Source organism: Streptomyces sp. NPDC003720, from assembly GCF_042875075.1.
Classification (GTDB): domain Bacteria; phylum Actinomycetota; class Actinomycetes; order Streptomycetales; family Streptomycetaceae; genus Streptomyces.
The window spans coordinates 779,338-1,117,694 of sequence record NZ_JBIANZ010000001.1; the positions used below are offsets into that span (position 1 = coordinate 779,338).

Annotated in this window: 309 protein-coding genes, 1 tRNA gene, 10 pseudogenes and 2 riboswitches (1 of these 322 running past the window's edge); of the genes and pseudogenes, 158 read left to right on the forward strand and 162 right to left on the reverse strand. The window is 71.6% G+C overall.

Going from position 1 to position 338,357, the window contains the following annotated elements; translation table 11 throughout:
- Positions 1-710 carry the 5' portion of a LysR family transcriptional regulator gene (locus ACFYU0_RS03835; protein WP_351669730.1) on the reverse strand. 262 nt of this gene lie to the left of the window's left edge, so 710 of the gene's 972 nt are visible here — the first part of the coding sequence; the start codon lies at positions 708-710; its stop codon lies beyond the left edge, outside the window.
- A gap of 185 nt (positions 711-895) precedes the next feature.
- Here ACFYU0_RS03835 and snpA point away from each other — a divergent pair, with 185 nt between their 5' ends.
- Positions 896-1,579 (forward strand): snapalysin, encoded by a 684-nt coding sequence (snpA, locus tag ACFYU0_RS03840; protein ID WP_351669727.1) that lies wholly within the window; start codon positions 896-898, stop codon positions 1,577-1,579.
- A 95-nt stretch (positions 1,580-1,674) separates the two neighbouring features.
- On the opposite strand, the pseudogene ACFYU0_RS03845 reads toward snpA, so the two are convergent.
- The 16 genes and pseudogenes from ACFYU0_RS03845 to ACFYU0_RS03920 all read right to left on the reverse strand — a co-directional run bounded on the left by ACFYU0_RS03845 (position 1,675) and on the right by ACFYU0_RS03920 (position 16,310).
- Positions 1,675-2,586, reverse strand: a pseudogene (locus ACFYU0_RS03845) (IS5 family transposase).
- 373 nt (positions 2,587-2,959) lie between these two features.
- Positions 2,960-3,778, reverse strand: a complete 819-nt coding sequence (locus ACFYU0_RS03850; protein ID WP_389297563.1) for an enoyl-CoA hydratase/isomerase family protein — start codon at positions 3,776-3,778, stop codon at positions 2,960-2,962.
- On the reverse strand, positions 3,775-5,064 hold the full coding sequence (locus ACFYU0_RS03855; protein ID WP_389297973.1) for a cytochrome P450: 1,290 nt from the start codon (positions 5,062-5,064) through the stop codon (positions 3,775-3,777). Before ACFYU0_RS03855 ends, ACFYU0_RS03850 begins: the two co-directional genes overlap by 4 nt.
- A 56-nt stretch (positions 5,065-5,120) precedes the next feature.
- Positions 5,121-6,479, reverse strand: a complete 1,359-nt coding sequence (locus ACFYU0_RS03860) for a cytochrome P450 (RefSeq protein ID WP_389297564.1) — start codon at positions 6,477-6,479, stop codon at positions 5,121-5,123.
- A 13-nt stretch (positions 6,480-6,492) separates the two neighbouring features.
- Positions 6,493-7,053 (reverse strand): ATP/GTP-binding protein, encoded by a 561-nt coding sequence (locus ACFYU0_RS03865; protein WP_351663046.1) that lies wholly within the window; start codon positions 7,051-7,053, stop codon positions 6,493-6,495.
- A gap of 3 nt (positions 7,054-7,056) precedes the next feature.
- On the reverse strand, positions 7,057-7,440 hold the full coding sequence (locus tag ACFYU0_RS03870) for a DUF742 domain-containing protein (RefSeq protein ID WP_351663049.1): 384 nt from the start codon (positions 7,438-7,440) through the stop codon (positions 7,057-7,059).
- On the reverse strand, positions 7,437-8,276 hold the full coding sequence (locus ACFYU0_RS03875) for a roadblock/LC7 domain-containing protein (RefSeq protein ID WP_389297565.1): 840 nt from the start codon (positions 8,274-8,276) through the stop codon (positions 7,437-7,439). The genes ACFYU0_RS03870 and ACFYU0_RS03875 overlap by 4 nt, the downstream gene beginning before the upstream one ends.
- Positions 8,273-9,454: an ATP-binding protein gene (locus ACFYU0_RS03880; protein ID WP_389297567.1), complete on the reverse strand. Its 1,182-nt coding sequence runs from the start codon at positions 9,452-9,454 to the stop codon at positions 8,273-8,275. The genes ACFYU0_RS03875 and ACFYU0_RS03880 overlap by 4 nt, the downstream gene beginning before the upstream one ends.
- A 390-nt stretch (positions 9,455-9,844) precedes the next feature.
- A complete protein-coding gene (locus tag ACFYU0_RS03885; RefSeq protein ID WP_389297569.1) occupies positions 9,845-10,693 on the reverse strand; it encodes a DMT family transporter in 849 nt (282 codons plus the stop codon).
- A gap of 142 nt (positions 10,694-10,835) precedes the next feature.
- The gene (locus ACFYU0_RS03890; RefSeq protein WP_351663057.1) at positions 10,836-11,174 is read right to left on the reverse strand and encodes a hypothetical protein; all 339 of its coding nucleotides are present in this window, start codon (positions 11,172-11,174) and stop codon (positions 10,836-10,838) included.
- A gap of 132 nt (positions 11,175-11,306) precedes the next feature.
- Positions 11,307-11,861 carry a hypothetical protein gene (locus tag ACFYU0_RS03895; protein WP_389297570.1) on the reverse strand — a complete coding sequence of 185 codons (555 nt, stop codon included), beginning with the start codon at positions 11,859-11,861 and terminating at the stop codon, positions 11,307-11,309.
- A 16-nt stretch (positions 11,862-11,877) separates the two neighbouring features.
- Positions 11,878-12,135, reverse strand: coding sequence for a hypothetical protein (locus tag ACFYU0_RS03900; RefSeq protein ID WP_389297572.1), 258 nt, complete (start codon positions 12,133-12,135; stop codon positions 11,878-11,880).
- A 134-nt stretch (positions 12,136-12,269) separates the two neighbouring features.
- The gene (locus ACFYU0_RS03905; RefSeq protein WP_351663065.1) at positions 12,270-13,085 is read right to left on the reverse strand and encodes an ABC transporter permease; all 816 of its coding nucleotides are present in this window, start codon (positions 13,083-13,085) and stop codon (positions 12,270-12,272) included.
- A gap of 12 nt (positions 13,086-13,097) precedes the next feature.
- The gene (locus ACFYU0_RS03910) at positions 13,098-13,991 is read right to left on the reverse strand and encodes an ABC transporter permease (RefSeq protein WP_351663068.1); all 894 of its coding nucleotides are present in this window, start codon (positions 13,989-13,991) and stop codon (positions 13,098-13,100) included.
- A gap of 3 nt (positions 13,992-13,994) precedes the next feature.
- Complete coding sequence (locus ACFYU0_RS03915) at positions 13,995-15,191, reverse strand: ABC transporter substrate-binding protein (RefSeq protein ID WP_389297574.1); 1,197 nt, start codon at positions 15,189-15,191, stop codon at positions 13,995-13,997.
- An 87-nt stretch (positions 15,192-15,278) separates the two neighbouring features.
- Positions 15,279-16,310, reverse strand: a complete 1,032-nt coding sequence (locus ACFYU0_RS03920) for an ABC transporter ATP-binding protein (RefSeq protein ID WP_351663074.1) — start codon at positions 16,308-16,310, stop codon at positions 15,279-15,281.
- A 110-nt stretch (positions 16,311-16,420) separates the two neighbouring features.
- Here ACFYU0_RS03920 and ACFYU0_RS03925 point away from each other — a divergent pair, with 110 nt between their 5' ends.
- The 3 genes from ACFYU0_RS03925 to ACFYU0_RS03935 all read left to right on the forward strand — a co-directional run bounded on the left by ACFYU0_RS03925 (position 16,421) and on the right by ACFYU0_RS03935 (position 18,849).
- On the forward strand, positions 16,421-17,161 hold the full coding sequence (locus ACFYU0_RS03925; protein WP_389297575.1) for a FadR/GntR family transcriptional regulator: 741 nt from the start codon (positions 16,421-16,423) through the stop codon (positions 17,159-17,161).
- Between the two features lie 37 nt (positions 17,162-17,198).
- Positions 17,199-17,981 carry a cache domain-containing protein gene (locus ACFYU0_RS03930; RefSeq protein ID WP_351663080.1) on the forward strand — a complete coding sequence of 261 codons (783 nt, stop codon included), beginning with the start codon at positions 17,199-17,201 and terminating at the stop codon, positions 17,979-17,981.
- A gap of 106 nt (positions 17,982-18,087) precedes the next feature.
- Positions 18,088-18,849, forward strand: coding sequence for a beta-glucanase (locus ACFYU0_RS03935; protein WP_389297577.1), 762 nt, complete (start codon positions 18,088-18,090; stop codon positions 18,847-18,849).
- 90 nt (positions 18,850-18,939) lie between these two features.
- Here the strand turns inward: ACFYU0_RS03935 and ACFYU0_RS03940 are convergent, their stop codons facing one another.
- Together ACFYU0_RS03940 and ACFYU0_RS03945 are read right to left on the reverse strand one after the other, a co-directional pair.
- Entirely contained in the window at positions 18,940-20,418 is a 1,479-nt protein-coding gene (locus tag ACFYU0_RS03940) for a glutamate-cysteine ligase family protein (protein ID WP_389297579.1), read from the reverse strand.
- Positions 20,419-20,557: 139 nt separating this feature from the next.
- Positions 20,558-22,621, reverse strand: coding sequence for a SpoIIE family protein phosphatase (locus tag ACFYU0_RS03945; protein WP_351663088.1), 2,064 nt, complete (start codon positions 22,619-22,621; stop codon positions 20,558-20,560).
- A 147-nt stretch (positions 22,622-22,768) separates the two neighbouring features.
- On the opposite strand from ACFYU0_RS03945, the gene ACFYU0_RS03950 reads away from it, so the two are divergent.
- Positions 22,769-25,216: a SpoIIE family protein phosphatase gene (locus ACFYU0_RS03950; protein WP_389297581.1), complete on the forward strand. Its 2,448-nt coding sequence runs from the start codon at positions 22,769-22,771 to the stop codon at positions 25,214-25,216.
- Positions 25,217-25,222: 6 nt separating this feature from the next.
- Here the strand turns inward: ACFYU0_RS03950 and ACFYU0_RS03955 are convergent, their stop codons facing one another.
- Positions 25,223-27,100, reverse strand: coding sequence for an acyl-CoA dehydrogenase (locus ACFYU0_RS03955; RefSeq protein ID WP_389297583.1), 1,878 nt, complete (start codon positions 27,098-27,100; stop codon positions 25,223-25,225).
- Between the two features lie 386 nt (positions 27,101-27,486).
- On the opposite strand from ACFYU0_RS03955, the gene ACFYU0_RS03960 reads away from it, so the two are divergent.
- The 5 genes from ACFYU0_RS03960 (at position 27,487) to ACFYU0_RS03980 (ending at position 32,630) form a co-directional block, all read left to right on the forward strand.
- On the forward strand, positions 27,487-28,170 hold the full coding sequence (locus ACFYU0_RS03960) for a ScbR family autoregulator-binding transcription factor (protein WP_389297584.1): 684 nt from the start codon (positions 27,487-27,489) through the stop codon (positions 28,168-28,170).
- A 124-nt stretch (positions 28,171-28,294) separates the two neighbouring features.
- Positions 28,295-29,533: a cytochrome P450 gene (locus ACFYU0_RS03965; RefSeq protein ID WP_389297586.1), complete on the forward strand. Its 1,239-nt coding sequence runs from the start codon at positions 28,295-28,297 to the stop codon at positions 29,531-29,533.
- Between the two features lie 268 nt (positions 29,534-29,801).
- Positions 29,802-30,458 carry a ScbR family autoregulator-binding transcription factor gene (locus tag ACFYU0_RS03970; protein WP_389297587.1) on the forward strand — a complete coding sequence of 219 codons (657 nt, stop codon included), beginning with the start codon at positions 29,802-29,804 and terminating at the stop codon, positions 30,456-30,458.
- Between the two features lie 260 nt (positions 30,459-30,718).
- Entirely contained in the window at positions 30,719-31,780 is a 1,062-nt protein-coding gene (locus tag ACFYU0_RS03975; protein ID WP_351663103.1) for a YihY/virulence factor BrkB family protein, read from the forward strand.
- Positions 31,781-31,835: 55 nt separating this feature from the next.
- Complete coding sequence (locus ACFYU0_RS03980; RefSeq protein ID WP_351663105.1) at positions 31,836-32,630, forward strand: SDR family oxidoreductase; 795 nt, start codon at positions 31,836-31,838, stop codon at positions 32,628-32,630.
- A gap of 11 nt (positions 32,631-32,641) precedes the next feature.
- Here the strand turns inward: ACFYU0_RS03980 and ACFYU0_RS03985 are convergent, their stop codons facing one another.
- Positions 32,642-33,868, reverse strand: a complete 1,227-nt coding sequence (locus ACFYU0_RS03985) for a cytochrome P450 (protein ID WP_351663108.1) — start codon at positions 33,866-33,868, stop codon at positions 32,642-32,644.
- A gap of 512 nt (positions 33,869-34,380) precedes the next feature.
- Here ACFYU0_RS03985 and ACFYU0_RS03990 point away from each other — a divergent pair.
- Positions 34,381-35,754, forward strand: a complete 1,374-nt coding sequence (locus ACFYU0_RS03990; protein WP_389297590.1) for a tannase/feruloyl esterase family alpha/beta hydrolase — start codon at positions 34,381-34,383, stop codon at positions 35,752-35,754.
- A 164-nt stretch (positions 35,755-35,918) separates the two neighbouring features.
- On the opposite strand, the gene ACFYU0_RS03995 is transcribed toward ACFYU0_RS03990, so the two are convergent.
- Together ACFYU0_RS03995 and ACFYU0_RS04000 are read right to left on the reverse strand one after the other, a co-directional pair.
- Positions 35,919-37,502: a glycerol-3-phosphate dehydrogenase/oxidase gene (locus tag ACFYU0_RS03995; protein WP_389297592.1), complete on the reverse strand. Its 1,584-nt coding sequence runs from the start codon at positions 37,500-37,502 to the stop codon at positions 35,919-35,921.
- Positions 37,499-38,098 carry a TetR/AcrR family transcriptional regulator gene (locus ACFYU0_RS04000; RefSeq protein ID WP_351663117.1) on the reverse strand — a complete coding sequence of 200 codons (600 nt, stop codon included), beginning with the start codon at positions 38,096-38,098 and terminating at the stop codon, positions 37,499-37,501. The genes ACFYU0_RS03995 and ACFYU0_RS04000 overlap by 4 nt, the downstream gene beginning before the upstream one ends.
- An 83-nt stretch (positions 38,099-38,181) precedes the next feature.
- Between ACFYU0_RS04000 and ACFYU0_RS04005 the strand changes: the two genes are divergently transcribed.
- Both ACFYU0_RS04005 and ACFYU0_RS04010 read left to right on the forward strand, forming a co-directional pair.
- Positions 38,182-39,774 carry an FAD-binding oxidoreductase gene (locus ACFYU0_RS04005; RefSeq protein WP_389297594.1) on the forward strand — a complete coding sequence of 531 codons (1,593 nt, stop codon included), beginning with the start codon at positions 38,182-38,184 and terminating at the stop codon, positions 39,772-39,774.
- Between the two features lie 60 nt (positions 39,775-39,834).
- Positions 39,835-40,737 (forward strand): YegS/Rv2252/BmrU family lipid kinase, encoded by a 903-nt coding sequence (locus ACFYU0_RS04010; protein WP_389297596.1) that lies wholly within the window; start codon positions 39,835-39,837, stop codon positions 40,735-40,737.
- Between the two features lie 42 nt (positions 40,738-40,779).
- Here the strand turns inward: ACFYU0_RS04010 and ACFYU0_RS04015 are convergent, their stop codons facing one another.
- On the reverse strand, positions 40,780-41,190 hold the full coding sequence (locus ACFYU0_RS04015) for an ATP-binding protein (RefSeq protein ID WP_351663126.1): 411 nt from the start codon (positions 41,188-41,190) through the stop codon (positions 40,780-40,782).
- A gap of 137 nt (positions 41,191-41,327) precedes the next feature.
- A complete protein-coding gene (locus ACFYU0_RS04020) occupies positions 41,328-41,552 on the reverse strand; it encodes a hypothetical protein (RefSeq protein ID WP_389297598.1) in 225 nt (74 codons plus the stop codon).
- A gap of 118 nt (positions 41,553-41,670) precedes the next feature.
- Between ACFYU0_RS04020 and ACFYU0_RS04025 the strand changes: the two genes are divergently transcribed.
- Genes ACFYU0_RS04025 through ACFYU0_RS04040 form a run of 4 tightly spaced genes read left to right on the forward strand, consistent with a single transcriptional unit; the run spans position 41,671 to position 45,178 of the window.
- Complete coding sequence (locus ACFYU0_RS04025) at positions 41,671-42,180, forward strand: SRPBCC family protein (protein WP_389297600.1); 510 nt, start codon at positions 41,671-41,673, stop codon at positions 42,178-42,180.
- Positions 42,173-43,792, forward strand: a complete 1,620-nt coding sequence (locus ACFYU0_RS04030; protein ID WP_389297602.1) for a phytoene desaturase family protein — start codon at positions 42,173-42,175, stop codon at positions 43,790-43,792. Before ACFYU0_RS04025 ends, ACFYU0_RS04030 begins: the two co-directional genes overlap by 8 nt.
- 31 nt (positions 43,793-43,823) lie before the next feature.
- Positions 43,824-44,276 carry a hypothetical protein gene (locus ACFYU0_RS04035; protein ID WP_351663135.1) on the forward strand — a complete coding sequence of 151 codons (453 nt, stop codon included), beginning with the start codon at positions 43,824-43,826 and terminating at the stop codon, positions 44,274-44,276.
- On the forward strand, positions 44,273-45,178 hold the full coding sequence (locus ACFYU0_RS04040; RefSeq protein WP_389297604.1) for an SDR family oxidoreductase: 906 nt from the start codon (positions 44,273-44,275) through the stop codon (positions 45,176-45,178). The genes ACFYU0_RS04035 and ACFYU0_RS04040 overlap by 4 nt, the downstream gene beginning before the upstream one ends.
- 108 nt (positions 45,179-45,286) lie before the next feature.
- On the opposite strand, the gene ACFYU0_RS04045 is transcribed toward ACFYU0_RS04040, so the two are convergent.
- Together ACFYU0_RS04045 and ACFYU0_RS04050 are read right to left on the reverse strand one after the other, a co-directional pair.
- Positions 45,287-46,570 carry a glycosyltransferase gene (locus ACFYU0_RS04045; RefSeq protein ID WP_351663140.1) on the reverse strand — a complete coding sequence of 428 codons (1,284 nt, stop codon included), beginning with the start codon at positions 46,568-46,570 and terminating at the stop codon, positions 45,287-45,289.
- A gap of 198 nt (positions 46,571-46,768) precedes the next feature.
- Positions 46,769-47,962, reverse strand: a complete 1,194-nt coding sequence (locus ACFYU0_RS04050; protein ID WP_351663143.1) for a cytochrome P450 — start codon at positions 47,960-47,962, stop codon at positions 46,769-46,771.
- Between the two features lie 234 nt (positions 47,963-48,196).
- Here ACFYU0_RS04050 and ACFYU0_RS04055 point away from each other — a divergent pair, with 234 nt between their 5' ends.
- The 9 genes from ACFYU0_RS04055 (at position 48,197) to ACFYU0_RS04095 (ending at position 56,169) form a co-directional block, all read left to right on the forward strand.
- Complete coding sequence (locus ACFYU0_RS04055; RefSeq protein WP_389297606.1) at positions 48,197-49,657, forward strand: MFS transporter; 1,461 nt, start codon at positions 48,197-48,199, stop codon at positions 49,655-49,657.
- A 640-nt stretch (positions 49,658-50,297) separates the two neighbouring features.
- Complete coding sequence (locus tag ACFYU0_RS04060; RefSeq protein WP_351663149.1) at positions 50,298-50,531, forward strand: DUF2945 domain-containing protein; 234 nt, start codon at positions 50,298-50,300, stop codon at positions 50,529-50,531.
- Between the two features lie 33 nt (positions 50,532-50,564).
- Positions 50,565-51,053, forward strand: a complete 489-nt coding sequence (locus tag ACFYU0_RS04065) for an MSMEG_6728 family protein (protein ID WP_389297608.1) — start codon at positions 50,565-50,567, stop codon at positions 51,051-51,053.
- Between the two features lie 64 nt (positions 51,054-51,117).
- Positions 51,118-51,936 carry an oxygenase MpaB family protein gene (locus ACFYU0_RS04070; protein WP_389297975.1) on the forward strand — a complete coding sequence of 273 codons (819 nt, stop codon included), beginning with the start codon at positions 51,118-51,120 and terminating at the stop codon, positions 51,934-51,936.
- Between the two features lie 107 nt (positions 51,937-52,043).
- Positions 52,044-53,741: a PP2C family protein-serine/threonine phosphatase gene (locus tag ACFYU0_RS04075; RefSeq protein ID WP_389297609.1), complete on the forward strand. Its 1,698-nt coding sequence runs from the start codon at positions 52,044-52,046 to the stop codon at positions 53,739-53,741.
- Positions 53,738-54,832 (forward strand): B12-binding domain-containing protein, encoded by a 1,095-nt coding sequence (locus tag ACFYU0_RS04080; protein ID WP_351663158.1) that lies wholly within the window; start codon positions 53,738-53,740, stop codon positions 54,830-54,832. Before ACFYU0_RS04075 ends, ACFYU0_RS04080 begins: the two co-directional genes overlap by 4 nt.
- Positions 54,829-55,221 (forward strand): STAS domain-containing protein, encoded by a 393-nt coding sequence (locus ACFYU0_RS04085; protein WP_351663161.1) that lies wholly within the window; start codon positions 54,829-54,831, stop codon positions 55,219-55,221. Before ACFYU0_RS04080 ends, ACFYU0_RS04085 begins: the two co-directional genes overlap by 4 nt.
- A 44-nt stretch (positions 55,222-55,265) precedes the next feature.
- Positions 55,266-55,625 carry an STAS domain-containing protein gene (locus ACFYU0_RS04090; RefSeq protein WP_389297612.1) on the forward strand — a complete coding sequence of 120 codons (360 nt, stop codon included), beginning with the start codon at positions 55,266-55,268 and terminating at the stop codon, positions 55,623-55,625.
- Positions 55,626-55,683: 58 nt separating this feature from the next.
- Positions 55,684-56,169: an ATP-binding protein gene (locus ACFYU0_RS04095; protein ID WP_351663167.1), complete on the forward strand. Its 486-nt coding sequence runs from the start codon at positions 55,684-55,686 to the stop codon at positions 56,167-56,169.
- Positions 56,170-56,196: 27 nt separating this feature from the next.
- Here ACFYU0_RS04095 and ACFYU0_RS04100 read toward each other — a convergent pair whose 3' ends face one another.
- The 3 genes from ACFYU0_RS04100 to ACFYU0_RS04110 all read right to left on the reverse strand — a co-directional run bounded on the left by ACFYU0_RS04100 (position 56,197) and on the right by ACFYU0_RS04110 (position 58,904).
- Complete coding sequence (locus ACFYU0_RS04100; protein ID WP_351663170.1) at positions 56,197-57,042, reverse strand: DUF1206 domain-containing protein; 846 nt, start codon at positions 57,040-57,042, stop codon at positions 56,197-56,199.
- Positions 57,043-57,129: 87 nt separating this feature from the next.
- Positions 57,130-58,350, reverse strand: coding sequence for a phospholipase D-like domain-containing protein (locus tag ACFYU0_RS04105; RefSeq protein ID WP_351663173.1), 1,221 nt, complete (start codon positions 58,348-58,350; stop codon positions 57,130-57,132).
- Between the two features lie 140 nt (positions 58,351-58,490).
- On the reverse strand, positions 58,491-58,904 hold the full coding sequence (locus ACFYU0_RS04110) for an SRPBCC family protein (RefSeq protein ID WP_351663176.1): 414 nt from the start codon (positions 58,902-58,904) through the stop codon (positions 58,491-58,493).
- Positions 58,905-59,162: 258 nt separating this feature from the next.
- Here ACFYU0_RS04110 and ACFYU0_RS04115 point away from each other — a divergent pair, with 258 nt between their 5' ends.
- A complete protein-coding gene (locus tag ACFYU0_RS04115) occupies positions 59,163-60,896 on the forward strand; it encodes an LCP family protein (protein WP_389297615.1) in 1,734 nt (577 codons plus the stop codon).
- A gap of 112 nt (positions 60,897-61,008) precedes the next feature.
- Positions 61,009-61,701, forward strand: a complete 693-nt coding sequence (locus tag ACFYU0_RS04120; protein WP_389297617.1) for a GAF and ANTAR domain-containing protein — start codon at positions 61,009-61,011, stop codon at positions 61,699-61,701.
- A 153-nt stretch (positions 61,702-61,854) separates the two neighbouring features.
- Here ACFYU0_RS04120 and ACFYU0_RS04125 read toward each other — a convergent pair.
- The 4 genes and pseudogenes from ACFYU0_RS04125 to ACFYU0_RS04140 all read right to left on the reverse strand — a co-directional run.
- A pseudogene (locus ACFYU0_RS04125) lies at positions 61,855-62,286 on the reverse strand (ATP-binding protein); the annotation flags it as partial.
- Positions 62,287-62,412: 126 nt separating this feature from the next.
- Entirely contained in the window at positions 62,413-63,306 is an 894-nt protein-coding gene (locus ACFYU0_RS04130) for a CAP domain-containing protein (RefSeq protein WP_389297619.1), read from the reverse strand.
- Positions 63,307-63,770: 464 nt separating this feature from the next.
- Positions 63,771-64,058 carry a DUF1905 domain-containing protein gene (locus ACFYU0_RS04135; protein ID WP_389297621.1) on the reverse strand — a complete coding sequence of 96 codons (288 nt, stop codon included), beginning with the start codon at positions 64,056-64,058 and terminating at the stop codon, positions 63,771-63,773.
- Positions 64,059-64,152: 94 nt separating this feature from the next.
- Positions 64,153-65,457: an MFS transporter gene (locus ACFYU0_RS04140; protein WP_389297623.1), complete on the reverse strand. Its 1,305-nt coding sequence runs from the start codon at positions 65,455-65,457 to the stop codon at positions 64,153-64,155.
- Positions 65,458-65,514: 57 nt separating this feature from the next.
- Here ACFYU0_RS04140 and ACFYU0_RS04145 point away from each other — a divergent pair, with 57 nt between their 5' ends.
- A complete protein-coding gene (locus ACFYU0_RS04145; protein ID WP_389297625.1) occupies positions 65,515-66,498 on the forward strand; it encodes an ArsR family transcriptional regulator in 984 nt (327 codons plus the stop codon).
- A gap of 28 nt (positions 66,499-66,526) precedes the next feature.
- Here ACFYU0_RS04145 and ACFYU0_RS04150 read toward each other — a convergent pair whose 3' ends face one another.
- A complete protein-coding gene (locus ACFYU0_RS04150; protein WP_199209266.1) occupies positions 66,527-66,682 on the reverse strand; it encodes a DUF6131 family protein in 156 nt (51 codons plus the stop codon).
- Positions 66,683-66,917: 235 nt separating this feature from the next.
- On the opposite strand from ACFYU0_RS04150, the gene ACFYU0_RS04155 reads away from it, so the two are divergent.
- The 3 genes from ACFYU0_RS04155 (at position 66,918) to ACFYU0_RS04165 (ending at position 71,192) form a co-directional block, all read left to right on the forward strand.
- On the forward strand, positions 66,918-68,801 hold the full coding sequence (locus ACFYU0_RS04155) for an arabinofuranosidase catalytic domain-containing protein (protein ID WP_389297627.1): 1,884 nt from the start codon (positions 66,918-66,920) through the stop codon (positions 68,799-68,801).
- A 343-nt stretch (positions 68,802-69,144) separates the two neighbouring features.
- Positions 69,145-70,275 (forward strand): S8 family peptidase, encoded by a 1,131-nt coding sequence (locus tag ACFYU0_RS04160; protein ID WP_389297977.1) that lies wholly within the window; start codon positions 69,145-69,147, stop codon positions 70,273-70,275.
- A 296-nt stretch (positions 70,276-70,571) separates the two neighbouring features.
- A complete protein-coding gene (locus ACFYU0_RS04165; RefSeq protein ID WP_389297628.1) occupies positions 70,572-71,192 on the forward strand; it encodes a lamin tail domain-containing protein in 621 nt (206 codons plus the stop codon).
- Positions 71,193-71,275: 83 nt separating this feature from the next.
- On the opposite strand, the gene ACFYU0_RS04170 is transcribed toward ACFYU0_RS04165, so the two are convergent.
- The gene (locus ACFYU0_RS04170; protein WP_351663206.1) at positions 71,276-72,430 is read right to left on the reverse strand and encodes a glutathione-independent formaldehyde dehydrogenase; all 1,155 of its coding nucleotides are present in this window, start codon (positions 72,428-72,430) and stop codon (positions 71,276-71,278) included.
- Positions 72,431-72,682: 252 nt separating this feature from the next.
- Here ACFYU0_RS04170 and ACFYU0_RS04175 point away from each other — a divergent pair, with 252 nt between their 5' ends.
- On the forward strand, positions 72,683-73,573 hold the full coding sequence (locus ACFYU0_RS04175; RefSeq protein ID WP_389297630.1) for a restriction endonuclease: 891 nt from the start codon (positions 72,683-72,685) through the stop codon (positions 73,571-73,573).
- A gap of 31 nt (positions 73,574-73,604) precedes the next feature.
- Here ACFYU0_RS04175 and ACFYU0_RS04180 read toward each other — a convergent pair whose 3' ends face one another.
- The gene (locus ACFYU0_RS04180; RefSeq protein ID WP_351663698.1) at positions 73,605-73,820 is read right to left on the reverse strand and encodes a hypothetical protein; all 216 of its coding nucleotides are present in this window, start codon (positions 73,818-73,820) and stop codon (positions 73,605-73,607) included.
- Positions 73,821-74,092: 272 nt separating this feature from the next.
- On the opposite strand from ACFYU0_RS04180, the gene ACFYU0_RS04185 reads away from it, so the two are divergent.
- Together ACFYU0_RS04185 and lpdA are read left to right on the forward strand one after the other, a co-directional pair.
- Positions 74,093-76,270, forward strand: a complete 2,178-nt coding sequence (locus tag ACFYU0_RS04185; protein WP_389297631.1) for an FUSC family protein — start codon at positions 74,093-74,095, stop codon at positions 76,268-76,270.
- A gap of 153 nt (positions 76,271-76,423) precedes the next feature.
- Positions 76,424-77,836: a dihydrolipoyl dehydrogenase gene (gene lpdA, locus ACFYU0_RS04190; RefSeq protein ID WP_351663214.1), complete on the forward strand. Its 1,413-nt coding sequence runs from the start codon at positions 76,424-76,426 to the stop codon at positions 77,834-77,836.
- A gap of 59 nt (positions 77,837-77,895) precedes the next feature.
- Here the strand turns inward: lpdA and ACFYU0_RS04195 are convergent, their stop codons facing one another.
- Positions 77,896-80,244: a GH92 family glycosyl hydrolase gene (locus ACFYU0_RS04195; protein ID WP_389297632.1), complete on the reverse strand. Its 2,349-nt coding sequence runs from the start codon at positions 80,242-80,244 to the stop codon at positions 77,896-77,898.
- 292 nt (positions 80,245-80,536) lie between these two features.
- Here ACFYU0_RS04195 and rox point away from each other — a divergent pair, with 292 nt between their 5' ends.
- On the forward strand, positions 80,537-81,961 hold the full coding sequence (rox, locus tag ACFYU0_RS04200) for a rifampin monooxygenase (protein WP_389297634.1): 1,425 nt from the start codon (positions 80,537-80,539) through the stop codon (positions 81,959-81,961).
- A gap of 69 nt (positions 81,962-82,030) precedes the next feature.
- On the opposite strand, the gene ACFYU0_RS04205 is transcribed toward rox, so the two are convergent.
- The gene (locus ACFYU0_RS04205) at positions 82,031-82,954 is read right to left on the reverse strand and encodes a YihY/virulence factor BrkB family protein (RefSeq protein ID WP_389297635.1); all 924 of its coding nucleotides are present in this window, start codon (positions 82,952-82,954) and stop codon (positions 82,031-82,033) included.
- 334 nt (positions 82,955-83,288) lie between these two features.
- Here ACFYU0_RS04205 and ctaD point away from each other — a divergent pair, with 334 nt between their 5' ends.
- Both ctaD and ACFYU0_RS04215 read left to right on the forward strand, forming a co-directional pair.
- On the forward strand, positions 83,289-85,019 hold the full coding sequence (ctaD, locus tag ACFYU0_RS04210; protein ID WP_389297637.1) for a cytochrome c oxidase subunit I: 1,731 nt from the start codon (positions 83,289-83,291) through the stop codon (positions 85,017-85,019).
- Positions 85,016-85,393 (forward strand): hypothetical protein, encoded by a 378-nt coding sequence (locus ACFYU0_RS04215; RefSeq protein ID WP_389297639.1) that lies wholly within the window; start codon positions 85,016-85,018, stop codon positions 85,391-85,393. Before ctaD ends, ACFYU0_RS04215 begins: the two co-directional genes overlap by 4 nt.
- A 37-nt stretch (positions 85,394-85,430) precedes the next feature.
- On the opposite strand, the gene ACFYU0_RS04220 is transcribed toward ACFYU0_RS04215, so the two are convergent.
- Positions 85,431-85,826 carry a GNAT family N-acetyltransferase gene (locus ACFYU0_RS04220; RefSeq protein ID WP_389297641.1) on the reverse strand — a complete coding sequence of 132 codons (396 nt, stop codon included), beginning with the start codon at positions 85,824-85,826 and terminating at the stop codon, positions 85,431-85,433.
- Between the two features lie 125 nt (positions 85,827-85,951).
- On the opposite strand from ACFYU0_RS04220, the gene ACFYU0_RS04225 reads away from it, so the two are divergent.
- Positions 85,952-86,791, forward strand: coding sequence for an MBL fold metallo-hydrolase (locus tag ACFYU0_RS04225; RefSeq protein ID WP_389297643.1), 840 nt, complete (start codon positions 85,952-85,954; stop codon positions 86,789-86,791).
- Positions 86,792-86,839: 48 nt separating this feature from the next.
- Here ACFYU0_RS04225 and ACFYU0_RS04230 read toward each other — a convergent pair whose 3' ends face one another.
- The 4 genes from ACFYU0_RS04230 to ACFYU0_RS04245 all read right to left on the reverse strand — a co-directional run bounded on the left by ACFYU0_RS04230 (position 86,840) and on the right by ACFYU0_RS04245 (position 91,278).
- Positions 86,840-88,294 carry an NAD(P)/FAD-dependent oxidoreductase gene (locus tag ACFYU0_RS04230; RefSeq protein WP_389297645.1) on the reverse strand — a complete coding sequence of 485 codons (1,455 nt, stop codon included), beginning with the start codon at positions 88,292-88,294 and terminating at the stop codon, positions 86,840-86,842.
- A gap of 32 nt (positions 88,295-88,326) precedes the next feature.
- Positions 88,327-89,481 (reverse strand): MAB_1171c family putative transporter, encoded by a 1,155-nt coding sequence (locus ACFYU0_RS04235; RefSeq protein ID WP_351663237.1) that lies wholly within the window; start codon positions 89,479-89,481, stop codon positions 88,327-88,329.
- A gap of 64 nt (positions 89,482-89,545) precedes the next feature.
- On the reverse strand, positions 89,546-90,721 hold the full coding sequence (locus ACFYU0_RS04240) for a hypothetical protein (protein WP_389297646.1): 1,176 nt from the start codon (positions 90,719-90,721) through the stop codon (positions 89,546-89,548).
- Positions 90,718-91,278, reverse strand: a complete 561-nt coding sequence (locus ACFYU0_RS04245) for a hypothetical protein (RefSeq protein ID WP_389297647.1) — start codon at positions 91,276-91,278, stop codon at positions 90,718-90,720. The genes ACFYU0_RS04240 and ACFYU0_RS04245 overlap by 4 nt, the downstream gene beginning before the upstream one ends.
- A gap of 679 nt (positions 91,279-91,957) precedes the next feature.
- On the opposite strand from ACFYU0_RS04245, the gene ACFYU0_RS04250 reads away from it, so the two are divergent.
- From ACFYU0_RS04250 to ACFYU0_RS04260, 3 genes are all read left to right on the forward strand, one after another.
- The gene (locus ACFYU0_RS04250; protein WP_389297979.1) at positions 91,958-93,244 is read left to right on the forward strand and encodes a phosphatase PAP2 family protein; all 1,287 of its coding nucleotides are present in this window, start codon (positions 91,958-91,960) and stop codon (positions 93,242-93,244) included.
- Positions 93,245-93,389: 145 nt separating this feature from the next.
- Positions 93,390-93,560 (forward strand): hydrophobic protein, encoded by a 171-nt coding sequence (locus ACFYU0_RS04255; protein WP_199209256.1) that lies wholly within the window; start codon positions 93,390-93,392, stop codon positions 93,558-93,560.
- A gap of 238 nt (positions 93,561-93,798) precedes the next feature.
- Complete coding sequence (locus ACFYU0_RS04260) at positions 93,799-95,886, forward strand: LamG-like jellyroll fold domain-containing protein (protein ID WP_389297648.1); 2,088 nt, start codon at positions 93,799-93,801, stop codon at positions 95,884-95,886.
- Between the two features lie 58 nt (positions 95,887-95,944).
- Here ACFYU0_RS04260 and ACFYU0_RS04265 read toward each other — a convergent pair whose 3' ends face one another.
- Positions 95,945-96,577, reverse strand: coding sequence for a glyoxalase (locus ACFYU0_RS04265; protein ID WP_351663252.1), 633 nt, complete (start codon positions 96,575-96,577; stop codon positions 95,945-95,947).
- Positions 96,578-96,760: 183 nt separating this feature from the next.
- On the opposite strand from ACFYU0_RS04265, the gene ACFYU0_RS04270 reads away from it, so the two are divergent.
- Complete coding sequence (locus ACFYU0_RS04270; RefSeq protein ID WP_351663255.1) at positions 96,761-98,008, forward strand: NAD(P)/FAD-dependent oxidoreductase; 1,248 nt, start codon at positions 96,761-96,763, stop codon at positions 98,006-98,008.
- A gap of 14 nt (positions 98,009-98,022) precedes the next feature.
- On the opposite strand, the gene ACFYU0_RS04275 is transcribed toward ACFYU0_RS04270, so the two are convergent.
- A complete protein-coding gene (locus ACFYU0_RS04275) occupies positions 98,023-99,519 on the reverse strand; it encodes a cryptochrome/photolyase family protein (protein ID WP_389297649.1) in 1,497 nt (498 codons plus the stop codon).
- A 238-nt stretch (positions 99,520-99,757) separates the two neighbouring features.
- Positions 99,758-99,973 carry a hypothetical protein gene (locus ACFYU0_RS04280; protein WP_351663261.1) on the reverse strand — a complete coding sequence of 72 codons (216 nt, stop codon included), beginning with the start codon at positions 99,971-99,973 and terminating at the stop codon, positions 99,758-99,760.
- Between the two features lie 315 nt (positions 99,974-100,288).
- Between ACFYU0_RS04280 and ACFYU0_RS04285 the strand changes: the two are divergent.
- A pseudogene (locus ACFYU0_RS04285) lies at positions 100,289-101,133 on the forward strand (RNA polymerase sigma factor SigF).
- 81 nt (positions 101,134-101,214) lie between these two features.
- Here the strand turns inward: ACFYU0_RS04285 and ACFYU0_RS04290 are convergent.
- From ACFYU0_RS04290 to ACFYU0_RS04300, 3 genes and pseudogenes are all read right to left on the reverse strand, one after another.
- Positions 101,215-101,311, reverse strand: a pseudogene (locus ACFYU0_RS04290).
- A gap of 141 nt (positions 101,312-101,452) precedes the next feature.
- Positions 101,453-101,866: a cytidine deaminase gene (locus tag ACFYU0_RS04295; protein ID WP_351663267.1), complete on the reverse strand. Its 414-nt coding sequence runs from the start codon at positions 101,864-101,866 to the stop codon at positions 101,453-101,455.
- A 110-nt stretch (positions 101,867-101,976) separates the two neighbouring features.
- Positions 101,977-102,708 carry a dienelactone hydrolase family protein gene (locus ACFYU0_RS04300; protein ID WP_389297651.1) on the reverse strand — a complete coding sequence of 244 codons (732 nt, stop codon included), beginning with the start codon at positions 102,706-102,708 and terminating at the stop codon, positions 101,977-101,979.
- Between the two features lie 278 nt (positions 102,709-102,986).
- Here ACFYU0_RS04300 and ACFYU0_RS04305 point away from each other — a divergent pair, with 278 nt between their 5' ends.
- A complete protein-coding gene (locus ACFYU0_RS04305; protein ID WP_389297653.1) occupies positions 102,987-103,394 on the forward strand; it encodes a YciI family protein in 408 nt (135 codons plus the stop codon).
- A gap of 8 nt (positions 103,395-103,402) precedes the next feature.
- Positions 103,403-104,581, forward strand: a complete 1,179-nt coding sequence (locus ACFYU0_RS04310; RefSeq protein ID WP_389297981.1) for an RNA polymerase sigma factor — start codon at positions 103,403-103,405, stop codon at positions 104,579-104,581.
- Here ACFYU0_RS04310 and ACFYU0_RS04315 read toward each other — a convergent pair.
- Positions 104,565-104,951 carry a VOC family protein gene (locus tag ACFYU0_RS04315; RefSeq protein WP_389297655.1) on the reverse strand — a complete coding sequence of 129 codons (387 nt, stop codon included), beginning with the start codon at positions 104,949-104,951 and terminating at the stop codon, positions 104,565-104,567. The genes ACFYU0_RS04310 and ACFYU0_RS04315 overlap by 17 nt on opposite strands.
- Positions 104,952-104,994: 43 nt before the next feature.
- Here ACFYU0_RS04315 and ACFYU0_RS04320 point away from each other — a divergent pair, with 43 nt between their 5' ends.
- Positions 104,995-105,972 carry a helix-turn-helix transcriptional regulator gene (locus tag ACFYU0_RS04320; protein ID WP_389297983.1) on the forward strand — a complete coding sequence of 326 codons (978 nt, stop codon included), beginning with the start codon at positions 104,995-104,997 and terminating at the stop codon, positions 105,970-105,972.
- Positions 105,973-106,029: 57 nt separating this feature from the next.
- On the opposite strand, the gene ACFYU0_RS04325 is transcribed toward ACFYU0_RS04320, so the two are convergent.
- The 3 genes from ACFYU0_RS04325 to ACFYU0_RS04335 are packed head-to-tail and all read right to left on the reverse strand — an operon-like array spanning position 106,030 to position 108,301.
- The gene (locus ACFYU0_RS04325) at positions 106,030-106,737 is read right to left on the reverse strand and encodes a B3/4 domain-containing protein (RefSeq protein ID WP_389297657.1); all 708 of its coding nucleotides are present in this window, start codon (positions 106,735-106,737) and stop codon (positions 106,030-106,032) included.
- A 46-nt stretch (positions 106,738-106,783) separates the two neighbouring features.
- The gene (locus tag ACFYU0_RS04330; RefSeq protein ID WP_389297659.1) at positions 106,784-107,431 is read right to left on the reverse strand and encodes an FMN-binding negative transcriptional regulator; all 648 of its coding nucleotides are present in this window, start codon (positions 107,429-107,431) and stop codon (positions 106,784-106,786) included.
- 33 nt (positions 107,432-107,464) lie between these two features.
- The gene (locus ACFYU0_RS04335) at positions 107,465-108,301 is read right to left on the reverse strand and encodes a DMT family transporter (protein WP_351663285.1); all 837 of its coding nucleotides are present in this window, start codon (positions 108,299-108,301) and stop codon (positions 107,465-107,467) included.
- Positions 108,302-108,417: 116 nt separating this feature from the next.
- Between ACFYU0_RS04335 and ACFYU0_RS04340 the strand changes: the two genes are divergently transcribed.
- On the forward strand, positions 108,418-109,002 hold the full coding sequence (locus tag ACFYU0_RS04340; RefSeq protein ID WP_389297662.1) for a helix-turn-helix domain-containing protein: 585 nt from the start codon (positions 108,418-108,420) through the stop codon (positions 109,000-109,002).
- A gap of 31 nt (positions 109,003-109,033) precedes the next feature.
- On the opposite strand, the gene ACFYU0_RS04345 is transcribed toward ACFYU0_RS04340, so the two are convergent.
- The 5 genes from ACFYU0_RS04345 to ACFYU0_RS04365 all read right to left on the reverse strand — a co-directional run bounded on the left by ACFYU0_RS04345 (position 109,034) and on the right by ACFYU0_RS04365 (position 115,584).
- Positions 109,034-110,245, reverse strand: coding sequence for a PP2C family protein-serine/threonine phosphatase (locus ACFYU0_RS04345; protein WP_389297664.1), 1,212 nt, complete (start codon positions 110,243-110,245; stop codon positions 109,034-109,036).
- A gap of 106 nt (positions 110,246-110,351) precedes the next feature.
- Positions 110,352-111,473 (reverse strand): aminotransferase class V-fold PLP-dependent enzyme, encoded by a 1,122-nt coding sequence (locus ACFYU0_RS04350; protein ID WP_389297666.1) that lies wholly within the window; start codon positions 111,471-111,473, stop codon positions 110,352-110,354.
- A 214-nt stretch (positions 111,474-111,687) separates the two neighbouring features.
- On the reverse strand, positions 111,688-113,421 hold the full coding sequence (locus ACFYU0_RS04355; protein ID WP_389297668.1) for a SpoIIE family protein phosphatase: 1,734 nt from the start codon (positions 113,419-113,421) through the stop codon (positions 111,688-111,690).
- A gap of 135 nt (positions 113,422-113,556) precedes the next feature.
- Positions 113,557-114,438 (reverse strand): hypothetical protein, encoded by an 882-nt coding sequence (locus tag ACFYU0_RS04360; RefSeq protein WP_389297670.1) that lies wholly within the window; start codon positions 114,436-114,438, stop codon positions 113,557-113,559.
- Between the two features lie 102 nt (positions 114,439-114,540).
- On the reverse strand, positions 114,541-115,584 hold the full coding sequence (locus ACFYU0_RS04365) for a GlxA family transcriptional regulator (RefSeq protein ID WP_389297671.1): 1,044 nt from the start codon (positions 115,582-115,584) through the stop codon (positions 114,541-114,543).
- Positions 115,585-115,714: 130 nt separating this feature from the next.
- On the opposite strand from ACFYU0_RS04365, the gene ACFYU0_RS04370 reads away from it, so the two are divergent.
- Positions 115,715-116,638 carry an NADP-dependent oxidoreductase gene (locus ACFYU0_RS04370; RefSeq protein ID WP_389297985.1) on the forward strand — a complete coding sequence of 308 codons (924 nt, stop codon included), beginning with the start codon at positions 115,715-115,717 and terminating at the stop codon, positions 116,636-116,638.
- A gap of 42 nt (positions 116,639-116,680) precedes the next feature.
- Here the strand turns inward: ACFYU0_RS04370 and ACFYU0_RS04375 are convergent.
- Positions 116,681-116,778, reverse strand: a tRNA-Cys gene (locus tag ACFYU0_RS04375).
- 452 nt (positions 116,779-117,230) lie between these two features.
- On the opposite strand from ACFYU0_RS04375, the gene ACFYU0_RS04380 reads away from it, so the two are divergent.
- Together ACFYU0_RS04380 and ACFYU0_RS04385 are read left to right on the forward strand one after the other, a co-directional pair.
- Positions 117,231-117,752: a transglycosylase SLT domain-containing protein gene (locus ACFYU0_RS04380; protein ID WP_351663306.1), complete on the forward strand. Its 522-nt coding sequence runs from the start codon at positions 117,231-117,233 to the stop codon at positions 117,750-117,752.
- A 156-nt stretch (positions 117,753-117,908) separates the two neighbouring features.
- Positions 117,909-118,292, forward strand: coding sequence for a VOC family protein (locus tag ACFYU0_RS04385; protein ID WP_351663309.1), 384 nt, complete (start codon positions 117,909-117,911; stop codon positions 118,290-118,292).
- Between the two features lie 51 nt (positions 118,293-118,343).
- On the opposite strand, the gene ACFYU0_RS04390 is transcribed toward ACFYU0_RS04385, so the two are convergent.
- The 4 genes from ACFYU0_RS04390 to ACFYU0_RS04405 all read right to left on the reverse strand — a co-directional run bounded on the left by ACFYU0_RS04390 (position 118,344) and on the right by ACFYU0_RS04405 (position 121,200).
- Entirely contained in the window at positions 118,344-119,171 is an 828-nt protein-coding gene (locus tag ACFYU0_RS04390; RefSeq protein ID WP_389297674.1) for a maleylpyruvate isomerase family mycothiol-dependent enzyme, read from the reverse strand.
- Between the two features lie 141 nt (positions 119,172-119,312).
- A complete protein-coding gene (locus ACFYU0_RS04395) occupies positions 119,313-120,353 on the reverse strand; it encodes a vWA domain-containing protein (protein ID WP_351663314.1) in 1,041 nt (346 codons plus the stop codon).
- 120 nt (positions 120,354-120,473) lie between these two features.
- Positions 120,474-120,881, reverse strand: a complete 408-nt coding sequence (locus ACFYU0_RS04400; RefSeq protein WP_389297675.1) for a thiol-disulfide oxidoreductase DCC family protein — start codon at positions 120,879-120,881, stop codon at positions 120,474-120,476.
- 73 nt (positions 120,882-120,954) lie between these two features.
- Positions 120,955-121,200, reverse strand: a complete 246-nt coding sequence (locus tag ACFYU0_RS04405) for a DUF5133 domain-containing protein (RefSeq protein ID WP_351663319.1) — start codon at positions 121,198-121,200, stop codon at positions 120,955-120,957.
- Between the two features lie 398 nt (positions 121,201-121,598).
- Here ACFYU0_RS04405 and ACFYU0_RS04410 point away from each other — a divergent pair, with 398 nt between their 5' ends.
- Positions 121,599-122,537, forward strand: a complete 939-nt coding sequence (locus ACFYU0_RS04410; protein ID WP_389297986.1) for an Ig-like domain-containing protein — start codon at positions 121,599-121,601, stop codon at positions 122,535-122,537.
- Positions 122,538-122,682: 145 nt separating this feature from the next.
- Here ACFYU0_RS04410 and ACFYU0_RS04415 read toward each other — a convergent pair whose 3' ends face one another.
- Positions 122,683-122,961 (reverse strand): GlsB/YeaQ/YmgE family stress response membrane protein, encoded by a 279-nt coding sequence (locus ACFYU0_RS04415; RefSeq protein WP_351663322.1) that lies wholly within the window; start codon positions 122,959-122,961, stop codon positions 122,683-122,685.
- Positions 122,962-123,290: 329 nt separating this feature from the next.
- Here ACFYU0_RS04415 and ACFYU0_RS04420 point away from each other — a divergent pair, with 329 nt between their 5' ends.
- Positions 123,291-123,596 carry an STAS domain-containing protein gene (locus tag ACFYU0_RS04420; protein ID WP_389297678.1) on the forward strand — a complete coding sequence of 102 codons (306 nt, stop codon included), beginning with the start codon at positions 123,291-123,293 and terminating at the stop codon, positions 123,594-123,596.
- 65 nt (positions 123,597-123,661) lie between these two features.
- Here the strand turns inward: ACFYU0_RS04420 and ACFYU0_RS04425 are convergent, their stop codons facing one another.
- Positions 123,662-124,156 (reverse strand): hypothetical protein, encoded by a 495-nt coding sequence (locus tag ACFYU0_RS04425; RefSeq protein WP_389297680.1) that lies wholly within the window; start codon positions 124,154-124,156, stop codon positions 123,662-123,664.
- 192 nt (positions 124,157-124,348) lie between these two features.
- Between ACFYU0_RS04425 and ACFYU0_RS04430 the strand changes: the two genes are divergently transcribed.
- Positions 124,349-125,272 (forward strand): Ku protein, encoded by a 924-nt coding sequence (locus tag ACFYU0_RS04430; protein ID WP_389297682.1) that lies wholly within the window; start codon positions 124,349-124,351, stop codon positions 125,270-125,272.
- A gap of 223 nt (positions 125,273-125,495) precedes the next feature.
- Complete coding sequence (locus ACFYU0_RS04435) at positions 125,496-126,092, forward strand: DUF488 family protein (protein ID WP_389297683.1); 597 nt, start codon at positions 125,496-125,498, stop codon at positions 126,090-126,092.
- Between the two features lie 101 nt (positions 126,093-126,193).
- On the opposite strand, the gene ACFYU0_RS04440 is transcribed toward ACFYU0_RS04435, so the two are convergent.
- Together ACFYU0_RS04440 and ACFYU0_RS04445 are read right to left on the reverse strand one after the other, a co-directional pair.
- Positions 126,194-126,721, reverse strand: coding sequence for an STM3941 family protein (locus ACFYU0_RS04440; protein ID WP_389297685.1), 528 nt, complete (start codon positions 126,719-126,721; stop codon positions 126,194-126,196).
- A 191-nt stretch (positions 126,722-126,912) separates the two neighbouring features.
- The gene (locus ACFYU0_RS04445; protein WP_389297687.1) at positions 126,913-127,449 is read right to left on the reverse strand and encodes a UBP-type zinc finger domain-containing protein; all 537 of its coding nucleotides are present in this window, start codon (positions 127,447-127,449) and stop codon (positions 126,913-126,915) included.
- Between ACFYU0_RS04445 and ACFYU0_RS04450 the strand changes: the two genes are divergently transcribed.
- Positions 127,448-128,455 carry a YihY/virulence factor BrkB family protein gene (locus ACFYU0_RS04450; protein ID WP_389297689.1) on the forward strand — a complete coding sequence of 336 codons (1,008 nt, stop codon included), beginning with the start codon at positions 127,448-127,450 and terminating at the stop codon, positions 128,453-128,455. The two genes, ACFYU0_RS04445 and ACFYU0_RS04450, sit on opposite strands and share 2 nt — an antisense overlap.
- Before the next feature lie 63 nt (positions 128,456-128,518).
- Here the strand turns inward: ACFYU0_RS04450 and ACFYU0_RS04455 are convergent, their stop codons facing one another.
- On the reverse strand, positions 128,519-131,707 hold the full coding sequence (locus tag ACFYU0_RS04455; protein ID WP_389297987.1) for a TIM-barrel domain-containing protein: 3,189 nt from the start codon (positions 131,705-131,707) through the stop codon (positions 128,519-128,521).
- A gap of 347 nt (positions 131,708-132,054) precedes the next feature.
- On the opposite strand from ACFYU0_RS04455, the gene ACFYU0_RS04460 reads away from it, so the two are divergent.
- The 4 genes from ACFYU0_RS04460 to ACFYU0_RS04475 all read left to right on the forward strand — a co-directional run bounded on the left by ACFYU0_RS04460 (position 132,055) and on the right by ACFYU0_RS04475 (position 137,345).
- Positions 132,055-132,345 carry a hypothetical protein gene (locus ACFYU0_RS04460; protein WP_389297690.1) on the forward strand — a complete coding sequence of 97 codons (291 nt, stop codon included), beginning with the start codon at positions 132,055-132,057 and terminating at the stop codon, positions 132,343-132,345.
- A 477-nt stretch (positions 132,346-132,822) separates the two neighbouring features.
- Positions 132,823-133,650, forward strand: coding sequence for an FAD binding domain-containing protein (locus ACFYU0_RS04465; protein WP_389297691.1), 828 nt, complete (start codon positions 132,823-132,825; stop codon positions 133,648-133,650).
- Entirely contained in the window at positions 133,647-136,364 is a 2,718-nt protein-coding gene (locus tag ACFYU0_RS04470) for a molybdopterin-dependent oxidoreductase (RefSeq protein WP_389297693.1), read from the forward strand. Before ACFYU0_RS04465 ends, ACFYU0_RS04470 begins: the two co-directional genes overlap by 4 nt.
- A gap of 6 nt (positions 136,365-136,370) precedes the next feature.
- On the forward strand, positions 136,371-137,345 hold the full coding sequence (locus tag ACFYU0_RS04475) for an antibiotic biosynthesis monooxygenase (RefSeq protein ID WP_389297695.1): 975 nt from the start codon (positions 136,371-136,373) through the stop codon (positions 137,343-137,345).
- Here ACFYU0_RS04475 and ACFYU0_RS04480 read toward each other — a convergent pair.
- Positions 137,317-138,243 carry a DUF3626 domain-containing protein gene (locus tag ACFYU0_RS04480; RefSeq protein WP_389297697.1) on the reverse strand — a complete coding sequence of 309 codons (927 nt, stop codon included), beginning with the start codon at positions 138,241-138,243 and terminating at the stop codon, positions 137,317-137,319. The genes ACFYU0_RS04475 and ACFYU0_RS04480 overlap by 29 nt on opposite strands.
- A gap of 186 nt (positions 138,244-138,429) precedes the next feature.
- On the opposite strand from ACFYU0_RS04480, the gene ACFYU0_RS04485 reads away from it, so the two are divergent.
- Positions 138,430-138,567: a hypothetical protein gene (locus ACFYU0_RS04485; RefSeq protein WP_389297699.1), complete on the forward strand. Its 138-nt coding sequence runs from the start codon at positions 138,430-138,432 to the stop codon at positions 138,565-138,567.
- A gap of 33 nt (positions 138,568-138,600) precedes the next feature.
- On the opposite strand, the gene ACFYU0_RS04490 is transcribed toward ACFYU0_RS04485, so the two are convergent.
- From ACFYU0_RS04490 to ACFYU0_RS04505, 4 genes are all read right to left on the reverse strand, one after another.
- Entirely contained in the window at positions 138,601-138,960 is a 360-nt protein-coding gene (locus tag ACFYU0_RS04490) for a metalloregulator ArsR/SmtB family transcription factor (RefSeq protein WP_351663360.1), read from the reverse strand.
- Positions 138,961-139,152: 192 nt separating this feature from the next.
- Entirely contained in the window at positions 139,153-139,527 is a 375-nt protein-coding gene (locus tag ACFYU0_RS04495) for a hypothetical protein (protein WP_351663363.1), read from the reverse strand.
- Between the two features lie 226 nt (positions 139,528-139,753).
- A complete protein-coding gene (locus tag ACFYU0_RS04500) occupies positions 139,754-140,245 on the reverse strand; it encodes a hemerythrin domain-containing protein (RefSeq protein WP_351663366.1) in 492 nt (163 codons plus the stop codon).
- 31 nt (positions 140,246-140,276) lie between these two features.
- The gene (locus ACFYU0_RS04505; RefSeq protein ID WP_389297701.1) at positions 140,277-140,915 is read right to left on the reverse strand and encodes a hypothetical protein; all 639 of its coding nucleotides are present in this window, start codon (positions 140,913-140,915) and stop codon (positions 140,277-140,279) included.
- A 130-nt stretch (positions 140,916-141,045) separates the two neighbouring features.
- On the opposite strand from ACFYU0_RS04505, the gene ACFYU0_RS04510 reads away from it, so the two are divergent.
- Positions 141,046-142,629, forward strand: coding sequence for an FMN-binding glutamate synthase family protein (locus ACFYU0_RS04510; RefSeq protein WP_389297702.1), 1,584 nt, complete (start codon positions 141,046-141,048; stop codon positions 142,627-142,629).
- 14 nt (positions 142,630-142,643) lie between these two features.
- Positions 142,644-144,407 carry a thiamine pyrophosphate-dependent enzyme gene (locus tag ACFYU0_RS04515; protein ID WP_351663375.1) on the forward strand — a complete coding sequence of 588 codons (1,764 nt, stop codon included), beginning with the start codon at positions 142,644-142,646 and terminating at the stop codon, positions 144,405-144,407.
- 70 nt (positions 144,408-144,477) lie between these two features.
- Here ACFYU0_RS04515 and ACFYU0_RS04520 read toward each other — a convergent pair whose 3' ends face one another.
- On the reverse strand, positions 144,478-144,891 hold the full coding sequence (locus tag ACFYU0_RS04520; protein WP_389297703.1) for a DUF3224 domain-containing protein: 414 nt from the start codon (positions 144,889-144,891) through the stop codon (positions 144,478-144,480).
- Positions 144,892-145,084: 193 nt separating this feature from the next.
- Here ACFYU0_RS04520 and ACFYU0_RS04525 point away from each other — a divergent pair, with 193 nt between their 5' ends.
- Both ACFYU0_RS04525 and ACFYU0_RS04530 read left to right on the forward strand, forming a co-directional pair.
- A complete protein-coding gene (locus ACFYU0_RS04525; protein WP_389297704.1) occupies positions 145,085-146,524 on the forward strand; it encodes a hypothetical protein in 1,440 nt (479 codons plus the stop codon).
- Positions 146,521-147,675 carry a hypothetical protein gene (locus ACFYU0_RS04530; protein ID WP_389297705.1) on the forward strand — a complete coding sequence of 385 codons (1,155 nt, stop codon included), beginning with the start codon at positions 146,521-146,523 and terminating at the stop codon, positions 147,673-147,675. Before ACFYU0_RS04525 ends, ACFYU0_RS04530 begins: the two co-directional genes overlap by 4 nt.
- 16 nt (positions 147,676-147,691) lie before the next feature.
- Here ACFYU0_RS04530 and ACFYU0_RS04535 read toward each other — a convergent pair whose 3' ends face one another.
- Positions 147,692-148,798, reverse strand: coding sequence for a DUF2235 domain-containing protein (locus tag ACFYU0_RS04535; protein ID WP_389297706.1), 1,107 nt, complete (start codon positions 148,796-148,798; stop codon positions 147,692-147,694).
- Positions 148,799-148,831: 33 nt separating this feature from the next.
- Positions 148,832-152,398 (reverse strand): hypothetical protein, encoded by a 3,567-nt coding sequence (locus ACFYU0_RS04540; protein ID WP_389297707.1) that lies wholly within the window; start codon positions 152,396-152,398, stop codon positions 148,832-148,834.
- Between the two features lie 561 nt (positions 152,399-152,959).
- Here ACFYU0_RS04540 and ACFYU0_RS04545 point away from each other — a divergent pair.
- The gene (locus tag ACFYU0_RS04545; RefSeq protein ID WP_351663393.1) at positions 152,960-153,538 is read left to right on the forward strand and encodes a glycoside hydrolase family 25 protein; all 579 of its coding nucleotides are present in this window, start codon (positions 152,960-152,962) and stop codon (positions 153,536-153,538) included.
- An 86-nt stretch (positions 153,539-153,624) separates the two neighbouring features.
- Here ACFYU0_RS04545 and ACFYU0_RS04550 read toward each other — a convergent pair whose 3' ends face one another.
- Positions 153,625-155,478 (reverse strand): peroxidase family protein, encoded by a 1,854-nt coding sequence (locus tag ACFYU0_RS04550; RefSeq protein WP_389297708.1) that lies wholly within the window; start codon positions 155,476-155,478, stop codon positions 153,625-153,627.
- Positions 155,479-156,033: 555 nt separating this feature from the next.
- Between ACFYU0_RS04550 and ACFYU0_RS04555 the strand changes: the two genes are divergently transcribed.
- Together ACFYU0_RS04555 and ACFYU0_RS04560 are read left to right on the forward strand one after the other, a co-directional pair.
- A complete protein-coding gene (locus ACFYU0_RS04555; protein ID WP_389297709.1) occupies positions 156,034-157,245 on the forward strand; it encodes a M4 family metallopeptidase in 1,212 nt (403 codons plus the stop codon).
- Complete coding sequence (locus ACFYU0_RS04560; RefSeq protein ID WP_389297710.1) at positions 157,242-157,544, forward strand: protealysin inhibitor emfourin; 303 nt, start codon at positions 157,242-157,244, stop codon at positions 157,542-157,544. The genes ACFYU0_RS04555 and ACFYU0_RS04560 overlap by 4 nt, the downstream gene beginning before the upstream one ends.
- 33 nt (positions 157,545-157,577) lie before the next feature.
- Here the strand turns inward: ACFYU0_RS04560 and ACFYU0_RS04565 are convergent, their stop codons facing one another.
- Positions 157,578-157,892: a hypothetical protein gene (locus ACFYU0_RS04565; RefSeq protein WP_389297711.1), complete on the reverse strand. Its 315-nt coding sequence runs from the start codon at positions 157,890-157,892 to the stop codon at positions 157,578-157,580.
- A gap of 136 nt (positions 157,893-158,028) precedes the next feature.
- Here ACFYU0_RS04565 and ACFYU0_RS04570 point away from each other — a divergent pair, with 136 nt between their 5' ends.
- Positions 158,029-159,207: an acyltransferase family protein gene (locus tag ACFYU0_RS04570; protein ID WP_389297712.1), complete on the forward strand. Its 1,179-nt coding sequence runs from the start codon at positions 158,029-158,031 to the stop codon at positions 159,205-159,207.
- 49 nt (positions 159,208-159,256) lie between these two features.
- Here ACFYU0_RS04570 and ACFYU0_RS04575 read toward each other — a convergent pair.
- The 12 genes and pseudogenes from ACFYU0_RS04575 to ACFYU0_RS04630 form a co-directional block, all read right to left on the reverse strand.
- Positions 159,257-159,352, reverse strand: a pseudogene (locus tag ACFYU0_RS04575).
- Positions 159,353-159,495: 143 nt separating this feature from the next.
- On the reverse strand, positions 159,496-162,420 hold the full coding sequence (locus ACFYU0_RS04580; protein ID WP_389297713.1) for a hypothetical protein: 2,925 nt from the start codon (positions 162,418-162,420) through the stop codon (positions 159,496-159,498).
- Between the two features lie 2 nt (positions 162,421-162,422).
- Positions 162,423-164,270 carry an HSP90 family protein gene (locus ACFYU0_RS04585; protein WP_389297714.1) on the reverse strand — a complete coding sequence of 616 codons (1,848 nt, stop codon included), beginning with the start codon at positions 164,268-164,270 and terminating at the stop codon, positions 162,423-162,425.
- Between the two features lie 49 nt (positions 164,271-164,319).
- Positions 164,320-165,306, reverse strand: coding sequence for a hypothetical protein (locus tag ACFYU0_RS04590; protein ID WP_389297989.1), 987 nt, complete (start codon positions 165,304-165,306; stop codon positions 164,320-164,322).
- Between the two features lie 169 nt (positions 165,307-165,475).
- Positions 165,476-166,033, reverse strand: a complete 558-nt coding sequence (locus ACFYU0_RS04595) for a TetR/AcrR family transcriptional regulator (protein ID WP_389297716.1) — start codon at positions 166,031-166,033, stop codon at positions 165,476-165,478.
- A gap of 10 nt (positions 166,034-166,043) precedes the next feature.
- Positions 166,044-166,625, reverse strand: coding sequence for a sugar O-acetyltransferase (locus tag ACFYU0_RS04600; protein WP_389297718.1), 582 nt, complete (start codon positions 166,623-166,625; stop codon positions 166,044-166,046).
- Positions 166,626-166,736: 111 nt separating this feature from the next.
- A complete protein-coding gene (locus ACFYU0_RS04605) occupies positions 166,737-167,174 on the reverse strand; it encodes a nuclear transport factor 2 family protein (RefSeq protein WP_389297720.1) in 438 nt (145 codons plus the stop codon).
- A gap of 210 nt (positions 167,175-167,384) precedes the next feature.
- Positions 167,385-167,924, reverse strand: coding sequence for a GNAT family N-acetyltransferase (locus ACFYU0_RS04610; RefSeq protein WP_389297722.1), 540 nt, complete (start codon positions 167,922-167,924; stop codon positions 167,385-167,387).
- Between the two features lie 62 nt (positions 167,925-167,986).
- Positions 167,987-168,316: a hypothetical protein gene (locus tag ACFYU0_RS04615; protein WP_389297724.1), complete on the reverse strand. Its 330-nt coding sequence runs from the start codon at positions 168,314-168,316 to the stop codon at positions 167,987-167,989.
- Positions 168,317-168,445: 129 nt separating this feature from the next.
- Positions 168,446-168,844, reverse strand: coding sequence for a DUF6234 family protein (locus tag ACFYU0_RS04620; RefSeq protein WP_389297726.1), 399 nt, complete (start codon positions 168,842-168,844; stop codon positions 168,446-168,448).
- 302 nt (positions 168,845-169,146) lie between these two features.
- Positions 169,147-169,839, reverse strand: coding sequence for a DUF4232 domain-containing protein (locus tag ACFYU0_RS04625; protein WP_389297728.1), 693 nt, complete (start codon positions 169,837-169,839; stop codon positions 169,147-169,149).
- A gap of 78 nt (positions 169,840-169,917) precedes the next feature.
- A complete protein-coding gene (locus tag ACFYU0_RS04630) occupies positions 169,918-170,820 on the reverse strand; it encodes a PIG-L deacetylase family protein (RefSeq protein WP_389297730.1) in 903 nt (300 codons plus the stop codon).
- Positions 170,821-171,105: 285 nt separating this feature from the next.
- Between ACFYU0_RS04630 and ACFYU0_RS04635 the strand changes: the two genes are divergently transcribed.
- Positions 171,106-173,412 carry a helix-turn-helix domain-containing protein gene (locus ACFYU0_RS04635; protein ID WP_389297732.1) on the forward strand — a complete coding sequence of 769 codons (2,307 nt, stop codon included), beginning with the start codon at positions 171,106-171,108 and terminating at the stop codon, positions 173,410-173,412.
- 81 nt (positions 173,413-173,493) lie between these two features.
- Here the strand turns inward: ACFYU0_RS04635 and ACFYU0_RS04640 are convergent, their stop codons facing one another.
- Entirely contained in the window at positions 173,494-174,153 is a 660-nt protein-coding gene (locus ACFYU0_RS04640; RefSeq protein WP_389297733.1) for a BlaI/MecI/CopY family transcriptional regulator, read from the reverse strand.
- 323 nt (positions 174,154-174,476) lie between these two features.
- Here ACFYU0_RS04640 and ACFYU0_RS04645 point away from each other — a divergent pair, with 323 nt between their 5' ends.
- The 4 genes from ACFYU0_RS04645 (at position 174,477) to ACFYU0_RS04660 (ending at position 177,373) form a co-directional block, all read left to right on the forward strand.
- Positions 174,477-175,346 (forward strand): class II glutamine amidotransferase, encoded by an 870-nt coding sequence (locus ACFYU0_RS04645; protein ID WP_351663451.1) that lies wholly within the window; start codon positions 174,477-174,479, stop codon positions 175,344-175,346.
- 116 nt (positions 175,347-175,462) lie between these two features.
- Positions 175,463-176,242 (forward strand): VOC family protein, encoded by a 780-nt coding sequence (locus ACFYU0_RS04650; RefSeq protein WP_389297735.1) that lies wholly within the window; start codon positions 175,463-175,465, stop codon positions 176,240-176,242.
- A gap of 118 nt (positions 176,243-176,360) precedes the next feature.
- Entirely contained in the window at positions 176,361-176,813 is a 453-nt protein-coding gene (locus tag ACFYU0_RS04655; protein WP_389297737.1) for an iron chaperone, read from the forward strand.
- A 62-nt stretch (positions 176,814-176,875) separates the two neighbouring features.
- Positions 176,876-177,373, forward strand: a complete 498-nt coding sequence (locus ACFYU0_RS04660) for a hypothetical protein (RefSeq protein ID WP_389297739.1) — start codon at positions 176,876-176,878, stop codon at positions 177,371-177,373.
- A 346-nt stretch (positions 177,374-177,719) separates the two neighbouring features.
- Here ACFYU0_RS04660 and ACFYU0_RS04665 read toward each other — a convergent pair whose 3' ends face one another.
- Positions 177,720-178,196 carry a MarR family winged helix-turn-helix transcriptional regulator gene (locus ACFYU0_RS04665; RefSeq protein WP_389297741.1) on the reverse strand — a complete coding sequence of 159 codons (477 nt, stop codon included), beginning with the start codon at positions 178,194-178,196 and terminating at the stop codon, positions 177,720-177,722.
- Between the two features lie 100 nt (positions 178,197-178,296).
- Between ACFYU0_RS04665 and ACFYU0_RS04670 the strand changes: the two genes are divergently transcribed.
- Both ACFYU0_RS04670 and ACFYU0_RS04675 read left to right on the forward strand, forming a co-directional pair.
- Positions 178,297-179,385 (forward strand): epoxide hydrolase family protein, encoded by a 1,089-nt coding sequence (locus ACFYU0_RS04670; protein WP_389297743.1) that lies wholly within the window; start codon positions 178,297-178,299, stop codon positions 179,383-179,385.
- Positions 179,386-179,532: 147 nt separating this feature from the next.
- Positions 179,533-180,273, forward strand: coding sequence for a class I SAM-dependent methyltransferase (locus ACFYU0_RS04675; RefSeq protein ID WP_389297745.1), 741 nt, complete (start codon positions 179,533-179,535; stop codon positions 180,271-180,273).
- Positions 180,274-180,367: 94 nt separating this feature from the next.
- Here ACFYU0_RS04675 and ACFYU0_RS04680 read toward each other — a convergent pair whose 3' ends face one another.
- From ACFYU0_RS04680 to ACFYU0_RS04695, 4 genes are all read right to left on the reverse strand, one after another.
- Positions 180,368-181,996 carry an alkaline phosphatase D family protein gene (locus ACFYU0_RS04680; RefSeq protein WP_389297746.1) on the reverse strand — a complete coding sequence of 543 codons (1,629 nt, stop codon included), beginning with the start codon at positions 181,994-181,996 and terminating at the stop codon, positions 180,368-180,370.
- Between the two features lie 775 nt (positions 181,997-182,771).
- Entirely contained in the window at positions 182,772-183,899 is a 1,128-nt protein-coding gene (locus tag ACFYU0_RS04685) for a cellulose binding domain-containing protein (protein ID WP_389297748.1), read from the reverse strand.
- Between the two features lie 287 nt (positions 183,900-184,186).
- Positions 184,187-185,209, reverse strand: coding sequence for a LacI family DNA-binding transcriptional regulator (locus tag ACFYU0_RS04690; RefSeq protein ID WP_389297750.1), 1,023 nt, complete (start codon positions 185,207-185,209; stop codon positions 184,187-184,189).
- 78 nt (positions 185,210-185,287) lie between these two features.
- Entirely contained in the window at positions 185,288-185,527 is a 240-nt protein-coding gene (locus ACFYU0_RS04695; RefSeq protein WP_351663480.1) for a hypothetical protein, read from the reverse strand.
- A 198-nt stretch (positions 185,528-185,725) separates the two neighbouring features.
- Here ACFYU0_RS04695 and ACFYU0_RS04700 point away from each other — a divergent pair, with 198 nt between their 5' ends.
- Positions 185,726-186,280, forward strand: a complete 555-nt coding sequence (locus tag ACFYU0_RS04700; RefSeq protein ID WP_389297751.1) for a peroxiredoxin — start codon at positions 185,726-185,728, stop codon at positions 186,278-186,280.
- 33 nt (positions 186,281-186,313) lie between these two features.
- Here ACFYU0_RS04700 and ACFYU0_RS04705 read toward each other — a convergent pair whose 3' ends face one another.
- A complete protein-coding gene (locus ACFYU0_RS04705) occupies positions 186,314-187,228 on the reverse strand; it encodes a GNAT family N-acetyltransferase (protein WP_389297753.1) in 915 nt (304 codons plus the stop codon).
- 216 nt (positions 187,229-187,444) lie between these two features.
- Here ACFYU0_RS04705 and ACFYU0_RS04710 point away from each other — a divergent pair, with 216 nt between their 5' ends.
- The 7 genes from ACFYU0_RS04710 (at position 187,445) to ACFYU0_RS04740 (ending at position 192,832) form a co-directional block, all read left to right on the forward strand.
- Positions 187,445-187,597: a hypothetical protein gene (locus ACFYU0_RS04710; protein WP_389297754.1), complete on the forward strand. Its 153-nt coding sequence runs from the start codon at positions 187,445-187,447 to the stop codon at positions 187,595-187,597.
- 34 nt (positions 187,598-187,631) lie between these two features.
- On the forward strand, positions 187,632-188,207 hold the full coding sequence (locus tag ACFYU0_RS04715; protein ID WP_389297755.1) for a GNAT family N-acetyltransferase: 576 nt from the start codon (positions 187,632-187,634) through the stop codon (positions 188,205-188,207).
- 316 nt (positions 188,208-188,523) lie between these two features.
- Positions 188,524-189,465 carry a hypothetical protein gene (locus ACFYU0_RS04720; protein ID WP_351663495.1) on the forward strand — a complete coding sequence of 314 codons (942 nt, stop codon included), beginning with the start codon at positions 188,524-188,526 and terminating at the stop codon, positions 189,463-189,465.
- 130 nt (positions 189,466-189,595) lie between these two features.
- A complete protein-coding gene (locus ACFYU0_RS04725) occupies positions 189,596-190,663 on the forward strand; it encodes an amidohydrolase family protein (protein WP_389297756.1) in 1,068 nt (355 codons plus the stop codon).
- A gap of 1 nt (position 190,664) precedes the next feature.
- The gene (locus ACFYU0_RS04730) at positions 190,665-191,420 is read left to right on the forward strand and encodes an iron-sulfur cluster assembly protein (RefSeq protein WP_389297757.1); all 756 of its coding nucleotides are present in this window, start codon (positions 190,665-190,667) and stop codon (positions 191,418-191,420) included.
- Positions 191,417-192,442 (forward strand): NAD(P)-dependent alcohol dehydrogenase, encoded by a 1,026-nt coding sequence (locus tag ACFYU0_RS04735; protein ID WP_351663504.1) that lies wholly within the window; start codon positions 191,417-191,419, stop codon positions 192,440-192,442. The genes ACFYU0_RS04730 and ACFYU0_RS04735 overlap by 4 nt, the downstream gene beginning before the upstream one ends.
- A gap of 57 nt (positions 192,443-192,499) precedes the next feature.
- Complete coding sequence (locus ACFYU0_RS04740) at positions 192,500-192,832, forward strand: putative quinol monooxygenase (protein WP_389297758.1); 333 nt, start codon at positions 192,500-192,502, stop codon at positions 192,830-192,832.
- An 81-nt stretch (positions 192,833-192,913) separates the two neighbouring features.
- Here ACFYU0_RS04740 and ACFYU0_RS04745 read toward each other — a convergent pair whose 3' ends face one another.
- On the reverse strand, positions 192,914-193,483 hold the full coding sequence (locus ACFYU0_RS04745) for a dienelactone hydrolase family protein (protein WP_389297990.1): 570 nt from the start codon (positions 193,481-193,483) through the stop codon (positions 192,914-192,916).
- A gap of 66 nt (positions 193,484-193,549) precedes the next feature.
- Between ACFYU0_RS04745 and ACFYU0_RS04750 the strand changes: the two genes are divergently transcribed.
- Complete coding sequence (locus tag ACFYU0_RS04750; RefSeq protein ID WP_351663510.1) at positions 193,550-194,113, forward strand: winged helix-turn-helix domain-containing protein; 564 nt, start codon at positions 193,550-193,552, stop codon at positions 194,111-194,113.
- Positions 194,114-194,138: 25 nt separating this feature from the next.
- Here ACFYU0_RS04750 and asnB read toward each other — a convergent pair whose 3' ends face one another.
- The 15 genes from asnB to ACFYU0_RS04825 all read right to left on the reverse strand — a co-directional run bounded on the left by asnB (position 194,139) and on the right by ACFYU0_RS04825 (position 213,372).
- Entirely contained in the window at positions 194,139-195,980 is a 1,842-nt protein-coding gene (gene asnB, locus ACFYU0_RS04755) for an asparagine synthase (glutamine-hydrolyzing) (protein ID WP_389297759.1), read from the reverse strand.
- A gap of 314 nt (positions 195,981-196,294) precedes the next feature.
- Complete coding sequence (locus tag ACFYU0_RS04760; RefSeq protein ID WP_389297761.1) at positions 196,295-196,426, reverse strand: hypothetical protein; 132 nt, start codon at positions 196,424-196,426, stop codon at positions 196,295-196,297.
- Between the two features lie 197 nt (positions 196,427-196,623).
- On the reverse strand, positions 196,624-197,262 hold the full coding sequence (locus tag ACFYU0_RS04765; RefSeq protein ID WP_351663516.1) for a TetR/AcrR family transcriptional regulator: 639 nt from the start codon (positions 197,260-197,262) through the stop codon (positions 196,624-196,626).
- A 149-nt stretch (positions 197,263-197,411) separates the two neighbouring features.
- Complete coding sequence (locus tag ACFYU0_RS04770; protein WP_389297762.1) at positions 197,412-198,308, reverse strand: alpha/beta fold hydrolase; 897 nt, start codon at positions 198,306-198,308, stop codon at positions 197,412-197,414.
- Positions 198,308-199,261, reverse strand: coding sequence for a VlmB-like protein (locus tag ACFYU0_RS04775; RefSeq protein WP_389297764.1), 954 nt, complete (start codon positions 199,259-199,261; stop codon positions 198,308-198,310). The genes ACFYU0_RS04770 and ACFYU0_RS04775 overlap by 1 nt, the downstream gene beginning before the upstream one ends.
- An 85-nt stretch (positions 199,262-199,346) precedes the next feature.
- Complete coding sequence (locus ACFYU0_RS04780) at positions 199,347-200,345, reverse strand: phosphatidylglycerol lysyltransferase domain-containing protein (protein ID WP_389297765.1); 999 nt, start codon at positions 200,343-200,345, stop codon at positions 199,347-199,349.
- The gene (locus ACFYU0_RS04785) at positions 200,342-200,848 is read right to left on the reverse strand and encodes a hypothetical protein (protein WP_351663524.1); all 507 of its coding nucleotides are present in this window, start codon (positions 200,846-200,848) and stop codon (positions 200,342-200,344) included. Before ACFYU0_RS04785 ends, ACFYU0_RS04780 begins: the two co-directional genes overlap by 4 nt.
- A complete protein-coding gene (locus tag ACFYU0_RS04790; RefSeq protein WP_389297766.1) occupies positions 200,848-201,351 on the reverse strand; it encodes a type II toxin-antitoxin system RatA family toxin in 504 nt (167 codons plus the stop codon). Before ACFYU0_RS04790 ends, ACFYU0_RS04785 begins: the two co-directional genes overlap by 1 nt.
- 1 nt (position 201,352) lies before the next feature.
- The gene (locus ACFYU0_RS04795; RefSeq protein ID WP_389297767.1) at positions 201,353-202,684 is read right to left on the reverse strand and encodes an aspartate aminotransferase family protein; all 1,332 of its coding nucleotides are present in this window, start codon (positions 202,682-202,684) and stop codon (positions 201,353-201,355) included.
- A gap of 4 nt (positions 202,685-202,688) precedes the next feature.
- Positions 202,689-203,816: an acyl-CoA dehydrogenase family protein gene (locus ACFYU0_RS04800; RefSeq protein ID WP_351663530.1), complete on the reverse strand. Its 1,128-nt coding sequence runs from the start codon at positions 203,814-203,816 to the stop codon at positions 202,689-202,691.
- 8 nt (positions 203,817-203,824) lie between these two features.
- Positions 203,825-205,459 carry an aldehyde dehydrogenase family protein gene (locus ACFYU0_RS04805; protein WP_389297768.1) on the reverse strand — a complete coding sequence of 545 codons (1,635 nt, stop codon included), beginning with the start codon at positions 205,457-205,459 and terminating at the stop codon, positions 203,825-203,827.
- 5 nt (positions 205,460-205,464) lie between these two features.
- Positions 205,465-208,209, reverse strand: a complete 2,745-nt coding sequence (locus ACFYU0_RS04810; RefSeq protein WP_389297769.1) for a beta-ketoacyl synthase N-terminal-like domain-containing protein — start codon at positions 208,207-208,209, stop codon at positions 205,465-205,467.
- Positions 208,202-211,327, reverse strand: a complete 3,126-nt coding sequence (locus ACFYU0_RS04815) for an amino acid adenylation domain-containing protein (protein WP_389297770.1) — start codon at positions 211,325-211,327, stop codon at positions 208,202-208,204. The genes ACFYU0_RS04810 and ACFYU0_RS04815 overlap by 8 nt, the downstream gene beginning before the upstream one ends.
- 45 nt (positions 211,328-211,372) lie before the next feature.
- Positions 211,373-212,155, reverse strand: a complete 783-nt coding sequence (locus ACFYU0_RS04820) for an SDR family NAD(P)-dependent oxidoreductase (protein WP_389297772.1) — start codon at positions 212,153-212,155, stop codon at positions 211,373-211,375.
- Positions 212,156-212,184: 29 nt separating this feature from the next.
- On the reverse strand, positions 212,185-213,372 hold the full coding sequence (locus tag ACFYU0_RS04825; RefSeq protein ID WP_351663535.1) for a pyridoxal phosphate-dependent aminotransferase family protein: 1,188 nt from the start codon (positions 213,370-213,372) through the stop codon (positions 212,185-212,187).
- A 628-nt stretch (positions 213,373-214,000) separates the two neighbouring features.
- On the opposite strand from ACFYU0_RS04825, the gene ACFYU0_RS04830 reads away from it, so the two are divergent.
- Complete coding sequence (locus tag ACFYU0_RS04830) at positions 214,001-214,480, forward strand: SRPBCC family protein (protein ID WP_351663536.1); 480 nt, start codon at positions 214,001-214,003, stop codon at positions 214,478-214,480.
- 92 nt (positions 214,481-214,572) lie between these two features.
- Entirely contained in the window at positions 214,573-215,694 is a 1,122-nt protein-coding gene (locus ACFYU0_RS04835) for a fatty acid desaturase family protein (RefSeq protein WP_389297774.1), read from the forward strand.
- On the opposite strand, the gene ACFYU0_RS04840 is transcribed toward ACFYU0_RS04835, so the two are convergent.
- Entirely contained in the window at positions 215,633-216,247 is a 615-nt protein-coding gene (locus ACFYU0_RS04840; RefSeq protein ID WP_389297776.1) for a TetR/AcrR family transcriptional regulator, read from the reverse strand. The two genes, ACFYU0_RS04835 and ACFYU0_RS04840, sit on opposite strands and share 62 nt — an antisense overlap.
- A gap of 169 nt (positions 216,248-216,416) precedes the next feature.
- Here ACFYU0_RS04840 and ACFYU0_RS04845 point away from each other — a divergent pair, with 169 nt between their 5' ends.
- From ACFYU0_RS04845 to ACFYU0_RS04865, 5 genes are all read left to right on the forward strand, one after another.
- Entirely contained in the window at positions 216,417-217,169 is a 753-nt protein-coding gene (locus ACFYU0_RS04845; RefSeq protein ID WP_389297778.1) for a thioesterase II family protein, read from the forward strand.
- Positions 217,170-217,264: 95 nt separating this feature from the next.
- Entirely contained in the window at positions 217,265-218,632 is a 1,368-nt protein-coding gene (locus tag ACFYU0_RS04850) for a YhgE/Pip domain-containing protein (RefSeq protein WP_389297779.1), read from the forward strand.
- 38 nt (positions 218,633-218,670) lie between these two features.
- Entirely contained in the window at positions 218,671-219,216 is a 546-nt protein-coding gene (locus ACFYU0_RS04855) for an NAD(P)H-dependent oxidoreductase (RefSeq protein WP_351663541.1), read from the forward strand.
- A complete protein-coding gene (locus ACFYU0_RS04860) occupies positions 219,213-220,007 on the forward strand; it encodes an alpha/beta fold hydrolase (protein ID WP_389297781.1) in 795 nt (264 codons plus the stop codon). The genes ACFYU0_RS04855 and ACFYU0_RS04860 overlap by 4 nt, the downstream gene beginning before the upstream one ends.
- Before the next feature lie 46 nt (positions 220,008-220,053).
- A complete protein-coding gene (locus ACFYU0_RS04865; protein WP_389297783.1) occupies positions 220,054-221,310 on the forward strand; it encodes a HEAT repeat domain-containing protein in 1,257 nt (418 codons plus the stop codon).
- 68 nt (positions 221,311-221,378) lie between these two features.
- On the opposite strand, the gene ACFYU0_RS04870 is transcribed toward ACFYU0_RS04865, so the two are convergent.
- The gene (locus ACFYU0_RS04870; protein WP_389297785.1) at positions 221,379-221,810 is read right to left on the reverse strand and encodes an ASCH domain-containing protein; all 432 of its coding nucleotides are present in this window, start codon (positions 221,808-221,810) and stop codon (positions 221,379-221,381) included.
- A gap of 83 nt (positions 221,811-221,893) precedes the next feature.
- The gene (locus tag ACFYU0_RS04875; protein ID WP_389297787.1) at positions 221,894-222,241 is read right to left on the reverse strand and encodes a VOC family protein; all 348 of its coding nucleotides are present in this window, start codon (positions 222,239-222,241) and stop codon (positions 221,894-221,896) included.
- A 210-nt stretch (positions 222,242-222,451) separates the two neighbouring features.
- Between ACFYU0_RS04875 and ACFYU0_RS04880 the strand changes: the two genes are divergently transcribed.
- Both ACFYU0_RS04880 and ppk2 read left to right on the forward strand, forming a co-directional pair.
- Entirely contained in the window at positions 222,452-223,231 is a 780-nt protein-coding gene (locus tag ACFYU0_RS04880) for an oxidoreductase (RefSeq protein WP_389297789.1), read from the forward strand.
- 194 nt (positions 223,232-223,425) lie between these two features.
- Entirely contained in the window at positions 223,426-224,403 is a 978-nt protein-coding gene (ppk2, locus tag ACFYU0_RS04885; protein ID WP_389297991.1) for a polyphosphate kinase 2, read from the forward strand.
- Between the two features lie 84 nt (positions 224,404-224,487).
- Here ppk2 and ACFYU0_RS04890 read toward each other — a convergent pair whose 3' ends face one another.
- Together ACFYU0_RS04890 and pnuC are read right to left on the reverse strand one after the other, a co-directional pair.
- Positions 224,488-225,606 carry an AAA family ATPase gene (locus tag ACFYU0_RS04890; protein ID WP_389297791.1) on the reverse strand — a complete coding sequence of 373 codons (1,119 nt, stop codon included), beginning with the start codon at positions 225,604-225,606 and terminating at the stop codon, positions 224,488-224,490.
- Positions 225,603-226,268 carry a nicotinamide riboside transporter PnuC gene (gene pnuC / locus ACFYU0_RS04895; RefSeq protein WP_389297792.1) on the reverse strand — a complete coding sequence of 222 codons (666 nt, stop codon included), beginning with the start codon at positions 226,266-226,268 and terminating at the stop codon, positions 225,603-225,605. Before pnuC ends, ACFYU0_RS04890 begins: the two co-directional genes overlap by 4 nt.
- 255 nt (positions 226,269-226,523) lie before the next feature.
- Here pnuC and ACFYU0_RS04900 point away from each other — a divergent pair, with 255 nt between their 5' ends.
- Positions 226,524-227,297, forward strand: coding sequence for an alpha/beta hydrolase (locus tag ACFYU0_RS04900; protein ID WP_389297794.1), 774 nt, complete (start codon positions 226,524-226,526; stop codon positions 227,295-227,297).
- 107 nt (positions 227,298-227,404) lie between these two features.
- Here ACFYU0_RS04900 and ACFYU0_RS04905 read toward each other — a convergent pair whose 3' ends face one another.
- A complete protein-coding gene (locus ACFYU0_RS04905) occupies positions 227,405-228,076 on the reverse strand; it encodes a pyridoxamine 5'-phosphate oxidase family protein (protein ID WP_389297796.1) in 672 nt (223 codons plus the stop codon).
- Positions 228,073-229,203, reverse strand: coding sequence for a globin domain-containing protein (locus ACFYU0_RS04910; RefSeq protein WP_351663561.1), 1,131 nt, complete (start codon positions 229,201-229,203; stop codon positions 228,073-228,075). Before ACFYU0_RS04910 ends, ACFYU0_RS04905 begins: the two co-directional genes overlap by 4 nt.
- Positions 229,204-230,397: 1,194 nt before the next feature.
- Between ACFYU0_RS04910 and ACFYU0_RS04915 the strand changes: the two genes are divergently transcribed.
- The 9 genes from ACFYU0_RS04915 (at position 230,398) to ACFYU0_RS04955 (ending at position 239,741) form a co-directional block, all read left to right on the forward strand.
- Positions 230,398-231,612, forward strand: coding sequence for an MFS transporter (locus ACFYU0_RS04915; RefSeq protein WP_389297798.1), 1,215 nt, complete (start codon positions 230,398-230,400; stop codon positions 231,610-231,612).
- A 768-nt stretch (positions 231,613-232,380) separates the two neighbouring features.
- On the forward strand, positions 232,381-232,998 hold the full coding sequence (locus ACFYU0_RS04920; RefSeq protein ID WP_389297800.1) for a DUF6058 family natural product biosynthesis protein: 618 nt from the start codon (positions 232,381-232,383) through the stop codon (positions 232,996-232,998).
- A gap of 257 nt (positions 232,999-233,255) precedes the next feature.
- On the forward strand, positions 233,256-234,272 hold the full coding sequence (locus tag ACFYU0_RS04925) for a GlxA family transcriptional regulator (protein ID WP_389297802.1): 1,017 nt from the start codon (positions 233,256-233,258) through the stop codon (positions 234,270-234,272).
- The gene (locus ACFYU0_RS04930; RefSeq protein ID WP_389297804.1) at positions 234,269-236,047 is read left to right on the forward strand and encodes a thiamine pyrophosphate-binding protein; all 1,779 of its coding nucleotides are present in this window, start codon (positions 234,269-234,271) and stop codon (positions 236,045-236,047) included. Before ACFYU0_RS04925 ends, ACFYU0_RS04930 begins: the two co-directional genes overlap by 4 nt.
- Positions 236,019-236,672, forward strand: coding sequence for an SRPBCC family protein (locus ACFYU0_RS04935; RefSeq protein WP_351663571.1), 654 nt, complete (start codon positions 236,019-236,021; stop codon positions 236,670-236,672). Before ACFYU0_RS04930 ends, ACFYU0_RS04935 begins: the two co-directional genes overlap by 29 nt.
- A complete protein-coding gene (locus tag ACFYU0_RS04940) occupies positions 236,669-237,688 on the forward strand; it encodes a ketoacyl-ACP synthase III family protein (RefSeq protein WP_389297806.1) in 1,020 nt (339 codons plus the stop codon). The genes ACFYU0_RS04935 and ACFYU0_RS04940 overlap by 4 nt, the downstream gene beginning before the upstream one ends.
- 3 nt (positions 237,689-237,691) lie before the next feature.
- Positions 237,692-238,711 (forward strand): histidinol-phosphate transaminase, encoded by a 1,020-nt coding sequence (locus ACFYU0_RS04945; protein ID WP_389297808.1) that lies wholly within the window; start codon positions 237,692-237,694, stop codon positions 238,709-238,711.
- A gap of 293 nt (positions 238,712-239,004) precedes the next feature.
- Positions 239,005-239,379, forward strand: coding sequence for a VOC family protein (locus tag ACFYU0_RS04950; RefSeq protein WP_389297810.1), 375 nt, complete (start codon positions 239,005-239,007; stop codon positions 239,377-239,379).
- A gap of 191 nt (positions 239,380-239,570) precedes the next feature.
- On the forward strand, positions 239,571-239,741 hold the full coding sequence (locus ACFYU0_RS04955) for a DUF5670 family protein (protein WP_011113206.1): 171 nt from the start codon (positions 239,571-239,573) through the stop codon (positions 239,739-239,741).
- Positions 239,742-239,978: 237 nt separating this feature from the next.
- Here ACFYU0_RS04955 and ACFYU0_RS04960 read toward each other — a convergent pair whose 3' ends face one another.
- From ACFYU0_RS04960 to ACFYU0_RS04975, 4 genes are all read right to left on the reverse strand, one after another.
- Positions 239,979-241,244: a PP2C family protein-serine/threonine phosphatase gene (locus ACFYU0_RS04960; protein WP_389297812.1), complete on the reverse strand. Its 1,266-nt coding sequence runs from the start codon at positions 241,242-241,244 to the stop codon at positions 239,979-239,981.
- Positions 241,245-241,922: 678 nt separating this feature from the next.
- Complete coding sequence (locus ACFYU0_RS04965) at positions 241,923-242,168, reverse strand: non-oxidative hydroxyarylic acid decarboxylases subunit D (RefSeq protein WP_389297813.1); 246 nt, start codon at positions 242,166-242,168, stop codon at positions 241,923-241,925.
- A 28-nt stretch (positions 242,169-242,196) separates the two neighbouring features.
- The gene (locus ACFYU0_RS04970; protein WP_389297815.1) at positions 242,197-243,624 is read right to left on the reverse strand and encodes a non-oxidative hydroxyarylic acid decarboxylases subunit C; all 1,428 of its coding nucleotides are present in this window, start codon (positions 243,622-243,624) and stop codon (positions 242,197-242,199) included.
- A gap of 37 nt (positions 243,625-243,661) precedes the next feature.
- Positions 243,662-244,255, reverse strand: a complete 594-nt coding sequence (locus ACFYU0_RS04975; protein ID WP_351663578.1) for a non-oxidative hydroxyarylic acid decarboxylases subunit B — start codon at positions 244,253-244,255, stop codon at positions 243,662-243,664.
- Positions 244,256-244,338: 83 nt separating this feature from the next.
- Here ACFYU0_RS04975 and ACFYU0_RS04980 point away from each other — a divergent pair, with 83 nt between their 5' ends.
- From ACFYU0_RS04980 to ACFYU0_RS04990, 3 genes are all read left to right on the forward strand, one after another.
- Positions 244,339-245,262: a helix-turn-helix domain-containing protein gene (locus ACFYU0_RS04980; protein ID WP_389297817.1), complete on the forward strand. Its 924-nt coding sequence runs from the start codon at positions 244,339-244,341 to the stop codon at positions 245,260-245,262.
- A 475-nt stretch (positions 245,263-245,737) separates the two neighbouring features.
- Positions 245,738-246,013, forward strand: a complete 276-nt coding sequence (locus ACFYU0_RS04985; RefSeq protein WP_389297818.1) for a hypothetical protein — start codon at positions 245,738-245,740, stop codon at positions 246,011-246,013.
- A 138-nt stretch (positions 246,014-246,151) separates the two neighbouring features.
- Positions 246,152-246,565 carry an SRPBCC family protein gene (locus tag ACFYU0_RS04990; protein WP_389297819.1) on the forward strand — a complete coding sequence of 138 codons (414 nt, stop codon included), beginning with the start codon at positions 246,152-246,154 and terminating at the stop codon, positions 246,563-246,565.
- Between the two features lie 161 nt (positions 246,566-246,726).
- Here ACFYU0_RS04990 and ACFYU0_RS04995 read toward each other — a convergent pair whose 3' ends face one another.
- Entirely contained in the window at positions 246,727-247,848 is a 1,122-nt protein-coding gene (locus ACFYU0_RS04995; RefSeq protein WP_351663581.1) for a PP2C family protein-serine/threonine phosphatase, read from the reverse strand.
- Positions 247,849-247,988: 140 nt separating this feature from the next.
- Complete coding sequence (locus ACFYU0_RS05000; RefSeq protein ID WP_389297822.1) at positions 247,989-248,876, reverse strand: LysR family transcriptional regulator; 888 nt, start codon at positions 248,874-248,876, stop codon at positions 247,989-247,991.
- 106 nt (positions 248,877-248,982) lie between these two features.
- Here ACFYU0_RS05000 and ACFYU0_RS05005 point away from each other — a divergent pair, with 106 nt between their 5' ends.
- On the forward strand, positions 248,983-249,981 hold the full coding sequence (locus ACFYU0_RS05005; protein WP_389297824.1) for an aldo/keto reductase: 999 nt from the start codon (positions 248,983-248,985) through the stop codon (positions 249,979-249,981).
- A gap of 175 nt (positions 249,982-250,156) precedes the next feature.
- Positions 250,157-250,906 carry a hypothetical protein gene (locus ACFYU0_RS05010; protein WP_389297826.1) on the forward strand — a complete coding sequence of 250 codons (750 nt, stop codon included), beginning with the start codon at positions 250,157-250,159 and terminating at the stop codon, positions 250,904-250,906.
- A 135-nt stretch (positions 250,907-251,041) separates the two neighbouring features.
- On the opposite strand, the gene ACFYU0_RS05015 is transcribed toward ACFYU0_RS05010, so the two are convergent.
- Positions 251,042-252,019, reverse strand: coding sequence for a GlxA family transcriptional regulator (locus ACFYU0_RS05015; protein WP_389297828.1), 978 nt, complete (start codon positions 252,017-252,019; stop codon positions 251,042-251,044).
- A gap of 135 nt (positions 252,020-252,154) precedes the next feature.
- On the opposite strand from ACFYU0_RS05015, the gene ACFYU0_RS05020 reads away from it, so the two are divergent.
- The 7 genes from ACFYU0_RS05020 (at position 252,155) to ACFYU0_RS05050 (ending at position 260,052) form a co-directional block, all read left to right on the forward strand.
- Positions 252,155-252,793: an HD domain-containing protein gene (locus ACFYU0_RS05020; RefSeq protein ID WP_351663586.1), complete on the forward strand. Its 639-nt coding sequence runs from the start codon at positions 252,155-252,157 to the stop codon at positions 252,791-252,793.
- A gap of 148 nt (positions 252,794-252,941) precedes the next feature.
- Complete coding sequence (locus ACFYU0_RS05025; protein ID WP_389297831.1) at positions 252,942-253,862, forward strand: NADP-dependent oxidoreductase; 921 nt, start codon at positions 252,942-252,944, stop codon at positions 253,860-253,862.
- Positions 253,863-254,371: 509 nt separating this feature from the next.
- Positions 254,372-255,010, forward strand: coding sequence for a hypothetical protein (locus ACFYU0_RS05030; RefSeq protein WP_389297832.1), 639 nt, complete (start codon positions 254,372-254,374; stop codon positions 255,008-255,010).
- A 168-nt stretch (positions 255,011-255,178) separates the two neighbouring features.
- Positions 255,179-256,162, forward strand: a complete 984-nt coding sequence (locus tag ACFYU0_RS05035; RefSeq protein WP_389297834.1) for a potassium channel family protein — start codon at positions 255,179-255,181, stop codon at positions 256,160-256,162.
- Between the two features lie 289 nt (positions 256,163-256,451).
- Positions 256,452-257,888 carry a carotenoid oxygenase family protein gene (locus ACFYU0_RS05040; RefSeq protein ID WP_389297836.1) on the forward strand — a complete coding sequence of 479 codons (1,437 nt, stop codon included), beginning with the start codon at positions 256,452-256,454 and terminating at the stop codon, positions 257,886-257,888.
- Between the two features lie 251 nt (positions 257,889-258,139).
- Complete coding sequence (locus ACFYU0_RS05045; protein ID WP_351663590.1) at positions 258,140-258,547, forward strand: STAS domain-containing protein; 408 nt, start codon at positions 258,140-258,142, stop codon at positions 258,545-258,547.
- Between the two features lie 293 nt (positions 258,548-258,840).
- Positions 258,841-260,052: a PP2C family protein-serine/threonine phosphatase gene (locus tag ACFYU0_RS05050; protein WP_389297838.1), complete on the forward strand. Its 1,212-nt coding sequence runs from the start codon at positions 258,841-258,843 to the stop codon at positions 260,050-260,052.
- A gap of 152 nt (positions 260,053-260,204) precedes the next feature.
- Here ACFYU0_RS05050 and ACFYU0_RS05055 read toward each other — a convergent pair whose 3' ends face one another.
- A complete protein-coding gene (locus tag ACFYU0_RS05055; protein ID WP_389297840.1) occupies positions 260,205-261,092 on the reverse strand; it encodes a neutral zinc metallopeptidase in 888 nt (295 codons plus the stop codon).
- 301 nt (positions 261,093-261,393) lie between these two features.
- Between ACFYU0_RS05055 and ACFYU0_RS05060 the strand changes: the two genes are divergently transcribed.
- Positions 261,394-262,044, forward strand: a complete 651-nt coding sequence (locus tag ACFYU0_RS05060; protein ID WP_389297842.1) for an FMN-dependent NADH-azoreductase — start codon at positions 261,394-261,396, stop codon at positions 262,042-262,044.
- A 76-nt stretch (positions 262,045-262,120) separates the two neighbouring features.
- Here the strand turns inward: ACFYU0_RS05060 and ACFYU0_RS05065 are convergent, their stop codons facing one another.
- On the reverse strand, positions 262,121-262,837 hold the full coding sequence (locus ACFYU0_RS05065) for an SDR family oxidoreductase (RefSeq protein WP_351663594.1): 717 nt from the start codon (positions 262,835-262,837) through the stop codon (positions 262,121-262,123).
- 43 nt (positions 262,838-262,880) lie between these two features.
- Between ACFYU0_RS05065 and ACFYU0_RS05070 the strand changes: the two genes are divergently transcribed.
- A complete protein-coding gene (locus ACFYU0_RS05070) occupies positions 262,881-263,447 on the forward strand; it encodes a MarR family winged helix-turn-helix transcriptional regulator (protein ID WP_389297844.1) in 567 nt (188 codons plus the stop codon).
- Positions 263,448-263,530: 83 nt separating this feature from the next.
- Here ACFYU0_RS05070 and ACFYU0_RS05075 read toward each other — a convergent pair whose 3' ends face one another.
- Complete coding sequence (locus tag ACFYU0_RS05075) at positions 263,531-263,677, reverse strand: hypothetical protein (protein WP_389297845.1); 147 nt, start codon at positions 263,675-263,677, stop codon at positions 263,531-263,533.
- Positions 263,678-263,888: 211 nt separating this feature from the next.
- Here ACFYU0_RS05075 and ACFYU0_RS05080 point away from each other — a divergent pair, with 211 nt between their 5' ends.
- On the forward strand, positions 263,889-264,770 hold the full coding sequence (locus ACFYU0_RS05080) for an alpha/beta fold hydrolase (protein ID WP_351663596.1): 882 nt from the start codon (positions 263,889-263,891) through the stop codon (positions 264,768-264,770).
- Between the two features lie 207 nt (positions 264,771-264,977).
- Here ACFYU0_RS05080 and ACFYU0_RS05085 read toward each other — a convergent pair whose 3' ends face one another.
- The gene (locus ACFYU0_RS05085; protein WP_351663597.1) at positions 264,978-265,304 is read right to left on the reverse strand and encodes a transcriptional regulator; all 327 of its coding nucleotides are present in this window, start codon (positions 265,302-265,304) and stop codon (positions 264,978-264,980) included.
- A gap of 835 nt (positions 265,305-266,139) precedes the next feature.
- On the opposite strand from ACFYU0_RS05085, the gene ACFYU0_RS05090 reads away from it, so the two are divergent.
- Positions 266,140-266,490, forward strand: a complete 351-nt coding sequence (locus ACFYU0_RS05090; protein WP_351663599.1) for a hypothetical protein — start codon at positions 266,140-266,142, stop codon at positions 266,488-266,490.
- A gap of 144 nt (positions 266,491-266,634) precedes the next feature.
- On the opposite strand, the gene ACFYU0_RS05095 is transcribed toward ACFYU0_RS05090, so the two are convergent.
- Positions 266,635-267,918, reverse strand: coding sequence for an MFS transporter (locus ACFYU0_RS05095; protein ID WP_389297848.1), 1,284 nt, complete (start codon positions 267,916-267,918; stop codon positions 266,635-266,637).
- Between the two features lie 76 nt (positions 267,919-267,994).
- Here ACFYU0_RS05095 and ACFYU0_RS05100 point away from each other — a divergent pair, with 76 nt between their 5' ends.
- Positions 267,995-268,561, forward strand: a complete 567-nt coding sequence (locus tag ACFYU0_RS05100) for a TetR-like C-terminal domain-containing protein (RefSeq protein WP_389297850.1) — start codon at positions 267,995-267,997, stop codon at positions 268,559-268,561.
- Positions 268,562-268,597: 36 nt separating this feature from the next.
- On the opposite strand, the gene ACFYU0_RS05105 is transcribed toward ACFYU0_RS05100, so the two are convergent.
- Complete coding sequence (locus ACFYU0_RS05105) at positions 268,598-268,804, reverse strand: hypothetical protein (protein WP_351663602.1); 207 nt, start codon at positions 268,802-268,804, stop codon at positions 268,598-268,600.
- Positions 268,805-269,148: 344 nt separating this feature from the next.
- Here ACFYU0_RS05105 and ACFYU0_RS05110 point away from each other — a divergent pair, with 344 nt between their 5' ends.
- Positions 269,149-270,261, forward strand: a complete 1,113-nt coding sequence (locus ACFYU0_RS05110) for a hypothetical protein (protein ID WP_351663603.1) — start codon at positions 269,149-269,151, stop codon at positions 270,259-270,261.
- A 363-nt stretch (positions 270,262-270,624) separates the two neighbouring features.
- Here ACFYU0_RS05110 and ACFYU0_RS05115 read toward each other — a convergent pair whose 3' ends face one another.
- Both ACFYU0_RS05115 and ACFYU0_RS05120 read right to left on the reverse strand, forming a co-directional pair.
- Positions 270,625-271,374, reverse strand: coding sequence for a glucose 1-dehydrogenase (locus ACFYU0_RS05115; protein ID WP_389297853.1), 750 nt, complete (start codon positions 271,372-271,374; stop codon positions 270,625-270,627).
- 142 nt (positions 271,375-271,516) lie between these two features.
- The gene (locus tag ACFYU0_RS05120; RefSeq protein WP_351663605.1) at positions 271,517-271,948 is read right to left on the reverse strand and encodes an Rrf2 family transcriptional regulator; all 432 of its coding nucleotides are present in this window, start codon (positions 271,946-271,948) and stop codon (positions 271,517-271,519) included.
- Between the two features lie 652 nt (positions 271,949-272,600).
- Between ACFYU0_RS05120 and ACFYU0_RS05125 the strand changes: the two genes are divergently transcribed.
- Entirely contained in the window at positions 272,601-273,431 is an 831-nt protein-coding gene (locus ACFYU0_RS05125) for an alpha/beta hydrolase (protein WP_351663606.1), read from the forward strand.
- A gap of 12 nt (positions 273,432-273,443) precedes the next feature.
- Here the strand turns inward: ACFYU0_RS05125 and ACFYU0_RS05130 are convergent, their stop codons facing one another.
- Entirely contained in the window at positions 273,444-273,623 is a 180-nt protein-coding gene (locus tag ACFYU0_RS05130; protein WP_389297856.1) for a hypothetical protein, read from the reverse strand.
- Between the two features lie 54 nt (positions 273,624-273,677).
- Here ACFYU0_RS05130 and ACFYU0_RS05135 point away from each other — a divergent pair, with 54 nt between their 5' ends.
- From ACFYU0_RS05135 to ACFYU0_RS05150, 4 genes are all read left to right on the forward strand, one after another.
- Positions 273,678-274,919, forward strand: coding sequence for a PP2C family protein-serine/threonine phosphatase (locus tag ACFYU0_RS05135; RefSeq protein ID WP_389297858.1), 1,242 nt, complete (start codon positions 273,678-273,680; stop codon positions 274,917-274,919).
- 337 nt (positions 274,920-275,256) lie between these two features.
- On the forward strand, positions 275,257-275,790 hold the full coding sequence (locus ACFYU0_RS05140) for a PadR family transcriptional regulator (protein ID WP_389297860.1): 534 nt from the start codon (positions 275,257-275,259) through the stop codon (positions 275,788-275,790).
- Positions 275,787-276,482, forward strand: coding sequence for an ABC transporter ATP-binding protein (locus ACFYU0_RS05145; RefSeq protein ID WP_351663610.1), 696 nt, complete (start codon positions 275,787-275,789; stop codon positions 276,480-276,482). The genes ACFYU0_RS05140 and ACFYU0_RS05145 overlap by 4 nt, the downstream gene beginning before the upstream one ends.
- Complete coding sequence (locus ACFYU0_RS05150) at positions 276,479-277,813, forward strand: ABC transporter permease (protein ID WP_389297861.1); 1,335 nt, start codon at positions 276,479-276,481, stop codon at positions 277,811-277,813. Before ACFYU0_RS05145 ends, ACFYU0_RS05150 begins: the two co-directional genes overlap by 4 nt.
- Before the next feature lie 166 nt (positions 277,814-277,979).
- Here the strand turns inward: ACFYU0_RS05150 and ACFYU0_RS05155 are convergent, their stop codons facing one another.
- The 4 genes and pseudogenes from ACFYU0_RS05155 to ACFYU0_RS05170 all read right to left on the reverse strand — a co-directional run bounded on the left by ACFYU0_RS05155 (position 277,980) and on the right by ACFYU0_RS05170 (position 282,102).
- A complete protein-coding gene (locus ACFYU0_RS05155; protein WP_389297863.1) occupies positions 277,980-278,594 on the reverse strand; it encodes a hypothetical protein in 615 nt (204 codons plus the stop codon).
- Positions 278,595-279,217: 623 nt separating this feature from the next.
- A complete protein-coding gene (locus ACFYU0_RS05160; protein WP_351663613.1) occupies positions 279,218-279,892 on the reverse strand; it encodes a LysE family translocator in 675 nt (224 codons plus the stop codon).
- Positions 279,893-279,953: 61 nt separating this feature from the next.
- Positions 279,954-280,223, reverse strand: a pseudogene (locus ACFYU0_RS05165) (aminotransferase class III-fold pyridoxal phosphate-dependent enzyme); the annotation flags it as partial.
- A 1,696-nt stretch (positions 280,224-281,919) separates the two neighbouring features.
- Positions 281,920-282,102 (reverse strand): hypothetical protein, encoded by a 183-nt coding sequence (locus tag ACFYU0_RS05170; protein ID WP_351663616.1) that lies wholly within the window; start codon positions 282,100-282,102, stop codon positions 281,920-281,922.
- Between the two features lie 735 nt (positions 282,103-282,837).
- Positions 282,838-282,905: riboswitch (guanidine-III (ykkC-III) riboswitch) on the forward strand.
- A 12-nt stretch (positions 282,906-282,917) separates the two neighbouring features.
- Here ACFYU0_RS05170 and ACFYU0_RS05175 point away from each other — a divergent pair.
- Complete coding sequence (locus ACFYU0_RS05175; protein WP_351663618.1) at positions 282,918-283,823, forward strand: MBL fold metallo-hydrolase; 906 nt, start codon at positions 282,918-282,920, stop codon at positions 283,821-283,823.
- Positions 283,824-283,904: 81 nt separating this feature from the next.
- Here the strand turns inward: ACFYU0_RS05175 and ACFYU0_RS05180 are convergent, their stop codons facing one another.
- The 3 genes and pseudogenes from ACFYU0_RS05180 to ACFYU0_RS05190 form a co-directional block, all read right to left on the reverse strand.
- Complete coding sequence (locus tag ACFYU0_RS05180) at positions 283,905-284,057, reverse strand: transcriptional regulator (protein ID WP_389297993.1); 153 nt, start codon at positions 284,055-284,057, stop codon at positions 283,905-283,907.
- Positions 284,058-284,276: 219 nt separating this feature from the next.
- A pseudogene (locus ACFYU0_RS05185) lies at positions 284,277-284,423 on the reverse strand (DUF1684 domain-containing protein); the annotation flags it as partial.
- A 100-nt stretch (positions 284,424-284,523) separates the two neighbouring features.
- Positions 284,524-284,853, reverse strand: a pseudogene (locus ACFYU0_RS05190) (LLM class flavin-dependent oxidoreductase); the annotation flags it as partial.
- Between the two features lie 468 nt (positions 284,854-285,321).
- Here ACFYU0_RS05190 and ACFYU0_RS05195 point away from each other — a divergent pair.
- From ACFYU0_RS05195 to ACFYU0_RS05240, 10 genes are all read left to right on the forward strand, one after another.
- On the forward strand, positions 285,322-286,185 hold the full coding sequence (locus ACFYU0_RS05195; protein WP_389297866.1) for a glutathione S-transferase C-terminal domain-containing protein: 864 nt from the start codon (positions 285,322-285,324) through the stop codon (positions 286,183-286,185).
- A gap of 65 nt (positions 286,186-286,250) precedes the next feature.
- Positions 286,251-286,359, forward strand: a riboswitch (SAM riboswitch).
- Between the two features lie 324 nt (positions 286,360-286,683).
- Positions 286,684-287,664 carry an amino acid ABC transporter permease gene (locus tag ACFYU0_RS05200; RefSeq protein WP_351663621.1) on the forward strand — a complete coding sequence of 327 codons (981 nt, stop codon included), beginning with the start codon at positions 286,684-286,686 and terminating at the stop codon, positions 287,662-287,664.
- Complete coding sequence (locus ACFYU0_RS05205) at positions 287,661-288,458, forward strand: amino acid ABC transporter ATP-binding protein (protein WP_389297868.1); 798 nt, start codon at positions 287,661-287,663, stop codon at positions 288,456-288,458. Before ACFYU0_RS05200 ends, ACFYU0_RS05205 begins: the two co-directional genes overlap by 4 nt.
- Positions 288,459-288,528: 70 nt before the next feature.
- The gene (locus ACFYU0_RS05210) at positions 288,529-289,557 is read left to right on the forward strand and encodes a transporter substrate-binding domain-containing protein (protein ID WP_389297870.1); all 1,029 of its coding nucleotides are present in this window, start codon (positions 288,529-288,531) and stop codon (positions 289,555-289,557) included.
- A 78-nt stretch (positions 289,558-289,635) separates the two neighbouring features.
- Positions 289,636-290,361 carry a GNAT family N-acetyltransferase gene (locus ACFYU0_RS05215; RefSeq protein ID WP_389297871.1) on the forward strand — a complete coding sequence of 242 codons (726 nt, stop codon included), beginning with the start codon at positions 289,636-289,638 and terminating at the stop codon, positions 290,359-290,361.
- A gap of 49 nt (positions 290,362-290,410) precedes the next feature.
- The gene (locus tag ACFYU0_RS05220) at positions 290,411-290,497 is read left to right on the forward strand and encodes a putative leader peptide (RefSeq protein WP_351663725.1); all 87 of its coding nucleotides are present in this window, start codon (positions 290,411-290,413) and stop codon (positions 290,495-290,497) included.
- A gap of 113 nt (positions 290,498-290,610) precedes the next feature.
- Positions 290,611-291,819, forward strand: coding sequence for an LLM class flavin-dependent oxidoreductase (locus ACFYU0_RS05225; protein WP_389297873.1), 1,209 nt, complete (start codon positions 290,611-290,613; stop codon positions 291,817-291,819).
- A 20-nt stretch (positions 291,820-291,839) separates the two neighbouring features.
- The gene (locus ACFYU0_RS05230) at positions 291,840-293,216 is read left to right on the forward strand and encodes an NtaA/DmoA family FMN-dependent monooxygenase (RefSeq protein WP_389297875.1); all 1,377 of its coding nucleotides are present in this window, start codon (positions 291,840-291,842) and stop codon (positions 293,214-293,216) included.
- Entirely contained in the window at positions 293,213-294,304 is a 1,092-nt protein-coding gene (locus ACFYU0_RS05235; protein ID WP_389297877.1) for an LLM class flavin-dependent oxidoreductase, read from the forward strand. Before ACFYU0_RS05230 ends, ACFYU0_RS05235 begins: the two co-directional genes overlap by 4 nt.
- Entirely contained in the window at positions 294,297-295,442 is a 1,146-nt protein-coding gene (locus ACFYU0_RS05240) for an LLM class flavin-dependent oxidoreductase (protein ID WP_351663630.1), read from the forward strand. The genes ACFYU0_RS05235 and ACFYU0_RS05240 overlap by 8 nt, the downstream gene beginning before the upstream one ends.
- A gap of 140 nt (positions 295,443-295,582) precedes the next feature.
- Here ACFYU0_RS05240 and ACFYU0_RS05245 read toward each other — a convergent pair whose 3' ends face one another.
- The 10 genes from ACFYU0_RS05245 to ACFYU0_RS05290 all read right to left on the reverse strand — a co-directional run bounded on the left by ACFYU0_RS05245 (position 295,583) and on the right by ACFYU0_RS05290 (position 309,519).
- Positions 295,583-298,315 carry a fumarate reductase/succinate dehydrogenase flavoprotein subunit gene (locus ACFYU0_RS05245; RefSeq protein WP_389297994.1) on the reverse strand — a complete coding sequence of 911 codons (2,733 nt, stop codon included), beginning with the start codon at positions 298,313-298,315 and terminating at the stop codon, positions 295,583-295,585.
- Positions 298,316-298,371: 56 nt separating this feature from the next.
- Complete coding sequence (locus tag ACFYU0_RS05250; RefSeq protein ID WP_389297879.1) at positions 298,372-299,166, reverse strand: ABC transporter ATP-binding protein; 795 nt, start codon at positions 299,164-299,166, stop codon at positions 298,372-298,374.
- Entirely contained in the window at positions 299,150-300,082 is a 933-nt protein-coding gene (locus ACFYU0_RS05255; protein ID WP_389297881.1) for an ABC transporter permease, read from the reverse strand. The genes ACFYU0_RS05250 and ACFYU0_RS05255 overlap by 17 nt, the downstream gene beginning before the upstream one ends.
- Positions 300,079-301,425, reverse strand: a complete 1,347-nt coding sequence (locus ACFYU0_RS05260) for an ABC transporter substrate-binding protein (RefSeq protein WP_389297883.1) — start codon at positions 301,423-301,425, stop codon at positions 300,079-300,081. The genes ACFYU0_RS05255 and ACFYU0_RS05260 overlap by 4 nt, the downstream gene beginning before the upstream one ends.
- A gap of 15 nt (positions 301,426-301,440) precedes the next feature.
- The gene (locus tag ACFYU0_RS05265; protein WP_030180763.1) at positions 301,441-301,668 is read right to left on the reverse strand and encodes a ferredoxin family protein; all 228 of its coding nucleotides are present in this window, start codon (positions 301,666-301,668) and stop codon (positions 301,441-301,443) included.
- Between the two features lie 39 nt (positions 301,669-301,707).
- The gene (locus tag ACFYU0_RS05270) at positions 301,708-302,496 is read right to left on the reverse strand and encodes a GntR family transcriptional regulator (RefSeq protein WP_389297885.1); all 789 of its coding nucleotides are present in this window, start codon (positions 302,494-302,496) and stop codon (positions 301,708-301,710) included.
- 210 nt (positions 302,497-302,706) lie between these two features.
- Positions 302,707-303,849 carry a homoserine O-acetyltransferase gene (locus tag ACFYU0_RS05275; protein WP_389297887.1) on the reverse strand — a complete coding sequence of 381 codons (1,143 nt, stop codon included), beginning with the start codon at positions 303,847-303,849 and terminating at the stop codon, positions 302,707-302,709.
- 5 nt (positions 303,850-303,854) lie between these two features.
- Positions 303,855-305,216, reverse strand: coding sequence for a bifunctional o-acetylhomoserine/o-acetylserine sulfhydrylase (locus ACFYU0_RS05280; protein ID WP_389297889.1), 1,362 nt, complete (start codon positions 305,214-305,216; stop codon positions 303,855-303,857).
- A gap of 359 nt (positions 305,217-305,575) precedes the next feature.
- The gene (locus ACFYU0_RS05285; RefSeq protein WP_389297891.1) at positions 305,576-306,427 is read right to left on the reverse strand and encodes an MBL fold metallo-hydrolase; all 852 of its coding nucleotides are present in this window, start codon (positions 306,425-306,427) and stop codon (positions 305,576-305,578) included.
- A gap of 200 nt (positions 306,428-306,627) precedes the next feature.
- The gene (locus ACFYU0_RS05290) at positions 306,628-309,519 is read right to left on the reverse strand and encodes a hypothetical protein (protein ID WP_389297893.1); all 2,892 of its coding nucleotides are present in this window, start codon (positions 309,517-309,519) and stop codon (positions 306,628-306,630) included.
- A gap of 314 nt (positions 309,520-309,833) precedes the next feature.
- Between ACFYU0_RS05290 and ACFYU0_RS05295 the strand changes: the two genes are divergently transcribed.
- Positions 309,834-310,253 carry a hypothetical protein gene (locus ACFYU0_RS05295; RefSeq protein WP_351663648.1) on the forward strand — a complete coding sequence of 140 codons (420 nt, stop codon included), beginning with the start codon at positions 309,834-309,836 and terminating at the stop codon, positions 310,251-310,253.
- Between the two features lie 294 nt (positions 310,254-310,547).
- On the opposite strand, the gene ACFYU0_RS05300 is transcribed toward ACFYU0_RS05295, so the two are convergent.
- The 4 genes from ACFYU0_RS05300 to ACFYU0_RS05315 form a co-directional block, all read right to left on the reverse strand.
- Entirely contained in the window at positions 310,548-311,327 is a 780-nt protein-coding gene (locus ACFYU0_RS05300; protein WP_389297895.1) for a hypothetical protein, read from the reverse strand.
- Positions 311,328-311,338: 11 nt separating this feature from the next.
- Entirely contained in the window at positions 311,339-312,769 is a 1,431-nt protein-coding gene (locus ACFYU0_RS05305) for a selenium-binding protein SBP56-related protein (protein WP_389297897.1), read from the reverse strand.
- Positions 312,770-313,062: 293 nt separating this feature from the next.
- Entirely contained in the window at positions 313,063-313,629 is a 567-nt protein-coding gene (locus ACFYU0_RS05310; protein ID WP_389297899.1) for a putative immunity protein, read from the reverse strand.
- Positions 313,630-313,996: 367 nt separating this feature from the next.
- A complete protein-coding gene (locus ACFYU0_RS05315; protein WP_389297901.1) occupies positions 313,997-314,956 on the reverse strand; it encodes a GlxA family transcriptional regulator in 960 nt (319 codons plus the stop codon).
- 119 nt (positions 314,957-315,075) lie between these two features.
- On the opposite strand from ACFYU0_RS05315, the gene ACFYU0_RS05320 reads away from it, so the two are divergent.
- The 6 genes and pseudogenes from ACFYU0_RS05320 (at position 315,076) to ACFYU0_RS05345 (ending at position 318,731) form a co-directional block, all read left to right on the forward strand.
- The gene (locus ACFYU0_RS05320) at positions 315,076-315,375 is read left to right on the forward strand and encodes a putative quinol monooxygenase (RefSeq protein ID WP_389297904.1); all 300 of its coding nucleotides are present in this window, start codon (positions 315,076-315,078) and stop codon (positions 315,373-315,375) included.
- A gap of 69 nt (positions 315,376-315,444) precedes the next feature.
- Complete coding sequence (locus tag ACFYU0_RS05325) at positions 315,445-315,993, forward strand: PaaI family thioesterase (protein ID WP_389297906.1); 549 nt, start codon at positions 315,445-315,447, stop codon at positions 315,991-315,993.
- Positions 315,994-316,027: 34 nt separating this feature from the next.
- Positions 316,028-316,204: pseudogene (locus tag ACFYU0_RS05330) on the forward strand (lamin tail domain-containing protein); the annotation flags it as partial.
- A gap of 240 nt (positions 316,205-316,444) precedes the next feature.
- A complete protein-coding gene (locus ACFYU0_RS05335) occupies positions 316,445-316,636 on the forward strand; it encodes a hypothetical protein (protein WP_389297908.1) in 192 nt (63 codons plus the stop codon).
- 71 nt (positions 316,637-316,707) lie between these two features.
- A complete protein-coding gene (locus tag ACFYU0_RS05340; RefSeq protein WP_389297910.1) occupies positions 316,708-317,049 on the forward strand; it encodes a hypothetical protein in 342 nt (113 codons plus the stop codon).
- Between the two features lie 461 nt (positions 317,050-317,510).
- Positions 317,511-318,731 (forward strand): MFS transporter, encoded by a 1,221-nt coding sequence (locus tag ACFYU0_RS05345; RefSeq protein WP_389297912.1) that lies wholly within the window; start codon positions 317,511-317,513, stop codon positions 318,729-318,731.
- Between the two features lie 261 nt (positions 318,732-318,992).
- Here ACFYU0_RS05345 and ACFYU0_RS05350 read toward each other — a convergent pair whose 3' ends face one another.
- Positions 318,993-320,426, reverse strand: coding sequence for a pre-peptidase C-terminal domain-containing protein (locus ACFYU0_RS05350; RefSeq protein WP_351663664.1), 1,434 nt, complete (start codon positions 320,424-320,426; stop codon positions 318,993-318,995).
- A gap of 810 nt (positions 320,427-321,236) precedes the next feature.
- On the opposite strand from ACFYU0_RS05350, the gene ACFYU0_RS05355 reads away from it, so the two are divergent.
- The 3 genes from ACFYU0_RS05355 to ACFYU0_RS05365 all read left to right on the forward strand — a co-directional run bounded on the left by ACFYU0_RS05355 (position 321,237) and on the right by ACFYU0_RS05365 (position 323,403).
- Complete coding sequence (locus ACFYU0_RS05355) at positions 321,237-321,794, forward strand: SMI1/KNR4 family protein (protein WP_389297914.1); 558 nt, start codon at positions 321,237-321,239, stop codon at positions 321,792-321,794.
- A gap of 331 nt (positions 321,795-322,125) precedes the next feature.
- Positions 322,126-322,671: a hypothetical protein gene (locus tag ACFYU0_RS05360; protein WP_351663666.1), complete on the forward strand. Its 546-nt coding sequence runs from the start codon at positions 322,126-322,128 to the stop codon at positions 322,669-322,671.
- A gap of 264 nt (positions 322,672-322,935) precedes the next feature.
- Positions 322,936-323,403, forward strand: a complete 468-nt coding sequence (locus tag ACFYU0_RS05365; protein WP_389297915.1) for a hypothetical protein — start codon at positions 322,936-322,938, stop codon at positions 323,401-323,403.
- A 152-nt stretch (positions 323,404-323,555) separates the two neighbouring features.
- Here ACFYU0_RS05365 and ACFYU0_RS05370 read toward each other — a convergent pair whose 3' ends face one another.
- Positions 323,556-323,687 (reverse strand): hypothetical protein, encoded by a 132-nt coding sequence (locus ACFYU0_RS05370; RefSeq protein ID WP_389297916.1) that lies wholly within the window; start codon positions 323,685-323,687, stop codon positions 323,556-323,558.
- An 827-nt stretch (positions 323,688-324,514) separates the two neighbouring features.
- On the opposite strand from ACFYU0_RS05370, the gene ACFYU0_RS05375 reads away from it, so the two are divergent.
- Positions 324,515-324,718 carry a cold-shock protein gene (locus ACFYU0_RS05375; protein ID WP_062048923.1) on the forward strand — a complete coding sequence of 68 codons (204 nt, stop codon included), beginning with the start codon at positions 324,515-324,517 and terminating at the stop codon, positions 324,716-324,718.
- A gap of 283 nt (positions 324,719-325,001) precedes the next feature.
- Here the strand turns inward: ACFYU0_RS05375 and ACFYU0_RS05380 are convergent, their stop codons facing one another.
- Positions 325,002-325,592 carry a TetR/AcrR family transcriptional regulator gene (locus ACFYU0_RS05380; RefSeq protein ID WP_389297918.1) on the reverse strand — a complete coding sequence of 197 codons (591 nt, stop codon included), beginning with the start codon at positions 325,590-325,592 and terminating at the stop codon, positions 325,002-325,004.
- Positions 325,593-325,722: 130 nt separating this feature from the next.
- Here ACFYU0_RS05380 and ACFYU0_RS05385 point away from each other — a divergent pair, with 130 nt between their 5' ends.
- The 6 genes from ACFYU0_RS05385 to ACFYU0_RS05410 all read left to right on the forward strand — a co-directional run bounded on the left by ACFYU0_RS05385 (position 325,723) and on the right by ACFYU0_RS05410 (position 333,528).
- Positions 325,723-326,568 carry an SDR family oxidoreductase gene (locus ACFYU0_RS05385; RefSeq protein WP_389297920.1) on the forward strand — a complete coding sequence of 282 codons (846 nt, stop codon included), beginning with the start codon at positions 325,723-325,725 and terminating at the stop codon, positions 326,566-326,568.
- 223 nt (positions 326,569-326,791) lie between these two features.
- The gene (locus ACFYU0_RS05390) at positions 326,792-327,775 is read left to right on the forward strand and encodes an aldo/keto reductase (protein WP_389297996.1); all 984 of its coding nucleotides are present in this window, start codon (positions 326,792-326,794) and stop codon (positions 327,773-327,775) included.
- Between the two features lie 312 nt (positions 327,776-328,087).
- Positions 328,088-329,314: a protein kinase gene (locus ACFYU0_RS05395; protein WP_389297922.1), complete on the forward strand. Its 1,227-nt coding sequence runs from the start codon at positions 328,088-328,090 to the stop codon at positions 329,312-329,314.
- Between the two features lie 675 nt (positions 329,315-329,989).
- Complete coding sequence (locus ACFYU0_RS05400; protein WP_389297924.1) at positions 329,990-331,165, forward strand: glutathione-independent formaldehyde dehydrogenase; 1,176 nt, start codon at positions 329,990-329,992, stop codon at positions 331,163-331,165.
- Between the two features lie 255 nt (positions 331,166-331,420).
- Positions 331,421-332,359 carry an SRPBCC family protein gene (locus ACFYU0_RS05405; protein ID WP_351663682.1) on the forward strand — a complete coding sequence of 313 codons (939 nt, stop codon included), beginning with the start codon at positions 331,421-331,423 and terminating at the stop codon, positions 332,357-332,359.
- A complete protein-coding gene (locus ACFYU0_RS05410) occupies positions 332,356-333,528 on the forward strand; it encodes a zinc-dependent alcohol dehydrogenase (RefSeq protein ID WP_351663684.1) in 1,173 nt (390 codons plus the stop codon). Before ACFYU0_RS05405 ends, ACFYU0_RS05410 begins: the two co-directional genes overlap by 4 nt.
- A 53-nt stretch (positions 333,529-333,581) precedes the next feature.
- Here ACFYU0_RS05410 and uvrA read toward each other — a convergent pair whose 3' ends face one another.
- Entirely contained in the window at positions 333,582-336,050 is a 2,469-nt protein-coding gene (gene uvrA, locus ACFYU0_RS05415; protein WP_389297927.1) for an excinuclease ABC subunit UvrA, read from the reverse strand.
- Positions 336,051-336,345: 295 nt separating this feature from the next.
- Between uvrA and ACFYU0_RS05420 the strand changes: the two genes are divergently transcribed.
- The 3 genes and pseudogenes from ACFYU0_RS05420 to ACFYU0_RS05430 all read left to right on the forward strand — a co-directional run.
- A complete protein-coding gene (locus ACFYU0_RS05420) occupies positions 336,346-336,597 on the forward strand; it encodes a hypothetical protein (protein ID WP_389297929.1) in 252 nt (83 codons plus the stop codon).
- Positions 336,598-336,607: 10 nt separating this feature from the next.
- Positions 336,608-337,792: an SPFH domain-containing protein gene (locus ACFYU0_RS05425; protein WP_351663690.1), complete on the forward strand. Its 1,185-nt coding sequence runs from the start codon at positions 336,608-336,610 to the stop codon at positions 337,790-337,792.
- Positions 337,793-338,085: 293 nt separating this feature from the next.
- A pseudogene (locus ACFYU0_RS05430) lies at positions 338,086-338,357 on the forward strand (DNA-directed RNA polymerase subunit alpha); the annotation flags it as partial.

A 338,357-nucleotide genomic window follows, 5' to 3' on the forward strand; every position in this document is an offset into this window, starting at 1 on the left:
GCGAGGAAGTAGGCCGTGAGGTAGTCGCCGTGCAGCAGGTCGGGCTCGATCCCGGCGGCGCGCAGCACCCGGCACACCCCGTCCCACTCGCCGTCGACCGTGGCGTCCACCATCCAGCGGTCCTGCGCCAGGTCCGCGAGACGCACCTCCCGCCCGCCCGCCGCGGGATGGTCCGCGGCCAGGGTGACGAACTGGGGCTCGCGCTCCACCAGGACCCGCAGGCACAGCCCGTCCGGAACGCGCAGCGGGCTCCCCTCGACCTCGTGCACGAACGCCAGGTCGAGCCTGCCCTCGGCGACCTGCCGCAGCAGGGCGCTCGCGGACACGTCCATCTGCAGGCTGGGCTCGACGGCCGGAACGCGGGCGCGCAGCCGGCTGAGCCAGCCCGGGAGCGCCCGGCTGGCCGTGGCGCCGATGCGCAGCCGGGGACCGCCGGCCGCGCGGGCGGCCGCGGCCCGGGTCTCGGTCACGAGCGCGGTGAGTTCGGCGACCAGCGGCCGGGCGCGGCTCACCACGATGTGCCCCAGCGGCGTGGGACGGCTGCCCGTGCGGTCCCGGGTGAAGAGCCGGCCGCCCAGCAGCCGCTCGATCCGGCGCAGCTGGGTGCTCAACGAGGGCTGGGCCATGCCCAGTTCCCGAGCCGCCTTGTGCAGGCTGCCGGCGTCGGCGATGGCGCACAGCACGCGTAAGTGCCTCACCTCGAGCTCCATGCGCGGAGCGTAAGGGCAGCGTCTGTTGGGGCGCCAGATGTTCAAACGCCAACGGAACAGCAGGAGTCGCCCTGATAGCCGTGCGCTATCCCCAGTTGCCATCATCCGCTCGGACACCGGGCTGTCCCAGACTCTTGGGCGACCGATCGTTCACCACCCCACACGAACGAGTAGGAGCCCCCCACATGACGTCCATCCGTACGTCCTCCACGTCCGCCAAGACCTCCAGGAGACTGCTGGCGGTCGGCCTGGGCGTGACCCTCGCGGCCCTGGGCGGCGCGATCCCGGCGAGCGCCCACACCACCGGCTCCCCGGCCGCCGTCCGGGCCGGCTACACCGGCTCGGCCGACGAGGCGGCGAACAACAAGGCGTTCTTCCAGGCCGTGCTCGACTCGGTCGCCAGGAAGCAGGCCGCGCACCCGAACCTGCAGTCGGTGACCGTGTACTACAACGCCTCCCAGGCGCCGACCTTCCGCTCCCAGATATCGAGCGCCGCCTCGATCTGGAACAGCTCCGTGAGCAACGTCAAGCTGGCGTCCACCACGGGCAGCGCCGACTTCTCGTACTACGAGGGCAACGACTCCCGCGGCTCGTACGCCTCCACCAACGGCCACGGCAGCGGCTACATCTTCCTCGACTACGCGCAGAACCGGCAGTACGACTCGATCCGCGTCGCCGCCCACGAGACCGGTCACGTGCTGGGGCTGCCGGACCACTACAGCGGCCCGTGCAGCGAGCTGATGTCGGGCGGCGGACCCGGCACGTCCTGCACCAACCGCTACCCCAACTCCACCGAGCGGGCGCGCGTCAACCAGCTGTGGGCCAACGGTCTCGCCAAGGCCCTCGACAAGCTGAACAAGGTGGGCTGACACCCCGGAGCTCTCCGCCCCCTGCCGAAAGCGGGCCGTGCCACCGGCGGCACGGCCCGCTTCGCCGTGTCGCCGCTTCCCGGGGCCGGTGAGTGCTAGAGCCTGTCTGACAAATGATCACCTGACGGGCTCGCGGAGCCAGAGGATCGGGGAAGCCAGGACAACTCCGGCACGGTAGCGGTCCGCTAGCTTGTCGAACCGGGTCGCGATCGCTCGGAACTGTTTGAGACGGGCGAAGCATCGTTCGACTACGTTGCGGTCGCGGTAGATGACCTTGTCGAAGGCGGGCGGCCGGCCGCCGAGGGTCCCGCGCCGTCGGCGGTTGGCCGCCTGGTCGCGGCGCTCGGGGATCGTGGCGCCGATGCCCCGGCGCCGCAGCAGGTGGCGGATCGCCCTGCTGGAGTACGCCTTGTCGCCCACCACACGCTCGGGTGTAGTGCGCGGACGACCCCTTGTGGCGCGTGGGACGCGGATCCCATCGAGGACCTGGCCGAACGCGGTGGCGTCGTTGACGTTGCCGGACGTGGGCACGATCGACAGGGGCAGGCCCCGGCCATCGACGGCGAGGTGGACTTTGGTGGTCAGTCCGCCTCGGGACCGGCCGAGGGCCTGGCGCGCCTGCGAGCGGCCCGGATCTTCCAGTTCGTTCCCGTCTGCGTCCCCTTTTTGCGGGCGCCGGCCGCGTGCTGGTGGGCCCGGTTGATGATGGAGTCGACCGAGACGGTCCATTTCACCCGGCCCACCGCGTCATCGCGCACCTGGACGTGCTCCAGCAGCTTCGCCCAGGTCCCGTCCGCCTCCCACCGGGCGAACCGCTCGTAGACGGTCTGCCACGGCCCGTACCGCTGGGGCAGATCACGCCATGGAGCCCCGGTCCGCAGCCGCCACAGAACACCGTTGACCACCTGCCGGTGATCGCGCCATGGACGGCCACGCCCGTCCACCTGCGGCAACAGCGGCTCTATCCGCTCCCACGCCGCGTCCGTCAACTCACCTCGACCTGCCACGAGATCAATGATCAGAGTGCCCGTGATTGGACTCTCACGCGGGCTCCGGCACGAACCGGCTCAGCCGATAGGTGGTTGGCTGCACCAGACGGCCACACAGTGTGTCGATCCGGATCATCGACTCGTCGATTCGGGCCTCCCGGAGGCGGCGCAGATGCGTACGCAACTCCGCCTGGTCTCGAGTTTCAAAGATCACCTCCCACCGCCCCACGTCTGGCGCAGTGCGAGCAGCAAGCCGCTGCCTCCCGGCCTCTAGCCGCCGCTTCCTCTTCCCCTGTCCTGGCACCGGCCCAGAATCGCTGGTCAGTGTTAGGACGGCAAGGCAATTGGACCGATCACCGTCCCCGCTCGGTGATCATTTGTCAGACAGGCTCTAGGCGGTCTCCTCCGCCCGCCGCGGGCGCGGCCGGTTGAGCTCGGCGGTCAGCAGGTGCGCGTCGAGCAGCGCCACGTCGGCGGTGCGGGCGGCCCGCGAGTGGCCCGCGAGCATGCGCTTGGTGAGGGTGACGGCCTCCGGGGAGCGCCGGACGAGCGGCCGCACCCACGCCTGGACGGCGGCGTCCAGTCCGTCCGGTGGTGTGACCTTGTGCAGCAGGCCGAGCCGGTGTGCGGTGGCCGCGTCGAACACGTCGCAGGTGAGCATGAGTTCACGGATGCGCGCGGCGCCGCCCTCCACGACGAGCCGGCCCATCGCGCCGCCCCAGGCCGGCGGGAGTCCGACGCCGATCTCGGGCATGCGGAACCGGCAGGTGTCGGCGCCCGCCCGCAGGTCGCAGAACGAGGCGAGCGCGAGACCGGCGCCGATGACCCGGCCGTGCAGCCGGGCGATGGTGACGGCGTGGGTGTTCTCCAGGGCCTCGCAGACCCGGTGGGCCTTGTCCGCGATCCGGCGCATCACGGCCCCGGTCGGGTCCTCCTCCAGGGCGGCCTGGTACTCGGTGCGGTCGGCGCCCAGACAGAAGTCGTCGCCGGCGGCCGACAGCACCAGCACCCGGACGTCGGGACGGTCGTGCAGGCCGTGCAGCAGGTCGGCGAGGTCGTCGAGGGCGGCGACGGTCAGCGTGCTGTCCCGCCCCGAGGGGTTGAGCCGGACCCGCAGCACCGGCCCGTCCTGCTCGGCGTCCAGCGCCTTGCCGTGGAACACGGCGGTGGGGGAGGGGGCTGCGGGGGAGGGGGAGATGATCTCGGTCATGAGAGGGCGACGTCCAGGTTCAGCAGCCGCCGGAAGGCCACACGCGGCGCCCACGACGGCCGGCGTACGAGGGTCAGGCCCGGGAAGCGCCTGACCAGTTGGTGGAGCAGGGTCTGGGCCTCGAGCCGGGCCAGCGGCGCGCCGAGGCAGTAGTGGATGCCGCCGCTGAAGGACAGGTGGCCCGGCTTGCGGTGCAGGTTGAACAGCTCGGGGTCGGCGTGCCGGGCCGGGTCGCGGTTGGCCGCGCCCACCATGAGGTGGACCATGTCGTCCTCGCGCACCTCGGTGCCGCCGAGCACGCAGTCCCGGGAGGCGACGCGGCTGATGACGTGGGTGGGAGGGTCGTAGCGCAGCGACTCCTCGACGGCCGCGGGGACGAGGTCGGGACTCACGGTGAGCCGGTCCCACTGACGTGGGTGCTCCAGCAGCAGCAGGACCGTCGTCGACAGCAGCGTGGACGTGGTCTCCAGCGCGGCCAGCAGGAAGAACAGGGCCAGATGGTAGACGGCCTCGTCGGCCTTGTCGCGGTCGCTCTCCACGCCGTCCCACACCGCGATCCAGCGGGACACGGGGTCGTCGCCGGGACGCGCCCGCCGGTCCTGGACCAGCGCCGTGAAGTACTCGCGCAGCTCGGCCGTGGCCGCGTCGGACAGGACCAACTGGCTGGCCGAGGGCAGCAGTTCCTGGGTGAAGACCTGGTCGTGGGTCAGCTCGCGCAGCCGGGGGAAGTCGGCGGCCGGCAGCCCCAGCCAGTGGCCGATGGTGGCCACCGGCAGCTCCTCGCTCACCAGGGCGTTGAAGTCCGCCTCGCCGTCGCGCAGCCGCTCGGCGAGGGTGTCGAGGAGCCCGCCGGTTATTCGCTCGACCGTGCCGCGCAGCTCCTCGAGGGTGGAGCGGTCGAACATGCCGGCCGACCGGCGCACCCATGTGTGGTCCGGGGGGTTGAGCGCGGGCAGCGTCCTGCTCATCGCCCGTGAGGAGGGCGCCGTCCAGCGTGTTCCGTCACCCTGCTGCTCCCGCCAGCGGCTGTCCGGTTCCAGCCACTCGCGGGAGCGCAGGACCTGGTCGCAGAGATCGAATCCGGTGACCAGATGACCGCCCCACGGGGCCGCGACCACTCCGCCCCCCGCCCGGAGCTCCACGTAGATCGGGAAGGGGTTCGCCTGGCCTTTCGCCGTGCGCAGCCGGGAGAAGAGAGAGACGGCGAAGCGTCTGTCTGCGGGCGGAGTTGTCGCGATCTCCACGACGGTCCCTTCTTGATCGTCGGCATCGGGCGCGCCATGCATACCCAACCGGTGGCTGATACATACAAGGTGACTATGCGCGGCGCGAGTTGCCTACGTCACTCTCCCCTGGTCCATGCGAGGAACCGGCTGAACAGACCGGGCCTCCCCTTGGGCGCCGCCGGCGCCACCGGTTGCGGCGACGGGCTCACGACCGGTCGTGCGGTGCCGGCGGCCGGCTGGGGTTGAGGCTTCTGCGCGGGCGACACGCTGCGGGGGGTGAACCGGACCGGCAGGTTCACCAGGGAACGGCTCCAGGGCGCCGGCACCCAGTTCAGGTCCTTGAAGGGGACCCGCACCTCGACGTCGGGCAGCCGGTTGAGCAGCGACTCCACGGCGGTGACCGCGATCACGAACGCCGGGTCCTTGGCCGGGCAGGCGTGCGGCCCCGCACCGAAGGCCAGATGGGCCTTGGCGCTGAGCTGTTCGCGGTGCTCGGCCAGCCGGGGGTCGGTGTTGGCCGCGGCGAAGGAGATGAGCACCGGGTCGTTGGCCCGGACCGTCCGGGCGCCCAACTCCACGTCGTGGGTGGGGTAGTGGGCGGCGTAGTTGGCGATCGGCGCATAGTTCCACAGCACCTGGGTGACGGCGTCCTCGACGGGCAGGCCGGCCTGCCAGTCCTCGCCGAGGATCAGCGCGCAGGCGCTGCCTATGGTCGCCGACAGCGGAGCGGTGCCGCCGGAGAGCAGGGTCACCAGCTGGTGCAGCACCTCCTCGTCGGTGAGCTGGGCGGAGTGCTCCATCAGACGGGTCGTCAGGTCGCCTCCGGGGCGGCGGCGCTTCAGCGCGATCAGCTCGCCGAGCGCCTCGCCGAGCACCTGGTCCGCGCCCGGCGTGCCGTCGAAGATGCCGCTGATGCCCGCGATGACACGGTCGCCGATCTCGGGCGGGCACCCGAACAGGTCGCTGAACACCAGCAGCGGCAGCGGCTGGGCGTACTCGGCCATCAGTTCGGCCTGCCCGAGCCGGTCGGAGCTGAACCGGCTGATCAGGTAGTCGGCCGACTGCTGGGTCTGCCGCACGAGCTGCATCTCGTTGACGCCGGCCAGACTGTCGGTGACCGCCTGGCGCAGCCGGGCGTGCGCCGCCCCGTCGCTGAAGAGCGCGTTGGGCCGGTACCCCATCATCGGCAGGGCCGGGCTGTCCGCGGGCACACGCCCCTCGTTCAGCGCCCGCCAGCGCCGCGAGTCGCGGACGAACGAGGCCGGGTTCTGCAGGATGTACAGGGCGGCGTCGTAGCTGGTGACCAGCTCGACCTCGACTCCCGGGGCGATGTCCACCGGTGCGCTCGGGCCGAGGCGGCGCAGCTGTTCGTAGTGGGCGTCCGGATCGGAGCCGAACTCGGGCCCGTAGAGCGGGACGTTGCCGTGCGCGGGGCAGCCGGGCGGGGGCCCCTGGATGCCGGGAGGCTGCTGCATGTGGGGGTGGCTCCTAGTCGAGAAGGGACAGAAGGTGGTGGACGAGGGTGATCAGAGCCTGTGCCGACGACTGCTGGTCGCGTACGTCGCAGGCGACGACGGGGGTCCGCTCGGACAGGTTCAGCGCCTCGCGGATCTCCGCGAGCGGGTAGTCGGTCGTGCCGTCGAAGTGGTTGACGCCGATGGCGTACGTGAGCCCGAACCGCTCGACCAGGTCGAGGACCGGGAAGGACTCCGACAGCCGCTCGGGGTCGACGAGGACCAGGGCGCCGAGCGCGCCCCGGGACAGCTCCTCCCACATCTCCTTGAAGCGCTCCTGACCGGGCGTGCCGAAGAGGTAGAGCACCACCTCGTCGCTGATGGTCAGGCGGCCGAAGTCCATGGCGACCGTCGTGGTGACCTTGTCCGGGGTTCCCGACAGGTCGTCAAATCCCACGCTGGCCTCGGTGATCTCCTCCTCGGTCCGCAAGGGCTCGATCTCGGAGATGCTCCCGATGCACGTGGTCTTCCCGACCCCGAAGTGCCCCACCACGAGGATCTTGACCGCGGTGAGAACACCTGAATCCAGGTACACGAATCACGCTCCGAATCGGGCTTTGAGGCCGTCGAGTACGGCGTTGAGCACTTCGCGGTCGACACGTTCGGCGGGTGGAACCGGCTTACGCGCGATGATGTGACCGCTCTCCTCCATCTGCGCCAGGAGAATCCGCACGATTCCCAGGGGCAGATGGGTGTGGGCGGCCACTTCGGCCACGGAGAGAAAGCCCTCCCGCACCAGTTCCAGAACCCGTTGGGCCTCCGGCGAAAGGGTGCGCACCGAAGCGGCGGCACCCTCCTGAGCGGACACCAGGGTGGTGCGCTCGTAGGTATTGTCCGGCGGCAGGGCCCGCCCGTTGGTGATCACGAAGAGCGGGACTAATGCCGAGGTCAGCTCGAGTTCCTCGTGCGGCTCGTCATTCACGGGCGGCTCGCCTCCCCGCGTGGCGCCAGATATCCGTTCAGCCGCGGCACCGCCTGATGCAGACGGGTGGTGAACTCCTCTATATCGGCGTCGTGTTCGGCGGCCGCGGCCAGGAAGGCGCCGTGTCCGGCGGAGATCAGGAAGATCCAGCCGTGCTGGAACTCGATGACCGTCTGCCGCCACTGCGCCGCCGGGTCGGGCCCGGCGAACTGCGAGGTGGCCCTGCTGTAGGCGTGGATGCCCGTCATCGCCGCCGAGATGGTGTCCGCCAGGTCCTGGCTCATCCCCGTGGTGGCGCCGCGTGGCAGGCCGTCGTGGCCCAGCAGGACGGCGTGGCGGGCGCCCCGCACCTCGCCGACCGCCGCGTCGAGGTCCGCGATCGGGATCCCCGTGCCGCCCACCGCCATCTCCCGGCCGCCGTCGGAGGGTCCGTCGGCGCCCTCCGCGTGCACGCGCGGCGGCGAGGTGAGGTTGTTGCCGAGTCTGGCGACGAGCCGGTGCATGCGGAACGAGATCTGCTGCATGTCGACGTCGGGCGCCGCGGCCGCGGCGAGATAGGCGCCCTGGCCGGCGCCGATCAGGAAGATCCAGCCGTGCGAGAACTCGATGATCGTCTGGTTCCACTGGCGGTCCGTCCCGGGACCGGCGAAGTGGGAGGTCGCCCGGCTGAGCGACTGCATGCCCGCCATGGCGGCGGAGATCGTCCGGACGTCCTTCTGTTCCATGCCGTCGGTCGCGCCGCGGGGCAGGCCGTCCGCGGACAGCAGGACCGCGTGGCGCGCCTTCGGCACGTTCTGCACGATGTCCTCGAGCATCCACGAAAGGTCTGTGGTCATGCGTCATCGGACCCTTCGGACGGCGCCGAGGCGAGATTGCGGCCCGAGAGCGTGCCGCGCTGGAAGGCTCCCAGGCTTCGGCCGACGGCCCGGCCGGCGTCCTCCGGCGCCGGGGCGGGCGACGCGGTGCCGTCCTGGTCGGGAACGCTGGCGATGGGCACCTGACGGGCGCCCCGCCGGGGCAGGCCGTGCGCGGTGCGGGCCGCCGGCTCGGGCCGGCCCACACTGCCTCGGATGCCGCTGACCTGGGGCTCCTCGGGCACCGCCGGCTCCTCCTCGGTCCACAGTTCCTCCGGCAGCAGGACGACCGCCCGCACACCGCCGTAGCGGGAGACGCCGGTGACGTCCACCCGGAATCCGTACTGCCGCGCGAGCAGGCCGATCACCGGGAAACCGAACTTCGGCTGGTTCCCCAGGTGCGAGAGCCGGGGGCTGAACTCACCGGAGAGCAGCGCGGTGGCCTTCTCCCGGTCCTCGTCGTTCATACCGACACCGGCGTCGTCGATGACGATGCACAGGTTCTTCTGCACCCGCTGGAAATTGACCTCGATCGGCGAACCCTGCTGGGAAAAGCTGGCAGCGTTGTCAAGGAGTTCGGCGACGGCGAGGGCGACCGGGGAAACGGCGGACGCCTTCAGGGCAAAACCGGTCTGCTGCATGATTTCGACGCGCCGGAAATTCCGAATCTGACCCTGCGCACTGCGCACTACGTCATAAACGCTTGCGGGCCTATTGCGACGGCCCAGCGGAGCACCGCACATCACCGCAATACCCTGCGCCTTGCGCGCCATCTGCGCATTGGCGTGGCTGACTTCCAGCAGATCACCCAGAACCGAATGGCCGCCGTATTTGCGCTGGATTTCCTCGAGCAGCGCGAGCTGTTCCGCTGCAAGACTCTGCAGAAAGCGCGCCGAGCCCTTGAGAACGGCCTTCGTGCTTTCCTCGGCCGCCTCTTCGGCTTCCGCGATGGTCTTGTCGTGCTCGGCGCGGTGCTGCTGCAACTCTGCGCTTAAAGCAGCCAGTTGACTGTCGGCCGCGCTCAGTTGCCGGGTCAGTTCGGCCTCGGCCTGGCGCTTCTTCGCAGCGATGGCCCTGTTGCGACGACTGAGCGCGAGTGCCGCGGCGACGGCGATGACGGTCACCGCGACCAGGCACCAAACGAGTGCGTCTCGAGACATGGATACCTTTCCTATGTGTAGCCCGCAACCATCGGTGGACGGACGTCGGGGGGAATCCGTGACACACCGCTTGGAACCACTCGGCCGACTTCGAGTCGAGAAGCCGGTCGGAGTGCAGCGCCCGAGCCGAGTGGGCCAAGGTCGCAGACGCGGGGATGCTATCACCGCCTTGGCGAAACGTTTGCACGTGGAGTGGCCGTATCGGGACGGTCCGGATCGTTGGCTGCGCCTGTTTTGCAGGCGTACCGGTTGCCGGGTGCTCTCCGGTAACCGGACGTTGTTCGCCGGGGCGCCTTTTGAATGCGCGGCGGTCGTCATTTTCCCGACATCCCGCCGGACTCATTGCCTTTTGTCGGACTTGGGGTCACGTACGCCCGTATACGACGCCGGTCACCGCTCCCTGATCCGCTGGACGGCCTGGCTCAGCACCACCACGCCGGCCACGATCAGCACGGCGCCGCACACCGAGGGCAGCAGCCACCAGCCCGTGCGGACGCGCTCGTCGAACAGGAAGATGCCCAGGGCCAGACTCACCACCGCGTCACCGATGGTCAGCGCGGGCTGCGACGCGGCCAGCGGACCGGCCTGCAGCGCGTTCTCCAGCAGCAGCACGGCCGCCGCGCCGGCCAGCGCGAAGCCGTACGTCTGCCAGGACCGCAGGAACGCCGCGAAGCCCTGGTCGGCGAAGGTTCCCGTCGCCGACTTCAGCAGGGCCGCGGTCAGGGCGTTGCCGGTGGCGGAGGCGGCCGCGAGCAGCGCGGCCCGACGGGTCGCGGGGCGCCCCCGGCCGGCCAGCAGGACCATCGCGGCCATGGCGCCGAGGCACAGGGACAGGGCGGGGATCCAGCGCTCCATCCCGGCCTGGTCGGTCGCCCCGTGCGGTGCGGCCGCGGCGAGCAGGACGGCCAGGCCCGCCACTACGCCGCCGACGCCCCACCAGCCCCAGCGGGGCAGCCGCCGGTGCATCAGGGGCCCGGCGATGAGCAGGGCGAACGGAAGCTCCAGGATGAACAGCGGCTGCACCAGCGCGAGCGGCCCGTTGACGAGGGCCAGGCTCTGGCACACCGCGGCGCCGATCACCCCGGCCATGCCCAGCACCCAGGCGGGCCTGCGCACGAGCTCGCCCAGCAGCCGCAGCCCGCCTCGCCGGCTCGCGGAGGCGGCCTTGCGCTGCAACGCGGTGCCCGCGGCGTTGCTCGCCGCTCCCGCGACGGCGAACACCGCGGCCAGTTCGATCACGACCGTCTCCCGCCTGCGGACACTGCCTTGCGGAGGAGCCTCGGGCACCCTCAGCCTACGGAAGCCCTCGCCGGGGCGCCGCCGCGCCACGGGCCGTTACGGCCGTACGGAGGCACGCGTCGGCGGGCGCGGCCGGATGTCGTCAGCCGAACAGCGGGAACCGGTGCGCCGCGGCGCCCAGCGCGTCGCGTCCGGCGTCGGTGAGCGCGGCCCGCCCGGTGCCCACGCGTACGCAGCGCGGGTCGCTCCACCCCGCCGGGGTGGGCCGGCCGAGCAGGCCGTCGAGGGTGGAGCGGACCGCGGCGGGCACCGCGCGCGACGGGCCGGGGGCGTGCGGGAGCCGTACGACCATGTCGAGCTGGTGGACGGTCGCCTCGACGGCGAGCGTGGTCATCGGGTCGCCCGCGGTCAGGACGTGCCCCTGGGTGGCCACGCGCGCGGCGGGGTCGACGCAGGCCGCCGCGCGCCAGGTCGCCGCCACCGTCTCCGTGTACAGACGGCCCAGCCGGTGCAGCCGGTGGAGAGCCGGGACTCCTCGTCGCCGAGTTCCGCCACCACCGCCGAGGCGGCCTCCTAGGCCGTACGCGGTGTCAGGGCCGGGTCGACGGTCCGGTCATCGGTCATGCGGCTCGGCGCCGGTGGCGCCGGGTCCGTGCCGGTCATCGGCCAGCGCCGCCCGCATCCGGCACAGCCTCCGGTGCTGGAGGTTGCCGTACGGGATGAACCAGCCGAGGAAGACCACGGTGAGCAGCGCGAAGCCCAGGGTCGGGCGCGCCCCGGCGGTCAGCGCCGTCAGCGCGGTCACCGAGCAGAACAGCACGACGAGCACGACCTGCGCCGCGACCCGGTGCCGGGTGCGGTGCAGGCGCTGCTCCACCAGGGCGCGCATGGCGTCGCGCTCCGCCGGATCGGTGGGCGCCTCGCCCTCGCGCAGCCTGCCGTCCAGTCCGACGAGCCGGTCCGTGGAACCGCCGGCCGCGCGCTTCTCCCTGCGGCGGGCCGCCACCACCACGGCGATGCCGCCCACTGAGCACAGCGCCGTCCGGGTCACAACGGAGGCGGCCGAACGCGACGGGTACAGCAGCAGGATCAGGGCGCTCGCGAGCAGGACGGACAGCAGCATCTGCACCCACAAGTGCCGGCGCAGGAAGTCGTTCAGGCGTTCCACGACCCCCTCCCGGCCCTCAGCGGCGTGCCCGGCGGCGGCCGGCCACCCGGACGGTGAGCGCCCCGGCGAGCAGGACCCAGGCCACCGCGCTGTACAACCAAGCCGTCGTCCCGCGCACCGCGCCGACCGCGCTCCACACCGCCCAGAGGGCGAGGACGGCGCACCCGGCCGTCCACGCGATGTCGGTGATGCGGGCGCGCAGCTGCGCGCGCTGCACGGTGCCCGGTTCGAGGTCACCCAGTCCCCGGTCCAGCGGTGTCCCGCGCGATGTCACGACCTGTCTCCTCCCGTTCGGGGTCCGAGGCCTGACGCGTACCCGGCCGGGGCCGGTGCATGTCGTCAAGTACCCTGCTCCATACGGAAGTTGGTGATCCGTTTAGGGGTCCCATCGCCCGTGGGCGCGACCCCTCACACCCGGCTCGACGTGGCCGTGTCCGCGGACAGCCGCTGGGCCGCGTAGATCGGCAGGACCGAGAGCAGGACGAGGACGGCGGCCACGACGTTCACCACGGGCGCCTGCTGCGGCCGGGTCATGTTGTTGAAGATCCAGATGGGCAGGGTCTCGACGCCGGGGCCGGCGGTGAAGGTCGTGACGACGATCTCGTCGAAGGACAGGGCGAATGCGAGCAGGCCGCCGGCCAGCAGGGCGGAGCGGACCAGCGGGAAGGTGACGTCCGCGAAGGCGCGGAAGGAGCTCGCGCCGAGGTCCATCGCCGCCTCCTCGTACGACGCGGCCGTGCGCCGCAGCCGGGCCACGACGTTGTTGAAGACCACGACGATGCAGAAGGTGGCGTGGCCGACGATCACGGTGAACAGGCCGAGGCCCACACCGAGCGGCTCCAGGACGGTGCCGAAGGCGGAGTTGAGGGCGATGCCCGTGACGATGCCGGGCAGCGCGATCGGCAGCACCACGACGAAGGACACCGTGCCGCGGCCGAAGAAGCGGTGCCGGGCCACCGCGAACGCGATCAGCGTGCCGAGGACCAGCGCGATGGCCGTGGCCCCGAGACCCGCCTTCACCGACACCCACACCGCCGCCCGCGCACCGGAGTTGTCCGCGGCCACGGACCACCAGTGCAGGGTGAGTCCCGGCGGTGGCCAGCTCGCACTGCGGTCCGGGCTGAGGGAGTTGACGAGGACGAGCAGCAGCGGGACGTAGATCACCGCGAAGCCGAGCGCGGCGCCCAGTCGCAGGGCGATCCGCGCGGTGCGGCCGAGATGCATGGCGCTCCTCCTCTACAGGTTGTTCAGGGCGCCCGTACGGCGGATCGCCAGCAGGTACAGGACGATCACCACCACGGGCACGGTGCCGAGCGCGGCGGCCATGGGCAGGTTGAGTTCGATGTTCGAGTACACGAGGTTGCCGATCAGCTGGGTCTTGCCGCCGACGATCTGCACGGTGATGTAGTCGCCGAGGCTGAGCGAGAAGGTGAAGACCGATCCGGCGGCGACCGAGGGCAGCACCATGGGCAGGACCACCGAGCGGAAGGTGCGGCCGGCCCGCGCGCCGAGGTCGGCCGAGGCGTCGAGCAGGTTGCCGGGGAGCTGCTCCAGGGCCGTGTGGACCGGCAGGATCATGTACGGCAGCCACAGGTAGGTCAGGGTGAGCACGGTGGCCGGCAGGCCGAAGCCCGGGCCGTCCAGCCCGAACGGCCGCAGCATCCAGTCGGCCAGGCCGCCCTCGGCGAGTATGAGCCGCCAGGCGTACACCTTGACCAGGTAACTCGCCCAGAGCGGCGTGAGGATGGCGACCACCAGCAGCGGGCGCCACCTCGGCCGGGCCACCCGCGCGGTGTAGAACGCGACCGGGAAGGCGATCAGCGCGCACAGCACGGTCACCGCCAGGGCCACGCCGACACTGCGCAGGACCACCTGCCGGAACACCGGTGTGGTGAACAGCGCGTGGAAGTTGTCCGTCGACCAGACCTTCACCACCTGGGAGGTGAAGGAGTTCGTCGTCCAGAAGGCCGAGACGAACAGGACCGTCAGCGAGCCGAGGTAGAGGACGGCGAGCCACAGCAGCGGGGCGGTGAGCAGCAGCGTCAGGCGCAGCCGGGGCCTGCGGTGGAGGGTCCCGGCGAGCCGCCGGACGGTGCCCCGTCCGGCGGCCGGCGTCACATCGGTCGTCACCGCTCAGCCCTTGATCTCGGTCCAGGCCTGCACCCACTTGGCGTACGGCACGCAGCGGACGTCGGTGCGGCCGTCGAGGCACTGCTCGATCGGCGTGTTCCAGAAGGCGATGTTCTTCCAGTAGCCCTCGTCGGAGGCGTGGTAGGTCGCGCAGAAGGTCTTGTCGCTCGTCTCGGAGCAGGCCTTGGCGTTGGCCGGGGCCTCCCCGAAGTACTCGGCGACCTGGGCGTTGACCTTGGGGGAGACGATCCAGTCGAGCCACTTGTAGGCGCAGTTGGGGTGCTTGGCCTTCGCGGACACCATCCAGGTGTCGGACCAGCCGGTCGAACCCTCCTTGGGGACGAAGGCCTTGACCTTGGCGCCCTCGTCGGCGGCGAGGCCGGCGATGACCTGCCAGGTGGTGCCGACCACGGAGTCCCCGCTCTTGAAGGCCGAGACCTCCTTGAGGTAGTCGCTCCAGTACTCGCCGATGTCGCCGTTCTGCTTCTTCAGCAGCGCCACGGCGGCGTCGAACTGCTTCTGGTCGAGCGCGTAGGGGTCCTTGATCTTCAACTCGGGCTTGGTGGCCTTGAGATACAGGGCCGCGTCGGCGATGTAGATCGGCGAGTCGTACGCGGTGACGTGCCCCTTGTGCCGCGCGGCGTCGTCGAAGACGGCCGACCACGAGGTGGGCGCCGGGCTCACCTTCTCGGTGTTGTACATCAGCAGGTTGGCGCCCCGGCCGTGCGGGATGCCGTACATCTTGCCCTTCACGGAGTTCCAGGAGCCGTTCTTCAGCCCGCTGAAGACGTCCTTGTAGTTGGGGACGAGCGCGGTGTTGACCGGGGCGGCGTCACCGGAGGCGATCAGGCGCAGGGAGGCGTCGCCGGAGGCGGACACCGCGTCGTACTCCCCGGTCTTCATCAGCTTGACCATCTCGTCGGAGCTGGCGGCGACCTTGGAGTGGACCTGGCAGCCGGTCTGCTTCTCGAAGTCGCCGACCCAGTCGACCTTGGGGTCGTTGGAGCCGTCCTCGACGTAGCCGGCCCAGGCGATCAGATTGACCTGGCCCTCGGTCCGGCCCAGTTTCGTGGGCGCCTTGAGGTCGGGCGGGTTGAGACCGGTGGCGGCGGAGCCGCCGGAGCCGGAGGAGTCGCAGGCGGCGGCCAGCAGCAGCGCGGCGGCGCCGGCCGCGGCCTTCAGGGTACGGGTGAGACGCACGACGTTCTCCAGGTGTGAGGGAGCCTTGCGTGGAGCGGGAGCGGGAGCGGGAGCGGGAGCGGGGGAGTGGGGACGGGGCGTGCGGGGTCAGGTGGGCAGCCGGACGGCGTGACCGCGGTGCCAGCGCAGCCTGACCCGGGTGCCGCGGTAGGCGGCGACGTCCTCGGACGAGGTCTCCAGGTTCTGCTGCAGGGCGGTGAGCCGGCCGCCGCCGTCGAGGTCGACGAGGAACCGGGTGGCGTCACCGAGGTAGACCACCTCGGCCACGGTGCCGGTCGCGGTGGCGTGCCCGGGCTCGTCCGCCTCGGCGGACTCCTTCAGCACCCGGATCTTCTCCGGACGGATGTTGTAGGTGCCGGGCGCGCCGGCGATCCGCCGGGCCGTCTCGCCCTCGAGCAGGTTCGAGGTGCCGACGAAGGAGGCGACGAAGGGGGTGGCGGGCCGCTCGTATATCTCCGCCGGAGTGCCGACCTGCGCGATGCGGCCCTGGTCGAAGACGGCGATGCGGTCGCTCATCGTCAGGGCCTCCTCCTGGTCGTGGGTGACGAAGACGAAGGTGATGCCCACCTCCCGCTGCAGCGCCTTGAGTTCGACCTGCATCTGCTCGCGCAGCTTCAGGTCGAGGGCGCCGAGCGGCTCGTCGAGCAGCAGGACCCGGGGACGGCCGACGAGGGCGCGGGCGAGCGCGACGCGCTGGCGCTGGCCGCCCGACAGCTGGGCGGGACGGCGCCGGCCGTAGCCCTCCAGACGGACCTCGGCCAGTGCCTTGCGGGCGCGGACCAGGCGCTCGGCCTTGGGCACCTTGCGGATCTTCAGGCCGTAGGCGACGTTCTGCTCGACCGTCATGTGCGGGAACAGGGCGTAGTCCTGGAAGACGGTGTGCACGTCCCGCTCGAAGGGGGCGAGGCCGGTGACGTCCTGCCCGGCGAGTTCGATGCCGCCCCCGGTGGGGGTCTCGAATCCGGCGATGAGCCGGAGCACCGTCGTCTTCCCGGAACCGGACGGGCCGAGCATGGAGAAGAACTCCCCGTCCCGGACCTCCAGGTCGACCCCGGCCACGGCGGTCGTCTCCCCGAACGACTTCCGCAGACCCTGCAGCCGGATCGCAATCCCCTCCATGCGGGAACCTTTCTGGCGCGCTCAACGTTGACCGCAAACATATGAAGTCATAGTTCTGAACTCAAGAGCCCCTTAAGGTAAAGCTTCAGTCAACGCATGAGGTGGTGGCCGTGAGGCAGCACGAGAGAGAGGGCGGCGCGCGCCTGGCCGTCTTCGCCCCGGTGGACAGCCGGGCGCGCGTGGACGCCGTCGTCCGCCGCATAGGCGACGCGATCGAGCTGGGCCTGCTCGCCGACGGTGAGCAACTGCCCGGCGAGAGCGACCTGGCCGGGCAGCTCGGCGTCTCCACCGTGACCCTGCGCGAGGCCCTCATGGCCCTGCGGCAGCAGGGCCTTGTCACCACCCGCCGGGGCCGCGGCGGCGGCAGCTTCGTCTCCCTGCCCGAGGTCCCCGCCGCCGACCGCCTGGAGGCCCGGCTGCGCGGCTGGAGCACCGACGAACTGCGCGACCTCGGCGACCACTGGGCCGCCCTGTCCGGCGCCGCCGCCCGCCTCGCCGCCCAGCGCACCGAACCGGGCGACCTGGACCCGCTGCGCCGCACCGCCGAGGAGCTGGCGCGGGCCGCGGACGCGGCCACGCGCAGCCGGCTGTACGGCCGTTTCCACGTCGAGCTCGCGGCCGCCGCCCAGTCCGCCCGGCTCACCCGCGAACAGGTGGCCCTGCAGAGCGAGGTGGGGGCGCTGCTGTGCCTGGTCCTCGGCAGCGACGAATATCGTGAAGAAGTGGCGGAGCGTCACCGCTCCGTAATCTCCGCCGTGCAGGATGGGGCCGACCACACGGCCGGCACGCTGGCCGAGCGGTGCGTCAGGGACGCCACGGCACGGCTCGTCGCCGTACGCCTCACCCTCTGAACGCGCCGCGTCCGGTTCCCGTCCGCTGGAGGACACCATGGGCTGGAGCCCCGCGCGAACCGCCTCTGCGGCCGCCACGCTGGACACGGACGTCGAGTCCTGGGTGGCCTCCCAGGTGGGCCGCGCGCTGGAGACGGTCTTCGAGGCCGTCGCCGCCACCCGCGCCGACACCGCGGCCCTGCTGGCCAGGGTGTCCGCACGCGGCGGACGTCCGACGAGCGCCGACCTCGCCGCCCTGCGCCCCGGACTGCACCACCGCCTGACCGGCCAGGCTCTGGTCTCCGGCGCCGGCTTCGTGGCCGCCCCCGGGCTGCTGGCCGACGTACCGGCGTGGCTGGAGTGGTGGCAGAAGGGCGCCGACGGAGACCTGCGGCCCCTGCTGCTCGACCTGGACCCCGGCCACACGGCCTACTCCGACTACACGCACTGGGACTGGTTCACCCTGCCCCGTGACACCGGCCGCCGAGCCGTGGCGGGCCCCTACGTCGACTACCTCTGCTCCGACGAGTACAGCCTCACCCTGTCCGCACCGGTCGAGACCGCGGGGCGCTTCGCCGGAGTCGCCGCCGCCGACGTGTACCTGCGGCACTTCGAGGCCGCCGTACTGCCCCTGCTGCGCCGGCTGCCCCGCCCCGCCCATCTGGTGAACGCCCGCGGCCGGGTCGCGGCCTCGGCGGACCCCGCGCACCTCGCGGGCTCGCTCACCAAGGGCCCCGGCTTCGGCGACCTGCTCGCCGGGTCCGCGCCCGCCGGGCACCCCGGCCTGCGGCTGGTGCCCTGCCACGGCGTCCCGCTGGTCCTCGTCCAGCGCGAGGACTGAGCACGCTCCGGCGCGTGCGCGGGCGCCCTTCACCCGGACGGGTCATTCCGGAGGCGTTCCGGCCGTCCCGGCGCATGGGCGGGCCCCAGCCGGTGAGACATCGGTCATGGAACAACCGACACCGAACGGCCCGGTTCCGGCTCCGCGCACCCTGTCCCGGTCCGACGTGGTGTTCACCGCGGACTTCGGCTCCGAACGGCAGTGGGTCGCGGGCCGCTCGTGGGCGTATCCCGACGGCGGCCCGGAGAACCCCGGCGACGACAAACTCGACCACCTGGTGTCCGACGCCGCCTACAGCCGCTCGGGCGTCTTCCGGGCCAGGCGGCGGCCGGACGGCCGGTGGAACACCGGACTGCTGACCACCGAGGGCAGCGAGGAGGCGTTCCTGCTGCGCGCGGGAGACGTCCTCACGGCCCGGGTGCGGCTGCCCCGGGAGACCGGCGCATGGCCCGCCATCTGGACCTGGCGCGACGGCGACCAGGAGATCGACGTCTTCGAGTACCACCCCGACAACCCGGATCTGCTGGAGCTGTCCAACCACGCGCGCGGCAGCGCCAGTTACTTCCGCGACGACGCCGTCCGCCCCGGCGCCTGGGTCGACCTGCGGACCGACTTCGACGCCCGGTCCGTCGTCTGGTGGGTGAACGGCGCCAGGGCCTTCGCGGACCGGCGCGGGGTGGGCGCCGGCTGGCACGCCCACCTCATCGTCAACCTGTCCGTGTCCGCCGGGCGTTACCACCCCGCGCCCGGCCGGTCGACGACGTCGATGTCGTTCGAGGTGAGGGACCTCGTCGTGCGGCGGCCGCGAACCGCCGCCGCGCAGGAGGGGGCGGAGGTGCGGAAGGACGGCGAGGAGCAGCCCGCCTGAGGGGCGTTCCGTCCGCCGGTCCGGCCGGCGCTGACGGGCTGCCCGGCCCGTGCCCGGCACCGCCGGCGGCCGCGTCCGCGCGGCGCCCGGTCAGTCCACCGGCCAGGTGTGGACCGGGGCGTTGAGGTGCATGTAGTCGATGTACAGCTCGGTCATCCGGCGCAGCGCCTCGTGGCGGCCGGCCTGGGTGCCGGACTCGATGCGGTGGAACATCTCCTTCTGCCACACCGCCCCGTTGCGCGCCGTGACGCAGCGCTGCTCGATGATGCCGAGCAGCGGCTCCCGCCAGGCCGAGTCCATGCCGGAGTGCTCCAGACCCCGGTGCGCCAGCGGCAGCAGCCGGCGCAGCACCAGTTCGGGCACCGGCACCTCGCCCATGCCGGGCCAGTACAGCAGGGCGTCGATCCCGTGCCGGGCCGCGGTGTGGAGGTTCTCCTCGGCCGCGGCGAAGGACATCCGCGACCACACCGGCCGGTCCTCCTCCACCAGAGCGCGCGTCAGCCCGTAGTAGAAGGCGCCGTTGGCCAGGGTGTCGGCGACGGTCGGCCCGGCGGGCAGCACCCGGTTCTCGATCCGCACGTGCGGCTTGTCGTGGGCGATCGCGTAGACGGGCCGGTTCCAGCGGTAGATGGTGCCGTTGTGGAGGGACAGTTCGGACAGCTCGGGGATGTCCCCGCGGTCCAGCGTCTCGCCGGGCCTCTGCTCGTCGCACAGCGGCAGCAGGGCCGGGAAGTAGCGCAGGTTCTCCTCGAACAGGTCGAAGACGCTGTTGATCCACCGCTCGCCGAACCACACCCGGGGCCGCACCCCCTGGATCTTGATCTCCTCGGGACGGGTGTCGGTCGCCTGCTCGAACAGCGGCACCCGGGTCTCGTGCCACAGCTCCTTGCCGAACAGGAACGGCGAGTTGGCCGCCAGCGCCACCTGCACCCCGGCGATGGCCTGCGCCGCGTTCCAGTACCCGGCGAAGTTCTCCGGGGACACCTGGAGATGGAACTGGGTGCTGGTGCACGCGGCCTCGGGGGTGATCGTGTCGGCGTACGTCCGCAGCCGGTCGACGCCGTCCACCTCGATCCGCAGGTCCTCGCCGCGCGCCGCGAAGACCTGGTCGTTCAGCAGCCGGTAGCGCGGGTTCTCCGACAGGGTCCCCTCGCCGATGTCGTCCTGCCGCAGCGTGGGCAGGATGCCGATCACGACCAGGCGCGCCCCCACCGACCTGGCCCGCTCGTCCGCGTGGTTCAGCGCGGCCCGGATCTCGGACTCCCAGGCGTCGGGCCCGCCTTCCGTCAGCGCGCGGGGCGGCACGTTGATCTCCAGGTTGAACCGGCCCAGCTCGGTGGACCACGCGGGGTCCGCGATCGCCTCCAGCACCGCGGTGTTGCGCATCGCGGGCTCGGCCGCGTCGTCGACCAGGTTCAGCTCGATCTCCAGCCCCACCTGGGGCCGCTCCGCCTCGAAGAGCTGCTCGCGCAGCATCTGCGCGAAGACGTCGAGACACTCCTGCATCTTGATCCGGTACCGGCGCCGGTCCTCACGGGTGAAGACGAGCGCCGGGACGTCCCGTCCCATCGGCCCTCCTGGATCGCGCTCCTCGAAAGACCTCCCGTCCCAGGGTGGCATTGTCGGGCGAACCGCACCATGCGGGGCGGCCCTTGCCCGGCGGCGGACGGTGCGGGCGGTGCGGGCGGTGCGGGGCGCCACCCGGGGGTCACAGCGCCCGGGCGACCAGCAGCGCCACGTCGTCGTGGTCCTCGGGATGCCGCAGTCCGTGCAGCAGCAGTTCGCAGGTCTCCTCCAGCGGCCGTCCCGGGTCGTCGAGGAAACCGAGGAGCACGTCGAGGCGGTCGTCGATGGGGTGCTGCCGCGTCTCCACGAGGCCGTCGGTGTACAGCACCAGCAGATCGCCGGGTCCCAGCTCCGTCGTGGACGTCTCGAACTCGACGCCCCCGACGCCGAGCGGCGCCCCGGCGGGCAGGTCGAGCAGCTCGGGAGCACGGCCGGGCCGGGCGAGGGCGGGCGGCATGTGTCCCGCGTTCGCGACGGTGCACCGCCGGGTGCGGGGGTCGAAGACGGCGTACAGGCAGGTGACGATGTAGTGCTCCAGGTCGCAGGTGATCCGGTCCAGGTGCTGGAGCACCGCGTCGGGGGCGAGGTCGAGGTCGGCGTAGGCGCAGGTCGCGGTGCGCAGCCGGCCCATGGTGGCGGCCGCGTCGATGCCGTTTCCCATGACGTCGCCCACGACCAGCGCGGTCTTGTCGTCGGCCAGCGGGATGACGTCGTACCAGTCGCCCCCCACCTCGCTGGTGGCCTGCGCGGGCTGGTACCGGGAGGCCAGCTCCAGGCCGGTGCTGTGCGCCGAGTGGTCGGGCAGCAGGCTGCGCTGCAGGGTGAGCGCGGTGTTGCGCACGCTCTGGAACCAGCGGGCGTTGTCGATGGCGATCGCGGCGCGGCCGGCCAGCTCGCCGGCCAGCACCACGTCGTCGTCGTCGAACGGCAGCGGGTTGCGGGTGCGTTTGAGGTCGAGCGCGCCGAGCACCTCGCCGTGCGCGATGAGCGGCACGGCGAGGTACGAGTGCACGCCCGCCCGGGCCAGATAGGCCACGGCCTCCTCATTGCGCGCGATGCGCGGCAGATCCCGCTCGCCGACGTGCCGGACCAGGACCGGACGGCCGGTGTGGACGCACAGGGTCACCAGCCGGTCACCGTCGTAGGAGGCGAGGTCGCCGGGCGGGTCGGCGGCCCGCAACGCCACCGTGGGGTGGGCCGCGCGGAGCGCGAGGGCGCGGAACAGCTCCGCGCCGTTGTCCGGCCGGCGGACGCGCCGGCAGGCCAGGGCCGAGTCGAGGACGTCGACGGCGACCACGTCGGCGAGCACCGGGGTGGTGATGTCGGCCAGCTCCCGCGCGGTCTGCTCCACCTCCAGCGAGGTGCCGACCCGGGTGGAGGACTCCGCGATGAGCGCCAGCCGCCGCCTGGCCCGGTCCGCCTCGGCGGCCGCGTGGTGCCGCTCGGTGACGTCGACGACCGAGGCGGCCGCGCCCAGCACCCGCCCGCCGGGGTCCTCCAGGCGGTAGAAGGACAGCGACCAGGCGTGCTCCTGCTCCGGGTCGGACGGCGGCAGGCCCACGTGGTACTGGTCGAGCAGCGGCAGGCCGGTGGCGAGCACCTGGCGCAGACAGGACTCGACGGTGCCCACGTCGAGGAAGGGCAGCATGTCCCGCAGCCGGCGCCCGATGTGGTCCTCGGCGGGAGCACCGTCGATCCGCTCCAGCGCCGGGTTGACCAGCAGGTAGCGCAGATCAGGGTCCAGCAGGGCCAGACCGATGGGGGACTGGTTGATCAGCCGCTCGCACAGGGCCAGGTCGGTCTCCACCCGCTGCAGCAGCGTGTGGTCGGCCGCGATGCCCAGGGCGTACACCTCTCCCACGTCGTCCAGCAGCCGCATGGTGCGGAACTCCGTCAGGCGGCTGCTGCCGTCCTTGTGCCGGATGGGGAAGGCGCCCGCCCATCCCCGGCCGGTCTGAAGGACCTCGGAGAACAGGCCCACCACGGCCTGCAGATGCTCGGGACGCACCAACAGCTGCGCCGCGTACTGGCCGAGCACGTCCTCGGCGGTGTAACCGAACAGCTCCTCGGCCTGAGGGGTCCAGAAGACGATGCGCCCGTTGGTGTCGAGCGCCACGGCGGCCACGCTGAGCACGTCCAGCAGGCCGGTCGGGCGGGGCCGCTCGCGGCTGTGCTCGTCGTCGGCGCGGAAGGAGTCCACTGCCATACCGGATCCACCTCCACCGGTCGTGCTCCGAGCGGCGCGGACCGGTATCTCCATGCTGCCCCCGGCGCCGGGCCCGCCCCAACCGCAGAGGGCCCGTGCACTTCGGGCCGGCCGGCAGCACCATGGGGATGACGGGAGATGGAACCGATGGAACCTGCCGGAAACGGCCGCGACGCGGCCATGTCCGCGGCGCCGGGCGACCTTCTCGACGCCTCCACCGACGCGGCGGCGGTGCTGTCGGCCGACGGCGTCGTGGCGGGCTGGACCCGCGGCGCCGAAGCGCTGCTCGGCCATCGCGCGCCGGACGTGGTCGGCCGCCCCGCCGCCCGCCTGCTCGCCGGCCCCGGGGACCCGGCGCGGGCCGCGGCCGTCGCGCGGCACTGCCGCACCGGAATGGGGTGGAACGGCCGCATCGCGCTGCGGCACCGGGACGGCCGCGACCTCGATCTCGACGTCCGGGTCTCGGCGCCCTTCCGGGTCCTCGGCGAGGAGTGCTTCCTGGTCTCGGCGCACGAGCAGCGGACCCGGTGGACCATGGGCCAGTCGGTCCTCGACGGCTTCCTGACCCGCTCACCGGTGGGGATGGCCGTGATGGATCTGGATCTGCGCTATGTGTGGCTGAACGACACGCTGGAACGATCCGGCGGTGTGCCCCGGGAGCAGCGGCTGGGGCGACGGCTGAGCGAGCTGCTGCCCGGTCTGCAGGCGGACGTCCTGGAGGGGCGGATGCGCAAGGTGCTCGCCACGGGCGAGCCGGTGACCGACTACGAGTACCTGGGATGGAGCTGGGCCGATCCCGGCCGCCGGCACGCCTACTCCACGTCCTTCTTCCCGCTGGTCGACGCCCACGGCGCCCGCAACGGCGTCTGCTACATGGTCCAGGACGTCACTGAGCGGTGGAACGCCCGCCAGCTGCTGTCGCTGGTGAGCGAGGCGGGCACCAGCATCGGCAGGACCCTGGACGTGCCGCGCACGGCGCAGGAACTGGCCGACTTCTCGGTCCCGCGGTTCGCGGACTTCGTCGTCGTCGACCTCCTGGAGCCGGCGCTCGGCGCGGAGGGCCAGGGCGCCCGGCCGGCCGGCGCCGGACCCGCGATGCGCCGCGCGGGCCTGCGGTCGGTGCGGGAGGGCTGCCCCGAGGCGATGGCCGGGGCCGGCGAGGAGGTGCGCTTCCAGCCGCCCCCCGGCGATGTGAACCCGCTGGTCAGCGGCGAGCCGATCCTCGTCCCCGTCCTCGACCCGGCCGACCCCCGCTGGCGGGCCGAACAGCCCGCCGTGGCGGACCGCCTGCGCGACTTCGGCCTGCACAGCCTCATCTACGTGCCGATGCGGGCCCGGAACACGGTCCTCGGGCTCGCCGGCTTCTTCCGCTCGGTCAACCCGGTGCCGTTCGGACCCGACGACGTGCTGCTGGCCGGGGAACTGGTGGCGCGGGCGGCGCTGTGCGTGGACAACGCCCGCCGCTATACCCGGGAGCACACCGCCGCGGTCACCCTGCAGCGCAGCCTGCTGCCGGACGCCCCGTCCGGCGGCACGGCACTGGACGTCGCCTCCTGCTACCGTCCGGCGGACGCGTCGGGCGGGGTCGGCGGCGCCTGGTTCGACGTGATCCCGCTGTCCGGCGCGCGGGTCGGCCTCGTCATCGGCGACGTGGTGGGGCACGGCCTCCCCGCGGCGGCGAGCATGGGCCGGCTGCGCACGGCCGTGCAGACCCTCGCCGCGATGGAGATGCCCCCGGACGAGCTGCTGGCCCACCTCGACGATCTGGTGCTGCGGCTGAGCGACGAGGAGGCCGGCCGCGACCAGGCCGGCCGCAGCACGACCACCTTCATCGGCGCGACCTGCCTCTACGCCGTCTACGACCCGGTCGGCGGCCGGTGCGCGGTGGCCCGGGCCGGACACCCGCCGCCCGTGGTCGTCGCGCCGGGAGCGCCCGCCCGTTTCCCGGACATCCCGGCCGGCCCACCGCTCGGACTGGGCGGCATGGCCTTCGAGGCCGCCGAGCTCGACCTGCCGGAGAACACTCTGCTCGGCCTCTACACCAACGGGCTCATCGAAGGCGCCGACCACGACATGGAGTCGGGCATGTCCCGGCTCGCACAGGTGCTGGCCGGGTCCGGGACCGGCCTCGACGCCCTGTGCACGTCCGCCGTGCGACGGCTGGTGTCCACGCCCCAGCCGGACGACGTCGCCCTGCTGCTGGCGCGCACCCACGCCCTCGGCGCGGACCGGGTCGCCTCGTGGGACGTGCCCGCCGACCCGGCCGCCGTGGGCCGCGCCCGCGCGGCGGCCACCCGCCGGGTGACCGAGTGGGGCCTGGGCGAACTGGCCATGACCACCGAACTCATCGTCAGCGAACTGGTCACCAACGCGGTCCGCTACGCCCGGCCCCCGATCCGGCTGCGGCTGGTGCGCGGCGCCCGGCTGAGCTGCGAGGTCAGCGACGCGAGTCCCACCGCTCCCCGGCCGCGGCACGCCCGCAGCACGGACGAGGGCGGGCGCGGGCTGCTCCTGGTGGCCAGGCTCGCCCAGCACTGGGGAGCCCGCCACACGGCCGACGGAAAGATCATCTGGGCCGAGCAGGAGATTCCGTGAGGGCGGTCAGTCCCCGGAACCGTCGCAGGCGTCGCCGGTGCAGTGGCCGGCGAGCGAGCGGGGTCCGCCCGCGGCCATCGGAATGCCGTCTAGGTACTCCCTGGGCAGGTCGAAGCCCTCGACCAGGTCGGTCATGCGCGGCGCGAGGTCGCGCAGGACGTCGTCGACGAACCGGGGCAGGGCCCGCACCTGGTCAGCGGAGAGGTGGCCGTCGGCCAGCAGGTCGCCGGTGAACTCGCCGAGCTGCTGTAGCAGGAACAACCGGCAGAGCCGCTCCAGCAGTTCGCCCGCCTCCGGCCGCCGCGCCCGGGCCGCGGCGGCCAGGAAGGCGTCGGCCGCCTGCAGCCGGGCGTGCACCGAGACCATCTCCAGGGCGGCGGAGGAGGCGCCGTTCCACCGCTCGACCGGATCACCGGAGGGTCCCTGACGCAGGGCCGCCCGCGCCCGGTCCTGCCAGACCGCCTCGGCCCGGGCCAGCAGCCCGCGCAGGTGCCGAGCGTCCGACAACCGCTCGACACTGCCCGGGGGGTCGGGGTCCTGCCGGGGCGGCTGGTGCTCGAAGAGCATCTCGGCGGCCGCCTTCACCCAGATCACCAGGTTGTCGCCCTCGGCGGTGATGGTGCCCTCGATGTACTGCGGGAACTCCGACAGGCCGTTGGCGGCGAACAGGGCCTGGGCGCCGCAGCGTTCCCGGCACTCGACCGTGATGTCCCGCGCCTGCCAGGTGATCCAGCTCTTCGCCACGGCGATCAGCCGCTCGGCGTCCGCCCGTTCCCCGGCGTCCACCGCGTTCCGCGCGCAGGCCCAGCGGGCGAGCGCCGCGCGGTGCAGGAAGGTCATGGCGTAGGCCGTGGCGATGCCCTTCAGCAGCCGCCCGTGATGCGAGCGATGGGCGTTGACCGGAATGCGCTCACCCGCCCGCGGCCCGCTGACCAGCCGGTGGTCGCCGTAGCGTACGGCTATCGCGAGCGCGGCCCGGGTCGCGCCGACGGCGGCGCCGCTCATGCACAGCTTGCCCATGGTGACCCGGCCGATGGAGTGCAGGAACCGCTTGCGCCGGTTCCCCAGCGCGCTGTGCAGCCGGCCCTCGGCGTCCAGCCGGCCGTGCCCGGACTCCAGCAGGGCCTCGCGCGGCAGCGCCACCCGGTCGAACGAGGTCAGGCAGTGGTCCACCGGGGCGCCGGTGCGCAGCGGCAGCCGGCGGACCCCGACCCCCGGCAGCAGCCCCCGCTCGTCGCTCAGCGGGGTCAGGAACAGGAAGACGCCCTCGTCCCGGCCCTCGACCAGGAGGCGGGCGGCGACCACGGCGCTCTTCGGGCCGCCGGTCATGCTGGTGTTGGGCATGAACTTCTGCGCGCCTGGGTGCGGGGTGTGGAGCACGAATCCGCCCGTCTCCGGGTCGAGTTCGGCGGTGGTCTCCAGCGCCGAGGCGTCGTTGCCGTGGTCCAGCTCGGTGCACAGGAACGTTCCGGTGCGCCGCAGGGCCGTGAAGTCGGACAGGTCCCGTCGCCCGGCGCCCCCGTGGTCGAGCAGGCTGCCGAGGAAGAGGTTGTAGTGGATGCTCGCCACCGTGCACAGGCCGCCGCCGCCGTCCACGATCGCCGCCCACTCGTGCAGCGCCGCCAGCAACCGGGGGTCGTCCGCGAGTCGTTCGGCGTCCCCGGCGGTGTCGTTCACCAGGCGCAGCCATTCGTAGGAGAGCTCGGCGCGCTCGGCGGCGCCGAGTCCGGGTCGGTGGCGGAAGGTGTCCTTGGCGATGAGGTCGCGCCACATGCCGTGGACGCGGTCCCGGTCGTCGCCGTCGAAGAGGAGCCGGGTCAGCTCGCCGTGGTCCTCGATCTCCGGCGGAGGAGGGAGGTGTACCTGGGACGTCAGAAGGGTCATGACCCTCTCCCGTGGTCGCGGATCCGGCAGGGTGGGTTGCGCAGAGTCAGAAGATACGGACCTCCCGGTTTGCTAATCAAGCCAAGTTTCTGCCAACGGTGGCCGAACAGAGGGGCCTTGCGGACTCCGGCGGAGGCGGTCGTGAGCGGAATCCCCAACTCCTCGCCGGTGGGACGTTCTTCCCGTGCGGGCAGGCGCGGCGGGGCATTGAGATACCGGGCGACAGGTTTTATCGTGGCGTCGGCGACGGCCCGGGGAGCCCGCGCACCCGGTGAAGGGGAGGCATCCATATGGTTGAAAGGGCATCTTCCGAGGTGGCACGATACGTACCTGTCGGTTTCTTTTCGTGGCCGACCGGTCCGTGAAGCCAGTGCGGAAGGTGTGCCGTGGCCCTGCAGGAACGAGCGATCAGGACGAGGCGCAACATCCTGGTGGCGGCCGCCGACGTGTTCGCCGACGTCGGCTACGAGGCCGCGACCATCTCGGAGATCCTCCAGCGGGCGAACGTCACCAAGGGCGCGCTCTACTTCCACTTCGCCTCCAAGGAACAGCTCGCCCAGGCGGTGCTCACCGACCAGTTGAAGTCGGTGCCGGAATCGCCGCCACGGGAACTGGTCCTGCAGGAGGGGCTGGACGCGGGTTTCCTGCTCGCCCATCTGCTCGGCTCCGGGGACCCCATGGTGCGCGGCAGCATCCGCCTCACCGTGGACCAGGGCTCACCGCACGACGGGCTGGACCGGCGGGTGCCGATGGCCGCCTGGGTCGACTACAACGCCATGCTCCTGGAACGGGCGAGGGCGAACGGGGAGCTGCTGCCCCAGGTCGACGTCCGGGCCGCGGCGAAGGCGTTCGTGGCCGCGTTCACCGGGGCCCAGGTGCTCTCCAAGATCATGAACGATCACTCGGACCTGATGGAGCGGGTGGTCGACCTCTACCGGCACCTGATGACCAGCATCGCCGTCCCCGCGGTCCTGGTGCGCCTGGACATGTCGCTCGACCGGGGCAGACGCGTCCACGAGGAGGCCATGGAGCTGCGCGCGGAGCCGCAGGAGGCCCCGGCCGCCGGCTGAGCGGAGGCCCTCCGCGGAGCACGGCCGCCGCCGGGCCGCTCCCGGAGCGGGGGAGCGGACATCGCTGCCATGGGCACGTCGCCACGCCCCAACGTGATGCAGGACCGACCCAGGGAGCACACCGATGGAACAGAACGCCTGCCCCTACGCCTTGGACCTCATGGGCCGGGACCACATGGGCGAGGCCGCGACCCTGCGCGCCCAGGGCCCCGCGGTACAGGTCGAGTTGCCCGGCGGGGTCCTCGCCTGGGCGGTCGTGGGACAGAGCCACGTGGAGCGGCTGCTGACCGACCCGCGCGTCTCGCGCAGCGCACGGCTGCACTGGCCGCCGTTCATGACGGGGGAGATCACCGAGGAGTGGCCGCTCTACCCGTGGGTGGCCAACGAGAACATGCTGTTCGCCTACGGGGAGCACCACACCCGGCTGCGCCGCCTGGTGGCCGGCGCCTTCACGGCGCGGCGCTCCGAGACGCTGCGGCCCCGCGTCCGGGAACTGTCGGCCGAACTGCTCGGCGAACTCGCCGTGCTGCCGCCCGGCGCCCCGGTCGACCTGCGGACCGCCTACGCGGAGGTGCTGCCGCTGCGGGTCGTCTGCGAACTGTTCGGCGTGCCGCGGGGCGCCGAGACGGACGCGCTGTCCGCCGCGCTGAGCACCGTGTTCAGCTCCACGGTTTCCGGTGCGGAGATGGAGGCCGCCCGGCTCGAGGCCTTCGGGAGGCTGGCCGCACTGGTCAAGGACAAGCGGGAACGGCCGGGCGACGATCTCACCAGCTCGCTGATCGCGGCCCGCGACCACGGCGACCGGCTCACCGAGGACGAACTGCTGGGCTCCCTCTTCATGTTCATCGCCGCCGGCCAGGACACCACCGCAACCCTCATCACCAACGCGGCCGGCGCCCTGCTCACCCACCCCGAACAGCTCGCGCACGTCCGCGAGGGCCGGGCCGGCTGGGCGGACGTGGTCGCCGAGACCATGCGCGTGCACACGCCCGGCGCCTACGCGCCGATGCGGTTCGCCGTCGAGGACATCGACCTGGACGGGGTACTGATCCGCAAGGGCGACTGCATCCTCGTCAACTTCGCGGCCGGCGGCCACGAGACCGAGCGGCACGGACCCGACGCGGACCGCTTCGACCTGCTGCGCGAGCGCGACCGCGACATCCTCGGCTTCGGCCACGGGCCGCACCGCTGCCTCGGCGCACCGCTCGGGGAGATCGAGGCGGCCTCCGCGCTCTCCCGGCTTTTCGAGATGTTCCCGGACGTGGAACTCGCCTGCTCACCGTCGGAGTTGGCGCCGCTGCCGACCTTCATGCTCAACGGCTACCGCTCGCTGCCCGTCCGCTTGCGCCCACAGGACTCCTGAGCGCGCGGGCGGCCGCCGGCCGGAAGTCCGCCGTCCCTCGCGGGCGGCGGACCCCGCCCGGGCCCCGCCGCCGACCCGACGCGCGGTTTCCGGCTGGGGCGCACGGCGAACTCCCCGCATGTGCAAGGGTATTTGAGAGCCCTTACGGGTTTTCGCACCCGGCGTGACGTCAGGCCTTGCCGAGCCCGTCCCGCATAAACATACTGAACATGCGGTTTACGGGGTCGAGGAGTGGCCTGCCTCCGCTCCGGCCCAGGAGGAGGGCGTCATGGTCAAGCAGGTACGCGCGGCTCGCACCCGGCAGGCCCTGATCCGCGCGGCGGCGGAGGCCTTCGCCCACGACGGCTACGCCCGCGCCTCCCTGCCCGCGATCAGCGGACGGGCCGGAGTCAGCGCCGGTGCGCTGCACTTCCACTTCCCCAGCAAGGACGCCCTCGCCCGCGAGATCGAGGGCGCCGCCGCCTACTCGGTGCGGGAGCTCGCCGAGTGCGCGGGGTCCACGGAGACTGGGGCGGCCGGGACGCTGGTCGGCGCGATCCGCCGGCTGGTGGTGGCCCTGGCCGCCGACCCGGTGGTGCGCGCCGGCTTCGTGCTGAGCGCCGACCCCGCGCGCCGCGACGGGACGGCGGCGCTGGACACCTGGCACGACTGGGTGCGCGACACGGCCCGGCGGGCCCACGAGGCGGGGGAGTTGCGGGACGGCGTCTCGCCCGAGGGCGTGGCCACCGTCGTGGTGGCGGCCACGGTCGGCTTCGAGCGGCTCGGCGGACCGCACCGCGACCCGGAGTCGGAGGACCGCATGGTGGAGTTCTGGACCTGCCTGCTGCCCCGGCTGACCGCCGCGCCGGTCCCCGGCCCCGCCCTGACGCCAACCGGTGAGCCGGTCGCCGGCCGGGGCGCCGAGAACAGCATGGCCGGTCTGTAGGCCTCCGTGCCCCGCCGGTCGGGTCGCGAGCCGCCCGCAGTACGCACCGAGCGGGACGAGGCACACCCGGACGCGGACGTCGCCGCCCGGGACCTGGTCGGCACGCCCGCCGGAGCGCTTCGTCCCCGCGCCGCACCGCGACGCGCGGCGCTGTGCCGCGCACCTGTGCGCCGACCCGAGCAAGCGGACCACCCTGGCCCGGCGCCGCCCGTGTCCCGCACCCGGCTGCGTATCCGCGCCACCGGGGGTACCCGGGGGACATGGCACGACTGCATCTTCCAGGGCACAAGGACCATCACGACGACGAGGCCAAGGCGTCCGAGCCGCCGTCACCGGAGGAGGCCGGGCCCGGCCCGGAGGTGGAACGGCGCGCGCCGGACGCGCCGACCAAGCTGCCGAAGGCCGCGTGGGGCCAGGTCCTCAAGGGCTCGCTGCGCGAGTTCAAGGACGACGAGCTGACCGACCGGGCCGCGGCGCTGACCTACTACGGCGTGCTGTCCCTCTTCCCGGCGCTGCTGGTGCTGATCTCCCTGCTGGGCATCACGGGCAAGTCCGCCACGGACAAGGTGCTGACCAACCTCAAGCACCTCGCCCCCGGCCCCGCCCGCGACATCCTCACGCGCGCGGTGGAGCAGCTGCAGGGCAGCGCGGGCACCGGCTCCGTGCTCGCCATCGTCGGCGTGGTGCTGGCCGTCTGGTCGGCCTCCGGCTACGTCGCCGCCTTCATCCGCACGGCCAACGCCGTCTACGACGTCCCCGAGGGCCGGCCGATCTGGAAGATCCTCCCGGTCCGCCTCGGCGTGACGGTGGTCCTGATGGTGCTCGCCGTGGTCAGCGCCCTCATCGTGGTGTTCACCGGCGGTATCGCCCGGCGCGCCGGGGAGGCTCTCGGCATGGGGGACGCCGCCCTGACGGCCTGGGCCATCGCCAAGTGGCCGGTGCTGGTCGTCCTGGTCACCGTGATGATCGCGATCCTGTTCTGGGCGACGCCGAACGCCAAGGTCAGGGGGTTCAGGTGGATCACCCCCGGCAGCTTCCTCGCCCTGCTCCTGTGGCTGATCGCCTCGGCCGGGTTCGCGCTGTACGTCGCCGGGTTCGCGTCGTACAACAAGACCTACGGGACCATGGCCGGCGTCATCGTCTTCCTGATCTGGCTGTGGATCAGCAATCTGGCGATCCTGCTGGGCCTGGAGTTCGACGCGGAGACCGCACGGCAGCGGGCGATCGCCGGCGGGAACCCGCCGGAGGCGGAGCCCTACGTCGAACCGCGCGACACACGCGCGTGGGACGAGGAGGACGTACGCCGGCTGGACGAGACGTGAACGATCCGGGCCCGAACCCGGTAGTGCGGCCCGCGCGCGGGGAACCCGTCGTCGCATGCACATCGATCTGACTGGACGCACCGCCCTCGTCACCGGTTCGACGCAGGGCATCGGCGCCGCCATCGCCGCCGGTCTCGCGCGGGCCGGCGCCCGGGTGGCGGTGAACGGACGCAGCGAGGAGAGCGTGTCGGCCGCGGTCGGCACGCTCGCCGGGGAGGTCCCAGGCGCCGAATGGGTGCCGGTGGCCGCGGACGTGGCGAGCGAGGAGGGCGCCGAACGGGTGGCCGCGCTGCTGCCGCGGGTGGACATCCTCGTCAACAACCTCGGCGTCTTCGGCTCCGCCGACCCGCTGGAGATCACCGACGCCGAGTGGCGGCGGTACTTCGAGGTCAACGTCCTGGCCGCCGTACGGCTGACCCGGACGTACCTGCCCGGCATGACCGAGCGCGGCTGGGGGCGCATCCAGTACGTGGCCAGCGACTCCGCCGTCGTCATCCCCGCCGAGATGATCCACTACGGGATGTCCAAGACCGCGCTGCTCGCGGTGAGCCGGGGATTCGCCAAGAAGGCGGCGGGCACCGGCGTGACGGTGAACTCCGTCATCGCCGGGCCCACCCACACCGGCGGTGTCGAGGACTTCGTGTACGAACTCGTGGACCGGTCCCTGCCCTGGGACGAGGCCCAGCGGGCCTTCATGCGCGAGCACCGCCCGCAGTCGCTGCTGCAACGCCTGATCGAACCGGAGGAGATCGCCAACATGGTCGTCTACCTCAGCTCCGAGCAGGCCTCGGCCACCACCGGGGGAGCGCTGCGCGTCGACGGCGGGTACGTCGACGCGATCCTGCCCTGACCGGACCCGCGCTACCAGGTCACCGGCAGCACGCGCGGCCCGCGGATCAGCCCCTCGCGCTGGAACTCCACGTCCTCGGCCGCCACGGCGAGCCGGATCCGCGGGAAGCGGCCGAGCACGGCCCTGATCATGACCTCGGCCTCCATCCGGGCCATCAGGGCCGCCAGGCAGAAGTGCGGGCCGTGCCCGAAGGCGAGATGCCCGGCGCCGTCCCGGGAGAAGTCGAGCGTGTCCGGGTCGGGGAAGACCGAGGGGTCGCGGTTGGCGGCCACATAGGCGTTGTAGACGACGTCGCCCTTGCGGATGAGCCGGCCGCCGACCTCGACGTCCTCGGTGGCGACCCGGGGGATCCCGACGCCGTTGCGGTGCGGCACGAACCGGTACAGCTCCTCCACCGCCTTCGGCACCAGCGCCGGATCGCGCCGCAGCCGGTCGCGATGGGCCGGATGGGTGAGCAGCGCGTACATCATGGAGCCGCTGTTGTTGCGGACCGCGTGACCGCCGCTGACGTACACGGCCATGGCGAGCGAGACCGCCTCGTCGTCGCTGATCTCGCCGGCCGCCGCGGCCTGGGCCAGCACACTGGCGAGGTCCTCCCGGGGTTCCTCGCGGCGGCGCGCGAGCAGATCGACCACCCGGCCCCGGGTCGCCTCGCGCGCCGCGCGGTTGCGGTCGCCGCCGTCCGGGTCCTTGGACAGCAGCGCCTCGTTGTTCCCGGCCCAGTCGCGCCAGTCGTCCTCGTCCGCGCCGAGGAAGAAGCACACGACGGCGATCGGGAACGGCGTGTGCAGGTGTTCCATCAGGTCCGCCGGCGGGCCGGCCTGCTCCATGCCGTCGAGCATCCGTTCCGCGGTCCGCTCCGCCAGCGGGCGCAGCCGGTCCATGCCTCTCGCGGTGAACGCCCGGGCCACGACCCGGCGCAGCCGGGTGTGCCGCGGCGGGTCGATGTACTGCAGTCCCGCCGTCTGCGACGCCACGGCCTGCGGCGCCATGCTGGTCACCGCGCGCCCGACGAGCTCCGCCCGGGAGAAGCGCGGGTCGGACGTCACTAGGCGGACGTCCTCGTAGCGGGTGACCAGCCAGGCGTCCCCGGACCCGTACGGCAGGGTGATCCGGGTGACCGGTTCGTCGCGGAGCACCTCGTCCAGGAACGGGTCGGGCTCCAGGGCGGGCAGGTCGTCGACGGGCCAGTGCCGCACCTGCGGGGCAGGCGCCGCGGGCTCGGTGTCGAAGCTCATGTCGCATCACTCCTGACTGTCCCCGAGTCCGAACTGCCGGTCCGCCGGCGGGCGGCCGCGCGTCAGCAGGTTCCGTGCTCCACGCCGGAGTATCCGGGGGAGGGGCCGTCGCGGGGCGGACGCGGCGCCCGCCGTACGACCACGCGGGCGGGCCGTGGCGTCCGGGAGTGCCCGCCCGGTCGCGGGACCGGCTCGTGTGCTCGCCCGGCGCCGTCCGCGCTGCCTCGCCCGGACGGCCGGGGCGGTCTGCCGCCGTCGGCCACGCTGCGTCCCTTCGCCGAACCTGTCTGTAGCGTGCCGCAGCCGCCGACGGCCCGCACGCCGGGAGCGCCGGGACCCCTGCGGCGGCGGGTGGCGCCAGGGCCCTCCGCCGGCATGTGCGCTCATGCCATCACCGACGCTTGCGAAGTGTGGCGACCGACCATGGCCGGGCTGGCGCGGGCGGCCAAACATGTGCACGACACGCTCCAGCTCCCTCCGTACCCGCACCACCGGACCCGGAAGGCCGCACCATGCACCCCAGCCGCCGAAGCACCCTCCTGTCCGCCGCCCTGCTCGCGGCGGCGTCCGTCACCCCCGCGGCCGCGGCCCGGGCCGACGACGGCTCGCCCGGCCGGGGCCGCGGCCGGCGCCCGCTCACGGTGCCGGGCGCCGAGTTCCAGCAGGTCTCCCGCCACGACGACCTGACGACCAGCGCCCTCGCCGGCACCGCCTACACCGACACCGCCGACTGGGCGGGACTCGCCGCCAAGGGCACCCGTAACCCCACCGGCGTGCCGGGTCTGCAGATCGACGGCTACTTCCCCGGCTCCTCGCGGCTGAACACGCTGCACGGCTGGAACCACGACGCCCAGTTCGTGATCCGGCTGCCCGAGGACTGGAACGGCAGGCTGGTGGTCACCGGCGCCCCCGGCGTCCGCAAGCAGTACGCGATGGACACCCTCGTCTCCGACTGGGTGCTGGCCCAGGGGTACGCGTTCGCCGCCACCGACAAGGGCAACAGCGGGCCCGACTTCTACACCGACGGCAAGCGGCCCGGCGACGCCGTCGTGGAGTGGAACCGGCGCACCACCCAGCTGACCCGCGCGGCCAAGGCGGTCGTAGCCCAGCACTACGGACACGCCCCGCGCCGCACCTACATGACCGGGATCTCCAACAGCGGCTACCTCACCCGGTGGCAGCTGGAGAACCACCCCGAGCTGTACGACGGCGGGGTGGACTGGGAGGGGCCGCTGTGGCGCCCGGAGGGCCCGAACCTCTTCACGTTCCTGCCCACCGCCGTCGCCCGCCAGCTCGGCCGGGCCGGCGACGAGGACATGTACGCGGCCGGGTTCGCCCGCGGCTCGGAGTTCCTGTGGCCGTACCACGAGAAGGCCTACTGGGGACTGACCCAGAAGACCTACCGCGCCGAGTTCGACCCCGGCTACGACCCCGACTGCCCCGGCGCCTCCGCCGGTTCGACGGTCGAGGAGATCTTCGCCCCCTGCCCGTCCGACGCCGCGTACGACTACGCGTCCCGGCCCCGCGCCGTCCATGACGCGGTCGCCCGGGTCGCGCTCACCGGCCGGATCGGCAAGCCCATGATCACCGTGCACGGCACCCTGGACGCGCTGATCCCCATCCGGGTCCAGTCCGACCTGTACGCCCGGATGATCGCCGAGCAGGGCCGCTCCCGGCTGCACCGCTACTACCGGATCGAGGGCGGCACCCACGTCGACAGCCTCTACGACACCTACCCGGACCGGCTCCGCCCGATCCTGCCCTGCTACCGGGCCGCCTTCACCGCCCTGACGGACTGGGTGGAACACCACGAGGAGCCCCCGGCGAGCGGCACGGTGCCCCGACCGTGCACCGGCGACCTGGTGAACACGGGGTCACTCACCTGACCGAACCGAGCCCGTCGCGAGGTGCCGGCGACGGTGCCGGGACTCCCGTCACGGATGCGCCGCCCGAGGGGCCCAGGCCGCTCCCGGGGGCGGTCCGCCGCCCGCCCGTCCCGGGCCCGTGTCGGCCTCGGCGGCACCCGGGGCCGTCCCGGCCGGTGCCGGGGTCAGCGGTGTGTCGCGGTCGCCCGTTGCAGGGCGTCCCGGGCGGGGGTGAGCGCCTCTGCGCGGTCCTCGGGGACCAGGCCGATCCTGGTGCGGCGGTCCAGGAGGTCCGACGGCTCCAGGGCGCCCTCGTGCAGGGCGGCCCAGACCAGCTCGGCCCGGGTGACGGGGTGGCCCGGCAGGACCGGTTCGGCCAGTGCCGGATCGCTGGTCGCCAGGGCCTGGACGGCCGGCGCCTCGATGCCGTGCCGGCGGACCAGCCGGCGCGGCGCCGGCAGGGCCCGCAGCAGTCCGGGCGGGGCGGCGCCGACCAGCGGGAGATCCATGGTGGGGGACGGCCTGGCGGGCAGCCCGCGGGCTTCCAGAGCGGCGTCCACCGCGTCCTGCGCCATCCGCCGGTAGGTGGTCAGCTTGCCGCCGACGACGGTGGTCACCCCGTCCGGGGAGGTCAGGACCGCGTGCCGGCGGGAGATGTCGGAGGTCCGGGCCGGTGCGTCACCCGTGCCCCCGGCCCCGCCCGTGTCCAGCAGCGGGCGCAGCCCGGCGAAGGCCCCGACGACCTCGTCCCGGCGCACCGGGACGTCCAGGACGGACCCGAGCACGTCCAGCAGGAAGCCGATATCGGTCTCGGGGACCTCCGGCACGTCCGGCAGGGGGCCGTCGACCGGCTCGTCGGTGAGGCCGACGTAGACCCGGCCGTCGCCCTGCGGCAGTACCAGCACGAAGCGGTTGGTCTCGCCGGGGATCGGTATGTGCAGCCCGGCCGGCAGCGTGCCGAGCCGCTCCGAGCGCAGGACCAGGTGAGTGCCGCGGGACGGGCGGATCCGGATGCCCTCGACCAGCTCGCCCGCCCACACACCGGTGGCGTTGACCACCGCGCGGGCGCGGATCTCGCCCTCCTCGCCGGTCACCTCGTCCCGCACGCGGGCGCCGGTCCCGGTCAGCTCCAGCACCCGCACCCGGGTCAGCACCCGGGCGCCCTGCGCGGCCGCGGTGCGGGCCAGGGCGGTCACCAGCCGGGCGTCGTCGGTCACCCGGCCGTCCCAGGACAGCAGCCCGCCGCGCAGCCCGTCGGCGCGCACGGCGGGCGCCAGATGCCGGGCCTCCGTCGCCGAGAGGCGGCGCGGCGCGGGCAGCACCTGCCGGGGCGTCCGCGCGGCCAGCCGCAGCATGTCACCGGCCCGGAACCCGGCCCACGCCAGCGAGGCCTGGGCCCGCGACACCAGCGGGGTCAGCGGCAGCACGAACGGCTGGGCGGACACGAGGTGCGGCGCGGTGCGCGTCATCAGCACCCCGCGCTCGACGGCGCTCTCGTGCGCGACGTCGAACTGCGCGGAGGCGAGATAGCGCAACCCGCCGTGGATCAGCTTCGAGCTCCAGCGCGAGGTGCCGAACGCCAGGTCGTGGGCGTCGACCGCGACGACGTCCAGCCCGCGGGCGGCCGCGTCAAGGGCCGCTCCGGCACCGGTGGCGCCGAGTCCGACGACCAGGACGTCGCAGACCCGGCCGTCCGCCGCCTCGGCGAGTTCGCGGGCGCGCCGGCCCGTGCTGAGGGAGGAGCCGGGTACGGCCTCGGGGTGGCTCATGGCGTCAGGGTCCTCTCCAGAAGGGCGCGCAGCTCACCGAGCAGGGCGGCGGAGTCGAGGTCGGGGTCGTCCTCGTCGGTCATCGTGCGCAGGGACAGGGCGAAGGACTGCACCACCAGCAGCAGGGCGCGCGCCTGCCGCTCGGTGTGGGCGGTGCGCACCGAGCCGTCGGCGTGGCCCTCGCGCAGCGCCTCGGCCAGCAGCGCCAGCAGCGCCTCCTGGCTGGTGCCGCGCCGGTCGAGGACGTAGGGGAGCAGCAGTTCGGGATCGACGTCGACGATCTTCCGGAAGAGCGGGTGGGCGCGGAACGCCTCCACCCCCGCCACCAGCCCGTCCACGATCCGGACGCGGGTGACGGTGTCCGGCGCGGGCTCCGGTATCGCGCGGGTGGCCACCCCGATCCACTCCCGGGTCATCAGATCGCCGACCAGGGTGCGCAGATCGGGCCAGCGCCGGTACAGCGTCATCCGTGAGACGCCGGCGCGGCGGGCCACGTCGGCCAGGGTCGTGCGGCGCACCCCGACGGCCAGCACGCAGTCGCGCACCGCGTCGAGCACGGGATCGCTGTCCGAACCGTTGTGACGAATAGGCGTCATGTGTCACAGTGTAACGCCCCGGGGGCCGGCCGGAGCCGCCGCCGCGCGAACCGAGCACACCGATCTGTGAGGACGACCCTTCGATGGACATGCTGTGGAACGGCTGGGGCGACCCGGCGAAGGCCGCACCGCTGCCCGGCACGGTGACCGAACTGCTGCGCGACCTGCTCGGCGTCACACCGCGCACCGCTCCGGCGCTCGCGCTCGAGGACATCCGGCTGCCCGCAACCACGGCCGCCCCGGCCGCGCTCAAGGCCCTCGCCCGGGCCGCCGGCGGCGAGGAGCACGTCCGCACGGACCCCGAGAGCCGTATCCGGCACACCCGTGGCAAGTCCACGCCCGACCTGCTCCGGCTGCGCGCCGGCGACGTCGCCGACGTACCGCAGGCCGTGGTCCTGCCCGCCTCCCACGACGAGGTCCTCGCCGTGCTGCGGGCCTGCGCCGAACACCGTCTGGCCGCCGTCCCGTTCGGCGGCGGCACCTCGGTCGTGGGCGGGCTCGCCCCCGAACGCAGCGCCTTCGTCGCCCTGGACCTGCGCCGCATGGACGGCCTGCTCGACCTCGACCCGGTCTCCCGCACCGCCGTGCTCCAGCCCGGCCTGCGCGCCCCCGAGGCCGAGGCACTGCTCGCCGAACAGGGATTCACCCTCGGCCACTTCCCGCAGTCCTACGAGTGGGCCACCATCGGGGGCTTCGCCGCCGCCCGCTCCAGCGGACAGGCCTCCGCCGGTTACGGCCGCTTCGACGACATGGTGCTCGGCCTGACCCTCGCCACCCCCGAGGGCACCATCGAGACCGGCCGCGCCCCGCGCTCCGCCGCCGGACCCGACCTGCGCCAGCTCGTCCTCGGCTCGGAGGGCGCCTTCGGCGTCATCACCTCCGTCCTCGTACGCATCCGCCCGCTGCCGCAGACCCGCGTCTACGAGGGCTGGCGGTTCGACTCCTTCGAGGAGGGCTCCGCGGCCCTGCGCCGGCTCGCCCAGGACGGACCGCGGCCCACCGTGCTGCGCCTGTCCGACGAGACCGAGACGCTCATCGGCCTCGCCCAGCCGGACGCCATCGGCTCCCGGCTCGAGCAGGGCGACGCCGGATGCATGGCCATCACCGGCTACGAGGGCACCGCCGAGGACACCGGCCGGCGCCGCGAGCGGGCGGCGGCCGTCCTGCGGGCCTGCGGCGGCACGCCGATCGGTGCCGAACCGGGCGAACGCTGGGCCCACGGCCGCTACTCCGCGCCCTACCTGCGCGACGCCCTGCTCGACGCGGGCGCCTTCGCCGAGACCCTGGAGACCGCCGCCTTCTGGTCCCGCATCCCCGACCTCTACACCGGCGTGCGCACGGCCCTCACCGACACCCTCACCCAGGCCGGCACCCCGCCGCTGGTGATGTGCCACATCTCCCACGTGTACGAGAACGGCGCCTCGCTGTACTTCACCGTCGTCAGCGCCCAGGGCAAGGACCCGGTCGCGCACTGGGCACCCGCCAAGCACGCCGCCAACGACGCCGTCCTGGCCGCCGGCGGCACCATCAGCCACCACCACGGGGTGGGCACCGACCACCGGGACTGGTACGTCAGGGAGACGGGCGCCCTCGGCGTCGACGCCCTGCGCGCCGTCAAGCACCGGCTGGACCCGGAGGGGATCCTCAACCCCGGTGTCCTGCTGCCCACCGACTGAACCGTGCCGCCCACCCCGCCGCCCCTTCCGCTCCCCCCGTCACCACCCGGAGGCACACCGATGCGACAGTTCACCGCCGTCGTCAACCCGACCGCGGGTGACTCGACAGGGGCGGCCGCACTGCTCCAGGTGGCCCGCCTGCTCCGCGAGGCCGGAGCCGGACTGGAGACGGAGTACAGCCACAGCCTCGCCCACGCCCAGGACGTCGCCCGGCAGGCCGGAGCACGCGGCCGGGTGGTCCTGGCGGTCGGCGGCGACGGCATGGCCGGCGGCATCGGCGGCGCGCTCAGCGGCACCGGCACCGTCCTCGGCCTCGTGCCCGCCGGGCGGGGCAACGACTTCGCGCGCGCCCTCGGCCTGCCCCGGGACCCCGCCGAACTCGCGGACATCCTGCTGCACGCCGAGCCCGCAGCCGTCGACACCATCGAGGTCGAATCGGCCGTCCACGAGCGCACCGTGGTCCTCGGCAGCGTCTACGCCGGCGTCGACGCGCTCGCCAACCGGCACGCCAACCGCACCCGGCTGCTGCGCGGCGCCGCCTCGTACTACGCCGGCGGCCTGCGGGCCGTCACCACCTGGCGGCCGGCCGACTACCGCGTCACCGTCGACGGCGAGGAACACCACCACCGCGGCTACACCGTCGTGGCCGCCAACTCGCCGTACTACGGCTTCGGCCGTCTCATCGCCCCCGGCGCGCGGGTCGACGACGGACTGCTCGACGTCGTGCTGATCCGCGAGGCGCCGCGCCTGCTGTTCTTCACCCTGATGAACGAACTGAAGACCGGTATCCACGTGCGGCGCCCCGAGGTACGCATCCTGCGCGGCCGCGAACTGCGCATCGAGGCCTCCCGGCCCGTTCCCTACGGGGCCGACGGCGAGGTGGAGGCCACCCTGCCGGTGACGCTCCGGGTGCGTCCCGCCGACCTGCCCGTGCTGTACCGGCCGGCCGCCGCCGGCGGCTGACGGGCCTCCCCGGCCGCCGGCGGCCGGGGAGCGGCCGCGGTGTCATCCGGTGTCCGGCGGCCGGAAACAGGCGTGCACGACCTTGCCGTCCGGGCAGGGGCGGGCCTGCCAGGTGTCGGCCAGCGCGTCGACGAGCAGCATGCCCCGCCCGCTCGGCCGCTCGGTGTCCGCCGGGCGGGGGACCGGCAGCTGCCGGGAACGGTCGTGGACGGACACGTGCAGACAGCTGCTGTCCCAGGTCAGCACCAGGTCGGCCGCGCTGTGCGCGTGCACGTGGGCGTTCGTGACCAGCTCTGAGATGGTCAGCAGCACGTCGTCCACGGTGTCCGGCGCCGACTCGGCCCAGCCCAGTGACCGAAGGTGCTCGCGCGCCCAGTCGCGAGCGGTCTTGACGCTCGAGTCCAGCGGCAGTGAGCGTGCCCAGCCCACCGCCCGCAATGATGATTCGCTCAATGTGCGCCCCTCCTGCTGTGGTCGTGCGACGCGGATACCCGCTCGGCGGGCATCGACGCGACCAGTACCCACAGGGGCACACCGGGCATCGGTCGGAATGCGCCGATACCCCTCTCGGGGACGCGCGGCCCCTGGGCTCAGGTCCGGGTCTCGGCCTCCCACCGGTCCGGCCCCATGCCGCGCCAGTCGATCAGCGGCGAGTCCGCCACTTCCTCCGGCTCGATCTCCAGACCCGCCCGGCGCAGGAACTCGACCAGGTCGCGCACGCTGTGCGCGAGGCCGAGAATCTCACCGTCGACCCTCACCCGGCGCCCGCCGGTCGGGGACGGCAGCTGCACCATCACTGGACGCTTGCCGGGCATGGCTCCAGCATCGGCCGATTACGCCGCCCCCGCACCCGGGACGCGGACACGTGTCGGCGGGGCAGGCCAGGGCACTCGGCCAGGACAGTACGACGGACATATGCACCAGGAGGCGCACGTGGCGGTTCGGCATCGTCTGATCAAGGCCAGCCCGGCGAGGGTGTGGGAGGTCCTCGCCGACGGCAACCGGTACGCGCAGTGGGTGGTGGGGACCGCCGCGTCCCAGCCCAAGGACGGCGACTGGCCGAAGGAGTCGGCGTCGATCAGCTACCAGATCCGGCTGGGCCCCTTCGAGGTCGGCAACGAGACGGTCGTACGCCGGTGCGTGGAGGGATCCGTCCTGGAACTCGAGGCCAACGCGGGCCCGCTCGGCACCGCCCGCATCAGCATCGAGCTGCGCAAATGGGGCGAGAACTGCCTGGTCATCGTCGACGAGCACCCGCTCCAGGGCGCCGGCGGGGCCCTGCACAACCTCGGCTTCGAGGCGTTGATCCAGCTCCGCCACCGGGCCATGCTCGCGCGTCTGGCGAAGACCTGCGAAGGCGAGGACACCGCCGAGGAGCGGGCACGGCACCCGCGGACCGGCGGGCGGTACGCGACGGGCGGGAGCGGAGCCGGCCATGCCTGATGCCGTGGTGATCGGGGCCGGCCCCAACGGCCTGGTGGCCGCCAACCTGCTGCTGGACGCCGGCTGGAGCGTCACCGTGCTGGAGGAGCAGCCGGAGCCGGGCGGCGCCGTACGGCACGACTGGGGCGTGGACCCCGAGTTCGTCAGCGACATGTTCAGCTCCTTCTACCCCCTGGCGGCCGCGTCGCCCGTGCTCTCCGCGCTGCGCCTGGAGGAGCACGGACTGCGCTGGAGCCACGCGCCGAGCGTGCTGGCCCATCCGCTCACCGACGGCAGGTGCGCCGTGCTGCACCGGCGGACCGAGGACACGGCGGCATCCCTCGAGTCCTTCGCGGCGGGCGACGGCGCCGCCTGGCACCGGCTGGTCGAGCTGTGGGGGAAGCTGAGCCCCGATGTCCTGGGCGCCCTGTTCACCCCCTTCCCGCCGGTCAAAGCCATGGCGAAGCTGGCCCTCGACCTGCGCGCCTCGGGCGGCCTGCGGGTGGCGCGCTCCCTGATCCTGCCCGTGCGCCGCATGGGCGAGGAGGAGTTCCGCGGCGAGGGCGGCCGGCTGCTGCTGGCCGGCAACGCGCTGCACGCCGACCTCGCCCCCGAGTCCGCGGGCAGCGGAGGCTTCGGCTGGCTGATGTCCATGCTGGGACAGACCTACGGCTTCCCCGTGCCGGTGGGCGGCTCCGGAGAGCTCACCGCCGCGCTCGTACGCCGGATCCGCAGCCGCGGGGGAGAGCTGCACTGCGGGCGGCGCGTCGAACGGGTCGTGGTGCGCGGCGGGCGGGCCGTGGGCGTCCGCACGGCCGACGGACAGGCGGTGGCCGCCCGGCGCGCCGTGCTCGCCGACGTCGCCGTGCCCGCCCTGTACGAGGAACTGGTCGGCCCCGAGCACCTGCCCGCCCAGGTGCTGGACGACCTGCGGCGCTTCCAGTGGGACTTCGCCACCTTCAAGGTCGACTGGGCGCTCGACGGCCCGGTGCCCTGGCAGGACGAGCGGGCCGCCGGCGCCGGGACCGTCCACCTGGCCGACGGCATGGACGAACTGACCCGCTTCGCCGCGCAGATCGCCATGCGCCAGGTTCCCGACCGCCCCTTCTCCCTGTTCGGCCAGATGACCACGGCCGACGCCACCCGGTCCCCCGAGGGCACCGAGGCGGCATGGGCCTACACGCACATCCCGCACGACATCCGCGGAGACGCCGGCGACGAGGGCATCACCGGGAAGTGGGGCCCCGACGACCAGGAGCGCATGGCGGACCGGGTCGAGCGCCAGGTCGAACGCTTCGCGCCCGGCTTCCGGTCCCGCATCCGCGCCCGGCGCGTCCTGGCGCCGCCCGCACTGGCGTCACTCGACGCCAACCTCTGCGGCGGCGCCATCAACGGCGGCACGACCGCCATGCATCAGCAGCTCGTCTTCCGTCCGCTGCCCGGCACCGGACGGCCGGAGACCCCCGTGCCGGGTCTCTACCTGGCCTCCGCCGGCGCCCACCCCGGCGGTGGTGTGCACGGTGCGTGCGGGGCGAACGCGGCCCGGGCCGTGCTCCGCGGCCACCGCGTCAGGGGCCTGGCCGGCGCCCAGCGGCTGCTCGCCCGGCGCGACCGGACCGGCCGCCGGCGCTGACGGCCGGAAACAGCGAACAGCAGGGAGCGGCATGAGCGAACAGCAGGACGGCCCCGACCGCCGGCACCGGCGCCCGGAGGGCGTCGACGACAAGACGGTCGAGGCCCTCGGATCCCTTTCGAAGGCCCTGGAGACGACGGAACGGGCCCGCGGCAGCCTCTACGACTTCCACCAGCTCACCGGTGGCGCCGACCTCGAACTGGACCGTGCGGTCGCCCTGCTGCGGGAGGCCGGGCACCCGGAGTGGGCCGACAAGGTCGAGACGGAGATCCTGGGCCGCAACGTCATCCCCGGACACTGGACCTTCCAGATCATCGAGGCCTACGACCGGACCTACTACCAGCCGTTCCGGGAGCTCGAACGCAGCGCGGTCGACGAACTCGCCCAGGGACGGGACCACTTGTACGAGGCGGAGATGAAGGAGGCCCGCCGTACCGCCGGGCACCCGAACCACACCGCCCGGCCGGGAACGGAGGAGACATGACGCCCGGCGGCAGCCCCCTGCGGGGCCGGGTCGTCGTGGTGACCGGCGCGGCACGCGGCCTGGGCGCCGCGCTCGCGCACGAGGTCGCCCGCCGCGGCGGGACGCCGGCGCTGCTGGGCCACGAGCCCGCCCTGCTGGCGGAGGTCGCCGCCCGGCTGCCGGGGCCCTCCCTGGTCCACGAGGTCGACATCACCGACGCCCCGGGGCTGCGGGCGGCCGCCGAGGAGGTGCGCCGCCGTATCGGGCGCCCGTCCGCCGTGATCGCGAACGCCGGTGTCGCCGAGGGCGGCCCCTTCGCGACCTCGGACCCCGCCGAGTGGCGCCGTGTCATCGAGGTGAACCTCGTCGGCAGCGCCCAGACGGCCCGGGCCTTCCTGCCGGACCTGGTGGACACGGCCGGCTACTACCTGCAGATCGCCTCCCTGGCCTCGATGGGCGCCGCGCCCATGATGAGCGCCTACTGCGCCTCCAAGGCCGGAGTGGAGGCCTTCACGCACTCGCTGCGGGCCGAGGTCGCCCACCGCGGGGTGGGCGTGGGCATCGCCTACCTCAACTGGATGGACACGGAGATGATCCGCGACGCCGACCGGCATGCCGTGCTGCGGGAACTGCGCGGTCACATGCCGCCGCCGGCCCGCCGCACGTACCGCGCCGACGACGTCGCCGCACGGGTCGTCCGCGGGCTGGAGCGCCGCCGGACGGCGATCTACGCACCGGCCTGGCTGCGGCTCGTCCAGCCCGTGCGCGCCGCCCTGCCGCCGGTGGTCCTGCGGCTGTCCCGCCGCGAACTGCCCCGGCTGGAGGAACGGGAACCGCTGCTGCACACCGGGCTGCTCGGCGCCGGCGGCGACGCCGATCGCGCCGCGGCCGGGGCCGGGGCGGGGGGACGAGAGGACGGGTGACGGCTTGGAGGAACCGGGAGCGGCCGGGACCGCGGCCGCGTCGGTGTCCGAAGGCGCGCGCGGATGCGGGCGAGTGCCGCGACCGGAGCCGCGGCACTCGCCGGCGCGTCAGCCCCGGTCGGCGAGCTTGCCGATCAGATCGACCGCCGTGCCCACGCCGTCCTCGGCACGGAGCCGTTCGCCGATGGCGGCGGCGCGCTCGCGCAGGTCGTCGCCGACCAGCCGGCCCAGCACGCCCACCAGGTGGTCGAGACCGAACTCCTGGAAGTTCGCGTACCCGCCGACGCCGAGGCGGGCCACGCGGTCGCCCCAGAACGGCTGGTCGCTGAAGACGGTGTAGATCCAGGTGGGCAGTCCGGCGGTCAGGCCGGCGGCCGTGGTGCCGGCGCCGCCGTGGTGCACCACGGCCCGGCAGCGCGGGAACAGCCAGTCGTGGTCGACGGCCCCCACCAGCCGCACGTTCTCCGGCAGGTCGTCCGTCAGCCCGGACAGGTCCGACCAGCCCACGCCGACCAGCAGCCGCAGTCCGGTGCGCCCGGCGGCCCGCACGATCAGGTCGACGAGCTTCGGCGGGTCCAGCACCGGCATGCTGCCGAAGCCGAGGAACACGGGGGCCGGGCCGGCGGCGAGCCAGTCGGCGAGCCCGCCGGGGACCACCGCCTCGCCCACCCGTTCGCGCACCGCGTGCGGAAGCCGCCAGAAGCCGGTGACCGTGTTCTGCGGCGCCCAGTCGTGCGGGCGCGGGACCACCTGCTCGCTGAAAGCCTGGAGCGTCGGCAGGCCCAGGTCCAGGGTCCAGGTCAGCGCCGCGCTCGGGGCCGGCGGCAGGCCGAGCGACGCGCGGAACTCGTTGATGTCGTCCTTCTTGCCCTGCCAGTACACGTCCTCGGCCACCTGGTGGGTCTGGAGGTGGTACTGCTCGGCCGGTACTCCCTCCGGCACCGCCTGCGGGGTCAGGGGCTGCGGGAACTCGTCGGTCAGCAGCCACGGCGTCAGGTGCCCGAGGACGACGGGTGTGCCGCGCGACTGGGAGACCGCGAGCGCGTAGTCCTCGGTGTTGACGCCCGTGACCAGGACGTCCGCGCCCTCGGCCGCCGCCAGCACCGAGGCGCCGATGGTGTGCCGGGCCTCCGACAGCATCTTCGCGATGCCCGCCAGGTACGCCTCCACGTTCCCGGCGGCCAGCCAGCGGCTGCCCTCCTCCGAGCGCAGCACCTCGCGGACTTCCAGATCCATCTCGACGAACTCGGCGTCCGTCCCGGCGACCAGGCGGCGGGCGTCGCGGGGCGCGGCGAACGTCACCTCGTGACCGGCGTCGATCAGCCCCTGGGCGAGGGCCACGTACGGTTCGAAGTCGCCGCGGCTGCCGGCGGTGGACACGCTGACCTTCATGCCGCCACCTCCGTCCGGCGGGACACGACCGTGGTGCGCTCGGGCCTCGGCTGTTCCATCTCGTACCTCGTTTCGTGGGTGCTGCGTTCGCACGGTTGGCGGTCTTGCGGGTGTGTGGCGGGTCCTGCGGGCCGACGGCGTGTGGGAGCGCTCCCAGTTGCCGCCGGCCCCGAACTCCTGCTCCTCGTCGGCCGGGGGCTACCAGACGACCGGGAGGCTCTTCAGGCCGTAGACGAGGGTGTCGGTGCTGACGGGGACCTCCTCGCTTGGCACGGCGAGCCGCAGTCCGGGCAGACGCCGGAAGACGGCGCTGATGGCCACCTCCAGTTCCATCCGGGCCAGCGGGCCGCCCGGGCAGAAGTGTGTGCCGTGCCCGAAGGCGAGGTGATGGCTGTTGTCCCGGTGGATGTCGAAGTCCGCCGCGGCGGCGAAGACGGTCTCGTCGTGGTTGGCGCCCGGGACGGAGATGATCACGGCGTCCCCGTCCGCGATGCGGGTGCCCCCGATGGTCAGCTCCCCGGCGGCGACGCGGACAACGTTATCCTGGGCGATCGACCAGTAGCGCAGCAGTTCGTCGACGACGTTCGGCAACAGGCCCGGATCGGCGCGCAGTTCGGCGAGCACGTCGGGCCGGTCCAGCAAGGTGAAGATGCCGAGGGCGATCTGGTTGGCCGTCGTCTCGTGCCCGGCGATGAGCATCAGCCGGACCAGCGCCACCAGGTCCTCGCCGGAGAGCCGGCCGGTGCGGACGTAGTCGACGGTCAGCCGGCTGAGCAGGTCGTCCCTCGGCTCGCCGGCCCGCACCTCGGCCAGTCGTGCGAGGTACTCGGTGGTGGCGATGAACGCCTCGATCGCCTTTTCCGGTTCCGCCTGGTTGAGTATGGCGCTCGTATTCGCCTTGAATTCGTTCATGTCCTCGTCCGGAACTCCGAACATCCGGGCGATCACGATGCACGGGAGCGGCAGGGAGAAAGCCGAGTGGAGGTCCACGGGGCCGGTACGCCCGGTCATCTCGTCCAGTAACTCGTCCGCCACCGACTCGATGAGGGGGCGGAGTATCCGGGTGCGGCGGGCGGTGAACTCCGGCGCCACCATCCGCCGGTAGACGTCGTGTTCGGGCGGATCCATGCGCCAGAAGGAAACCGCTCTCGCGGGCACCGGGAACAAGAGTCGATTCGGCCAGTTCGGGTGCTGGTCGTCGACGCTCAACCGGGGGTCGGCGAGGGCCTGGCGGACGTCGGCGTGCCGGGTGATCAGCCAGGCGTGCCGGCCGTCGGGGAGTCGGACCTCACGCGGCGGGCCGTCGCGGTACTCGGCCAGAGCGGGAGGCTGGGACATCGGACACGTGCGCGGGAGCGGCCACTCCATGGGGGTCGCCGGAGCGTGGATCATGATTCCCTTTCTCGTTGCACGGTCGGCTCGGATAGCGCTTTCCCTGAGGTTGTGAATGCGGATCCCGCCCAGCTTGAGCAGGGCCGCTGACGCGGCGCTGACATGGCTGAATTCTTTCCTTAAGTCGTATGGGAAGATGCTTTCGGTTCCCGGGTGCCTTGGTCGCGAGCAACCGGGCACGGGCGGACGCACGCCATTCGAAACGTAGTGGGAGAAATCCCCGAGGGGGCATTCATGGCTACTGAGGAGTTGTCCGGGACGGAGCTGAGAGAGGGGCCCGCCGCGTCCTTCGCGGAGTCGCCGCGCTGGAGTCCGCTCGTGCTGGTGGCGCTCGGCACCTTCATCACGGTGCTGGACTTCTTCATCGTGAACGTCGCCGTGCCCGACATCCAGAGCGAGCTGCACGCGAGTTCCGTCGCCGTGCAGTTCGTCCTCGCCGGATACGGCCTGCCGCTGGCCACCTTGATGATCACGTCCGGCCGGATGGGCGATCTCTACGGCAGGCGGCGGCTGTTCGTGCTCGGACTCGCGCTGTTCACCGCCGCGTCCGCCTGCGCCGGACTGGCGCAGAACCCCGAACAGCTCGTGGCCGCCCGGGTGTTCCAGGGGGTCGCCGCAGCCCTCGTCACCCCGCAGGTGCTCGCCCTGCTCGGCGCGATGTACGAAGGGCGGGCCAGGGCGGTCGCGTTCAACGTCTACGGCCTCGCGATCGGCATGGCCGCCGTGTTCGGGCAGCTCATCGGCGGCTCGCTGATCGCGCTCGACCCGGGCGGTCTCGGCTGGCGGGCGATCTTCCTGGTCAACGTGCCCATCGGGCTGGTGGCGGTGGTGCTGGTGCCCCGGCTGGTCCCCGAGTCGCGCGGCGGCGGAAGGGCCGGTCTGGACGTCGTCGGCATGCTCCTGGTCATGCTGGGCCTGGTCGCCGTAGTCCTGCCGCTGACCGAGGGCCGCGAACTGGGCTGGCCGCTGTGGTCGGTGCTCTGCCTGACCGCGGCGGTGCCGGTACTCGGGGCGTTCGCGCTGCAACAGCACCGGGGGACGGTCCGCGGCGGCTCACCCCTGGTGAACACGACGCTCTTCCACTCGCGGACGTTCTCCGTCGGCCTGGTGGCCATGATGTTCTACTTCGCCACCATGGGCGCCTGCTTCCTGGTGCTGTCCCTCTACCTCCAGCAGGGGCGCGGCATGTCGCCGCTCGGCTCGGGCCTGATGTACCTCCCGATGGGCGCCGGTTTCTTCGGCGCCACCGCCCTCGGTGGCAGGGCCGTGAGCCGGCTGGGCCGGTGGGCGCCGGCCGTCGGCGCCTTCCTGGTCGCCCTCGGCTACGGCGGACTCGCCGCCCTGGTGGGGGAGATCGGCGCGGGCGGCGAGGTCGCCCTGCTCGCCCCGCCGCTGCTGGTGGCCGGCGTCGGCATGGGCCTGACGATGGCTCCGCTGTCGGCCATGGTCCTCGCTCCCGTGGGCCCCGACCACGCGGCCGCCGCGTCCGGCATCCTCACCACGGCCCAGGAGATCGGCGCGACCGTGGGCACGGCCCTGACCGGCGGCATCTTCTTCCGCCTGGTCTCCGACCACTCCGGCCCGGCCACGGCCCCCCACGCGTTCAGCGTCTCCCTGACGGTCCTCGTGGCGTTCGACCTGCTGGTCGTGGCCCTGGTCGGCTTCATGGGCCGCGCGGGGGAGGAGACGGTGTGAACGGGGCCGAGCGGTCGGGGAGCCGACCGCGACGGCCCGCTGGTTGCCGGTCCGCGTCCGCTGGGGGTCGGCTTGTGGCCGCTGGTTGCCGGTCCGTGCCCGTTGGGGGTCGGCTTGTGGCCGCTGGTTGCCGGTCCGTGCCCGTTGGGGGTCGGCCTGTCCCGCTGGTTGCCGGTTCGCGGCCGCCCGGTGGCCCTCCTGCGCCCGCTGAATGCCGGTTCGCGCCCGCTGGCGGCCGGTCCGTGCCAGCCGGACGAGTCGTTCACCCCCTCCGGAGCGACGCCGTACGGCGAGGTGAGCACCTGCGTGGCCGCGGCTCGTCCGACCGGCGCGGGCCGGGCTGCCCCGGGGTGGTCCCGGAACCGCCCCCTGCCCGCGGAGGCGCGCTGCGGCCCGCCGAATCCGCAGGCGCGCGGCCCGGACCCGTGCACCGGGCCCGGTTCGCAGGTGCGCGGCCCGCCTCGTGCATCGGGCCCGGTTCGCAGGTGCGCTGCCCGGCCCGTACACCGGGCCGACCGACGGCGACGCCGGTCCGCGCCGTGCCCCGTGCCGTCGGACACGAGGACTGACGGCCATGACACGGGGGACCCGGCGCAACGACCGACGACCACGGCAGGGGGGCCCGAAAGGACCGATGACCATGGCCAGAAGCAAGCGCGAGGGTTCCGGCGACGATCTCTCCAAGGGCGACAAGGTGGCCTGGAAGAGCCACGGGAGCAGCACGGAGGGCGAGGTCGAGCGGAAGCTCACCAAGCGCACCGAGGCCGCCGGACGCACGGTGGACGCCTCGCCCGACGACCCGCAGTACGAGGTCCGCAGCGCGAAGTCGGGCAAGCGGGCGGTGCACAAGCCGTCCGCCCTGCGCAAGAAGTGACGCGGACCACCGCGGAAGGCGAGGACGGCCCCCATGCAGACATTCCTGCCCGACCCCGACTTCCACCGCTCCGCCCTGCTCCTGGACCGCCGGCGCCTCGGCAAACAGCGGGTCGAGGCGCTCCAGGTCCTGCGCGGCCTGACCGTCCCCGGATACGGATGGCGCCGGCACCCCGCCGTGCGCATGTGGACCGGGTACGAGGAGGCCCTGGTGCGCTACGGCCTGGAGATCTGCCGGGTCTGGCGGGACCGGGGCCACCAGGACAGCTGCGCCGCCTCGCTGGTCGCCGGCCTCGCCGCGGAGCGCCCCGGCGTCCCCGTGCGCGACCAGGCGGTTCTCGAGGCGGCCGGCGAGCTGCCGCCCTGGCTCGGCGACGAGGACTTCCACCGCAGCCACCGCTCCGCGCTCGTCCGCAAGGACCCCGAGACCTACGGGCACGCGTTCCCCGGCGTGCCCGACGACCTGCCGTATGTGTGGCCGCGATCGGACCGGGAACGAGACGGGGTGTCCGCCGGCGAGTGACGCGGGCGGTCGACGGGAGACGGGAGAAGCCGTGCTGCCGGACCTGCGCACCCGACTCGGGGCGATGCTCTTCCGCCGGGTCGCGGGCCCCGACGGACGGGAGACCCGCGCCCGCATCCATGACACCCCCGGTCCCCGCTGGTTCGGGCCCGACCGGCCCATCAGGACCGTCCACGGCGACGCCTCGATGTTCATCGGCGGGGTGAGCGCCCTGCTGCTGCAGTCCCTGCACCCCCTCGCGATGGCGGCCGTCGACGCCCACTCCGGCTACCGCGGCGACCCCTGGGGACGGCTGCAGCGCACCAGCGCCTTCCTGGCCGTCACCACCTACGGCACGGCGGCGGACGCACAGGCGGCCGTCGACCAGGTCCGCGGCATCCACGAGAACGTGCGCGGGCGCACCCGGCGGGGTGAGCCTTACCACGCCGCCGACCCCCACCTGCTCGGCTGGGTGCACACCGCAGAGACGGAATGCTTCCTGCGCGCCCACGAACGCTACGGCGCCCACCGCCTCGACGCGGCCGGGTACGACGGTTACGCGGCCGACACCGCGCTCGTCGCCGAGGCCCTCGGGGTGAGCGACCCGCCACGCGACCGCCGGGCCCTGTCCGACCGGCTCGAGCGCTACCGGCCCGAACTCCGGGCCACCCCCGAGGCGCGCGCCGTGGCCCGCTTCCTGCTCCTCGAACCGCCCGTGCCGCTCGCGGTGCGCCCCCTGTACGGCGCTCTGGCGGCGAACGCCGTGAACCTCCTGCCCGACTGGGCCCGCGAGCTGCTGCGCCTGCCCCGGGTCCCCCTGGTGGAGGACCTCACGGTGCGCCCGGCCGGTCATCTGCTCACCCGTACCATCCGCTGGGCCATGGCGCCGCCGCCGTCGTCCTGACGGTGCGCGAATGCCTGGGGGCGGCTTGCTTCCGGGCGGTGGATGCGGGACGGTTGCCAAAGGACAACATCCCCTGACGCAGGAAGGTGGTGGGGCGCGCGGCTCGCGTGCCCCCGCTTGTGTGCGCTTCCCCGAGTTCTTTTGCCGACCCGCGGGACGCCGGCGTCAACGTCGGCGCGACCTGGGGTGATGCCCCCTACCCGGTGCTCGTCATCGACCGGAACGGCGGTCTCGCCGGCCTGAACGCCGCCGCCCGCCGGCTCCTGCCGCACGGGAACGGCGACGGCGCGCCACAGCACCTGGTGCCGTCCTGGCTGTCCGCGGCCCACCAGCGCCTCACCGAAGGACCGGCGGGTGCCTTCACCGGCCCGCTGACCGGAGAGATCGACGAGCGCCGTTACGAGGCGCATGCCACCCCGTCGGAGGACGGGGGCGTCGTGTGGTGGCTCATCGACGACACCGACCGGCGGGTGGCCGAGAGCGCCCTGCACAGCTCGCAGGAGCGGGTGGCCGTCCTGTCGGCCGTGTCCAGCAGACTGCTGTCCACCCTCAACGTGCCGCGCTGCGCCGAGGCGACCGTGGGCATGGCCGCGGAGCACCTGGCCGAGGCCGCGGTGCTCGTGCTGCCCCCGCAGGGGCGCCGGCACATCCTGACCTACGCCCAGCGGGGGCGTCCCGTCCAGCGGGCCCTGCGGCGGATCGACCCGCGCGCCGTGCACGGTCTGGCGGAGGCCCTGCAGGGGTTCCCGCCGGTCCCGGCGAGGTGGATCGACCCCGACGGCCTTCCCGACTGGGTGGTCCCGGACGGCTTCGAAGGACCCGTCGGCTCGGTGATCGTCACCCCGCTGCCCGGGCACGGCGTCCCCGCCGGGGCCCTCATCCTGCTCCGCTCCGGAACCGAGCGGGTCTTCACCGAGGGCGAGGAGGTCTTCGCCCGGCTGTTCGCCGCCCGGGCCGGAGCCGCCCTGTCCGCCGCCCGCCTGTACACCGAGCAGACCGCCATAACGGCCACGCTCATGCGCGAGCTCCTGCCGCCCGCCCTGCACACGGTGGACGGGGTCGAGTACGCCGGGCAGTACCGCCCCGCCGGGGACGAAGAGCGCGTCGGCGGTGACTTCTACGACTTCCACCCCGGCGCCGAGGCTTCCCAGGAGACCCTGGTCGTGCTCGGCGACGTCGCGGGCAAGGGCCTGGACGCGGCCGTGCTCACCGGCAAGATCCGCAACACCCTGCACGCCCTGCTGCCCCTGGCCGGAAACCACGACGAGGTGCTGAAACTGCTGAACGGCGCCCTGCTGACCACCCAGCACACCCGGTTCGCCACCCTGGTGCTGGCGTCGGTGCGCCGCCGCGACGACCGGGTGCACGTACGGCTGACCAGCGCCGGACACCTGCCGCCGCTGATCGTGCGCCGCGACGGCACCGTGGAGGAGGCGCCCACCCGGGGCACCCTGGTCGGCGCGCTGCCGGAGATCAGCTCGGTCGGCGTGGAGGTGGTGCTCGGCCCGGGCGAGACCTGCCTGCTGTACACGGACGGCATCACCGAGGCGCGCGGCGGGCCGCTCGGCGACGAGATGTTCGGCGAGCGGCGGCTGCGCCGGACCCTGGCCGAGTGCGCCGGAATGCCGGCCGAGGCCGTGGTGGAGCGGGTGCAGATGATCGCCGCCCAGTGGATCGGCACGGGCCGCCACGACGACATGGCGACCGTCGCCGTCAGCGCCCCGGCGAAGGGCGTCCCCGCGGGGGCGCCGGCGGGCGCCGCGGACCACGGCGGCGCCGGCGAGCGCGGCGGGAGGCGCAGGTGAGCCTTCCGATACAGGTGGGCGGGACTGAGGACCGGCTCTGGCGGGCCGTCGTGGACGGCGACGAGTACAGCGCGGTCGGCATCGTGCACGGCGCTCTCGCCGAGGGCGTCGACGAGGAGACCCTGCTGCTGGACGTCATCGCCCGGGTCCAGGCCAAGGTCGGCACCGAGTGGGCCGCCAACCGCATCAGCGTCGCCCAGGAACACGCCGCCACCGCGATCAACGAGCGGGTGGTCGCCGCCCTGGCCCATCGCCAGGACGCCGGCCCGCACCCGCGCGAGTACCGCGGACGGGTGACGGTCAGTTGCGTGGACGGGGAGTGGCACGCCTTCCCCGCCCGGCTGGTCGCGGAGGTACTGCGCCTGCGCGGCTGGCAGGTCGACTATCTGGGAGCGCAGACCCCCACCTCCCATCTGGTCGCCCACCTGCACCACACCAACCCGCGTGCGGTGCTGCTGTCCGGGTCCATCCCCACCCACCTGCCCACCGCGCACGCGGCCATCACGGCCTGCCAGGCGGTCGGTGTCCCGGTACTGGCCGGCGGCCGCGCGTTCGGCCCGCGGGGCCGCTACGCGTACGCGCTCGGCGCGGACCGGTGGGCGGCCGACGCCCGCGGCGCGGCGGCGGCACTGGAGGCCGACCTGCCGCACCCGGACCCGGCCGCCGCCCGGCAGATCGTGGACGACCTGCCGCACCTGGCCGACCAGGAGTACACGATGGTCGTCCAGTCGCGCGGCACGCTCGTCAAACAGACGCTGCAGGACCTGGAGGACCGTTTCCCCGCACTGCGTGCGTACAGCGACGAGCAGCGGGAGCGGACCGCCGAGGACATCGCGCACATCGTGGGCTTCCTGGCCACGGCGCTCTACGTCGACGACGCCGAGGTGTTCACCGGCTTCCTGCTGTGGACCGCCGAGATCCTCGAGGCGCGGAGCGTTCCGGCGCTCTCCCTGGTCAGCGGCCTGGACGCGCTGTCCGACCGGCTGCGCGACTTCCCGCGTACCCTGAAGATGCTCCGCGAGGGCGTCACCGCCCTTCTCGAGCGCGCCCACTCGCCCGCTCACGCATCCGGACCCGACCTGCACGTATGACCCAGCACCCTGCCACCGAATTCGGCCTCGCCACGGACAGCGCGCCGTCCACCCTGACCGTGCGCGTGTCCGGGGAACTCGACTACGACACCTGCGACGATCTGGTGGACACCGTCGTCGACGGCCTCGCCGAGCAGCCGGCCCCCCGTCATGTGCGCCTGGACTTCGCCGCGCTCACCTGGATCGACTCCATGGGACTGTCCGCGCTGCTGATGATCCACCGGCACACCCGGGCGGCCGGCGCCGCGCTGCACCTGGACAACCGGCCCGACGTCCTGGAGCGCATGCTGCGTCACACCAACGTGCTCGGACCCCTCACGGCACCCGTCGCCGCGGGTGAACCGGGGCCGCCGGAAGCGGGCGGCCGCACCGGGGCGGTGGTCTCGTGACACCGGCCTCGCCTTCGCCCGACCGCGGATGGCAGGATGACGGCATGCGGTGGGGATCCGAGACAACGGTGCAGGTCGCGCGGCACGCGCACGTCCTGGAGATCAGGGTGCGCGGGGAGGTCGACTACGACGAGTGCGACCTGCTGCGCGCGGCCTGGGCCGAGGCCGACGAGTCCGATCTGCCCACCACCGTGGTGGACCTCTCCGGTGTCACCTTCGGCGACAGCCAGTTGCTCAGCGCCCTCCTCGACGCCCAGCGCCGCCACCGCGCGAGGGGCCGCGAGTTCGTGATCCTCGGCCCGCTCCAGGAGGGCCTGGTCCGGCTGCTGACCATCAGCGGCACCATCGGGCACTTCACGATCACCGACTCCCGCGACAGCGCGCTGCCCAGCGACACCTCCTGAGGCGCGGTGCACCACCTGAAATGACGGGAAGGATGCCTGGAACACCGAGGGGGACGGAATGTCCGTGACGCACGAGGGCGAGGGCGGCCCGGGGCCGCACAGGACGGCGGTCCCACCGGACGGCCCGGCCGGCAGCGCCGCCGGGCCGGCGGACGCGCTCCTCTTCAGCGCGACCTGGGCCGAGGGGGCCCTGCGCATCGCCGACGCGCGCGGCGCCGTCCGCACCCTCCTCGCCCGGGCCGGGCACTCTCCCGCGCAGCGTCCCAGCCAGGACGCGCAACTGGTGGTCAGCGAACTGATCACCAACGCGCTGCGCCACGCTCCCGGCCCCTGCGGCATGCTGCTGGAGATCTCACCCGGCCGGCGCGAACTGCGCGTCACCGTCTCGGACACCTCCCACCGCCCGCCCGTGGTCCGGCCCGTGGACGCCGAGCGCATGGGCGGCCGCGGTCTGCACCTCGTGCTGCGGATCTGCGGGCGCCTGCGCGTCACCCGGGACGACCGGGGCAAACGGGTCACGGCCACGATGCCGCTGCCCGGCTGAGCGGGCGACCGGCCGGGGGAGGCCGGTTCAGACCTCGCGCCAGCGGGCGTTGCACCAGGAGAAGACGCCGAACGCGGCCAGGCCGAGGGCGACGAGGGCGAGCAGCCACGGACCGGCCGGCATGTCGCGGAACGAGCGCAGCGTGTCGTCCATGCCCTTGGCCTTGCCGGGCTGGTGCTGCACCGCCGCGACCAGCGCGAAGACCCCGGCGACGGAGAACACCAGACCCCGGGCCGTGCCGCCGGCGACTCCGAAGAAGTCGGTGAAGCGCTTGGCCTTCCGGGACATCTCCGCGGTCCGCAGGTGCTTGCGGTACTTCTTCATCACGGCCCGGGCGGCGATCCACAGCCCGGCGACCACCACGGCCGCCCCGGCGAGACCGACGATCCACTGTCCGCCCGGCCACTTCAGCACGGTGGCGGTGACGTCGTCGGTGTTCCGGTCGGAGGAGCCGCTGCCGCTGCCCTTGTCGCCGGCGGCGTACGACAGGACCGAGAAGGAGAGGAAGGCGTAGAACACCGCCCGGGCCGCGGCCATGGCCCGCTTGGACGCCTTGTGCCCGTCCGCGCCGGCCCCGCCGAACACCGCCTCCGACAGCCGCCACAGCGCCATGCCGGCGAGGGCGACGCCGACGATCCACAGCATCGCCGAGCCGAACGGCTTGTTCGCGAGTTCACTCAGCGCGCCACCGCGGTCGGCCTGCTTGCCGCCGCCTTCGCCGCCGAACGCCATCTGCAGGGCTATCACGCCCACCAGCAGGTAGATCAGTCCTCGGGCGGCGAATCCCGAACGGGCCGCCGCGGCCATCGCCGTGCTGTCGGCCGCGCGGCGGGCGTTGCCCCGTCCGCGCAGGGCCCATGACTGTGCATTCATACTGCGCCGATGCCCCCGGACTCGGTTTCGACACCTGGCCGGCACGGCCGCCTGTCCCGCCGCGCCCGGCGGGACAGGACGCATCACCTACAGGAACCTGCGGATCGGCGCGACCGAGAGCTCGCGGGCCCGCTGGAGCACCGGCCGGCGCCGCCAGCGCGCGGCGTCGACCGGCTCGCTGCGCTTCACGTCCTCGTCGAAGTCACGGTCCAGACCGGCGGTGAACTCCTCGTCCAGCACGGCGAGCATGACCTCCTCGTCGTGCTCCATGGAGCGCCGGTTGAAGTTCGTGGAGCCGATCAGCGAGGCCACCGAGTCGACCGTGATGATCTTCGTGTGCAGCATGGTCGGCTGGTACTCGCGGATCACGACGCCCTCGTCCAGCAGCCGCTGGTAGTGGTGCTGCCCGGCCAGGCGGCAGGCCCGCTGGTCGGTGTGCGGACCGGGCAGCAGGATCTCCACCCGCACGCCGCGCCGGGCGGTCGCGGCCAGCAGGTCGACGAAGTAGTCGTCGGGCGCGAAGTACGCCGTGGAAAGACGGAAGCGCTCCTGCGCCGACGTCAGCACGACCCGCACGAGCGTCTGCATGTCCTGCCAGCCGAAGCTGGCCGAGCCCCGCACCACCTGCACGACGGCGTCGCCCGGCTGCTCGTGCTCGACGAACCGGTCGCGGTCGTCGTAGAGCGTGTCGTGGCACTCGGCCCAGTTCTGCGCGAACGCGGCGGCTATGCCGTCCACCGCCGGTCCGCGCACCTCCACATGGGTGTCCCGCCACTCGCCGGGCCCACGGGCGTCCCCGCACCACTCCTCCGCGATGCCGACACCGCCGGTGAAGGCGAGGCTCTCGTCGACGACGAGGGCCTTGCGGTGACAGCGGTGGTTCTGCTTCAGCGGGGACAGCCGCACCGGCTTGCGGAACCAGGCGACCTGGACCCCGGCCTCGTCCATGGCGTTCAGGAGCCTCGGCTCGATCTCCTTCGCCCCGAACCCGTCCAGCAGCAGGCGGACCCGCAGCCCCGCCCTGGCCCGCTCCGCCAGCGCGTCGGCGAACTCGTGGGCGATCTCGCCGCGCCAGTAGACGAAGGTCATCATGTCGATGGTGTGCCGCGCCGAGCGGATCGCCTCGAGCATGGCCGGGAAGATCGCGTCGCCGTTGCGCAGCCGCGTGAGCCGGTTGCCCTCCGTCGCGGCGATGCCGAGCAGACGCTCGAGCCGTCTTCGCAGCCGCTGCTTGCGGGCCTCCGCGTCCTCCGTCGCCGTGGCGCCCGTGTCCGGGTGCCCGTCCTCCTCCGCCGTCCGCTGCAACATGCCCTGCCTCCCCTGTCGTGGCCCCCCCCGCACCATGGCTTCGGGGCGGGCGCCGGATCCGCCGGGCGTACGTATACCCGCAGGACGTGTCACATGCCTCCGTACGGTGTCCGGTCACCGGACACCCGTCGGCGCCGGGCTCAGCCCGCCGCGTTGTCGACGCGCAGCCGCACCTGCTCCTCCAGGCGCCGCAGGCTGTCGTCGAGTGCTTCGCACACCTGCCGCTCGCCCGGGTCGTGGCCCTCGTCGAAGAAGGACAGGTGCACGGTCACCTCGCTCGCGCCGCTGCCGATCCCGGCGACCTGGAGCCAGCCCGCGTAGGAGCCCTGTCCGCGAGTGCCCCACTCGATGCGGAGCTGGTCGCTCTCGGAGCGCATGAGGGCCGCCGTGTCCTGGCCGGTGTCGTCCTCGTGGACCGTGACGGCGGGCGGATCCTCGACACGCACGTGCAGCTCGCGCGGCAGCCAGGCGTCGAGCTGGTGGGTGTTGGCCGCCTGGTCGAAGACATGCTCGGGCTGTGCGGGCATCGTGCGGGAACGCTCGTACTCGGACATCGGGACACCGCCCCTCCGGTCGGAACACCTACCCCGGACGCGTGCCCCTTTCGCGCCGACCGAAAAGCCCCGATTCGCCCCGGCGGCGGACCGTCGCGCCGGCCCGTCTTGCCGACCTCTCACCTGTGAATCACCCCAGGATCCGTGCTGTTCGCACCAGGGGTTTGTTAGATTTCGCAACCGAAGAAACCCAGGTGGAGCCGCCGTGCGCCCGACACGGTCCAGCCTGCCGGGCCCGACCGTTCAGGGGAGTGGAAGATGAGCGACCCGTGGGACGGCCCGGGCGGTCAGGCCACGCGTGACGGCACCGCCCGGGTGCCCGCACAGCGCACCGGCGACTCCGGCGCGCCGCCGGCCTCCGGCGGCCGGAGTGCCGCCCGGCGGGCGGCGCGGGAAGCCGCCCCTCCCCGCGGCGCACGGGCCCGGCGGGGCCGGCCCGTCCGGCGCGGCAGGCGCGCGCTGCGGATCGCCGGAATAGGCCTGTCGCTCGCGATACTGGTCACGGCCGGTGCCGGCTGGTGGTTCTACGAGCATCTGAACGGCAACATCCACAGCGTCTCGCTCGACGGCAAGGGCGGCAGCGAGAAGGCCGACGCCTTCGGCCGCACCCCGATCAACATCCTGGTGATGGGCTCGGACGGCCGCACCAGCAAGGCGGACTGCGAACTCGGCGGCGGCTGCTCGCACACCGGCGTCCAGGACGGCAGCAACGCGGACGTGCAGATGGTGGTGCACATATCCGCCGACCGCTCCAACGCCACCGTGATGAGCATCCCCCGCGACACCATGACCAAGGTCCCGGCCTGCAAGGACAGTGCCACCGGCCGGTCCACGGCCGGCTACTACGGCCAGATCAACAGCGCGCTGCAGTACGGCCCCGCCTGCCAGGTGGCCACCGTGCACCAGCTCACCGGCATCCCCATCGACCACTTCGTCAAGCTGGACTTCTCCGGCGTGGTCAAGATGTCCGACGCGGTCGGCGGAGTCTCCGTCTGCGTCACCGACGACGTCTACGACACCTACTCGCATCTGAAGCTGTCCGAGGGCAGCCACACCCTCAAGGGCGTCGCGGCCCTGGAGTTCGTCCGCTCCCGGCACGGCTTCGGCGACGGCAGCGACCTCGGGCGCACCATCTCCCAGCACATCTTCCTCAGCGCGATGATCCGCAAGTTCAAGAGCGCGGGCACGCTCACCGACCCGAGCGCGGTCTACGATCTCGCGGACGCCGCCACCAAGGCGCTGACCGTGGACGACGGCCTCGGCACCGTGAAGAAGCTGATCGGTCTCGCCACCGACGTGAACAAGGTCCCCACCAAGCGGATGACCTTCACCACGATGCAGACGGGCGCCGATCCCGGCGACAAGAACCGGGTCGTGGTGGGCTCCGGCGCCACGGCGCTCTTCTCCGCCATCGCCGACGACCGGTCACTGACCACCGGCTCGGGAAAGAAGTCCGGGGCCGCCTCGGCGACCGCCAAGGCCAAGGACAAGGACAAGGCGTCGGCCGTGCCCGCCTCCGACATCGCCGTCACCGTCGAGAACGGCACCGCGATCACCGGCCGCGCCTCCTCCGTCGCCGCCGCGCTCACCGGCAAGGGCTTCAGCACCGGCACGACCACGGCCAACGCCCCCAGCCCCGCGGCCACCACCACGCTCACCTACGGCACCGGCCAGAAGGCGGAGGCCCGGGCCGCCGCCGAGGCCCTGGGCCTGCCCGCCTCGCATCTGAAGCAGGGCTCCGGCACCGGTCTCACCCTCGTGGTCGGCGCCGACTGGCCGAGCGGCGCCACCTGGCCCGGCGCCTCGTCGTCGGCCTCGTCGGCGCCGGGCGACGCGAAGGCCGCCGTCTCCAACGCCCACGCCCAGACCGCCGACCAGGCGAAGACCTGCGCCAAGGTCAGCCCCTACAAGACGGTCAGCCTGGGCGGAGTCCCGATGACCCCGGCCCAGGCCTACGCCGCCGCGCGCGGCAAGCCGGATTCCGACGACTGAGCCGTCGCCCGGGAGCGCCGCGCCCGGGCCCGGGCCCGAGCCGGAGGCGCGGCGCCCGCGACGGCGGCGCTACTGTTGATCGAACCGGTGAGCGAGACGGAAGTGGTGGCGGATGGAGTGGCGGGAGTACGCGGAGGCGATGGCCCGGCTCGCCAGGGACCTGCTGGAGCAGGACTCGGTACAGGCGACGCTGGACGCGATCTGTGCGGCGGCCGTGGAACTCGTCGAGGGCTGTGAGTCCGCGGGCATCCTCGCGGTGCGCAAGGGCAAGGCGGTCACCCTGTCCGCCACCGACGACGTGGTCCGCGAGTGCGACCGGCTCCAGGGCGAGCTGGGGGAGGGGCCGTGCTTCGACCTGGCACGGCGCGGTGGCGGCGACCGTGTCTACCGCATCTCCGACATGACCGCGCCCCAGCCCGGCTGGGGGAGGTTCGCGTCGCAGGCCCGCGAAGTGGGCGTCTGCAGCATGACGGGGGTGCTGCTGTACACGGACCACGAGGACTTCGGGGCGCTGAACCTGTACAGCTCCCGTCCCGGGGCCTTCGGCAAGGAGATCGAGACGGCCGGCTGGCTGCTGGCCTCGCACGCCGCCGTCGCCCTGGCCAGCGCCCGCACCATCGACCAGCTCGAGCACGGGCTGCAGAGCCGGCACGCCATCGGGGAGGCCATGGGCATCCTGCGGGAGCGCCACAAGCTGAGCGAGGACGAGGCCTTCAACGTGCTGCGGCGCATCTCGCAGGAGCACAACGTCAAGCTGCGCGACATCGCCGAGCGGGTGCGCGACGACCGTCCCGGGCCGGTCTGACCGGCTGTGGGCCGGTGCCGTCCGTCCCGGCGGCGGTGGCGGCCCGTTGGGCGGATCCGTCCGGCTCCGCTCCCGCGGCGCCCTCCGCCGCGGATCCGGGTCCCGGCCCGCGGCCGCGGGGCCGCGGGAGCCGGGCAGCAGGAGCGACACGTCGACCTGCTTGCCCTCGTCGTGGGCCGTCACGGACAGCGTGTGGCTGATCGCCTTGACGATCTCGAGCCCGTGGCCGCCGATGCGCTCCCCGTCGGGGGAGAGGACCTCGGGCATCCGGCGGGAGGAGTCCCACACCGAGATCCGCAGGCGGTCACCGTCGGGAGACACCTCCAGACCGAGCCCACAGGGCCCCGACGTGTGCCGCACGACATTCGTGATCAGTTCACTGACCACCAATTGCGTGTCCTGCACCACGCGGTCGGGGACGGGGATGCGGTCGGTGGCACGGACACGGTCGAGAAAGCGCTCCGCCGCTGCGCGGGCCTGGGCGGCGCTGAGAGCACCGCTGTCCCAGGTGGTGTTCCACCGCAGCGAGGCGTCCCCGTTCCGTTCCGGCTCATCCGACGCCTTCTGCCTAAGCGGGATGGCCATGAAACTGCCTCGGTTGTCACTGGGTACGTGGCTGATCTGAATCAGTCGGCTACCCAGAAGCCGCTCCCATAGCCCCCTTCCGGCTCACCAGTGTCGGACGGACGGGTCACGGGGCCGGGCGGCCCGCTAGCGGGCGGCCCCGAAGTCCTGGGTCCAGTAGCTGCCGGGCTGCGCCAGGCCGACGCCGATCTCCTTGAACGCGCAGTTGAGGATGTTGGCCCGGTGACCGGGGCTGGACATCCAGCCGGCCATGACCTCCTCCGGCGTGGAGTAGCCGTACGCGACGTTCTCGCCGTAGGAGCTCCAGGAGTAGCCGGCGCCGGTGATCCGGTCGCCGGGCGAGGAGCCGTCGGAGCCGGTGTGCGACATGTTCTGGTGGGCGGCCATGTCCTGGCTGTGCTCCTGGGCGGCCTTGGTGAGGGTCGCGTTCAGGTTCAGGGGGGAGCAACCGACCTTGCCGCGCTCGGCGTTGACCAGCTCCACGACGCGGGCGACGACGCCCGAGGCGGTGGCGGTGGCGGAGGCGGTGGGCGCCGGGGTGCTCGGCGCGGTCGCGGTGGCCGCCGGCGCGGTGGGCCTGGGCGTGCTGCGGGGAGCCGTGGCGGCGGGCTTCGGGGTGCTCCGGGGCGTGGAGGCGGTGGGCCGGGGAGCGCTGGGGGACACCGTGACGGTGTGCTTGCGCAGGTGCCGGTGCCGGTGCTTGTGCTTCGGCTTCTGCGGGGTTGCGGCGGGAGCGCTCGGTGCGGTCGCGGCAGGGGTGGTCGCACTCGGTGCGCTCGTGCTCGGAGTCTGCGAGGGCAGCCAGCTGGGCGCGATCCCGCCGTCTCCGTGCCAGTACCGCTGTCCGTAGTCGGCGTACCGGCTCTGCGCGGCGGCGTTCCGGGCGTCGACGGGGCGGTCCGCTGCGCCGCCCGGCCACTCGCCGCAGGCCATGGCTATGGACGGCACTCCGACGGCGCTCACGGCGACCGCAGCGACGACCACCCGCCGGTAACGCTGCTTCTTGCGATGCTCTCCCATTGCGTGACCTCACTCGCTGGTCGTTGCGCGCCCCGGTGTGGCCGACGCGCCGCGGACTCCGCTCCCGACCTGCGGGAACGCCTTGCGGATCGTCATTCTTAGGAAGCCTTCACACGGCATGCAAAGAGGCCGTCGTACTACCGCGCCTAGTAGACGGGGTCGGCCCTTGCCAAGGGCGTCGGAGCGTGCAGGTACGGCCGGAGGGAGGTGCGCCCACCGCTGCCGCTCCGTCAGAAACCGTCCCGCGCCGAGCGCAGGGCCGACGCGGCCGTCCGGTCGGAACGCCGTCCGGTCTGCCCTGATCCACTTCCGCACCAAGACGGACAAATCTCATATGTCGCCGGAGCGGGGTCTACTAACCGACCCGCTCATGTCGCGGCGGTGCTGTGACGGATGTCACGGAACCATTGATTCCGTTTGCTGTTCCGGGTGTCCGGGGCCGCGACGGGGGCCGGGCCCGCGGGTCAGAGGCGCACGGTCATGGTCACGGTCACCTCGTCGCCCGCCGACAGGCCCTGCGGCGCACGCACCGCCTTCTTCAGCGGCAGCAGATAGCCGCCGTCCTTCGGGAAGAGCGACGTGGAGAAGTCGCTGCCGCCGATCCGGGCGTCGACCGGGATGACGCCCCAGCCGTAGGTGGCCGCCGAGGCGATCTCCCGGATCTCGGTGGACTCCTCCTCGGGCACGCCCACGAAGTAGAACGGGGACGGCCCACGCCACTCGATCACCCGGCCGTCGAAGACAAGTTCCATACGGGCTGCTCCAGTTGACACGACCAGGGGCGGATCGCGCTCAGCGTACCGGCCGGGGGAACAACCGGCCTGACGCCCCGCCGGGCGGGGGGCGTCAGGCCGGCTCGCCCCGCCAGGCGCCGTCCCGCCGGGCCCAGCGCACGGCCGGCGCCACGCAGAGCCCGGCGAGGGCGAACACCCCGCCCAGCACCGCCCATCCGAAGGCGCCGTGCGCGATCGCGGTGACCGTGACCAGGGCCGGTCCCGCCATCATCCCCGCCGATGCACCCGTGCCGAACACCCCCTGGTAGACGCCGTGCGCGCGGGCGTCGGCGAGTTCGTAGCCGAGGGTCCAGCCGCCGGCGGCCGACAGCACCTCGGCGAACACCTGCACCACCGCCCCGGCCGTCAGCGACAGCACCGCCCACACGGGGGAGAGGCCCGCGGACAGCGCGTACACCGCGCAGGCCGCCGCCAGCAGCAGGCCCGACCAGCCCATCGCCCGCACCGCCGTGGTCACATGGGAGGCGCGCCGGGCGACCCGCACCTGAAGCAGGGCCACCAGCACACAGTTGACGATCATCAGCAGAGCGGCCGTCCAGCGCGGAGCCGTGGTGCGCTGCACGATCCACAGCGGCAGCCCGACCTCGGCCAGCGTGTACTGCACCACCAGCACCGCGTTGAGCACCGTCACCGTCAGGAAGGGCAGGTCGCGCACCGCCCGCCAGCGGTCGACCGCCGCGGCGCCGGCCGCGGGGACCGCGCGCTCCCGCGCGTGCGGCGCCAGCGGCAGCCGAGGCAGCAGCAGCGCGGGGCCCGCGAAGGACAGCGCGTTGAGCACGATCACCGTCAGGTAGGCGCCCCGCGTGTCCACCTGCAGGGCGACCGCGCCCAGCGCGCCGCCCACGCCCATCCCGACGTTCGTCACCATCCGCAGGTACGCCCGCGCCTCCACCCGCGTCGCCGGCGCCAGCACCTCCGCGTACAGCGCGCCCTGCACCCCCCGGCTCGCCATCTGCAGTCCCGTGGCGCAGATCACCGCGACCAGGAACGCGGCGTAGGAGCCGACGAGGACGTACGAGGCCGTGGCGATCCCCGTGCCGCCCCACAGCAGCGAGCCGACCCGCCGCGCCCCCCACCGGTCCGCCGCCCGTCCGGCGGGCACCCCCGCGGCCACGCCCACCAGGCCCGCGACCGTCATCCCGAGCCCGACGGAGGTCGCCTCCAGGCCGACGATACGCGTGAAGTACAGGACGCCAAGGGGGAAGTACAGCCCGTTGCCGAGGGAGTTGACGGCCGTCAGCACGGTGGCGAGGCGCAGCACCGGATCGGCCGGCAGTAGCCCGCCCGCCCGGGTCGCCCGTTCCGGCCGCGAACCGCCCTCCTCGCAGGCCGACTTCGGAAGTGGTGTGGTGGTCATGGCCGACAGCCAACCCGGTCCGCGTCCCGCTCCGACAATGATTTAGCGTGACGCTCAATGATCGAGTTCCGCTTCGCCGTCGGCGATCTGGCCACCACCTCCTTCGCCTACTCCCCGCTGCAGGAGGCGGTGTTCTCGCTGCGCTGTCTGCACGACTCCGCGAGGTATCCGCACCACCGGCCGTGGCTGCGCCGTATCCGCCCGCGTCTGGAGCACCTCGACCACGAAGTGCTCACCGTCCTGGTCGCCCCCTGGCTGTGGGTGCCGGACTTCCTCACCCCGCGCCCGGCGCGGGCCCGGCCGGTCTTCGCGCAGGAGCTCGACGAGGTGCGCCGCACCCCGCCGGAGGTCGTCGCCGCGGACTTCCGGGCCACCTACCGCACCGCCGACACCCTTCCCCCGCTCGTCGCCCGGGGCCTGGCCGACCCCGCGGCCTTCCTCGTCCGGCTCACCGGCGCCCTCGACGCGTACTGGCGCACCTGCCTCGCCGACGCCTGGTGGCCGCGTACGCAGAGCATCATGGAGGCCGATCTCGCCCACCGCGCGCGGGTGCTGGCGGAACAGGGCGCGGCCGCGCTGTTCGCCGGGCTCGACCCGCGGCTGGTGTGGACCGGCGACCAGCTCCGCCTGCACCGCGAGGGCGACACCGCTCCCTGGCCGTCGGCCGACATCCGCATCGCGGGCCGCGGCATGGTGCTGGTGCCCACGCTCTTCGCGCGCGGCGCCCAGACGATGATCGACGCTTCCCGCCCGCCGCTCCTCGTGTATCCGGCCCGCGGCCGCGCCACTCTCTCCGAGACGCCGCCCCCGGTGACCGACCGCGCCCTGGTCCGGCTCCTCGGCCGGCCCCGGGCGCGGCTGCTGTCCCTTCTCGCCGAACCGGCCTCCACGACCGAACTCGCGCACCGCCTGGAGGTCACCCCCGGCGCCGTCAGCCAGCACCTCGCCGTCCTCTACGACGCCGGGCTGCTCAGCCGCGCTCGCAGCGGCCGCACCGTGCGCTACCGGCGCACGCCCTTGGGGGACGCACTGTGCAGGTAGCGCACGGCGGAGCCGCCGGGCGGTACTCCTACCAGTAGTGCTTGCGACCCGCGACCGCGTGCCCCATCGAGCCGAGGATCCACAGGACCGCGCCGATCACCACCAGGATGATGCCGATGGTCCACAGAATCGAGATCCCGGTGAGGAAGCCGATGATGAGCAGGATGACTCCGAGGGCGATCATGACGTGCCTCCTGTCGAAGTAACACCTCTCCTGTCCGTGTGCCCCGAAGTGAGGCGTCAAGCCACCCACGGAAGCAACATTTCAGGACAGATACAAAACTTTAAATAAGTCTGAAGCAACAAATCTTGACGTCATCCACCGCGCTTCATACGTTCCGCAACGGCCGCAGCGAAAGACGAACTCGGCCGCCACGCCGCCCTGTTGGCAGCACGTCCCGTCCTTCGAGGAGCAGACGATGCGCGGAGAGAGACTCGAACTCACGACCGGCGCCGGGCCCAGACCGCCGCGGCGCCCCTACGCACGCGTGCGATCCCTGTCGGCCGTCCTGGCGCTCGTGCTCGGCGCCCTGGCCGGCCTGAGCGGGCCGGCCGAGGCCGCCGGCTCACTGCCGTGCGACATCTACGGCGGCGCCGGCACCCCGTGCGTCGCCGCGCACAGCACGGTGCGCGCGCTCTACGGCGCCTACAACGGCCCCCTGTACCGGGTGACCCGGGCCTCGGACGGCGCCGCGACCGACATCGGAATGCTGTCGCCGGGCGGTTACGCCGACGCCGGCCGCCAGGACACCTTCTGCGGCGGGACCACCTGCCGCATCACCCGGATCTACGACCAGACCGCACGCCACAACGACCTCACCCCCGGGCCCGCCGGGACCGCCGGCATGGGCGCGGACCGCGGCGCGGACGCCGGTGAGATCGCCGTCACCGCGGGCGGCCACAAGGTCTACGGCGTGTGGATCTCGCCCGGCGTGGGCTACCGCTACACCGGCGTCGCCTCGGGCGTCGCGGTGAACGGGCAGCCCGAGGGCGCCTACATGGTGGCCAGCGGCACCCACGTCGGCTCGGCCTGCTGCTTCGACTACGGCAACGCCGAGAGCACACCGGCCGACACCGGCAACGGGCACATGGACGCGGTCAGCATCGCGACCACCTGCTACTTCGCCCCGTGCACCGGCTCGGGGCCCTGGGTCGAGGCGGACCTGGAGAACGGCATGTTCCAGGGCGACAACGGCTCCAACACCGCCAACCGCGGCAACAGCAGCGCGTACGTCACCGCGATGCTGAAGAACAACGGGCAGACGCGATACGCCCTGAAGGGCGGCGACTCCCAGTCCGGAGCGCTGACCACGTGGTGGGACGGCGCCCTGCCCACCCGGGGCGGCTACCGGCCGATGCACCAGGAGGGCGGCATCATCCTCGGCACGGGCGGCGACAACAGCAACTGGAACATGGGCACGTTCTTCGAGGGCGTGATGGTCGCCGGCTATCCGACCGACGCGGCCGAGAACGCCGTGCAGGCCGACATCGTTTCGGTCGGCTACTCCGGCCGGACGGACCTGCCCAACGGCCCCCAGGGCACGGTCACCGGCCCCGGCGGCAAGTGCGTCGACGTCGCGGCGGACGACACGGGCGTCAACGGCGCCGCCGTACAGCTCTGGGACTGCCAGACGTACGCCGAGGACCAGTTCTGGACCCACAATCCCGACGGCTCCCTCGGCACGCTCGGCCGGTGCCTGGACATCAGCGGCAACGCAACGGCGAACGGCACGAAGGTCCAGCTGTGGGACTGCGACGGCGCCGGCGGTCAGAGGTGGGTGCGGCAGACGGACGGTTCGCTGCTGAACCCGCAGTCGGGCCGCTGCCTCGACTCGCCCGGCGGCGCCACCGCGAACGGCACCCGACTGCAGATCTGGGACTGCAACGGCGCCCCGGCCCAGAAGTTCTCCGTCAACGGCGGCGCGCCCGTCGCCGGCCCCGGCGGCAGGTGCGTCGACGTCGCCGCCGACGACACCGGCGTCAACGGCACCGCCGTGCAGCTCTGGGACTGCCAGACCTGGGCGGTCGACCAGCACTGGTTCCATCAGGCCGACAACTCCCTGAAGACGTTGGGCCGTTGCCTGGACATCGAGGGCAACGCAACGGCGAACGGGGCGAAGGTCCAGCTGTGGGACTGCAACGGCGTGGGCGGCCAGAAGTGGGTGCAGCGGACGGACGGTTCGCTGCTGAACCCGCAGTCGGGCCGCTGCCTCGACTCGCCCGGCGGCGCGACCGCGAACGGCACCCGGTTGCAGATCTGGGACTGCAATGGATCGGCTGCGCAGAGGTTCCGGCTCGGCTGAGTGCACATCGTGTGCGCAAAAAGTCACAAGGGCTCCTCCGGTGTTGTTTTTTGCTTTCAATCACAGCCGGGAGCTGCGGCTATACCCCTGGGTTCCGTCGAGGGCGAGGGGATCCGGTGGAGGTGTGAGCGGGAGCGGCCTGCCGCCCGCACGCACGGGGTTGATCTGTGCGTGACAACTCGGCACGCTCCGAGACGCACCGGCTCTTCGTCGCCGGTGCGTTCCCCCACTCCACCCCCCACACACGACGAGGAGACCCCTCTTGACGACCCATCACCACCGCATGGGCAAGGCGAGGATCGCCACCGCGATCGCCTCCGTGACGGCCGTCGTCGGCACCGCCATGGCCGTGTCGCCCACCGCCCACGCCGAACGCCCCGCCGAGGGCACGGTCTACGGGACGCACGCCCGGGGAGCGGTCGCCGGCAGCTACATCGTCCTGCTGGACCACAAGGCGTCACAGGCGCGGAAGGCGGACCTGGCGCAGCAGTACGGCGGTGAACTCGGCCGCACCTACGGCTCGGCGGTCAACGGCTTCTCGGCCTCGAGCCTCACCGAGACCGAGGCCAGGCGGCTGGCCGCCGATCCCGCGGTCTCGACGGTGGTCCAGAACAAGAAGTTCCACATAGCGGCCGCGCAGGACAACCCGCCGTCCTGGGGGTTGGACCGGATCGACCAGGCCGACACGGCCGGCGACCACAAGTACACCTATCCCGACAAGGCCGGCGAGGGCGCGACCGCGTACGTCATCGACACCGGCGTGCGCATCAGCCACAAGGACTTCGCGGGCCGCGCCTCCTACGGCTTCGACGCCGTCGACAACGACGAGACCGCCGACGACGGCAACGGCCACGGCACCCACGTCGCCGGGACCATCGCCGGAACCGCTCACGGTGTCGCCAAGAAGGCCAAGATCGTCGCCGTCAGAGTCCTCGACGACAAGGGCTCCGGCACCACCGAGCAGGTCGTGGCCGGCATCGACTGGGTGACCAAGAACCACAAGGGTCCCTCCGTCGCCAACATGAGCCTCGGCGGCGGCGCGGACCCGGCCCTCGACGCGGCGGTCGCCAAGGCCATCGCCGCCGGCGTCACCTTCGCGGTCGCGGCCGGCAACGAGTCCACCGACGCCAAGAACAGCTCGCCCGCCCGGGTGCCCGAGGCCCTGACCGTCGCCTCCAGCACCGACGCCGACGCGCAGTCCGACTTCTCCAACTTCGGCTCCACCGTCGATCTGTACGCGCCGGGTTCGGGCATCACCTCGGACTGGAACGACAGCGACGAGGGGACCAAGACGATCTCCGGCACCTCCATGGCCACCCCCCATGTCACCGGTGCCGCCGCCGTCTACGTCGCCGCCCATCCGGACGCCACACCGGCCCAGGTCGCCACGGCCCTGACCGGCGGGGCGACCGCGGACAAGATCACCAACGCCGCCGGCGGAACGCCGAACAAGCTGCTGAAGGTGACCCAGTAACGACACCGTCCAGCGGCCCGGCGACCCCACTCGCCGGGCCGCCGGCTGTTACGCACTTTCGGGTGAGAGAGGCACGGCCGGGCCGGCCCTCACACGGCCGACGACGGCCGTACATGCCCCATTCACCGCATTAATGGACATTGCACCCGAGAGTCACGGAAATGTGCGTGAACCGTAACGGACCTCGTGTGTCCGTCGGCGGCGCGGTCCGCAGCCTGCACGGTGTGGCTGTGCGGCCGCCCGGCCGCCACCCGCACAACCCTGAGAAGGGGGACACCTTGTCCGCTTCTGTCTTCGTGACCGCACGTCGTGTCGCTGCCGCCACCGTCGCCGCGACGGCCGTCGTGGGCGCGGCGGCACTGCCGGCCTCGGCTGCCGATCACGGCCGCTACCAGCGCGCACAGGTCGTCATCAGCGCCGTGCAGCACGGCTCCCACGTCCGCGACGCCCGCGCCCTCAACCGGGAGTGGGTGGAGATCACCAACGAGGGCCGGCGCGACGTCAACCTGAACGGCTGGACGCTGTCCGACGCCGACGGTCACACGTACGTCTTCCGCTACTACCGGCTCGAGGGCCACGAGACGGTCCGCGTCCACACCGGCAACGGCCGGGACCGCGTCGGCGACGTCTACCAGGACCGCGGCCGCCAGGTGTGGGACAACAACGACACCGCGACCCTGCGCGACAGCCGCGGCCGCTACATCGACTCCGCGTCCTGGGGCAACGACCGCCACGGCCGCTGGGGCGGCGGCTACCGCGACCACCGCGGCGACGACCGCGGCCGCTGGGGCGACCGCCGTCACGACGACCGCGGCCGCTGGGGCGACCGCCGCGACGACGACCGCGGCCGCTGGGGCGACCGCCGCGACGACCACCGCGACCACCGGGGTGACCGCCGCCACGGCGACCACCGCTGATCCGGCACTCCGCATCCCATGACCCACGGCGCGTCACCCACCAGGGGTGACGCGCCGTCGGATTCTCCGTGCCGCAGTTCAGGTCACGCGGCGAGCGCGTGGCCCGGGTGCAGTACGACCTTCGTGTAGCCCTCGATCCGCTTGTCGAACTTCTCGTACGCGTCGGGCGCGTCCTCGAGCGGCAGCTCGTGCGAGACCACGAAGCTCGGCTTGGCCCGCCCTGCGATGATCATGTCGCGCAACTGGCGGTTGTACCGCTTGACGTTGCACTGGCCGGTGCCCATCTGCTGACCCTTCTCGAACATCCGGCCGATGGAGACCAGCAGCTGACCGTGCTTGGCGTGCTCGTCGGGTCCGCCCGGGTCGGACGGCACGTACAGGCCGGGCACGCCGAGCATGCCCGTGGGCCGTACCGTCTCGACGAGGGTGTTGAGGACGACGGCGGGCTCCTCGTGGCTCACGTCCTTGTGCGACGTGGCCTGGTAGCCGACGGCGTCCACGCCCTTGTCGGTCCCCTCGCCCGCGGTCTGCTCCTTGATCTGCTCGGCCGGGTCGCCCTTGGTGAAGTCGATGGGGATGGCCCCGATCTCCTCCGCCTTGGCGAGCCGCTCGGGCACCCGGTCCACCGAGAAGACCTTGGACGCGCCGCGCAGCAGCGCCGAGTAGGCGGCCATCAGGCCGACCGGGCCCGCGCCGAACACGGCCACGGACTCACCGGGCGACACCTGCGCCAGCTCGCAGCCGTGGTACCCGGTCGGGAAGATGTCGGCGAGCAGCACGAAGTCCGTCTCGAACTCCTCGCCCGGCGGCAGCTTCAGGCAGTTGAAGTCGGCGAACGGGACCCGCAGCCGCTCGGCCTGGCCGCCGGTGAACGGGCCCATCGCCACGTATCCGTACGCTCCGCCCGCGAACCCCGGATTCACCGTCAGGCAGAACCCGGTCTTCCCGGCGAGGCAGTTCTTGCAGAACCCGCAGGCCACGTTGAACGGCATCACGACCCGGTCGCCCTGGGACAGGGAGGCGACACCGCTGCCGACCTCCTCGATGACGCCGAGGTTCTCGTGGCCGAAGACGATACCGGCCGGCGCGGCCGTCCGGCCCTCGTACATGTGCAGGTCGGAGCCGCAGATCGCGGTGGACGTGACCCGTACGATCACGTCGTTCGGGTGCTGGATCTGCGGATCGTCGACGTCACCCACCGTCACGCTGAACGGCTTCTCATAGACGACGGCTTTCACCTTCGGTCACCTCCGCGTGGAACACCGGACGGCGGCGGCGACGGGCCCGCTCCGCGGGGCACCGGACAGGCCGGCCCGCGGCCGCGCCCCACGAAGTCCTCGCCGCGCTGCTGAACACTTCCAGCATTCGCCCGCCCGGCCCGTTCCGCAAAGGCACGCCGTCGCCGGCCGCCAACCACCGTTGAAGTCGGCGATCTTGGGCACGCGTAGCCGGGTGATCTTCGTCTTCGTCCTCTTGGAGGGAAGCCCAGCATGACCGTCCCCGCCCGGCCCTTCCGCCCCGTCGACCGTGACCGGCGGCGCTTCGACCTGCGCACGACCGCCCTGTTCTTCGTGCTGCTCGCGATCATCCTGTGCGTCCTGAGCTTCGTGGCCCGTACCGCGGTCGACATCGTCGAACGCCGTCCGTTCTGGGCCTGTTCACTGGCCATGGTGTGCTTCGCGGCGGCGCTGACGGGCAGGTCCCGGTGGCGGCGGCTGTCCGTCGCCAGATGTGCGCGCCGCGCCACCGAGACCCTGGAGGCGGCGGCCGAGCGGGCATCCGACACACTGCGTGCCCCCGCCCCCGCCCCGATGCCGGCCCCCGCCGAGCCGATGGCGGCGGAGGCGGCGGTGGCCGCGGCGCCGACCGCACCGGCCGGCGTACCGAGCGGGCCCGGCGTCCCCGCTCCGGAGGCCGCGTACCCCGGCGCCGAGCCGTTCGGGCCCGGCGGTGCGGAGGCGACCGTCCCCCTCGACGACGTGGTCGACCACGTCGAGCTCGACCCCGACGCCTTCGAACAGGCCATAGCCGACCTGTGTGCGCGCGACGACTGCCGGCAGGTGGAAGTGGTCGGCGGCGCCGGTGACTTGGGCGCGGACGTCACCGCGGTCACCCCCGACGGCCGGCGCGTGGTCATCCAGTGCAAGCGCTACTGCGACACCAACAAGGTCGGCTCGCAGGACATGCAGCGCTTCGGCGGCACCTGCTTCACCGTCCACGAGGCCGACATAGCGGTGGTCGTCACGACGAGCGACTTCACGGCGCCCGCCCTCGAGTACGCCCAGCAGTGCGGCATCCTGTGCGTCAACGGCGAGGAGCTGAGCGCCTGGACCGACGGCACCGGACCGCGCCCCTGGGATCTCGTGGGACCCGGCGTCTGAGGGCCGGAGGGGTGCCCACAGGAGTCCTCCGCTAGTCGGTTCCGGACTCCAGGACGCGGCGGGCCGCCTCGGCCTCCGCGGCCGGCGGGGACAGCTCGTCGAGGGTGTCGAGTTCGGTGTCCGCCTCCAGCTCCCGTTCCCACGCCGCCGCCAGCCGCTCCTGCTCCTCGCGAGGTCTGGCGGCCACGGCCTCCCGGTGCTCCGGGTCCAGGGCCGCCAGGAAACGTCCCACCGGGTCCGTCGGCATACCGTGCTCCTTGTTCGCCGGGAAGGGGCAGCTCGCGCTCCAGCATGGCCAACGGCTCCGGCGCGGGCCGCCCGACACGGCCCGCGACCACCCTGATGGCCCCGCCGCCGGCCGGCCTCCTCCGCCCGGCCGGCACGCCCCGCCTCACGGCGGGTATCCCGGCCGCCGCGCGTGCCGGGCGCCGGGCGGTGCGGGATTCTGTAAGCGTGTGTGCTGCCCCAGCAGGCCGGATCCCCGCGGCCTACGCCGCCTCGGGCCGCCGAGCGGTACGCGTGACGCTGGTCGCCGCGACCGGGTTCTTCCTCTTCCGCTACGGCCTGGGCCTCCCCGTCGCGGCGACGTACGCCCTGTTCTCCGCCGTGGCGCTGGGCGGACTGTCCAGGATCCCCGGCACCGGACGGCAGCGCGCCGCGACGGGACTGCGCGCGCTGCCGGTGTGCTGGCTGCTGGTGGTGGTCGGCACCTGTCTGTCGGTGCGGACCTGGAGCGCCGTCGCGGGCATGCTGATCGTGGGCTTCGCCCTGGCCTTCACGGCCGTGGGCGGGCCGCGCCCGGCCGGCGCGGCTCCCGGCCTGCAACTGCTCTACATCCTGCCGTCCTTCCCGCCGTACGACCCCGGCTCGCTCGGCGAACGCCTGATCGGCACGACGACGGGGCTGGTCCTGCTCATCGCCGCCGAGGCGCTGATCCTTCCCGAGCCCCCGCCGCCGTCGTACCGGGATCGGGCCGCCCAGGCCGCACGGACCGCGGCCCACTGCGCGACCCTCCTGGCCGTGCCCCCGTATGCCCTGACCGGCGCCGACAGCGAAGCCGCCCGGGAGGACGGCGCGGCGCTGCGGCCGCTGACCGTGCCGGAGGCGGAACGTCCCGCCGGACCGGGGCTGCGTGACCGCGCCCTCGCCCACACCGGTCTGGCCACCCGCACCCTGCTCAGCCGGCTGGCACGGCTGACCACCCCGCCCGGCGGCGGTCAGGGCCCCCGCGTGACCGCCGTCCTGCGCGCGGTGGCCGGACTGTCCACCGGGACCGCGAGCGGCCTCGGATCGGGTCCGGCGCCGCTGGCCGCGTACGCGGAACTGGCCGAGGCGCGCGCACACCTGGCGGCCGCCTCCGCCGGCCACGTGCCGGCCGGGGCCGCCGCCGACGGCACGGGCCCGCCGGTCCTGCCGCCCGCCGTGCTGCGCCGGCACGCCGCCGTACTGGAGATCGCCGACGCCGCGCTGGCCATGGCCACGGCGGCCGACCTCGCGGTACGGGGCCGGCGGGCGTCGCTGCCGGTGCAGCCGGGCCCCTTCTGGTACGCCACGAGCCGGGCCCCGACGCTGTGGTGGCACCGGGCGCGCGGCCACGCCGGGCGCCGGTCGGTGTTCTTCCAGAACGCGGTGCGCATCGCCCTGGCCCTGACCGCCGCCCGGCTCGTCGCGGGCGTGGACACGCTGCCCCACGGATTCTGGGCGATGCTGGCCACGCTCACCCTCACCCGGACCACCATGGACGAGACCTGGAGCACGATCCGCCGTGCGCTCGGCGGGACGCTGGCCGGGGCGCTGCTGACCGCCGGACTGCTGACGCTGGTGGGCACCCACGACGAGGTCTACGCGGCCGTGCTGCCGCTGTGGATGCTGTTCGCCTTCACCGTGGGCCCGGTCAAGGGCGTCGGCTGGGCACAGGGCCTGTTCACGGTGCTCGTCGCCCTGGTGTTCGCCCAGCTCGCGCCGTCGACCTGGCAGCTGGCCGAGGTCCGTCTGCTGGACGTGCTCGTCGGCAGCGTGATCGGCGCGGTGTTCGGCCTGCTCGCCTGGCCCCGCGGCGCCCACGACGAGCTGCGCCACGCGGCGGCGGAACTCCTGCGCCGGGCGGCCGAGATCGTGGTGGCCACCAGCGCCGACATGGCGGCCGGCGGCCCGGTGGCGGCCGCGCCGTTCGCGGTTTCCGGCCACCGCTCGCTGCACCAGGCGGTCATCCTCGCGGAGTCCGCGTACGCCCAGTTCCAGAGCGAGCCGACGCTCTTCGGCGGCCGGGGGAGGGGCGTGGCGCTGCCCACGGTGGACTGGCAGGCCGCACTGATCGCCGGGCATCACACCCTGTGGGGATCGGAACGGCTGCTGGAACCGCCGCCCGCCCCGCTGGGCCCGGCCGCCGCCGAGTCGGCCGCGGGGCTCGGGGACCGGGTGGCCGGGCGGATGCTGCTCGTCTCGGCGGCGCTCGACCCCGGGAGCGACACCCCGGCCGCACCGGTGCCCCGCCTCGACCCCGACCTCCCGGGATTCGCCGCGGAGCCGCCCGGCGCGCCCCGGCGGTACTACGCGACCGTCGCCTGGCTGAGCGCGCTGATGACCGACCTGGCCCGCGTCCCGCGCTCCGGCCCGGCACCCGGGCCCGCGACGACGACCGCCGCGCGGACCGGCGACCGGGCCCCCCGCGCCGCGGGTCCACGTCGGCTCAACTGACCGCTTCCGCCGCGCGATGCGGGCGGCCGGGCCGCCGGCGGCGGGCGCGTCGGCCAAGCGGTTGCGTGAGCCTGCCGGACCCGTGGATGATCCAATCGAGGCCGGGCACCCACATCCGGCCACCGGAACCGTCCCACAGGAAGGGAAACCCCCATGCCCGAGCTGGACGAACGCTTCGACGTCGTGGTCCTCGGAGCCGGACCCGGCGGCTATGTCGCCGCCGTCCGCGCCGCCCAGTTGGGCAAGCGCGTCGCCGTCGTCGAGGAGAAGTACTGGGGCGGTGTCTGCCTGAACGTGGGGTGCATCCCGAGCAAGGCGCTGCTGCGCAACGCCGAGCTGGCGCACATCTTCACCCGCGAGGCGAAGACCTTCGGCATCAAGGTCGACGGGAAGGTGTCCTTCGACTTCGGCGAGGCCTTCCGCCGCAGCCGCAAGGTCGCCGACGGCCGTGTCAAGGGCGTCCACTACCTGATGAAGAAGAACGGCATCACGGAGTTCGACGGCCGCGGCACCTTCCTCGACCCGCACACGCTCGAGGTGGCGGGGTACGACGGATCGACGCGCACCATCGGCTTCGACCACTGCGTCATCGCCACCGGCGCCACCCCCAAGCTGCTCCCCGGCACCCGCCGCACCTCCCGGGTGGTGACCTACGAGGAGCAGATCCTCGCCGAGGAACTGCCGCAGTCGATCGTGATCGCGGGCGCGGGCGCGATCGGCGTGGAGTTCGCGTACGTCCTGCACAACTACGGCGTCAAGGTCACCATCGTCGAGTTCCTGGACCGCGTGACCCCGCTCGAGGACGCCGAGGTGTCCGCCGAGCTCGCCCGCCAGTACCGCAGGCTCGGCATCGACGTGCTGACCTCCACCCGGGTCGACGCCATCGACGAGTCCGGCCCGCAGGTGCGGGTCACCGTCACCGCCAAGGACGGATCGCAGCAGGTCCTGGAGGCCGACAAGGTCATGCAGGCGATCGGCTTCGCCCCGAACATCGAGGGTTACGGCCTGGACAAGGTGGGCGTACGGGTCACCGAGCGCGGCGCGATCGACGTCGACGGCCGCTGCCGCACCTCCGTCCCGCACATCTTCGCCATCGGCGACGTCACCGCCAAGCTGATGCTCGCGCACGCCGCCGAGGCGATGGGCATCGTCGCCGCGGAGACCCTCGCCGACGCGGAGACCATGGAGCTCGACTACGCGATGATCCCGCGCGCGACCTACTGCCAGCCCCAGGTCGCCAGCTTCGGCTACACCGAGGCCCAGGCCCGCGAGCTAGGGCACGACGTCAAGGTCGCCAAGTTCCCCTTCACCGCGAACGGCAAGTCGCACGGCCTCGGCGACGCCACGGGCTTCGTGAAGCTGATCAGCGACGCCAAGTACGGCGAGCTGCTCGGCGGCCACCTGATCGGCCCGGACGTCACCGAGCTGCTGCCCGAGCTGACCCTGGCCCAGCAGTGGGATCTGACGGTCCATGAGGTGGCGCGCAACGTGCACGCGCACCCGACCCTGGGCGAGGCCGTCAAGGAGGCCGTGCACGGCCTGGCCGGCCACATGATCAACATGTGAGAGCGGGCCGTGGCCACGACTCTGCGATCGCGGCCACGGCCCGTCCCGTTCCACCAGGGTCAGTTGAGCGCGGGCGGCCCGTCCTGGGCACCCGTGCCCCACCCGGACGGCTCGGCGCCGACCGTGAACGCCAGCGACCGCATACCGCGCAGGTCGCTGGTCGTCACATAGGTGCGGCCGTACGGGGCGCCGTCGACGCGCGCCGCCTGGACGTAGCGGTTGCCGTCGGAGGTACCGGGCGCGGTCACGGTGAGCGCACCGCGCGGGTAGTAGCGGCGATCCAGCGTGAGGTCGACCCGCTCGAAGACCGGCGTGGACAGGCCCCAGGTGTCGTAGCCGGGCTGGACCGGGAAGACGCCGATCGACGACAGCACGTTCCAGGCGGACATGGTGCCGAGGTCGTCGTTGCCGGTCATGCCGGTCGGGGTGTCCGTGAAGAGGGTCAGCGCGGCGTGCACCACGTCGGTGGTCTTCCACGGCTGGCCGGTCGAGAGATAGGTGTACGGGGCGATGAGGTCGGGCTCGTTCTGCGGGTTGTACTTGTCCGCGTTGTAGTAGTCGTACGGGCCGTTCACCCATACCTCGCGGGCGGTCTTCGCGGGGTCCTTCACTAGCTTGTCGTAGGCGAAGAAGGAGTCCAGCCGCTCGTTGGCCGCCTGCTTGCCGCCGATCAGGCCGACCATGCCCGGCAGGTCCTGCGGCACCAGCCACTGGTACTGCCAGGACGTGCCCTCGTGGAACCCCTCGCTCTGCGCCGGGTCGGCCGGACCGGTGAAGGCGCCGGAGGCGTCGCGGGCCCGGAAGAAGCCGGTCGAGGGGTCGAAGATCCGGCGGTAGTTCTGGGCCCGGGCCGCGTAGCGCGCGGCGTCCGCGTCATGGCCGAGGTCGCGGGCCATCTCGGCGAGCATCGCGTCGGACAGGGCGTACTCCAGGGTCGCCGAGGCGCCGTGGTCGAAGTCCGAGTCGCCCGGCTTCGCGTGCGGCCGGCCCTTGACGTAGGGCGCGAACCCGTCCGCGACGTACTCCTTGTCGGCCTCGCGGCCCACCGCCGGCGAGTCGTCGGGCGGCACCCCGTCGGCGTTCTTCCTGAGGGCGCGGTAGGCCCGGTCCTCGTACCCCTTGAGCAGCCCCTGCTGGTAGGCGTTGGTGAGGAACGGGGTGACCGGGTCACCGGTCATGATGTTCGTCTCGACCGTGCCGTAGCCCCACTTGGGCAGCCAGCCGCTCTCCTCGTCGATCCGGATCACCGATATTGCCATGTCCCGCGCCTCGCGCGGCGCGAGCAGGGACAGCAGCTGGGTCTGGGTGCGGTAGGTGTCCCACAGGGACCAGTTCTGGTAGTACGTGAAGCCCCGGGCGCGGTGGACCTTCTGGTCCCACCCGGTGTACCGGCCGTCGGTGTCGCTGCCGATGTTGGGGGCGAGGAAGGACCGGTACAGCGACGAGTAGAACGTGCGCCGCAGGGTCTCGCTCCCGCCCCGCACCCGTACGTCGTCGAGCCGGTCCTCCCAGGCGCGCCGGGCCGCGGCCCGTACCTGCTGGAACGAACGCCCGCCCTCGGCGCGGAGGTTGAGCGCGGCGCCGTGCGCGTCCACGTACGACAGGGCGGTCGTCGCCTCGACCGTCCGGTCCTTGCTCGTGTCGAACCGGACGTACGCGCCGTCCCGGCCGCTCTTCGAGCCGTCGCTGACCGTGGAGCCGTCCCAGGTGCCGAACGCGGTGAACGGGCGGTCGAACCGGGTGACGGTGTACACCGTGTACGGCTTGGTGTCCTGGCAGAACCCGCTGCCGGTGATCGCGGTGCGCACCGTGTGGTCGTCGAGGACCTCGACCTTGGTGGAGAGCGTCCGGTGCAGCGACTGGCCGGCGTTGAGCAGCACGTTGGCCTTGTCGGTGGCCGGGAAGGTGTAGCGCTGCACACCGGTGCGCGCGGTCGCCGTCAGCTCGGCCTCGATGCCGGTCTTCAGACCGACCTTGTAGTAGCCGGGGCTCGCCTGCTCCGCGTCGTGGCTGAACTCCGCCTGGTACTTGGCGTAGTCGGTGGACGTCACGTCGCCGGTGGTGGGCAGGACGGGCAGGTCGCCGCCCAGTCCGCAGCCGACGCCGGAGAGATGGACGAGGGAGAAGCCCCGGATGTGGTTCTGGGCGTAGTCGTATCCGGTGTTGTGCCCGGTGTCCGGGGACAGTTGCACCATCCCGAAGGGCACGGCGGCGCCCGGATAGGTGTTGCCCTCGTTCTGGGTGCCGATGAACGGGTTGACCAGGTCGGTCAGCCGGCCGTCCGGTGCGGCGGCCGCCTGGGCCGTGGGCGCGGCGAGGGCGGCGCCGATCAGCGTGGCCGCCGCGACCACCGTGCCCGCGCCGCGTAGGCGTCGGCTCCAACTCGTGCGCGGATGAGTCCCACTCATGGGCGCGTACGCCTCCCGGGGCTAGACAACGTTGTCAAATCGCACAGCGCGCCCATTCTTTGTGCTGTACGTGTACGCGTCAAGGGTTTGGCGAAGGCCGGATTCCGGCCCCGAGTCCCGCGTCGCGCGAGGGACTTCGGTCCCGCGGCGGACGGCAAAACGAAAGGCAAGGAGGTCACAGCGCTCCTTGCCACTCTCAACGTATAGCGCACCGGGGGCCTTGCGGCAAGACCCCCGTCCTGCCGCAGAATTCCGGGCCGAAGGCAGAAGCCGCACGAATATGGGGGACTTGATGACCGACGTGATCATCGCGGGCGGCGGCCCGACCGGGCTGATGCTCGCCGCCGAACTACGGCTGCACGGGGTGCGGGTGGTCGTGCTGGAGAAGGATCCGGAGCCGGCCGCGTTCGTCCGCGCGCTCGGTCTGCACGTGCGCAGCATCGAGGTGCTGGACCAGCGCGGCCTGCTGGAGCGATTCCTCGAACACGGCCGGAAGTTCGCGACCGGCGGCTTCTTCGCAGGTCTGGGCGCCTCCTGGCCCGAGCGGCTGGACACCGCCCACTCCTACGTCCTCGGCATCCCGCAGACCGTCACCGAGCGCCTGCTGACCGCGCACGCCGTCGACGCGGGCGCCGAGATCCGGCGCGGCCGCGAACTGGTCGGACTGGCCCAGGACGACGAGGGCGTGACCGCCGAACTGGCCGACGGCACCCGGCTGCGCTCGCGCTACCTGGTCGGCTGCGACGGCGGCCGCAGCACGGTGCGCAGGCTGCTCGGCGTCGGCTTCCCCGGCGAACCGGCGAGGACGGAGACCCTGCTGGGCGAGATGGAGGTCGCGGTGCCTCCCGAGACGCTGGCCGCAGTGGTGGCCGAGGTCCGCAGAACACAGACACGCTTCGGTGCGATGCCCCTCGGGGACGGTGCGTACCGCGTCGTCGTACCCGCCGACGGGGTGGCCGAGGACCGCTCGGTCCCGCCGACCCTCGACGACTTCCGGCGGCAGTTGCGGGCGTTCGCCGGCACCGACTTCGGCGTGCACTCACCGCGCCGGCTCTCCCGCTTCGGCGACGCCACCCGGCTCGCCGAGCGCTACCGCACCGGCCGGGTGCTGCTGGCGGGCGACGCCGCGCACATCCATCCGCCGACCGGCGGACAGGGCCTCAACCTCGGCCTCCAGGACGCCTTCAACCTCGGCTGGAAGCTCGCCGCCGAGGTGAACGGCTGGGCGCCCGACGGGCTGCTGGACAGCTACCACGACGAGCGGCACCCGGTGGCCGCCGAAGTGCTGGACAACACCCGCGCGCAGATGGAGCTGATGTCCACCGAGCCGGGCGCCCGGGCGGTGCGCCGGCTGATGGGGGAGCTGATGGACATCGAGGAGGTGAACCGGCGCCTGATCGAGAAGATCACCGCTGTCGGGATCCGCTACGACTTCGGTGACGGACACCGGCTGCTCGGCCGGCGGCTGCGCGACGTGCGGCTGAAGCGGGGACGGCTGTACGAGCTGACGCACGCGGGGCGCGGGCTGCTGCTGGACCAGACCGGCCGGCTGTCGGCCGCCGGGTGGGCGGACCGGGTCGACCACGTCGTCGACGTCAGCGACGAACTGGACGCCCCCGCGGTGCTGCTGCGGCCCGACGGCCATGTGGCCTGGGCCGGCGAGGACCAGCGGGATCTGACCGCCCGGCTGTCCGAGTGGTTCGGCGCCGCCGCCTGACGCCGGGTCCGACGGGATCCCCCGCGGACCGTCCGGTCACCCGCCGGGCGTGCCGTACCGGTGCGGCGTTCAGGCGGGGGAGGCGTCGCCGTCCGGGAGCGGGCCGGCGGCCTGCGCCTTGTGGAGTTCGGCGGTGAACTGCGCGCCGGCGAGCAGCGCGAGGTTCGACAGCCAGAGCCAGATGAGGAAGACGACGATGCCGGCCAGGGACCCGTAGAGCCGGCTGTAGGTGCCCAGCAGGTCGGCGTACAGGGCGAAGCCGGCCGAGGCGGTCAGCCACAGCGCGGCGGCCAGGGCCCCGCCGGGCAGGCTGTGACGGCTCCGGCGGGCCGGCGCGGGCCCGGTGTGGAAGACCACCACGACCAGCACCGCCACCAGGCACAGCAGCAGCGGCCAGCGGGTGATGCCCCAGATGAGCTGCGTGGTGCCGTCCAGGCGCAGCAGGCGGCCGAGGAGTTCGGCGACGGGTCCGGACAGCATCAGCACCAGGGCGCTGACGACGAGGAGGGCCAGCAGCACCAGGGCGGTCGCCACGATGCGGTGCGCCTTGCGCCAGGGGGAGCGGCGGTCGGGGATGCGGTACATGCCGTGCAGGGCGCGGCGGAAGACGGCGAGGTAACTGCAGGCCGACCACAGCGCGCTGACGGCGCCGGCCGCCATCAGCGTCCAGGTCGTGGAGTGCCGCCTGAGCACACCGGCGAGCACGCCGTGGAGCTCGGCGCCCGACTGGCCGGGCGCGTAGTGCGTGACATGGGCGATGAACTCGGCGGCGGTGCTGGGGCTGACCAGGCCGAAGGCGAGCACGGTGACGAGCAGGGAGGGAAGGACCGCCAGGATGGAGTAGTAGGTCAGCGCGGCGGCGTAGTCGGTGAGGTCGTCGTTCCACATCGTCACCGGTGTCCGGCGCAGGGCCGGCCACCAGTCCCGGGCGGGCCGGCTCAGTTTGCCGCGGAGGCGGCCCGGGCGCCCGGCCGGGCGCAGGTCAGCGGACATGCGGCGTCCGGTGGAAACGGCGGCCGGGGCGCCGGACGACTGCGGTGCGCGAGGTCAACATCTCTTCCAGGGTCCGGGTGCGCTGACCTGTCCTGCTCGGTCACGGTCGCCGAAGGCTATCAGCAGGGCCCCGGTGACCTGGTCCGATGCCCAGGGCGCCGGGCGGCCGTCGCGTACCCGCGGCAACACGCGTACGGGGGACCTACTCCCTTAGAGGGCGAATGTCATTCCATTGGCCCCGTATTCGGCCGGTCAAGGCGAATTCCCACGTTTGTCACGGCGAGGATGGAGGCCGACTGGACCGCGAACCGCGACATCGGGAGACATCCAACCTGTGAGCATCGTCAACGAACCTCCCGGAGCGGCGGCAGCCGAGGACTCGTACGAGAACGAGCTCCCGGTCAGGCGCAAGCAGCCCGGCAACGTGGTGGTCAGATGGCTGACGACCACCGACCACAAGACGATCGGCACGCTGTACCTGGCGACGTCGTTCCTCTTCTTCCTGTTCGGCGGGGTGATGGCGCTGATCATCCGGGCCGAGCTGGCCCGGCCCGGCCTGCAGATCGTCTCCAACGAGCAGTACAACCAGCTCTTCACGATGCACGGCACCGTGATGCTGCTGATGTTCGCCACCCCGCTGTTCGCCGGCTTCACGAACTGGATCATGCCGCTGCAGATCGGCGCGCCCGACGTGGCGTTCCCGCGGCTGAACATGTTCGCCTACTGGCTGTACCTGTTCGGCTCGCTCATCGCGGTGGGCGGTTTCCTCACCCCGCAGGGCGCGGCCGACTTCGGCTGGTTCGCCTACAGCCCGCTGTCGGACGCCGTCCGCAGCCCGGGCCTGGGCGCCGACATGTGGATCCTGGGTCTGGCCTTCTCCGGCTTCGGCACCATCCTCGGCGCGGTCAACTTCATCACCACGATCATCTGCATGCGCGCCCCCGGCATGACCATGTTCCGCATGCCGATCTTCACCTGGAACGTGCTGCTGACCGCCGTGCTGGTCCTGTTCGCCTTCCCGGTCCTGGCGGCCGCGCTGTTCGCCCTGGCCGCCGACCGCATCTTCGGCGCCCATGTGTACGACGCGGCCAACGGCGGCCCCATCCTCTGGCAACACCTCTTCTGGTTCTTCGGCCATCCGGAGGTGTACATCATCGCCCTGCCGTTCTTCGGCATCGTCACCGAGATCCTGCCGGTGTTCTCCCGCAAGCCGGTCTTCGGTTACATGGGCCTGGTGGCCGCGACGATCGCGATCGCCGGCCTGTCCGTGACGGTGTGGGCGCACCACATGTTCGTCACCGGCGCGGTGCTCCTGCCGTTCTTCTCCTTCATGACGTTCCTGATCGCCGTGCCGACCGGGGTGAAGTTCTTCAACTGGATCGGCACCATGTGGAAGGGCTCGCTGTCCTTCGAGACGCCGATGCTGTGGGCGCTGGGCTTCCTCGTCACCTTCCTCTTCGGAGGGCTCACGGGCGTCATCCTGGCCTCACCGCCGATGGACTTCCACGTGTCCGACTCGTACTTCGTGGTGGCTCACTTCCACTACGTCGTCTTCGGCACGGTCGTCTTCGCCATGTTCGCGGGCTTCCACTTCTGGTGGCCGAAGTTCACCGGCAAGATGCTGGACGAGCGCCTCGGCAAGATCACCTTCTGGACGCTGTTCGTCGGCTTCCACGGCACGTTCCTGGTCCAGCACTGGCTGGGCGCCGAGGGCATGCCGCGCCGGTACGCCGACTACCTGGCGGCCGACGGTTTCACCGCCCTGAACACGGTCTCGTCCATCAGCTCGTTCCTGCTGGGCCTGTCGATGCTGCCGTTCCTCTACAACGTGTGGAAGACGGCCAGGTACGGCAGGCCGGTCGGCGTGGACGACCCGTGGGGCTACGGCCGCTCGCTGGAGTGGGCGACGTCCTGCCCGCCGCCGCGGCACAACTTCACCACCCTGCCGCGGGTCCGCAGCGAGTCCCCGGCGTTCGACCTGCACCACCCCGAGGTGGCCCAGCTCGAACACGAGGCCAACGTCGGCCGGCGTGACGCGGTCGAGCCAGAGGGCGGCCAGAGGTGACGACGCCGAACCGTCCTGACGCCCCACGGGGCGGCCAGGACGGCTCGCTCGCCAACGAGGTCGAGGGCTACCTGCTCCTGCACGCGGAACTCGAGCAGGCCCAGCGCGAGGCCGAGGCGCTCTGCGCCCGCCTGCCCTGGCTCACCACCGGCCAGGCCGAGGACCTCACCCGGCACTACACCGAGCAGCGCCTCGACCTGACCCGCAAGGCCCTCCAGGTCACGGCCGACCGCGCCAAGCGCCTGCGCGGCGAGTACGAGGCCCGCTACCGCGAACTGCGCCGAGCCCTGCTCCGGCGCCACGCCATGACCGCCTGCTTCATCGTCACCTGCACCGGCACGGCGAACACCCTGGCGTGGTACGCCACCCGCTGACCCGTCCTAACCGGGGCCGCCGGCCCCCCCCGCCCCGCTAAAGGGCGACCAGGCCCGCCGCCGTCTCCCTGAAGCCGCAGGCGCCGAAGTAGAACGAGCGCAGCGGCTCCTCGAAGTCGACGTGCAGCCAGGCGCACTTCGCGGCCCGGGCCTCCCGGGCCGCGACCGCCACGAGCTCGGTGCCGACGCCCCGGCCCCGGCAGCGCCGGGCCACCACGGTGTCGAGCAGGAAGGCGTGGGCCCCTCCGTCCCAGACCACGTTGACGAAACCGACCAGCTCGCCGTCCTCCCGTGCGCAGACCCAGCCGAGACTGTGCCGCTCGAGTCGTGCCCGCCAACGGGTGCGGGTCACCGGGTGACCGAATCCGTCGGAGTGCAGTGCGTCGAGGGAGTCGTCGTCCAGGTCGCCCCGCCAGTCGAACATGATCGCCATGCGCCGATCGTAGGGCCGTGCGCGTCGCCGAGGCGTGTGTCCACCGGGGAGCCGGTGGGAACCCGGGCCGGTGGAACGGGGTGCGGACGCGACAGGCGGGCTCGGCCCGTCGGGTGAGGACGGCCATGGGTGACACGGACGATGCGGTTGACCTGCACTTCATCGGCAACGCGACGGTGGTGCTGCGCTACCGGGGACTGACGCTGCTGACGGACCCGAACTTCCTGCACCGCGGCGAGCGGGCGCATCTCGGGTACGGGCTCGTCAGCCGCCGGCTCACGGAGCCGGCCCTCGACGTGGCGGACCTGCCCCGCCTGGACGGCGTCGTCCTCTCCCACCTGCACGGGGACCACTGGGACCGCCGGGCCAGGAACCACCTGGACCGGGCGGTGCCCATCGTCACCACGCCGCACGCCGCACGCCGGCTCCGCACCTTCCAGGGGTTCGGCGGGGCGGGCGGCCTGCGCACCTGGGAGAGCTGCGTCCTGGAGCGGGGCGGCGCACAGGTCCGCGTGACGTCCCTGCCCGGCCGCCACGCCCTGCGGCCCGTGCTGCGCGGTCTGCTGCCGCCCGTGATGGGCAGCATGCTGGAATTCGGCCCCGCCGGCGGCCCGGTGCGGATGCGGCTGTACATCTCGGGCGACACCCTGCTGTACGACGGCCTGGAGGAGATCGCCCGGCGTTTCCCCACCGCCGACCTGGCCGTGCTCCACCTGGGCGGCACCCGGCTCCCCGGCGGGTTCGTCGTCACCATGGACGGCGCCCAGGGGGCCGAGCTGGCCCGGCGCCTGGACTACCGGCACGTCCTGCCCGTGCACTACGACGACTACACGGTCTTCCGCTCCCCGCTGGACGACTTCCTGGCCGAGGTGCGCGGGCTCGGGCTGGACGAGCGGCTCGTGCACTGCCCCCGCGGCCGGCACGCGCGGCTGGAGCCCCACGGCGACCCGCACACCGTCCGATGAGACCTCCGGGACCGCGAGCCGCCGGCAGCCGGCACGTGGCGCGCCCGGCTACGGGGTGGGACTGGGCCGCGGTGCGGTCGGCCGGTGCGCGGCCCCTGTGAGCCGGTCGAGCACGCGCTGCTCCGAGGGCAGCAGCGGGGGTTCCAGCGTCCGGGGGAGGGCCGGCCCGGTGAGCGCCGCGAGCAGGGCCCTGGGCCGCAGCGCGCGGGTGGCGGGCGCGGTGAGGCTGGTGACGTCCCACAGTGCTGAGGCCGCCTCGTAGGTCCCGGTCGCGGCCCGGGTCAGCCGGTTCGTGTACCAGGCCGCGACCCGGTCGGCGGCCCGCGGCCGCGCGCCGACGACGCCCGGATAGAGGACGTCCACTCCGACGGCGGTCGACCAGGCCGTGTCGACGTGGCGGGCGGCCCCGCGCAGGACGCGCCGGGACAGACCGGCGCCGGTGAGGCCGTGCCGCTGGACTTCCCCGGCCAGGACCCGGGCGCCGAGCGCCGCCACCGACATGCCCTGTCCGTAGGCGGGGTTGAAGGTCGCCAGCGCGTCGCCGAGGACGACCAGGCGCTCGGGCCACTGCTCGGCCTTCTCGAAGTACCGGCGGCTGTTGTCGGTGCTGTGGCCCCGGCTGACCGCCACGTCGGTGAGGGGCTCGGCGCCGGAGATGAGGTGGCCGACGATGGGGTGCGGCAGCGTGAGGGCGTAACGGAGGAAGCCCTCGGGGTCGCGGGGCGGCTCACCGCCCCGGGTGCCGGCCGCGCTGACCATCCACCGGTCGCCCTCGACGGGCAGCACCATGGCGCTGCGGCCGGGCCGGCCGGCGTAGGGGTTGGCCTGCACCAGCGTCAGCGGAAACGATCCGGCGCCCGGCGGGGTCCGGTAGATCCGGGTGGCGTTGGTGAGACCGGAGTCGATCTTCTTCTCCTCGACGCCCGTGATGCCGATCCCGGCGAGCCACGCGAGGCTGCCCGAGCCGCGGCCGCTGGCGTCGACGACGATGTCCGCCTCCAGCTCACGGCCCAGCCCGTGGTCCGCCTCCGGGCCGAGACGGACGCCGCGGACCCGCCGGACGTCGCCGAGGAACCCCTCGACGGACGCCCGGTGGAAGGACACGTCGGGCCGGGTCTCGAGGAGGATCCGCCGCAGGACCCAGTCGGTCAGCGCCCGGGTGCAGGTGATCATGTGCGGGCCGTCGCGCTTCCACCGGTGGAACCAGCCGCCGTCCGGAGTGAGGGCCAGCATCCCGTTGCCGAGCGCGATCTCGTGGGCCCCGGCCTCCAGCAGGCGCTCGCGCACGCTCACGGGGAACAGCGCCTCCATCGCGGCGAGGCCGCCGGCCATGAGCAGATGGGCGTGCCGCCCCTGGGGGACGCCGCGCCGGTCCTCGGGGCCCTGGGGAAGTTCGTCCCGGTCGAGCACATGGACCCGCAGCGTGGGATCCGCCAGGGACAGCGCTGCTGCGGCCACCAGTCCGGCCGTGCCGGCTCCGATCACGACTGCTTTGTGCGGCAACGGGCTCTCCTCGTAATGGTCTTGGAACGGCGTCACTGGGTCCCTATTCGCTCCGGCGCCGCCTTGTGGAGGCGGTGCACGGTGCTCGCCAGCTCGACCAGGTCGATGGTGATGCGGAACTTCTCCGGTGGATCGGCGGGACCGGCGCCCTTGCCCGACGCACGCCGTAACCCGTCCATGATCATCGCCTGCTCCGACGCGGCCCGCGCCCTGTCCTGCCGCTCGCCGCGCCGGACTGCCGCCGCGTACGCGCTGTGTCCGACCCGCTGGTCGAAGTGCGCCGTGAGCTGCAGCAGGGCGTCCCGGATGTTCGCCTCCAGCAAGTAGAGCCGATTGCTGGGCAGTTGCCACCACAACTGCCACCAGGTCGGTTCCGCCCTCGGCGCCGTCGCCACGTCCTTCACGGCGGGCCACAGGGGCTTCAGCGCGCGGTAGGTGGCCAGGCTCTGCCGCTCCGCCGCGGCGGCGGACGCGAGCCGCGGCAGCACGAAGCCGGCGGAGTAGATCAGGGCGCCGAGCGCGGCGGCGGGGGGCGCCACGGTGGTCGACAGGACGTCCAGGTCGTACCCGAGCCAGCGCGCGGCGACCGCGGTGACCTTGGTGAGGGTGAACCCCAGGCTGTCGACGAGGAGGCCCACGAGGATCAGCCGGAGACCGACCCGGAGCAGTCCGGTGACCTCGTCGCGCGCCCACTTCAGGCACACCGCGCTCAGCACGATGGTGCTCGTCAGGTGCCCCACGAGGTAGAGGGCGATCATCTCCCTCATGTACGGGGTGTTGGCGTAGTAGGTGTCCAGGTCGGTGAGCCGTTCCGTGCGCGCGTCCGCGAGGGCGAACAGCACGACGATGGCGACGACCAGCGTCCCGTACACCGCGACGGTCATCCGGACCATGCGCCGTATCCGCTCCTGCGCCCCGCCCCTCCAGTGGATCAGCAGGATGATCAGGGAGCAGCTGAAGGCGGAGATCGAGCCGTAGGTGAGCGGGGCGCCGACATTGGGGATGCCGGTGGCGTGGTTGACCGCCGCGAGGGTCACCGGCGCCGACCAGACGAAGCAGACGGCGGCGAGGAACGTGGTGGCCCGGGTGGCGACGGTCAGGGGCGAGCGGGGAGTCGTGCGTGGTCGGCGAAGCAGCATGGCGGCCAGGGCCAGAAGGAAAGCCGCCGTGTACACGACGAGACTCATATCGTGGGGGACTCCGTTCAGGTCCTCTTGCTGTGTGGGGGGATGGGTGGGGTCGTCGGCATCGTCACACCCGGGGCCGGCCCGGTCCTGCGCCTCCGGCGACCTGGGCGGTCGCCCGCGTCAGCCGCGCGGACCGCTTCAGGGCGTCGGCGATCAGGACCAGGGCCTCTGAGTCGCGGGGGTGCGAGAGCCGGCTGGGCGCGCCGACGTGTTCGAGTACGGGCTGCGTACTGCGCTGCGCGGCCGCCGCTATGGTGGCCGCCCACGCCACGGAGACGGCCCGTTCCCGGTCGCCCGTCCTGGTCAGCTCGGCCTCGTGTACCTCGTCGAAGAGCCGGGTGTCGAAGAGCGTCTCGAGCGCGTGCAGGCCGTTGAGGATGGTGCTCCGGCGCCAGGTGCCCCACAGGAAGGGGGAGCGCGGCCGCTCCACCCGCAGGGCACGGTCGCGCAGCACCGGATCCAGCGCGGCGTCCAGGGAGGCCAGCCGGAAGAAGTCGCGCCAGGCCGACAGGTGGTAGCCGGTCATCGGCAGCAGCACCCCGGCCACCGTCAGCAGCGCCCCCAGACCGGCGCAGACGGCCGGCACCGACGTGGCGAGCACCGGCCAGTCCCGGCCCGACCAGCGGGCGGCGACGGCGATGAGCTTGGAGACGCTGTACCCGGCGGTGATGACCGTGCCGGTGCCGATCGTCAGCAGACTGGCCCGCAGCCAGGGCCGCTCGCGCACCTCCGCCTCGAAGCCCCAGCGCAGCGACCACAGGGCGCTGACCGTCACCGCGGTCAGGTGCGCGAGCAGGTACAGGACGACCATCTCCGCGATCCACGGCGTCGTCGCGTAGTACGTGTCGAAGTCGGTGCGCCGTTCCCGGGGTGTCGTCCCCAGCGCGAACAGGGCGGCGACACCGGCGAGAACGGCCGCGTAGCCCCACATCCAGCGCCGGGTCGTCCGCCGCACCGTCGGGCCGCCGCGCCAGCAGGCGATGAGGATCAGCAGCGAAGCGCTGTACGCGGTGATCGAGACGTAGGTGAGCGGGGCGGCCAGGTTGGGCACGCCGCTGACCCGGTTGATGACCCCGACCGAAGGGGGCGCCCCGAAGAGGAAGCACAGCGACGCGAACGCCAGCACGCCGTTGATGGCGCGCTGGGAGAGTTCGCCGCGATGCCGGATCAGATCCGGCAGCTTGGCCAGCAGCCCGACCCACAGCAGACCGCAGCTGATGTAATTAATCGCCCCGCTCATTTCCGGTTGCCCCGGTAGTTGAGGGCGTCGGCGATACGGCGGGCGGTCTCCCCGGTGATCACGTCCCGTTCCATCAGCGCCCGCATCTGCTGGCCGACCCGGATCCCGAACAGCTCGGCCTCCTTCTCCGGATCGTCGTCGAAACGGGAACGCGCGGCGGCCGGCTGGGCGCCGTGCTCGTGCCCCGGTTCCGCGGGGGCGTGGGCCCCGGCGGCCGGCCGCTCTGCGGCGAAGCCCTCCCGCTGCCGCATGTGCCACAACTCGTGTCCGAGTATCTGCGCCTGGTGCCAGATCTCGGCGCCCTGCTCGATGATGACGTCGTCCCGGTCCGTACGCTCCAGCCACATCCCGGTCGCCTTGAACTCGCGGGGGATGGGCACGCGGTGCACCTCCAGCCTGCGGTCGCCGCGCCACTGCCTGGCGGACTCGACCAGGGCGTCGAACAGGTCCTCGGCGTTCAGGATCGCCCCGTCACCGGAGCCGCCCTCCCCAGAGCCGGTGCCGGCCCTGAGCCGCTCCCGGATGGGGTCGATGAGCGTCGCGGCGAGCTGACGCATCTCCCTGTCGCGCCTGCGCAGTCTGTGCCACCGGCGAAGCCGGGCCGGAGAACTCATGGGCGGTCCACGGCGGTCGGCGACGACGCGGGGCCCCGGGCCGTGGCGGGGCCGCACGGGGCGGCGGCGGTCAGGGGTGCGACGTGTGCGTCGCGCGGCTCGCGACGCACACGGGCGAGCTGAGGGAGCTGTGGGGCTCCGGCCGGCCGGGCGCCGGCATCGTCTGCTGCCACCGAGTCCTCTCCCGGGCGCATGGCTTCGGATCAGGGAACGTGCCTGACGTGAGGGTATCGACTCCGCCCCTCCGCTGCTCGCCGGAGCCGGGATCCGTAGCGCCGTCCTCTGGTCCGACCGGCCGTCCCGGCAGGCGCAGTTGACGCTCCGTGGCATCGCGGCCCGAGATCAGCACACGGAGTGACCCGCGCGTCCGCGCCGGGGTCCGGCGCCGGTTCGGCCACTTATCGCTCAAATCCGCCCGCACCGCTCCGATAGCATGATCCGGCCCAAGGCGAGCGCCCTCGACGCCCGTTCCGCACCGGACGAACACGCCATTCGGTGCGAACAGTTACTCCATTAACTGAAAACCAACAAATCGGCCAAAAAGTTGATACCTATATCATCGCGGGTGTTTTCGCGAATAAACAGCAGAGTCAAGTCCGTACCGTGGCGTGAGCCGCGGACGATCCTGTGGGTCGCCGCGAGTGTGGTGACGCTCGGGTTCCTGGTCGCGCTGGAGATCGCCGCGCGCCACTACGGCATGGCGGGACCCCTCACCAATCAGGCGCGAGAGGTGATCTTCCCGCCCAAGTCGGGCTTCCTGTTGTACGCCAGCATGGCGCTGATGATGGTCGTGCTCACCTGGCGGCAACGGATCATCGCGCTGTGCACCGCGATCGGCATCGACGCCGTCGTCCTGCTGGCGCGCTGGGCGGCGGGCGCCGACCTCACCGAGGGGCACCCCTTCGGAAACGGCGCGCTGTGGGTGCTCCTCGGCTGCGCGGTCGTCGCCGTCACGCGCCGCACCGGCGCCGAACGCGCCCTGCTGCTCAAGGGCGTCGGACTGGGCCTGCTGCTCGTGGCCGGCCGCAAGACGGGCGACACCTGGCTGGTCATCACCTCCAAGACCCGCCCGACCGTGCTCGACCAGTACGTCGCCACCGCCGACCACGCGCTGGGCGACCCGTCCTGGCTGGTGGGCCGGCTCGTCCGGGCCACGGGACCGGTCGGCGCCCACGCGCTCGACTACGTCTACGCCCAGCTCGCGGTCGCCGCCGTCGTCGTCACGATGTACCAGCTCCGCAACGTGGCGGCCGAGCGCCGCTTCCCGCGCCACCACCTGGTCCGCACCTTCCTGGTGATCGGCCTCGTGGGCCCCGCCGTCTACATGGTCTTCCCGGTGGTCGGGCCGGTCTTCGCGTACGGCGCCGACGGCGGGCACTGGGCGGTGGCCGACCTGTGGCCGGACACCCCGACGCCGGTCACCGGCCCGCACCACATGGCGTTCGACGGGATCACCCCGCGCAACTGCATGCCCAGCCTGCACACCGCCTGGGCCACCGCCATCTTCCTCCACTCCCGCAAGGGTCCCCGCGTGCTGCGCTTCGCGGGCGCCTTCTGGCTGGTCGCCACCCTGACCGCGACCCTGGGATTCGGCTACCACTACGGCGCGGACCTCGTCGCGGGCGTCGTGTTCACGCTCACCATCGAGGCGGCCCTGCGCTCCCTCGAACGCGGCTGGGACCGGACGGGGACCCGGCTCGTCCTCCACGGCGCCGCGGTCTTCGCCGCGCTCCTGCTCTCCTACCGCTATCTGCCGGTCGAGATGGCCGAGTACCCCTGGGTGTCCGGACCGCTTCTCATCCTGGCGATGGCCTCGGTCATCCACGGCTACGTGCGCACCACCAGACTCTGGGACCCGGTTCCGGTACCGGTGCCGAAGCAGCCGGAACCGCAGCCCGAGCCGGCGTGAGCCCTCCGGGGGCGGCCCGGCCACGGAGCGCCCCCGGAATCGCCGCAACACGCGCACATGCCCTTCATCTCCATGAAAAAACCAGCCAATTCATGTGCTTGTCGCGGTGAACCAAGGGCATTCGCTGGCCAGGAGGTTGATACATATGGTTCCCCTGCTTCTGGTTCTTCTGCTGGCCCTGATTCTCTTCGGCGCGGGTTTCGCCCTGAAGGCGCTGTGGTGGATCGCGGTGATCGTTCTGGTCGTGTGGCTGCTGGGCTTCGTGGTCCGGCCCGCGGGCAGCGGCGGCCGAAAGGGACGCTGGTACCGCTGGTAGACGAGCGTTCCGACGCATAGAACACGCCACGCCTGAACCGTGGACGGGGCCCGGCCGCAACGGCCGGGCCCCACGTGTGTGTACGGCGCCCCGAAACTGGCGGGAAAACGGTTTCGGCGTTGTCGGTCGCCGTTGCTAGCCTGCGGCGGCCCGACAAAGATCATCGGACTCAAGGGGAGAGAGCCGAACCGTGCCCGTACACAGCAGACAGAGACGGCACCGCCTGAGACGGACCGTCGTGGGGGCGCTCGTCGCCGCTACGGCGGCGGCGGTGCCGGGAACGTCCTGGGCGGCGACCGACGTGCCGCCCGCACAACCCCTCGTGAAGGACCTGCACACCGACGGCAAGGCGTGCGCCGCCGGGGAGGACGCCCGCGCCTACGTCGCGGCTGCCCCGCAACTGAGCGCCGTGCTGTACGACCCCGACGGCGGCCAGGTCAGCGGTGAGTTCGAGGTCTGGTGGACGGACGCCGGCGGCGCCGAGCAGCGCCGGACCTACACGACGACGGCCAAGCTCTCGGGCAGCCCGTTCACGCTGCGACTGCCGTCCGACATCCCGCCGGACACCGTCGTGTCCTGGCACGTGCGGGCCAAGGACAGTCAGAGCACGTCCCCCTGGAGCTCGGCGGGCGACGAAGGCACGGCCTGCGAGTTCGTGTACGACGACGTGAACCCGGAGAAGGCGGCCATCACCTCGCCCGACTACCCGCGGGCCACGGACGTGTTCTGGGTGGACGGAGTCGGCGTGTACGGCCACTTCACCATGGACTCGCCCTCCGACGACGTCGTCGCGTACGTCTACGACTTCATCCGCGGCCCGCACGGAACCGTCCGTGCGGACCAGCCGGGCGGCGCGGTGACCCTTCCCTACCTCCCGCTCAGCTCCGGTCCCGAGACGCTGACGGTCCGTGCCGTCGACCGCGCCGGGCGCAGCAGCGGCCAGTCGACGTACGACTTCAACGTCAAGTCGGGCCGCGCCCCCGTGGCGCACTGGGAACTCGGCGACGCGGCCGGCTCCACGAGCGCCGCCGCCGAGTCCGGGACCGACGCGCGCGCGGGCTCCGGGGTCACGTTCGGCGGGGACGCGCCGGCCGGTACCGGCCTCACCGCGACGGCCCACCTCGACGGCGGCCACCAGGCGTTCCTCACCCCCGGCGCCCCGGCGACCGACACGACGAAGACCTTCGCGTTCGGCGCCTGGGTGAGGCCCGGGCGCACGGACCGGGACATGGCGGTCCTGGGCCAGGACACGGACGGCTCGGTGGGCGTGGCGCTCGCCCTGCGCAGCCGGGAGACAGGTCCCGTCTGGTCCTTTACCGTCGGGGGCCAGGAGGTCTCCGGCGGCGTACCGGAGACCGGCGAATGGGCCCACGTCCTGGGCCTGTACGACGCCGAGACCGGCCATGCGCAGCTCTACGTCAACGGCCGGGAGACCGGTACGCGGGTGAAGGCCGCGCCCGCTCCGGCCTCCGGCGCCTTCCGGATCGGCCAGGCCCACGGCGTTCGGCCCTGGAAGGGCGACATCGGCGACGTCCGCGCCTACGACCGGGTCGTGGTGCCCGACGAGGCCGGCCGACTCGGCTACCGCAAGCCGACGCCGCTCGGTCACTGGTCGCTGGAGACCGCGTCGGACGGCACCGCCAGCCCCGAGCAGAACGGCGGACAGCCGTTGACGCTCGGCGGGGGAGCGGTGATCCACCGCGGGCCCGACGGTTCCTGCCTGCCCGAGCTCGACCCGGACTGCCCCGTCGTCCCCTACGCCCTCCAGGGCGAAGGCGACCTCCAGCTGGACGGCCGGACGGCCTACGCGGCCACCCGGCAGCCGGTCGTGGACACCGCCGACAGCTTCACCGTCGCCGCCGTGGTCCGCCTGGCGGACTCCGAACCGGACCGTCCGATGACCGTGCTCTCGCAGGCGGGCGAGCACACCGACGCCTTCAAGGTGCGCTACCAGCCGTCCCTGCACGCCTGGCAGCTGGTGATGCCGGTCAAGGACGAGACGGGGGCGGCCGAGACCGTCGTCTCCCAGCTCGCGATGGCCGACGGCGGAGAGGGCCAGGGGCACCGCCTCGCGGTGGTGTACGACGACGCCGCCGACACCATCCGGCTCTACCTGGACGGCATGACGGGCGAGGCGGGGACCGCCGGCTTCGCGAACGGCTGGCACAGCGGCGGCCCGCTCCAGGTGGGGCGCGGGCTCACCGCCGACGGCTGGGGCGAGTACCTGCACGGTGACGTGGACGAGGTGCAGGCCTTCTCCGGGGCGCTGCGGGACGGCGACATCATCGGCCTGGGGATGGGCACCGACCCGTGCCTGTGCTCGTGAACGCGCGCACGGGCTGAGCCGGCCTCCGCCTCCGCCGCGGAGGCGGAGGGAGCCCGCGTCACGCCGTGGCGCCCAGCGGGGCCGCGGCCTCCCAGACGAACCCGTCGGGGTCGCTGAACGGGCCGGCGGCGCCGGAGAGCACGAGTCGGTGCGATCCGGTGCCGTCGGCAGGCAGCCCCGCGTCCTTGGCGAGCGCGCGCCGCTTGTACAGGGCCAGCTTGACGGCTCCCGGCCCGGCGGCGAACTCGACGTACGTGCCGCCGAAGCTCTTGCCCACGGTGAGACCCCGCTCGACGTAGAAGCGCTTGCTGGCCTTCACGTCCGCGACGCCCAGCAGGAGGACGAGCTCGTCGATGTCGCGGGTGGCCGGCCCGGTGTCCTTCTTCGCCGACGTGGCGATCTTCCAGACCGTGCCGTCCGGGGCCTGGACGACACCGCCGTAGCCCCACAGCGACTTCGCGGCGGGCTTGAGAGCGGTGGCGCCCTCGTCCAGGGCCGCCCCGATCAGGGCGTCCACGTTGCCGGGCTGGGACACCACGAGCGACAGCGTGAAGCCGCGGAAGCCGCTCGTCGGCTCCTCGCAGGCCCGCAGGCGTACCCGCGAGGAGTCGAGCCCGAAGGCGTGGGAGCAGAAGCGGGCGGCGGCCGCGGCGTCGGCCACCTCGAGGGTGACGGAGTCGATGGAGGTCATGTCCTCGACGGTAGGGAAAGCCCCGGTGCCGTGGCTTCTCGAAAACTGACCGATGTGCCCCACTCCCCGCCCCCGGCGCACCGCACCGCGGCGGAACGGGTGCCACGGCGGGCGACGCTGGGCGCGCCGCGAGGCCGGTCCCCGCTTTCGGGGTACAGGTGTCCGCGTCGAAGGAAGGGGACCATGATGACTCGGCACAGCGGGGAGCCGGACACCGTCGTCGTCGGTGCGGGGCTCGCCGGCCTGGCCTGCGCGCTGGACCTGTGCCGCGCCGGGCGGCGCGTCGCGCTCCTGGAGGCGTCCGACGGCGTGGGCGGCCGTATGCGCACGGACCGGCGGGACGGGTTCCTGCTGGACCGGGGCTTCCAGGTGTTCAACACCTCCTACCCTCAGGTGAAGCGACGCCTCGACCTGAGGAGCCTGCGGCTGCGGCCGTTCACTCCCGGCCTCGTCGCGCACACCTCGCGCGGCCCCGTCCGCCTCGCCGACCCGACCCGCCGGCCGAGGGACGCGGGGGCGCTGCTGCCCGGTCGGGTCCTGCCGGCGCGTGACCTGGCCGCCCTCGGGGCGCTCACCGCGCGGGACGTCCTGCTGCCGGCCGGCGTCCTCAAGCGGGGCGCGGACCGCTCCACCGCCGAGACCCTGTCCCGCGCCGGCGTGTCGGCGGAGACGGTGGCCGAGATCCTGCGGCCGTTCCTCTCCGGCGTGTTCCTGGAGGACGCACTGGAGACGTCCGGCCGCTTTTTCCACCTCGTCTGGCGCAGCATGGCCCGCGGGACGCTCTGCCTTCCCGCCGGCGGCATCGGCGCCGTACCCGCCCAGCTCGCCGCCGGCCTGCCCGAGGGCGTGCTGCGGCTGGAGACGCCGGTCGACGAGGTCACCGCCTCCGGGGTGCTGCTCGCGGACGGCCGCGAACTGCCCGCCACGACCGTCGTCGTGGCGACGGACGCCGTCACCGCCGCCCGTCTGCTGCCCGGCACGGCCGCGCCGGACAGCCGCACGGTCACCACGTACTACCACGCGGCCGCCCGCTCCCCCCTGGCCGAGCCGACCCTGGTGGTGGACAGCACCCGGGCGGTCCTCAACACCTGCGTCCTCACCGAGGCGGCGCCCACGTACGCGCCGCCCGGCACCGCGCTGATCTCCACCTCCGTGCTGGGACTCGACCGCCCGGAGCGGGGCGGAGCCGTGCTGCGGCGCCTCGCGGAGCTCTACGGCACCGACACCGGCGAGTGGCGGCAGGTGGCCGCGTACACCGTGACGGGAGCCCTGCCCGCGATGCGTCCGCCGTGGCCGCTGAGCCGCCCGACGCGCCTCGCGCCGGGCCGGTACGTCTGCGGGGACCACCGGGCCACCGGTTCCGTGCAGGGGGCGCTGGCCTCGGGCAGCCGGGCCGCCCGGGAGGTGCTGAGCGATCTCCCGGGCGCCTGACAGGGGCGCCGCGCTCAGGGGGGCGAGTCGCCCCGCGCGCGTTCCTGCCGGCGGACCTCGGCCAGGTCGGCGAGCCGCTCCGACTGCCGTACCGGCTGGGCGATCCGCGGATTGTGGCTGAGCCGTTCCCGGTGCCGGTCCAGGAAGGCCCAGTAGCCGGCGGTGTACGGACAGGCGTGCTCGCCGGTCCGCTCGCCCGGCCGGTAGCGGCACGGCCCGCACAGATCGCTCATGCGGTTCACGTACGAACCGCCCGAGGTGTACGGCTTGGTCGTCATCCGGCCGCCGTCGGCGTACTGGGACATGCCGACGACGTTGGGCACCATGACCCAGTCGTAGCCGTCCACGAAGCAGCGGTGGAACCAGTCCGTGAGCGCGGCGGGGTCCCAGCCCCGCTGCAGGGCGTGGCTGCCGAGGATCATCAGCCGCGGGATGTGGTGCGTCCACCCCGTGTCCCGAACCTGCGCCAGGACCGTGCTGAGGCAGCGGGCCCCGACCGCGTCCGCGTCCAGCTCGCTCCACCACCGCGGCAACGGCGCCGTGTGGCCGAGGACGTTGGAGTGCCGGTAGTCCTCGCCGAAGTACCAGTAGAGCTGCCACACGTACTCGCGCCAGCCGGCGATCTGCCGGACGAACCCCTCCACGCTGCCGAGCGGCGCCCGCCCGGCGCGCCACTCGGCCTCGGCCCGCCCGACACACTCGGCGGGGTCGAGCAGGCCCAGGTTGAGCGAGGACGACAGCAGGCTGTGGCTCATCACCGGGTCGGCGGCGAGCATGGCGTCCTCGTGGGGCCCGAAGGTGCCGAGCCGGTGGGAGAGGAAGCGCTTCAGGGCGGCTCGCGCCTCGGAGCGGGTCGCGGGGAACGAGCGGGGCCCGTCACGTCCGACGAAGGAGACGTCACCGTCCTTCTCCCAGCGGTCGAGGTCGTGGCGGACCTCCTCGTCGATCTCGTCCTCCCGGGGACGGTAGGGCGCCGGAACCGGAAGGGACGACGCGTCGCGGGGCGGCGGCCGCCGGTTGTCGTGGTCGTAGTTCCAGTGGCCGCCCGCCGGGGTGTCGCCGTCCATCAGCAGGCCGTGTCCGCGGCGCACCCACCGGTAGAAGTCCTCCTGCCGCAGCCGCTTTCCGCCGTGCCCGTCCGCCCACGCGGCGAAGTCGTCCACCGGGACCAGGAAGCCCCGTGCGGGGCCCACGGTGACCTGCGGGAGCGAACGCACCAGCCGGGCGGCGGCGTAGGACGTCGGATGGTGGACGGTGACCGGGCGGTCGCCCGCCGCGCGCCGCAGTCCCTCCCGGTAGGTGTCGGCCCGTACGTACGTCGCCCGGTCGCCGAGTTCGGCGGCCCGGTGGCGCATGGCGGAGAGGACCAGGTGCGCCTTGGCCCGGTGGAAGCGCCGGCGCCGGAACACCGACCGCGCCTCGATCATCAGCAGCGGGGTGTCCCGTCCGGGGCCGCCGTCGCCGGGGCTGAGGAAGTGCGGCCCGAGCTGGTCGCCGAAGAGCCAGTGCACGGCGCCCCCGTTCAGCCGCGGCCGGGCGGATGCGGTGCGTACCGGCCGTCGTCGTGCATGGGCGTCTCCCGTCGTGGGCGTCGGGCGGTGCCGGCCGGTAGCCGCCGGCCGCCTACCGGACACTTTCCGGGGCGTCCGGCCGGCGGATGCGCGGCAGGCGGCACGCCCCTCGAACGGGGTCACCAGTCGGCCCAAGGAGCACGCCCGACGTCATTCGGAGAGGGGACGGCGCGGGAGGTCATCCGGTGGCGGCGAGGGCGAGTGCGGTCACGATGAGGGCGTACGCGGCCACGGTGAAGGCGGTACGGGCCAGGCGCGCCCCGCTCAGCGACCGCCGCGGCACGGGCGGTGCGAAACTGCAACAGGGCTTCGGGGAGCGCCGGACGGGGGTCTCCAGCCAGTAGGAGCCCAGCAGGCGGGAGGTTCCGCTGGTGAAAAGGTGTTCGTCATACACATGCGGGGCAACGGCCGTGCGGTACGGCGGGTTTCGGCGGCGGACGCGGTCGGCACCAGACCGTGATCTCGCATAACCCGGCGGCATCTGCCGGGTCTGTCGGTCATGCGGTCCCCTCCCGCCGGCTCGGGGCAGCGTTCCACGGTCCGACGGCCTGTTCGCGAGCCGGAGGAGATCCATGACACATTGGCGCGAACGGCAGGCGTGGGCTCAGGATGAGGGGGTACGCGCTGCGTCATCGACCGCGCCGCCGGCCACTGGGAAGCAGTGGCGGGAAAGACAGCAGTGACGGTCCGGGATTTCGGGAGGGGAAGCATGACGTCCACGAGCACGGTGGCGACAGGTACGCGGACGGCGGAGCTGCCGGAGGTCGCCGACCCCTCCCGGGTGGCCCCCAAGGACGCCCGTGAGCTGTCCAAGCTGTTCTTCCATCAGCTGGCGGTGCTGGAGGAGGCCTGCACGAGTACCAGTACGCCCGCAACACGCTGATCGAGATGAACATGTCCCTGGTCCGCTTCGCGGCCGGCCGGTTCCGCAGCCGGGGCGCGGAGGAGATGGAGGACATCGTCCAGGTCGGCATGATCGGCCTGATCAAGGCGATCGACCGGTTCGAGCTCTCGCGGGAGGCGGAGTTCACCTCCTTCGCCATCCCCTACATCGTCGGCGAGATCAAGCGGTTCTTCCGCGACACCACCTGGGCCGTGCACGTGCCCCGGCGCCTGCAGGAGGCCCGGGTCCAGCTCGCCCGCGCGACGGAGGAGCTGCAGAGCCGCCTGGGCCGCATGCCGTCGGCCAGGGAACTGGCGGAGCTGATGAGCCTGTCCGAGGAAGAGGTCCGCGAGGCCCGGCTGGCCGCGAACGGCTACAACTCCTCCTCCCTCGACGCCACGATCAACGGCAGCGCGGACGGTGAGGCCGCGCTGGAGGACTTCATCGGCACCGAGGACGCCGCTCTCGGCCTGGTCGAGGACTTCCACGCCCTGGCGCCGCTGATCGCCGGGCTCGGCGAGCGGGACCGGCAGATCATCCACATGCGGTTCGTCGAGGAGCTGACCCAGGCCCAGATCGGCGAGCACCTGGGCGTCTCGCAGATGCACGTCTCGCGTCTGCTCTCCCGCACCCTCGCCCGCCTGCGCGAGGGCATGCTCACCAACCACTGACACCCCGCCGCGCGGATGGAGGCCCGTCACCTTCGTGACGGGCCTCCATCGTGTCCGGTTCCGCCGGACGACCGCGCACTGCGGAGAGGGCAGGATTCGAACCTGCGTGGACCTCCGAGGAGGCCCGACCGTGAGGCGAGCTCGCTGGTCCCCGATCAACCACTCCGGGCACCTCTCCCTTGACCGGCCGGGGTGTTCTCCCGTGCCGTTCACGAGTACGAGACTGCCGGAGAACGCTGACGCGCGTCTGACGCGTGCCTGACCGGACCTTCACCGACGGCGCGCGGTACGGGCCGTTCCCGCCCGGCGCCGCACCGGTTCACCCGGCGTCGAGCTGGTGGTCGGCCCAGACGTAGCTCTCCGGCAGCAGATCCCGGACGGCGACCGCCCGGAGGCCGTCACCGCTGCCGACGACGACCAGGAGCGCGGGGAAGTAGTCGAGCAGGACCTGACGGCAGCGGCCGCACGGAGGAACCACCCCCCGGTCCCGGTCGCCGACGGCCACCATGGTCTCCAGCTCGTACGCGCCCTGGGCGGCCGCCGCGCCGATGACGACCAGCTCGGCGCAGGGGCCGCCGGTGAAGTGGTAGGCGTTCACCGCGGTGACGATCCGGCCGTCGCGGGCACGGGCCGCGGCCGCCATGGTGTGGTTGTCGCCCCGGCACCGCGTGGCGGCGACATGGGCCGCCGCCTCGACGAGTTCGTGGTCCACGGGGTGGGCTTGCGTGGTCATCTGCTCCGCCTTCTTCGGGTGTCAGCCGACACTGACCCCTGAGCGGGAACCACGCAAGCCGATACCGCCGGTGTGCCCGGTCCACCGCGCACACCGTCGCCCCGTCGGCGTCAGTTCAGGTGCCGGCCGAAGAACCGCAGGGAGCCGTCCAGTTCGAACGCCGGGAGGTCCCCGTGCTTGCCGGGGTTGGCGTGCAGCGTCTTCTCCGCCGACGCCAGGGCGTCGTACAGCGCCAGACTCGCCGCCCGCGGCACGCGCTCGTCGTCCCACTGCAGCAGGAACTCCACCGGAACGGTGATCCGCGAGGCTGCCTCCGCCGACGCCGAGCCACCGCCCAGGCCCAGGACCGCCGCACGGACCCGGGGCTCGGCGGCGACGAAGGGGACCCCGAGCCCGCAGCCCAGCGACACACCCCAGTAGCCCACCGGCCCGCGGCCGACGTCGGGGAGGGCCTGGACCGCGTCCAGCGCCGCCCGCCATTCCGGCACGGTCCGACGGGCCACGAGCGCGTGGAACTCGGCGATCAGCGGGCCCGGGTCCTCACCGGCCTCGACACGCGCCTGGTTCCGGGTCGCGAGCCGGTCGTACTCCGGGTGCGTGGGCCGGTCACCATGGCCGGGCACGTCGACCGCCACCACGGCGTAACCGCCTTCGGTCACGAAGCGGTGCGCGAGGTCCATGGTGTCGGGGGCCTTCTTGTGCCGGCCGCCGCCGTGACCGACCAGGACGAGGGGACGAGTGCCCGTGGCTCCTTCGGGCGTCCACAGCACGCCCGGAATCTCGTCGAGGTGGAAGAGTCGTTCGGTGACGCCGGCGGAGGACGTCTCGGAAGTGAAGCGCATGGCGTTGGCCTTTCGGAATGCCTACGCGGGCACTCCCCGGACCGTGCGAGCGAGGGAGTCCCGACCTGTCGAAGCGTTGATCGGTCTCACCTCCTCGGTTCGCAGCGGCGCACGACGGCGTCGAACTTAGCACGGAGTGCGGAAAGGACGTGCGGAAAAGACCTGCGGAAAAGAAGGTGGGAAAAACTCTCGCCCGACGTGTCGAGAACCCGTGGCCGGCTCCGTCCCCGTGGTGAAGGCGGCCACAATGGGCCGCACCAGTACGGAGGAGTCCCACGATGGCGAAGTACCTGCTGCTCAAGCACTACCGAGGCGCTCCGGCAGCCGTCAACGACGTGCCGATGGACCAGTGGACGCCGCAGGAGATCTCCGCGCACATGCGGTACATGCGCGACTTCGCGGCCCGGCTCGAAGGGACCGGGGAGTTCGTCGACGGCCAGGCGCTCGCGCCCGAGGGGATGTGGGTCCGCTACGACGGCGAGGGCCGGCCGCCGGTCACCGACGGCCCGTTCGCCGAGACCAAGGACCTCATCGCCGGCTGGATGGTGATCGACGTCGACAGCCGCGACCGCGCCGTCGAGCTGGCCGGGGAACTGTCGGCCGCGCCCGGCGCGGGCGGGAAGCCGATCCACGAGTGGCTCGAGGTGCGTCCCTTCCTGGCCGCGCCGCCCACCATCACGGAGTGACCCGGCCGATGGACGAGGCGCTGCTGAGAAGCCTCATCCCGGGCGTCATCGCCGTCCTCGTCCGCCGCGGAGCCGACTTCGCGGCGGCCGAGGACGCCGTCCAGGACGCACTGGTCGAGGCGGTGCGGGCATGGCCGGCCGACCCGCCGAGGGACGCCAAGGGCTGGCTGGTCACCGTGGCCTGGCGCCGGTTCCTCGACGCGACGCGGGCGGACGCCGCCCGCCGGCGGCGGGAGGACCGGGTCGACGAGGAGCCGCCGCCCGGGCCGGCGCCGGAGGCGGACGACACGCTCCGGCTGTACTTCCTGTGCGCCCACCCCTCGCTGTCGCCGGCGTCGGCGGTCGCGCTCACGCTGCGCGCCGTCGGCGGACTGACCACCCGCCAGATCGCCGAGGCCTACCTGGTGCCCGAGGCGACCATGGCGCAGCGCATCAGCAGGGCCAAACGCACCCTCCGCGGCGCGGGGTTCGACCGGCCCGGCGACGTCACGACCGTGCTGCGCGTCCTCTACCTGGTCTTCAACGAGGGCTACTCGGGCGACGTCGACCTCGCCGCCGAGGCCATCCGCCTCACCCGGCAGCTCGCGGCCAGGATCGACCACCCCGAAGTGGCGGGGCTGCTCGCCCTCATGCTGCTCCACCACGCCCGGCGAGCGGCCCGTACCGCGCCCGACGGCAGCCTGGTCCCGCTCGCCGAGCAGGACCGCGGCCGGTGGGACACCGCGTCGATCGCCGAGGGCGTCGACGTCCTGCAGGCCGCCCTCGCCCGGGACCGCCTGGGCGAGTTCCAGGCCCAGGCCGCGATCGCGGCGCTGCACGCCGACGCGCCCACCGCCCGGGAGACCGACTGGGTGCAGATCGTCGAGTGGTACGACGAACTCGCGAGACTGACCGACAGCCCGGTCGTCCGGCTCAACCGCGCCGTCGCCGTGGGCGAGGCCGACGGACCGCGCGCCGGGCTCGCGGCGCTCGCGGCCCTGGACGACTCGCTGCCCCGGTACACCGCGGTGGCGGCCTACCTGCACGAGCGCGACGGCGACCTGGCGAGGGCGGCACGGCTGTACGCCGAGGCGGCCCGGAAGGCCCCCGACCTGGCCGAGCGCGACCACCTCACCCGCCAGGCCGCGCGGCTCAACACCGGCGGCGACGCGGGCGGGTCACCGGGGCGGGTCAGACCAGGGTCGTGATGCAGAACGGGTGACCGGCCGGGTCCAGCAGCACCCGCCAGCGTTCGGGCTGCGGCTGGAAGGCGGGCTTGGTCGCGCCCAGGTCGAGCAGTCGCTTCTCGGCGATGTCCAGGTCGTCCACGCCGAGTTCGATGTGGGCCTGCTTCTCCTGGGCGGGGTCCGGCCAGGTGGGCGGGCGGTAGTCGGCCAGACGGTTGAAGCCGAGCCCGGTCGCCCCCTCCCGGCCGAGCAGGACGAAGTCGTCGCTGGAGTAGAGGATCGACATGCCGAGCGACTCGCCGTAGAAGCGGGCCATCTCGGCGGGGTCGGCGCAGTCGAAGGTGACGGCGGCGTAGCGGAACGCGGGTGCGGAAGCGGTGTCCTGTGTCATGGGGGAACGCTAGGCCGTGACCCGGACAGTTCCGGTCCTGGTCATGGCACGCTGTGGGAAACTTCCCCGGGTGATCGGCTCCTCCGCCCGCCTGCTGCGGCTGCTGTCCCTGCTGTCCTCCCGGCCGTCCTGGACCTGCGCCGAACTGGCCGGGCGCATGGAGGTCACGGACCGCACGGTCCGCCGGGACGTCGCCCGGCTGCGCGAACTGGGCTACACCGTCGACTCCGAGGCCGGCCCCTGGGGCGGCTACCGCCTCCGAGCCGGTTCCCGGGTGCCGCCGCTGATCCTCGACGACGAGGAGGCGCTGGCCGTGGCGGCCGGTCTACGGGAGGCCGCGCAGAGCGACGCCATGGGCGGCGATCAGGCCGCGCTGTCCGCCCTGCTGAAGCTGCGCCAGGTGCTGCCCCGGCGGATCGCGGAGCGGCTCGGCGACCTGGACGACGCCTTCGTCAGCCTTCCTACGGCCGACGGGCCGCGGATCGCCACGGGCCTGCTGCTGGAGTTGGCGGTCGCCTGCCGGCGAGGTGAGCGGGCCCGGCTGTCGTACGTCGACGCGGAGGGGCGGGCGACGCTCCGCGACGTCGACCCGTACCGTCTGGTGTGCGCCGGGCGCCGCTGGTACTTCGTGGCCCGGGACGTGGCGCGCGGCGAGTGGCGGACGTTCCGGGCGGACCGGGTCGACCGGCTGCAGCCCACCGGACGTCCGGCGGACCTCACCGACCCGCCCGACCCGGCACGACTGGTCTCCCGCAACATCGCGAACGGTCCCTACCCGGTCACGGCGACCGTCCGGCTCCCGCTGCCGCTGGACGAGGCGCTGCGGCTCGTCCCCGCGACGGTCGGCACCCACCGCCCCGACGGCCCCGGGGCGACCCTGGTCGACATAGGCGGCCCCGACCCGGACGGCCTCGCCCGCCATCTCCTCGGCCTCGGCACACCGCTGCGGGTCCTCGCGCCGGAGTCCGTGCGGGAGGCGCTGCTGCACCGCACCCGCACGCTCCTGGAGGCTCAGCAGTGAAGGGCCCTCCTCGGCACCGAGGGGGAAGGAGGCTCCGCCTCTTGGCCGAACACGGCATCAGACCTCGACGACGGGCTGAGCGGGGCTGAAGTGGTGGACCGCGGTCCGGTCGGCGTGCGGGACGAGGAGGCCCTGCAGTTCGTCGGCCGCGACCTTCAGGAGGTGGCCGTCACGGGTGGCGTGCAGGGTCTCCAGGACGAAGGCGACCCGGCTGGAGTCCTCGGTGACCCGGGTCCGGTGGGCGTCGCGGTGGTTCCAGTGGCGGGTCAGGACGCCGGTGGCGTCGGCGTAGACGATCTCGCCGGGCCTGGGGTTCTCGACGGTGCCGGGTTCGCCGAGCGGGGTGAACTCCTCGTCGCCGTCCGCGTGCCGGATGTCGACCTCGCCGGTCACGTGGTCGAGGTCGAAGGCGCCGGCGGGCAGGCCGTGGCGGACGGAGACGACGTTGTAGGAGTCGACGGCCGGGTTGACGCGCGGCAGGCCGCCCTTCTTGGCGAGCCGCCGGCCGAGGGCGTCGACGCTGGGCCGGATGCGGCGCGGGTTGGTGCCGAAGGAGCGGTAGGCGGTGTGCCAGGCGTCGATGCGGGGGTCCTGCTCGTCGGCGGGCCGCCAGGCGCCGTCGGCGAGTTGCCGCTCCAGGTCCTCCAGGGCGGCGGAGGTGTCGGGCCAGGGCCCGCGGCCGTGCAGACCGGTGGCGGTGACCACGGCGATGAGGGTGTCGGGGAAGGCGTCGGCGACGGCGGGGCTGATGCGGAAGACGGTCATGGGCGGCGTCCTGTCTCGTGCGCGTGTGCGGAGGGTGTCTTGGGGGTCAGGGCCGCCAGGGGCCGATGCGGTCCAGGCGGCGCAACTGCTGCCGTGCGGTGGGCACGTCGAGGCCCTGTCCGCGCTCGGCCAGGTGACCGGCGACCGCCGTGCGGTGCTCCACGCTCTTGTGGTCGTCGTACTTGAACTTGGCCCGCACCTCGACGACTTCCAGCTCCAGACCGCGGATGCCGGGCAGCATCCGTCCGTAGGGCGGCCGGTCGGCGTCGATCGGCGCGTGGTCGCCGTCGGGCTGGAAGTGCGCCATCTGACGGCGCAGCAGCGCGGCCTTGGCCTCGGGGTCGTCGATGACGTGCGCGCGGCAGGAGAACTGCACGGCCGCGTAGTAGCTGGTGGGCACGCCGTCGGTGGGCGGGGCGCCGGGCCTGGCGCGCCAGGGTCCGGGGACGAAGGCGTAGTCGCCGAAGACGGTGAAGGTGACGTTCGGGTCGTGCTCGACGGCCTCCCACACCGGGTTGGCTCTGGCGAGGTGTATCAGCAGCCGGCCGTCGCCGGTGGTGAAGTGGGTGGGGACGACGGCCGGCGGGCGGCCGGGCAGCCCGTTGACGCTGAGCTGGCCGAAGTCGTGGCCGTCGGCGATCCAGGTCTGCCATTCGGCGTCGTCCAGGCAGGCGTCCCAGGGCTGGACGAACATGCGGTTCTCCTTGCGAGGGGGAGGGGCGGTGGTTCAGGTGAGGGCGAGGAGGCCGACGGCGACGGCGGCGGTGCCCAGCCCGACGAGCTGACCGCGGTGGATGCGTTCGGCGAGCACGCCGCGGGCGAGCAGGACCGTGCCGGCGGGGTACAGCGCGGTCGTCACGGCGACGACGGTGAGGTCCCCGCCGCGTACGGCGAGCAGGAACAGCAGGTTCGCGAGCGAGTCCAGCACGCCTGCGGCGGCGGACATCGCGTACGCGGGCTTCTCCGCGCCGAGTCTGCGGCGCAGCACCCCGGCCGCCCCCAGGATGACGGCCGAGGCCACCGCCCGGCCCGCGATCAGCGGGGCCACGCCGCTGTCCGCGGGCGCCTGGTGCAGGAAGACGAGCTGGAGCGCGATGGCGGCGCCCGCGCCGAACGCCGACAGCAGTGCCGTACGGGAGATACGCGCGGAGCGGGCGCCGGGTCCGGCGCTCACGAGGACGACCGCGACGAGCGCGAGCGGCAGCCCGATCAGCCCGGCGACCGTGAGGTGTTCGCCCTGGAGCAGCCCCACGGTGACCGGGAGCGCGGCGGACACCAGCGCGGTGACCGGCGACAGCACGTTCATCGGACCGATCGCCAGCGTCCTGTACAGCAGCGCGAAAGCGGCGGCCGAGGCGACTCCCGAGGCCGCTCCCCAGGCGAGGGCGCCGGTGCCGAACGAGGCGCCGAGGACCGGCCACAGCAGCAGCTCCACCGCCAGGGAGGCCGGGGCGGCGACCATGACGGTGCGCAGCACATGGGCCTTCCGGGCGCCGAGGCCGCCGAGGAAGTCGGCGCAGCCGTAGGCGAGGGAGCTGCCCAGGGCAAGCAGCAGAGCGATCACGGTACATCCCTTACTATCAATGGAACGACTGAACCGTACAACGAACCGACCGGGCGGTGTCAACCAAACGACCGGACGGTGCATTCCAGTGGACCACTGGCAAGGATGGTGAACGGATGGCGGAGACCGAGGCGGCCCTGCGGACGCTCGCGCAGAACGTCCGGGCGGCGCGCACCCGCGCGGGGCTCTCGCTGGACGAACTCGGCCGGCGCGCGCAGGTGAGCAAGGGCGCCCTGGTCGCGCTGGAGAAGGCGCAGGGCAACCCGAACTTCGCCACCCTCGTACGGCTGGCCGACACCCTGGGCGTCTCGGTGTCCGCCCTCATGGAGGGCCGTGCCGAGGGACGCGTACGCGTCGTGTCCGAGGACGCGCTCACTCCGCTGTGGACCGGTCCTCGGGGCAGCGAGGCCAGGCTGATGCTGACCACCGCGGGCCCCGCCCCGGTCGAGGTCTGGCGCTGGAACCTGGAGCCGGGCGAGGAGTACCCCAGCCACCCGCACCAGGCCGGGGTCGTGGAGACCGTCAGTGTCACCGCCGGACGGATGACACTGATCGTCGACGGCGCCGAGCATCCCGTGGAAGCCGGGCAGACCGCCACCTTCGACGGGGACACCGCCCACACCTACCGCGGCTCGGGCACCGGGACCTGCCGTCTGATCATGACCGTGCACATTCCTCCCGGCCCCGGCTCCCCCGCCTGACCGGGGCTGCCACGGCGCCCGGACCGGGCCGTCAGCGGACGTCGGCGTTGGAGCCGCCGCTGGTGGTGCGCAGTCCCGACCGGCTGCCGTGCCAGTCCAGCACCAGGGTGGTGGCGTCGTCCGGCAGCGTCCCGCCGCACGCGTCGATGACCGCCGTGGTCAGGGCCCTGACCACCTCGCGGGGGTGCTCCTCGGCGGTGTCCCCGATGAGGGCGGGCAGATCGACCGCGGCGGCCTTGCGGTCCTGCATGCCGTCGGTGAGCAGCACCAGGCGGTCACCGGGCTCGAGCTGGAACCGCTGCACCTCGTAGGCGACCGGGGCGGGCACCCCGAACGGCAGGTTGATCTTGAGGGGCAGCTGCTCGACCCGGCCGCCCCGCAGCCGCAGCGGCCAGGGGTGGCCGGCGTTCACCAGCTCGCAGGCGCCCGACTCCAGCTCGACGCGAAGCAACTGGCCGGTGGTCATGCCGCGGGTGTTGGCGGTGATCGCGTCGTGCGCGGCATAAGCCTGCTCGAGGAGGCCGCGGCCGCCGCGGCGGGCCCCGCGCAAGGCGTTGACGGTCAGGGTCGCCAGCAGCGCCGAAGCGGTGTCGTGCCCCATCGCGTCCGTGATCGACACATGGAGAACGTCCTGGTCCAGGGCGTAGTCGTAGGTGTCGCCGCCGACGTCGTCGGCCGGTGCGAGACCGCCCGCCAGGGTGAAGTAGGCCGCCTCGCAGCAGGCCGCCGAGGGCAGGAGCTGGTGCTGGATCTCCGCCGCCAGACTCATCGTGGTGGTGCGCCGCCCCGAGTGGTAGAGGTCGGTGAAGCGCCGGTCGGTCACCACGATGTACGCCAGCGCGTGCGCCGCCTGCGTCACCGCGTCGCGGACCGTCTCGTCCAGGCAGGGCACCACCATCTCCAGCACGCCGACGCAGTCGCCCCGGTTCGTCACCGGGGCCACCAATCGGTAGCCGCCCCCGCCGTCCTCCTCCTGGTGCAGGCACTGGGAGCGCAGCACCCGGTCGTAGACGCTGCCCGCCAGTCTCATCCTCTCCGGCTCGCCGCGGGACTCGGCCGCCGTACCGGCCCTGGGCAGCCGGACGGCTTCCCGGCCGAGCATGTCGACGAGCAGAAAGGACACCTGTGCCGCCGAGAACCGCTTCTCCAGGTTCCGGGCCACCACGTCCACCGACTCCACCGGGGCGGCGTCCTCCGCCGCACGCAGCACCTCGTCCAGGCCCAAGCCGTCATCGCCGAACATGCACACCTCCCCGTTCCTCCACTGCGGGTTCCCCGCAGCCCGGCCCGGATGCCCCGGGGGCACGGCCTCGCCGGCGCGTGCGCCCCGGCGGCCGGGCCGGCCGGTCTCACGAACGTCGGCCGGGCAGTGCGCGGAGCGCGGCGGCGAGCCGCTCCGACGCCTCGGGCGGGGTGGAGGCGTGCGGGGAGAGCCGGAGCGAGTCCTCCCGCACGGTCAGCGCGACGTCCTCGGCGTGCAGCGCCTTCGCGACGTGCGACGGATCGTGCTCCGGCATCGTGAAGGAGAGGATGCCCGCGCGCCGGGCGGGGTCGGCGGGGGACAGGACTCGGCCCCGGTGCCGCCGGATCACCTCGGTGAGTTCGTCGATCCGCTCGGCGACGGCCGCCTCGATCGCCCTGACCGTGTGCCGTTCGACGAGGTCCAGCGCGGCGGCGAACGCGGCCGCCGTCACGGGACTGAGATTCGTGATGGACCACCGCTGCGCGGACAGCGCGGGCGGGTGCTCCGCGCCGTCGAACACGCCGACGTCGCGCACACCCGTCCAGCCGGTCAGCACCGGCTCCAGCATCCCCAGGGCGCGGTCGGACAGGGTCGCGAAACCCGTGGCCCAGCCGGCCCGCAGCCACTTCTGGCCGCCCGCGACCACCACGTCGGCCGCCTCCCAGGCCATCTCGGCCACGCCGAACGCCTGGATGGCGTCCACGACGAGCAGCCGGCCGGGCCCGATCGCCTCGCGCAGCGCCGCCAGGTCGGCGCGGAAACCGGTGCGGAAGTCGACGGCGCTGACGGACACCGCGACCACGTCGTCGGTGAGCGCGCCGCGGACCAGCTCGGCGGTGACCCCTTCGCCGGGGCCCGGTTCCAGCCAGCGGGGTGTGGCCCGGCCCAGCCCGGCGGTGCGCCGCCACGGGTAGTGGTTCGCCGGGAAGTCGCCGCGCGGCACGAGGACCACGCCTTCCCGGACGCCCAGAGCGGCGTGGAACAGACCGGTGGACGCGTTGGGCAGCAGCACGGTGTGCTCGGCGTCGGTCCCCGCCAGACGGGCGGCGGCCTCGCGTGCCGTCTCCTCCGCGCGCATCAGGTCGTCCACGGTGGTGTGGCCCGCGTGCGCGGCCTCGGTCATGGCGCGCGCGGTGGCGGCCACGGCGTCGCGCGAGGGCGGACCGAAGCGTGCGAAGTCGAGGTACCCGGCAGGGGTGTCGAAGTGGGCGGCGTAGGAGGTGAGCACGGGAACCTTTCACGGCGGGACCGGCGGGACCGGCGGCAGCGGGGTGGCGGCGCGGGGAGCGCCCGGCGGGGCGGTACCTCGATCCGGCTGGTGACCCGGCGTCCTCCCCGGCCCGCGTGCGCGCCCCGCCCGCACGGTACGCGGCGGGCGCCGCGCCGGCGGTCCCGGGGTGCGCCTCGGCGGCGGCACGGCCGCGGACCCGTGCGACCCGCGGCTACGGGTTGCTGCCGCCGGGACCCGGCGGGGTGCGCAGGGCGAGGAGGGCGACGTCGTCGAGGCCCGGCGGGCGCACCCGCCGCAGGAGCTGATCGGTGAACGAGGTCAGCGAGCGGTGGGCCAGGGCCGCGGCGTGCTGGCGCAGCTCGCTCAGACCCTCGTCGAGGGTTCGGCCGGGCGCCTCGATGAGGCCGTCGGTGTAGAGCAGCAGGGTGCTGTCCGGGGGCAGCGTGATCGTGGCGTCGGGCCGCTTCGCCCCGGTTCCGGTGCCGAGCAGGATGCCGTGCCCGTCGGTCAGGAACTCGGTCAGGCCGTCGTGCGTGATGAGCAGCGGCGGAGGGTGTCCGGCGTTCGTCCAGGACAGCTCCCACCGGCCGTCCTCGGCGAGTGTCAGCCGGGCGAAGATCAGCGTGGCCATCGCGACGTCGGTGATGGGCATGATGGCCTCGTCGAGCCGGTCGACGATCCTGCTGGGCGGCTTCTGCTGGGACCAGGCGTAGGCGCGGAGCATGTTGCGCAGCTGGGCCATGCCGGCCGCGGCCTCCAGGTCGTGGCCCACGACGTCGCCGATCGCCAGCGCCGTGGCGCCGTCGGAGAGGGCGAAGGCGTCGTACCAGTCCCCGCCGACCTGCGAGGCGTCGGGGGCGGGCAGATAGCGCACCGTCATCTGCAGACCGGGCACGCGCGGCATCTGGGGCAGCAGATGGTTCTGCATCGTCTCGGCGATCGCGCGCTGCCGCTGGTAGAGGCGCGCGTTGTCCAGGGCGAGGCCGGCGCGGCGGCCGATGTCCTCCAGCAGGGTGAGGTCGGCGACGGTGAAGTCGTCCGGCTGCGCGGCGCGGCCCAGCGTCAGGGCGCCCAGGACGTCCCGGGTACTGCGGATGGGCGCGATGGCGGCGGAGCGGATGCCGGTGGCGTCGAACAGGTGGCGCTGTTCCACCGCGATGCCGGAGTCCGGGGCGACGTGGTACGTCTCCGGCCCGGCGAGGGTGGAGGCGACGCCCCGCAGCGCCCTGGACAGGGGCATGGGGGACGACTCCGGTACCGGCGGCATCGGTCCCTGCAGCTCGGTGTGATGGATCAGCGTGCCCCCGTCGGCCTGGACCACGGCGGTGCGCCACACCTCGTCGCGCTCGGTGATCAGGTCGATGACGGCCCAGTCCGCCAGTCGGGGCAGGACCAGGCCCAGCAGCCGGCGCAGCGCCTCGTCCACGTCGAGGGTCGAGGTCAGCTGGGTGGTGGTCTCGGCGAGGAGAGCCAGTCGCTCCAGGTCGGTGAGCGTTTCGGACGCCTGTTCGGGGTGGGTGTCGGCCAGGTGCGTGCTCTCGAGCGGGTGGAACACCACCAGGGTGCCGCTCGCGTCGTCCCCGATGTCGTACGGGGTGATCATCCAGGAGATGGCCAGCAGGCTGCCGTCGGCGTGGGCGAAGTAGTCGATGGGGCCGTGTGCCGGGTCTCCGGAGTGGAAGGCCTCCCGCATGCCGCACTGCGCGGCGGGCAGCCGCTGTCCCTGTGGGCCGCGGTGCAGCAGGTCATGGGCGTCCTGGCCGATCATCTCCTGGGCGCTCCGGCCGAGCAGGTGCAGGGCGCGGGGGTTGACGGCGACGATACGGCCCTGCTCGTCGACGGCGTACGCGCCGGCGCCTATGGCCTCCAGGGCGCGGGTCAGCCGGGAGGAAGTCGCCGTCCGGAACCGCTCATGGCGGGTTTCCGTGCTCTCCGGCCGCCCCATGTCTCTCGCCTCCAGCTCGTCGGGTCGTCGGCCTCGTGTCGCTCCTGGACGCGTGTGCGAGGCTTCTGCCTGTCTCTTGTACCCCGTGTGCCCCGCTGATGATGGGAAACCGGCCACGTATCCGGATCCCGACGCTCAGCGGCCGGTGGCCGCAGGGCGGCGGACCACCACCCGGAGCGGTCCGGTCAGGGGCGCTCGCAGCTGGAGGAGGCCGCCGACGGAGAAGCACAGGGCTCCGGTGAGCGTGCCCCAGTCGGCGATGTCGGCGTTGACGAGGCCGCCGGTGGCGGGGCGGGTGAAGGCGGCGAGGGCGGAGACCATGAACAGCACCGAGCCGAGCTGGTTCACGGCGACGATCCACCAGCCGAGGCTGCGGGTCCGGACGCACGGCAGGCCCCGGTGGCAGATCTCGGTGAAGCCCAGGTGCCCGGAGACCAGGAAGAGCACACAGCCGATCACGTCGGGCGTCCAGACCAGCCGGTTGATCTGCCGGACGCTGAGACCCCGCAGGAAGGAGTCGATCAGGTTGGCGGCGAACACGAGCGTGCCGGCGAAGAGGACGAACGCGCCCAGCCAGTCCACCCGCATCGGCTCGTAGCTCCACCAGCGCCAGCGGGGTGTCACCAGCCGGCCCTCGGCGTGCACCGGCGCGTTGACCACCTGGAGCAGGGACACATAGCCGCCGGTGTTGAAGAACAGACCACCGGCGAAGTAGACGGAGGCGCACTCGCGGGCGCCGGCGCCGGAGAGGGAGACGCCCGCGCCCGCCGCGAAGAGGGCTCCGCCGATGACGAAGGCGGTCGCCGCGACGGCGTTCAGCCTGCGCAGCCGGCCGACGGACACGGCGTCCGCCGAGGCCTGACGGCTCGGCGCGGCGCCGGGCGGCCGGACGGCGACGGTTCCGCGCCGCCGTGCGGTCCGGGACTCCCACACCACGCTCTCGCCGCCGGGACGGCGCCAGGTCCGCCTGGTGACGAACGGTCCCGCACCCTCGGCACGCTGCTCCGGCTGCCCCACGCGTCGAGGTTAGACGGCACGCTGCCCGGGGCCGCGCGCGAAACGCCGTCCCGCCGGGCCCGCCGGGTGCGGGCGCCCCGGCTGCCGCACGGTCCGTCCGCCTCACAGCGCCCCGGCGAGGTCGTTGGGGCTGAAGGCGCGACGGTACGCCGCGGGGGAGACCCCGAACGTCGTGCGCATGTGCGCGCGCAGGGAGTTCGCGGAACCGAAGCCGGCCCGGTGCGCGACCAGGTCGATGGGGAGGTCCGTGGTCTCCAGCAACTGCTTGGCCAGTTCGAGGCGTTGAGCGGTCAGCCACTGCACCGGGGTCATGCCGACCTCGTCGCGGAACCGCCGGGTGAAGGTGCGCAGGCTCATCCGGGCGTGCTCGGCGAGCTGCAGGAGGGACAGCGGCTCGCCGAGGCGCTCCAGCGCCCACGCGCGGGTGGCGGTGGTGCTGGCGACGGTGGCTTCGGGGACCGGGCGGTCGATGTACTGGGCCTGTCCGCCGTCCCGCCACGGCGGTACGACGCACATCCGGGCGGCCCGGTTGGCCAGGGCGGCGCCGTGGTCGCGGCGGATCAGGTGCAGGCACAGGTCCACGCCGGCGGCCACGCCCGCCGAGGTCAGCACGTCGCCGTCGTCGACGAACAGCACCTCCTCGTCCACCTTGACCTTCGGGTAGGCGCGGCGGAACTCCGGCGCCAGGTTCCAGTGGGTGGTGGCCGGCCGGCCGTCGAGCAGCCCGGCCGCGGCCAGTACGTAGGAGCCGGAGCAGATCGACACCAGCCGGGTGCCCGGCCGGATGCCGGCGATGGCCGCCGTCACCTCGGGGGGCAGCGGGCCGCCGCGGCCCAGCTCGGGCATGGCGTGCGTGGGCGGGACGATCACGGTGTCCGCGGCGGCCAGCGCCTCCGGCCCGGCCGCGGGCTGCACGGTGAATCCGGCGTCGCTGAGCACCGGCGCACCGTCGGCGGTGCAGACGGTGACGTCGTAGAGCGGGCGGCCCTCGGCGTCCGTCACGCTGCCGAACACACGGGAGGGAATGCCCAGTTCGAAGGGCGGGACGCCCGGCAGGGCCAGTACGGCGATCCGGTGCCGACGAGGCGACGTGGCCACCACCTGGTCGGGTGTCGCCGACGTCCCGCATGCGCGCGTTCCACTCATGGCCAGATCCTGTCACATAGTGGCCTGACGGCCAACACCATGGTGGTCCCGTCTCCCGGATCGTGGACCGTGTCGCGCCGGGGAGGTCCCGGTGACGTGCGGATTCGAGACGGAAGACGAGGCAGTGAGCATGCGTGCGGTGGTCGTGGAGCAGTGGGGCGGACCCGAGAACCTGGTCCAGCGCGAGGTCGAGCGCCCCGAGCCGGGACTGAACGAGGTGCTGGTGCGGGTGCACGCGGCCGGAGTGAACCCGGTGGACTGGAAGACCCGCGCCGGCGGGGCCCTCATCGGCTGGGGCGCCGTTCCCGCCGTGGGCTGGGACGTGTCCGGCACGGTCGAGGCCGTCGGACCGGGTGTGGGGATGTGGCGCCCCGGGGACGAGGTCTTCGGGATGCCGCTGTTCCCGCGCCAGGCGGGGGCCTACGCCGATTACGTGGTGGCGCCGGCCCGGCACTTCGCCGCCAAGCCGGCCGGCCTCACGCACGTGGAGGCGGCCGCCCTGCCGCTGGCCGCGCTGACGGCCTGGCAGGCCCTGGTGGACACGGCGAACGTGCGCCCGGGGGAGCGGGTGCTGGTGCACGCGGCGGGCGGCGGCGTCGGTCACTTCGCGGTGCAGATCGCCAAGGCCCGCGGCGCGTACGTCATCGGCACCGCCGGCGCCGGCAAGCACGGCCTGGTGCGCTCGCTGGGCGCGGACGAGGTGATCGACTACCGCGCGGTGCGGTTCGAGGGCGCGGTGAGCGACGTCGACGTGGTGCTCGACGGACTGGGCGGGGAGACCGCCGAGCGCTCGGTGAAGGTGCTCCGGGCGGGCGGCCGGCTGATCACCCTGCCCGGCCCCGACGACGTGCCCGCGACCCATGACGGGGTCCGCGCGGTCTGGATGCTGGTGGAACCCGATCCCCTGGGCCTGCGCGAGATCGCCGCTCTGGTTGAGCGGGGCGCCCTGAAGCCCGTGGTGGACACGGTCCTGCCGCTGGCGGACGCCGCGAAGGCGCACGAGATCGGCGAGCTGGGCCGGACCGCGGGGAAGATCGTCCTCACGGTGGTCTGATCCCGGCCCCGCATGCCGGGCCGGGGGGAGGGGCGTTCCCTGTGGCGGAGAGGGCAGGATTCGAACCTGCGTGGACCCCCGCGGGGGCCCGACCATGAGCGTGCTCGCGGTCCCCGATCAACCACTCCGGGCACCTCTCCTCGTTCCCGGCCCGGTGTCCCGGCCCGTTCACGAGAACAACATTGGCAGGACCCCCTGACGGGGCGCTGATCCGCCTCTGACGGCGTCGGCGCGGGCCCCGCAGGACGTGGTGCGGAGCGCCGATCGGGGCGAAAAGGGGTGACACGGCCCATAGGAGCCATGTCACGTCCTATGCGGGATCGTAGAAGCGGTCCATGGTGAGCGGGGCCTCCACGCGGCGAGAAGTCCGATATGCGCCAGAGCTACGCCGTTGGGTAGTAGGTCACACTCTTGCATGGTTTCGGCGGGCCGCTAAACATGTTGGTCGTTGCCCCGCGAGCCGTGGGGTCGACCGGGCGATCACCACCAGGCCTTCCCGCCGCCCCATGCGGCACAGGCCGTGGTTGTCGAAGCCCGCATCGTGACCGGCACCCGGCCGGCGCCTTTCAGACGTCCCAGGAGTCCCTTTCACATGACCGCGATCACCGCCACCCGCCGCTTTGCCCGCCTGCGCACTCTCGCTCTGACCGGCATAGCCACGACCGGCGCCGCGACCGTGGCCCTCACCCTCATGCCGGCCTCCGCCCAGGCCGCCGAGGCTTCGCAGACCGCCCACAGCGCCTCGGCTCCGTCCCGCGACAGCCACGCCGACTCCAAGGGGTCCACCGGCAGCGCCGGCAACCTCGACGGCTGGATCAAGCAGTCGCTCGCCATCATGAAGGACAAGGGCATCCCGGGCAGCTACGACGGCCTGCACCGCAACATCATGCGGGAGTCCAGCGGCAACCCCAACGCCCAGAACAACTGGGACGTCAACGCCCAGAACGGCATCCCGTCCAAGGGTCTGCTCCAGGTGATCGACCCCACCTTCAAGGCCTACCACGTCGACGGCACCTCCAACAGCATCACCGACCCGGTCGCGAACATCACCGCCGCCGCCAACTACGCCGCGCACCGCTACGGTTCCATCGACAACGTCAACTCCGCGTACTGAGCACCGCCCACGGGCCCAGCCGCCCGGCAACCGGTGTGAAGTCGTCGATCGCCCGGCGGCGCCGCCGAGTTGCCCGACCGGGCGCGACCCCTGCCGCGGACGGCGCCGGACCGAACACCGGCGCCGCGGCCAGGTGATCCACCTACACTGACGGGCATGGCATGCCGCATCAGTGAACTGGTCCTCGACGCCGCGGATCCCGAGCGGCTCGCCGCGTTCTGGAGCGAGGTCCTCGGCTACGTCGAACTCGGCCGGGAGGACGACGGAAGCATCGAGATCGGTCCACCGGGCGCAGGCTTCGGCGGCCCGCAGCCCACCCTCGTCATCAGCCCCAGCGACGACCCGCGAAGCGGGAAACTGCCGCTGCACATCGACGTGAGCGCCACCGACCGCGACCAGGACGCGGAGTTGGAGCGGTTGCTCGCCCTCGGCGCCCGGGCCGCCGACGTCGGTCAGACCGGCAGCGAGAGCTGGCACGTCCTGGCCGACCCGGAGGGCAACGAGTTCTGCCTCCTGCGCGCACGGATCCAGCCCGTCTGACCCCGTGGGTCCGCGGCCCGCGCGGGTCCGGACCCGGATGCGGCGGACCGCTCAGGGTGCGGTGAACAACGTGGGGAAGCGGGGGCCGAGCCAGGGCCGGCGGCCCCAGGCGAGGACCTGTCCCCGGGCGATGGCACGCCACGGATCGAGCCGGCCGAGCGCGATGAGCAGGAAGGCCACCGGGTCGAGCCGGATGGTGCAGTCCACATCCCGCAGGTCCGATCCGGGCGACACCCGCACGACGCCGTCGGCCAGCGACACACCGAACGTCTCACCGCCCCGCAGACGGATCCGGTAACGGGCGTCGAGCCCGGCCGTGGCCCCGGGATCGGCGACACGGGGCATGACCGAGAGCATGAACGGCATGCACAGGCCCACGCGTGCCGCATCGACCATGTGCGGGCGCTTCAACGCGCGAGCCAGGTCGTACCCATGGCCGAGCATGTGCGTGAGCAGGTACGAGGCGAGCACGGACCGGTTCATGAGGCCCAGCGGCGTGGCCGGCGCCTGACCGTCCGCCGTCGAGCGCGCCAGGGCGTCAAGGAACCTCTCGCACTGATCGGTGATCATCGTCGCGAGCGGCTCCGCCCGGCGCTCCGTGAAGACGGCCAGGGACTCCGCGTTGGCGGCGGCGAGACTCTGCGGCGTGCCGTCTCCGTAGGGCCTCTCCCGCCCGGCCGCCAGATCGGCCATCAGCTCGTTCGCCACCGCCAGGTGCGCGGCGACCTCACCGACGGTCCACTCCGATCCCGGCACGGCGAGCGCCGTGTCGCCGGCGCTCCGGACCAGCAGGGCTATCTCCTCGGCGGTGCCCCGGATCGCCTGCTCCAGCCCCTCGGGCAAGGTCCACGACCCGTCCTGCCGTTCCGTCCCGTGCACGCCGCTCGCTCCACTCCACATTCACCGCGCACACCAGACGTGCCGACGGAGCTGGTACCCAACCAGACCTGACGGCGCACGACAAGCCCCCGCCCGCCCCTGCCGCGCGCCGGTCCGATGGCAGTGCTCACCCGGAGGGGGTCAGAGCATCAGCAGCAGCCGGGTGTTCGGTACGAGCTTGCGGTTGACGCTGGTGCTCTGCACGAAGATCGTGTAGTCGTCGTTGTGGTCCGGCTTGACGCGCACCTCCACGTCCGGCAGGCCGAGCAGGGCCCGGGCCTCGGGCCCGGTGTAGACCCGGTCCGTCTTCTTCTCCAGCACCGCGATCTGCTTCTGCGCCTGGATCTTCTCCGACTTGCTCAACTGGTAGAAGGCGCCACCGGTGCGGTACTCGTGCCCGCACTCGACGACCCACTCGCGGATGCCCGCGTGCCGGGCCACCGGTATCAGCTGGTACTCCGACGGCTTCACGGGGGTGAGGCCGGCCGCCTTGATCGTCTTCTTGTTGACCGCCTGGGCGCCCGTGGAGAACACCGCCCGCGACCCCCGGATGCCCTGGGAGCGGCCCACCATGAAGTTCTCGGTGGCCTGCTGGATGACCTGCCCGGCCTCCTCCAGGCCCTGTGTGCTCGTGGCGTCCCAGATGGCGATGTTGTCCTTCGGGAAACCGCACTGCATGGCCTCGCGCTTGCCCATCTGGTCCGGCACGAGGACGGCCAGCGTCCAGTTGTCCTGCTGCGTCCGCATCATCTCGGCCACGGCCTCGACCAGTTCACGCGGTTCCCTGGAAGGGGCGTCCGGGCAACGGTGGCTCGCGTTCTCCTGCCCGTCCGTGAGAACGAACGTCAGGAAGCTGTGGTCGCCGTACAGTTGCGCCGTCCGGGCCAGTTCGCGCTGCGACTTCAGTGCGGCCGCCAGCAGGGCCGTCATCCCGCCGACCCGGTACAACTGCTTGAGCGACGGCATCCGGAGCACGTCCTTGTCGTAGATGACGCACTCCACCTTGTCCGCGAAGACGTACACCGTCACACGCGTCTCCTGGTCCAGCTCCCTCGACCGGCGGGCGAGGTAGGCGATCTGCTGGTCGGCGACGTCGACGACCTTGCGGCTCAGGTGGGACATGGAAGAACTGGCGTCCAGCACAAGGGCGACGTGGTTGATGTAGTTCTGGTTTCCGGACATGACGGCTCCCCCTCTTTCCGACTCGGTGCCCCTACCGTCTCACCCGCCACTGACAATCGGACCTGACGCCCATAGGGGACGAATCCGCCTTTCAGTGAGTGCGCGCGGAGGGCCGCCGTGTCATCGGGAGCGGCGTCGGAGGCGGGTCGCCGGCGGGCCGGCGGGGAGGGCGCAGGCCGGCGTGCCGCCGGGCAGTCGATGACGGTTGCGGGCGATGGCGCGATAGACGCCGTGGGCGATCCAGCGGGCCGGCGCCAGCTGCAGCGCCGCCCCCATGACGGGCCAGCCGCCGGGCGCGCTGGCCAGCATTTTGGCGACCGCCTGTGCGCCGCCGTACACCGTTCCGTCCGGGGTGACCCACAGGGCCTCGTACTCGGCCCGCTCCCGGGTCACGCCCAGCGCCTCCAGGTCGGCCCACTGGCCGGCCGTGACGTCGCAGCGCGGCCCGATCCATCTCTGCACGAGGGTCACCGAGGTCGTGCAGAAGCCGCAGTCGCCGTCGTAGACCAGCACAGGTCGCGTTCGCATGACTTCCATGATGCGCGCATCCGTGCCGTCCGACCCGGTGTCCGGTGCCGGCGGCGTCCGCGGGACGGGCGGCTCAGGCGGCCAGGGACTGGACCGCCCTCTTGTGCCGGCCGCGGTCCGCGCGCAACCGGTCGAGGAGCGCGTCGGCGGCGGCGAGGGCCTCCTCCACCGACCGGGTGCCGGTGAGGGCGCACAGTGTGGTGGAGGTTTCCTCCAGTTCCCGGCTCGAGTGGCCGGTGGGCTGCAGGTCGTGGCGGAAGCGCGCGTCGGCGAAGCGAGCCAGTACCGCACGCAGTTCCTTCTCCGCAGGCAACAGCACAGCGACAACCTCTTTCGACAGACGGGCCGTCACCCGGGGCCCGTGACACCGTGGGCGCACACCCGCAGGGGTGGCGGCGCCACTGGAAGGACATGGATCCGTCCTCCGGGTTCGTGTGCCCCCGAAGGATCACCGTATGCACTACTCCTGGCACAGCCTGTCGACGACACCCCCACCGGGCCGGCCGGGCGTAGTGGGCCCATGTGATGAGCTGCCCGATACTCCAGCGGTGTCGTGCCCCGAGTTTTGGCAGACGCTTTACGCGATACACGCAACTGAGGCCCGCGCCCGCACTGTCTGACAGGGCGTTGGGCCTTCCAGGGCCGAATGGAGAGAGAGTGGGGCACGTCGTGGGACGGGGCAAGGGCGGCATAGGGATCGCGGTCGTCACGGGCGCGATGCTGATGGGCGTGAGCGCCTGTGGCGGAATCGGCAGTGACAAGGCCGGCGGGGACGACGCGAAGGCTCCCGGCAAGCGGAGTGCGAGCGCCTCTCCGTCACCGGCGAAGCCCAAGGGGCCGCCGATGCTGCTGGAGACGATCACTCCGCAGACGGGGGCCACGGTCGGCGTGGCCATGCCCATCTCGGTGGTCTTCACCAACCCGGTGGCGCAGAAGGCGCGGGCCGCGGTGGAGAAGCACATGAAGGTGAGCGCCTCGCAGCCGGTGACCGGCGCCTGGCACTGGTTCGGCGACAGGCGCGCCGACTGGCGGCCCAAGACGTACTGGCCGTCCGGCACCAAGGTGAAGATCGACGCCGACATGCAGGGCGTCAGCAACGGCAACGGCCGCTACGGCGTGCACGGCTACACGCACACCTTCACGGTCGGCGACGATGTGCGCGCGGACGTGTCGGTGACCGGTCACACCATGAAGGTGACCAGGAACGGCAAGCCGGTGCGCACCCTGTCGATCAACGCGGGCAGCCCCCAGTACCCGACCTGGAACGGCACCATGGCCGTCATCGACAAGCAGGAGAAGGTCCACATGACCTCCTGCAGCGTCGGCATCAGCTGTGACAAGGGCAGTCCCAACTACTACGACCTGACGCTGCCGTGGGACGTCCACCTCACCCAGTCGGGCACGTACGTGCACTACTCGACCGGCGACCCCAACCCGGGCAGCGGCAGCGCGCGCGGCTCGCACGGCTGCGTCCACCTGTCGATGTCGGACGCCAAGTGGTTCTACGGCCAGGTCAAGCAGGGCGACCCGGTCACCATCACCGGTTCGAGCCGCGCCAAGGCCCCGGCCGACAACGGCTACGCCGACTTCAACCTGGCTTGGGACCAGTGGCTCGCGGCCAGCGGGTCCGGCGAGGGGACGACCGCGGCCCTGTGACACACCGCGGATGAGGGCCGGGGCCAGTAGCCGTCGGCGGCGGAACGCCCCGCCCTCACCGCCCCTTTGGGGCACGGCGCCGAAAAGCGAATCGGCTCCCTCCCGGGTGGGAGGGAGCCGATTCGCGGTGTCCGGCCGTGCGGTGTCACGCGTGACGGTGCGAGCGCCGGTTGCCGGTGACGAGGCGGTAGAGCACGAGCAGGATGAGGGATCCGACGATCGCCGCGATCCAGGTGGAGAGGTCGAAGAAGCCGTCGATCGAGTCGACTCCGAAGATGACCTTGCCGAGCCAGCCGCCGAGCAGACCGCCGACGATGCCGATGAGCATCGTGACGATGATGCCGCCCGGGTCCTTGCCCGGCATCAGCGCCTTGGCGATGGCGCCGGCGAGCAGGCCGATGATGATCCACGCGATGATGCCCATGTACGTCTCCGCTTCGTCTCATAAAGAACTTGTTAGCTCCTCGTGTGTTCCGTCTGCGCCCGAACAAACGTCCCTGATTCCGGATCCTGGGTGTGACGGGGCGACGGGGGGCCTCCCGGAGCGCGCGTGGATGTGACACCCTGCAGGGAGAGCCAGCCTGGTCTGGTGGGAGACCCCGCGCCGCCGTGTGGTGACCGAACACGAGTGGCCGAAGGACGGTGCGGGTGGTCTCGCTCGGCTGTGAGCGGCACATGCCGCGCGCTTGACGGCCAACTTCCGAGAGTGGGAGCCGACCGTGATGGGCTTTGATCCCGAACGGTGGTTTCACCATGCCGTCTTTCGCAGTGCACGTCAGCGATCAGCGCAACCGCATCATGATCAGCGTGGCGGGCGAACTGGACTTCGACACCTGCCCGCGGATCACCCAGGTCACCGACGATGTGAGCCTCGGTGACCGCACCCTCTGCCTCGACATGGCCGGGGTGTCCTTCATGGACGCCAGCGGCCTGACCCTGTTGCAGAGTCTGAACCGGAACACCGAGGCGCAGGGCGGAACGCTGGAACTGTCCGGCCTGCAGGAGCAGCCGCGCCGCATCCTGGAACTCATCGCCACCGACGCACCCGGGGTCACCTGACCGCCGGCCCCGGTTGTCACGGCCGAGCCCGTGAGGCCGGGGGCCGTGTCGCCCGGCCCCCGGCCTCAGTCCTCCGGCTCCTCGTCCTCGCCGGCCGTGTCCCCGATGGCGACCCGCAGATCGTGCATGCCCTGCATGGTGTCGATGAGGGCTTCCTCCGCCCCGCTCAGGGCCTGTCTGGTCGCCTCGACGTCGCCCCGGTCGGCGTGCAGCTGGGCGCTGAGGGTGTACAGGGCCGTCATCGCGGCCGCGAAGGACGCCTCCCGGCCCGGAGGCGTTTCGTCGGCCTCGGACTCCGAGACCTGGATGGCGGTGCGCTGCAGCCGGTTCGTCAGGATGTTGACCGCCAGGCCGGGATCGTGGCCCAGCTGCTCCGCCCAGCCGAGCATCGTGTCGAGGACGTCCTCGATCTCCTCCTCCTCGGACAGACGCGTAGCGGCGGTGATCTCCCACTCCGCCTTGGCCAGCAGATGGCCCAGCAACCGCAGGCGATCGGGTTCCTGCGGCTCCTCGCGCCGTGCCGCTGGATCCGCCGTCGGTTCGGCTCCCAGAGCACTCAACGCCGCATTGATCTGTTCGGCACTCACCGGACGCTCGCTCTTCATGCTCACGCTCTCAGCTTCACCCCTCGAAGGCGTCGTCGCCCGCCCACGCACCCGGTGGGAGCACTCCCGGCCGGCCCCCGGTGGGGTGCGGACCGCATACGGCGTCCCTACGCTGGTGGTGCTGGGGGCTACTGCGGAGGTGTGGGCATGCCCCGAACCATCTGGTCCGGTGCCATCTCGTTCGGTCTCGTCACCGTGCCGATCAACGTGGTCAGCGCGACGGAGGACCACTCGATCAGGTTCCACCAGTTCCACACCACGGACATGGGACGGGTCCGCTACCGCAAGATCTGCGAGCTGGAGGACCGGGAGGTCTCCCAGGACGAGATCGGCAAGGGCTACGAGCTGACGAAGACGCAGGTCATCCCCATCACCGAAGAGGATCTGCGCAATCTTCCGCTGCCGACGGCCAAGGCCATCGAGATCGACGCCTTCGTACCGCTCGCCTCCATCGACCCGATCCGGATCGGCGAGGGCTACTACCTCCAGCCGGCCGGGAAGGTCGCGGCCAAGCCGTACAAGCTGCTCGTCCAGGCGCTGGGCCGGTCGGCGAAGGTGGCGGTCGCGAAGTACGCGTGGTCCGGTCGTGAGCGGCTCGGCCTGCTCCGGGTGAAGGGCGACGTCCTGGTGCTCCATGCCATGCGCTGGCCCGACGAGATCCGTTCCCCGCAGGAGCTGCTGCCACCGCCGGTGGAGGTGTCGGACGAGGAGATCGAGGGCGCGCTCGCGCTGATGGAGACCATGAGCCGCGAGGACCTCGAGGGGGAGGAGTTCCAGGACCGCTACACCGAGGCCATGGCCCGGATCATCGAGGCGAAGCGGGAGGAGAAGCCGCTGCCCGAGTCGCCGGAGCCGGAAGCACCGGCCCAGGTGCTCGACCTGATGGCGGCGCTGAGCGAGTCGGTGGAGAAGGCGAAGGCCTCCCGCGGTGAGGAAGCCGGCCCCGCCGAGGTGCACCGGCTGCCCAAGCCCAAGAAGACACCGGCCGCCAAGAAGCAGCCGGCCAAGAAGACCCCGACGAAGAAGGCGGCCGCGAAGAAGACGTCCTCCCGGCGGCCGCGAAGCGCGTAGCCGACCGTTTCCGCCGGACGGCCGGGTGAGGCCACCCCTCGTCGAACACCTGCCCCACCGTCGACCCGCGTGCCCCTCCGGACGCCGCTTGCGACGCAGCCCGCCGCGGGGCGGGGGAGTCACAAGGCCGGCGCCGCCCGGCCGGGGTACTCGGGGGACCCGAGAGGCGCGGGCTCGGGCGACCACGTCCCGAGCGTGCCGGCGCGGGCGAACGGCGTGAGCGATGGGTGACGGAGACACGGACCCCGGTGCCGGGCCTTCGAGGCCCGGGCCGGTGCTGATCACGTTCGGTCACAGCACGGCGGACCGGACCACGCTCGCCGACCTCCTCCGGCACGCCGGGGCCGCCTCCGTGGTGGACGTCAGGACCGCTCCCGGCAGCCGCCGGAATCCCGACCTGGCACGGCAGCGGCTGGCGGAGTGGATGCCCGAGGCGGACATCGCCTACCGGTGGGAGCAGCGGCTGGGCGGATGGCGCGGGCCCGCCCCCGACTCGCCCGACACCGTCTGGCGCAACGAGTCGTTCCGCGGCTACGCCGCCCACACCCGCAGCCCCGAGTTCGTCACGGCGATGGACGCGCTCATGCGGCAGGCCGGCGAGACGCGGACCGCGGTGATGTGCAGCGAAGCCGTGTGGTGGCGCTGTCACCGGCGTCTGATCGCCGACTTCGCCGTGCTGGCCCGCGGCGCCCGCGTCCTCCATCTGATGCACGACGGCCGCCTCACCCCGCACACCCCCACGAAGGGCGTGCGCCTCCGGGACGACGGCCTCCTCGTCTACGACGACGGCGCGCCCGCGGCGGGAGCGACACTCTTCTGACCCGGATGGACGCAGCAGCCGGGGCCGCCTCGCCGGCGTCCTCGTCCGGATCCGGCGCCGAGCGAGGACACCGGATCAGCCGGTCTTTCCGGCGGGCGCGCTCACCGCTGAACCACGAGTCCGGGGCAGTGACGCCGCATCGCGTCGAGAACCTCCTCGGGCGGCACCGGCAGGGTGTTCGTGGCCATGTTGGCCGGACCGAAGCCCAGTCGTGCGTTCATGGACGCGGTTCTGCGGACGAGCCTGGGTGCTCGGGCCAGATAGGCGTCCGGAGCACGCAGCACCAGCTCGATGAACCGTTGCGTGGTGTGCCGTACCCGCTGCTCGCGTATCCGCACGGCGGCTATCTCGTCCCAGCCGAACCGGCCCAGCGTCACGTGTTCCAGTCCCGCGTCGTCCAGCACCAGCTCCGGACGGCCGCGGAGCAGGCGCCGGCCGATGAGCACCGAGCAGAATCCGAAGAAGACCACGGCCAGTGCCCCCGCCACCGTCATCCTCACGGTGCTGTGGGCGACCAGGAGGACAGTGCCCAGGGTGACGAAGAGCAGAGAGCCGGCCAGCATGGCCCACACGCGCCCCTTGGCGAGCGGGTAGACCGTCGGGGGCAGGGGGACGCCTTTTCTGATCACGGGCCGAGACGATAGGACCAGACCCTCGTCGGCGGAAGCCTTTTCGCGGCCCGCGAGACACGCTCCAGGCGCGCCGGACGGTCACGCCGCCGATCAGGCTCACCCTTACATCGGTCTTCCGCGGCTCTCCTGCGCTGTCCTTCGTCATGGCAAGTACCGTACGGACAGCAGCACTTGGACCCCCAGTGTCGTCAGGGGCGGCTCCCCGCGGGCTGCAGGTACACCTCGTCGACGTAGCACCAGGCCCATTCCTCGCCCGGTTCCATGGAGCGTACGAGCGGGTGCCCGGTCGATTCGTGGTGGGCGGTGGCGTGGGCGCCCGGCGAACTGTCGCTGCATCCCGTGTGCCCGCAGCTCAGACAGAACCGCAGGTGCCCTCCGCCCTGCCCCCGGGCCTCGCACTCCAGGCACACCCCGCTCCGGGGCACCGGCGACGAGCCGGCATCCGGCACATGCGCACAGGTGCGACCCTCCGGACGGCCACCGTCCGGTCGCACCACCCAGCCGGTCATGAGCTCCCCATTCGCCGCTGATCGCTGTCGCGTCCGTCGTACCTGCTTCGCACGCGGACGGGGAACCGGATGCGCCCAGGGTCCCGCCCGGGGCGCCCATCGCCGTCGAGCCGCGTCGAGCGCCTGAGCGGTGTGGGATCGCGTGGGCGGGGGCACAGGGATGCTGCGGCGTCTCGCCCGAGTACGGAGACCTGCCCGAGGTATGGGAGGGCACATGGACGTGCTGGCCCGGCTGGACCGATATCAGCGACGGCACCGGTGGGCGGGCATGCCGCTCGCGGTCGTGTACAAGTTCTTCGACGACCAGGCCACCTACCTCGCCGCGCTGCTGACCTACTACGGCTTCGTCTCCCTGTTCCCGCTGCTGCTGCTCCTGGTCGCCATCCTCAGCGGCGCCCTGCACGGCAACCCGCAGCTGCAGCACTCCGTGCTCCACTCCGCGCTCGGTGAGTTCCCCGTCATCGGCGACCAGCTCGGTCAGAACGTCCACTCGTTCCACGGCAGCGGAGCCGCGCTCGCGGTGGGCGTGATCGGCAGGGTCTACGGCGCCCTGGGGGTGGCCCAGGCGGTGCAGCACGCCCTGAACAAGATCTTCGCCGTGCCGAGGCACGCCCGCCCCGACCCCCTGCGCTCACGGGCCAGGGGCCTGGGCTTCCTGCTGCTGCTCGCGGTCGGCCTCGGCCTGACGACGGCCCTGTCGGCCGCGGAGTCCGCCGCCGGCATCTTCGGGACCAGCCTCGCGGTCGGTCTCCGGGTGGCCGTCGGCGCCGCGGGAGTCGCCGTCAACGCCGGGCTCCTGCTGCTGAGCTACCGGATCATGACCCGTCGCCGGCCCACGCTCCGCCTGATGTACGGCCCCGCGCTGGGAGCCGCGTGCGCCTGGCAGGTGCTGCAGTGGGGCGGCTCCTACTACGTCGGCCATGTGCTCCGGGGCGCCACGGCGACGTACGGGATGTTCGGCATCGTGCTCGGCCTGCTCGCCTGGGTCTACCTCGCCTCCGTGGTCTACCTCGCCACGGCCGAGGTCATCGCGGTGCGCTGCCTGCGGCTGTGGCCGCGCAGCCTGCTCACGCCGTTCACCGACCACGTCCACCTCGCCCGGGGTGACGTGCGCGCCTACCGCTCGTACGCGAACGCCGAGGCCTTCAAGGGCTTCGAGAAGGTCTCCGTCCGCTTCGGCGAGCCCCCGCCGCCCGCCGTGGGCGACAAGGGACCGCCTTGACGCGCGAGCGCCCACACGGCCCGGAAGGCGTGTGGGCGCCGCCGTGGCCCTCCGTCCCGCGCCCTACTGGTACGTGACGGTGACGGGGGTGCGCACGCTGTGCCGCGGAAGGGTGACGGTCAGCGTCCCGGTCTCACCGTCCCAGCGGTACGCGTCGGGGGAGAGCCTCGCCCCGTCGGCGGCCACCCTGGCCGGCGCCTCACCCCCCAGGAACCTCAGGGTCCACCGGCGCTTCCCGGTCTGGCCCGGATACGACCCCTTCACCGGACTGATCGACACGGTGTGACGCGATCCGGTCTCCCGGTACCGGATCCTCGTCGTGGCGCTCCTCGGCTCAGCGGCGCCGTCGTCCTCGTAGAGGCGGTACGCGCCCGACGCACCGGCGGAGACGGTCAGCGTGACATCGGTCAGGGCCTCGCGGTCGTCGTGCGCGACGTCGTGCGTGCGCGTGGGCAGGATGCCGCCGGCCCTGACGAACACCGGCATCGAGTCGAGACCGGTGGTGATGTCCTGGGTGGTTCCGCCGGCGTAGGACTTCCCGGTGAAGTAGTCGGTCCACCGGCCGGGCGGGAACCACACGGAGGTGGTGGCGGAGTCACCCGGCGTGGTCACCGGGGCGACCAGTACGTCGGAGCCGTAGAAGTACTCGCTGTCCGCGACGTCGTACGCCCGCGGCTCGTCCGGGTACTCGAGATAGGCGGGACGGACGATCGGCACGCCGGTGCGGTGCGCCTCCTCGGCGAGTGAGTAGGTGTAGGGCACGAGGTTCTCGCGCAGGTTGAGGAACTTGTCGGCCGACCGGCGGGCCGCCGTGCCGTACTGCCAGGGCAGCCGGTCGCTGTGATTGCTGTGCAGGCGGTCGATCGGCTGGAACGCGCCGAACTGGACCCAGCGTGCGTACAGGTCGTCGGGCAGCTTGTACGTGGTGCGGAGCCTGCCGCCGTCCGTGTACGTCTCCGAACCGGTCAGCCCCGTCGTGTCGTTGTGGCCGCCGATGTCGTGGGTGATGGCGGCCATCCCGGTCGCGGCGGACTCGCCCGGCGTGTAGCCGACCTCCTGCCTCAGCACACCCCACGTGGAGGACGTGTCGCCGGTGAAGTGGACGGTCGTGCGCTTGTCCGCCCACGGACCGGTCGGCAGGGCCTGCTGACCGCTGTACCCGCCGGCCTGCAGTGAGCCGTAGGCCCGGGAGAGGACGAAGCCCCGGCCGGGGACGGCGGCGGCGTACTGCTGGTTGATCCACGCGTCCGGGGTCACGCCGGGCAGCGAGGACTGCGAGGCGTCGCAGCACCAGTCCAGCCACCAGAAGTCGTTGCCCTGCCGGTCCATCGTGCGGTGCAGGTCCAGGTACGCCCTGAGCTGGTCGGGATCGCCGAAGTCGAAGGTGTAGCAGTTGTCCTGGACGCTCGCGCCCCCGGCGCAGCCTCCCTTCGACAGCCTGCCCTTGGCCGTGGCCTGCGCCTGGGCGAACTGGGGGTCGGAGGCGAGGATGCTGGGGTGCACGTTGAGCGTGTTGTGCAGCCCCTGCGACGCCGACCAGTCGAAGAAGCCCTGGGGATCGGGGAACTTGGCGGGGTCCATCTCCCAGCCGCTCCAGCTGTTCACGGCCTTGAAGTCCGTGTCGGTGACCAGGACGTCCAGCGGAACGCCCTCGGACCGGAACGCCGGCAGGATCCTGTCCTCGTAGTCGGCCGCGGTGCGGTCGATGTACTCGGAGTACCAGACGCCGTAGGCCCACCGCGGCAGCAGTGCGGGCGGCCCGGTCAGCGCGGCCAGATCGGCCAGGGCCTGTTTGTAGTCGTGGCCGAAGCCGAAGACGTAGCCGTCCTGGTAGGGGGTTCCGCCGTGGCCGGGCCGCTGCGTGACCTTCCGCGCGGCGGTGTCGTACAGGGCCGACGAGGTGTCGTCCAGGAGGTACCAGCCGTCCTCGTTCAGCAGTCCGGGCGTGGTCACGACGGGAGAACCGCCGTTCACTCCGTCCAGGCCGCGGCGGTAGCCGCCGAGGGCGACATGCGGCGGGGGCGCGGCCGCCTCCGGGCGAGCCACGGAGACGGTGTCCGCGTTGACGTGACAGCTCGCGGCGTCCGGGCAGTTCAGGCTGATGTCGTTCGCGCCCGCCTTGAGGGCCACGGGTGCCGAGGCCGTCTGCCAGTCGTCCCAGTCCTTCGTCGCCGGGAACGTCAGCGTGCTGGTCGCGCCGCCCGCGCCGACGGTGGCGGTGCGGTCCTCGTGCCGGCCGTCGCCGCCCGTGCCGTTGGCGTACCGCACGCGCAGGGTGTAGACGCCGTCGGCGGGCACGCCGACCACATGGGTCGACAGGCCCGCCCCCTGGTTGAGTTCGGCGACGAAACCCGTGCCCGCGTATCCCGCGTGGTCCGTGGCGCTGACGGCCGTGCCGCCGATCCGCGAGCTCTCCGCCTCACAGCTCACACCGAAGCGGCAGTCGGGGACGGCGGTGGCGGAGACCGGGGGATAGGGGTCTCCGGGCCGTACGAGTGCCACGCTGTCCAGGTTGACGTCACCTGAGTCCGAGGCGGTCCGGGTCAGGGCCAGGGTGTGGTGTCCCGCGCCCAGTTGGAGGTTCTCGGTGACCAGGCCCCACGTGTCCCAGTCGGCCGTGGTCGGCAGGGTCACCGTCTGCCGCTCGCCGCCGTCCACGCTCAGGGTGAGCGTACGGGGCTCGGTACGGCCGTCCCCGCCACGGGAGTTGGCGTACCGCAGGCCGAGCTGGTAGCCGCCGGCGGTGCTGACATCGATGTCAGCGGACACCGAACTGCCTGTGCCTTCGAAGCCCGCCGCGAATCCGGTTCCGGTGTGGCCGCGGTGGTCGGAGGCCACGGAGACGCCGCTGAGCTGCAGGGTCTCGGCCTCGCACAGGGCACCGACCGCGCAGGTCAGGCGGTGCCACGGAGTCGCGGTGACCGGCGTGCCGCCCGCCGTTCGCTCGATGGAGAGGTTCTCGGCGTCGAACGGTCCGGAGCCGACCCGGTAGCGCAAAGACATCGCGCTCGTCCTGACGGTGAGCCAGCCGTCGGACGTGGTGGCGGTGTACGGCGCCGGTGTGAACCCGGCGCGGCCGATCGCGTTGAACGTCGGCTCGTCCGTGAACCTCCCGTCTCCCGCGTACTCGGTGCGGATCAGGGTCGGCGAGAGGATCTGGAAGCGGGCGTCCCCCGACGTGACGCTCGGAATACGAGCGTGCCCGTCCGCCCCCTTGCCCGCCGCTGCCGCACCGGTGTGGGCCAGTGCCATCGCGGCGGTCGTGAGGAGGGCGACCGCGCCTCCCACCAGCCGGTGCGCCGGTCCCGGCCGGCGGCGCCGAGTCCATGGTGCTGGCATACGCAACTCCGTTCTGCTGTCGGCCGGGTGGCTCAAGTAGCGCGAGCGTGCGGCGTGTTGAGGAGGAGCCGCCTGCTCTTTCAACGATGGAAATCACGCACCCAGCATGAGAGCACGCCGCCTCACGGGGTGTCCATAAGGAGGCGAGAGGCAGCTCGGGAGGCTCCTGAACACACGAAGGAGACGCGGGCCGTGCCGAGGTGAGCGGAAGAGGCGATCCGAAGGCGCTGAACGGCGTCCCACGGGGTACACGGGCCGGCATGGCATCCAGTACTGATCTCGTGTCCCTGCGGGCCGTGCGGCAGCTGCGCCGGGTTCGCGCCTTCTACGCGGTGGGCGTCCTCCTGTGGACCGCGTCCACCGCCTGGACGAGCTGGCAGTCTCCCGGGAGCCGGCAGATGTGGGTATCCGTCCTCCTCCTCGCCGTCTTCGCCGGCCTCCTGACCGCGACCACCCTGTGGCTCCAACGCCTCCAGGCCGCGAGCGCCCCGGCCCCCGCCCACCACGCCGCCCCACGAACGACAACCGGAGCCCGCCACGCACACGCCTGACGCACCCCCGACGGCTCGGTCGGGCGTCAGCACACGGCGCCCGGGCGCTCCGTGGTGTCTCGCGCTCTGATGGCCTGGTTCAGCCGATCCAGCAACCCGGTCCTCCTTCCTCTTGCGGCACCAACCTAGGGAGGGTCAAGCCTGCCGCACCCGACGATCCGTGCCTGCTCCGGTCGGGTAGCAAAAGCCCTGCGGCACCCGTCGACGCCGTCGCGCAGGGAATGCGAGTGGGTGCACAGGGTTTCCGTGCCGGGGCCACCTCGAGCCCGCCACCGGGCCCATGGCCGTCTGCCGCGATAAAATGTGGCGAAAGCGCACGTATCCACTGTCCGCGTCGGCCGGCCCTCCGCGGCACAGCCGCGACGAGCTGCCCGGTCCGGCGGCTCACGGCTGCTCGGCCGGCGTGAGAGCAGGGCCGGCGGGCGGCACAAGGACAGTCCTCGTCCCATAGTCCCGTTCTCCTGTGGGTCGGCCCTCATGGATCTCAACACCATCACCGAAGTGGTCCGGCGACCGTCCGAGCGGCCGGGCCTGGACTGGCAGGAGGGCGACGCCTGGCTCGCGGGCGGAACCTGGCTCTATTCCGTGGAGCAGCCCGACCTGCGGCGGCTGATCGATCTGACGGCGATGCGCTGGGAACCGCTCGTCCGGACGGACGAGGGCCTGGAGATCGGCGCCACCTGCACGATCCGCGACCTCTACGCCTTCTCCTGGCCGGTGGGCTGGACCGCCGGAATCCTCCTCCGGAAGAGCTGCGAGGCGTTCCTTTCCTCGTTCAAGGTCTGGAACACGGCCACCGTCGGCGGCAACATCTGCATGTCCCTGCCGGCCGGACCGATGATCACGCTCACGGTCGCGCTGGAGGCGCGGTACGAACTCTGGGCGCTCGACGGCTCCGTGCGGTTCGTCGACGCCCTCGACTTCGTCACGGGCGACCACCGCAACGTCCTCGCCCCGGGGGAGATCCTCAGGCGCGTCACCATCCCGGAGCACGCGCTGCGCAAACGCACCGCGCACCGCCGCTTCACACTGACGCGCCTGGGCCGCTCGACGGTGTTCCTCGTCGGCACCCAACGGCTCGGCGCGAGCGACCTGTTGCTCACCATCACCGCCGGCACCACGAGGCCGCTCCGCATCGCCTTCGACTCCCTGCCCGACGCCGGAACCGTGCGGCAGCGCATCGACGCCGTGCCGGCCGGCCTCTGGTACGCCGACCCCAACGGGACACCTGACCACCGCCGGCACCTGACCCGGCACTTCGCCGAGGAGATCTGCCGCGAACTCACGGCTGGGGACCTCGCATGAACTACTCCGTGAACGGCAAGGAATTCGGACAGGAACCCGCCCCCGGCCAGTGCCTGCGCACCTTCCTGCGCGAACTCGGCCACTTCGGGGTCAAGAAGGGGTGCGACGCGGGCGACTGCGGCGCCTGCACGGTGTGGCTGGACGGCTCACCGGTGCACAGCTGCATCACCCCCGCGTTCCGCGCGGACGGCCACGAGGTGACCACGATCGAAGGCCTCGGCCGGCCGGGCGCCCCGCACCCCATGCAACGGCAGTTCGAGAACGCCCCGGGGTTCCAGTGCGGTTTCTGCACCGCCGGGATGATCATGACGTCGGCGACCTTCACCGAGGAGCAGAAGGCGGATCTGCCAAGGGCGTTGAAGGGCAACCTCTGCCGCTGCACCGGCTACCGGGCGATCGAGGACGCCGTGAAGGGCGTCGGCGCGGTGGAGACGGCGGCGCCCGGCAGGGCCGTCGGGACGAGCGTGGGCGCGCCCGCGGGCCACGACGTGGTGACGGGGCACGCCGAGTTCACCATGGACACCCGGATCGACGGCATGCTGCACCTCAAGGTGCTGCACTCACCTCACGCGCACGCCCGGATCCTGTCGGTCGACAAGAGCGCGGCCCTCGCGGTCCCCGGCGTGCACCGGGTCTACACCTGGCAGGACGCACCCCGCAGACGCTTCACCACGGCCATCCACACCGACCACCTGGTCGACCCGGACGACACCTACATCCTCGACGACACGGTCCGCTTCGCCGGGCAGCGCGTCGCCGCGGTCCTGGCCGACACGGTCGGGGCGGCCGAGGAGGGCTGCCGGCGTCTCGTGGTCGAGTACGAGCTCCTGCCGGCGGTGTTCGACCCCGAGGCGGCGATGGCCGACGGCGCACCCCAACTGCACGGCTCGGACGATCCGTTCGTCCGCGACCCCGTCCACAACATCCTGCTCGAACTCCACTCGCACATCGGCGACGTCGACGCCGGGTTCGAGGCGGCCGACGTGATCCACGAAGGCACGTACTTCTCACCACGCGTGCAGCACGCCCATCTGGAGACGCACGGATCGATCGCCTGGATGGAGGACGGCCGCCTGAACGTCCGGACCAGTTCGCAGTCGCCGTCGATCGCGAAGGTCAAACTGGAGTACCTGTTCGCGCTGCGCCCGGACCAGCTCAGGGTGTTCTGCAAGCGCGTCGGCGGCGGGTTCGGCGGCAAGCAGGAGGTGATCGCCGAAGACCTCGTCGCCCTCGCCACCCTGGACACCGGGCGGCCCACCTGCCTCGAGTACACCCGCGAGGAGGAGTTCACCACGGCCTCGCCGCGCCATCCGATGACCCTGACGGTCAGACTCGGCGCCAAGTCCGACGGAACGCTCACCGCCCTCCAGGTGCGCAACGTGTCGAACACGGGCGCCTACGGCAATCACGGCGGTGAGACGGCGTACGCGGGCGGAGCCGCCGTGATGATCTACCGCTGCCCCAACAAGAAGTACGACGCGTACTCCGTCTACACCAACACCGTGCCGAGCGGCGCGCTGCGCGGCTACGGGATGACCCAGCCGGCGTTCGCCGTGGAGTCGGCGATGGACGAACTCGCCCGCGCGCTGCACCTCGACCCGCTCGAACTGCGCCGGCGCAACATCGTGCGGCCGGGGGAGCCCCTGGTCGCCATGGACGACGGCCCCGACGACGTGGTCTTCACCGAGGACGGCCTCGCCAAGTGCGTCGACCTGGTGGGCGAGGCCCTGGCCCGGACGGCCGACCGGCCGCCTCCCGGCCCCGAGTGGTTCGTCGGCACCGGAGTGGCGAGTTCGCTGCACGAGACGGCGCCCCCGACGGAGCACCTCTCCGAGGCCTGGGTCACCCTGGGCGACGACCTCGTCTACGAACTGGCCGTCGGCACGGTCGAGTTCGGGGAGGGAACCTCCACGGCACACGTCCAGATCGCGGCCCACCAACTGGGCACGACGCCGTCGCGCATCCGGCTGGTGCAGTCCGACACCGACCGCACCGGCTTCGACACCGGCGCCTTCGCCAGCGCGGGCCTCTTCGTGGCGGGCAACGCGGTCCTGCGGGCGGCCGGTGCCGTACGCGACCGCATCCTGGAGTTCGCCGCCGCGCACACCGGCGTCCACGTCGTGATGTGCACGATGGACGACGACGGTGTCGTCTGCGGGGACCGGCGCACCTCGCTGGCCGAACTGGTCGCGCTGGCCCGGGCGCGCGGCATCCGTTTCACCGCGGCACGCAAGGCCTACGGCTCGCCCCGGAGCGTCACCTCCAACACGCAGGGGTTCCGGGTCGCGGTGCACCGCGTCACGGGTGAGATTCGCGTCCTGGACAGCGTGCACGCGGCGGACGCCGGAGTGATCATCAACCCGGCGCAGGTCCGGGGCCAGATCGAGGGCGGTGTCGCCCAGGGACTGGGCTTCGCGCTGACCGAGAACCACCACCTCGACGACAACGGCGTCATGGTCAACCCGAACCTCCGGAACTACCGCATCCCCACCTACGCCGACATCCCCCGCACCGAGGTCCTCCTGGTGGGCACGGCCGACTCGGTCGGGCCCATGCGGGCGAAGGGCATGGCGGAGTGCTGCATCAACCCGGTGGCCCCGGCGCTCGCGAACGCGGTGCACGACGCCACGGGCGTCCGCTACCGCGCGCTGCCGCTGACTCCGGAACGCGTCTACGGCCGGCTCCCCGCGGAGCAGTCGGTGTCGGCAGGCTGAGCCGCCATGAACACCGGAAGAAACGTAGCCGCCGCGGCGACGGCGATCATCGGCCAGAAGATCCTGCCCGGAGCGGAACAGGAGTACGAGTCCTGGCAGGAGAACCTCAACGCGGCCGCCGCCTACTATCCCGGCTTCCTCGGCGCCGAGATCTCCCCGCCGACTCCGCTGCAACCCGACTGGGTCGTCGTGTACCGGTTCGACTCGGTGGCCCATCTGCAGGCGTGGATCAACAGCGCGACCCGGCAGACGTATCTCGACGTCGGCGCGAAGTACTTCGACGGCCCGGCGACCCAGCAGGTGGTCAGCAGCGGCACCCAGTCACTGGATCCGCTGGTGACCGTGGTCGTCACCCACCGCGTCCACCCGAACCAGGTCGACGACTTCCTCGAGTGGCAGCACCACATGGTCGAGGAGGAGAGCAAGTTCGAGGGGTTCTGCGGCACCGAGCTGTTCCGCCCCATAGAAGGTCTCCAGGAGGAATGGACCACGCTGTACCGCTACGACAACGCCGAACACCTCGACGCCTGGCTGACGTCACCCCAGCGGCAGGAGGTGCTGGCCGAGGGGGAGAAGTTCAAGGACTTCAGACTGCACACGATCGACAACTCGTTCGGCAGCTGGTTCGCCTTCCAGGGAAACGGCAAGGAGTCGCCGCCGCCGCCCTCCGAGACGAGGACCTCCCTCGCCGTCTGGGTCGGCCTGTACCCGACCGTCGTGCTCCTGACGCTCGCGCTGTTCCCGCTGCACATGCCGCTCTGGATCGGCCTGCTCGTGGGCAACCTGCTGTCGAGCTTCGCCATGAGCTTCCTGACCATGCCCTACTACGTGAACCCGCTGCTCGGCCGCTGGCTGCGGCCCCCGCCGGAGGAGCCGGCGACCAGAGGCAACCTGCGCGGCCTCGGCATCGTCGCGGTCGCGATGGCCTTCTGGGCTGCCGTCTTCTACCTCGTCACGGTCCGCTTCTGGACCCTTCCCTGACCGGCGCCGCCCCGACGGCCGACGCCCGGAGCAGCCCCGGGGCGCCGCCGGTGTCCGCGCCGGCCGGAGGGCCGAAGCGTGCCAAGCAGTGCCAGACCTTCTTCAGGTCCTGCGGGTCGTACCGGCCTGTCCGGGCCGCGTCTCCGATGACCTTGGGGTCGAGTCGGCCGTCGACCGCGATCTCGGCGCCCAGATCGACGTACCGCTGCCCGCGATAGCCCGGGTGGCGCCGCAGATGCCCCACGCCGAGCCGGAAGCCGGGATGCCACTCGACCGGGCAGGGCAGCCCCCGGGCCGCGTCCTCCACGGTCGTGCCGCGATAACTGACATCCAGAACCAGAGCCTCGACGTCACGGTCGAGTGCGACCGGCCCGTGAACCTGCGCCTCGACATGGCCGTCGAGGACATCGAGCCCATCGGCCTCGGCCAGTTCGACCAGAGAACAGCGATCCGCGACGCCGAAGGCCGAGGGCTCGGCCGAGCTGTCCGGATAGCAGAAGGTGGCTCGGGTGAGGACGTCGGCCGTGAGCCGGAAGTACGAGGAGCCGAAGCGCGGTGCCCCACCGGCGGGATCGCGCCGGAAGTTCAGTGCGCCGTACACAGGGCGTTCGTGCGGAGCGGCCTGGTCGTAGGCGCCCGCGAAGATACGGCTCTCCCAGCGCCACCGGTCCCCGCCGGGGTGCGCGGTCAGGCCGCCGTTGCTGGTGCGTGTGACGAACTGCGACCGGTAGACGCCGTCCGCCGCCATGCTCAGCAGGATCGGCCGGCCACCCGCGACGCGGTCGGGGTGGAAGTTCATCGTCAGCCGCAGCCGAGGGTCCAACGGGCCTCCCGTGGACAGGGAGGCGACGTGGCGCAGTGCCCGCTCCCGCGGCGAGCAAGGCGTGTCAGCCGGCATCCGTGAAGTGTGCACGAGCGCCGTCCGCCGGGACATCTCCATTTCCCTGAGCGGCACTGCTTCTGGACGGATGAAGCAGGCGAGAACGGGCGGTCAGATGATCTGATGCACTCGCGCAGGCATTCACCTGGCTCATCGTCCGGCCCGTACCCGACCAGTACGAGCCCTCACAGAAAGTCTTCCACGATGGCAGAACAGTCGAAGATCCGGCGCAAGCACGCCGTCGTGATCGGGGGAGGCAGCGCGGGCATGCCGGCCGCGGCGGCTGTCAGGGACCGCGTCGACTCCGTCGAGATAGTCGAGGCCCACGAACTGCCCCACTGAGAGGCCGGGGGCGCCGCCGGCCCGACGCCCGCGTCACGCGGCGCCCGCCGCCCGTGGTGGTGAGGTGTCCGTCTGCTGCAGTTCCGCGAGGAGCTGGTTCCGCCCGGCCAGCAGCTCGGTGAGGATGCGGCGGGCGGCGCGCAGGAGTTCGGCCACGTCGCCACCGGCCAGCGCGTACGTGACGGTCGAGCCCTCCCGTGTGGACACGACGATGCCCGCGCGGCGCAGGATGGCCAGCTGCTGGGACAGGCTGGAGGGCTCGATCTCGATGTCGGCGAGCAGGTCCCGCACGGGGACCGGGCCGTGCTGCAGCAGTTCCAGGACCCTGATGCGCGTGGGATGCCCGAGCATGCGGAAGAACTCTGCCTTGGCTTGGTAGAGCGGTACCTGCATAGCGTTCTTCCTGCCTGTTTAGGGGCCTCTCATGGCGCGGCGACGCCCCGGGGACGCGGCCGCGCCATGAGTCCTGCCTCTTCATCTTCTCGTCACGGGCGGCCGACGTTCACGAATTGTCGTCCTCTCCATGTGATGGCTTGAAGAAGTCTTCAATTCATGGGCGTGCGTCAGCCCCGCCTCCAAGAAGCCCTACACCTCGAGTTGCCCTTCGATCCGTTTGAGCTGGTGGCGTGCCATGGCCAGGTTCGAGCGGGCCCTGTCGATCACGAGGTAGAGGAACAGGCCGTTCCCGTCCCGGCCGGTCACCAGCCGGATCAGGTGGTACTGCCCGTCCAGCGTGATCAGGATGTCCTCGATCTGACTCTGGAGTCCGAGGAGCTCCATGGTGCGCACCTTGGCGCGGATCACGTCGGTGTTCCCGGCCGCGGCGACCGTCAGGTCCAGGTCCTTGCCCCCGCCCAGGGTGCCCAGGGCCATGCCGCTCGTGTAGTCGACGACAGCGGCCCCCATCGCCCCCTCGATCCCGGTCACCATCTCCTTGAGTGCCACTTCCACAGTCGCCATCGGCGCCCTCCCCTTGGTTGTCGGCTGCGGCCGGCACCGTTTCCGGGCCCGCCCGTGAACGCACCGTATGCGTATCGAACGGGCGGGGGAGAAGCCTGCTCAAGACCGTCCAAAGATGATCGAAAAGCCTTCCGATCTGATGATCCGGTGATCGGTCTTGCTAGGTGTGCCGCACGCCGTCAGGACGGCGTGCGACGTCATACCCGGAATCACTCAGTGGCGTTCGTCAGTTCTTGACGAGACGACGCACGTTGTCGACCGAGCCGCAACCGGCCTTCAGCTGACGCTCGCGCTCCTCACGGAAAGCCACTCCGAGTTCCTCCCGCCGCTCCATCGCGACGTTCTCGCGGGCGCCGTTGAGGATGGTGCGCTCCTCCTCGTCGGCGTGGTGAGTGACGGCCTCCACCAGCGCCTCCAGCTTGGAGTCCCACTCCTCGGAGCCGACCTCCTCCACCTCCAGGAGCTCCAGGAGGGCCTCGTTGCCCTCGTCGTGCTCGTGCTCCCCGTGCTCGACCTCCTCGTCGTCGATGTCCTTGTACCTCTTCAGGGCCGGATAGACCTTGGCCTCCTCGGCCAGCGCGTGGGCGACCAGAAGGTCCGCGAACTCACGCAGCGCGGCGCCCCGGTCGGCCTCGACGCTGCGCATGAGGCGGAACAGGTCCTCCATGCGCCGGTGGTCCTGGAGGATGAGATCGACGACGTCCTGAGTCTCGGCCATGGCAGGCATCACTTTCGTACGAACGGCTGGGTCACTCCCGTTTACCCACACCATGAGGCATGATTCGGCCGTCTCGTCGGCGCTCGCCACGCCGCAGCGCACGCCGCTGCTTGCCCGGCAACGCGCCGGCCAGCTCACCCACCGGCGCCACGTCGTGGCCTTCGCCGTCCCGGCCGCCCCGGCACCACCACACCGGCGGCCCGTCCGCGTCGGCCTCCTCAGGGTCCTCGTCGTCAGCGGTCCCCACTGGACCCGGATGCAGTCCGATCCCGTGCTCCCAGCAGGTCGGCCAGACCTTCCACAGCAACTCCATGAGGGTCGACTGCGCCGCATCCGCGACCACGGCCAGGACCGTCGCCGCGTCGTCCGGCTCCGGCGGGTCGCCCTCCTCCAGGTCGCACGCGTTCACCGCGTTGCCGTGCCAGCGGCCGTCGGCCATCGCCACGTACACCTGACCCCTGTCGATCCCGCCCGGGGACGCATCCTGCCAAGGCGGCTCGGCCATCAGCACCAGCGCCTCCTGGCCGGGCAGGGTCGCCAGCACGTCGCGGTTGACCACGGCGAGCGCGGCCTCCAGCTTGGGCCACCGACCGGGCTCGGCCGGCCTCGGCTCCGGAGGACCCTGCCGGCCGTGACCAGGATCGTTGCGCGCGTACGAGAAGTAGTTCACCGGTACATCGTCCCAACCGCCCCGGACATCCGGCATCCCCGGTCACCCGCGTCATGGCCGCACTCCGCCCTTGGACCGTTCTTGACGCAGCCGCAGGACTGGAGGGCGATCACCCGGCAATGAGCAAGTGGTGATACGCATTGCAATCGTCGTGCTGACCGTCGTCACGGGCGTGCTCGCGTCCCTGGCAGCGGTCCGGATCTCGCCCTGGTGGTCGGTCGCCGCCGTGCCCCTGGTCCTGCTGGGCCTGCTGGCCGTGTGGGACGTGGTGCAGCGCCGGCACTCGGTGCTGCGCAACTACCCGGTCCTCGGCCACGCCCGCTTCCTCATGGAGCGCATACGTCCGGAGCTGCAGCAGTACTTCATCGAGCGGAACTACGACGGGCGCCCGTTCGACCGGGACGTCCGCAGCATCGTCTACGAGCGGGCCAAGGGCACCGACGCGGAGGAGCCCTACGGCACCGAACGCGACGTCTACCAGCCCGGCTACGAGTTCCTGGTCCCGTCGATGGCGCCGTGCCCGGTGCCGGAGTCGGCGCCGCGCGTACGGCTCGGCGGTCCGGACTGCGCGCGGCCGTACGACATGGCACTGCTGAACGTGTCGGCGATGAGCTTCGGCTCGCTGTCGGCCAACGCGGTCCTCGCCCTCAACGGCGGTGCCGCCGCCGGGGGGTTCGCCCACGACACCGGCGAGGGCGGGCTGTCGGAGTACCACCTGCGTCCAGGCGGTGACCTCGTGTGGGAGATCGGCACCGGCTACTTCGGCTGCCGGACCGACGACGGCGACTTCGACGCGGCCGAGTTCGCCGACAAGGCGGCGCACGACCACGTCAAGTGCGTCTCCCTGAAACTGTCGCAGGGCGCCAAGCCCGGCATCGGCGGTGTGCTGCCCGGAGCCAAGGTGAACGCCGAGATAGCCCGGGTCCGGGACGTGCCCGAGGGACGCACGGTCATCTCCCCGCCCTACCACCGGGTGTTCTCCACTCCGCGCGAACTCGTCCGCTTCGTGGCCCGTATGCGCGAGCTGTCCGGTGGCAAGCCCGCCGGGTTCAAACTCTGCGTGGGCTCGCGCCGGCAGTTCCTGGCCGTGTGCAAAGCCATGCTGGAGGAGGGCACCACGCCCGACTTCATCGTGGTGGACGGCGCCGAAGGCGGGACCGGAGCCGCGCCGCTGGAGTTCGCCGACCACGTGGGCACCCCGCTCACCGAGGGCCTGCTCACCGTGCACAACGCACTCGTCGGGGCGGGCCTGCGCGACCGGATCAGGATCGGCGCGAGCGGCAAGATCGCCACGGGCACCGACCTCGTCAAGCGCATGGTGCAGGGCGCCGACTACGGCAACGCGGCGCGGGCGATGATGTTCGCGGTCGGCTGCATCCAGGCGCAGCGGTGCCACACCAACACCTGCCCCACCGGCGTCACGACCCAGGACCCCCGCCGGGCCCGCGCCCTCGACGTCCGGGACAAGGCGCCGCGCGTCCAGCGCTTCCAGGAGGCGACCGTGGCCAGCGCACTGCAGATCATGGCGTCCATGGGCGTCACCGACCCCGCGGAGCTGCGCCCCCACATGCTCCGCCGGCGCGTCGACCCCATCACCGAACGCTCCTACGAGGAGCTGTACGAGTGGCTCGAGCCCGGGCGGTTGCTCGCCGAGCCGCCGGCTTCCTGGGCGGCCGACTGGAAGGCCGCCGACCCCGACCGTTTCACCGTGTGACCTGGAGGACTCACGTGCCCCGTACCGTTGCCCAAGTGATCGTGGACGCGCTGAGCGAACTCGGCGTGCGCCAGGTCTTCGGCGTCGTGGGAGACGCGCTCAACCCGCTGACCGACGCCATCCGCACCACCGACGGCCTGGAGTGGGTGGGCTGCCGGCATGAAGAGGCGGCCGCCTTCGCCGCGAGCGCCCAGTCCCAGCTCACCCAGACCCTCGGCGTGTGCATGGGAACCGTAGGACCCGGTTCCGTCCACCTCCTCAACGGGCTGTACGACGCCGCCAAGAGCCACGCCCCGGTCCTGGCCATCGCCGGCCAGGTGCCGCTCGCCGAGCTCGGCAGCGACTATTTCCAGGAGGTCGACAACGACGCCCTCTTCAGCGACGTCGCCGTCTTCCGCGCGACCGTCACCTCGCCCGACCAGCTGCCGCAGATGCTGGAGACCGCGGTGCGCCACGCACTGGGCCGCAAGGGCGTCGCCGTCCTCACCGTGCCGGGCGACCTCGGCGAGCGCGAACTGACCGCCGACCGGCCGGCCCGGTTCTCCCTGAACCCCCCGGTCAGCCGGCCGGACGAGTCCGCAGTCATCCGCGCGGCGGAGCTCCTCGACCGCTCCGAGCGCGTCACCCTGCTCGTCGGCGAGGGAGCCCGGGCCGCCCGCCAGGACGTGCTCACCCTCGCCGACCGCCTGGCCGCACCCATGGTGCTCACCCTGAAGGCCAAAGCCGGCTTCGAGGGCGACGGCAATCCCTTCCAGGTCGGCCAGACGGGCCTGATCGGCAATCCCGCCGCGGCGGACGCCCTCCAGGAGGCGGACACGCTTTTGCTGCTCGGCACGGACTTCCCCTACCGGGACTGGTATCCCGAGGGCCGCAAGGTGATCCAGGTGGACACCGAGGCGACCCACATCGGACGGCGCGTGCCGGTCGAGATCGGGCTGGTGGGGGACACCGGCGCCACCGTACGCGACCTCCTCGAGCACCTCGCCGCCGCGCCCGCCGGGTCCGACGGCGCACGCGACCGCTCGCACCTGGAGAAGTCGCGGAAACGCTTCGAGCAGTGGCGCACCGGTCAGGCCCGGCTCGCCGACCCCGCGCACGACAAGGGTGTCGTGGGCCGCATCCGCTCCGCGCTGGACAACAGGGCGCACGACATCCGCCCGGAGGCCCTGGCCGCGGCCGTCGACCGTGCGGCGGCGGACGACGCCGTCTTCACCTCCGACACGGGCATGGCCACGGTGTGGCTCTCGCGCTTCGTCGAGATGCGCGGCGAGCGACGCCTCATCGGCTCCTACAACCTGGGCTCGATGGCCAACGCCATGCCCCAGGCCCTGGGCGCCCAGTGCCTCGACCGCGAGCGGCAGGTCGTCGCCTTCTGCGGCGACGGCGGACTGAGCATGCTCCTCGGCGACCTCATGACCCTGAAGACGTACCGGCTCCCCGTCAAGCTCGTCGTCTTCGACAACCGCCGGCTGGGAATGGTGAAACTCGAACAGGAGCAGGCCGGCCTGCCCGAGTTCGGCACGGTGCTCGACAACCCCGACTTCGCCGCGGTGGCCGAGGCCATGGGCATCACCGGCATCCGCGTGGAGGACCCCGCCGATGTGGAGGGTGCCGTGCGGCGCGCCTTCAGCAGTCCCGGCCCGGTGCTGCTGGACGTCCTCACCAACCCCGACGAGATCGCCGTCCCGGCCAAGCCGACCGTCGAGCAGGGCTGGGGGTTCGCGCTGGCCAAGGTCAAGGAGGTCGTGCGCAGCAGCGGAGAGCCGGGCGGGAACTGACCGGAACCTCGGACGCCGGCCGGGCAGGGGCCGTACCCGTCGACGGGCGGCTACGGCCCCTGCCCGGCCGTCAGCGCGCGTCCAGCTCGAAGTCGAACCAGATCCGGTGCGTTCCGTCGGCGTCGACGGCCATGCCTCCGGCACCGGAGATCCCGGCCAGCTCTCCCGTGCCGCTGGAGGGCACGACGGAGAAGAACTCGGCGGTGCGGTCGCTGCCGGACGTCGACGCCGAGTGCACGAAGTTGAAGGCGCCGGCCCGGCCGCACAGCAAGCCTTCGAACGACTCCATGGCCACATAGGTGCCCACACCGGTCGTCTGGTCGAAGGCGGCGGTGAACAAGGTCGCCGAGCGGCCGGCGACCTCGCCCTCGAAACGCTTCTCCATCGTCGCGACGCCCACCGGCAGCCCGGTGGACACCGCCGGGTCCGGTTTCAGCTCGGTGGGTACGAACGCTTCCACGGTGAACGTGCCTGCAGCTCTCATGGCACGACCGTACCGGCGGGGTCCGACACCACCCCTCCCAAAGTCAGTAGAGGGCTTGTGGCCTGCTCTGTTACGGTCCTCTGGCCGGCCGCGGGACTCCGGTGCGACTTCCGGAACCTGCCTATGAAGCAATGATTCGCAGCTCGCGCCCCCATTCCCCGGCCGGCGTCCGCACTCTCGGGGGAAGGCTCGGATGGAGTCGTACGGGGACCTGGTCGCGGCCGACGACGTGCTGCTGTTCGTGAACGCGGCGATCACCTCAACGGGCCAGCGCGAATTCCACAGCGCGGCGGGCGAGCAGCGGCTGTCCCTGGACTTCCTGCACGCGTACATGCTGGGCAACTACCGCGACCTGTACGCCGGGGTCCTGGCGCTCGACATCAACGACCACAACGCGGCCCTCATCATCCGGCGGTTGCTGGAGACCGCCGGCGAAGCCACCGCCGGCCAGCGCCGCAACGAGGGCCGTCTGATCGCGGCCCGTCTGGCGACGCTGCCGCCGCAGCGCGTGTACGCCTTGTTCGACGCCCTGAGCAGGGCGAGGGTCAACAACCGCCGCAGCCGCGCGATCATGCGTGACTGGCTGTCCGGGCGCAAGGACCTGGCGTTCGACGCCGTGAAGTACCGCGGCGGCCTCAAGCGAGCCCTTCGGCACGCGCACGTGACCCCCGCCAACGAGGAACTGGGGACCTTCGTGTTCGCGCCCCTGACCCGACCGCACTACGCGACACCCGTGCTGGAGATGTGGCGTCGCGCGCACTTCGAGCAGGCCGCCCTGTACGAACTGCCCTACACGGTCGCCGAGGGCTTCGCCGCCAAGCACGGCATTCCCCAGGACGTGTTCCTGGCGCGCATCGCGCCACGGATGACCCGTCTGGAGACCCTGCGGCTGCAGGAGTCCGCGCACAAGCGCGGGATCACACCGGTGCAAGCGGACCTGGCGGGGATGCCGCTGACCCGACTGGCGACCTACGTGCTGTCCCTGCCGGTCGAGGACCGCCGGCGCCGGCGTGCCGAGTTGACCCGGGCCCTGGAGGCGGCCGCCCACCGGGTGGCCGGTGTCCACCGGGGGAGCTGGGGCAGGGTCAGCGCGGTCCTGGACGACAGCTACTCCGCCTTCGGATCGGCGCACAAGCGCCGCCGCCCGCTCGCCGTGGCCCTGGCCTGCCACTATCTGCTCGCGGCCCTCGCGAGCGACTACACCGGTCTGTGGACGTCCGGCCGGACCGACGCGCTGCTGGCCTTCCCGCACGGGCCGACGCCCGTCGGCCGACGGATCCTCGACGCCCTGGACACCGCCCCGTCCCGGCTGGTGATCGTCTCCGACGGCTGGGACAACGCGCCTCCCGGACTGGCCGCCGAGGTGCTGCGCGTCTGGCGGACCCGGCTCGACCCCGAGCGCCGCACCAGCATCGTGCACCTCAACCCCGTCTACGACGCCGACGACTTCGACGTGCGCCGGCTGTCCGCGACGGTGCCCACCGCCGGTATCCGCGACGCCGAGGACCTTCCCGCCCTGGTGGAGCTCGCCCAGTTCGCGGAGGGCCGGACTGGACTGACCGAGCTGATCGGCTACATGGACACGCGTGCGGCCCGGATGACGGGCGGGCACCACGAGGAGCGAGTGCGATGACCCGGCTCGACCTGACCGGCCTGGCCGCCCGTCCCTCCCAGGTCTGGAACGCCGTCCGGCTGGTGCCGCTCGTGCGCGACGAACCGATCGGCGACCTCCGGCTGCGCCCGCAGCTCTACGGTGACGGTGCCGGACTGGTCGAGGTCGACCGGCGCCACGCGTACATCTCCTACATCCCGCACGGCTTCGTCGCCACGTGGACCGGCGACGGCACACCGGCGGCCGCCTACGGCACACAGCTCTCCGCCGACGCCGGCTCGGCTCCCGCCGCCACCATGGGTCTGCGCCTCCACCGCAGAATGGCCCGCCGCCAGGCCAAGGACCGGCTGCGGTTCCTCCCCATGCACCTGGCACTGGAGGGCTACCTGGCACTCCACTTCGGCGGGCCCAGCCTCGCCTGGGAGGAGTGGTCGCAGCGGGCGATCCGGCAAGGACTGTCGCCGCGCGTCGAGGAGGCCTACGCGGGCGTCGAAGTGCGCGGACTCGCCGACGCGTTGCGCGTCTTCGAGATCCACCCCGGCCAGTGCGGCGTCATGGTCTACGTCGCCGACGCGCTCGCCGCCGCGTTCGCCGTCCCGCATCCCGACGACTACCGCGCCCTCCACGCGACCCTCCTGCAGGACCTGTACGGCGAACTGATCCACCACTACGCCACGTTCATGCCACCGGTGCCGGACTTCCGGGCCCGCATACCCGACACCCGGATCCGCTCCCTGGACGACCTGCGCACGGCGGTCGCCGCACAGGAGGACGACTGGCAGCGTTTCCACGACGGGAACATGGCGGCAGGCCTGCTGGAACAGCCGTACACCTGGCAGTCGGTCCACCGACTGGGACGCTTCACGCTTGCCCGCTTCCTGCCGTCGTTCCGTCCCAAGCAGGAGAACCACATCGGTGAGGCCATCACCGACGACCGCGGAAGGATCGTCTACCTCAAGACGTTCCGGCTGTCGGAGAGCCAGGTTCGCCGCGGTCACCTGCTCAGCAGACTCGCCGCCCACCACTGGCACCTCGCGAGCACCGCGGTCGACCTCGGCATCGACGAGGCTCAGCTGGGCCTGCGACTGGAGTCCGCCGGCTTCGGGCACCTGCTGCGGCAGGACGTCCTGGACCGCTACCGCAAGCAGCACGGACGAACCCGGGCCGGATGACCGGCCGGACCGCCTCTCACGGCTCCAGGCGGACCCGCTCCCGGTCGGCGAGGTACTTCTCCAGTGCGGGCGGCCGGTAGCCGGCGTCCTTGTCGAAGCGCTCCATGGCCGGCAGCGCCAGGTACTCGTTCCCGTCGGGCCGGCCCTCCGCGTCCTCGGCGCCTGCAATGGCCCGGTGCAGCGGCTGCGCCAGCCGGAACAGGCCGTTGCGCGAGCAGTGCACCTCACCCAGCACATCCGGCCGCACCCGGAACTCGACGGCGTCCTCGGGCCGCATCACGCTCGGCCCGGCGGCGCTGAGCGTCTGCGGATCGAACACGAGCCCGTACCTGTGGGCCTGCTCGACCATCCAGAGCAGGGTGATGTCGGACAGCCCCGTCTCCGGGTAACCGCCGCCGACGTCGCAGTGCACCCCGGCGAACCACACCTGCTTCAGTTCCTGGCCCTGCCGCTCGGCGCCGGGCCGCTGGTGCCAGAGCGTGGGCCGGAACGAGGCGCGCTCCTCGTCGATGGCCAGCGCGTGGAACGCCGCCCTGACCCAACTGCTCAGCTCGGTGTCGTGGAACGCCCACTGCCTGTTGCAGCGTTCCACGACCGCGCCGAGGCCCTTGGACGCGGGAACCGGGATACCGAGGGAGCCGACCGTGTCCCACACCCCGATGAAGCGGATCTTCGTCTCCTGCGCGTACGAGCGGCGGAACAGGGTGGCGGCGGCGCCGCTCGGCTTCTCGAGCCGGTCGCGGTAGAGGTGCCAGGCCTCCTGGACCCGGTCGGCGTGCGCCCGGCGCACGATGCCGGAGTTGCGCACGAGACCTGCCAGACTCCGTACGGTGAACGCACCGCGGCTGAACCCGAACAGGAACAGCTCGTCACGGGGCTCGTACATCTCGACGAGGAAGCGGTAGGCGTCGAGCACGTTGCGGGACAGCCCCACCCCGAAAGCACCACCGCTGAGGTGGTCCCGGCGGCTGGTCCCGACGCCGCTGTGGTAGTACAGCCGCTGGTCCTTGCCCGCGGCGGCCCCGGTGCACACGGACAGGGCGACCTTGGCGACATTGGTTCTGCTGGACTGGTCGGCGAAGTTCCAGGTTCCGTCGCAGCAGATGACGAGACGCTTGACCATGACGGTCCCTCCTGACGAAGGGTGAGCACCCGCTCAGCCCACGCCCAGACCCCGGGAGGTCAGCGGCCTGGGCCGGTGCAGGTGGTCGGGCAGCAGGTCCAGGTGGTGCCTGGCCTGCTCGGCCGCGGGACTCTGGGGGCACTGCTCGAGGATCTGCTGCCAGATGTCCCGCGCGCGGTCGAGATGCTTCTTCCCGTGCCCCAGCGGAGAGGTCGACCGGGCCTCCAGCGCGAGCGCGAGATGGGCCCACTCCTGCGCGTCGCCGGCGGAGTGCTCCACGGCGACCCTGAGGAGACGGACGGCCTGGCGGACCCGGCCCTCACGGTAGGCGACCCACCCGCGGGCGTCTTCGCACACCGCCCGACTGGCCGGGTCCAAGGAGGTCGGCGCGGTCCGCAGGGCGTTCCGGGCCATGCGGTGCGCCTTCCTGAGCTTGATGCCCTGCTCGGCGTAGAACATCGCCAGCTGTGCCTTCAGGCTGACCAGCGCGGCCTCCAGCACCTGCTCCTCGTCGGTGCCACGGGTCTGCCTGAGCCGGTCCCGGCAGGCCCGCTGAGCCGTGATCAGTTCCCGCTCCACCTCCAGCGGCTGCTCACCGCGTGCCAACATGCGGGCGATGCGTTCATGGTGATGGACGCAGTGCGTGCGGTCGGATGTGTCGCCGATGGAGCGCAGCGCGGCGATGGCCTCTCTGGAACGGCCGAGGAGAGCCAGTACTGTGGCCAGCTCCTCGTAGATCTCCGCCTCGAGATCCGTGCTCAGCGAGGCCTCGCGAGTGGCCTTGACCAGCCCTTCCAGGGCGAGGTGCAGAAGCCGTTCGCGGTCGCCGACCGGCGATGCCTCGGCGTGCATGCGGTAGGTGCGCCCCAGTTCCAGACGGCCACGGTCCCGTTCCTCCCCGGCCGGCAGCAGCTCGATCAACCGGAGGAGCGTCTGCCGCGCCAGGTCGTACTGGGCCCGCTGCTCACGGTACAGAACCGCGAGCGTGAACCGCGGATAGGCGTAGAGGGGATCCAGTTTCAGGGCGTCGCGGCAGTCCTGTACTGCGTCGTTGATCCGTCCCTGACTGGCGTACACCGCGGCCCGGCCCGCTGTGGCGCGCGCTCGCGGGGAGAGGTCCGGCGCTTCGGCGGTCAGCTCCGTGAACCGCTCCCGGCCCTCGTGCCCTGTGTGGTACTGCGGCCGGACGGTTTTGGGCGACTTGTTGATCGCCTCGTCGTAGTTCGTGATGGCGGCTTCGTAGTTCCTGGCCGCCGCCCTCTCCTTGGCCGTGGCCCTGCCGCCGTGCTCTCGGGCGGACAGGGAGTCCGCGAGGGCGGCGTGCGCGTCGGCGAGTTCCACATACCACAACGGCGGCACCTCCACTCCCGGCGGCGGCCTGTCCGTGACGGCCCGCGTGAGGTGCCGGACGGCCAGCCGGAACTGCGCTCGCTGGTCACCGGAAGGGTCCATCATCAGCGCCAGGGACGTGTGCAGCAGGCCGATCTCTCGTGACACGTAGGCGACCTCGGGTTCCGTCCGGCCGTGCTGGGCGCAGAGCCTGCCGATGTCGCCGAGCGCCGCACGCAGACGATGCGCGTTTCCGCTCTGCTGTGCACGGCGGGCGGTGTCCCACGCCTGCGCCCAGAGCCGGGTGAAGTGCTTCCGGGGACCGGCGGCGCCGTCGGCCGACCACTGGGTGTCGACCATGTGGCGTACCTCGTCACTGCCCGGGTCCAGGGCCAGTGCCTTGCCGGCGAGCGAGCGGGCATGACGGTCGTCCGGTGCGAGCAACGCGAGCAGGAGCCAGGCCATGGCGTCGTCCGGACGCCGGTGCGCCGCCAGCACGAAGAGGTCCGCTGCCAGCGCGTAGTCGTCGCCCCTCCTGCTGGTCATCGCCGTGAACACACCCAGGTCCCGGGGCGTGATGTGATGGTTCTGCGGGTCCCGCTGCAGGGCCTCCATGAACGCGTGCCACGCGCCGTCCCCGAGGTCGTACCGCAACAGCATGCTGCCGCGCAGGGCGTGCAGTTCGGGCATCCCGGGAGCCCACCCGATCGCGGTGCCGATGCGGTTCTTCGCGTTCCTGACACAGCGCTGTCGGTGTTCTCCCTCCGCTGCGTCCGCGAGCTGGGCCCAGCACTTGGCCTGCTGGCCGATGACCTGGGCGATCCGCTCCGTCAACGGCCGCACCGCGTTCGCGTTCCCGTCCCGGACGAGCCGTCGGGCGCGCTCGTCGACGAGGTCCTGTTCCGCGCGACGGAAGTTGGCGAGCGCCTCCCACGTCCTGCCGTCGGACTCGTGCTTTCCCAGGGTTCGCCGCTGCCCGCCCTGCTTCCGTAGCGCGTATCCGAGCCAGTACCTGGCGAGCGTGCTCTCCATGGAGTGGGCGCCGGAGGGCTGCTCGAGCGCACTGCGGGCGGACTGGACCGCCTGTTGCAAGAGGTCGGCCCGCTTGTCGTCCGCCAGTTGGGGCGATCGGGCCTTGTCGAGGAAGGCACGTGCCAACTGGACACGGGACGGCGCCAGTGCCGGGTCGAGATCGACCGCTTTCTGCCACATGCGGATCGGTCCGTCTCCCATCGCCTCCGACACCGTGAGACGGATCTCGGTCCGCACGCGCCGCTGCTCCCGGTAGACCAGACCGAGGTTGTGGTACGCCGCGGCGTACTCGGGGCTGTGGGCGAGGGCCGCTCGGAAGTGGTCCTCCGCCTCGTCGAGGTCCTGGAGCGCGCCCTCCCGCTGGAAGCGCTGATAGCTTTCGAGTCCGTCCACCAGCCGCTGGAAACTCTCGACGTCCGCGGCCGACTCCGAGGCTCCGGGGCGGTCGAGCTCTATGCGGTGCGCCAGCTCCCTGGCGAGGCGCCCGTCGGGCGAGCGGGTGTCGCCGTCGACCCGTATCTGTGCCGACCAGGTACGACCGCCGCGCAGCCCGGCCTGGCTCGCGACGACCCGCAGCACACCGTCGGCCTCCATCAGGGACCCCTGAAGCGTCGTGCCGAAGATCCGCTCCACACATGCGAGCACCGTGCCGACCTGGAGCTTCAGGGGCCCGAGGGTGATGGTCCCGACCTCGGTCGGTTTGATGTCCCCGGGCAGGCCCGTGGCCGCCACCCCGGTCTTGAACGGCACCCGTGCGGACGACCGCCGCACCATGTCACCCCGACGGCCGGCCGGATTGAGCACGTCCGCGGGCGTCCGGAACGGCTCCTGCCGCACCAGGTCGACAATGCGGCGTATCTCGTCGTCGAGCAGCTCGGCGAAGCCGGCGGCGACGGCGGCCGCCTGCCGGTCGCCGGCTCCGTCGACGAGGTTCTTGAAGGGCAGGATCCTGACCGGCCGGGAACGTCCCAGGTGAGCGGCCGCCAGCAGCACACCGAGACAGACGATGGCCCAGTCGACGGGAGACAGGTTGCGGAGGTGGTTCGCCCCCGTCGCCCTCAGGACGACCAGCACCACGAACGCGACCGTCAGCAGGAGCAGGATCTTGTTCGTGCTGCCCAGCGCCCGATACCAGAGCAGGAGGATCCGCCGAGCCTGACGGGCGGGTGTGAACGGCTCGGAGACGGCGATGCGGGACGTCTCCTTGACGAGATGTCCGAGACGCTTGAGGGAGGGCATGCCCCTGCACCCCTCTCGTGGCGCCTGATCCCCGGCGGCACCCTTCCGGTTCCCGCGCGCGTCCGGTTCCTCAGGGGCGCCACATTCTTCAGATCGAGCAGATGGGCCGGACGGCGCCCGGCCCCGCGATGACCGGGCCACTTCGTCTCGCCGGGGACGGGGTCTGTGGGATCGCTGGTCGGAGTGGCGGTGACTGTTTGCGTACCTTCCTGCTGCAAGCGTCTCTCTTGCACCGGCGGCTGTCCAGTCCCGAATATGTTGACTCGTCAAATGCTTCGGGGTGTGCCGCCGGGCTCGGCGCGATGACTCCATCGCTCGTTCGACGTCTGCGAGTTGCATGTCTTCGCCGCTGGTCAGATCGTGGAAGGAGACCGTGGAGGACCGCACCGTGCCGGACCGGCGCGCGGACGCCTGGTATCCGAAGCGGCAGCACCACGAGCACTACGGCGTCCAGGGACGCCGAAGTCGTCGACGGGTCCCCCCTCGGACGAGGCGTGACGTTCTCCGCGTGGCCGCCCCACGGCGCTCCCTCCGGATCAACGCATCGGGAGGATCACCGTGATGATCAAGGGCTACGACGTATCCGCCTTCCAGAGCGCGAACTTCCCCACCGCCGGCACCAGTTTCGCGTTCATCAAGGGCACCGAGGGACGTTCTTACGTGAACCCCAAGCAGAAGGAGCAGTCCGCCCACGCCCGCGCCGCGGGCCTGGTCGTCGGCTTCTACCACTTCCTGCACCCGGGGCACATCAAGGAGCAGGCGGCTCACTTCGTACAGGGCTCCGCGAGCATCGAGTACGACCTGCTCGTCGTCGACTGGGAGACCAACCCGGACGGCACCGCCGCGACCTGCGCGGAGAAGGACTCCTTCATCGCCGAGGTCAAGCGGCTGCGCGGCTCCGCCCACAAGGTCGGGTTGTACTGCAACCGGGACTTCTGGCGGCACCGGGACACCACCGGCAACGCCGGCGACTTCCTCTGGATCGCCGAGTACGGCGTCGCCGCGGGCAAACCCGGCATCCAGAGCAAGTGGGTGTTCCACCAGTTCACCGACAAGCCACTGGACACCAACGTCTGCGCCTTCGGCTCCAAGGCCGAACTGGTCGCCTTCGCGGGCGGTGTCAACGGCGTGAAGAACTGAAGTCCGACACCGGCGGGCGGAGCCTGAGGCTCCGCCCGCCGATCCGCGTACCCTCACCCGTCCCGGAGCTTGGCCCCACCTTCGTCTCAGGCGTCCTGCGGCCCGGCTTCGTGCCAGGGCGTGAAGGCGTTGGTCAGCCCCGACAGGGCCGTACGCAGCTCGGGGTGGTGGCGCAGCAGGACGGTGACCATGCTGTTGTCGTCGATCCAGGCCAATCCGGCCTTCGAGTAGACCTCGGGGGTGTAGTACGTGGTGAAGAAGCGGTCGCTGTTCAGCCGGCGCGAGGCCATCAGGATGAAGATGCGGAACGCCGTGTCGCTGAAGGCGAATCCGGCCGGTAGCTTCTCCGCGTACAGCCCGACCATCAGGTCGACCTTCTCGATGTCGCCGCCGTAGAGCCGCTCGATCTGCTCGGCGGACGCCGGGTCGTGCGCCAGATCCGTGAAGTTCTCGGCGGGCTTGAGCCGCAGCAGCCGCCGGAAATCGTTGTAGCGGGGCACCCCCAGTTCCCGGGAGCGCAGGATGTCGGTCGCGGCGAGATCCTGCAGATGACCGTCGGGCCGCACGAACTCCTGAAGGAAGCGGGGGAAGTTGTGCAGCGTCACCAGCCCGGGATGGAGCGTGCCGAAGCTGTACAGCAGGTCGGCCATCTCCGTGTCCCGCAGGAAGTTCACCGCCCCCGGGCCCGAGATGTCGCGCAGGGTGCACCGGCGCAGGGTCGTGTCGTCGGTGGCGGAACGCAGGTGCCAGTCGTCGCGGATCAGCGGATGCATCCGGTAGACCGCCACGAACTCCTCGGTGAGGGCGTAGGGGACGCCGTAGTGGTCGGTCTCGCCGCCGGGGATGCCGCTGATCACCTCGCTGCCGCCGATCCGGCCGAACATGTTGTGGACGCGCTCGCCCGCGACGCCCCACCAGTTGGCCCGCAGTGCCTTCACGGTGGTGGGGTGGCTGATCACGGCCGGCGTCCACTCCACGGTGTGGATCTTGGCGAGGAGCGCGGCGTTGACGAGCCGCGCCCGCTGGAACAGCTCCTCGTCGCTCCACGAGGGGTAGGCGCCGTGCAGGTGGTCGCAGATCGCGTTGTGCTCCCTGGTGAAGAGGTCCTGCATCATCGCCAGGCCCAGCCAGAAGCCGGGAACGCGCGTCGGGTCCTGGGACGGGTCCGCGGGGACGGGGGCCTGCTCGTCGTCCCAGAGGTGCAGCCTGCCGAGTCGCCCGGTGCGCAACTGGTGCTGCTCGACCTCGTTCCTGCCGTAGATCTGGGAGGCGTCCCACCAGTGGGAGGAGACGTTGACGCGGGTGTCGGGCGTCCCGAGAGGCGCCTGCGGGTCACGAGTCGGGTCGTCCGGGGTCCGGAGGATCTTCATGGGGTTTTCCGGCCACGGGTCGTCATCGAGCAGGGGAACCTCCCAGGGCCGGTCGGCGGGGCTCGTCCCGTGACTGAACCAGTCACGGATCATGAACTGGAGCCAGGCGGAGACCAGGGAGTTCACGGACTCGGCCGCGATGAGTTCGTGGCGGGTGAGCAGGGTGCGGCTGACCTCGCGCGGACTCGGCGCGGCCAGTACGTCCCCGGGTGCGGTCGGGGCGATGTTCCCCAGGGGGATGTTCCGGCCGAAGCGGGTGCCCGCCATGCCCATGCGCGGGTCGCCGAGGTCGTTGTGGCTGCCGTCGGCGGTCCGGTTGACCCGGTGCCACGCGGACGGCGGCGCGGGCTTGGGCCCGTTCACCGAGGGCAGCCCGCCGGTGTCGTACAGGTTCTTCTGCCGAAGCCTGATGCGCAGTCCGAAGAGCGTCAGCAGACCTGCGGCGACGGGGAGTTGGTCCCAGCCGACACGGCGGTCGACGTACTGGGCCGCGCCGGTGACGACGCGCCAGGGGAGTGACGTGCGGTATCCGGCCGGGGAGCGCCGAGCGGCGCGTCGGTGCGTGCTCATCGCGATACTCCTTGGGTGTGGCTCCTCGATGATCAGGCGAACGGGCGCGGCGATCGAACAGCCCGAAGCCGGCGGCGGCGGATGTGCTGGTTCTCGCGCCGAACGGGACTGTCGGCCGAACCTCACGGAAAAGGGGAGAAGGACACCCGGAACGCACTCCTACTGCCAGGCTATGAGGACGACTGCGCGGCTGCACCTCGGGGACGCGATATCCATTGGCGTTTCACCTTCAACCAAATTGGCTACTTTTCACGGTCGGGCAGCCGGCTCTCCGGCCCTCGGTTTGCATTTGCCACTCACTGTGGACGGCAGGAGACTGGACATATCAGCGTGACAGCGCCGCTGGAAACGGGAATGGGCGCCACCGACGCCTCCCCTTCTGCTGCCCGCCAACGGGCATCCGCGTTCTGCCTGCGACCGGCTGTGTCGCATACCGGAGAAACCGTCATCCCGCGGCGACGGCCGAACCACGACGAGCGGTGATCCGAGAACGGCCGAGTACGCGGCGGAGCGCCGAACGATCAGCCGTCGGCCCTCTCACTCAGGAGGTGTCCCATGAGCAGGGCTCGCCCGATCAACTGCATCATCCCTCCGTACATTCTCGACAAGCTCCTGGACAGCGAAGACAGCGAGGTGCGCCGGGCCGCCTTGGACACCCTGCTGGTCACGGCTCGTCTGCGGGGTGAGCGAGCCGTCCGGGCGTCCTTCGCCGGCGCGGCCGCTCCGGGTGACGGTCGGCGCACCGTCTTCGACTGCGAACAGGCGGAAACGCTGTCCAGCGCGGTCCTGGCCCGGCCGGAGGACGGCCCGGAGGTCGCGGACCCGTCCGTCAACCGGGCATTCGACGCACTCGGCCTTACGCGCGACTTCTACAAGGAGGTGTTCCAGCGCAATTCGGTCGACGACAGGGGGATGCGCCTGGACGGATACGTGCACTTCGGTTTCCAGGTCAACAATGCGTTCTGGGACGGACGCCAAATGCTTTTCGGTGACGGGGACGGGAAGGAGTTCAGCAATCTCACCGGATCGCTCGAAGTCATCGCCCACGAGTTGACGCACGGAGTCACGGACAACACGTCGGAGTTCGAGTACCACAACCAGTCCGGGGCCCTGAACGAATCGATGTCGGACGTCTTCGGGTCGCTGGTCAAGCAGTGGTCGCTGAAGCAGACGGCCGAGGAGGCGGACTGGCTGATCGGGGCCGACGTGTGGACTCCGGGAATCGGGGGCGACGCCCTGCGGTCGATGAAGGACCCGGGGCACGCCTTCGACAACCCGCAGTTCGGGAAGGACCCCCAGCCCGACCGGATGAGCAAGTTCATCCACCTGCCCGACGCCAAGCGAGGCGACTTCGGCGGAGTGCACTACAACTCCGGCATCCCGAACAAGGCGTTCTTCCTCACCGCCCAGCACATCGGCGGATTCGCCTGGGAGGCCGCCGGCACCATCTGGTACGAATCGCTGAAGGCGTCCAGCGCCCAGGACCAGTTCCAGGACTTCGCGGGCACCACCTTCCAGAAGGCCGGCGAACTGTTCGGCGCTGGAAGCGCCGAGCAGTCGGCCGTGCTGTCCGCGTGGCAGGAGGTCGAGGTCCCGGTGAAGGGCGTCCCGACCGGAGTCGCCCGGGTACGGCGCTTCGCGGCCAACGGCGACGGTGCCACGGGCCGAGGTGACGGCCAGGCCGCCCTCGCCAGGCAGATCGGGGCCCTGAACGACAAGATCTCGGAGCTGGCCAAGGACTTGGCCGCCCTCAAGGGCGCCAAGTGAAGCTGACACTGGAGACCTTCGGCGGGCTGGCGGCCGTGACCGACCTCCGCCGCCCGCCCAAGGTCCTGGATACGGAGGCCCTCCCCGAGACCGCCACGGCCGAACTGACCCGACTGCTCGAAGAAGCCGCCTCGACACCCCAGGAGAAACCGCCCGAGCACGCCAGGGACGCGATGAGCTACACCCTCACGGTGCGGACCGGCGACCACGTAAGGGTCCTCGAACAGTCGGACGCCGCCATGACCCCTGCGTTCGCCGAGCTGCTCACCTGGCTCAAGAGACGGTTCGCGCAGCAGTGACGCGCGATGGGCCGGGGCGTCGGGCGGCGTGAGTCACCCCTCTACGGTCAGTCCCGCCACGAAGTCCCCGAGATCGGCGGCGCGGGGCGGTGCCTGGCCGTGCAGGAAGCGCTGGTAGTGGGCGGCGACGAGACGGCGCAGGTCTGCCTCGGCCGGTGCATCACCGCTGAGTTCGAGGGCGACCCGATGCGGCTCACCCGTCATGCGCAGCGGTCTGGCCAGGGCGTCGAACCCACAGGCGTACTCGTCGGGCATCTCCCACCATGCCTCGGCGGACGCGCGGTCCTGGAGGACGTACATGTGGTGGTCGTCGTCGAAGAGGATCACGGGACCGATCGGCGTAGTCACTCGTGGAGTATGACGCAGCCCGCGGCGTACAGATGCCGTTCACCGTCCGGGGCGCGTGATGTAACCCGGTGCTTCACACGGGTCGCGAAAGTGGCGGTTCCCGTAGCCACAGCCCTGTCAGGAGTACGCGCCCGCGATGGACAGTCCGCCGCCGAGACCCGTCGAGACCCGCGGTTCCACCGACCGCGCCGCTGCCACCGGGGTGAGCCCGGCCCGCAATCCCTGGTGGGACAACACACGCTTCGTGTCCGCCTCGTTGATCGTGGTGCTGCACACGATGGGCAGCATCATGGACCGCTACGGCCCGCTGCACGCGTTCCACGTCGCGGCCTGGGCGTTCCGGGTTCCCGCCTTCGTGGTGCTCGCCGGGGTGTTCAGCAGCGCCGGGCCGCTCGGGCCGCGCCATCTGCGGACCCTGTTGCGCAGCATCGTGCTTCCCGCGCTCCTGTTCAGCCTGCTCTTCTCGGTGGAGTCGTACGCCCTCGGCTCGCCCTTCACCCTGCACGTCACCCAGCTTCCGTGGACCCTGTGGTTCCTGATGTCGCTCTTCTTCTGGCGGCTGCTGCTGCCGCTGGTGGCACAACTGCGCCATCCGCTGGTGGTGACTACGGCCGTGGCACTCGCGGTCGGCTACGTCGAGGAGTTCGGCCTGCAGTTCTCGGCCAGCCGGACGCTGGTGTACATGCCGCTGTTCTACTTCGGCTGGCGGCTCGGGCAGGGCATGTTCGGCGGGTGGTTCGAGAGCCGGTGGAGCCTGCCGGTGGCGGCGGCCGGGATATGCGCCGCGGGACTCGCGGCCTGGCAGTGGCACCGGGACATCGAGGGCACCTGGCTGTCCATGCGCCACGCCTACAGGGCGGACACCGCGCTGGGCATGGAGGGCGCCTGGCTGGTGCGGCTGGCGGTACTGGCCTCGGCCGCGACGCTGGTGCTCTGCCTGCTGCGCCTGATGCCGAAGCGGCGGCTGCCGCTCATCTCGGCGCTCGGCGCGGGCGGCTTCACCGTCTACCTGCTGCATCCGCTCGTCATCCTGCCGCTGCGGGAGAAGGGCCTCATCGAGCGGGCCGACACCGCACCGGAGCTGGCCGCCCTGCTGCTGGGCGGCGTCCTGCTCACGGCGCTTCTCGCGTCGTCACCCGTGCGCCGCCTGGCCCAGCCGCTGACCAGGCCCCCGGTGGGCTGGCTGCTGGCCCCTGCTCCGGCTCTCGCGGCCGCCCTGGTGCCGGCGGGCGTCCCGGAGCCGACGCACGTGCTTCCGGCGCCCGGAAAGGCGCCGGAAGAGGATCTCCGCGTTGCTCCACAAGGCACTCCGTAGGGCACTGCGTGAGCGCTGTGAACCTACGGGTCGCGCGGAAGGCGTTCGGCGGAGAGGGCAGGATTCGAACCTGCGTGGACCCGTGAAGGGCCCGACCGTGAGGCGAGCTCGCTGGTCCCCGATCAACCACTCCGGGCACCTCTCCCTTGTTCCCGGCCCCGGTTCGCCCGCCGCCGTTCACAACGACGACATTGCCAGGCGCCCCTGACACGTCGCTGACGTGCAGGGGCTCGGGGACCGCGGTGCGCCGGGCACCAGGGCGCCGCAGCCCCGGTGCCCGGGCGGATCTCACTCCTCGTCGCGCAGCCGCCGCGCCAAGGAGGCCAGCGGCTCGGTCTCCCCGGTGTGGCCCAGGGCGCTGAGACGGGACACCGCCGCGTCGAGACGGCTGAGGGCGGGGGCCGGGCGTTCCAGATAGATGCCCTCCACGGCGCCCGCGAGACGGGTGCACTCGGCCCACTCGCCCGCGCGGTCCTGTTCCGGTCCCGGCTCGCCGAGCAGATCGAGGGCCCGCGTCAGGGCGGCCAGCGCGTCCTCGTACTCCCCGGCGTAGGCGTTGACCCGGCCGTGCTCGTAGGCCAGGGCCGAGTCCAGGGAACGGCCGTGGGCCTCGTACCCGGCGGCGCGGGCCTCGTCGGCGATCCGGCCGGCGTCGGCAAGGTAGGCGAGGGCGTCGGCCAGGCCGTCGGAGCCCTGCCGCTGGGCCTGGACGCGGGCGAGTTCACGCAGGCAGTTGCTGAGCTGCTCGTACCGCGGGGCCCGGGCGTGGGCGGCGATCGCCTGGTCCGCGGCCTCCCGGGCCCTGCCGAACTCGCCGGACTCCGCGAGGAGTACGGCCGTCTCCGCGGCGATCATGGCGTGGCTTCCGGGGTCGTCGTCCCAGCCGGAAGACTCGGCCGCGAGCTCGGCGAACTCCGCCGTGGCGGCCTTGAGGTCGTCGCCCGCGTGCAGCGCCCGGGCACGGGTCAGGCGCAGTTGCGCGACGAGCCGGTCGTCCAGTTCGCCGCTGGTGACGTCCGGCTCCGCCAGCAAGGAGTCCAGCAGGGCGATGCAGTCCTCGACCCGGCCCAGATCGAGGCTGAGCTGCGCCGCGTTGCTGTAGGCGCAGAATGCGTCGGTCCGGCTGCCGCGGCGAAGGTCCCGCTCCGCGGAGCGCGTCAGATGCCGCAGCGCCTCCTCGGGACGCCCGAGGTGCATGCTCGCCTCGGCGAGGTCGCCGTGGAGCCGGGCGGTGTCCACCGCCTCGGCCGGCCAGTCGGCGGCCAGCCGCAGGGCCTCGGCCAGGTCCGCGTACGCGGCCTGCGCGTCCCGGAGGCCGAGCTGCATCCGGCCGCGCAGGCCGAGCGTGCGGGGCAGGTGCCAGGCGGGGCCGTCCTTCCTCAGCCGGTCGAGCAGCGCGTCGATCTCGGCGACCGCGGTGGGCAGGTCGCCGGACAGGGCGTACGTGCTGGCCTTCAGCAGCAGGGCGCCGGAGACCTGCGTAGGGATGTCGTGCCGGGTGGCGAAGCCGTACAGCAGGTCCACCTCGGCGAGGACCGGCGCCACGTCCTCCTCGCTCCTCGACGTCTGCAGGCGCAGGCCGAGCGCGGACGCCCGCAGCCGCAGCAGCCGCGACTCCTGGACCGGGGTGAGGCCGCCGGTTCCCTCGTGCAGGCGGACCACCGAGGCGTGCGCGTCGGTCAGCACGGCCGCCTGCGCTTCGGTTCCGTCGGCGCCCTGAGCGGCGCTCTCGGCGGCGGCGAGCAGGGCGCAGGCGCGGGCGAGCGCCGCGTGACCGGGCAGCCCGGCGTCCTCGTACAGGGCGGCGGCCTCCTCGTGGAGGGACGCGGCGGCGGTGTGGTCGTCCTTGACGCCTGCCCGGCCCGCCTCCTCGGCCAGCAGGTCCGCGCGCAGCCGTACGAGCGGGCCGACGGCCGGGTCGTCGGGGTGCACGTAGTCGCGGGCCGCGGTGAGCGTGCGCAGGCGCGCCCAGCAGGCCTGCGCGTCGGGGTGCCCCTGGTCGTCAAGCGCCCTCGCCCGCAGGATGAGTTCCGCCGGCGCGTCGGGCACGGCGGCGGCCGTACGGGCGGCGGGCGCCGCGGCCGGGACGGCGTCGTCGAGGCCGCGGCTGCGCAGGGTCAGCTCCAGGCTCTCCGTGAGCGGGGTCCGGTCCAGGCGGGCCCTGCGGCGGTCGGTCTGGGCCGTGGTCCCGTTGCGGGCGTCGAAACGGGTGGCGAGGTCGTCGGCGCGGCCGCGCACCTCGGCGCGCAGACCGGACACCGTCCAGGAGCGGCCCGCGTATCCGGCGGCGGGCAGCTCGCCGTGGCCGAGGAGCTCGACACGCTGGAGGAGGACCTCCACGCCGGTGAGGAAGTCGAGCAGGTCGAACGGCGAGTCGACCTCGTCGAACAGGTTCCGGTTCTCGGCGAGCAGCTCCAGGCCGCGTGCCTCGTTGCCGGTCAGGGCGCAGAACTCAAGGTGCCTGCCGACCTCCCCGGACATCGAGGGGTTGCGGCGGCAGCCGCGGTAGCCGGCCAGGTGCAGTTCGCGGGCCCGCTCGGTGAGACCGGTGCGCAGCAGGGGCAGCAGGGCGTACGAGATGGAGCGGCTCGGCTCCTCCTGGCAGGACTCCTTGCCCGCCAGGACGGGGTCCCATATGCGCAGCGCCCGCTCGTCGTCGCCCGCCGCGAGGTGGTACCGGGCCCGCTCGCAGATCTCGCAGGCCTCGCAGTCGCTGAGCCGGGTACGGGTACGGCCGGCCCACAGCTCGTAGGCGAGGGGGGTGCCCTCACCGAGGTGGGCGGCCAACTGGTACGCCTGCCCGTAGTAGGGCTGGAGGCCGAGGCCGGCCTTCTCGTACCGGTCCCGCATCTCCGTCAGCCACTGGCGCAGGCTGGCCAGCGGCACCTCGGGCAGTGCGAGCAGCGCGTTGGCCACCCACTTGAACCGCCAGAACAGCATGTGGCGCAGGCGCTCGTCGAAGACGTCGGGCTGCTCGTCGAAGAGGGTGAGCAGACGGGCGAAGACGACGGGCGACTTCCGGGGCTCGGAGCCGTAGGTGTACGCCTCCTGCAGTTCGAGGAGCGCGTGCACGAGGGGGACGGGCTCGGCGAACTGCTCGGCGGCCTCGACCAGTTCCTCGGCCGTGACGGTGCGGGTGCGGCCGTAGGGACGCCGGTCGTTCTCCTGGAGCGCCTGGTACAGCTCGTCGGTGGTCTGGGGTGCGGTCGGCATCGTCAGCTGTCCTTGCGGAGGGCGTGGGCGAGGAGGTCGAGGAAGGAGCGGTTGATGAGGCTCGACTCGGCGGGCCTGAGCGGGCGCCGGGACAGCATCGCCGCCTGCCCGTAGAGCGCCTCTGCGCTGGTGCGGGCCAGTTCGGGCTCGTCGATGGTGACGGCGGTGCGGACCAGCGGGTTGAGCTGGTTGAGGATCAGCTGGGCCCGCGGCGCCTCCTGGCGCAGGGCGCCGAGGATGTCGCCCCACACCCCGCCCTGCTGCTCACGCGCGAGCTGGGAGCGGGTGCGTTCGTGCCGGGCCTCGCGGCTGTCCACGAGGAGGGCGGGGGCGGAGGCCGGGTGGAAGGTGCGCAGCGCGACGTCGCAGTCGAAGACGGCGAGGGCGTCGCGGGCCAGCGAGAGGTAGGCCGCGGCGGCCAGTTCCGTCTCCCGGTCCACGGGGTCGAGGTGCGCGGTCAGGGTCGCGGGGTCGAGGTCGGCGACGCTGGTCTCGGGCCTGATCTCGGGCAGCCGGTGCACGAGTTCGCGGTCGTAGGTGTATCCGCCGTTGACGACGCCCAGCCCGGCGGCCGACGCGATCGCCGCGACCTGGCGGAACTCCTCGACACTGGACGTCACGAGCACGGTGCGGTGGGTGCGCGCGAACTCGTCGAGGGTGGCGTGTCCGTCGGTGGTCTCGAACGGCAGCCAGGGCAGCAGCATCCGCAGGATCTCGTCGTCGTGCACCGCGAGCGACTTCACGGCCAAGTGGTGGACCTGGAGGAAGCGGCCGAGCAGGTCCGGGTCGCTGGCGGCGGTCCGCGCGATCCAGGCGCGCAGCCGCTCGGCGAGGGCGTCGCGTACGGCGGCGAGGGTGTCGTCTTCGTACAGGGACTCGCGGGACGCCGTCGGGCGCAGGCTCTCGGCGTCGACGACGCAGCGGACGAAGAACGCCCACTCGGGCAGGATCTCCTCCGCCTGCTCGGACAGCAGCATGCCCTTGACGTGCACGCGGTGGCCGTGGCGGCGTCCCGCGGGCACCGCTTCGGAGAGCACGCACGCGATGCCCTTCAGACCCACGGCCGGCAGATCCAGCTCGATGGTGTCCAGCGGCGTGAATCCGAAGACCTCCTCGCCGTACGCGGCCATGGCGCGGGAGCGGGCTCCGGGTGTGGCGTACGTACGGGCCCAGGGCGCGGGCTCCGGGTTGACGGGTGCGCCGGTCCCGCCGGCGCCGTCGTCGAAGGTCACCGGATGGCGCAGCAGGGACCCGAAGTGCCGGGCCAGGGCGTGCACCTGGGCCGGCCGGGTCCATTCGGCCGCGTCGGCGCGCGGGGTCAGGGTGACGGTGGTGCCGGGCCGGGGGCAGGCGGACGCGGGCAGGGTGCGGACGCTGTAGCTGCCGTCGCCGCGGCCACGCCACTCGACGGCGGGAGCGTCGGGCGTGCGGGCGGAGCGGCTCAGGACGTGGATCTCGTCCGCGACCAGGAAGCAGGAGAGCAGGCCGATCCCGAACTGGCCGATGAAGTCACCGCGCTGGTCGGCTATCTGGTCGGCGCGCTTGCTGCTGCGGCCGATGGTGGCGAGGAAGGCGTGCACGTCGGCCTCGGTGAGACCGACGCCGTCGTCCTCGACGCGCACCACCGAGCCGTCGGCGTACAGGCGGATGCCGAAGGAGCCGGCGGGCGCGTCCGGTTCGAGGGTGTGCCGGGCGGTGAGGGCGTCCACCGCGTTCTGCATGAGTTCACGCAGGTAGACACGGGGGCTGGAGTAGAGGTGGTGGGACAGGAGATCGACGAGACCACGCAGGTCCACCTGGAAGGTGCGGTCGGCACCGGGCGGGTTCGCGGCGGAGTGGGACAGAGTCATCGGGCAGTCCGTGGAAGGTGATGGGGGAGCGGCGGAAGGGTCGGCGGGCTCAGGCACGGCCCCGGAAACGGGCGTACGACTTCTCCGGCTGTGCCATGTAGAGCCAGGGCCACGAAGTGAACGCCCCGTCCAGCTCGCGGAAGACGCGCGGGGCCACGACGCTCTCGGAGGCCAGCCCCAGGGCCATGGCGAAGGTGTTGAAGTCCTGCTGCCAACCCGGGCGCCGCTCGTAGGCGGGGTGCAGGATGCTGTGCTCGGCGGCGGCCCTCAACTCGGCCTGGATCGCGGGCGTGACGAGGCAGTCGGCCTGCTCCGACTCCACCCAGTCCTCGATGTGGGCCATGGCGATCACACATCCGAGCCGATGTCCTTCGGGCGCACGGGTGAACGCGTCACGCGCGAACGCCAGGGCCTGGCCGGGCTCCCCGTTCCACCGGGGCTGCAGGTGCGACAACCACTCGAGGTGCGTCTCGGGATCCAGCGGTTCGCGGCGCAGGGCCGCGTCGAGCCGGGCCTCGTTGACGGCGTCGCCCAGCGACATGCCGCGGCCCGAGGTGAGGAGGCGGCGCCACGGAGTGACCCACTCCGGCCGCAGTTCGGCGGCTTCGAGCAACTGCTCCTCGGCGACCTGGAGCCGCTCGTGGAAAACCCGCCACTGCTCCTGAGTGACGTCCACGGCTCGCGCGGCGGTGCGCGCCTCCCAGCCCCACACGACGTGGCGCGCCCCGGATATCAGCAGAGCGGTCGCCCGCTGCTCCTTGTCCTCCTCGACGGCCCGGCCGATCCACTCCTGCACACCGTCCAGGTCCGCCAGCTCGCCCAGCACCTGGTCGTCGCGGCCGAGGTCGAACGGAGCCAGCGCCTCCTTGACCGACGCCCAGTCACCCGCTTCGGCCGCCTCCAGCAGCGCGAGCACCCGAGCGTCTCCGAGCGCGCGCAGCGGGTGGATCCCGTTCTTCCGCTTGCGCGGGACGGGCAGGGCGTGCGGATCCGCCCCCGGCCTCTCCGCGTCCCTGCCGAACAGCCTGCCGAACATGCCGCGCCCTCCCCTGGTCCGCGTGATCATCGGGTGCAGCATAAGCGGCCCCACCGACACCGCTTCCACAGGGTTTTCTCACCGAGACGGCGGGCCCGAGCGCGAAGCCGCCGGGGTGTCACGCGCGCGGGCCCGTGCGGCACCGGTCGGGTTCGTGCCGCACGGGCGGTCAGCGGGAACGCTCGCCCGGTGTGGTGATGCGGGTGATCGCTTCGAGGGTCAGGGCACGGTCGTGGGGCCGCGGCGAGAGCGCCCGGTGCAGGGTCAGCCCCTCGATGAGCGCGTCGAGCTGGCGGGCGGTGCCGGCGTCGAAGTGCTTCTCCAGGTGGACACGGCTGCGGCGCATCCACTCGTGCGTGAGCTCCTGGTAGGCGGGGTGGCGGGCGGCGAGCGTGTACAGCTCCTGTGTGAGGACCAGGTCGCGCCGGTCGCCTTCGGACAGCGCGTGGACGAGATCGGCCACCGCCTGCCGGGCCGCGCCGGGGTCGGCGGGAGCCGAGAGGTGGTCGTCGAACACGGCGACGATGTGGTCGGTGAACCGGCCGAAGGCCTCGCGCAGGACCTCGTCCATGCCGCCGAAGTGATAGGTCATCGACCCCAGAGGTACGCCGGCGCGAGCCGCGACCTTCCGGTGGGAGACACGTGCGATCCCCTCCTCGGCGATCAGGTCGAGGGTGGCGTCGAGGATGCGGGCGCGGCGCTCGGGGTCGGTGTGTCCGGTGGCCATGACGTCGGGCTCACAGACTCCGCACCACGCGGGCGGGGTTGCCGACGGCGACGACGTTCGCGGGCACGTCCTTGGTGACGACGGCGCCGGCGCCGACGACGGAGTTGTCGCCGATGGTGACTCCGGGCAGGACGATGGCGCCGCCGCCGATCCACACGTTGTCGCCGATGACGATGGGACGGGCGGCCTCGAGCTTGTCGCGCCGCGGCTGCGGCTCCAGCGGGTGGGTCGGCGTCAGCAACTGGACGTTGGGGCCGATCTGGCAGTCCTCGCCGATGGTGATGGCCGCTACGTCCAGCGCCGTGAGGTTGTAGTTGACGAAGGTGCGCGCGCCCACGGAGATGTTGCTGCCGTAGTCGACGTACAGGGGCGGACGCAGATGGGCCTGCTCACCGAGGAACCCGAGCAGTTCGCTCAGCAGCGGCTGCGCGGCGTCGGCGTCCTCGGCGTAGGCGGCCTGGTAGCGGCTGGCCAGCTGAACGGCCCGCTGCTGACGGCGGCTGATCTCGGGATCGTCCGCGATGTAGAGATCGCCCGCCTGCATGCGCTCCAGGTTCGTGCGGGGGTCCTGGGCGAAGTAGTCCGTCTCCATGCGCGCCACCCTACCGCCGAGAGCGTACGAACGTACACTCGTAGCGTCCGCGGGGTCAGCCCCCGCCCCGCGCCAGGGGAGCTGCGCGGCGCCGGGCTCAGCCTTACTCGCTCAACTCGCATCGAAGGCCTGGGCGACGGCAAGGCTGTCCTCGTAGACGTGATGCCGGCTGACGAGGCCGTCCTCGACGGTGAGGTGCAGCGCGAACCGAGCACGGTAGGCGCGTCCGGTGGAGCGGGCGGTCTGGCGGATCTCGCCGATCACGACCGCGTCGGTGCCGTCGACGAGGATGCGCTCGATCTCGGTCGACGCCTGACCGGGCGCATGGTGCTCGGCGAGCTCACGGAAGTGTGCGGAGGCATCGGCGCGGGTGGCCCGGTGACGAATCCACGGGGTCGAGGGCCGGCCGTGCTCGGCCTCCGGCCAGTCCAGCTTCCAGTCGACCTGCTCGGCGTACATCGCGGCGATGCTTTCGGGCTCACCCCCGCCGATCCTGCGCAGCAGCTCGTCCACGACAGCGCGAGTGGTGGCAAGTGGGGCGGTGGACATGACTCATCACTCCGATCCGGCATCCGTGTCCGCCTGACGCGGCGACGTGCACATCCTCGTCCGCGCCGGCAGTTCGGCGCCATTACCTCCCGGGTAACGGCGCGAAGCACCAAGGCCCGCGTTCGGCGCAGATCCTCGTTCGCGGGATTCGAGACCATCAGTAAGTCCGGCCGACAACCGGCCGTCGGCGGCGCGGTGACCGCCGCGAACTCAGTCCGACGGCGTGCCCGGGGACCGCATGCCGAGCCACTGCTCGGCGTCCCAGGCCTCGAACCGCTCCACCTCGTCGAACCCCAGCTTCGCCGCGAGACGCATCGAGGCGACGTTCGCGCTCTGGGTGGTGAGCACCACCGGCTCACCGGGAAGCACGCCGGCGAGCCAGCCGAGCGCCGCCTCGCAGGCCTCGGCGGCGTACCCGAACCCCCACGCCCGCGGCAGGAACATGTAGCCCAGGTCGAGCTTCCCGGCGGCGGCCGGGCGACGGTGGCCCGTCGCCCTCCTGAGCAGGATATGGCCGATCATCGACCCGTCGAGATCGACGACGAGACTCCCGGCCCACTGCTCGGGCGCCGTGGGCAACTCGCGCTCGAGCTCATCACGCGGCCGTGGGCCACCGAGGTAGGCGTTCACCTCCGGCGAGGCGAGCAGTTCGACGAACGTCGCCCGGTCCCGGGGCTCGGACCGACGGAGCACCAGCCTCTCGGTCCTGATCGGCTCGGGCGGCCAGGCCACGGATCCAAGATCTTCCATTCCGCCCACGCTAACAGGCGGTCAACCAGCCTGGGTACGGAGGCGATTGGGTCAGTGGGGCATCAGTCCTGCGTACCGCGGCGAGCCTCCATGGGCGGCCGGTCCAGCACCTCGATGTACATGATCCTGCCCTTCACGACGTCCAGGACCAGCATGCCTTCCTCGGGGTGGAGCGGCACGCATCGATGGCCCTCGCCGTACGGCTCCCCCTTCGGGCGGACCGTCGTGTGGATGCTCTGGCAGAAGTCGTCGCCGCAGTCGCACATGGCGACCAGCGGGAGGTCCCACGCGCAGAGAGCCAACTCGCGTTCCCCTTCGTCCTCCAGGAGCGCGATCAGCTCGGCGACGAGGTCGGGGAAGACGTCGCGGACGAGGGGGTGGGCCTGCTCCATCCCGGCAGACTAGCGCCTTCCATGTCCTCGTACCGGCCGGCCTCCTGCGGCGCCGAGGCGCGGTCGGGCCGGCGGGCGTGCGCGAGTGAGGTCACGAGGCGACGGCACGGCTCATTCACCGCTGCTGCCTCAGCAGTTCGCGCTGTAGCGGACGCATCCGGGTGCCGGGGCGTGGCTGTGGTCCCACTCGTGCTGTGCGGCTGCCAGGGATCCCCCCGCCAGGAGGGCCACCAGCAGGTGCGCGGTCACCGTCCAGCGGGCGCGGAAGAGCGCGGCGAGGACGGCGGCGACGAGCAGCGCGACCAGCATGACCCGCAACCGCCCCAGGTGCGCGAGGCCGGCCGCGTCGATCTGTGACTGCTGTCCTTGCGCCGCCCACACGTCAAGGCCGTAGCCGTAGATCCAGTCCACCACGAGCCACCCGGTCTCCAGCAGCGACAGGGGAATCGCCAGCGCGAGGTCCACGCTCAGGCGTGTCCGCCGCGACCAGGGGCGCCGGCGCTTCGGCACGAGAAGGATGTCCGTCATGCGTGCAGGGTGCCGCGGCCGCCGTCCGACGCGCATGAGTACCCGTACTCAAGCCGCCGCCCGGCCACGCGGCCGGCCTCCTCGTTTCTGTGTAGGCGGACGCAACGGCGCTGCCGACCCGCTGAGTCGGTACGACTCGACGGCGGAGGACGCGAGTCGTTCAGGCCGGGGTGCCGGGCCGAAGCGCGGCACCCCGAAACGTGAAGTCCGCGGAGCCGATTCCCGGCCGGGCTGTGCGGCACCGCCCGGAGGCGGGACAGTCGCGAGCCCCGGCAGGGTCGGCTTCCGCCCCGCGACGTGTCTCAGAAGTCGTCCGCGCCGTCGCGGAGTTCGGGGGTCCAGTAGCCGGTGAGGGCCTTCGCCGGGTCGACGGCCACCCCGCTGCCGGGGGCGGTGACGGCGATGACCGTGGAGTCGCCCTCCAGCATGAGCGAGAACGCCGACACGGGTTCGTTGTCCTCGTCGACCCCGCCGTCCGACAACTTGACCAGGGCGTAGGCAGGGGCTCCCGCCGTCAGCACGACCGGCGCGTCCGGCTTGCTCTTCGCGACGACCGGGACGTCCTGCTTGTGGCTCTCGAGGAACTGGAGGTGCGGCGCACCCGCGAGCCGGCAGGAGCGGCCGGAGGTGTTCTTCGCCGTGAGGACGAGGTGGGTGTAGGGAGCACCCCCCTCGGTGGCCGCCGTGACGGTGACGTCCCGCGCGGTGCAGACCCGGGTGGCGGCGCTCGGCTGCTCACCGGTCGAGCCCCCGGAGCCGCCGCTGCCGGTACGGCCCGTCGAGCCCTTCGACGCGGCCGCGCGCGCCGGGTCGGTCGAGCCCGCCGTTCCGGCCGCGCCGGTCCGACCGCCGTCCGCAGCCTTCCCGGCCGCCGAAGCCGTCGACGCCGGGGCGGACTTGCCGGACGTGTCGTCGCTCTGGCATGCGGTGAGGGACAGGGCGAGGGCCGTACCCGCGAGGGCGAGCAGAGCGGTGTGGTGACGCTTGATGTTCATGGAGTCTTCCCCGTGAGCGGTGCGGGGCCGCGGCTCGGTGCCGGCGGCCGAGGTGGTCCTGGTGATGCGGTGCGGTTCTCAGTCGCCCTTGCCCGGCCGGTAGTCGGACGGGAGGGTGTGGATGAATTCGCGGGGGTCGGCGTGCGCGGCCTCCAGCAGTTCGGGAACGCTGTGATAGCCGAGGGCGTACAGGTTCCGGCTCGGATCCCACGTGTTGTAGGCGTACATCGCGTTGCGCTTGACCTTCATGTGGGAGCCCGGGATGTTCAGCACGTACGCCGCGCCGTCCGCGCGCCGATCCCGGGGCCGCCCGTAGGCGTAGACGTGGTTGAAGCGCACGTCGGAGATCGTGCCGTCGTTCATCAGGCGGTAGGCCACGTCACTGCACGCCTTGTGCGTCTCGGTGCGCTCCAGCCAGCCGGCCGTGAACTTGTGCGAGGCGCCCGGGTACTGCGCGGCGAGCGCTCGGACCTTCGCGTCGATCCGGTCGACGAGCCTGTTGTAGGCGGACGTGCTCGCGAACCCGTCGTCCGCGATCTTGAAGTTGATGACCCTGTCCACGCCCAGCGCCTTCGCGGAGGCCGTGAACTCGGCCGTCCGGCCCGCGACGATCTTGGTCGTCCCGTCGGTCGGCCAGGACAGGCCGTGCCTGCCGCCCGCGGCGCACGGGTGCGGGCTGCTCCACGTGGTCAGCGGGCAGGGGTCGGTGTTCATGAGCTTGGCCAGGTCGGGATTCCTGCCGTCGCTCACCAGCACGAGGTAGACGGGCCGGCCCGCCGCCTTGTGCTCCAGGATCGACCCGGCCAGGCCGATCGCGTCGTCGTCCTGGTGGGGTGCGTAGAAGATGGCGGGCTTGGCGGCAGCGGACGCCGCGGGGGCCCGCCCCACCTGGTAGGCCACGGCGGCGGCGGTCAGCGCGCCCGCCGCCAGAACGCCCCGCCTGGAGATCCCGGCGGCCCGGTCGTCGTTGCTGCTGTTCATTCGAGGTAGCCCCGTTTCATGGTCGTCGCGTCTCCGGTGGTCGTCCGGAGACGGTGGCCGGCGCCGCTCCCCGCTTCGCACGGGGCCCGTGGTCCGGCGACACCGTCCGTGAAGGAGGGGCCGCCCGGACCCCGTCCGGCCGGGAGGAGTTGTTCCGCGCCTGCCCTCAGTCGACCAGCAACGGCCGCCGCGTCCCAGGCGGTTCCACCGGCAGAAGTACCGTCCGCCATACTTCTGCCGGGGGGCTCGCGACCGGACGAGCCGGACGATCGGGGGACTTCCACGGTGCGCGGCGGCACGCCTTCCACTGAGGACTTCGGGCAGCGGCTGCGCTTCCTGCGGGCCCGTGCGGCACTGAGCCAGGAGGCGCTGGCACATGCGGCCGGGGTGAGCGTCAGGGCGCTGGCCGACATGGAGCGCGGACGCACCCGAGGGCCGCAGCGCCGCACGGTCCGGGCGCTGGCCGACGCGCTGGGGCTGGACGCGGACGAGGCGGCCGGCTTGGAGGAGTCCGCGGCCCTGGGGCGTCCGCGGCCCCGGGCGGCCGGGGGACCGGCCGCACCCGTCGCCCTGCCCCTGCCGCGTGACATCCAGGACTTCACCGCCCGTGACGCGGCGCTCGCCCGGCTGCTGGACCTGGTGCGGGACGCCGACCCGGGGCAGCCGCAGGTCACCGTGGTCGCCGGACAGCCCGGGCTGGGCAAGACCGCCTTCGCGGTGCACGCCGCGCACCGTCTCGCCCCGCACTTCCCGGACGGGCAATTCGCCCTGGACCTGCACGGCATGGACGCCGAGCCGACCAGCCCCCGAGACGCGCTGGCCCGGCTGCTGGGCGCCCTGGGGTTGGCCGAAGCCGCGATACCGGCCGGCACCGACGACCGCGCGGGCCTGTGGCGGTCCCTGGCAGCCGAGCGACGGCTGCTCCTGCTGCTGGACAACGCCGCCGACGAGGCCCAGATCGGCCCGCTGCTGCCCGGCACCGGCCCGTCCCTGACCATCGTCACCAGCCGCCAGGCCCTGGCCGGTCTGACGGCCGTCCACCGCTGCGACCTGGCCCTGCTGCGGCGCGAGGAGGCGGTGGAACTGCTGACGCGCATCCTCGGCCCGGAACGGGTGCGGGCGGAGGCGCAGGCCGCACGCGATCTCGCCGATCTGTGCGGACACCTGCCACTGGCCGTCCGGATCGCCGGACAGCGGCTGCTCAGCCGGCCGCACGAACGCCTGGGCAAGCTCGTCGCCCGTCTCGCCGCCGAGGGCCGACGCCTTGACGGCCTCCAGGCCGGAAACCTGCGGATCCGTGCGGCCTTCGCCCTCTCATACCGGCAACTGCGCCCGGATGCACAGACGTTGCTGCGCCGCGCCTCACTGGCCGCGGGGGCGGACTTCAGCCCGGAGACCGGCGCGCTTCTGGCCGGGCTGTCCTACGACGAGGCGGTCGCCTGCGCCGAGGAACTGACCGACGCCGGACTGCTCCAGAGCGATCCCGCCGCCGAGCGCTACCGCTTCCACGACCTGCTCAGGCTGTACGCGGCCGAGCAGGTCGAGGCCGATGACGGCCCAGCGGTCCGCGACGACGCCCTCGACCGGACCGCGCGGTGGATGCTGCGCCGGGCCACGGCCGCCGCGCTGCACTTCGACGCCGACCACGACCACACCGCGCCGTCCGGCGACCCGGACCCGGACGCGGCGCCCACCGGCCGGGAGGAGGCGCGGGCCTGGCTGGAGGCCGAGCGGGCCCAGTGGCTCGCCGCGCTCCGCCGTGCCCACGACACCGGCCGGCACCGGCAGGTCCTGGACACGGCTGAGGCCATGCACTGGTTCTCCGACCTCAACCAGCACTGGGAGCAGTGGGTCGAGGTGTTCCAGCGCTCCTCCGACTCCGCCCGCGCACTCGGCAGCAGGCGGGAGGAGGCGGTCCACCTCAACTACCTCGCCTGGGCCCACAACCTCTGCGCGCACGACCCCCGAGCCGCCCTGGTGTCCGCCGACTCCGCGCTCGCCGCGGCCCGCGACAGCGACGACGGACTCCAGCAGGGCTGGGCACTCGGGTACGGCGCCGGCGCACTGCACCGGCTGGGCAGGCTGGAGGAGGCCCACACGCGGCTGCGGGAGGCGGCCCACCGCCTCGCCGCTCAGGAGACCGGGCAGGCGAGGCTCGCCGAGCTGTCGATCCTCAACGCCCTCGGCGCCCTGCTGCGCCAACTGGGCCGGGCGGCAGACGCGTTGGACATCCACCGCCGCGGCGAACGGATCTGCCGGGCGGGCGTCCCGGGCCGCGCGGACGAGCTGATCGCGTTCTACCACGCCGTCCACCGGCAGCAGATCGGCAACGACCTCGCGGCCCTGGAGCGCTGGCACGAGGCCGAGCCCTCACTCCGGCAGGCCCTCGACTTCTTCGACGCCGCGCAGATGCCGGCCTGGGCCGAACAGGCACGGCTCGACCTGGGGCGGGTGCTCGGCGCCATGGGCCACCCGGAGGCCCGGCAGACCCTGCTCGCCGCCCGTGACGCCCTCGCCGAGCTCAGGAGCCCGCGACAGGCCGAGGCCGCCTCCGCGCTCGCCGAACTCGGTGAAGCCGGCACCGGCAGGTGAGTGGAGGTCCGGCGTGGGCGAACGGCTCTCCTGCCCGCCGCGCCCCGACCGGACCCCGCGTCCGCTCGGACGGCTTCCATCTCACTTGACAGTGACGGGCCGCGTCCCTTCCTCGGACGCCGGCGTCGACTCCGACGCCGACTCCGCCGACGTGGAAGCGGTGTAGAAGACGGAGCTGCCCTGCTTGTTCCGCTGCGCGAGGCTCCTGGCGACGAGGTTCTCCAGGGTGGTGCGCACGACGTTGGTCGAGATGCTGCGGTCGGGGTGCGCGTCAGCGACCGCCTTCGCCACCTCCGCCGCCGAACGGGGCTCGTGCTGCTCGGTGAGATGCCGGTGGAGCAGATCGACCAGCGTGGGACGCGTCCCCTTGCCCGCGCCGGACTTCCCGGCGACGGACTTCGCACCGCCCCGCTTCGCCCGCTTCCGGCCCTCGGGCGGCTTCACCACGGCCGTCTTCGCCGCTCGCCGCTCCGCGGAGGCGCCCGTGGCCCTCTTCCTGGGGGACGGCACAGCGGCGCCGCCGGCGTCGGAGGGCGCGGCGCCAGGAGCCGGAACGCCGAGCGCCTGCTGCATGCTCAGCAGCACGCCGTGGTCGTGCTGCAGCGCGGTCAACTGCTCCTGCAAGGCGGAGAGTTCCGCGCTGACGCGTTCCTGCTCCTTGACGTTCCGCTCGAGGTCGCCGGCCACCTGGCTGATGTACTGCGAGGTCAACGCGGTTGCTGACGCCGTTCCTTCGGACATGGTCGTCTCCTTGGTCGGCGGCCGGGACGTGGCTCTGGCGGGCCGTTGAAGCGGGCCAGGGATGGTGTTGCGGCCGCAATGTGCCCTGGTGCAGCGATGATACGGGTGGAACGCCCCTTTTTTGCGAGGTGAGCGGACCCCGTTTACTGACGGGGTCGTACGGCGTTGGCGGCCTTCCTCCCGAGCAGCCCGCACGCACAGCCACGAACGGTGACGGTTCGGGGCGAGCAGGCGGGACGGAGGCGATCACCGGGCGCATGGCGGATCGTGGAGGGGAGACCCGGTCGGCGCCATGTCGGAAGCCGGTCACCACGGAGGAAACCATGTGTCGCCTTTTCGGCCTCAGCAGCGCCCCGCTCCGTACCCACGCGACCTTCTGGCTGCTCGACGCCCCCGACAGCCTCAGCCGGCAGAGCCACCGTGACCCCGACGGCACCGGCCTCGGCCGCTTCGCCGCCGACGGCACCCCGCGCGTCGACAAGGCCGCCATCGCCGCCTACCGCGACCGCGCCTTCGCGGAGGAGGCACGGCAGGACGAGTCGGCGACCTTCGTGGCACACATCCGGTACGCCTCCACCGGCGGCCTCGATGTCCGCAACACCCACCCCTTCGAACAGGACGGCCGGCTCTTCGCCCACAACGGGGTGATCGAGGGCCTGGACGCCCTCGACCACCACCTGCACGAGGACCGCTCGCTGGTCCGCGGCGAAACGGATTCCGAGCGCTTCTTCGCCCTGATCACCCGCGAGACCCGGCGCAACGGCGGCGACGTCGCCGAAGGCATCCGGCGGGCCGCCGGGTGGATCGCCGCGAACCTGCCCGTCTTCGCGATGAACCTGATCCTCATCACCCCCCGGCAGCTGTGGGCGCTGCGCTACCCCGACACCCACGACCTGTTCGTCCTCGAGCGTCCCGCGGGCGGCCAGCACGGCAGTCGGCATCTCGACCACAGCGGCAGTCACGGCCGTATGCGCGTCCATTCGGCGTCCCTCGCCGAGCACCCGGCGGTCGTGGTCGCCAGCGAGCGGATGGACGACCATCCCGACTGGCGCCTGCTGGAGCCCGGCGAACTCCTCCAAGTGGGTTCCGACCTGCGCGTCATCCGCCAGGTTCTCCTGCCGGACCCCCCGGCGCACCGGCTCACCCTCGACGACCTGCAGGGCGGTGCGGCCGCGTCGCAGAAGGCCGCCTGACCTGCGCGGCCCACGCTCCGGACCCTGCTCGCCGGGGTGGGCGGCGGCGTGTCGGGCGGCGGATGACAGCTCCCGGAGGAAGGCTGGCGGACACACCGCACGAGAAAGGACGGAAGATGACAGAAGTCACCGCTCCGTATCCGACCGGCACGCCGTGCTGGGTCGACCTGATGGCCAAGGACCAGCAGGCCGCGCTGGACTTCTACCGCGACCTGTTCGGCTGGCAGGGGCAGCCCGGTCCGGCCGAGTTCGGCGGATACGCGGTCTGCGAGCTGAACGGCAGGGCGGCGGCCGGTATCGGCCCGGCGATGTCCCCCGAGGGAGCCCCGGAACCGCCCACCGTCTGGACCAGCTACCTGGCCAGCACCGACGCCCAGGCCACTCAGGAGGCGATCGTCTCCGCGGGCGGCACCCTGCTCGTCCCGGTGATGGACGTCGGCACGCTCGGGCGGATGCTGGTCGCCGCCGACCCGCAGGGCGCGGTGTTCGGGGTCTGGCAGCCCGGCGAGTTCCACGGGGCCCGGGTGGTCAACGAAGCGGGCGCCCTGACCTGGAACGAACTGCACACCAGTGATGTGCCCGCCGCCACCGCCTTCTACGGCGAGGCGTTCGGCATCGAGATCGAGCCGCTGGAGGGCGCCGACTCCTACTGGGAACTGCGGGTGGGCGGGCGCGCGGTCGGGGGCGTCACGCTCCTCGCCGACGACCCGCCCGGCACCCCGGCGCACTGGCTCACGTACTTCGCCGTCGACGACGTCGACTCCACCGTGGACGCCCTGGTCAAGCGCAACGGCACGGTCCTCGCCCCGCCGTTCGACATGATGGCCGGCCGTATGACGGTGGTCGCCGACCCGCAGGGCGCCCCGTTCGCCATGATCAAGCCCACCCCGCTGTAGGGCACGCCCGCCTGCCCGGCACCGGAGACACATGACCGCTGACGCGAGACCGGTGTCGGTGGGCCGGGGTATGGTCCCTCCCGAGATCCGAGCACCGAGATCCTGTGGGGGGACAGTCATGAGCAGCACCGAACGCAGCGCGCACGAGGGGTTCACGGCCGAGGAGCGGGCCGCGATGAAGGACCACGCCCAGGAGCTGAAGAAGGCGGCTCGCCGGAGTTCGCGCGCGGACAAGGCGGCGGAGGCGGAGCGGGATGTGCTCGCGAAGATCGCCGAGATGCGGGACTCGGACCGGATCATGGCCGAGCGCGTGCACGCCGTCGTCACGGCGAGCGCCCCGCTCCTCGCTCCGAAACTCTGGTACGGGATGCCGGCCTATGCCCTGAACGGCAGGGTGGTCTGCTTCTTCCAGAGCGCGGAGAAGTTCAAGGCACGCTATGCGACGCTCGGGTTCAGTGACGAGGCGAAGCTGGACGACGGCCCCATGTGGGCCGCCGGGTTCGCGCTGACCGAGGTGACCCCCGAGGTCGAGGAACGCATCGCCGCCCTCGTGAAGCAGGCGGTGCGCTGAGGCAGGCGCAGGCGCTGAACGCGCCGCTCCGGCAGACACGGCGACCCTGGCGACGAGAACCGGTGAAACGAGCAGTCGGACCGGGAGTCCTGGCGATCGTGTCCGCCGTGACGGTGACGGTGACCGGGTCGGCGTGCGGCGGCTCCGAGCCGTGCGCCGGCGTCGGCGTCACTTCGCAGGTGGGCGTGATGTTCCTCCAACGGGCCTACACCGACCTCGCCGGCGCCTCCTACGAGTTGTGCGCAGGGGGCAGATGCGTCCGGGACACGCTCGAACCGGGGGACATCACCCGGCTGAGCCTGCGACTTCCCGACGACGTGGGCCCCGACCTCGGCGCTGTCCGTTTTCGGGTCACCCCGAAGGGAGGCGGCAGCCCCGAGATCGACGAGTCCGTCGACGTGAAGCTCACCCGCCAGTCGGACGGCTGCGGAGGCGGCGCCTACAGCAAGGGCCTCGCCTTCACCAGACAGGGCGGGCTCACCACGAAGGTGCCGCCGGTCGTGACCGCTGCCTGGCGCGATCACCTCAGGTCACTGGCTTCGCCGTCAGCATCCCCCTGATCCGTGCGGCAGCCGCACGGATCCCGGGAACGGTTTCACGCCAGGTCGGTGCGACCCAACCATGACGGCCTGACCGGCACCCCGTCCGCGTACCGTTCGGCCTGCTCTTCCGCAACCGGTGCGATCGGGCCCTTACCCGCAGGCTCCAGAGCCGCTGCGGGCGCGGGCAGTGACCCGCCATCGACATCCCCCCTCCGGTATGCGGCAGCCCCGGTCCATGTGACCGGTTCGCGATGCGGCCCAGTCGCAGCCAGGCCTGCGAAACCGTCGCCGCGTCATCCGGTCGGCCTCCGCTCCGGGCGGTGCGGCGAGTCACGGCACGGCCGGGCCGGGCGCGGCTCGGGGGTCAGCGCGCCTCCTGCGGGCCGGGGTGCTCGGGGCGGTGGTGCTCGGTCAGGACGGTGAGCAGGCGGGTGAGTTCCTCCTGCTGGGCGGGGGGGAGAGGGGCGAGGAGCTCGCGCTGGGCGTCCGAGATCAGCGCGTCGAGGCGCTCCAGGCGACGCCGGCCGGCGGGGGTGAGGGAGATGACGTTGCGGCGACGGTCGACCGGGTCGGGTTCGCGGCTGACGCAACCGGTGCGGGCGAGCTCGTTGAGCACGGCGACCATGTCGCTGCGGTAGATGCCGGTGCGGCGGCTGAGCCCCGCCTGGCTGGCGGCGCCGTCCTCGGCGAGTGCGACGAGCACCGCGAAGTGCCACTTGTGGGCGCCCTCGGCCGCCAGGCGCTCGCCGACGAGCCGGTCGGCGACGGCCGCGGCCCCGGCGAGCAGGCGGCTGGGGACGGCGCGCAGCCGGGCCGGGGTGCGGTCGGGGGTCGTACTCATGGGAAGGTCCTCCGCCTGTTGCGTTTGTGCCACTAACAGTCTAACTTCGTTAGTGCCACGAACGTTTGTGGTCCGAACGATTTACTCGGGAGCGAAGACCATGATCGAGCCGTTCCGCATCGACATCCCCCAGGCCGACCTCGACGACCTGACCGACCGCCTCTCCCGCACCCGCTGGCCCAACGAGGTCGCCGACGCCGGATGGGACTACGGCTTCCCGCTGGCGCGGCTGAAGGAGCTCGCCGAACTCTGGCGCACCGCCTACGACTGGCGTGCGCACGAGGCCGAGCTCAACGAACTACCGCACTTCACCACCGAGATCGACGGCCAGAACATCCACTTCGTCCACGTCCGGTCCGCGAACCCGGACGCGCTCGCACTGATCCTCACCCACGGCTGGCCCGGTTCGTTCCTGGAGTTCCTCGACGTGATCGAGCCGCTGTCACGGAACTTCCACCTGGTCATCCCTTCCATCCCGGGCTACGGCTTCTCGGGGCCGACGCACGAGCGCGGCTGGGACGTCGTCCATGTCGCGCGAGCCTGGGCCGAGTTGATGCGCCGTCTCGGCTATGAGCGCTACGGCGCGCAGGGCGGCGACTTCGGCGCGGGCATCTCGATGGCGCTCGGCGTGGTGGCGCCCGAGCGGGTCGTCGGGGTGCACGTCAACTACCTGCCGACCCGTCCGGACCCGGACGCCGGTGTCGAACTCTCCGAGACGGACGAGGCCCGCCTGGACAAGGTCAGGCGGATGATGGCCGCCCGCCCGCCGTACCAGGCGCTGCAGGCCGCCACCCCGCAGACCCTCGGCTACGCGCTGACCGATTCCCCGGTCGGCCAACTGGCCTGGATCGCCGAGCGCTTCGCACAGTGGACCGACCCCGGCTCGACGATCAGCGACGAGCGGATGCTCACCGACGTCTCGTTGTACTGGCTGACCGCCACCGCGGCTTCCTCGGCGCGGCTGCACCGCGAGGCGCCGCGCCGGACCGAACGCTGCCCGGTGCCGATGGGCGTCGCGGTGTTCGCGCACGACATCACGCAGTCGGTGCGGCCGCTGGCCGAGCGGCTGTACGACATCAGGCACTGGTCGGAGTTCGACCGCGGCGGCCACTTCGCCGCGATGGAGGCGCCGGACCTGCTCTCCGAGGACATCGGCGACTTCTTCCTCCACCACGTCGAACACGCCTGAGGAGCAAGGGCTCGTCCGGCGGACCATGACCGAACCACGGCCGAACCACGGCCGAACCAGTGCCGAACCACGGCTGGACTGAGGCGGGGGCCGGCCAGTGCCCTAATCGTGTTGACCGCCCCCGGTAGCCAGTGCTGGAGTCGGCGCGTGGACAGCATCCCCGCCAACCGGCGGCTCTGGAACCAGATCAGCAGCGACTACCAGCACAGGCACGACCCGCGAATCGGCGCCGCGCCCCGGCTGTGGGGCATGTACTCCATCCCCGACGCCCACCTGCAGGCCCTGGGTGACGTCACCGGCAAGCGCGTCCTCGAACTCGGCTGCGGCGCCGGCCAGTGGTCCAGGGCGCTCGCCGCCGAGGGCGCCACCGTGGTCGGGCTCGACCTGTCCGAAGCCCAACTCGCGTCGGCATCCCGGGCGATGGGAACGGCCCGCTACCCGCTGGTGCAAGGCGCCGCCGAACAACTGCCGTTCGCCGCCGACAGCTTTGACCTGGTGTTCTGTGACTACGGCGGGCTCAGCTGGGCGCCTCCGCACCTGGCCGTCCCGCAGGCCGCACGCGTCCTGCGCCCGGGTGGGCGGCTGGTGTTCAACGTCGCCAGCCCATGGTTCGAAGCCTGCTACGACGAAGTCGCCGGCCGCGTGACGACTTCACTGCGGCAGGACTACTTCGGGCTGGACGCCATCGCCGAAGGCAAGGGTGCGACGAGCTATCAGCTCACCTACGGCGACTGGGTCAAGGTCCTGCGCGGCGCAGGGCTCGTCATCGACGACCTCATCGAGCCGCGGCCCGACCTCGGAACGACCAACGGCTACAACGAGACCGACCCGCCCGACTGGGCACACCACTGGCCGGCGGAACTGCTCTGGGTGACCCACAAACCGTAGGTCCCGCCGCGCCGAGACGTGAAGGGGATTCTCCCGACGGGCGGGCTTCGCAGCATCCGAGCCAGGGCACGAGGGCGGCGCGTTTCTCGCCGGTTCAACCGGCGGTCAAGGAGGACTCGTGCACGGTCTCCAGCGTCGCGTCCGAGGTGGTGCGTTCCAGGCGCAGGCGGGCCGAGCGGTCGCGCAGGGTCAGCGTCATGAGCTGGTTGCCGAACCAGGGGCCGCCCTTCTTGCGCCACTTGACCGGCGGCCGGTGGCTGCGGCCGTGCCGGGCGAGGAGGCGGCCCAGCAGGCGGGCCGGTGCGCTCCAGCCGAAGCGGAAACCGACGCGCATCATCAGGGGCACGGAGTTGTGGACGGGCGAGCAGGTGAGCTGGACGACGGGAATGCTGGGGCCGCCGGACGGCCAGAACGCCTTCGCCACATAACCGTGGTGGACGTCGCCGGACAGTACGCACACGGTCGCGGGGGCGGCCGGGGAGGCCCCGGTCTCGGCGATGAGATCGGCGAGAGCGGCGAAGGAGCGGGGGAAGGCCGCCCAGTGCTCCAGGTCGGCTCCGCGACGCAGCCACTCGCCGAACCGCGCCCAGCGCTTCCCACGTTCTCCGGCGCACAGAGCCGCGTCCCAGGTTTCGGTGTCGTGCACCAGGTGCGGCAGGAGCCAAGGCAGTGAAGTGCCGATCAGCAGGTGGTCGTACGCTCCCTCGTCGGCCAGTATCTGCTTGCGCAGCCAGGCGTCCTCACCCGGGTCGAGCATGGCCCGGCGGTCCTCGGCGAGGACCCGAGCGGCCCGGGAGTCCACCATCACGACCCTGATCCGGCCGAAGTCGCGACGGTAGCTGAAGCGGACCGAGGCGGAGTCGGCGTCCGCCCGCTCGGCCAGGGCGCGCACCGCGGGGGTGCCGTCCGGCGTGGCGTGCACGGCGGCCCAGGTGGGGTCGTCGGCCAGCTCGGCGGGGGAGAGGTTGCCCAGGTGCTGGTGAACCCAGTAGGACATCAGGCCGCTCAGCAGCCGCTCCTGCCACCAGTCGGTGGCGCGCATGTCGGCGAGCCAGGCGGCGGAGGTGTTCCAGTCGTCCACGATGTCGTGGTCGTCGAAGATCATGAAGCTGGGCACGGTGGACAGCAGCCAGCGGACCTCGGGGTCGAGCCACGATTCGTAGTAGAGGTGGCAGTACTCCTCGTAGTCGGCGACCTGACCGCCGGGCGGCTTGTCGAGATCGCGTCGTTCCGCCAGCCAGCTCCGAGTGCGCGCGGAGGTCTCGTCCGCGTAGATCTGATCGCCCAGGAGGAGCAGCACGTCCGGCCGTTCCGCGTCGGGGTCGGCCATCAGCCGGGCGGCAAGGGTGTCGAGGGCGTCGGGGCCGACCGGATCCTTGCCGTCGGCCGGGGGCGCGGCCCAGCGGCACGATCCGAAGGTGACCCGGACGGCGTCGCCGGTGCCCGGTGGGCGGATGACGGAGGGCGGGAAGCGGGAGTCGGGAAGGGGCCACACCTGGGAGTCGTCCAGCAGCACCTCGTAGGCGGTGGAGCCGTCGGCGCGCAGGCCGGTCACCGTGACGAGCGCGTAGTGGTGCCCGGCCACCTGGAAGGTGGGGGCGGTGCCGCCCGCGCCGTCGGAGCAGCGCACCTCCACCGTGCAGGGCTCGCTGGTCTCGACCCACACCGTCGCACACGAGCCTTCGGTGCACCTCAACAGCGGTCCCAGGCGCAGTTCGGCCACGTGATCGCCTTCCTGTCTCGCGAGTAGGGGCGTGTAGGGAAATGGAACGACCGTAGCGACGGTACAGGGCCGGGCAGCGGAGTGTCCGGGCGTGCAACGGGCCTCGGCGGCCCCACCGGACGTCAGCCGTGTCCCGCCCCGTCCCTCCTTGCGGTGACCGGCCGCGTGGTGGCGCCCGCCGGAAGCCCGCGGTGCAGCACAGTGGGCCGGTGTCTCCTCGCTTTCCGACCCTTCTCCTCCTGGTGCTGCTGGGCGTCACAGGCTGCACCACCGTGCCGACCGGCTCACCGCCGGCCGGCGACCACGCCGTGGGCGCACAGGCCCCGCTCGCGCCGGACGGAACGACGACGCCGATGCCCGCGACACCGCTGCCGGCGCACACCGCCCTGGTGCGCACCGGACCGGACCGGGCGCGGCACACCCCTAAGCCCCGGCGCGCGCACCGACATCGCCCTCCAGCGTCCGTGACGCCCACCCGGCGGACACCCGCAACCGTCGCCCGAACACGTCCGGCGCCGCGCGTCCACCCCGCCCCACGCCGCCACCCGCACTCGCACCGCGCAACACGGCATCGCCCTCTTCCGGTACGACCACCAGGGGACGCCCGAACCCGTCAACACGCCCGCGCTACGGCTGCTGGAGACAGCCGATGCGCGGGCGTCCAAGCCGGTCGAGGCCGACCAAGGCAGCGAGGCGTAGCCTGCTCGGCCGGGGAAGTGTGCCCGACTCGGGGTCGTGCGGGGTCCGTTCACGGGACGGGCCTTGGGCGGAAGGTTCACGCGGTGGCGCAGGCCGCCCCGTTGAGGGTGAACGCCGCGGGCTTGGCGAAGCTGCCGCTGTACGTCCCCTGGAAGCCGAAGGAGACCTTGCCGCCGGCCGGGATCTGCGCGTTGTAGGCGAGGGCGCCGGCCGTGACGCCTCCGGAGGCCGGGGCCAGAGTGGCGTTCCAGGCGCTGGTGATCTGCTGCCCGGCCGGCAGCGTGAATCCCAGCTTCCAGTCGCCGACGGGGGAGGAGCCGCTGTTGGTCAGGGTGACGTCGGCGGTGAAGCCCCCCTGCCATACGTTCGTCGTGTACGACACGGTGCAGGCCGCGGGGGTCCCGGGGTTTCCGGAGCCGTCGCCGGTGTTGATCGTGGAGGAGAACGAGGTGACCGCGAGACCGGTGCCGTTCTGCCAGGGCTCGAAGCCGGCCTGAACGCTGGTCAGGTACCAGTTGTTCTGCGCCAGCCCGCGGGAGACGGCCTGCCGGACGAAGTCCATGACGTCGAAACTCCAGCTCCCGATCGCCGCCGGGGCGACGAAGGACAGCACGTCGTTGGAGCCGTTGTTGCCGGACCACACCTGCCATTGGCGCCCGGCCACGGTGGCCGTGCCCACCTGCGAGCCGACGGGCTGGACGGAGCCCACCTTGTTGAACCAGACCATGATCTCCGTCCGGTTGACCCCGTCGGTGCGCGGCGTGGGGTCGAGCCAGATGTCGTACGCCGCGTCGTACACGGCGTCGCTCACGTAGCTGTAGGAGATGCCGGTCGGTGCGCTGGAAATGGCGCTGAGCTGCGCCGGAAGACGGGTGCCCGGCGAGCAGTTGGTGTAGTGGCAGCCGTTGAAGAGGGACGGGTAGGACTTCGGGGCGCCGTTCGTCGGGACCGAGCCGTCGGCCTGGGTGATCCGGAATCCCGAGTCGGTCGCGGTGATGCACTGGGTCTGACTGGTGCCCCAGCGGTTGTTCTGGACGACGTAGCGGCCCTGGATCGTGGTCGAGCCGAACGGTTCGCAGATCGACGTGTCGGCGTGGGCCGCCGGGGCGGTGCCCAGCAGCGCCGCCAGGACGGCGAGCGCGGCGAGCAGCGCGCCTAACAGGGCCTGCGTCCGGGTGGGGAGGGGGTGCCGTGAGGTTCGCATGGGGTCCTCTCGGAGGTGTGGGGGAGAGCTCACGGGAGCCTGGGAACGGAACGCGCTTTGGGAGCGCTCCCAACTCCTGCGTTCCCGGGGACTGTAGAGAAGCGTCGTGGCCCTGACAAGACAGTGCACAGGATCCCGCCGAAGGCTCGTCGAAGGCGCAGGTCGGCGAGATCAGGCAGGTGTGAGGGCGTGGCGATCGACTGCTTGGGAGCGCTCCCGAACTCCGCCGGACCGCCCGCCTCGTCGCGCGGACGGGTCCACGGCGCGCCGCCCTTCGGCGGCGCCGGTCAGGCCGAGTCGCGCAGCACCAGTTCCGTGCGCAGGATGACGTGGCGCCACGCCACGGACGGCTCCTCTATCTCCTGGAGGAGGAGCCGGACCATCGTCCGGCCGATCTCACCGAGCGGCTGACGCACCGTCGTCAGTCGTGGCGCGGTCCGCTCGGCCAGCGGGAAATCGTCGAAACCGATGACGGCGACATCCTCGGGCACGCGGCGCCCCGCCGCCCGCAGTGCGGCGAGGGCGCCTTCGGCCGTGGTGTCCGAAGCGGCCAGGACGCCGTCGATCTCCGGATGCCGTTCGAGCAGCCGGGTCATGGCCCGGTGGCCGCCCTCCTCGGTGAAGTCGCCCTCGCAGACCCGCGACGGCGCGGCCCCCGGACCGCCCAGGGCGAGTGCCTCCCGGTAGCCGCGGAGCCGGCACTGCGCGACGTACATGTCGAGCGGCCCGGTGATCGTGGCGATCGCCTGCCGGCCCGTGGCCAGCAGGTGGGCGACCGCGCTGCGGGCGCCGCCCGTGTTGTCCGCGTCGACGTAACTGACACGCTCGTCGCCGGAACGGCGTCCCATCAGCACCGTCGGCAGCCGGGCCTCGGCGAGCATGTCGGGGAGCGGATCGTCGGCGTGCACGGACATCAGCAGGACGCCGTCGACCCGTCCGCCGCGGGCGTACTCGAAGAAGCGCTGCCGCTCGGCGTCCGAGCGGACCAGGGTCAACAGCAGTTGCGGCCCGGTGCCGGCCAGCGCGTCGCCGATCGCGTGAACGATCTCGGAGAAGAACGGCTCGGAGAACTGCCGCCACCTGGGCTCCGTCATCACGAGCGCGACGGCGTCGGCCCGCTGCCCGGCGAGGGAACGCGCCGCGAGATTGGGCACGTAGCCCAGCTCGGCGATGGCCCGCTGAACGGCACGGCGCGTCGACTCCTTGACGCCCGCGGCGTTGTTGACGACCCGGGAGACGGTGCCCCGGCCCACCCCGGCACGGGCGGCCACCTCCTCGAGCGTCGGAGCCCCCGGCTGCCGCCTGCCCATGGCCACCTCCCCAGAGATCACCGATACTACGGCGCGGACGGCGGCGGGCACAGACCTTCCCGTGGCTCCGGCCGGGATCTAGGAGGTCAGGTCCAACGGCTGCAGGGCGTTCCAGTAACTGTGCAGTGTCTCCTCCGGAGTCGTCGGTCCGACGACCCGCTCGGAGGCCGGTGGCCAGGCCTGCGACCGCCTCGACGCACGGCGCGCCCACCAGCGGACGGCGCATACGCTCATACAGCTTCCGGTGAGCGCCGCTGCGGCGATGGTGCCCGCGTACCGAGCCTTGACCTGCATGTCGTCCCCCGCTGTGTGGTCCACGGAAATGCGTGTGTGCACAGCAGGTTGCCCGGGAGGCCGGCTTCACACCTGATCGCGCGGCCCGGCCGGCCGACTTGACTCTCACCCCAAGGGAAAGGTTTAGGTTCTTCGTACGAGACAGATACGGATCGGAGAGCCGGCCCGCCGGGCGGCCGCACCGAACCGGCACACGAACACGGGGACATGATGAGTGACTACATGAAACTGCCCGACGGCCTTCCCGTACCCGAGGACGACGGCGCCGCCGAGCACCTGCCCGGAACGGCGGTTCCGTCGCTGACACTGGAGAGCAGCGGGGGAGAGGCGGTCCGCCTGGACACGCTGGGCGCCGGCCGGAGCGTGCTCTACGTCTATCCGCTCACCGGCCGCCCCGGTACCGATATGCCCGAGGGCTGGGACACGATCCCCGGAGCGCGCGGCTGCACCACCGAGGCCTGTGGCTTTCGCGATCACCACGAGGACCTGCTCGCTGCCGGCGCGGCACGCGTGTTCGGCCTCTCCAGCCAGGACACGGACTACCAGCGCGAGGTCGTCGAGCGACTGCGTCTGCCGTTCCGGATGCTCTCCGACCCGGAGCGGCGCCTGGCGCGGGCGCTCGACCTGCCCACGTTCACGGTCGAGGGAACGAGGCTCTACTCGCGGCTGACGCTGATCGTGCACGACGGGCTGGTCGAGCACGTCTTCTATCCCGTCTTCCCGCCGAACGAGCACGCCGAGCAGGTACTGGCCTGGCTCCGGGGCAACCCGCGGTGACAGTCCTCCGTGGCCGGCGAGGCGCAGGTACGGCTACACCCCGAGGTCCTTGCTCATGACCGTGGAGCTGTGCCGGACGGTCATGCCGACCCGGTGGTAGAGGTCGAGGGCGCCGGTGTCGGAGTGGGTCCACAGGGTGCAGCAGCGCAGGCCCGTGCGGTGGAAGGCGCGGAAGGTGTGGCGCAGCAGGAGCCGGGCGATGCCGCGGCCCCGGTGATCGCGCCGCACGGCGACCTGTTCGAGGTAGCCCTCGTCCGTGCCCGGCACGTCCAGCGCCAGCGCGGCGCCTACGAGATCGTCGCCGGCGAAGGCCAGGGCCGACTGGCGAGGGGCGAACGTCGGCCGCTCGACGGTGTGGACGGCCCACTCCTCGTACCCCTGCCTCCGCTCCTGCCACTCGTCGAACGCGTCCTGGACGAGGGTGTGCGCGGCGGGCCCGTCGCCGGCGCCGAAGGGCCGCACCGTGATGCCCGGCGGCGCCTCGGGCACGGAGGGCTCCGCCGGCATGGCGAACTCCAGCAGCCAGGCCGTCACCAGCGGCTCGTACCCGTGCGCGCGCAGCAGCGCCGCCGCGCCGGTGTCCGAGTCCGGCACGCTCTGCACCACGCGGGCGGTGCCGGCCTGCCGTGCCCGCGCCAGCGTCCAGGTGAGGAGCGAGGCGCCCAGTCCCCGGCCCCGGTGCTCCGGATGCACGTCCACCTCGGAGCGCCGGTCCACCCAGGCGCGGGCGACCAGGCGACCGGCCGGGTCGTGCACGAGGACGGTGTCGGACTCGGGCGCCAGGCCAGGCCGCGAGAGATCGGCGGCTACGGCCCCGGCGTCACGCTGAACCCGCCCGTACGCCTGCCGTTCGCAGTCCATGACCAGAGCGTGTATCGCCGGGATGTCACCGGCGGTCGCGGGCCGTGAGCGGTAGCCGGGCGGCAGTAACGGGACGAGGGAAGGCATCGGCGCACGCTAGCCGCGGGCCGTATCCCCTGACAATCCCCTGGCAAGGGATCCGGCCCCCGGTGAGATGCGGACCGCGTGCGTCAGGTGGCCGCCGCAGGGAACCTGTGTCCCGATTGCAGGAGAAGTGATCGAGCAGGCGCCTCGGGCGCGCCGGACGCCGACGCGTTCGCGCACCGTGGCGCCGTCGGATCCGAACCGGTGAAAGGTTGGGCGATGGGTAGCTCCGAGCAGAACGAAACCCGGCAGGTCGACGAGGAGACGAAGGAGCGGTCCGCGGAGCAGCGGAACATCACCGCGCCCACCCCGCCGGACGTGCGGGCCAAGGGCGAGGACGACGACACCGACCCGTCCGCGGCCGACTCCTGAGCCCCGACCTCCCGAAACGCCTAAGCTGCTGGTCATGAGTCCGCCCATGACCGGCGGCGAGGCCACTGAGCCCGCCGTCCTCGACGCCGCGGAACTGGCCTCCGACCCCGCTCTGGAGGGCGGGTTCGCCGAGTCGGCCCACCGGATCCTGGCGGATCTGGTCGGCGCGGGCGCCGCGCTCGGCTGGGTGGAACCGCCCGCGCCGCATGAGGTGGCGCAGCTCCTCGGCCACGTCGCCTCAGCGGCGCGGGCCGGGGACGCGTCCCTGCGAGCGGCATATCTCGACCACCGGCTCGTCGGATTCGGATACTGGCTCCGCTACGCCCGGCCGACCCACCGGCCGCACGCCGACCTGGAGAAGATCGCGGTGGATGCCGCTGTCCAGGGTCGGGGTGTGGGCCGGGCGCTGACCGCCGCCCTGGTCGCGGACGCCAGGGAAGCCGGGATCGAGGTTCTCACCCTGGACGCCCGCGGCGACAACACCCATGCCCTGCGCCTCTACCGGTCCCTGGGCTTCAGCGAGTACGGGCGCCTGCCCGACTTCGTCGCCGTCGGTGACCGCCGCTACGACAAGGTCTTCTGCATGCTGGACCTCCGCGGGCAGAACTGATCGCCGACGACGCCGCGTCCTCACCGGTCGTGTCCTCGCGGGCGCATGTTCGTTGGTCGATTCGTGGTGCTTCGTCATGAGTTGAATGAGTCGTGGGCGGTGACCGAGTCGTCGCCGGGCACTCCCCGGACGGGCCGACCGGCGCGGGTCCCGCCCGGGCGTTGCGGCCCGCGGAAGACCTTCCTCGTACGCCTGCTCCGACGGCCGGCCGACGGAGCCGCGGTCCGCCCGCGTGCCCACGGCCGGCAGCACGTCGACACCACGGGAGCCGTCGGCCGGTCGATCACGTGCGCCGACTCCGTCTCCGTGCGGGCCCATGGAAGGTAGAGCGCCGGAGTTCAATCGGGAGCGCCTCGTCAGAACGCTGACGTTCTGGCTGCGGCCCGCGTTCGCGCTGCGGATCATCAACCGGTTCCAGAAGATCCTGGGCTTCGACCGCTCGATGGCCCTGGCGTCCAGCGCCTTGACGGCGCTGGTCCCGCTGTCCATCCTCCTCGGCTCCGTCTTCGCGCACTACGACGCCGCGGAGCGGATCATCGAACGCTACAACCTCACCGGAGCGGGTGCCTCGGCGGTCAGCTCGCTCTTCTCCTCCTCCGAAGGGCCCAGCGCGAGCTTCGGCTTCTTCGGCGTGGTGTTCGCGACGATCTCGGTGCTGAGCTTCGCGCGCGCAGCGCAGCGGCTCTTCGAACAGACGTGGGACCTGAAGCCCCTCAGCGTGCGCAACACCCGCAACGGCCTGTGGTGGATCCTCACGCTCGGTGCCTACGCCCTGGTCATCACGCTGCTCTCCGCGCTCCTCGGCGGATACGCGCTCGGTCTGGTCGCCCTGGCGTGTGAGGCGCCGGTGACCGCGGCGTTCCTCGTCTGGACGGGCTGGATCCTGTCGGCGAGGCGGATCAGCTGGCCGGACCTGCTTCCCTTCGGCGTCACCGGCGCCGTCCTGACGGCGACCTACTCCGTGGGCGCGACGATCTACATGCCGCGCCTCTTCGACTCCTCCGTGACCCGCTACGGGGTGGTCGGCGCGGTGTTCGCGATGATCTCCGCCCTCTTCGCGGTCATGCTCTCCCTGGTCGCTTCGGCGGCGCTGGGACGCGAGGTCCGGGACGAACTCGCCCGGATCCGTGCGGGCCACCGCCCTTCGGACCGGGAGGTCCGCCGGCAGTGGGACAACGTCGTCGAGCAGACCCGGTCACGGTGGCGCAAGGCGCGCGGGGAGATCTCCCGTCGGCAGACCAAGGGGCCGGACCAGTGACGGGAACGGGCGGGTTCCCGCGGGCCGGGGGAGGGGACGCGCGGCGTGACGGCCGACGACTCGCAGGCTCCCCGCTCCGTGCCTAACGTCGATGGTGTGGCACGAGGCATTCAGAGGGACGGAGGCCGACGTGTACGGCAAGGACGGCGAGAAGTACTTCATCGTGGACGCGCACATAGCGCTGTGGGACGCACGCCCAGAGAACCAGCTCAACATCCACGGCAAGCAGTTCATCGACTGCTTCTACGACTACCACCGCAACCTGAGCCCCGAGTCGGAGGTGTGGCCGTACGAGGAGTACCTCTACTACGGCGGGCAGCGGCTGATGAAGGACCTCTTCGTCGACGGGTACGTGGACCACGCGATCTTCCAGCCCGCCTTGCTCAGCGCCTTCTACCGCACCGGCTTCGGGCAGACGGAGGAGGCCTCCGCGCTGGCCGGCCAGCACCCCGACAAGCTCACCTACAACCACTGCTGGGACCCCCGGTACGAGGAGCGGGGCCTCGAACAGCTGCGGCGCGACGCGGACCGGTTCGCGCTCAAGGGCGCCAAGCTCTACACCGCGGAGTGGCACGGCGACTCGCGCGGCTGGAAGCTGGACGACCCGTGGTCCTACCGCTACCTGGAGACGGCCCAGGAACTGGGCATCAGGAACATCCACGTGCACAAAGGGCCGACGATCCGGCCGCTGGACCGGGACGCCTTCGACGTCGCGGACGTCGACAAGGCCGCAACGGACTTTCCCGAACTGAACTTCGTCGTCGAGCACTGCGGGCTGCCCCGGCTGGAGGACTTCTGCTGGATCGCCACCCAGGAGCCCAACGTGCACGCCGGACTCGCGGTCGCCATGCCGTTCATCCACACCCGCCCCCGCTACTTCGCCCAGATCATCGGAGAGCTGCTGTACTGGCTGGACGAGAACCGCATCCAGTTCTCGAGCGACTACGCGCTGTGGACACCGCGGTGGCTGATCGAGCGGTTCGTGGACTTCCAGATCCCGGAGGACATGCAGGACGAGTACGCGCCGATCACCGTCGAACAGAAGAAGAAGATCCTCGGCCTCAACGCGGCGGCCATGTACGGCATCCCGGTGCCCGCCGAGGCCGAGGTCGCGTCCACCGCCCCGGGCCCCGCCGCGAGCGAGGCCGCCGGCCCGGCCGGGGCCGCCTCGGTCGCGGCGCAGCCCACGGAGGCGTGACATGCCCGGCGGAACCCTGGAGCAGCGGGCCAGGAAGGCGCTGGACGCGGTTCTCGACCCCGAACTGGACGAACCCATCACCGACCTCGGCTTCGTCCGCTCAGTCGAGGCCCGTCCCGACGACGGGCTGACGGTGCACCTGCGGCTGCCCACCTCCTTCTGCTCCCCGAACTTCGCCTACCTCATGGCCTCCGACGCCAAGGACGTGCTGACCGCCCTGCCGGACGCCGGCCCGGTCACGGTCCTGCTCGACGACCACCACGACTCCGACCTCATCAACCGCGGTCTGGCGGCCGACGCCGGATACCGGGGCACGTTCGGCGCCGAGGCCGAGGAGAGCCTGGAGGAGTTGCGGCTGGTCTTCCGGCGCAAGGCCCACGCCGCGGCGATGGAGCGGGCCCTGACCGCGCTGCTGCGGCAGGACCGCTCGCGCACCGAGGAGAGACTGCACGAGGTGGTGCTCGGGGACCTGCCCGACACCGCCGCGACCCGTGCGCTGCTGCGCCGGCGTGCGGCGCTCGGCCTCGGCACGTCTCCCGCGGATCCCCTCCTCGTCGACGACGACGGGCGCCCCTTCACGCCGGAGGAGATTCCGCTGCGGGTCCGGTTCGCCCGTGCGGTCCGTATCTCGATCGACGGCAACACCCACTTCTGCCGCGGGCTGCTGCGGACCCGCTACCCGCAGTCCGCGGCGGACCAGTCCCCCCGGGCCGCGGAGCCGCGGCCCGCCGTGCTGCCCAGGGAGAAGGCCTCGTGAAAGCAGTCCAGGTCGTCGGCTACGGCCGTGACCCCGAGATGACCGACGTGCCGGAACCCTCGGTCACCGGCCCGTACGACGTGGTCGTGAGGATCGGCGGCGCCGGCGTGTGCCGGACGGACCTGCACATCCTGGAGGGGCAGTGGGCGCAGAAGTCCGGGGTGACGCTGCCCTACACGATCGGGCACGAGAACGCCGGCTGGGTGCACGCGATCGGAAGCGCCGTCACCAACGTCGCCGAGGGCGACAAGGTCATCGTCCATCCGCTGATCACCTGCGGACTGTGCCGGGCGTGCCGGTCGGGCGACGACGTCCACTGCGAGCAGAGCCTCTTCCCCGGCATCGACACGGCCGGCGGCTACGCCGAGTACCTGAAGACCTCCGCCCGCAGCGTGATCCGCATCGACGACTCACTGGAGCCGGCCGACGTCGCCGCCCTCGCGGACGCCGGCCTCACGGCGTACCACGCCGTCGCGAAGGCTGCCCGGAAACTGCGGCCCGGCGACCGCTGCGTGGTCATCGGCGCCGGCGGGCTCGGGCACATCGGCGTGCAGGTGCTCAAAGCCCTGACGGCCGCCCAGATCGTGGTCGTGGACCGCAATGCCGACGCGGTGAAGCTGGCCGGCTCCATCGGCGCCGACCACGGCGTCGTCGCCGACGGGGGGCACGTCGAGCAGGTGCTGGAACTGACCGGGGGACGGGGAGCGGAAGTGGTCATCGACTTCGTCGGCGAGGGCGGCGCCACCCGGGACGGGGTGCGCATGCTGCGCCGCGCGGGCGACTACCACGTGGTCGGGTACGGCGAGAACATCGACGTGCCGACCATCGACATCATCTCCAACGAGATCAACTTCATCGGCAACCTCGTCGGCTCCTACAACGACCTGCGCGAGCTGATGGTGCTCGCCGCCCAGGGCCGGGTCCGCCTGCACACCACGCCCTATCCGCTCGACCGCTTCCAGGACGCCCTCTCCGACCTGGACGCGGGCCGGGTCCGGGGCCGCGCGATCCTGGTCCCCTGAGCGGACATCCCGTCAGGCCCGGTCCGCCGGGCACCCGCACGTCCGCAAGGAGCATCGATGATCTTCATCACCGCCAAGTTCCGGGTCCTGCCCGAGCACGCCGACGCCTGGCCCGAGATCACCGGGGAGTTCACCCGGGCCACCCGCTCCGAACCCGGCTGCCTGTGGTTCGACTGGTCCCGCAGCGTCGACGACCCGACGGAGTACGTCCTGGTCGAGGCATTCCGCGACGACGACGCCGGGGCGGCGCACGTCGGCTCCGACCACTTCCGCACGGCCTGCGAGACACTCCCGCGCCACCTCGCCGAGACACCCCGCATCGTCAACGTGACCGTCCCCCAGGACGACTGGTCACGCCTGGGCGAGATGACGGTGCCGGAGAGGAGCTGACTTCAGGCCTTCTCCAGCCGCCGATCCCGAAGTGGGCGTCCGTCGCGACCACTCGGCGACGGCGGCCACGGCCCGCGCCGGTCAGACGGAGGTGAGGAACGCCCGCACCCGTTCCAGGAGCAGTCGGGACGCCTCCGGGTCGTACGCGGCGAGCGAGGAGTCGGCGAAGAGGTGCCCGTCGCCGGGGTAGACGAACAGCTCGGCGGCCGACGTGGCGCCGGTGAGTTCGCGTGCGGCCGGCAGGTCCTCGTCGAAGAACTCGTCGCCTTCCTTGCCGTGGATCTGCACCGGCACCCCCTCGGGCCACGCCTCCCCGAACTCCGTGACCGGGAGGCAGGAGTCCAGGAGCAGTGCCCCGCGGGCCCCCGGCCGGGTCTGGGCGAGCCGCTGGGCGAACGTCACGCCGAAGGAGAAGCCGGCGTAGACGAGCTCGGGGCGCAGGCCGTCGGCCGCGGCGGCGCCGCGCTCCCGGATCGCGTCGAGACCCTGCTCACGCACGAATGCGAACCCCTCCTCGATCCCGGCGAAGGTGCGGCCGTCGAACAGGTCGGGCGTGTGCACGGTGTGCCCGGCCTGCCGCAGGTCGTCGGCGAAGGCCCGCACGCCGTCGGTCAGGCCCTGGATGTGGTGGTACAGCAGCACTTCGGCCATGTCGGCGGTTCCCTCGCTCAATGTTCGACTATTTTGGAACGTTCGGCGAGGCTAGACTGTTCTGCCATGGCCGACAACCCCCCGGACTACGAGCTGGCCGATCGGATGGCGCTGACCAGGCCGGCCCAGGTGAAGGCCATCGGCCACCCGCTCCGCACCACGATCCTGCAGCTCCTCCACGAGCGGGCCGCGACCGTCACCGAGCTCGCGACCGCGGTCGGGCGGCCCAAGAGCACGGTCGCGCACCACGTGGACGTGCTCACGCGCAACGGTCTGCTCCAGGTGGTGCGCACGCGGCGGGTCCGGGCGATCGAGGAGCGCTTCTACGGGCGCACCGCGCGCATGTTCCACATCGCGGCCGAGTCCTCACCCGCCGGCGAGGAGGCGTCCGGCGACTTCAACGACTTCGAGGTGGCTGCACGCGAGTCCTCCGACGCGTTCGAGCAGGGGAGACTCTGGGGCTTCATCCGGCACGCGCGCATCTCGGAGGAGCAGGCCTCCGAGTTCTGGGACCGGATGGCCCGACTGGTGGACGAGTTCGACCGGATGCCGAGAGCCGGTGAGACCGTGTACGGGTTCGCGGTCGGCATCTACCCCACCGACCACCCGACCCTGCCGGCACCGGAGTGACGCACCTGCCCGGAGTCCGTGGGGTTCAGTCGAGGGTGAGTTCCGGCGAGTAGAGGTCCAGCCACCCCGCGAGGTCCAGGGCGCGTTCCAGACCGCGTCGGGCCGCCTGCGTGCTGACCGGCGCCTCGCGTTCCGCCGCCCGCCGGAGCCGGTCCCGGTCCACCAGGTCGAAGACGGGGTGGGAGGGCCGGGTGAGCAGTCGCCCGACCTGCTCCTGCAGGGCGCGGGCGTACCGGGGGTCCTGTGTGGACGGGTAGGGGCTCTTGACCCGGTCGTAGACCGAGCGCGGCAGCACGTCCGCGGACGCCTCACGCAGCAGGCTCTTCTCGCGGCCGTCGAAGGACTTCAGCGCCCACGGCGCGTTGTACACGTACTCGACCAGCCGGTGGTCGCAGAACGGCACCCGGACCTCGAGGCCGACGGCCATGCTCATCCGGTCCTTGCGGTCGAGCAGGACGCGGACGAAGCGGGTCAGGTGCATGTGGCTGATCTGCCGCATGCGGTACTCGAAGTCGCTCTCGCCGTCCGACCGGTCGACGGCGGCGACGGCGGTGCGGTAGCCGTCGGCGACGTACCCCTCCAGGTCGAGTGACTTGGTGAGGTCGGTGCGGAGCACATCGGCGTCCTCGCCGAAATGGCGCCCCATGGTCGCCAGCCACGGGAAGGTGCCGGCGCGGCGCGCCTCCTCGTCGAAGAACTGCAGGTAGCCGCCGAACACCTCGTCGGCGGACTCGCCGGACAGGGCCACGGTGGACTTCTGGCGGACGGCGCGGAAGAGGAGCAGCAGCGAGGCGTCCATGTCGCCGAAGCCGGCGGGCAGGTCGCGGGCCCGGATCACCCGCTCGCGCACGGCGGGGTCGGCCAGGGACTCGGCGTCGAGCACGATGTCCTGGTGGTCGGTGCCGGCGAGCCGGGCCACGTCGTGCACGAAGGGGGCGTCGGGGGTGCCCCGCAGTTCGTCGGCGACGAAGTTGTCCGTCTGGCCGACGAAGTCGACGGCGAAGCTGCGCACGGTCTCGCCCTGTTCGGCCAGTTGCCGGGCGGCGAGCGCGGTCATGGCGGAGGAGTCGAGGCCGCCCGAGAGCAGTGTGCAGCGCGGTACGTCGGCGACGAGCTGGCGGCGCACGATGTCGTCCAGGAGCGAGCGCACGGTGGCGACGGTGGTGTCGCGGTCGTCCGGGTGTGGGCGGGTCTCCAGCCGCCAGTAGACGCGGGTGGCGAGGCCGGAGCGGTCGACGGTGACGACCGTGCCGGGTTCCACCTCGCGCATGCCGTCCCAGACGGCGTGCCCGGGGGTCTTGACCATGACGAGCAGTTCGCGCAGCCCGTCCAGGGTGACGCGGCGCCGGGCCAGCGGGTTGGCGAGGATGGCCTTGGGCTTGGAGCCGAACAGGACGCCGTCGGGGGTGGGGTAGTAGTAGAACGGCTTGATGCCCATGCGGTCCCGGACCATCACCAGCTTGTCGTGGCGGCCGTCCCAGACGGCGAAGGCGTACATGCCGTTGAGCCGTTCGGCGACGGCGTCCCCCCATTCGAGGTAGCCGTGCAGGACCACCTCGGTGTCGGAGTCGGTGGTGAACCCGTGGCCGCGCCTCTCCAGTTCCCGGCGCAGCTCGGTGAAGTTGTAGGTCTCCCCGGAGTAGACCAGGGCGACGGCTCCCTCGGGCGTGGAGACGGACATCGGCTGGCGGCCGCCGGGCAGGTCGATGATGGCGAGCCTGCGGTGTCCGAGGGCGACGGGGCCCTCGGACCAGGTTCCGCGGTCGTCCGGGCCCCGGCAGGCCATGGTCTCGGTCATCGCGTGCAATGCGGTGGCCTCGGTGGTCAGATCACGGTCGTAGGAAACCCATCCGGTGATGCCGCACATGCGCTGCCTCCAGCTCCGCCGGCCGCCGGTCCGGCGCTCGGCTGCGGCTTCGCAGTGTCCAGGACCGACCGGCAAACCAGTTGTATCGAGCACCTAGATGACGAGCGTCCGTCAAGCACTCGGCGCCGGTCAACGCGTCCGTAACCCGGCCGGCATGTCGGCCCTGGTGAATCCGGCCGTGCTTTGCCTCCGCGAGATCCGCCGACCGCCGTGCCGTCCGGCCGAGGGCACCGGGAACCGGCCACGGGCAAAGACTTCCCCAAACAAGGTGCCCGCTACAGCTTCCCAGCCGGAACCGGTCCGGCGCCTTGGGCTCAGTCACCCGAGAACCCGAAAATCCCGAGGTGGGTGGGCTCGTCGCCGGTGTACAGCACGACATAGACGCCGGTCCACCGCATGCGGCACTCGTCGAGGAGCGTCTCCGCGCGGTCGGGCGGCAACGCCATGGCAGCACGGGACTGCGTCACAGGCTCCTCGAACCGGCCGGGACACCGGACTCCGGGCCTGTGCGGCGAGGGCCGAACCGGGGGACGCCCTGCCGTCGGGCTCCTCCCGGGCCGCGGGGGGCGTGGTCGGGGGAAGTCGCGACGGCAGGGCGTCGTGAGCTGTCCGGGGCGCGTGGGAGGGGGCGTCCCGCGGGGGGCTACCGGTCGGAGGGGCGCTCGCGGGCGTCGGTGAGGCGCGGCGGGGAGTCGAGCGTCGCCGCCACCAGATTGCGGACCGCCTGTTCGTCGAAGCTCACGTCGAAGAAGAGGCTGCGGAACAGCATCAGGCCCGCCCACATGTCCAGGATGGTGGAGATGTCGGCGTCCTTGGCCATGTCGCCTCGGTCGACGGCGCGCTGCAGCACCGCCGTGGACTGCCGCTTGCGTTCCTCGATGAGTTCCTCTCTCAGCCGGCGGCCCAGCTCGGGATCGGCCGCCGCGTCCGAGACCAGGGCCGGCAGTACCAGGCGGACCCTGGGGGAGCCGTAGAGCGCTGCGAGCGTCTCGGCCACGGCGATCACCTCCTGCTCGCTGTCCCCCGTCTCCTCGACGGGGATCTGCGGAAGCTGCGTGCGTACGGCGTCCAGCGTGAGGGCCGCCTTGTTGGGCCAGGAACGGTAGATCGTGGCCTTGCCGACACCGGCCTCCTGGGCGATGCCGCCGATGGTGAGCCGGCTGTATCCCAGCTCCCCGAGCATTTTGAGCGTCGTCGTCAGGATGCGTTCGCGGGCCTCGAGATCCCGCATGCGCTGGCCGTTCTCCCCTGACGTCGCAGTGAGGGATCTGGTCTGTCCCATGTCTTGCCACCTCTCTCGGCCACGCGGCTCTGCGGGGGGTTCACCGATAAGGAGGTGATGTAGAACGAGCCGTCTCGTTCAGTATAGTGATGATTCGAAAGCGATTTCAAAGTCTCCGCCGATAACAATCCTGCTATCGACGCCAGGCCCTACTTGTCACCACTCGTCGCCCGGTCATGTACCCAGTCGGAGATCCGGGCCGCGATGTCCGCGCCCGAACGAGCCCACCGGACATGGTCGCTCCGGTCACCGGCCGGCGGCTGGTAGTGCCAGCGTTCCACCTCGGCGGAGCTCAGTTTCGCGCACAGCCGGTCCACCGCACTCGGAGGGGCGAGCCTGTCGCCCGCCACGGAGACGGCCAGCACCGGCAAGGTCACCCCGCCGAAAGCGGCTTCGTAGTCGAAGTCCGCGCCGGACGGCCGGAAGCGCCCGGTGCGGCTGATCCGCGCCCAGTCGCGCATGAGCCGGGCGGGCTGGCGGCCGCCGAAGCCCAGCCGGTGCCCCGGCCAGTACCCCCACAGGGCGGAGATCACCGAGATGAACTGCGTCCCGGCCAGCACCCGTAGACGGGCGGCGCCGGAGAACCCGCGGTGGTCCACCGACCCGGCCGCCACCGTGACCAGACCGTCCACGCCCTTGGGCTCGCGGGCCGCGTAGAGGGCGCTGACCTGGCCGCCGAAGCTGTGCCCGAGGAGGAACAGCGGAACCTCCCCGCCGAACCGCTCGCGGACGGCCCCGACCACGACGGGCCAGTCACGTACGGCGAGTTCGTGGTACCCGTAACGCGTCGCGCGCCCCGCCCGCGGCCGGCTGTGCCCCTGTCCGCGCAGGTCGGCGACGACGACGGCGATGCCGCGGGCGGCGAGTTCCCCGGCGAAGGGGGCGTAGTACGAGGCGGTCACCGCGAGGGCGGGCCAGAGCAGGACGACCGCCCGCGGGGCGGTTCGCGGCACCGTCACCAGCGCGGCCACGCACGGCCCGCCGGCCGGGCCGTCGCCGGCCCTACCGGACAGGGGGATCCGCCAGACGTCCCCGGCGGTACCCACTACAAGGCCCCGTCGAGCAGCATGTGGGCCAGTCGCGCTTCCTGGGTCTCACGGGACCACCGTTCGGCCGCCGTCATCCGCTCCTCGATCCCGGTGTCGACCAGGCGGCGCCCCGGCCAGATCTCGTAGTCGCCCAGCAGTTCGCCGTGCTCGGCGATCCCCTGCTGGAACAGCGACTCCCGACGGAACAGCACCTCCTCCATGGGGAGTTTCTCCCACAGCCGCCGCCCCTCCTGCAGGAGGCCGAGCAGGCGCTCGCGCTCCCCGGGACGCTCGGTGAGGTACCGCCGGATCACGGAGCTGCCCACCGCGAGATGGCGGATCTCGTCCATGTTCGCCCCGCGTTCGACGAGCGCCGCACCGGGGTCCAGCAGGCGCCACTTCCGCTCGCTCAGCTCCGCGGCGGGCGCCAGGACACCCTCGACGAGCACGGTCAGGACGAGGACGCCGCCGTAGAAGTCGCCCTGGTCGCGCAGTACGTGCAGACCGAAGGCCTCCAGCGGGTCGAGGACCGCGGCGCCGGACCCGCTCGCGGTCCTTGCCACGGCGGCCGCCACCTCGGCCTCGGACAGCCCCGCCTCGACCAGGTGCTCGCGGAAGACACGCGCGTGGCGCGCCTCGTCGATCAGCTGGGTGGAGAAGAACTCCAGGCAGTCGCGGTCCGGGGCGTGGAAGACGAGGAAGGACAGGGCACGCGCGGCCTTCTCCTCCGCCAGCGTCCGGAAGGTGAACTCGTCGACGAGGGCGTCGCGCAGCGGGCCGGGGCGGCGCGCGGCCTCGGCGGCGGCACCGGCCGTCACGGTGCCGTCGGTCAGGCGGCGCAGCATGGAGCCCGCCACGTGCTCGAGCCAGTAGGGCAGATCGCAGTCGCCGGGGGTGAGCTGGAGTTCGCGGGCGCCCTCCAGCACGCCGGGAGCGTTGTCCCAGTCGGCTTCCAGGGGGAGTGCGGTCATGTGCTGCTCCTAGAGTCGGGGTGTCGGGTGACAGGGGTGTTCGCAGGCGGTGTGCCTGAAGGTGACCGGTGGCGGGAGGGCGCCGTCAGAGCGCGCCGGTCGCGCGCAGCAGGCGCCAGACGGCGCCGGGCCGCACCCGGTCCTGGAAGGCGGCGTACTCCGGTTCGATCGTGTGCGGGTCCCACTTGAGCTTGAAGGCCTCCTGGGTGCGCGCCGGATAGACCGCGCCGCCGTGCCGGGCGACCAGGCGCAGAGCCCGGGTGAGGGACGCCGACGCACAGGAGGGCTCGTGTGCGTCCGCGAGTCCGGCGAACGGTGTGAGACCCAGGTGGAGCCAGCCGGCCCCCTCTTCCGCGAAACGGTTCAGCGCGGTGAGGTTGACCAGTTCGACCGTGCCGGTCGGGGCCTGCGGACTGCGGCGCGTCAGGTCGTACAGCCAGCCGGAGCGCTCGCCCCACACGGGGGAGTAGGTGATGTAGGCGACGATCGCCCCCCGGTGCCGGGCGAGGAAGGTGCGGCGCAACGGCCGCCCCGGGCCGCCGCGTTCGCCGACCAGGAAGGTGAGCTGCTTGACGTGGCGTCCCTTGGCCCGCAGCCAGTCCCGGTCGATCCGGTCCAGGGCCTGCTCGTCGAGCGACCCCGCCGGCGCCTCCGTCACCGTCACGCCCTCGCGGCGGGCCCGCGAGACGTTCTGCCGGACCTTGGCCAGCGCCTTGCCGCGCAGCGTGAAACGCTCCAGGTCGATGCCGTACGAGCTGCCGATCTGGTTGACGGTGAAGCCCCGCTCGGCATAGAGGCCGACGTCCTGCGCCCGCAGTTGCACGGCGGTCAGCCGTCGCCGTCCGCCCAGCGTCGCCAGGTACTCGTCGAGCAGCGGGCCGCGCGCGTCGCCGGGTGCGAAGGGCGCGGCGAACTGGACGACGTGACGGCGCCCCGGCAGGTAGGCGACCAGGCCGGGGGAGCGTCGGCCGTGGTGGTGCCGCGTGTCCGAGTTGACGGCGAGGAACGCGCTCGGGTGGTCGGCGTGGGCGCGTAGCACGTCGATCGCGTCCGGCGTCCCCGGTGCCCGGACGGCGGCCGTCATCGGGTCGCCCGCACGGTGTCCAGCGCCGGTTCGGCGCTCACCGGAGCGGTCGCGGCGCCGTCACCGCCGCCCAGGGACTGCTCCAGGCGGACGAAGGCCGGGTGCGGCTTGGGCTCGAACGGCACGGCGAACGGCTTGAGGAAGTTCCCGAGCAGCCCCCGGTCGCCGCACAGATGGATGGGCACGGCGAGCAGCGCCCACTCCGGGCGGACCAGCCAGGCCCACAGACCGGCCACCGCCGCCGCGGTGAGCCAGCTGTGCATCGTGTTGTACAGGACGTAGTAGACCCGGGGGACGTACCCGGATGCGGACCGGCGATGGGCCAGGGCCCCGGGCAGATAGCCGATCACGTCGATGTAGGCGAACATGCCCACGGCCACCCACCAGCGCACCTGGTCCAGGTGCGTGAGCAGGAGCCCGGCGCTGAGGGCCAGCCCCGCGCAGTACTCCGCGCGCAGCAGCCGGTAGGTGACCCGGGTCTCGAAGCGGTTGGCGGCGTCCATCAGGCCGCCTCCCTCGTCGCGCCGGCCGCGCCGCCCGCTGCGGTCAGGGCCGGCCCGAGCGCGGCCGGCGCGTCCCCGAGCAGCGCGCGCAGGATCTGCTCGACGGTCTCGCGAAGGACGCGTTCGGCGACCGGGTCGATGATCCCGGCGAGGCTCGGCAGCCCGAAGTCGAAGGCGGCGGCGAACCGCACCCGCGCACCTCCCGACGCCCGCGGGGCCACCTCCCAACGGCCCTCGAAACTCTCGAAGTCGCCGTCCGTCTGCCGGAACGTGATGGTCAGCGCAGCATCGTCGAAGTCGTCCTGCTCGGTCCAGGCCAGGACGCCGTTGCGGAAGTCGACCTCCCAGTCGCTGAGCACCGTCGTGCCCTTGCCGGTCGGGTGCACCGCCACCGAGCGGACCACGTCGACGAGTTCGGGATAGCGGGCGAAGTCACGGATCCGGTCGTACGCCTCCGGTGGCGTCAACCGGGTTCCGTCGTAGCTGAGTTCAACGGTACGCATGTCAGTTCCCTCCGGGGTCGGGCTGGGGGCGCGCTGCGGGGAATCGCTCTCCCAGGGCCCGGGCGGCGCCCTCCAGCGCCTCGGTCAGTCGGTCGGTCTCGGCGTCGTCGAGCACCGCGGGCGGGGTCAGGCGGACGACGGTGTGCGCGTTCAGCGAGTGGTTGGCGATCACGTCCCGTTCGAGCAGTTCCAGCAGGAACTCGCCCGCTAGGCCCGCGTCCTGGAACTCCACACCGATGAGCAGACCCAGCCCGCGCACGTCCCGCACCAGGTGGCCGCAGTGCCGGGCCACCAGGTTCCGCAGGGCCCCGAGCAGCGTCGCGCCCAGCCCGGCCGCCCGGCCGACCAGGCCCTCCTCCTCGACCACCGCGACCGCCGCCTCGGCGGCGGCCATCGCCAACGGCGCCGCCGAGAACGTCGACGTGTGCAGGAAGGGGTCCCGGTCGAAGGGGGCGAAGGCCCGCGCCGTGGCGACCGCCGCGGCCACCGGGACCACCCCGCCGCTCAGCGCCTTGCCGACCAGCAGCACGTCCGGCGTCACCGCCTCGCGGTCGGCCCCCCACCAGTGGCCGAGGCGTCCGAGGCCGGTCATCACCTCGTCGAGGACGAAGAACGCCCCGGCGTCCGCGCAGGCCGCCGCGACCGCGCGGAGGTAGCCGTCCGGTGGTACGACGACACCGGCCTCGCTCTGCACCGGTTCCACCAGCACCACCGCGTCCGACCCATCCGGGCCCAGCGCCTCGCGCAGCGCGGCGGCGTCGCCGTAGGGGACGTGCACGGTGTCCGGCAGCAGCGGCAGGAACGGGTCCCGGTACAGCGGTTTTCCGGTGGCGGTCAGGGCGCCGAGCGTCTTGCCGTGGAACCCGCCGGCCGTCGACACGATCCGCCGATGGCCGTGCGCCCGCGCCAGCTTGAGCGCCGTCTCGACGGCCTCCGCGCCGGAGTTGGTGAAGTGGACCCGCTCCAGGCCGGCCGGAGCGACCCGCACCAGGGCCTCCGCCGCGTCGGCCGCCTTCGGCTCCAGCAGGAGCCGGGTGGCCAGCGGGTGGCGGTGCAACTGCCGTTCGACGGCGGCGACCACCCGCGGATGCCGGGCCCCGGCGAGGAAGACGCCGTAGCCGCCGCAGTTGAGGAACTCCCGCCCGTCGGCCGTGCGGACCGTGGCGCCGTAGGAGTCGACCTCGACATGGCCGCCGAACATCTCGCCGAGCTTGCCCCGGCCCCGGCTCAGGTACGCCTTGTAGCGGCCGGGCACGTCCCGGCCCGGCGACGCCTGGGTGCCCGCCGGCGTGGCGCCGGGCTGCCGCCCGAGCGGCCTCGCGTCCGTGTCCATCGCGTCACACCACCCGCAGCGGTGCGCCGGCATGGTGCTCCAGCAGGGAGTCCGCCATGGCCCCGCGGGAGGGCGGGTGGAACGCCAGGGCGCGGCTGACCGCCAGCAGGTGCCCGGTGTCCACGGACGTCGCGAAGGCCAGGCCGCCGAGCAGCTCCGCGGCCCGGTCCGCCGCCGTGACCAGCAGTTCCTGCACCGCGTAGCGGGCCGTGAGCACCGTCGCCAGCTCGTCGTTGCCGACCTGGCCCTCGTCCACGATCCGCGCCGCGTTCTCGGTCAGCGCGATCGCCGCCTCCACGCTCGTCACCACGGCGGCCCGGTCGGTGGCGCTGCCCCGGCCGGCGTCCAGCGCGCTTTCCGCGAGCCGGGCCACCGCTCCGGTGTACACGCTGCTGACCAGCAGCTCGAACCACACGAATCCGACCGTCTGCAGGGTGTCAAGACCGGTGCCGAGCTCCACCTGCGGACGCAGCATCAGCTCCGCGGGCACGAGGACGTCCTCCAGGACGACCTCGTCGCTCTCGGCGCCCGCGAGGAACGGGGCGTTCCAGAACGGCCGCCGGGTGATGCCCGGCGAGTCGGCGGGCACCAGCGCCACCCCGAGCTCCCTGCCGCCGTCCGCACCGGGCAGCGAGACGCTCGCGGTGATCAGGTTCATCGACCTCGACAGGCTGCACGGCTTCTTGCTGCCGTTGACGAGGTACCCGCCCTCGGTCGCCCGCGCCGAGACCGCCGCGTCCAGGGTGCCGGCTCCCGCGCGTCCCTCGGCGAACGCGGAGGCCACCAGCAGCCGGTCCCGGGCGATGCCCTCGATCAGCATCCACTCGAGGCCGGAGGCGTCCGCGGAGGCGACCAGCGCCACCAGACTCGCCACCGAGAAGTTGTGCATCGCGGTCGCCACCCCCAGAGAGGGGGACAGCGCGCCGATCGCCCGGGTGACCCGCGCCGCCCGGAGCGCGCCCGCGCCCGCCCCGCCGTACGCGGCGGGCACCAGCAGTCCCGGACCGCCGCTCTTGCGGAACGCGTCGAGCCCCGGCCCGCCGGGCGACTCCAGCTCCGGCAGCGGTACGTCCGCCAGCGCCGGAGCGAGTCCGGGCAACAGCTCCTCGCACGCCTCGCGTGCCCTGTCCATGCCGCGCATCAGACCTGAACCCCCTCGTTCTTCTCGACCGGACCGCCCGGGGCGGCGGGACCGCCGAAGACCGCCTCGGACGGCCGCACACCCCGGGCCACGCTGACGCCCTGAAGGTGGGACGTGCGCAGCAGCGGATAGTTGGCCTCGCCGCCGGGGCCGCCGGTCAGGCCGGTGCCCCCGTGGGTCGGCAGCACGGGCAGGAACCCGATGTGCGAGTCGTTCACCTTCACCAGGCCGCCGTTGCGCAGCCGGCTCAGGAACCGCTCCGCGGTCTCCTCGTCGCCCGTCCACAGCGAGTTCCGCAGCCCGTACTCGTTGCTGTTGACGAAGTCCGTCACCTGCGCCAGCAGTTCGCCGTCGGAGGCCTCCTCGGGCACCACCACCGGCAGCAGCGGGAAGAACGTCTCGTGCCGCACGGCGTCCAGGTCCCGGGCGCCCTTCAGGCCGTCCACGCGGATCACCGTGGGCTCCAGGAACAGCCCCCGCACCTCGTCGGGCCGTCCGTCGACGTCCAGCCGGCGGCCGCCGCAGACGATCTCGGCGCCCGCCGCCTCGGCCTGGCGCAGCACCTCGTGGAACCGGTCCGTGCGCAGTACGGGGGACAGCAGCGCCCCCGGCTCCTCGGGCGGCCCCGGACGGATCGCCGCGGCCCGTGCCGCCAGCTTGGCGAGCAGTTCGTCGGCGACCCGGGGGTGGACGACCGCGCAGTTGGGCACCATGCAGATCTGCCCGGAACCGTAGAACGCCTCGGACAGCGCCTCCGCGGCGAGGTCGAGGTCGGCGTCGTGCCAGACCACGCAGACGTCGTTGCCGGCCAGTTCCAGCACCGGCTTCTTGCCCGCGGCGACGCACTCCGCGCCGAAGGCGATGCCCTGCTCGCTGCCGCCGAAGTACATGATGTCGTCGACCAGCGGACTGGCCAGCCACTGCCGCAGGGTGGCGCCGGCCTCGCAGCACAGCACCGACAGCGCGGCCGCCGGCGCCCCCACCCGCTCCAGCGCGGGCGCCACCAGCTCGCGCAGCGCGTACATCACCCCGAGCGGTGCGCTCCGGGGCGCCCTGACGACCAGCGCGTTGCCGGCCGCCAGTGCCCAGATGCCGAGCAGCGCGTTGGCGACGGTCGCGTTCTGCGGGGGGTTGAGACAGACCACGCCGTCCGCGACCCGGCGCACCCGCAGCTCCCGGGCACCGTCGCGCACCCGGTGCTCCAGCTGGCCAGAGAGGAAGTCGCGGGTGGCCGGCCCGGTGGCCGCGAGCATGCCCGCGGCCTCCCAGCGGGCCAGCGACCGGGGATGCCCCTCGGCGATCATCAGCTCGACCAGCGCGTCGTGCTTCTCCGCCACGAGGGCGTGGAACTCCGCCACGACGCGCATGCGGGTCGCCGCCGGGACGGCCGCCCACTCGTCGACGGCTGCAGCGGCCCGCCGCAGGGCGACCGCCATGTCATCCTGGTCGGCCACCGCGCTGCGCCCGACCACCTCCACGCCCGCTTCCTCGGGGGCGATCCGGCCGCGCTCCAGGCTGCGCTTGAGGCGCACGGCGCCGAAGAAGTCACGCAGCATCGCCGAACTGCGCAGGGTGTAGACCCACTGCCGGGCGGGCTGTTCCACGCCCGCGATGTAGGACCCGTAGCTGAGCATGCGCGTCACCGGGCCCGCTGCGAGGACAGCGCCTCGTCGAACGCCGCGGCGAGGCTCGCGATGTGCTCGCCCTCGTCGAACATGGTGAAGTGGTGTCCGGGCACCTTGCGCACCCGCAGCCGGCCGGTGATGTGCGCCTGCCACAGGGACTTGTCGCGGACGGACAGGCGCAGCGCGTCGAGCAGCTCCACCGGCTCCTGCTCCTCCGCCTGCAGCAGCAGGATGTCGCCGTCGAACGGCCGGTCCGGATAGTAGGACTTGAGCCAGTCGTGGTTCGTGCGCCACACGTCGAGGAAGCCCTCCTCGCGCAGGACCGCGACGTCGATGCCGTCGACCAGGGCCGTCTGCCGCGCGAGCACCGCGAAGGCGTCCTCGAACTCCTGGGGGTCCAGCCGCCCGCCGACGTAGGTCTCGGGAACGTGCGAGTCCAGCATCAGCAGCGGTTCGACCCGCTCCCCGGCGGCCTGCAGCTGCAGGGCCATCTCCAGCGCCACGTTGCCGCCGAAGGAGTAGCCGCCGAGCCGGTACGGCCCCGACGGCTGCACCGAGCGCACCCGCTCCAGGTACCGCGCCGCCAGCTCGCGCAGGGTCTCCGGCCGGCCTTCCTCGGCGGACGGGAAGGACAGCGCCATGAGCGGCGCCGTCGAGCGCGAGTGCCGGGCGAGCGTGGAGTACACGAGGTTGGTGCCGCCCGCGGGGTGCACCAGGAAGACCGGGGTCCCCTCGCCCTCGCGGACGGTGATCACCCCGCTGCCGCGGGCGCCGGTCCGGGCGGCCCGGACGGCGTCGGCCATCTGCCGCGCGGTGCGGCCGAGGGCGTCCAGCTCCACGGTGACGCCGAACGCCGTGCGGAAGGTGCTGACCACCTCCACGGCCAGCAGGGAGTCGCCGCCCAGCTCGTGGAAGTCGTCGTCGGGCGCGAGCGAGTCGACGCCGAGGTGCTCGCGGAGGATGGGGAGGACCTCCTGCAGCACCTCGTCGCCGAGCCCCTCGCCGGCCCCCGCCCGGGGGAGTACGGGGGCCGGCGGCCGAACGCCGTGCGGCTGCCCGGTGGGCTGCCGCTCCGGCTCGGGCCGGGCGATGTCCGGCTCGAGCCAGTGGCGTTCCTCCCGCAGGGGGTGACCCGGCAGGGAGATCTTGCGGGCGGGCGCCAAGGGCCACGTGGTGGCCTCGGGCAGCTCGCCGTTGGGGGCGCCGTCGAACAGCGCGTCCAGGCCGGCGACCATCCCGTCGAGGTCCGCGGCCACGAAGGCGTGCCGCGTCGCGAACCGGGAACGACCGGTGAACAGGGTGTACGCCACGTCGGCCGGGTCGGTGCCGGGCGCACCGGCGAGGTGCTCGCGCAGCGCGCGGGCCAGGGCGCGCAGGGCGTCCTCGTCCTTCGCGGAGAGCACGACGGGGAACGGGCCGGCCGGGGCGCCGGCCGGGCGCGCTCCGGGCTGCGGGGCCCGCGCCAGGACGCAGTGCGCGTTGGTGCCGCCGATGCCGAACGAGCTGACCGCGGTGGCCCGCAGCGGCTCGTCGGTGAACTCCACGGCGGACCGTGGCACGTCGTACGGCGTCCGGTCGAGCTGGAGGAGCGGGTTCGGCCGGTCGAGGTTGATCTGCGGCGGGACGGTCTGGTGGTACAGGGCGAGAGCCGCCTTGATCAGCCCGGTCACTCCGGCGGCCGCGTCCAGGTGTCCGAGGTTCGCCTTGAGGCTGCCGATGAGGCAGCCGTCCGCGGCGCCGCCGGCGTCCCGGTGGGCGGCGGCGAGCGAGCTCAGCTCCAGCGGGTCGCCGACGGTGGTTCCGGTGCCGTGGGTCTCGACGTAGCCGATGTCGCCCGCCGGCACCCCGGAGGCCGTGAGGGCGCGGCGGATGACCTCCCGCTGTCCGGCGGTGCCGGGAGCGGTGAACCCGATCTTGTCGGCGCCGTCGTTGTTCACGGCGCTGCCCCGGACGACGGCGTACACGCGATCGCCGTCGCGCTCGGCGTCGGCCAGCCGCTTGAGGACGACGACGCCGGCGCCGTTGCCCTTCACCGTGCCGGAGGACTCCGCGTCGAAGACCCGGCAGTGCCCGTCGCGGGAGAGGATCCCGCCCTCCTGGTAGTCGTAGCCCGCGGTCTGGGGCACCGTGATGCTCACCCCGCCCGCCAGCGCCGCGTCCACCTCGCCGGAGGCCAGCGCCCGGCACGCCAGGTGCACCGCCGTCAGCGAACTGGAGCAGGCGGTCTGCACCGTGAGGGCGGGACCGTGCAGCCCGAGCTTGTAGGCGACGCGGGTGGCCAGGAAGTCCTTGTCGTTGCCGAGCAGGACGGGATACGTGAGGGCGCTCCCGGCGTGCTCCGCGGAGCGCAGCACGTGGTACAGCAGGTAGGTGCTCAGGCTGCTCGCCGCGTACACGCCGACGTTGTCCTGGGCGTCGGGGGCGAGCCCCGCGTCCTCCAGGGCCTGCCAGGCGCAGGTCAGGAACACGCGGTGCTGCGGGTCCATGATCCGCGCGTCGCGCGGGGTGACGCCGAAGAAGTCGGCGTCGAAGCGGTCGGCGTCCGCGAGGTCGGCGCCGTACGGCACGTAACCGGGCGCGTCCGCCACGTCGGCGGGAACGCCGGCCGAGGCGAGTTCCTCGGGGGAGAAGCGGTGCACGGCCTCCGCCCCGCGCACCAGCATCTCCCACAGTTCGGCGACGGAACCGGCGCCCGGGAACCGGCCGGCCATGCCGACCACGGCTATCGGTGTCGTCTGCGTCTCGGTCAGGTCAGACATGAGAGGCCCCCCGTATGGCATCTATGTGTGCGGCGAGTTTGCGCGGTGTGGTGTGGGTGAACAGTTCGATCATTTCGAGGCTGTCGACGGCCAGCCGCGACTGCAGCAGCCGGTGCATCTCGACCACGTGCATCGAGGAGCCGCCGACGTCGAAGAAGTTGTCGTCCGGGCCGAAGGCCGTCCCCGCCGGCAGCACCTGCCGCCAGACCTCCCCCACCGCCTCGGCGGTGGACCCGGTCTCCGGTCCGGCCGCGGCGGCCGGACGCTCCGCCGGATCCCCGTCCAGGTCGGGCCAGGGCAGTGCCTTCGTGTCGACCTTGCCGTTGACGGTCAGCGGCAGTCCGGCCGTCCGGACGAAGGCGGCCGGCACCATGTACGGCGGCAGCAGCGTCCGCAGCCGCTCGCGGACCGCGCCGTCGGCGGGCACCGCGGGCCCGGCGACGAAGGCGACCAGCGCCGGGTGCTCGGCGTCCCGCTCGTCGAGCCGCACCGCGCACTCGGCGACACCGGGGACCGACAGCAGGGCCGACTCGATCTCGCCCAGCTCGATCCGGAAACCGCGCAGTTGCACCTGCTGGTCGATGCGGCCCAGATGGACCAGGCCGCCGTCGGGCCGAACCAGGCCCAGGTCTCCCGAGCGGTAGACCACCGAGCCGTCCTGCTCCGGGAACCGTTCGGCGGTCAGCTCCGGACGCTCCAGGTAGCCCCGGGTGACACCGGCGCCGCCGACGATCATCTCGCCGGGCACGCCGGGCGGGCAGAGGTGCCCGTCGGCGTCCACGACCCGCACCGTGAGGTCGGGCAGCGGGCGCCCGATGGCCGACGCGGTCTCCTGATGGGCGTCGGCGGCCGTGACGGGACGGAAGGTGACGTGCACGGTCGTCTCGGTGATGCCGTACATGTTGACCAGCCGGGTCCTGTCGCCCATCGCCTCGAACCAGGGCCGCAGGGCCGCGTAGCGCAGTGCCTCGCCGCCGAACACGACGTAGCGCAGGGCGTGCGCGTCGCGGTGCTCCGGGCCGAGCACCTTCAGCAGCTGGCCGAACGCCGACGGCGTCTGGTTAAGCACGGTGACCTGCTCGCGGACGAGGAAGTCACGGAAGGCGTCCGGGGACTTGGCGGTGGTCTCCGGTACGACGGCGAGCCGGCCGCCGTACAGCAGGGCCCCGAAGATCTCCCAGACGGAGAAGTCGAACGCGTACGAGTGGAACAGGCTCCACACGTCCTGGGGACCGAAGCCGAACAGCTCCTCGGTGGAGCGCATCAGCCGCATCACGTTGCGGTGCGTGACCTGAACGCCCTTGGGGCGCCCCGTCGAGCCCGAGGTGAAGATGACGTAGGCGTCCGCGTCCGGGTCCTCCGGCACGGCGGGGGCCGGCCGCTCGCCCGGCGCCAGCAGATCGCCGGCGCGCACCCGGGCGCCGCCCGCGTCGGGCCAGCGTGCCTCGTCCTCCACCAGCGGCAGCCCGTCGGGGAAGCTGCGCAGGATCTGCCCGATCCGGGCGCCGGGTGACGACGGGTCCAGAGGCACGTACGTCCGCCCCGCCTTGAGGACGCCGAGGATCACGGTCACCAGGTCGACGCCGCGCCGCATCGCGATGCCCACGTGCCGTCCCGCGGCCCGCTCGGCGAGCCGCGCGGCGACCGTGTCGGACCGGCGGTCCAGTTCGGCGTAGGTCAGGCTGTCCTCGCCGGAGCTGACGGCCGTGCGGCCGGGGTGGCTCCGGGCGGTCTGCCGGAACCACGCCGCCAGAGACGGCTCCACCGGGTACGCGGGGCGGCCGGCCTGCGGGTTGACGAGGCGGTGGACGCGTCGCTCCGCCTCCGGCGCGAGCGCCGGGATGGAGCGGACGGTCCGGTGCGGGTCCGCGCCGACCGCGTCGATGACGGTGCGCATCACGGCGAGCGGATCCGTGGCCCACTGCTCGTGCGAGCACTCCACGTTCAGCGTGAACGTCGAGCCGAAGTCCTCGACGTTCACCGACAGCGGGTACTTCACGAGCCTGCGGGGCTGGTCCAGCTGCTCCACGGTGAAGCCGTCGAGCCGGATCTGCAGCGGCTGCTTGTAGTAGGTGAAGCTGGTGTCGGCGCTCAGCAGGCCGCCGGTGATTCTCGGGCACACCTCGCGCGCCGAGGCCGCGAGGTCGAAGTCCTGGTGCCGCAGCATGCCCGTGGTCAGGGACTGCACCTCACGGCACAGGTCCGCGAAGGTCTCGAAGGCGGTGAGGTCGACGGCGAGTGGCAGCGTGTTGACGAAGTAGCCGAACGCCCGGCGCTGCCGGACCCCGCGACGTCCCGCCAGGGGCAGCCCGGTGACCAGCCGCCTGCCGCCGGTGCAGCGGCTGAGGGTGACGAGATGGGCGGCGAGGAAGAACGAGAACGGCGTGCAGCCGAGTTCCCCGGCGAGCGCCCGGACACGGTCGCTGGCCGCGGCGTCCAGCCGGAGCCGGCGCTCCTCGCCCTCGAGCGCGCCGCCCGGGCTGCGCTGGCCGAGCAGCCGGTCGTCGGCGAAGGTCGTGAGATGGCCGAGCTGCGCGGCGAAGTGCGCCACCGCCTCCGGCCGCGGCGGTGCCGGTGCGACCAGGGCCGAGGGGTCGTCGTGGACCGACTCGGGCAGTTCGGCCGCCGGGTCGGCGTACAGCCGCTCCAGTTCCGCGACGAAGTTGTAGTACGAGTACCCGTCGAAGACGAGGTGCGAGAACAGGAGCGTGAGGTAGACGGCGTGGTCGTCCTCGTAGACGGCGAACGCGTACTGCTCGGGCGCGTCCGGCGGCAGCGGGGTGTCGGCTTCCCGTGCCAGCCGGGCGGCGACCTCCGCGCGGGAGTCGCCGGGCAGCCGGATCAGCGGGACGTCCTGCGGCACCGGGTAGCGCGGCGGCCGGTCCACCGCCAGCACGGTGTTGCCGCGCTGGTCGAACGAGGTGTTGATGGCGCGGATGGAGACGCTGAGCCGGGACAGCGCGGCCCGCAGCCGGTCGGTGTCCGGCTTCTCCGGTGCCCCCGTGATGCGGTAGGCGCCGCTGAGGTTGAACGCCGCGTCGTCGGTAAAGAGCTGTGCGTGGGTGTGGAGCTTCAGCTGGGCCGGGGTGGCCGGACGGGCCGGCACACTCTCAGTCATGCGGGGATTCCCCTTTTCGGGCTGTTCTTCGAGTTGACTCGGGGATCAGCTGTGGGCCGGTGCGCTGAGGTCCCAGGCGACCAGCCGGGAGACCGGGCGCGGCAGGTGCCGCAGACCCCAGCCGGCGACCTTGTAGCGCAGGCTCGGGACGCTGAGGACGCGCCCGGCCGCCAGGTCGCGCAGGCCTCTGCGGACGACCCGCTCGGCGTCGAGCCACAGCCAGGGCGGCGGGAAGGTGGTGGGGATGCCGGCGCGCTGGTGGAACTCGGTGCGGGTGTAACCGGGCAGCAGGGCCGTCATCCGGACGCCCGCGGACTTGACCTGGTGCGAGGCGCCCAGTGACTCGGTGAAGGCGATGATCCACGCCTTGCTCGCGGGGTAGGTGGAGCTGAGCCAGGCGGGGCCGAGGCCCGCGACGCTGGCCACGTTCAGCACGCTCCCCGAGCCGCGCGCGGTCATGACGGACAGCGCGGCGTCGGTCAGCCGCAGCACGGCGCGGACGTTGAGGTCGAGGAGGCGCTCCTCGGCGGCGGCGCCGGTGTCGAGGAAGGGCCGCTCGTGGCCGATGCCCGCGTTGTTGACGAGCAGGTCGACCGGCGGTCCGGTCCTGATGCGCGAGGTGACGGCGGCACAGCCGTCGTCGGTGGTCAGGTCGGCGGGAAGGACCTCCGTGTCGGTGCCGTAGGCGCGGTACAGGTCCTCGGCGCGCTCCTTCAGGTCGCTCTCGGAGCGGGCGACCAGGATCAGGTCGTAGCCCTGTTCGGCCAGGACCTTGGCGAAGGCGCGTCCGAGGCCCGCGGAGGCTCCGGTGACGAGTGCGGTGGGCATGGCGGTGGCTCCTGTCTGCGTGGACGCGCTCAGGCCGCGGCCGGCAGCGCGAGGACCCGGTCGCGTACGGCGGCGAAGCCCGCGACGGCGCGGTTCAGTTGCTCCTCGGTCTGCACCGCCGTGTAGCTCGTGCGCAGCCGCGGGGAGGCGGCCGGCGGCAGTACGGCGTTGACGTACACCCCCTCCTCCACGAGGAGGTCCCAGGCGCGCAGGGTGCTGAGGTCGTCGCCCGTGTCGACCGGGACGATCGGGGTGATGCCGGAGCCGACGCGGTAGCCGAGCGCGGTGAGTTCGCGGCGCATGTACGCGGCGTTCTCCGCGACCGTCGTGCACCGCCAGGGCTCCTCGCGCAGGATGCGCAGGGATTCCAGGGCGGCGGCCGTGTTGGCGGGGCTCGCGCTGGCCGAGAACATCAGGGGACGCGCGTGGTGGCGCAGGTAGTCGATGACGACGGCGTCACCGAGGATCGCGCCGCCGATGGAGCCGAACGCCTTGGAGAAGGTGAGGGTGATCAGGGGCACCTCGTCGGTGAGGCCGAAGTGCGAGGAGGTGCCGCGGCCCTTGTCGAGGACGCCCGCGCCGTGCGCGTCGTCGACCAGCAGGGTGGCGTCGAACCGGCGGCACACCTCGACCAGCGCGGGCAGCGGGCAGAGGTCGCCCTCCATGCTGTAGACGCCGTCCACGACGACGAGCGCTCCGCCGCGCCGCGGCAGACGGGCCAGTTTGTCGGCGAGGTCGTCGGCGTCGTTGTGCTCGAACCAGGCGACCTTGGCGCGGCTGAGCCGGGCGGCGTCGATGAGAGAGGCGTGCGCGTCCTTGTCGATGAGTATCAGGTCGCCGGGTCCGCAGAGGCCGCCTATCGCGCCGAGGTTGGCCTGGTAACCGGTGGTGAGGACCAGCGCGGCCTCCTTCCCGAAGAACTCGGCGAGTTCCGCCTCCAGACGGTCGTGCAGGTCGAGGTTGCCGTTGAGGAAGCGGGAGCCGGTGCAGCCGGCCCCGTAGCGGTGCGCGGCCTCGGCCGCGGCGTCGGCCACCCGGGGGTCCGTGCTCAGCCCCAGGTAGTCGTTGGAACCGCACATGACCACTTCGTGTCCGCCGGCCAGCCGGGCGGTGCCGGCGTCGCGTCCGTCGAAGTTCAGGAAGTAGGGGTACAGGCCCGCGTTCCGCGCGTCGCGTGCTCGTGTGTAGGACGCGCACTTTTCAAGCAGATGACTCACCTGACCGACCTTTCTGAAGACCGTGAGAAGACATGGAAAAGCTCGGACGCGGAATTCTCGTTTCCATCTCGCGAAGCACCATGTGAAAGATGTTCGACATGGTGGTGGGTTCCGGTTGGCGTGCCGCTGCCACACCGTTTGAATGGCGCGAGGTGGGTTTGTTGTGAGAATCCGCGTGCGTGTCGCGGAACGGCGTCATCGGCCGGCTCGGTCCCAACTGTTCCAGAGCAGCTGGAAGACCGAGGCGATGTCACAGATGGTGGTGCCCACCATGCTGGCGATCTTGCTCATTTACATCCCCCTGGCTAGACCGCAGGGGTCGACACGGCGGTCGGACTGGCCGACGCCGCTGTGTGGAACCCCCGTGAAGTGCTGGTCGTCGGGCTCCGAGGGAGGCGTCGACGCTGACGCGCTCCGCACTCAGAACGATCCGACTCGTTCCAGCATGTCCAGGCGAGCCCGGGGTGTCAAGTGACAAACGTGTGAACTGCATTCCTGCGGAAGGGTCGGAAATAGAGGATTGAACCATTCCGCTCGGACGCCCCCGACGGCGCTGGACACGGCCCGGCGGGCGCGGTTATGGTCGCGACCGTTTGTCGCCGTCGGGTGCTGTCCGGGAGTGTATTCTGTGAAACGGCTTTGGCAGATCGAGGAAAGCATTCTCGTGAACGCGGGACGAAAAGAGCTGTACACCGCGATTTCCCGGGTGAAGAACATGGGGCGGTGGAGCCCGGAGTGCTTCGCCGTCTGGTGCGGCACGGCCGCCGCGGGCAGGGGGACGCGCTTCGTCGGCTTCAACCGCAAGGGCCCGCTGGTCTGGTTCACCACGTGCCGGGTCGTCGTCGCCGACGAGCCCGCGGAGTTCGCCTTCCGGGTCACCACCTTCGGCCTGCCGGTCGCGCTGTGGGGGTACCGGCTGGAGCCGGCGGGGGAGTCCGCCACCCGGGTCACCGAGTACTGGCGGGACCTGCGCACCGGGCCGGGCTCCCGGGTCGCCGAACTCCTCGGCCGCGTGTTCACCGGAACGCCTCCCGCCGAGCGGGCGGAGGCCAACCGGTCCGGCATGCGCGCCACCCTGCGGCGCATCAAGGACGACGCCGAGCGCTGAGACCGGCTCCCGGAAGCGGGCTCGGCGCCGCGGGTTCCGCGGCCGCACCCTGACGAAACCCGCCGGCTTCCCGGCAGAGAGGCAGAGTTGACATGAGCGTTCCGGACACCGCTTCCCCGGGCTCCCCGACCGCCGCGTCGGCCGGGCCCCCGGGCCCGGGCGCACCCGTCGGCGGCACGGCACCCATCGGCGGCAACTCCTTCGCGCCGCTCCAGGAGCGGGTGCGGGCGGCCGGTCTGCTGCGCCCGTGCACCGGCTACTACGCGGCGAAGTTCGCGATGAACACGACGTTGTTCGGGGCCTCATGGGCGGTGTTCGCGCTGCTCGGCGACTCCTGGTGGCAACTGGCCACCGCCGCCCTGCTGGCCTTCGCCTACGGGCAGACCGGCCTGCTCGGCCACGACGTGGGTCACGGGCAGGTCATCCGCGGCCGCCGCGCGATGGAGACGCTCGGGCTGCTGCACGGCAACCTGGCCCTCGGCTTCAGCTACGGCTGGTGGATGAGCCACCACACCCGGCACCACAACCACCCCAACCACCTCGACCTGGACCCGGACATCCTGCGCCGGGTCGTCGCGTTCTCCCCGGCCCAGGCCCAGGGCGTCTCGCGGCTGCGGGCCTTCGTGATACGGCATCAGGCGGCGCTGTTCTTCCCGCTGCTGGGGCTGGAGGCGGTGGGGCTCAGAGTGGGCTCGGTGATCGCGATCCGGCGCGGGGTGCCGCGCCGCCCCCGCCTCGAGCTGGCTCTGCTCGCGGTGCACGCGGCCGGCTACCTCACCGCCGTGTTCGGCGTCCTCTCCCCGCTGACCGGCCTCGCCTTCATCGCCGTCCACCAGGGGCTGTTCGGCGCCTATCTCGGGTGCGTCTTCGCGCCGAACCACAAGGGCATGCCGGTACGGCAGGGGGAGGAGCCGGACTGGCTGAGCCGCCAGGTCCTCACCTCGCGCAACATCCGCAGCTCGCGTGTGCACGACTTCCTCTACGGCGGCCTCAACTACCAGATCGAGCACCATCTGTTCCCGGGCATGCCGCGCCCGCACCTGCGCCGCTGCCGGCTGCTGGTACGGGAGCACTGCGCCGCGGTCTCGCTGCCGTACTACGAGGTCGGCGCCCTGCGCTCCTACCGGGAAGTCCTCGCTCACCTCGCGGAGGTCACCCGCCGGGTTGCCGCGCGGGAACAGACGCCGCACCCGCGCCCGCCAGCAGCAGGCTGACCATCTGCTCGCCGAAGTCGGCGGCGACCGGCCGCCGGCGCACCAGCACGCGGATCCACAGCGCCCCGGCGAGCGCGTCCACCAGGAGCGCGGGGTCGAAGTCCGGCGGCAGCTCGCCGCGTTCCACCGCACGGGTGAAGAGGGGCTGGTGGCGGCCCAGCCGGTCGTCCAGGAAGGACATCACCAGCTCCCGCATCGCCGGATGCCGCACCGCGCCCACCAGGGCCGCCTCCACCACGGCGGCCTTGCGCTCGTCGCCGAGCAGGTCCTGGAGGCGGGCGGTGAGCCCTGCGAGGTCCCCGGCCAGGCTGCCGGTGTCGGGCAGGTCGAAGGCGAAGGTGCCCGAGTCCATCAGGGCGTCCCTGAGCAGTTCGGACTTCGAGGCCCACCAGCGGTAGATGGTCGTCTTGTTGACGCCGGAGCGCTGGGCGACCCCCTCGATCGTCAGCATGTCGTAACCCTGGTCCGCGAGCAGGTCCAGACAGGCCGCGAAGATGTCGTCGCGGCGCCGGGGGCCGCTCTGCGACCGGTCCTGCCGAGTGGTGGCCGTCATGACGTCCTCCGGATCTCCCGCCCGGACCCGTTCGGTCGGGGCGACGTAACGAAACGCAACGTTGTGTTGCATCGATGATAGTGACAGCTCTAGGATTGCAACGCACCGTTGCGTTGCGATCGAAGCCGGGGAACTGCCCGGTCCGTCCAGACCCGGGGGAGTCCTTCGCATGAGTCCGACCGCCCGACTCGTCTGCCTGCCGTACGCGGGCGGCTCCGCCGATGTCTACCGGCCCTGGGCGGGCGGGCTGCCGGAGGGGTGCGAGCTGATCGCACCGGAGCTGCCCGGGCACGGCCGCCGGCTGCCCGAGGAACCGCTGGACGACCTCGCCAAGGTCGTCAGCGAACTGCTGGCCCGGATCGGTGACCCGGCCGTCCCGCTCGTCCTGTTCGGGCACAGCATGGGCGGCCTGCTGGCGTACGAGCTGTGCCAGGCCCTGTGCGCACGAGGGACGCCACCGCACGCACTCGCCGTCTCGGCCGTCGGGCCGCCCGAACTCCAGGGCTACGCACGGCACCTGGCGAACGACCCGGACGCGCTGCTGGACCGGGTGGCCCGCCTCGGCGCGACCCCGCCCGAGGTGTTGGCCAGCCCGCAGATGCGCGCCCTCCTGCTGCGCCCGCTCCAGGCCGACTTCCGGCTCCTCGGTCAGGCCTCCGCCCGGCCCACCCGGAGCGTCACCGTGCCCTTCCACGCCTTCGCGGGCGACGGGGACCCGGTCCACCCGCCGGACGAGGTCGCCCGGTGGCAGCCCCACGCGCCCCGGTGGCAGGGCCTGCGGATCCTGCCCGGCGACCACTTCTTCCCCTGGCAGGACGACACGGTGCCGACCCTGCTCGCCCGGCTGGCCCGCTCGGCCGCCGCGTCCGGCCGCGCGACGGACCGCCGCCGGTCGCCGGGCGGCCCGGTCCGGACGGGGTGAGCCCCGGCATGCCGCACGTACCGCCCGAAGGCCACGGCGGACGCACGCGGACCCAAGACAACGCAAGCCGACACTGTTCGAGGAAGGTGGTTCCCGTGCGGGCTACAAGCGTGTGGAAACAGCGGCAATCCTGGATCGTGGTCGTACTCGGGGCCCTCCTCGCCGCCATCGCGACGATCAGCTACCTGGGGCCGGCCGGCGACCCCGAGGGGCATCTGCGCGCCCTCCCCCTGGTGCTCGTCGACGAGGACCAGGGCGCTCCGGGACCGCAGGGCACGGTGCGTCTCGGCGAGCAGATCACCCGGAACGCCGTGGCCGCCTCCCACCGGGACGGCCGCGTCCACTGGACGGTCGTCTCCGACCGCGCCGCGGCCCGGCGGATCATGACCGACCAGGACGCCTACGCCGCGCTCGTCGTCCCCGGCGACTTCAGCCGGCGCGCCCTGTCCCTGCTCGGCGCCGCGAAGGACACGCAGCGGCCGCAGCTGCAGATCATCGAGCGGCGGGGCGTCGGCGCGATGGCCACCTCGATGGCGGAGAAGGCGCTGCGCGCCACGGCGGAACAGGTGTCGCAGCGGATCGGCGCCCAGCTCGCCGATCAGGCGGACGCGTCCGCCGCGGGCGCGCGAAAAGCCGCCCCGGTGAAGGCCGTTGAAGGCGCCGCCACCCAGGGCAGGACCGCGGCACCGCCTGTCGCGGCCGGCCCCGGTTTCCTCGCCCTGCTCAGCGACCCGGTCCAGGTCACCGAGACCGTACAGCAGGCCGGAGGCCCCTCGGCCGGAGCCACGGCCGGGATCCTTCCGCTCTACTTCGCCGTCGCCCTGCTCATCTCCGGCCTGCTGCCCGCCAGCCTGCTCACGATGCTGGTGGACGCCCGGCTCGGCTACCTCCCGCTGGAGATCGGCCCCCGGCGGCGGCTCAGCCCCGTCATCCGGATCGCCCGCTCGTCCACCTTCCTCGCCAAGGCCCTGCTCGGCACGGTGATGGGCTTCGCCGCGGGCACCACCGTCGCCGCGACCGGCCTGTGGAGCACGGGCATCGACCCCGAGGCGGGCGGTGAACTGCTCCTCTTCTGCGGCGCGGCCTGCGCCGCGGTCTCCCTGGTCACCCTGGCCCTGTTCGCGGTGTTCGGCACGCCCGGCCAGATCCTGGCGCTGGTCCTGCTGACCCTCGCCGGCATCCCGCTGTCCGGTGGGCCCATCCCCGTCGAGGCGTTGCCCGGCGCGCTGAACACCCTCGGCGACCTCCTGCCGGCCCGGTACGTCGTCGAGGGCGTGCGCTCCCTCATGTTCTTCGGCGGCTCGAGCATGCCGGCACGGGACTGGACCGTGCTCGGCGGGTACGCGGCGGGCGCCCTGCTGCTCGGACTGGGCGTCACCCACTGGTACGACCGCAAGGGCTTCCACCGCGCCCACGAGCACGAGTTGGTGCCGGCCGAGGCCGCCGCACCGGCCCTTCCGTAGCACGTCCCTCCCGCAGCACGACAAGGAGACCATCGCCGATGGCCGTGATCCTGACGATCTCGGGAAGTCCCGCAGAGAGCTCCGCCACCGCGCGCCTGCTCTCCTCCCATGCCGTTCCCCGGCTCGTGACACAGGGCCACGACGTCGTCCACCTCGCGCTGCGCGATCTTCCCCCCGCGCCGCTGCTGGCCCAGGACGCGGACCACCCCCGCCTGCGGCAGGCGGCCGGGCTGCTCGCCGGCGCCGACGGCGTCGTCGTCGCGACCCCGGTGTACAAGGCGGCGTACTCAGGCCTGCTCAAAACGTTCCTGGACGCCATGCCACGGTCCGGCCTCGCGGGCAAGCACGTCCTGCAGCTCGTGGTGGGTCACGATCCCGCCCAGGGACACCCGACCCATCAGGCCCTGGAGACCGTGCTGCTATCCATGGGCGCGCGGGGCCGCCCCGACCGCTGCTTCCTGACCGGTTCCGCCGCGCGGGAGCCGTCCGGCCCCCGGCACACCGAGGCCATCCGGCGACTCGACCACGCACTGGACCGGTTCGGCGCCCACTGGCGGGTTCCGGCCGGACGGGGAGCGGCATGAAGTCCGGTCCCGAACGCCACGTCCAACCGGGTCTGTGGGTTCTCGGCGACGACACGAGGCCCCCGATCGTGCTGGTGCACGGCATCCGCCTCTCGGCCTCCATGTGGACCCCGCACGCCCGCCGCCTCGCTCCCGACTTCCGGGTCAGCGCCCCGGACCTTCCCGGACACGGCGCCCTCCAAAACCGTACGTTCACCCTCGCCTCGGCCGTGCGGGCCGTCGACGACGCGGTCCGGGAGGCGGCCGGCGCGACGGGCCGGCGGCCGCTGGTCGCCGGCCTTTCCCTCGGCGGCTACGTGGCGCTGGCCCACGCCGCGGCACACCCGCAGGACGTGGGCGCGCTCGTCCTGTGCAGCTGCACGGCGCGTCCACGCGGCTGGAAGGGGCTCGCCTACCGTACGGCCGCGCGCCTCAACGAACTCATGGGACCCGACCTCAGTGCCGCGCGGGACGCCCGGCTGTTCCGGCGTATCGCCCCCGCGGAGTGCGCGGAAGCTGCCCTGGCCGGCGGACTGGCCATCCGGGCCTTCGGCGAGGCCGTGCGGGAGCTGCGCCGCGCGGACTTCCTCCGCATCACCGCGCGTCTCGGTTCACCCACCCTGCTGGTGAACGGACGATCGGACTTCGTCTTCCGCCGCGAGGAAGCCGACTTCCTGGCCACGGCCCGCAGCGCGGGATCGCGGGCCGGGCTGCGGCACGTCGGCGGCGGCCACGTCTTCCCGATGCAGCACCCCGAAGCGTTCGCGACCCTGCTGCGCAGCGCACACGAGGAACTCACCGATCCGCACTGAGCCGTGCACCGGAGCCACGCCGGAGACCGACCCGTAGGCTGCGCCCATGCTGACAAGGGGAGGGGAGCCGTACGGGGCAGCCAGGCGACTGGCCGCCGGAACGGCTCCGGACCAGGCGCTCGACGTGACGGACCCGGACTCCTGGATCGGTCTCGACACCGGAGTCCGCGCACTGGCCTGGCAACGGCCGGAGCTGTTCCACTCGAACGCGTCGCCGTCCGGACGGCGGACGATCCGGGCCCGGCTTGCGTCGACGATCACCGTCACCAGGTCACAGAGGCCAGGTGACGCCGAACTCGCCCTCGCCCTCTGCCACCCCGACGGCCATGTCCGCGAGGCCGCGCTCGACCACGCCGTGAAGCGGCCCGCCCTGCTCCCCCTGGTCGTCATCCGCTGCGCGGACTGGGCGGGACCGGTACGCGAACGGGCTCGCGCCCTCCTCGCCGGAACACCCCCGCACCGGCTGGCCGCGCAATCCGCCCTGGTGCTGCGGATCGGCCGCCGCTCCCGGGGCGGCTTCGCCCAGGACCTGCTGACCGGGGCGCTGCGCACCGGGCCGGCCGCACAGACCGAGGCGCTGCTCGACAGCGGCGACCGGGCCACGGCCCGTCTGGCGCACCGCGTGGCCGTCGAGCGGCGGCTGCTCCCCGCGGCGCGGCTCGCCCGGACCGCCGCCCGCCACCGGGACGTCGTGGTGCAGGACCTGTGCGCCGAAGCGGCCGTGGCCGCCCTTCGCGAGGGCGGTGACGACGAGTTCACCGAGGTGGTGGTGCCGCTGCTCGGGTCCCGGTACTCGCGGGTCAGGTCGGCGGGGGTGACCGCGCTGCGCCGCACCGGGCGGCACCCCGACGCCGAGCCGTACCTCACCGACCGGTCCGCCGTGGTGCGGGCGTGTGCCCGGTGGGTACTGCGGCAGGGCGGCACGGACCCGGCACCGCTGTACCGCGCGCTGTGCGCCGACCCCGCTGACCGGCCCGCCGCCGCGGTGGGCCTCGGCGAGTGCGGCGTACGCGAGGACGCCGGCCTGGTCAGGACACTGCTTGCGCACCCGGACCCCATGGTGCGTGCCTGCGCGGTGGCGGGACTGCGGGCGCTGGACGCGGTGCGCCTCGACGACGTACGCCCGCTCCTCGACGACCCGTCAGCGGCCGTGGTCCGGCAGGCGACCGTGGCTCTGCTGCCGTGGGCCGACAGCGTGCCCCGAGAGCGGCTGCGCGCACTCCTGACCGAGGACCGCCCGCGCCACCAACGGGTGGCGGCGACCCGGCTGCTGCGAGCGGCCGGCGCACACGCCCAGCCCTGACACGCGTCTCCACACCGATCCACCGAAGCCGCCTCCGCGGGATGGTCGGTGTGAGCTCGCCGAGCGGGTCACCGACCGGGTGAGGCCTCTGACCCGACCACCCGGAAGCGTTCCGCGACGACGAGGGTGTCGTCATCGATGACCGGGGTGTGTCCCAGGTACTCGCTCACGCCGTCGCTGCGGAAGAACTCCTCGTGGGCCGCACGCCACTCGGCCACGTCGGCGTAACCGCGTCCCTCGGCTCGCGCGAAGTCCTCGTCGATCTCCTTCACGGGAACGACGCGCACGTCGACGAGCTCGATCGTGACGGCCGGGCGACCGTCGGAGTCCAGCACCGAGAAGCGCTGACCGGGTACCGGTACCGCCTCGCCGGCGTGCTCGTAGATCTCCAGGAGACCCGTGAGCGCGGTCTTCCGCCCGGCGAGGACCGCCTCCACGCCCCGGTCTCGTTCCGGTCCGGGGAAGGCGAGTTCAAGGGTCGGAAGGTCGTCGTGTCCCATCGAGGGAGCGTACATCCGCAGCCGGACCGACGACCGCATCGCCTTTCGCCGCAGGCACTCGTGCCGGTCGCGGGGTGCGGCCGTCAGCGGTGGGCCAGCACGTTGACCACCCGTCCGCTGGGGTCGCGGACGAAGAACCGCCGTACACCCCACTCCTCGTCCTGCAAGGGGTGGACGATCTCCGCCCCGCTCTCCCGCATGAGCCGGTAGGCCGCGTCCACGTCGTCGACCTCGACGCTCACGTCGGGGGTGACAGGAGCGGTCCTGTCGCTGGTCATGACGCTGATCTGCGCCGTCGGGCTGGACGGGGAGGCGAGCGTCATGATCCAGCCGTGGTTCATGACCTCCTCCAAGCCCAGCAGGCCGTAGAACTCACGGCTTTCCCGCACCGCCTCGGACCGGATGACGGGCATGACGCGACGAACGATCATCGGTGACTCCAAACGACGACGAACCAGTCTGCGGGTCCCCCCAGGAGTACTACTGCATGTCCGACGCCGCACGCACCTCGCCCACATCGCGCGGCCGATCAACATGCGCGGTGCACGACTGTCATCGGATTCTGAAGGAAGTGACGGCCCGGCGAGGCCGTCGTGGAGAAGAACAGGTCGCCATCGTCACCGAGAGACCCGGGAGTGCTGATGAACAGCCCGCTGCACGGCCGCACCGCCGTCGTGACCGGTGCCAGCAAAGGCATCGGCCTGGCGGTCGTCGAAGCCCTGGCGCAGGCCGGGGCCGCGGTGATCGCCGGATCCCGCACCTCGACACCCGAACTGGACGCCCTGGTGAAGGAGGGCTCGGTCACCTGGGTCCCCGTCGACCTCAGGGACGCCCAGGGCGCCGAGCGGCTCGTCCACGAGGCCGCGGGACGCGTCGACGTGCTCGTCAACAACGTCGGCGCCGCCCCCGCCCGGACCGGTGGCTTCCTGTCGGTGAGCGACGCCGACTGGCAGCAGGGGCTGGATCTGAACCTGCTCAGCGCCGTGCGGGTCACCCGGGCGGCGCTGCCCCTCATGCTGGAGGCCGGGCGGGGCTCCATCGTCACCGTAGCCTCCGTCAACGCCACGCTGCCCGACCCGATGGTGATCGACTACAGCGCCGGCAAGGCCGCTCTCGTCGCCTTCTCCAAGGCGCTGTCCAAGGAGGTCGGGCCCAAGGGAATCCGCGTCAACACCGTCAGTCCCGGACCCGTGCGAACCGACTTGTGGCTGGCCCAGGACGGTGTAGCGGCCACCGTCTCCGCGGCGGCCGGCGTCACCCCGGACGACGTGGTCGCGCAGGTGGCCGGCTCCGTCCCGACCGGCCGCTTCTCCACCCCCGCGGAAGTCGCCGAGCTGGTCCTGTTCCTCGCCGGCGACCAGGCGAGCAACATCACCGGCAGCGACATGATCATCGACGGAGGTTTCGTCCCCACCCGGTGACGGCGACAGCGCGGACGGCAGGCTCCCACGCCTCAGCCGACGTCAGGAGGGCGTTCATGACCGTGTAGGACCCCGGCGCCCGGCCGTGGCCTCGCAGTGGTGTGTCTGGGTCCGGCCAGCCGGGGCACGCGGAGGGGGTCACTCGGTCCGGGTGACACGGCGGAGAGGCGGGATGCGTGGCCGAGGCGGAGCAGATGCTCGAGGCGCAGGGGAGTCGGAGCACGGGGCGCGAGGACGACCTGCTGCGCGGGCTCGCGGTGGATGACCGGCAGCCGGAGCGGCCGGTCCTTCTGGACGGCGACGGCCGGCCGATCGAGACCTGGCGGGAGAACCACCCCTACGACCACCGGGTCCGGCGGCGCGAGTACGAGCGGACCAAGCGGATCCTGCAGATCGAGCTGCTCAAGCTGCAGCGCTGGGCGAAGGAGACGGGACAGCGCATCGTCGTGGTCTGCGAAGGGCGGGACGCGGCCGGCAAGGGCGGTGCCATCAAGCGGTTCACCGAGCGGCTGAACCCCCGCGGCGCCCGTGTCGTGGCACTGGACAAGCCCACCGAGCGTGAGGCGGGTCAGTGGTACTTCCAGCGGTACGTCACCCACCTGCCGGCCCGCGGCGAGATCGTCTTCTTCGACCGGTCCTGGTACAACCGGGCGGGAGTCGAGAGGGTCATGGACTTCTGCTCCGAGGAGGAGTACCAGCAGTTCCTCCAGCAGGCGCCGCTGTTCGAGCGGTTGCTGACCGACGACGACATCCTGCTGGTCAAGTTCTGGTTCTCCGTGTCGCGTGCCGAGCAGCGGACCCGGTTCGCGATCCGGCAGGTCGATCCGGTGCGCCGCTGGAAGCTGTCCCCGACCGATCTGGCCTCGCTCGACCGCTGGGACGACTACACCGCGGCCAAGGTCGACATGTTCCGGGCGACCGACACCGCGCACGCCCCCTGGACGGTCGTGAAGAACAACGACAAGCGGCGCGGCCGGCTGGAGGCGATGCGCAGTCTGCTGGACCGTTTCGACTATCCGGCCAAGGACCTGGCGGCGGTGGGCACGCCCGACCCGCTGATCGTCGGTGCGGCGGACACCCTGCTGGAACCGGGCGAGCAACCGACGGCCCTCTCCCCGACGCCGCTGGCGGGACCGGGCGGCGGACCAGGAAACCATCCGGAACCCAGGTGACGGCCGGGCAGCCGCACCTTTCTGCTCCGCGGAGCAGCTTGCCGTGCCGTCGTTGGCATCGTCCGACGCACCGTGCCGCCGCGCTCAGCCGAGCGGTGCGGCCAGGCGCCAGCCCTCCGCGAGCAGCCGGTCGACCGCCTCCAGGGCGAGTCGCAGCCGGGTCGTGCGGTCGCCGCCCACCTCCTGCCAGGGCACACCGCGACCGGACAGCACCTTGCGGAACCGCTCGGTCATCCAGGGCCGCAACTCCTCACCGTCGCGCAGGCCGTCGTCGTGGAACGGCACGTCCTCGTGGCCGGTGAGCAGGTACAGCGCCCTGGGCGGCATGGCGTCGGCGAGCCCGTGCACCGCCTCGGTGGTCCGGCCGACATAGCGCTCCTGCCAGACGGTGGTGGCCAGCGCGTCGGTGTCGCACACCAGCACGGGCCCGCCGTCACGGGCGGCGCGCTCCTCCTCGGCCGACTGGCGGGCCGCGACGGCCTCGAAGTCGGCGTCGCTCCACTCCAGGTCGAAAACAGTGGGCTCCGGCGAGCCGCGGCGCCCGGCCAGCGCGCGGGCCACCGCGAGCTTGGCGACGGTCAGCTCGCGCCCGTACTCGGGAACCCAGCGCGTGAGCGCATGCGGACCGCCACGCTGACGCAGTGCCTCCGCGAGGTCCCGCGAGAGCGTGGTGGTGCCGGTGGACTCGGCGCCCAGCACCACCACCCGCAGGGCGAACCAGGCCCGCACCGGCGGCTCCAGCGCGTCCCAGCGGCCCACCGGGTCGTCGCGCACCGCGGTGGCCGAGACCGCGAACGTCTCTCGTGCGACGTCCAGGCGAACGTTCGCCGCGCCGAACCGGCGCGCCAGCTCGGCGCCGTACGGCTCCGAGGTGAACACCGCGTCCACCGGGACGGCCGCATGGGCTCCCGCGGCCACCCCCTCACGCATCAGGGCGACGTGCCCCGTCCAGGCGCTGTCGCTGCCGTAGTCCACCGGGATGTTGTCGACGACGCCGGTGACGGCCACATGCGGGCTGTCCGCGTACGCCTCCCGCAGCCAGCCGACCCGGACGGCCGGCGGTATCGACTCCACGTCGGCTGCCATCACCACGACCGTGACGCGCCGGCAGTTCTCCGCCGCGGTGCGCACCAGGAAGTGGTGGCCGGCGTGCGGGGGATAGAACTTGCCGATGACCAGTCCGTGGTCGAAGGGGGCGCTCACGCGCGCACCAGGCCGGTCGCGGCGGCCGACCGGCCGGCGGCCAACTGCCGTTGCCAACCCCGCAGTCCGAGCAGGCACATCGTCAGGAAGAGCACGTACACGATGCCGGTCAGATAGAGCGCCTTGGCGAAGTACAGCGGGATGTAGACCACGTCCGCGGCGATCCAGAAGTACCAGTTCTCGTACGACTTGGTGTTGAGGAGCCATTGCGCGATCAGTGACAGCGTGGTGGTGAGGGCGTCCCAGAACGGTGCGATGTCGTGGGCGCGGGCCAGGACGACGGTCAGGCCCCAGGTCGCGGGTACGGCGAGCAGCAGCAGGACGGCGATGGTGCGCACGGAGGCGTGGCCCATGGAGCGGGGGGAACGGCGCTCGCCGCCGCGCAGCCAGGTCCACCAGCCGACGGCGGCCAGGAGCAGGTACACGACCTGCAGGAGGGCGTCGGCGTACAACTGGGCGCTCCAGAACAGGACGAGGAAGAACAGGTTGTTGGCGATGCCGACGGGGAAGTTGGCGATCCGCGCCCTGACGGTCAGCCAGACGCAGGCCGCACCCGTGGCGAAGCCGAGCAGCTCCGCCCAGGTCACCGCATCGCGGCCGAAACCGAACAGTACGGTGTTCAGGGGCGCGACGATCTCGCCCAGGACGTCGCTGACAGCCATGGAGTGCTCCTTGCCCAGTAAATGTCAGCATGACGATAAAGGGTGGAGCCGTCGCGTGCCAAGCCCCTTCCGGAACGCCGCGAAAACCCGTTGGCGGACCAGGGGGGCCGTTGCTAACCTCCCAGAGGCCGTACAGAGAACCAGGAGGTGAGACCCGTGAACGCAGTATCGACATGGGCGCTCCCCTCTGGGGTCGCGGTCGGGCGGTAGGTCGTCCGGGAGCGCCGTTCAAGCGCACTCCCGAAAGGCACGACCATGCACTTCACTTCCGAACAGCGCCTCGACGACGGCGTCCTCGAGCGCGATTTCACCCTCGGCGGCGAGATCCCGGGCATCCTGTGGACGCCCGTATCCGCATCCGCGTCCACACCGGCCCCGCTGATCCTGCTCGGCCACCCTCCGCTCGGGCTGCGCAGGATGTACCCCCGGCTGGTGGCGCGCGCCCGGCAGGCCGCGGCGGACGGCTTCGCCGCGGCCACCATCGAACTCCCCGGGAGCGGCGACCGGCCGCGTTGGGCCGCCGCCGAGCAGGCCCGGGCCGACATGCGCCGGGTCATGGAGGCCGGCGAGCCCGTCGGCGACGAGATCATCGACGCCCTCGTCCTCCCTCTCGTCGACAAGGTGGTCCCGGAATGGCAGGCCGCCCTGGACGCCCTTCTGTCGCTGCCGGAGATCGGCGGCCCGGTCGGGTACTCGGGGGGAGTCGTCTCCATCGGCGTCCGGCTCGCGGTGGTCGAGCCGCGCATCTCGGCCGCCGTTCTGTTCGCCGGGAGTTTCGTACCCCGCGTCATGTTCGAGGAGGCCCGCCAGGTCGCCATTCCGCTGCACGTCCTGCTGCAGTGGGACGACGAGGGGAACCACCGGCAGGCAGCCCTGGACCTGTTCGACGCCTTCGGCTCCAAGGAGAAGACGCTGAACGCCAACATGGGCGGGCACGCGGGCGTCCCGCAGTTCGCGGGCGACGCGGCGGCCCAGTTCTTCGCCCGGCATCTGCGCCGGCGGCTGACTCGTGACCAGATGACCGAGTGACGGAGCGCCGGCCGGGGCGATCCCCGGCCGGCGTCGCCGGCGTTGTGCGCCGACAGCCGGGCTCCCGCAACCGCGGCGCGGTACGCGGGAACCAAGGCGTCGTGGGGTCAGGGGCGGATCCGCAGGCGGTCTCGCCACGAGGTGCGGCCGGCTTGGGCGTCGACCAGTTCGGAGGCCTGGTGGGCAGGGGCGGGCTCCGGGAAGTACGCGCTGTCCTTGGGGCGGTTCCGGTCCGTCGTCGAGCGGGGGCGCGGCGCCGGCTCGAGGTGGGGGATGTGCTTGGAGCAGTGGACGTACGCTTCCTCGACGGTGACGTGCACCCACAGGTGAGGCCGGCGACCGGGCGCCGTCTCGGTCGGCAGTCGCGGATACCACGCGCGGATCTCGTGGTCCGTGTACAGCCGGACGGTGCCGTTCACGTGCAGCCCTATGTGGTCGTGGGTGAAGTCCATGAAGAGCATCCCGAGCTGGGGATTCTCGGTCATGTTGCCCGCACTGGCCATGACGCCGTTGCCCCGGTACTCGGGGTACGCCAGCGAGCGGTCGTCGAGGGCGACGCAGAAGCCCGGCGGCCCGGAGCGGAAGCTGGCGTCACAGGCTCCCCCGGAGTCCGCGGTCGACAGGAACACCATGTTCTGCCGGGCTATGAACTCCCTCATGGCGGGCGTCAGGTAGGGGTGGACCTGGCGGTCGTAGAACTCCGCCGCCCGGTCGGTGGTGCCGAGCTGCTGCTGCAGCAGCCGTTCTCCGGTGGAGCCCGGCGTCTCGGATCCGTTCACAGCTGGTCGGTCTCCTCGTCGGACGGAGGCGGCCCCAACGGGGCGGTCAGCACGGGGGTGTCCCAGGGGTCGTAGTGGATGTGCCGGGGCGGCACACCATGGCGCCGCAGGGCCTGCACGGCCTCGCCCAGCATCTGCGGCGGGCCGCACAGGTACGCCTCGTGCCGGTACCACGGGCCGAACTCCGCCAGCACCTCGGGCAGCGTGCCCTCCAGCCCCACGATGCGCTCGTGGGAGACCGCTGCCCGGACGCGGAGCCAGTGGTAGCGCTGGGACATGCGCAGCATGTCATCGAGTCCGTAGAGTTCGTCCGCCGTTCTGGCGCCGATGAACAGGCTGACTTCACGCGCGTCGCCGATGCCGTCCCGGGCCGCTTCCTCGATCAGGGCGCGAATGGGGGCGAGGCCGGTGCCGCCGGCCACGAACAGCAGGTCCCGCTGCGGGGTCTGGCGCAGGACCATGTCGCCTTCCGGCGGGCCGAGCCGGAGCGGGTCTCCGGGGCGAGCCTGGTGGACGAGCGGGTTGCTGACCTGTCCTCCGGGTACGGCCCGTACATGGAAGGTCAGCTCGGAATTGGGACGTGGGGCGTGCGCGGGGGAGTACTGGCGCCACAGTCTCGGTGCCCAAGGCGTTTCGACGCTCACGTACTGGCCCGCCACGAACGGGTAGGGCTGGTGTGGCTGGACGGTGATCTCGGCGATTCCATGCCCGCGGTGCACGTGCCCGACGATATGCGCGTCCCACACGGCGGGACGGTCACGGGCGTCCTCCTCCGCGGCCCGGGCCATCACGTCCGCGGCCGCGGTGTAGGCGCGCTGCCATGCCGCCGCCAGTGCCGGGCTCCATGCCGGGCCCGCGAAGTGGGAGAGGGCCTGCAGCAGGCATTCGCCGACGGCGGGGTAATGGGCGCTCTGCGTGCCGAACTTGCGGTGGCCGCGACCCAGGCGGGAGCAGAAGGCTATGAGGTTGTCGGGGTCGTCGACCAGTTCCACGATGCGCAGCAGTCCGCGCACCAGACGTTCCCGCTGGACATCGAGATCAGCCGGAAACAGATTCCTGACCTGTGGGTAACGCGCGAACAGGATGCTGTAGAAGTGCGCGGCCAGCTCGGAGACATGAGGAGCCACAATCGTCAGACTGCCCCGTACCAGGGCGACGTCCTCGGCACTGACCGGGGCCGGGGTGGTCGCTGTGTGACCCGGTGGCGCCGGGAACGCCGGGCGGCCCGGGGAGGTCCCGCGCCAGCCGTCTGCCGGCGCGATGGGTCTGTCGGGGTGCGAGGTCAGTTGCATGGACTCGAACCTGCCCGTCACCGTCCACCCCAGACCTGTTCGGTTGCCCACACGGCACAGACTCGAAGGCCGGGCACTTCCTGCGGGGCGCGACCAGGTACGGGCCCGACTCGGTTGACGCCAGTGCGCCGTGGAGCGCTGTGTAGGGAACTCACGTACCTTCTTCTCTCCATGTCGGCACCCTCGGCACAAGCGGTACGACGTCGTCGGACACTGGATCAAAACCGCTGAGAGACACGCGCATGTGTGCAGATGCGTACGCCGACAGCCCGGCAGCCCGGCAAGGGCAACCGTCAGGCGCCCGTCACCCTAGCGTCCGAGGATGGCGCCGAACGACCCAGGAGGGCCCGGTGGAACGATCTATGAGGGTTACCGACCAGTAGCCGAAATTCGCGCTCTGAACAGGCATGGAGTACCGCGCCCGCTCCCTCCGCACGTCGCCGCGCCACAGCGGGGTACCGGCGGCCGGAAGGCGGGTGACGCGACGGCGCATCTCGGCCGAATTGCGCTTCGTTCGTGCCGGCCGAGTTGCTGCGGCACGTTTGGGAAGGGGCGCCGCAAATGGGTCCGGAAGCACCGGACCCACTCGGCCTCGCAGGGAATCCGAGCCGGCGTCACCGCGAGACGATCAGCTCGGCGGCGGTCAGAGTCGGCGTGATTTCGTCGTTGTGCGGGGGTTCGTCCACTCCTCGCGGAGCATTCCGAACAGCACGCGATCGTGCAGCCGGCCCTCCACACAGCGGTGTGACCCTCCGGGACGGTGTCCGAATCGCAACGGCTATCCTTGCTCACCGGCCGGTGGCCGACCGCCGCAGCCAGGGCGTCCGCGCTCAGCCTGATGCCGCACATCGCCAGGCGATCTTGGAATGGATTCCTCCGCTCCATTGCTGCATCCCTGTGGGCTCACCCTCTTCCCAGGGCGCTGCGGGTCATGACGACCGGCGCGGCCGGGCGAGGAATCCGCGGACGAGTCCGCACAGCCCCGCTCCCGGTCCCCGGCCCGTCGTCTTCGAAAGGTTCTCCTGCACCATGCCCTTGGCTCTGCTGGCCCTGGCTGTCATCGCGTTCGGTATCGGCACGACCGAGTTCGCGACCATGGGGCTGCTGCCCCAGATCGCCGACGGAATCGGTGTGTCCGTACCGCACGCCGGCAACGTCGTGTCGGCCTACGCGCTCGGTGTCGTCGTCGGCGCTCCGCTGCTGACGGGCATATGCGCGCGTGTCCCGCACAAACGGCTGCTGCTGCTCCTGACCGGACTGTTCGTGATCGGCAACACGGCGTCCGCCCTGGCCCCCGACTTCGGCACGCTTTTCGCCGCCCGTTTCCTGGCGGGCCTGCCGCACGGCGCGCTGTTCGGCGTCGGCGCCGTAGTCGCCTCGCGGCTGGTCGCCGCGGACAGGGCGGCACGCGCCGTCTCGAAGATGTTCCTCGGACTGACCGTCGCCAACATCGTCGGAGTTCCGGCCGCCACGGCCCTCGGCCAGCATCTGGGCTGGCGCTCCGCCTACGGCGCGGTCACCGTCATCGGCCTCGTCGCGCTGGCCGCGCTGGCCGCGTTCGTCCCGCACCAGCCGCGGGGGGAGCAGTCCGGCGTCCGGCACGAGCTGCGGGCCATGGGCAACAAGCAGGTCGTCCTCGGTCTGGCCACGGCCGTCGTGGGCTTCGGCGGCTTCTTCGCCGTGTACAGCTACCTCGTCCCGATGCTCACGCACCTGACCCGACTCTCCGACTCGTCGACGACCTGGGTGCTCGCGCTGTACGGCGTCGGCATGACGCTCGGCACCCTGATCGCCGGACCGCTCACCGACCGCGCACTGCGCCCGACGATGTACTGGGGGCTCATCCTGCTGGCCGCGGCCCTGGTGACGTTCTACTTCGCGGTCCACAGCACCGTCCCCGCGCTGGTGACGATCACCTTCATCGGCGCGATGGGCTCCCTCATCACCACACCCGTTCAGATGCTGCTCATGGCCAAGGCCAAGAACGCCCCGACGATGGCGGCGGCGTCCAACCACTCGGCCTTCAACCTGGCCAACGCGGGCGGCGCCTGGCTCGGCGGTCTGGTCATCTCGGCCGGCTGGGGCTGGGCCGCGCCCAACCTGGTCGGCGCGGCGCTCGCCGTGGCCGGTCTGGGCCTCGCCTTCACAGGCGGTGTCATGGACCGGGACCGCCGGCGCTCCGAAGTGATCACGCAGGCATCGCCGACGGCGGAGCAGAAGACACCGGTCCCCACCGCGGACTGACCGGGCAGGGCGGTCCCCTGGTCGTCACGGCACAGCGGTTCGCGTCGATCAGCGTCGCGCGGTCCATGCCCAGGCTCGTCGCATACGAGCCTGGAGATGAGCGGCTCCCGGCAGCGACCCGTGCTCGGCCCGTCACCAGGGCCTTCCACGCGCGTTCGTACGCCTACAGGCCAAGCCGAGGTCGCGGCGGCAGCCCGCAGGCCATGGCCCCTCTCCGTACCCGGCTGACCGCGACGTCCGCCGGTGGACCCGGTCAACGCGATGGACGGCGGCGCGCCGCTCCTGTTACACCGGCTCCTGTCGCATCGACCTGCCGCGGACAGCCACCGCCAGGTGGCCGGCAGACCGGGTCGTCGAGGAGAGGGACCCTTTGCGTGACGCGCTGCTGGGACTGGCCGACAACCCGGCCCTGCCCGCGGGACTGTCAACCCGGCCCTCGCCCTCTCGGCCCTGGAGACCGCGATCGACGCCGCTGACAGCTCCCTCGCCCGAGCCGCCGCGAGCAACCCGGCACTGCCGGAGGCGACGATGGAGCGGGTCATCGCACGGTCCCTGGGAGAAGGCCGTCCCAGCACACCGCCGGCCGACCGGGCCGCCCACCCCGACCAGCGGCGCCCCAGCCGTGATCGGCGGGGGCAGTAGGGATCATGCTCGCTCTGGTGCCGCGTCACGTCACCCCAGCCGCCCGTCCCTCCCCGATGGTTCGGTGAGTGCCGAATTGACTTGCCTATAGCGTGCCGAGTCCTGCGCGGGAGATGCCCGTTGCTGATGACGCTGGAGGCCCCTGTGCCGGAGACGGACCTGAAGCAGCAACTCGTCGAGCGGTTCCACGAGGTCAACGGACATCATCCGATGACCGATGCCGATGACGTATATGTCAGTGCGCAGTTCGTCGTCCTGGAGGAACTGTGCGCAGTCCATGATCGCGACGTCGATGCGGTCCGTCGGCTGATGCTGGGGCAGCGTCTGCCGCTTCCGGGATACCTGCGCTCCGACGGTGCCGAGATGGTGCCGGCCGACCTGTTCGCTCTCGCCGACGGGGCCGGCGGCGAAGACCTGCTCGAAGCGTGGTTCACCGCTCACTGGGCCGACCCGATCACGGGGAAGGCGGAGTGGAATTCGTATCTCAGCGGACAGTACGTGTGTCTGCACTCGGTGACGCCGGCCACCATTCAGCGCAAGGACTACCTGACGGCCGCGATCGGCGCCGCGGCGAAAGAGCCGGATGCCGGTTCAGCGCAGTGGTCTGCTCGGCTGCACGCTCTGGTCGACGAACTCGACACGTTGGAACCGGCGTTCACCGCCTACGACCGTCTTCGGTTCGGCGGGCCCACATCTCGGGACATTTGCATCGACGACGTGCGCGCCCGCTTCCCGCGCCCGTGACCCGGATCGTCCGCTGACCGGCTGCGGTCCCGAAGGCGTACGAGACGGGCGCCGGCGGCCTGACCGGACCACTGCGCCGTCGGGGCGGACAGGCCACCGCACCGCCACACCCTGTGAGCTGCCTCACTCGAAGCAGCCCGCTCTGCGCGCGAAGTGCCTCGCCAGCGCGTTGTCCGCGTGTACGGCGGGGCCCGGTGGCCGGATGCGTCAGTAATCTGTCATTGCAGCCAGTGCGGTAGCCGATACAGGCTGTGACCGTGTTGGAGCGACGTGTTGTTGTGGTGGTGTACGCCGGTGCGATGGCCCTGGACGTCACCGGACCGATCGAAGTGTTCGATACGGCGAACCGGCTTCTGGGCCCCACGGGCGCCCCCTACCGGACCGACTTCGTCTCGGCCGACGCACCGCTGGTGCGCATGAGTTCGGGAGTGGTGGTGCACGCCTCGCCGCTGGAGGCGGGTGAGGGCCCGGTCGACACGCTTCTGGTGCCGGGCGGCTGGAGTCTCGACAACGCGCTGCGCGACCGGGAACTCGTCTCCTGGATCGGCCGTGCCGCGGCTCGGTCGCGCAGAGTCGCCTCCGTGTGCGGCGGATCGTTTCTGCTGGCCGAGGCAGGCCTTCTCGACGGCCGGCGCGCCACCACGCACTGGGCGTACAGCGAGGCGATGGCGTGCCGCTATCCACGGGTGACGGTGGACGCGGAGCCGATCTTCGTCTGGGACGGACCCTTCGTGACGTCCGCAGGCGTGTCGACGGGGATCGACATGGCGCTCGCGCTGGTGGAGGCCGACCACGGGTCGGCGCTGGCACTGGAGACGGCGCGGTTCCTTGTGCTGTTCCTCAAGCGGCACGGAGGGCAGTCCCAGTACAGCGCCGTCCTCGACGCCCAGTTGGCCGACCATCCGCCGATCCGCGCGGCACAGGAGTGGATCCAGGACAACCTGGACGGCCCGCTGCCCGTGGCCGAGATCGCGCGGCGGGCCACCATGAGCCAGCGCAACTTCGCCCGGGTGTTCCGGCGCGAAGTCGGCATGACACCCGGCCAGTACGTCGAGCGCACGCGTATCGCCCGGGCCCGTGAACTGCTGGAGACCACTGACCTGGCGATCGGCCAGATAGCCGGCCGCTGCGGATTCTCGGCCCCCGAGACGTTCTTCCGCTCCTTCGGACGAACCCTGGGGCTCACCCCCAAGGAGTACCGGCTGCGCTTCCAGGTCATCTCGCCGTCCGGCCTCATCGACCGGCACCACGAAAGGGAGGGGAGCCCCTTATGACCACCACGGCTCCAGGACCGTGCGAAGGATCTGAATCGGTACGCCTGGTCGACCTTCTCGCAAGGGAACTCGCCAGGACCGGCGTCACCCACATGTTCGGGGTCGGCGGCGCGAACATCGAGGACCTGTACGACGCCGTGCACCGCGTCGGCACCGTCCGCGGCGTCGTCGCCAAACACGAGTTCTCCGCCGTCACCATGGCCGACGGGTACGCGCGCACCACCGGGCGCCTCGGCGTGGTCGCCGCCACCTCGGGTGGTGGGGCGATGAACCTGGTACCAGGGCTGGCGGAGGCCCATGCCTCCCGGGTGCCCGTGCTGGCACTGGTGGGACAGCCGCCGACCGGCCAGGAAGGGCACGGGGCGTTCCAGGACTCCAGCGGCAAAGCGGGCTCTTTCGACGCGCGGGACGTCTTCGCCCCTGTGTCGCGGTTCTGCGCCCGCGTCGACGACCCGGATGCGTTCGCGGAGTTACTGCCCCGGGCACTCGCTGCGGCACAGTCCACTCCCCGCGGTCCGGCCGTGCTGCTGCTGCCCAAGGACGTGCAGCAAGCCCGGATCCGGGTGCCGGTCCACGGTGAGGCGCAGGTGCCGGACGATCTCGCGGCGGCATCCGCGGCCCCGCCCGGCGCGGCCGCCGTCGCCGCCGTGTCGGACGCCCTTCGCAAGGCCGGCCGCGTCCTCGTCGTCGCCGGCGAGGAGGTGGCCGCCACCGGCGCGCGTGAGGATCTCGCGGCACTGGCCCGGCGGCTGGGGGCCTGGGTGGCGGTCACCCCGGATGCCAAGGACGTCTTCGACAACCGTGATCCGCGATTCGCCGGTGTGGCCGGGGTGATGGGCCACGCCAACGTGGAGGACTGCTTGCGGCGGGCCGACCTGTGCCTGCTCGTCGGTACCCGGTTGCCGCTCCTGGCACGCGGCGGCCTCGACCGGGCGCTGACCGCCACCGATGTCGTCTGCCTCGGCTCCGAGCCGCCGTTCGTGGCAGGCAGCACGCTCGGCGGGAATGTGCGCGACGCGCTGCGCGCGGTGGCCGCCCGGCTGCCGTCCCACCCACGCCCCTGCCCACCGCACGCCGGCCCGGTGCCCGCGCCGGTGCCCTCCCGCCCGGCACGGGAGGGAACCGTCCCCCTCGCCCGGGCGGTCGCCGCGGTGGAGGTGGCCCTCCCACCGGACGCGAACGTCTTCGTGGACGCCGGCAACGCCGGTGCGTGCGCGATCCATCTCCTCCCGGCACCGCGCCACGGCCGCTTCGTGGTGGCGGTCGGGATGGGCGGCATGGGCTACACCTTCGGCGCCGGGATCGGCGCCGCGCTCGCCACCGGCCGGCGCACCTACGTCCTCGCCGGCGACGGGTCCTTCTTCATGCACGGCATGGAGGTGCACACCGCCGTGGAGTACGGCGCACCCGTGACGTTCGTGATCCTCAACAACAACGCGCACGCCATGTGCGCGCTGCGGGAGCGGTTCCTCCAGGGCCGGTCCCGCGACGACGACCTGTTCGCACCCACCGACCTCGCCGCCGGAGCGGCCGCCGCCTTCCCGTCTCTGCCGGCCACGGACGCCACCGACGCGGCGCGGCTGCGCGGGGCACTGCTGCGCGGCAACGAGGGCGACGGCCCGGTGCTGGTCTCGGTGGCCTGCGACCCGCTGGAAATCCCCCCGTTCCTTCCCTTCCGGTCCTTCGCCGCCGAAGGCACCCGAACCACCGAAACCGCCGAAGTCACCAAGAGCAAGAAGGATTCAGATGAGCGAGAAGCCGTCCACGTTGGCTGACATCCCCGGTCTGGTCCGCATCGAGAGCGCAGGAAAGGAAGAACTGACCGCCCACTGCATGGAGCTGACCCACGCGGTGTATCCGCACCACCAGGTCCACGGGCAGTACTGCACCATCCACGAGTACGTCGACTGCCCGCCGGAGCAGGCGTACGACTACCTGCGCCAGGGACACCACCTGGAGGAGTGGACCTGCAGCCTGCGGGACTTCGCTCCCACCGGCACGCCGGGGCTGTGGGCCGGCAGGGACCGGCTGGAGGACGACACCCCGATCTACTGCAGGGTGCTCGCCAACCGTGAGGCCATGACCGTGGACTACCACTGCTCCTGGGACCAGGGCGACAAGCTGTGGATGATCTACCTGATGCGGGTCGTACCGGCCCGGCTGGTACTCGACAGGCCCGGCTCGGTGATCACGTGGACCAACTGCCGGCACCCCTACTACGACGACAACCCGCACCCCGAGCTGGCTCCCAGCCCGGAGCGGCCCTGGGTGGGCGACTACTGGGACCTCTTCTACGCCGGCCACACCCTGGAGATGCGCAACCTCAAGGCCATCCTGGAGCATCGCCATCGCAACGGTCTGTCGGTCGGTTCGGCGCCGGCGAGGGCGGTGGCGCCGTGACCACGGTCAGCCTCACCGACGTCGCGAGCTATCTGCCCGGCGAGCCGGTCCCTGCGGAGTTCTACACGGAGTTCCCCGGAGCGGAGGACAAGCTCCGCCACCACCCCATGTTCAGGGTCCCGCCGGCACGGCACCACGTGGCCCGGGACGAGACCAACGCCGAGATGGTGGAGCGTGCCGTACAGCCGCTGATCGAACGGCACGGCCGCGCCGAGATCCGGAACGTCGACGTGCTTCTGGTGCACAGCCAGTTGCCCGACCTGCCGTTCGTGGGCGCCGGGACCGAGGTGGCGCGCCGGCTGGGCCTGAACCCCGAGTGGCTCGTCGACGTGGCCAACGCGGGCTGCGCGTCCTTCGTCCACATGTTGAAGCTGTCACGGCAGATCCTCGCCACCACCGACGCGAAGACGGCGCTGATCTGCAACGCGCAGAGCGCCGCCGGGCAGTGGTTCACCCAGTCCGAGGTGCGCAGGCTCGCCCAGGCGGCGATCCCGGGCGACGGGTGCGGTGTGGGGTATGTGACGACGTCGTCCGGGTCGCCGGTCCTCGGCGTGGAGACGCGGCACATCGGCGAGTACGCCGGTGACATGACGGTGGCGGTCGACGACGGTCGCAAGTACTGGGAACCGGGAGAGTCCCAGCTGCGGATCGGGTTCACCGACTCGAGCGTGGCCAAGGTCCTGGCGCGGGGCAACCGGCTCGTGCCCGAGGTGGTCACGGAGCTGTGCGGACGGCTCGGCGTGGCCAGCACCGACATCGACATGCTCATCACCAACCAGCCCAACCGCACCTTCCTGCGGAACTGGCGCGAGGCGCTGCTGCTGCCTGCCGAACGGCACCTGGACACCTTCGACGAGTGCGGGAACCTGTTCGGAGCGGCGATCCCGGTCACCCTGGACCGGGCGATCGGCTCCGGGCAGGTGGCGGACGGCGATCTGGTGGTGCTCGGGGGCTTCGCCCACGCGGGCGACTTCGCCGGTGCGGTCGCCGTTCGCTGGCACGGCGGACGGAGCTGAGCCGTGGACGTCCCCGTGCTGCACCGGCTCGCCCTGAACGAGAGTCCGTATCCGCCGCTGCCCTCGGTGCGCGAGGCGATGCGGCGGGCCGTGGCGCAGGCCCACCGCTATCCGGAGTCCCACCCCGACGACCTCACCGAGCGGATCGCCGCTTGGTGCCGGGTGCCTCCCGACCGGGTCGCCGTCGGCAGCGGATCGGTCGGCGTGGCGCTGCAGTTGTTCCGGGCAGTGGTCCGGCCCGGCGACACCGTGGCCCACGCCTGGCGCACGTTCGACGCGTATCCCCTACTGGCCGCCATGGCCGGCGCCCGATCCGTCCCCGTACCGCTGTCGCCGGACGGACACCAGGATCTGGGCGCCCTGCTCGCGGCGCTCGACCACCGCACGCGGGTCGTGGTGCTGTGCAACCCTCACAACCCCACCGGCAGCCTCATCGGTGCCGAGGCCCTGTCGGCATTCCTGCGCCGGGTTCCCCGGCACGTCACCGTGCTCCTCGACGAGGCGTACGTGGAGTTCGCCCGCGGCGCCGACCTGCCGGACTCGCCGGCACTCTCGGGTGCGTACCCCAACCTGCTGGTGCTGCGCACGTTCTCCAAGGCCTACGGTCTCGCGGCACTGCGGATCGGCTACGGGTTGGGCGCCCCGGCCCTGGTGGAGCGGATCCGCGGGCAGCAGCTGCCCTTCGGGATCAACGCGGTGGCAGCGGCCGCGGTGAAGGCCTCGCTGCGGGCCGAGAGCGAGCTGCGCCGGCGCGTGGACACCGTCGTCGCCGAACGCGAGCGGCTCCGCGACGAGCTCGTGTCCATCGGCTGGCGGGTACCGGCCGGCCACGCGAACTCCGTCTGGCTCGCGGCGCCCGATCCGGTCGGCGAGGGCGCCGCGGCGCTCGCCGGCGCCGGCGTCCAGGTGCGCCACTACCCCAACGAGGGCCTGCGGCTCACCGTGGGCGACCGGAAGGCCAGCGACGCCGTGCTGACCGCGCTGGCCGGACTGCGCGGACAGCGGCGCGCGCCGAACGCGTGAAGCACCCGGCGGTACGGTCCAGGGGCTCCGGCCACCGCCGGCGGCCGGAGCCCCGGACCGGTTCGTGCCGTCGGCTGTCACGGGTACCTCGCTGTTGTCGCAGCCGGCGAGACTGAGTAGGGTCACCGGACATGAACACCGGACCGGCGCTACGCCACGCACGGATTGGCTATCCGGTGGAGGGCTGATCGATGACCGGGTGCGCGGTAGGCACCCCCTCGGTTCGGCACGCGGACCTCCCGACGCTCGTGCACTACGAGTCCGTTTTCGTGTCGAACCACATCGAGGTTTGAATGACAGTCACGTTCAACCACACCATCATCGCGGCCGAAGATCGCAACGAGTCGGCTCGGTTCTTCCGTGAGCTGTTGGAAGTCCCCGAAGCGCCGTCCTGGGGCCCGTTCACCAACATCCAGCTCTCCGACGGCGTGCTGCTCCAGTTCGCCGAGCCGCCGGTGGAGATCCAGATGCAGCATTACGCGTTCCTGATCGACGACGAGTTGTTCGACCGGGCCTATCGGCGGCTGTGTGACCGCGGCATCGAGCAGTGGGCCGATCCGCAGATGCGACGCCCAGGCGAGATCAACAGCGAGCACGGCGGTCGCGGGGTGTACTTCAAGGACCCCGCCGGTCACGCGATCGAGCTGATCACCCGCCCGTACCTGTAGCTGAGGGAGCGTCTGGTCGGGCAGCCGAAACGCGGTGCCCGGCCCGCCGCGACCCGACCCCGACGGGGCTGGGGGACCATGTCTGGCGTGCGGGGCCCGCGCATGTGCCCCGTCCTCTGCGAAAGTAACTCCTGTTTTGTGGGCTTGTCGGCATGAGGTAAGGGCACCTGTTGGCCAGGAGGTTGATAACGATGGTTCCCCTGCTTCTGGTTCTTCTGCTGGCCCTGATCCTCTTCGGTGCGGGTTTCGCGCTGAAGGCGCTGTGGTGGATCGCGGTGATCGTGCTCGTCGTATGGCTGCTGGGCTTCGTCGTCCGTACGGCGGACAGTGGCGGCCGCAAGGGCCGCTGGTACCGCTGGTAGACGACAGATACACCTGGCGCGCGGAACGCGCCGTGCGCGGGAAGTGAGTGGGGCCCGGCCGTATACGGCCGGGCCCCACTCGCGTAACCGGCCATCCCGCGGGCGGTTGGGAGGGATCGGGCGTATCGGGCGCATCGCAGGGTACGTGAGACATGCAACGGCCCCGCAGGCCCAGCAGTGGAACCCTGCTCCTCCTGCCTGCGGGGCCGCTGCGCCCGAGCGGCCGACGGTTTCCTTTCAGGGCGCCGACGGCTTGGTCGTCCCGTCCAGGCGGACGACGACCAAGGCGATGTCGTCGTCGGCGCCGCCGGCGACGTCGAGGCGGGCGAGGAGGGCGTCGGCGAGGTGCTCCGCGCCGAACGCGGTGCAGGCGGCGAGCGTGGAGATCAGCCGGGACAGCCCGGCGTCGATGTCCTCACCGCGGCGTTCGATCAGGCCGTCGGTGTAAAGGATCAAAGTGTCGCCGGGAGTGTAGGTCGCGGTGGCCTGTGGCCTGGGGACGTGTTCGGGGCGGGCGCCCAGCGGGGGGTCGGTGGCCTGGTCGAGCAGAGTGCAGGTCCCGTCCGGATGCAGAAGAACGGGTGGGGGGTGGCCGGCGCTGCTGTAGAACAGCAGGCGGCTGTGACAGTCCACCAGGACTTGGGCGACGGTGGCGGCCAGCGCGCCCTCGACGGAGCGCGCATACAACCCCAGAACCTCAAGAGCCTGGGCAGGGCCGTAAACGGCGCGGGTGGCGGCGCTCAGCGCGCTGCGGAGCCTGCCCATGACGGTGGCGGCCATCAGCCCGTGGCCGACCACGTCGCCGACCGTGACCGTGAAGCGGTCCGTGGGCAGGTCCACCGCGTCGTACCAGTCGCCGCACACGTTCAGTGATCCGGTCGCGGGCAGGTAGCGCACGGCGACATCCGGGTGCCGGGCCAGGTCGGGGGAGTGAAGCATGGCTTCCTGGAGAGCGACGGCGATGCGCCTTTCACGGGCGTGAGCTTGCCGCAGTTCCTCGTTCAGCCGCTGCAGCTGCCGTGCCCGGGAGTACAGCTCGGCCTCCATGGCCGCTTCCCGGCCGGGACTCACCGACGGCAGATCCGCCGTGCGGCGGGCACGGACGACCTCGGTCATGTCCTCGGACCGGTGGACTATCCAGGCGACCTCCCCGCCCGGGCCGAGGACCGGCACGTTGATCGCGGTCCACCACCGCTCCTTGAAGACCTCGGGATTGCCGGCGACCGGGATGTCGTACTTCTGCAACGCCATGTGATCCGTTTGGCGGGAGGACAGGACACGGTGCAGTGAGTCCTTCAGCGTCGCCACCCCGTCGGCTTCCGGGCTGGCGGGATTGCTGGGGAAGGCGTCGAAGAGATACTGCCCGACCAGCTCGCCACGGCTGCGTCCGGTCACCGCGCAGAAGGCCGCGTTGGCATCGGCGATCACCAGGTCCGTGCCGAGCACCAGGCACGGGCTCGGAAGGGCGGCGAACACCCCGGAGTAGTCGATGTCGGGTTCCACACCCATTCCCTGCCAATGGCTCGCTCTCAAATCTACGTAAGGTTCAGCAGTGCCGCCCACCGGAGAAACCTGTGGCACACGCCCTGCCCCGCAGCGTGGTCGTCAGGCGGCTGCGGCGAATTCCGGGGAGAGCGTGGGGCATGGCCGGTCGGCGCGGGCGGACGTGGTGGGAGGCCGCGGCCCGGTCTCAGAGCCTCCAGGATCGCAGCACCTCGGCGAAGGCATAGACGCTCAGGCGGGTGTCCCGGACCTCAAGGACAAGGTCGGACAGGGCGCCATAGGTTCATCAGGCTGCCGCAGCTCCGTCGCCTCGCTGCGAGGGGGGGAACCTCGTCGGGGAACGCGTCGTCGAACTCGCTGCGCAGCCTGTCGGCCCAGGCGAAGACGGGCGGTCCGTCGCGGGACGGGGCCGGGGCCCGGGGCCGTGGACGGCCGGGGACTAGACCAGGAGGCTGGTGATCACTGTCCGCAAGCGCCGCGGTGGCCCGCCACCCGGGCTGTCCTGCCGCCCCGCTCCACCGCATGGCGGCGGATCCGGCCGTCACACGCCGTCACGCGGCCGCCAACCCGGCCCTCGCCCTCTCGACCCTGAGGATCTTGATCGACGCCTCTGACAGCTCCCTCGCACGAGCCGCCGCGAGCAACCCGGCACTGCCCGAGGCGACGGCCACGGCATCGTCAGCTGTGGCTTCGCAGTGGTGGGACGGCCGGTACTTCGATGGCGTCGTCGATGTCGGCCTCGGTCAGCTTGAAGGCGTCCGGGTAGGCATCGCGACGGGTGCGGCGGGCGGGTTCGATGGTTCGCCAGGTGTACAGGCAGCGGCCGCACTGGAGCACATCCCATACTCCGGGGACGGGTGACGTGGCGAGCCGGGTGACGGTCTCGAACGCGCAGCGGGGGCAATCAACAGGCTTTTCGTTCATGGAAGTCGTCCTATCGAGGGAGAGGGGGTCAGTGGCGGGCCGCGATGAGCCGCTGCAGGCGGGCAGCCCACTCGGCGGTCTCGGGCAGGTCCTTGGCCGGCGTGGAGAAGTTGCCGCGGAGGTCGGGGGCGACCGGGGTCGTCGCGTCGATGATCATCTTGCTGGTGATACCGGCGGGCTGGGCGGCGGGCGCGAGTTCCACGACCGACAGGTTCGGGATGACGACGACGTCGTCCTTGGGGTTGACCTTGGCGGACATGGCCCACATGACCTGCGGCAGGTTGAACGGATCGACGTCCTCGTCGACGAGGATCACCTGGGACACGTAGCCGAGACCGTGCGGTGTCGTCATGGCCCGCATGGCGACGGCCTTGGCGAAGCCGCCGTACCGCTTCCTCGTCGAGATGATCACCATGAGGCCGTGCGTGTACATGGCGTTCACGGCCTGCACCTCGGGGAACTCCGCGCGCAGCTGCTTCAGGAGCGGCACGCAGGTGTTGGGGCCGACGAGGTAGTCGCACTCCGTCCACGGCATGCCGAGATACAGCGACTCGAAAACCGGATTCGTGCGGTACGAGACTCGGTCCACGCGGATGACGGGCATGCGGCGCCCGCCCGAGTAGTGGCCCGTGAACTCCCCGAACGGGCCCTCTATTTGGCGCTTGCGGGACTCGATGACGCCCTCGATGACGACTTCGCTGCCCCACGGCACGTCGAACCCGGTGAGCGGCGCGGTGGCGATCGGAGCGGGCGCACCGCGCAGCGCACCGGCCATCTCGTACTCGCTCTGGTCGTACGCCATCGGCATCCCGGCGACGATCGCCATCACGGGGTCGTTGCCGAGGGTGATGGCGATGGGCAGGTCCTCGCCCACCTCCTCGGCCTTACGCAGGTGCTGGGCGACGTCGTGCATGGGGACGGGCTGGAAGGCGAGCCGGTCGCGCCCGATGACCTGGATGCGGTACGTGCCCACGTTCTGCTTGCCGAAGTTCTCCGGATCCTCGGGGTCGCGTGAGACGACGGCGGCCTTGTCCAGGTAGAAGCCGCCGTCGCCGTCGTTGAGGCGGAAAAGGGGGAGGACGGAGAAGAGGTCGACGTCGTCGCCGTCCTGGTGGTTCTCCCGCCAGGGTGCGTCCTCGCGGCGCTCCGGCGGGACGGGGAAGGCGTCCCAGCGGCGGGCGAACTCCTCGACCTGCTCCTTGACCGGCGTGTTGCGCGGCAGTCCGAGGGCGAGCGCGTGGTTGGCCCACGAGCCGTGGACGTTCAGGGCGATGCGGGCGTCGGTGAAGCCCTTGACCCGGTCGAAAAAGAGGGCGGGGGCGTTCTCGCCGATGCGGCCGGTGGCGTTGGCCGCGGCCGCGAGATCGGGTTCGGGCAGTACTTCGTCGGTGATGCGCAGCAGTTGGCCCTCCTTCTCCAAGGTGTCGAGAAAGCTGCGCAGATCGTCATGGGCCATGATGAAGTCCTTCTGGGGTGGATGATCTGAGGCGGTGTCAGCCGAGGGGCGCCGAGGCGGTCCGGGCCGCGCGCATACCGGCCCAGCGCTTGGCGGCCGGCGCCGGCAGGTCGAACTGGTCGAGGATGCGGGTCACGACGTGGTCGACGATGTCGTCGACGGTGCGCGGGTTGTTGTAGAAGGCGGGCATCGGCGGCACCAACTGCACGCCCATGCGGGCCAGATGGAGCATGTTCCGCAAGTGGATCTCGCTCAGCGGTGTTTCCCGCGGAACGAGGACGAGCTTGCGGCGCTCCTTGACGGTGACGTCGGCGGCGCGGGCCACGAGCCCTTCGGCGTACCCGGCCCCGATGCCGGCCAGAGTCTTCATGGAACAGGGCACGATCACCATGCCGTCGGTGCGGAAGGACCCGGAGGAGATGGTGGCTCCCTGGTCGTCGGGGTGGTGCGTGACGTCGGCGAGCGTGGCCACGTCGGCCGCGGACCGCCCGGTCTCCAGCTCGATGGTGGCGCGCGCCCACCGGGACAGCACCAGATGTGTCTCCACGTCCGGCAGCTCCCTCAGCTGTTCCAGGAGCCGGACACCGAACGGGGCTCCCGTCGCCCCGGTCATTCCCACGACCAACCGCACCGGATCACTCCTCCACGTCGCTGACCTGTGCTTTGACGCTAGACAGCAGTGAGAGGCGGGTGGCGGTATCCTCGGGACTCGCGATGGGGAAAAACGGACAGTCTGACGTCAGGGACCTGGCCTACACCCCGACCGTGGGGGCCGCGGCCGGGGTCGAGGTGATGGAGCTCGCCGATCTGTACGAGCGCTCGCGCCGTCACGGCAACGACCCCTACACGCCGCTGCGGCCGGCTTTTCACCAGCTGATCGGTGTTCGGGCACGGCCGCTGCGCGTCTGGGTGGACTTCGTCGAGCACGAGCTGCGCCCCGGAGCGTGGCTGTGGATCCGGCCGGGCCAGGTGCAGCGGTTCGGCCCCGACCTGGTGGCGGCGGACGGGGTGGTGGTGCTGTTCCAGCCGGGCTTCCTGCCGCCGGCCACGGTGACGGCGGCGCACATGGACCCGCCGTACGAGCAGCGTCCGACGACACCCGACGGACCGGCCGTGGAGGGCCTGCAGCGGGCGCTCGACCATCTCGCCTACGAATACCGGGCGATGGCCTCGCTGCCCCTGTCGGTCCACGCCGACGTGCTGCGTGCGCTGCTGTCCGTGCTGGTGGTGCGGCTCGCGCAGGCACGCGGCCCGGTGCCCCGGCCGGCGCCCGCGTCGCAGACGTTCCGCCGCTTCCACGCGGCCGTCGAGCGGGACCACGCGGTGACCCGGCGTGTGGAGGACTACGCGGCGGCACTCGGCTACAACCCGCGCACCCTGACCCGGGCGACGCTCGCAGCGACGGGCCGCACCGCCAAGCAGTACGTCGACGACCGGGTCCTTCTCGAGGCGAAGCGGCTGCTGTGGCACAGCGGCCTCACCGCCAAGGAGGTCGCGGACCGGCTCGGATTCACCGACGCCAGCGACTTCACCAAGTTCTTCCGGCTGCGGACGGACGTGACGCCGGGCGCGTTCCGCGAGGACCTGTCGCCGCGTCAGGCCGAGGCGGGGACCGACCTCGCTCGTACGGAGCCCTGAGGACTCGGGTCGGCCGTCCCGGCGGGAGCGCCGGGACGCTGCGCGCCCGCTCCTGCGCTGCGCCCGCTCGTCCCTCGCTCATCCCTGACGGGGCCGCTGCTGCACAGGACGGACGGGGAAGAGGATGCGACGCTGGATGGGGAGGCAGCGAGTGGCGGTCCGGGTGCGTCTCATCCGGCGCGCGGCCATCTCCCCGGCCTGCGGGCGGGGAGCACCGCTCACCGACCGTCGCCGGGCGGCGTGACCGCGTGAATCCGGCCGGTTGGGCGAAGGGCCGCGCGACCGACGCGGAAGGCGCGCGCTCCCCACGCGCGTCGCGCCAGGCCGCCGGTGTCCGCTCCGAGCCGGCTCCCGCACTCATCAAGAGTCGCGTGACCAGCGGGACGCGAGCGAGTACCTGCCGGGTGCCGGCAGTCGATTCGCGTCGAGCCCCGTTTCCGTCCCGAGTGAACAGCCTGGAAAGCTGGTGGTTCTCATGCGCAGTCCGACCCGTGCAGCCGGCGCCTTCACAGCGCTGGCCCTTACCCTCGGCGGTGCGGTCCTCGTCGCCCCCGCGGCCCGGGCGGACATCCCCGCCTGCGCGCAGATGGCCACACAGGCCGGTGCCACCGACACCGACTCCGTAACAGCGGCCTGCAGCCGTGGCGTGGTCGGAGACTTGCAGAGCTGCGTGGCCGGCCTGACCGGGGCCGGAGTGGCGGGCGGCGCCGCGAACGGCGCCTGCCGGGCGGCAGCCCACGAACCGCGCTAGGCACCCGCGTCACCGGGCTGCCAGGGCGCGATGACCATGCCCGGACGGACGGACGGCAGTCGACAGTCACTGCGCGAACCGGGCGACGGGACGCGTTCCCCGTTTCGGAACGGCCCGCCCCCGGGGACATGGTGGGCTATGGGTGACTACAGCGACAGCATCACGGTGCACGTCCCGCCTGACAGGCTCTTCGCCTACCTGTCCGACGTGCAGCACCTGCCCTCCTACATGCCCCGGCTGACCTCGGCGCGCCCTCACAACGGCGACAAGGTGACCGTCACCGCGCACATCGATCCCCCCGACGCCCCGGAACAGGACGTGACCAGCGAGGCATGGCTGCGTGTCCTCGAGGACGGCAAGAGCCTGGAATGGGGCGCGCCCGGCCCCCATGACTACCACGGCCGGCTGCACGTCGACGACGGTGAGGACGCCGGCACATCCCGCCTGACCGTGGAACTGCACACCGAGCACGCGGAGGGCGAGCACATTGATCATGGCATCCGGGAGGCCCTGAACGGGATCAAGCAAGAGGTCGAAGCCGCTGAAGCCTAGACCTGCGGCGTCCACCCAGGCCCGACCCTTGCCGTGTCACAGGACCCGCTCACCGCGCCCGCCTCAAGACCGATGACGGCTGCCGGTGAGCCATGCGCGACCGGCCCGGCGACAGCGGAGCGCGCACTCAGCAGCCGGTGCCGGCCGGCAACGCGTCTCCTTCAGACGGACAGACGGCGGATCGCGACCACGGCGGCGTCGTCGTCGAGGTGCCCGTGGACGTGGGCCAGCAGGTCGTCGTGGAGCGCGTGCAGGAGTTCGTCGGGGTCGTCCTTCGCCCACTGGGACGTTCGTTCGGTCAACGGGTAGAAGCGGCCGCCGGCATCGCGCGCTTCGATGACGCCGTCCGTGTAGAGGATCAGCAGGTCGCCCGCCGCGAACGGGAACGTCTGGATCTCGTAGGCGGTGAAGCCGAAGGGACCGCCGAATCCGATCGGGAGATGGCTCGCGTCGGGCACGAGAGGGGTGACCCGAGTCCCTCGCAGGAGGAGCGGTGGCGGGTGGCCGCAGCTGATGAGGTGGACGACCGGCTCGTGGTCGGGGATGTCGAGCAGAATCGCGGTGGCGAAGTCCTCGTCGGTGTCCTGCGCCTCCGGTGCACGCCACTGACGGGTGTCCCAGCGGAACGCCGCGTCCAGGTGGACCGCGAGACGGGGCAGGGTGGCCTGCCGATGGGCGGCTGCCCGGAACGCGCCCAGCAGCAGGGCGGCGTTGTTGATCGCGGACAGGCCGTTGCCGCGCACATCGCCGATGAGGAGCCGGGTGCTGTGGTGATCGGTCCGCGCAGCCGCGTACAGGTCTCCGCCGAGATCGGCCTCTTCCTCGGCGGGCATGTACAGGCTGGCGATCCGGAGCGGGCCGGTGCGGGCGGGCAGGGGCTGCAGAAGGACGCTCTGCGCCGCCTCGGCGACGGACCGCACCTGGTGCAACTGGCGCTCACGCCGGTCCCGCACCACGCAGATGCCGACACAGACGGCGGAGACGACCATCAGAGCGATGATCTGCGCCTGGATGTTGGCGGTGGACAGGACCCCTCTCAGCACACCGATGACGACCTGGGCCGCCACCGCGAGCGCTCCCATCAGCGCCGTCACGCGGGCCCCGGCGAACGCCACCGTGATCGCCGGCGCCGCCACCAGCAGGGGCCCGAGATGGATGTGCGGCGGAGCGAGCACATCCACGACGCACACCGTGACGATCAGCCCCAGAGGGATCACCATCAGCGCGGGCGCGTGACCCGGCCACCAGGACAGGCGGGCGTCCCGCCACGGTCGCAAAGCCATGCCCCAAGCCTTCCACCCGCCACTCCCTGCGGGAACGCGCCGCTCCGCAGTGCGGGTGCTGCACGGGCCGTTCGAAATGCAACCACGTGCTGCGCTGATCAGCGCGGACCGTCCGGCAAGCTCGGCACGCGGCCGCTTCCTCAACTGTTCGACGCCGAGCGGCCGTGTCTGGTCAGGGCGGCAACCAGTTCCGTCACCTGCGGCCGGTGGTCGTCGGCGCGCCAGGCGATGGCCAGCTCGGCCTCGGGCAGTCCCCGCACCGGCCGGTACACGAGGTCGGGGCGCTGGTACAGGCCGACATTGCCCTCTGCGATCAGCACCACGCCCTGTCCGGAGACCACCGCTTCGAAGACCTCGTCGGAGCTTCCGGCCTCCGCGCCGATCCGCGGCTCTCGGCCGGCGCGGGCCGCGGTCGCCAGCCAGAAGTCCCGCAGTGGACCCGCACTGCGGGGGAGGGCGACGAACGGCTCGTCGGCGAGCTCGGCGAAGTCGACTTCTGGCTGGTCAGCCAGGCGATGGCCGGCGGGCAACGCCACCCAGAGGCGCTCCCGTGCCAGGGTCCGGGTCGCGAAGTCCCTGCCAGGCAGCGGCAGCCAGACGAACGCCAGATCGGAACCGCCGTCGGCCAGACCCGCACTCGGGTCCTCCCAAGCCACCAGCCGCAGCGTGATCTGCCAGCCGCGCTCCCGGAAGCCGCTGAGCACATCGCGCTGCACGTCCCGGCCGACAGCCGTCTGCATCCCCACCGTGAGTACGACAGCGGGCCCGGCCGTCCGTGCCGTCCTCAGCGCGTCCCGCCAGGCCGCCAACAACTCCCGGGCCCGAGGAAGCAACGCCTCCCCCTGGGCGGTGAGTGCCAACTGGGTGGGGCGCCGGTCGAACAGCTGGAAGCCCAGCTGTCGCTCCAGCACCCGGATCTGCTTCGACAGCGCCGGCTGGGAGACATAGAGCCGTTCCGCCGCCCGGGTGAAGTGCAGTTCCTCGGCCACGGTGACGAAATACCTGAGGTCGCGCAGGTGGACATCCATAGCCAATGGTTATAGCCGAGGGTCTTGGACGTGCCGGCCGGCAGCGCCGGATCCTGGAGTACGGCCGAGCTCCCGGCCGGCGAATCCACTCCACAGGAGAGACCCCATGACCACGTTGCCCACACGCCACCTCGCGAGCCTGGAAACCTCCGCGATCGGATTCGGCGCGATGGTCCTGTCACCCGGCATGTACGGGGAGATCGACGACCGCCGCGCGGTCGCCGCCCTGCACGCCGCCCTCGACGAGGGCGCCACGCTGATCGACACCGCCGACGGCTACGGCCCCGACGGCCACAACGAACGGATCGTCGGCCAGGCGTTGCGCGGGCGACGCGAGGAGGTGACAGTCGCCACCAAGTTCGGATTCCGCATCCCCGACGGCGCGCAGGCGCATCGCTTCCCGGTCGCCTACGCCTTCGGCGAGCTTGCCGTCAACGCCGAGCCGAAGCATGTGCGGGGCTACGCCGAGCAATCGCTGCGAAACCTCGGCACAGACGCCATCGACCTGTACTACCCCCACTTCCCCGACCCGGAAGTACCACTGGAGGACACCGTCGGCGCCATCGCCGACCTGATCTCCGACGGGCTGGTCCGCCACCTCGGCCTGTCCAACGTCACCGCGGACCAGCTGCGCAGGGCCCACGCCGTCCATCCCGTCGCCGCCGTCCAGGTCCAGTGGTCGATGTGGCAGCCCATCGACCCGGACCTGCACGCAACCGCCCGCGAACTCGGCGTCGGCATCGCCGCCTGGAGCCCACTCGGCGGCGGCTTCCTCACCGGAACCGTCCAGAACGTTGCCGAGGACGACTTCCGCCGCAACCTCCCGCGCTTCGACTCGGCCAACCTCAAGACGAACTACGACCGCTACGCCCCACTGCGCGGCATCGCCGCCGACCTCGGACTCACCCCCGCCCAGCTGGCCCTGGCCTGGCTGCTCCACCAGGACGAGCATGTCGTTCCCCTGCCCGGCAGCCGGACCCCGGCCCACATCGCCGAGAATCTGGCTGCGGCTCGAGTGCACCTGCACCCGGACACCTTGGGCCGCATCGACGAGGCGCTGAAGCGGTTCGTCCCCGAGGGCGCCGGCGCCCTGCTCGGCGACTGAGACCACTGCCTAGCCGCCGGCACGTGATGACACGGGGCCGGGCGATCGCCGCATCCTCGGTCGCACCACAGTCGAGGTTCGTGAGCACGGGAGGCAGCCGATCCTGGGCGTTACTCGGGTGAAGGTGAGTACGAGCGCTCATGTGGGGGTGATCAGCTTCCGGCATGTTGCGTACATGCGATCGACATCCCTCTCGAAGCCCGTTCTGGTGGCCGCGCTCGGCTGCTTGGTGTTGTCCGGCTGCGGCACTCAGAAGACCGCCACGGATCAGACCTCCGCAGGCAGTGCGGTCTCGGCGGCAACCACCCAGGGCACCCGGCACGACGATCCGCAAATGCGGTTCCTTCAGCTGATCACCCGCATCACGCTGGGCTGCGCCCCGGACCGCCCGAACGACAAGGGCGGTGGTGCCGTGCCCAAGCCAGAGGACCTGCCCGGCGAGGAGGAAGGGCCCACACAGAGATACGGGCCGAGCGAGACCCCGCCGGGTGACCCGAACGCCGACGGCGACATACCCGTTCCCCTCCCTTCGGATGCTCCCCGGCCGCCCGAGTCGACGCCGTCCCCCGCCGAGCCCGAGTCGCTCAAGGAAGTGCCGCTGACCGGCATCGAGAAGTGCAGCGGCAGGGAGCACGCGGAGCGCATCAGCGAGGCTTTCAGGGCTACGAGGACGGTCAGCTATGAGGCGATGCGCGAGAGGCTCATGAGCCTGGACTATCCGGCGTCGCGCATTCACCGGATGCCGAACCATGCGGGTGCGCCGCGGGCCAGGCTCGACCTGCGCTTCATGGGCGGCAACCTGGCATTGGAGATCACCGGTACCAGCAGCGGGGTGATCGTCGAAGCGTTCGGTGCTCCGGAGACCGACGACGTGAAGGTGGTCGACGTGCGACGGAAGCCGAAGCCGGACGCGCCCACGTCCTGACCGAATCACACGGGACCACGCAAGGGTCGTGGGCCGCCTTCTGCCCTGCCGGAGCAACCTAGGGACTTCACTGCGACACACTGCGACGCGATCGACGGGTGCCCTGCCCTGGGGATCCCCCCGCCGCGCTCGGTTTCACCCCTCGGACGGCTCGCGCCGGGCGGTGGCGAACCGGCGCTGGTAGGCGGCCGGGCTGATGGCCAGCTCCCGCGTGAACACGCGGCGGAGGCTCTCGTAGCTCGGGAACCCGGACATGGCCGCCGTCTGTGTCGCGGTGTGTCCCTGATCGAGCAGCGACTTCGCGATACCGAAACGGATCGACTCGACGTACCGGGCGGGCGTGGTGCCCAACTCCTCACGGAACAGCCTGGTGAGGTGCCGTGTGCTGACGTTGAGCCGCCGGGCGAGTCCGGCCAGGGAGTAGTCGCCGGCGGGATCCGCGGTGACGAGGTCGACGACCCGGCGCAGAGCGGGGGAGCGGGGCGGCGGGCCCTGCAGCGGTGCGGAGAACTGCGACTGCCCGCCCGCGCGTTGCAGATAGACCACCAGGGAGCGGGCCACCTCCCGGCTGATGTCGGGGCCGTGGTCCTCCTCGACGAGAGCGAGCGCCAGGTCGATGCCCGCGGAGACACCCGCCGACGTGTACGTGTTGCCGTCGCGCACATAGATGGCGTCGGGCTCGACATGTGTCCTCGGGTGCCGGGCGGTGAGCTCGGCCGCGATCTTCCAGTGGATGGTCGCCCGTTTGCCGTCCAGGAGACCCGATGCGCCGAGCACGAAGGCGCCGGAGCACACGGAGGTGATCCGGCCGGCCCGGGCCGCGAGGTTCCTCGCCGCTTCGGCCAGCTCACGAGGGACGGGGGTCCTGGGGTGGACGTCACCGCCCGGCATCAGGAACGTGTCGGGGTCCGGCTGTGCGGCGGCACTGCCTTCCACGGCGATCCGCAGTCCCATCGATGTGGTGACCTCGGTGCCCTTCGGTGACACAAGGGCGATCCGGTAGTCGGCGCCGAGCAGGTTCGCCTCCCCGAAGACCTCGGCTGGACCGGCGACGTCCAGCAGTTTCACGCCGTCGTGGACGAGGATCGTCACCCGATGCGGGCCCGGGCTCACTGGCCCATCCTGAGATGACTGGATTCGAGTGGTTCATGGCCCGACCGAGGCGGCGCCATGGGCCGTGCGGTCGGCACCGTGGAGGACGGACACACGGTCCACTCGTAACAGATCGCATCGGAGAACACGGTCACCATGACGGACATCATCGCAGGCGTGGAAATACCCGAGACGTCGGCCGTCGCACAGGCCACGCAATTCGTTCGGGACAGGACCAGCCCGCTGATCTTCCACCACTCCCGGCGTGTATTCCTCTTCGCCGCACTCCACGCCCCCGCGTTCGATCTGCGACCCGATCCGGAGCTGCTCTACATCTCGGCGATGTTCCACGACGTGGGCCTTGTGCTTCCCTTCTCCGCAACGCAGCAGCGTTTCGAACTCGACGGCGCCGACCACGCACGGACATTCCTGCTCGACCGCGGATTCTCGGAGGACGCGGCCGACGTGGTGTGGCGGGCCATCGCCCTGCACACCTCACCCGGGATCCCCGGCCGCATGGAGCCCGAGGTTGCCGCCACGAACTACGGCGTGCTGACCGACGCGGTCGGCTGGGGGCTGGACGGCCTGGAGAGCGACCGGCTGGACGAGATCGTCGCCGCTCATCCGCGCGGTGACTTCAAAAAGGAATTCCTGCAGGCGTTCGTCGACGGCCTCAGGGACCGGCCGGACACCACCTACGGGACCGTCAATGCGGACGTCTTGGAGCACTTCGTTCCCGATTTCCACCGTACGTCGATGGTGCAGCGGATCATGGACTCTCCGTGGCCGCGCTGACGCGAACGCGTGCCGGCGTTCGCCGTGATCACGCTGATGCGAACGCTTCCCCTCCTCTCCACGAAACGCATCAGGATTTCGCCCTCCGTATGAATTCGAATTCGCCCGCGGACGTAGAAGAAGACACCTCAGCAAGAAAGGAGCGCTCGTGCGCGCCATAACCGTCCGGGACCGCCAGGCAGGAATCACGGGGCTGATCCTCGAGGACCTGGCCCCTCCCCACGCCGCCGAGAACGACGTCGTTCTGCGGGTGCACGCCGCCGGCTTCACCCGCGGGGAGCTCGACTGGCCCGCGACCTGGACCGACCGCGCCGGCCGCGACCGCACCCCCAGCGTGCCGGGCCACGAGGTCTCGGGGGTGGTGACGGAACTCGGGTACGGGACGACCGGCCTCACCATCGGTCAGCGCGTGTTCGGACTGACCGACTGGACCCGCGACGGCGCGCTCGCCGAGTACGTCGCCGTGGAGGCCCGGAACCTCGCGCCGCTGCCTGCCGACATAGACCACACACTGGCGGCAGCACTGCCCGTCTCCGGCCTGACCGCCTGGCAGGCCCTGTTCGACCACGCCCGGCTCACCGCCGGCCAGACCGTCCTGATCCACGGCGCCGCGGGCGGAGTAGGCTCGATCGCAGTCCAGCTCGCCCATGAAGCGGGAGCCCGTGTCGTCGGCACCGGCCGCTCCGCCGACCGGGACACCGTGCTCGACCTGGGCGCTCACGCGTTCCTCGACCTGGGGGCCGACCGGTGGGAGGAGGCCGGTCAGGTCGACGTCGTCTTCGACGTGATCGGAGGCGAGATCCTCGACCGCTCCGCCGCCCTGGTACGCGCCGGCGGCACGCTCGTCACCATCGCCCATCCGCCCACCGTGCGCCCGGACGACGGTCGGGCCCTCTTCTTCGTCGTGGAACCCGACCGCGACCGCCTCGGCGACCTCGCCCAGCGTCTGCGGGACGGCCGGCTGCGGGTGCGGGTCGGAGCGGTCCGGCCGCTCGCCGAAGCGGTCGACGCCCTCACCACCAAGCAGCGCGTCCCCGGCCGCACGATCATCCGCGTCGCCGAGGACTGAGCGCGACCAGGAGAGCACCGAGCCGGCGCCGGGCCGGCAGCGCCGGCGGCGAGGGCCCGTCGGGAGCGCACGGGAATGTCGCGCGGTCCGGCGCGGTTGTGCATGTCGTGATCGTGGAGGGGACAGTGTCCCCGGGCCTCACCCATCGCATGCAGGGACGATCGTTCGGCTGAAGCCCTGCATCGCCTTTCGCCGCGTAGGCGACCGCCCTTCACGATCATGGCTGTGACTGTGGCCCGGCCTTGAGGTCCGGGCCACAGGTCTGTCCGCGACCGGACCGCTCACGCCCGGCAGCACTTCCACCCGGACCGCAAAGCCGCGGGCACTGGTAGCGGGCATCGGGGTACATGCTGAAGGTGCGCGGCGGCGGGCATCGCACAGGGACGCCAGGCGCCGCGCACTGTCTGTGGCAACGAGCGGAAGAGCGGGCGGATATGGCGCGTACGCGGGCACAGGCGAGTACCAGGCATCCGAGGCATGAGCGCAGGGGAGAGGCACGGCTTCCGGCGGTGGTCGCCACCCTCATCGCGATCGCCCTGTACCTGGTGCTGCCGCAACAGCTGCTGATCGCTCGCTACGTGCTGCCCGCCCTGGAATGCCTGCTGCTCATCCCGCTCATCGCGATCAATCCGAAACGGCTGACCCGGCAGACGAAGACGTTCCGCGTGCTGTCGCTGACGCTCGTGGGCGTCATCGCGGTCAGCAATCTCGTGGCGCTGGCCATCCTCATCCATGAACTGCTCTACGCGGGGGTGAAGGACGGCCGGTCCCTGCTGGTGGCCGCACTGCAGGTGTGGCTCACCAACATCATCGTCTTCGGGCTGGCGTACTGGGAGCTGGACAGGGGCGGCCCGGTCAGCCGCACCCAGGCACCCCGCTCCGCCCTGCCCCTGGCCGACTTCCGCTTCTCCCAGGATGAGAACGACGACGCCGTCCAGGAAGTCGCCGACGGCGCCAGTGCCACCTCGGACTGGGTCCCCACACTGATGGACTACCTGTACGTGTCCACCACCAACTCCACCGCCTTCAGCCCGACCGACACGATGCCGCTGTCGATCCGGGCCAAGGCCATGATGGGCATCCAGAGCATCTCCGCGCTCCTGACCTCGCTCCTGGTGATCGCCCGAGCCGTCAGCATCCTGCACTGAGGCGCCGCGCACCGGTGGCGCATCCCCTTCGCCCCCACGGCGTGCGGCCCTCACGGCGTGCAAGCACCGCACGTTCGGCGTACCCCGCCCGTCCTCAGGGCGCCGCTCCGTGTTGCTCCCCGATGCCCGGTGAGGACACTGAAGACAAGGCGAGGGGCAGGAGGTGCTGTGTGGCCGTCACGCGGTACGGGGCGGCGGGTACTCCTGGCGGCGTTCGCCCTCCTGGCCCTGCTCGCATCCGGCATCGGCGGGTTCTCGCTGCTGGGGTTCCCACTGCCGGACGCCGTCTACATGACGGTGATGACGCTGACCACGGAAGGGTTCTCCGGCGCCGACCGGCTCACCGAGGCCGGCAAGCTCTTCACCGCCGCCCTGGCGGTGGTGGGTGTCGCGGTCTTCGTCGCGGTCCTGGGGCTGATCGGGACGGCGCTGGTGGAAGGACGGTTCGGGCCTGCGGGAAGGAAGCGACGCATGCAGCATCGCATCGACGCGCTGCGCGACCACTTCATCGTCTGCGCCTACGGGCGGGTCGGCCAGGCCGTGGCCCGCGAGTTCCAGGCCGAGGGCGTCCCCTTCGTCATGATCGAGAACAAGGCCGACCTGGAAGAGCAGTTGCAGCGTGAGCGTGTGCCCTACCTGATCGGCAACGCCGCCTCCGAGCAGGTGCTGCGCCGCGCGGGCATCGACCATGCACGTGGTCTGGTCTGCGCGGTGGACTCGGACGCCGAGAACGTCTACATCACCCTGATCGCCCACTCCCTCAATCCCTCCCTGGCCATCGTCTCGCGCGCCTCGGAGGCGGCGTCGGCCGAACGCCTCACCCATGCCGGCGCCAGCAGCGTGGTCTCTCCGTACATCACCAGCGGCCGGCGGATGGCTCTGCTGGCGGTCCGCCCGCACGTGGTGGACTTCCTGGAGTTCACCCGGGCCGGCAGCTCCGACGTCCGGATCGAGGAGATCCGCGTCGATGCCGGCTCACGCCTGGTGGGCCGGCCCCTGCGCCAGGCCTGCGGGGGAGCGCTGCCCCTGCTGATCCGCCGCGCCGACGGCTCGCTGGAGCCCCACCCTGATCCCGAGACCGCCGTACAGGCCGGCGACACCATGATCGTGTTCGGTGACCCCGGCGCCCTGCGCCCCATCGAGGACGACTAGACGAAGCCGGCCATGGGGAGTCCCGGTAGCCGGGGGAGGGCTGATGACTCGCCGCTTTCTGACTCGCCGCTTTCCTCGTGGCTCCTCGGGACGCGCGGGTGGCCTCCGCCGCGGGAGGACCAGGTGGCGGCGGCGAGGTCGAGGGCCCAATGCCTCGGCTGCGTTGCGGGACCCGGACGCGCGCCGTGACCGCGCGTTCGCTGCTGCGTCCGGGGTCGGCCCGAGTGGCAGGGGGCCAGGACCGGTATTTGACTGATCAGGTGCCTGCACTCCGTCTGGGGAGGATCCCATGACGCCTGCCGCCGCCTTCGATCCGACGCGCGTAGCCCACCTCACCGGACGCTTCGCCCCGGTCACGGAGGAAGTCGACGCGGTGGACCTGGAGGTCACCGGGGAGCTGCCGGACGAGCTGGACGGCGTGTACCTGCGCAACGGCCCCAACCCGCGCTTCACCCCGATCGGCAGCTATCTGTATCCGCTGGACGGCGACGGCATGATCCACGGCGTCTGGCTGTCGGCCCGGCGTGCCCGCTACCGCAACCGCTTCGTCCGCACCCCCTCGATGATCGCCGAGGAAAGCGCCGGGCGGGCACTGTGGGGCGGTCTGCAATCCATGATTCTGCCCGGCGCGGAAGAGGTCGGCGACGTGCTCGCGCACACCTTCAAGCCGCTGCCCGACATCAACGTCGTCCAGCACGCCGGCCGCCTGCTCGCCCTCGCCGAGTCCGACTGCCCGTTCCGGATGAGCCCCGGGCTCGACACCCTCGGCAAGGAGACCTTCGACGGGCAACTGCCGGCCGGCATCACCGCCCACCCCAAGATCGATCCCGTGACCGGTGAGATGGCCGTCTTCTGCTACGGCCTGGAGGCGCCGTACCTGACGTGGGCGGTGATCGGCCCGGACGGCGTCGTCCGGCAGGGCCCCACCGCCGTCGAGGGCATCGCGGAACCGCAGATGATCCACGACATGGCCCTCACCCGCCGCCATGTCGTCCTGGTGCTGGCCCCGGCCTTCTTCGACATCGAGGCGGCCATGAGCGGCGGCTCCTTCGTCGCGTGGCGCCCGGAGCGCGGCACGCGCATCGCGCTGATCCCCCGCGACGGCGGTCCCGTCGGCTGGGCCGACGACGAGGCGTTCTGGCTGTGGCACACGGTCAACGCCTACGAAGACCCCGACGACGGACGCGTGATCCTCGACTATGTGCAGTGGCCGGCCCTCACCCTCGGCCCGGGCCCCCCTGACGGCAGGCCCCGGGAGAGCGGGCACCACGGACTGACGCGGGCCGTCATCGACCCGGCCGCCGGCACCGTGGCACGCACACGCCTGGATGACGCACGGGTGGAGTTGCCCCGCATCGACGACCGCCTCCTGACCGGCCCCCATCAGCGGCTCGCGGTCGCCGCGGACAGCGGTCGCGTCGGCGGTCTGCTGCCCGGCGAGTACGACGCGCTGCGCCGGTACGACATCCGCGGCACCGGAGTCGCCGCGCAATCCTGGAACGCCGGCGCCCTGTCCGTCGGCGAGCCCGTCTTCGCGCCGGTGCCGGGCACGCGCGGCGGCGAGCGCGGCTACTGGCTGACCTTCGCCACAGACCGGACCGACAGCACCAGTTGGTTCCTCGTCCTGCCGGCGGAGGATTTCGCTCAAGGGCCGGTCGCCCGCGTCCGCATCCCGGTCCGCGTCCCGCTCGGCCTGCACGGCACCTGGCTGCCCACCGAGGAGTGACGCGGTCGCGGCGCGGCGGCCACCGAACACCTCCCGCAGCGCGGCAACCGACCGCTGAACACCGCGAGCACCGGGCCCCGCGAGGGGGCGTCGAAGCCTCGAAACGCGAGGAAGGAGTCCACGCTGAGCGCGCCCGGCCGGCTCGGCGCCGAGTGTTCGAGATCACCGCGCGGCCGAGCCCGGCGGGAAATGAACGTCGCCGGACGGGGTAGTTGGGCTGCTGCCGTGTAAGGCCCGTCTGAGGAGAACTTGTGAGCGAACCAGCAGGTCTGGGTGTCGAGGTGGCCGTGATCAGCTCCGACGCCGCGATCATCACCGTGAGTGGAGAGCTCGACGCCGACATCGGCCTCGTCCTTCAGCACCAGTTGGCCGGCCAGGTGGTGCACGGACGACGTCACCTGGTGCTGGACCTGGCGAACGTGCCGTTCATGGACTCCTCCGGGCTGCGTGTCATCGTGCGGACCGTCAACGAGATGCGGAACGTCGACGGATCCGTATCTCTGGCCGCGCCCAGCGAAGTGGTACGACGTGTGCTCGACCTGACCGGGGTCGGTATGACCTGCCGGATATTCGACACCGCGGACGCGGCCTGTGAGGCCCTGCTCGGCCGGAAGGACGAGGAGCCTGATCGCGTAGCGCGCGACACGGCGCATCGATAGCGAAACCACGTCAGCGGCGCCGCTGTTCGGGGCGGCCACTTGACCGCCGACTTCCTCGCTTGCGTCCGGGCCGATCAGCATCTGCCGGTGTCGCAGTGTGCCATGGATCCGACTCAGTTGGTGATCGGTGAGCTGGTGATCAACGCCCACAGGTACGCGCCCGGTCGGACGTTCAGGCCTACGCCGATTGGACGACCGGCCGCTCCCTTCTCAACTGCTCGAATCTCACGCATCCGGTTTCCCTATTGCCGGGGAAGGCGGATGGAGTGGACCGGGTGGATTGGGAGGTGGCTGTGGCCGAGGATGTCGGCTTGGGCCTGGACGAGGTGTTGGGTGCGGCGGAGGACGCCGCGCCGGTGGAGTCGGTGGACGTGGTCGCCCGGAACCTGGAGAAGCGGTTCTCCGCTTCGGAGGTGTCGCTCTGGTTCGTTGACATGGTCGGGCGGGAGGCCGTCCGCCTGCCGAGGGCCGGCACGGCCGGGCAGGCGCGGGGCGAGGCGCAGCGCATCGATCTGGCGGGCAGCGTCTACGAGCGTGTGCTGCGCTCCCAGCGGCTGCACCAGGAAGCCGACGGGGAAGACGGTTGTCGGCTGGTGGCGCCGGTGACGAACCGCGGTGACTGCATCGGCGTACTGGACCTGCTCGTGCCGCACGCGGACGACGCGGTGCGCGAGGCGGTGGGACAGGCCGCGCACGCGCTGGCCTACATCGTGGTCACCGACCGCCGCTTCACCGACCTCTATCACTGGGGTCGGCGCACCACCACGATGAGTCTGGCCGCGGAGATCCAGCACCAGCTGCTGCCCTCGGCGTCCTGCTGCGAGGGAGCGCACTTCACCCTGGCCGGCAGCCTCGCCCCGGCCGACGACATCGGCGGCGACACCTACGACTACGCCCTCGACCAGGACACCCTCCACCTGTCGATCACCGACGCGATGGGCCACGACACCGCCTCCGCGCTGCTGGCCACGCTCACCGTGAACGCCCTGCGCGGCGCCCGCCGCGCCGGGCAGAGCATCGTCGAGCAGGCCGACGCCGCACACCAGGCACTCACCCGCCACGGCCGCGGCATGACCACCGGCCAACTGCTACGCATCGCACTGGACACCGGGGCCGGCGAGCTGATCAACGCCGGCCACCCCTGGCCCCTGCGGCTGCGCGAAGGCCGGGTGGAGGAACTGCCCCTCAGGGTCAACCTGCCCTTCGGCGTGCCCGCCCCCGTCAGCTACGAGGTGCAGCGGCTGCGGCTGGAGCCGGGCGACCGCCTGGTGCTGCTCACCGACGGCATGCGGGAACGTGGCGCGGCCGCCGTGGACCTGCCCGCCCTCATCAGCGACACCCGCGACCAGCATCCGCGCGAAGTGGTCCGGGCCCTGACAGCGGCGGTCCTCACCGCGTGCCGGGGATCACTGGCCGACGATGCCACCGCATTGGTCCTGGACTGGCACGGCAGCCGTACCGGGCAGCGGCGCAGCAACGGAGGGGCAGCAGTTCCCGCCAAGTGATCAGGAAGGGCTCGTTCGGCCGGCGGGGCATAGGGGGCCCTCGGTGGTGGACGGCTGGGGTGGGCTGCGGTGTACCTGCCCACAGTGAGGCTGACCACCCCGAGGGCCCCCGGGCCGCCTCTCCCATCCGCCCACCGTGCTTCTCAGTACGGTCAGCTGAACGTGTTGCAGTTGGCGACGCGGCCGGAGCGGTAGCCGGTGGAGAACCATTGCTGGCGCTGGCTCGCGGAGCCGTGGGTCCAGGTGTCCGGAGTGACCTTGCCCTGGTAGCGCTGCTGGATACGGTCGTCTCCTACGGCGGCGGCCGCGTCCAGCCCGCGGTTGATGTCGTCCTTCGTCAGCTCGGTGATCAGTGGCCTACCGCTCTTGGGGTCGGGGGTGGTGGTGGCGTGGTGGGCCCACACTCCGGCGTAGCAGTCCGCCTGCAACTCGAGTTTCACCGAGCCGCTGTTCTGGCCTTCTCCGCTGCCGCGGGAGATCGTTCCGCTGAGGTCCTGGAAGTGGTGGCCGTATTCGTGCGCGATGACGTAGGCCTCGGCGAACGGACCGCCCTTGGCGCCGAACTTGCTGCTCAGGTCGTTGAAGAAGCCGAGGTCGAGGTAGACCTTGTCATCGGCTGAGCAGTAGAAGGGGCCGACGTCGGAAGTCGCGTTCCCGCAGCCGGTGTTCACACTGCCGCTGAACAGGAACGTGGGGGCCTGCTGGTAGGGCTTGCCGGCGGCTGTCTCCGTCTGCTTCCAGAACGCCTGCACGCTGTCGACCACGGCGACGATCCGGCACTGCTCCTTGCGGTTGGCGTCGGCACCGGTCCGGCAGTCCGCCGCGAGGTCCGCGGCCGACTCGCCGGACGAGGCCGTGTCGCTGCTGCCCGAACTGAACATGCCGGGGTCGACGCCCAAGAGCACGGACGCGACCAGTACCACGAGCCCGACCAGCCCCCCGCCGATGGTCTTCCCGCCGCCCGGGATCCCGCCCAGCGCACCTCCCCGCCCGTCCTCGACCTCGGACGTGTCCAGAGCAGCATCGTCGTCGAATCGCATACGTTGACCTCCCTCAAGCAGCGCGCCGGACCACCCCGCGTCGTCCCGCTCGCCTACCCCGTACGAGGACATCTCCATCCCGGACAACCTTGGCGGCTCGGCCGTCCCGCGACGATCTACGGGATGTGCACGAGGGCGACGAGATCGGCACGGCCCGAGCAGGCGCACTCGCCGACTCCGGAGGGCCGGTGATGTGGATCACAGGTTCTGGACCTCAACCATGCTTGAGGAAGCAGGCTGTTGGGCATCACGGGGCGGCCGCGCAACGGCAGCCCTTCGTCCGACGTCCAGGAGAACCGGCATGGCCACGCTGCTGCACATCGACACCTCCCTCAACGGTGAGAACTCGCACTCCCGCGCTGTGACCACCGCCTTCCGCGAGGTATGGGAGAGCCGGCATCCTCACGGCACCGTGATCCACCGGGATCTCGACGCAGACCCCGTGCCCCACCTGCGGGCCGACGCCTACTACGCCGGGTATGTCGCCCCCGCCGACCGGTCCCCGGAGCAGAGGGACGCCTTCGCCCTGCGCGCCCGGCTGGTCGAGGAGGCCGAGGCGGCGGATGTGATCCTTCTCGGCGCCCCGATGTACAACTACTCCATTCCCTCGACGCTGAAGGCCTGGATCGACCATGTCTTTGTCGTGGGCCGCACCGCGATGACCGAGCATCCCTCGCTCGCGGGCAAGCCGGCCGTGGTCGTGACCAGCCGCGGTGGGTCGTACCAGAAAGGAACTCCGCAGTACGGCAATGACTACGTGCAGAGCTACCTGCGGCAGGCCCTCGGTGGCGGTCTCGGCCTGAACGTCAGCTTCATCGTCCCGGAGCTGACCCTGGCCCCGACCGTCCCCGCGATGGCCGACCTGGTCCCGCTCTTCGAAGCCTCCCGCACCGAGGCCCTCGCCGCCGCCTCGTCCCAGGCCGAGGAGTTGGCGACACGGCTGGCCGCCTAGGTGGGGGCTTCGGCCCGTTCCTGGTCGGTGGTGTAGGGGCGGACCCGGGGGTCCCGCCGTCCGTCCAGGGCCGGCCTCACCGTGTGGTGAAGGCGCCTCCGTTGACGTGGATGGTCTGGCCGGTGAGGTGGCGGGCCCCTGGGGAGGCGAGGAAGAGGGCCGTCTCGGCGATGTCGTCGACCGTGCCGGGTCGCTTGTTGTGTGTCTCCTCCACCAGGGCGCGGTGGCGTTCGTCGCTCAGCTGGCCGTGGAAGAAGTTGGTGCCGGCGATGTAGCCCGCGGAGATGACGTTGCAGGTGATGCCCTGGGGGGCGAGTTCGGCGGACAGCGAGGCGTTCCACGCGCCCAGGGCGGCTTTGGCCGCTCCGTAGGATCCGCCTCGGCGTTCGGCGCCGATCGAGCCGATGCTGATGACGGAGCTGCCGCCGGTGAGCTTGTCCTGGACCGAGGTGGTGGTCAGCACCGCGGTGAGCAGGTTCTGCGCCAGGCTGGCGTGCCACTGGGCGAGCAGCGCCTCGAGTGCGGATTCTTCGCCGGAGGTCGTCTGAGGCAGGCCGCCGGCGGCGTTGACCAGCACGTCCAGCTCGTCGAGCCGGGCGGCGAGCGCCTCGACCTGCCCGGGGTCGGTCGCGTCGCAGACGACGCCGTGCACGCCGAGTTCCTTGGCGGTCTGTTCGACGGTGTCGGGGGTGCGGCCGGTGACGAAGACCTCTGCCTGGTCGGCGGCGAACCGTTGGGCGACGGCACGGCCGATGCCGCTGGCTCCTCCGGTGATGAGCACGGTGCGGTTCAAGGGTCCTCCCGTTCACTGCTACGTTTAGGCCTAAACATAGAGGATGATGACAGGGGATCGCATCGTGTCCGACGCCGCCGCATCGGGGGACCCCGCCACCGACCACTCCCGCGCCGCCGGGATCGCCGCGGCCTGGCGGCGGGAACGGCCGGGCACCCCGACCGAATCGATCGAGATCGTCACCCCCGTGTGGCAGCTGGCCAAGCTCTTCGCCGACGACCGCAACCGGGTGCTGCGAGAGGCGGGGATCGACGCGGCCACCCTCGACCTGCTGTCCGTCATCCGCCGGTCAGGGCCGCCCTACGCCCTCAGCACCCGCGAGATCGCCGCGAGGACGCTGGTGACCGCCGGCGCGATCTCTCAACGCGTCGCCCGGGCCGAACGCGACGGTCTCGTCCGGCGGGCGCCGGGGGCCACCGGCCGGCGAACCGTCCTGGTGAACCTCACGCCCGAAGGCCACGCGCTCATCGAACGGTCCGTCGACGCCGTACTCGGCCGGGAGGCCACACTCGTCAGCTGCCTGTCGACACACGAACGCACCGCGTTCATCACCCTGCTGGACAAGCTGATGGCCGACGTCCGCCGGCGCACGGCCCCCGAGGAGCGCTGAACCGGCCGCATGCAGCGGCGGCAAGCAGGGGCGCTCGGCCGGGAATCCAAGCCGGGCGTCCCAACTGCTTCCCCTGGCCGGAGCTAGTCCACCGAGGCGATCGCCGTCTCGCGGGCGGCCGTCACCGTGCCGTCGGCGAGGGTGGCGGTCACGCGGTAGTAGATGGTCGTGCCCTTGGGCAGGGTGGTGTCCACGTACGACCAGCGGGCTTCGAGTGTGGTGTCTCTCATTGCATGGCGTGGGGGCGGGCGTCGTGTGCGTCGGGGTCGCAACTCGGCGCCGACGCCGCGCTTCCCGTCCGCCACGGCAGAAGTGGATGACAGGGTCGCCGTAACGCTATGTGTCCACTCGAATGCCATCCGTGTGTGGCTCGCGTGGGGGAGGGGCCTGAATCCTGTTGTCCCTGGGCGTCGTCCGGCGCCCTCGTGGCGAAGGAGTGACATGGGCGTATCTGGTGAGCCGCGTCGGTCCGTACAAGCTGTTCGCTGGGGCGCCGCGTTCCTGGCGATATCGGGAACCGCGACCGTACTCGCAGCTGTGTCGGCCCAAGCCGGGGGGCCGAGCGGTGAGTCTCCCAACGAGAAGCCGACCGTCGTACTGGTGCACGGCGCTTTCGCCGATGCCTCCAGTTGGAGCGGCGTGGTCAAGCAACTACAGGAGAACGGTTACAAGGTCATCGCGCCGGCCAACCCACTGCGCGGTGTCCCGCAGGACTCGAGCTATCTGGCGAGCCTGCTGAAGTCGGTCAAGGGGCCGATCGTGCTTGCGGGTCATTCCTACGGCGGCGCGGTCATCTCGCAGGCCGCCGCCGGCAACGACAACGTCAAGGCGCTGGTGTACATCAACGCGATCATGCCCGATGCCGGGGAATCGTTCACCACCCTTTCCGCGAAGTTCGCGCCGCCGCTCCTGTCGCAAGCGCTGAGGCAGGTGCCCTTCAGCAACGGTGCCGGCAGCGCCGGTACGGACGTCTATGTCCAGACCGCCAAGTTCCGCCAGGTCTTCGCAGCCGACCTGCCCACCAACCGGACCGACGTGCTCGCCGCGTCTCAGCGACCGATCGCGGCGTCGGCTTTCACGGACAAGCTCACCCGCGCTGCCTGGCGCGACAAGCCGGTATACGTACTTGTCGGCAAGCAGGATCGGGCGATCAATCCCGACCTGGAGCGTTTCGAAGCCCGCAGGGCCAAGGCTCGCAAGACAGTGGAAATCAACGCTTCGCATGTCTCGCTCATCTCGCAGCCCGCAGCGGTCAAGAATCTCATCGTCAACGCCGCCGAAGACTACGAGTGGAACAGCCGCGGGCGACACCAGCCGGCGTGATGGAGGCACCGCATTGGGTCCGGGCCGACCTGCGGCAATCGTGCCGTCTTGCGGCTCTCCGCCCCGGTCCCGCCGGATGGCGGACGCTGCCACTCCCTTGCCCGGCGAAAGCGTCCGAGGAGATCGGGTGCTCTACCGCTTGGCGTAGGCGTTCGGGCAGATTCATCGCTGCACCTTCTGCCCAAGAGAAGACTCGACTGCGATCGGTCAGCGCAACCCGTCGAGATGCCGCGAGGGAGCGAGGGACGGGTCGGCTGCCCCTACCGCGCACCGCCCGGGATCGTCGGGGTGACGCTGGCGCGGAAAGCAGACGTCCAACAGTTCCCCCAGAGACAGATGAGCCTCCGCTGGATGGTGGAGCAGGCCGTCCCGGCGGAGCGTGTAACGCGTGCGGCGCCCATGGCGCTCACGGCTGACGTAGCCCGCCCGCTCCAGGTCCGCGACGATGCTCTGCGCGGTGCGTTCGGCGATGTGGCATCCGACGGCGATGTCGCGCAGACGGATGTCGGGGTCGCGTGCGATGGCCAGGAACACGCGGGCGTGGTTGGTGAAAAACCCCCACCTGATAGGGCGATCATTAACCATGTTCGGCCTTTGCGTCGTAAGCCTTCTGATGCGGCCAGCAGTCAAGGGCGCGGCCGCTGTCGGCCGTGGTCCCGCGGATGAGGCCGCACGGGCCTTGCAGCACGATCTGTCGACCTCTCTTCCACCTGCGCCCGCGCACCGGATGCACCACAGAGTGCTTCCTGCTGGCAGCGCTGTGCCGTAGGTGGTAGCGGCCGGTGAGCGCGGACACGGTGACGGAACCGTTCGCAGGGGAGCCAGATCACATCGCCTCGCGCCGATGGGGCCCGCGGGCAGTTCAGCCCACACGGTCTTGCCGTCCTCGTGATGCCGGGTGCCCCAGTTTTGGGCGAGGCTGGTCACGATGAAGAGACCGCGCCCCGTCTCGTTGACCGTGCGGGCATGTCGCAGTGCGGTGTGTCTGACGGTGTCACGGGCCATCGGTGCCGCTTCCGTGTCGGCGGGCAAGTCGCGCTCGAGCACGCCGTCCGGCGACCCACCCCCAGCAACACCAGCAGGCGGTGCCTCCACCTTCAGGCACCGCCTGCACCACTTCGTCATGCGGCGTCAGCCGGATTCCCCCACGTCCCCTTCACAGACACCACGGCGATGAGACGGTCCGTCCCGGCCCGCTCTCGGCGGGGTGGGCCGGACCCGTTCGCCGTCCGGCCTGGCTGCTTGACGGCCGGCCGCCTGTGCTCAGGAACGCTCGGCTGAGCCGACTGCACCAAGAGCGCACCACGGACGACTGATCTGGTGCGCGGGCTGCCTCGCGCCGTCAACGGCCGCTGCGACTGTGGGGAGCATGACGCCCGCCGTGGAGGTCGCACCCGAGACACTGGTCGCCGCGCTGCGCATGCCCGTGTGGAGCATCCTCACCAGGCGGGCCGACGGAATCCGTCGCGGCCTGCCCCCGCGCCCCGAGACCACGGCGGAGCGCCTCGCGTGGCTGCGCTCACTGAACCCCGAGCAGGCTCGCCGCGCTGCTCTCCTCGATCACCTGGACGCCTTGCGTGGGCACGTCACCGGATACCCCGCCCTCGGCTATGCGGTCGACGACCCGATGCCTGATCCGGCCCTGCAGGAGGCAGAGGGGTTCAACCCGCGCCTGACCGTCCTCATCGCCGTCTACCGAGCCGCTTGTTCGGGTGGGTGAGAGGCTCACACCGGCTGGCCCTTTACGCCCAAGCAGGTCGCGGTGTGGGCGGCGATACCCCCTTCGCGGATGGGTGTGGGCCTGGGGGCGCAGAGCGGGAGGAGGTGCCGTGGGGTTCCGAGACGTCCGCAGACCGGCGGTCCCTCATGCCTGGGGAACGCTGCCGATGGCCGGCCTGCGGGCCGAGCGCAGACGCTGGGCGAGGAGTGCGAGGGCGCAGAGGGCGACGACCGTCGCCGCGTAGATGACGAACGTTTCCTTCAGGCCCGCGCGAGCGGCGGCGACGCCGGCGATCACCGCAGGGATGCTGAAGGCCAGGTAGGAGATCGCGAAGGCCACGGAGAGCAGTTCGCTGCGCTCGGCGGGCCGGGCTATCCGGGCCAAGGTGCCGAAGCTGGCCAGGGCGGAGCCGCCGAAGCCGACACCCGCGACAGCGGTACCGACCGCCGCCGCGATCAGGATGTGCTCCTCCACGCCGGTCAGGGCGATGGCCGTGCCGACCAGGAGCAGGGTGGCGCTGACGGCGAGGGTCCGTCCGACGGGCCAGCCGCGCAGAGTGAGGGCGGTGAGAAAGGCAGGGCCGGTCAGCATGGTGACCACCAGGCCGCCGACGACGTGGCTGGAGAGGCCGAACAGGCCGACGGCGACGGACGGGCCCAGGGAGAGGTAGAGGCCGCCGAGCGCCCAGCTGGCGATGAGGATCGGCACCAGGCTCAGCAGATCCGCCCGCAGGTGCGGCGCAATGCGGAGGCGTGGCTGGAGCGAGCGGGCGGCGCCAGGGCGCCGCGTCGAGGTCTCCGGCAGAGCCGACAGCACAGCGCCGGCGGCCACCAGCGCGAGGAGCAGCAGAACGTACACGAGTCGCGTGGGGTGCGGCCCGTACTGGATGAGGAGTCCGCATCCCAACGAGCCGAGTCCGAGCCCGAAGGTGGGTGCGGTTCCCGTGACGAGCCCTGCGCGGTGCGGGGCGTGCGAGGGGTTGAGGTCGGACAGGGCGGCGCCGAGGGTGGTCATGGCGGCCCCGGTGGCTATGCCCTGGACCAGTCGCGCCGTGAGCAGCAGGCCGACGTCGTCCGCGTCGAGGAACAGTGCCATCGACACCGCCTCGAGCGCGATCGCGGAGAGCAGCACCGGCCGGCGGCCGAGGTGGTCCGACAGGGCGCCGAGGACGAGGAGCGCCCCGATCATGCCGATCACGTAGACGGCGAAGACCGTGGTGAGCGTGGTGGCGGAGAAGTGCCACTGCCGCTGGTAGACGACGTAGAGCGGGGAGGGCGCACTGGAGGCGGCCATGAAAAGCACGAATACCGAGGAGAGCGTGGCGAAGGCGACAGGACGGCTCAGCTGCCGTCGGCCTCTGTCGGGCAGGGGCCTTCGCGTGGGGGCCAGAGGGGGCGACTGGATCTGGGACGGGGCAGGGCCTGACACGAAGCGCCTCCAAAAGCAGTGATCGATGCGTTAGCGACCCTACCACTAACGCAACGATCAGTGCGATAATTTCCCCATGGCTGATGCTTCGACTCAAGTACGTCCCGGTGGCCGCTCCGCGAAGGTGCGGGCGGCCGTACATAGCGCCGTCGCGGAACTCCTCGCCGAAGAGGAGGCGGAGACCTTGACCCTTCCCGCGGTGGCCGCACGCGCCGGCGTGCACCCCACCACCCTCTACCGACGCTGGGGGTCGGCCGCCCAACTGCTCAACGACGTCGCCACCAGTCGCTTCACGGACGACCTGGTCGTCCCTGACTCCGGCTCACTCGCCGACGACCTGCAGCGCTGGCTGGCGGACGTGGCCACCGACGTCGCCGACCCCGACACGCTCGCCCTCATGCGGGCGACCATCGGCTCCGGCCCGGCGGGCGGCTGCGCGTGCGTCGAGGACCGCCACCGCCAACTCGGTGCCATCCTTCAGCGCGAACACGACAGAGGGGGGCCGGTGCTCGACGTGGAAAGCGCCGCCGACTTCCTCCTCGGCCCGCTCTACTACCGCGCCGTCTTCACTCCCGAGCCCGCCTCCGCTGACTGGACACGAGCGATGGTGACGACGTACCTGGCCACACTCAAGGCTGCCTGAGAGGCTGCGCCCGGAGTGCGGCAGCGCTGCCCGGAGTCACAGTGCGGGGATGACGTCCCAGACGATCTCGACTCCGGCCATGGAAGCCGCGGCATGGTGTCCACGGGCATGAGTTCGGGCATCGTCGAAGACCGACGCGCTGTCCTCGTCGGCCATGATCACGCGTCCCATGAAGCGACACCGGACGCATCGCGCGTACGTCACCTCCAGGACATGCCGCGGTAGGAAGCCGAACTGTTCCATCCTCCACCTCCTGCCGTGACTTCCGCGGTGGGAGGCGACGCGGATGCGCCCCTTGCCGCAAGCGCGCGGTGCGGGGTGAAGGCCGCACTCCGACACAGGGCCGTGGCTCGCCGCAGCTTCGAAAAGGGTGTGCACCAGTTGCCGCGGAGCGCGCCGTTGGCATGCCGTCGACCGCCACCGCCACGTCATACACTGCTAGACGCGGTGACGCATGCTTGGTCATATCGCAAACCCACCGGCTCGGCGTGGCTCCCTTCCTCTGCGTCGTGCCGAAGGCGCTGAAGAACCGCACTGCCCCCACTCGGCTCAGCTTGGATCACGTCGGATGGCGCAAAGAGGGATCCATGGAATACATCTCCGGTGTGGCCGGTGTACTGGTACTTGTGCTGGTCCTAAGCAGCATCCTCAAGACCCTTGTGGTGCCCCGAGGCCTCTATTCGGCATTGGTCTTCCAACTCTGGTGGGTGCTGCGGCGAATTCTCCGGCTCAGCACCGTGCACAAGGACTACGCGTCAGTCGACCGTGCTCAGACCTGGCTCGCCCCGCTGATGCTCATCGGCATGCTCGCCGCCTGGCTGGTCGGCGCGTTGCTCGGATTCGCGCTACTGCTGTACGCCTTGTCCCCGCTTTCCTGGACCACCGCGTTGCTCGAGGCAGGGTCCAGCCTGTTCACACTCGGTTTTGCCAGTGGCGCACGGCTGCGGCTCTCGGCGCTCGACTTCCTCGCCGCGGCCACCGGACCGATCCTGATCGCCTTGCAAATCGCCTACCTGCCCACCCTCTACGCCGCGTACAACCGTCGGGAAGTCGAGGTGACTCTGCTGCAGGCGCGGGCCAGTGAACCGGCCTGGGGACCGGAGATCCTCGCCCGGCAGTGGCTGGTCGACACCGAAAGCGCTCTCCCCACGCTCTACACCGCCTGGGAACGCCTGGCCTCTGATATCGGGGAGAGTCATTCTGCATATCCCATTCTGCTGACATTCCGTTCCCCGCGTCCGCACCGGAGTTGGCTGGTCGGACTCGTCGCCGTCATGGATGCAGCGGCCTTGCAGCTCGCCTTGGACCCACGCCTCGCCCCGCCGGAAGCCCGGTTGGCACTTAGAGCCGGCTTCACTGCGCTGCGCGACATCGCCCGCGCTTTGCGTATCCCCTTCGACGAAGACCCCACGCCGGACGAGACCATCCAACTCACTTTCGCCGAGTTCAACGAAGCCGTGAGCATGCTGGAGTCAGCCGGCTTCCGCAGTGAGCGGACACCAAAGGAGGCTTGGCCGCATTTCAAGGGCTGGCGCGTCAACTACGAGGCGATGGCCTACGAGCTGTGCCGCCGCTGCGACGCCGTTCCCGCACTCTGGAGCGGCCCTCGTGACTTTCCCGGCGATCCGATCCCGCCGCGTCGCCCTGCCGACCGAAAGCCCGCGGAAGGACAGCCGAAGGGGCCCTCTACCGCGGGATAGGTCAGCGTCCTCGCTTCCAAGGGGGACGCCCGGGGCCCCTGTACCGAACGCCACGGCCGCGCGCCCTCCTCGACCGAGCGGTTCCCACCCTCGCGCGATCGACCGGGTCAAGGACGGCGGCGGGCGCGACGGTGGCAAGTGGATCGGCCTGGTCATCCGCCAGGCGGGTCGGTGCCCATGTGCCGGTGCCCATGTGAAGGGCAGACCTTCCACGATGCTCAGGCCTCATGTCGTGGCAGCGGTGAGTCGCTCCCAACGGAGCCACGGCCCCAGTACGACATCGGTCCCATCGTGGCGGGGTCCGCTATGACGGAACCGGCCCTCGCGCACCGACTGCTGGTGCGCCTGGGTCGTGTCTGTGCTTCAGATCTGGTTGAGGCCGCCGTCGACAAAGAGTTCTGTGCCGGTGACGAAGCTGCTCTGGTCGCTGGCGAGGAAGAGGGCGGCGGCGGCCACCTCGTCGGGGCGACCCATGCGGCCCAGCGGCACCTGGCTGGCGAAGAAGCCCCACAGCTTGGCGGCGTCGTCCGCGTCGGGGGCGAGGCCGGCGTTGCCGGGAGTCTCGATGGGGCCGGGGACGAGGGTGTTGACGCGGATCCTCCGGTGCTTGAGCTCGTTGGCCCAGGTCCGGGAGAACGATCGGATGGCGGCCTTGGACGCGGCGTAGACGCCGAACGCCTCGCCACCGGAGGTCGCCGCGGTGGAGCCGGTGAGGATGACCGACGCGCCGTCGTTCAGCAGGGGCAGCGCCTTCTGGACGGTGAAGAGCGTGCCGCGCACGTTGATGCCGAAGGTGGTGTCGAAGTGCTGCTCGGTGACCTGTTCCAGGGTGGAGAACTCACCGCCGCCCGCGTTGGCGAACAGCACGTCCACGCGCCGCCCCTGGTCGGCGACGACGGAGTAGAGCCGGTCGATGTCGGCCGGGTCGGAGACGTCGCTGCGGACGGCCGTGGCGTTCTGGCCGATCTCGGCCAGTGCGGCGTCCAGTGCCTCCTGCCGTCGGCCGGTGATGAACACGTGCGCGCCCTCGGCGGCGAAGCGCTTGGCGCTGGCCAGTCCGATGCCGCTGTTGCCACCGGTGACCACGGCGGTCTTTCCGTCAAGCTGTCCCATGATTGGAACTCCAGTTCAATTACGGCCATGACTGGCCTCGAAGGTCGGTTACGTCGCTTGCCCGGCAGGGCCCGACGCGGAGAGGTTGCCGGCGGTTCGCTGAGCCGGTCTCGCAGGGGGAGTGTGAAGCGATTCCCGAGAGTTACCGAGACGCCAGGACGTCCCGCAGGACGTCGGCCAGCGTGATCCGGTCCAACTCGGTGCGGACGGCTTCTTCGACACGGGCGTACACCGGGCGCATCGCAGGCTGGATACCGGAACCGACCGGACAGCCGAGGTTGGGGTCCGAGCGGTGCATGGCGAACAGCGGTGGCGGCTCGATCGCCTCGTACACGTGCCGCAGGGTGATGTCCTCCAGAGGTCTGGCGAGCACCCACCCCGCCTCGGCGCCGCGTCGCGAGTGCACCAGTCCGGCGTCGCGCATCCGGCCGAGCAGTCGGCGGATCACGACGGGGTTGGTGTTGACGCTGCCCGCGATCCCCTCGGACGTCGCGTTTCCGTCCCCGATCCGACGGTGCAGCTCGATCCACGTCAGCGCGTGTGCCGCCACGGTGAGCTGACTGTTGCCCGCCACATCACCACCTCCTTGGAAGTAACCATAGTTGTTACACCCAGGCTCGTCAAACGATGCCGACGACACTGCGGGCGGAGCCCCGCCTGCACCGCCCCCGTCCACGGTCTCATCAGCTCGCGGCTCGCGCCCCGCCTGCGGATTTGCCGCCTCTGACGGACGGACGCACCCTGGAAAGGTGCCCGGTACGGCTGGCCCGCGCGCCAGCCGCCGCTGTGCGGAGCGGCCGGCGCCGGCATGGCGGGAAGACGCCGCCAACGACACAGAAGTGACGATCGCCATGAGGAACTCCGACCGCTCCACGCTTACCTTGCGCAACGTCATCGCAACCTTCAGTAACGTCGTGTCCGTGGGCTAGTGGCAGCGGGTCTCAGGCTTGTGACATCGCGGGGAGAGTTTCGACGTGATCGACGTCAGGACGAACAGGGCTTGGCGGACGTCACTGTCTGCGCCGCCGTCCCCGACAGCGCCGGCAACTCCATCAACGTTTCACGGGAAAGCGCGAGTCCGTCGGCTGACTTCCCCCACATGAAGCCACCCCGGGCAAGCGGCTGCACGGGGCCGGGCTCCGGTCGGCCGCCCGCCCACCGGCAGAGCGCGGGGCGCACGGCAGAAGCGCGGAAGAAACCGAACCAACGCTCGGAAGGGATACACCATGAGCACGGTCACCACCGCGGACGGTACGAGCATCTTCTACGTCGACTGGGGGCCGAGGGACGCGACACCGCTCGTCTTCCACCACGGCTGGCCCCTGAGCCACGTGGACTGGGACAACCAGCTGCTGTACTTCCTCTACAAGGGCTACCGGGTCATCGCACACGACCGTCGTGGTCACGGGCGCTCCAGCCAGCCGTCGTCGGGCCACGAGATGGACACCTACGCCGCGGACGTGGCCGCCCTGACCGACGCGCTGGATCTGCGGGACGCTGTGCACATCGGGCACTCCACCGGAGGCGGTGAGGTGGTCCACTACGTGGCGCGGGCCGAGCCCGGCCGCGTCTCCAAGGCGGTGATCGCGTCGGCGGTGCCGCCCGTCATGGTCAAGAAGGAGAGCAACCCCGAGGGGACCCCGATAGAGGCCTTCGACGAGTTGCGCGCCGGGCTCGCCGCCAACCGCGCCCAGTTCTACATCGACGTGGCATCCGGGCCCTTCTACGGTTACAACCGGCCTGGCGCCGAGGCGAACCAGGGACTCATCGGCCGGTGGTGGGCGCAGGGGATGATGGGCGCCGCGAACGCGCACTACGAGTGCATCAAGGCGTTCTCCGAGACGGACTTCACCGAGGACCTGAAGAAGATCGACATCCCGGTGCTCGTCATGCACGGCACCGACGACCAGGTCGTGCCCTACGCGGATGCGGGACCGAAGAGTGCGGAGATCCTGCGGAACGCGACCCTGGAGACCTACGAGGGGTACCCGCACGGGATGCTGTCCGTCCACCCGGACGTCCTCAACCCCGTCATCCTCGACTTCCTCAAGGCATAGCCGGCCCGACGATCAGCCGGTCAGGCTGATCACCAGCAGCATGAACGCCGCCCCCGCCACCGTGAACACCAGTGTGGCGCGTGACGGGTCCGAACTGTGCGCCTCCGGCAGGATGTCGGAGGTCGCCAGGCCGAGGCGGCGGCCGACGGTGTAGGCGTGCTCGTGGCGGGCGTACTCATGCGCACGGTGCACCTCAGACACGAGACGGGCATGCTCGGCGCAGCGACGGGTCACAGGACGTGATCAATGCGAAACTGGGGGAGTGAAGGGGTGATTCCCGTGTCGGACCCGCCTCACGGGTCCGGCCGTTCCGGGCCCCTAGTGGATGAAAGTCGGCTGGAGCAGCTGATAGCCGAGGCGCAAACGGCGCTGCCGGTCGAATTGCCTGCACTGGCCGACCAATGCGCCATGGCTGTCGGACTGGACACAGCGCAGATCTACCTGGCCGACCTGCAGCAACGGCTACTCATTCCACTCGACGAGACATCAGAACCGCTGCTGGTGGACCACTCGTCGGCCGGCTGGGCCTATCGCACACTCTCCCTGCGCGTCGCAGAATCCGACGCCAGCTTGACGGTATGGATACCTCTCGTCGACGGCGCAGAGCGGCTCGGCGTACTGGGTGTCGGAACCGTCTCGCTCGACAGCGTGCTGATGCGCCGCAGCCGTATGCTGGCCCATCTGTTCGCGATGCTGATCACCTCCAAGCGCGCCTACAGCGACTGGCTCGCCGCCCGCATCCGCACCGCGCCCATGCAGTTGCCCGCAGAGATGGTGCGTGCTTTCATGCCACCGCGCACCATCGGCTCCAGCAGATGCGTTTCGACAGCGGTGCTCGAACCGGCGTATGAGATAGCCGGTGATGCCTTCGATCACTCGGTGATCAAGAACGAGCTGCACACCGCGATCCTCGATGCCATGGGCCATGATCTGACCGCCGGTCTGACGGCATCGGTCGCGATGGCCGCGGCGCGTAACGCCCGCCGCGCCGGAGCTGCCCTGGTCGACGTCGTCAGCTCCGTCGATCAGGCACTCGCCCAGTGGCTACCGGACCACTTCTGCACCGGAGTACTGAGCCGATTCGACGCCGAGACCGGGCTGTTGCGCTGGGTGAACTGCGGCCATCCACCACCACTGCTGATCCGCAAGGGCAGGGTACTGCCCGGGGCACTGGACAGTCCTCCGCAGCCACCGTTGGGGCTCGCCGGCCCACTCGCCCCGGCAACGCGGCAGGTTCAGGAGACGGAACTCGAACCAGACGACTGCGTCCTGCTCTACAGCGACGGCGTCGTGGAGGCGCGGGACGCGAGCGGTGGGGAGTTCGGTCTCGACCGATTCACCGACTTCATCATCCGGTCCAACGCTGCCGGCGAGCGCCCGGCAGAGGTACTGCGGCTGCTCATCCACGCGATCCTTGACTACCAGGGCAATCAGCTCCGGGACGATGCGACCATCCTGCTCTTCGAATGGCGCTCCCAGTCCCACTGACGCGGTACCGGGCGGAGTCCGACGCGTCTGATGGGCTCAGCCGTGCCCGCGGCCGCCGTCTTCGCCAGCAGGCCGAGGGTGACTTCGGGCACGTCTCGATCGACGAATCCCTATCCGGGCTCGCGCTCGGGGAGGTGCCGCGCCCAGGCCGCACCCATCTGTTCGCCGGCGTCGGTCTGCGCGATGACGTAGTCCCGTCTCAAACGACGTGACAACCTCCGCGTAGCCCCACACCGTCGTCACGGAGCGACCTGAGAGACAGATCACGACACTTGGCCCTGAGTAAGTCTCAGCTCACTATTCACTGACTACATGTACTTGGTGAATACTGACGTCCATGAGTGCCCGCCACATACTCCTTGGCCTGCTCGCCACGGGCCCGAGGCACGGATACGACCTCAAGCGCCTGCACGACGAGCGCTTCCCGCAGGCCCGGCCGCTCGCCTACGGGCAGGTCTACACGACACTGCAGCGGCTGGTCAGGGACGGACTCGCCGAGGTCGAGGAGACCGGTTCCGACGGAGGGCCGGAGCGGACGACGTACCGCCGCACGGACGCCGGGGCTCGTGAACTCACCGACTGGGCAGCGGCCGTGACACCGCCCGCGCCGTTCGTCGCGAACGAGATCTTCGCGAAGGTCGTCGTCGCGATCCTGTCCGGGGGCGACCCGGCGGCCTACCTGGTGGCACAGCGGGCCGCACACATGCAGCGGATGCGAGAGCTCACGGCGGTGAAGTCCGCGGAGGGCGCCGATCTCGCCACTGTGCTCTCGGCGGACTACGCCCTCACCCACCTCGACGCCGATCTGCGCTGGATGACGACCACTGCCGGCCGGCTCACCACTCTGACCGCGGAGGTCGATGCAGCATGAGTACCACCACAGCGGAACAACCACTGCTCGCTGCACAGGAGTTGTACAAGGCATACGGCTCGACCACCGCCCTGTGCGGCGCGTCGGTTGAGCTCCACGCCGGGGAGATCCTCGCCGTGACCGGTCCCAGCGGCAGCGGCAAGTCCAGTCTGCTGCACTGCATGGCGGGGATCGTCCGTCCCGACCAGGGATCAGTGCTCTACCGCGACGAGCGCCTCGATCACGCGCCAGAGGAGCGGCTCAGCGAGCTGCGGCGGACCGAGTTCGCCGTGGTGTTTCAGTTCGGGCAGCTCATCCCCGAGCTGACCTCGCTCGACAACGTCTCCCTGCCGCTGATCCTCAGCGGAACCAACCGGCGCGCCGCCCAGGAGCAGGCACGTACGTGGCTGGAGCGATTCGGGGTGCTGGGCCGAGCCGAGGCACGCCCCGGCGAACTCAGCGGCGGCCAAGCGCAACGCGTCGCACTGGCCCGCGCCCTGGTCACCGGCCCGAAGGTGGTCTTCGCCGATGAGCCGACCGGCGCCCTCGACTCCCTCGCGGGCGAGCGAGTGATGACCGAACTCACCAAGGCTGCGCGAGAGTTGCGAGCAGCGGTATTGCTGGTCACCCATGAGGCCACGGTCGCCGCGTACGCCGACCGTGAGATCCGGCTGGCGGACGGCCGCACGACCAGGCTCGAGGTGTCCGCGTGAGGGCGGATCTTCGGCTGGCCTGGCTGCTCACCAACGGCTCGGACCGTCGCGAGTGGTGGCGGATCGGCCTCACGGTCGTGGGCGCGGCCTGCGTGGCCGCCTTCGGTGCAATGGCCGGCGCGGTGGCATCCGTGCGCGGCTACACCCACCTTCCAATCGCCCATGGTCTGCTGGACAATCCCGGTCAACGCAGTGGTGTCGTCATGGCGTTGCTGCTCCTGCTGATTCCCGGGCTCGGCTTCCTCGGGCAGTGCGCGCGCCTGGGTGCTGCGCACCGCGACCGCCGCATGGCCCGGCTGCGGCTGGCGGGCGCCGCTCCGGGGCGGGTGCGTCGGATCGCCGCGCTGGAGTCCGGGCCCGCATGCCTCGTCGGCTCGCTCCTGGGCACCGCCGCGGTGGCCGGATGCGCGCTGTACGCCCACCGGTTCCCGGCGCGGTTGTGGTGGATGCTGGTCGCCGTCATGCTCGCGGTCCCGGCCGTGGGTGTGGCGGTGAGCCTGGCCGCGCTGCGCCGGGTGGTCGCCTCGCCGCTCGGCGAGGTGCGCGCGACACCGCGGCGAGCGGGCGGGGGACTGGCGGTCACGCTGGGCGTGGCCTTGGTCGTGGTGGCCGTCACCGGCGGCATCCTGACGCTCGTATACGGATCCGCGGGGCTGGCCCCGTTGGCCCTGTTCGGCGCGTTGCTCCTGGTCGGGGCGGGGTCCGTGTGGCTGAGCAGTGGCATGGCCCGGCTGACCGGGCGCTGGTGGGCCGTGCGCGCCCAGAGTCCCGCCGTGCTGATCGCCGCGGAGCGGCTGTCCGCCGACCCCTGGGCGGCGGCGCGCACCCATGCCGCTGTTCTGATGGCGACGGTGGTGGGAACCGGCTTCATGGGCGTACGCGAGGGATTGCTCCGAACGCTGAACGACGGCGGCTACTCCCCGGCCGCCGACCTGGACTTCTACACCGGCGGGATCGACCTGGCGGGCGCGGCGATCCTGGTCGGCCTGCTGATCGTCCTTGTTTCGGTCGCCGTGGGCGCCGCCGAGTCCGTGACACACCGGCGCCAGGGGCTGGCCCAGCAGGTCGCCGCCGGTGTGCCACGGACGGTCCTGAACCGGGCGGTGCTTCTGGAGACCGCCCTGCCGCTGGCACCGGCCATGCTCGTCGCGGGCGGAGGCGGGCTGGCCGTCGGCACCTGGTACGCGTCGCTCACCGAACACGGACTCATCGTGCCGTACGCGGCCCTGGCGGTCCCGCCACTGATATATGCGGCCTGCCTACTGGCCGCGGCCACCTCGCTGCCACTGCTGCGCCGCTCGACACGGCCCGCGGAGCTGAGGCACGGATGAGAACCGCCGCACGGCGCTCGTCCATCCATGCAGGCCGTTGGAGCCGGGACGCCTACGAACTGGCAGCGGCGTGCGTCGGGCCCGGAGCCGGCGTGGGAGCCGTCCCCCTCAGTGGACACGGATGCTGGAACGTCCGTGAGCCAGGCACGCCTTAGGCGGCGGAGCTCTACCAGTTGGTCAGGTCGACCCGTAGGTCGCAGTGCGGGTCCTCCGCGGCCGGGCGCCGGTACTGCTCCTCCCCGCTGAGGGAGGGCAGGGAGGCGAGGAGGGCGGTCGTCGGCGTCCCGGTCAAACGGATGTCGACCCCGATGATGCCCGGCCGTTCGGGACGCTGCACGTACAGGCGGATCAGGCCGTCGCCGTGCATGAGAAAGCCGACAAGGAACGGGCTCTCGTCGTCAACGGGGTCGGAGAGGGCGCGTACGACGGTGAGCGCCTCGCCTTGTTCGGTTTCCGGGGTCGGGGTGATCTCCTGAGGGCGGAGGCGGATGAGCGTCATCCCCATCACCTCGTCGACGTCGCTGCTGCTGTAGATCCGGGTCCCGGTCAGGACGGTGCGCAGCATGCCGGGGATGTAGTACGGGGCCACCGTGTCGTGGGGAATCTCGTACAGGAAGTTCTTGGCGTACTCGGCCTCCCCGGCTCGGACGGCGATCCGTACGGCCCCGGGGGCGGGGAGGACACCGCGCAGAAGGCAGTAGTCGGCGATGGGGGCGTTCAAGTAGTACAGCAACAGGCGGGTGACCGCTGCCTGTTGCTCTCGGTCTTCGGGGTCTGTCACGGATGCGTCCATGTGGGGCACTTGTCGTTGCGCTTATTGTGGCAGAAGGTGTTGATCTCCCCGATCGTCTGTCCCGTGCCTCGCCTTGAGCGTCATCTGCCTGTGCCGACCCCGCACATCGGGATGAGGGAGGGTCGGCGCCCCGCCATAGCGACTGCTGTCCTCGGCTCGGGTTCAGACGTGAGGCCGCCGAACGCCGGTGCACACGAACAGTGATCTTCGCTGTTCGTCTGGCCATCCGGGAGATACCGGTCCGCACCCTGTTCGGCTCGGACGCCCGCTTACGGTGACCCGGTACTCGCCCGCGCGACTGTCGAGCGCGTCACTCGCTCCGGCGAGGTCTTCTCGGGCTCACCTGACGACGATGGCGATCAGGTGCCCTACCGGGCTGCCTGGGCCGCGGACGGGCTGTCCAGCGATGAGGGTGGATCAAAGTCCGCGAACTGGCCCGCCGGGTCCTCATGGCAGAAATGGGCGAGTGTGGAGAGCGCCTGTGCCGGCCATTTGCGGGATCCGTTGTGCGACCGTGCCGCTCTCGTGCCAGAACGGGCGGGGAGTCTGGAGCGGGCGTCGTGAGCCCGCGGGGACGGACGTGGAGCTGCCGCTGAGGTGCTTCCGTTGCTTCAGGAGGCCGCAGCGACGCCGATACCGATGGCGATGAACAGCCAGCCGGTCGTCAGCTCCCAGCGGTGGCGGATCTTGGGGCGGGCGAGGAGGGTGCGCAGGCGCACCGCGACGGCGACGAGAACGAACCAGTAGGCGACGCCTATGAGGACGTCCAGGATGCCGAGGAAGAAGATCTGCCGGGTGGGCGAGCCGCCGCCCTGGACGAACTGCGGCAGGATGCTCAGAAAGAACAGCGCCGCCTTGGGGTTGAGTACGTTGGTGAGAAGTCCCTGCGTGAAGCCGGACCGCCATCGGCCGCGGGCCGGCCCGTCTGCCGCCGAGGCCGGTGGCCCGGCATCGTCCCCGGGACCACCGGTCGTGTCTTGGCCGGCGCGTCGTTCGCGGGCGGCGCGCCGGGCGGCCAGCACCGCCCTGATGCCGAGGTGGACGAGGTAGGCCGCGCCCAGGAGCTTGATGGCGTCGTAGACCACGGGGGAGCGAGCGGCGATCAGCGACAGGCCGACGGCGGCGGCAAGCATGTGCACGCACAGGCCGGTCTGGGCCCCCAGCGCCGCAGCCCGCCCCTTGGCGGGATGTTCGGTCGCCGATCTGAGCACCACGAGGAAGTCCGGGCCGGGGACCACGTAGGCCACGAGTACGACGCCGAGGAAGCCGACGAGGTCGACCGACATTCGTTCTTCCTTTCGTTGGCCTTCGTTGACCCGTGGCCCGTCCGCCGCCCGGGCGGCGTGGCTCGCCGAGTGCGGTGGTCCGGGCCTCCAACGCGTCGTCGGACCAGAACAACCCCAGTGCGCGGGCGGCGGTGACGAACGCGGGGTTGCAGCCGCGGAAGGTGCCGTTGTGCTCGCCGGGCTTCCACACGTCGTGCTCGGGGCGCATCAGCGTGAGGGCCATGGGATTCCCGTACCCGCTGATGGACTTGGACAGGCGGACGATGTCGGGGACGATGCCGGCCGGTTCGAAGGAGAAGAACGGTCCGATGCGCCCACAGCCCATCTGGAGCGTGCTCTCGGGCCCGGTGCGCCCCCGCCTGACCGAAGACAACTCCGCCTCGATCTGCGGCGTAGGCCTCGCCGCGGATCGCCCGCTTCCGGCGTCAGGCGGCACTGCCTGTCGGCGAGCCATGGGCGCCGGTACTCACTCGAGCACCGGCGCCCACTCACCTCTGCCCGAGGTGGCCAGTGGCCCTGCTGACAGATGTCAGGGGACGAGAATGAGGCGGACGCGAGCCGTGACGGCTCACCGTTGATCAGGGCGCGGGCCTGAGGCGAACCGTCCGGGCTGACGTGGAGCTGCTGCAGGCGGATCGTCGATGAAGGGGCACCGCCCGCCACGGTCCGCTGCGCGACTCGCCGGAGCAGGAGAGGGCCGGCCGCAGGTGGGACATGTCCACGAAGCACGGAGTCGAGCAGGTCGACGGTGACAAGGTCGGCGAACGTCTCGGTGCCGAGGTCCGCCAGCTCCTGTGCGGTGCGATCGATGTCCAGCATCGTGCCGATGCGCAGGCCTGCCTCGTTCACCACCGACAGCCGCCACTGCAGCCGCCGGTCCCGCTCCGCCTGGTAGACCGCCACGCCCTGTTCCGACATGCGGTCGATGTACTCGGTCATCGTCACGATCAGCTTGCGCGTCGCTGCACTGATCAACGCGGCGTCATCGGTGAGCCGAGGCATCTCTTCCAGGAGCCGGTCGAGTATGACGCCCTGCGCGAGCCGGAAGGCCCTCAGCAGTGCATTGACGGGCGTTCCGTGCTCGGCCAACCGACGCGCCCGGTCCGGATCGGCGACCGGGGTCCGGATCTGCCCCGGCTCGACGGCGTCCACCAGCCCGGCGAGGGCCGCCAGCACATGCTCGGTGACGTTCTCCGCCGTCATGCGGGCGACGTCCGGGTCCTCCCACACCTCGGGAACCCCACGCCGCAGTGACCGCTGCACGTCATGGATCAACTCGTCCACCCGCGAACTGACCTCACGAGCGGCACGGGAGACAAGGGTGTCCGCAGGGACGTCCACAAGGACGACGTTACGCCGCACTGGCGCAGGGAGCTCGCCAGTCTTCGTGGGGGTGGGAAGCGTCCTGGTCATGGATGGGGACCGCTACGCCGCGAGGCGTGTCAGACTGCTGTTCATGACTCACAACCGAAAGGGCCGTGCCGCGTAGGCGCCCCTCACGCCTCCGGGCGGAGAACAGGTACTCCGGTGCGCGTTGTGCCTTCTCGAAGATCGGTCAGGTTTCCGGTCCGGCCCAAGCGCAGATCATTCGGTTGGAACGGACTCGGCTCCAGCCAGGGCTGATCGAACAGGCGCTCTCCCGGTGGGCTGCCATCGCGAGAGCACCGATGGATCAGCTCCCATCGCCCTTCAGCGACCGATGCGGTGTCCCCGCATGCTGCCCCGAACCGGCGGATGAGCGAGATCTACTGGAGCTGGCGATCTGCGCTCTCCCCAAGAAGAGCTCACGCGAGCTCCGCAGCATCGTGCAGCCTCTGGATCTGAAGATCCTCGAACGTCCCGACGCCGTGCCGTACGGTGATCCGCCGGATCGTTGGTGGTGGAACGCCTTCTGACCAAGCCGTGCCCGCGAGGTTACGTCCGCAGGTCAGCGACCCGACCCTTGACTTCTTCGCTACTGACGCGCCCAGGCCGGCCCCAGGAGCGGCACAGCCGCCTCTCGTCAGCGCGAACCAGGACGTCACGGGCTAGACCCCCAAGACTCGGAAGCCGACGAAGATCGACGTGGGCAGAAGCGTCGCGAGTCCTAGCCCCCATAGGAGGCTGGCCCGCCAGCCGGCACCGCCGACCAGGAAAACAAGGCCCAGCAAAGCCGCGAAAGCCAGGTACTCCCAGAAAAACACCTGGAACCAGAGGAAGAAATCGGCCACCACCCACCCCCAACCAGACGGATTATGGGCTGGCTTGGTGGCAGACGGAAGCACTAACGATGCTCGATCCCACGAGCCGCTCCATGCTTCCACGTCGCAGGCACCCTTATCCGGAGCCGACGCCGACCACAGAGTCAAAACCTAGCGCTGAACAACAGGACTTGGTGGAACGGATGGCCCCCAGCTCGGCGGCAACAGTGCCCAGGAGCCGTGATCCCCCCGCTGCCCGAACTGAACGGGCTGCGCGCCGCCGACATGATGGTCCTGGATGACGAGCGCACCGGCCGTCTTCAAGTCCTCGAACCTGTCGACCTCGCCCTCCCAGGCAGAACCGAGCCTCCCGGTACGCGGCGTCGTCCTCGAACGCCTCAGCCTGTGGCTCACGCGCCATCAGTTCGTCGTCCGCCCCGGCGTAGGAGTCGGGATGCGGAAAGGGAGTAGCCAGCAGCTCACGCCGCCCCTCATCGTTCCCGGCCCACCACCAGCCACGCTCGGTCCCCTCAAGCCGCAAGAGCGCCGCCACGGCGGAGTCGGACCGATCCGGGAGTCAGACCCTTGTCGCCGAGAGCATCGCGACCGGTATTCAGGCGACCTGTGACCGGGGCCCGCTGGTGTCGGAGTGGCAGGCACCACTCGGCCCCCGGCCCGTGCCGTGCACGTGCCAGAGCGTTGAGCGGCGATCCGAGGCCATCGGGCTTCTGGCAGACCCTGGACGATGTGCGTGTTAGCGTCGCCGTGGAGGCTCACAGGTGCCTGCCCCGGACGAGATGTGCGCCGTACCCGGCCCGCCAAGACGACGCACTCAAGGAGACGTCATGGGTGCCGACAGCTTCCTGATCGACTTCGAGGGAGCCAAGCCCAGGCCTGGTGCGCTGGATGTGCGGTGGATTCACGGCTCGCCGTCGGCCAAGCACAACGCCGATCCGGACATCCAGGTCCACGGCTATGACGAGCACACGTTCATCCTCCGGCAGAACATGGCGATCGACTACGAGGCGCCGTTCTTGTTCCTGTTGTTCGGCAATGAGCGGGCGGTGCTGATCGACACCGGCGCCACCGCATCCGCCGAGTTTTTCCCTCTTCGCCAGGTGGTCGACGAGCTCATGGAGTCCTGGCTCGCGCGTCACCCACGGCACGGCTACCAACTGCTCGTGCTGCACACTCACCCGCACGGTGATCACGTCGCAGGCGACGGCCAGTTCTCCGATCGTCCTGACACCACGGTCGTCGGTGCGGAGTCGGCCGCCGCCTGGCCGTATTTCGGATTTGCCACCGACCCTGATGCTGTGGCGCACATCGACCTCGGGGGGAGGGTGCTGGAGTGTCTGGCCACCCCGGGCCACCACGAAGCGGCGGTGACCTTCTACGATCCGTGGACCGGGTTCCTTCTCACCGGTGACACGGTCTACCCCGGCCGGCTCTACATCGATGACTGGCCGGCGTTCATCCGGACGATCGATCGCTTGATCGACTTCTGCGACCACCGGACGGTCACCCACGTGCTCGGCTGCCACATCGAGATGTCCCGGCAACCTGGTGTGGACTACCCGATCCGCACCGTCTATCAGCCTGACGAGCCCCCGCTGCAGATGACCACCGACCACCTGCGTGAGATCCGCATGGCGCTGGAAGAGATGGGCGACCGGCCGCGCCGTCGGGCCTTCCCGCTCTTCGTCCTGTGCCCCAGCGAAAGCTCGATCGGGTGGAGAACGAACTCCTGAAGCGGCGATCGGGTGTCAGGTGTATCAGGCACAGGTTCAGGAGCCTCAAGGCGTAGGACGAGTGCACGTAGGGCCCGGAGTTCAGCGTCCAGGGCCTGCGCACCTTCGCGCGTGAGGGATACCCTGTTGGGGGCGTCGACCGGCGTAGCCCTTCTCGACGGTGATCATTCCGGACTCTTCCAGCACCTTCAGGCGCCGGGAGAGATTTCCGTCGGTGACAGCCAGTTGCTTCATCAGGAAGCTGAATTCGACCCGATCGGCTTCGCGGGCAACGGTGAGGACGCCGAGCCGCACGCGCTGGTGGACGGTGTCGTCCAGCGCCTGGGGTGGGATGCCGTTCCTCTTCCTCGATACCGGGGAATCGCGCGCTGACCTGCTCGGGCCGCGGGCGCCCTGGTCGCAGGTCAGCGAGGCGGCCGGGGTCGCAAGACAGGAGCTTCCCAAGCTGAGGGGTCAAGAACCGCCGCGCTCGCGGGGGATTTTCTGACCGGCCTCGACCGCCACCGGCAACCGGTTCTCGGCCGGGGGCAGCGGGCAGGTGGCCAGGTCCGTGTACGCGCACGGCAGGTTCGCGGCGCGGTTCAGGACGACGGTACCGTCGAGACGGCGGCGCCCACGGTCGTCGGGGGCGCGCGCGGTCCCGCCAGGTACGGGAAGGATCCCGTCTGCGGAATTCACGCAGACGGGCGATGGGGCGCTAGAAGGGCAGACCGAAGCCGGCCTCCGTCAGTAGCTTCGTGCCCAGGGCCAGACCGAGGTGGTAGCGGCCGTGGGTCGCGGCCTGGGCGGCCTGGGCCTGGCTGGAGATCAGCAGCGGGTGGCGGCCGAAAACGGGGATCGCGGAGGTGCCGACCTGCAGTGCGGGCACTTCGCGACCGACGATCGCCGCAAGCTGGGGCGAGTCCGGGCCGAAGGCCTGCCCGAACCAGGCCAACGCGAGGCCGAGTTCCGCGGCCTCTCGGGCCAGTTGGACGGTCGCGTCGACCTGGTTCGGCGCGTCGGACGCGTTGAGCGCTACTCCAACAGTCATGTCAGTCAGAACCGGCTCCGATCGAGAGAGCCTGCGAGCCCTTCTGGGTCCCTTGCAGGAGACCGTCACCGCGTCCCGACGGTTGCAGTGGGAAACGTGTGGTGACTGTGCCACCGAGGGACACCGTCCATCGGGAAGTCCGCGACCCGGGACGGACCTCTTGACGTCGACGTCGGTCGGATCGACACTCACTGCAGGAATCCCAGTAAATCGGTAGGGAAATATGAGACGTCTGAAACCGGTCACCGTCCGAGTGAGCCGTCCGTCTCTTCACCTGACCTGCCGCCGCCACATCGACCTGCAGCGCGTCTGCAGCGCGATCAGGTCCCGGGCCTGAGCCGCGCCCATCCCGCGCCGACGGCGTCCCCTCATCGTTCGCCCTGTCCGGTGTGCGCAGGTGAGCCCTGCTCCCTCGTCCGACGTCGCTTCCGCCGCGCGTACGTCCCGCGCCCGCTCTCGGGGAGAGTCATGACCGTCACACCGCTGGCCGCCCACCCGTCCGGCCGATCCGCGCCCGCCTTCCGGGGCCGGATCGGCCGGGACGCACGCAGCGGCCACTACGCCGTTCCCGGCCGCTACCGGCTCCATCTGTCGACCGCGTGTCCCGATGGGCTCCGCCTCGCCGTCGTCCACAGCCTGCTCAGCCTGGACACCGTATGCCCCACGACTTTCCTGCCCGCCGTGCCCGACTGCCCCGAGGGCGGTCACTCGGCTCTGCGGCCGCTCTACGACGCGAGCGCACACCGGTACACCGGTCCGGCCGTCGCTCCTGTGCTCAGCGACGACTGGTCCGGACGGATCGTCAGCACCCACGCGCCGGACATCATGCGCGACCTCGCCCGGAGATTCGGCAGCGAGCGCCCCTCGCCCTACCCCTGCGGCGCGGAGTCCGAGATCGAGGCCGTCGAGCGGATGTGCGCGCAGGGCATCGAGGAGGCCGCCCAGCGCGCCGGTTCGGCCGGCGCGGAGCGGGCGGAGCGCGACGCGGCGCTCGGGACGCTGTTGGAGACGCTGGGCGTGCTGGAGCGCTGGCTTGCCGGGCGTACCTACGTGATTCGCGACGAAGTCACCGTCGCGGACGTGGAGTTGTGGGTCGCTCTGGTCCAACTCGACACCGTGCACCGCAACCATTTGGACGCCGCCGCGGTGCAGCGCATCGCCGGCCAACCGGCGCTGTGGGCTTACGCCCGCCGCCTGACCGCCCACCCGGCCTTCGGTACCCACCTGAACCTCGACGGCATCGCACGCCGGCACCACGCCCGCTGTCATGGCCTGGAGGCCGCCGGCGCAGCCGTCCCGATCCTTGACTGGGCGGCACACGCAGCCCGTTAGCCGGTCCATCTGGTGGACCAGCGTTGACATTCGTTCGGGCAGTTGTCTTAACTACGGCCCAGAACGGTCATGAGCGTCAGCAACAAGCCCTGGCTAGCTGACCGGCAACCCTCGCGCCGCGGTGGGGTGCCCCAGGTGACGACCGGACCGAAAACGTTTCGGTAAGCGCGAGGCCCGAAGGGCCGGAAGAGTGACGGTGACGCCATGCACGCAGCTCCCAGGACGGCGATCCGCCGCCCACAGGGCTGCGTACGGGCGTACCGCAATCTGCTGGTGGCCGATCGCACCGTCGATCTGCTCCGCGTGAACAGCGCATTGTGTACCGCACCGGGCTGTGCCCGCTGCCGGGGCTGACACCTCCCCGCAGCCCCCGCACCCCCTGACCGACACCGCCCGCGCGGTGTGCCGTCGTCCCTCCGCCCCCCGGTACCTCGCCGTCGTGTGCGTCCCCGCATGCCGCCGCGCTCCCGGGGCGTTACCACCCAGCCGGAGCCCACCATGAGCGAACCCCCTGGCGCCACCATCACCCTCCCCGAGGCGCATACCGCCAACGAACCGTCGAAAGCCCTCACGGCCCAACGAGTTCTACCGCTACGGCGGCCAGGACGCTGGATCGTCACCGCGGTCGCCCTGGTCCTCGTCGCCCAGGTCTTGCACGGACTGATCTCCAACCCCTTCTACCAGTGGAACCGCTTCGGCTACTGGTTCCTGCGACCGAACATCCTCGACGGACTCCTGATCACACTCGAAGCGACCGCCTACAGCGCCGTGTTGGGACTGATCGGCGGCATCCTGCTCGCTCTGGCCCGGCTGTCGAAGAGCCCGGTGCTGCGCGCCCTCAGCTGGACCTACGTCTGGGCGTTCCGCTCCATACCGCTCATCGTGGTGCTGATCTTCCTCTACAACTTCAGTGCCCTGTACAAGACGTTGAGCGTCGGCATTCCCTTCGGGCCGGCCCTTTTCACCTTCGACGAGTCGAAACTCGCCACCGACATGGTCGTCGCCGTCATCGGCCTCAGCCTCAACGAGGCCGCCTACGCGGCCGAGGTGGTGCGCGGCGGCATCCTTTCCGTCGATCAGGGCCATCACGAGGCGGCCGCGGCGCTCGGCCTGCCCAAGGCCTACCAGTTCCGGAGAATCGTCTTCCCGCAGGCCCTGCGCTCGATCACCCCGAACTACGTCAACCAGCTCATCGGCCTCATCAAGGGGACCTCGCTGGTCTTCTACGTCTCCCTGCTCGACCTGTTCGGCTCCGCGCAGACCATGGGCTCCACCTACCCCGGCGACATCGTGCCGCTGCTGCTGGTAGTGACCGTCTGGTACCTGATCCTGACCAGCGTCGTCTCCGTCGTCCAGTTCTACGTCGAGCGGTACTTCGCCCGCGGTGCCACCCGCGTCCAGCCGCCGACGCCGCTGCAGAAGCTCCGCACCGGTCTCACCGACCTGCGGGCCCGCATCCGCCGGGAGGCCACCGTATGACCGCCGAGACGCTCGAAGCCCTGGCGGAGGTCGAGGCCGCCACCGTCGAGGTGCACGATGTGCACAAGTGGTACGGCGCCCATCGGGTGCTGAACGGGATCGATCTGACCGTCCGCCCCGGCGAGGTCACCGTGATCCTCGGCCCCTCCGGCTCCGGCAAGTCCACCCTGCTGCGGGTCATCAACCACTTGGAGAAGCCCGAGATCGGCTACGTCAGCATCAACGGCGAGCTGATCGGCGTGAAGCGGCAGGGCGACCGGCTGAAGGAGCTGAGCGAGCGGGCCATCCTCACCCAGCGCGGGAGGATCGGGTTCGTCTTCCAGAACTTCAACCTCTTCCCGCACCTGACGGTCCTGGACAACGTGGCTGCCGCCCCCGTCGCCACCGGCCGGCTCGGCAAGCCCGAGGCCCGGGAACTCGCCCGTGAGCTCCTGAGCCGGGTCGGCCTCGCCGACAAGACCGGCGCCTATCCACGCCAGCTCTCCGGCGGCCAGCAGCAGCGCGTGGCCATCGCCCGCGCCCTCGCCCTGCGCCCCGGCGTCATCCTCTTCGACGAGCCCACCTCTGCCCTGGACCCCGAGCTCGTCGGCGAAGTCCTCGGCGTCATCCGGGACCTGGCGACCAGTGGCACCACCCTCGTCATCGTCACCCACGAGATCGGCTTCGCCCGCGAGATCGCGGACCAGGTCGTCTTCATCGACAGCGGCAGGATCATCGAGCAGGGCCCGCCCTCCGACGTCCTCGACAATCCCCGGCTCGAGCGGACCAGGGACTTTCTCAGCAAGGTCCTCTGACCGCCCGCCCCAACCCTCACCCCGCCCGCACCACCACCTCATCACCGCCCCTGAACGACAAGGAACGGCCATGTCTACCCACTTCCCCCGACGCAGCCTGACACGCGCCATCACTGCGGCGACCGCTGTCGCCTCCCTGGCCACCGGGCTCGCCGCCTGCGGTGGCAACAGCGACGCGGCCACCTCCACCACCAGCGACGCCAAGTCCGGCGAGGTCGTGGTCGGCCAGGTTTCCAACGGCGCAGCCAAGCAGACCACCATCAAGGTCTCCGAGGTCAAGTCCATCAGCACCGAACTGCCCGCCGCCATCAAGAAAAGCGGCAAGCTGGAGATCGGCATCGGCGCCCTGCCGGCCGGCTTCCCGCCGCTGGCCTACGTCGGCGACGACCAGAAGACCCTCACCGGCTCCGAACCCGACCTCGGCCGCCTGGTCGCGGCGGTCCTCGGTCTCAAGCCCGAGGTGAAGAACTCCACATGGGAGAACCTCTTCGTCGGCATCGACAGCGGCAAGGTCGACGTGGCCTTCTCCAACGTCACCGACACCGAGGAGCGCAAGAGAAAGTACGAGTTCGCCGCCTACCGGCAGGACAACCTCGCCTTCCTCGTCGCAAAGAAGAACACCTGGAACTTCGACGGCGACTACGAGCACCTCGCCGGCAAGACGATCGCAGTCGCCTCCGGCACCAACCAGGAGAGAATCCTCCTGGAGTGGAAGGCGAAGCTCGCCAAGGAGGGCAAGAAGCTCAACGTCAAATACTTCCAGGACAGCACCAGCACCTATCTGGCGCTGAACAGCGGAAAGGTCGACGCCTCCTTCGGCCCCAACCCCGGTTTCGCCTACCACAACCGTCAGGTCGCGGGCACGCCGAACGCCACCCGCACCGCGGGCACCTACTCCGGCGCCGGCGCGAGCCTGCAGGGCCTGATCGCGGCCACCGCGAAGAAGGACAGCGGCCTGGCCAAGCCGCTCGCCGACGCCATCAACTACTTGATAAAGAACGGCCAGTACACCGAGTGGCTCAAGGCCTACAACCTCTCCAACGAGGCCGTCGCCAAGTCCGAAGTCAACCCGCCCGGACTTCCGCTGGACAACTCCTGACCCACCCTCGGCCGGGGATCCTGCCGTCATCTCGCGGCGGGATCCCCGCCCCGCCCCCAGCACCGGAGACGTCACGCGATGTCCGTCATCAGTCTCGAAGCCACCTCATCCCATGTCCTCGACAACCCCGCCTGGGCCGCCCTCACCGGCCCGCACGCCCACTTCGCCGAACGCGTCGGCCGAGCCGCCCGCTATCCGCTGGACGTGGCCCCCTTCCACGCCGTCACCGACGAGGACGACCCGCGCGCCTGGGCCGACCTCGCCACGCTCGTCGGCCCCGGCGGCAGCGCCGCGGTCCGCGGCGTGAGCGAACCGCCGACCGGCTGGGAGCTCGTTCAGACAGGCCCTGGCGTGCAGCTCGTGGACACTGGGCTACGGGCGGAGCCCGACCCTGACGCAGTACTGCTCGGCCCCGCCGACGTACCCGATATCCTCGATCTGGTCGCCCGCACCCGACCGGGCCCCTACCTGCCGCGCACCGTCGAGCTGGGCACCTATCTGGGAATCCGCCACCGCGGCCGACTGATCGCGATGGCCGGCGAACGGCTGCGCCCACCCGGCTGGACCGAGATCAGCGCCGTGTGCACCGACCCCGACCACCGCGGCCGGGGCCTGGCCACGCGCCTGGTCCGCGCCGTCGCCGCCGGCATCAAGGAACGTGGAGAGCAACCCTTCCTGCACGCCAGCGCCACCAACACCGACGCCATCCGGCTGTACGAGTCGCTCGGCTTCACCCTGCGCTGCCGTACGGTCTTCTCGCTCGTGCGGAACACCGGAGCCATCGCTGTGGCAGACGAGGCATGACCATGCTGTTGTCATGGCGGATGGCGGCAGTTCGGACGGAGTGCGCCACATGACACGTGTACTCCGTACCGTCCGCCTGCACTCCCGGCCCCACATCGACCTTCAGCGCGTGGCCAGCGCCCTCTGTCACCCCTGACCCTCTTCGGACTTCGGCCGGCGGACTCCGTCTCGCTGCCCGCCGCCAGCCACCGTTCGCCCCATTCACGCGGGTCGGCGTTCTCGTACAGATCTCCAGGAAGGCATTCATCCGTGTCCCCTTCTTCGCTGCACCTCGCCGTCGCCCTCGACGGCACCGGCTGGCACCCCGCATCCTGGCGCGAACCCGTCGCACGCCCCCGGGACCTGTTCACCGCCGGGTACTGGGCCGACCTGGTCGACGAAGCCGAGCGTGGGCTTCTCGACTTCGTCACCTTCGAGGACGGGCTCGGCCTGCAGTCCTCGCACTACGGCGAGTTGGACGGCCGCACCGACCAGGTCCGCGGACGGCTGGACGCCGTCCTGATCGCCTCCCGGATCGCGCCCCTGACCCGGCACATCGGGCTGGTGCCGACCGTGATCGCCACCCACACCGAGCCGTTCCACATCTCCAAGGCGATCGCCACTCTCGACTACGTGAGCACCGGCCGCGCCGGCCTGCGAGTGCAGATCTCCGCCCGTCCGCATGAAGCCGACCACTTCGGCCGCCGCACCTTGCCGTCGCTCAGCCTGCGGGAACTGCAGACCCCGGGCGGGCAGGAGCGGCTGACCGACCTCTTCGACGAGGCCGCCGACCACGTCGAGGTCGTGCGCCGGCTCTGGGACAGCTGGGAGGACGACGCAGAGATCCGGGACGTCGCCACCGGCCGTTTCATCGACCGCTACAAACTGCACTACATAGGCTTCGAGGGCAAGTACTTCAGCGTCAAGGGCCCCTCCATCACACCCCGCCCGCCGCAGGGCCAGCCGCTGGTCACCGCCCTCGCCCACCAGACGGTCCCCTACCGGCTCGTCGCCCGCCAAGCCGACGTCGGCTACGTCACCCCGCACGACGCCGAGCAGGCCGGCGCGATCGTCGCCGAGATCCGCGCCGAACAGGAGACAGCCGGGCGCGCCGATGAACTGCTGCACATCTTCGCCGATCTGGTGGTCTTCCTGGACGACGATCAGGCCGCCGCGGAGGACCGGCGCGCACGCCTCGACGCACTCGCGGGGGAGCCGAACATCAGCGACGCCCGGATCTTCGCCGGCACACCCTCTCAACTGGCCGACCTCTTGCTCGAGTTCAGCGAGGCGGGGCTGAGTGGCTTCAGGCTTCGTCCAGCCGTCACCGGACACGACCTGCCGGCCATCACCCGCCGACTGGTCCCCGAACTCCAGAGCCGAGGCGCCTTCCGTACCGCCTACGAAGCCGACACGCTCCGCGGCCTGCTGCGTCTGTCCCGCCCCGCCAACCGTTACGCCGCCGCGGCCACCGCCTGAGCCGGAAGGACCACACCGACATGACCAGCAAGCCGCTGAAGCAGATCCATCTGGCCGCGCACTTCCCGGGCGTCAACAACACCACCGTGTGGAGCGACCCGCGGGCCGGCAGCCATATCGAGTTCAGCTCGTTCGTGCACGTCGCGCAGACCGCCGAGCGCGCCAAATTCGACTTCCTCTTCCTCGCCGAGGGGCTCAGGCTGCGCGAACAGGGCGGGAAGATCTACGACCTCGACGTCGTCGGCCGCCCCGACACGTTCACCGTCCTGGCCGCGCTCGCCGCCGTCACCGAGCACCTCGGCCTGACCGGCACCATCAACTCGACCTTCAACGAGCCCTATGAGGTGGCGCGCCAGTTCGCCAGCCTCGACCATCTCTCCGGAGGCCGCTCCGCGTGGAACGTGGTCACCTCCTGGGACGCCTTCACCGGCGAGAACTTCCGCCGCGGCGGCTTCCTTCCGCAGGAAGAGCGCTACTCCCGCGCCAAGGAGTTCCTGGCCACCGCGAACGAACTCCTCGACTCCTGGCACGGCGACGAGATCATCGCAGACCAGGCGACCGGCGTCTTCCTGAGCGACGCGAAGGCCGGCTCCTTCGCCCACACCGGCCGGCACTTCGACATCCACGGTCAGTTCAACGTCCCGCGCTCGCCACAGGGCCGTCCGGTGATCTTCCAGGCCGGCGACTCCGACGAGGGGCGCGAGTTCGCCGCCTCCAGCGCCGATGCGATCTTCAGCCGGTACGCCACCCTCAAGGAGGGCCAGGCGTTCTACACGGACGTCAAGAGTCGCCTCGCGAAGTACGGCCGCACCCACCATGATCTGCTGATCCTGCCCGCCGCCACCTTTGTGCTCGGCGACACCGACGCCGAGGCCGAAGAACTGGCCAAGGAGGTTCGCCGACAGCAGGTCAGCGGGGCCACCGCCATCAAACATCTGGAGTTCGTCTGGAACCGGGACCTGTCGGCCTATGACCCGGACGGGCCGCTGCCCGACATCGACCCGAATGTCAGCGACGACCACATCTCCAAGGGCCGCGCCCAGGTGCGCATGTACCGCGACCCACTCGCCACCGCGCGCGAATGGCGCGAGCTGGCGGCCGCCAACAACTGGTCCATCCGCGACCTGGTCATCAGCACCGGCAACCGCCAGACCTTCATCGGCTCCCCGGCCACCGTAGCCAAAACCATCAACGACTTCGTCCAGGCCGACGCATCGGACGGCTTCATCCTCGTCCCGCACATCACCCCCGGCGGACTCGACCCGTTCGCCGACAAGGTCGTGCCCCTGCTGCAGGAGCACGGCGTCTTCCGCACCGAATACGAAGGCACGACCCTGCGCGACCACCTCGGCCTCGCGCACCCGGACGACGTCCAGGGCGAGCGAGTGGCGTCGTGAAGTTCATCGCCATCACCCTGATCGTCCATCGACCGGACCCGCTCACCGGGGTACAGAAACCGACCCACGACCGCTACCGCGAGGTGCTCGACAACGCGCTGCTCGCCGAGGAACTGGGCTTCGACGGCTTCGGCGTGGGGGAGCGGCACGAGCGGCCGTTCATCTCCTCGTCCCCGACCGTCGTACTCAGCCATGTGGCCGCCCTGACGAAGCGGATCCGCCTGTTCACGGCCGTCACGACGCTCAGCCTGCTGGACCCGGTCCGGGCATACGAGGACTACGCCACCCTCGACCACCTGTCCAACGGGCGCCTCGAACTGATCATCGGCAAGGGCAACGGCGCCGCCCAACGCGACCTGTTCCATGTCACGCCCGAGGACCAGTGGGACCGCAACGCCGAAAGCTACGAGGTCTTCCGGAAGATCTGGCGCCAGGACAAAGTCACCGCCGACACCCGCTTCCGACCCCCGCTGACCGACGCCGAGGTGTGGCCACGGCCCTACCAGCAGCCGATCCGGGTCTGGCACGGCAGCGCCACCAGTAAGGAGTCCGTCGACCTGGCCGCCCGGTATGGCGACCCACTGTTCTCGGCCAACGTCAGCAACCCCATCGAGCCGTACGCCGAATTGATCCACTACTACCGCGAGCGCTGGGAGCACTACGGCCACGACCCGGCGCAGACAGCCGTCGGCGCCGGCACCGCCGGCATCTGCGTCGCCCCCACCTCACAGGAGGCGCTCGCCGCGTACCGGCCGATCTTCGAAGCCAACCTGGCCTTCTTCAAGCAGGCGGGCCTCCCTGTGGTCTTCGAGACCCTGGAGGACTTCGTCGAACGCAGCTCCGCCCTGATCGGCAGCCCACAGCAGGTCATCGACAAGGTGCACCGCTACCACGAGCAATTCGGGCACACCGTGCTCCACGTGCCCGCTGACGCTGGGGGGCTGACGGATGTCCAACACCGCGCCTCCCTCGCGTTGTTTCAGTCCGAGGTCGCCCCCGTGCTGCGCCGCGGGATTCCGAACCCACCGTTCGCCTGGGGCCCCGCGCTTCCCGCATCACCACTCACTCAGGAGCCCACCCGTGTCTGACATCCCCCTCGGCATCCTCGACCTGGTTCCGATCCCGTCCGGTTCGACGCCGGCCGACGCCCTGCGCAACTCCATCGACCTGGCACAGCAGGCCGAACGCTTCGGATACGGCCGCTACTGGTTCGCCGAGCACCATCTCAATCCCGGCGTCGCCGGCACGTCACCCGCAGTCGTCCTGGCGCTGACCGCCTCCGCCACCTCTACCATCCGGCTCGGCTCCGGGGCCGTGCAGCTCGGGCACCGCACGGCGCTGTCCACCGTGGAGGAGTTCGGCCTGCTCGACGCACTGCATCCGGGGCGCTTCGATCTGGGCCTCGGCCGCTCGGGCGGCCGCCCACCGGGCCAGACGTCCTCACCGCAGCCGACGGCGACCCCGGTCGCCGACGGCCGCGCCCCGAACGGTCTGCTCATACCGCCCCGCTTCTCCTTCGAGCATCTGCTCGGCTCACCCCGCATCGCGCTGCAACGCAGGCTGCTCCTGCTGCCGGGCGCCGAGTCACAGGACTACGCCGAGCAGATCGACGACATCCTCGCCCTGCTGGCCGGCACCTACCGCTCACCGGAAGGCGTCGAAGCGCACGTCGTGCCGGGGGAGGGCGCCGACGTCGAGGTGTGGATCCTGGGCAGCAGCGGTGGCCAGAGCGCCGAGGTGGCGGGCGGAAACGGTCTGCGGTTCGCAGCCAACTATCACGTCAGCCCGGCCACAGTCCTGGAGGCGGTGGAGGGCTACCGGTCCTTCTTCCAGCCCTCCGAGTTCCTCGACAAGCCCTACGTCAGCGTCTCGGCGGACGTGGTCGTCGCCGAGGACGACGCAACAGCACGTGAACTCGCCACCGGTTACGGCCCGTGGGTGCGCAGCATCCGTACCGCCGAGGGCGCCATCGAGTTCCCGACGCCGCAGGAAGCGCGCGCCCACGCATGGAACGACGAGGACCGGGCCCTCGTCCAGGACCGCCTCGACACCCAGTTCGTCGGCTCGCCGGGCAGGGTCGCCGACCAGTTGGAACAACTGCAGGAGGCCACGGGCGCGGACGAGTTGCTCATCACGACGATCACTCACGACCATACGGACCGGGTCCGCTCGTACGAACTGCTCGCGGCGGAATGGCACCGACGGGGTCACTCCCGCCGGCAGTGAAGGCCCGCGCCGCCGAACGTCATTCTGGAGATCGGCGACCAGAGGTGCTCGGCGCGGACTTCCGGCATCCGGCGATCCTCGACGCCACCGAGCTGTTCGCGAACCGTGCACGCGACGGTGCCGCCGCCCCGTGTGGACCATCACCTCACGGAGGCGGGCGAGGCACTGCGGGACAGCGCCCGTGTCGCATAGGCCCTGACGTCCGCGTCCGAGTCCGTCGTCGCGGTGGCCAGGGCTGTTCGGGCGTCCTCGACGGCACGGTGGCGGATCAGGGCCAGCACGGCGGCCTTGCGGACATCGGCGTTGAGGTCGTCGGTGAGGGACTTGGCGAGGGCCGGCACGGCCAGGTCGGAGTCCGCGGCGGACAGAGCGGTGGCGGCGCCGGCCCGTACCTGCCAGGCCGGGTCGGACAAGGCCGCCTCGGCGCGTGTGGCCAGGGCGGCCGGGCAGCCCGTCGTGCCCAGAGCCTCGTAGGCGGCCCCACGCACCAGGGCGTCGGAATCGTCGACGAGCGCGGCGAGGGCCGAGCGGACTGCCGTGTCCGAGCTTGTCCCCAGGACAGCCAGGGCCTTGGCGATCGTGACGCGGACCTCGCGGGACGGATCGACGGTCGCCGCGCGGGCCACCTCTGCGGTGGCGTCGACAGAGACGAGTGCGCGCACGGCCGCGACGCGTACGGCGATGTCGGAGTCCGAGAGGGAGTCCGTGAACAACTCCACGTCACCGACCCGCAGGGCGCGCAGCACGTCCAGTGCGGCGGCGCGGACGGCGGGGTCGGCCTCGGACAGGGCGGCGGCGAGGCCGTCACGCAGGGCCGGTTCCGGCGGCAGCGTCTCGACCAGTTCGCGCAGGGAAGCCGCCGCGGCGGCGCGGACGCCGGCGTCGGTGTCGGTGAGCGCCGAGGCCAGTGCTGGCCCGGTGCCCGGCGGCACTGTCTCCGTCAGGACCGCGACGGCCGTCCGGCGCACGCCGGGCTCGGGGTCCGTCAAGTAGGCGGTGAGCGCGGAGAGATCGGGCTCGTCCTCCGCGAGAGAGAGCAGTTCGAGCAGACGGGGTGTGGCCGGCGCATCCGCGTCGGCCCGGGAGTGGGCGACTGTGTCGGCCGGGGTGGGTTCCTGCCGCAACGCCACCGGTGCCGCTTCCCGGGCCCCTGCCGTCGCCACCTGTTCCGGGTGGACCTCGCCGAGGTGCCGGGAGGGGCCGCCGGCCGGGGCGAAGCCGTCGACCGGGACCAGGTAGGGAGCCACCGGACGGGCCGTGAACTCCATCGCGCCGGAGGGCGACTTGTACAGGTCGAGATGGTGGAACCAGGAGGCGTCGTCGCGCCGCGGATGGTCGAGCCGGTCGTGGTAGAGGCCCCAGCGGGACTCGGTGCGGGCCAGGGAGGCGCGGGCGGCCATCTCCGCGCAGTCGCGGATGAACGTGACCTCGGCGCAGCGCATGAGTTCGTGCGCAGTGCGGGCGCCCATCGCCGCGATGTCGTCGCGCATCCGCTCGAAGGCCTCCAGGGCGAGGGAGAGACGGGCGCCGGACTTCGGCGGGGCGACGTAGTCGTTCACGAAGCGGCGCAGTTTGTACTCGACCTGGGGCTGCGGCGGCCCGTCCGCATTGCGCAGCGGTCGGTAGATCATCTCGTGCGCTTCGCGGAGTTGATCGGCGGGCAACTCACCTTCGTAAGACGAATACTGGGAGGCGTCCGCGCCCGCGAGGTCGCCGAAGACGAACGCGCCGATCATGTAATTGTGCGGAACGCAGGCCAGGTCCCCGGCGGCGTACAGCCGGGGGACGGTCGTACGGGCGTGGTCGTCGACGCGGACGCCGGAGGCCGAGTGGCCGCCGCACAGGCCGATCTCGGAGATGTGCATCTCGACGTCGTGGGTGCGGTAGTCGTGGCCGCGGCCGGCGTGGAAGGCCCCTCGGGTGGGTCGCTCGGTCGAGTGCAGGATCGACTCCAGCGCGGAGACCGACTCCTCGGGCAGGTGGCTGAGCTTCAGGTAGACCGGGCCTCGGTCGGAGGCCACCTCCGCCGCGAACTCGGCCATCATCTGGCCGGACCAGTAGTCGGAGTCGACGAAGCGCTCACCGTGCCGGTTCACCTGGTAGCCGCCGAAGGGATTGGCGACATAGGCGCAGGCGGGGCCGTTGTAGTCCTTGATCAGCGGGTTGATCTGGAAGCATTCGATGCCGGTGAGTTCCGCGCCGGCGTGGTACGCCATGGCGTAGCCGTCGCCCGCGTTGGTCGGGTTCTCGTACGTGCCGTACAGGTAGCCCGAGGCGGGAAGACCCAGCCGGCCGCAGGCGCCCGTCGCCAGGATCACGGCACCCGCGCGGATGGTGACGAACGCGCCCGTGCGGGTGTGAAAGCCCACCGCTCCGACGGCCCGCCCTTCTGACGTCAGCACCCGCACCGGCATCACCCGGTTCTCGATGCGGATCCGCTCCCGCATCTCCCGGCGCCGCAGCTGCCGGTAGAGGACCTTCTTGACGTCCTTGCCCTCCGGCATCGGCAGCACATACGAGCCCGAGCGGTGCACCTGGCGGACCGCGTACTCGCCGTGCTCGTCCTTCTCGAACTTCACGCCGTACGACTCCAGCCGCTGCACCATGGCGAAGCCGCGGGTGGCGGTCTGGCGGACGGTGGACTGGTCGACGATGCCGTCGTTCGCGCGGGTGATCTCGGCGACGTAGTCCTCGGGTTCCGCACGGCCGGGGATGACCGCGTTGTTGACGCCGTCCATGCCCATGGCGAGCGCGCCGGAGTGGCGGACGTGGGCCTTCTCCAGGAGGAGGACGTTCGCGCCGTGTTCGGCGGCGGTGAGCGCGGCCATGGTGCCGGCGGTACCGCCGCCGACGACGAGAACGTCGCAGCTCATCTCCTCGGCGTCGGTGAGGGCCGGGATCTGCAGGGGGATGTCCACCGGGATGCCTTTCAAGAACCGAGTGACGTGAGGACTTCGCGCCGCAGGGCGATGCGCGCCGGATCGTCATGGGCGGAGCGGTCGCGCGGTCGCGGTACGTCTCGTACGGCGATGAGGCGGCCTTTGCCGAGCAGGGCCACGCGGTCGCCGAGGAAGAGGGCCTCGTCCACGTCGTGGGTGACGAAGACGACGGTCGCACCCGTGCCCTGCAGAACCCGCACCAGCAGGTCCTGCATGCCGGCGCGGATCTGGGCGTCGAGGGCGCCGAACGGCTCGTCCATCAGGACGGCGTGGGGCGTTCCCGCGAGGGCGCGTGCCAGCTGGGCGCGCTGACGCTGCCCGCCGGAAACGCGGTGCGGCAACTGCCGGGCCTGCTCGGCGAGCCCGACCCGGGCCAGCCACGCCTCCGCCTGCGTGCGGCGTTCGGTGCGCGGCACCCCGCGGATGGCCAGCGGGAGTTCCACGTTGGCCCGCAGGGTGCGCCAGGGGAGCAGGGCGTCCTCCTGGAAGACCAGGGCGCGTTCGGCGGACGCGCCTGCCAGCGGCTGCCCGTCCTGGCTGAGTTCTCCGGAGAGCGGGGGCAGCAGGCCGGCCAGGGTGCGCAGGAGGGTCGACTTGCCACAGCCCGACGGACCGACGACGGTGAGGATCTCGCCCGGCGCGACGTCCAGGTCGACGCCGGCCAGGACGGGGGCGTCGGGGCGGCCCAGCGTGGCGGCGTGGAAGGTGAGCCGGGTGCCGCGTACGGGGGACGATGCCTGCTCCACCGTATGGAGGTCCGGCTTGGTGTCAGACGAGGTGCTCATCGCGTGCCTCCTCGGGGTCGGAGGGCCTGTCGGTGCGTGCGGCAGGGGCGGCCGGCCGGGCGGGCGGGCGCGTGCGCGGTGCCGCCGGCCGGCCTCCGGGTACGTACGACGTACGCGGCAGCCACCGGGTCAGGCGTCGGCCCAGGAGTTCCACCGCAGTGGAGGTGAGCCAGCCGAGGACGCCGATGGTGACCATGCCGACGAAGACGCCCGGGTAGTTGACGATCGTGTAGTCCTGCCAGGTGCGGTAGCCGACGCCGTACTGGCCGGAGATCATCTCGGCGGAGATCACGCAGATCCACGAGACGCCGATGCCGATCGACAGGCCGCCGAAGATGCCGGGCAGCGCGCCCGGCAGGACGACCGAGCCCAGGATGCGCCACCGGCCGCCGCCCATCGTGAGCACGCCCTCCTCCCACACGGGGGTCAGCGCACGGACGGCGTGCCGGGTGGAGACCAGGATCGGGAAGAAGGCGGCGGTGAAGGTGATGAAGACGATGCCCTGTTCGTTGGAGGGGAACAGGAGGATCGCGACGGGGACCAGGGCGATCGCCGGGATCGGGCGGACCACTTCCAGAACGGGGCCGAGCAGGTCCTCGGCGAGACGGGAGCGGGCCACGAGCACGCCCACCACCACGCCCAGCACCGTGGCCAGCAGGAAGCCGGTGAGGATGCGGGTCAGGCTGTCGGTGAGGTCGGTCCAGTAGTCAGGCCCGGAGAGACGGTCCGCGAAGGCGTGAGCGATGTCGGTGACCGTGGGGAACTGCGAGAAGCGCAGCCACAGATCGACGTCCAGGCCGGTCAGGAGCTGCCAGAGGCCCAGGGCTGCCGCGAGGGCGCCCACCCGCAGCGCGTACCGGCCGAGCGGCGGGAGGGGTCGCTGGTCACGGCCCGCTCGCGGCGCGGGCCGGCTCATGCGGCACGCTCCAGGGCGTCGGCGTAGGTGATGACGCGGGCGCCGCCGTGCGCGGAGACGTACGCCTGCGCGGTCGCCGGGGCGACGAACGGCAGGAGCTTCTCGCCGTCGGCCACCCACACCGCCTTGTCGGCGAACCACAAAGTGCCGGTGGTGGCGTCGGGCACGTAGGCGGCGCGGATGCCGTCGTGGTGGGCGGCCACATACCTCAGGAGCTGTGCCGGGGACTTGAAGGCCTTGGTCTCCTCGGCGCTCTGCGGCCACGCCTCACTGGCGGCCGCAGGGGGAGTAGCGGCGAGCTGCTTCGCGTACGACGCCCCCAGGGCCTTCTTCGCGTACTGGTCGTCGACGAAGGAGTCCACGTCCACATCGCCGGTCAGCTTCGCCGCTTTCAGGACCGACACGTCCTGCTTGAGCGCGGAGACGAGTTGCGGCTTGACTGCCGGATCGAAGGTGGAGATGCCGTGGGCGCCGTTGTAGAGGTAGACGACCTCCGCGGGCAGGCCGGTGGCCTTGGCGACCTTCTCGGCGGCGGCCACGGGGCGGGCGCTGAGGTATTCGGTGGCCTCGGCCTGGGCCTTGAGGAAGGCCTCCAGCACGGCAGGACGCTGCTTGGCGAAGTCCTCGCGGGCGGTCACTCCATGGAAGGTGGGCAGGTTCAGCTGAGCGCCGTCGTACAGGGCCTTCGCCTTGCCCTGGAAAGCGAGCAGACCGGGCCAGGCGACGAACTGCGAGAGCGCGTCCGTGCTGCTCGCGGCAAGCGCCGAAGCACCCACGGCGGGCTGCTGGTTGAGCTTTTTGATGCCGTCGTTCGGGTCGATGCCGGCGCGCTGCAGGGCCCGTACGAGGGTGCCGTCGGCGGCGGAGCCCACGCTCGTGGAGACCTTCTTGCCCTTCAGGTCCGTCAGGGAGGTGAGCTTGGAGCCGGGGGCGGTGACGATGGTGTTGAGGCCGCCCCGGAGGTTGTAGCCGGTGACGGAGACCAGGTGGGTGGGCTTGCCGAGCTGCTTGCCGCGGGCGGCGTTGATGAGCAGGGGGAAGTCGCCCATCGAGCCGATGTCGATCTTCCCGGCGGTCATCTGGGCGGTGATGGGGGCGCCGGTGGCGTAGTCCTGCCAGTCGACCTTGTATGTCCTGCCGTCGTGGAGGGAGTTCAGCTGCTTCTCGAAGTAGCCGAGCGAACGGAGGAGCGTCCCCGCGGTGACGGTGTTGATGGTCTTGGACTGGTAGCCGACGGTGACGGTCACGGTGGAGCCGTCACCGCCTGCCGCGGCGTTGCCGCCGCAGGCGGTGAGCGGCGCGAGGAGCAGGGCGGCGGCTGCGGCAAGTGCTGTGCGTTTCACGGGAGGTGTGACCTTTCACCGGAGCAGGTAGGGCATGTTGACCGTGACGGCTCCGGTGGGACAGCGGGCCGCGCACGGGCCGCAGTACCAGCACTCGTCGACGTGCATGTACGCCTTGCCGGTGCTGTCGTCGATGGCGAGGGAGTCCAGCGGGCACATGTCCACGCAGAGGGTGCAGCCGTCGATGCACTTGGACTCGTCGATGGTCACGGGCACGTCGGCCCGCTGGGGTGCCAAGGGCATGGCTGTCTCCAGGGAGGTCGGACAAGGAGGGTGGTCGCGTCAGAGGGAGCGGTGCAGCAGGCCGCTCATCGTGATGCGGTCGCCGCGGAAGCGGATGAACTCGAGATCGACCGGACGGCCGTCGGAGAGGTGGGTGAGGCGTTCCAGCATCATGACGGCGGCGCCCTGCGGGGCTTCGAGGACTGCAGCGGAGTGGGCGTCGGCGTTCACCGCCTCCAGGCTGATCTCCGCGTGGCCGAGACGCCGGCCGGTGAGCGTCTCCAGGAGCCGGAAGATGTCGGTGTTCTCCAGGTCCTGGCCGAGCAGGGCGGTGCCGAGGTCGAGCGGGATGTACGTGAGGTCGAGGGACAGGGGCAGGCCGTTCAGCCGGCGGAGACGTTCGATGTAGAGGACGTCGGCACCGGGCGGGAGGCGCAGCCGGTCGGCCACCGGGGCGGGAGCGGGCACGGGGCCCATGGTGCGGACCTCGTTGGTGACGTGGCCGTGTTCGCGAAGGGTTTCCGCAAGGCCCATCAGGCGGTCCAGGCCGTGGAGGTACTTCTGGCCTACGACGACCGTGCCGACGCCGGGGAGGCGTTCCACCAGGCCCTCGGCTCGAAGCAGCTCCAGTGCCTGGCGGACGGTGTTGCGGGAGGCACTGTAGTCGGCGGCGAGGGTCGTCTCGTGGGGGAGCGCGCCGTCCGGGAACTCCCCGGCCAGAAGCTGGTGGCGGAGCAGGTCGGCGAGCTGGCGTGCCCGGTCGGCGCGCAGCCGTCGCCGCGCACGGTGGGCGGCGACGGTGGTCGCGCCTTGGCCGGCGTGGTCTCGGATGCGGTCCGCGGTTGACATGTTTTGGACCATACCTATCTGGTAGGGAAAGCGGTGTTGCCGGAGTATTGCGCCACCTGACACGCAATCAGCCATCATCTGACCTGGGGTTTTGTCGGACGGACGGGAAGATCTGCCAGTGTGTTCGCCGGTGGCTGGCGGGATCGGGCGGCGCGCCCGCCGCCGCGGGCGCGCTGACTGGACGGCGAGGCCACGGTCACCCCACGCGGTCTAGTCGACGAGTTCGCCCACGAGTTCGGCGACCTGATCCACTTCGATGAGGAAGCCGTCGTGACCGTACTGGGATTCGACCACCCGGACGTGATCCGCTGTTGGGATCCCGGCCGCCAACTCCGCCTGCTGGGACAGCGGATAGAGGCGGTCCGAGTCGACGCCCGCGACGAGGGTCCTGGCTGTCACACGGCTCAGGGCGGCGTGCGTACCGCCCCGGCCGCGACCGATGTCGTGACTGTTCATGGCCTTTGTCAGGGTGACGTAGCTGCCCGCGTCGAAACGGCTCACGAGCTTGGCGGCGTGGTGGTCGAGGTAGGACTCGACCTGGAACCGGCCGCCGTTCCAGGGATCCTCCGTACCCTGCGGTGCGCGGCCGAAGCGGACCTGAAGCTCAGGTTCGCTGCGGTAGGTCACATGGGCCAGGCGACGGGCCAGGCCGAGCCCCGCATGCGGGCCGAGCCCGGGGCCGGCGTCGTGGTAGTCACCGCCGCGCCAGTGCGGGTCGCTGCGAATGGCATGGAGCTGGATGTTCGCCCAGGCAATCTGCTCTGCGCTCGCCGCGGCCGTCGTGGCGAGCAGCAGAAGCGCCCGAGTCCGTTCCGGATGCGATACGGCCCATTCCAGCGCCCGCATCCCGCCCATCGACCCGCCGACGACCAACGCCCAACGGTCGACGCCCAACGCGTCTGCCAAGTCCGCCTCGACGGCGACCTGGTCGCGCTGTGTCAGGAAGGGGAAGGCACTGCCCCAGCGGCGTCCATCCGGGGTGAACGACGACGGTCCGGTGCTGCCCTGACAACCGCCCAGCACGTTCGGAGCCACGACGAACCAGCGGTCCGTGTCGAGCGCGCGCCCGGGACCGATGAGCCCGTCCCACCAGCCGGGAGTGGGGTGCCCGGGCTCGGCGGGCCCGGCGACGTGGCTGTCGCCGGTCAGGGCGTGCAGGACCAGCACCGCGTTCGAACGGTCGGGCGCCGGCCGCCCCCACGTCTCGAACGCGAGCCGCACCCCCGGAAGCTCGCCGCCCACCTCCAAGGGAATCGGTGCGTCACGCTCGTACCACTGGCGACGCCCCGGCGGGTCCCCCTCCCGCCAGGCCCCGGAGGCCGGCGGGAGGGGGACCACGGACGGCGTCACCACGGTGTTCAGGACGCGCCCTTCGCCGCGCGGAACCCTGCCTCCAGGTCGGCCTTCAGATCGGCGAGGTTCTCGATGCCCACCGACAAACGCACCAGGCCGGGGGAGGTGCCGGTGGCCGCCAACTGCTCCTCGTCGAGCTGACTGTGCGTGGTGGACGCCGGATGGATGATGAGGCTGCGCACATCACCGATGTTGGCCAGGTGACTGAAGAGCTCCACCGCGTCCACGAACCGTTTGCCCGCCTCGACACCGTCCCGCAGCTCGAAGGAGACCACGGCACCGGCGCCGCGCGGCAGGTACTTCTGCCCCGCCTCGTACCACTTGCTGGACTCCAGCCCCGCATAGTGGACGGCCGCTACCTCATCCCGCTGTTCCAGCCATTCGGCCAGGGCCTGGGCGTTGGCCGAATGCCGTTCGATACGGAGGCTCAGAGTCTCCACGCCCTGCAGCAGCAGGAAGGCGGAGTGCGGCGAGAGGGCCGGTCCGAGGTCGCGGAGCAGCTGCACCCGGAGCTTCACGGCGAAAGAACCCGGGCCGAGCGCCGGCCAGTACTGCAGCCCGTGGTAGCTGGGGTCGGGCTCCGTGAAGTCCGGGAACCGCTGGGCATGAGCCCCGAAGTCGAAGGTGCCGCCGTCGACGACGACACCCGCGATCGCCGTGCCGTGCCCGCCCAGGAACTTGGTCGCCGAGTGGACGACGATGTCCGCGCCGTGCTCGATGGGCCGCAGGAGATAGGGAGTAGGGACCGTGTTGTCCACGATCAGCGGCAGCCCGGCCGCGTGCGCAACGTCCGCGACCGCTCGTACGTCGAGCACGTTGCCGCGCGGATTGCCCAGCGTCTCCGCGAACAGCGCCTTGGTGTTCGGCCGGATCGCCGCCCGCCAGGCATTGAAGTCGTCCGGGTCGTCCACGAACGACACCTCGATGCCCAGCTTGGGCAGAGTGTGCCGGAACAGGTTGTACGTGCCGCCGTACAGCGACGTAGCCGAGACGATGTGGTCGCCGGAGCCGGCGAGCGTCAGGATCGCCAGGGTCTCCGCGGCCTGCCCGGAGGAGAGCGCTACGGCCGCGACCCCACCCTCAAGGGCGGCGATCCGCTGCTCGAAGACGTCCTGGGTGGGGTTGTGGATGCGGGTGTAGATGTTGCCGGGCTCGGCGAGCGAGAACAGGTCTGCGGCGTGCTGGGTGTTGCGGAACACGAAAGACGTCGTCTGGTAGATGGGCGTCGCCCGAGCGCCCGTGGTCGGGTCAGGGGCGGCCCCGGCGTGGATCTGCTTGGTCTCGAACGACCAGGCCGAGAGGTCGGGCCCGGTGGACGGTTCTTCAGGGGTGTGGCCGGCGGTGACGGAGTCGATGGGCTGGCTCATGGTGGTGCTCCCTTATGCGGAAGGCGGAGATGCCCGCGATACGGCAGATGGAAAGGCGCGAAGGAACCACAGGGCTGAAAGCCGCGACCGGAACGCGGGTGGCGGTCAGCGCAGTGCGGTGGAAAGAGTGGGAAAGGCCGGGCCGGAGGCCGGAGCGCGGACTCAGCTCACGGCAGAACAGAGCGTGGTGGTGACACGCACGTAGTCAACGTGGCGGCGGGTCACGAGCACGGTCATGAGGCCAGATAACCACATGGGGGTAGCCGCGCACCAGCGCAACGCGAACCCTCCAGCGCTGGCGGACATCGGGGCCGATGGCTTCGCCCGAGCCGCCCGGTGCCCGACGCGTCGTCCGCGGGTCAGGCGAGAGGGGAAATGATCTCGAAAGGCTGCTGGAAACGGACGGGGATGCCGGTGGCGGCGCTCTGGCGGTCCAGCCACGCTCTCGTGCGGTCGAACTTGTCCATGAAAGAGGGCAGGGGCCGCAGCGCCCGGTCGAGCGACCGGAAGAAGTTGTCCCAGTGCACCGGCACAATCAAGGACGGCCGGGTAGCGTCCACCACATGTCGCCAGTACTCGTCTTGGAACTGCTCCGACTGTGCACCTAGAGCGCCCACGCCGAGATACAGGGCATCGACGTTCAGATCGTCGAATTTGCCCGGCACGAAGTTCGCGCTCGGGTGGATGAGCAACGACCCGCTGGCGTGGGCGACGTGGAAGGAGTAGCAGCCGCCGTCGCGGTAGTCGCCGACCTTGGCCGGCGGCACCAGTGGTTGCTCGATGGGGCCTGGGAAGCGGTTCCCTGGACTGTGCTCACCCTCGAAGACGCGAACAGTGAAGGCTCCTGCAGTCACAACGTCACCGTCGCCGATGATCGCCATCGAGGCTTCACCCAGACCAGCGCCGCGCCCGATGTTGAGGGTCGAGGACGACCCGTACATCACGCCGCCCAGACGCCTGACGATCTCGGGAGCGTCCATAGCGTGGTCATAGTGGGAGTGAGCGACCAGGAGCGCATCGAGGCGACTGATGCCTGCCTTCGACAGCGCGTGGGTGACGCGCTTGGGATTGGGAGCGACACGCCCGAACGCGACGCGCAGCAGCGACGGTCTGCTCAGGAAGCCGTCGATCAGCACGCCCGAGACCCCATCGTTCAGGTAGACGGTTGAGGTTCCCAAGAAGGTGGCGCGTACCTGAGCGTCATCGACCATGGCCCGATGGTAGGGGTCGAAGGCCGGTGGACGGAGGTCGGGGCCAGATCCGCCGGCCTGTGTCGATGGGTTCGGGAGCTACTGCAGTCGTCATCGTGCCGGGTGGAACACGATCTGCCGGTCGCGGTGATCGTAAGGAGATGTGCCGTGATGTTCGTGGCCACTGCGGCAGAGCCTGTTGAGTACTGGTGTCACCTTCTTCAACACGGCCGACGATACGGCAGTTCGCCAAAATAGTGACGCCACTGGTCGTGGGTAAGGGGCTGGCCGGCGTAGGCACATGCGTGGATGACGAGCTGGCCGAAATCGGTCGGCAGCGTGTGGGCGGTCCCGTCGAACACGGCGGTGACCACCTGCTTCCCGTCGGGAGTGAACCTGAGCCCCAGTACCGCCGTCGTGAATCCCGCGAGTGCGACCTCCTTCTGCGGCCGCCGAGGTGAGGAGACTCGCCAGATACGGGCTGTGCGGTCGTCGCTGCCCGCCGCCAGCATGCGGCCGTCGGGGCTGAACTCGACGCTGCCGACCACGTCGGTCGGCCCGTCCAGCCCGGCGAGCAACACCGGCCGGTGCGTTCCCGTGACGCGCCACAGTTTCACGGGACGGTCACCGCCGCCGGCTGTGGCGAGGACAGAGGTGCGCGGGTTGAACGCGACGGAGAGAGCGGTCGTGGTGTGCGCCCGCCAATCGGCCCGCTTCACAGGATGAGCAGGGGACGTCGTATCCCAGAGGATGACGCGTTCGTCGCCGCCTCCCGCGCTCGCCAGCAGCCGTCCGTCCGCGCTGAAGGCCACGGACCGGACCTCGTCCCGATGGCCGTGCAAGCTGAGGCCGCGGACGGGTCTGCTGACGGACCGGGTGTTCCACAGCACCACCTTCCCGTCGCTGCCGGCGCTGACGAGGGTCTGCCCGGACGGGCTGAAGGCCAGGGCGCGGACCGTCCTCGTGTGGGTCTGCACAGTGGAGAGTCGGCGCGGTCGGCGCGGATCGGCGACGTCCCACAGGGTGAGCATTCCGTCGGCTCCCGCGCTGGCCAGTACGGCGCGACCGGGGTCCATGGCGACCGCGTAGACCGCCTCCTTGTGGCCGGTGAGCACGGCTGTTTCGCGGGGGTGACGCGGAGCGCGCATGTCCCACAGGCGTACGGTGCGGTCTCGTCCTCCCGTTGCGAGCACCGTGCCGTCGGGGCTGACGTCGAAGGCGTACATCTCGGCCCTGTGCGCGGTCCAAGTGGACATCAGCGTACTGAGCAGCGCGTCGCGGCTGTGCCGGCCGGGCCGTAACCGGTAGGCGGCCAGGGCGATCTGTGCGGCTAGCCCCGGTGACCGGTGCGACAGTTCGGTGGCTGCCGCGCTCGCGTTGTGGGCGACGGCTTCGTCGCGCTGGGCCGTGACCTCCCGGTCGGCGTGCACCGCGAGGAAAGAAGTGGTCAGGGACACCCCGAGAAGCACCGCTGACGCCGCGATCATCAGACGCCGTCGGCGCCTGCGCCGGGCAGTTGCCGCCAGGTCCGCGCCTTCCGCGGCCAGACTCGCGTCAAGGAACGCCCTTTCGCGTGCAGTGAGGACCGCGCCCTCGGCCTGAGCCAGAGGGCGAGCCGCTTCCAGTCGTGCACCTCGCAACAGGGCACCCGGGTCCTGCTCCAGGTGCGCCCAGGTCGCGGCCGCTTCCGTCAGTTGCCGGTGGGTGCGCAGAACCTCGCGGTCCTCCGCGAGCCATCCGCGCAGTCGCGGCCACCCGCGGATGAGTGCTTCGTGCGTCAGTTCCACATGCTGGCCGTCCAGGATGATCAGCCGTTCAGCGGTCGCGCGATCGACGATCGCCGTGGTGTCCGCATCGGTGGACAACTCGGAGCGGCGGATGCGGCGCTTGGTGTCCTCGACGGTCTCCCCGACGGCGACAAGCCTCAAGAAAAGGTGCCTGGCTGCGTCCTTCTGGCGGGCGCTGAGCGCTTCGTAGAACCGTTCTGCCGTGTGAGTCAGGGCGTGCTCGATCGATCCCGCGGCCCGGCAGGCCTCCATGGTCAGCAGCGTGCCCCGGCGGTGCCGCCATGTTTCCAGAAGCGCGTGGGAGAGCAGCGGAAGCATCCCGGCGTTGCCCTGCGCCTGGGCGATCAGGTAGGCCAGCAGCCGCCCTTCGACTCGGCAGCCGACCACGTCCGCGGGGCGGCAGATGGCTCGTTGCAGCTCCTCGCCATGCATCGGCCCGAGCGTCACCATCGCCGCGTCGAGGGCCCTGGCGAGTTCGACGTGTGCGATGCAGTGGGCGTAGAAGTCCGCCCTGACACCCAGGACGACGCGGCACGCACTGTTCTCGGCACGGGCGGCCAGGAGGAGAGCATCGATGAAATGGCACCGTTCCTCGGGGCGGGTGCAGAGGGTGAAGAGTTCCTCGAACTGGTCGACGACCAGGATCACTGCGTCATGGCCGGGCCTGTCGGTGACGATCTGACGCAGGAGGAGGTGCAGGTTCCCGGGATGCGCGCGCACCTCCTCCAGCAAGCGGCCTGGCGTGGTGCCGACATGGCCGGCCAGCCGTACCGCGAGCTCCTCCAGCGGCCGGACGCCTGGTGTGAGCGTGACAACGGTCCGGCCCTCGGATCGCAGGCTCGCTGACAGCCCTGCGTGGAGCACCGAGGACTTACCGGCTCCGGATGCGCCGAAAAGGGCGATGAGCCGTTGTTCTCCGAGCCGCCTGCGCAGCTGCTCGACCACGCGTTCGCGCCCGAAGAAGAACCGGCTCTGCCGGGAGCCGAAGGAGGCGAGTCCCGGGTAGGGCGAGTCGCCCTCATCCTGCGGGGGAGCGGTGCGCGCCGGGCCCTCCGCGTGAGCGATGGCTGCGGCCGTCGCGTGCCAGAGGGTCTCCCATTGCTCCACGTCACCGCCGCAGGCGCTGACATAGCCCCGGGTCACCTCCAGGGACGGCAGCCTCCGGCCCGCGGCGGCGCTCGACAGAGTCGCCACCGAATAGTGCGCGCGCGCCGCGAGATCGCGGTAGGGGGGCCCACCTGCCGTCCGGCGAAGTTCCCTCAGCCCTGCGGCGAACCTGACCACGGGGGCGTCGCCCTCAGGCAGCGGTGACTCCTTGCGCGGCATGCTTCCCCCACGATCCGACCTGGTCTGCAGCAAGTGTTCCCGGCCGGCGGAGGCCACCGGTGCCTGGGCGAAGATTTTCGGCCCGTTCGTCACCGTTCCGTGTGACGGGGGCCGGCTCTTGCGATCGGCGCACGATGCCTGGCGCCCGGAGCCGGCTGACCGGACGGGCTCGCGTGCGCTGGCCGGCGATGTGATGTTCCGCGATTGATTGTTCACCGCCGCCGCCCGGACACCGAACAAGGGATTCCGGCTATCCCTGAGCCGAGGCCCAGGGGACCGCCCAGGGCCCGGTACTCCCTCACATAGGAGGCTCGATGCGTTCAGTACTCGTCGCGGCAGCGGTGTTCGGCCTGATCGTAGGAAGCGGCGCGGTCGCCGGAGCCGCGGAGACGGCTGAGGCGGCCGACGCGAACTGGACATGCGCCAAAGACGTATGTCTCCGGGTGGGCAGCGAGGCGCAGATGAAGGATGCGCGCGGATGCAACCACAAGGTCTGCATCAGCGTGACCGGCAACGCGTCCGGCTACACGACCCGCGGCAGTTACAGCGGCACGAACCGGTTCTACGGCCACATCAACGTGTGGGGCCCCAACATGAGGGTCAACGGCCAGGACAGCGCCTATCCCGGCGTCGTGGGGTCCGGCAGGGGAACCGGTCAGACCTGCGCCGAAGGGTGGGAGCTCTCCGGTGGCACGTACACCTCCGTGGGACTGCCCTGCAAGGACGTCAGCTGAGGCGCGGGACGGGCACCTGGTGACGAGGTGAGCTGTGGCCGGTCTCACCGGAGACTGGCCACAGGACACCACGACACTGGCCGGCGTACGGGCAGTGGATGCGCCCGGAGCGCGCCGCCCTTCGGGGCACCCGGGCGATTGATGGAGGGTGGCCGCCCTCTCGCCGCCGAAGAGCACGTCCGATACACGCCCCAGCCGTTTGCGGCGCCGCCGCGTACGAGAAGGCCGCCGCCACCTCCTGCCTCTGCGGCTCTCAGGATGCCCTCCGGTATCCGGTCCGTGTTCGTATCGCGTTCAGCGGCCGGCCGCTATGAGCAGAGAGAGAACGGTGGCGACGGCCGCGAGGGTCACTGCCGCGCTGATCGGGATCGTCCGCACCCGCCGACCGGCGGGTCGTTGGCGGCGGGCGAGGCCGAGTGCCACCCGTGCGGCCTGGCCGAGGACGCCGGCGACGGCGGCGAGGAGGAAGGGCAGGAGGCCGTCCGGGAGCGGGACGGCGCTCGTGACGAGCACGCCGGCGAGTGGGCTGAGGCAGGCGAGTGCGAGCCAGCAAGCCGTGCGCCGTCCGGGCTGGGCGGCCAAGAGCGCGGTCAGGGCCAGGCCTTCCCCTGCGGCGTGTACGAGGAGCGCGGCGATCACGGCGGGGGAGGTGGTCAGGGCGAGGGCCGTGCCTTCCACGAATCGGTGCACGGCGAGTCCTGCCGCCGCACCGATGCCGCCCGCACGTTCCCGCCCGCACGGGCAGCCGGTCCGGGCAGGGGCGCCCATGAGGGCGAACGAGGCGAGCGCTGTGAACGGCACCGCCCACGGTGGCAGGCCGGCCTCGGCGGCCTCGTCCCACGCGTCGGGCAGCAGATCGAGGACAGCGATGACCAGCAGGATGCCGGACGCGGCGGCCGGCACGAGCACGGTAGGGCCCGGTACCCGCCGCGCCGCCCAAGCTCCCGCCATCGTGGCCAGAGCCACCAGCGATGCTGCCACCAGCGACGCGGCCAGAGGCAGCAGCCCGGCCGAATCTCCGGCGTGGTGCGTGCCAACCGCTTCGAAGGCGCAGAGCATGGTGCTTCTGGTCACCGGCGCTGGGGTCAGCGGCGGTAGCAGTAGGAGTCGGAGGAGGCGTCGCCGCCCTGCAGGCGTGTCTGGTGCACGCGCAGGCCGGCGAAGTCCTCGCCGTGGGGGAAGAAGCGGCCGTCCACCGACAGCCCGCCGCGGGAAGTATCGGCGTCCAGCTTGACCATCCACGGCTCGATGCCCGCGGGATAGAACTGCTCGTCCCAGGCGGCGTACAGGGAGTTCGTCAGGTATACGCGCTGCCCGTCGCGGCTGACCTCGACCATCTGAGCCCCGCCCGTCAGAGGCACGTCGGGCGTGGCGGGGTGCGGTTGGCGGGCGGTGATGCCGCCGAGCCGAACGGCCGCGGTCCGCCTGGGCTGCCGCGGGTCGCTCACGTCGTACTGGATGAGGTCGCCGGTGCCCCACGCAGAGACGTACAGCCACCGGTCGTCCACCGAGAGGTCGATGTCGGTGATCAGCGGGGGCACGGCGCCGAACGGCTTGAGCGCCGGAGGCAGGTCTTCGGCCGGGGCGGGCTCGGCCGGGAGGGTGATCACCTTGGTGACGTGGAAGTCCTCGCCGTCGCGGTCCCAACGCCACACCGAGGCCGACAGGTCCTCGACGTCGACCACGGTGTTGGTGAACCCCCAGGTGGCCTCGGGGTCGTGCGCGGGACGCAGTTCCAGGACCATCTGGTGGGCGTCGCCCAGGTCGACCTGCTGCAGGTGCCGGCCGGTGCCGAGTTCCCAGAAGTGCAGGCAGTGGCCGTATCGGCGATCCAGCAGCAGGTCGGGGACGAGACCGTCCTCGATCATGGAGGGCGTTCCCCACTCGCTGGTGACGGCGATGTTCTGCGCCAGGTGCCACCAGACGTCGTAGGCGAGGTGCTGCGGCCCGCGCTCGCTCTCCCAACCGCGCAGCACCTCGAAGCTCTCGTGATCCAGGAGCGCCACGCCGCCGGGCCCGTCCGCGCCGTCCGCGCCGCCCAGGCAGGACAGGAAGACGCCGTCGGGACCGCAGTGCAGGGTGTGCGGGCGCGAGTACCCGGCCCGGGTGGCCAGTTCGCCGGGCTCGACCGTCTTGACCAGGCGGGGACGGGCCGGATCGGGGACGGTGTCGAAGACGTGCAGCCTGGAGGAGCGCAATCCGGGGACGATGAGGTAGCGGCGCGTGGCGTGGTGGTGACCGGCATGGGCCAGCGCGCTCGAGCAGGCGTTCCAGCCGAAGTGGTGCAGTTCGTTGCCCACGCCGGGCACCTCGGCGTGGGCGATCACCCGGCCGTACGCCGCGGAGTCGGGGTCGGTGCCGACGGTGAACAGCGCGTCCGGGCGCGTTCCGGCCGGGTCGAACCCGACGACGTAGGCGAGTTCCTCCCTGGGCGCGGCGACGGCGTCTGCCGGGGTGCGGTACAAGGTCGAGTCCTGGTGGCCGTCGTGGTCGTGCGGGTGCTCGGTCGTCGTCATCGTGTGTTCCCCACTCGGCGAACATCAGGGCCAGGAACCGGGTGAACCCCCGTCACGGACGGGCCGGCTCTCTCGTCCGCCGTCGACGTGCGGTGAAGGACGGATATGCCACTGTTTCCGAGCGTTTCACAGTCCCCGGGGCCCTGCCACGGCGGCTGGCGGCCGCAAGGGAGTGTCGCCGCTTGATCCCGCTGCGTCCCCAGCGGGCGGCCGGCGCCCCCGCTGACATGGCTCGCCCGTGTCGTGCTCTCTGCTGATGGCGTCGGGCGTCGACCGCAGCCGGACCATCGACGTCACTCCGTGAAGGCGAGTGAACGAAGATCGGCGTCCAACCGGCGGATCAACTCACCGACCCGTCCGCCCCCGCCTGGTGCCGCCGGGAAACGTCTGAGTACGTCCACGACAACCGGGGTCGCGTGTCGCGCCGCTCGCTCAAGTTGCTCCGAAGCAACGCTCCGATCTTCAGCGGCGGCCAGTTCGGCCGCTCTGGCCGCGTAAGCGCCGGCTCCGAGGATGTGCTTGACCTGGGTGGCCTTGGCGAGTGGATGGAGATAGGCGGCGCCTGCCGCGGACATCGCCGCCCAGGCTGCATCGCGCGCTGCCTCGGTGTCCGCGTTCTTGGCCGCCTTGAGGGCCGCCGACGCTGTGTCGCGCAGAGACTTCCCGCGCTCGCCACCCCGAGCGAATTCCCACGCGGCAGCGACAGCGTCTCGGGGTCGCGAGTCGTCTGGCTGATCGGCCGCGAATATGACGAGCGCCATCTCCGCGCACGCGGCGGCGAACGCGGTCACCTCACGAAGTTCCTGCTTGCTCAGAACGATCTCGCTCCCGTTAGCTGCCATGAACTCATCCTTGACCACTGCCCCGACCGCCTTCAAAGCGGTTAGTTAATGGAGGAGGCTTGCCTTCCTGGCCTTTGAGATGTCTCACGGGACGCATGATCGTCAATGCGATGTCATGCGGCCCGCTCTCGTTGACAGGCTGACGACGGCGAGGGCGGTGTCGCGGGTGAGGGGGTCGGCGAGTTGGCCGAGTCCGGTGTCGATGCACTGGTGCCTGCGTTACGCCTCCACGCCCAGCATCTGCTGACCGACGAGCCGGAGCCGTCCCTGGTGGACGAGGGCGAGGCGGCCGGGGCCACCGGACTGCTGGCCAAACCGTTCGGCGACGCCCGGCTGCTCGCCGAGCTGGGCCGGGTGCTGCGCCAGGGCCGGGGCGCCCCCGCGGTCACCGGGTGCGCAGACCCGCCGTGGTGGCGCCGGTACGGGCGCGCAGCAGCGCGCGCAGGGTGGCGGCGTGCTCGTACCCCACCTTGCGCGCGATGGTCTCCAGGGACAGGTCGGTGGTCCGCAGCAGATGCGTGGCCTGTTCGACCCGCAGGTCCTGGACGAACCGTACGGGCGTCGTGTTCATCACCCGGCGAACCGTGCGTTGGAGCGTGCGCTCGCTGACGCCGAGGGCACGCGCGGCCTCGGCCAGGCTGTTCGGCGCTTCAAGGTGCCGGCGCGCCCAGTGTTCGAACGCGGCGATCAGCGGGTCGCTCTGCGCGAGGGCGCTCGGAATGGTGTACGCGGACTGCGAGGGACGCTCGTCCACGACCAGGTACCGGGCGACCAGGTCGGCGAGAGCGGGACTCGCCATCCGCACGACGGCGAGCGCCAGGTCGACGTGGCCGAAGGCGGCACCCGCCGTGGTCACCCCCTGCGTGGCGGTCACCATGCTGCTCTCGTCGAGCACGACCTTCGGGTAGCGGCGGCGGAAGACGGGCGCGAGCCACCAGGTGGTCGTCGCGCGGCGGCCGTCGAGCACGCCCGACTCGGCGAGCAGGAAGGTGCCCGTGCAGGCCGAGGCCACCGGCGCGTCCCGGCCCCGGTGCTCGGCGACCAGATCCCGCACCTCGGCCAGACCGGCCCCGCCGACCCGCTCCAGCAGCGCCTCCGGTCTGCGCTCGGCCAGGGCGGGCACGAGCAGCAGTTCCGTGCCGTCCGTGCTCCCCGCGGGCTCCGCCGTGACGAGGTGCCCGGCGCCGGTGCGCACCTGCGGAGTGAAGGCGATCGTCCGGACGTTCCAGGCGGGCGGCGGCTGGGGCAGCTCGCCGCGCATGGCGTTGGCCGCCTCCAGCACGTCCAGAGCCGCGCAGAGCCCCGAGTCGAACACGCCGTCGTACACGAGTACGGAGACATCCATGTCGGGAACGGTATCAGAGCTGTCGTTTCCGACACTGGGGCCGAGCCCTTCGGCGACCTAGCGTGAGTGGTGTCGCCGGTGCCGCAGAGCACCGCACACCGAGCCGAAGGAATCCCGTCATGAACAACATCGGCCTGCTGGCCCGCATCGAGGCCAAGCCCGAATTCGCCGACGACATCGCCCGGATGCTGACCGAGGCCGTGCGCCTCGCCGAGGAGGAGAAGCGGACCGTCACCTGGTTCGCCTTCCGGGAGAACGCCACCACCTTCGGTGTCTTCGACACCTTCGAGAACGACGACGACCGCACGGAACACCTCCGCGGACGGATCGCCGCCGCGCTCATGGGCGCCGCGGACACCATGCTCGCCTCGGCCCCCGACATCCGGCCGGTCGACCTGCTCGCGGTCAAGCTGCCCTGATCGGCCCCACACGCCCCGCGAACCCCTTGAGTATGTGAACGACGAGAAGAACACGGAGATCCACCGACCATGACATCAACGCCCTCCGCCGCGGCGCCGGACACCACAGCCCCGCGCGAGGCGGGACCCGGCGTCCGCTCCCGGACCCACACGTGGGAGCCGCCCACCAGCTACGCCGACGGCGCCGGCCGCTCGGGTCTCGAGGTGCTCCGAATGTGCGTCGAGGGCCGGTTCCCGCAAGCACCGATCTGCGGGACGCTCGGCTTCCGTCTCGTGGCGGCGGAGCACGGCCGGGCCGTCTTCGTGGGCGAACCCGCCGAGCACCTGCTCAACCCCATGGGCACGGTGCACGGCGGGTTCCTCGCCACGCTCCTCGACTCGGCTCTCGGCAGCGCCGTGATGTCGACGCTCCCCGCGGGGCGCGCCTACACCACGATCCAGCTCGGCGTGAACATGGTGCGCCCCGTCTTCCCCGACACCCCGAGCCTGCGGTGCGAGGGCACAGTGATCCACGCGGGCCGGACCACCGCGACGGCCGAGGCCAGGGTCATCGGCTCCGCGGACGGGAAGCTGTACGCCCACGCGACCACCACGTGCGCCGTCTTCCCGCTGCCGTAGCGGAGTCGCCCGTCGGCCGATGCTCGCGTGAGCCGGTCGTTGCGCGGTCCGCGTTCACACCGGTGTCGGCCGCGACAGCCGCGCCGACCTGTTTCAGGACCGGCGGGCGTACGTGCGGAACAACGACCACGACACCGCGACACTGCGCAACGACCGCGGCCGGTTCGTCGACGACGTCTCCCGGGGCCGTCGCCGCGGACACCGCCGCTGACCCCCTACCGGCGGCGGTAGCCGACACCGTTCACACCGTTCCATGAGACCGGCGCCCCACGGGTGGGCCCTCTCTCAATAGGGAGGGCCCACCCGCTGTCGAGCCGCGTACGCGCGTGTCACACGATGCCGACATGGCAGCCCTTCCGCACAATGAGGCGATGGCATTCGAGACGACCCGACCGTGGCCGGTCCGCCACCGCACCCGCCTCAGCGGCTCGACCCCGGACGGCAGCCGGACATGACCGGACCGCACCCCGCGGACGAGAGCAGCCGGCACGAGCCCCGGCAGGTGCCCTACGGCGAGTCCCGCTGGCCGATGGCCGCAGCCGTCATCGCCGCCGCGGTGCTGACCCTGCTGCTGCCCGACGACCTTCGCCTGGGGCCCCGCTGGGCGCTCCCCGCCGTCGAAGGGCTCCTCCTGGTGCGCTGATCGCCGGCGACCCGGGCCGCATCAGCCGCCGCTCGGCCGCTCTGCGCGCGATCTCGATCGCCCTGGTCAGCGTGCTGGCGTGCGGCGCGATCTGGTCGACCGTCCGGTTGACCGACGACCTCGTGCACGGCGGCAGCGAGACCAATTCCGCCGACGCCCTCCTGCAGGCCGGCGGCAGCCTGTGGGCCACCACCGTCCTCGCGTTCTCCCTGCTGTACTTCGAAATCGACAGCGGCGGAGCCGCCGCCCGGGCCCACTACGTGCCGTCCGCCCTCCCATGGCGCGGACACGGGACGTTCCCCGAAGCCGCATCCCCGCAACGTGACGCGCATCAGGTGCGGTTTGCAGGACGACCTGTTTCCCAAATCGCCGGGGTGTCCGAGGCGGCTACCAGCTTGGAGGCGCTGGACTGACACCGGGCGGGGCGCCCGATCTGAACCGTCTCCGTGGTGACGGCGCGCGTCGCACACGTCCCGTACGGCATACGGACGCCTCCAGCCGGGATACCTCGACCGCATAAGCCAGTCGGCGTCCGCGCCCAACGCGTCCCGTCTGACACGGGGTGGGCCTTCTGCGGGGGAACGCCCACTCGTCAGGGGGCCCGCCCAAGTCCGCGCTACGTATGTCGGTGGTGTCCCGACGCTTCAGGGAAGCGGCGGTCCTGGCCCGCCGGTGAGTAGCTGCACGCGGGGGCGCGATCGGTGAGTCATGACGCATTCTCCCTCGCACCACTGACAGGCGGGGCTCCGCGCACTCCCCGGAGGTTCCGCCGGTGCTAGGGAGAGGACAGAGCGACAGGGGCCCTCGGCAGGTGTGGACGGGGTCTGGGGGCCGGCCTTGACCTTGCCGCAGGGGTAAGCCCCAGCGTTTGGCCATGCGGATCTTCATGGATATCGAGCCGCTGCGGCATGGGGACTTCCGCAGACTGTGGCTCGCGGGTGCAATCACGACGTCGGGTGCTCAGTTCACGGCGGTGGCCGTGCCGATGCAGATCTACGGCCTGACCGGTTCCTCCGCAGACGTTGGACTCGCGGGCCTCGTCGGCTTCGTTCCAATGGTCCTCGGATCGCTGTGGGGAGGAGCCGTGGCGGACACCGCCGACCGACGTCTGGTGCTGCTGTGCACCAATGCCGTGATCGGGGTGGCCTCGCTGCTGCTGTGGTTCCAAGCCGCGGCCCACCTGCGTTCGGTGGTGCTACTGCTCGTCCTTGTGGGGCTGCAACAGGCCTGCTTCGGCGCGAACGCCGCCGCAGGCGGCGCAGTCGTTCCACGCCTGGTGCCCGCTGCAGTCCTCCCGGCGGCGAACACGCTGCAGTCGACGGCTTCCTGGTCAGCAGGAATCGCCGGCCCGCTGCTGGCCGGCGCGCTGCTGCCTGTTGTGGGGAGCCCCACGCTCTACTTGATCGATGCCGTGGCGCTCACGGCGACGCTCCTGGCCGTGTGGCGCCTTCCGCCCCTGTTGCCTGTAAGTTCCGGCGGACGCGGCCTTGGCAGGAACGGCGTGTTGGCCGGGCTTCGACTGCTCACCACGGACAAGGTCCTGGTCGTCACCTACGCCGCCGACTTCTCAGCGCTCTTCCTCGGCCTGCCCTACGCGGTGTACCCGCAACTCGCCACAGGACTGCGCGGCGCTGACGTCGTGGGCGTGCTGTATGCGGCGATCCCGGTCGGCAGCGTGCTGGCCGGGCTGCTGTCCGGGACGTTCACCCGGAACCGTCGCTATGGCCCCGCGATCTGCGGCGCGGTCTGCTGCTGGGGCGGGGCCATCGCCGGGTTCGGCCTGGCCCGGTCCCTGGCAGCCGCTTCAGGCCTGCTCGTCCTGGCCGGCGCTGCGCTCACCGTGCTGAGCGCGTACCGCAAGTCCGCGCTTCAAACCGTCGTCACCGACGAGCTGCGAGGTCGTCTGCAAGGCGCCGACACGGTGATAGCCGCCGGCGGCCCCCGCCTCGCGGGCCTGGCCCACGGTGCAGCGGCCTCCCTGGTCGGTCCCATGTGGGCGGTCACGGGCGGAGGTCTGCTGGTGGTGGCGGTCATGCTGGTGCTGTATACGGCGGTCCCGGATTTCAGGCGCTTCGCACAGCCGGGCATCGAGTGACATGTGCGAGGCGGGTGTCGGTGCGGGCCCGGACCATGACGGGGCGCAGGTCGACGCCCAGACCGGCGGCCGATTCGTCGCGAAGTGCTCGGCGCCGGGTGGGGATGAGCGCCGCCCCGGTCTGCGGGTCGGTCGGACAGTGAGCGCCCGCAGACCACAGGGCCGAGACCCACGACCAACTCGGCGCCGCGGTTGAGGGGCCGGCATAGGTCCGTTAGCAGCATTTCCGGACGCGCGAGCGGTCTGGGCCTCTGGTCGCAGTCAGACCGCACTCAGGTCGCAGGCGTAGGTGGCCGAGCCGGAACCGGCGTAGGCCTCGAGGTCCAGGTAGTACGTCCCACTACCCGAGGCCGTGCGGGTGTAGGTGAGGGACTCGTCGGTGCCCCGGCCGTCGTTCACCGACCTCGTGAGTGTGGTTCCGGTCGAGTCGAGGAGATAGGCGTCCGCGTCGTAGGCGTCGGGGATCGCGCAGGAGATGGTCGCGGTCCTGCCGGAGGCCAGGGTGAACTTGAAGTAGTCCCGGTCGGAAGTGGTGCTCAGGGCGCCGGTCAGGGTCAGCGGGGGAGTGCTCGACGTGATGTCGTCAGCGGTGGAGCGGGAGTCGTTCGGCTCGCTTTCGCCGACCGTCGTGCCTCCCCCCGAGGTGCCGCAACCGGTCTCGGGCGTGCCGCTGTACAGGTTGGGGTCAGCGACGCCATTGTTGACGCTGCGTCGGTAATAGCCGCAAGTGGGACGGTTTTTGAAGTCAAAGGTCTGGCCGCTGGTGAGGTGCCAGATCTTGTAGTCGGAGAAAGTCAGGGGCTTGCCGGCGACGGCCTGCTCCGGCTGGTGGTCGCCGAGGACGACGTAGGCGTCGCTGCCAATCAGTGTGGCCAGTCCGTTCTTGTCGACGTAGAGAGAGCTGCCTCCTTCGTTGATACCCACGCCCCATGCCTTGCCCTGGCTGGTCAGGCCGTCCTTGATGGCACGGGCGACGAACGCCATGGTGCGGCCCATGCGGTCGCGGGCAACGAAATGGGAGTCGTTGATCGTGTCGCCGTAGTTCGGCCAGTTGAACATGCCGGTAGTGAACGTGACGGACTTGTCGTAGGGGTTGGCGAGCGCGGTGGCCGAGGTCGCGCTCGCGGTGCAGGCGTCGTAGACGATGGAGCTGTTGATGTGGAGGCCGGCACTGCCGCCGCCGGAGCCGCCACCCTTGGCGACGACGGACTGTACGGAGGCCTGGAGAGAAGTGCCTTTCCAGGCGGCGTAGCGGCACTGGTCGCCGCCGGCGAAGTAGACGAACTCCGCGTTGCGGATGTCAGCGTTCAGTTGGGTGTTGTTGCCGTCGGATGCGGCAGTCAGCGTCCAGGTGGTACAGGAGTTGACGCCGGAGAGAGCGGTGATCGTGTCGCACTCGGGGGTCTTGCTGCCCGACGTGGGAGCCGAGCCGGCCAGCACGACGACGTCGAGGCTTCCGGTGTTGCCGCGGATCGCGTCGATGGCCCTCGTCATGGAGCCACCGACGACACCGCCGTCGCCATTCATGGTGAAGGCGGGGCCGGACCAGCTTGATCGGCTGACATCGGACGCGCTGCCGAGGCGGATGCGGTCCGCGGCGGCATGGGCGGGATCACTGGTGACGGCGAGGGTCGTGGCGGCCGCCGCGATCACAAGGAGCGAGGTGAGGGGCCTGCTCAGCGCGCGTGAGGTCATCGGTGCTCCTGGGTTGCGGGAAGAGACGGGTGCGGGAGGAACGCGCCTCCGCTCACCTCTTTCTGACGGACCGACAGCGGCGTGTTGAGTCGGCAGTAGCGGAACATACAAGCAGTAGCTTGTTACGGGAAGATGTAAGGCGGAATTTAGCGAGACGGCTCTATCGGAGCCTCAGAGGCCGCACGTAAGCGGACATTTGGCCAATTTACGCGGTGGTCGGGTGGAGCTATAGCAACGTAATCGGTGTTACATCTATGCAAGGCGATTGGACTTCTGTAGTTTCCTGCGGAGTGGGAGGGCGCCGAGGCCTTCGCCACTCGAACCGTGCCGCGGTAAGCGGACCCATCGGCCGCCGTAGGAAACGGACGCCGTCACGCTGCGGGACTGGCCGCGCGACGCGGGCATTGACCCCAGGGATGCGCAGCACGTGCTGCTCCCCGAAGGCGTCGTCCGATGAGGAGCTGCCCGAAGGGCTCACCTACGCCGTTAGCGGACGGTTTCTGCGGGACGTCGGCCTGCCCATCTGGTGGGTGTGCCACAGTGGCCAGTACGAGACCCGCCCGGCCGACGCAATGCGTCCCCCCGGCTCGGGAGGATCTGGCCGGAAAGGGTCTGCCGACGGATTGTCAGCGGAGGGTCTGATCGCCTTCGCTGACACCGAGTTCGGCGAGTTGTACCTCCACCGGCACGACGGCACCGTGCACATCCGAAGCCGCCTATCGTGAGCAAGGCCCCGGACTGCCATCCCGCCACACGGCCGGGCCCCAGGCCATTGATCCTGGTGGAGCCGGACGGGGATACGGTTCGGGCGTGACCGCTGATGCTGCCGCCTCGAGCGGGACCTGGAACGGCGTCTCGGTGCGCTCTCGTGTTGCCGCGATGGCCCTGGAGGATCCTGAGCGTCGCCGCTTCGGTGCTGCGCACCACGGATACCGGCTCCAACCGCTCCTGCCGGAGGGCGCGATCCGCTCCTTCGAGCAACTACACGGCGTCACCCTGCCCGCGTCCTATCGGGACTTTCTGGGCACGGTCGCCGGTGGCGGAGCGGGACCTCACTACGGACTGCTGGGCCTGGCAGAGGAAGTGGATGACGAAGAGGCCCTGCACGACTTCCGGACCGAGTGCCTGCGAGCCGGCTTTCTGACCACCCCGTTCCCGCACACCACGGACTGGCCGGGACCGGGCAGGGGAGGCGACGCCGACTACTCGGTTGCGGGGTCTCTTGTCCTCAGCGAGATCGGCTGCGGTACCTTCTCTCGCCTCGTCATCACGGGCACGAACGCCGGACAAGTCTGGCTCGACGACCGGTCCTGGGGCGGCCTGACCCCAGGGGCAACGACGGTGGCCTGGCACCCAGGCCCGCTCTGACCGGGTGCTCTCCGATCTTCTGCCCGGCGGTGCGGCCCGTCGGCGGTCTCCAGTGTGGCCCCATCTAGCACGACTCAGCTCATGAGGTTCGCAGCGACGCGCCGTAACGACGCGAGTAAGGAGACGTCAATTATCACCTGGAAAGGCTAATAGTATGTCAATCTGCCTTTTGCTTAATGGATGTGACGCTCCATCAACCAATGCGAAATGCCCGAGAATACCCTGTTCGGAGCTGAGTCCCTGACCTCCCGATATGCCCGTCATGTCAGCTGTAGGTAGGTTCGTCAACGAGCCGGCTGACAGGCCGGCACCCCGAACAGGAGACCGCGAAATGCAGCTTCGTTCCACGGTGATCACCGCCGCCGTTTCAGCAGCCGCCGCGCTGGCCGCGACCGGCATCACCTACGCTTCGGCCGCCCCCGCCTCCGCTCCGGCCCCCCAGCAGGCCCAGGCCACCGCAGCCGCGCCCCACGGCGGCAGCAACGGAAACAACAACAGCAAGGGCAACGAGGGCAACAACAGCAAGGGCAACGAGGGCAAGGGCAACGAAGGCGACGACGACAACGACAACAACGGGCACCGAGGAGAGGACGAGGGCCGCATCCAGATCAACGAGCGGTCCTACTCCACCCACCCCGGCGACTGCATCACCGTGGTCAGCGGCCTGGGCGCGAAGACCCTGAACGTCCGCAACGAAAGCCGTAAGGCCGTCGAGGTCTTCCGCGGGGCCGTCTGCGACAACGGCGCTCCCATCGCCACCGTCGGCCCGCACAGCTCCAGCTACGGCGTGGACCCGGGATGCACCGAGGGCATCGACATCGACGAGGGTGTGGTGGCCAGCTTCCGGGTGGTCAAGCGTCACCACGACGAGTACTAGGCCGCAGCCGGCCGTACTGAGGAGCCCCGGCCCGCCGGAATCGGGCCGGGGTCCCAGTCTGTCCCATTGTCCGACGTCCACGCCCCGCGCACACCCCTGCCGGTGCCGGATGCGAGGCGCGCGCCATCAGTGTCCGCGCGCCTGCACACTGCCGTCACTGTCCGTCCTACCTGCGGATTTCCGCCCATCTGTATGTGATCCCAGGCCGTTGGCCCGGCCGTCCTACGGGTGCTTTCCCGACCCCGCGAACGGGTGAGGAGTGACATGAGCATCCGCCTTGTGGAAGACGTGAGCGACGGCACCTACGTCCTGGACCGCCTCGACATCACGCTGACCCCGGCTCTGCCCTGGCTGGGACACCAGGTCCGCTGGGAGATGACCGGCCACCTCAAGGAACCCGTCGACCTCACCCGGGTCACCTGCAACGTGATCATGAAATTCGGTCCGGTGAGAATGCTCGACAGGGAGTACAGGTTGCCCGACCTGCTGGAGTGCATGGGCGCGAAGCTCTCCGGTCACCTCAGGCCGGCCGCCGGACCGTGGCGTCAGACGTGGAACCTCCAGCTACCCGAGGCAGTGCCGGTGGCAGAGCACCGCATCCAGCTGCGCGCCCGGACGGACGGCGGAAAGAACTTCCTCGCACTGAACATCGCCCTGAACTTCAGCCACAGATTCCGTCCATCCCCGACGAGCGGCCGGACAGGCGCACGCATGCTTCCCGGCTCGCCCTGACGCCGACTGAGATCACGCGGAGCGAGCGAGTCGAACTCGGTCGTGGACGCAGCGGGAGTGCCGGCGGGACCTCGACCTGCTCCTCGCTATCGGGCAGCTCTTCGCGCTCGTCGTCCAGGGGCAACTGGTCCTGGGGCGGCCTGGTGGGTCGGCTACCGTGCTCCGGGTTCGCCGTTCGGCTCGTCCTCGGGCGGGAGCTGGGGGAACAGGTGGTCTTCCAGCATGGGCAATCCGAACAGCATGAGAACCAGTAGTACGGGGACGATCAGAACTGTCAGAAGCATGACGCCTCCCCGCGCTGGCCCCCTCGGTGGCTTCGTCGGCGGCCATCGGGTCATGCTCACCTTGCGGCCGAACGGGTTACGCCGCACAGCGGCACGGGGCTGGTGTGGGCCATTTGGGTGACGTCTTGCCGTGCGGGTGCGAGAGCGGTCGGCGTCGGTGATCCTCGCAGGGGCCGGTCAAGGTCTGGGCGCTCCTGACAGCCAGGCGCTCAGACCGACGCGCAGGTGGCGCAACGGCGATCCGAAGGTCAAGGTGGCGGCGAGCGTCTCCCGGCGGGGTCTGCTCCATAGCCTTGACTGGCCTGAATCACGGTGCGCCGTCGGCGTCACCGCAGGTAGGAGCCTCGCCGAGCACGCACCGGCCGCCCGCCCAGCGGCTTCTGCGACGCGTCCAGCCGCCGTCACTGCCCACCTTGCACCGGGTGATCCGTCGTGATCTGACGCCGGGGGAGCGGGCCGGGCTTGCGGGTGGGGAGCGGGCTGCGCGGCAGGCGTGATGTGTTCCTGGCAAGACCGCGCCCTTGGCGGAACAAGGTGTGGGAGACCGACCGCAGGGACGCGGTTGCCAGTCACTGCCTTGGGCCTTCGTGAGGCGTTGGCACGTATGCGGCACGTCGGGGCAACACGCCATGATGACCGGAACCGCGTGGCCGAGCCTCACCAGTCGGTGTAGCGTCGTGACTAGCAGTCGTGGTTCCGAAGTCCCGTTCGCCCGTGATCGCCATCGCGGGCGTTCTTGCTGTTCGACGCCTCTCCGGACCAGGGCGATCACCTCCGGGTCCCGCACGGTGCGAGACCCGATACGAGTCCTTTCGAAGGAGACAGGCATGGCCAAGGGCACTGTGAAGTGGTTCAACTCGGAAAAGGGCTTCGGCTTCATCGAGCAGGAGGGTGGCGGCCCCGACGTCTTCGCCCACTACTCGAACATCGCCGCCCAGGGCTTCCGTGAGCTTCAGGAGGGCCAGAAGGTCGAGTTCGACGTTACGCAGGGCCAGAAGGGCCCGCAGGCGGAGAACATCCGCCCGCTGTAACGAGGGAACAAGGAAGAGGCCCCAGCCGGAACGCACCACCGGCTGGGGCCTCTTCGCTTTCATTCGCCCCGCCAGAGGTTTCCGGTCCTCCGACGGGGCGGGCGCTTGAGGGGCGGCTGGCCAAGCAAGGGGGCAGCCGCCGTGCTGCTGTTAGGGCTTGGGCAGGATGACGAACCCCCGCACGGGCCTTTCCTGCTGCGGAGCCCTGGACGCCGGCTGCTGCGCGCGCTTCCACGCCGCCACCAGGTTCGCGTACCGGGGATCGGTCGTCGTTCAAGCCCGGTCAGGCGCCGGGCGTCGGCCCGGGCGCCCCGTAGCGGAGGCCGTCGAGGAGCAGGTCGAGGAGGCGGCCGGCCCGTTCGCGTTGGTCGGGGGCACTGGTGATGAGGGCGACGCCGGCCAGGCTGAAGCCGACATCCAAGGTGTCGATGTCTGGGCGCAGGAGGCCGGCGTCGGCGCCGGCGCGCAGCAGGGTGCCGAGCGCGGTGCCGAGTTTGTCGAGGGTTTCGGCGAAGGGGTCTGCGCCGGATGCGACAGCGGCCCGCAGGGCGTCCGCCATGCCCTGCTTGGCCGCCACGTAATCGATGAAGTCGTCCATCCACAGGCGGATCGCCCGGTCCGGCGGGTTGTCGGCCAGTAGCTTCTCGGCGCTGTCGCAGACGCGGGCCAGCTCGTTGCGGTAGGCCGCCTCGATGAGCGCCTCACGCGTGGGGAAGTGGCGGTAGAGGGTGGCCGAGCCGACGCCCGCGGCCTTGGCGATCGTGTCGATCGCGACGTCCGGGCCCTTGTCGGAGAAGGCGCGCACGGCCGCTTCGAGGATGCGCTCCCGGTTGCGGCGGGCATCGGCGCGCAACGCGCCCGGCTTGGTGGTCAAGGTTGCTCCCTTCGTCGGAAGACCAGTCTAGCTGGACAACCGGGGAGTTCCCCGCTTACCGTTGCGGATAACCGGGGGACTCCCCGGTTACGGATTTCCGCTCGTTACTACCTAGGCAGGAAAGACCCTCATGACCTCGACAAAGACAGTGCTGATCACCGGTACGTCCTCCGGCATCGGCCTGGCCACCGCCATCGGCGCCGCCCGGGCGGGCTGGGCGACCATCGCCACCATGCGCGACATCGGCAAGGCCGGGGCCCTGCTCAAGGCCGCCGCCGAGGCGGATGTCGCGGACCGGATCGAGGTCAAGCACCTGGATGTGACCGACTCCGCGAGCATCACCGCATGCCTGGACGAGGTCGTCGCCGAGCACGGCGGCCTCGACGCGCTGATCAACAACGCCGGCGCCGCCCAGGTCGGCACCATCGAGCAGAGCAGCGTCGATGACGTCCGCGCGGCCATGGAGGTCAATTTCTTCGGCGTGGTGACGATGACCCGGGCCGCCCTGCCGTACCTGCGGGCGTCGAAGGGCCGGGTTATCACCGTCAGCAGCGTAGGCGGTGCCGTCGGCCAGCCCTTCAATGAGGCGTACTGCGCGGCGAAGTTCGCCGTCGAGGGCTTCATGCAGTCCCTCGCGCCGGTCGCCGCCACCGTCGGCGTCGATGTCACCGTGGTCGAGCCGGGCGCGGTGGCGACCGAGTTCGTGGCCAACCTCGGCCTGGACGTCCCGACGCTGCTCGCCGCCGCCGGACCCTACGGACCGGCGCTTGAGGCGTACATCACCCGCACCCAGCAGTCGTACGGCAACGCCCAGACTCCGGCCGAGGCAGCCGCCCCTATCGTCGACGCCCTGACCGTCGCCCGCCCGCCCTTCCGCATCCAGACCTCGCAATGGGCCCGCGACTTCGTCGCCACCACCCTCGCCGATCTCGACGGCTCCGCCGTCCGGACCATCACCGGCGCCTGGCTCCGCTGACCTCCCGGTCCCGCGTCCCGGTTGGTGCACTGCACGCACTGTCGATGGCAGGCGCGGCAGCCGCACCCCCACCCGCCCACCGGCGCTACACCGCCGCCGCGCCCCTCCCAAACGTAACCGGCGCGCAGCCGCACCCGGTTCCGGCCCGAGGGCCCCAACGCGCCGGATGCTCAACCACTCCCTCACACACCGCGGGGTGACCCGCAACGGAAAGAAGATCACTATGGAACTCCGCACCCTTGGCAACCAGGGCCTGACCGTCTCCGCCGAAGGACTCGGCTGCATGGGCATGAGCGCCTTCTACGGCAGCACCGACGAGGCCGAGTCCCTGGCCACCATCGACCGCGCCCTGCAACTGGGCGTCACCCTGCTGGACACCGCCGAGAGCTACGGCCCCTTCATCAACGAGCAGCTCCTCGGCAAAGCCCTCGCCGGCCGCCGCGATCAGGCCGTCGTCGCCACCAAGACCGGCGTCGAGTTCACCGACGAAGGGACGCTCGTCGGCCACAACGGGCGCCCCGAATACATCCGTCGTTCCCTCGACCGCTCCCTGCGCCACCTGAACACCGACTACGTCGACCTCTACTACCTGCACCGGGTAGACCCGCAGGTGCCGATCGAGGAGACCGTCGGCGCCATGGGCGAGCTGGTGGCCGCCGGCAAGGTCCGCTACATCGGCCTGTCCGAAGTCGCACCGCGGACCATCCGCCGCGCCCACTCCGTCCACCCGATCACGGCCGTCCAGACCGAGTACTCGCTCTTCGAGCGCGGCATCGAGGACGACGGGGTCCTGGCCACCCTGAACGAGCTCGGGATTGGCCTGGTCGCGTACTCGCCGCTCGGACGTGGCTTCCTTTCCGGTGCGATCACCAGCCCGGACGACTTCACAGCCGACGACTTCCGCCGCACCGACCCCCGCTTCCAGGGCGGAAACTTCGCCCGAAACCTGGCTGTGGTCGACGAGGTCCGCCGCATCGCCGCCGCCAAGCAGGTCTCGCCGTCCCAGCTGGCTCTCGCCTGGGTGCTGCACCAGGGTGCAGTCGCCATCCCCGGCACCAAGCGCCGCCGTTACCTGGAGGAGAACGTCGCTGCCGCCACCGTGACGATCACCGATGAGGACTTGGCCGCCATCGAGGCCGTCGCCCCGCGCGGCGTCGTCTCCGGCGACCGCTACGCCCCCGAACTGATGCGGAACCTCAACGGCTGACCCCTCAAAAGCGTGTCATTCCGGTCCGCTCATTGGCTGATCGGATCTACCAGTCCGACTGGTGATCACCGATGCGATGCAGGACCGGATGCCGAACGCTCCACGGCACGGTCGGCATGCGCGGTGCAGCAGGTCCGTGCGGCGGTGGCGGCCGACTCTGCTCACAGATACCAGCGCATGCCGGCGGTGGGGAGTTGTCAGGCGCCGTCCGAAGGCGGCAAGGCCGCCTTAGGACCAGGAGACATCTGTAGGTTCCGGTCGGGCCGGTCGTCGAGTGGCGGAGCACGGTGGATCTGCCGCCATACTGTGCGCATGGAGCGGATAGGGGGGTACCTCGTCGAGCGCAAGCTCGGTGAGGGCGGGATGGGAACCGTGTTCCTGGCCCGGACACGGGGTGGGCGCGCGGTCGCGCTGAAGGTGGCCAAGCCGGAGCTGGCGGCGGACCCGGTCTTCCGGGAGCGGTTCCGCAGCGAGGTCGAGGCGGCCCGCACGGTCGGTGGCTTCCACACCGCCTCCGTGGTCGACGCCGATGTCGACGGCGACCCGCCGTGGCTGGCGACCGCCTACATTCCCGGGCCGACCCTCGCGGCACGGCTCGCCGCCGAGGGCCCGATGGACGAGCCGCAGCTGCGGGCGCTGGCCGCCGCCCTCGCCGAGGCGCTGGAGTCCATCCACGCCCGCGGCCTGGTGCACCGCGACCTCAAGCCCGGCAACATCATCATGGCCGAGGACGGACCCCGGGTGCTGGACTTCGGGATCGCCCGGGCCGTGGAGTCCACCCGCTTCACCGCCACCGGCACCGCCTTCGGCACTCCCGGCTTCCTCGCCCCCGAGCAGGCCCTCGGCCACGACGTGACCGGCGCCGCCGACGTGTTCGCCCTCGGTGCCGTCCTGGTCGCCGCGGCTGGTGGCAGCGCCTGGGGCGAGGGCACTCCCATGGGGCTGATGTATCGCTCCGTCCACGAGACGCCCGACCTGGCCGCCGTGCCCGCCGGGCTGACGGAGCTGGTCTCGGCCTGCCTGGCCAAGGACCCTGCGGCCCGGCCGACGCCTTCCCGGCTGCTGGACACGGTCACCGGAGAGTCCCGGGAGCCGGGTCCGCCGGCGTACTCCCCGACCGTCGCCGTTCCTCCGGCGCCCTCCCGGTACGCCCCGCCCGCCCCGCAGCCCTTCTCGCCGGCCTCCCCGGCGTACCGGCAGCCGCCGCCGCTTCCCCCGACCCCGCCGGGGAGCCCGTACGGGTTCGGACCGCCCGCCCCGCTGGGCCCGCCCGAGGTGGTGCTCACCGACCGGGACAGCCGTATCGTCGTGAACGCGACCGGGGTCATCCTCGAAGTCGAGGGCGCAGCGGCGGACTTCGAGTGGGCGGAGATCGCCGGGGTGGTGCGCACCCCGCGTGGCAACCGGCTGACGGTGACGGTCCGGCTGTGGGACGGCAGCGTGTTCGACTGCGAGCTGAACGCCCGCCGGGCGGCCAGGCTGACCGAGTGGCTCACCCGGCTTGACCCCGTGTTCGGCGCGTACCTGGCCGGGCGGTAGGGGACCGGACAGACCGGGCGAGTTCGTCAAGCCGTCTCGCCGACAGCTGTCGGGCATGAGCACGTGGCATCCCCGGAGCGAACCGCCTTCGGTTGTCGCGAGTTCGTGACCGAGGTCGACCTTGTCGGTGCGTGGACATTCTTCCGAAGCAGGACTCTGGTCTCCGTCGTCGAATTGGCGGCGGTTATGGGCGCCGGCGTTACAGCGGGGACGTTTCGGGCACTGGTGAGCGCCGGGACAGCCGACGAGAAGGGTCGTCATGAAGGAGTCGTCGCAGGGCGTTACGGTCGTGGCTCTCCTGGCGGATCCCGACGCGCCGACGAAGATCGCGCAGCCGCCGCATGCTGGCGTACGACGATGGTGACTAGCTGGGGATTCGAGTCGGAGGGGTCTTGGACCGGTGACCCTCCGAGCGGGGAGCTTCCGCTGATCGATCGCTGAGGGTCGTTTCGGGTGGCATGCCGACGGGGACCCGCACCGCACGCCGCCGGAGTGCCGAAGCTCCGCCGAGCAGGTCGGCGGCGGAAGCACCGTTACACCTGATCCGGGTGAACGGCCCGCAGCAGTGCGCCGGAGCCACGGACCCCGCCATCGCAACCTTCCGAGAGACGGGCTCGTTGCGCCGTCTCATCAGCGCCGTGCCGCGCTCACGCCGTGGCACCGAGAGAAGACATCATGAAAGCAGCGGTATACGAAGGACCGCGCACGGTCACCGTGAAGGACGTACCGGACGCGAAGATCGAACACCCCTGCGACATCATCGTCAGGATCACCACCACCAACATCTGCGGCTCGGACCTGCACATGTACGAGGGCCGCACCTCGTTCGAGTCCGGCCGCACCCTGGGACACGAGAACCTGGGCCAGGTGGTGGAGGTCGGCTCGGCCGTCCGCAAGGTCCAGGTCGGCGAGTACGTGGTGCTGCCCTTCAACATCGCCTGTGGTTTCTGCAAGCAGTGCGAGCAGGGTCTGACCAACTACTGCCTGACCATGCAGCCGGAGCCGGCCCTCGCGGGAGCCGCCTACGGATTCGCCGACATGGGCCCCTACCAGGGCGGCCAGGCGGAGCTGCTGCGCGTGCCCTACGGCGACTTCAACGCGCTGCGTCTGGGCGAGGACGCCGCCGAGCGGCAGACCGACTACGTGATGCTCGCCGACATCTTCCCCACCGGCTATCACGCCACCGAGATGGCGCACGTCAAGCCGGGTGACCAGACGATCGTCTTCGGGGCCGGTCCCGTCGGGCTGATGGCGACCTACTCGGCCCTCCTCAAGGGCGCCGGGCGCGTCTGGACGGCCGACCACCAGCCCGACCGGCTGCGCAAGGCGGAGGAGATCGGCGCCATCCCGATCAACACCGCCGAGCAGAACCCGGCGGAGGTCGTCAAGGAGGCCACCCTCGGTCTGGGCGCCGACAACGGCTGCGAATGCGTCGGCTACCAGGCGCACGATCCCCAGGGACACGAGGACGCCAGCCTGACGCTCAACGGTCTGATCGACTCGGTCAGGTTCACGGGCGATATCGGTGTGGTGGGCGTGTTCCTGCCCCAGGACCCCGGCGGCGCCGAGGCCCAGGGCGAGCTGGAGGCTCAGGGCAAGGTCCCGATCGACTTCGGCATGATGTGGTTCAAGGGCCAGCGCATGGGGACCGGGCAGGCGCCGGTGAAGAGGTACAACCGGGCGCTGCGGGATCTGATCGCCGGCGGAAAGGCGAAGCCGAGCTTCGTCGTCTCCCACGAACTCAGCCTGGACCAGGCCCCCACCGCCTACGAGCACTTCGACGCCCGTGACGACGGCTGGACCAAGGTCGTCCTGCATCCCGACGGACACGGCAACGGCCACAAGCGGTAGGCAGAGGGCCGCCGCCTCCGCTCACCGAGGGAGAAGGCCGGCCGACGAGCGGCGTCCGACCCCGGCCCAGGCCGGGATCAGACGCCGCGGTGATCGACCGTGCTCGCTGGGCAGGCCGGACGTCGGATCCCGATGACGCCGGTCGAGGACTGGATGCAGGCCACGTGGAAACCCCCGGTGTTATCCGCATGCGCTCTTCGCCCTCTCACTCAAGTGGCACGCCTTCCGTTCACCTCACCGCACGTGGGAGCACTCATGAAGACAGACACCCGTTCCGCCTCCCGCCTACAGCACGATCCGCTCGTGCGTGGCCTGGGCTGGGCCAGTGCGCTCCTGGGCGTGCCCCAGGTCGCCGCCCCGGCCGGCTTCGCCCGGGCACTGGGTGTAGACGGCACATTCCGGCACCGCTCGGCCACGACCGCCGTCGGTGTGCGTGAGCTGACGGCGGCGGCCGGGCTGCTGGGGCGGCCGCATCCCGCCTGGCTCTGGGGCCGCGTCGGTGGCGATCTCATGGATCTGACGATGCTGACCCGGGCCCTGAGGAACCACGACGGTCGTGGCCTGGGCCGCACCGTTGCCGCGACCGCCGCGGTCACCGCCCTCACGGCCACGGACGTCTACGCGGCCGTGACCCGCACCCGTAGGAGCACCCCCATGGAACTGACCGCGACCACCACCGTCAGCCGATCCCCGGACGAGGTCTACGCCCTTTGGAAGGACCTGAAGCGACTGCCGGACTTCATGGCGCACCTGGACGAGGTGCGCGTCACCGGTCCGCGCACCAGTCACTGGCGGGCCGGCGCGCCGTTCGGCAAGACGGTCGAATGGGACGCCGAGACCACGCAGGACGACCCCGGCCGGCTGATCGCCTGGCGGTCGGTGGAGGGCGCCGACATCGACAACTCCGGCGAGGTCCGCTTCGTGCCCGCCCCCGGCGGCCGGGGCACGGAGATCCGGGTGCTCCTGCGCTACGACCTGCCCGGCGGACCGGTGGGCAAGGCCGCGGCGCGCTACTTCGGCGAGGAACCGCACCAGCAGCTGGACGACGACCTGCGCCGCTTCAAGCAGATCGTGGAGATCGGCGAGGTCGTCCGCTCCGAGGGCGCGCCCGGCGGCAAGCAGGCCCGTGGCGAGTTCCCGCAGCACCCGGCCCGACCGCTGACCGAGGACGAACTGAAGGAGGCCCTGGCATGAAGGCGAACTGCTGGACGGGACGCAACTCGGTCGAGGTGCAGGACGTCCCCGAACCGTCGATCCTCAACAGCCGCGACGCCATCGTGAAGATCACCTCGACGGCGATCTGCGGCTCCGACCTCCATCTGCTCGACGGCTACGTCCCCACCATGGAAAAGGGCGACATCATGGGCCACGAGTTCATGGGGGAGATCGTCGAGGTCGGCCCCGGCGTCAGCGACAAACTCCGCGTAGGCGACCGGGTCGTCGTCCCCTTCCCCATCGCGTGCGGCGCCTGCGCGTCCTGCCGCGCCGAGCTGTACTCGTGCTGCGAGAACACCAACCCCAACGCCGGCATCTCGGAGAAGTTCTTCGGCCACCCCACCGCCGGCATCTACGGCTACTCCCACCTCACCGGCGGCTTCGCCGGCGGCCAGGCCGAGTACGCCCGCGTGGTGCTCGCCGACGCCAACGTCCTCAAAGTCGGGCCTGAACTCACCGACGAGCAGGTGCTGTTCCTGTCCGACATCCTGCCGACCGGATACATGGGCGCCGAGATGTGCGACATCCAGAAGGGTGACGTCGTCGCCGTCTGGGGCGCCGGCCCGGTCGGCCAGTTCGCCATGGACAGCGCCCGGGTCCTGGGCGCGGAGAAGGTCATCGCGATCGACAAGGAGACCTACCGGCTCGACATGGCCGCCGCCCAGGGCTACGCCACCATCAACTTCGAGGACACCGACGTACGCTCGGCGCTGCTCGAACTCACCGGCGGCCGGGGCCCCGACAAGTGCATCGACGCGGTCGGCCTGGAGGCCACACACGGTGCGTCCCACATCCACCTCTACGACCGCGCCAAGCAGGCGGTCCGCTCCGAGACCGACCGGCCACACGCCCTGCGCCAGGCCATCCTGTCCTGCCGCAGCGGAGGCGTGGTGTCCGTCATCGGCGTCTACGGCGGACTGATCGACAAGTTCCCGGCAGGCGCCTGGATGAACAGGTCCCTGACCCTGCGCACCGGGCAGTGCCACGTGCACAAGTACATGAAACCGCTGCTGAGCCTCATCGAACAGGGCAGGATCGACCCCACCCGGGTCATCACCCACCGGCTGCCCCTGACCGAGGCACCGGCCGGCTACGACCTGTTCAAGAACAAGAAGGACCACTGCGAGAAAGTCGTCCTCAAGCCGTAAGGGCCGCACCGGCACAGGGCCTACTCAGCCCTTCGCGCTGTCGTGCGCTGTCGTCAGGAGCGCGCGAGCCGGGCCGCGAGATAGGGCGCGGTGGCGCTGCGGCGGGCCCTCGCCACCTTGGCCGGCGGGCCCGCCGCGACCACCCGCCCTCCCATGTCGCCGCCGCCCGGACCGAGGTCGATGACCCAGTCGGCGGTGGCGATCGTGTCCAGGTCGTGCTCGACGAGGACGACCGTGTTGCCGGCGTCGACGAGCCGGTGCAGCTGTCGCAGCAGCAGCGCGATGTCCGAGGGGTGCAGCCCCGCCGTCGGCTCGTCGAGCAGGTAGAGCGCGTGCCCGCGCCGGGCTCGCTGCAGTTCGGTGGCCAGTTTGATGCGTTGCGCCTCACCGCCGCTGAGTTCCGTCGCGGGCTGGCCCAGCCGCAGGTACCCCAGTCCCACCTCGCGCAATGTCTCCAGGCTGCGGGAGGCCGCCGGAACGGCGGACAGGAACGTGGCCGCGGCGTCGACGGACAGCGCCAGTACGTCCGCGATGTTCTTGCCCCGGTAGGTGACTTCCAGCGTCTCGGCGTTGTACCGGGCGCCTCCGCAGGTCGGGCACGGCGCGTAGGTGCCGGGCAGGAACAGCAGTTCCACCGCGACGAATCCTTCGCCCTGGCAGGTCTCGCACCGCCCTTCCGGCACGTTGAAGGAGAACCGCCCGGCCGAGTAGCCGCGCGCCGTGGCTTCGTCCGTCGCCGCGTACAGCTTGCGCACCGCGTCGAACATCCCGGTGTACGTGGCCAGGTTGGACCGGGGTGTTCGGCCGATGGGCCGTTGGTCTACCCGGACCAGCCGGTCGAACGACTCGACCCCCGCCGCGTCCTGGACGTCGACCTCCAACTGCGCCTCGTCGGGCTCCTCGGGCACGAGTCCGAGGTGGCCGCGGACGACCTCGGCGAGCACCTGCGTCACCAGCGTCGACTTCCCGGAACCGGACACGCCCGTCACCGCCGTCAGTACGCAGAGCGGTACGTCGACGGACACGTCGTGCAGATTGTGGCGGGAGACGCCGCGCAGGTGCAGCCAGCCGTGCGGTGTGCGCGGGCGGTGATCGAGCGGCTGGGCGCGCCCGAACAGGTACTGGCTCGTGGCCGACTCCCCGACCTGCTCAAGACCGGCGACCGGGCCGCTGTACAGCACGCGGCCGCCGCCCTCGCCCGCACCGGGGCCGATGTCGACCACCCAGTCCGCCCGCCGTACGACGTCCATGTCGTGCTCCACGACGAACAGCGAGTTGCCCGACGCCTTGAGGCGGTCCAGCACCTTCAGCAGCGGTTCCGCGTCAGCCGGGTGCAGGCCCGCGGAGGGTTCGTCGAGGACGTAGACGACGCCGAACAGCCCCGAGCGCAGCTGGGTGGCGATCCTCAGGCGCTGCGCCTCGCCCGGCGACAGGGTCGTCGAGCGGCGCCCGAGGCTGAGATATCCCAGGCCCAGGTCGAGCAGTACGTCGATCCGCGCGACCAGGTCGCCGCAGATCCGGACCGCGACCTCGGTCGTCTCCCCGGACCGGGCCGTCGACGTGGTGGCGTCGGCCTCGGACCGCCCTGCGACGGGCCGCAGCAGCGCCACAGCCTCGGTGAGCGGCATCGCGTTGATCTCCGCGATGGAACGCCCGGCGAAGGTCACGGCGAGGGCCTCGGGCCGCAGCCCGCTGCCGTGACAGACGGGGCAGGGCACGCTCCTGACGAACCGGAGCGCCCGCTCGCGCATCTTCTCGCTCTTGGAATCGGCGAGGACGTGCATGACGTGCGCGCGGGCGCTCCAGAACTTGCCCTGGTAGCCGTAGTCGACGCGGCCCTCCTCCGGCTCGATGTACACCAGGGGCTGCTCGTCCGTGTACAGCAGCCAGTCCCGGTCCCTCTTCCTCAGCCGGCGCCACGGGCGGTCGATGTCGATCCCCAGACCGCTCACGACACTGCGCAGGTTGGCGCCCTGCCAGGCGCCCGGCCAGGCGGCGATCGCCCCCTCGCGGATGCTCAGCGAGGGGTCCGGGACGAGCAGGTCCTCGGCGACGTCGTGCACGACGCCCAGGCCGTGGCACTCCGGGCAGGCGCCGGCGGCGGTGTTGGGGGAGAACGACTCGGCCTCCAGTCGTGCGGCCCGGGGCGGATAGGTGCCGGCGCGGGAGTACAGGATGCGCAGCAGATTGGACAGCGTGGTGAGGGTGCCGACCGTCGAGCGCGAGCTGGGCGCCCCGCGTCGCTGCTGCAGGGCCACGGCCGGTGGCAGGCCGGTGATCTCCTGCACGTGCGGTGCGCCGACCTGTTGCAACAGCCTTCGGGCGTACGGTGCCACGGACTCGAAGTAGCGCCGCTGGGCCTCCGCGTAGAGCGTGCCGAACGCGAGCGAGGACTTGCCCGAACCGGAGACGCCGGTGAAGGCGACCATCGCGTCCCGCGGAACGTCGACATCGACGTTCCGCAGGTTGTTCTCACCAGCGCCCCGGACATGCACGAAGGGGTCGGTCGCGTTCTCGTTCACCGTTCCTGATTACCTGATCGCGCCGCGAACCGCGCGACAGGCGCCGTCACCGGCCCCCGCTGCCGGGCGACATTCGGGAGTGCTTCACCGTGGATCCATAGTGTGGGCGTGCCGGGGACTGTGCCCCCGGGCCTCACACTTCGCCCAGGAGGACGAGCGGTGAACTCCACACGGCGGTGCCATGTGAAGGCCTGGCGGGTACGGGAACGCTCCACGCCCCTCCCTCCCATTGGGTCGCGGCCCCGCTGGGTCTATCGTCAGACTTCTGAGGCCAGGACGAGGAGGACGGCCGGTGATGCCGCAGGACGACGCCGTGATCGGCTGCACGGGCAAGGTGCTCATCGGGACTCGGGGATCCGCGGGCCCCGGCGAGGTCCTGGTGCGGGTCCGAGGCGGCTCCGAGACCTTTCTGGCCTGGTCCGAGGACCCCCTGCCCGCGGGCACGACGGTCCTCGTGATCGAATCACGCGGATGCCGGAGGGTCGGCGTCATCGAGTGGGTGGATCCATTGGACGCGCTCGGCGGAGAGGCCGCCGGCGCAAGCTGAGGAGTACAGCATGTTCGGATACCGCGTTCCCGCTCCCGACGAGGCGATGTTGATCTCGGGGGGCCGGCGGGGACTGGGGGGCGCGCCGTTCCGAGTGGTCACGGGGCACGGGAAGTTCGTGCTCCCGGTCTTTCGCAAGGTCCGCTTCCTCACCCTGTCGATGTGCGAGGCGGAGGTCACCGAGACCTGTGTCACCAAGCAGGGCATCTCCCTGCACGTCCGCGCGGTCATCGCCTTCAAGGTCGGCAACGACCACGAGAGCATCATCAACGCCGGTCAGCGGTTCCTCTCCGACCAGGAGCAGATGTCGGTGCTCACCGGCCGGATCTTCGCCGGACACCTGCGGGCCATCATCGGTTCGATGACGGTCGAGGAGATCGTCACCGAGCGGCAGAAGCTCGCCGCCGAGGTGCTGGACACCTCCAAGACGGAGATGGCGACGATCGGCCTGATCGTCGACTCCCTGCAAATCCAGTCAATCGACGACGGCGACACCGGTTACATAGACGCGATGTCGGCCCCGCACAAGGCGGCGATCCAGCGGCAGGCCCAGATCGCCCAGGCCCAGGCCACCCAGGCCGCGGTCGAGGCGGAGCAGGAGGCGGCCCGGAAGCAGGCCGAGTACGCCCGGCAGACCGCGATCGTCAGAGCCGAGTACTCGGCCCAGGTGGACCGCGCCCAGGCGGAGGCCGCACAGGCGGGGCCGCTGGCCCAGGCCCACGCCCAGCAGGAGGTGCTGGCCGCTCAGACGGAGCTGGCCGAGCGCCAGGCGAAACTGCGCCAGCAGCAGCTGGTCGCCGAGGTCGTCAAGCCGGCCGAGGCCGAGGCCGAGCGGGTGCGGATCCTCGCGGCCGCCGAGGCCCAGCGCATGAAGATCCAGGCGGAGGCGGCGGCCTCGTACGACCGGGTCGCGCTGGACCGGATGCTGATCGACCAGCTCCCTCAGATCGTGAAGGAGGCGGCAGGCGGCCTGTCCGGCGCCAACGTCAACATCCTGAACGGAGCGGACGGCCTCGGCGAGATTGCCGCCGGCCTGGTGTCCCAGGGTCTGACGATCCTCGACTCGGTGCGGCAGAACATGAGCGGGCAGGACCAGGACGCCAAGGCGGACGACAACGCCGGCGCCAAGGGGCTGCTGCAGCTGCGCTCGGGCAAGGAGCGGACGTCGGACGACGGTCCGGTGAACGTCGACTAGCTCGTCCGGCGGCGTGGACGACGGGGAGCGCCGGTCGGTGGCCGGGGTCCGAAGCTCGTCCAGCACCGCCACCGCCAGGTCCTCGGCGCCGATGCGGGAATCCCCTTCGGCGCCGAGGAGCAGGGTGTCGCGACGGTGATGTGGTCCCTGTGATCGGGGGCTCGCCCGGCGAAAGGATTGCTTTCGGGGCGGTCCCTGGGCGGTTCGGCCCCGTGAGCCGACAGAACCGGCCGTACCCTTGGAGGTATCCGTGGCGTCATATAGTGGGCGCCCCATCTTGGAGGCAATACGTCGTGCTGATTGCTCAGCGTCCCTCGTTGACCGAAGAGGTCGTCGACGAGTTCCGCTCCCGGTTCGTGATCGAGCCGCTGGAGCCGGGCTTCGGCTATACCCTCGGCAACTCGCTCCGCCGCACCCTCCTGTCGTCGATCCCCGGTGCCGCTGTCACCAGCATCCGCATCGACGGCGTTCTGCACGAGTTCACCACCGTGCCGGGCGTCAAGGAGGACGTCACCGACCTGATCCTCAACATCAAGCAGCTGGTCGTCTCCTCGGAGCACGACGA

What these genes read in the sequence shown, in the direction of transcription:
- ACFYU0_RS04670 (WP_389297743.1), top strand. Translation starts at nt 178,297, where the DNA reads ATGATCGAGCCGTTCCGCATCGACATCCCCCAGGCCGACCTCGACGAC.
- ACFYU0_RS04630 (WP_389297730.1), bottom strand. Translation starts at nt 170,820, where the DNA reads ATGAACAGCAGCAACGACGACCGGGCCGCCGGGATCTCCAGGCGGGGC.
- ACFYU0_RS05210 (WP_389297870.1), top strand. Translation starts at nt 288,529, where the DNA reads ATGTCTACCCACTTCCCCCGACGCAGCCTGACACGCGCCATCACTGCG.
- ACFYU0_RS04345 (WP_389297664.1), bottom strand. Translation starts at nt 110,245, where the DNA reads ATGTTCGGCGATGACGGCTTGGGCCTGGACGAGGTGCTGCGTGCGGCG.
- ACFYU0_RS04115 (WP_389297615.1), top strand. Translation starts at nt 59,163, where the DNA reads ATGAGCGACCCGTGGGACGGCCCGGGCGGTCAGGCCACGCGTGACGGC.
- ppk2 (WP_389297991.1), top strand. Translation starts at nt 223,426, where the DNA reads ATGCTCGAGGCGCAGGGGAGTCGGAGCACGGGGCGCGAGGACGACCTG.
- ACFYU0_RS05295 (WP_351663648.1), top strand. Translation starts at nt 309,834, where the DNA reads ATGCGTTCAGTACTCGTCGCGGCAGCGGTGTTCGGCCTGATCGTAGGA.
- ACFYU0_RS05360 (WP_351663666.1), top strand. Translation starts at nt 322,126, where the DNA reads ATGCAGCTTCGTTCCACGGTGATCACCGCCGCCGTTTCAGCAGCCGCC.
- ACFYU0_RS04800 (WP_351663530.1), bottom strand. Translation starts at nt 203,816, where the DNA reads ATGGACAGGGCACGCGAGGCGTGCGAGGAGCTGTTGCCCGGACTCGCT.
- ACFYU0_RS04495 (WP_351663363.1), bottom strand. Translation starts at nt 139,527, where the DNA reads ATGGCGACTGTGGAAGTGGCACTCAAGGAGATGGTGACCGGGATCGAG.
- ACFYU0_RS04000 (WP_351663117.1), bottom strand. Translation starts at nt 38,098, where the DNA reads ATGACGCCTATTCGTCACAACGGTTCGGACAGCGATCCCGTGCTCGAC.
- ACFYU0_RS05305 (WP_389297897.1), bottom strand. Translation starts at nt 312,769, where the DNA reads ATGACGACGACCGAGCACCCGCACGACCACGACGGCCACCAGGACTCG.
- ACFYU0_RS04525 (WP_389297704.1), top strand. Translation starts at nt 145,085, where the DNA reads ATGGAGTCGTACGGGGACCTGGTCGCGGCCGACGACGTGCTGCTGTTC.
- ACFYU0_RS04590 (WP_389297989.1), bottom strand. Translation starts at nt 165,306, where the DNA reads ATGTTCGGCAGGCTGTTCGGCAGGGACGCGGAGAGGCCGGGGGCGGAT.
- ACFYU0_RS04270 (WP_351663255.1), top strand. Translation starts at nt 96,761, where the DNA reads ATGATGACTCGGCACAGCGGGGAGCCGGACACCGTCGTCGTCGGTGCG.
- ACFYU0_RS04980 (WP_389297817.1), top strand. Translation starts at nt 244,339, where the DNA reads ATGGGGAAAAACGGACAGTCTGACGTCAGGGACCTGGCCTACACCCCG.
- ACFYU0_RS04805 (WP_389297768.1), bottom strand. Translation starts at nt 205,459, where the DNA reads ATGCTCAGCTACGGGTCCTACATCGCGGGCGTGGAACAGCCCGCCCGG.
- ACFYU0_RS04795 (WP_389297767.1), bottom strand. Translation starts at nt 202,684, where the DNA reads ATGGACACGGACGCGAGGCCGCTCGGGCGGCAGCCCGGCGCCACGCCG.
- ACFYU0_RS04470 (WP_389297693.1), top strand. Translation starts at nt 133,647, where the DNA reads ATGAACTACTCCGTGAACGGCAAGGAATTCGGACAGGAACCCGCCCCC.
- ACFYU0_RS04705 (WP_389297753.1), bottom strand. Translation starts at nt 187,228, where the DNA reads ATGCCTTCCCTCGTCCCGTTACTGCCGCCCGGCTACCGCTCACGGCCC.
- ACFYU0_RS04305 (WP_389297653.1), top strand. Translation starts at nt 102,987, where the DNA reads ATGGCGAAGTACCTGCTGCTCAAGCACTACCGAGGCGCTCCGGCAGCC.
- ACFYU0_RS04465 (WP_389297691.1), top strand. Translation starts at nt 132,823, where the DNA reads ATGGATCTCAACACCATCACCGAAGTGGTCCGGCGACCGTCCGAGCGG.
- ACFYU0_RS05400 (WP_389297924.1), top strand. Translation starts at nt 329,990, where the DNA reads ATGAAAGCAGCGGTATACGAAGGACCGCGCACGGTCACCGTGAAGGAC.
- ACFYU0_RS04740 (WP_389297758.1), top strand. Translation starts at nt 192,500, where the DNA reads ATGATCTTCATCACCGCCAAGTTCCGGGTCCTGCCCGAGCACGCCGAC.
- ACFYU0_RS04365 (WP_389297671.1), bottom strand. Translation starts at nt 115,584, where the DNA reads ATGAGTGGAACGCGCGCATGCGGGACGTCGGCGACACCCGACCAGGTG.
- ACFYU0_RS03880 (WP_389297567.1), bottom strand. Translation starts at nt 9,454, where the DNA reads ATGTCTCGAGACGCACTCGTTTGGTGCCTGGTCGCGGTGACCGTCATC.
- ACFYU0_RS04395 (WP_351663314.1), bottom strand. Translation starts at nt 120,353, where the DNA reads ATGTCCGGAAACCAGAACTACATCAACCACGTCGCCCTTGTGCTGGAC.
- ACFYU0_RS05060 (WP_389297842.1), top strand. Translation starts at nt 261,394, where the DNA reads ATGGCCACGCTGCTGCACATCGACACCTCCCTCAACGGTGAGAACTCG.
- ACFYU0_RS04550 (WP_389297708.1), bottom strand. Translation starts at nt 155,478, where the DNA reads ATGAGCACGCACCGACGCGCCGCTCGGCGCTCCCCGGCCGGATACCGC.
- ACFYU0_RS05160 (WP_351663613.1), bottom strand. Translation starts at nt 279,892, where the DNA reads ATGTCGGTCGACCTCGTCGGCTTCCTCGGCGTCGTACTCGTGGCCTAC.
- ACFYU0_RS05010 (WP_389297826.1), top strand. Translation starts at nt 250,157, where the DNA reads ATGCGATCGACATCCCTCTCGAAGCCCGTTCTGGTGGCCGCGCTCGGC.
- ACFYU0_RS03995 (WP_389297592.1), bottom strand. Translation starts at nt 37,502, where the DNA reads ATGAGCCACCCCGAGGCCGTACCCGGCTCCTCCCTCAGCACGGGCCGG.
- ACFYU0_RS04485 (WP_389297699.1), top strand. Translation starts at nt 138,430, where the DNA reads ATGGCAGAACAGTCGAAGATCCGGCGCAAGCACGCCGTCGTGATCGGG.
- ACFYU0_RS05315 (WP_389297901.1), bottom strand. Translation starts at nt 314,956, where the DNA reads ATGGATGTCTCCGTACTCGTGTACGACGGCGTGTTCGACTCGGGGCTC.
- ACFYU0_RS04160 (WP_389297977.1), top strand. Translation starts at nt 69,145, where the DNA reads ATGGCCGTGTCGCCCACCGCCCACGCCGAACGCCCCGCCGAGGGCACG.
- ACFYU0_RS04855 (WP_351663541.1), top strand. Translation starts at nt 218,671, where the DNA reads ATGGCCGTGATCCTGACGATCTCGGGAAGTCCCGCAGAGAGCTCCGCC.
- ACFYU0_RS04750 (WP_351663510.1), top strand. Translation starts at nt 193,550, where the DNA reads ATGGCCGACAACCCCCCGGACTACGAGCTGGCCGATCGGATGGCGCTG.
- ACFYU0_RS04180 (WP_351663698.1), bottom strand. Translation starts at nt 73,820, where the DNA reads ATGCCGACGGACCCGGTGGGACGTTTCCTGGCGGCCCTGGACCCGGAG.
- ACFYU0_RS04255 (WP_199209256.1), top strand. Translation starts at nt 93,390, where the DNA reads ATGGTTCCCCTGCTTCTGGTTCTTCTGCTGGCCCTGATTCTCTTCGGC.
- ACFYU0_RS05075 (WP_389297845.1), bottom strand. Translation starts at nt 263,677, where the DNA reads ATGAGAGACACCACACTCGAAGCCCGCTGGTCGTACGTGGACACCACC.
- ACFYU0_RS04195 (WP_389297632.1), bottom strand. Translation starts at nt 80,244, where the DNA reads ATGAGTGGGACTCATCCGCGCACGAGTTGGAGCCGACGCCTACGCGGC.
- ACFYU0_RS04120 (WP_389297617.1), top strand. Translation starts at nt 61,009, where the DNA reads ATGGAGTGGCGGGAGTACGCGGAGGCGATGGCCCGGCTCGCCAGGGAC.
- ACFYU0_RS03985 (WP_351663108.1), bottom strand. Translation starts at nt 33,868, where the DNA reads ATGAGCTTCGACACCGAGCCCGCGGCGCCTGCCCCGCAGGTGCGGCAC.
- ACFYU0_RS04370 (WP_389297985.1), top strand. Translation starts at nt 115,715, where the DNA reads ATGCGTGCGGTGGTCGTGGAGCAGTGGGGCGGACCCGAGAACCTGGTC.
- ACFYU0_RS04060 (WP_351663149.1), top strand. Translation starts at nt 50,298, where the DNA reads ATGGCCAGAAGCAAGCGCGAGGGTTCCGGCGACGATCTCTCCAAGGGC.
- ACFYU0_RS05215 (WP_389297871.1), top strand. Translation starts at nt 289,636, where the DNA reads ATGTCCGTCATCAGTCTCGAAGCCACCTCATCCCATGTCCTCGACAAC.
- ACFYU0_RS04650 (WP_389297735.1), top strand. Translation starts at nt 175,463, where the DNA reads ATGACAGAAGTCACCGCTCCGTATCCGACCGGCACGCCGTGCTGGGTC.
- ACFYU0_RS04730 (WP_389297757.1), top strand. Translation starts at nt 190,665, where the DNA reads ATGCCCGGCGGAACCCTGGAGCAGCGGGCCAGGAAGGCGCTGGACGCG.
- ACFYU0_RS03990 (WP_389297590.1), top strand. Translation starts at nt 34,381, where the DNA reads ATGCACCCCAGCCGCCGAAGCACCCTCCTGTCCGCCGCCCTGCTCGCG.
- ACFYU0_RS05395 (WP_389297922.1), top strand. Translation starts at nt 328,088, where the DNA reads ATGGAGCGGATAGGGGGGTACCTCGTCGAGCGCAAGCTCGGTGAGGGC.
- ACFYU0_RS04445 (WP_389297687.1), bottom strand. Translation starts at nt 127,449, where the DNA reads ATGTGCCCTCCCATACCTCGGGCAGGTCTCCGTACTCGGGCGAGACGC.
- ACFYU0_RS04780 (WP_389297765.1), bottom strand. Translation starts at nt 200,345, where the DNA reads ATGACGGCCGCCGTCCGGGCACCGGGGACGCCGGACGCGATCGACGTG.
- ACFYU0_RS05195 (WP_389297866.1), top strand. Translation starts at nt 285,322, where the DNA reads ATGACCGTCACACCGCTGGCCGCCCACCCGTCCGGCCGATCCGCGCCC.
- ACFYU0_RS04410 (WP_389297986.1), top strand. Translation starts at nt 121,599, where the DNA reads ATGCTGATGGGCGTGAGCGCCTGTGGCGGAATCGGCAGTGACAAGGCC.
- ACFYU0_RS04865 (WP_389297783.1), top strand. Translation starts at nt 220,054, where the DNA reads ATGCTGACAAGGGGAGGGGAGCCGTACGGGGCAGCCAGGCGACTGGCC.
- ACFYU0_RS05425 (WP_351663690.1), top strand. Translation starts at nt 336,608, where the DNA reads ATGTTCGGATACCGCGTTCCCGCTCCCGACGAGGCGATGTTGATCTCG.
- ACFYU0_RS04640 (WP_389297733.1), bottom strand. Translation starts at nt 174,153, where the DNA reads ATGTCCGAAGGAACGGCGTCAGCAACCGCGTTGACCTCGCAGTACATC.
- ACFYU0_RS04625 (WP_389297728.1), bottom strand. Translation starts at nt 169,839, where the DNA reads ATGAACATCAAGCGTCACCACACCGCTCTGCTCGCCCTCGCGGGTACG.
- ACFYU0_RS05005 (WP_389297824.1), top strand. Translation starts at nt 248,983, where the DNA reads ATGACCACGTTGCCCACACGCCACCTCGCGAGCCTGGAAACCTCCGCG.
- ACFYU0_RS04860 (WP_389297781.1), top strand. Translation starts at nt 219,213, where the DNA reads ATGAAGTCCGGTCCCGAACGCCACGTCCAACCGGGTCTGTGGGTTCTC.
- ACFYU0_RS04300 (WP_389297651.1), bottom strand. Translation starts at nt 102,708, where the DNA reads ATGCGCTTCACTTCCGAGACGTCCTCCGCCGGCGTCACCGAACGACTC.
- ACFYU0_RS04045 (WP_351663140.1), bottom strand. Translation starts at nt 46,570, where the DNA reads ATGAAGGTCAGCGTGTCCACCGCCGGCAGCCGCGGCGACTTCGAACCG.
- ACFYU0_RS04010 (WP_389297596.1), top strand. Translation starts at nt 39,835, where the DNA reads ATGCGACAGTTCACCGCCGTCGTCAACCCGACCGCGGGTGACTCGACA.
- ACFYU0_RS04775 (WP_389297764.1), bottom strand. Translation starts at nt 199,261, where the DNA reads ATGACCGCACTCCCCCTGGAAGCCGACTGGGACAACGCTCCCGGCGTG.
- ACFYU0_RS04580 (WP_389297713.1), bottom strand. Translation starts at nt 162,420, where the DNA reads ATGCCGACCGCACCCCAGACCACCGACGAGCTGTACCAGGCGCTCCAG.
- ACFYU0_RS04145 (WP_389297625.1), top strand. Translation starts at nt 65,515, where the DNA reads ATGATCGAGTTCCGCTTCGCCGTCGGCGATCTGGCCACCACCTCCTTC.
- ACFYU0_RS03940 (WP_389297579.1), bottom strand. Translation starts at nt 20,418, where the DNA reads ATGGGACGGGACGTCCCGGCGCTCGTCTTCACCCGTGAGGACCGGCGC.
- ACFYU0_RS05000 (WP_389297822.1), bottom strand. Translation starts at nt 248,876, where the DNA reads ATGGATGTCCACCTGCGCGACCTCAGGTATTTCGTCACCGTGGCCGAG.
- ACFYU0_RS03975 (WP_351663103.1), top strand. Translation starts at nt 30,719, where the DNA reads ATGGCACGACTGCATCTTCCAGGGCACAAGGACCATCACGACGACGAG.
- ACFYU0_RS04745 (WP_389297990.1), bottom strand. Translation starts at nt 193,483, where the DNA reads ATGGCCGAAGTGCTGCTGTACCACCACATCCAGGGCCTGACCGACGGC.
- ACFYU0_RS04150 (WP_199209266.1), bottom strand. Translation starts at nt 66,682, where the DNA reads ATGATCGCCCTCGGAGTCATCCTGCTCATCATCGGCTTCCTCACCGGG.
- ACFYU0_RS04845 (WP_389297778.1), top strand. Translation starts at nt 216,417, where the DNA reads ATGAGTCCGACCGCCCGACTCGTCTGCCTGCCGTACGCGGGCGGCTCC.
- ACFYU0_RS04245 (WP_389297647.1), bottom strand. Translation starts at nt 91,278, where the DNA reads ATGCGTCAGCTCGCCGCGACGCTCATCGACCCCATCCGGGAGCGGCTC.
- ACFYU0_RS03850 (WP_389297563.1), bottom strand. Translation starts at nt 3,778, where the DNA reads ATGACCGAGATCATCTCCCCCTCCCCCGCAGCCCCCTCCCCCACCGCC.
- ACFYU0_RS04965 (WP_389297813.1), bottom strand. Translation starts at nt 242,168, where the DNA reads ATGAACGAAAAGCCTGTTGATTGCCCCCGCTGCGCGTTCGAGACCGTC.
- ACFYU0_RS04765 (WP_351663516.1), bottom strand. Translation starts at nt 197,262, where the DNA reads ATGGGACAGACCAGATCCCTCACTGCGACGTCAGGGGAGAACGGCCAG.
- ACFYU0_RS04450 (WP_389297689.1), top strand. Translation starts at nt 127,448, where the DNA reads ATGGACGTGCTGGCCCGGCTGGACCGATATCAGCGACGGCACCGGTGG.
- ACFYU0_RS05370 (WP_389297916.1), bottom strand. Translation starts at nt 323,687, where the DNA reads ATGCTTCTGACAGTTCTGATCGTCCCCGTACTACTGGTTCTCATGCTG.
- ACFYU0_RS04140 (WP_389297623.1), bottom strand. Translation starts at nt 65,457, where the DNA reads ATGACCACCACACCACTTCCGAAGTCGGCCTGCGAGGAGGGCGGTTCG.
- ACFYU0_RS04355 (WP_389297668.1), bottom strand. Translation starts at nt 113,421, where the DNA reads ATGGGGCGGCCGGAGAGCACGGAAACCCGCCATGAGCGGTTCCGGACG.
- ACFYU0_RS04420 (WP_389297678.1), top strand. Translation starts at nt 123,291, where the DNA reads ATGCCGTCTTTCGCAGTGCACGTCAGCGATCAGCGCAACCGCATCATG.
- ACFYU0_RS04455 (WP_389297987.1), bottom strand. Translation starts at nt 131,707, where the DNA reads ATGGCACTGGCCCACACCGGTGCGGCAGCGGCGGGCAAGGGGGCGGAC.
- ACFYU0_RS03930 (WP_351663080.1), top strand. Translation starts at nt 17,199, where the DNA reads ATGGGCTGGAGCCCCGCGCGAACCGCCTCTGCGGCCGCCACGCTGGAC.
- ACFYU0_RS04655 (WP_389297737.1), top strand. Translation starts at nt 176,361, where the DNA reads ATGAGCAGCACCGAACGCAGCGCGCACGAGGGGTTCACGGCCGAGGAG.
- ACFYU0_RS03950 (WP_389297581.1), top strand. Translation starts at nt 22,769, where the DNA reads ATGGAACCTGCCGGAAACGGCCGCGACGCGGCCATGTCCGCGGCGCCG.
- ACFYU0_RS03945 (WP_351663088.1), bottom strand. Translation starts at nt 22,621, where the DNA reads ATGGCAGTGGACTCCTTCCGCGCCGACGACGAGCACAGCCGCGAGCGG.
- asnB (WP_389297759.1), bottom strand. Translation starts at nt 195,980, where the DNA reads ATGTGCGGCATCACCGGATGGGTTTCCTACGACCGTGATCTGACCACC.
- ACFYU0_RS04500 (WP_351663366.1), bottom strand. Translation starts at nt 140,245, where the DNA reads ATGGCCGAGACTCAGGACGTCGTCGATCTCATCCTCCAGGACCACCGG.
- ACFYU0_RS04955 (WP_011113206.1), top strand. Translation starts at nt 239,571, where the DNA reads ATGGTTCCCCTGCTTCTGGTTCTTCTGCTGGCCCTGATCCTCTTCGGT.
- ACFYU0_RS05325 (WP_389297906.1), top strand. Translation starts at nt 315,445, where the DNA reads ATGACATCAACGCCCTCCGCCGCGGCGCCGGACACCACAGCCCCGCGC.
- pnuC (WP_389297792.1), bottom strand. Translation starts at nt 226,268, where the DNA reads ATGGCTGTCAGCGACGTCCTGGGCGAGATCGTCGCGCCCCTGAACACC.
- ACFYU0_RS04320 (WP_389297983.1), top strand. Translation starts at nt 104,995, where the DNA reads ATGGCACGCTGTGGGAAACTTCCCCGGGTGATCGGCTCCTCCGCCCGC.
- ACFYU0_RS05140 (WP_389297860.1), top strand. Translation starts at nt 275,257, where the DNA reads ATGAGTGCCCGCCACATACTCCTTGGCCTGCTCGCCACGGGCCCGAGG.
- ACFYU0_RS04070 (WP_389297975.1), top strand. Translation starts at nt 51,118, where the DNA reads ATGCTCTTCCGCCGGGTCGCGGGCCCCGACGGACGGGAGACCCGCGCC.
- ACFYU0_RS04585 (WP_389297714.1), bottom strand. Translation starts at nt 164,270, where the DNA reads ATGACTCTGTCCCACTCCGCCGCGAACCCGCCCGGTGCCGACCGCACC.
- ACFYU0_RS04530 (WP_389297705.1), top strand. Translation starts at nt 146,521, where the DNA reads ATGACCCGGCTCGACCTGACCGGCCTGGCCGCCCGTCCCTCCCAGGTC.
- ACFYU0_RS05180 (WP_389297993.1), bottom strand. Translation starts at nt 284,057, where the DNA reads ATGAAGCAACTGGCTGTCACCGACGGAAATCTCTCCCGGCGCCTGAAG.
- ACFYU0_RS04085 (WP_351663161.1), top strand. Translation starts at nt 54,829, where the DNA reads ATGACCCAGCACCCTGCCACCGAATTCGGCCTCGCCACGGACAGCGCG.
- ACFYU0_RS04915 (WP_389297798.1), top strand. Translation starts at nt 230,398, where the DNA reads ATGCCCTTGGCTCTGCTGGCCCTGGCTGTCATCGCGTTCGGTATCGGC.
- ACFYU0_RS04315 (WP_389297655.1), bottom strand. Translation starts at nt 104,951, where the DNA reads ATGACACAGGACACCGCTTCCGCACCCGCGTTCCGCTACGCCGCCGTC.
- ACFYU0_RS04435 (WP_389297683.1), top strand. Translation starts at nt 125,496, where the DNA reads ATGGGTGACGGAGACACGGACCCCGGTGCCGGGCCTTCGAGGCCCGGG.
- ACFYU0_RS04595 (WP_389297716.1), bottom strand. Translation starts at nt 166,033, where the DNA reads ATGGCCACCGGACACACCGACCCCGAGCGCCGCGCCCGCATCCTCGAC.
- ACFYU0_RS04690 (WP_389297750.1), bottom strand. Translation starts at nt 185,209, where the DNA reads ATGGGCAGGCGGCAGCCGGGGGCTCCGACGCTCGAGGAGGTGGCCGCC.
- ACFYU0_RS04810 (WP_389297769.1), bottom strand. Translation starts at nt 208,209, where the DNA reads ATGTCTGACCTGACCGAGACGCAGACGACACCGATAGCCGTGGTCGGC.
- ACFYU0_RS05410 (WP_351663684.1), top strand. Translation starts at nt 332,356, where the DNA reads ATGAAGGCGAACTGCTGGACGGGACGCAACTCGGTCGAGGTGCAGGAC.
- ACFYU0_RS04970 (WP_389297815.1), bottom strand. Translation starts at nt 243,624, where the DNA reads ATGGCCCATGACGATCTGCGCAGCTTTCTCGACACCTTGGAGAAGGAG.
- ACFYU0_RS04615 (WP_389297724.1), bottom strand. Translation starts at nt 168,316, where the DNA reads ATGGAGCAGGCCCACCCCCTCGTCCGCGACGTCTTCCCCGACCTCGTC.
- ACFYU0_RS03905 (WP_351663065.1), bottom strand. Translation starts at nt 13,085, where the DNA reads ATGCATCTCGGCCGCACCGCGCGGATCGCCCTGCGACTGGGCGCCGCG.
- ACFYU0_RS04055 (WP_389297606.1), top strand. Translation starts at nt 48,197, where the DNA reads ATGGCTACTGAGGAGTTGTCCGGGACGGAGCTGAGAGAGGGGCCCGCC.
- ACFYU0_RS04325 (WP_389297657.1), bottom strand. Translation starts at nt 106,737, where the DNA reads ATGACCGTCTTCCGCATCAGCCCCGCCGTCGCCGACGCCTTCCCCGAC.
- ACFYU0_RS04090 (WP_389297612.1), top strand. Translation starts at nt 55,266, where the DNA reads ATGCGGTGGGGATCCGAGACAACGGTGCAGGTCGCGCGGCACGCGCAC.
- ACFYU0_RS03855 (WP_389297973.1), bottom strand. Translation starts at nt 5,064, where the DNA reads ATGCATGGCGCGCCCGATGCCGACGATCAAGAAGGGACCGTCGTGGAG.
- ACFYU0_RS04220 (WP_389297641.1), bottom strand. Translation starts at nt 85,826, where the DNA reads ATGGCGATCATGTTCGACTGGCGGGGCGACCTGGACGACGACTCCCTC.
- ACFYU0_RS05290 (WP_389297893.1), bottom strand. Translation starts at nt 309,519, where the DNA reads ATGCCGCGCAAGGAGTCACCGCTGCCTGAGGGCGACGCCCCCGTGGTC.
- snpA (WP_351669727.1), top strand. Translation starts at nt 896, where the DNA reads ATGACGTCCATCCGTACGTCCTCCACGTCCGCCAAGACCTCCAGGAGA.
- ACFYU0_RS04990 (WP_389297819.1), top strand. Translation starts at nt 246,152, where the DNA reads ATGGGTGACTACAGCGACAGCATCACGGTGCACGTCCCGCCTGACAGG.
- ACFYU0_RS04095 (WP_351663167.1), top strand. Translation starts at nt 55,684, where the DNA reads ATGTCCGTGACGCACGAGGGCGAGGGCGGCCCGGGGCCGCACAGGACG.
- ACFYU0_RS05135 (WP_389297858.1), top strand. Translation starts at nt 273,678, where the DNA reads ATGCGAAACTGGGGGAGTGAAGGGGTGATTCCCGTGTCGGACCCGCCT.
- ACFYU0_RS04460 (WP_389297690.1), top strand. Translation starts at nt 132,055, where the DNA reads ATGGCATCCAGTACTGATCTCGTGTCCCTGCGGGCCGTGCGGCAGCTG.
- ACFYU0_RS05335 (WP_389297908.1), top strand. Translation starts at nt 316,445, where the DNA reads ATGACCGGACCGCACCCCGCGGACGAGAGCAGCCGGCACGAGCCCCGG.
- ACFYU0_RS04620 (WP_389297726.1), bottom strand. Translation starts at nt 168,844, where the DNA reads ATGACGGACATCCTTCTCGTGCCGAAGCGCCGGCGCCCCTGGTCGCGG.
- ACFYU0_RS04540 (WP_389297707.1), bottom strand. Translation starts at nt 152,398, where the DNA reads ATGCCCTCCCTCAAGCGTCTCGGACATCTCGTCAAGGAGACGTCCCGC.
- ACFYU0_RS04520 (WP_389297703.1), bottom strand. Translation starts at nt 144,891, where the DNA reads ATGAGAGCTGCAGGCACGTTCACCGTGGAAGCGTTCGTACCCACCGAG.
- ACFYU0_RS05320 (WP_389297904.1), top strand. Translation starts at nt 315,076, where the DNA reads ATGAACAACATCGGCCTGCTGGCCCGCATCGAGGCCAAGCCCGAATTC.
- ACFYU0_RS04535 (WP_389297706.1), bottom strand. Translation starts at nt 148,798, where the DNA reads ATGGTCAAGCGTCTCGTCATCTGCTGCGACGGAACCTGGAACTTCGCC.
- ACFYU0_RS04235 (WP_351663237.1), bottom strand. Translation starts at nt 89,481, where the DNA reads ATGAGTCTCGTCGTGTACACGGCGGCTTTCCTTCTGGCCCTGGCCGCC.
- ACFYU0_RS04835 (WP_389297774.1), top strand. Translation starts at nt 214,573, where the DNA reads ATGAGCGTTCCGGACACCGCTTCCCCGGGCTCCCCGACCGCCGCGTCG.
- ACFYU0_RS04840 (WP_389297776.1), bottom strand. Translation starts at nt 216,247, where the DNA reads ATGACGGCCACCACTCGGCAGGACCGGTCGCAGAGCGGCCCCCGGCGC.
- ACFYU0_RS04920 (WP_389297800.1), top strand. Translation starts at nt 232,381, where the DNA reads ATGACGCTGGAGGCCCCTGTGCCGGAGACGGACCTGAAGCAGCAACTC.
- ACFYU0_RS04785 (WP_351663524.1), bottom strand. Translation starts at nt 200,848, where the DNA reads ATGGACGCCGCCAACCGCTTCGAGACCCGGGTCACCTACCGGCTGCTG.
- ACFYU0_RS05280 (WP_389297889.1), bottom strand. Translation starts at nt 305,216, where the DNA reads ATGAGCCAGCCCATCGACTCCGTCACCGCCGGCCACACCCCTGAAGAA.
- ACFYU0_RS05345 (WP_389297912.1), top strand. Translation starts at nt 317,511, where the DNA reads ATGCGGATCTTCATGGATATCGAGCCGCTGCGGCATGGGGACTTCCGC.
- ACFYU0_RS05230 (WP_389297875.1), top strand. Translation starts at nt 291,840, where the DNA reads ATGACCAGCAAGCCGCTGAAGCAGATCCATCTGGCCGCGCACTTCCCG.
- ACFYU0_RS04710 (WP_389297754.1), top strand. Translation starts at nt 187,445, where the DNA reads ATGGGTAGCTCCGAGCAGAACGAAACCCGGCAGGTCGACGAGGAGACG.
- ACFYU0_RS04685 (WP_389297748.1), bottom strand. Translation starts at nt 183,899, where the DNA reads ATGCGAACCTCACGGCACCCCCTCCCCACCCGGACGCAGGCCCTGTTA.
- ACFYU0_RS04720 (WP_351663495.1), top strand. Translation starts at nt 188,524, where the DNA reads ATGGAAGGTAGAGCGCCGGAGTTCAATCGGGAGCGCCTCGTCAGAACG.
- ACFYU0_RS05055 (WP_389297840.1), bottom strand. Translation starts at nt 261,092, where the DNA reads ATGCGATTCGACGACGATGCTGCTCTGGACACGTCCGAGGTCGAGGAC.
- ACFYU0_RS04415 (WP_351663322.1), bottom strand. Translation starts at nt 122,961, where the DNA reads ATGGGCATCATCGCGTGGATCATCATCGGCCTGCTCGCCGGCGCCATC.
- rox (WP_389297634.1), top strand. Translation starts at nt 80,537, where the DNA reads ATGACCGACGTGATCATCGCGGGCGGCGGCCCGACCGGGCTGATGCTC.
- ACFYU0_RS04240 (WP_389297646.1), bottom strand. Translation starts at nt 90,721, where the DNA reads ATGAGCGGGGCGATTAATTACATCAGCTGCGGTCTGCTGTGGGTCGGG.
- ACFYU0_RS04665 (WP_389297741.1), bottom strand. Translation starts at nt 178,196, where the DNA reads ATGAGTACGACCCCCGACCGCACCCCGGCCCGGCTGCGCGCCGTCCCC.
- ACFYU0_RS04040 (WP_389297604.1), top strand. Translation starts at nt 44,273, where the DNA reads ATGACGCCCGGCGGCAGCCCCCTGCGGGGCCGGGTCGTCGTGGTGACC.
- ACFYU0_RS04760 (WP_389297761.1), bottom strand. Translation starts at nt 196,426, where the DNA reads ATGGCGTTGCCGCCCGACCGCGCGGAGACGCTCCTCGACGAGTGCCGC.
- ACFYU0_RS05040 (WP_389297836.1), top strand. Translation starts at nt 256,452, where the DNA reads ATGACGCCTGCCGCCGCCTTCGATCCGACGCGCGTAGCCCACCTCACC.
- ACFYU0_RS04790 (WP_389297766.1), bottom strand. Translation starts at nt 201,351, where the DNA reads ATGCGTACCGTTGAACTCAGCTACGACGGAACCCGGTTGACGCCACCG.
- ACFYU0_RS04570 (WP_389297712.1), top strand. Translation starts at nt 158,029, where the DNA reads ATGGACAGTCCGCCGCCGAGACCCGTCGAGACCCGCGGTTCCACCGAC.
- ACFYU0_RS04020 (WP_389297598.1), bottom strand. Translation starts at nt 41,552, where the DNA reads ATGCCCGGCAAGCGTCCAGTGATGGTGCAGCTGCCGTCCCCGACCGGC.
- ACFYU0_RS05020 (WP_351663586.1), top strand. Translation starts at nt 252,155, where the DNA reads ATGACGGACATCATCGCAGGCGTGGAAATACCCGAGACGTCGGCCGTC.
- ACFYU0_RS03980 (WP_351663105.1), top strand. Translation starts at nt 31,836, where the DNA reads ATGCACATCGATCTGACTGGACGCACCGCCCTCGTCACCGGTTCGACG.
- ACFYU0_RS05090 (WP_351663599.1), top strand. Translation starts at nt 266,140, where the DNA reads ATGACGCCCGCCGTGGAGGTCGCACCCGAGACACTGGTCGCCGCGCTG.
- ACFYU0_RS05375 (WP_062048923.1), top strand. Translation starts at nt 324,515, where the DNA reads ATGGCCAAGGGCACTGTGAAGTGGTTCAACTCGGAAAAGGGCTTCGGC.
- ACFYU0_RS05080 (WP_351663596.1), top strand. Translation starts at nt 263,889, where the DNA reads ATGGGCGTATCTGGTGAGCCGCGTCGGTCCGTACAAGCTGTTCGCTGG.
- ACFYU0_RS04340 (WP_389297662.1), top strand. Translation starts at nt 108,418, where the DNA reads ATGGCGGAGACCGAGGCGGCCCTGCGGACGCTCGCGCAGAACGTCCGG.
- ACFYU0_RS05390 (WP_389297996.1), top strand. Translation starts at nt 326,792, where the DNA reads ATGGAACTCCGCACCCTTGGCAACCAGGGCCTGACCGTCTCCGCCGAA.
- ACFYU0_RS04430 (WP_389297682.1), top strand. Translation starts at nt 124,349, where the DNA reads ATGCCCCGAACCATCTGGTCCGGTGCCATCTCGTTCGGTCTCGTCACC.
- ACFYU0_RS04605 (WP_389297720.1), bottom strand. Translation starts at nt 167,174, where the DNA reads ATGTCCACCGCCCCACTTGCCACCACTCGCGCTGTCGTGGACGAGCTG.
- ACFYU0_RS04205 (WP_389297635.1), bottom strand. Translation starts at nt 82,954, where the DNA reads ATGTCCGCTGACCTGCGCCCGGCCGGGCGCCCGGGCCGCCTCCGCGGC.
- ACFYU0_RS05175 (WP_351663618.1), top strand. Translation starts at nt 282,918, where the DNA reads ATGGGTGCCGACAGCTTCCTGATCGACTTCGAGGGAGCCAAGCCCAGG.
- ACFYU0_RS04030 (WP_389297602.1), top strand. Translation starts at nt 42,173, where the DNA reads ATGCCTGATGCCGTGGTGATCGGGGCCGGCCCCAACGGCCTGGTGGCC.
- ACFYU0_RS05255 (WP_389297881.1), bottom strand. Translation starts at nt 300,082, where the DNA reads ATGAGCCGGCCCGCGCCGCGAGCGGGCCGTGACCAGCGACCCCTCCCG.
- ACFYU0_RS04105 (WP_351663173.1), bottom strand. Translation starts at nt 58,350, where the DNA reads ATGTTGCAGCGGACGGCGGAGGAGGACGGGCACCCGGACACGGGCGCC.
- ACFYU0_RS04700 (WP_389297751.1), top strand. Translation starts at nt 185,726, where the DNA reads ATGAAACTGCCCGACGGCCTTCCCGTACCCGAGGACGACGGCGCCGCC.
- ACFYU0_RS05220 (WP_351663725.1), top strand. Translation starts at nt 290,411, where the DNA reads ATGACACGTGTACTCCGTACCGTCCGCCTGCACTCCCGGCCCCACATC.
- ACFYU0_RS04135 (WP_389297621.1), bottom strand. Translation starts at nt 64,058, where the DNA reads ATGGAACTTGTCTTCGACGGCCGGGTGATCGAGTGGCGTGGGCCGTCC.
- ACFYU0_RS05365 (WP_389297915.1), top strand. Translation starts at nt 322,936, where the DNA reads ATGAGCATCCGCCTTGTGGAAGACGTGAGCGACGGCACCTACGTCCTG.
- ACFYU0_RS03920 (WP_351663074.1), bottom strand. Translation starts at nt 16,310, where the DNA reads ATGGAGGGGATTGCGATCCGGCTGCAGGGTCTGCGGAAGTCGTTCGGG.
- ACFYU0_RS04310 (WP_389297981.1), top strand. Translation starts at nt 103,403, where the DNA reads ATGGACGAGGCGCTGCTGAGAAGCCTCATCCCGGGCGTCATCGCCGTC.
- ACFYU0_RS05200 (WP_351663621.1), top strand. Translation starts at nt 286,684, where the DNA reads ATGAGCGAACCCCCTGGCGCCACCATCACCCTCCCCGAGGCGCATACC.
- ACFYU0_RS04175 (WP_389297630.1), top strand. Translation starts at nt 72,683, where the DNA reads ATGACCGTCCCCGCCCGGCCCTTCCGCCCCGTCGACCGTGACCGGCGG.
- ACFYU0_RS05350 (WP_351663664.1), bottom strand. Translation starts at nt 320,426, where the DNA reads ATGACCTCACGCGCGCTGAGCAGGCCCCTCACCTCGCTCCTTGTGATC.
- ACFYU0_RS04330 (WP_389297659.1), bottom strand. Translation starts at nt 107,431, where the DNA reads ATGTTCGTCCAGCCCTGGGACGCCTGCCTGGACGACGCCGAATGGCAG.
- ACFYU0_RS05405 (WP_351663682.1), top strand. Translation starts at nt 331,421, where the DNA reads ATGAAGACAGACACCCGTTCCGCCTCCCGCCTACAGCACGATCCGCTC.
- ACFYU0_RS04545 (WP_351663393.1), top strand. Translation starts at nt 152,960, where the DNA reads ATGATCAAGGGCTACGACGTATCCGCCTTCCAGAGCGCGAACTTCCCC.
- ACFYU0_RS04985 (WP_389297818.1), top strand. Translation starts at nt 245,738, where the DNA reads ATGCGCAGTCCGACCCGTGCAGCCGGCGCCTTCACAGCGCTGGCCCTT.
- ACFYU0_RS05285 (WP_389297891.1), bottom strand. Translation starts at nt 306,427, where the DNA reads ATGGTCGATGACGCTCAGGTACGCGCCACCTTCTTGGGAACCTCAACC.
- ACFYU0_RS04555 (WP_389297709.1), top strand. Translation starts at nt 156,034, where the DNA reads ATGAGCAGGGCTCGCCCGATCAACTGCATCATCCCTCCGTACATTCTC.
- ACFYU0_RS04930 (WP_389297804.1), top strand. Translation starts at nt 234,269, where the DNA reads ATGACCACCACGGCTCCAGGACCGTGCGAAGGATCTGAATCGGTACGC.
- ACFYU0_RS04715 (WP_389297755.1), top strand. Translation starts at nt 187,632, where the DNA reads ATGAGTCCGCCCATGACCGGCGGCGAGGCCACTGAGCCCGCCGTCCTC.
- ACFYU0_RS05105 (WP_351663602.1), bottom strand. Translation starts at nt 268,804, where the DNA reads ATGGAACAGTTCGGCTTCCTACCGCGGCATGTCCTGGAGGTGACGTAC.
- ACFYU0_RS04295 (WP_351663267.1), bottom strand. Translation starts at nt 101,866, where the DNA reads ATGACCACGCAAGCCCACCCCGTGGACCACGAACTCGTCGAGGCGGCG.
- ACFYU0_RS05205 (WP_389297868.1), top strand. Translation starts at nt 287,661, where the DNA reads ATGACCGCCGAGACGCTCGAAGCCCTGGCGGAGGTCGAGGCCGCCACC.
- ACFYU0_RS04005 (WP_389297594.1), top strand. Translation starts at nt 38,182, where the DNA reads ATGGACATGCTGTGGAACGGCTGGGGCGACCCGGCGAAGGCCGCACCG.
- ACFYU0_RS04875 (WP_389297787.1), bottom strand. Translation starts at nt 222,241, where the DNA reads ATGATCGTTCGTCGCGTCATGCCCGTCATCCGGTCCGAGGCGGTGCGG.
- ACFYU0_RS04600 (WP_389297718.1), bottom strand. Translation starts at nt 166,625, where the DNA reads ATGGAGACGGACTACTTCGCCCAGGACCCCCGCACGAACCTGGAGCGC.
- ACFYU0_RS05420 (WP_389297929.1), top strand. Translation starts at nt 336,346, where the DNA reads ATGCCGCAGGACGACGCCGTGATCGGCTGCACGGGCAAGGTGCTCATC.
- ACFYU0_RS03935 (WP_389297577.1), top strand. Translation starts at nt 18,088, where the DNA reads ATGGAACAACCGACACCGAACGGCCCGGTTCCGGCTCCGCGCACCCTG.
- ACFYU0_RS04490 (WP_351663360.1), bottom strand. Translation starts at nt 138,960, where the DNA reads ATGCAGGTACCGCTCTACCAAGCCAAGGCAGAGTTCTTCCGCATGCTC.
- ACFYU0_RS04400 (WP_389297675.1), bottom strand. Translation starts at nt 120,881, where the DNA reads ATGCGAACGCGACCTGTGCTGGTCTACGACGGCGACTGCGGCTTCTGC.
- ACFYU0_RS04950 (WP_389297810.1), top strand. Translation starts at nt 239,005, where the DNA reads ATGACAGTCACGTTCAACCACACCATCATCGCGGCCGAAGATCGCAAC.
- ACFYU0_RS04900 (WP_389297794.1), top strand. Translation starts at nt 226,524, where the DNA reads ATGCACTTCACTTCCGAACAGCGCCTCGACGACGGCGTCCTCGAGCGC.
- ACFYU0_RS05270 (WP_389297885.1), bottom strand. Translation starts at nt 302,496, where the DNA reads ATGTCAACCGCGGACCGCATCCGAGACCACGCCGGCCAAGGCGCGACC.
- ACFYU0_RS04110 (WP_351663176.1), bottom strand. Translation starts at nt 58,904, where the DNA reads ATGTCCGAGTACGAGCGTTCCCGCACGATGCCCGCACAGCCCGAGCAT.
- ACFYU0_RS04065 (WP_389297608.1), top strand. Translation starts at nt 50,565, where the DNA reads ATGCAGACATTCCTGCCCGACCCCGACTTCCACCGCTCCGCCCTGCTC.
- ACFYU0_RS05100 (WP_389297850.1), top strand. Translation starts at nt 267,995, where the DNA reads ATGGCTGATGCTTCGACTCAAGTACGTCCCGGTGGCCGCTCCGCGAAG.
- ACFYU0_RS04935 (WP_351663571.1), top strand. Translation starts at nt 236,019, where the DNA reads ATGAGCGAGAAGCCGTCCACGTTGGCTGACATCCCCGGTCTGGTCCGC.
- ACFYU0_RS04475 (WP_389297695.1), top strand. Translation starts at nt 136,371, where the DNA reads ATGAACACCGGAAGAAACGTAGCCGCCGCGGCGACGGCGATCATCGGC.
- ACFYU0_RS05145 (WP_351663610.1), top strand. Translation starts at nt 275,787, where the DNA reads ATGAGTACCACCACAGCGGAACAACCACTGCTCGCTGCACAGGAGTTG.
- ACFYU0_RS05250 (WP_389297879.1), bottom strand. Translation starts at nt 299,166, where the DNA reads ATGAGCACCTCGTCTGACACCAAGCCGGACCTCCATACGGTGGAGCAG.
- ACFYU0_RS05115 (WP_389297853.1), bottom strand. Translation starts at nt 271,374, where the DNA reads ATGGGACAGCTTGACGGAAAGACCGCCGTGGTCACCGGTGGCAACAGC.
- ACFYU0_RS05110 (WP_351663603.1), top strand. Translation starts at nt 269,149, where the DNA reads ATGGAATACATCTCCGGTGTGGCCGGTGTACTGGTACTTGTGCTGGTC.
- ACFYU0_RS03970 (WP_389297587.1), top strand. Translation starts at nt 29,802, where the DNA reads ATGGTCAAGCAGGTACGCGCGGCTCGCACCCGGCAGGCCCTGATCCGC.
- ACFYU0_RS05385 (WP_389297920.1), top strand. Translation starts at nt 325,723, where the DNA reads ATGACCTCGACAAAGACAGTGCTGATCACCGGTACGTCCTCCGGCATC.
- ACFYU0_RS04380 (WP_351663306.1), top strand. Translation starts at nt 117,231, where the DNA reads ATGACCGCGATCACCGCCACCCGCCGCTTTGCCCGCCTGCGCACTCTC.
- ACFYU0_RS04155 (WP_389297627.1), top strand. Translation starts at nt 66,918, where the DNA reads ATGCGCGGAGAGAGACTCGAACTCACGACCGGCGCCGGGCCCAGACCG.
- ACFYU0_RS04880 (WP_389297789.1), top strand. Translation starts at nt 222,452, where the DNA reads ATGAACAGCCCGCTGCACGGCCGCACCGCCGTCGTGACCGGTGCCAGC.
- ACFYU0_RS04100 (WP_351663170.1), bottom strand. Translation starts at nt 57,042, where the DNA reads ATGAATGCACAGTCATGGGCCCTGCGCGGACGGGGCAACGCCCGCCGC.
- ACFYU0_RS03860 (WP_389297564.1), bottom strand. Translation starts at nt 6,479, where the DNA reads ATGCAGCAGCCTCCCGGCATCCAGGGGCCCCCGCCCGGCTGCCCCGCG.
- ACFYU0_RS03955 (WP_389297583.1), bottom strand. Translation starts at nt 27,100, where the DNA reads ATGACCCTTCTGACGTCCCAGGTACACCTCCCTCCTCCGCCGGAGATC.
- ACFYU0_RS05125 (WP_351663606.1), top strand. Translation starts at nt 272,601, where the DNA reads ATGAGCACGGTCACCACCGCGGACGGTACGAGCATCTTCTACGTCGAC.
- ACFYU0_RS04610 (WP_389297722.1), bottom strand. Translation starts at nt 167,924, where the DNA reads ATGGAAGATCTTGGATCCGTGGCCTGGCCGCCCGAGCCGATCAGGACC.
- ACFYU0_RS04130 (WP_389297619.1), bottom strand. Translation starts at nt 63,306, where the DNA reads ATGGGAGAGCATCGCAAGAAGCAGCGTTACCGGCGGGTGGTCGTCGCT.
- ACFYU0_RS04995 (WP_351663581.1), bottom strand. Translation starts at nt 247,848, where the DNA reads ATGGCTTTGCGACCGTGGCGGGACGCCCGCCTGTCCTGGTGGCCGGGT.
- ACFYU0_RS04225 (WP_389297643.1), top strand. Translation starts at nt 85,952, where the DNA reads ATGGGTGACACGGACGATGCGGTTGACCTGCACTTCATCGGCAACGCG.
- ACFYU0_RS04050 (WP_351663143.1), bottom strand. Translation starts at nt 47,962, where the DNA reads ATGATCCACGCTCCGGCGACCCCCATGGAGTGGCCGCTCCCGCGCACG.
- ACFYU0_RS05245 (WP_389297994.1), bottom strand. Translation starts at nt 298,315, where the DNA reads ATGAGCTGCGACGTTCTCGTCGTCGGCGGCGGTACCGCCGGCACCATG.
- ACFYU0_RS04815 (WP_389297770.1), bottom strand. Translation starts at nt 211,327, where the DNA reads ATGACTGAGAGTGTGCCGGCCCGTCCGGCCACCCCGGCCCAGCTGAAG.
- ACFYU0_RS04480 (WP_389297697.1), bottom strand. Translation starts at nt 138,243, where the DNA reads ATGCCGGCTGACACGCCTTGCTCGCCGCGGGAGCGGGCACTGCGCCAC.
- ACFYU0_RS05070 (WP_389297844.1), top strand. Translation starts at nt 262,881, where the DNA reads ATGATGACAGGGGATCGCATCGTGTCCGACGCCGCCGCATCGGGGGAC.
- ACFYU0_RS03965 (WP_389297586.1), top strand. Translation starts at nt 28,295, where the DNA reads ATGGAACAGAACGCCTGCCCCTACGCCTTGGACCTCATGGGCCGGGAC.
- ACFYU0_RS04820 (WP_389297772.1), bottom strand. Translation starts at nt 212,155, where the DNA reads ATGCCCACCGCACTCGTCACCGGAGCCTCCGCGGGCCTCGGACGCGCC.
- ACFYU0_RS04385 (WP_351663309.1), top strand. Translation starts at nt 117,909, where the DNA reads ATGGCATGCCGCATCAGTGAACTGGTCCTCGACGCCGCGGATCCCGAG.
- ACFYU0_RS04265 (WP_351663252.1), bottom strand. Translation starts at nt 96,577, where the DNA reads ATGACCTCCATCGACTCCGTCACCCTCGAGGTGGCCGACGCCGCGGCC.
- ACFYU0_RS05265 (WP_030180763.1), bottom strand. Translation starts at nt 301,668, where the DNA reads ATGCCCTTGGCACCCCAGCGGGCCGACGTGCCCGTGACCATCGACGAG.
- ACFYU0_RS04870 (WP_389297785.1), bottom strand. Translation starts at nt 221,810, where the DNA reads ATGGGACACGACGACCTTCCGACCCTTGAACTCGCCTTCCCCGGACCG.
- ACFYU0_RS04645 (WP_351663451.1), top strand. Translation starts at nt 174,477, where the DNA reads ATGTGTCGCCTTTTCGGCCTCAGCAGCGCCCCGCTCCGTACCCACGCG.
- lpdA (WP_351663214.1), top strand. Translation starts at nt 76,424, where the DNA reads ATGCCCGAGCTGGACGAACGCTTCGACGTCGTGGTCCTCGGAGCCGGA.
- ACFYU0_RS04035 (WP_351663135.1), top strand. Translation starts at nt 43,824, where the DNA reads ATGAGCGAACAGCAGGACGGCCCCGACCGCCGGCACCGGCGCCCGGAG.
- ACFYU0_RS03875 (WP_389297565.1), bottom strand. Translation starts at nt 8,276, where the DNA reads ATGACCACAGACCTTTCGTGGATGCTCGAGGACATCGTGCAGAACGTG.